452 protein-coding genes, 1 tRNA gene, 1 other RNA gene, 16 pseudogenes and 2 riboswitches (1 of these 472 only partly in view) are annotated in these 461,373 nt (G+C 41.4%); of the genes and pseudogenes, 77 read left to right on the top strand and 393 right to left on the bottom strand.

Annotated elements, in window-relative coordinates; translation table 11 throughout:
* The 12 genes from J2T50_RS02330 to J2T50_RS02275 form a co-directional block, all read right to left on the bottom strand.
* Positions 1-911 carry the 5' portion of a nucleobase:cation symporter-2 family protein gene (locus J2T50_RS02330; RefSeq protein WP_253363247.1) on the bottom strand. The gene continues 361 nt to the left of window position 1, outside the view, so 911 of the gene's 1,272 nt are visible here — the first part of the coding sequence; the start codon lies at positions 909-911; its stop codon lies beyond the left edge, outside the window.
* Position 912: 1 nt separating this feature from the next.
* Entirely contained in the window at positions 913-1,494 is a 582-nt protein-coding gene (locus J2T50_RS02325) for a xanthine phosphoribosyltransferase (protein WP_253363245.1), read from the bottom strand.
* Positions 1,495-1,586: 92 nt separating this feature from the next.
* Positions 1,587-1,682: riboswitch (purine riboswitch) on the bottom strand.
* Positions 1,683-1,888: 206 nt separating this feature from the next.
* Positions 1,889-2,476 carry a ribosome biogenesis GTP-binding protein YihA/YsxC gene (gene yihA, locus J2T50_RS02320; RefSeq protein WP_253363243.1) on the bottom strand — a complete coding sequence of 196 codons (588 nt, stop codon included), beginning with the start codon at positions 2,474-2,476 and terminating at the stop codon, positions 1,889-1,891.
* A gap of 8 nt (positions 2,477-2,484) precedes the next feature.
* Positions 2,485-3,711: an ATP-dependent Clp protease ATP-binding subunit ClpX gene (gene clpX / locus J2T50_RS02315; protein WP_253363239.1), complete on the bottom strand. Its 1,227-nt coding sequence runs from the start codon at positions 3,709-3,711 to the stop codon at positions 2,485-2,487.
* Positions 3,712-3,730: 19 nt separating this feature from the next.
* Positions 3,731-3,901: a hypothetical protein gene (locus J2T50_RS02310; protein WP_253363236.1), complete on the bottom strand. Its 171-nt coding sequence runs from the start codon at positions 3,899-3,901 to the stop codon at positions 3,731-3,733.
* Positions 3,902-3,903: 2 nt separating this feature from the next.
* The gene (locus tag J2T50_RS02305) at positions 3,904-4,416 is read right to left on the bottom strand and encodes a dihydrofolate reductase (protein WP_253363233.1); all 513 of its coding nucleotides are present in this window, start codon (positions 4,414-4,416) and stop codon (positions 3,904-3,906) included.
* Positions 4,417-4,495: 79 nt separating this feature from the next.
* On the bottom strand, positions 4,496-5,335 hold the full coding sequence (locus J2T50_RS02300) for a thymidylate synthase (protein WP_253363231.1): 840 nt from the start codon (positions 5,333-5,335) through the stop codon (positions 4,496-4,498).
* A gap of 102 nt (positions 5,336-5,437) precedes the next feature.
* Positions 5,438-5,749, bottom strand: a complete 312-nt coding sequence (locus J2T50_RS02295; RefSeq protein ID WP_253363229.1) for a PTS sugar transporter subunit IIA — start codon at positions 5,747-5,749, stop codon at positions 5,438-5,440.
* Between the two features lie 9 nt (positions 5,750-5,758).
* Entirely contained in the window at positions 5,759-6,076 is a 318-nt protein-coding gene (locus J2T50_RS02290) for a PTS sugar transporter subunit IIB (protein WP_253363227.1), read from the bottom strand.
* A 10-nt stretch (positions 6,077-6,086) separates the two neighbouring features.
* Complete coding sequence (locus tag J2T50_RS02285) at positions 6,087-7,781, bottom strand: family 16 glycosylhydrolase (protein WP_253363225.1); 1,695 nt, start codon at positions 7,779-7,781, stop codon at positions 6,087-6,089.
* A 10-nt stretch (positions 7,782-7,791) separates the two neighbouring features.
* Positions 7,792-8,688, bottom strand: coding sequence for a uroporphyrinogen-III synthase (locus J2T50_RS02280; RefSeq protein WP_253363301.1), 897 nt, complete (start codon positions 8,686-8,688; stop codon positions 7,792-7,794).
* Positions 8,689-8,702: 14 nt separating this feature from the next.
* Positions 8,703-9,968 (bottom strand): PTS sugar transporter subunit IIC, encoded by a 1,266-nt coding sequence (locus tag J2T50_RS02275; protein WP_253363223.1) that lies wholly within the window; start codon positions 9,966-9,968, stop codon positions 8,703-8,705.
* A 187-nt stretch (positions 9,969-10,155) separates the two neighbouring features.
* Here J2T50_RS02275 and J2T50_RS02270 point away from each other — a divergent pair, with 187 nt between their 5' ends.
* Entirely contained in the window at positions 10,156-11,343 is a 1,188-nt protein-coding gene (locus J2T50_RS02270) for an ROK family transcriptional regulator (RefSeq protein ID WP_253363221.1), read from the top strand.
* Between the two features lie 41 nt (positions 11,344-11,384).
* Here J2T50_RS02270 and J2T50_RS02265 read toward each other — a convergent pair whose 3' ends face one another.
* From J2T50_RS02265 to J2T50_RS02235, 7 genes are all read right to left on the bottom strand, one after another.
* Positions 11,385-12,344, bottom strand: a complete 960-nt coding sequence (locus J2T50_RS02265) for an ROK family glucokinase (RefSeq protein ID WP_253363219.1) — start codon at positions 12,342-12,344, stop codon at positions 11,385-11,387.
* Between the two features lie 96 nt (positions 12,345-12,440).
* Positions 12,441-12,782 carry a hypothetical protein gene (locus J2T50_RS02260; protein WP_253363217.1) on the bottom strand — a complete coding sequence of 114 codons (342 nt, stop codon included), beginning with the start codon at positions 12,780-12,782 and terminating at the stop codon, positions 12,441-12,443.
* Between the two features lie 3 nt (positions 12,783-12,785).
* Positions 12,786-14,651 (bottom strand): ABC-F family ATP-binding cassette domain-containing protein, encoded by a 1,866-nt coding sequence (locus J2T50_RS02255; RefSeq protein WP_253363215.1) that lies wholly within the window; start codon positions 14,649-14,651, stop codon positions 12,786-12,788.
* Positions 14,648-15,856, bottom strand: coding sequence for a CCA tRNA nucleotidyltransferase (locus tag J2T50_RS02250; RefSeq protein ID WP_253363213.1), 1,209 nt, complete (start codon positions 15,854-15,856; stop codon positions 14,648-14,650). Before J2T50_RS02250 ends, J2T50_RS02255 begins: the two co-directional genes overlap by 4 nt.
* Complete coding sequence (gene dapB / locus J2T50_RS02245) at positions 15,853-16,617, bottom strand: 4-hydroxy-tetrahydrodipicolinate reductase (RefSeq protein ID WP_253363211.1); 765 nt, start codon at positions 16,615-16,617, stop codon at positions 15,853-15,855. Before dapB ends, J2T50_RS02250 begins: the two co-directional genes overlap by 4 nt.
* A gap of 9 nt (positions 16,618-16,626) precedes the next feature.
* Positions 16,627-17,478 (bottom strand): DegV family protein, encoded by an 852-nt coding sequence (locus J2T50_RS02240; RefSeq protein ID WP_253363209.1) that lies wholly within the window; start codon positions 17,476-17,478, stop codon positions 16,627-16,629.
* 4 nt (positions 17,479-17,482) lie between these two features.
* Positions 17,483-17,857 carry a DUF1149 family protein gene (locus J2T50_RS02235; protein ID WP_253363207.1) on the bottom strand — a complete coding sequence of 125 codons (375 nt, stop codon included), beginning with the start codon at positions 17,855-17,857 and terminating at the stop codon, positions 17,483-17,485.
* Between the two features lie 246 nt (positions 17,858-18,103).
* Here J2T50_RS02235 and J2T50_RS02230 point away from each other — a divergent pair.
* Positions 18,104-19,233: pseudogene (locus J2T50_RS02230) on the top strand (cation:proton antiporter).
* Positions 19,234-19,386: 153 nt separating this feature from the next.
* Here J2T50_RS02230 and J2T50_RS02225 read toward each other — a convergent pair.
* The 19 genes and pseudogenes from J2T50_RS02225 to pcrA form a co-directional block, all read right to left on the bottom strand.
* Positions 19,387-20,397 carry a hypothetical protein gene (locus J2T50_RS02225; protein ID WP_253363205.1) on the bottom strand — a complete coding sequence of 337 codons (1,011 nt, stop codon included), beginning with the start codon at positions 20,395-20,397 and terminating at the stop codon, positions 19,387-19,389.
* Positions 20,398-20,709: 312 nt separating this feature from the next.
* The gene (locus J2T50_RS02220) at positions 20,710-22,650 is read right to left on the bottom strand and encodes a PTS fructose transporter subunit IIABC (RefSeq protein ID WP_253363203.1); all 1,941 of its coding nucleotides are present in this window, start codon (positions 22,648-22,650) and stop codon (positions 20,710-20,712) included.
* The gene (gene pfkB / locus J2T50_RS02215; protein WP_253363201.1) at positions 22,647-23,558 is read right to left on the bottom strand and encodes a 1-phosphofructokinase; all 912 of its coding nucleotides are present in this window, start codon (positions 23,556-23,558) and stop codon (positions 22,647-22,649) included. Before pfkB ends, J2T50_RS02220 begins: the two co-directional genes overlap by 4 nt.
* Positions 23,555-24,349 carry a DeoR/GlpR family DNA-binding transcription regulator gene (locus tag J2T50_RS02210; protein ID WP_253363199.1) on the bottom strand — a complete coding sequence of 265 codons (795 nt, stop codon included), beginning with the start codon at positions 24,347-24,349 and terminating at the stop codon, positions 23,555-23,557. The genes pfkB and J2T50_RS02210 overlap by 4 nt, the downstream gene beginning before the upstream one ends.
* A gap of 105 nt (positions 24,350-24,454) precedes the next feature.
* Positions 24,455-25,516 (bottom strand): pyridoxal phosphate-dependent aminotransferase, encoded by a 1,062-nt coding sequence (locus J2T50_RS02205; RefSeq protein ID WP_253363197.1) that lies wholly within the window; start codon positions 25,514-25,516, stop codon positions 24,455-24,457.
* Between the two features lie 67 nt (positions 25,517-25,583).
* The gene (gene trmD, locus J2T50_RS02200) at positions 25,584-26,306 is read right to left on the bottom strand and encodes a tRNA (guanosine(37)-N1)-methyltransferase TrmD (protein ID WP_253363195.1); all 723 of its coding nucleotides are present in this window, start codon (positions 26,304-26,306) and stop codon (positions 25,584-25,586) included.
* Complete coding sequence (gene rimM / locus J2T50_RS02195) at positions 26,296-26,814, bottom strand: ribosome maturation factor RimM (RefSeq protein WP_253363193.1); 519 nt, start codon at positions 26,812-26,814, stop codon at positions 26,296-26,298. Before rimM ends, trmD begins: the two co-directional genes overlap by 11 nt.
* A 90-nt stretch (positions 26,815-26,904) precedes the next feature.
* Positions 26,905-27,147 (bottom strand): KH domain-containing protein, encoded by a 243-nt coding sequence (locus J2T50_RS02190; protein ID WP_253363191.1) that lies wholly within the window; start codon positions 27,145-27,147, stop codon positions 26,905-26,907.
* Between the two features lie 24 nt (positions 27,148-27,171).
* Positions 27,172-27,444 (bottom strand): 30S ribosomal protein S16, encoded by a 273-nt coding sequence (rpsP, locus tag J2T50_RS02185; RefSeq protein WP_253363189.1) that lies wholly within the window; start codon positions 27,442-27,444, stop codon positions 27,172-27,174.
* A 218-nt stretch (positions 27,445-27,662) separates the two neighbouring features.
* The gene (locus J2T50_RS02180) at positions 27,663-28,427 is read right to left on the bottom strand and encodes a class I SAM-dependent methyltransferase (RefSeq protein WP_253363187.1); all 765 of its coding nucleotides are present in this window, start codon (positions 28,425-28,427) and stop codon (positions 27,663-27,665) included.
* Positions 28,428-28,495: 68 nt separating this feature from the next.
* Positions 28,496-31,429: a SpaA isopeptide-forming pilin-related protein gene (locus tag J2T50_RS02175; RefSeq protein WP_253363185.1), complete on the bottom strand. Its 2,934-nt coding sequence runs from the start codon at positions 31,427-31,429 to the stop codon at positions 28,496-28,498.
* Between the two features lie 382 nt (positions 31,430-31,811).
* On the bottom strand, positions 31,812-33,644 hold the full coding sequence (gene lepA, locus J2T50_RS02170) for a translation elongation factor 4 (protein ID WP_253363183.1): 1,833 nt from the start codon (positions 33,642-33,644) through the stop codon (positions 31,812-31,814).
* Positions 33,645-33,712: 68 nt separating this feature from the next.
* Complete coding sequence (locus J2T50_RS02165; protein WP_253363177.1) at positions 33,713-34,213, bottom strand: hypothetical protein; 501 nt, start codon at positions 34,211-34,213, stop codon at positions 33,713-33,715.
* Positions 34,214-34,240: 27 nt separating this feature from the next.
* The gene (locus tag J2T50_RS02160) at positions 34,241-34,624 is read right to left on the bottom strand and encodes a hypothetical protein (RefSeq protein WP_253363175.1); all 384 of its coding nucleotides are present in this window, start codon (positions 34,622-34,624) and stop codon (positions 34,241-34,243) included.
* Between the two features lie 19 nt (positions 34,625-34,643).
* Entirely contained in the window at positions 34,644-38,234 is a 3,591-nt protein-coding gene (gene addA, locus J2T50_RS02155) for a helicase-exonuclease AddAB subunit AddA (RefSeq protein ID WP_253363173.1), read from the bottom strand.
* Positions 38,231-41,470 (bottom strand): ATP-dependent nuclease subunit B, encoded by a 3,240-nt coding sequence (rexB, locus tag J2T50_RS02150; RefSeq protein ID WP_253363171.1) that lies wholly within the window; start codon positions 41,468-41,470, stop codon positions 38,231-38,233. Before rexB ends, addA begins: the two co-directional genes overlap by 4 nt.
* Positions 41,471-41,541: 71 nt before the next feature.
* A complete protein-coding gene (locus J2T50_RS02145) occupies positions 41,542-41,910 on the bottom strand; it encodes an OsmC family protein (protein WP_253363169.1) in 369 nt (122 codons plus the stop codon).
* Between the two features lie 87 nt (positions 41,911-41,997).
* Positions 41,998-43,284: pseudogene (locus J2T50_RS02140) on the bottom strand (O-acetylhomoserine aminocarboxypropyltransferase/cysteine synthase family protein).
* 89 nt (positions 43,285-43,373) lie between these two features.
* Complete coding sequence (pcrA, locus tag J2T50_RS02135) at positions 43,374-45,656, bottom strand: DNA helicase PcrA (protein ID WP_253363167.1); 2,283 nt, start codon at positions 45,654-45,656, stop codon at positions 43,374-43,376.
* Positions 45,657-45,773: 117 nt separating this feature from the next.
* On the opposite strand from pcrA, the gene J2T50_RS02130 reads away from it, so the two are divergent.
* A complete protein-coding gene (locus J2T50_RS02130; protein WP_253363165.1) occupies positions 45,774-47,135 on the top strand; it encodes an Nramp family divalent metal transporter in 1,362 nt (453 codons plus the stop codon).
* A gap of 54 nt (positions 47,136-47,189) precedes the next feature.
* Here J2T50_RS02130 and pyk read toward each other — a convergent pair whose 3' ends face one another.
* The 3 genes from pyk to J2T50_RS02115 form a co-directional block, all read right to left on the bottom strand.
* Positions 47,190-48,695, bottom strand: coding sequence for a pyruvate kinase (gene pyk, locus J2T50_RS02125; protein ID WP_253363163.1), 1,506 nt, complete (start codon positions 48,693-48,695; stop codon positions 47,190-47,192).
* 51 nt (positions 48,696-48,746) lie between these two features.
* Positions 48,747-49,766, bottom strand: coding sequence for a 6-phosphofructokinase (gene pfkA / locus J2T50_RS02120; RefSeq protein ID WP_253363161.1), 1,020 nt, complete (start codon positions 49,764-49,766; stop codon positions 48,747-48,749).
* An 81-nt stretch (positions 49,767-49,847) separates the two neighbouring features.
* Positions 49,848-52,946: a DNA polymerase III subunit alpha gene (locus tag J2T50_RS02115; RefSeq protein WP_253363159.1), complete on the bottom strand. Its 3,099-nt coding sequence runs from the start codon at positions 52,944-52,946 to the stop codon at positions 49,848-49,850.
* Between the two features lie 128 nt (positions 52,947-53,074).
* On the opposite strand from J2T50_RS02115, the gene J2T50_RS02110 reads away from it, so the two are divergent.
* From J2T50_RS02110 to J2T50_RS02100, 3 genes are read left to right on the top strand one after another with little or no spacing between them, the layout of a single operon-like run.
* Positions 53,075-53,440: a GntR family transcriptional regulator gene (locus J2T50_RS02110; protein WP_253363152.1), complete on the top strand. Its 366-nt coding sequence runs from the start codon at positions 53,075-53,077 to the stop codon at positions 53,438-53,440.
* A 1-nt stretch (position 53,441) separates the two neighbouring features.
* Positions 53,442-54,149, top strand: coding sequence for an ABC transporter ATP-binding protein (locus J2T50_RS02105; protein WP_253363149.1), 708 nt, complete (start codon positions 53,442-53,444; stop codon positions 54,147-54,149).
* Positions 54,150-54,167: 18 nt separating this feature from the next.
* Positions 54,168-54,980, top strand: coding sequence for a hypothetical protein (locus J2T50_RS02100; RefSeq protein WP_253363147.1), 813 nt, complete (start codon positions 54,168-54,170; stop codon positions 54,978-54,980).
* 320 nt (positions 54,981-55,300) lie between these two features.
* On the opposite strand, the gene J2T50_RS02095 is transcribed toward J2T50_RS02100, so the two are convergent.
* Both J2T50_RS02095 and ssrA read right to left on the bottom strand, forming a co-directional pair.
* Positions 55,301-55,388 (bottom strand) — tRNA-Ser (locus J2T50_RS02095).
* Positions 55,388-55,735: a transfer-messenger RNA gene (ssrA, locus tag J2T50_RS02090) on the bottom strand. The genes J2T50_RS02095 and ssrA overlap by 1 nt, the downstream gene beginning before the upstream one ends.
* A 107-nt stretch (positions 55,736-55,842) precedes the next feature.
* On the opposite strand from ssrA, the gene J2T50_RS02085 reads away from it, so the two are divergent.
* Positions 55,843-56,436: a TVP38/TMEM64 family protein gene (locus tag J2T50_RS02085; RefSeq protein ID WP_253363146.1), complete on the top strand. Its 594-nt coding sequence runs from the start codon at positions 55,843-55,845 to the stop codon at positions 56,434-56,436.
* Positions 56,437-56,462: 26 nt separating this feature from the next.
* On the opposite strand, the gene J2T50_RS02080 is transcribed toward J2T50_RS02085, so the two are convergent.
* The 3 genes from J2T50_RS02080 to dnaG are packed head-to-tail and all read right to left on the bottom strand — an operon-like array spanning position 56,463 to position 59,743.
* Positions 56,463-56,783 (bottom strand): metal-sulfur cluster assembly factor, encoded by a 321-nt coding sequence (locus J2T50_RS02080; protein ID WP_222348253.1) that lies wholly within the window; start codon positions 56,781-56,783, stop codon positions 56,463-56,465.
* A gap of 54 nt (positions 56,784-56,837) precedes the next feature.
* Positions 56,838-57,956 carry an RNA polymerase sigma factor RpoD gene (gene rpoD / locus J2T50_RS02075; protein ID WP_253363145.1) on the bottom strand — a complete coding sequence of 373 codons (1,119 nt, stop codon included), beginning with the start codon at positions 57,954-57,956 and terminating at the stop codon, positions 56,838-56,840.
* Between the two features lie 2 nt (positions 57,957-57,958).
* Positions 57,959-59,743 (bottom strand): DNA primase, encoded by a 1,785-nt coding sequence (dnaG, locus tag J2T50_RS02070; protein ID WP_253363144.1) that lies wholly within the window; start codon positions 59,741-59,743, stop codon positions 57,959-57,961.
* A gap of 157 nt (positions 59,744-59,900) precedes the next feature.
* Here dnaG and mscL point away from each other — a divergent pair, with 157 nt between their 5' ends.
* Positions 59,901-60,266 (top strand): large conductance mechanosensitive channel protein MscL, encoded by a 366-nt coding sequence (gene mscL / locus J2T50_RS02065; RefSeq protein WP_253363143.1) that lies wholly within the window; start codon positions 59,901-59,903, stop codon positions 60,264-60,266.
* An 88-nt stretch (positions 60,267-60,354) separates the two neighbouring features.
* Here the strand turns inward: mscL and galE are convergent, their stop codons facing one another.
* The 5 genes from galE to J2T50_RS02040 all read right to left on the bottom strand — a co-directional run bounded on the left by galE (position 60,355) and on the right by J2T50_RS02040 (position 64,299).
* Positions 60,355-61,371: a UDP-glucose 4-epimerase GalE gene (gene galE, locus J2T50_RS02060; protein ID WP_253363142.1), complete on the bottom strand. Its 1,017-nt coding sequence runs from the start codon at positions 61,369-61,371 to the stop codon at positions 60,355-60,357.
* Positions 61,372-61,430: 59 nt separating this feature from the next.
* Positions 61,431-61,607 (bottom strand): 30S ribosomal protein S21, encoded by a 177-nt coding sequence (gene rpsU, locus J2T50_RS02055; protein WP_000048054.1) that lies wholly within the window; start codon positions 61,605-61,607, stop codon positions 61,431-61,433.
* 325 nt (positions 61,608-61,932) lie between these two features.
* Positions 61,933-62,739 (bottom strand): Fic family protein, encoded by an 807-nt coding sequence (locus J2T50_RS02050; protein WP_253363141.1) that lies wholly within the window; start codon positions 62,737-62,739, stop codon positions 61,933-61,935.
* 137 nt (positions 62,740-62,876) lie between these two features.
* On the bottom strand, positions 62,877-63,536 hold the full coding sequence (locus J2T50_RS02045) for a TIGR01906 family membrane protein (protein ID WP_253363140.1): 660 nt from the start codon (positions 63,534-63,536) through the stop codon (positions 62,877-62,879).
* Complete coding sequence (locus tag J2T50_RS02040) at positions 63,526-64,299, bottom strand: TIGR01457 family HAD-type hydrolase (RefSeq protein WP_253363138.1); 774 nt, start codon at positions 64,297-64,299, stop codon at positions 63,526-63,528. Before J2T50_RS02040 ends, J2T50_RS02045 begins: the two co-directional genes overlap by 11 nt.
* Before the next feature lie 107 nt (positions 64,300-64,406).
* Between J2T50_RS02040 and J2T50_RS02035 the strand changes: the two are divergent.
* The 3 genes and pseudogenes from J2T50_RS02035 to J2T50_RS10565 all read left to right on the top strand — a co-directional run bounded on the left by J2T50_RS02035 (position 64,407) and on the right by J2T50_RS10565 (position 67,048).
* Positions 64,407-65,716 (top strand): annotated as a pseudogene (locus tag J2T50_RS02035) (hypothetical protein).
* Positions 65,713-66,792 carry a polysaccharide lyase family 8 super-sandwich domain-containing protein gene (locus J2T50_RS02030; protein WP_253363134.1) on the top strand — a complete coding sequence of 360 codons (1,080 nt, stop codon included), beginning with the start codon at positions 65,713-65,715 and terminating at the stop codon, positions 66,790-66,792. Before J2T50_RS02035 ends, J2T50_RS02030 begins: the two are co-directional and overlap by 4 nt.
* Positions 66,793-66,826: 34 nt before the next feature.
* The gene (locus J2T50_RS10565) at positions 66,827-67,048 is read left to right on the top strand and encodes a polysaccharide lyase beta-sandwich domain-containing protein (RefSeq protein WP_354279951.1); all 222 of its coding nucleotides are present in this window, start codon (positions 66,827-66,829) and stop codon (positions 67,046-67,048) included.
* Between the two features lie 159 nt (positions 67,049-67,207).
* Here the strand turns inward: J2T50_RS10565 and J2T50_RS02025 are convergent, their stop codons facing one another.
* The 12 genes and pseudogenes from J2T50_RS02025 to rpiA all read right to left on the bottom strand — a co-directional run bounded on the left by J2T50_RS02025 (position 67,208) and on the right by rpiA (position 78,290).
* Complete coding sequence (locus J2T50_RS02025) at positions 67,208-67,951, bottom strand: acyl-ACP thioesterase domain-containing protein (protein WP_253363132.1); 744 nt, start codon at positions 67,949-67,951, stop codon at positions 67,208-67,210.
* A gap of 14 nt (positions 67,952-67,965) precedes the next feature.
* The gene (gene hemW, locus J2T50_RS02020; protein WP_253363130.1) at positions 67,966-69,099 is read right to left on the bottom strand and encodes a radical SAM family heme chaperone HemW; all 1,134 of its coding nucleotides are present in this window, start codon (positions 69,097-69,099) and stop codon (positions 67,966-67,968) included.
* A 59-nt stretch (positions 69,100-69,158) separates the two neighbouring features.
* Positions 69,159-69,374 (bottom strand): hypothetical protein, encoded by a 216-nt coding sequence (locus J2T50_RS02015; protein ID WP_253363128.1) that lies wholly within the window; start codon positions 69,372-69,374, stop codon positions 69,159-69,161.
* Between the two features lie 18 nt (positions 69,375-69,392).
* Positions 69,393-71,657, bottom strand: a complete 2,265-nt coding sequence (gene glgP, locus J2T50_RS02010) for a glycogen/starch/alpha-glucan family phosphorylase (protein WP_253363126.1) — start codon at positions 71,655-71,657, stop codon at positions 69,393-69,395.
* A 100-nt stretch (positions 71,658-71,757) separates the two neighbouring features.
* Positions 71,758-72,500, bottom strand: a pseudogene (locus J2T50_RS02005) (hypothetical protein).
* 8 nt (positions 72,501-72,508) lie between these two features.
* On the bottom strand, positions 72,509-73,219 hold the full coding sequence (gene deoD, locus J2T50_RS02000) for a purine-nucleoside phosphorylase (protein WP_253363124.1): 711 nt from the start codon (positions 73,217-73,219) through the stop codon (positions 72,509-72,511).
* A 71-nt stretch (positions 73,220-73,290) separates the two neighbouring features.
* On the bottom strand, positions 73,291-74,100 hold the full coding sequence (locus tag J2T50_RS01995) for a purine-nucleoside phosphorylase (RefSeq protein WP_253363122.1): 810 nt from the start codon (positions 74,098-74,100) through the stop codon (positions 73,291-73,293).
* A gap of 32 nt (positions 74,101-74,132) precedes the next feature.
* The gene (arsC, locus tag J2T50_RS01990) at positions 74,133-74,483 is read right to left on the bottom strand and encodes an arsenate reductase (glutaredoxin) (protein ID WP_253363120.1); all 351 of its coding nucleotides are present in this window, start codon (positions 74,481-74,483) and stop codon (positions 74,133-74,135) included.
* A 9-nt stretch (positions 74,484-74,492) separates the two neighbouring features.
* Entirely contained in the window at positions 74,493-75,014 is a 522-nt protein-coding gene (locus J2T50_RS01985; RefSeq protein WP_253363118.1) for a dihydrofolate reductase family protein, read from the bottom strand.
* Positions 75,014-76,225 (bottom strand): phosphopentomutase, encoded by a 1,212-nt coding sequence (locus J2T50_RS01980; RefSeq protein WP_253363115.1) that lies wholly within the window; start codon positions 76,223-76,225, stop codon positions 75,014-75,016. Before J2T50_RS01980 ends, J2T50_RS01985 begins: the two co-directional genes overlap by 1 nt.
* Positions 76,226-76,365: 140 nt before the next feature.
* The gene (locus J2T50_RS01975) at positions 76,366-77,613 is read right to left on the bottom strand and encodes a bifunctional folylpolyglutamate synthase/dihydrofolate synthase (RefSeq protein WP_253363113.1); all 1,248 of its coding nucleotides are present in this window, start codon (positions 77,611-77,613) and stop codon (positions 76,366-76,368) included.
* Positions 77,614-77,618: 5 nt separating this feature from the next.
* A complete protein-coding gene (gene rpiA, locus J2T50_RS01970) occupies positions 77,619-78,290 on the bottom strand; it encodes a ribose-5-phosphate isomerase RpiA (protein ID WP_253363111.1) in 672 nt (223 codons plus the stop codon).
* 137 nt (positions 78,291-78,427) lie between these two features.
* Here rpiA and J2T50_RS01965 point away from each other — a divergent pair, with 137 nt between their 5' ends.
* Positions 78,428-79,264, top strand: a complete 837-nt coding sequence (locus J2T50_RS01965) for a MurR/RpiR family transcriptional regulator (protein WP_253363109.1) — start codon at positions 78,428-78,430, stop codon at positions 79,262-79,264.
* A gap of 13 nt (positions 79,265-79,277) precedes the next feature.
* Here J2T50_RS01965 and J2T50_RS01960 read toward each other — a convergent pair whose 3' ends face one another.
* From J2T50_RS01960 to J2T50_RS01925, 8 genes are all read right to left on the bottom strand, one after another.
* Complete coding sequence (locus tag J2T50_RS01960; protein WP_253363107.1) at positions 79,278-80,171, bottom strand: ROK family protein; 894 nt, start codon at positions 80,169-80,171, stop codon at positions 79,278-79,280.
* A gap of 19 nt (positions 80,172-80,190) precedes the next feature.
* A complete protein-coding gene (locus tag J2T50_RS01955; RefSeq protein ID WP_253363105.1) occupies positions 80,191-81,108 on the bottom strand; it encodes a dihydrodipicolinate synthase family protein in 918 nt (305 codons plus the stop codon).
* Positions 81,108-81,770, bottom strand: a complete 663-nt coding sequence (locus J2T50_RS01950) for a YesL family protein (RefSeq protein ID WP_253363103.1) — start codon at positions 81,768-81,770, stop codon at positions 81,108-81,110. Before J2T50_RS01950 ends, J2T50_RS01955 begins: the two co-directional genes overlap by 1 nt.
* A 24-nt stretch (positions 81,771-81,794) precedes the next feature.
* Positions 81,795-82,247: a NanQ anomerase/TabA/YiaL family protein gene (locus J2T50_RS01945; protein WP_253363101.1), complete on the bottom strand. Its 453-nt coding sequence runs from the start codon at positions 82,245-82,247 to the stop codon at positions 81,795-81,797.
* A gap of 10 nt (positions 82,248-82,257) precedes the next feature.
* A complete protein-coding gene (locus J2T50_RS01940) occupies positions 82,258-83,085 on the bottom strand; it encodes a carbohydrate ABC transporter permease (protein ID WP_253363099.1) in 828 nt (275 codons plus the stop codon).
* A gap of 13 nt (positions 83,086-83,098) precedes the next feature.
* Positions 83,099-83,986 carry a carbohydrate ABC transporter permease gene (locus J2T50_RS01935; protein WP_253363097.1) on the bottom strand — a complete coding sequence of 296 codons (888 nt, stop codon included), beginning with the start codon at positions 83,984-83,986 and terminating at the stop codon, positions 83,099-83,101.
* 61 nt (positions 83,987-84,047) lie between these two features.
* Positions 84,048-85,370, bottom strand: a complete 1,323-nt coding sequence (locus J2T50_RS01930; RefSeq protein WP_253363095.1) for an ABC transporter substrate-binding protein — start codon at positions 85,368-85,370, stop codon at positions 84,048-84,050.
* 79 nt (positions 85,371-85,449) lie between these two features.
* Positions 85,450-86,148 carry an N-acetylmannosamine-6-phosphate 2-epimerase gene (locus tag J2T50_RS01925; protein WP_253363093.1) on the bottom strand — a complete coding sequence of 233 codons (699 nt, stop codon included), beginning with the start codon at positions 86,146-86,148 and terminating at the stop codon, positions 85,450-85,452.
* Positions 86,149-86,358: 210 nt separating this feature from the next.
* Between J2T50_RS01925 and mnmE the strand changes: the two genes are divergently transcribed.
* The gene (gene mnmE, locus J2T50_RS01920; protein ID WP_253363092.1) at positions 86,359-87,735 is read left to right on the top strand and encodes a tRNA uridine-5-carboxymethylaminomethyl(34) synthesis GTPase MnmE; all 1,377 of its coding nucleotides are present in this window, start codon (positions 86,359-86,361) and stop codon (positions 87,733-87,735) included.
* 44 nt (positions 87,736-87,779) lie between these two features.
* Here mnmE and J2T50_RS01915 read toward each other — a convergent pair whose 3' ends face one another.
* The 10 genes from J2T50_RS01915 to cdaA all read right to left on the bottom strand — a co-directional run bounded on the left by J2T50_RS01915 (position 87,780) and on the right by cdaA (position 98,591).
* Complete coding sequence (locus tag J2T50_RS01915; RefSeq protein WP_253363090.1) at positions 87,780-88,358, bottom strand: LemA family protein; 579 nt, start codon at positions 88,356-88,358, stop codon at positions 87,780-87,782.
* A gap of 20 nt (positions 88,359-88,378) precedes the next feature.
* A complete protein-coding gene (locus J2T50_RS10520; RefSeq protein WP_301282787.1) occupies positions 88,379-89,167 on the bottom strand; it encodes a TPM domain-containing protein in 789 nt (262 codons plus the stop codon).
* A 12-nt stretch (positions 89,168-89,179) separates the two neighbouring features.
* Entirely contained in the window at positions 89,180-89,761 is a 582-nt protein-coding gene (locus J2T50_RS01905; RefSeq protein WP_253363088.1) for a uracil-DNA glycosylase family protein, read from the bottom strand.
* A gap of 102 nt (positions 89,762-89,863) precedes the next feature.
* Positions 89,864-91,270 carry a dipeptidase PepV gene (pepV, locus tag J2T50_RS01900; RefSeq protein ID WP_253363085.1) on the bottom strand — a complete coding sequence of 469 codons (1,407 nt, stop codon included), beginning with the start codon at positions 91,268-91,270 and terminating at the stop codon, positions 89,864-89,866.
* A 446-nt stretch (positions 91,271-91,716) separates the two neighbouring features.
* Complete coding sequence (locus J2T50_RS01895) at positions 91,717-93,072, bottom strand: sensor histidine kinase (protein WP_253363083.1); 1,356 nt, start codon at positions 93,070-93,072, stop codon at positions 91,717-91,719.
* Positions 93,073-93,088: 16 nt separating this feature from the next.
* Positions 93,089-93,820, bottom strand: a complete 732-nt coding sequence (locus J2T50_RS01890; protein ID WP_253363081.1) for a response regulator transcription factor — start codon at positions 93,818-93,820, stop codon at positions 93,089-93,091.
* 246 nt (positions 93,821-94,066) lie between these two features.
* Complete coding sequence (gene abc-f, locus J2T50_RS01885) at positions 94,067-95,611, bottom strand: ribosomal protection-like ABC-F family protein (protein WP_253363079.1); 1,545 nt, start codon at positions 95,609-95,611, stop codon at positions 94,067-94,069.
* A gap of 54 nt (positions 95,612-95,665) precedes the next feature.
* A complete protein-coding gene (gene glmM / locus J2T50_RS01880) occupies positions 95,666-97,018 on the bottom strand; it encodes a phosphoglucosamine mutase (RefSeq protein WP_253363077.1) in 1,353 nt (450 codons plus the stop codon).
* Between the two features lie 20 nt (positions 97,019-97,038).
* The gene (locus J2T50_RS01875; protein WP_253363075.1) at positions 97,039-97,743 is read right to left on the bottom strand and encodes a CdaR family protein; all 705 of its coding nucleotides are present in this window, start codon (positions 97,741-97,743) and stop codon (positions 97,039-97,041) included.
* A gap of 5 nt (positions 97,744-97,748) precedes the next feature.
* On the bottom strand, positions 97,749-98,591 hold the full coding sequence (cdaA, locus tag J2T50_RS01870; RefSeq protein WP_253363073.1) for a diadenylate cyclase CdaA: 843 nt from the start codon (positions 98,589-98,591) through the stop codon (positions 97,749-97,751).
* Between the two features lie 115 nt (positions 98,592-98,706).
* Here cdaA and murT point away from each other — a divergent pair, with 115 nt between their 5' ends.
* Positions 98,707-100,050, top strand: coding sequence for a lipid II isoglutaminyl synthase subunit MurT (murT, locus tag J2T50_RS01865; protein WP_253363072.1), 1,344 nt, complete (start codon positions 98,707-98,709; stop codon positions 100,048-100,050).
* Entirely contained in the window at positions 100,050-100,835 is a 786-nt protein-coding gene (gatD, locus tag J2T50_RS01860; protein WP_253363071.1) for a lipid II isoglutaminyl synthase subunit GatD, read from the top strand. Before murT ends, gatD begins: the two co-directional genes overlap by 1 nt.
* A gap of 33 nt (positions 100,836-100,868) precedes the next feature.
* Here gatD and J2T50_RS01855 read toward each other — a convergent pair whose 3' ends face one another.
* From J2T50_RS01855 to recJ, 14 genes and pseudogenes are all read right to left on the bottom strand, one after another.
* Complete coding sequence (locus tag J2T50_RS01855; RefSeq protein WP_253363070.1) at positions 100,869-101,375, bottom strand: PASTA domain-containing protein; 507 nt, start codon at positions 101,373-101,375, stop codon at positions 100,869-100,871.
* A 69-nt stretch (positions 101,376-101,444) separates the two neighbouring features.
* Positions 101,445-102,288, bottom strand: a pseudogene (locus J2T50_RS01850) (VOC family protein).
* Between the two features lie 91 nt (positions 102,289-102,379).
* Complete coding sequence (locus J2T50_RS01845) at positions 102,380-103,327, bottom strand: glycosyltransferase family 2 protein (RefSeq protein ID WP_253363069.1); 948 nt, start codon at positions 103,325-103,327, stop codon at positions 102,380-102,382.
* Positions 103,327-104,859 carry a hypothetical protein gene (locus J2T50_RS01840; protein WP_253363068.1) on the bottom strand — a complete coding sequence of 511 codons (1,533 nt, stop codon included), beginning with the start codon at positions 104,857-104,859 and terminating at the stop codon, positions 103,327-103,329. Before J2T50_RS01840 ends, J2T50_RS01845 begins: the two co-directional genes overlap by 1 nt.
* Before the next feature lie 85 nt (positions 104,860-104,944).
* A complete protein-coding gene (rfbB, locus tag J2T50_RS01835) occupies positions 104,945-105,988 on the bottom strand; it encodes a dTDP-glucose 4,6-dehydratase (protein WP_253363066.1) in 1,044 nt (347 codons plus the stop codon).
* A 15-nt stretch (positions 105,989-106,003) separates the two neighbouring features.
* Positions 106,004-106,597: a dTDP-4-dehydrorhamnose 3,5-epimerase family protein gene (locus J2T50_RS01830; protein WP_253363064.1), complete on the bottom strand. Its 594-nt coding sequence runs from the start codon at positions 106,595-106,597 to the stop codon at positions 106,004-106,006.
* Complete coding sequence (gene rfbA, locus J2T50_RS01825; protein WP_253363062.1) at positions 106,597-107,466, bottom strand: glucose-1-phosphate thymidylyltransferase RfbA; 870 nt, start codon at positions 107,464-107,466, stop codon at positions 106,597-106,599. The genes J2T50_RS01830 and rfbA overlap by 1 nt, the downstream gene beginning before the upstream one ends.
* A gap of 90 nt (positions 107,467-107,556) precedes the next feature.
* Entirely contained in the window at positions 107,557-108,381 is an 825-nt protein-coding gene (locus J2T50_RS01820; RefSeq protein WP_253363060.1) for a ZIP family metal transporter, read from the bottom strand.
* Between the two features lie 14 nt (positions 108,382-108,395).
* A complete protein-coding gene (locus tag J2T50_RS01815) occupies positions 108,396-109,190 on the bottom strand; it encodes a Nif3-like dinuclear metal center hexameric protein (RefSeq protein WP_253363058.1) in 795 nt (264 codons plus the stop codon).
* A complete protein-coding gene (locus J2T50_RS01810) occupies positions 109,177-109,866 on the bottom strand; it encodes a tRNA (adenine(22)-N(1))-methyltransferase (protein ID WP_253363056.1) in 690 nt (229 codons plus the stop codon). The genes J2T50_RS01815 and J2T50_RS01810 overlap by 14 nt, the downstream gene beginning before the upstream one ends.
* Position 109,867: 1 nt before the next feature.
* Positions 109,868-110,551: a DnaD domain-containing protein gene (locus J2T50_RS01805; protein ID WP_253363054.1), complete on the bottom strand. Its 684-nt coding sequence runs from the start codon at positions 110,549-110,551 to the stop codon at positions 109,868-109,870.
* 8 nt (positions 110,552-110,559) lie between these two features.
* Positions 110,560-111,501, bottom strand: coding sequence for a homoserine O-acetyltransferase MetA (gene metA / locus J2T50_RS01800; RefSeq protein ID WP_253363052.1), 942 nt, complete (start codon positions 111,499-111,501; stop codon positions 110,560-110,562).
* A gap of 95 nt (positions 111,502-111,596) precedes the next feature.
* Positions 111,597-112,115, bottom strand: coding sequence for an adenine phosphoribosyltransferase (locus tag J2T50_RS01795; RefSeq protein ID WP_253363050.1), 519 nt, complete (start codon positions 112,113-112,115; stop codon positions 111,597-111,599).
* A 75-nt stretch (positions 112,116-112,190) separates the two neighbouring features.
* Entirely contained in the window at positions 112,191-114,410 is a 2,220-nt protein-coding gene (gene recJ, locus J2T50_RS01790; RefSeq protein WP_253363047.1) for a single-stranded-DNA-specific exonuclease RecJ, read from the bottom strand.
* A gap of 350 nt (positions 114,411-114,760) precedes the next feature.
* Between recJ and J2T50_RS01785 the strand changes: the two are divergent.
* Positions 114,761-114,963 (top strand): annotated as a pseudogene (locus J2T50_RS01785) (IS110 family transposase); the annotation flags it as partial.
* 458 nt (positions 114,964-115,421) lie between these two features.
* On the opposite strand, the gene J2T50_RS01780 reads toward J2T50_RS01785, so the two are convergent.
* From J2T50_RS01780 to miaA, 11 genes are all read right to left on the bottom strand, one after another.
* Positions 115,422-117,080 carry a glycoside hydrolase family 13 protein gene (locus J2T50_RS01780; protein WP_253363045.1) on the bottom strand — a complete coding sequence of 553 codons (1,659 nt, stop codon included), beginning with the start codon at positions 117,078-117,080 and terminating at the stop codon, positions 115,422-115,424.
* Positions 117,081-117,097: 17 nt separating this feature from the next.
* Entirely contained in the window at positions 117,098-117,925 is an 828-nt protein-coding gene (locus J2T50_RS01775; RefSeq protein ID WP_253363299.1) for a PTS system mannose/fructose/sorbose family transporter subunit IID, read from the bottom strand.
* A 16-nt stretch (positions 117,926-117,941) separates the two neighbouring features.
* Positions 117,942-118,757 (bottom strand): PTS mannose/fructose/sorbose/N-acetylgalactosamine transporter subunit IIC, encoded by an 816-nt coding sequence (locus J2T50_RS01770; protein WP_253363043.1) that lies wholly within the window; start codon positions 118,755-118,757, stop codon positions 117,942-117,944.
* A 1-nt stretch (position 118,758) separates the two neighbouring features.
* Complete coding sequence (locus J2T50_RS01765; protein ID WP_253363041.1) at positions 118,759-119,727, bottom strand: PTS sugar transporter subunit IIAB; 969 nt, start codon at positions 119,725-119,727, stop codon at positions 118,759-118,761.
* A 299-nt stretch (positions 119,728-120,026) separates the two neighbouring features.
* Entirely contained in the window at positions 120,027-121,010 is a 984-nt protein-coding gene (locus tag J2T50_RS01760; RefSeq protein WP_253363039.1) for a LacI family DNA-binding transcriptional regulator, read from the bottom strand.
* 135 nt (positions 121,011-121,145) lie between these two features.
* Entirely contained in the window at positions 121,146-122,693 is a 1,548-nt protein-coding gene (gene cls / locus J2T50_RS01755) for a cardiolipin synthase (protein ID WP_253363037.1), read from the bottom strand.
* 90 nt (positions 122,694-122,783) lie between these two features.
* A complete protein-coding gene (locus J2T50_RS01750; RefSeq protein ID WP_253363035.1) occupies positions 122,784-123,539 on the bottom strand; it encodes an SDR family NAD(P)-dependent oxidoreductase in 756 nt (251 codons plus the stop codon).
* Positions 123,536-124,465, bottom strand: a complete 930-nt coding sequence (gene rnz, locus J2T50_RS01745) for a ribonuclease Z (RefSeq protein ID WP_253363033.1) — start codon at positions 124,463-124,465, stop codon at positions 123,536-123,538. Before rnz ends, J2T50_RS01750 begins: the two co-directional genes overlap by 4 nt.
* Before the next feature lie 58 nt (positions 124,466-124,523).
* Positions 124,524-125,153, bottom strand: a complete 630-nt coding sequence (locus tag J2T50_RS01740) for a cystathionine beta-lyase (protein WP_253363031.1) — start codon at positions 125,151-125,153, stop codon at positions 124,524-124,526.
* Entirely contained in the window at positions 125,137-126,387 is a 1,251-nt protein-coding gene (gene hflX / locus J2T50_RS01735; RefSeq protein ID WP_253363029.1) for a GTPase HflX, read from the bottom strand. Before hflX ends, J2T50_RS01740 begins: the two co-directional genes overlap by 17 nt.
* Positions 126,380-127,264, bottom strand: coding sequence for a tRNA (adenosine(37)-N6)-dimethylallyltransferase MiaA (gene miaA / locus J2T50_RS01730; RefSeq protein WP_253363027.1), 885 nt, complete (start codon positions 127,262-127,264; stop codon positions 126,380-126,382). The genes hflX and miaA overlap by 8 nt, the downstream gene beginning before the upstream one ends.
* Positions 127,265-127,401: 137 nt before the next feature.
* Between miaA and J2T50_RS01725 the strand changes: the two genes are divergently transcribed.
* Together J2T50_RS01725 and J2T50_RS01720 are read left to right on the top strand one after the other, a co-directional pair.
* Complete coding sequence (locus J2T50_RS01725) at positions 127,402-127,572, top strand: DUF3042 family protein (RefSeq protein WP_253363025.1); 171 nt, start codon at positions 127,402-127,404, stop codon at positions 127,570-127,572.
* A gap of 133 nt (positions 127,573-127,705) precedes the next feature.
* Positions 127,706-128,854: a cobalamin-independent methionine synthase II family protein gene (locus tag J2T50_RS01720; RefSeq protein ID WP_253363022.1), complete on the top strand. Its 1,149-nt coding sequence runs from the start codon at positions 127,706-127,708 to the stop codon at positions 128,852-128,854.
* Positions 128,855-128,887: 33 nt separating this feature from the next.
* Here the strand turns inward: J2T50_RS01720 and J2T50_RS01715 are convergent, their stop codons facing one another.
* Positions 128,888-129,571, bottom strand: a complete 684-nt coding sequence (locus tag J2T50_RS01715; RefSeq protein WP_253363013.1) for a DUF4956 domain-containing protein — start codon at positions 129,569-129,571, stop codon at positions 128,888-128,890.
* Positions 129,552-130,295, bottom strand: a complete 744-nt coding sequence (locus J2T50_RS01710; protein ID WP_253363011.1) for a polyphosphate polymerase domain-containing protein — start codon at positions 130,293-130,295, stop codon at positions 129,552-129,554. The genes J2T50_RS01715 and J2T50_RS01710 overlap by 20 nt, the downstream gene beginning before the upstream one ends.
* A 129-nt stretch (positions 130,296-130,424) precedes the next feature.
* Between J2T50_RS01710 and J2T50_RS01705 the strand changes: the two genes are divergently transcribed.
* On the top strand, positions 130,425-130,763 hold the full coding sequence (locus J2T50_RS01705) for a hypothetical protein (protein WP_253363009.1): 339 nt from the start codon (positions 130,425-130,427) through the stop codon (positions 130,761-130,763).
* A 37-nt stretch (positions 130,764-130,800) separates the two neighbouring features.
* Here J2T50_RS01705 and pheT read toward each other — a convergent pair whose 3' ends face one another.
* From pheT to ligA, 20 genes are all read right to left on the bottom strand, one after another.
* On the bottom strand, positions 130,801-133,200 hold the full coding sequence (gene pheT / locus J2T50_RS01700; RefSeq protein WP_253363007.1) for a phenylalanine--tRNA ligase subunit beta: 2,400 nt from the start codon (positions 133,198-133,200) through the stop codon (positions 130,801-130,803).
* 10 nt (positions 133,201-133,210) lie between these two features.
* A complete protein-coding gene (locus tag J2T50_RS01695) occupies positions 133,211-133,669 on the bottom strand; it encodes a GNAT family N-acetyltransferase (protein WP_253363006.1) in 459 nt (152 codons plus the stop codon).
* 32 nt (positions 133,670-133,701) lie between these two features.
* Positions 133,702-134,745, bottom strand: coding sequence for a phenylalanine--tRNA ligase subunit alpha (gene pheS, locus J2T50_RS01690; RefSeq protein WP_253363005.1), 1,044 nt, complete (start codon positions 134,743-134,745; stop codon positions 133,702-133,704).
* 240 nt (positions 134,746-134,985) lie between these two features.
* Positions 134,986-135,492, bottom strand: a complete 507-nt coding sequence (locus J2T50_RS01685; protein ID WP_253363004.1) for a GNAT family N-acetyltransferase — start codon at positions 135,490-135,492, stop codon at positions 134,986-134,988.
* A complete protein-coding gene (locus J2T50_RS01680) occupies positions 135,477-135,788 on the bottom strand; it encodes a DUF2752 domain-containing protein (protein WP_253363003.1) in 312 nt (103 codons plus the stop codon). Before J2T50_RS01680 ends, J2T50_RS01685 begins: the two co-directional genes overlap by 16 nt.
* A complete protein-coding gene (locus J2T50_RS01675) occupies positions 135,788-136,120 on the bottom strand; it encodes a TM2 domain-containing protein (protein WP_253363002.1) in 333 nt (110 codons plus the stop codon). Before J2T50_RS01675 ends, J2T50_RS01680 begins: the two co-directional genes overlap by 1 nt.
* Before the next feature lie 105 nt (positions 136,121-136,225).
* The gene (locus J2T50_RS01670) at positions 136,226-137,077 is read right to left on the bottom strand and encodes a DNA/RNA non-specific endonuclease (protein WP_253363297.1); all 852 of its coding nucleotides are present in this window, start codon (positions 137,075-137,077) and stop codon (positions 136,226-136,228) included.
* Between the two features lie 33 nt (positions 137,078-137,110).
* Positions 137,111-137,302, bottom strand: a complete 192-nt coding sequence (locus tag J2T50_RS01665; RefSeq protein ID WP_253363001.1) for a DNA-directed RNA polymerase subunit beta — start codon at positions 137,300-137,302, stop codon at positions 137,111-137,113.
* A complete protein-coding gene (gene murA, locus J2T50_RS01660; protein ID WP_253362999.1) occupies positions 137,295-138,578 on the bottom strand; it encodes a UDP-N-acetylglucosamine 1-carboxyvinyltransferase in 1,284 nt (427 codons plus the stop codon). Before murA (J2T50_RS01660) ends, J2T50_RS01665 begins: the two co-directional genes overlap by 8 nt.
* Before the next feature lie 24 nt (positions 138,579-138,602).
* Complete coding sequence (locus tag J2T50_RS01655) at positions 138,603-138,836, bottom strand: DUF1146 family protein (RefSeq protein ID WP_253362997.1); 234 nt, start codon at positions 138,834-138,836, stop codon at positions 138,603-138,605.
* 81 nt (positions 138,837-138,917) lie between these two features.
* Positions 138,918-139,334: a F0F1 ATP synthase subunit epsilon gene (locus J2T50_RS01650; RefSeq protein ID WP_253362995.1), complete on the bottom strand. Its 417-nt coding sequence runs from the start codon at positions 139,332-139,334 to the stop codon at positions 138,918-138,920.
* Positions 139,335-139,343: 9 nt separating this feature from the next.
* Positions 139,344-140,750, bottom strand: a complete 1,407-nt coding sequence (atpD, locus tag J2T50_RS01645; RefSeq protein WP_253362993.1) for a F0F1 ATP synthase subunit beta — start codon at positions 140,748-140,750, stop codon at positions 139,344-139,346.
* A gap of 133 nt (positions 140,751-140,883) precedes the next feature.
* Positions 140,884-141,762 (bottom strand): F0F1 ATP synthase subunit gamma, encoded by an 879-nt coding sequence (locus J2T50_RS01640; RefSeq protein WP_253362991.1) that lies wholly within the window; start codon positions 141,760-141,762, stop codon positions 140,884-140,886.
* A gap of 13 nt (positions 141,763-141,775) precedes the next feature.
* The gene (gene atpA / locus J2T50_RS01635; protein WP_253362989.1) at positions 141,776-143,281 is read right to left on the bottom strand and encodes a F0F1 ATP synthase subunit alpha; all 1,506 of its coding nucleotides are present in this window, start codon (positions 143,279-143,281) and stop codon (positions 141,776-141,778) included.
* A gap of 20 nt (positions 143,282-143,301) precedes the next feature.
* Positions 143,302-143,835 carry a F0F1 ATP synthase subunit delta gene (locus J2T50_RS01630; protein ID WP_253362987.1) on the bottom strand — a complete coding sequence of 178 codons (534 nt, stop codon included), beginning with the start codon at positions 143,833-143,835 and terminating at the stop codon, positions 143,302-143,304.
* Positions 143,835-144,338, bottom strand: coding sequence for a F0F1 ATP synthase subunit B (gene atpF, locus J2T50_RS01625; RefSeq protein ID WP_253362985.1), 504 nt, complete (start codon positions 144,336-144,338; stop codon positions 143,835-143,837). Before atpF ends, J2T50_RS01630 begins: the two co-directional genes overlap by 1 nt.
* Positions 144,339-144,359: 21 nt before the next feature.
* Positions 144,360-145,070 (bottom strand): F0F1 ATP synthase subunit A, encoded by a 711-nt coding sequence (atpB, locus tag J2T50_RS01620; protein ID WP_253362983.1) that lies wholly within the window; start codon positions 145,068-145,070, stop codon positions 144,360-144,362.
* 32 nt (positions 145,071-145,102) lie between these two features.
* Positions 145,103-145,306, bottom strand: a complete 204-nt coding sequence (locus J2T50_RS01615; RefSeq protein WP_222348028.1) for a F0F1 ATP synthase subunit C — start codon at positions 145,304-145,306, stop codon at positions 145,103-145,105.
* Positions 145,307-145,447: 141 nt separating this feature from the next.
* Positions 145,448-146,488: a diacylglycerol kinase family lipid kinase gene (locus tag J2T50_RS01610; protein ID WP_253362981.1), complete on the bottom strand. Its 1,041-nt coding sequence runs from the start codon at positions 146,486-146,488 to the stop codon at positions 145,448-145,450.
* Positions 146,489-146,497: 9 nt separating this feature from the next.
* Positions 146,498-148,456: an NAD-dependent DNA ligase LigA gene (gene ligA, locus J2T50_RS01605; RefSeq protein ID WP_253362979.1), complete on the bottom strand. Its 1,959-nt coding sequence runs from the start codon at positions 148,454-148,456 to the stop codon at positions 146,498-146,500.
* Between the two features lie 111 nt (positions 148,457-148,567).
* Here ligA and J2T50_RS01600 point away from each other — a divergent pair, with 111 nt between their 5' ends.
* From J2T50_RS01600 to zwf, 4 genes are all read left to right on the top strand, one after another.
* Positions 148,568-148,711, top strand: coding sequence for an SPJ_0845 family protein (locus tag J2T50_RS01600; RefSeq protein ID WP_253362977.1), 144 nt, complete (start codon positions 148,568-148,570; stop codon positions 148,709-148,711).
* Positions 148,711-149,613, top strand: a complete 903-nt coding sequence (locus J2T50_RS01595; RefSeq protein WP_253362975.1) for a permease — start codon at positions 148,711-148,713, stop codon at positions 149,611-149,613. The genes J2T50_RS01600 and J2T50_RS01595 overlap by 1 nt, the downstream gene beginning before the upstream one ends.
* 1 nt (position 149,614) lies before the next feature.
* Positions 149,615-150,430 carry a TIGR03943 family putative permease subunit gene (locus J2T50_RS01590; protein ID WP_253362973.1) on the top strand — a complete coding sequence of 272 codons (816 nt, stop codon included), beginning with the start codon at positions 149,615-149,617 and terminating at the stop codon, positions 150,428-150,430.
* Between the two features lie 78 nt (positions 150,431-150,508).
* The gene (gene zwf / locus J2T50_RS01585) at positions 150,509-151,993 is read left to right on the top strand and encodes a glucose-6-phosphate dehydrogenase (RefSeq protein WP_253362971.1); all 1,485 of its coding nucleotides are present in this window, start codon (positions 150,509-150,511) and stop codon (positions 151,991-151,993) included.
* Positions 151,994-152,305: 312 nt separating this feature from the next.
* Here zwf and ftsY read toward each other — a convergent pair whose 3' ends face one another.
* From ftsY to J2T50_RS01415, 34 genes are all read right to left on the bottom strand, one after another.
* Entirely contained in the window at positions 152,306-153,670 is a 1,365-nt protein-coding gene (gene ftsY, locus J2T50_RS01580; protein ID WP_253362969.1) for a signal recognition particle-docking protein FtsY, read from the bottom strand.
* Between the two features lies 1 nt (position 153,671).
* Entirely contained in the window at positions 153,672-154,484 is an 813-nt protein-coding gene (locus tag J2T50_RS01575; RefSeq protein WP_253362968.1) for a Cof-type HAD-IIB family hydrolase, read from the bottom strand.
* Complete coding sequence (locus tag J2T50_RS01570; RefSeq protein ID WP_253362967.1) at positions 154,478-155,275, bottom strand: HAD family hydrolase; 798 nt, start codon at positions 155,273-155,275, stop codon at positions 154,478-154,480. Before J2T50_RS01570 ends, J2T50_RS01575 begins: the two co-directional genes overlap by 7 nt.
* A gap of 163 nt (positions 155,276-155,438) precedes the next feature.
* A complete protein-coding gene (locus J2T50_RS01565; RefSeq protein ID WP_436299882.1) occupies positions 155,439-155,972 on the bottom strand; it encodes an NUDIX domain-containing protein in 534 nt (177 codons plus the stop codon).
* An 89-nt stretch (positions 155,973-156,061) separates the two neighbouring features.
* Positions 156,062-157,621: a recombinase family protein gene (locus J2T50_RS01560; RefSeq protein ID WP_253362963.1), complete on the bottom strand. Its 1,560-nt coding sequence runs from the start codon at positions 157,619-157,621 to the stop codon at positions 156,062-156,064.
* Positions 157,614-158,531 (bottom strand): recombinase family protein, encoded by a 918-nt coding sequence (locus J2T50_RS01555; protein ID WP_253362961.1) that lies wholly within the window; start codon positions 158,529-158,531, stop codon positions 157,614-157,616. Before J2T50_RS01555 ends, J2T50_RS01560 begins: the two co-directional genes overlap by 8 nt.
* Before the next feature lie 44 nt (positions 158,532-158,575).
* Positions 158,576-158,752 carry an SHOCT domain-containing protein gene (locus tag J2T50_RS01550; RefSeq protein ID WP_253362960.1) on the bottom strand — a complete coding sequence of 59 codons (177 nt, stop codon included), beginning with the start codon at positions 158,750-158,752 and terminating at the stop codon, positions 158,576-158,578.
* Entirely contained in the window at positions 158,745-159,143 is a 399-nt protein-coding gene (locus tag J2T50_RS01545) for an RNA polymerase subunit sigma-70 (RefSeq protein WP_253362959.1), read from the bottom strand. The genes J2T50_RS01550 and J2T50_RS01545 overlap by 8 nt, the downstream gene beginning before the upstream one ends.
* Before the next feature lie 289 nt (positions 159,144-159,432).
* Positions 159,433-160,290, bottom strand: coding sequence for an N-acetylmuramoyl-L-alanine amidase (locus tag J2T50_RS01540; protein WP_253362958.1), 858 nt, complete (start codon positions 160,288-160,290; stop codon positions 159,433-159,435).
* 1 nt (position 160,291) lies between these two features.
* Positions 160,292-160,705, bottom strand: coding sequence for a phage holin family protein (locus tag J2T50_RS01535; RefSeq protein WP_253362957.1), 414 nt, complete (start codon positions 160,703-160,705; stop codon positions 160,292-160,294).
* Positions 160,706-160,718: 13 nt separating this feature from the next.
* Entirely contained in the window at positions 160,719-162,512 is a 1,794-nt protein-coding gene (locus J2T50_RS01530) for a phage baseplate protein (protein ID WP_253362956.1), read from the bottom strand.
* The gene (locus J2T50_RS01525; protein WP_253362955.1) at positions 162,513-164,132 is read right to left on the bottom strand and encodes a phage tail protein; all 1,620 of its coding nucleotides are present in this window, start codon (positions 164,130-164,132) and stop codon (positions 162,513-162,515) included.
* Positions 164,132-164,770, bottom strand: coding sequence for a phage tail family protein (locus J2T50_RS01520; protein WP_253362953.1), 639 nt, complete (start codon positions 164,768-164,770; stop codon positions 164,132-164,134). Before J2T50_RS01520 ends, J2T50_RS01525 begins: the two co-directional genes overlap by 1 nt.
* On the bottom strand, positions 164,767-167,571 hold the full coding sequence (locus tag J2T50_RS01515) for a phage tail tape measure protein (RefSeq protein ID WP_253362951.1): 2,805 nt from the start codon (positions 167,569-167,571) through the stop codon (positions 164,767-164,769). Before J2T50_RS01515 ends, J2T50_RS01520 begins: the two co-directional genes overlap by 4 nt.
* A gap of 66 nt (positions 167,572-167,637) precedes the next feature.
* The gene (locus J2T50_RS01510; protein WP_366515772.1) at positions 167,638-168,402 is read right to left on the bottom strand and encodes a DUF6710 family protein; all 765 of its coding nucleotides are present in this window, start codon (positions 168,400-168,402) and stop codon (positions 167,638-167,640) included.
* A gap of 99 nt (positions 168,403-168,501) precedes the next feature.
* Positions 168,502-168,666 (bottom strand): hypothetical protein, encoded by a 165-nt coding sequence (locus J2T50_RS01505; RefSeq protein ID WP_008088063.1) that lies wholly within the window; start codon positions 168,664-168,666, stop codon positions 168,502-168,504.
* Entirely contained in the window at positions 168,663-169,028 is a 366-nt protein-coding gene (locus J2T50_RS01500) for a hypothetical protein (protein WP_253362947.1), read from the bottom strand. Before J2T50_RS01500 ends, J2T50_RS01505 begins: the two co-directional genes overlap by 4 nt.
* Positions 169,029-169,038: 10 nt before the next feature.
* Positions 169,039-169,623: a major tail protein gene (locus tag J2T50_RS01495; protein ID WP_253362945.1), complete on the bottom strand. Its 585-nt coding sequence runs from the start codon at positions 169,621-169,623 to the stop codon at positions 169,039-169,041.
* Positions 169,613-169,945 (bottom strand): hypothetical protein, encoded by a 333-nt coding sequence (locus J2T50_RS01490; protein WP_253362943.1) that lies wholly within the window; start codon positions 169,943-169,945, stop codon positions 169,613-169,615. The genes J2T50_RS01495 and J2T50_RS01490 overlap by 11 nt, the downstream gene beginning before the upstream one ends.
* Positions 169,938-170,318: an HK97 gp10 family phage protein gene (locus J2T50_RS01485; protein ID WP_253362941.1), complete on the bottom strand. Its 381-nt coding sequence runs from the start codon at positions 170,316-170,318 to the stop codon at positions 169,938-169,940. The genes J2T50_RS01490 and J2T50_RS01485 overlap by 8 nt, the downstream gene beginning before the upstream one ends.
* Positions 170,315-170,647 carry a phage head closure protein gene (locus J2T50_RS01480; protein WP_253362939.1) on the bottom strand — a complete coding sequence of 111 codons (333 nt, stop codon included), beginning with the start codon at positions 170,645-170,647 and terminating at the stop codon, positions 170,315-170,317. Before J2T50_RS01480 ends, J2T50_RS01485 begins: the two co-directional genes overlap by 4 nt.
* Positions 170,647-170,922 (bottom strand): head-tail connector protein, encoded by a 276-nt coding sequence (locus tag J2T50_RS01475; RefSeq protein WP_253362937.1) that lies wholly within the window; start codon positions 170,920-170,922, stop codon positions 170,647-170,649. Before J2T50_RS01475 ends, J2T50_RS01480 begins: the two co-directional genes overlap by 1 nt.
* 16 nt (positions 170,923-170,938) lie before the next feature.
* Entirely contained in the window at positions 170,939-172,126 is a 1,188-nt protein-coding gene (locus tag J2T50_RS01470; RefSeq protein ID WP_253363295.1) for a phage major capsid protein, read from the bottom strand.
* A gap of 2 nt (positions 172,127-172,128) precedes the next feature.
* Positions 172,129-172,869, bottom strand: coding sequence for a head maturation protease, ClpP-related (locus J2T50_RS01465; protein WP_253362935.1), 741 nt, complete (start codon positions 172,867-172,869; stop codon positions 172,129-172,131).
* The gene (locus tag J2T50_RS01460; protein ID WP_253362929.1) at positions 172,829-174,103 is read right to left on the bottom strand and encodes a phage portal protein; all 1,275 of its coding nucleotides are present in this window, start codon (positions 174,101-174,103) and stop codon (positions 172,829-172,831) included. The genes J2T50_RS01465 and J2T50_RS01460 overlap by 41 nt, the downstream gene beginning before the upstream one ends.
* 60 nt (positions 174,104-174,163) lie before the next feature.
* Positions 174,164-175,054 carry a Fic family protein gene (locus tag J2T50_RS01455; RefSeq protein ID WP_253362927.1) on the bottom strand — a complete coding sequence of 297 codons (891 nt, stop codon included), beginning with the start codon at positions 175,052-175,054 and terminating at the stop codon, positions 174,164-174,166.
* Positions 175,055-175,145: 91 nt separating this feature from the next.
* Complete coding sequence (locus J2T50_RS01450; RefSeq protein WP_253362925.1) at positions 175,146-176,738, bottom strand: terminase large subunit; 1,593 nt, start codon at positions 176,736-176,738, stop codon at positions 175,146-175,148.
* 66 nt (positions 176,739-176,804) lie between these two features.
* The gene (locus tag J2T50_RS01445) at positions 176,805-177,020 is read right to left on the bottom strand and encodes a DUF4314 domain-containing protein (RefSeq protein WP_253362923.1); all 216 of its coding nucleotides are present in this window, start codon (positions 177,018-177,020) and stop codon (positions 176,805-176,807) included.
* The gene (locus tag J2T50_RS01440; RefSeq protein ID WP_253362921.1) at positions 177,017-177,307 is read right to left on the bottom strand and encodes a hypothetical protein; all 291 of its coding nucleotides are present in this window, start codon (positions 177,305-177,307) and stop codon (positions 177,017-177,019) included. Before J2T50_RS01440 ends, J2T50_RS01445 begins: the two co-directional genes overlap by 4 nt.
* Positions 177,308-177,382: 75 nt before the next feature.
* Positions 177,383-177,568 (bottom strand): DUF6900 domain-containing protein, encoded by a 186-nt coding sequence (locus tag J2T50_RS01435; protein ID WP_253362919.1) that lies wholly within the window; start codon positions 177,566-177,568, stop codon positions 177,383-177,385.
* Between the two features lie 74 nt (positions 177,569-177,642).
* Entirely contained in the window at positions 177,643-179,133 is a 1,491-nt protein-coding gene (locus tag J2T50_RS01430; RefSeq protein WP_253362917.1) for a DNA cytosine methyltransferase, read from the bottom strand.
* Positions 179,111-180,361 carry a site-specific DNA-methyltransferase gene (locus tag J2T50_RS01425; protein ID WP_253362915.1) on the bottom strand — a complete coding sequence of 417 codons (1,251 nt, stop codon included), beginning with the start codon at positions 180,359-180,361 and terminating at the stop codon, positions 179,111-179,113. Before J2T50_RS01425 ends, J2T50_RS01430 begins: the two co-directional genes overlap by 23 nt.
* Position 180,362: 1 nt before the next feature.
* Positions 180,363-181,145 (bottom strand): S-adenosylmethionine synthetase N-terminal domain-containing protein, encoded by a 783-nt coding sequence (locus tag J2T50_RS01420; RefSeq protein ID WP_253362913.1) that lies wholly within the window; start codon positions 181,143-181,145, stop codon positions 180,363-180,365.
* Between the two features lie 5 nt (positions 181,146-181,150).
* Positions 181,151-181,729: a P27 family phage terminase small subunit gene (locus tag J2T50_RS01415; RefSeq protein ID WP_253362911.1), complete on the bottom strand. Its 579-nt coding sequence runs from the start codon at positions 181,727-181,729 to the stop codon at positions 181,151-181,153.
* A 176-nt stretch (positions 181,730-181,905) separates the two neighbouring features.
* Here J2T50_RS01415 and J2T50_RS01410 point away from each other — a divergent pair, with 176 nt between their 5' ends.
* Positions 181,906-182,169, top strand: a complete 264-nt coding sequence (locus J2T50_RS01410; RefSeq protein ID WP_253362909.1) for a type II toxin-antitoxin system Phd/YefM family antitoxin — start codon at positions 181,906-181,908, stop codon at positions 182,167-182,169.
* Positions 182,159-182,473 carry a type II toxin-antitoxin system RelE/ParE family toxin gene (locus J2T50_RS01405; protein WP_253362907.1) on the top strand — a complete coding sequence of 105 codons (315 nt, stop codon included), beginning with the start codon at positions 182,159-182,161 and terminating at the stop codon, positions 182,471-182,473. Before J2T50_RS01410 ends, J2T50_RS01405 begins: the two co-directional genes overlap by 11 nt.
* Here the strand turns inward: J2T50_RS01405 and J2T50_RS01400 are convergent.
* From J2T50_RS01400 to acnA, 36 genes and pseudogenes are all read right to left on the bottom strand, one after another.
* Positions 182,406-182,852, bottom strand: a complete 447-nt coding sequence (locus J2T50_RS01400; RefSeq protein WP_436299892.1) for an HNH endonuclease — start codon at positions 182,850-182,852, stop codon at positions 182,406-182,408. The genes J2T50_RS01405 and J2T50_RS01400 overlap by 68 nt on opposite strands.
* A gap of 150 nt (positions 182,853-183,002) precedes the next feature.
* Positions 183,003-183,416: a DUF1492 domain-containing protein gene (locus J2T50_RS01395; protein ID WP_253362905.1), complete on the bottom strand. Its 414-nt coding sequence runs from the start codon at positions 183,414-183,416 to the stop codon at positions 183,003-183,005.
* Positions 183,406-184,765: pseudogene (locus J2T50_RS01390) on the bottom strand (SNF2-related protein). Before J2T50_RS01390 ends, J2T50_RS01395 begins: the two are co-directional and overlap by 11 nt.
* Positions 184,746-185,027, bottom strand: coding sequence for a VRR-NUC domain-containing protein (locus J2T50_RS01385; protein WP_253362903.1), 282 nt, complete (start codon positions 185,025-185,027; stop codon positions 184,746-184,748). The pseudogene J2T50_RS01390 and the gene J2T50_RS01385 overlap by 20 nt, the downstream one beginning before the upstream one ends.
* A gap of 133 nt (positions 185,028-185,160) precedes the next feature.
* Positions 185,161-187,407, bottom strand: coding sequence for a phage/plasmid primase, P4 family (locus J2T50_RS01380; RefSeq protein WP_253362901.1), 2,247 nt, complete (start codon positions 187,405-187,407; stop codon positions 185,161-185,163).
* A complete protein-coding gene (locus J2T50_RS01375; protein WP_253362899.1) occupies positions 187,382-187,774 on the bottom strand; it encodes a DUF7768 domain-containing protein in 393 nt (130 codons plus the stop codon). Before J2T50_RS01375 ends, J2T50_RS01380 begins: the two co-directional genes overlap by 26 nt.
* Positions 187,758-188,438, bottom strand: coding sequence for a Rha family transcriptional regulator (locus J2T50_RS01370; protein WP_253362897.1), 681 nt, complete (start codon positions 188,436-188,438; stop codon positions 187,758-187,760). Before J2T50_RS01370 ends, J2T50_RS01375 begins: the two co-directional genes overlap by 17 nt.
* Positions 188,439-188,559: 121 nt before the next feature.
* Entirely contained in the window at positions 188,560-190,503 is a 1,944-nt protein-coding gene (locus tag J2T50_RS01365) for a DNA polymerase (protein WP_253362895.1), read from the bottom strand.
* A gap of 164 nt (positions 190,504-190,667) precedes the next feature.
* Positions 190,668-190,799, bottom strand: a complete 132-nt coding sequence (locus tag J2T50_RS10515; protein ID WP_301282784.1) for a hypothetical protein — start codon at positions 190,797-190,799, stop codon at positions 190,668-190,670.
* A gap of 13 nt (positions 190,800-190,812) precedes the next feature.
* Positions 190,813-191,364 carry a DUF2815 family protein gene (locus tag J2T50_RS01360; protein ID WP_253362893.1) on the bottom strand — a complete coding sequence of 184 codons (552 nt, stop codon included), beginning with the start codon at positions 191,362-191,364 and terminating at the stop codon, positions 190,813-190,815.
* Positions 191,345-192,499 carry a DUF2800 domain-containing protein gene (locus J2T50_RS01355; RefSeq protein WP_253362891.1) on the bottom strand — a complete coding sequence of 385 codons (1,155 nt, stop codon included), beginning with the start codon at positions 192,497-192,499 and terminating at the stop codon, positions 191,345-191,347. Before J2T50_RS01355 ends, J2T50_RS01360 begins: the two co-directional genes overlap by 20 nt.
* A 1-nt stretch (position 192,500) precedes the next feature.
* Positions 192,501-192,812 carry an rRNA biogenesis protein rrp5 gene (locus J2T50_RS01350; protein ID WP_253362889.1) on the bottom strand — a complete coding sequence of 104 codons (312 nt, stop codon included), beginning with the start codon at positions 192,810-192,812 and terminating at the stop codon, positions 192,501-192,503.
* Positions 192,805-193,014: a hypothetical protein gene (locus tag J2T50_RS01345; protein WP_253362887.1), complete on the bottom strand. Its 210-nt coding sequence runs from the start codon at positions 193,012-193,014 to the stop codon at positions 192,805-192,807. The genes J2T50_RS01350 and J2T50_RS01345 overlap by 8 nt, the downstream gene beginning before the upstream one ends.
* Positions 193,015-193,098: 84 nt before the next feature.
* The gene (locus J2T50_RS01340) at positions 193,099-193,659 is read right to left on the bottom strand and encodes a sigma-70 family RNA polymerase sigma factor (RefSeq protein WP_253362885.1); all 561 of its coding nucleotides are present in this window, start codon (positions 193,657-193,659) and stop codon (positions 193,099-193,101) included.
* 586 nt (positions 193,660-194,245) lie between these two features.
* Positions 194,246-194,932, bottom strand: a complete 687-nt coding sequence (locus J2T50_RS01335; protein ID WP_253363293.1) for an ImmA/IrrE family metallo-endopeptidase — start codon at positions 194,930-194,932, stop codon at positions 194,246-194,248.
* A complete protein-coding gene (locus J2T50_RS01330) occupies positions 194,910-195,287 on the bottom strand; it encodes a helix-turn-helix domain-containing protein (protein ID WP_253362883.1) in 378 nt (125 codons plus the stop codon). Before J2T50_RS01330 ends, J2T50_RS01335 begins: the two co-directional genes overlap by 23 nt.
* A gap of 141 nt (positions 195,288-195,428) precedes the next feature.
* Positions 195,429-198,422 (bottom strand): type I restriction endonuclease subunit R, encoded by a 2,994-nt coding sequence (locus tag J2T50_RS01325; RefSeq protein ID WP_253362881.1) that lies wholly within the window; start codon positions 198,420-198,422, stop codon positions 195,429-195,431.
* A 3-nt stretch (positions 198,423-198,425) separates the two neighbouring features.
* Complete coding sequence (locus J2T50_RS01320; protein ID WP_253362879.1) at positions 198,426-199,706, bottom strand: restriction endonuclease subunit S; 1,281 nt, start codon at positions 199,704-199,706, stop codon at positions 198,426-198,428.
* A gap of 1 nt (position 199,707) precedes the next feature.
* Positions 199,708-201,708 (bottom strand): type I restriction-modification system subunit M, encoded by a 2,001-nt coding sequence (locus tag J2T50_RS01315; protein WP_253362877.1) that lies wholly within the window; start codon positions 201,706-201,708, stop codon positions 199,708-199,710.
* Positions 201,698-201,907 carry a type II toxin-antitoxin system prevent-host-death family antitoxin gene (locus tag J2T50_RS01310; RefSeq protein ID WP_253362874.1) on the bottom strand — a complete coding sequence of 70 codons (210 nt, stop codon included), beginning with the start codon at positions 201,905-201,907 and terminating at the stop codon, positions 201,698-201,700. The genes J2T50_RS01315 and J2T50_RS01310 overlap by 11 nt, the downstream gene beginning before the upstream one ends.
* Before the next feature lie 143 nt (positions 201,908-202,050).
* On the bottom strand, positions 202,051-204,042 hold the full coding sequence (locus tag J2T50_RS01305) for a recombinase family protein (RefSeq protein WP_253362873.1): 1,992 nt from the start codon (positions 204,040-204,042) through the stop codon (positions 202,051-202,053).
* Positions 204,029-204,217 (bottom strand): SHOCT domain-containing protein, encoded by a 189-nt coding sequence (locus J2T50_RS01300; protein WP_253362872.1) that lies wholly within the window; start codon positions 204,215-204,217, stop codon positions 204,029-204,031. Before J2T50_RS01300 ends, J2T50_RS01305 begins: the two co-directional genes overlap by 14 nt.
* Before the next feature lie 553 nt (positions 204,218-204,770).
* Positions 204,771-206,483 carry an IS1182 family transposase gene (locus tag J2T50_RS01295; RefSeq protein ID WP_253362870.1) on the bottom strand — a complete coding sequence of 571 codons (1,713 nt, stop codon included), beginning with the start codon at positions 206,481-206,483 and terminating at the stop codon, positions 204,771-204,773.
* 35 nt (positions 206,484-206,518) lie between these two features.
* Positions 206,519-206,845 (bottom strand): annotated as a pseudogene (locus tag J2T50_RS01290) (integrase core domain-containing protein); the annotation flags it as partial.
* Positions 206,846-207,221: 376 nt separating this feature from the next.
* A complete protein-coding gene (locus tag J2T50_RS01285; RefSeq protein WP_366515771.1) occupies positions 207,222-208,097 on the bottom strand; it encodes an Fn3-like domain-containing protein in 876 nt (291 codons plus the stop codon).
* A gap of 66 nt (positions 208,098-208,163) precedes the next feature.
* On the bottom strand, positions 208,164-208,859 hold the full coding sequence (locus J2T50_RS01280) for a S8 family serine peptidase (RefSeq protein WP_253362866.1): 696 nt from the start codon (positions 208,857-208,859) through the stop codon (positions 208,164-208,166).
* Between the two features lie 50 nt (positions 208,860-208,909).
* Positions 208,910-209,266: a hypothetical protein gene (locus J2T50_RS01275; RefSeq protein ID WP_253362864.1), complete on the bottom strand. Its 357-nt coding sequence runs from the start codon at positions 209,264-209,266 to the stop codon at positions 208,910-208,912.
* 11 nt (positions 209,267-209,277) lie between these two features.
* Complete coding sequence (locus J2T50_RS10560) at positions 209,278-210,024, bottom strand: S8 family serine peptidase (protein ID WP_253362862.1); 747 nt, start codon at positions 210,022-210,024, stop codon at positions 209,278-209,280.
* A gap of 257 nt (positions 210,025-210,281) precedes the next feature.
* The gene (locus J2T50_RS01265) at positions 210,282-211,109 is read right to left on the bottom strand and encodes a Cof-type HAD-IIB family hydrolase (RefSeq protein ID WP_253362860.1); all 828 of its coding nucleotides are present in this window, start codon (positions 211,107-211,109) and stop codon (positions 210,282-210,284) included.
* 1 nt (position 211,110) lies between these two features.
* On the bottom strand, positions 211,111-214,644 hold the full coding sequence (gene smc / locus J2T50_RS01260; RefSeq protein WP_253362858.1) for a chromosome segregation protein SMC: 3,534 nt from the start codon (positions 214,642-214,644) through the stop codon (positions 211,111-211,113).
* Complete coding sequence (rnc, locus tag J2T50_RS01255) at positions 214,644-215,330, bottom strand: ribonuclease III (RefSeq protein WP_253362856.1); 687 nt, start codon at positions 215,328-215,330, stop codon at positions 214,644-214,646. The genes smc and rnc overlap by 1 nt, the downstream gene beginning before the upstream one ends.
* Positions 215,331-215,431: 101 nt before the next feature.
* Positions 215,432-217,159, bottom strand: a complete 1,728-nt coding sequence (gene ptsP / locus J2T50_RS01250) for a phosphoenolpyruvate--protein phosphotransferase (RefSeq protein ID WP_253362854.1) — start codon at positions 217,157-217,159, stop codon at positions 215,432-215,434.
* Positions 217,160-217,163: 4 nt separating this feature from the next.
* The gene (locus tag J2T50_RS01245) at positions 217,164-217,427 is read right to left on the bottom strand and encodes a phosphocarrier protein HPr (protein WP_049617645.1); all 264 of its coding nucleotides are present in this window, start codon (positions 217,425-217,427) and stop codon (positions 217,164-217,166) included.
* 143 nt (positions 217,428-217,570) lie between these two features.
* Positions 217,571-218,752 (bottom strand): NADP-dependent isocitrate dehydrogenase, encoded by a 1,182-nt coding sequence (gene icd / locus J2T50_RS01240; RefSeq protein WP_253362852.1) that lies wholly within the window; start codon positions 218,750-218,752, stop codon positions 217,571-217,573.
* Positions 218,753-218,754: 2 nt separating this feature from the next.
* On the bottom strand, positions 218,755-219,873 hold the full coding sequence (locus J2T50_RS01235) for a citrate synthase (RefSeq protein WP_253362850.1): 1,119 nt from the start codon (positions 219,871-219,873) through the stop codon (positions 218,755-218,757).
* Positions 219,870-222,539 (bottom strand): aconitate hydratase AcnA, encoded by a 2,670-nt coding sequence (gene acnA, locus J2T50_RS01230; RefSeq protein ID WP_253362847.1) that lies wholly within the window; start codon positions 222,537-222,539, stop codon positions 219,870-219,872. The genes J2T50_RS01235 and acnA overlap by 4 nt, the downstream gene beginning before the upstream one ends.
* Before the next feature lie 281 nt (positions 222,540-222,820).
* On the opposite strand from acnA, the gene nrdH reads away from it, so the two are divergent.
* The 3 genes from nrdH to nrdF all read left to right on the top strand — a co-directional run bounded on the left by nrdH (position 222,821) and on the right by nrdF (position 226,471).
* Complete coding sequence (gene nrdH, locus J2T50_RS01225) at positions 222,821-223,042, top strand: glutaredoxin-like protein NrdH (protein ID WP_253362845.1); 222 nt, start codon at positions 222,821-222,823, stop codon at positions 223,040-223,042.
* 31 nt (positions 223,043-223,073) lie between these two features.
* Positions 223,074-225,233 (top strand): class 1b ribonucleoside-diphosphate reductase subunit alpha, encoded by a 2,160-nt coding sequence (gene nrdE / locus J2T50_RS01220; RefSeq protein ID WP_253362843.1) that lies wholly within the window; start codon positions 223,074-223,076, stop codon positions 225,231-225,233.
* A 278-nt stretch (positions 225,234-225,511) separates the two neighbouring features.
* Positions 225,512-226,471, top strand: a complete 960-nt coding sequence (nrdF, locus tag J2T50_RS01215; protein ID WP_253362841.1) for a class 1b ribonucleoside-diphosphate reductase subunit beta — start codon at positions 225,512-225,514, stop codon at positions 226,469-226,471.
* Between the two features lie 43 nt (positions 226,472-226,514).
* Here nrdF and J2T50_RS01210 read toward each other — a convergent pair whose 3' ends face one another.
* The 25 genes from J2T50_RS01210 to J2T50_RS01090 form a co-directional block, all read right to left on the bottom strand.
* A complete protein-coding gene (locus J2T50_RS01210; RefSeq protein ID WP_253362839.1) occupies positions 226,515-227,159 on the bottom strand; it encodes a CPBP family intramembrane glutamic endopeptidase in 645 nt (214 codons plus the stop codon).
* Positions 227,160-227,168: 9 nt separating this feature from the next.
* Positions 227,169-227,924, bottom strand: a complete 756-nt coding sequence (locus J2T50_RS01205) for a DUF3169 family protein (protein WP_253362837.1) — start codon at positions 227,922-227,924, stop codon at positions 227,169-227,171.
* The gene (locus tag J2T50_RS01200) at positions 227,917-228,138 is read right to left on the bottom strand and encodes a helix-turn-helix transcriptional regulator (RefSeq protein ID WP_253362835.1); all 222 of its coding nucleotides are present in this window, start codon (positions 228,136-228,138) and stop codon (positions 227,917-227,919) included. Before J2T50_RS01200 ends, J2T50_RS01205 begins: the two co-directional genes overlap by 8 nt.
* Before the next feature lie 316 nt (positions 228,139-228,454).
* A complete protein-coding gene (locus J2T50_RS01195; RefSeq protein WP_253362833.1) occupies positions 228,455-229,969 on the bottom strand; it encodes a helix-turn-helix domain-containing protein in 1,515 nt (504 codons plus the stop codon).
* Positions 229,970-230,381: 412 nt separating this feature from the next.
* Complete coding sequence (locus J2T50_RS01190; protein WP_253362831.1) at positions 230,382-230,714, bottom strand: hypothetical protein; 333 nt, start codon at positions 230,712-230,714, stop codon at positions 230,382-230,384.
* 34 nt (positions 230,715-230,748) lie between these two features.
* The gene (locus J2T50_RS01185; protein WP_253362829.1) at positions 230,749-232,671 is read right to left on the bottom strand and encodes a transglutaminase domain-containing protein; all 1,923 of its coding nucleotides are present in this window, start codon (positions 232,669-232,671) and stop codon (positions 230,749-230,751) included.
* Positions 232,672-233,038: 367 nt separating this feature from the next.
* Entirely contained in the window at positions 233,039-233,659 is a 621-nt protein-coding gene (locus J2T50_RS01180; RefSeq protein ID WP_253362827.1) for a glucosaminidase domain-containing protein, read from the bottom strand.
* Complete coding sequence (locus J2T50_RS01175; RefSeq protein ID WP_253362825.1) at positions 233,647-234,414, bottom strand: prepilin peptidase; 768 nt, start codon at positions 234,412-234,414, stop codon at positions 233,647-233,649. The genes J2T50_RS01180 and J2T50_RS01175 overlap by 13 nt, the downstream gene beginning before the upstream one ends.
* A 136-nt stretch (positions 234,415-234,550) precedes the next feature.
* Entirely contained in the window at positions 234,551-235,510 is a 960-nt protein-coding gene (locus J2T50_RS01170) for a VanW family protein (RefSeq protein ID WP_253362823.1), read from the bottom strand.
* Positions 235,511-235,595: 85 nt separating this feature from the next.
* A complete protein-coding gene (locus J2T50_RS01165; protein ID WP_253362821.1) occupies positions 235,596-236,786 on the bottom strand; it encodes a PRC-barrel domain-containing protein in 1,191 nt (396 codons plus the stop codon).
* A complete protein-coding gene (locus tag J2T50_RS01160) occupies positions 236,783-238,033 on the bottom strand; it encodes an SSA_2305 family type IV pilus system protein (protein WP_253362819.1) in 1,251 nt (416 codons plus the stop codon). Before J2T50_RS01160 ends, J2T50_RS01165 begins: the two co-directional genes overlap by 4 nt.
* 175 nt (positions 238,034-238,208) lie before the next feature.
* Complete coding sequence (locus J2T50_RS01155) at positions 238,209-239,687, bottom strand: hypothetical protein (RefSeq protein WP_253362817.1); 1,479 nt, start codon at positions 239,685-239,687, stop codon at positions 238,209-238,211.
* Positions 239,688-239,742: 55 nt separating this feature from the next.
* A complete protein-coding gene (locus tag J2T50_RS01150) occupies positions 239,743-240,357 on the bottom strand; it encodes a PilN domain-containing protein (protein WP_253362815.1) in 615 nt (204 codons plus the stop codon).
* Positions 240,357-241,613 carry a pilus assembly protein PilM gene (pilM, locus tag J2T50_RS01145; RefSeq protein ID WP_253362813.1) on the bottom strand — a complete coding sequence of 419 codons (1,257 nt, stop codon included), beginning with the start codon at positions 241,611-241,613 and terminating at the stop codon, positions 240,357-240,359. The genes J2T50_RS01150 and pilM overlap by 1 nt, the downstream gene beginning before the upstream one ends.
* A 60-nt stretch (positions 241,614-241,673) precedes the next feature.
* Complete coding sequence (locus J2T50_RS01140) at positions 241,674-243,164, bottom strand: type II secretion system protein (RefSeq protein WP_253362812.1); 1,491 nt, start codon at positions 243,162-243,164, stop codon at positions 241,674-241,676.
* A gap of 11 nt (positions 243,165-243,175) precedes the next feature.
* Positions 243,176-244,534 carry a VWA domain-containing protein gene (locus J2T50_RS01135; protein WP_253362810.1) on the bottom strand — a complete coding sequence of 453 codons (1,359 nt, stop codon included), beginning with the start codon at positions 244,532-244,534 and terminating at the stop codon, positions 243,176-243,178.
* Between the two features lie 13 nt (positions 244,535-244,547).
* Entirely contained in the window at positions 244,548-245,045 is a 498-nt protein-coding gene (locus tag J2T50_RS01130; protein ID WP_253362809.1) for a hypothetical protein, read from the bottom strand.
* Between the two features lie 106 nt (positions 245,046-245,151).
* Positions 245,152-245,583: a type II secretion system protein gene (locus J2T50_RS01125; RefSeq protein WP_253362808.1), complete on the bottom strand. Its 432-nt coding sequence runs from the start codon at positions 245,581-245,583 to the stop codon at positions 245,152-245,154.
* Positions 245,584-245,806: 223 nt separating this feature from the next.
* Positions 245,807-247,027, bottom strand: a complete 1,221-nt coding sequence (locus J2T50_RS01120) for a type II secretion system F family protein (RefSeq protein WP_253362807.1) — start codon at positions 247,025-247,027, stop codon at positions 245,807-245,809.
* 6 nt (positions 247,028-247,033) lie between these two features.
* Complete coding sequence (locus J2T50_RS01115; RefSeq protein ID WP_253362806.1) at positions 247,034-248,092, bottom strand: type IV pilus twitching motility protein PilT; 1,059 nt, start codon at positions 248,090-248,092, stop codon at positions 247,034-247,036.
* Position 248,093: 1 nt separating this feature from the next.
* Positions 248,094-249,776, bottom strand: coding sequence for a GspE/PulE family protein (locus J2T50_RS01110; RefSeq protein WP_301282783.1), 1,683 nt, complete (start codon positions 249,774-249,776; stop codon positions 248,094-248,096).
* Positions 249,777-249,902: 126 nt separating this feature from the next.
* Positions 249,903-250,529, bottom strand: a complete 627-nt coding sequence (locus J2T50_RS01105) for a suppressor of fused domain protein (protein WP_253362805.1) — start codon at positions 250,527-250,529, stop codon at positions 249,903-249,905.
* Positions 250,530-251,204: 675 nt separating this feature from the next.
* Positions 251,205-253,823, bottom strand: coding sequence for an alanine--tRNA ligase (alaS, locus tag J2T50_RS01100; protein ID WP_253362804.1), 2,619 nt, complete (start codon positions 253,821-253,823; stop codon positions 251,205-251,207).
* A gap of 201 nt (positions 253,824-254,024) precedes the next feature.
* Positions 254,025-254,972 carry a peptidylprolyl isomerase gene (locus J2T50_RS01095; protein WP_253362802.1) on the bottom strand — a complete coding sequence of 316 codons (948 nt, stop codon included), beginning with the start codon at positions 254,970-254,972 and terminating at the stop codon, positions 254,025-254,027.
* 60 nt (positions 254,973-255,032) lie between these two features.
* Entirely contained in the window at positions 255,033-255,752 is a 720-nt protein-coding gene (locus tag J2T50_RS01090; protein WP_253362800.1) for an O-methyltransferase, read from the bottom strand.
* 108 nt (positions 255,753-255,860) lie between these two features.
* Here J2T50_RS01090 and J2T50_RS01085 point away from each other — a divergent pair, with 108 nt between their 5' ends.
* Both J2T50_RS01085 and J2T50_RS01080 read left to right on the top strand, forming a co-directional pair.
* On the top strand, positions 255,861-256,382 hold the full coding sequence (locus tag J2T50_RS01085; protein WP_253362798.1) for a transcription repressor NadR: 522 nt from the start codon (positions 255,861-255,863) through the stop codon (positions 256,380-256,382).
* Between the two features lie 70 nt (positions 256,383-256,452).
* Positions 256,453-256,989 carry a hypothetical protein gene (locus tag J2T50_RS01080; protein ID WP_253362796.1) on the top strand — a complete coding sequence of 179 codons (537 nt, stop codon included), beginning with the start codon at positions 256,453-256,455 and terminating at the stop codon, positions 256,987-256,989.
* A gap of 153 nt (positions 256,990-257,142) precedes the next feature.
* Here J2T50_RS01080 and J2T50_RS01075 read toward each other — a convergent pair.
* The 6 genes and pseudogenes from J2T50_RS01075 to J2T50_RS01050 form a co-directional block, all read right to left on the bottom strand.
* Positions 257,143-257,219 (bottom strand): annotated as a pseudogene (locus J2T50_RS01075) (IS200/IS605 family transposase); the annotation flags it as partial.
* Positions 257,220-257,440: 221 nt separating this feature from the next.
* Positions 257,441-258,064: an HAD-IA family hydrolase gene (locus J2T50_RS01070; RefSeq protein ID WP_253362794.1), complete on the bottom strand. Its 624-nt coding sequence runs from the start codon at positions 258,062-258,064 to the stop codon at positions 257,441-257,443.
* A gap of 102 nt (positions 258,065-258,166) precedes the next feature.
* Complete coding sequence (locus J2T50_RS01065) at positions 258,167-258,586, bottom strand: GNAT family N-acetyltransferase (protein ID WP_253362792.1); 420 nt, start codon at positions 258,584-258,586, stop codon at positions 258,167-258,169.
* On the bottom strand, positions 258,558-259,109 hold the full coding sequence (locus tag J2T50_RS01060; RefSeq protein ID WP_253362790.1) for a GNAT family N-acetyltransferase: 552 nt from the start codon (positions 259,107-259,109) through the stop codon (positions 258,558-258,560). Before J2T50_RS01060 ends, J2T50_RS01065 begins: the two co-directional genes overlap by 29 nt.
* A gap of 42 nt (positions 259,110-259,151) precedes the next feature.
* Positions 259,152-260,954, bottom strand: coding sequence for an oligoendopeptidase F (gene pepF, locus J2T50_RS01055; protein WP_253362788.1), 1,803 nt, complete (start codon positions 260,952-260,954; stop codon positions 259,152-259,154).
* A 44-nt stretch (positions 260,955-260,998) separates the two neighbouring features.
* The gene (locus J2T50_RS01050; RefSeq protein ID WP_253362786.1) at positions 260,999-261,949 is read right to left on the bottom strand and encodes a competence protein CoiA; all 951 of its coding nucleotides are present in this window, start codon (positions 261,947-261,949) and stop codon (positions 260,999-261,001) included.
* 98 nt (positions 261,950-262,047) lie between these two features.
* Between J2T50_RS01050 and J2T50_RS01045 the strand changes: the two genes are divergently transcribed.
* Complete coding sequence (locus tag J2T50_RS01045) at positions 262,048-262,293, top strand: hypothetical protein (RefSeq protein ID WP_253362784.1); 246 nt, start codon at positions 262,048-262,050, stop codon at positions 262,291-262,293.
* Positions 262,294-262,489: 196 nt separating this feature from the next.
* Here the strand turns inward: J2T50_RS01045 and ahpF are convergent, their stop codons facing one another.
* From ahpF to metG, 3 genes are all read right to left on the bottom strand, one after another.
* Positions 262,490-264,022 (bottom strand): alkyl hydroperoxide reductase subunit F, encoded by a 1,533-nt coding sequence (gene ahpF, locus J2T50_RS01040; protein ID WP_253362782.1) that lies wholly within the window; start codon positions 264,020-264,022, stop codon positions 262,490-262,492.
* Positions 264,023-264,251: 229 nt separating this feature from the next.
* On the bottom strand, positions 264,252-264,812 hold the full coding sequence (ahpC, locus tag J2T50_RS01035; RefSeq protein WP_253362780.1) for an alkyl hydroperoxide reductase subunit C: 561 nt from the start codon (positions 264,810-264,812) through the stop codon (positions 264,252-264,254).
* A gap of 126 nt (positions 264,813-264,938) precedes the next feature.
* Positions 264,939-266,945, bottom strand: a complete 2,007-nt coding sequence (metG, locus tag J2T50_RS01030; RefSeq protein WP_253362778.1) for a methionine--tRNA ligase — start codon at positions 266,943-266,945, stop codon at positions 264,939-264,941.
* Positions 266,946-267,064: 119 nt separating this feature from the next.
* Between metG and J2T50_RS01025 the strand changes: the two genes are divergently transcribed.
* Positions 267,065-267,703 carry a deoxynucleoside kinase gene (locus tag J2T50_RS01025; protein ID WP_253362768.1) on the top strand — a complete coding sequence of 213 codons (639 nt, stop codon included), beginning with the start codon at positions 267,065-267,067 and terminating at the stop codon, positions 267,701-267,703.
* Here J2T50_RS01025 and J2T50_RS01020 read toward each other — a convergent pair whose 3' ends face one another.
* Both J2T50_RS01020 and J2T50_RS01015 read right to left on the bottom strand, forming a co-directional pair.
* On the bottom strand, positions 267,704-267,886 hold the full coding sequence (locus J2T50_RS01020; RefSeq protein ID WP_253363289.1) for an SdpI family protein: 183 nt from the start codon (positions 267,884-267,886) through the stop codon (positions 267,704-267,706). It abuts the gene before it with no gap.
* A 443-nt stretch (positions 267,887-268,329) separates the two neighbouring features.
* On the bottom strand, positions 268,330-268,605 hold the full coding sequence (locus J2T50_RS01015) for an autorepressor SdpR family transcription factor (RefSeq protein ID WP_253362766.1): 276 nt from the start codon (positions 268,603-268,605) through the stop codon (positions 268,330-268,332).
* 172 nt (positions 268,606-268,777) lie between these two features.
* Between J2T50_RS01015 and J2T50_RS01010 the strand changes: the two genes are divergently transcribed.
* Together J2T50_RS01010 and J2T50_RS01005 are read left to right on the top strand one after the other, a co-directional pair.
* A complete protein-coding gene (locus tag J2T50_RS01010; RefSeq protein ID WP_253362764.1) occupies positions 268,778-269,605 on the top strand; it encodes an exodeoxyribonuclease III in 828 nt (275 codons plus the stop codon).
* 158 nt (positions 269,606-269,763) lie between these two features.
* A complete protein-coding gene (locus J2T50_RS01005; protein ID WP_253362755.1) occupies positions 269,764-270,351 on the top strand; it encodes a helix-turn-helix domain-containing protein in 588 nt (195 codons plus the stop codon).
* A gap of 39 nt (positions 270,352-270,390) precedes the next feature.
* On the opposite strand, the gene nth is transcribed toward J2T50_RS01005, so the two are convergent.
* Positions 270,391-271,020 carry an endonuclease III gene (gene nth / locus J2T50_RS01000; RefSeq protein ID WP_253362753.1) on the bottom strand — a complete coding sequence of 210 codons (630 nt, stop codon included), beginning with the start codon at positions 271,018-271,020 and terminating at the stop codon, positions 270,391-270,393.
* Between the two features lie 139 nt (positions 271,021-271,159).
* Here nth and J2T50_RS00995 point away from each other — a divergent pair, with 139 nt between their 5' ends.
* Positions 271,160-271,531 (top strand): VOC family protein, encoded by a 372-nt coding sequence (locus J2T50_RS00995; protein ID WP_253362751.1) that lies wholly within the window; start codon positions 271,160-271,162, stop codon positions 271,529-271,531.
* Positions 271,532-271,542: 11 nt separating this feature from the next.
* Positions 271,543-272,205 carry a DNA alkylation repair protein gene (locus J2T50_RS00990; protein WP_253362749.1) on the top strand — a complete coding sequence of 221 codons (663 nt, stop codon included), beginning with the start codon at positions 271,543-271,545 and terminating at the stop codon, positions 272,203-272,205.
* 24 nt (positions 272,206-272,229) lie between these two features.
* Here the strand turns inward: J2T50_RS00990 and J2T50_RS00985 are convergent, their stop codons facing one another.
* The 9 genes from J2T50_RS00985 to tmk form a co-directional block, all read right to left on the bottom strand.
* A complete protein-coding gene (locus tag J2T50_RS00985; RefSeq protein ID WP_253362748.1) occupies positions 272,230-272,583 on the bottom strand; it encodes a Spx/MgsR family RNA polymerase-binding regulatory protein in 354 nt (117 codons plus the stop codon).
* A 1-nt stretch (position 272,584) separates the two neighbouring features.
* Entirely contained in the window at positions 272,585-273,061 is a 477-nt protein-coding gene (locus J2T50_RS00980) for a methylated-DNA--[protein]-cysteine S-methyltransferase (RefSeq protein WP_253362743.1), read from the bottom strand.
* 54 nt (positions 273,062-273,115) lie between these two features.
* The gene (locus tag J2T50_RS00975) at positions 273,116-274,291 is read right to left on the bottom strand and encodes a 3-phosphoglycerate dehydrogenase family protein (protein ID WP_253362741.1); all 1,176 of its coding nucleotides are present in this window, start codon (positions 274,289-274,291) and stop codon (positions 273,116-273,118) included.
* A 12-nt stretch (positions 274,292-274,303) separates the two neighbouring features.
* On the bottom strand, positions 274,304-274,882 hold the full coding sequence (locus J2T50_RS00970; RefSeq protein ID WP_253362739.1) for a GNAT family N-acetyltransferase: 579 nt from the start codon (positions 274,880-274,882) through the stop codon (positions 274,304-274,306).
* Positions 274,882-275,973 (bottom strand): 3-phosphoserine/phosphohydroxythreonine transaminase, encoded by a 1,092-nt coding sequence (gene serC, locus J2T50_RS00965; protein ID WP_253363287.1) that lies wholly within the window; start codon positions 275,971-275,973, stop codon positions 274,882-274,884. Before serC ends, J2T50_RS00970 begins: the two co-directional genes overlap by 1 nt.
* Positions 275,974-276,153: 180 nt before the next feature.
* Complete coding sequence (rsmI, locus tag J2T50_RS00960; RefSeq protein ID WP_253362737.1) at positions 276,154-277,026, bottom strand: 16S rRNA (cytidine(1402)-2'-O)-methyltransferase; 873 nt, start codon at positions 277,024-277,026, stop codon at positions 276,154-276,156.
* Between the two features lies 1 nt (position 277,027).
* Positions 277,028-277,342 carry a DNA replication initiation control protein YabA gene (gene yabA / locus J2T50_RS00955; RefSeq protein WP_253362735.1) on the bottom strand — a complete coding sequence of 105 codons (315 nt, stop codon included), beginning with the start codon at positions 277,340-277,342 and terminating at the stop codon, positions 277,028-277,030.
* Between the two features lie 10 nt (positions 277,343-277,352).
* Positions 277,353-278,252: a DNA polymerase III subunit delta' gene (locus J2T50_RS00950; protein WP_253362733.1), complete on the bottom strand. Its 900-nt coding sequence runs from the start codon at positions 278,250-278,252 to the stop codon at positions 277,353-277,355.
* Positions 278,249-278,884 carry a dTMP kinase gene (tmk, locus tag J2T50_RS00945; protein WP_253362731.1) on the bottom strand — a complete coding sequence of 212 codons (636 nt, stop codon included), beginning with the start codon at positions 278,882-278,884 and terminating at the stop codon, positions 278,249-278,251. The genes J2T50_RS00950 and tmk overlap by 4 nt, the downstream gene beginning before the upstream one ends.
* A gap of 176 nt (positions 278,885-279,060) precedes the next feature.
* On the opposite strand from tmk, the gene J2T50_RS00940 reads away from it, so the two are divergent.
* Positions 279,061-279,927, top strand: coding sequence for a YitT family protein (locus J2T50_RS00940; RefSeq protein WP_253362729.1), 867 nt, complete (start codon positions 279,061-279,063; stop codon positions 279,925-279,927).
* A 26-nt stretch (positions 279,928-279,953) separates the two neighbouring features.
* Here the strand turns inward: J2T50_RS00940 and argH are convergent, their stop codons facing one another.
* Positions 279,954-281,336: an argininosuccinate lyase gene (gene argH / locus J2T50_RS00935; RefSeq protein ID WP_253362727.1), complete on the bottom strand. Its 1,383-nt coding sequence runs from the start codon at positions 281,334-281,336 to the stop codon at positions 279,954-279,956.
* 236 nt (positions 281,337-281,572) lie between these two features.
* On the bottom strand, positions 281,573-282,763 hold the full coding sequence (locus tag J2T50_RS00930; protein WP_253362725.1) for an argininosuccinate synthase: 1,191 nt from the start codon (positions 282,761-282,763) through the stop codon (positions 281,573-281,575).
* A gap of 140 nt (positions 282,764-282,903) precedes the next feature.
* On the opposite strand from J2T50_RS00930, the gene J2T50_RS00925 reads away from it, so the two are divergent.
* Entirely contained in the window at positions 282,904-283,755 is an 852-nt protein-coding gene (locus J2T50_RS00925) for a transporter substrate-binding domain-containing protein (RefSeq protein ID WP_436299913.1), read from the top strand.
* A 38-nt stretch (positions 283,756-283,793) separates the two neighbouring features.
* Here J2T50_RS00925 and J2T50_RS00920 read toward each other — a convergent pair whose 3' ends face one another.
* From J2T50_RS00920 to J2T50_RS00885, 8 genes and pseudogenes are all read right to left on the bottom strand, one after another.
* On the bottom strand, positions 283,794-284,450 hold the full coding sequence (locus J2T50_RS00920; protein ID WP_253362721.1) for a CBS and ACT domain-containing protein: 657 nt from the start codon (positions 284,448-284,450) through the stop codon (positions 283,794-283,796).
* Positions 284,451-284,577: 127 nt separating this feature from the next.
* Positions 284,578-285,288 carry an ABC transporter ATP-binding protein gene (locus J2T50_RS00915; protein WP_253362719.1) on the bottom strand — a complete coding sequence of 237 codons (711 nt, stop codon included), beginning with the start codon at positions 285,286-285,288 and terminating at the stop codon, positions 284,578-284,580.
* The gene (locus J2T50_RS00910) at positions 285,288-286,052 is read right to left on the bottom strand and encodes an ABC transporter ATP-binding protein (RefSeq protein ID WP_253362717.1); all 765 of its coding nucleotides are present in this window, start codon (positions 286,050-286,052) and stop codon (positions 285,288-285,290) included. Before J2T50_RS00910 ends, J2T50_RS00915 begins: the two co-directional genes overlap by 1 nt.
* Positions 286,053-287,000 (bottom strand): branched-chain amino acid ABC transporter permease, encoded by a 948-nt coding sequence (locus J2T50_RS00905; RefSeq protein WP_253362715.1) that lies wholly within the window; start codon positions 286,998-287,000, stop codon positions 286,053-286,055.
* Between the two features lie 2 nt (positions 287,001-287,002).
* Positions 287,003-287,890, bottom strand: a complete 888-nt coding sequence (locus tag J2T50_RS00900) for a branched-chain amino acid ABC transporter permease (RefSeq protein WP_253362713.1) — start codon at positions 287,888-287,890, stop codon at positions 287,003-287,005.
* A gap of 150 nt (positions 287,891-288,040) precedes the next feature.
* Positions 288,041-289,213: an ABC transporter substrate-binding protein gene (locus J2T50_RS00895; RefSeq protein WP_253362712.1), complete on the bottom strand. Its 1,173-nt coding sequence runs from the start codon at positions 289,211-289,213 to the stop codon at positions 288,041-288,043.
* 110 nt (positions 289,214-289,323) lie between these two features.
* Positions 289,324-289,572 (bottom strand): DUF2129 domain-containing protein, encoded by a 249-nt coding sequence (locus J2T50_RS00890; protein ID WP_253362711.1) that lies wholly within the window; start codon positions 289,570-289,572, stop codon positions 289,324-289,326.
* A 66-nt stretch (positions 289,573-289,638) separates the two neighbouring features.
* Positions 289,639-290,232: pseudogene (locus J2T50_RS00885) on the bottom strand (ATP-dependent Clp protease proteolytic subunit); the annotation flags it as partial.
* A gap of 199 nt (positions 290,233-290,431) precedes the next feature.
* Here J2T50_RS00885 and J2T50_RS00880 point away from each other — a divergent pair.
* From J2T50_RS00880 to J2T50_RS00870, 3 genes are read left to right on the top strand one after another with little or no spacing between them, the layout of a single operon-like run.
* Positions 290,432-290,758, top strand: a complete 327-nt coding sequence (locus tag J2T50_RS00880) for a PadR family transcriptional regulator (RefSeq protein ID WP_253362709.1) — start codon at positions 290,432-290,434, stop codon at positions 290,756-290,758.
* Entirely contained in the window at positions 290,745-291,512 is a 768-nt protein-coding gene (locus tag J2T50_RS00875) for a DUF1700 domain-containing protein (protein ID WP_253362708.1), read from the top strand. Before J2T50_RS00880 ends, J2T50_RS00875 begins: the two co-directional genes overlap by 14 nt.
* Positions 291,509-292,546, top strand: a complete 1,038-nt coding sequence (locus J2T50_RS00870; protein ID WP_253362706.1) for a DUF4097 family beta strand repeat-containing protein — start codon at positions 291,509-291,511, stop codon at positions 292,544-292,546. The genes J2T50_RS00875 and J2T50_RS00870 overlap by 4 nt, the downstream gene beginning before the upstream one ends.
* Before the next feature lie 49 nt (positions 292,547-292,595).
* On the opposite strand, the gene upp is transcribed toward J2T50_RS00870, so the two are convergent.
* From upp to J2T50_RS00830, 8 genes are all read right to left on the bottom strand, one after another.
* On the bottom strand, positions 292,596-293,225 hold the full coding sequence (upp, locus tag J2T50_RS00865) for a uracil phosphoribosyltransferase (protein WP_253362705.1): 630 nt from the start codon (positions 293,223-293,225) through the stop codon (positions 292,596-292,598).
* 76 nt (positions 293,226-293,301) lie between these two features.
* Positions 293,302-294,900: a glycoside hydrolase family 13 protein gene (locus J2T50_RS00860; RefSeq protein WP_253362704.1), complete on the bottom strand. Its 1,599-nt coding sequence runs from the start codon at positions 294,898-294,900 to the stop codon at positions 293,302-293,304.
* A 10-nt stretch (positions 294,901-294,910) separates the two neighbouring features.
* Complete coding sequence (locus tag J2T50_RS00855) at positions 294,911-295,471, bottom strand: sugar O-acetyltransferase (RefSeq protein WP_253362703.1); 561 nt, start codon at positions 295,469-295,471, stop codon at positions 294,911-294,913.
* A gap of 137 nt (positions 295,472-295,608) precedes the next feature.
* Entirely contained in the window at positions 295,609-297,057 is a 1,449-nt protein-coding gene (gene gtfA, locus J2T50_RS00850) for a sucrose phosphorylase (protein WP_253362702.1), read from the bottom strand.
* A 31-nt stretch (positions 297,058-297,088) separates the two neighbouring features.
* Complete coding sequence (locus J2T50_RS00845; RefSeq protein ID WP_253362701.1) at positions 297,089-297,919, bottom strand: carbohydrate ABC transporter permease; 831 nt, start codon at positions 297,917-297,919, stop codon at positions 297,089-297,091.
* A gap of 10 nt (positions 297,920-297,929) precedes the next feature.
* Complete coding sequence (locus J2T50_RS00840) at positions 297,930-298,802, bottom strand: carbohydrate ABC transporter permease (protein ID WP_253362700.1); 873 nt, start codon at positions 298,800-298,802, stop codon at positions 297,930-297,932.
* Positions 298,803-299,031: 229 nt separating this feature from the next.
* Positions 299,032-300,276, bottom strand: a complete 1,245-nt coding sequence (locus tag J2T50_RS00835; RefSeq protein ID WP_253362699.1) for an ABC transporter substrate-binding protein — start codon at positions 300,274-300,276, stop codon at positions 299,032-299,034.
* Positions 300,277-300,285: 9 nt separating this feature from the next.
* On the bottom strand, positions 300,286-302,433 hold the full coding sequence (locus J2T50_RS00830) for an alpha-galactosidase (RefSeq protein WP_301283104.1): 2,148 nt from the start codon (positions 302,431-302,433) through the stop codon (positions 300,286-300,288).
* 156 nt (positions 302,434-302,589) lie between these two features.
* Here J2T50_RS00830 and J2T50_RS00825 point away from each other — a divergent pair, with 156 nt between their 5' ends.
* On the top strand, positions 302,590-303,429 hold the full coding sequence (locus tag J2T50_RS00825; protein WP_253362697.1) for an AraC family transcriptional regulator: 840 nt from the start codon (positions 302,590-302,592) through the stop codon (positions 303,427-303,429).
* Positions 303,430-303,447: 18 nt separating this feature from the next.
* On the opposite strand, the gene J2T50_RS00820 is transcribed toward J2T50_RS00825, so the two are convergent.
* From J2T50_RS00820 to J2T50_RS00805, 4 genes are all read right to left on the bottom strand, one after another.
* Complete coding sequence (locus J2T50_RS00820) at positions 303,448-304,611, bottom strand: MalY/PatB family protein (protein ID WP_253362695.1); 1,164 nt, start codon at positions 304,609-304,611, stop codon at positions 303,448-303,450.
* Between the two features lies 1 nt (position 304,612).
* Complete coding sequence (locus tag J2T50_RS00815; protein WP_253362693.1) at positions 304,613-305,704, bottom strand: cystathionine gamma-synthase; 1,092 nt, start codon at positions 305,702-305,704, stop codon at positions 304,613-304,615.
* A 119-nt stretch (positions 305,705-305,823) separates the two neighbouring features.
* Positions 305,824-306,078 carry a hypothetical protein gene (locus tag J2T50_RS00810; protein WP_253362691.1) on the bottom strand — a complete coding sequence of 85 codons (255 nt, stop codon included), beginning with the start codon at positions 306,076-306,078 and terminating at the stop codon, positions 305,824-305,826.
* Positions 306,079-306,163: 85 nt separating this feature from the next.
* On the bottom strand, positions 306,164-306,430 hold the full coding sequence (locus J2T50_RS00805; RefSeq protein ID WP_253362689.1) for a YiaA/YiaB family inner membrane protein: 267 nt from the start codon (positions 306,428-306,430) through the stop codon (positions 306,164-306,166).
* 150 nt (positions 306,431-306,580) lie between these two features.
* Here J2T50_RS00805 and J2T50_RS00800 point away from each other — a divergent pair, with 150 nt between their 5' ends.
* The 5 genes from J2T50_RS00800 to J2T50_RS00780 all read left to right on the top strand — a co-directional run bounded on the left by J2T50_RS00800 (position 306,581) and on the right by J2T50_RS00780 (position 311,911).
* A complete protein-coding gene (locus J2T50_RS00800) occupies positions 306,581-308,029 on the top strand; it encodes a UDP-N-acetylmuramoyl-L-alanyl-D-glutamate--L-lysine ligase (RefSeq protein WP_253362687.1) in 1,449 nt (482 codons plus the stop codon).
* Between the two features lie 104 nt (positions 308,030-308,133).
* Positions 308,134-308,919, top strand: coding sequence for an ABC transporter ATP-binding protein (locus J2T50_RS00795; RefSeq protein WP_253362685.1), 786 nt, complete (start codon positions 308,134-308,136; stop codon positions 308,917-308,919).
* 17 nt (positions 308,920-308,936) lie between these two features.
* Entirely contained in the window at positions 308,937-309,869 is a 933-nt protein-coding gene (locus J2T50_RS00790; protein WP_253362683.1) for an iron-hydroxamate ABC transporter substrate-binding protein, read from the top strand.
* 24 nt (positions 309,870-309,893) lie between these two features.
* Positions 309,894-310,913 carry a FecCD family ABC transporter permease gene (locus J2T50_RS00785; RefSeq protein WP_253362681.1) on the top strand — a complete coding sequence of 340 codons (1,020 nt, stop codon included), beginning with the start codon at positions 309,894-309,896 and terminating at the stop codon, positions 310,911-310,913.
* On the top strand, positions 310,910-311,911 hold the full coding sequence (locus J2T50_RS00780; RefSeq protein ID WP_253362679.1) for a FecCD family ABC transporter permease: 1,002 nt from the start codon (positions 310,910-310,912) through the stop codon (positions 311,909-311,911). Before J2T50_RS00785 ends, J2T50_RS00780 begins: the two co-directional genes overlap by 4 nt.
* Before the next feature lie 21 nt (positions 311,912-311,932).
* Here J2T50_RS00780 and J2T50_RS00775 read toward each other — a convergent pair whose 3' ends face one another.
* Both J2T50_RS00775 and J2T50_RS00770 read right to left on the bottom strand, forming a co-directional pair.
* A complete protein-coding gene (locus J2T50_RS00775) occupies positions 311,933-312,655 on the bottom strand; it encodes a pseudouridine synthase (protein ID WP_253362677.1) in 723 nt (240 codons plus the stop codon).
* Positions 312,656-312,866: 211 nt separating this feature from the next.
* The gene (locus J2T50_RS00770) at positions 312,867-313,568 is read right to left on the bottom strand and encodes a glucosamine-6-phosphate deaminase (protein ID WP_253362675.1); all 702 of its coding nucleotides are present in this window, start codon (positions 313,566-313,568) and stop codon (positions 312,867-312,869) included.
* 104 nt (positions 313,569-313,672) lie between these two features.
* Here J2T50_RS00770 and J2T50_RS00765 point away from each other — a divergent pair, with 104 nt between their 5' ends.
* The 3 genes from J2T50_RS00765 to J2T50_RS00755 are packed head-to-tail and all read left to right on the top strand — an operon-like array spanning position 313,673 to position 315,364.
* Positions 313,673-313,843: a hypothetical protein gene (locus J2T50_RS00765; RefSeq protein ID WP_253362673.1), complete on the top strand. Its 171-nt coding sequence runs from the start codon at positions 313,673-313,675 to the stop codon at positions 313,841-313,843.
* A gap of 8 nt (positions 313,844-313,851) precedes the next feature.
* A complete protein-coding gene (queA, locus tag J2T50_RS00760; protein ID WP_253362671.1) occupies positions 313,852-314,880 on the top strand; it encodes a tRNA preQ1(34) S-adenosylmethionine ribosyltransferase-isomerase QueA in 1,029 nt (342 codons plus the stop codon).
* A gap of 10 nt (positions 314,881-314,890) precedes the next feature.
* Positions 314,891-315,364, top strand: a complete 474-nt coding sequence (locus J2T50_RS00755; protein WP_253362669.1) for an arginine repressor — start codon at positions 314,891-314,893, stop codon at positions 315,362-315,364.
* Positions 315,365-315,422: 58 nt separating this feature from the next.
* Here J2T50_RS00755 and J2T50_RS00750 read toward each other — a convergent pair whose 3' ends face one another.
* The 6 genes from J2T50_RS00750 to J2T50_RS00725 all read right to left on the bottom strand — a co-directional run bounded on the left by J2T50_RS00750 (position 315,423) and on the right by J2T50_RS00725 (position 322,791).
* Positions 315,423-316,763 carry a dipeptidase gene (locus J2T50_RS00750; protein ID WP_253362667.1) on the bottom strand — a complete coding sequence of 447 codons (1,341 nt, stop codon included), beginning with the start codon at positions 316,761-316,763 and terminating at the stop codon, positions 315,423-315,425.
* A 32-nt stretch (positions 316,764-316,795) separates the two neighbouring features.
* Positions 316,796-318,295 (bottom strand): YfcC family protein, encoded by a 1,500-nt coding sequence (locus tag J2T50_RS00745; RefSeq protein ID WP_253362665.1) that lies wholly within the window; start codon positions 318,293-318,295, stop codon positions 316,796-316,798.
* Positions 318,296-318,460: 165 nt separating this feature from the next.
* Positions 318,461-319,408 carry a carbamate kinase gene (arcC, locus tag J2T50_RS00740; protein ID WP_253362663.1) on the bottom strand — a complete coding sequence of 316 codons (948 nt, stop codon included), beginning with the start codon at positions 319,406-319,408 and terminating at the stop codon, positions 318,461-318,463.
* Between the two features lie 172 nt (positions 319,409-319,580).
* Positions 319,581-320,597, bottom strand: a complete 1,017-nt coding sequence (gene argF / locus J2T50_RS00735) for an ornithine carbamoyltransferase (protein WP_253362661.1) — start codon at positions 320,595-320,597, stop codon at positions 319,581-319,583.
* Between the two features lie 33 nt (positions 320,598-320,630).
* Positions 320,631-321,860, bottom strand: a complete 1,230-nt coding sequence (arcA, locus tag J2T50_RS00730; RefSeq protein ID WP_253362659.1) for an arginine deiminase — start codon at positions 321,858-321,860, stop codon at positions 320,631-320,633.
* 235 nt (positions 321,861-322,095) lie between these two features.
* Positions 322,096-322,791 carry a Crp/Fnr family transcriptional regulator gene (locus tag J2T50_RS00725; protein WP_253363285.1) on the bottom strand — a complete coding sequence of 232 codons (696 nt, stop codon included), beginning with the start codon at positions 322,789-322,791 and terminating at the stop codon, positions 322,096-322,098.
* Positions 322,792-323,186: 395 nt separating this feature from the next.
* Between J2T50_RS00725 and J2T50_RS00720 the strand changes: the two are divergent.
* A pseudogene (locus J2T50_RS00720) lies at positions 323,187-324,342 on the top strand (IS110 family RNA-guided transposase).
* A 240-nt stretch (positions 324,343-324,582) separates the two neighbouring features.
* Here the strand turns inward: J2T50_RS00720 and treC are convergent.
* Together treC and treP are read right to left on the bottom strand one after the other, a co-directional pair.
* The gene (gene treC, locus J2T50_RS00715) at positions 324,583-326,208 is read right to left on the bottom strand and encodes an alpha,alpha-phosphotrehalase (protein WP_253362657.1); all 1,626 of its coding nucleotides are present in this window, start codon (positions 326,206-326,208) and stop codon (positions 324,583-324,585) included.
* Between the two features lie 623 nt (positions 326,209-326,831).
* Positions 326,832-328,847, bottom strand: coding sequence for a PTS system trehalose-specific EIIBC component (gene treP, locus J2T50_RS00710; protein ID WP_253362655.1), 2,016 nt, complete (start codon positions 328,845-328,847; stop codon positions 326,832-326,834).
* A gap of 310 nt (positions 328,848-329,157) precedes the next feature.
* Here treP and treR point away from each other — a divergent pair, with 310 nt between their 5' ends.
* Complete coding sequence (gene treR, locus J2T50_RS00705) at positions 329,158-329,871, top strand: trehalose operon repressor (protein ID WP_253362651.1); 714 nt, start codon at positions 329,158-329,160, stop codon at positions 329,869-329,871.
* A 61-nt stretch (positions 329,872-329,932) separates the two neighbouring features.
* On the opposite strand, the gene sodA is transcribed toward treR, so the two are convergent.
* The 3 genes from sodA to J2T50_RS00690 form a co-directional block, all read right to left on the bottom strand.
* Positions 329,933-330,538: a superoxide dismutase SodA gene (gene sodA, locus J2T50_RS00700; RefSeq protein WP_253362649.1), complete on the bottom strand. Its 606-nt coding sequence runs from the start codon at positions 330,536-330,538 to the stop codon at positions 329,933-329,935.
* A 76-nt stretch (positions 330,539-330,614) separates the two neighbouring features.
* On the bottom strand, positions 330,615-331,649 hold the full coding sequence (holA, locus tag J2T50_RS00695) for a DNA polymerase III subunit delta (RefSeq protein ID WP_253362647.1): 1,035 nt from the start codon (positions 331,647-331,649) through the stop codon (positions 330,615-330,617).
* 67 nt (positions 331,650-331,716) lie between these two features.
* Positions 331,717-333,063 carry a D-alanyl-D-alanine carboxypeptidase family protein gene (locus tag J2T50_RS00690; RefSeq protein WP_253362644.1) on the bottom strand — a complete coding sequence of 449 codons (1,347 nt, stop codon included), beginning with the start codon at positions 333,061-333,063 and terminating at the stop codon, positions 331,717-331,719.
* Positions 333,064-333,261: 198 nt separating this feature from the next.
* On the opposite strand from J2T50_RS00690, the gene J2T50_RS00685 reads away from it, so the two are divergent.
* Genes J2T50_RS00685 through J2T50_RS00675 form a run of 3 tightly spaced genes read left to right on the top strand, consistent with a single transcriptional unit; the run spans position 333,262 to position 335,950 of the window.
* A complete protein-coding gene (locus J2T50_RS00685) occupies positions 333,262-333,855 on the top strand; it encodes an MptD family putative ECF transporter S component (RefSeq protein ID WP_253362642.1) in 594 nt (197 codons plus the stop codon).
* A complete protein-coding gene (locus J2T50_RS00680) occupies positions 333,852-334,550 on the top strand; it encodes an energy-coupling factor transporter transmembrane component T (RefSeq protein WP_253362640.1) in 699 nt (232 codons plus the stop codon). The genes J2T50_RS00685 and J2T50_RS00680 overlap by 4 nt, the downstream gene beginning before the upstream one ends.
* Positions 334,496-335,950, top strand: a complete 1,455-nt coding sequence (locus J2T50_RS00675; RefSeq protein WP_253362638.1) for an ABC transporter ATP-binding protein — start codon at positions 334,496-334,498, stop codon at positions 335,948-335,950. Before J2T50_RS00680 ends, J2T50_RS00675 begins: the two co-directional genes overlap by 55 nt.
* Positions 335,951-335,965: 15 nt before the next feature.
* On the opposite strand, the gene J2T50_RS00670 is transcribed toward J2T50_RS00675, so the two are convergent.
* The gene (locus tag J2T50_RS00670) at positions 335,966-336,517 is read right to left on the bottom strand and encodes a TetR/AcrR family transcriptional regulator (RefSeq protein WP_253362636.1); all 552 of its coding nucleotides are present in this window, start codon (positions 336,515-336,517) and stop codon (positions 335,966-335,968) included.
* A 135-nt stretch (positions 336,518-336,652) separates the two neighbouring features.
* Here J2T50_RS00670 and J2T50_RS00665 point away from each other — a divergent pair, with 135 nt between their 5' ends.
* Entirely contained in the window at positions 336,653-339,100 is a 2,448-nt protein-coding gene (locus J2T50_RS00665; protein ID WP_253362633.1) for a YhgE/Pip domain-containing protein, read from the top strand.
* A gap of 94 nt (positions 339,101-339,194) precedes the next feature.
* Here J2T50_RS00665 and J2T50_RS00660 read toward each other — a convergent pair whose 3' ends face one another.
* The 9 genes and pseudogenes from J2T50_RS00660 to J2T50_RS00630 form a co-directional block, all read right to left on the bottom strand.
* Entirely contained in the window at positions 339,195-339,758 is a 564-nt protein-coding gene (locus J2T50_RS00660) for a methyltransferase domain-containing protein (RefSeq protein ID WP_436299924.1), read from the bottom strand.
* On the bottom strand, positions 339,673-339,915 hold the full coding sequence (locus J2T50_RS10590) for a methyltransferase domain-containing protein (protein WP_436299926.1): 243 nt from the start codon (positions 339,913-339,915) through the stop codon (positions 339,673-339,675). The genes J2T50_RS00660 and J2T50_RS10590 overlap by 86 nt, the downstream gene beginning before the upstream one ends.
* A 59-nt stretch (positions 339,916-339,974) precedes the next feature.
* A pseudogene (locus J2T50_RS00655) lies at positions 339,975-340,910 on the bottom strand (LacI family DNA-binding transcriptional regulator); the annotation flags it as partial.
* Positions 340,911-340,929: 19 nt separating this feature from the next.
* Positions 340,930-341,736: an HAD family hydrolase gene (locus J2T50_RS00650; RefSeq protein ID WP_253362621.1), complete on the bottom strand. Its 807-nt coding sequence runs from the start codon at positions 341,734-341,736 to the stop codon at positions 340,930-340,932.
* A gap of 144 nt (positions 341,737-341,880) precedes the next feature.
* Complete coding sequence (locus J2T50_RS10555) at positions 341,881-342,081, bottom strand: YdeI/OmpD-associated family protein (RefSeq protein ID WP_354279938.1); 201 nt, start codon at positions 342,079-342,081, stop codon at positions 341,881-341,883.
* Positions 342,082-342,401: 320 nt separating this feature from the next.
* Positions 342,402-342,888 (bottom strand): annotated as a pseudogene (locus tag J2T50_RS00645) (DUF8821 family protein); the annotation flags it as partial.
* A 68-nt stretch (positions 342,889-342,956) separates the two neighbouring features.
* On the bottom strand, positions 342,957-345,194 hold the full coding sequence (locus J2T50_RS00640; protein WP_253362619.1) for a DNA internalization-related competence protein ComEC/Rec2: 2,238 nt from the start codon (positions 345,192-345,194) through the stop codon (positions 342,957-342,959).
* Positions 345,178-345,846, bottom strand: a complete 669-nt coding sequence (locus J2T50_RS00635) for a helix-hairpin-helix domain-containing protein (protein ID WP_253362617.1) — start codon at positions 345,844-345,846, stop codon at positions 345,178-345,180. The genes J2T50_RS00640 and J2T50_RS00635 overlap by 17 nt, the downstream gene beginning before the upstream one ends.
* A 56-nt stretch (positions 345,847-345,902) precedes the next feature.
* Positions 345,903-346,652 carry a lysophospholipid acyltransferase family protein gene (locus tag J2T50_RS00630; RefSeq protein ID WP_253362615.1) on the bottom strand — a complete coding sequence of 250 codons (750 nt, stop codon included), beginning with the start codon at positions 346,650-346,652 and terminating at the stop codon, positions 345,903-345,905.
* A 98-nt stretch (positions 346,653-346,750) separates the two neighbouring features.
* On the opposite strand from J2T50_RS00630, the gene J2T50_RS00625 reads away from it, so the two are divergent.
* The 4 genes from J2T50_RS00625 (at position 346,751) to J2T50_RS00610 (ending at position 353,827) form a co-directional block, all read left to right on the top strand.
* Positions 346,751-347,497, top strand: coding sequence for a tRNA1(Val) (adenine(37)-N6)-methyltransferase (locus tag J2T50_RS00625; RefSeq protein ID WP_253362613.1), 747 nt, complete (start codon positions 346,751-346,753; stop codon positions 347,495-347,497).
* Entirely contained in the window at positions 347,487-347,750 is a 264-nt protein-coding gene (locus tag J2T50_RS00620; protein ID WP_253363283.1) for a GIY-YIG nuclease family protein, read from the top strand. The genes J2T50_RS00625 and J2T50_RS00620 overlap by 11 nt, the downstream gene beginning before the upstream one ends.
* Positions 347,751-347,965: 215 nt before the next feature.
* Positions 347,966-351,637, top strand: coding sequence for an endo-beta-N-acetylglucosaminidase (locus J2T50_RS00615; protein WP_253362611.1), 3,672 nt, complete (start codon positions 347,966-347,968; stop codon positions 351,635-351,637).
* Positions 351,638-351,817: 180 nt separating this feature from the next.
* Positions 351,818-353,827: a 5'-nucleotidase C-terminal domain-containing protein gene (locus tag J2T50_RS00610; protein WP_253362609.1), complete on the top strand. Its 2,010-nt coding sequence runs from the start codon at positions 351,818-351,820 to the stop codon at positions 353,825-353,827.
* Positions 353,828-353,872: 45 nt separating this feature from the next.
* Here the strand turns inward: J2T50_RS00610 and J2T50_RS00605 are convergent, their stop codons facing one another.
* The 3 genes from J2T50_RS00605 to cshA all read right to left on the bottom strand — a co-directional run bounded on the left by J2T50_RS00605 (position 353,873) and on the right by cshA (position 356,399).
* Positions 353,873-354,277 carry a GNAT family N-acetyltransferase gene (locus tag J2T50_RS00605; protein ID WP_253362607.1) on the bottom strand — a complete coding sequence of 135 codons (405 nt, stop codon included), beginning with the start codon at positions 354,275-354,277 and terminating at the stop codon, positions 353,873-353,875.
* 1 nt (position 354,278) lies between these two features.
* The gene (locus tag J2T50_RS00600) at positions 354,279-354,734 is read right to left on the bottom strand and encodes a hypothetical protein (protein WP_253362605.1); all 456 of its coding nucleotides are present in this window, start codon (positions 354,732-354,734) and stop codon (positions 354,279-354,281) included.
* Positions 354,735-354,803: 69 nt separating this feature from the next.
* Positions 354,804-356,399 carry a degradosome RNA helicase CshA gene (cshA, locus tag J2T50_RS00595; protein ID WP_253362603.1) on the bottom strand — a complete coding sequence of 532 codons (1,596 nt, stop codon included), beginning with the start codon at positions 356,397-356,399 and terminating at the stop codon, positions 354,804-354,806.
* A 266-nt stretch (positions 356,400-356,665) separates the two neighbouring features.
* Between cshA and J2T50_RS00590 the strand changes: the two genes are divergently transcribed.
* On the top strand, positions 356,666-357,565 hold the full coding sequence (locus J2T50_RS00590) for a magnesium transporter CorA family protein (protein ID WP_253362601.1): 900 nt from the start codon (positions 356,666-356,668) through the stop codon (positions 357,563-357,565).
* 27 nt (positions 357,566-357,592) lie between these two features.
* Here the strand turns inward: J2T50_RS00590 and J2T50_RS00585 are convergent, their stop codons facing one another.
* The 31 genes and pseudogenes from J2T50_RS00585 to ccpA form a co-directional block, all read right to left on the bottom strand.
* Positions 357,593-359,137: a peptide chain release factor 3 gene (locus J2T50_RS00585; RefSeq protein ID WP_253362599.1), complete on the bottom strand. Its 1,545-nt coding sequence runs from the start codon at positions 359,135-359,137 to the stop codon at positions 357,593-357,595.
* Between the two features lie 117 nt (positions 359,138-359,254).
* Positions 359,255-359,947 carry a TMEM164 family acyltransferase gene (locus J2T50_RS00580; protein ID WP_253362597.1) on the bottom strand — a complete coding sequence of 231 codons (693 nt, stop codon included), beginning with the start codon at positions 359,945-359,947 and terminating at the stop codon, positions 359,255-359,257.
* 127 nt (positions 359,948-360,074) lie between these two features.
* A pseudogene (locus J2T50_RS00575) lies at positions 360,075-360,665 on the bottom strand (M13-type metalloendopeptidase).
* Entirely contained in the window at positions 360,662-360,892 is a 231-nt protein-coding gene (locus J2T50_RS00570; RefSeq protein WP_354279936.1) for a hypothetical protein, read from the bottom strand. The pseudogene J2T50_RS00575 and the gene J2T50_RS00570 overlap by 4 nt, the downstream one beginning before the upstream one ends.
* A complete protein-coding gene (locus J2T50_RS00565) occupies positions 360,826-361,791 on the bottom strand; it encodes an alpha/beta fold hydrolase (RefSeq protein WP_253362593.1) in 966 nt (321 codons plus the stop codon). Before J2T50_RS00565 ends, J2T50_RS00570 begins: the two co-directional genes overlap by 67 nt.
* A gap of 399 nt (positions 361,792-362,190) precedes the next feature.
* Positions 362,191-363,264, bottom strand: a complete 1,074-nt coding sequence (locus tag J2T50_RS00560; RefSeq protein WP_253362591.1) for a HAMP domain-containing sensor histidine kinase — start codon at positions 363,262-363,264, stop codon at positions 362,191-362,193.
* 132 nt (positions 363,265-363,396) lie between these two features.
* Complete coding sequence (locus J2T50_RS00555) at positions 363,397-363,951, bottom strand: response regulator transcription factor (RefSeq protein WP_253362589.1); 555 nt, start codon at positions 363,949-363,951, stop codon at positions 363,397-363,399.
* Between the two features lie 85 nt (positions 363,952-364,036).
* On the bottom strand, positions 364,037-364,336 hold the full coding sequence (locus J2T50_RS00550; protein ID WP_253362587.1) for a DUF4298 domain-containing protein: 300 nt from the start codon (positions 364,334-364,336) through the stop codon (positions 364,037-364,039).
* A gap of 121 nt (positions 364,337-364,457) precedes the next feature.
* Positions 364,458-365,825, bottom strand: a complete 1,368-nt coding sequence (locus J2T50_RS00545) for a UDP-N-acetylmuramoyl-tripeptide--D-alanyl-D-alanine ligase (protein ID WP_253362585.1) — start codon at positions 365,823-365,825, stop codon at positions 364,458-364,460.
* Between the two features lie 55 nt (positions 365,826-365,880).
* The gene (locus J2T50_RS00540) at positions 365,881-366,927 is read right to left on the bottom strand and encodes a D-alanine--D-alanine ligase (protein WP_253362583.1); all 1,047 of its coding nucleotides are present in this window, start codon (positions 366,925-366,927) and stop codon (positions 365,881-365,883) included.
* A 299-nt stretch (positions 366,928-367,226) separates the two neighbouring features.
* Positions 367,227-367,823, bottom strand: a complete 597-nt coding sequence (gene recR / locus J2T50_RS00535) for a recombination mediator RecR (protein WP_253362581.1) — start codon at positions 367,821-367,823, stop codon at positions 367,227-367,229.
* Positions 367,824-367,831: 8 nt separating this feature from the next.
* Complete coding sequence (gene pbp2b, locus J2T50_RS00530; protein WP_301282782.1) at positions 367,832-369,907, bottom strand: penicillin-binding protein PBP2B; 2,076 nt, start codon at positions 369,905-369,907, stop codon at positions 367,832-367,834.
* Between the two features lie 115 nt (positions 369,908-370,022).
* On the bottom strand, positions 370,023-370,808 hold the full coding sequence (locus tag J2T50_RS00525) for an ABC transporter permease (RefSeq protein WP_253362577.1): 786 nt from the start codon (positions 370,806-370,808) through the stop codon (positions 370,023-370,025).
* A 1-nt stretch (position 370,809) separates the two neighbouring features.
* Positions 370,810-371,628: an ABC transporter permease gene (locus tag J2T50_RS00520; protein ID WP_253362576.1), complete on the bottom strand. Its 819-nt coding sequence runs from the start codon at positions 371,626-371,628 to the stop codon at positions 370,810-370,812.
* Position 371,629: 1 nt separating this feature from the next.
* Entirely contained in the window at positions 371,630-372,622 is a 993-nt protein-coding gene (locus tag J2T50_RS00515; protein ID WP_253362575.1) for an ABC transporter ATP-binding protein, read from the bottom strand.
* Positions 372,623-372,744: 122 nt separating this feature from the next.
* Complete coding sequence (locus J2T50_RS00510; protein ID WP_253362574.1) at positions 372,745-373,341, bottom strand: response regulator transcription factor; 597 nt, start codon at positions 373,339-373,341, stop codon at positions 372,745-372,747.
* On the bottom strand, positions 373,338-374,432 hold the full coding sequence (locus J2T50_RS00505) for a sensor histidine kinase (protein ID WP_253362573.1): 1,095 nt from the start codon (positions 374,430-374,432) through the stop codon (positions 373,338-373,340). Before J2T50_RS00505 ends, J2T50_RS00510 begins: the two co-directional genes overlap by 4 nt.
* Positions 374,432-375,163, bottom strand: coding sequence for an ABC transporter permease (locus tag J2T50_RS00500; protein ID WP_253362572.1), 732 nt, complete (start codon positions 375,161-375,163; stop codon positions 374,432-374,434). Before J2T50_RS00500 ends, J2T50_RS00505 begins: the two co-directional genes overlap by 1 nt.
* Positions 375,141-376,049: an ABC transporter ATP-binding protein gene (locus J2T50_RS00495; protein WP_253362571.1), complete on the bottom strand. Its 909-nt coding sequence runs from the start codon at positions 376,047-376,049 to the stop codon at positions 375,141-375,143. Before J2T50_RS00495 ends, J2T50_RS00500 begins: the two co-directional genes overlap by 23 nt.
* Before the next feature lies 1 nt (position 376,050).
* Complete coding sequence (locus tag J2T50_RS00490) at positions 376,051-376,230, bottom strand: hypothetical protein (RefSeq protein ID WP_253362569.1); 180 nt, start codon at positions 376,228-376,230, stop codon at positions 376,051-376,053.
* Between the two features lie 140 nt (positions 376,231-376,370).
* The gene (gene thrS / locus J2T50_RS00485; protein ID WP_253362567.1) at positions 376,371-378,314 is read right to left on the bottom strand and encodes a threonine--tRNA ligase; all 1,944 of its coding nucleotides are present in this window, start codon (positions 378,312-378,314) and stop codon (positions 376,371-376,373) included.
* A gap of 412 nt (positions 378,315-378,726) precedes the next feature.
* The gene (locus J2T50_RS00480; RefSeq protein WP_253362565.1) at positions 378,727-379,524 is read right to left on the bottom strand and encodes an energy-coupling factor ABC transporter ATP-binding protein; all 798 of its coding nucleotides are present in this window, start codon (positions 379,522-379,524) and stop codon (positions 378,727-378,729) included.
* Positions 379,511-380,374 carry an energy-coupling factor ABC transporter ATP-binding protein gene (locus J2T50_RS00475; RefSeq protein WP_253362562.1) on the bottom strand — a complete coding sequence of 288 codons (864 nt, stop codon included), beginning with the start codon at positions 380,372-380,374 and terminating at the stop codon, positions 379,511-379,513. The genes J2T50_RS00480 and J2T50_RS00475 overlap by 14 nt, the downstream gene beginning before the upstream one ends.
* The gene (locus J2T50_RS00470; protein WP_253362560.1) at positions 380,374-381,138 is read right to left on the bottom strand and encodes an energy-coupling factor transporter transmembrane component T family protein; all 765 of its coding nucleotides are present in this window, start codon (positions 381,136-381,138) and stop codon (positions 380,374-380,376) included. The genes J2T50_RS00475 and J2T50_RS00470 overlap by 1 nt, the downstream gene beginning before the upstream one ends.
* A 10-nt stretch (positions 381,139-381,148) precedes the next feature.
* Entirely contained in the window at positions 381,149-381,760 is a 612-nt protein-coding gene (locus J2T50_RS00465; protein WP_253362558.1) for an ECF transporter S component, read from the bottom strand.
* Positions 381,761-381,764: 4 nt separating this feature from the next.
* Positions 381,765-382,511, bottom strand: coding sequence for a nucleoside phosphorylase (locus J2T50_RS00460; protein ID WP_253362557.1), 747 nt, complete (start codon positions 382,509-382,511; stop codon positions 381,765-381,767).
* Positions 382,512-382,522: 11 nt separating this feature from the next.
* Entirely contained in the window at positions 382,523-382,936 is a 414-nt protein-coding gene (locus J2T50_RS00455) for a Crp/Fnr family transcriptional regulator (RefSeq protein ID WP_253362556.1), read from the bottom strand.
* A gap of 8 nt (positions 382,937-382,944) precedes the next feature.
* Positions 382,945-383,196: a cyclic nucleotide-binding domain-containing protein gene (locus tag J2T50_RS00450; RefSeq protein WP_253362555.1), complete on the bottom strand. Its 252-nt coding sequence runs from the start codon at positions 383,194-383,196 to the stop codon at positions 382,945-382,947.
* Positions 383,197-383,516: 320 nt separating this feature from the next.
* The gene (locus J2T50_RS00445; RefSeq protein WP_253362554.1) at positions 383,517-384,830 is read right to left on the bottom strand and encodes a glycosyltransferase family 4 protein; all 1,314 of its coding nucleotides are present in this window, start codon (positions 384,828-384,830) and stop codon (positions 383,517-383,519) included.
* 12 nt (positions 384,831-384,842) lie between these two features.
* Positions 384,843-385,877, bottom strand: coding sequence for a glycosyltransferase family 4 protein (locus J2T50_RS00440; RefSeq protein ID WP_253362553.1), 1,035 nt, complete (start codon positions 385,875-385,877; stop codon positions 384,843-384,845).
* 82 nt (positions 385,878-385,959) lie between these two features.
* Entirely contained in the window at positions 385,960-386,961 is a 1,002-nt protein-coding gene (ccpA, locus tag J2T50_RS00435; protein ID WP_253363281.1) for a catabolite control protein A, read from the bottom strand.
* 290 nt (positions 386,962-387,251) lie between these two features.
* Here ccpA and J2T50_RS00430 point away from each other — a divergent pair, with 290 nt between their 5' ends.
* The 3 genes from J2T50_RS00430 to J2T50_RS00420 all read left to right on the top strand — a co-directional run bounded on the left by J2T50_RS00430 (position 387,252) and on the right by J2T50_RS00420 (position 389,500).
* On the top strand, positions 387,252-388,337 hold the full coding sequence (locus tag J2T50_RS00430; protein WP_253362552.1) for a M24 family metallopeptidase: 1,086 nt from the start codon (positions 387,252-387,254) through the stop codon (positions 388,335-388,337).
* A 69-nt stretch (positions 388,338-388,406) separates the two neighbouring features.
* Entirely contained in the window at positions 388,407-388,841 is a 435-nt protein-coding gene (locus J2T50_RS00425; RefSeq protein ID WP_366515769.1) for an NAD(+) diphosphatase, read from the top strand.
* Positions 388,842-388,960: 119 nt separating this feature from the next.
* On the top strand, positions 388,961-389,500 hold the full coding sequence (locus tag J2T50_RS00420; RefSeq protein ID WP_253362551.1) for a biotin transporter BioY: 540 nt from the start codon (positions 388,961-388,963) through the stop codon (positions 389,498-389,500).
* A 33-nt stretch (positions 389,501-389,533) separates the two neighbouring features.
* On the opposite strand, the gene J2T50_RS00415 is transcribed toward J2T50_RS00420, so the two are convergent.
* Positions 389,534-389,749 (bottom strand): YdbC family protein, encoded by a 216-nt coding sequence (locus tag J2T50_RS00415; RefSeq protein WP_253362549.1) that lies wholly within the window; start codon positions 389,747-389,749, stop codon positions 389,534-389,536.
* A gap of 89 nt (positions 389,750-389,838) precedes the next feature.
* On the opposite strand from J2T50_RS00415, the gene J2T50_RS00410 reads away from it, so the two are divergent.
* A complete protein-coding gene (locus J2T50_RS00410) occupies positions 389,839-390,177 on the top strand; it encodes a hypothetical protein (RefSeq protein WP_253362547.1) in 339 nt (112 codons plus the stop codon).
* A gap of 275 nt (positions 390,178-390,452) precedes the next feature.
* On the opposite strand, the gene J2T50_RS00405 is transcribed toward J2T50_RS00410, so the two are convergent.
* Together J2T50_RS00405 and J2T50_RS00400 are read right to left on the bottom strand one after the other, a co-directional pair.
* Positions 390,453-391,742: a peptidase U32 family protein gene (locus tag J2T50_RS00405; RefSeq protein ID WP_253362544.1), complete on the bottom strand. Its 1,290-nt coding sequence runs from the start codon at positions 391,740-391,742 to the stop codon at positions 390,453-390,455.
* A gap of 236 nt (positions 391,743-391,978) precedes the next feature.
* Positions 391,979-392,908 carry a peptidase U32 family protein gene (locus J2T50_RS00400; RefSeq protein ID WP_253362542.1) on the bottom strand — a complete coding sequence of 310 codons (930 nt, stop codon included), beginning with the start codon at positions 392,906-392,908 and terminating at the stop codon, positions 391,979-391,981.
* Between the two features lie 166 nt (positions 392,909-393,074).
* Between J2T50_RS00400 and J2T50_RS00395 the strand changes: the two genes are divergently transcribed.
* Entirely contained in the window at positions 393,075-393,386 is a 312-nt protein-coding gene (locus J2T50_RS00395; protein ID WP_253362540.1) for a DUF3270 domain-containing protein, read from the top strand.
* Between the two features lie 145 nt (positions 393,387-393,531).
* On the opposite strand, the pseudogene J2T50_RS00390 reads toward J2T50_RS00395, so the two are convergent.
* The 19 genes and pseudogenes from J2T50_RS00390 to J2T50_RS00300 all read right to left on the bottom strand — a co-directional run.
* A pseudogene (locus tag J2T50_RS00390) lies at positions 393,532-393,819 on the bottom strand (YtxH domain-containing protein); the annotation flags it as partial.
* The gene (locus J2T50_RS00385) at positions 393,812-394,213 is read right to left on the bottom strand and encodes a DUF948 domain-containing protein (protein ID WP_301282789.1); all 402 of its coding nucleotides are present in this window, start codon (positions 394,211-394,213) and stop codon (positions 393,812-393,814) included. The gene J2T50_RS00385 and the pseudogene J2T50_RS00390, both read right to left, overlap by 8 nt.
* A complete protein-coding gene (lgt, locus tag J2T50_RS00380; protein ID WP_253362534.1) occupies positions 394,213-395,001 on the bottom strand; it encodes a prolipoprotein diacylglyceryl transferase in 789 nt (262 codons plus the stop codon). Before lgt ends, J2T50_RS00385 begins: the two co-directional genes overlap by 1 nt.
* Positions 395,001-395,939: an HPr(Ser) kinase/phosphatase gene (hprK, locus tag J2T50_RS00375; protein ID WP_253362532.1), complete on the bottom strand. Its 939-nt coding sequence runs from the start codon at positions 395,937-395,939 to the stop codon at positions 395,001-395,003. The genes lgt and hprK overlap by 1 nt, the downstream gene beginning before the upstream one ends.
* A gap of 565 nt (positions 395,940-396,504) precedes the next feature.
* On the bottom strand, positions 396,505-397,419 hold the full coding sequence (locus tag J2T50_RS00370; protein ID WP_253362530.1) for an L-lactate dehydrogenase: 915 nt from the start codon (positions 397,417-397,419) through the stop codon (positions 396,505-396,507).
* A 95-nt stretch (positions 397,420-397,514) separates the two neighbouring features.
* Entirely contained in the window at positions 397,515-398,789 is a 1,275-nt protein-coding gene (gene dltD / locus J2T50_RS00365; protein WP_253362527.1) for a D-alanyl-lipoteichoic acid biosynthesis protein DltD, read from the bottom strand.
* On the bottom strand, positions 398,782-399,021 hold the full coding sequence (gene dltC / locus J2T50_RS00360) for a D-alanine--poly(phosphoribitol) ligase subunit DltC (protein WP_253362525.1): 240 nt from the start codon (positions 399,019-399,021) through the stop codon (positions 398,782-398,784). The genes dltD and dltC overlap by 8 nt, the downstream gene beginning before the upstream one ends.
* 21 nt (positions 399,022-399,042) lie before the next feature.
* Positions 399,043-400,296, bottom strand: a complete 1,254-nt coding sequence (dltB, locus tag J2T50_RS00355; RefSeq protein WP_253362523.1) for a D-alanyl-lipoteichoic acid biosynthesis protein DltB — start codon at positions 400,294-400,296, stop codon at positions 399,043-399,045.
* Positions 400,296-401,819 carry a D-alanine--poly(phosphoribitol) ligase subunit DltA gene (dltA, locus tag J2T50_RS00350; protein ID WP_253363279.1) on the bottom strand — a complete coding sequence of 508 codons (1,524 nt, stop codon included), beginning with the start codon at positions 401,817-401,819 and terminating at the stop codon, positions 400,296-400,298. The genes dltB and dltA overlap by 1 nt, the downstream gene beginning before the upstream one ends.
* Before the next feature lie 23 nt (positions 401,820-401,842).
* On the bottom strand, positions 401,843-401,965 hold the full coding sequence (locus J2T50_RS00345; protein ID WP_253362521.1) for a teichoic acid D-Ala incorporation-associated protein DltX: 123 nt from the start codon (positions 401,963-401,965) through the stop codon (positions 401,843-401,845).
* Positions 401,966-401,989: 24 nt separating this feature from the next.
* Complete coding sequence (locus tag J2T50_RS00340; protein ID WP_253362519.1) at positions 401,990-403,150, bottom strand: sensor histidine kinase; 1,161 nt, start codon at positions 403,148-403,150, stop codon at positions 401,990-401,992.
* Positions 403,147-403,824 carry a response regulator transcription factor gene (locus J2T50_RS00335; protein ID WP_253362517.1) on the bottom strand — a complete coding sequence of 226 codons (678 nt, stop codon included), beginning with the start codon at positions 403,822-403,824 and terminating at the stop codon, positions 403,147-403,149. The genes J2T50_RS00340 and J2T50_RS00335 overlap by 4 nt, the downstream gene beginning before the upstream one ends.
* Before the next feature lie 118 nt (positions 403,825-403,942).
* On the bottom strand, positions 403,943-404,443 hold the full coding sequence (locus tag J2T50_RS00330) for an NUDIX domain-containing protein (protein WP_253362515.1): 501 nt from the start codon (positions 404,441-404,443) through the stop codon (positions 403,943-403,945).
* Entirely contained in the window at positions 404,444-404,698 is a 255-nt protein-coding gene (locus J2T50_RS00325) for a PspC domain-containing protein (RefSeq protein ID WP_253362513.1), read from the bottom strand.
* Complete coding sequence (locus J2T50_RS00320) at positions 404,682-405,449, bottom strand: hypothetical protein (RefSeq protein WP_253362511.1); 768 nt, start codon at positions 405,447-405,449, stop codon at positions 404,682-404,684. The genes J2T50_RS00325 and J2T50_RS00320 overlap by 17 nt, the downstream gene beginning before the upstream one ends.
* A 69-nt stretch (positions 405,450-405,518) precedes the next feature.
* Entirely contained in the window at positions 405,519-405,956 is a 438-nt protein-coding gene (locus tag J2T50_RS00315; RefSeq protein ID WP_253362509.1) for a SprT family protein, read from the bottom strand.
* Positions 405,943-408,069: a Tex family protein gene (locus J2T50_RS00310; RefSeq protein ID WP_253362507.1), complete on the bottom strand. Its 2,127-nt coding sequence runs from the start codon at positions 408,067-408,069 to the stop codon at positions 405,943-405,945. Before J2T50_RS00310 ends, J2T50_RS00315 begins: the two co-directional genes overlap by 14 nt.
* Positions 408,070-408,146: 77 nt before the next feature.
* Positions 408,147-409,016, bottom strand: coding sequence for a GRP family sugar transporter (locus tag J2T50_RS00305; RefSeq protein WP_253362505.1), 870 nt, complete (start codon positions 409,014-409,016; stop codon positions 408,147-408,149).
* 154 nt (positions 409,017-409,170) lie between these two features.
* The gene (locus J2T50_RS00300; protein ID WP_253362503.1) at positions 409,171-409,686 is read right to left on the bottom strand and encodes a QueT transporter family protein; all 516 of its coding nucleotides are present in this window, start codon (positions 409,684-409,686) and stop codon (positions 409,171-409,173) included.
* A riboswitch (PreQ1 riboswitch) is annotated at positions 409,684-409,784 on the bottom strand. Its footprint overlaps the gene before it by 3 nt.
* A gap of 28 nt (positions 409,785-409,812) precedes the next feature.
* Here J2T50_RS00300 and J2T50_RS00295 point away from each other — a divergent pair.
* Entirely contained in the window at positions 409,813-410,247 is a 435-nt protein-coding gene (locus tag J2T50_RS00295; RefSeq protein ID WP_253362502.1) for a GtrA family protein, read from the top strand.
* Positions 410,248-410,274: 27 nt separating this feature from the next.
* Here the strand turns inward: J2T50_RS00295 and J2T50_RS00290 are convergent, their stop codons facing one another.
* The 9 genes from J2T50_RS00290 to J2T50_RS00245 form a co-directional block, all read right to left on the bottom strand.
* Positions 410,275-410,982 carry a B3/B4 domain-containing protein gene (locus J2T50_RS00290; protein ID WP_253362501.1) on the bottom strand — a complete coding sequence of 236 codons (708 nt, stop codon included), beginning with the start codon at positions 410,980-410,982 and terminating at the stop codon, positions 410,275-410,277.
* 12 nt (positions 410,983-410,994) lie between these two features.
* Entirely contained in the window at positions 410,995-411,441 is a 447-nt protein-coding gene (locus tag J2T50_RS00285) for a MarR family winged helix-turn-helix transcriptional regulator (RefSeq protein WP_253362500.1), read from the bottom strand.
* Between the two features lie 57 nt (positions 411,442-411,498).
* Positions 411,499-412,437 (bottom strand): YihY/virulence factor BrkB family protein, encoded by a 939-nt coding sequence (locus tag J2T50_RS00280; RefSeq protein ID WP_253362499.1) that lies wholly within the window; start codon positions 412,435-412,437, stop codon positions 411,499-411,501.
* 25 nt (positions 412,438-412,462) lie between these two features.
* Positions 412,463-413,323: a methionyl aminopeptidase gene (locus tag J2T50_RS00275; RefSeq protein WP_253362498.1), complete on the bottom strand. Its 861-nt coding sequence runs from the start codon at positions 413,321-413,323 to the stop codon at positions 412,463-412,465.
* On the bottom strand, positions 413,320-413,889 hold the full coding sequence (locus tag J2T50_RS00270; protein WP_253362497.1) for a GNAT family N-acetyltransferase: 570 nt from the start codon (positions 413,887-413,889) through the stop codon (positions 413,320-413,322). The genes J2T50_RS00275 and J2T50_RS00270 overlap by 4 nt, the downstream gene beginning before the upstream one ends.
* An 8-nt stretch (positions 413,890-413,897) precedes the next feature.
* Positions 413,898-415,157 (bottom strand): UDP-N-acetylglucosamine 1-carboxyvinyltransferase, encoded by a 1,260-nt coding sequence (gene murA, locus J2T50_RS00265; protein ID WP_253362495.1) that lies wholly within the window; start codon positions 415,155-415,157, stop codon positions 413,898-413,900.
* Positions 415,158-415,319: 162 nt separating this feature from the next.
* On the bottom strand, positions 415,320-416,510 hold the full coding sequence (metK, locus tag J2T50_RS00260) for a methionine adenosyltransferase (protein WP_253362493.1): 1,191 nt from the start codon (positions 416,508-416,510) through the stop codon (positions 415,320-415,322).
* Positions 416,511-417,035: 525 nt separating this feature from the next.
* Positions 417,036-419,537: an Ig-like domain-containing protein gene (locus J2T50_RS00250; protein ID WP_253636078.1), complete on the bottom strand. Its 2,502-nt coding sequence runs from the start codon at positions 419,535-419,537 to the stop codon at positions 417,036-417,038.
* A gap of 134 nt (positions 419,538-419,671) precedes the next feature.
* On the bottom strand, positions 419,672-420,136 hold the full coding sequence (locus J2T50_RS00245; RefSeq protein WP_253362491.1) for a deoxycytidylate deaminase: 465 nt from the start codon (positions 420,134-420,136) through the stop codon (positions 419,672-419,674).
* A 114-nt stretch (positions 420,137-420,250) separates the two neighbouring features.
* Here J2T50_RS00245 and ypfJ point away from each other — a divergent pair, with 114 nt between their 5' ends.
* A complete protein-coding gene (ypfJ, locus tag J2T50_RS00240) occupies positions 420,251-421,150 on the top strand; it encodes a KPN_02809 family neutral zinc metallopeptidase (RefSeq protein ID WP_253362489.1) in 900 nt (299 codons plus the stop codon).
* 28 nt (positions 421,151-421,178) lie between these two features.
* On the opposite strand, the gene J2T50_RS00235 is transcribed toward ypfJ, so the two are convergent.
* Positions 421,179-422,210 (bottom strand): M42 family metallopeptidase, encoded by a 1,032-nt coding sequence (locus tag J2T50_RS00235; protein ID WP_253362487.1) that lies wholly within the window; start codon positions 422,208-422,210, stop codon positions 421,179-421,181.
* A gap of 64 nt (positions 422,211-422,274) precedes the next feature.
* Between J2T50_RS00235 and birA the strand changes: the two genes are divergently transcribed.
* The gene (gene birA, locus J2T50_RS00230) at positions 422,275-423,228 is read left to right on the top strand and encodes a bifunctional biotin--[acetyl-CoA-carboxylase] ligase/biotin operon repressor BirA (RefSeq protein WP_253362485.1); all 954 of its coding nucleotides are present in this window, start codon (positions 422,275-422,277) and stop codon (positions 423,226-423,228) included.
* On the opposite strand, the gene J2T50_RS00225 is transcribed toward birA, so the two are convergent.
* The 6 genes from J2T50_RS00225 to J2T50_RS00200 all read right to left on the bottom strand — a co-directional run bounded on the left by J2T50_RS00225 (position 423,188) and on the right by J2T50_RS00200 (position 429,710).
* Positions 423,188-423,382 carry a DUF3272 family protein gene (locus J2T50_RS00225; RefSeq protein WP_253362483.1) on the bottom strand — a complete coding sequence of 65 codons (195 nt, stop codon included), beginning with the start codon at positions 423,380-423,382 and terminating at the stop codon, positions 423,188-423,190. The two genes, birA and J2T50_RS00225, sit on opposite strands and share 41 nt — an antisense overlap.
* Positions 423,383-423,425: 43 nt before the next feature.
* On the bottom strand, positions 423,426-424,643 hold the full coding sequence (locus J2T50_RS00220) for an MFS transporter (RefSeq protein ID WP_253362482.1): 1,218 nt from the start codon (positions 424,641-424,643) through the stop codon (positions 423,426-423,428).
* 4 nt (positions 424,644-424,647) lie between these two features.
* Positions 424,648-426,684: a lanthionine synthetase LanC family protein gene (locus J2T50_RS00215; RefSeq protein WP_253362481.1), complete on the bottom strand. Its 2,037-nt coding sequence runs from the start codon at positions 426,682-426,684 to the stop codon at positions 424,648-424,650.
* A gap of 21 nt (positions 426,685-426,705) precedes the next feature.
* Entirely contained in the window at positions 426,706-427,146 is a 441-nt protein-coding gene (locus J2T50_RS00210; protein WP_253362480.1) for a class III lanthionine synthetase LanKC N-terminal domain-containing protein, read from the bottom strand.
* Positions 427,147-427,545: 399 nt separating this feature from the next.
* Positions 427,546-429,213, bottom strand: a complete 1,668-nt coding sequence (gene dnaX / locus J2T50_RS00205) for a DNA polymerase III subunit gamma/tau (protein WP_253362479.1) — start codon at positions 429,211-429,213, stop codon at positions 427,546-427,548.
* Complete coding sequence (locus J2T50_RS00200) at positions 429,213-429,710, bottom strand: GAF domain-containing protein (protein ID WP_253362478.1); 498 nt, start codon at positions 429,708-429,710, stop codon at positions 429,213-429,215. The genes dnaX and J2T50_RS00200 overlap by 1 nt, the downstream gene beginning before the upstream one ends.
* 123 nt (positions 429,711-429,833) lie before the next feature.
* Between J2T50_RS00200 and J2T50_RS00195 the strand changes: the two genes are divergently transcribed.
* The gene (locus tag J2T50_RS00195) at positions 429,834-430,697 is read left to right on the top strand and encodes an aldo/keto reductase (protein WP_253362477.1); all 864 of its coding nucleotides are present in this window, start codon (positions 429,834-429,836) and stop codon (positions 430,695-430,697) included.
* Between the two features lie 127 nt (positions 430,698-430,824).
* On the opposite strand, the gene leuD is transcribed toward J2T50_RS00195, so the two are convergent.
* From leuD to udk, 7 genes are all read right to left on the bottom strand, one after another.
* A complete protein-coding gene (gene leuD / locus J2T50_RS00190) occupies positions 430,825-431,424 on the bottom strand; it encodes a 3-isopropylmalate dehydratase small subunit (RefSeq protein WP_253362475.1) in 600 nt (199 codons plus the stop codon).
* A 1-nt stretch (position 431,425) separates the two neighbouring features.
* Positions 431,426-432,814, bottom strand: a complete 1,389-nt coding sequence (gene leuC, locus J2T50_RS00185; protein WP_253362473.1) for a 3-isopropylmalate dehydratase large subunit — start codon at positions 432,812-432,814, stop codon at positions 431,426-431,428.
* Complete coding sequence (locus J2T50_RS00180) at positions 432,811-433,086, bottom strand: DUF1294 domain-containing protein (RefSeq protein ID WP_253362470.1); 276 nt, start codon at positions 433,084-433,086, stop codon at positions 432,811-432,813. Before J2T50_RS00180 ends, leuC begins: the two co-directional genes overlap by 4 nt.
* Positions 433,083-434,120 (bottom strand): 3-isopropylmalate dehydrogenase, encoded by a 1,038-nt coding sequence (gene leuB / locus J2T50_RS00175; RefSeq protein ID WP_253362468.1) that lies wholly within the window; start codon positions 434,118-434,120, stop codon positions 433,083-433,085. The genes J2T50_RS00180 and leuB overlap by 4 nt, the downstream gene beginning before the upstream one ends.
* A gap of 2 nt (positions 434,121-434,122) precedes the next feature.
* Positions 434,123-435,688, bottom strand: a complete 1,566-nt coding sequence (locus J2T50_RS00170; RefSeq protein WP_253362466.1) for a 2-isopropylmalate synthase — start codon at positions 435,686-435,688, stop codon at positions 434,123-434,125.
* A gap of 269 nt (positions 435,689-435,957) precedes the next feature.
* Positions 435,958-436,506 (bottom strand): PadR family transcriptional regulator, encoded by a 549-nt coding sequence (locus J2T50_RS00165; RefSeq protein WP_253362464.1) that lies wholly within the window; start codon positions 436,504-436,506, stop codon positions 435,958-435,960.
* Position 436,507: 1 nt separating this feature from the next.
* On the bottom strand, positions 436,508-437,137 hold the full coding sequence (gene udk / locus J2T50_RS00160) for a uridine kinase (RefSeq protein WP_253362462.1): 630 nt from the start codon (positions 437,135-437,137) through the stop codon (positions 436,508-436,510).
* An 82-nt stretch (positions 437,138-437,219) separates the two neighbouring features.
* Here udk and J2T50_RS00155 point away from each other — a divergent pair, with 82 nt between their 5' ends.
* On the top strand, positions 437,220-438,218 hold the full coding sequence (locus J2T50_RS00155; protein ID WP_253362460.1) for a Gfo/Idh/MocA family protein: 999 nt from the start codon (positions 437,220-437,222) through the stop codon (positions 438,216-438,218).
* Complete coding sequence (locus J2T50_RS00150; RefSeq protein WP_253362458.1) at positions 438,196-439,278, top strand: DEAD/DEAH box helicase; 1,083 nt, start codon at positions 438,196-438,198, stop codon at positions 439,276-439,278. The genes J2T50_RS00155 and J2T50_RS00150 overlap by 23 nt, the downstream gene beginning before the upstream one ends.
* Positions 439,279-439,316: 38 nt before the next feature.
* On the opposite strand, the gene yghU is transcribed toward J2T50_RS00150, so the two are convergent.
* From yghU to rplK, 3 genes are all read right to left on the bottom strand, one after another.
* A complete protein-coding gene (yghU, locus tag J2T50_RS00145; RefSeq protein WP_253363277.1) occupies positions 439,317-440,096 on the bottom strand; it encodes a glutathione-dependent disulfide-bond oxidoreductase in 780 nt (259 codons plus the stop codon).
* Between the two features lie 106 nt (positions 440,097-440,202).
* Entirely contained in the window at positions 440,203-440,892 is a 690-nt protein-coding gene (rplA, locus tag J2T50_RS00140) for a 50S ribosomal protein L1 (RefSeq protein ID WP_253362456.1), read from the bottom strand.
* Between the two features lie 56 nt (positions 440,893-440,948).
* Positions 440,949-441,374, bottom strand: a complete 426-nt coding sequence (gene rplK / locus J2T50_RS00135) for a 50S ribosomal protein L11 (RefSeq protein WP_253362454.1) — start codon at positions 441,372-441,374, stop codon at positions 440,949-440,951.
* 161 nt (positions 441,375-441,535) lie between these two features.
* On the opposite strand from rplK, the gene J2T50_RS00130 reads away from it, so the two are divergent.
* Positions 441,536-441,889, top strand: coding sequence for a DUF3397 family protein (locus J2T50_RS00130; protein ID WP_253363275.1), 354 nt, complete (start codon positions 441,536-441,538; stop codon positions 441,887-441,889).
* A gap of 24 nt (positions 441,890-441,913) precedes the next feature.
* Here the strand turns inward: J2T50_RS00130 and gloA2 are convergent, their stop codons facing one another.
* Together gloA2 and J2T50_RS00120 are read right to left on the bottom strand one after the other, a co-directional pair.
* A complete protein-coding gene (gloA2, locus tag J2T50_RS00125; RefSeq protein ID WP_253362452.1) occupies positions 441,914-442,300 on the bottom strand; it encodes an SMU1112c/YaeR family gloxylase I-like metalloprotein in 387 nt (128 codons plus the stop codon).
* Complete coding sequence (locus tag J2T50_RS00120; RefSeq protein ID WP_253362450.1) at positions 442,300-444,702, bottom strand: DNA translocase FtsK; 2,403 nt, start codon at positions 444,700-444,702, stop codon at positions 442,300-442,302. Before J2T50_RS00120 ends, gloA2 begins: the two co-directional genes overlap by 1 nt.
* A 143-nt stretch (positions 444,703-444,845) precedes the next feature.
* Between J2T50_RS00120 and J2T50_RS00115 the strand changes: the two genes are divergently transcribed.
* Entirely contained in the window at positions 444,846-445,145 is a 300-nt protein-coding gene (locus J2T50_RS00115; protein ID WP_253362448.1) for a rhodanese-like domain-containing protein, read from the top strand.
* A 34-nt stretch (positions 445,146-445,179) separates the two neighbouring features.
* Here the strand turns inward: J2T50_RS00115 and J2T50_RS00110 are convergent, their stop codons facing one another.
* From J2T50_RS00110 to J2T50_RS00090, 5 genes are all read right to left on the bottom strand, one after another.
* A complete protein-coding gene (locus tag J2T50_RS00110) occupies positions 445,180-446,241 on the bottom strand; it encodes a sensor histidine kinase (protein ID WP_253363267.1) in 1,062 nt (353 codons plus the stop codon).
* Positions 446,231-446,902 (bottom strand): response regulator transcription factor, encoded by a 672-nt coding sequence (locus J2T50_RS00105; RefSeq protein ID WP_253362446.1) that lies wholly within the window; start codon positions 446,900-446,902, stop codon positions 446,231-446,233. The genes J2T50_RS00110 and J2T50_RS00105 overlap by 11 nt, the downstream gene beginning before the upstream one ends.
* A gap of 21 nt (positions 446,903-446,923) precedes the next feature.
* On the bottom strand, positions 446,924-447,607 hold the full coding sequence (locus J2T50_RS00100) for an ABC transporter ATP-binding protein (RefSeq protein ID WP_253362444.1): 684 nt from the start codon (positions 447,605-447,607) through the stop codon (positions 446,924-446,926).
* The gene (locus tag J2T50_RS00095; protein ID WP_253362442.1) at positions 447,607-448,698 is read right to left on the bottom strand and encodes an ABC transporter permease; all 1,092 of its coding nucleotides are present in this window, start codon (positions 448,696-448,698) and stop codon (positions 447,607-447,609) included. The genes J2T50_RS00100 and J2T50_RS00095 overlap by 1 nt, the downstream gene beginning before the upstream one ends.
* A gap of 142 nt (positions 448,699-448,840) precedes the next feature.
* Positions 448,841-449,347 (bottom strand): hypothetical protein, encoded by a 507-nt coding sequence (locus tag J2T50_RS00090; RefSeq protein ID WP_253362440.1) that lies wholly within the window; start codon positions 449,345-449,347, stop codon positions 448,841-448,843.
* A gap of 142 nt (positions 449,348-449,489) precedes the next feature.
* Between J2T50_RS00090 and J2T50_RS00085 the strand changes: the two genes are divergently transcribed.
* Entirely contained in the window at positions 449,490-450,296 is an 807-nt protein-coding gene (locus J2T50_RS00085) for a peptidylprolyl isomerase (protein WP_253362438.1), read from the top strand.
* 288 nt (positions 450,297-450,584) lie between these two features.
* Here the strand turns inward: J2T50_RS00085 and J2T50_RS00080 are convergent, their stop codons facing one another.
* The 15 genes from J2T50_RS00080 to J2T50_RS00010 form a co-directional block, all read right to left on the bottom strand.
* Positions 450,585-451,271: a 5'-methylthioadenosine/adenosylhomocysteine nucleosidase gene (locus J2T50_RS00080; RefSeq protein WP_253362436.1), complete on the bottom strand. Its 687-nt coding sequence runs from the start codon at positions 451,269-451,271 to the stop codon at positions 450,585-450,587.
* Between the two features lie 9 nt (positions 451,272-451,280).
* The gene (gene macP, locus J2T50_RS00075; protein WP_253362434.1) at positions 451,281-451,586 is read right to left on the bottom strand and encodes a cell wall synthase accessory phosphoprotein MacP; all 306 of its coding nucleotides are present in this window, start codon (positions 451,584-451,586) and stop codon (positions 451,281-451,283) included.
* Positions 451,587-451,593: 7 nt separating this feature from the next.
* Positions 451,594-452,142 (bottom strand): NUDIX hydrolase, encoded by a 549-nt coding sequence (locus tag J2T50_RS00070; protein WP_253362432.1) that lies wholly within the window; start codon positions 452,140-452,142, stop codon positions 451,594-451,596.
* 8 nt (positions 452,143-452,150) lie between these two features.
* The gene (gene glmU / locus J2T50_RS00065; protein ID WP_253362430.1) at positions 452,151-453,530 is read right to left on the bottom strand and encodes a bifunctional UDP-N-acetylglucosamine diphosphorylase/glucosamine-1-phosphate N-acetyltransferase GlmU; all 1,380 of its coding nucleotides are present in this window, start codon (positions 453,528-453,530) and stop codon (positions 452,151-452,153) included.
* Positions 453,531-453,612: 82 nt separating this feature from the next.
* Entirely contained in the window at positions 453,613-454,893 is a 1,281-nt protein-coding gene (locus J2T50_RS00060) for a hypothetical protein (RefSeq protein ID WP_253362428.1), read from the bottom strand.
* 169 nt (positions 454,894-455,062) lie between these two features.
* A complete protein-coding gene (locus J2T50_RS00055; protein WP_253362426.1) occupies positions 455,063-455,323 on the bottom strand; it encodes a type 1 glutamine amidotransferase family protein in 261 nt (86 codons plus the stop codon).
* Positions 455,284-455,649: a DJ-1/PfpI family protein gene (locus tag J2T50_RS00050; RefSeq protein ID WP_253362423.1), complete on the bottom strand. Its 366-nt coding sequence runs from the start codon at positions 455,647-455,649 to the stop codon at positions 455,284-455,286. The genes J2T50_RS00055 and J2T50_RS00050 overlap by 40 nt, the downstream gene beginning before the upstream one ends.
* Before the next feature lie 9 nt (positions 455,650-455,658).
* Complete coding sequence (locus J2T50_RS00045; RefSeq protein ID WP_253362421.1) at positions 455,659-456,558, bottom strand: DUF4300 family protein; 900 nt, start codon at positions 456,556-456,558, stop codon at positions 455,659-455,661.
* Complete coding sequence (locus J2T50_RS00040) at positions 456,555-456,941, bottom strand: NUDIX domain-containing protein (protein ID WP_253362419.1); 387 nt, start codon at positions 456,939-456,941, stop codon at positions 456,555-456,557. Before J2T50_RS00040 ends, J2T50_RS00045 begins: the two co-directional genes overlap by 4 nt.
* 19 nt (positions 456,942-456,960) lie before the next feature.
* On the bottom strand, positions 456,961-457,398 hold the full coding sequence (locus tag J2T50_RS00035; RefSeq protein WP_253362417.1) for an ASCH domain-containing protein: 438 nt from the start codon (positions 457,396-457,398) through the stop codon (positions 456,961-456,963).
* A complete protein-coding gene (locus J2T50_RS00030) occupies positions 457,373-457,642 on the bottom strand; it encodes a DUF3977 family protein (RefSeq protein ID WP_253362415.1) in 270 nt (89 codons plus the stop codon). Before J2T50_RS00030 ends, J2T50_RS00035 begins: the two co-directional genes overlap by 26 nt.
* Positions 457,639-458,337 (bottom strand): 3-oxoacyl-ACP reductase, encoded by a 699-nt coding sequence (locus J2T50_RS00025; RefSeq protein WP_253362413.1) that lies wholly within the window; start codon positions 458,335-458,337, stop codon positions 457,639-457,641. The genes J2T50_RS00030 and J2T50_RS00025 overlap by 4 nt, the downstream gene beginning before the upstream one ends.
* A complete protein-coding gene (locus tag J2T50_RS00020; protein WP_253362410.1) occupies positions 458,330-458,566 on the bottom strand; it encodes a DUF2829 domain-containing protein in 237 nt (78 codons plus the stop codon). The genes J2T50_RS00025 and J2T50_RS00020 overlap by 8 nt, the downstream gene beginning before the upstream one ends.
* Before the next feature lie 95 nt (positions 458,567-458,661).
* Positions 458,662-459,807: a tyrosine-type recombinase/integrase gene (locus J2T50_RS00015; RefSeq protein WP_253362408.1), complete on the bottom strand. Its 1,146-nt coding sequence runs from the start codon at positions 459,805-459,807 to the stop codon at positions 458,662-458,664.
* A gap of 392 nt (positions 459,808-460,199) precedes the next feature.
* A complete protein-coding gene (locus J2T50_RS00010) occupies positions 460,200-460,784 on the bottom strand; it encodes a helix-turn-helix domain-containing protein (RefSeq protein ID WP_253362406.1) in 585 nt (194 codons plus the stop codon).
* Between the two features lie 202 nt (positions 460,785-460,986).
* Between J2T50_RS00010 and J2T50_RS00005 the strand changes: the two genes are divergently transcribed.
* A complete protein-coding gene (locus J2T50_RS00005) occupies positions 460,987-461,190 on the top strand; it encodes a helix-turn-helix transcriptional regulator (protein ID WP_253362404.1) in 204 nt (67 codons plus the stop codon).
* Positions 461,191-461,200: 10 nt separating this feature from the next.
* Positions 461,201-461,373, top strand: a pseudogene (locus J2T50_RS10585) (Rha family transcriptional regulator); the annotation flags it as partial.

Raw genomic sequence — 461,373 nt, 5'->3', positions numbered from 1 at the left:
ATCCCTGATAATTGTACAAGCCCTACATTTTGCGAGAATCCTGTATAAGGGAAGGTATTGAAAATACCACCGAGAAGAACTGCTAGACCTTCTGAACGGTAACCGTTACGCAGACGAGTGCTATCCAACTGGTCATCTGTCAAATCAGAAAGCGCCAAGTAAACACCTGTTGACTCTACCATTGATACTGTCGCAATGATACACATCATCACAATAGAAGTAATTTCAAATTTTGGTGCACCAAAGTAAAATGGCGTTGGGATATGAACCCAAGGAGCATCTGCTACTACTGCCGTATCTACCAAGCCCATGAAACCAGCTAAGATTGTTCCGCCAACCAAGCCGATTAAGATTGAGATGGATTTGATAAATCCTGTTGCAAATTTTTGTACCAAGAGGATGATGAGAACGGTAGTCAAAGCCAAAATGACACTTTGTGCTGTTGGTGACTCAGCATTGTTTCCCATATTTCCCATAGCTACTGGAATCAAGGTTAATCCAATTGTTGTAATAACCGAACCTGTTACAATCGGTGGGAACAATTCAGCAATTTTTGAGAAAACTCCCGCAACCACAATCACGTAGATACCAGAAGCAATCAAGGCACCAAACATAGCACCTGAGCCTTGATTAGCACCGATGATTGAAAGTGGAGCAACTGACTGGAAGGCACAGCCAAGCACGACTGGAAGACCAATACCGAATTGTTTGCGCAATTGCAATTGTAAGAAGGTCGCAATCCCACACATGAAAATATCCGTGGAGATCAAATAAGTTAATTCTTTGGCTGAATAACCCAGTGCTCCGGCAATCATGATCGGTACCAAGATGGAGCCAGCATACATGGACAAGAGGTGTTGTAGGCCTAAGATGGCCGATTGAGAATGTGAATGTTCTTGTTGTTGTGACATATTAAGCATCCGCCTCCGTAAATACTACTGTGTTGTCTTTGAACTCTTGGATACGTGCAAGCGATGTAACGGGAACACCTGCTTCTTCAAGCAAAGCGCGACCTGTTTGGAATGACTTTTCAATGACAATTCCAACACCGGCGACCGTAGCACCTGCTTGTTGGATAATCTCAAGCAATCCTTTAGCAGCTTGCCCATTTGCCAAAAAGTCATCCACGATTAGAACGACATCATCTTCTTGCAAGAACTTACCGGCAATAGAAACGGTACTTGTCACTTGTTTGGTGAAAGAATAAACTTCCGCTGTCAGAATGCCTTCTGTCATAGTGATGTTTTTATGCTTTTTAGCAAAAATCATGGGAACATTAAGGGCTTGAGCAGCATAAATCGCTGGGGCAATACCTGATGCTTCAATGGTAACAACCTTTGTTATGCCTGCATACTTGTATTTTTCAGCGAATACTTTACCAATTTCTTGCATCAGCTCAAAATCCACCTGATGGGTCAGAAAACTGTCTACCTTTAGAATTCCTTCGCCTAAGACATTTCCATCTTTCAGGATACGTTCTTCTAATAATTTCATCCTAACTCCTTTGATATGACTGTTATTTTAAAATTTGAAAATCAAAAAAGGCTTGCTGTAAAATGCAAAAAACATTTTACTAGGGAAACCCAAGCAAGCCTTCGCTTACTTATTGTTAGACATTACGGTGTCTTGTAGAAACGACGAGCCAATCCTCGACATAAATAAGTATTTCTTTATCAAATCTAATGCTTATTCATTGTACCACTTTTCAATGATTTTTCAAGTATTTTGCTCCTATTTCTTTACATTTTATCAAAAAAACTTAATTTTATAATTATCAGACATCTTATTCATTCGTTATTTAGACTATTCTCAATCAAGTAAATGAACAAAAAATCCACATTTGAGCAAGAAAAAAGTCGAGAACTTGTCTCAACCCTTTCTAAGTTAATTAGATTTCATCCAAAATCGCTTCCCAAGCTTGGTCAAATCCGTGGCGTGTTTCCGATGAAAAGACAACGAATTTGTCAGACGAATCAAAATCTAGCTTTTTCTTAATAGCCGACTCATGCTTATTCCACTTACCGCGCGGAATCTTATCCGCCTTTGTCGCGACGATGATAACCGGAATTTCATAGTATTTTAGAAATTCGTACATCTGGATATCGTCTGCTGATGGGTCATGGCGCATATCTACTAAGCTGACTACTGCGCGCAAATTGTCTCGACTTGTCAAGTATTCCTCAATCATCTTGCCCCACTTAGCGCGTTCAGACTTGGATACCTTGGCATAGCCGTAACCAGGGACATCCACGAAGCGTAACTTGTCATCAATATTGTAAAAGTTGAGCTGCTGCGTTTTTCCTGGCTTACTTGACGTACGGGCCAAATTTTTACGTCCTAGCAAGGTATTGATAAAAGAGGATTTTCCGACATTCGAGCGCCCAGCTAGAGCAATTTCTGGCATGTCGTCTTGCGGATACTGAGCCTTAGAAACGGCACTGAGCATGATTTCTGCATTATTTGTATTGATTTCCATGCTTCCTCCTAGGCTGTTTCTAACAATGGATGTTCCAATCCATCAACGGCTGCTTTTGTGATGGTCACGCGCGTAACCTCTTCTTGACTTGGTATGTCAAACATGACATCCAGCATGGTTTCTTCAATGATCGAACGCAAGCCACGCGCACCTGTTTTGCGTTCAATAGCTTTGTTGGCAATTTCTTGCAAAGCATCTTCTTCAAAAATCAATTCCACATCATCATAAGACATAAGTGTCTGGTACTGTTTGACCAAAGCATTTTTCGGTTCAGTCAAAATACGTACCAAATCATCTGCCGTCAACTGCTCCAAAGCAGCAACAACTGGCAAACGACCGATAAACTCTGGAATCAGACCAAATTTTTGAATATCTTCTGAAATGATTTCCTGCATGTAAGAAGCGTCATCATCAATCTTGCGACTGTTTTGTCCGAAACCGATAACTTTTTCGCCCAAACGTTGCTTAACAATGTCTTCGATACCGTCAAAAGCGCCACCAACGATAAAGAGGATATTCTTGGTGTCAATCTGAATCATCTCTTGGTTTGGATGCTTACGACCGCCTTGTGGTGGAACGCTGGCAACGGTTCCTTCAATGATTTTCAAGAGTGCTTGTTGAACACCTTCACCAGATACGTCACGTGTTACGGATACATTTTCACTTTTCTTAGCAATTTTATCAATCTCATCGACGTAAATAATACCACGTTCTGCTCGTTCAATGTTGTAATCTGCCGCCTGAATCAATTTAAGAAGAATGTTTTCAACATCTTCTCCCACATAACCCGCCTCTGTCAAGGAAGTTGCATCCGCAATGGCAAATGGTACATTGAGCGACTTAGCCAAGGTTTGAGCCAAGAAAGTCTTTCCTGAACCCGTTGGGCCAATCATGAGAATGTTGGATTTCTGCAAATCCACATCGTTTTCATCACGACTATCTTGGAAATTGATACGCTTGTAATGATTGTAAACCGCTACTGCCAAAGCACGTTTTGCACGGTCTTGTCCGATAACATAGTGGTTAAGAATGTTGAGTAATTCTTGTGGTTTTGGTGTGTCAGCAAGGTCTGTCAAGACTTCTTCTGCTAACTCTTCGCGAATGATTTCTTGCGCTAATTCGACACATTCATTACAGATAAAGACATTGTTTCCTGCAATGATTTTCTTCACTTCTTCTTGATTTTTTCCACAAAATGAACAATAAATAAATTCTGGTTGGTTATGTCCCGCCATTATAATCCCCTAAATATTTTTAAAACAATACGCCGTAAAAGGCATGGATGCTATTGACCAAATTGGTCGCAGCGTTGAGCAAAAAAATGATTGCTAAGCCATAGCGTTTTTTCTGAAAAGCTTGAAGTGAGCAAAGTACACAGATACCGCACAACAAAGCTGTAAATAATCCAAATAAACTTTTTTCCATGGCTAGATCACTTTCCTGGCAAAATATTTCACCGTAAAATCACTAGCATTCTTTTCATCTTTTGGCCGGAAAACACTTCCCACTTCTTCGAAGTGTGACCAATCAAAATCACTAGGAAAATAGGTATCTCCCTCATACTCATCATGAATATCTGTCAAGATAATTTCATCAAGATAGGGTTCAAAGGCTCTGAAAACCTGTGCTCCGCCAATCACATACAAATTCTGTTCCTGCTTCTCATACCAGTCTAAAATTTCTTGAACAGAATGCATCACCTTGACATCTTGGTGGTCAACCGAAAAATTCTTATCTCGTGTCAGAATAATTGATATACGGTTTGGAAGAACACGTCCTCCCATCCCATCAAAAGTGACACGACCCATGACCATGACATGACCCATCGTCGTTTCTTTAAAATGCTGTAAGTCAGCCGGCATGCGCCATGGCAAGGTTTGATTTTTTCCAATCACGCCATTGACATCCTGTGCCCAGACTGCTGAAATCTTTTTAGTCATTCTCTCTCTCTTTCTGTCCTTTTCATTCTATCAAAAAATGGCTAAAAAAGCACTTGCCAACCTCGCAAGTGCTCCTATTTCAGATAGCTAAATCAAACTTAAGTTGTGGCTTGACTGGATCATAGTCTACCAACTCAAAATCTTCAGCTTTGATATCAAAGAAATTGGTTCCATCTGGGACATGCAATTCTAAACGTGGCTGACAAGCTATCGGTTGTCTCCGCAAGAGTTCCTCTGCCTGTTCAAATTGATTATCATAAATGTGCAGATTATTGATGAAGTAGAAAAATTTTCCAACTTTCCATCCAAAATGCTTAGCAATCATCATCTGCAAAGCTACGTATTGCATAGCGTTAATGTGATGAGCCACCAGCATATCGTTAGAACGCTGTGTTAGTGTCGCATCCAGATAGATATCTTCATCTACTCGTCGCACATCAAACATGGTCTGAAAGGCACAAGGTAAGAGACCTTCTGTCGCTTCAAAGGCTTCGTAATCCCACAAGGAAATTACATTCCGGCGATTCCAGGGATTTTCTTCTAGCTGCTTAAGAATTTTAGTCATGATATCATGTTTTTTCACCACAGCTCCATAGCGCTCACCAATAGTGCGCGTATCTCCCACTTCCCATTCATTCCAATAATGGACATTGTACTTTTCTTCCAGTAAATCAAGGCTATTAGACTGGTCTTGGTAAATCCACAAAACTTCCTTGATTGCTGATTTAATCGGAATTGGACGAAGAGTGGTAATCGGAAATTCACCTTTGGACAAGTCATACTCGGCAAAGACACCTGTCACATACTTCGAATTGGCTACATTTCCATCTTTATAATGCGGACGAGCATTTTCTGAAAAAACACCTTCCGCCAAGATACGCTCAATATTTTCTTTTAAAATCTTATCTGCTTTTGTCATGATTTTAGTATACCATTCAGAAGAAATTTTGTCCGAAAAAAACATCCCTCCTTGCCAACAAAGAGGAATTGTGAGTTATTTCAAGACAAGGGGTACTGGACGCTATGGCACTCTACTTCTATAGAGCTCAATAATCTCAGTCGCCAAGTCAACAAATGTAATACTCGTCATTAGATGATCTTGGGCATGTACCATCAGCAAAGATAAAGTAGTTGTTTCCCCACGGGCTTCATTGGTCAATAACTCTGTTTGTGAATGATGGGCTTGAATGAGGCTATCTTTTGCTTCTTTGAGTTTTCGATCAGCCTCCTCCCATTCTCCTTTTTTAGCAAATTGGATTGCTTCCATAGCAGAACTTTTAGCATCACCACCATACATGATTAAAGGCATAATCACTTCCAATTGTTGATCCATGATTCCTCCTTATTTCATTAGACTTTCAGCTAGCTCTAGCACTTTTTCTCCATTCATCATCCCGTAGTCAACCATCGGAATCACTTCTACTGGTACTTCTTGAGCGCTGAGCTTTTCCTGAAATTCATTAAGCATAAATCGGACTTGTGGTCCTAATAATAATACATCTATTTTCTTTTGAGCAAATATTGCATCCGCCTCCATTGCTGAAACAGCAAATATATCTGCTTCTATTCCTTTTTCCCATGCAGCTTTTTCCATTTTAGTCACTAATAAGCTAGTGCTCATTCCTGCAGCACAAATTAACATGATAGTTTTCATGACCATCGTCCACTCCTCACTCTACAACTGTTAAAGTTACAGTCTTTCTTGCAATCCTACTTCCAAAATCAATTACATTTGGAAAAGCACTATAGTGAATATTGTACTTACCTGGCGGTAATGTAGCAATTTTTTCCTTTTCCTGCTTTCCTGATACCATCAATCGAACATTTGTATTCCCACCTGTATTTTTAAATTGAAATTCATCATCAATTGAATAATCTACCATATATGAATTATCATTCGTTGATATCTTAGCTAATAAATCTGGAGTGTCTCCCTTGTTAATTGTTATATCTGTAGCACCATTTATCTGTGGTGCCTTATCATAATATTCTTTTGCTTGAATTTCTTGCTCTTCATTCCTAGAATATGAAATATAATCAATAACAAACTCTGTACCTGACAAATTATTTGCAACAGGTCCAGGCCAAGCACCTCCCATAGCCAAGTTCAATTGAGCGTACTGAGGTTTATTAAATATTGCCGAAGCCAAAGGATCATTTGAGTAATCTACCGTACGTACCACTTTACCATCTACTAACCATACCATTCGGTCTTTATACCAATCTAATGCAAAAATATGGTAGTCATCATTGAAACTTCCAGAAGATAATGTATATGCCTTACCATTACCCGCAAATTTACCATTATCATTTTGCTCTGCACCGTAATGCAGCGTCTGATATACAGTGCGATTGGCATATGAACCTGATTGTGCATCCCCCACCAACTCCATGATATCTATCTCTCCTGTTGAGGGCCAACCGTGTCCCTGATTATCATTAATTTTGCCATCTAGTACAAAATCTGCTCCAAGCATCCAAAATGCTGGAAATACTCCTTTGCCTTGCGGCAGTTTTGCTTTAATTTCTAGCTTTCCGTATAGAAATTCTTGTTTTCCATGTGTCCTTACACTGCCGGAATTATAGATCACTTTCGATTGAATATTTCTGGGATTAGGGTATATGTCTTCTTGTGGTCTATCGGTAACCCTAAGCACTAACTCTCCATTACGAAGAAAAACATTTTGTAAATCAGAAACATAATGTTGCTGTTCTATCCCCCTAATTGACCCCAGTTCATAACCCCAACTATCTCTATTTAATACTTCACCTTCAAAATCATCTCGCCATTTTTCATAGTAAGTAGTTTCTTCTTTCGTCATAACAACCTGGTCTATAAAAATACTAGATACTTTAATAGTTGCCTCATCTGACCATTTCACTAATTGAATCAATACCTTGTGATGGTTTCCTGAATTAAAAGTATAGCTATACTTAGTCCATTGAGTGGATTGAATGGGTTGGTCTACTGTGTCCCCGTCTTTACCTAAAACAATATCCCCCTGCTTACCATTATCAAACCAACGTGCAGTAAAATAACCAACTGCTCCATTTTTATCCGTTTTGCCATATGCAGTTACCGTATACGTTGTATTCGGCTCCACCGAAACAACTTGCCCAATATACCCATTGGCTTTTCCATTCGAAATAGCATTAGGAGTTAAAACCCCAGAATGACTTCCTCCTAAATAACTTTCTATTGAACTTATCTCCCCTTTATTCCGAGAGTTCCATCCTACTTCACCTTGTTCAAAATCCCCATTGACAATAAGATTTGTAGAAGCACTAACATCTAGTCCCGTTACTAAAGCCAATGCAGTAACTACTATACTCAATATTAACACCTTCTTTTTATTGCTCACCATAAGCTCCCCCTCATCTATTTACAGAACGAGCCATTCTAGAAATAGTATGGCGGAGTCCGCGAATAGCTTGACTCAAGGCAAAAATATTTTCTACTGGCGCCAAACCTCCAAATCCAGCATCTCCAATATGTTGAATATCAACACCACATATCTTGTTCCGTAAAGCAATCTGTTTCACAACTTCTTGATCGGAACTTTCTTGACTTGTCCCAATGGCGCTCATAACAAGCCCATCTTCTTGGTGGACAGCTTTTACGACCTCAATCAGTTCTTGATCGGTGAAACCAGGTACAGTCCCAACAGCAGGTACTAAAATGACATCTGCTCCTGCCTGTAAGAATTCCTTAGCTGTTTCCAAGTCCGCTACAGGCTCATTAACACCTGCTCCATGCATTTTACCTGCAATAATTAGACCTGAAAAATGTGTCTTAGCTAAGTGAATAGCTTCTTTAATTTGTCGGTTACTAACACCGGTACCAGGATTACCAGTCAAGCACACAAAGTCAAAGCCGAGTTCCTCAATTTTCTGAAAAGTTTCGATTCTCGCTTGCCGTCCAATCGGTAATTCTTCAACACTTTCTAATAATTGCGCTTCCGAATCAACCGGCTCCAAATTCACACCAATAGGAGCTCCTACTAAATTCTTCAGTTCTGTTATGATGTGGTCTGCCGGACACTCTAGTCCACTGATTACTGGATTTAAAACATCAACTCCATTTAACAAAATAAGATCTGCTCCAAATGATTTTGCCAGCTCTGAACTGGTAATATCACCGATAAAGCATTCTCTTCCTGCAACATTTTCAGACAGGACTGTACGTCCTTCACTAGCTTTAATACTCTGTTTTAACTCTGTTGCTGTAAAATTGGTAATTTCTGAACTATTTGTACTAATTAATCTTTTCATCTGATTGCACCACACTATCCTTCCTCGTTCTTTTTAAATCCTTTTTCGATACTCATGATAAATGGCAGATACAGCAAAACATCAATAATAATGAGCAATACCTGTAAGATAGCCCCTTTAATACTTCCTGTTGCCAATAGACCACTAATCACTGGTGGCATAGTCCAACCTGGATCTGTATATGTCAATGGAACTAATCCACTTGCCATAGCTCCCCATGCAATATAAAGATTGATAATTGGTGCTAGAACAAACGGAATAAGCAATAATACATTCAAAACAATTGGTACACCAAACATTGTAGGTTCATTAATATTAAACAGACCTGGCAAAAATGTAACTGGAGAAAGTGTCTTCATCTGTTTACTTGCATTTTTCTTTCTTGCAAGGTAGAACATAGCAATTACTAAACCAATTGTAGCTCCTCCACCGCCGATAAATACAAAATTATCAACAAATACACTTGTAAAGATATTTGGCAATGCTTCTCCTGCCTGATAAGCTGTACGGTTAGCATCTAGGTTGGCTAATAAAACTGGTTTTATGACGCTATTTACAATATTTCCTCCATGTAAACCGGCAAACCAGAAGAGACTATTCAGCACCACAATAACAGACAAACCTAAAACATTGCTACCGAGTAAACCGAGTGGTCCTCCCAATACAACTTGCGCAATGTCATGAACATTTGGTAAACCACATTTGTCAAGGAATCCAAATAGAATCAACCAACTAGTAATAATGACCGCACCTGGAATAAGAGCACTAAAACTCTTAGAAACAGCAGGTGGCACACCGTCTGGCATTCTGATTCGGATATCTTTATTTAAAAACCATTGATAAATATACCCATTTAATAATCCTAAAATAATTGCTATAAAAAGTCCCTTCGAAGCCATGTAAGATGTTGGAATCCCACTGCCTGCTTCACCAGTGATAAAAGGAGTCACTGTGATAAATGCTGATAAGGAAACAATACCTGCGGGAATTCCATCTTGCTTATACTGTTTCACTAATGTATAGGTAGTTGCAAAACTAGAGACAAGCCCTACTAGACCAAAGCTACTATCTACTCCTTTCCACAAATAGCCAGCAACTCCAATATCTCCAAGCCATTTTTCCCATCCAGGGATAGGGAAACTCGCAATAATCATAAAGAGAGAGCCAATAATGATAAGCGGCATCGAGTAAGTAATTCCATCTCGAATCGCAATCATAAACTTATTATTCCCTAAACGCATAGCGACAGGCAACAACTTCTTTTGTAATAGATCGTTCATGTCCATTCTCCCAGCTTCCAAAAGGAAGCGTTTTCTTTTTATTTAATTACATTTTATAACTAAATAAAAGCCATGTCAAGTGTTTTTTTATTTTTTGTTATCAATTACCACGGTAAACAGATATTAGATAATTAATTGATTATTTTTTAAAAATATCTTATACTGTTTAAAAGGAGCTAAACAGAATATGAAAACTTCTAAAATCCAACATAGACTCCGCTCTAGCGTATTAGAGCAGATCTATATTTCCGGAGAAATCTCACGCACTGATATTGCTACTGCTACAGGCATAACCCCTGCTACCACTACTAGTATTACTGCTGATCTTATTCAACAAGGAATCGTCGAAGAAATTGGAGAAAGCACACAAGTAAAGCCCAAGGTTGGACGAAAGAAAAAATTACTCAGTATACGAGAAGCCCATTCTTATTATATCGGGAGCGAAATTTCAGAACGAGAATTTACCTATACACTTGCAGATAATTTAGGAAATATTATGTATCAAAAAGAATATACTTTATTAATCTCTGAAATTTCTGAGAACGGTCATCAATTATATATTCAATACCTTTCAGATTTTATGTCTTTTTGTGACCGACCCATTACAGCAATTGGGATATGCCTACCTGGCCGCTACTTTAATGAAGGAAAAGTACATACAAATAATCCTCTTTGGAAAAACTTTAATCTTGATATTATTAAAAACAGTCTATCAATCCCAGTATTCTTCTCAAATAATGTAAATGCGATGTCTTTGGCTAAACGTCTCTTTTCTAAAGGAGAGAATAAGGATAACTTTATTTATTTTCACTTTAGAAGGGGAATGCATTTATCTTATATGTATGAAGGTCGAATTTATGGCCGAACCAATCCCAATGTAGGTGAAGTTGGACATACAATTGTCCAGGCAGATGGGGAAATTTGCGAATGTGGCAAGCGGGGCTGTTTGCAAACCTATGCAAGCGAAAGCTGGCTTATCAAAAAAGCAACTTTACTAGCTGAAAGCAATGTTAGTACCTTTTTAAAAAATATCTTAGATGGCCAAACAGAGCTCACCTTAAATCACCTCTTTTTAGCTTATGATTATGGAGATGGGGAAATTATCAATTTATTTCACCAAGCTATCAAATATATCGTCCAGGTCTTACTCAATCTTGGAAATCTAATTGATGCAAATAAAATTTTTATTCATAGTCCATTATTTAATCATAAAACTTTAGAAATAGAGTTGCATCGACTGTTAAACGAATTCAGTAGCAATTTAATCGGCAGTCCACAGATAATTCTAGTTGAGCCGTATGATGATTTTCGTGGTTCTTTAGGCGGCGTCGCCTTAGCCCTTTATAAAACAACACTTGAATTTGAACGACAATAAAAAATACTTCTGATAAATAATCAGAAGTATTTTTTATTTTATTATTTCAAGACAAGGGATGCTGCGCCGATCACTCCTGCATCATTACCAAGGTTTGCTAATGATAATTTGGTTGATGTGCGGATTTGTGGGAAAGTATTCGCATCGTATGTTTCTTGTAGACCTTTGAGGAGGAAGTCGCCTGCAGCAGATACACCGCCACCGATAACGATATAGGCTGGGTTCAAGACGCTGGCAATATTTGCACAAGCAATTCCCAAATAACGAGAGAAATTCTTATAGACGATAAGAGCCAAATCGTCTCCTTCTTTGGCCAAGTCAAAGACGTCTTTTGCAGTTACTTCTTGACCGTCGTCAATCATTTTCTTGAGTTGTGCTTGACCTGCATATTCTTCTGCGTAGCGACGAGTCAAATTAACGATACCCGTAGCTGATGCGACAGTTTCCAAACAACCTTTTTTACCACAAGTACAAGCAATCGGCGCATCAAAATCAACCGTGATGTGGCCAAGCTCACCTGCCGCACCTGCAACACCATGTAAGAGGCGTCCATCTGCAACAACGCCGCCACCGACACCTGTTCCAAGAGTCATGAAGACAACGTTTGGATTATTCTCACCAGCACCAACCCACTGTTCCCCAAGGGCTGCAACATTGGCATCATTATCAATGAAGAATGGAATTTCAAGCGCTGACTCAATTTGTTCTTTAACAGGTTGCAGTTCTTTCCAATCAAGATTATAGGCACCAATAACGGTTCCTGCTTGGCTGTCCACTACACCGGGTGAACCCATTCCAATTCCGACAAAGTCATCTTTTGTTAAACCGTGTGTAGACAATTTGTGCTGAATACTTTCAATAATATCCGGCACAATGTGACTACCTTCATCCAAGACATTCGTCTTAATAGACCATTTTTCCTGAATTTCACCTTCTTGCGTTAAAATTGCAAATTTAATCGATGTACCACCTAAGTCGATACCGATAATTTTTTTAGACATACTTATCTCCTACTTTCATGATTAATTCTATTATATCATAATGAAAAGGTTTGCAAAACCCTTTTCATTAATTGTAACTCTTTCGCTTTAATTTGTTTACCGGAAAATATACAAACAAGCAAGCAGCTGCAAATGAATGATTAAGCGTAAAAAACTCAAGCCAAACATGACACTAAATTTATTACCCTCACCAACTAAACTGTTGTAGAGAAACAGGCTGGAAATACTGGTAAATCCAATAGCAAAGCCCAGCATCTGAATAGGCTGATAGGCCTGCACATAGGAAAAGAGACTTCCTGCAACTAATACGGTTGCCACAAGCGTCAGACCCAAACGTAGACCGTTCATTTTTTTACTTTTAAAATAACTATAAAAAGCCGAACCTAAAACGACCAAAATATAGAGCAGGACATAAGCAATCATCATCTTATGCATCATGTCTTAGCTCTCCAATTCACTCAAATACTCGTAGCGCTCATACTTTTCAAGCAAGAGGTCATTTTTCTCATCTAATTCCTTTTGCAAATCAGACAACTTTGTAAAATCACTGCCACATGTCAGCATTTCTTCTTCAATTTCAGCGATGCGGTCTTCTAAAGTGCTGATTTCCCCCTCTATACTGCCCCACTCTTGCTTTTCAAAATAGGTCATCCGTTTTTTCTCTTCACGGACGCGCTCGACTTTTTCTTTTTTCTCTTGGGAAATGGCTGCACTAGAAGCTAAAAAGGCTTTTTCATCCAAATAATCCGTATAGTTTCCGAAGAATTCACGGACCTTGCCTTCTTCAAAAGCCAAAATTTTGTTGGCAACCTTATCTAGGAAGTATCGGTCGTGACTGACTGTAATCACAGGCCCTGCAAAGTTTTGCAAGAAATTTTCAAAGACGGTCAGCGTCGCGATGTCCAAATCATTTGTCGGCTCATCTAAGAGCAAGACATTTGGGCGTTCCAACAAGATTTTCAAGAGATAGAGGCGTTTCTTTTCTCCACCAGATAACTTTTCAATCAAGGTTCCATGCATGTTGCGCGGAAAGAGAAATTGCTCCAGCAAGTCTGCAATGGAAACCATGCCAGACGTCGTGTGCGCTTCTTCGGCCACTTCCTGTAAATAATTGATGACGCGCTTGCTTTCATCCAAACCTTTGATTTGCTGAGAAAAATAGCCAATCCGAATCGTTTCTCCGATACTGAGCTTACCAGCACTTGGTTCCAAGTCGCCTGCAATCAAGTTCAGCAAGGTAGATTTGCCCATACCGTTGTCGCCGACAATCCCAATACGGTCCTTATTTTGCACCAAGAGGTTAAAGTGATGCAGGATAGTTTTGTTTGGAAATGAAAAGTCAACATCTTCAAACTCAATCACTTTTTTCCCGATACGACTGGTTTCAAAATTGATTTCCAACTCACTATCGTCTACCGTGTGCGCCAAATCCCCCTTCAAATCATGAAAACGATTGATACGCGCCTGTTGCTTGGTAGCGCGTGCTTGTGGCTGACGGCGCATCCAGCTTAATTCTTGCTTATAAAGTTGTTCTTTTTTATGACGCAAGGCCGCATCGCGCTCATCTTGCTCGGCCTTTAATCGAACATAATCCTGATAATTCCCTTGGTATTCAACCAAACCAGCTCGGTCTAATTCAAAAATGCGTGTCGCTAGATTGTCCAAAAAATAACGATCGTGGGTAATGAAAAGAACAGTTTTTTTAGAGGATTTGAGATAGGTTTGCAACCATTCGATGGTATCAATGTCCAGATGGTTGGTCGGCTCATCAAGAAGTAGCAAGTCATCATTTCCTAACAAGGTCTGCGCTAATTGTACCCGACGACGAAGCCCGCCCGATAAGTCGACCACCTTCTGAGTCACATCATTCAAGCCTAATTTAGACAAGACTGTTTTGACTTGACTTTCAACTTCCCAAGCATTGAGAGCATCCATTTCCGCCATGACTTTTTCCAATCGAGCCTGATTGGCTTCATCGTAGTCAGAAAGCAGGCTTTCGTATTCCCGAATAACTTGAATTTCTCGTAAATCCGATGAAAGAACGGTGTCCAAAATCGTTTTTGAGTCATCAAAATCTGGTTCCTGTGTCAAATAGGCAATCTTGTAATCATTTTTAGACTTGAATGGTAAAGTATCCCCGTCAAAGCCTAATTTCCCAGAAATGACATCCAACAAGGTCGTCTTTCCTGTCCCATTGACCCCAACAATCCCAATCCGATCCAAGTCATGAATAATAAATGAAATATCCGAAAAAACAGTCTTATCGCCAACTGATTTACTCAATTTTTCAACAATAAAATCGCTCATACTCTTCCTTTCTCTTTAACAAAATCAAGAATCGCTTCTTGTTCATTTTCCAAGTGCCCATCTACAATGGCAAACTCAATTTCCTGCAAGATCCGTCCCAAATCTGGTCCTGGTTTCAAGCCAAATTCTTGGATCAAATTACCACCATTGACCACAATTTCGTGCTTATCGTGAATGGTCAGACTCTGGTCTAACTGCTCTATCAAGGCAAAATCAACTGCCAACCCTTGTAATTGGCGCAGTTCTTCTACCAAAGTAAGCTGATATTTTCCATATTTGTAACAAGCTTGCTTATCGTATGCCCCTTCTAATCGCAACTGCCATAGCTCCACTAGCTGACAGACTGATTTCATAAAATCATTGGATGTCTTCCACTTGCGACAAAACTTCTTAGGATCCTTGACTTCCAGTGCAATCAATAACATCGCCCAAGCCTGCTCTGAGCTAGTAAACTGAGCATCTTCTGACAAACCTTCAATCATATTTTGCAAATGAGGAGCCTGATTGGCGAGGCAAGGCAAATACTGATAAGCCTCTGTATCAATCAAAGCCTGCAAACCTTTGCGCCAAAAATGTGCCAGTAACAGCTTATCAAATTCAATGAAAATCCGCTCGACAGAAATTTTTTCCAACAGGGGAGCTGTTTCCCGCATGGCCTGAAAAGTCGCAGGTTCAATTTCAAAATCAAGTACCGCTGCAAAACGGAACCCCCGCATGATGCGTAAGGCGTCCTCACCAAATCGCTCGCTTGGCACTCCAACGGCCCGCAGGATTTTCCCATCCAAGTCCGCTAAACCTTCAAAGAGGTCAATAACTTGAGCTTTCTCGTCCAGTGCAAAAGCGTTGACCGTGAAATCACGGCGCTTGAGGTCTTCTTCAAGAGAGCGCACAAAAGAAACCTGACTGGGACGACGAAAATCCACATAGACATCCTCCGTCCGGAAAGTGGTCACTTCGTATTCATGCGCACCTTCAAGGACCAAAACTGTCCCGTGCTCAATTCCCACATCCACTGTACGACGAAAAATCTGCTTGGTTTCCTGCGGATAAGAACTCGTTGCAATGTCCACATCATGAATGTGACGGCCCAAAATAGCATCTCGCACTGAACCGCCTACAAAATAGGCATCGTAGCCAGCAGCTTTAATTTTCTCTAAAATCGGCAAAGCCTCCTGAAATTCAGAAGGCAAATTGTTTAATTTCATAATAAATGTTCCAAACCATACACGAGTTGCTCGCGTTTCACTACTTCTTTGATTCCTAAATTGACACCGCTCATGAAAGAAACACGGTCATAGGAGTCATGACGAATGGTCACTCCCTCTCCCTGCGCTCCAAAAATGACTTCCTGGTGGGCAACTAGGCCCGGCAAACGAACAGAATGAATACGGAAGCCATCAAATTCTGCCCCACGTGCTCCTGCAATCAATTCTTCCTCATCTGCAGCTCCTTGTATTTGTGAAGCACGTACTTTCGAAATCAATTCAGCGGTCTTGATGGCTGTACCGCTTGGTGCATCTTTCTTCTTATCATGGTGCAATTCGATAATTTCCAAATTCGGGAAATATTTAGCTGCTTTTGCAGCGAATTCCATGAGCAAAATGGCACCGATTGCGAAGTTGGGAGCAATCAATCCTCCCAATTTTTTCTGAGCAGACAAGGCAACTAATTCATCGATTTCTTCTGGTGTAAAGCCTGTTGTTCCGACAACAGGTGCCCAACCATTTTCCAAAGCAAATCGGGTATTTTCATAGGCAAACTTTGGTGTGGTAAAATCCACCCAGACATCTGCTTCAAACCCTACCATGTCTTCTTTGGCTGTAAAAACAGGTACACCATCTATTTCTTTTTCTGTAGCAAAAGGGTCAACCAGAGCTGATAAGATCAAATCTGCATCTTCTTGTACCATTTGCATGGCTGTTGAGCCCATTTTACCTTTAAAACCTGCAATAATGACCTTAATCATGTCTGTCTCCTACTCTATAACGGGTGTGATACCAAATCCAACTGCGCCAGCCCCGAGATGGGTTCCAATAACAGAGCCAAAGGTTACAATTCGAATACTTGATTGTACACCTTGCTCCAGCAGCATACGCTTGAAATCCTCTGCTTTTTCCAAGGCGTTAGCATGGATAATGGCAATTTCGTATTCTCCATCAGAAGTTTTTTCTGCAAGAATTTCTAACAAGCGCTTCACAGCTTTCTTCTCTGTACGCACTTTTTCGTATACGGCAATTTTTCCCTCATCATCAAAATAAAGAATTGGCTTGATGCTGAGAAGATTTCCCAAAAGCGCAGCGCCATTTGATAGACGACCACCTTTGAACAAATGATTCAAGTCGTCCACCATGATAAATCCTGAAGTGCGGTTGATTTGCTGCTCCAATTTTTCCAAAATCTCTTCAAAACTAGAACCAGCTTCTGCCCATTTTTCTACACTTTCAGCCATGTAACCTTGCGGTGCTGAGGTAATTTTGGTATCTGGAAATGCGATGGTTAATCCTTCAAATTCATCCATCAAGAATTGAATATTTTGATGGAAACCAGAAATTCCCGCCGCTAAAAAGAGACCGACCACATGTGTGTAGCCATCTTTTTTCAATTGGCTGAGAATCTCTGCCAAGCTAGCTAAACTAGGCTGACTTGTTTTGGGCAATTCATCCGTCGCAGCCATTTTTTCGTAAAATTCTTGAGCTGTTAAATTGACTCCCTCAACATAATCCACTCCATCAATGGATACAGGGATGTCTAGTACAAATACATTTTCTCTCTCGGCAAATCTAGGAGTCAAGACCGCTGAGGAATCTGTAATGATTGCAATTTTCATTTTATTAAAACTCCAAATTGATGCCCGGTTGGTCCAAAGCAATCTCTGTTACTTCATAGGTCATTCGTTTCAAGATATCTAACAAAGGCAGGGCCAAACTACGACGCTCTTCTTCTGAAAATTCGCTTGGTTCATTAACAATTCGGTCCAAAATAGTCACACCTTGTGTCATGGTACCTGAAATAACAAAATCTTCCAAAACAATCATGAATTGCAAAATAGTGATGATACGTGTGACATTTTCTTCTGTACCTTTTTCAATCAGTTTAAAATCAACTTTTAATTGAGTTTTAGGTTCACCATTTTCAGCTTCCCAAGCTTGATTGCGAAGATCAAAATGATACTGGTTTACTAATGGTTTTTGACGTGTAACTTCCACAAGATTTCTCCTTCAAAACAATATTACCTAATTATAACATAAAAAACACAAAAGCCTCGCTATTTGACAGCTTTTTCCTCCAACTTCTACTTTCTGAAAAAAGTGTCCAATTTGCACTTTCTTCTTTTCGATTCCATTTCCAATCCTCACTTCTTTCCAGAACCCGAAGAATGAGCACCATTTTCGCATTCATTTTTGAAAAAAGGTATCATATCGGTTGATTATGACTCATTTTTAGGAGAAACTATGCATATTTTACTTGAAATTTCATTTATTTTATTAGCCAGTGTCATCGCTACTGTCTTATCAAAAAAAGCCGGAATTCCAGCTATTGTCTGCCAATTATTCGTAGGAATCATCCTCGGACCCGCCTTGCTCAATGTGGTGCATGAGGGGGAAGTCATTCACTTCTTATCGGAAGTCGGTGTGATTCTACTCATGTTCATAGCAGGACTCGAAGCTCATTTCGACCTACTAAAAAATACCTCAAGCCTAGCCTACTCGTAGCCGTGACAGGTGTACTAGTCCCCTTAGCAGCATTTTGGGGATTGACACGCGCCTGGGGCTATGAAGTCAATACAGCCGTCTTTTACGGACTTGTCTTTGCAGCCACTAGTATCTCCATCACTGTGGAAGTTCTGTCAGAATACAATCGTATGAAAACAAAAACAGGAGCTATTATCATTGGTGCAGCAGTTGTCGATGATATATTGGCTGTCATTTTACTCAGTGTATTTGTCGGCAGTACGGGAGCCTCTGTCAACCTACTTAGCCAATCACTCATACAAATCGCATTTTTCATTTTCCTATTTATTTGTATGAAATTTTTGATTCCTCTTCTCTTTCGTTGGTCTAAACAACTGGACTTTCTGGAAAAAGAAACTCTGCTTGCGCTACTAATCTGCTTCTCCCTCTCCTTACTTGCTGACGCTGTAGGAATAAGTGCCATTATTGGAGAATTTTTCGCCGGTTTAGCAATCGGTCTGACCAGCTATCTCAAAAAAGTCGAGACACATATTGCAACCTTGAGCTACACACTCTTTATCCCAATCTTTTTCACTTCTATCGCCCTACCGTTTCACCTAGATGGCATGCTGAGTCACACTGCAACCATCCTCCTCTTGACTGCAATGGCTGTTCTCACAAAATTATTGCCGGGTTACTTGGTCGGACGTGGCTATCAATTTGGAAAATTAGACTCCTTGACTATCGGAGGCGGTATGGTCAGCCGAGGAGAAATGACCTTGATTATCGTTCAAATCGGTCTGACGGAAAAAATCATCAGCGCCACTACTTATTCTGAACTAGTCATCGTTGTCATCCTATCTACCTCCATTGCTCCCTTTATCCTTAAATACTCTTTCCGAGAAAGCTAGATTTAGACATACTCCTGTTCTTTACAGGAGTATTTTTTTGTTAAAATGAAAAACCTCCCATTTTAGGAGGGCCTGTTTCAATTCGTAGACTGTTCTTTATCTGTTGGGAACTATTTTTTTGCGCATAGTTCTCACAGGACCTACCTTTGAGGCTTATTTTTCAGAAGTGAGTCCTTTATCATTTCCTTTAGGACCATATGGTGTTGTACTATAGCTCTCATCGATTGGATTTGTCTGAGAGTAATATTCGTAGGAAATGGCATCTCCACTGTAGCGGTCAACATAAACATTATAGTGGTCTTCGTCCATCATATCCACTTTGGTCACACGAAGGTGTTCGCCTGTCTTATCTTGAAGTTTCCCTTGCATATACAAGGCTTTGGCAATCGACTCCATTGATACCAACTTATCTGATGTGATTGGGAAAGACTTGATTTTAGTGTTATTTTTGCCGTTACCATACATGGTCACATTGATTGTACGCTCTTGACGTTTTTCAGGTCTTTCTGCTTCTACAGTGTAAGTGAATGGATTTTCATTAATGCCATATTCGAATAATTTATTCTCGCTTTCAATACCGTTTTTCACAACTGTTGTCTGCAATTTGTGTTCTACAGAAACTACGTCAGAAGCCTTCAATTTCACAGACTTAACTTGATCACGTGGTGTTTTTGTATAGTAAACTTCTTCATTAAGAGCAAATTTCAATGAGCCAATTTCGGTGTACTCAGGTAATTGAACCCCAGCATCTGTAATTGGAATCTCATAACGAATCAATTTCCCAACTTTATTTCTACCTTCTAGGCTGATTTTTGGCTCAGGATTTTTGAATTTCGAAAAGTGGTATTCGTACTGGCAATCTGGCATCCCACTGACTGAGTTATTAAGGTTGAGATTGATGTACTCGGTAATCTTCTGCATACTGACCGTATCACCAGCTTTTAATTTCAATTGCATGTGGTAGCCAATACGCTTTTCAGCACGGTTAAGAGCGTTTGTACCCTTGACACTAAAGATAATCTGCGGGCCTTCGTATTCATAGTAGTCAACACGACTACCTGAACCAATGGCATGAACTGTTTCTTGTGACATAGTTGTAGCAGCAAGTAAGCTACCTGCCAAAGTAAGAGTTACCAGTGAGTTGCGTAATAGAGTGCGCTTCATAAAATTTCCTTTCATAGGTATAATCGCTTCGCTGGACGATTATGTTTTTTTCATTCTTATCTGATTTAAAATGTGCCGATACATCAACTGAGATGACGCATGTTGAGAAAGTGTACCAAGTCCCGATTTGCAGTTTCATCTGCCTGTACTTGCACCGCTGCTAACGAAGAAAGTAAAATTGTGCTCATTAATAAATTTCTCAGAATATGCTTCTTTTTCATATATTCCTCCATTTTATAAACGTATGTGATAGATAATTATAATTGTTTTCTTAAAAAATAAAAAACCAAGGCCAAAACCTTGGTTTTTAGATTATTTTGCTTTACGAAGGGCGCCAAAGAGAATTCCTGACACAAGTGCTCCAATGAGTACGAAGACAAGATAGAGAACTGGGTTGCTTGTAAGAGCGATAACGAAGATACCACCGTGCGGTGCCATCAGTTTGATACCTGCAAGACCAACAAGGGCACCTGCAAGGGCAGAACCTGCAACGAAACTTGGAATAGCACGCGCTGGGTCAGCAGCTGCAAATGGGATGGCTCCTTCTGTGATAAATGAAAGTCCCATAACAATATTTGTCAAGCCTGAATCACGTTCTTCTTGAGAGAATTTATTTTTGTATAGAAGAGTTGCGATGAAAACTGCAAGCGGTGGAACCATACCACCAGCCATAACGGCTGCCATGACAACCGATCCACCATTTGCGACAGATGCTGCAAGTGTACCTGTACCAAATACATAGGCTGCTTTATTGACTGGACCACCCATGTCAATAGCCATCATACCACCAACAAGGAGACCAAGGAGAACAGCTGAGCTACCTGACAAGCCTGTCAAGAAGTTATTGAGGGCTGTATTGATAGCCGCCATTGGAATATTAACCGCAAACATCAAGAAGCCTGTAACAAGCACTCCGAGAAGTGGCAAGATAAGGATTGACTTAGCTCCTTCCAGTGAACGAGGTACTTTAACATATTTCTTAGTGGCAAGGACAACATAACCAGCCAAGAAACCACCAACTAGAGCACCCAGGAAACCAGATGAAACTCCTGCAAGTCCAAGTGTTTTTTCACCACCTGCTGCGAAGGCAATTTTACCATAGGCCAAACCATTTGACGCAATAGCACCTGCCACAAAACCCGAAACCAAACCTGGTTTTTCAGCGATTGAATAAGCTACATAACCAGCAAATACTGGAAGCATGAAGCCAAAGGCCGCTTGACCTACTTTCATAAACATAGAAGCCAGTTCATGGTAAGAACCCAGATTTCCAAGAGAATTTTGTGGTACACCCATGGCATTATCAATCAAGAAAGCAAGGGCAATAGCAATACCGCCACCAATAACGAACGGCAACATTTGTGACACACCACTCATCAAGTGCTTGTAGAAGGCTTGACCAGCAGTTAGTTTTTCTTCTGAAGCAGCTGCCTGCGCGCCTTCTTTTGCTACATAAATGTCTGCTTGGTCGTTCAAGATGATGTTAATCAATTCTTCAGTTTTCTTGATACCGTCTGCAACTGGACGGTTGACCAATGGTTTACCGTTGAAACGAGGCATATCTACAGCCTTATCTGCTGCGATGATAACACCTTTGGCTTTTGCGATATCGTCTGCTGTCAATTTATTTCCAACACCTGAGGCACCGTTTGTTTCAACCTTGATACCAATACCCATTTCTGCAGCTGTTTTTTTCAAGGCTTCTTCGGCCATGTAAGTGTGGGCAATACCTGTTGTACATGCTGTAACAGCAACGATGAAGTCTTGTCCTGCAACTGGTGCTGCAACCTCTTCTTTTTTATTCGCTTCTGCATCAAAGACAGCGATGACATCTTCTGGTGAAGTTACTCCACGCAATTTAGCTGCAAAGCCATCTTTCAATAAATACTGTGACAATTCAGCAAGAGCTGCCAAGTGAGTATCGTTTGCTCCTTCTGGTGCTGCAATCATAAAGAAGAGGTCTGTTGGCTGACCATCGAGTGACTCATAGTCCACACCAGTAGCTGATCTGGCAAATAAAACAGTCGCTTCTTTCACTGCAGTATTTTTGCTGTGTGGCATGGCAATCCCATCACCAAGACCAGTTGTCATTTGCGCTTCACGGTTCATGATACCTGTTTTGAACACTTCAAAGTCCATTACCACACCTTTGTCAACTAAGTTGCCAATCATTTCGTTGATAGCTGCTTCCTTCGAAGTTGCTTTCAAATCCAACATCATGACTTCTTTTTTCAATAAATCCTGAATTTTCATAGTTTTTCTACCTCTACTTTTTGATATGTTTCGTTAATAAACTCGGCTGTCGCCAAATCATCTGAGAATGTTGTAGCAGTTCCACATGCGACACCCCATTTTAGAGCTTCGACTGGATCACCTGATTTAACATATTCACCTGTGAAGCCTGCGACCATTGAATCACCGGCACCAACTGAGTTTTTAACTGTTCCTTTGATTGGTTTTGCGAAATAAGCCGCCTCTGGTGTGACAAGCAAGGCCCCGTCACCAGCCATTGAAATGATGACATTTTTGGCACCTTTGGCAAGGATTTCACGGGCATATTTTTCGATATCAGCAAGTCCATTCAATTCAACACCAAAGATGTCGGCCAACTCATGATTATTTGGCTTAACCAAGAGTGGTTGGTGTGCTAGGCTGTCTAGAAGCGTTTGACCTTCAAAATCGCACACCACTTCAGCGCCCGCTTTTTTAGCTAGGGGAATCAAGATATTGTAGACTGTATTTCCAAGATTGGCCGGAGCTGAACCTGCAAAAACAACTGTGTCTTCCGGAGTCAATCCAGCAAGAATCGCTTCTAACTCAGCAAGCTGCCCTTCTGTGATGGTCGGACCGGCACCGTTGATTTCCGTTTCTTCACCCGCTTTGATTTTAACATTGATGCGCGTTTCTTCATTTACTGAAACAAAATTCGTCGCAATGCCTTCAGAAACAAGACCTTCTTCAACGAACCGTCCTGTAAATCCACCGATAAATCCAGTCGCTGTATTGTCAATGTCTAGACGTTTCAAGACACGACTCACATTTATTCCCTTACCACCAGCAAACTTATCATCGCTCTCCATACGATTGACGCTTCCCAGCGCCAAACTTTCCAAGCGAACGATAAAGTCAATAGATGGATTTAACGTCACCGTATAAATCATACTTCAATTACCTTCGTTTTCTTCTTAATTTTTTGCAATAATAAACTATCACTTTTGTTTGTAATCAAGGCTGCTTGCTGAACAGGTGCCACTTTGACGAATGATTTTTGGCCAATTTTTGAAGCGTCTAAGAGAATAAAAGCTTCCTTGGCATTGTCCAAAACCGTTCGTTTAATCATAGCTTCCTCGATATCAGGAGTCGTGTACTCACATTCATCCACTGCGTTCATTCCTAAAAATGCCTTATCAAAATTTAATCTTCGAATCTGCTCCACAGCCACCGCTCCGATGGAAGCGTCTGTAGATGCCTTGACCATTCCACCAACAATCATAGTCGGAATCTGCAAATCCACCAACTTGGTTGCGTGATGAATCGAATTGGTTACAACTGTGATATCCTTTGCAGTCAACAAAGGAATGAGCAACTCCGTTGTCGTACCCGCATCCAGGAAAATCACATCCGACTCCTCTATCAAGTCCGCTGCTCGTATTGAAAGGTCTTTCTTGAATTGAACGTTTTTGACAGATTTTTGTTGGATAGATTCTTCCAATCGTAGACCTGCCAAACTTTCTGCACCACCGTGAACTCGCCGAAGCTTCCCTGCCAACTCCAACTCATCTAAATCCCTGCGAATCGTAGATTCTGAGGAGTCCAACAAGAGCATCAACTCTTCCAAACGGATAAAGTTATCTTGACGCAATTTCTCAAGAATGAGCTGTTTACGTTCTGACTTTAGAATGATACCGCCTCCTTGCAATCGTTTACAAATATTATTATACCGATTCTTCACCCAATGTCAATCATTTTCTATCAAAAACTATCACTTTCATCCATTTTCATATATTTACACATTTTTCAAAGAAAAAGAGCGGAATACCGTCCCACTCTCTTATTTTTATTCCTCTACTACTTTTACAATCAACTGCTTCATCTGCTCCATCACTTCCCAATCATCCATACTCATACGAATGTAGTTTGCAAGTACACCTTGGCTATAGTACTTAAAGTTAAAGTCATTTTCCAGGGCATTCTTGTAAATTTTCTCAGCATAGGGTGCTGTAAAAGTGACAAAATTAGTTTGACTAGGGAGCACCTTCATCTGTGGTTGACCCTCCAAAAATTCTACAAAATCCTTACGAATGGCCAGATTGCGCGCTACACTTTCCTTCACTTTTTGCCCATAGGATAGGGCAATTTCTCCAGTTTTGGCTACAATGTTTGGCATGCTGTAAGGTGGCAACACTTTATCCAATTCCTTAGCTAGGACAGGATTCGTAATCGCAAATCCCAAACGCAAACCTGCTAAACCAAAGGCTTTCGACATGGTACGTAAGATGATGAGATTTTCATAATCATTGACCTTCTGCACAAATGACGGCTGGTCTGAAAAATCGATATAAGCCTCATCAATCACGACCAAACCAGCAAATCCAGCCACAATCTTTTCCAATTCTCCATTGTCAAAAGCAACCGATGTAGGATTGTTGGGATTGGACAGAATCAGAACCTTGGCACCAGCTTCTTCTGCAAAAGCCAAGAGCTGGTCAGCTGCTAAATCAGGATAGCTTTGACTCCAATCCAAGGGAAAGGAAGCAATTTTTGAACCATGCAACTCGTTAAAGACCTGATACATGAAGAAGTCGGGTTCCACTGTCAGCAGGACATCCTCTTTTTGTAAAAATGTCGTCACAATCATATGGATCAACTGATCAGACCCGACACCTTGCACCAATTGATTGGTTTCTACTTGTAAGTATTCTGCATATTTTTTCAATAAAGATGCGTACTGATTATCCCCATAACAAGTGATATCCGACACACTCAACTCTTGCCCTACTTTCTCTGGTAAAAAAGACCAGTCAATCAGGTGATTTTCATTGTCTCCCAGGTTGTATTTGGCGATTTTCGCAATCTTATAATTTTCTAGATGGGCTAAATCTTTTCTAAACTGAACCATACTCTACTCCTCTCATTTGTATTATTATACATTTATATTAAAAAAAATACAAGAAGAAAACGCAATCCTAAGACTGCGTTTCATTTTTAATCTTCTCAAAGATCTTTTCTTCTTCTTTTGAAAACTGGTAGGACTCAAGCAAATCTGGGCGTCGTTCCAAGGTTTTGCGCAAGCTTTGTTCCAAACGCCAGATGCGAATATTTTCATGGTGACCGCTCATGAGGACATCTGGTACGGTCATGCCACGGTATTCATAAGGACGTGTGTACTGAGGATACTCCAGCAGCCCAGATGAAAAGCTATCATCTTGATGACTGGCTTCTTTGCCAATCACATCGGGAATTAGACGTACCGTTGCATCTACTATGGTCATGGCTGCCAACTCTCCGCCTGTTAGGACAAAATCACCAAGAGAAATTTCATCCGTCACCAGGGTCTTAATCCGCTCATCATAACCTTCATAATGCCCACAGATGAAAATCAACTCCTCTTCCTGCGCCAACTCTTCTGCATAAGCTTGGTCAAACGTGCGACCAGCAGGATCTAATAGGATAACACGGGGTTGTTTGGCATTGATTTTTTCAATCGTATCAAAAATAGGCTGAGCCCGCAGCAACATTCCTTGGCCACCGCCGTAAGGCTCATCGTCTACATGACGTGCTTTTTCTGCATTTTCCCGGAAATTGTGATACTGGATATCCAATAATCCTTTTTCCTTGGCCTTGCCAACGATGGAGTGTTCTAGCGGGGCAAACATTTCTGGGAAGAGGGTCAGAATATCAATCTTCATCGTCCAATCCTTCCAAAAGCTCCACATCAACACGATTGTTGACCACATCAACATTTAACACAACTGGCGGAATGTAAGGCAGAAGCAAATCGCGTTTTCCTTTACGTGCGACTACCCAAACATCATTGGCACCTGGTTGCAAAATTTCTTTGATCTGACCAATTAACTGATCATTTTCATAGACATCCAAGCCAATAATCTCATGGTAGTAAAACTCGTCCTCTTCCAAGTCAGACAGGTCTTCTTCTGCTACCTTGAGCGAGCACCCCTTGTATTTCTCCACATCATTGATGTGGTATAGCCCCTTGAATTTTACAATGTCAAAGTTTTTTTGCTTGCGGTGACTGACAACTTCCACTGCTAGGACAAAGGCGTCCTTGTCGTTAAAGATGGACAGCTTGCTTCCTTTTTTAAAGCGTTCATCCGCAAAATCTGTCACAGACATGACCCGCAACTCTCCTTGCAAACCTTGCGTATTGACAATTTTTCCAACGTTAAAGTAATTCATAGTGTCTCCAATTTCAAAACATTACACTTATTTTATCATGACAGAGATGATTTCACAAGCAAGAGAAAAAGCCACCCTTGGGTGACCTTTTTACTCTTTTTCGTCAATCACAAGACGGACTTTTTTACCACTTGTAGGGACAGAGTAGACAATAGTTCGAATTGCAGAAATTGTGCGACCTTTGCGTCCGATCACACGACCGATATCAGACTTGTTCAAGTCTAAATGATATTCCAAAAATTCCGGAGTGTCTTCGATTTTAATCGTGAGACTGTCAGGTTGTGAAATCAAGGGTTTCACAATTGCAATAATAAGATTTTCAATCATGTCCATAAGTGTACTCGATTCGTCTATTGATTATTTTGAAAATTTAGCTTCGTGGAATTTCTTCAACACGCCTTCGTTTGAAAGGATGCTACGAACTGTATCAGATGGTTGTGCACCTTTGGCCAACCAGTCAAGAACGCGGTCTTCTTTCAAAGTCACTTTGTTTTCAGCCAAAAGTGGGTTGTAAGTACCAACTGTTTCGATGAAACGACCATCACGTGGTGCACGTGAATCTGCTACGTTAATACGGTAGAAAGGTTTTTTCTTAGAACCCATACGAGTCAAACGGATTTTTACTGCCATTTTTATATCTCTTTTCTGTTTTTAATATTTGGGGTAATAGCAACGCTATTTATACTCAATGAAAATCAAAGGCTTCCAAGGCAACGAACTGTAGACAGTACTTTAGTACGGCAAGGTGAGTTAACGATGGAAAATTTTGCTTTTAGAAGAGTATTACCTTAACTATTATAACACATAGACCGCTCCTGTCAAGAAAAAAACTTGACAGTATTTGATTTTTATTTGCTTGGTGCCAATTCTATCACTCCGTAGTGAAATTTTTGATTTGGTCGAACCATTCTCTCAAAACCCAATTCCTCAAACACTGTATCCCTAAAATGCGCTTTGATAATGATTTTTTCGCGCGCCACTCGTTTGGCTTCTTCCAAGACGGCTGCCGTCAATCGGGTCGGATTGGCCACACTTTCTAGTCCAGCTAAATTATCAGATGCTGCTATCCTTTCTGAAAACATGGGATCAAAATAAAGAACATCAAAGGAATCGCTTGCTTGCAATGAAAGAAAATGCTGATAATCTGCCCGAATTGCTTGAATAGATCGCATGGCCGCATCCAATTTGGCATGACCACTTATATGTGTCTGAAGCCCTTGTGATACCACTAGATAGGGAATCAATTGAGACTCGATCGCAGTCACTTTGTGCCCTGCTACTGCCATCACCAAACTATCGGATGCCAGGCCCATTGTACAGTCCAGTACTTCCTTAGGATTTTCCCCCATTACATCAACTAGAGGGTCGTGAAGAGCCTTGATGCGCAGCATGGCAGTATCTGGGTGAAAGACCAATTCTTGTCCGTTTGCCGCTGTGAAAACAAGCTTCTCTTTGTAGACAATCACCGCCCCATCATAACTTCCAATGAGTTTTCTAACAGAGTCTTTCTTTCGCTCTTTGATATAAAATCCGTACTCTTCCGCCAACTTTTTCGCTAATTGAACTTGCTTTTGATCTGGCCTAAACGACGTGGTTACAATATATTCACTCATAGTGCCATTATAACATAGACCTAAAAAAGACACTAGAAACCTAGTGTCTTCATATGAAATACAACGATTTACTCGTTTACTTTCTTCCAGTAAGAGAAGCCTAGTACAACTAACAGTCCGAAACCAACCATTGTTAAGATGATGGCATTTTCTGAATTAGTACGTGGTAACACCTTTTTCGTAGTGGTCGTATTTGTACCACCGTTTTGTTTAGGTACATCTTCTTTTGGAGTAGGGGTTGGTTTTGGCTCAACCGGTTGAGGCTCTGGTTTCACAGCCTCAGCTTCATCAACGACAGTAAGTTTATTGTCTTCTGTCTTAGATTTTTCAGCGGTAGTCGTATCTTCTTTGACCGTCACGTTGCCATCTTTATCAACTGTGAATGTGATGTCAGTCACTTTCAAGTAGCCGGTTGGGGCAACTTCTTCGTGGAAGACATATTCGCCTGCTTCCAATTTCACAATGTGTGACTTGTCAGCTTCGGATGTCCAACCTTCAACTTTTTGGCCGTCTTTGCGGATCTCAATTTGAGCGCCTGCAATTTCCTTGCCGCCAAGGTTGGTCTTACTGATGACAACATCATGAGTAGTTGGTTTGACAACTTCAGTTTCATCAACGACAGTAAGTTTATTGCCTTCTGTCTTAGATTTTTCAGCGGTAGTCGTATCTTCTTTGACCGTCACGTTGCCATCTTTATCAACTGTGAATGTGATGTCAGTGACTTTCAAGTAGCCGGTTGGGGCAACTTCTTCGTGGAAGACGTACTCACCAGCTTCCAATTTCACAGTGTGTGACTTGTCAGCTTCGGATGTCCAACCTTCAACTTTTTGGCCGTCTTTGCGGATTTCGATTTGAGCGCCTGCAATTTCCTTGCCGCCAAGGTTGGTCTTACTGATGACAACGTCTTTCTTCTCAACCGTATTCTCTTGATTTCGAAGTGTCAAGTTGTATATTGCACCATTATCAGCCCAATTGCTAGGTGTTGCAGATGTTTTAAATGCAGCTTCTCCAACTTCTGTATAGCCTGCTACAGGGGTTTCTTCAATTGTGTAGACAATACGGTTGCCGGTTTCATCGAATGCACGTAGGTTTGAAACAACTGCAGTATTCTCAATTGCATTAGCAGTTGCTTTTGTCAATACAACAGTTGAAACATCTTTCCCTGCCAAGTCTGTTGCTGGTTTGCCATTCGCATATAACTTAACGGTTACTTGCTCTGGAATATCTGTCGTCTTAGCATCTCCTGTTCTATCTGACCATAATTTAAGAAGATTGATTGAAACAGTCTGTGTCTCATCAACAACTGTCAATTTGCTTCCTTCTGTTTTTGATTTTTCGGCAGTGGTTGTGTCAGTTTTAACGGTTACCTTGCCGTCTTTATCAACTGTGAATGTGATATCTGTGACTTTCAAGTAGCCGGTTGGGGCAACTTCTTCGTGGAAGACGTACTCACCTGCTTCGAGTTTCACAGTGTGAGATTTATCAGCTTCGGATGTCCAACCTTCGACTTTTTGGCCGTCTTTGCGAATCTCAATTTGAGCGCCTGCAATTTCCTTGCCACCAAGGTTGGTCTTACTGATGACAACATCGTGTGTAGTTGGTTTTGGAGATGTTGGTTGGTAGGTATTTGTAAAGTTAAATACCAATGAGTTTGCTCCTGAAAGTGCAGATGTTGAAGTAGGGGCTAGGTAATTTGGTGCGGACCAGTCACTGCCATCTGCATTGACTTCCTTAACGAAATATTCAATGGTAGCACCTGTAGCTTGGTCGCGACCTGGGGCATAGATATTTTTCCACACAACTGGGCTAACTTGCCATTTTTGTGGGTTTACTTTAATAGCTGGAACATCCGCAGCTGTCACCTGTGATTCAACGCCGTTTGTTCGTTTGTAAAGAGCGAAATAAACATCCGGTTTTGCTGCTGGAAGATTCTCACCTGCCCATGCTTTGTTTACTTGAATCGTTTGAACATATTCTGGGACAGTAGAATTCTTCGTATTTGTAATGGTAAATGGACTAGTTTCTGTACCATTCCCTTGAGTAGGTGATGTTGTATAACCATCCAGTTTTGTGACTTCTTCAACGGTATAGTCAGATACTTCACCAGACAAGTCATCCCACTGTACAGTTGCTTCACTCCGTCCAGCCGGAGTTTGTACAACTTTAGCATCACCAATAGCTTCACCTGTTTGTTTGTTTTTCAATTGGAAGCTAACTTCTGGTTTATTAGCAACATTATCAGCTTTATCCCAGACTTTTTTAGCAAAAATCGAAATTTTTTTCTTAACAACTGGTACATCTGTTCCAGTATCTTTGTTTACAAAGTTTCCACCAAGAAGATTTTGATAATTCGCTTTCGAACTCCCGTTATTTGGCTTAGAGCCGTCTGTACGATAGACATCTAAAGTAGCATTTACTGGTGGAGTTTCCAAGGCATCACCTTGACCGATCAAAGCCATAAATACAGCCTTTTCTTTAGCTGTAAAGCTAGTGATTGGGGATACATCTGCAGATGGAAAATCCTTATGATCTGTAAAGTACCAGATAGCGTATTGGGTTACACGACGGAAGACACCATTACTTAGACCGTATTTTGCTTGTAGACGAGCTGCGTCATTTCCAAAACCATTATAAATCACTTTTAAAATGGTTGCTTCTAAATCTGCACCTGTCAATGATTCTGATGCTGCTAATTCAGCAAAAGTATTCGCATTTCCTAATTCTTTTTTATATTTAGGATAAGGTGTTGTTCCTTCGTTATTCGGCCATTCAGAATGATAATTAAAACAATACACAACTCGTTCTTCACTTGTTGCGGCATCTCTGACATAAATTGGATTGCTGTAGTCAGCATACTCTGTTGGCTTTACATAGGCTTCATAGCTGTAGTCTCCCGAATCAGCAGCAGAGACTCTCAAGCCGCCTAGTGGCGCAATCTGACCGATAAAGAGCAACAACAAGCTTAACCAAGTGTAAACAGTTTTCGTTGTAACTTTGTTCATTATTTCTCCTTATAATTTTCAATTTCAATATTTCATTCCTGCTGCCGTCCCTCTCTAAATTGCACCAAAAAAGAAATAGACTCTCAAATAAGAATAAAATTCTTATTTCTAAAAATACCTCCTTTTGCATAAAAATTCTATTATTATTTACCAATAATGAATAGAATGAGAAAAATTTACTTTGCTATCACTGAGAGGGCATAACGCTTAGTAAATTTGTACCCAATTATATATACCATTTTAACATATCACCCTGTTTCTTTAAAGAAATAATGTAAAATTTATGGAAATATTTTTAGTAGAACCATCGATAAATATGTATATTAAAACTAGCATTTTTTCAACAAAAAACACCCCTTATTGGGGTGCAGTGCCAACCATCCTATTTTTTATCATCATCGTCCATTGAAAGTACTGACAAGAAGGCTTCTTGTGGGACTTCAACTGAACCGATAGCCTTCATCCGTTTCTTACCAGCTTTTTGTTTTTCAAGGAGTTTACGTTTACGCGAAACGTCACCACCATAACATTTAGCCAATACGTTTTTACGGAGGGCCTTGATGTCAGAACGAGCCACGATTTTTTGACCGATAGCCGCTTGAATCGGCACTTCGAATTGTTGGCGAGGGATGATTTTCTTGAGCTTGTCAACAATCAATTTTCCACGTTCATAGGCAAATTCTTTGTGAACGATAAAGCTGAGAGCATCGACCTTGTCGCCATTGAGGAGGATATCCATCTTCACCAATTGGCTGCGGCGGTATTCTGAAATTTCATAATCAAAACTTGCATAGCCACGTGTAGAAGACTTGAGTTTGTCAAAGAAGTCAAAAACAATCTCTGCCAGTGGGATTTGATAGATGACATTGACACGATTATCATCAATGTAATCCATGGTCACAAAGTCTCCACGCTTGCGCTGTGCCAAGTCCATGACTGCTCCGACATACTCTTGTGGAACCATGATTTGCGCCTTAACATAGGGCTCTTCGATGGATTCTACACGGGTTGGGTCTGGGAATTCAGACGGATTGGCTACTTCAATCATTTCCCCATCAGTCGTGTTGACATGGTAAACTACTGACGGTGCCGTCATGATGAGGTCAATGTTAAACTCACGTTCCAAACGCTCTTGGATCACATCCATGTGAAGTAGTCCCAAGAAGCCGCAACGGAAACCAAAGCCAAGAGCTTGTGAAGTTTCTGGCTCAAATTGAAGACTGGCATCGTTGAGCTGGAGTTTTTCAAGAGCTTCACGCAGGTCGTTGTATTTATTTGACTCAATCGGATAGATACCGGCAAAAACCATTGGATTCATCTGCTTGTAGCCATGGAGAGCTTCTGTTGCAGGATTGCTAGCAAGTGTCACGGTGTCCCCAACACGCGTATCTGCCACTGTCTTGATAGAGGCTGCAATATAGCCGACATCACCCGTTGCCAAAAAGTCTCGACCGACTGCTTTTGGTGTGAAAATCCCCACCTCAGTCACATCAAAGGTCTTACCATTGGACATCATTTGAATTTTGTCGCCCGGTTTAACCATACCATTGACAATGCGGACCTGCAAGATAACGCCGCGATAAGCATCGTAGACAGAGTCGAAAATCAAGGCTTGGAGCGGTGCTTCCACATCACCTGTCGGTGCAGGTACTTTCTCCACAATCTGCTCCAAGATTTCTTCAATCCCGATACCAGCTTTGGCAGAGGTCAGAACAGCTTCTGAAGCATCTAAGCCGATAACGTCTTCGATTTCATGACGGACACATTCTGGATCCGCTGCTGGCAGATCAATTTTATTGATAATTGGCAAGATTTCCAAGTCATTATCCAAGGCCAAGTAAACATTTGCCAGGGTTTGAGCTTCAATTCCTTGTGCCGCATCAACGACCAAAATAGCTCCTTCACAGGCGGCCAAAGAACGAGAAACTTCATAGGTAAAGTCCACGTGTCCAGGCGTGTCAATCAGGTGGAAAATGTAGGTTTCGCCGTCATTAGCCTTGTAATTAAGCTGAACAGCATTGAGCTTGATGGTGATACCACGCTCGCGCTCCAAATCCATAGAGTCCAAGAGCTGAGCCTGCATTTCACGGCTGGAAACTGTCTCGGTCTTCTCCAAAATACGGTCAGCAAGTGTGGATTTTCCGTGGTCAATATGAGCAATAATCGAGAAGTTACGAATCTTCTCCTGTCGTTTTTTCAATTCTTCTAAGTTCATAGTCATTCCTTTTAGGGTATTACTATTTATTATACCAAAAATGCCGAGATTTTGCTCAGCATTTTTTCTTATTCAGCTTCGTTTATGCTCTCTACCTGTTCTTTTTCAATTGGTGTGGCGAGGTAATTGACACAGGCAAGGTACTCTTGCTCAGTTCCCTCGGGGTAAGCTCTTGGAATCTTCTCCAAGTAATATTGAGTTTCATTATCATATCCCAAATAATGCGCCATTTGCAATAAACGACTATAGTAAGCTGTCTGACCTTCCATTGTCACAGGTTGAGGTTGACAATTTTTCATGGTTTTGTAAGTCTCTTCAAAAGAAACATTTGACGCATTTTGCTCAATTATCTCGGATTGCTTGAAAAATTCTGCATCAGTATTCATAACTTTCCTACTTTTTAGCTTATTGCTAAACCAGTCAGTTCCTGCAAGAACCCCTACAAAAAATACTATACCAATCAACTTAGATCCTGTCGTAGCTAAAATAATAACCGTAATAATAAATACTAAGATAATCAATCCCCATGTTCTCACCTGTGAGAAAAAAGAGGCGCTATGATCTTTCATATCCAAACGGTCTGCGTATTGTGCAGGTCAATTCATCTTATACTGAATAGCATTCTGGGCATGCAGAGGTAGTTTTTTCCCAGCCTTGTCACGGAAACGAAGTTTATAAAAAACTCCAGTTTTCATGCGAATTTTGAGGATATTTTGAATAAGTCCGCGTTTTAACTTAAATCCTTGAATTTGACTTTTAGCGATAATCTTTACATCTGACACTTTAGAAGTGTCAAATGTACCCATTTTAATAAGCGCAAAATAGTCTGGATTTTCTACCAAAACAAATATCTCAATACTCCGACCAAATTGCTGGGTCGCAACCAAGTAAGTTTGCCAATCAAATCGAAAAGCGGGATTCTCCACATTTACCTGCTGGACAAGTTGTTCCACATGTTCTTCTCTTAATACGAATGCCATCCATTCTCCTTTTTCATATCTATAATTCTAATACCTGAATCTCTTCTCCACCGAGTAAAATCAGGTATTTGTCCACTTTTTCTACTTGGTAGGCTTGTTGTAGAGCTTCGGCGTACAACTGCATTTGGCCAGCGTAGCGTGTTTTCATCTGTTCCGCTTCCTGATAGTGATCCGTTTTGTAGTCAAAGAGCACAATGCGGTCCTCGTAACGTATAAAGCCGTCAATAATCCCACGAAGAACATAGTCTTCTTTGGAAACTGGGTCTTTTTTGAGAAGAGCAAAAGTCGCTTCTCGACGCACCTTGTCCTTATGAAGGAGAATTTCCTGTCCAAGCGGACTAGCAAAGAATGCTAGCACTTTTTCCAAGGCAATTTTTTCCTTAACAGCAGGCTCTACTTGAACTTGTGCCAAGGCCTTCTGCAAAATAGGCATGGTCATGGGAGCAACTAAAGGAATTAGTTGCATGAGCTCGTGAACAGCTGAACCGATTTGCGCACCCGTTACAGTTGCTTTTTTAGAAAAATCAGGTAGGTCAAACTTAGGAGCGACAGTCGTCTTTTCCATGATGTCCAATCCATCGTCAGCCAAGACTGGTTCGTAGAATTTCTTGATTTGGCTAGGCGTGCGAAGACTTGGTAGCTGAATGGCACTTGCGTACTTCTCATTTAGCATTTCTACCGCTTCTAATTGGGCTAATGCTAGGCTGATATCTTCTGATTGGCGATTATCCTTCATGTCATCCGCAACAATCTTTCCTTCAACTTTCAGCTGACCAATCTGTTCTGGTGTCAAATCTTGGTCGGTGATAAAGGTTTTCTTGAAATAAAGATTTTCTCCCTCAAAAGCTTCCGCAATTCCCAGTATCCAATCCTGAAAATTGGTCATGGACTCACGAGTTGATGCTAGGAGGACACCCGCATCTCGCTTGCCATCGTACTTGTCTGCCAGCTTTTCTTGACTACCTTTTCCGACCAGATAGAGCTTCTTCTCAGCCCGCGTCATAGCGACATAGAGGAGGCGCATTTGCTCAGAAAGGTTGGCAATTTTAAGTTCTCGCTGATTGAGTTGGTAGGGCAGGGTATTCATGGACACGCGCACATGAGGGAGCGGCGTCTCGAATTGATCCTTCATATCAGCCAGATACTTGATACCAATCCCATTTTCACGGCTCAAGATAACCGAACCCTTGCTTTCCATGGCGTTGAAATTCTTATCCATATTGAGCAAAAAGACATACTTGAACTCCAGTCCTTTGGACTTGTGAACCGTCATGAGCTGCACGGCATCTTGTGGCAAGGCCACTTCCACATCTGCCAGGTCGTTATCGCTGGCCAAAAGCTTGTCAATCATGGAAATAAAACGCGCCAAGCCCTTAAAACCGGTTTTTTCAAAATTATTGGCTCGTAGTCCCAGTGCATAGAGATTAGCCTGACGTTTGGCACCATTTGGCAAGGCACCGACATAATCATAGTAAAATTTCTCATTGAAAATCTTCCAAATCAAGTCATGAATGGAGCCTGTCTTTGCAAAGCGGCGCCAGTCATGTAAGTTGGCTTCAAAGAGGCTAATCTTTTGATGAAGCGCAGCAAAAATGAGTTCTTGACTTGCTCCTTTTCTTTCTAAGGCAAGTCGCATCTTTTCATAGAGATTGCCTTTTTCAGCTTGTAATGCCAACCGAGCCAACTCGTCCTCGTTAAAGTGAAACATGGGAGATTTGAGCAGGGCAACGAGGGCATAGTCATTGAGAGGATTGTTGATGGTGCGCAGAGTGTCCAGCATGATCATGACTTCGACAGACTTGAGATAATTGGCCTCGCCTCCGTCAGATACGATGGGAATGCCGTGTTTTTCAAAGGTGGTTAAAATGGCATCGTTGCGTGTTCGGGATGGAACCAAGAGAGTAATATCAGAGAAAGCAACATTTTTTTCATTGACCAGATGAATGATTTCCTTGGCAACCAACTCCACTTCACCGGAAATGATTTCCTGCTCAGCAGCATTTTCATCCACATCAGTGTCGTAAACGAGGTACTCCATTTCATTTTCAGGGAGGACAATCTTCTGACTAGGACTACCTGCTACTAGCGTATGTGTCTGGTCGTACTTGATTTGACCGACTTGTCGGTCCATGAGACGAGTAAAGATGGCATTGGTCGCATCTAAGACTTCTGACTGGCTACGGAAATTTTCCTTGAGCAAAATCAACTTCCCGGCTGCTGGATTGCTCTGATAAAGTTCAAATTTTGACTGGAAAATCTGTGGGTCAGCCTGACGAAAACGGTAGATGGACTGCTTGATATCTCCCACCATAAATCGATTCTTTCCGTTAGAAAGCAGGTCCAGCATGCGTTCCTGACTATGGTTATTGTCTTGGTATTCATCCACCATGACTTCATGGTAGCGGTCTTGGTAGGTCCTGCGAATGTCTTCATTTTCCTCCAAAATCTGAATAGCAAAATGGCTGACATCCGAGAATTCAAATGCAGATTCCTGTATTTTTCGTTGCAAGTATTGGTCTGAAAAGTCTAGAACAAAATTCTGCAAAAGTTTTAAGAGCGGAAGAGCCTGACCTTGATAGGCCAAAATGGTCTCCAAGTGCTGCAAATCCGCCAATCGAGCTTTGACCTGCTTAAAGACTGGGTATTTTACCTTGGCGACCGTCACATCGGCTCCCGATGGCAAAAGCGCACTCAAGTCTGTCATCAATTTTCCAAAGTCCTTGTCCTCGCCAAAGGCAACTGGTAGGTCACGCAGACCTGTAAAGATAGTTTGGTGCTTGGTATAAGTCGCGGTCGGTGTACCTTTTGCTGTGACTTGCTTGTAGTCTGGCGAGTCTGTTAAGTCCTGTAAGTCATTCGCTGCCTGCTCCATAGCATCAAATAATCCCTGCATGATAGCATCTGGCAAACTCTCTAGGTTGGTAAAGGTTTCATGTCCACGAAGTAATTTTTCTTGGATCCATTCCTTGGGATTGCTGGTGGATTGGCTAAAGGCATGTACTTGATAAACAACGGCTCGAAAGGCCTTGGAATCTTTGCTGTTTCCAGAGAAATTTTCAACCAGTGCTTGGAAAGTTCGACCATCTTGCCCCGCCATATAGTCTTCAAACAAATCCGCATAGACTTCATTTTTCAGCAAATCCTGTTCATTCTTATCCTGCAAAATCCGAAAATTCGGTGCCACACCAATGGTATAGCCATAACTAGTGAGCAACTTCTGGGTAAAGGCATCCATGGTCCCAATATCTGCTGTTTCCAGGTCGAGCAGCTGGGCAGACAGATGCTGACGCAGTTGTGGATCAGTCGTTTGGGCGATGACTTGATGTAACTTCTTCTCAATCCGTTCCTTGAGCTCACCTGCCGCCTTAACGGTAAAGGTCGAGATAAAGAGGTGCTTAATAGCAATTCCGCGCTTGATTTTATCCAAAATCCGCTCCACCATGACAAAGGTTTTTCCTGAACCAGCAGAAGCCGATACGAGGACATTGCTGCCATTTGTATAGATGGCTTCGATTTGCTCCGGTGTTCGCTTTTGTGCGGCTTGAGAAGCTAATTCCGCCTCTTGTAATTGGATGATTTCTTCCGGACTTAAAAATGCTTCAAATGTCATGCCTGACCTCCTTTCTCGTCCATTCTGGCAAACCAGTCTTCGCGTTTACCACCTTTTACCAGCTGACGGGCAAATGGCAAGTGAAGATTGGCCTCAAAGCCAGTTATGGCTTTCAGCTGATCTCCTGCGACGGACTTCCCGTCTTCCGTATAAGGGTTAATGACAAAATTCCCTGATAAAATCTTTTCTGCAGCCTGCTTGTAGAGACCTTCATTGTGAGCGAGTAGGGTCGCCATCTCCGATTCGGTAAAGGTTGTATTCTTGGTTTTGTAGTAAAACTGATTGAGTCGGTTGGTCTCTTCTTCTAAGAATAATCCACGATAAACCAAAGACTTGTAAGCCTCCATAAGCACGCTATCCGCACCTTTTGTATCCTTGAGGGAGACAATCGGATCCAGCATATGCAAATACATCGCGCCAAATATTTTTTCCGTCTGACTGTATTCAGGGTGCTGCTTGATCGCTGCAATATAGGTCATGAGCTGAGGACTAAGACCATTGTAAAAGTCAGCTAATTTGAACTCTTTCTTGCTGGATTTATAGTCTACGACCCCCAGAGCACCGTCCGATCGAATAGCATCCAAGCGGTCAATTTTCCCACGAATGTTAAGAGCTCTGCCATTTTCCAAGGTCAAAAGATTGGAATTCTCTGCTCCAAAAACAGCTTCATCCTCCAAGACATCAATGATGGAGTCATCACGAAGAACTAGAGATGTCGCACGCGCAATGTCCAAGAGCCTCTGCTCCGAAAATTGAGACTCAGCATCCTGCTGATAGAGGGCAAAAAACTCCACTTCCTGACGTGTTTCTTGAATCGCATCACTCAACTTTTCATCAAAATCCGACCGTTCATCTGTCATCACCCGCTCAAAAATCCGATGCAAGAAATTCCCATGACTACGCGCATCTGGATGAATACTTTCTTGCTCTTCAAGTCCCAATACATACCGCAAGAAATAAAGGTATTCATTCTGATAAAAGGTCGTCAAACTGGATGCAGATAATTGCAGCACTTCTCCAGCTGGATAGAGTTTGTCCAAGGTTTCTTGAGCTAATTGTACCGTTTGTAAGTCCGATGACACCGCAGGGATATGAATATTTTCCGTCTCCAATTTTTTCCGCAGATAACGCACAGCAACTGCCCAAAATGTAGCTTCTTCCTTGGTCCACTCCGCCTGAAAATCAGCCCGATTAGCTTCTATCACGCGAGACAAAAGCCCTTTGTAGTGACCTATATCCTGCGCTAACAAGGTCTTTTCTCGACCTTTTTCCAAGCGCTCCACTCCCATCTCATCCAATAGTTTCAGATAGGGAGACAAGCCATCTTCTGCTTCATTGAAAATCTGCGGACTGGACAAAACCAACTGATCCGTCGCTGAATGAATGAGCGACAACATGGTAAAATGATTTTTCTTAGTATTCTCACGAGAAGCCAGTTCAAAATGCCCGGTTTCAGCCGATTTATCATTGATGAGCTGCTTTTCTTCCTCAGTCAAGAGACTGGTATTCTTGGTCATTTTAGGGAAATTTGACTTGCTGAGTCCGATGGCGTAAATCTTTTTAGCTGTATGCGGTGCAATCAAATCATAGGATTTCACATTAACAACGTCCACCGTTGCTGGTACCACACGATACTGACTAGCCAGCATTCCTGTACGCAAGAGTGCCAAAAACTCCGCCAAGGTCAATTTTTCGTGCCCAAAGATAGTCTTTGTCAGCTCTAAAATATGACAAAAAGCCTTCCAGACCTGCTCTTCTTTTTCCAGAGCCATCTCGTCCAGACCAGCCGTCACTGCCTGCATATTCTCCGCTAGCTGTATTTGATTTAAAAAGTTTGTAAATTTTTGCAGGAGGCTATGACCGGATTGGGCCTGCGCCTTAAACAACTCCTGCAGGGGAGTCATAATGGTCTGGCGCATCTGATTGAGACGCTCCAAGTCATACTTCTGATGCGTATTGGCTGTAAAATCCTTTGCAAACTTGGCCTGCCCTTTGACATCTGCGAAGAGGAGATACTGCTCCAATTTATCCAAGGCATCTTGGCAGAAACTGCCATACAAGCCTGACTTGAGCAGATTGAGCACATCTTCTAATCGAAAATTATAATGCTTGATACGCTCCAAAGACTCCACAAAATGCACTAAGGGATGATGGCTCATCTCCTCAGCCTTCCCTAGATAAAAGGGAATCTCATACTTATCAAAAACCTTGCCTATCTGCAGTTGGTAAGCTTCCACATCGCCCAAAAGTACGAGAATATCCTTATAACGATAGCCCGTCTGCAAGTCATGACGAATGGCTCGCGCCACCTGTTCTACCTCTTCTTTTTGATTGGTCACATCCCAGATTTGCAAAACAGATAGCTCATTTTGGCTCATCTCCACACGTTGGTCCGAAAAACTAGACTGATATTCCAAGTTTTTGGCAATCTTGTCCACACTCTTCAAGCCCGATTCATCAGCTAAAAATTCAGGTTTGACTTGAAAAAGCTGGGAAAGGTGCCGTAAAAACTCGACCGGTGCCTGGTAGACATTTCCTTCTATATAGGACGATTGGTAGGACCGTTTGCTGGCATATACCCCGATCACAATCTCTTCAACTCTGGTTGCTAGACTAGAAACCAAGACTTCTTCTTCTGCCGAAAAACGGGTAAAGCCGTCAATGACCAAAGCAACATTTGCCAACTCCGCATCTAATTGTCCAGACTGAACCAAACGCGTGAAAAAGGCTAACTTACTTTCTTGGGCATAATTTTCTTTCCCGAGTGCCACTGAAAAAGCCGAAAAAATACGGGTCAAATCCTGACTCTTTTCAGCCGAATCAATCCATTCCAAATCCGAAATCGTTAAATTTGCCGACTGCATTTCCTTGTACAAGGCGAGTAGCTGACCGATGAACTCCAGATCTGTTTTTAACTTGCCATAGACCTTCAAGTCCGTTTCGCCAAATTGAGACAAGACACGGTACATGAGCATGGTCAAGCCAATATCGTCCAGATTATCTGCCTGCTTGCTCTCATTTAAGACAAAATAACGCGCCATTTGCCCAAAACGTGTCACCATGATATCAAAAGAAGCCTGACCATCCAAATGCCCAAGCACCTTTCGCTCCATTTCAAAAGATAGTGAATTGGGCGCAATATAAAATACACGCCTACCCGCCCGTGCAAATTCCTGCGCCTGCTGACTTAATCGAACCGTCAAATCTTGACTCATCTCGCTATATACTAGTTTCATGCTCTCACCCTTTCTCGTCCTTCTATTATATCAAAAGAAAAAGGGATGGACACGCATCCACCCTCTTCCGATTATAAATAGGTTATTTCTAGCTGAATAGCCACATCTGTCCGCAGTAGTTTTTTCACCCGACATTGCTGATTGACATAGTCCAACAATTCTTTTTCTTGCTCATCCGTCAAGGGATCTGGAAGCGTCATTTTGAGCTGAAAAGTATCATTAGCATAGCAGCTCTCCACTTGAATCGGCATCTGCACAATTCCATATTTCCGCTTGAAATACCCTTGAGCACACATGGTGATGCAGGAAGCCAAGGCAATATTCAGAAGGCTCATCGGTGTTTCACCATTTTCAACAGCTCCAAAAAGTTCTACAGGACTCCCGTAGCCCTCTGACACAGCATGATAAAGTTTGTCTCCTTTAATCTTCGTTTGGTACATAAGGTCCTCCCACTGTTTGACAGTCATTAAAACGTTTGACTTTATTCTACCAAAGTTTCTCCTTTTTTTCTGTCAAATTGTTTGGGACTATCCTTCCAGACTGTCCAAGGCTTGTTTCAAATCTGCGATTAAGTCATTGGCATTTTCAAGACCGATAGACAGACGGATTTGATTGTTCGTAACACCGCAAGCCAGCAAGTCCGCCTCAGGTAATTGTGCATGTGTTGTGGTTGCCGGATGGACAACTAAGGATTTGGCGTCAGCTACATTGGCAAGATTTGAGAAAATTTCCAACTGATTGATGACTTGGCAGGCTTCTGCAGCCTCTCCCTTCACATGGAAGGTAAAGATTGAGCCTACACCTTTTGGAAAATATTTTTGGGGGAGCTCATAGTAAGGATTCGTTGGCAAACTTGGATAATTAACCACTTCTACTTGCGGGTGTTCTTCTAAAAAAGCAACAATTTTCTGAGTGTTTTCCAAGTGACGATCCACTCGCAAGGATAAGGTTTCAAGACCTTGAAGCAATAAAAAGGCATTAAATGGTGATAGGCAAGCCCCCATATCACGTAATAGTTGGGTCCGAACTGCTGTCACAAATGCAGCCGGATCAATATCTCGCGTGTAACTCAGATTATGTTAGGTTGTGTCTTCTTCAACAAACTGCGAAAATTTGCCACTAGCTTCCCAGTCAAATCGACCACTATCCACGATGACACCACCGATTGATGTCCCATGACCGCCAATAAATTTGGTCGCAGAATGAACAGAAATATCAACACCATGGTCAAACACCTGAATCAAGCAGGGCGTGCCAAATGTATTATCCGCTACCAGAGGAATCTGATGCCCATGCGCAATTTATGCCACCTTTTCCAAGTCAGGAATGTTAATCAGAGGATTTCCCAAGGTTTCAACCCAGACCAGCTTAGTCTTATCCGTGATGGCAGCTTCCACCTCATCGAGTTGGTCAATATCAACAAATGTTGCAGTAATCCCATAGCGTGGGAGGGTTTCTTTTAGAAAGTTAAAAGTACCACCATAAAGTGTCGTCGCTGCTACCACATGGTCTCCCGCATGCGTCAACGCTAAAATAGTATAGGTGATTGCAGCCATGCCAGATGCTGTCGCAAGGGCACCCACACCACCTTCCAAGGCAACTACCCGCTCCTCGAAGACAGAAACAGTAGAATTGCCGATTCGTGAATAAATATTAGCTGGCTTTCTCAAGGCAAAAATATCCTCTGCATCCTGTGCACTGTCAAATACATAGGACGTTGTTTGATAAATCGGAACAGCACGTGACTTGGTATCCTAATCAATCTGTTGACCCGCGTGTAATTGTAAGGTTTCAAAACTCCATTTTTCGCTCATTGTTGGACCTCTTTATCTAAAATTTTTTCTTATATTCTACTCCTAAATATACAAGTTTTCCAATACTTATTAGATAAAAAAGCTATAGCTTAATCTTTTTTGGTAATCGGCGCAATGGACGCCAATACTTTTTTGAGTCCCATTTCTGGGAAATTGATTTTCAACTCTTGTCCTGAACCTGATCCAGAAACTTCCAGAACCGTTCCCTGACCCCATTTTTTATGGATAGCAATGTCTCCTACTGACCAATCCGTTGATGGAGCAGCGCCAGCATTTTTTCCGAAAGGCAGACTGCCACCGATAGAAGTTTGGCGAGGCTGAGCAGCGGCTTTTCTGCTTTGCAAGGCCTGTGACAGGCTCATCCCTTGGCCAAATTGACCTGATTTGCCATTGACATAAGAGGCCTTGAAGCTAGTATTAGCAGGGCGCGCCAAGCCTTGATAATCCAGCAAATCACTTGAAATCTCACGAATAAAGCGACTCGGTTGATTGTAATTAGTCCGACCGAACAGCAGACGAGAATTGGCATTTGTCAGGAAAAGCGTTTGTTCCGCACGCGTAATGCCCACATAAGCCAGACGCCGTTCTTCTTCAAGCTCGGCTTCCTCTTCGGCAGCTCGACTGAGCGGAAAGACATTTTCCTCCATCCCAATCAAGAAAACAACTGGAAATTCCAACCCCTTTGCTGCGTGCAAGGTCATCAAGGTCACCTCAGCCGCCTCTACTTCACCATCATCCGTATCCGTAATCAAAGCCAAATCATTGAGGAATAGGCTCAGCTTGTCTAAACCAGTTTCTCCCTCAAGCTCTACATCTTTTTCGTCAAAGTTTTTGGTAACAGATAGAAACTCCTGGATGTTTTCAATCCGTGCATTTGCCTCAATGGTCGCCTGCACAGCCAAGGCATTCAAATAACCCGTTTGATTCAATACCTGTTCGACCAATTCTGTGATGGTCAACTGGTCCAATTTCTCACGAAGGCCTAAAATAATATTGGCCAAATCCCAAACAGCTTGAGCGGCCTTGCCCTTGATAGGAGACAACATGATTTGCGAACAGGCATCCAAGAGAGACATTTCCTGCAAATTGGCAAAATCGCGAATCTTGTCAACCGTACCTGGTCCGACACCACGCTTGGGCTCATTGACGATCCGCTCAAATGAAATATTGTCAGCTGGATTTGCAATGATATTCAGATAAGAAATGACATCTCGAATTTCCTTACGGCTATAGAACTTGGTTCCACCCACCATGGTGTAAGGAATGTTGGACTTGAGCAAGGCTTCCTCAATCGTACGAGACTGGGCATTGGTCCGATAGAGCACCGCAAAGTCCTTGTAATTGTATTGACCTTGGGCCATTATCGCAATTTGTTGTGCAACAAATACTGCCTCAGACTGCTCATCATTGGCACGGTGGTAAACAATCTGCTCACCTTCGTTGTTCTGCGTCCATAATTTCTTAGGACGTCGATTTTTATTGCGCTCGATGACGTCATTAGCTGCCTGCAAAATCGTTTTGGTTGAACGGTAATTTTCCTCCAAAAGTACCACTTTTGCATCTGGATAATCCTTCTCAAAGTCGAGGATATTTTGCATATCTGCACCACGCCATCCATAGATAGACTGGTCCGCATCCCCCACTACACAGATATTTTTAAAGCGAGAAGCCAAAAGCTTGACCAACTGGTATTGGGCATGGTTGGTATCTTGGTACTCATCTACGTGGATATATTGGTAACGTTGTTGGTAATAGGTCAAGACCTGCGGATTTTGGTCAAAAAGACGAAGGGTCAGCATAATTAAGTCGTCAAAATCCACCGCTTCAGACTGGCGTAACTCTTTCTGGTAGGCCTTATAGCACTTGGCTACAATCTGAGTATACATGTCCCCAGCCTGGCTCTCGTAGGCCACTTCATCCAGCAAGTCATTTTTTGCATTCGAAATAGTTCCTAGAATTGATCGTTCGCTCCACTTTTTGGGATCAAGATTGAGATTTTTCAAAATCCGTTTCATCAGTGTGCGCTGCTCACCTGGATCAACGATAGTAAAATTGCGATTGTAACCAATATGGTCTGCATCACGACGCAAAATCCGAACACACATAGAGTGAAAGGTTGCAATCAAGCTATCTTGAGTAGCGGGATTTAAGGCCATTGCCCGCTCTCTCATTTCTCGCGCAGCTTTATTGGTAAAGGTAATGGCCAAAATATTCCATGGATTGACCATTTTTTCATCAATCAGATAAGCAATGCGGTGCGTCAGGACACGGGTTTTACCAGAACCAGCCCCCGCCATAATCAACAATGGTCCTTCCGTTGTTTGAACCGCCTCTGCTTGACGGTCATTCATTCCTTGTAATAATGGATTCATTTTCTCATACTTTCTAATCAATTATCTTTTTATTATAACAAAAAACAAGCGACAAGTTCAACAAGCAATCTCATAATCTAATACAATTTCAAACAGACTTTGTGCTATAATACTCCTATGAAGTTAGAACAAGAAACATACCAACAAAATAAGCAGTCCCTTGGTAAATTAAATCAAAGTATAACGCCACCTGAAAGTGCAGGCTTCTTCTCCACACTAAGGGTATTTTTAGGACCTGGTGCCCTTGTCGCTGTCGGCTACATGGATCCAGGAAATTGGATTACCAGCGTTATCGGAGGAGCGAGTTACCGTTATAGTCTTCTTTTTGTTGTACTACTCTCATCTTTAATGGCTATGCAGCTACAACAAATGGCTGGTAAGCTTGGAATCGTTACACAACAAGACTTGGCTCAAATTACAGCTACCAACCTTGCAAAACCTTTTCGCTACATTCTATTCATTATCATAGAACTTGCGCTTATGGCGACAGATTTGGCAGAAGTTATCGGCTCAGGAATTGCACTTCATCTTCTATTTGGGTGGCCACTCACTTTTTCGATTTGCATTACAATCTTAGATGTCTTTTTACTACTTCTGTTACTAAAATTTGGTGTTCAAAAAATCGAAGCACTGGTTACGACGCTCATATTTACTATCCTAATAATTTTTCTTTATTTAGTCATTTTATCCAAACCTGACTTTCAAAGTCTATTTAGAGGTTACTTTCCTTCAGCTTCGTTAATTGAGTCACATCCTAACACAGAAAATACACCTTTAACTCTTGCGCTAGGTATCATTGGTGCCACTGTTATGCCCCACAATCTCTATCTCCACTCAGCCCTATCTCAGACTCGTAAAGTGGATACCACTAGTACGATTTCGCTTCAAAAAAGTATTCGTTTTATGACCTGGGATTCCAATATACAACTGACATTAGCCTTTATTGTTAACTCTCTGTTGCTAATTTTAGGTGCATCATTGTTTTACGGTCATTCTAGTCAAGTCAGTGCTTTTTCACAAATGTACAACGCCTTGTCTAATAATCGCATCGTAGGCACCATTGCTAGCTCATTTCTTTCTACTCTGTTCGCACTGGCACTATTAGCTAGTGGGCAAAATTCGACAATTACGGGAACTCTAACTGGACAAGTCGTTATGGAAGGCTTCCTCCATTTAAGACTTCCTCAATGGCTAATTCGATTGATAACTCGAGGTCTAGCCCTCCTGCCTGTCCTTATTCTTTCTATTCTTTTTGGTAGCCAAGAAAAAATTCTAGACCAATTGATTGTCTATTCACAAGTTTTTCTATCTGTTGCATTACCTTTTTCGATTTTTCCCTTGATCTATTTCACTTCTAGAAAAAAATATATGGGGGTATTTGTAAATGCAAAATGGAACACCTACCTCGCCTATACAATTGCCAGTCTGCTATCCATCTTAAATATTAAATTAATTATCAATCTATTTATAAATGGATAATTCTAAAATAAAAATAAGATTCACCTACAGGCGAATCTTATTTTTATTTTAGAATTAAGCGATTGTACGAACACGCATTGTGTTTGTAGAACCTGATTGACCAACTGGTACACCAGCAACGATAACGATGTTGTCACCTGATTCAACAAGACCTGATTCAAGCGCAGCTTTCTCAGCCAATTCGAACATGTCATCTGTTGAAGCTGGTTTGTCAGTTACGACTGGAATAACACCCCAGTTAAGCATCAATGATTTTTGAATATTTTCTGTAAATGTTACAGCCAAGATGTCTGCATCTGGACGGTATTTAGAAATTTGGCGAGCTGAGAAACCAGTTTCAGTTACAGTTACAACCAATTTAATGTCCATTGAGTTACATGCATCTTTAACAGCTGATGCGATAACTTCTGTTTTAGAAGTACGGTCAAATGTTGATGAGTCCAAACGACCATATTCACCAAGAAGAGTTTGTGCGTTCATAGCAATAGTTGCCATTGTGCGAACTGACTCAAGTGGGTATTTACCGTTTGCTGATTCACCTGAAAGCATTGTTGCATCAGTACCGTCGATAACAGCGTTGAATACGTCAGATACTTCTGAACGAGTTGCACGTGGTTTGTCAGTCATTGTTTCAAGCATGTTTGTTGCTGTGATAACTGCTTTACCAGCCGCATTTACTTTAGTGATGATTTGTTTTTGGTAAACTGGAACCATTTCGAATGGTACTTCAATACCCATGTCACCACGAGCGATCATGATACCGTCTGAAGCCTCGATGATTTCGTCCAAGTTATCGATACCTTGTTGGTTTTCGATTTTTGAGAAGAGACGAACGTGACCGTTACCAGTTTCTTCACAAATAGCACGAACAGCTTCTACGTCTTTTGCTGAACGTACAAATGAGATAGCGATATAGTTCAAGCCGTTTTCAAGACCGAAACGGATATCCGCATCATCACGTTCTGCAAGTGATGGGAAAGGAATTTTAGTGTAAGGGATGTTTACACCTTTTTGTTTTGCAATAACGCCATCATTTTCAACAGCACATACAAATTCACGTTTTTCATCGTCTTTAGAAATAACACGAAGACCTAATTTACCATCGTCAACAAGTACTTGTTTCCCAACTTCAACGTCATCGTAGACATCCAAGCTACCAGCAACGTTAAGGGCAATCACTTCACGAGTTGATTTGATACCTTGTTTTGTAGCAACGCGGATTGTTTCACCAGTTACGTAGCTATATTCTTTCGCTTCGCCTTCAAACAATTCAGTACGGATTTCTGGACCTTTTGTATCCAAAAGGAAACCTACTTTTTTACCAGCGATTTCTTCAGCTTTACGAACAGTTGCCATACGTGCACCTTGCTCTTCATGGTCACCATGTGAGAAGTTGAAACGGAAAACATTTGCACCAGCTTTGATCAATTCAGCAATGGTTGCAGCTGATGTTTCAACATCAAGAGGCTCACCCCAGTAACCATCTTCACCGAATTTTTTACCACCACGTGTTTCAACGGCTGGTCCAAGTGTTGCAACGATTTTTACGCGTTTATTCATTTTTGAAAAACTCCTATTTTTATTGATATTTGAAACGATTAACTCGTTAGATTAAAGACGGTGTTGTAATTGACGGTTGAGTTCTGCCAATTTTAAGTCAGCCTTGTGTGGGTTGTTCACGATGATGCTTCCATCTTCAGCAAGTGTGAAGAGTGCGCCTTCTTCAGCAGTACCAAGGATTGGGCTTTCAACAACTTGTTCGTTACGAATACCAACTGCCAAACCACCCCTACCTTCTTTAAGCAATTCTACAGCGCGAGCGCCAAGACGTGCTGCAAGAAGACGGTCGTGAACTGTTGGATTACCACCACGCAAGATGTGGCTTGGGTTAACTGCACGAACCTCAGTTTTGTTTCCAGCTGCTTTCATGCCTTCAACAAACTTCTCAGCTGACATAACACCTTCTGCCAAGATAATGATATGATGACCTTTTTTCAATACATCGTAAGTGTAGTTAACTTTTTCAACTACTTCTTCAAATGTAAACTCTTCTTCAGGAATGATGATTTGGTCTGCACCAATCGCCATACCAGCCCAAAGAGCGATATCACCTGCATTACGTCCCATCAACTCAATGACGAATGTACGACCATGACTGAATGCTGTGTCACGGATTTTGTCAATGGCATCAATGGCAGTTGAAACAGCAGTGTCAAAACCGATTGTATAATCCGTACCAACGATATCGTTGTCGATTGTACCAGGTATACCAACTGCTGGGAAGCCATGTTCTGTCAAGCGCATTGCACCATGGTAAGAACCGTCTCCACCGATAACTACAACACCTTCGATGCCGTGTTTTTTCAACTGTTCGATACCTTTCATTTGCCCTTCAAGAGTGGCAAATTCTGGGTAACGTGCTGAACACAAGAATGTTCCACCACGGCTCAAAATGTTCCCTACAGAAGCTGAATCCATTGGGAAGATTTCGTCGTTTACCATACCAGCATAACCATGTCTGATACCATAAACTTCCATTCCTTCATAAATTGCTTTACGAACAACTGCACGAACGGCAGCGTTCATACCAGGTGCGTCACCGCCACTAGTCAAAACAGCAATACGTTTCATTTCGCTTATGCTCCTTTTTTCCTTTTTAACTGTCTCATTATACCACATTTCCTGCGGGTTTGCTCGTGTTTTTATTGTATTTTAACGAAAAACCGTTTTCATAGAAAATTCTTTTAAATCTATTTCCAGCTGGCTTGATTTTGATACACCATACTGGGCGACTTGGATAGTTTCATTACTTTCTTGATAATGAAGCACCACCGGAATAGAGCCACTATGTTCCTCTAAAACCCCCGCTATTTCCTGGTCAAATTCATGATTTTGTAATAAAATCCAAAACTTTTCATCAGAGGCAAGTTCTAGCTGGTCCAGCACCATCTGCAGATGACCGTCACGTTCCTGCATCCGCCCTATTAAATAAACAATTTTCCCTTCTTCCAGTAGATTATGATACTGTTTGAAGGATTCCGGGAACAAGGTTACATCCAAACGTTGCTTGGTGTCCGATACTTGCAAAAAGGCCATCTGCTCCCCTTTTTTCGTACGGATGACGCGTACTCCCAAAATCTGCACTAAAACAGTCGCTCGTTGCTGCTCCGTCAAGTCTGCCAACTCGGTCAATGAACGCGAACTGCTTTGACGGATTTTGACAAGAGGATGTGGGCTGATCCCGACACCAATGACAGCCTGTTCCATCTCAAATTTTTCACTGTCTGTGTAGTCTTCTGTCTCAGTCCAAGAATAGGTTTCCTCAGAGAAAAAGGAACCAAAGGCCTCCACAAAGACAAACAAATTATCCAAATTCACCACAATTTTCTTACGATTTTTTTCAAAATCATCAAACAAACCAAGCTGAATCAGCGGTGTCAGCAGGTCTTTTTTCTGATACTTAACCGGCAAACGAAGCATAAAATCTTCGACACTCTTGAAGGGACGATTTTCCAAAATCCAAAACGAAAGTTCTCTAGGCATCCCTTTGATATTTTTCAAGCCCATGTAAATCTGGCGCTCGGAAAACTTATCATTAAATGGAATATTGTTAATAGTCAATCGAGCCACTTTAAATTCAAATTGCAGGGCATCATTGATATAATCGCTGCTAGAATAATTGAGCATCACATCAAAAAAGACATCTGGGTAATGCACCTTGAAGTAAGCCAACTGAAAAGCCAGTGCCGAGTAAGCATAGGCATGACTACGGTTAAATCCATAACCTGCAAACTTAGCCATCATAGCAAAAATCTCTTCAGCCTTATCCCTAGAATGACCCAAAGCTTGCGCACCGCTTAAAAATGCTTCCTTCATGGACTGCATCTCAGCCGCATTTTTCTTGGACATGGCCCGCCGCAACAAATCGGCTTTCCCGAGTGTAAATCCAGCATAGCGCTGAGCAATCTGCATGACCTGCTCTTGATAAAGCATGATTCCGTAGGTCGGCGTCAAGATGTCGGCAATGGAGTCATCTAGCAAGTCCACTGCTTCTTCCCCTTGCTTTCGCTTGACAAAATTATCCGAGTAATCACTGGCTCCAGGTCGATTGAGACTGGTCGTTGCTACGACATCCTCGAACCGCGTCGGACGCACTCGTTTCAAGAGACGAATAGCCCCCGGCTGCTCAAATTGGAAAATTCCCTTTGTCTGACCTACCGCAAAGAGCGCTAAAGTCTCCTTGTCCTCCAAGTCAATCTTCTCAACCGCAATGTCCTGACCATACTTATCAAGCACTGCTTCTTTCATCTTCTGAGCAAAGGTCAGATTGCGCAGACCAAGAAAATCCATCTTCAGAAGACCATTGGCTTCAACACCGTGGGCATCATACTGGGTGACCAGCATGTCCTCTCCGAATTTCAATGGAATTGTATCCGTCAAATCCTCATCACTCATAACGACACCGGCCGCATGAATAGAAGTCTGACGAGGATGCCCCTCAATCTGCTGGGCAATGGCAAAAGCTTTCTGGTACTCCATCTTGCTATTGATAATTTGACGAAAAGACGCATTTCGCTCGTAAGCCGTCGCCAACGTATCTCGAAAAGAAATTTTCTTGGTGATATTGGTCAACTCATACTCAGGAATCCCAAAGCGCTTGAGAACATCACGAATCGCTTGCTTGGCCCCAAATGTCGAATAGGTCACGATTTGTGCCGTATGCATGGTCCCATAACGCTCGCGCACATAGCGGATAAACTCTCCACGGTAAATATCTGGAATATCAATATCAATATCCGGCATACTAAAGCGTTCTTTATTGAGGAAACGCTCAAAAAGTAGGTTGTGCTTAACGGGATCAATACCTGTAATACCCAAGCTGTAAGCCACCAGACTACCAACCGCAGAACCACGACCCATCCCCATGTAATACCCCTGACTGCGACCAAATCGCAGTAAATCCCAGACAATAAGGAAATAATCGTCAAATCTCATTTCATGAATAATGGATAATTCTTGCTCCAACCGTTCTTGGTAGGCAGCTCCTTCCAAATTTCTGTTTGATAAACCTTTTTGAGCTCGTTCGCGTAACTCCTCCACAGCGGGGCGTTCACAATTAAAACGAGGCAATTTCAAATTTTTGTCCAAATCATAAGAAATTGTCTGAATCAATCTTGCTAGATTGTCCAAGGCTTGCGGAAAGTTTGCAAACTGCTGACGAAATTCATCTGGCGCTAACAAAAATTGACGACTGGGTAGATCCGTTACCTGATTGAGGGTACTATTGTCCCGAATCGCGCGCAGAACCTGCAGCGGCTCTACCTCCTTCTCCTCAAAATAGCGTACGGTATAAAGAGGAAGAATGGGTCGTGAAAACTCTTGTTGTGGGGTATCTGGATAGACCCCGATGACAAAATCACAATCCAGTTCCAGCGTTTCAATCCCAGAAAAATAGGGAACGACCACCAATACTCCGGGCAAAAATTCTTGAAAATCTTCCCAAGTTTTCTTGCCCATCATCTTACTGGTCGATAACTTGAGCAGATTCCGGTAGCCCTGACTATCACGCGCAAGCAATTGCATACGAATCGGCTGGTCCTTGACCAGCACTTCCATTTCGCAACCAATAACCGGCTGAATCTCCGCTGCTTGACAAGCCTCCATAAACTGATAAGCTCCATAAAGATTGTCCACGTCCATCATCCCCAAATGGGAATAACCCAATTCCTTGGCTCGCGTGACGTATTTTTCGATGGTTACCATGCTATCCATAAAAGTATAGACAGTTTTGGTATCTAATTGTGCTAGCATGGCAAGCCTCCTTCATATCTGTTGTTCATTAGTTCTATTATACAAAAAAATAGCATTTAATACTTGCATTTAAAATAGAAAAATTGTATTATCTTTATAGAACAAGGATACAGAAAGGGGAGTTTATCATGGCATGGAAATTTGACAACAAAATCCCAATTTACATCCAAATCACAAATGCTATCAAGCTACAAATTGTGACCAATCAGCTAAAAACAGGGGATAAATTACCAACTGTTCGCGATTTGGCTGAAACAGCCGGCGTCAATCCCAATACCGTTCAACGCGCCCTATCGGACTTGGAGACGGAAGGCTTAGTCTACGCCCAACGTACGACTGGACGATTTGTGACAGACAATATTGACTTAATCAAACAAACACGAATTGAGTTGGCCCAACAGGAATTAGCCAACTTCACAAACAATATGCTGAGTCTTGGATTCGCAAAAGAAGAATTATCTGAGCTCATCGCCAATTATGTAAAAGGAGAATAATATGGAAAAGCAAATCACGCTTGTTGAATTCCAACAAGTATCCAAATCATACGGTGGGCTCCTTGCCCTTAACAATGTCAACCTAAAACTATCCGCTGGAAAAATCATCGGACTGCTGGGACCGAACGGTTCTGGGAAGACGACTTTGATTAAATTATTAAACGGCCTTTTACAACCAGAATATGGTCAAATCTTAATCAACGGACGTTACCCTTCACCTGAAACCAAAGCCATGGTGTCCTATCTACCTGATACGACCTATTTAGATGAAAATATGAAGGTAGTGGAAGCCGTCGAATTATTTGCAGATTTCTATGCTGATTTTGACCAAAAACGCGCCCTTCATCTCTTGGAAGACCTCAATATCGACTTGAACAGTCGTATGAAACACTTGTCAAAAGGGAACAAGGAAAAAGTACAATTGATTTTAGTCATGAGCCGTCAGGCTCAACTCTATATCTTAGATGAGCCAATTGGCGGAGTGAACCCTGCGGCGCGGGACTACATCTTGCGGACCATTATCAACAATTACTCTCCCACTTCTTCAGTCATCATCTCTACTCACTTAATTTCTGATGTAGAACAAATCTTAGACGAAGTGATTTTCCTTCAATATGGCAGCATCATTCGTCAAGGAAATGTCGATGACATTCGCATCGAAAGCGGTGAATCCATCGACGAACTATTCCGTCGCGACTTTAAGTTCTAGTTAGAAAGAGGAGATATTATGTTTGAAAAATTATTAAAATATGAATTTAAATCCCTAGGAAAATGGTACCTCGGCTTATATGGCATTATTTCGCTCTTATCCGTCGTACTCGGTGTTTGGATTCAAACCATTATTAGACGTTCTGAAAATCATATTGCAACCTTCAACGACAACAATTGGAATGTGGAAGGAATCCTATTTGTACTTGCCTGTGTTGCTTTCGGGCTGCTCATAGGCGGACTCTTCATTTCGACTTTCTTCCTAATCGTGACACGATTCCAGAAAAGCGTCTACGGCCGCCAAGGCTACCTTACCATGACACTTCCAGTGACAGGGCATCAAATCATCCTCAGCAAACTCCTTGCTTCTATCATCTGGTATATATTGGCCGGACTGATGTTACTAGTATCCGGACTCCTCATTACGAGTATTGCACTGATGCCAGTCTACGATGAACTAGACTTCGCTCATATGTTTAGCGAATTATCTAAGATAACAAGCTGGGGGCTCCTATTCCAAATTGCAATACAATATTTCACTGAAATGATCATGGGAATCCTGCTTGCCTACTTTGCCATTTCTCTCGGTCAACTGTTTAAAGACCACCGCATTGTCTTAGCCATTGTCTTTTATATCGGTATCTATTTCGTCATTGGAACGGTGCAGACAATTCACTTCGCCACAAGTGCCTATGTTGCTTCAATGTCAAACATGGAGAGTTTCTATCCATTCCAGCCAGACTGGTTTACCTTCGTCTTTAATATCCTCTTAGCAATTGGATTCTACTTTGGTACCCACTATATCATGACCAAACGTTTAAATATCCAGTAGGAGTCGCTATGAAAAAAAATAAAACAGATACTCAACCAGCGATTAGATGCTTCCATCCAAAAAATTCAAGTATCACCTGTTCGGACTTGTCCCTACGCCCTGGTACACACTCTCTACGCAGCCGTGGTGATAGTCTAACTTACAAATAAAGAAAATCTCTTTCTCAGCTTTCTCATTATCCTTGCTAGCTCTGTACTTTTTCTACATTGCCTCTGGATTATCCTAGTAAGTAGACGATACATTGCTAGCAAGACAGACGAACGATTTGGAACCACGCAAAAAAACAGATTGGACTAACATCCAACCTGTTTTTTCTAAGACGGAAGACATGGGATTCGAACCCACGCACGCTATCACACGCCTACCGTGTTTCCAACACGGCCTCTTAAGCCTCTTGAGTAATCTTCCAATGGAGCCGGTGGGAGTCGAACCCACGTCCAAACACCTGCTAACTTATTCGTCTACAACCATAGGTTATGTGTTGCTTTAACAAGACCTCGACACATAACTCAAGCCCAAATCTTGCGAGTCAGTAAATCTCTTTTAGAATAGTCTGACAATATCCTAACGTAGCTTGTTAATTTAAGACTGATAGATAGACACAAGCAATCTATCATCAGTCACGCAGGCAGGTGTTTAGGCTGCTAATGCGTAAGAATTTGTATTTTTTGCAGTTATATTTAACTGGCATTTTTACATCTGCCGATGAGTTGCAGAACAAGCCTCATAATGCCTGTCGAATCCGTAACGACCCCGCGTTACGTCATATGCTAAACATTATAGCAGATTTTCACAAAAATGGCAAAATTATTTTATTCTTACATCTAAACTTTTTCAAAATACTTTATGGTACAATAGAAACATGTATAAACTATCTCAAAAAATCATACAAGTTCTCAGTATTTTAGCTCTGATTGGCAGCTTTGCACTGGTCATTTGGCTCTACAAACTGGGTATTCTCAACAATCAAAATGTTCTGACCGAGTTTATCAAAAAACAAGGAGCACTAGGTAGTCTGAGTTATATTGGTATTCAGATTATTCAAGTCGTTTTCCCTATTATTCCTGGTGGTGTGACCACTGTCGTCGGCTTCCTTCTATTTGGATTCTGGTGGGGCCTAGTTGTCAACTACATCGGTATCAATATCGGCAGCATCATTCTCTTTTGGCTAGCCCATCGTTATGGTAAAAAGTTCTGCCTGCTTTTCATGAAAGAAGAAACTTTCACCAAATACGAACGTAAAATTGACGACAAGAAAGGCTATGAAATTTTCTTTATCCTTTGCATGCTCTCCCCTATTTCTCCCGCTGATATTTTAGTCATGATTACTGGATTAACAAGTATGAGTTACCGCCGTTTCATCACCATTATCTTGCTTTGCCGTCCCTTATCCATTATCGCCTATAGCTACATTTGGATTTATGGAAGCCAGTGGTTACAACAATTATTGCATTAAAAAACAAGCCGTTAAGGCTTGTTTTTTTAACGAATCCCCAATGCGATACGCGCATAGCGGCTCATTTTATTGACTGTCCAAGCTGGTGACCAGACCAAACGGACATCCACTTCTTTGACTTCTGGAACAGATTGCAAAACATCATGAATCTGATCCGTAATCAAGTCAGCCAAAGGGCAGCCCATAGTTGTCAAGGTCATATCAATCTCTGTCTTACCTTCATCAAAACGAATTTCATAAATCAGACCAAGATTGATAATATCGATTCCCAATTCAGGGTCGATTACTTCTTCTAGCGCAACGAAAATGCGCTCTTTAATGTCATTTACTTGTTCTTCTGTGTACATTTTCGCTCTTTCTGTTTTACGTATGTGCTACATTGCAACTAATACGGCTCTTTCCTAGTCTTCCATAAAGTCACGGAGCGGTTTGCTACGGCTTGGGTGGCGTAATTTGCGGAGAGCTTTGGCTTCGATTTGGCGGATACGTTCACGGGTAACGTTAAAGACTTTACCCACATCTTCCAAGGTACGCATTTTTCCATCGTCAAGACCGAAACGAAGACGGAGTACATTTTCCTCACGGTCAGTAAGGGTATCAAGCACTTCATCCAATTGCTCACGCAAAACAACACGAGTTGTGTAATCTACTGGATTTTCAATCACTTCATCTTCGATGAAGTCGCCAAGATGGCTATCATCTTCTTCACCGATAGGCGTTTCAAGAGAAACTGGCTCTTGGGCAATCTTCAAGATTTCACGAACCTTGTCCGGTGTCATATCCATCCGCTCAGCAATTTGCTCTGGAGTTGGATCTTGTCCCAATTCTTGAAGCAAGTTACGTTGCTCACGCACCAATTTGTTGATGGTTTCAACCATGTGAACAGGGATACGAATGGTACGAGCTTGGTCGGCAATGGCGCGGGTAATGGCTTGGCGAATCCACCAAGTCGCATAAGTTGAGAACTTGAACCCTTTTGAATAGTCAAATTTATCAACGGCTTTCATCAAGCCCATATTTCCTTCTTGAATCAAATCAAGGAACTGCATGCCACGACCAACATAGCGTTTTGCAATCGAAACAACCAAACGCAGGTTAGCTTCTGCCAAACGTTGCTTGGCTTCCACATCGCCTGCTTCAACTAAAAGGGCCAATTCTTGCTCTTCTTCGTTGGTCAAGAGTGGTACAACCCCAATTTCTTTGAGGTACATACGAACTGGGTCGTTGACTTTAGCGGAGTTGCTTCCCAACAATTCCTCGTCCGACAACTCAGTTTCTTCTTCTACTTGCATGACGCGCGAACTTGGATTACCATCCTTGTCCACGATTGAAATCCCTGCATCTTGGATCCGTTGCAAGAGATCATCAATCCCGTCAGCATCTAATGTAAATGGAATAATCAGCTTTTCATTGATATCATCATCAACGGCTGTTCCTTCTTTTTTGTGGTTACGGATATAGTCCGCAACTTGTACATCAAAAGTGGTTACTTCTGTTTTTTTGTCTTTTGCTGTTGCCATAATTACTCCATTTTTCTTTTTTGTGCAATGAGTTGTGCTAATTCATCTAAAGCAGCATCGTCATTTCCAACATGACTTTGCTCACGGATAAAACGTGAACGCTGTCGATTGTCTCTCTTTAACCATTCGCGATCGCGAGCCAATTCTAAGTCATCCATTTCCTGATTTCCAACTTCGCTAGGTAATTTTTCCTCCAAAATACGATACCAGGCTGTCTGCACAGCATCGGATTGCTGATTTAAATCGAAGGAAGAAATTTCTCCTGCGTTCTTGAGCAGACCGTACAAAACCTGCAATTCAGGTGTGTAAAACTCAAAATCTTCACGGACACGGTATTCATTGAGCAGGTAGGGATGTTGCAATAAGCGGTAAAAAATATGATTTTCCGTCCGAACCAAACTCGAAATCTTGGCCTGTCTTGGTAACTCCTGTACCTGCTGCACACGAGGCTGTTCCTGCTGTTCAACCGTCTGCACTCGTTTGGAGATACGGACATTGTTGACAGCCATTTCAACCTGTTGGTAATCAAAGTCAGGCAGGAGGTCAGCTAATTTATAGATATAGGAATTTTGAGCGGTAATCGAGCTCGTTCCTGCAATAATCGGTGCCATCTTATCCACGAATTCAATCTGCATCTGCAAATTATCTGGATTTTCCGGTCGAAGATACTGCATCAAAAACTCAACATCGCTGACACGAGACTTGGTCAAGACTTGCTCGAGAGCTTCCTCCGAATGACGCTGGATAAATTCATCCGGATCCATCCCGTCTGGAAGCGAGACGATTTCGACCTCAAAGTCTTTTAATTCTTCCAAGGCCTTGGCCGTTGCAACCTGCCCAGCTCTATCTCCATCATAGGTCAAGATGACCTTTTTGCAGTGCTTCCGCAAATGCGTGACATGCTCAGATGTTAATGCTGTTCCCATCGAAGCCACAGCATTTTCAATCCCTGCCCGATAGGCGGCGATAACATCCATGAAGCCTTCCATCAGATAGACTTCACGCTGTTTTTTGATGACCGACTTAGCCTTATCCAAATGGTAGAGCTCATAACTCTTATTAAAAATGGCCGTTCCACGACTATTTTTATACTTGGCTACCTGCTTATTGGCTACATCTTCTGGCGTCCATTTACGGCCAGAGAAAGCCATGACACGTCCATACTCATCCGATAAGGGGAAGATAATTCTTCCTTGGAAGGCATCATAAATCAGATTATTGTCTGCTGTATTGAAGAGCCCTGAGTTGAGCAAATCCGCTTCCTCAAACTTTTTAGAAAGAGCTTGATAGAGGATATTTTGCTGACTCGGCGCCAAACCCAACTGGAAATACTGAATGGTCTCATCTGTCAAACCACGCTGGTGGAGATAAGCACGCGCTTCCACCCCCATTTTGGTCGTCATCAAGAGAGCATGATAAAACTTCGTCGCTTCCGTATGGATGTCATAGAGCATTTGGTGTGGATGCTGTTTTTGCGGCTGAACTTGCGTTTTCGGAGCAATATCCAGCTGAAAACCCGCCTTGTCTGCGATCAGCTGAACGCTATCTGTAAAAGAAAGCCCTTGCGTTTCCTCGACAAACTTGAAAACATCACCTGACTTCCCACAACCAAAACAGTGGTAAAACTGCTTGTCCTCTACGACATTGAAGGACGGTGTCTTCTCACCATGAAAAGGACAAAGCCCTAGATAATTGCGTCCTGCCTTTGTCAGGGCAACGGATTCACCAATGATATCAACAATATTGACCGAAGCTTTTATCTCATCGATAAGTTCTTTTGAAATCATCTTCCCCTCCCTGATAGACAGTCTATGCACAACATACCATTTTTATATTTTATAACATTTTTCATGAATTGTAAAATTTTCAAGATTGATTACTTGCAAAAAATGAAAATTGATATATAATAGACTAAAATATTTATTTAGGAGGCATATTTAGGATATGTTAAAAGATTTAAAAACTTTCTTGTTTAAAGGAAACGTACTTGACCTTGCTGTTGCTGTAATCATCGGTGCTGCATTTAGTGCTATCATCACTTCACTCGTTGGTGACATCATCACTCCGCTCATCTTGACTCCAGCTTTGAAAGCTGCAAACGTAGAAGACATCGCTAAACTTGGTTGGAACGGTGTTATGTACGGTAAATTCTTGAGCGCTGTCATCAACTTCTTGGTTGTAGGTACTTCACTCTTCTTTATCGTAAAAGCTGCTGAAAAAGCAATGCCTAAAAAAGTTGAAGAGCCAGCTCCAGTTGGTCCAACTCAAGAAGAATTGCTTACTGAAATTCGCGATTTGTTGAAAAAATAATCCATCTCAAACAGACTTCGGTCTGTTTTTTTTATTCCCAAAATCTAAAAAAATAAAGAACCTAGGACTTTCGTCCCAGGTTTTACTATTATCCTCGGTAACCGTTTGGATTGTGCGATTGCCAATTCCAGCTATCACGACACATGTCTTCAATTGATTTTTCAGTCTTCCAATCAAGCTCAGCCAAGGCTTTGTCTGCATTGGCATAAAAGGCTGGCAAATCACCTGCACGGCGTGGTGCAATCTTATAAGGAACTTCTATACCGGTTACTGCTACAAATGTATTGACCAACTCAAGAACACTAGTTCCTTTTCCAGAACCTAGATTGTAAGTGTAAACTTGTTTGGCTTGGTCCAATTTTTCAAGTGCCTTAACATGTCCTTTAGCCAAGTCTACAACATGGATATAGTCACGAACACATGTACCATCAGCTGTGTCGTAGTCTCCACCAAAAATATTGAGAAATTCACGTTTTCCGACAGCCACTTGAGAAATAAAAGGCATCAAGTTATTGGGAATACCAGATGGGTCTTCACCAATCAAACCAGATTCATGTGCTCCGATTGGGTTGAAATAACGAAGCAATGAGATAGACCAGTCTTTATTCGATACATACAGGTCACGCAGAATTTGCTCACACATGACCTTTGTCTGACCATAAGGGCTTGTCGGTACACCAACGGGCATGCTTTCAAGATAGGGAGATGGATTGAACTCACCATAAACCGTTGCACTAGATGAAAAGACGATTTTCTTTACACCGAATTCTCCCATGACTTCCACAAGAGATAGGATAGACATGAGGTTATTGCGGTAGTACATGGTTGGTTTTTGAACAGACTCTCCTACCGCTTTGTGGGCTGCAAAATGGATAGCTGCTTCAATCGTTTCCTTTTCAAAAACAGAACGAAGGGCATCCTTGTCTGCAACATCTAATTGATAAAAAGTAGGACGTTTTCCTGTGATAGTCTCGATACGATCGACAACCTTCTCACTCGCGTTTGAAAGATCATCAACGATCACAACGTCTTTTCCAAGCTCCAATAGCTCGACAACAGTGTGGCTTCCGATATAACCTACACCACCAGTGACCAAAATACTCATGCCATTCTCCTTTGTATTAGTGACAAAAAAACAGCCTTACAGCTGTTTTTTATATTCTATTAGAATTTTTTACGCTTACGAGCTGCTTCTGATTTGCGTTTACGTTTTACAGATGGTTTTTCGTAGAATTCACGTTTGCGTGTTTCTTGAAGCGTACCAGCTTTGGTAACCGCACGTTTGAAACGGCGAAGAGCATCATCAAGTGATTCATTCTTGCGTACTACAGTTTTTGACATATTTTTCACTCCCCTCAATTTCAAAGTCCTTAATAGTGTACTACAACTTCATTTAAAAGTCAATCGTTTTGTTAAAAAAGTATGTGGTAAATTTTTGAGAGTGAAAATCCCTACGAATAGCAACTATTTCTACGAAAAAAGACCGTGCCTGAATATACGTATTTTTGCACTTGGTAGTCCATATATTTTCCATGATACTTTTCCTTGTCTTATTTTACGGAATAACACGGTAAGTATTAACTAGTTTTTAAGCAAACAAAAGACCTTTTCTTCTTCGGAAAAGGCCATTATATTTATAACCCTAGCTCATTATCTTTTTCAAGGACTACTTTTCCTGTTTAGGAAGAACCTCTTGATACATTTTTACCAAAGAAAGTTCATTTCTTCCCTCTAGGAGCAGATTGTCAAAGAATTTTTTTAGATATTCTGGATGTTGCTTCAGCTTTTTGGCATTATCTAACACCAGGGAATCTCTAAAATATCTAGCATGTTGCTGGAAGGGAGTGTTATCTACTTCAAATCCCATGTAGCGCAGATATTTAATCATAAAGACTGTAACAGTTCGAGTATTGCCTTCTCGAAATGGATGAATCTGCCAAATACCTGACATGAACTCTTTTAGGTGTTGCACAATTTCTTCATAAGATTTTCCCTGGTAGTTGAATTTTTTTTCTTGGTCAAAGTCATAATTCAAACTAGCTTCAATCGTTCTATAATCATCATAGATAACTGTATCACCCTCTAAAATTGCCTCTTTCTTTGTGATATTGTTGTGACGGTATTCTCCTATCGGATAGTCGGGATTCAGAATCCCTTGGAATAATTCTTCGTGTATCATCTTCAAGGTACTTGGAGCAAACTTAAAAGCATGACTAGACAACAGTTCTACGATACGCAAGGCAACAATATCTGCTTCCTTGGTACTATCATCTATCTCATCATGATATTTGGTGATTTGCTCATAGATTTGTTGGTATTCTATTTTCCCTTCAATCTGTTCCTTCGCAAGTTCAAGCATGTAAGGAGAAGGTTCCAGATTATCTACTTTCTGAAGTCCGAACCCCGTTGCCCAATAATCTACTTTGGTTTGGTAGGAGAGACTAGGATTGTCAATTTCATAGGTTGATTCCATTTACTACTCCTTTTTGTAGCTTTTGAAAAATTCATTGATGAAAGCTGAAGCTGAACGATAGCCTTTTTCTTTCACAAGCCACCCAATTTTCTCTCTAACATAATTATATTTATGTTTGTCATTATATTGATATTGTATCAGAAATTATTTGAAATGTCATATCCAGCTGGTTGAAAAACTCTAGACACATACGTTAAAAAAATCATTATTCCACAGAAAGCTTCGTAAAGAACAAAAAATAGTAAGAAGCAATGTAGGAAAAATTCTTCAGGTAGGATGTAAATAACCGGGTCTGTATTTGGGTCAAATAGCCAAGTTTGGTCACCAACAAAAAGAATTTTGTGGAAGAGGATAAAGAATTGTTCAAAGCCAACTAAGAGTCCAATAAGAGCCACTAGAACAGGTACCAAGGCTGCCCAAATAAATACTTTTTGGAATAGACTACCAAAGCCCTTGCGAATCACTTCTTTCCAAAAGAAATAAAGAGCTGGAAGGCTACAGAGAAACAATCCCTGCGCTAGGTGAAAGAGCCACTTAACCTGTGTAAAATGATGCAGTCCTGCATCAGACGATGAAAAACTTGGCATGGAAAGAACATGCTGCAAAGGATTTGTCAAATACTGCATCAGGATATTAAAATTATAAGAAATATCTGCTGCTTTCATATAGACGATATTTTCCAGCCCTAACCATTTTATTTCCAAGGGATATGCCAACCAAGCGCCGTAAATCGTCGCCAAAATAGCCAATGTCAGGAGATTAAGAACCACTCCTGCTGCTTGTAATTTAATTTTCATAAACCGTCCATTCATCCAAAGAATCCAGCACATGAGTCGGTGCAATCGGTAAATCTGCTACCTCTTCTTTTTTGGTAAATCCTGTCAAGACTAAGATAGTAGGAAAGCCATTGTCAATCCCTGCTCGAATATCTGTCAGGTAATTGTCTCCGACCATGACTGTCTGCGACCGTTCTGTTCCTAGATGAGCCAAGGCTTTATCCATGATAATTGCCTCTGGTTTTCCCATGATGACTGGCTTCACACGGGTTGCGGCTTCTAAGAGTGCAAGCAAGGAACCTGCACCTGGTAGCAAGCCTCGTTCTGTCGGAATATTGAGGTCTGGATTGGTCCCGATAAAGGTTGCTCCTTTTTCAATGGCTAAAGTTGCTGTCGCAAATTTTTCGTAGTCCACTTGCCAATCCAGCCCAACGACTACATAGGCAGGATTTTCCGTATCAAGAACATAGCCCGCTTCTGTAATGGCTGATTTCAAACCAGATTCACCAATGACATAGACTGTTTTTTCCTTACCCAAGTCATTCATATAGTCAATGGTTGCATGTGTCGCTGTATAAATAGTATCGAGCGGTGTTTTCACATCAAATCGACTAGCCAGCATTTCCTGAATCTGCTCAGGAGAGCGCGTTGTATTGTTGGTCACGAAAAGATAAGGAAGCCCCGCTTCCTGCAAACGCGCTACAAAGCGTTCACCAGATGGAATCCGCTCCGTTCCCTTGTAAATCGTTCCATCTAAATCAATCAAATAGCCTTGATAGGTCATGTGTGCTCCTTCATTTTCAAAACATTTCAATACTTGTTATTATACAATATCTTAGCTCAGCATGGTAGTAAAACCTCAAAAAGAAAACACCAGACGATTCTAGAAACATGTTTAATCTATACACTCACATAAAAACAAATTATTTCCGTTTTAGTATTATAATAAATTATATTTATGAAGTTTATTATATTTTAAAGAAGATTATCATGCCCTCAAAAAGAACGCAGATCCATTTTAGATATCTTTTGTTTTCAACCGTGCTTTTAGGTCTATGGAGCAGTCAAACAGTCGCTTTTGCAGATGAAAATGTCACTACCAAGTCGGCAACCATTACCACAACATCAGAATCCACCACACAGACATCAACGGTTTCAGAACCTTCTTCTCAGCTTGAAAAAAATCTTACTATTCCTCTGGACAAAAAATACCTTTTCCCAGTTGAGGACTATACCTACACCATCTCAAATCCTAAGATTGCAACGATTTCAGGAAGAATTCTCATTCCTAACGAAAAAGGAACTGCCTCTATCACCGTTAAAGATGCCACGGGAAGGCTGATTGATAGGCTGTCTCTGACAATATCAGACACTTCAGCGGATACCTATACTCGCTTGCTATCCGAGTGGAGCGATATTCTGACGGGCAATAAAGCCTATGACACGACTGATTCGCACATGACAGAGCTTTTCAAGAGGCTAGAAAACAAAACCAAAGAATCTCTCGCAAAAGACCAATCAGGATTTCTCAGCGATATTTCACATATCACGAAACAATCGTCCAATATGACTAGCGTCTATCAGAATGTCGAAGATCTGGCCAAACAAATCACGAATGAAAAGTCTGCTTTTTACCGGGATAATAGAGCCATCCGACGCATCAAAGAAAGTCTTGAATGGCTCTATCAGAACATCTACAATCCTGATAAAACCATTGAAAATGGAAACTGGTGGGACTACGAAATCGGAACACCACGCGCCCTTGTCAACACCCTCGCTATGCTGCAGGATTATTTCAGCCAAAAGGAGATTAACCGGTACGTCACGGCTGTTGAAAAATTCGGACATAATTGGAAAAAAACTTTTGATGCACTTGGTGGCAACCTTGTCGATATGGGGCGTGTTAAACTCATCGCTGGGTTACTGACCAGGAAATCACTGCAACAACTGCCGCCATGTCACGCTTGTTCCAATTCGTCACAAGTGGCGAAAGATTCTACAAGGATGGCTCCTACATTGATCACACAAACCTTGCCTACACTGGTGCCTATGGAAATGTTTTAATTGATGGGTTATCACAACTTCTGCCAATCATTCAACAAACCGAAAATCCATTATCAAATGAAGAACTAGACTCAATTTATCATTGGATTGACAAGTCATTTTTCCCTTTGATTATCAACGGGAGTTTGTTGACATGAGTCGTGGTCGTTCCATTAGCCGCTCTACTGGAAAATCCCATGCAGCTACTATTGAGGCTTTACGGGGGATTTTACGAATTGCTCATCTCTCAAACGACCCTCGAAATACTAAACTACTTAGTCAGCTAAAAAGCATTTTACAGGCAGACAAAGTCTACAGCCCTTACGGTAACTTCAAGTCCTATGCCGATATTCGATTGATGAAGACATTGCTCGAGGATCAGAACATCCCTGCTCTTCCTGTCACTTCTTGGCTGAGCACTTTTAATAATATGGATAAGCTGACCTACTACAATGCTGAAAAATCCTTTGGATTTGCCTTGTCTCTCTTTTCAAGTCGAACACAAAACTACGAAGCAATGAATAAGGAAAATGTCAGAGGTTGGTATACCAGCGACGGCATGTTCTACCTCTCCAACGCTGACCAAAATCATTATAGTGAAAACTACTGGCCAACCGTTGACCCTTATAAACTGGCTGGAACAATCGAAACAGATGAAACACGTTTGGATGCGACCACTAAAAACAAAGCATCTAGTGGTATGGGAAAACTGCCTTCTGATTTTGTCGGTTCATTAAAATTGGATGACAAACACGCGCTAGCCGCTATGGACTTTAGTAACTGGAAAAAGGAACTTAGCCTGCGAAAAGGATGGTTTATTCTCACTAATCGTATTGTCTTTCTCGGAGCAGCTATCTCAAACACATCTGGGCATACCGCCTCGACCACCATTGACCAACGAAAAGAGGACAGCAAGCACCCTTACACCGTCTATATCAATGGTCAAAAAGTAAATCTATCAGACAAGCTCGAAACGATTTCCGGCGTGCAGACCATCTTCCTCGAGTCAGATCAAGCCGATAGAAATATCGCTTATCACTTCACCAAGCCAACCGACCTGAATATTGGAAAGATTAGTCGCTCCGGCGCTTGGTCTGATATCAACAAAAACACCAATCAACCGACAACCAAATTCTCAAATCAATTTATCACCATCAGTCAGACCCATACGAATGATAAGGATAGCTACGCCTATACCTTGTTCCCAAATATCACTAAGCAAGAAGCAGATTAGCTGACAAGTTTTGCTTCTCTTGAAATTTTAGAAAATAGCAAAGCGAACCCAGCTTGTCTTTGACCGAGAAAGTCAGCCTTGGTACATCATCAAATACACGACTAACAAAACAACCATTGATGGACAAGTTGCCCTTGATAAAGCTGGATTATATATCATGACAAAGGATACCACAGCCCACACGATTCACTACTACAATCCCACAACACCTCAAAATGAGAGTGTAACCTCGACACAATCCCTCAAATCACACTAAAACCAGCATTGCTAGAAAATCCAATACCTCTTTAAGGGCTTAGTTCTGTATAAAATAGGCTAAGCCTTTTTGAGCAAACTTCTACTATTCAAGCAGCAACTAACTCATCTATTTCAAAACACTAAAAAACAAGAACTGTATCCGTTCTTGTTTCACTCATTACTCGGCTTCCTCGTCCACTTTTCTCCACTCAACCTGTGCTTGGGCGCGTAGTTCACCATCTGCGACAATGGCATGCTGGCTAGTTAAGTTGTCCAAGCGGTGCTGCGAATCAATCATGCCGCCTGGTGCTACTTCCTTAATGTACTTCAGCTGCAAGCGTTTTGGGACATGATGCAGTAAAAAATCATAATCCATCACATCAAACATCCACTCGAGATACTTACTGTTATTAACGTGACCATTCATATCAATGTCAAAATACCGAATGCGGTATACTTGCGAAATCAGGTCATCTAGAGCTGGTAATTTCGGTGCACGTTGTACTTTTTTTACCATCTCAGATTCAAATGGTGCCACCAAATCTGCTGGGACTGGGCTGAGTTTTCGGCTATCCAACTCCAGTAGCACAAAATAGCAGAGAATATCCATGATTTGATTGCCATCCGCATCATAGATATAGAATTTCCGATAACAGAAAAACTTATTGTGCGATACAGCTTCTGTTGCGATGGTAACCGTTTCTCCATAATGAGGCAAGCGGTCAATGGTCATTTCATAGTCTGTGACAATCCAGACCAGGCCATATTCTTCAAAAATGTAGCGGTCACTGCGTCCTAAACTGATAGCTTGTCGACCAGAAATTTCCAAGCAACGTAAAATCAAAAGTGATAATTTGACGTCTCTTTTCACATCGACGATGTCAAAGGGAATGGTGTATTGTTCTTGATAAGTTAAGCCCATGTACTCTCCTTCTGCTAATCTAAGATAAAGCGTCCTGCGACGGTATCTCCCAAGAAAAGTCCTTTCTTAGTCATCCGAACCTGATCTCCCTCTACTTGCAAGAGTCCTTCTTGGATCAAGTCTGTTAAAATACTGCCGTAGCGTTCCTCAAAATTCACTGCAAACTTGTCTTGAAAACGCTGGATTGAAATGCCTGATTTCTTCCGTAAACCCAGAAACATCTCCTCTTCCATCTGCTCGTTTTTCGATAAGATTTCCTCATGCAGTCGGGCATGTCCTTTTTCTGTAACCGACTTGAGATAATGCTGGATTGGCCCACGATTGCGATAACGCATGCCGTTCAGATAGCCCGATGCCCCTGCTCCTAGACCGTAATATTCAGCATTGTCCCAGTACATGAGATTGTGGCGGCTTTCAAATCCCGGCTTGGTAAAATTGGAAATCTCGTAATGTTCAAATCCATTTTTCTCCAATTCCTGCAAGATATATTCAAACATATCGGACTCGACATCTTCATTGGGCAGATGCAGGTTGCCACGGCGCTGACGATTCATGAAGACGGTATGATTTTCCAAAATCAGACTGTAGAGGCTCATATGGGGAATATCCAATGTCAAGGCCTTAGCGACATTATCCTCTACCTGTTCCATTGTCTGACCCGGTAAGGCGTAAATCAAGTCAATCGAAATATTGTGAAAATCAGCTTTTTTCAGCTCTGCAATCGTCTCGTAAATCTGAGCTTGATTGTGACTGCGGCCAATTTTTTTCAGCATACGATCGTCAAATGTCTGCACGCCCAGAGAAACGCGGTTGCATTTTGAATTTTTCAGCACAGCAATTTTCTCAGCTGTCAAATCTCCTGGGTTGGCCTCGATTGTGAATTCTTCGATTTCTGACAAGTCCAAGATTTTTTCTAGATGCGTCAGTAAATACTCTAGCTGTTCAGCCGACAAGGCCGACGGCGTTCCGCCACCGATATAGAGGGTTTTCAGCGCTGGTAGATCGTAGTATTTCACTTCTTCCATGAGCATTTTCAGATAGTCATCGACTGGCTGATTTTTGATAAAAACCTTGGAAAAGTCACAGTAATAACAAATCTGCGTGCAGAATGGAATATGGATATAAGCAGATGTGGGTCTTTTTTGCATAAGGATAGTATAGCACATTTCAGAGTAAATGGAAAAAGGCTGGCACACGCCAGCCTTGATTAGGAATTGTATCCTAAGAATAGGAAAAATAAGACAAAATAGGTCAGAAATAGCCAAGTAACTAGGTAAAGGAATGCAAGCGATATTTTCAAACTTTTTCTAGTCTGGATACGAGCAATTCCCCTTAGCAATCCATAACCAAGAAAGCCTGAAATCACCAGATACATCAGAAATTCAATAATCCTGATAACTATTTCTGGTACTACTGTTACCATAACTACCTCCTTCGTATTTTATCGCTCCAAGTGCCAAATCTCATCATTATACTGCTGAATCGTGCGGTCACTAGAGAAGAAACTTGCCTTGGCAATATTAACAATCACCTTGTCCAACCAAGCATCACGGTCTTGGTAGTCAGCCAGCATTTTTTCCTTGGTCGCAATATACTCTTCCAAGTCAAGTAAGGTCATAAAATGATCCTGATATTTGAGATTGTCTTGCAAACGCCAGAGACGCTCATCAATCCCGCCTGCCTGACGAACGGCATCGCTGGTAATGAAATCAACCAGCGGACGAACCGTCTCTCGATCATAGAAATCATGCGGGTGATAACTACCATGTGCATAGTGGTCAATGATGGACTGGCTATCTTGGCCGAAAATATAAATATTTTCATCACCAACCAGATCATGAATTTCTACATTGGCGCCGTCATCCGTTCCAATTGTTAAAGCCCCGTTGAGCATGAATTTCATATTTCCCGTGCCTGATGCTTCTTTTGACGCCAGAGAAATTTGCTCTGAAATATCTGCTGCGGGAATGATAAAGGAAGCCTCTGTCACATTGTAGTTTTCAATCATAACCACTTGCAAGTGAGGGCTGACTTCTGGGTCGTGCTGGATGAGCTGGGACAGAACCAAAATCAAGTGAATGATATCCTGAGCTGCTGTGTAAGCTGGCGCAGCTTTTCCTCCGAAGAAAACAGTCAAGGGACGCTCTGGAATTTGTCCACTCTTAATGACCAAGTATTTGTGAATGACATAGAGTACATTCATCTGCTGACGCTTGTATTCGTGGAGACGTTTGATTTGCACATCAAAAATAGAATCTGGATTCACATGCACACCTTGGCGTTTTTCCAGATGGCGTTGCAATTTCCGTTTGTTGTGAATCTTGATAGCCTCCAATTTTTCCTTGACATCGGCTCTATCTTTGAAGGCAAGCAGATTCTCCAACTGGCTAGCATCCTGATGGTAGTCCTGCCCGATCAATTCTTCAATATAGTGCGCCAAGCTCGGATTGGCATGCATGAGCCAACGGCGGAAAGTAATCCCGTTTGTCTTGTTATTGAATTTTTCGGGATAGAGGTCATAAAAGGCCTTTAATTCGGATGATTTTAGGATTTCTGTGTGCAAGGCCGCTACGCCATTGATGGAAAATCCGTAGTGGATATCCATGCGGGCCATGTGCACACGACCCGATTCATCAATGATATTGACCGATGGATCATCTTGGATGAGTTTTGCACGTCGGTCCAATTCTTCGATAAACGGCACCAAGTGTGGCACCACACGATTGAGAAACTCAAGCGGCCATTTTTCCAGGGCTTCTGACAAGATAGTGTGGTTGGTATAGGCTGTCATCTTCTTGACAATTTCAACCCCTTCATCAAAAGGAATGCCACGCAATTCCAAAAGTCGAATCAACTCCGGAATGACCAGTGAAGGGTGGGTGTCATTGATCTGTACAACGGCATAGTCTGGCAAGTCATGCAGATTGGAACCTTTAGCAATGGCTTCATCAATCAAGAGCTGAGCAGCATTGGATACCATGAAATATTGTTGGAAAATCCGCAAAATTTTCCCGTCATCCGTCGAATCATCTGGGTAAAGAAAGAGCGTCAGATTACGGAAAATATCTTCCTTATCAAACTCAATTCCGTCGTAGACGATGTTGTCATCCACCGATCCTAGGTCAAATAAACGCAGACGATTTTTGTGCTCAGTTTGATAGCCCGAAACGTCAATGTCATAGAGCTTAGAAGTCAATGTAAAATTGGCGAAAGGCACCTGATAAGAAATCGGAGACTCGCTGAGCCACGAACGTGGTGTAATCCAGCCATTCGGGATGGCTGCTTGTTGGTGATACTGGAAAATTTGCTGGAAGAGACCAAAGTGGTAATTGAGCCCAACACCATCCCCATTCAGTCCAAGACTGGCAATCGAATCCAAGAAACAAGCTGCCAAGCGACCGAGACCCCCGTTTCCAAGAGAGGGTTCGAGTTCCATTTCTTCAATGGCAAGCAAGTCTTTTCCAGCAACTCGAAGCTGCTCCTTAACCTCATCATACAAACCCAGATTGATTAGATTATTGGACAATAGCTTCCCAATTAAAAATTCAGCTGAGATATAGTAAACTTTCTTCTTCTGCTCATTGGTACACTTGGCTTCACTACGCTGCTTGGTAAAGGCTAATAAGGCGTAGTATAAATCATGATCTGAACAGTCTTCAATTCGTTTGGCATACATTGATTGGACAAAATTTTGTAGATTAATCACAGGCGTTCCTCTTTTCTTTCACAACAAGTGATGAAAATGACAGCGTTATCATCATTATTATACCAAATTTTCATGATTTTTCAAACCACAAAAAAACAGCTTATTCAGCTGTTTTCTCACTATCATCTAGCAGGTGACGAATGGTTTGGTTGCAAGTGTCAAAATAAAATTCTGTCGAATAGGAAATGCCCGTCTGTCTTGCCAAGTCGACCAACAAATTGAAAAAGGTCTGCGAAGAAAACTGAGTCGTCCGATGCAATTCTTCTTCATCAAAAGGTTTAATCAAGTGAGCCAAGGGATTCCGGATCGTTCGCTCCAAATAGCGCAGCTGCTCCACCTTCTCCTTGACCTCCTTAGGAAAATCAATATTCTGAATGAGAAGAGACAGGCTGTTGGATGTCACAATCCGCTCAGGATTAAAATGGCGCAAGACCGCATTGTCAGACTCCTGCAAGGCCGAACGCTTCCAAGTGTCGTATCGATGGTCCTTGGCATCATAGATATAGTCTTTCAAATTTGGAATTTTCTCCAGCACAATCCGCAGAAAAAGGCGATAAATCAAAGGAGAGACCGCACGCACAAAGTCAATAATCTGCCCCTTTTCAACTTGACTTCCAAGTCCAATAAATAATTCGATAATTGCTCTGTTTCTTTGCTTGCATTTTGTACCTGACCACTCTCCACAGCTGGATCGATATTGAGCTCTCTTCTTTCCTTTAGAATATAAAGCAACTCCAGCACCTCTTTAGGGCAATGCTGGAGTTTTTGAGCTACTTTATAAGCGGTCGAATACTCATACAAGTCTAGCAAGAGCAACAAGAGCTGTTTGCTTTCCTTGTTCATGATAGTTCCTATTCCGCAATCAATGTTTCCAAACCAACCTTCATCATATCTGTGAAAGTATTTTGGCGTTCTTCTGCAGTTGTGTCTTCCTCTGGGTTGACCAAGCTATCTGAAATAGTCATAATTCCCAAGGCTTGCACACCGTGTTGGGCTGCCAAGTAGTAAAGAGCTGCCGCTTCCATCTCAATAGCATGCACACCCAATTTACCAAGGGAAATATTGCGGTCTGCCATATTTGAGTAGAATACATCTGAAGAAAGGACATTCCCAACGTGCGTTGTCATGCCGAGTTCTTTTGCAATGTGGTAGGCTTTGTCCAACAAGCCAAAGTCTGCAATTTGTGGGAAGTCATATTCTGGCCAGTCATTGCGGATAATGTTTGAATTTGTCGCAGCAGCTTGTGCCAAGACCAATTCACGGACATGCACATCTGGATTGATGGAACCAGCTGTCCCAACGCGAATGAGTTTCTTCACGCCGTAGTCAACAATGAGCTCACGCGCATAGATAGAAATAGACGGCATCCCCATCCCTGTTCCCATAACAGATACACGGTGGCCTTTGTAAGTCCCTGTGTAACCAAACATGTTACGAACAGTATTAAAACATTCTGCGTCTTCTAAAAAATTTTCCGCGATGAATTTGGCGCGGAGAGGGTCTCCTGGTAGCAAGATTTTATCCGCAATTTGACCTTGTTTTGCTTCGATATGAATTGACATAATTGATGATATAGAGAGCGAACTCTCTTCCTTTCTGGTTGATTCGTTTATCAGTTAGTGAGTAGGGAATGTTACAACTCCGCCAAAATTGCTTTGACAAATCCTTTGAAATCTTCTTTAATACGTTGTGTAACTTCAACTACTTCTTCGTGATTGAGTTCTTCTTGGAAGCCAGCTGCGTGGTTAGTGATCGCTGAAATTCCCAGTACTTTTAGTCCTGAGTGCACAGCAATAATTACTTCTGGTACAGTTGACATACCAACAGCATCCGCGCCTAAAGTTTGGAAGGCACGAATTTCTGCTGGTGTTTCATAAGTTGGACCTGAGCAACCAAGGTAAACGCCTTCGCTCAATTTGATGTTCAATTTTTCTGCAACTTCATAAGCTACTTGACGGTATTCAGGCGTATAGGCTTTTGACATATCTGGGAAACGTGGACCAAATTCGTCCAAGTTTTCACCAATCAACGGATTGGTACCCGTCATATTGATATGGTCATTGATGAGCATAAGTGTGCCTGGACCAAAACCGATACCACCAGCTGCATTTGTCACAAGGACAGAATGACAACCGAGCGCTTTCATGATACGAACTGGGAAGGTAACAACTTCCATTGGGTTTCCTTCGTAGAAGTGGAAACGGCCTTGCAAGGCAAGAACCTTACGACCTGCCAAGTCGCCGTAAACCAACTTACCAGCGTGACCAACAACGGTTGAGCGACCCCAGTTTGGAATATCTGCATAATCAACAACAATGGCATTTTCAATTTCTTCTGCTAATTCACCAAGACCTGAGCCCAAAATCAGACCAAATTCTGGTGTTGTGATGCCTTTTTCTTGCAAGAAATCACGTGTTTCATAAATTTTTTCTAAAAGTATCATATGGTTTCCTTCAATTTATTTTTATTTCTAAACTATAGTAGATGATAGACTGTCTCAATAGGGCGACAAAGTGCTGCTCCTTTATCAGTCACAACAATCGGGCGATTGAGCAGAGCTGGATGTTGTGCGATAGCAGCAAATAAAGCTTCCTCGCTTATGTGTTCGTCAGCCAAGCCCAAGTCGTCATAGGCCGGCACATCTGTCCGCATAACTGCACGAAGAGGCAAGTTTAATTGGCGGCACAAATCCTTCAACTGTTCTAGCGATAACGGTTCTTCCAGATAAGGAATGACCCGATAAGGACGTTTACTCTCCTCAATAATGGCCAGAACGGCTCGTGACTTGCTACAGTTCGGGTTGTGATAAATCGTCACTTCTGCCATGCAAATGCCTCACTTCTCTACCTTATACATCAATTCTACAAACTGACCATGACGTCTCATTTCCAAGAGTTGCAAATCCTGACTCTCTACCAAATCTTGGTAAAGTGAGATGCCTTGCCCGAGGATAACAGGTGCAAGTGTCACTCGAATCTGGTCAATCAATCCAGCCTTCAATAAACTTGAAAAGAGTGTTCCGCCACCACACAACCAAATATCTCGGCTTGATTGCAATTTCAAGTCTGAAACAAAGGCGTCAGCTGAGCTATTGACAAACTTAACAGTGTCCTGTTCATCCGCTTGTCGGCTGGTAAAAACGTAGTTGGTCTTATCGGGATACGGAAAGGGCTGCATTCGCTCTGCAATCCAGTCATAGGTAGTCCGTCCCATCAACACCGTGCCGATAGATTGGTAAAAGTCCCCATAACCATTGTCCCCTTCGCCTTCAACCGTTTCTAACCACTCAACACTTTCATCGACTGTCGCTAGATAGCCATCGAGGCTCACTCCAAAATAAGCAATGACTTCCGACATTAGATGAGTTCCTTCAAGAAACTCTCACCAATCATAGCTGTGTCTACGCCAAAGTTTTCAGCGATAGTTGCTGAGATGTCCGCAAAATGTCCTACTGGGATGATACCATTTCCTTTAAAGGCTGGTGAATAAGCAAGAAGCGGAATGTATTCGCGAGTATGGTCTGTACCTGCATAAGTAGGGTCGTTTCCGTGGTCTGCTGTAATCAAGAGAAGGTCATTGTCACGCATAGCCGCAATGATTTCAGGCAAGCGTTCATCAAATTCATGCAAGCAATCGCGGTATCCATGTGCATTGCGACGGTGTCCGTACAAGGCATCAAAGTCAACCAAGTTAGTAAATGAGAATCCTTTTTCAAACTCAGGCAATCCCATGGTCTTAATCAAGGTATCCATACCGTGGCTGTTTGATTTGTTGTGGCCCATATCATGATTGATACCAGAACCATTGAAAATATCAGCGATTTTACCAACAGAGTAAACATCTACGCCTGCTTCATCCAATTTGTTCAACACAGTTGGTTGGAATGGCGATACTGCAAGGTCACGACGGTTGGCAGTACGTGTGAAGTTACCAGGTGTACCAACATATGGACGCGCAATGATACGACCAAGTAAAGCTGGACGTTCCAAAGTGATAGAGCGGGCAAACTCACAGATACGGTAGAGCTCATCAAGTGGAATAATATCTTCGTGAGCCGCAATCTGAAGCACTGGGTCTGCAGAGGTGTAGATGATCAATTCGCCTGTTTCCATCTGACGAGGTCCAAAATCATCGATAACTGCTGTACCAGAGTAAGGTTTATTGGCTTCACGAATGACTTTACGACCTGAAAATTCTTCAATTTGTGTCAAAATTTCTTCTGGGAAACCATTCCAGAATGTATCGAATGGTTCAGTGATATTCAGTCCCATAATTTCCCAGTGACCTGTCATGGTGTCTTTACCAAGTGACACTTCTTCCAATTTTGTCACGTAACCTGTTGGGTTGCTTTCAGCAGGAACTGTTTTGAGGGCTTGTGGGCGAGGAATATTTCCAAGACCAATTTTCGCCATATTTGGCACATCGAGCCCAACTGTTTTTGAAATATGCCCCAAGGTATCTGAGGCACCATCTGGTACACCCGCATTAACAAAATTATTGGCGTCTGGTGCGGCACCAATACCGACTGAATCCAGAACGACTAAGTGAATACGATCAAAAGTTGACATGTTATTCTCCTTTGAATGAAATTAACTTTATTATATCATAAATCCGAACAATAGTCCGATTTGTTTTGGTAGCATTTTCATAAATTCTATTTTTAGAAAGAAAAAGCAGAGATTTCCTCTCTGCTAATGGTTCATTTCTTCTATTTTTTTGCCGTCAGATAAGCCCTTACTTGTGAAATAAAGTAAAGGGAACCCGTTACGACTGCAAATTGATGTTCAGCCAAGTTTTCCGACTGGTCAAGCCACAAACAAAAATCCTCGACTTGCTCAACCTGTGGCGGATATTGCTCGAGCACCACTGCATTTGGATAGTCAAAGCTGGTGACTGTCACCTGGCCAACCTGTGCCAACTGCTCAATCATCTGCTCGGTCGGCTTGGTATCAATGGCAGCAAATAAAATCTTCACTTCCTTGTCCGCATACTGCTGCTGCAACAAGTCACACAAGGCATGGATCGATTCATTATTATGGGCGCCATCAATCATCAAGTTTTCTCGCATGAGCTCTGTCCGACCAACCCAACGACTTGCTGCCAAGCCCTGTTTGATAGTCTCTGGACTAATCTTCTCATAGCCTTTTTCCTGCAAGATTCGACTAACTCGAATGGCAAGCGCAGCATTTTCAACCTGATGATGCCCTGGCAAACCAAGATGGACATTTTCCAGTTGGACTTGTCCATTTTCCTGGTAAGTCTGACCATTTAGCTCAAAGTCTCGGTATAGCTGATAAGGCTGACTATTGGTTTCTTGGCATTTTTCCAGAAAGACCTGACGGACATCTTGGCGCTCTGTCACAAAGACAAAGGGAGTTCCGTCTTTGATAACCGCTGCTTTCTCCTGGGCAATTTCTACATAACTATTTCCAAGGATGTTTTGATGGTCTAGCCCAATCGAGGGACAGACAACTACCAAGGGCTGAAAGACATTTGTTGAATCGAGACGTCCACCTAGACCTGCCTCAACTAAAACAATATCTACCGGCTCCACTTCCGCAAAATAGAGAAACATCATGGCCGTGATAATCTCAAATTCTGTCGCTGGATCTAGACCAGTCTCCTCGGACAAGCGCTCGACGATTGGATAGATGCGTTGCACTAAATTCATCAGTGCTTCTTCAGAAATCATCTGCCCATCTACTGAAATACGCTCCCGAAAATCAACGATATAAGGAGACGTAAAACTGCCTACTTTATAGCCACTAGCCGTCAAAATATGTTGCAAATTGGCAACCGTTGAGCCCTTACCATTTGTCCCAACAATATGGACACCTTTAATTTTATCTTGGGGATTGCTCAATTGTTCTAGCAACCATTCAATTCGCTTCAAGCCTGGTTTTATGCCAAACTTGAGCTTGCTATGGATCCAATCCAAACTTTCTTGATAATTCATTTGTATTATTTTTCTATAATTTTTGGTCCGTCAGGGTAGCCAACGATGACTTTTGAGATGAGTCCGATAAAGAGTCCGTGTTCGACAACTCCCACTGTCTGGTCCAATTCATTTGCCAAGGCGACTGCATCCGGAATTTTTTTCAAATCTAAGTCAATGATGAAGTTTTTCATATCAGTGATGTGACGTTGGCCATTTGTCACACGAAAAGCGGGATGATAACCTTTTTCTTCAAACTTACGGAATAGATTTTCAGCGCCGTATTGCACCACTTCGACCGGCAATTTGAAGGCACCAAGTGTCTCAACAACCTTTGACTCGTCCACAATCCAGATGCAGTCTTTGCTGTTTACAGCCACGATTTTTTCCATGAGGAGAGCCGCACCGCCGCCTTTGATACCATTGAAGTGACCATCTACTTCATCCGCACCATCTACAGTCAAGTCAACGTATTCCACGTCATCAATGGCCTTCAGCGGAATGCCCAAACCTTCTGCCTGCGCATATGTGGCATGGGACGTAGTTACGGCTGTAATCTGCAAACCTTCTTCTTTAACACGACGACCAATTTCTTCCACAAAATAATAAGCTGTTGACCCTGTTCCCAAGCCGACAATCATGCCGTCTCTGACAAATTCAGCAGCTTTGATTCCAACTTGTTGTTTCAAGTTTGACATACGATTTCTTTCTCCTTTATTTTGGCTATTGTTATTCTACCACAAATAAAACTAGATTTCTACCGCTTGGTAAAACGGTTACAAAATCAATTTCTTGTGGTATAATCAGCTTGTAGACTAGAAAAAAGGACGGTCCCATGAATTTCTCACAAAGCATTTTTTCAACGATCAATCGACAAAAAGAGACCTTTACTGAGCTCGAAAACAGCATTGCTGATTATTTTTTAGAGGCTGGAAAACTAGAAAAAGACTTGTCCTCTCAAGCTGTTGCCCAGCGTCTGCATATTTCCCAAGCTGCCCTGACCCGTTTTGCAAAAAAATGTGATTTTTCAGGTTACCGTGCCTTTCTTTTTCAATACCAGAAAGAATTGGCAGATGTATCCAAAGCGTCCTTGCCCCAGATCGAAAAAGAGTTAACCCGTCGTGTTTTTTACGACTATGAGGAGTTAATCCAGCAGACTCAGAAATTAATTGATGAAGACCAGATCCAGCGTATCGCTACGATGATTGAGGAAGCAGAGCGCGTCTACTTCTTCGGACTTGGCTCTTCAGGCTTGGTGGCACGCGAATTTAAGCTCCGTCTCATGCGTCTAGGTGTTGTCTGTGAAGCACTGACTGATCGGGATAGTTTTTCCTGGACTATTAGTATTTTGGATGAAAAATGTCTGGCAATCGGTTTCTCACTTTCTGGCGAGACAAAAGCCATTATCGACAGTCTCTTATCCGCCCAAGAAATGAAGGCAAAAACTATTTTGTTGACTACCGCCCCACCGATTGAAACCCAGAATCTGACTGAGAATGTCAAGCTAGCGTCCGTTTATCACCTCAATTACGGAAATCGCATCTCCCCCCAATTTCCTATGCTCATCCTCCTCGACATCCTCTACGCTCACTTCCGGGAAATTGACCGACCACGTAAGGAAGAAATTTTTAATAGTTATTGGACAAAACCCTATAAACGAATCAAAAAATGAAGCCAAAGTGGCTTCATTTTCTATTTTCCTGCTGAATTTTGAAATGGTAATATGCTCCGAACATCCCTGCTGTATTGCGGTGATGAGCGAAAACAAGCTCGGTCTTATCTGCCAGACTAGAGACCAGATACTTATTGACCGCGACTCGAATTTTTGGTTTCAACAAGGCTTCTTGAGCCATGATACCACCACCTAGAACCACCTTTTGAGGGTTGGTCACATAGCAAATATTGGCAATTCCCTGCGCCAGATAATCTACCATGCGGTCAATGCCTTCAATGCAGTAAGGATTTCCCTCGGTAGCTTCTCTGAAAATCCGCTTGCCGTTCCAATGTTCCTTGCTTTGACCATGCTGGTCTGCGACATATTGTACCAGAGCTGAGGTAGATGCCAAATCTTGGAAGGTACCTCCTGGTAGGTGCATATAGCCAACTTCGCAGGCTGAATTGCTAAATCCATGAAAAACCTGCTTATCAATAACCAGGCAGCCTCCGATACCAGTTCCAATGGTTAGACAGATGGCAATATTCGCTCCCATAGCATTTCCAGACATGACCTCTGCCAAACCAGCACAGTTGACATCATTTTCAATCTCACATGGTATACCTAATTTTTCTTCCAAATCATGCTTGAAACGTGTGCCAGCATAATTTGGAATTTGCGGACCTGAGTAGAAAATTTCTCCCTTATCTGGGTCAACCATGCCTGCTGAAGAAATGCAAATCCCTAGCACTTCATGGTCTTGCTTATAGGAAGCAACAATGTCTGCGACCTTGGCAAGAATGTGCGGACCGCCTAAATGTGCCTGTGTTGGCTTTTCATGTCCCTCAATGAGATTTTCTTCTTCATCAATGAGACCGTATTTTATACTGGTACCGCCGATATCAATTGCGACGTAAACTTTCATGATACACCCACTTTCTAGCTTAACAGAAAGTTTCCTTTGCCTCGCGAATCAATCGAGCTGCTGTCTCAACGACTTCCTTATCTTCATCAATCAGATTAGCTAATGGCGAACGAACTCCGCCTAGTTCCAGTCCTTCATTGATCTTCAAAACAGCTTTAATGACACCATACATATTGCCATGACCACTGACCAAAACAGCGATAATGTCATTGATGGCAAATTGCAATTCACGCGCCTTATCCAATTCCTTATCGGCAATCAATTTGTTTAACATGAGGAAAAGATCTGGCATCGCACCGTAAGTTCCACCGATTCCCGCTGCTGCGCCCATGAGACGACCGCCCAAGAATTGTTCATCTGGTCCATTGAAGACAAGATGGTCAGGACCACCAATGCTAGCAAAGGTCTGAATATCCTGCACAGGCATAGATGAATTTTTCACACCGATAACCCGAGGATTTTTCAACATTTTCCTATAAAGCCTTGGCGTCAATGCGACACCTACTAGTTGTGGGATGTTGTAAATAACAAAGTCCGTATGAGGAGCTGCTTCTGAAATGGCATTCCAGTATGCGGCAATGGCATGCTCTGGCAAACGGAAATAGATTGGCGGGATAGCCGCAATCGCGTCTACACCTAAACTTTCCGCGTGCTTGGCTAGCTCAATACTGTCCTTGGTATTATTGTAGGCTACGTGAGCGATAATGGTTAATTTGCCCTTGGCTAAAGCCATGACTTCTTCCAGCACAATCTTTCGGTCTTCCACGCTTTGGTAAATGCATTCCCCAGAAGAACCATTCACATACAACCCTTGAACACCCTTATCAATAAAATATTGGGTCAAAGCACGTACACCTTGACGACTAATCTCACCAGCCTCATCATAACAAGCGTAAAAAGCTGGCAGGACACCGTGGTATTTGGTTAAATTTTTCATTACTTCTCCAATCTAATACTTAAATACAAATATTTTTCAAGCAGTCTTTCCATGAAAGACACGTAAACATACCCCATAGCTGAAAAACCTATGAGGAAAAGCAGACTCATTCCTAAAAGAAAGGCCAATAATGAGCTGTATAACAGGATAAACAACACTCCAAGAATCCCTATCATCAGAAATGACCAAGGGAAGTTTAAGCAAGTCAGAAAAAATGCTTTTTTAACCAGTTGCAGATTGGTAGATGGTTCTCTAAGAGCTAGAGGATAGAGATAAAAAGAAGTCATGACCGTTAGGAACAAAATAGCTGTGCAAACTAGACGCATTCCTAAACTTACATTGTTTTCCACCTGACCCAAAATCCTCATGTCAAGCAAACAAAACAATACGATGGCAACTTCTCCCAGTCCTAGGAAAAATCCCCGCTTGCTATTTTCTTTGACTGCAGAAAGATAGGCAGGAAAAACAGCAATATGTTGCTCTTCTTTCATTCTCAGCAAGACTTGATAAAGACTCATCTTTGCAATCCCAACTGTGATGATCGGTAGACAAGTCAGGACAAAAAGAATATTAAGAGTAAGAAGATCTAAAACTCGTTCACAGAAACGTACAAAACGATTATCGACTGAAAAAATTTTTTTGACCAATTTATCTGATTTCATATTCGTCCTTTCTTTCACCTATTTCTAATCTAAAAAGACCTTAAAGACACATTTTTCCACTTTTTCACATCCGTTTACACGCAAATTTGGTTGGTGAAGTTCCCCCGGCATAAACAGAGCAAAGTATCCTGAATCCAATTCAAAATCAACAGTGTAGTTACAAGTCGCTGAGGCAAAATCGCGCGCCGCATCATATGGCTGACACTGCTTCTCAAACTCCATACCAAACTTGACTAATTCTCTTCCCTTTCGTAAGAAATGAAGATCAATATAAGATTCATGGTATTCAAATTCTTGAGATGCATGGGTGTTGGTAGTATTCTCTTGCACAAAGAAATATACTAAATCTCCATCAACCTTGTAACTACCAAAATCTAAACTTGCTAAATCATGACTATCTATATAATCAATGGCTGTATCTAAATTAGGATGACGTCCTTTGTATATGTGTAGATTTTCTAAATTGTCAAATATCATAGCATCTCTCTTATCCCTTAACTGCTCCCATTGTGATTCCTTGAGTAAAGGATTTCTGGAAGACAAGGAAAACTGCAACAATTGGTACTGCCGCAAGCGCTGCTCCTGCCATGATTAAACCATAGTTTGTTGCCATCTCAGCTTGCATGGTTGCAACACCAAGTGAAATGGTCAAATTTTGACGAGAAGTCAACATAACCAACTGCATGAAATAGTCATTCCATGTATTGATAAAGGTAAAGATTGCCAAGGCAGCAAAACCAGGTTTAACAATTGGAAAGGCTACGCTGATAAAGGTGCGTAATTCACCACAACCATCAATTTTAGCAGACTCTAACAACTCAGTTGGAATATTTTCGCTGAATTGCTTCATCAAGAATACACCGAATGGCCAACCAACAAGTGGCAAAATAACCGCTGCCAAAGTGTCATGAATTCCCATGAAGTTCACAATCCGTACTAATGGCACCAAAACAACTTGTTTTGGCAAAGCCATCGCTGCAATAAAAAGTGAAAATAGGAATTTTTGTCCATAAAAACGTTTTTTAGCTAGCACATAACCTGCCAATGATGAAGTAATACATACTAAAATCATGGTAACTAAAGAGATGAAAACACTGTTCCACAGCCATTGCCAAGCTGGATTTTGTACAATCAGCTTTTCAAAATTTTCAATGGTCGGTTGTGCAGGCCACCATTGAGGTGGAATAACAATCGTAGCAGGCTGGGCCTTAAAAGCTCCTGTCAAAATCCAATAAAATGGGAAAATGAAGAAGACTGTCAAGAGAGCCAAAATAATCAGTGAAACAATATCAAAAACAGATGTTTTTTTCTTCATACCTAGCTCCTTTCTAATATTCAACATCGTTACCCAAAATCTTGAATTGGGCAAAACTGATAAGGGCAATCAACACTGCTAAGAAAACACCCATAGTGTTCGCATAACCATACTCTGACAACTTAAAGGCTTTTTCATACAAATAATACATAAGTGTACTTGTTGAGTAGTTTGGCCCACCTGAAGTTAATAGTTGAATTAAGGCAAAACATTGGAATGAATTGATTGTCGTAATAATTGCGATATAAAGGGTCGTTGGCAAGAGACTTGGCCACTTAATATTCCAAAATACTTGACGTTCTGTCGCACCATCCACCCGAGCAGCTTCGCAAAGAGAATTATCAATATTTCCCATTGCTGCAATATAAAGAATAATCGGTTGCCCAACTGATGTCGTCAAGAGAATGAGGATAATCGCCATCAAGGCCCAATGTTTGTCACCCAGCCAACTAATATTTTGTGAAATGACTCCTCCTGATTTTAAGAGGAAGTTCAAGATACCTGACAAAGGATCATAGATCCATTTCCAAACTACCGTTACGGCCACACTACCTGTTACAACTGGTAAGAAGAAGACAAAACGATAGAAAGAACGGACAAAAATATTTTTCTCATAGGTTTGTGATGCCACAAAGAGAGAGAAGAATACAACAATAGGTACTGAACCAACAACAATAATCAATGTATTTTTTAACGATTTAATAAAAATCTCATCGTGAAACATTCGAGTATAATTTTCAAAACCGATAAAGGTAAATTCCGTCATCGTGTATTTGAAAAAACTTGTTACAAACCCCATTACCATCGGAGCTAGAACAAATACTGTGAAAAAAATTAAGATTGGTGCCAAAAAGGCATAGGATACAATTGTTTCTCTTAATTTTATCTTACTGATATTCACAGGGAAACCTCCTTATTTTAGGGAAACCCCTTTCCTATTAAACAAGAAAGGGGGAATTGGATTACTTAGCTTTTATAGTTTCATTTGCTTTTTCTGTAAATGTCTTCAAAGCTGACTCCGCTTTTTCATCACCATTTGATACAGATTGAAGCATTGGGAACCAGAGAGTACGCATTTCTGCAAAACCATCAACTGTGTTGTAGTATGGAGAATAGTATTTTGTCCAAGTATTGATAGTTTCCATACGTTCAGTATCATACAATTTGCCATATGAAGTACGGACCGGAAAAGCTCCTGTACGAACTACGTCTTTTGGACCCCATTCTTTGTCATCTGCGATAAACTGAATAAACTTCTTAGCGGCTGCCACTTTTTCTTCTTTACCATTGTTAAATACTGCAAAACCATTGATTAAGTATTCAAGTGCTGGTTTACCTTCGTCAGATGGATAAGGCACTTCTACCACTTCAACTCCACTAGCTTTCAATAATTGACCTTGAGTTCCAACAAAAGCTGGCGCCCAAAGAATTGTAAAGGAAGTTTGACCATTTGCAAAGTTTTGAATATCTGCAGAACCATCAAATTGAGAACCATTCATCAATAATCCATCTTTAATCCAGCCTGCAGCCGTTGACAAGGCTTTAACCATATTTGGTTCGTCAGTTGTGTATTTAGTCACTTCTACATTTGTAATTGTGCCACTGTAAAGATTTGCCAAGAAAGCACGTGAACCTTGGTCACCACCTTGACCATTACTGAAAAGTGAACCTGGAGTGTAACCTTTTTCTTTCAATGCCTTTAAGACTTTTTCAAAGTCAGCTGTTGTCCAACCTTCTTTTACCAAGTCAAGCACACCAGCATCTTTGAGCATTTTCTTGTTCATTGCCATATAGAATGGAGCAGAACTGATAGGGTACATGTACGCTTTATCTCCAGCTTTAGATGCTTGGATAATATTGTCATTGTTAACATCTTTGACAAATTCATCTGTAAAAAGATCATTCAATTCTGCCAACTTACCATTTTTTCCGTATTGAATAATCCGTCCTGGTGCATCAAAGAGAACATCTGGCGCTGTACCTGCTTCAATGGCTGTTGTAATTTTTTCAGGACCTGATGTGAAATCAATTGTTTCAAGTTTGACAGTAATGTCTGGGTTAGCTTTTTCAAAAGCTGCAATGATTTTCTTTTCGTAAGTACCAACACCATCCTCAGCCTTTTCTTGAGTGAAAGTCGGGAATGCCCACCAAGTAATTTCTGTTTTCGAAGAATCTGAAGAATCAGATTTGCCACCTTTGGTAGCGTTTGACGAGCTACCACAAGCCGCCAAAGAGAGAGCCGCAACACCTGCTAACAGTGATAAAACAATCTTTTTTGTTTTCATGTTAAACTCCTTTTATATTTTGTTTTTTGACTAAAATGTTAAAAATTAGTAGCTTCTTCAGACAAATGAATGTCCTATCCTACTTCAACCCTGCTACAAAGCGCTGGGTGATTTCTTTTGGTCGGGTAATGGCGCCGCCGACGACGACTCCACAGACACCGAGGTTTTGAATTTGTTTGGCTTGCTCAGGCGTATGGATTTTTCCTTCTGCAATCACGTCAAGCCCTGCCTGGCACAGTTGCTCAATCAGAGTAAAGTCCGGCCCGTCTACTTGAGTACTGTAGGAAGTGTAACCGGATAAGGTTGACCCTACGAAGTCAACGCCTGCTTCAACAGCAGCAAGACCTTCCTCAAAAGTCGAAATATCTGCCATAATCAACTGATCAGGATATTTTCCCTTGACCGCCTTGATAAAGTCTGCAATTGCTAGTCCATCATAGCGTTCCCGTTTGGTACAATCCATAGCAATGACAGCGATATCCAATTGAGCCAATGCATCCACCTCTGCCATGGTAGCGGTGATAAATGGTTCTTGTGGCGGATAGTCCCTCTTGATAATCCCGATGATTGGCAAGTCCGTTACCGCTTGAATTTCCTTGATATCCCGAACACTATTGGCCCGAATACCTACCGCTCCTCCTTCCTCAGCTGCCTTGGCCAAAAGTGGAATCACTCCACCAGCTTCCGTATACAGGGGCTCGCCTGGTAAAGCCTGACAAGAAACAATAATGCCGCCTCGGACAGCTTCTATCAGGGCTTCCTTGGTCCATTTTTTCATGAGCGCCTCCTTATTTTTTGTTAGCGTTTACATTTTTAATTATAAACAGACGCCCCCAATCCTGCAAGAGCTTTCAGCGTTTTAGATTTTAGTTTTACAATTTGTCTCATCTGCCTCATTCCTTGAAAGTACTTTCAGCCCCAGCTTCAAAATCTTGCAGACGCCGTCCTTTTGCGTTACAATGGAAAGGATAAAGTAAAGGAAACATTTATGAGTATTACAAAAGAATTTGATACAATCACTGCTATTTCAACCCCTCTTGGTGAAGGGGCAATTGGCATCGTCCGTTTGTCAGGTAGCCAAGCCTTTGATATCGCAAATAAGGTGTTTAAGGGCAAAGACATCCATAGTCTGCCGAGCCATACCATCAACTATGGCCATATCATGGACCCCGACAAGCAAGAAATCCTTGATGAAGTCATGGTTTCAGTCATGAAAGCACCGAGAACTTTCACACGCGAAGATGTCATTGAAATCAACACACACGGTGGGATTGCAGTAACCAATGAAATCCTCCAACTGCTCATCCGTCAAGGTGCTCGCATGGCAGAACCTGGTGAATTTACCAAACGCGCCTTTTTAAATGGACGTGTCGATTTGACGCAGGCCGAAGCCGTCATGGACATCATCCGTGCCAAGACCGATAAAGCCATGAACAATGCCGTCAAGCAATTAGACGGTTCCTTGTCCAAACTCATCAACAATACTCGCCAAGAAATTCTCAATACCTTGGCTCAAGTCGAGGTCAACATTGACTACCCTGAGTATGACGATGTTGAGGAAGCAACAACTGAAATTGTTCGAGAAAAAACGATTGAATTTCAGACCTTATTGGAAAATCTCTTGCGCACCGCGCGCCGAGGAAAGATTCTCCGCGAAGGTATTTCCACTGCAATCATCGGACGTCCCAATGTCGGCAAGTCTAGCTTGCTCAACAACCTTCTCCGCGAAGACAAGGCCATCGTGACCGACATTGAAGGAACCACGCGCGACATCATCGAGGAATATGTCAACATCAACGGCGTTCCACTCAAGTTGATTGACACAGCAGGGATTCGCGAAACGGAAGACGTCGTTGAAAAAATCGGTGTTGAGCGCTCCAAAAAAGCCCTCAAAGAAGCCGACTTGGTGCTCCTCGTACTCAATGCCTCTGAAGCATTGACCGACCAAGACCGCATTCTTCTGGAAATCAGCCAAACTAGCAACCGCATTATCTTGCTCAACAAAACAGACCTTGAAGAAAAGATAGAAGCGGATCAGCTACCAGAAGACATCATCCGTATCTCCGTCCTGAAAAATCAAAACATTGATAAAATCGAAGAAAAAATCAATCAACTCTTCTTCGAAAATGCCGGATTGGTTGAGCAGGACGCTACCTACCTCTCCAACGCCCGCCACATTTCTCTCATTGAGCAGGCTGTTCAAGCCCTGCAAGCCGTCAACGATGGACTTGAAATGGGCATGCCTGTCGATCTACTCCAAGTAGATATGACGCGCTGTTGGCAAATTTTAGGCGAGATCACAGGGGATGCCGCACCAGACGAACTCATCACCCAACTCTTTAGCCAATTCTGTCTTGGAAAATAAAAAAAGCAATCACTTTGTGATTGCTTTTTTGCTGCTATTCGCACTTATTTCCCATTCAAATCTACTTTTGGTACTGTTGTAGCAGCATCTTTTGTCGCTTCAAACAGGTCTACTTTTTCAAATCCGAAGGCTGCTGCATAGAGACTAGCTGGGAAACGACGGATTTTTTTGTTGTAACTTGCGGCGACTGCATTGTAATCCTTGCGGGCTACCAAAATCCGATTTTCAGTCCCTTCCAACTCTGTAATCAAGCCAGAAACTTGCTGATTTGATGTCAATTGTGGGTAATTTTCCGTCAAAACGAGAAGTCTAGAAACAGCCGAATCCAACTGGGTTTGTGCTTCTTTGTAGTCTTTTGAGTCGCGACTGCTTGAAGCAATTTTTGAACGCGCATCTGCAATGGCTGTGAAAACTTCTGTCTCATGCGCCATAGCTCCCTTGACAGCAGACACCACATTTGGAATCAAGTCATAACGCCGTTGCAATTGAGTGTCAACATTTGCCTGAGCTGTTTCTACCTCTGTTTGGCTATCGACTAACCCATTGTACTGTCCAATTGCTCCCATTCCCAAAAATACAAGAAGTGCAATCGGCACTAAGATATACCATAATTTTTTATTCATTTCTTTTTCCTTTCCATTAGTTACCAACCCGATGAGGCGCCGCCTCCGCCGCCTCCACCTCCGGACCATCCGCCTCCACCAGACCAAGTGTCATGATCTGAGTCATTGGAAGAACCTGAAGAATTGCTGGCTGATAGCAATAACCACCATAGTAGGTCAGAACCTGACCCGCCTCCGCCACGACCGTTTCCACCACCTTTACCCATAAAGTAAATGACAATGGATACGCCCATAATAATCACAAATATCACCATTCCCAGACTATCATCGCTACCATTCGCTTCTTCAAACTTTTTCAGCTGAGTCTGGGCACGATCCGTGCCGTAAAATTTATCACCAATGGCATCCACGATAAAGCTGACACCAGCATCATAGTCTTGCTCACGGAAGAAAGTCCGTGAATCATCTAATATTCGCTTGGCCTCTACATCTGTCAAGACCGTCGCAGCATTGTCAGAAGACTCAATCCGAAACTTCCGATCCCCCATTGCAATAAAAAGGAGAATCCCGTTATTTGTCCCTGAAAATCCAACCTGCCACTTGCGGAAGACTTCGTTGGCCTGACTTTCTAAGCTACCATCAATATGATCCGTGATATAGACCCCTACCTGCAACTGCTCTTTTGTCGATTCCCAACTGCGATTTTCTTGGTCAATCCGAGCAATAGTCTCCTGAGAGAGAGAACCTGTTTCATCCAAAACTGTTGTCCCGACCGGTCTGTCTGCCACCTTTGCCTCTACATGAATAAAGGAAAAGGCAAAGCAAACTCCGAGCAAGAGACTACAAAACCATATCCACTTCTTTTTCATCGTCCCTCCTTACTAGCGACTAAGAATAGCCGCAACACGCTCCTTCAAGACGGGTAACACTTCTTCTTTGAACCAAGGATTCTTGGCTTGCCAAATGTTATTCCGTGGTGATGGGTGAACGAGTGGGAAATACTCTGGGAGAAAGGCCCTAAAATTCTTCACATTGTCTGTAACCTTGACCGACTTCTTCTGATGCAGATAGTAATGTTGGGCATATTGTCCAATCAAAATCGTCAACTCCAACTCTGACATTTCTTGTAAAATCTGCTGGTGCCACTTATCCGCAAAACCGCTACGAGGCGGCAAGTCTCCCGACTTTCCACTACCCGGAAAGTAAAAATCCATGGGCACCACTGCAATCAATCCCGACTGATAAAACGTCTCCTCATCTACACCCAGCCACTCTCGCAGATTGTCCCCCGATGGGTCCTGAAAATACATCCCAGACTCTTGCGCACGAATGCCTGGAGCCTGACCAACAATGAGAATCCGAGCAGTTCTCGGAGCCTCAAAAAGAGGAAAAATCCCATCTTCTGTAAACAGACGATTCTCTGGATCTGCAATGATGGCTTGCCGAATACTTTCAATGGTCATAACAGCACCTCCAATCTTCACAAAAAGCCAGGCAAACAACCCAGCTTATTGTACTTATAAAGAACCTAGACTAGGATTGGCTTGCTGAAGACCAATCACTGCCTATTTAATCAATTCGTAAATAGCTTCGGCATAGATAGCCGCTGCACGGTAGAGCTCTTCTACATCGATAAATTCATTGGCTTGGTGCATAGTATCTGTATAGCCTGGGAACATAGCGCCGTAGGCAACTCCACGTTCCAAGAGACGTCCAAATGTTCCGCCACCGATGACTTGTTCAAAACCACGAAGACCTGTTTGTTTTTCATAGACATCAAGAAGTGTCTTCACAAGTGGATCTTCCATTGGTACATAATGCGGTGTGTGCTCGTGTTCAGACAAGGTTACTTCAACTACACCTGCTAATTTCACAAGAGCTGCTTTGATGGTTTGAGCATCGGTACCTTGTGGGTAACGGAAGTTAAGAGCAATGGTATTATCCGCTTGTGCTTGGTCAAATGAGAAGACACCCGCGTTCATAGAAAGTGTCCCCATACGCTCATCTGTATGAGCTACACCAAGTGCTTGACCTGCATGGTCTTCAAAGAGAACGTCAGCAGCAACAGCGATGTAGGCCTTGGCAGCACCAGCAAAGTCAAATTGGTTGAGGAATTTCGCCAAGTAGGTTGCCCCATTGATACCTGCTTCTGGGTGTGCACCGTGGGCTGACTTACCAACTAGGGTCAATGTAAAGTGGTCAGCTTCTTGAGTCAAGCTAGCTGACACACCATATTCTGCGGTAAATGCGTCCAATTTAGCCTGTAATTCAGCCTGAGCTCCTTCTGCTGAGAAGACTGCAGTTGCTGACTCAGGAACCATATTTTCACGTAAGCCACCTTTGAATGAATGCAAGGTGAAGCTGCCACCGTTGTCATTTCCAAAGTGAAGGTATTCTGTGATATTTCCTTTTTCACCGTTGATGATAGGGAATTCTGCGTCTGGAGAGAAGCCAAAGTCTGGTTTTGGAAGTCCTACATTTGCAAAGTAGTAATCCATGTCGCCCCAGCCTGATTCTTCATCTGTACCGACTACAAAGCGGACACGTTTTGAAACGGGTAAGCCGAGCTCTTTGATGATTTTCAAACCGTAGTAACAAGCCATTGTTGGACCCTTGTCATCTGATGAACCACGCGCAAAGAGTTTGCCGTCCTTGATGACCGGTTGGTATGGATTCGTATCCCAGCCTGAGCCAGCAGGCACAACGTCCATGTGGGCAAAAATTCCCAACTCTTCTTCACCTTGTCCAAAGGTAAAATGACCTGCATAGTTGTCTACATTGCGTGTTTCGTAGCCATCACGTGCAGCAATTTCCAAGAATTTTTCCAAAGCCTTAACAGGACCAGGACCAAATGGATGTGCAGCATCTGCTTGACTATCATCACGTTCTGAATTGATTTCCAAAAGCGAACACAAGTCTGCCATTAAATCTTCGCGGCGTTTTTCTACTTCCGCTTTAAAATCGACTGTCATAAAATCTCCTTTTCCTAACATGTAATTGATATTATTTTACCATAAAGAAAGCGATTTTTCATGATTTGGTTGCAAAAGATAAAAATTGTTCGGTAAGAAAAAACTCCCACTTACCCTTGCGTAAGCAGAAGTTCTTTTTATCAAATGATACATTTTCATTCTGCCGAGAGAACAAACCTAGTTGGCAACCTTACGGTTGTACTTGTAACCCCAAAAACAAGTACAACGGTAAAGCTGTCAAACATTGCTCTGATTCATCATAAAGTTGCATCATTCTATATCTTTAACCGACAAATGAAATTATATCAAATTTTTTCCAGTCGGTATTACCGGTTTCTTAAATGGTTAATCTGATTTCCTAAACGGTTAAGTATTTTAAATTTTCATTATTTTCCATAAATTTTTCAAAGAAATCAAAAAAACAGTATCGTCTGATACTGTCGGATTTAGTTCTTCTCGGCATCTTCCAATTGGATAACCAAGGTTTGACAAAATTTGAAATCTTCACTAGTTGTACGAAGTAAGATTTGCGGATATTTTTCTAAAATAGTTTTTACGTTCACAAGACCAATCCCTCTATCATGTCCCTTGCTGCTACTGCCATATTGATAAATCTGAGCAATATTTTTTGACTCTGTCAGGCAGGAATTTTCAATAACAACAATTTGCTGGCTTCCTTTTTGAAAAAAAGCAAAGGCGATTTTCTTTTCCTCTGTCAGCATAGCTTCTTCAATGGCATTATCAAAAAAGCTAGCCACGATTAGGATAAAATCAATCAATTCCATCCCTTTTGGTTGGATTTCAGCTGGAATTTCTAAGGAAATTTCAACCCCTTTTTCTCGAGCCTGCATAAACTTAGAAGCCAAGAGACTCTTAAAGGCATTATCCCCTATGTTGACCAATCTTCCTAACTCAAAGCGGGATTCTTGAAAGGGTTTGTTTGAATCTTTCAAGACCCGATTAAATACCTCTTCTACCGTAGCCATATTGTTTTCTGTAATGCCTAGAGTCAGAGTGCGCAAAATATTTGAGTAATCGTGGCGAAAACCTCTCACTTCCTTGTAGAGAGTTTCGATTTGCTTGGTGTAGACATTGAGCTGCTCCATTTGGAGTTTCTTTTGAAAGGACAATTGCTCCTGAATCCGTCTACGGTAAACACGGTCCAATTGATTGACAAAAGACATAAACAAGAGTAAGTAAGCCACAACCACCAGCTGACTATGAATAGTCGTATCTCGACTGTATTTATGAGACACATAGAGCAGGTGTTGGTCTAACATGTAATAAGCAATCATGGAAAAATTCATCCATCGTAAGAATTTATTGCGCTTATCATCGGTAAAGACGGAAGCTACGAGCGAAAAGTCATACTGCCCCAGATGCAAGAAGACAAATAAAAATACCGTCGATAAAATAGAAATCAGTAGGCTAATTCCACCATTCTCCATATAAAACTCCCATGGCAAGCCAACCGCCGGCAAGAGAAAGAGATTGAAAATCTGGTGCACCAAACTATAAAACGTATAGGGAAACAGGGCTGAAAACACGATTTGACTCCGACTTGAATGTGGCTCAAACAAAGAAACAAAGAAAGAAATTTCCAATGGAATCGAATAAATCGGATACCAATCCATCGGAAAAAATACATCCAGTCCCTGATAGACAAGACTAGCAAATACTCTGATTAAAAGCCCGACCACATAGTGCCGAAAAGTATACTGCTTTTTCATGACAGTTGCAATTAAAAAAATCGGGATAATCGTATTGACCAGTAAACTAATATAGGCTAACAGAAGCAACATAATCCAATTGACCCTCCTAACTTTGAATCAGTTCTACCATCTCTGCTAGCTTAGTCCTAGAAACTAGGCAGGAAGACCCGTTATCAAAATACAGCAATCGACTCTTCTTATCAAGAGATCGAACATTTTTGGGGTTTACAACAAAAGAACGATGGCACTGAAGCAATCGTGGCTCGTTGGCAGCTATATCGGCTAATTTCCCCCAAAACTCCAAGCGCTCTTTCTTGGTATACAGCACGAGGCGGTGGGGCAAGGGAGAGGTTTCAATATAGAGAATGTCATTGATTGGAATTTGAAATTTTGCATTTGGAGAATCAATTGTCAAGGAATGGTCGGACAAGGGTTCTGCGATGTTGCTTGCCACCTTTAGCAAGACTTTTTCCAGACGGTCCACGAAGTCATTTGGCGCCAAATCTTTATCAATATAATCCAATGCTGCAACCTGGTAACGAAAAGCCAAGGGCATCAACTCCGTATGGGTCGTGACAAATACAATCGCTGCGTATGGGTCCATTTCCCGTATTTCCTGCGCCACTTCAAGTCCTTTTGCAACATCTGATTGAAGCTCAATATCCAAGAAAAACACCTGGTGCTCCCCTTTTTCAACGACCGCATCCAATAACTGACAAGGTTTACTAAAAATCTCTATCTTATTATAGAATAAATTATTCTTCCCCACTAGCTCTAATAAGATTCTCTCCATCGCATGCTGCTGTAGAAGATCATCTTCTAAAATAAAAATATTCATACTATTACTAACTCATCTCTAAAATATCTCATACATATATCACTATAATTTCTCACTTCGAATAGACGCAATGTTTATCATATCACACAAATACATATTATTAAATAGTAAATTATATATTTTTATAATTGAAGTAGTATGCATGAGCATCGCTTAAATAACAAAAACTCCCAAATAGCTCATTTATTCACTACTTGAGAGTTTCGTCTGGAATAATCTGTCTTGCTAATCTAAGCTTGTTTCTGTTTAAGTTAATTCGTTAAAGTCCCAAATATCATCTACCCAACCTCCATAGAAATCTGGCTCATGGCAGACCATCAGGATCGAACCTTTGTACTCTTTAAGAGCACGTTTGAGTTCATCTTTGGCGTCCACATCCAAGTGGTTGGTTGGCTCGTCAAGGACCAGAACATTATTTTCACGATTCATGAGGAGACAGAAACGTACCTTAGCCTGCTCACCACCAGAAAGCACCTGAATTTGACTCTCAATGTGCTTAGAAGTCAAGCCACATCGTGCCAAGGCTGCGCGGACCTCTGCCTGATTAAGAGCTGGAAATGCATCCCAGACCGCTTCGAGCGGCGTCTGACGGTTTCCTCCAGGAACTTCTTGTTCAAAATAGCCCAGCTCCAGATACTCACCACGCTCAACTTCCCCACCAAGAGCTGGAATCACTCCCAACAAACTCTTCAAAAGAGTGGATTTACCGATACCGTTAGCTCCGACAATGGCAATCTTCTGGTTGCGTTCAAAGGTCAAATTGAGCGGTTGGCGCGTCAAGACACGGTCGTATCCAATTTCCAAATCCTTGGCTTGGAAGATAAAACGACTTGGTGTTCGTGCCATCTTAAAATCAAAACTTGGTTTTGGTTTTTCAGCCTGCAGCTCGATAATGTCCATCTTGTCCAATTTCTTCTGGCGGGACATGGCCATATTTCGTGTTGCAACACGTGCTTTATTGCGGTTAACAAAGTCTTGCAAGTCTGCAATTTCCTTCTGCTGACGCTCATAGGCAGCTTCCAACTGAGTACGCTTCATGGCGTGCACTTCTTGGAATTGCTCATAATTGCCAGAATAACGCGTTAACTGCTGATTTTCCACATGGTAGACGATGTTAATCACGTCATTCAAGAATGGAATATCGTGAGAAATCAAAACAAAGGCATTTTCATAGTTAAGCAAGTAGCGTTTTAACCACTCAATATGCTCGGCATCCAGGTAGTTTGTCGGCTCATCGAGCAACAAGATATCTGGCTTTTCAAGGAGCAACTTGGCCAAGAGAATCTTGGTCCGTTGACCACCGGATAACTCGGTCACATCCGTGTCCATACCATAATCCATGACACCCAAGGCACGCGCAACTTCGTCAATCTTAGCATCCAAGGTATAAAAATCACGGCTTTCCAAACGGTCTTGGAGCTCGCCCACCTCTTCCATGAGGGCATCCATATCCGCACCTTCATCCGCCATAGACATGTAAATCTCATTGATGCGCTCTTCCGTTTTGAAGAGTTCGTCAAAGGCCGTCCGCAAGATGTCTCGAACAGACTGCCCTTTTTCCAATTTGGCATGCTGGTCAAGGTAGCCCGCAGTCACATAACGCGACCACTCAACCTTACCCTCGTCTGGCAAAAGTTGACCTGTCACGATAGACATGAAGGTTGATTTTCCCTCACCGTTTGCACCGACCAAACCAATGTGCTCTCCCTTTAATAGTCGGAAGGATACATCTTCAAAAATCGCACGGTCGCCAAAACCGTGACTTAAATTTTTAACTTCTAAAATACTCATATTTTCCTCATAAAAGAGGCTGGACAAACTGTTCCAGTCTCTTATTTTTTGTCGCTAGTCAATTCCAATCGCAGCACGGACAACATCAGCAATGGTGTCGACATAGTAGTCTACTTCTGCATGAGTTGGTGCTTCTGCCATGACACGCAGAAGTGGCTCTGTACCACTTGGACGCACGAGAATACGGCCATTTCCTGCCATTTCTTCTTCCATCTTCTCAATGATCGCCGCGATTGCAGGGACTTCCATGGCCTTGTCTTTCATGCTATTTTCCACACGAATATTAACCAATTTTTGTGGGTAAATAGTCACTTCGGCTGCAAGTTCGGATAAGGTTTTCCCTGTTTCTTGCATAATTTTTGTCAATTGAACGGCTGTCATTTGGCCATCCCCAGTCGTATTGTAATCCATGAGAATGACGTGGCCTGATTGCTCACCACCAAGATTGTAACCAGACTTACGCATTTCTTCCACCACGTAACGGTCACCAACTGCAGTGACTGCTTTGCCGATATTTTCTCGGTCAAGCGCCTTGTGGAAACCGAGGTTTGACATAACAGTTGTGACAATGGTATTTTGCGCCAACAAACCTTTATCAGACAAATATTTGCCGACAATGTACATGATACGGTCACCGTCAACCAAGTCGCCATTTTCATCCACAGCAATCAAACGGTCGGCATCTCCGTCGAAGGCGAGACCAATCTGACTGCCTGTTTCTTTAACCAATTCTTGAAGAGATTCGGGATGAGTTGAACCAACTCCATCATTGATATTAAGGCCATCCGGCAAGTCAGCGATAACGGCTAATTCAGCTCCCAAATCAGCAAATACCTGACGGGCAGAAGTCGATGCAGCCCCATTTGCTGTATCAAGAGCAACTTTCATTCCCTCCAAAGGAAGTCCTGTAAATACAAGAAACTCTTGGTACTTACGGAGACCTTCAGGATAGTCAACCACATCTCCTAGACCAGTTGCTGATGGACGAGGAAGTGTATCTTCTTCAGCATCAAGAAGCGCTTCGATTTCCAACTCTTTTTCATCGTCCAATTTAAAGCCGTCACCACCGAAGAACTTAATTCCATTATCCTGAGCTGGATTGTGACTGGCAGAAATCATAACACCAGCGCTAGCATTTTCCGTGCGAACCAAGTGTGCCACACCCGGAGTAGCTACGACGCCCAGTTTGTAGACGTGAATCCCAACAGACAAGAGACCCGCAACCAAGGCAGACTCTAGGAGTTGACCGGAAATACGTGTATCACGCGCCACGAACACTCGTGGTGTTTCCGTTTCATGTTGACTGAGGACATAGCCTCCAAAACGACCTAGTTTAAAAGCCAATTCTGGTGTTAATTCTACGTTTGCTTCACCGCGGACACCGTCCGTTCCAAAATATTTACCCATAATCATTTCCTTACTTTGTTCTATTTTTTAATAAATGTTGCATCAATTGATGTGGTTTCGGGTGAGAATACAACAGGCAAAATATTGCCCTCTGCGTCCACCGCTTGCAAGGTTGCTGTTCCAGTATACCGATCTGCCAATTTACTTGCATCTGGCACAACCGCCTCAACGTGGTCAATCGAATTGATTGTTTCTTCGTCAGATGTGACTTTGACCGAGCTATCTCCTAACACAATCTTCGAAACGACGTAGCCACTAGCCAGCTGCGACTGGGTAATTTTCCCCTCAATCGCAAATATCTTGCTAGTACGATTCCCAATTTTCACATTGAAAGAGGTAGGAATAATCGTTGCATTGATACCACTTGGTAGGCTAGAAATCTGCAGTTGTACCGAGTGAGTCCCCGGCTCCAAGTCCCGTAAATCAGCGGTCACTTCAAAACTTCTAGTAGATTCATCTACTTCTTTTTGAAGTGCAACTTTATTAGATCCAATCAATTCAACCGTGATAGAGGGCGCAATCCCTGTCACAAAATATTTTTGCTTATTGTACTTGACATTGACAGTGACATCATTGACCGAGTAGGTATAGGTCTCTGTTGCCGAATTTGGTGCTGTTGCTGTTCTTGCATTTTTATAATTGGTTGTCGTGGCATAGAAGAACAAAAAGACAGCTACCAAGCTAGCCAAGGCAACTTGACCAATTTTTTTAATCTTATCTTGCATGTCTCTTATTTCCCTCCAAATCGTTTCCACCAATGTTTTGTCTCTGGTTCATTGGAAACCAAGACCTGACGCAATTCTTCTTCAAAATCTTCCAGACTCAGATTATGCTTGAAATTCCCATTGTGGGCTATTGAAATAGTTCCCGTTTCCTCGGATACGACAAAGACAAATGCGTCTGAAACTTCTGACAAGCCAATGGCTGCGCGATGCCGCGTGCCGAACTCTTTTGAGATTCCTGCACTGCCTGTCAGCGGGAAGTAAGCACAAGACACAGCGATTTTATTGCCATTGATAATGACAGCTCCATCGTGTAGAGGGGTGTTTGGAATAAAGATATTGATCAGTAATTCACTCGAAATATCTGCATCCAAGGGAATTCCCGTTGAACGATATTCTTGTAAAGTACGTGCCTGCTCAATGGCTACTAGTGCTCCAATTTTACGCGGAGACATGTATTTGGCCGCTTTCAAGCAAGCCTGAATCAAAGACTCTTCTGTACTGGTATTTGTATCGGTAAAGATGTGTGTTGTCCGACCCAATTTTTCAAGGACCGACCGTAATTCTGGCGCGAAAATGACGACACCCGCAATCACACCATAGGTGATGACTTGATTCATGAGCCAAGAAATGGTCTGCAAGCCCAACAGACTAGCTACCACCTGAGCCAACAAGAACAAGAAAACCCCTCGAATCAAGGTCATAATCTTGGTCCCGACAATGGCTTTACTCATCCGATAAATCAAAAAAATAACCAGTGACAAATCCAACAAATTGATTAGAGCAACTCCTGGACTGGAAGCCAAACTGGACCAGTAACCCGAATCCAGTAATTGATGTAAATTTAGCATAATTCTAACAGTATCCTCTTCTATTCAATGTCAATCACTCTATTATACCATTTTTTCAGGTCTTTGTCCGACTTCCATTCTAGAAAATCCCTATTCTTTGTGATAAAATGGGAACATGAAAATAAATACTTTACTAGGAATTCTAGCGGGAAAATCCTCGCAATTCATCCTTTCAAAATTGGGACGAGGCACAACTTTGCCTGGAAAAATTGCCCTTACATTTGACAAACATATTCTGGACAGCTTGGCAAAAGACTATGAGATTGTCGTCATCACAGGAACAAACGGAAAAACCTTGACAACAGCTTTGACAGTTGGTATTTTGACAGAAGCATTTGGTCAAGTGACCACCAATACTAGCGGTGCCAATATGATCACAGGTATCACCGCAACTTTTTTGTCTGCTAAAAAAGCCAAATCTGGCAAGAGAATTGCGGTGCTTGAAATCGACGAAGCCAGTCTGGCACGAGTAACCGACTACATCAAACCAAGCCTCATCGTCTTTACCAATATCTTCCGCGACCAGATGGATCGCTATGGAGAGATTTACACAACTTACCAGATGATTTTAGACGGTGCTGCCAAGATCCCTACAGCAACTGTGTTAGCAAATGGAGATAGTCCTCTTTTTAACTCGACTAAGATGACCAATCCTGTTCAGTACTATGGATTTGCTACCGAGGAAACCGAGCCAAAATTGGCCCACTACAATACGGAGGGAATCCTGTGTCCGCATTGCCACCAAATTATCCAATACAAGCTCAATACCTATGCAAATCTGGGAAGCTACGTCTGCCTCAACTGCGATTTTAAACGTCCAGAATTGGACTATAAACTGACAGACCTAACTAAGATTACCAATACTTCTTCTACTTTTGTCATCGACGGTCAAGAATACACCATCAATATTGGCGGGCTATACAATATCTATAACGCTCTTGCAGCAGTGTCCGTTGCCCGTTACTTTGGCATTGAACCAAGTGTTATTAAAGCTGGTTTTGATAAGAGCAAGGCAGTCTTCGGTCGTCAAGAAACCTTTAAAATCGGGGAAAAAGATTGTACACTCGTTCTGATTAAAAATCCTGTGGGCGCTACTCAAGCCATCGAAATGATGAAGTTAGCCCCTTACAATTTTAGTCTCTCAGTCCTTCTCAATGCTAACTACGCCGATGGAATTGACACCAGCTGGATTTGGGATGCTGATTTTGAACAAATTACTTCCATGGACATCACACAAGTCCAAGCTGGCGGAGTTCGCTCCTCTGAAATCGCCCGTCGTCTCCGCGTGACAGGCTATCCAGAAGATAAGATTACAGAGATTTCCGACTTGAAATCAATCATTGAAGCTATCAAGCACCAAGATAGTCAGCACGCTTACATCTTGGCGACCTACACAGCCATGTTAGAGTTCCGCGAGTTCTTAGCGCAAGAAAACGCTGTTGGAAAGGAGATGAAATAATGGTCTACACATCACTAAAAAGTCCTGAAAATGGTGCCACATTGACTCTCCACATCGCCCACCTCTACGGTGACCTCATGAATACCTATGGCGATAATGGCAATATTCTCATGCTCAAATACGTCGCTGAAAAACTCGGTGCTCAGGTTCAGGTTGATATTGTTTCCATGAACGATGCTTTTGACGACAATTTTTACGACATTGCCTTTTTCGGTGGTGGTCAGGATTATGAGCAATCTATTTTGGCCAAAGATCTACCAAGTAAAAAAGAAAACCTCAGTCATTTCATCGAAAACGACGGCGTAGTCCTCGCAATCTGTGGTGGTTTCCAACTTTTGGGGCAATACTATACCGAGGCTAGCGGACGAAAAATTGATGGGCTTGGCATTATGGGACACTACACTCTCAACCAAGTCAATAACCGCTACATTGGAGACATCAAGATTTATAACCAGGACTTTGACGAAACCTACTACGGTTTTGAAAATCACCAAGGCCGGACCTTCCTAGCGGAGAATCAAGAGCCACTCGGAAAAGTTGTCTATGGAAATGGAAATAACAAAGAGGATGGCGGAGAAGGCATGCATTACAAAAATGTATTTGCGACCTATTTCCACGGCCCAATCCTCTCCCGTAATCCGAAACTCGCCTATCGCTTGGTCACTACTGCACTTCGCAAAAAATACGGCCAAGACCTAGTGCTAGCTAACTACGACGACATCCTCAGCAAGGAAGTCGCTGAAGAATACGGCGATGTTAAATCCAAGGCTGATTTTAAAGAATAAAAGAAACCCACTTTTTGGAAAAGTGGGTTCTTTTTATTTCTTCTTAGGCAAGAAGTCGGTTACTTTTTTGAAACTTTCTTGGATTTTGCGGTTCTGCTCTTCTTTTTTCAAAGCGTCTATCTCAGCCATATGCTGACTAGCTCGCTTTACTTCCGCCGTCAAGTAATAGAGTTTTACAATACTAGCTGGCACAACTTTACCTGATTTTGGAGTCATGTGAAGAACTTCGTCGGTATCTGCTTGCGCATATTTCAAAGTTGGCTTGACCGGAATGGTCAACACAACCAAATCCCGTTCCTCCAAGAGACGCTTTGCTTCTTTGACTGGAACATCAAGAAGATTGGGTACCTGGATTAACCGCTCCTTGTAGGCACGATTGTATTCCAAATGCTTGTCTACTATCGGAGCAGCCTTAGCAGTAATATCTCCTACAATCGCTACAGTATCTGGAATAACCGAGAAAACTGTATTGAGCACACCGGCAGCTTTTCCTAATTTCCCAGCTGCCTTCTTTGTTACTTCTTTTTTTACTTGAACCATGTGCTTCCTCCTGCCTTTTTCTACCATTATACCTTTTCAAGCATATTTGAGCAAAGAAGACCTCCGAAATTAGACGAGTTTCATGACAATTTGGATACCATTCTCATCTCTCACACTGGCTTCTTGTTGACCAAGTTGCAAGGCTAGCCCCATTTCTTGTGCACGCTTCAAAGCCTCTTTGTAGGCAAATGCATCCTGATATTCTACAACAAAATAAGCCAGCCCACGCATACCCGATTCACGAACTTGCAAAAATTTTCCGCCCCACTCATTGACAGCCAAATGATGATGGTAATCGCCCGATGCTAACCAGTAACCTGTTGGAACCGAGAACTTCACTTGAACATGTAAGAGTTGCTCAAGAAAACTTGCTGTTGAACGACTATTTGTTCCCCGCAAGGTGAACATGTCCCATCCGACTTCCAACTGGCATATGGTAGGTCTCTTCACTCACTTGCCCCAAGAGATAAACAGCCTCCGCATCCATCGGCTCTGTACTCCCAACGATACGACCATCTTCACGAATATCCCATTCTGACACAGGCAAATCACGATAGATTTCGATACCATTTCCTTCCGTATCTTCTAGGTAAATTGCCTCACTGTAACCATGATCTGAAGCACCAACCAAGGGAACCTTATTGTCGATAAAATGCTTGAAAATCTGACCCAAATCCTCACGACTTGGCAAAACAATGGCCAAATGACATAGTCCATAACTATTGGCCACAGTCGTCTCATCATCTGTTTGAATGAGACGAACCAAGACTTTGTCTCCCACTCCCAAATCAACCTGCTCACCTGACTGTTCAAGTACTTCCAGACCTAAAACTTGTTGATAAAATAAGGTTTGCAACTCCATATTCTTAACATTGATTGCTACCAAACCCAACTCAAATTCTGATTGATACATAACTATTCTCCTTCAATTGTTTGATTTATATTACAACTAATTAGTGCATATAGCAAACAGAACAACTTAAAAAGAACCCCGAAGGATTCTTTTAATTTTCTGTACGTTTATCAATAATATAGCGCGGACGACGCTTGGTTTCAAGGTAAATTTTCCCGATGTATTCACCAATAATCCCAATGGAAATGAGTTGGATTCCTCCGATAAAAGCGACCACTGTCACTGTACTTGCCCAACCTGAAACAGTTGTTCCTGTGAAATGACGGAAAATTGTCCAGATGATAAATAAAAAGGAAATCACGGAGGTCATCACACCAAGACTTGTAATGAATCGAATCGGCTTAATACTCAGACTTGTAATACCATCAAAGGCCAAACCGAGCATTTTACTAAGCGGATAATGACTTTCTCCCGCAATCCGTTCAAAGCGCTCGTACTCCACTATTGCATAATTGAAGCCAACTAACGGAACCAAACCACGCAGGAAGAGATTAACTTCGGTAAATTCAGCCATTGCGTCTAAAGCTTTTTTAGACATGAGTCGATAATCGGCATGATTGAAGACAATTTCAACGCCCAATTTTTCCATCAAATGGTAAAAACCTTCTGCTGTAAAACGCTTGAAAAAGGTATCTGTCGTCCGTTTCTTACGAACACCGTATACGACTTCCGCGCCATTCTTATAAGCCTCAATCATCTCATCCATGCAATTGATATCATCTTGCCCATCGCAATCAATGGTAATCACAATATCAGCAACATCCTTTGCTTCCATCATACCAGCCAAAACCGTACTTTGATGGCCTCTATTACGAGACTGGGCTAGCCCCATCACATATTGACTTTGACGAGCGTATTCTTCAATTAGCTCCCATGTTTTATCCTTGCTGCCGTCGTTAACATACATAATCCGGCTTTGATTTGAAATAAGATTTTCCGTCATCAACTGCTGTAATTTTCCCAAAAACATCGGATTCGTTTCTGGTAAAACAGCCTCCTCATTGTAGCAAGGAATCACGATATAAAGTGTCGGTTGCATTATGCTTTACTCCTACTCTTCCATTTTAATTTCTGACTAATATAATTTATATTGATTGCTACAACTGGCAATAATAAATAGATATATGGCCACACATAGCGTGATTTTGTTTCCCAAAATAGATGGAAGATAAATCCACCAATGAGATAGAGAAACGGATACAACTGCACCAGTTCAATTTTTTCCCTAAAAATGACAAATTTTAGGAAAAGATAGAGGAATGATAACAGATAAATAGCGGTCAAAAAGACACTCATATATTTATTGTAAAGATGATAATAAGAACCTTCCTGATAGAGATTTTGTAAAAAATCAGTATGAGTGTATTGTTCTCTTGTGTAGAGCGGACCAGCGTAAATAGATTGCAGAGTTGACTCATTCCAAGTAGCAGCAATCTTTTCTTCAAAGAACTCTTTTGCATAGGTTGGTGAAGCTGTAAAAGCACTTATACGGGCTTTCAAATCTTTTTTCACCACTTCTTCTACACGTTTATCATCATAATCATTCCATTCCCTAATAAGCGTTGTGTAGGTATTAAAATACCCATTATTTGCCGCGTTGTCGCTCAACCCCATCACTATCCAAGCAGCTTGCGGAGGATAGGTGATACTTTGATTGATTTTTCCCTCATAGTAGCCTTGGACCACTATGTTAGATAATTTTACAGTTGGAAATAGCAACAGTAAGATAAGCAGTTTTTTGTAATTGAATTCTTTTAAAAGCGAGAGCCCCTGTAAAACAAGCAATACAACCATGAATATCTGGTAATTATTCCGAACTAAACAAGCCAAGCTAATGAAAAACAGAAGACCAATTCCAAATAAAATATGGTTCGATTGACTAAAGTGAAGATAACAATATAAGGCTAACAGAAGGCAAAGTAATCCAGGAATATCGCCGTATACCCAAAAAACAAGGAAAAAATTCGGCAAGAACAAGAAAGAAAGTAAAATCACTAGATTATTTAATTCTTGTTTTTTGAAAAGAAGATTACTGATTCGCCACAAAAGCAGGTTACAAACGATGACCATCGCTACCTGTGCCAAAAAAAGATAGCTTGTATTGGTAGTAAAGTGGGCATACAGACGAAAGAGGGATAAAAGTCCCATCTGAGTTGGAAAAGTTGACATATAATTAGCAGAACTAATCTTATCAAATGATGAATAATCCCCCATATTCATCTGAATCGCAGCCTTAAACAAATAATGTGGATCTGCCCTCAGGAGCCCATCTACATTCGGAACCACATAAGCAGCAAAAATAGCAAAACTCCCTGCTCCTACCAAAAATAAAAGTATGGACGGCACCTTGGCGAGAAGCTTATGAGCGGTAAAAAATAGTAGGATAATCAGCGCTAGGAAAATATAAAATACAGGACTATTCTTAAAAAAAGTAATCTCCTCTGCACTTGTCATATAGATATAGCCTCTTGTACTGAGTGATAAATACGACAAATAAAATAATATGACCATAGCCAGAGAGAGTATAATCCCTGTAGAGTATTGAACAACCCTATTTCCTATATTTTTCATAAATTTTACTAATTGACATCCTTTCAAGGTAAAAATTGAGAACCAAGAGGCGGTCTTTCCTCTTAGTTCTCATTCATGATACTTATTACAATACTTCTTGCGTTTTAGCGTAGTTTGCTTCTACAGCTTCTTTTTCAGCTTTCCACCAGTCTTGGTTATCAGTATACCAAGCAATGGTTTCTTCCAAGCCTTCTGAGAAGTTAGTAAATTGTGGTTCCCAGCCTAATTCTTCACGAAGTTTTCTTGAGTCGATAGCGTAACGCAAATCATGTCCTGCACGGTCTGTTACGTGATCGTAGGCATCTTTTGGTTGACCCATTTTTTCAAGAATCAATTCAAGCACTTCTTTGTTGTTTTTCTCACCGTCAGCACCGATCAGGTAAGTTTCACCGATACGGCCTTTTGTCAAGATAGCCCAAACACCTGTTGAGTGGTCATTGGTATGAATCCAGTCACGAACGTTTTTACCTTCACCATAGAGTTTTGGTTTGATACCTGCCAAGATATTAGTGATTTGGCGTGGAATGAATTTTTCGATGTGTTGGTATGGTCCGTAGTTGTTTGAACAATTTGAAATAGTCGCCTTCACACCAAATGAACGCACCCAAGCTTTAACGATCAAGTCAGAAGCTGCTTTGGTAGATGAGTAAGGCGATGAAGGGTTGTATTTTGTTTCAGCAGTGAATTTCTCTTCTGGTCCTTCACCATGTCCTGGCAAATCTTCACGAAGCGGAAGGTCACCGTAAACTTCATCCGTTGACACGTGGTGGAAACGAATGTCATATTTACGAGCGGCTTCCAAGAGTGTGTAGGTACCGATAAAGTTTGTGTGAATGAATGGTGATGGGTCGTTCAACGAGTTATCGTTGTGGCTTTCAGCTGCGTAGTGAACGATGGCATCAGCTTTGGCAGCCAATTTGTCCACCAATTCAGCGTCAGCAATATCACCAACAACTAGCTCAACACGGTCACCCAAGATTGCTTCGATGTTGGCCTTATTTCCTGCATAAGTCAACTTATCAAGAACAGTCACGTGGACATCTGGGTGGTTATTGTAAACGTAGTGCACAAAGTTTGAACCGATAAACCCTGCACCACCAGTAACGATAATGTTTTTAAATTCAGTCATGTTTTTTCCTTATTTTTACAAATCTTCTTTTTTGAGTGGTTTGACATCTTTTAAGAAAGGATGATTTTTATCCGCTTCTGAAACCTGTGCTTCATCAAGATTTTCCCATTTGATGCCAAGAGCTGGGTCAGCGTAGTTGACAAAGGCGTACTTTGGTTTCAACTCAAGTGCCCAGTAGTCATTGACCAAGTAGGTATAGGCTGCAGTGTCAGAAAGCACTTGGAAACCATTGGCCACACCACGAGGTACAAAGATACCTTTTGAAGCATCAATGATGGTTTGGTAAGTATTCCCAAAAGACTCACCTTCACGAAGGTCAACCCAAGTTCCTAAGACACGTCCTTCATCTGCGATAGAAACGTATTTGTCCCAAGGCTCTGCGTGAAGACCGCGAAGGCTGTGTTTCTTGTTGAAAGAAATGTTGTTTTGCAATTTTCCTGCTTCAAAAAAGCTTTCAGGGAAACCAAGCGGCACCATTTTTTCTTTTTGGAAATTTTCTTTAAACCAACCACGGTTATCCCCACGCACTGGAATATCAAATTCCAAGAAACCTGGAATGGCTTCTACTTGACGACAAACCAATTCTTTGTCAAAAAAGTTTTCAGTCATTAAGCTTCTCCAATCAAACGGAGCAAGTATTGTCCGTATTCATTTTTCTTAAGCGGTTGTGCCAATTCAAGGACTTGTTCACGAGTGATGTAACCCATACGGTAAGCAATTTCTTCCAAGTTTGCCACTTGAACATTCTGCAACCGTTGAACAGTCTCAATGTATTGCGCAGCTTCAAGAAGGCTTTCGTGTGTGCCTGTATCAAGCCATGCAAAACCACGTCCCATGAGCTCAACTGACAAGTCTCCACGCTCTAAATAAGCCTTGTTGACATCTGTGATTTCAAGCTCGCCACGAGGTGATGGTTTGATATTTTTAGCAATCTCAACAACATCATTATCGTAGAAATAAAGACCGGTTACGGCATAGTTTGATTTTGGCTGGTCTGGTTTTTCTTCAATCGAAATAGCGTTCATGTCTGCATCAAATTCAACAACACCAAAACGTTCTGGGTCTTTTACTTGATAACCAAAAACGGTTGCCCCTTTTTCTTTGCTTTCAGCACGTTGCAACATTGCAGAAAGACCTGCTCCATGATAAATGTTATCACCTAAAATAAGGGCAACACTATCATCGCCGATAAAGTCTTCACCAATGATAAAGGCTTGTGCCAAGCCATCTGGGCTTGGTTGCTCTGCGTAAGATAGTGAAATTCCAAATTCTGAACCATCTCCTAAAAGGTCTTCAAAACGGGGAAGATCTTGTGGAGTTGAAATAATCAAAATGTCTTTAATACCTGCCAACATGAGAGTTGAAAGCGGATAATAAATCATCGGCTTGTCATAAATTGGCATAAGTTGTTTCGATGCAGCGCGAGTCAATGGATACAAACGAGTACCTGAACCGCCTGCTAAAATAATACCTTTCATTTTAGATACCTTCCAAAAAAATATTCATATTATTATATCATAAAATAGGGATACTGTCACATCAAAAAAAGCCCGCAACTGCGGACTTTCCTAGCCTAAGGCAACATCCATAATCATCATGATAGTAAAGCCAACCATCAAACCCATTGTCGCCAAATCAGTATTTCCATTTGTCTGCGATTCAGGTATCAACTCTTCCACTACGACGAAAATCATCGCCCCTGCTGCAAAGGACAAGGCATAAGGTAAGATTGGCCCCATATACATAACTGCAAATGCACCAATAACAGCACCAATCGGCTCAACAATGGCTGATATTGAACCCCAGTAAAAAGCCTCGAGACGGGACTTGCCGTCCGTCCGAATTGGAATGGACAAGGCTGCACCCTCAGGAATATTTTGCAATCCAATTCCCATAGCCAATCCTAAAGCACCAATAAAAGCAGCCTGTGAAAAATGATTGGACAAGGCGCCAAAAGTCACTCCCACTGCCAATCCTTCTGGAATGTTGTGGATAGTGATGGCTAAAAACAAGAGTGTCGTCTTGGATAAATGTCTCCGTTCTTGAGCACTTCCTCCCTCAGCATCCTTGCGGTCATTTCCCAAATGCAAATGAGGCACCAGCAAGTCAACCATCCGTAAAAAGATACCACCAACTAAGAAACCAACTGCTGCAGGAACCCAAGACCATTTTCCATAGAGAGGCTCCGCATAGCTAATCGACGGCTCCAACAAGGACCAAAATGAGGCTGCTATCATGACACCTGCCGCAAATCCTTGCATGGTATCTAAGAGTCTACGGCTAATTTTCTTAAAGAAAAAAACGATGGCTGACCCAAAAATCGTACAAGCCCAAGTAAATAGTCCTGCTAAAAACGCCTGTAATACAACTGGTTGTTGAGATAACCAAGCCATATATGCCCTACTTTCTAGAGATGTCGGAAAGGATTGGTTGAAACAGTTGACGGAATAATCTCTAGTTCCCAACCTTCATTTTTCTTCCACTCTTCTAACTTCTCAGCAATTTTTTTGACAAATAATACTTCAATGTGGTGACCAGGATCGATGGCTAAAATCCCCTGAGTCAACATCTCTTGCCCTGTATGATAGTAAATATCACCGGTAATCAAAACATCTGCTCCTTTTGCCAAAGCATCGGGATAAAAGGATTGGCCACTACCGCCACAAATTGCCACACGCGAAGCATATTGCTGGGCTTGATGGCTGTAAGATACCAACCGCACGCTATCCAATCCAAAAACAGACTTGACTTTCAAGGCTAGATCTTGGACCGTTTGCTCAGGAATATTTCCAATACGCCCAATCCCCTGACCAACTACTGTTTCACGCAAATACTCAACTTCTTCAATTTCAAGCATTTCACAAAACCAATCATTGAGCCCGCCATCGACCACATCGATATCTGTATGACTGACGTAGACCGCGATATCGTGCTTGACCAAATTCAGCAAAATCTGCGTCTGTAAATCATCCGCAACTAGCTGCTTCAAGGGACGAAAAATTGGTGCATGTTTGACAATGATCAAATCCACTTTCTTGTCAATGGCCTCTGCCACTGTTGTCTCGCGAATATCCAACGCTACCATGACACGATTGATTTCCTTATCCAGCGTCCCAATCTGCAGACCCGACACATCCCCTTCCAGGGACAAAGTCGGTGGACAAAATTCTTGGTATCTTGCGATTACATCACTTGCTCTCATGCAGCACCTCATCGATATCCTTTATTTTTTGAGAAATGGCAGAGCGGTCAGACCTGTGCGTCTCTGGCACTTGATCTAGTGCCCAGCTGAGCTTACTCCGTTCTGACTGCCATTTTTTTTGAAAAATAGTCGTTCCTTCTTGCTGTAAGTAGAGACCAAATCGCAATTCTTTTGCAGATAAGGTCATTTCCCCTGGCTCAGCAACCAGAATTTCATAAATTTTCTCATTTTCTTCCAGAATAGCTTCTGCAACCAGTTGATAATCATGCTCTTGTAGCCACATGCGTACGTCGTCTTCACGGTTATTGGGTTGTAAAATCAGACGTTCCACACCTTTTAGCTTGTCTTGACCATCTTCCAAGATAGCTGCAACCAACCGACCGCCCATTCCTGCAATGGTTACGGCAGTAATCTGATCTTGGTCTTCCACCGCTGCCAAGCCGTTAGCAAGGCGAACTTGAATGTTCGACGCCTGCCCAGCTTCTTGAACATTGCTCAGAGCCGATTCAAATGGACCTCGAACAACCTCCCCGGCCACTGCATAATCAATCTTACCGGCCTCTACTAAAAAAAGTGGGAGGTACGCATGGTCACTCCCCACATCTACTAAACGTGCCCCTTCTGGCACAAAACCTGCGACTGTCTCCAGCCGTTTTGATAATCTTGTTTTTTCCATTCTAATCTTTCCAAAGATTCATTGCATTTAAAAAATCATCCGATGTGCTGACCGTTTTTGCAGGCATTTGTTGCGCTTCACGTTCTGCATTTTTTGCTTCAACTTGCGCTGGTGTCGTAATACCTTCTCGACGCCAATTGCGTAAAATCGCCTGAATATAACGCCAGTTAGTCTTATTGTTAAAAACTGCTTCCCGCAAGGCTGTACGCACCAAGTCAACGGACACTCGGTCTTCTGAAATGGTTTTTTGTAAATCTTCAATCTCAAAAGGCGATAAGAAGCGTCCCAACTCGCGTTCAAAATCATCTACCAAAGCCTTTAGGTCATTGATTTCTAAGGGCTCAACAATTTCTTCTACTCCTGCATTTCCAAGCTGGTCCAGCTTCTCCAGTGCAGGCATTGCGTCAAAAATCATCTCGATTTCACCAGCTAGATTAATGGTTTTGAACTCCAACAAGCCACTTTTTTGCAACTTTTCAATCGAACGATTGATATCCGCAACTGTTTTTCCAGTCGCTTGCGCAATCTCGCTAGGTGCTACACTTTCTAATTGACTTGTATTTTGGAAAAAGAAAAATTGCCAGACTAAAAAATCGTCGGCTGACGGAAATAATTCTTGAAAATGAAACAACAAGGCACTTGGAAAAACCACGTTGCCCGTTTGAAATTGCTGTAAATAAGTCATAATTCCTCTTATAAACTCGCTGAAAATGCAGACTGCTCAAATGTCTCCCAATCATAAGGGGTCTCTTGATAAACCGCATAGTTAATCCAGTTATTGAAAAATTGTGCTGCCGCTAGATTCCAAGACAAGGCCGGTCTGGTTGTCGGATCATCCTGTCTAAAGTAATGCTCAGGCACATGAGGCGCTTTCCCAGCCAACAAATCGCGTTCGTACTCTTTTTTCAGCGTATCTCGATCATACTCTAAATGCCCAAAACTGTAGACTTCGCGCATGTCCTTACTAGCTACAATCGACAAACCAACATCTTGACCATCCGATAAAATTTCCAAATTAGAAAATTGAGCAATATCCTCAGCCAAAACTTCCGTATAGCGGGAATGTGGTGCCGAAAACACATCATCAAATCCACGCATCAGCGGACTATCTGTTTTCACAACTTCTTGCTGATAAACACCAGACAATTTGCGCGACTTGCTATGTTTTTGAACGCCATAGCGAGCATAAAGGCCTGCCTGCGCCCCCCAACAAATATGCAAGGTCGAATAAACATGGCTCTTCGACCACTCAAACACGCGCTGCAATTCGGACCAGTAATCTACTTCCTCGAAGGATAAATTCTCAACAGGAGCCCCCGTCACAATCAATCCATCAAAATATCGTCCCTTGATCTGATCAAAAGTCTTGTAAAAAGTCTCCAAATGATCCGTACGAGTATTCTTTGACTGATGACTGACCATATGAAGAAATTCCACTTCTAACTGCAGAGGCGTGTTGGCTAATAGCCTCAATAACTGCGTTTCGGTGACTATCTTTTGCGGCATCAGGTTGAGAATCAGGATATTCATGGGACGAATATCCTGGTGCTGTGCACGGTTATCATCCATTACGAAGATATTTTCCGTGCGCAAAATCTCAACCGCTGGTAATCCTCTATCAATCTTAATCGGCATAAACTCACTCCTATTCTAGTTACTACTAGTATATAACAGGAGGTCTGTCAATTCAAGTTGCTAGATTTTAGGACTGGTTATAGCTATTAGCTATATTAACCTGGAAAATTCATCAATACCTTCATGTCGTAGTCGCCAACTGCTTCACGTCCTCCAAGACCGTCTAACTCGATCAAGAAAGCACATCCAGCAACAACACCGCCCAAGCGTTCGATCATTTCAATGGTTGCTTTTACAGTACCACCTGTCGCCAAAAGGTCGTCAACAATCAAGACACGTTGTCCTGGTTGGATAGCGTCAGCATGCATGCACAGTGTATCCAAGCCATATTCTTTTTCATAGTCAGCTGAGATAACTTCACGTGGCAATTTACCTGGCTTACGAACAGGTGCAAAACCAATTCCCAACTCAAAAGCAACAGGGCATCCTACGATAAAACCACGGGCTTCTGGTCCGACAATCATATCAATCTTTTTATCAGTAGCATACTGAACAATTTCACGAATAGCATAGCTATAGGCATTTCCATCGGCCATCAAAGGAGAGATGTCTCGGAAAGTAATACCCTCTTTTGGATAGTTTTCAATGGATGCAATATAATCTTCAAGTTTCATGTTTTTCTCACTTCTTAAAATAATTTTTACAGTCTATTATAGCACATTTTAAACCTAATGTACGATTTTCTCTAGCTATTCTCCCATCAACCAGTCATAGATTTCTTGGACGTTGCCCAAAGCCATGAGTTCTTGGTAGATGACTTCTTCTTTAAGCTCTTGGTAAATCTGACTTTCAGCAATTTCCCGTTTCTCTGCTTCTTTGTTGACCGTCATAACTCCTTCATTTATGGTCACGAAACCAAGCTCTTGGAAAATTTGAATCATTTTGATCAAAAGTGGTTGCTTGATTTTCAAGTATTGGCTTAATTCAGCTAATTTGTAGCGGACATCAAATTCTGGGAACTGGTAAATGGTCTTGTAGAGCTTAGCAAATTGTTCACGACTACCGTAACCGTCCAGATAATAAGGCTGGTCAATGGTATTTTTGAAGTAAATTGCTTGGAAATCGTGTTCCTTAAAAACTTGCTTTAAAGCTGTCTTGTCCACAGGAAGCTGGTTTATCACAATAGCAGATTGCTCTGCTAGTTCAGACAGATCCTGATTCACGTCCAAAACTGGAACTCCTTTTGGTAGCGCAGCATTTTTCCCACGGATATTGTACAACTGAACTCCGTTAACACGGGCATCTTCTAGCATGAGCTGTAGACTGGTATTGCCGTTCCATTGGTTAACAGAGAGGCTAACCGCCAATTCCATGCCCTTGACTTGGGAAAACTCAGTCGCCAAATGGCCCTTACCAAACGCAACCACATCAAAGCCTGCTTTTCCTTTGCTAATGCGAAATTTGAGATGAGCATTATTTTGTCCCATAGTACGAGCTGACTCTACTTGGAAATCATTGATATAAAAGATGGGCTTAGGATAGTCCATGCCATAAGGCTTGAGCTTATCAAAAGACTTGAGTGTCTCCAAGGTCAATTCTTCCAAGTCTAGCTCTTTATCTAGGCGCAGACTTGGTTTGAGAGCCTGGTCCAACTGATTTTCAAGGATATAGGATGAAAGAATATCTGACAGAGCTGGTAAATTTTCGACTGGCAAGGTCATCCCCGCCGCACCCGCATGCCCTCCAAAAGCAATAAAAATATCGCGGTGGTCAGTCAAAGCCTCAAAAATATTGACTGCTTCAACCGAGCGAGCCGATCCTTTTGCCTTACCGTCTTCAATATTGAGGACCACCACGGTCTGCCCAAATTCTTCCAAAAGACGTCCCGCTACGATGCCCAGCACACCAGGATTCCATCCTTCTTTTGCCAAGACTTGAGCAGGCTTAGACAGATCTATCATGGTCTTTGCTTCATCGTAAATAGCCTGAACAATATCTTTGCGCTCGATATTTTTCTGGTCGATCATCAGAGCAATAGCTTGCGCTTCTTCCTCATCAAACCCAGTCAACAATTCGATAGCAGGATTGGGGTCATCCAATCGACCAAGAGCATTTAAGCGCGGGGCAATCTGAAAGCCAACTGTCTCTTCATCCAAGGTATCTGTTTCAATTCCCGCAATTTTCATCAATTCTTGCAAGCCCAGACGTTCGCTCTGCTTCAAAAGAGACAAGCCGTACTTGACCATTACACGATTTTCATCCGTCAAGGAAACCATATCCGCAATGGTTCCAATAGCTACCAAATCCAGCAATTCGACCTGAACAGTCTCTAAAAGAGCGCAAGCCAACTTAAAGGCTACACCACACCCCGCCAAATGTTTAAAGGGATAGTCCGCATCAGGATGTTCTGGGTGAACAACGGCGTAAGCATCAGGCAAGATATCTGGCATAGAATGGTGGTCTGTCACAACCACATCCACACCGACAGACTGGGCATAGGCAATGGCTTCATTTCCCGCGACACCATTGTCTACAGTCACAATCAAAGTCACATCCTGTTGCTCGATAAAGTACTTATAGACAGAAGCGTTAGGTCCATAGCCATCTGTAAAACGATTGGGCAAATAAACTTGACACTCTGCACCAAGTTCCTCCAATGCTTCTTTCAAAATAGAAGCCGAAGTCATGCCGTCTGCGTCGTAATCTCCATAAATCAGAATCTGCTCATAATCCTCGATCGCACGACGAATCCGCTCAACAGCCTTATCCATATCATGCAAGAGGTAGGGATCATGCAAATCATCGAGACTAGGCTGTAAAAAGGCCCGCAATGCCTCTACAGACTGAATTCCTCTTTCAAATAATAAATTGGCAGCTAACTTATCCAAACCTTCTTTTTTGGCCATCTTCACAAACTCTTCATTAGCAGTTTCTGTGACCAACTGCCAGTCATAACTCGAACTAATCACTCTTTGACTCCTTTTTTCAAACATTCCCATTATACCATATCGAGATAAAAACAGGCCGTCATAGACCAAACCATCCCCAAAAGTTAAGCAAAAAGCTAAAAAATTCAAGAATGGAACAAAAGAAACATACTAAGATTAGTAGTGAAAAAATCTCCGACGGGAGAAAGTATTCACTACTTTTCTTTATATTTAAGTAATGATGTCTTGTTAAGTCGTGGGCGTTTTAGAGACTGGATGTCATATAAGAAACTGGCAAGACACCTGTTTTAGTTAAATCTGTTCAAAGTATGTAGGACAGCTAACGTCGAGTATTGAAAATGAGATGACTAAAACAAGGAATCAAACAAGATAAGCGAGGCAATCCTTATGCTAGGAAAATTCTATTCACAACATCACTTCAGCTAGTCATAGCAATCTTCTTCATATAGCAAATTTCTACGAGAAACGAAAAAGGCAATCGCAAGTAGGTTCGACTAAGCTCCACACGATTGCCTCTCTATACATCGTCTCATTCGGACAATGTTATTATCTTATAACGCATAATAAACTGTAGGGTTACCATTTAGCCAAAAATCAATAAAGTTAACTATGCCATATTATTAATACCTTATTTAAAAAATGGGAATAAGGCGTTGATTTGGTGTGTTCTATTTTTGAAAAAATATCTACTTCACTCCCCAAAATAAAGACGCAAAGCACTTTCTTTCTAAAGAGCTTTGTCAGGCTTGACAAATGATAGACCGTCAATTTGAAGAAAACAAAGCTTCTCTTATGATTCATTAGATAGAAAGACATAAACTAGATAGTATCCGTAGAAAAACAGTATTACTTAACTGAATTAACGAAAAGAAAGATAATCAAAATCCTCATAGGTGGAACTCATCAAGTAACAATTTTTCATAACGACAAAGGATGACAATCCCAACATTCTTTCTACCATCAACTCTTAAAATAAAACGGATGAAACATTACGTAAAGGAAATAGTTTAGGCAATAGTATAATAACCGAAACTAAAACTCAACAATAAAGGCCTCAAAAGGTTCAATGCGTGGGGTTAGTTCTTCACGGGCTGAATTCTTTATTCTAAAACGATACCCTTGTTGAGGTAGTCCCTCTACCTGCAAGTCTTGTATGTTCGTAGATAAGTTCGCAACCACGAGCCAAGTCTTTTTCTCAAAAGTTCTTTTATAGACGAAAAGATAGGGATGATTAGGCATCAATAACTCATAGTCACCCTCCAATAAAATATCCTCATTGTGTCTCAGTTCAATTAATTGTTGATAATATCTAAAAATTGACTGAGCCGCCTGTAAATCTTTTTTAACATTGATAGCTGTATATCTTGGATTGACCTTAAACCACGGTTTTCCTTTAGAAAAACCCGCATTGATGGTTTCATCCCATTGCATAGGTGTCCTTGCATGATCTCGACTCACTTTGGAAACTGCATCTATAAAACTCTCTTCATCAATCGTTTGTTGTTCTTCCACAAAAAACTTGTAGTTTCCCTTTAATTCGATGTCATTATATTCTTCCAGCTTATAGTCAGCATTAACCATACCAATCTCTTCACCCTGATAAATAAAGGGAGTCCCCTGCAATCCATGAAGTATCGTTGCGAAAGCTGTTGCTGACTCAAAATGATACGTTTCGGTATCGCCCCATCTTGAAATGACACGAGCTCGATCGTGATTTTCAAAGTATAAAGCATTCCATCCACAATTGCTCAATTCAGACTGCCAATCACTTAAAATTCTCTTTAAAGCCACGAAGTCTGGTTCTTGTAAGGCCCAGCGACCATTCTTGTCTCCCTTTTTCCGATCAATATGCATATGTTCAAACGTAAAAACCATGTCCAGTTCCTCACGTTTAGGGTCAACGAGCCAATGAGCATCATGAGCTTTGGCTGCTGGTGCTTCCCCTACGCTCATCATATCGAAAGGACTGAGGACCTGTTGATTTAACTCATGCAGAAACTCATGCATACGTGGCCCATTTTGCTGATTAGAAGTTGTCATCGGAAGGGGATTATCTGGAAATGAGAGATCTTTGGAAATCGAAGTAATGACATCCAGTCTCCAGCCATCTACTCCTTTTGATTTCCAGAACTTCATCACCTCATAGATCGCTTTTCGAACGGCAGGATTTTCCCAATTTAGATCAGGTTGTTCCTTCGCATAATAGTGAAGATAATACTGCTGTCTATGTTCATCCCATGTCCACGCCGAACCTCCAAAATTTGAGCCCCAATTATTTGGTTCCTTCCCATCTGGACCAGCGTCTTTCCAGATATAAAAATCACTGTATTGGTTATCTCGCGATTTTCTACTTTCTTGAAACCAAAATGCTTTATCTGATGTATGGTTTGCCACAAAATCCATTATCACCTTTATCCCCAGTTGGTGAGCCTCATCAATTAATTGATAGAGGTCTTCATTAGAACCAAACATGGGATCAACTGTATAGTAATCTTGGACATCATAGCCATTGTCTATCTGTGGCGATAGGTAGATAGGACTTAACCAGATAGCATCTACTCCAAGCTCTTTCAGATAGGGTAATTTTTTCTGAATGCCGTTTAAATCTCCAATGCCATCGCCATTTGAGTCATAAAAACTTTTTGGGTATATTTGATAAATAACCGCTTTTTTCCACCAAGTATCTCTCATAAGTGCCTTTCATTTTTCTATGTAATGCCTAACAATGATAGTACAATACCCAAGATAATCATTCCCATAATCAACATATTAACGGAAATATTCTTCTTTTTCATTAAATAAAAGCTAAATAACGTAATAGACAAAGGAATTAAACCAATAAATATCTGATCCAGCATTTCTTGGCTTTTCATGACAACTTCGCCATCCATGACCATATTCCATTTCAGTTGAAATTGCACCATACTGCTTGTCATAGCTCCAACCATAGCAAGACCTACAATACTAGCTCCCTTGGTTAACACATTGATTAAGCCATTTTCATATAAGTTAGAAATATAGGTTGACCCTAACGTATAGCCTATTGTACCACCGTACCATCGTAACAATTGTACTGGAAGGTTGAACAATAGCAGGAAAATAATAGGGGCTAAGATATTGCCAGATTGGGCCAAGCCTACTGCAATCCCTGCAGAAATTGTACGCAGAACCCCCCAGAAGACAGAATCTCCGATACCGGCCAATGGTCCCATTAAACTTGTTTTGATGGCATTGATAGATTCAACATTAAACTGTTTTTTCTCACTATTTTCTTTTTCCATGGAGGCTATGACACCCAATACGAAAGGGTACATAGCCACATTGGTATTAAAATAGGACATCTGACGGAGCATTGCGTCTTTTCGTTCCTGCTCACGATTCCGATAGAACTGATTTAAAAATGGTTGGATAGCATATGAAAAACCGGATGCTCCTTGTTTGGAAGGAGTGACCGCAGCATAAAGAGAAAATGATCTCCAATACATTTTACGCAATAGCTTTTTTTCTTCTTTTGATAGATGACTCACGTTATGCATCATTCATCTTCCTTTCTTAATTAAAAAAATTATCTAACTCTACATCATCCGACACAGTATGATGTGTAGGCACATTTGTACTGATATTATCCTGAATTTTTTTCAAATCTAGGTCACGCCCCACAGTCACAACAGCTATGATAGTAGCAAGTACCGCTATTGCAATCAAAGGAACATTTAGATAGGCTAATAGAACAAATCCTAATAGGAAATAGACGAATAATTTATTATCCCAAAGGATTTTAAGCAGCATAGCCATACCAACTGCTGGTAAGAGATTGCCCGCAATGCTCAATCCATGAACAAATACTTCCGGAATTTTTTCCAAAACTTGCCGTGTGGCCTCTGATCCGAATAAGATAGCAAAGAAAGGAATCAATGAGTAAAGGAACCACTGTGTAAACCATAATCCAAAATGTAATTTCGCAATAGCTTTCTCATTCCCTTCAGCCGCGAACTGATCAAATTTCGTCACGAAAGGCCCTACGAGACCAACATAGATTAAAGTTTTTATTTGTAATCCTATAATCCCTAAAGGTACTGCAATAGGAATAACTACCTCGACACCAGCATTCATTTGAATGGCAAAGGCAGTTGCTAGCGCTGTAGCTAACCCCGGTTCCGCAGAACTAGCTCCTCCGATATTAACAACCCCCATGAAAATGGTTTCAAGAGAGGCTCCAACAATTAAGCCTGTTTGGATATCTCCTAACAACAAGCCTAGTAGTGGACCGATGACAATCGGTCTTCCTAGCATCGTAAACCCTAATAATTCTTGTCCCCCAACTGTTAAAAATACGACCAGCGCAACAATAAAAGCCTGACTTAGCATTCTACTCTCCTCCTTTAATTAAATCTTTTGCAAGAATCTTTTTATCTGATGGCAAATTTTGTAAAGCAGCATTTGGATACAATTCTAACAGACTCTTCAAAGACTGCATTTCTTCATCAGTAAGCATCACGAATTGACTTAGAGTTGTTTTTTGACCCTCAACAGATTTACCAACATTCCCGATGTTTACCATTTCAATATCAGGCATCTTCCGAACAATACGACGTGCATCTTCTATCGTTCGAACAAGCACCAGTAATCTCCTAGTGCGAGAGCGTGGGTCTTTTAAAATCTCTGAAACTTCATCAACTGAGCGAATTAAAACCTTAATGCCTGACGGAACAGCCATTTTTAGAGCCATTTGCTGCGTTTCATTTACTGCAGCATCATCATTGGCAACCAGTATGCCATGGAGTTTCAATTCACGAGACCAAACCATCGCTATCTGCCCATGAATTAAGCGTTCATCTACTCTGATGGTTGCAGGAATAGTACCATTCCAGTCATCAATAGCAGAATCGCTACCTGCAATCGGATTATTTTCCACTTTAATTTCTGTTTTATGTTCTACACTTAGCAGATTCTCATCAAAATTCGACAATCGCATTGCTTCTCTTGAAGATGCAATCATTTTTTGAATATTTTCAAATGTGAAATGTTCGGGACTTAATATTAACTCGATAATCAGAGGAATGTTAAATCCTGCAATAATGAATACATTGTCTCGCTCTCCTAGTTTCAGCGCCATTTTTTGATTGACGCTTCCTCCGTATAAATCGGTAAAAATGATAACTTGATCGTCGCTTGTTATTTCTGAACAAAGCGTATCAATTTCTTGGTCAATATCTGGGTACCTATTTGTATAAGCACAAAAATAACGAATATCATAATCTTTACCAACAAATAACTCCAGTGTACTTTGTAGACCAGCAGCAGTTTCTCCATGAGAAGCAATTACAAATTTTTTCATTTCCCTCTCCTTTTTGGAACGTTCCAAAAAATAAATTAATTGAAGAGCGTTTTTTGAACGCTCCATTTATAGTTTATATTATAATCTAAAAAAATATTAAGTCAACACTTTTTTACAAATTAGCAAATAAAATTGCATTTCTAACTTCTCATAGTTAGTCTTAGGTAAAGAAGAGTTGCTACGTTGAGCCACAGGAGCCTGCTCAACCGTATCAGGAGGCTTCAGATTGACAAGGGTATTAAAGAGTTCCTAAATCAAATCAACTTTGTCTATCCCCTCGTCTTGTAAGACAAGTGATTTTATCTGGTTGTTTTCCCTTGAATAAATGATACAGGTAAAAACGTAATGCTTTTTGTATCAAATACTCTTTTATTTAGTACATCGGTTAATTGATTAACACATTCGTTTGCTATCTCCGTGACGGGTTGTCTAATGGAAGACAGGACAGCATGTTGTTGTGGATACATTTTGCTTCCATCAAAACCGATAATTTGTACTTCATCAGGTACACTAATATTCTGATTTGACAAAACGGTATAAATAAAGTCCGCATATTGATCTGAAACTGCGAAGATGCCATTTATACCAGATTGTTTGAATTCGTTCAATAAATAGTTTTCTAACTCACTAAAGAATCGATCATCGTGTAATGAGCGATTAAAAATCGTAAACTGTATCCCATTCTTTTTACAATAACTAATAAATCCTTCCATTCTCTGTCCGTAATTATATATGGTTTTGTTTGTTGTTCTGGTAACTAGCAGGAGATGGTCTGCACCATGTTTAACCAGTTCTTTTGCTGCTAATCTACCCCCAGATGAATTTTCTGAAGAAACACAAGGAATATCCTCCAATAATTTTTTTTCGATGGAGACAATAGGCACGCCAGTTAGTAATTCTGCTGGAAGCTCACTATATGAAATCGTGATAATACCAGCAACTTTTTGCTCTTTTGCCATTTGAATGTATTCTAATTCTTCTTTCATTTCATTATTTGAATTGCATAGTATTGTCTTAAAATTATTTTTTTTAAGAGCTTGTTGCAGTGCGTAAATGAGTTCTGAAAAAAATGGGGATTTCGTTGTAGGTAATATCAATGCCACTAAATCTGAACGATTTCTCTTTAAGTCTCTTGCTGTAACATTTGGAATATATCCCAACTCGTCTATTGCTGCTTGTACCTTAAGCTGCGATATTTCCTTTATTTTAACACCATTTATATAGTTTGATACCGTTCCTCGGGAAACACCTGCCAATTTAGCAACATCATTCATCGTAGCCATTTTCTTTCCTCTTTTTCCTTCACTTTTAAATATAAATCATATCCTGTACAAATAAATACATCTAACGAACAGAGATTATTAGTGTCCATACACTATCCATAGTGATTGTAGTGCCAACAAAACAACCTGCTCTTCTTAAAATAAAGGTGCAAACATAGCCAATACTGAACCAGCTAGTCGCTTATACCATGGATAGTTCGAACGGAAATCAAACAAGGTTACTGGCTGAGATAGTGCGAAAGATTCTTGAAAATCTGTCAAAATATCTGCCGCAACTTGTTTGTGATTGTAGAGGTAAACCCCACACTCGAAGTTGAGATAAAAACTTCGAAAATCCATATTTACCGTGCCAACACAGGCTTTTGTTCCATCCACCAAGACAACCTTGGAATGGACAAATCCCGGAGTGTATTCGTAAATTTGAATGCCAGCTTCTAGGTAGGTTTCAAAATTTGTCCGAGCCGCTAAATAAGCTGTCTGCTTATCATAGATATGAGGAAGAAGGATTTTCACCGCTACTCCTCTCTTGGCTGCATAGGTTAAATTGTCCAACATCTCATCATCCAAGACCAAATAAGGTGTCATGATATAAATGTAGTCTGTGGCGGATTGAATCATATCCAGGTAAACCCGCTTGGCAACATCATCACCGTCGAAAGGATTTTCCCCATACGGAAGAAAGAATGAATCGGTCTCGACAGTCTGCTTTTCCAGATGCACATACTCTTCCAGATAATGAATATCTTCATTTTCAGACTTCTCATTGAAATTCCACATCTGCAAGAACATCAAGGTGAAATTAGCAACAGCTTCGCCTTTGACCATGATGGCAGCGTCTTTCCAGTGCCCGAATCTTTCCTTTTTATTGATGTACTCGTCTGCAATATTTACGCCACCTGTAAAGGCGACTTTTCCATCAATAACCGCAATTTTCCGGTGGTCACGATTGTTTTGGACAGTTGACAGGGCTGGGATGATCTGCGAGAAGACCTTGGCTTTGATGCCGTAGGAACGCAGGGTTTTATAGTAATTGTAGGGAAGAAGAGTCAGGGAGTTCATCCCATCGTACATAAAGCGTACTTCCACACCTTGCGCTGCTTTTTCTTTGAGAATGGTCAAAATCTCATCCCACATATAGCCAAAATCCACGATAAAATATTCCATGAAGATGTATTTCTCAGCTTTACGAAGTTCTTCTAAAAGGGCCTCAAACTTGGCTTCACCTGATGAAAAATACACAGCATCTGTATTTCCGTGCAAGGCATAGCCAACATGTCGGTTCATATAATGAGCGAGTTTGAGTTGGTCTTTGTCCTCTTTTTCCAATCGATGCAAAATCTTTTTAGAAGTATGCCCATATTCACGAAGTCGTTTAGCCTGAGCCAGAAAAGTTTTTCTGTACCGGCGGGTTTCAATATTGGACTGAAGAATGAAGTAAAAGAGAGCGCCAAAAACTGGTACACCCATGACAAAAATCATCCATGCTAGCTTGAAGCTTGCATTCATGGGGCGATTAATGATATGGATACCAATGATAATGGAAAATAACTGAAGCACCCCCACCACCCAAGGGACGGCGGATGTCGCAAAGGAAACAGCCCACAAAATCGCATAGACCGTAATGGCTAGCAAGACAAAAATGATAAAAGTACGACTATAAACCAGACGCCAAAGTTTTTTCATATACTCTCTCTTTTGATAATTTTTAATTATTATAGCAAATTTCCCCTCGTTCTACTAGTAAAACTCCTATATATGTATAGAAGTTTGTGTTTATTTATAATTAAATACAGTTCGAGCTAGATAGTCTGCTAAGATAGGGAACAAGCTGTAAAATTTAGACGTAGCAGCCAGTGAAAAAGGCAGATTGATTTCTCTTTTACGAGTCTTCATGGCTTTGACAATCTGCTTGGCCACGACCTGCGGCTGCAAGGTAAAGGCTTTGACACTTTCCTGATAGGAGCCATCAGGGTCTGCTAAGTCAAAGAAAGGTGTAGCGACTGGTCCCGGATTGACTGTTGTAACTGCCACTTGATAGGCAGCTAATTCCAGACGAATGGTATTAGAAAAACCAATCAAGGCAAACTTGGTCGCAGAGTAAACTGAAGACTTAGCAGAGGCCACTAATCCAGACATACTAACTATATTGATGATGTGACCAGCACGAATTGCTTTCATCCGCTTTCCAACTTCTCGGCAAAAAGTCATGGTTGCAAAAGTATTGACCGCAAACATATCTTGGACTTCTTGGGCTGTAAACTGTTCAAAGTCATTGTATAGGCCATAACCAGCATTATTAATCAAAATATCAATTTGACCAAATTCTTGGTAAATATGGGCAATCAATTCTGCCACTGCTTTTTCATCACAAATATCTAGTGAAAAAATTGCCTTATTGGCATGAAATGCATAAATATGGTCTAATTTTTGCCTATCACGTCCCAAGAGAATCAAGAAATCATCTGGTAAGAGTTTGACAATTTCTTGCGCAATTCCACCCGACGCACCTGTTATGAGGATTTTTCTCATACCTCAACCTCTTCTAGGTCTTTGACAATGGTTACATTTTCAAAAATCGTAGCGGCATCGCGGCGCAACTGACTGACATCACGTGATAGAAAACGAGGACTGATGTGATTGAGCAGAAGGCGTTTGACACCCGCATCACTGGCTATCCGCGCAGCTTCCATATTGGTCGAATGCCCATGCTTTCTAGCAATCCGCTCATCCCCGTTTCCATAGGTGGATTCGTGGACGAGAATGTCTGCGTTGACTGCCAATCGGATACTGGCATGACACTTGCGCGTATCTCCTAAAATCGTCACAACCTTACCTGGACGAGGCGCTGACAAGAAGTCGCTGGCCCTAATTTCCGTCCCATCTTCAAGAACAATATCCTGACCGTTCTTCACTTTTCCAAACAAGGGACCAAAAGGAACACCTGCCGCCTTGAGAGCCTCCGCATCCAAAATACCATCCAAATCCTTTTGAATGACGCGGTAGCCCACACAGAAAATGGTATGATCCAACTCTTCCGCATAGACCTTAAACTTATCATTTTCAAAAATCAAGCCCATATCATCTCGGTCAAATTCATGAAAAATAATCTTGTAAGGCAGGCGAGAACCCGATGCTTTCAAGCTACTGAGGACAAAACTCTTAATACCAACCGGACCATATAACTCCAAGTCGGTCTGTTCTTCATTACTTTGAAAAGAACGGCTGGACAAGAACCCCGGTAAACCAAAAATATGGTCTCCATGTAAATGGGTGATGAAAATTTTGCTGATTTTCCGTGGACGAATGCTAGTCTCTAAAATTTGATGCTGAGTACCTTCCCCGCAGTCAAAAAGCCAAATTTCATTGAGTTCATCTAAGAGTTTAAGGGCTAAACTAGAAACATTGCGCGACTTTGAAGGTTGACCCGCACTTGTCCCTAAAAATTGTATGTACATGTATTCCTATTACTTTCTAATTTGAGATATAGTTGATTCGTTTACTTTCGACACTAAATTAAATAAGGATATAAAGAATAGCTGAGCGACCTGACCAGGCGTAATATTTTTTTCCAAGATAGTTCTGGCTAGCTTGCTCCACCTCTTCTTGGTTAAAACCTGAAATTTTGACATAGTCTGCATTCTGACTAATTTCGGTCAAGAGATATCGGTCTTGTGCCACCACTTGAAAATCCTCTCCGGCAAGCAATTCTTGCATGAAAATCTTTTCATTTTCTACAAAAATTACATACTGCGGAAAGATTTGTGCCAATTCAAACAGCAGTTGGCTGGTCACTGAATCATCTTCCTCAGCAAACACTTGAGCCACTTCTTGGTCAGACACGTAGGCAAAGCCGAATGATTTACCAGACAAATTCAAGCGGACAAAAGGCTTCTCCTCAGCAAATGATGGACTGTCCTGCAACAAACCAAGCTTGACAGACAAATCAAAATAATAATCTGTCGCCGCTTTCGGTGTTTGCTTTTGATAGAGTTCCGCAAAATAAGCATTGATAACAGACGGCGGTGGTGTGATAAAATCTAGCTTTTCTTGGTCTGTTCGTGTAGCTAATTTTTTCTTCAGATAGACCTTATCTAGACTGGTAAAACCACCATATTTCATCGCTAAATCAAGATAGTCCGTCATAAAATTCTTCCAACTTCCATTTATTATCTGGCGAGATGTAGCCTGAAATCACTTCTACATCCTCTTGATACTCCCGCTTGTCAATCAGCGCAATTTTTCCTAAGTCATGCAGGCGATAAGACTGGGCAAATGGCACACGCAAATCAAATCTCTCAAACATGGTTTTGATTTTAGCAAGGACCATCATCTGAATGTGTGCTCTGGCTTTTTCATCCTTAGCAGAAATCATGACGTGTGGAAATTGACTAGGCGTAAAGTCCTCACCCGTCTTGTCCAGTTTATTATAAACAGCCAAACGAGGAATATCCAACATATCCAAATCTTTCAGAATGTCCAAGACCACCTGCTCCTGCTCTGAATGGTTTGGATCACTGGCATCAATCACATGAAGCAATAAATCCACATTCATAGACTCTTCCAGTGTCGACTTAAAGGCTGAAATCAGCTCCGTCGGCAAATCTTGGATAAAGCCAACCGTGTCCGTCAGCGTCACCTGAAAGGTATCTGATAAACTGATTTGCTTGGTTGTCGCATCCAGGGTCGCAAATAATTCATCCGCTTCATACTGCGTCTTCTCCGTCACGGCATTCATGATCGTGGACTTCCCAGCGTTTGTATAGCCAATCAATCCAATTTTAAAGACACCCGACTGCAGGCGACGTTCACGTACAGTCGAGCGATTTTTTTCAACCACTTTTAACTGCCGTTCAATATCATGAATTTGATGGCGAATGCTTCGACGATTGAGTTCCAACTGACTTTCACCTGGACCACGCGATCCGATTCCACCAGCCTGACGGCTGAGCATAATTCCTTGCCCTACCAACCGAGGCAGCATATACTTGAGTTGGGCCAAATGCACTTGCAATTTTCCTTCGTGACTACGCGCCCGCATGGCAAAAATATCCAAAATCAACTGCATCCGGTCAATGACCTTGACACCAAGCATGATTTCCAAGTTGGTATTTTGCCGAGGCGTCAAGCGGTTGTTGACAATAACCGTGTCGATTTCTTCTGCCTCCACCATGTCCGCAATTTCTTCCAGCTTTCCAGAACCGACAAAGGTCTTACTGTCGTATTTTTCACGTTTCTGAGTATAGGTATCCACCACAACTGCCCCTGCCGTTTTGGTTAGGCTAGCCAGCTCTTCCATGGACATGGCAAAATTTTCAGTCGTTTGTAATTCCACCCCAACCAGCAAGGCACGTTCTTGTTCTTTTTTCGTTTCAATCATGTAAAAACGCCTCTACATCTTCTATTATCTGCTCCTTCATTCCTGGCTCAGAGATGTGGTAAAAATCCACCTTCATCCGATTTCGGAACCATGTTAGCTGCCGCTTGGCAAATCGACGCGTCGCCTGCTTGAGGGTATCTGTCACTTCCTCCAGTGACTGCTGATTTGAAAAATAAGGAAACAGCTCCTTGTAACCAATGCCTCTAGCTGCTTGGCAGTCTGGGTAGGCCTCATAGAGCCACTTGGCCTCCGCTAACAATCCTGCCTTCATCATCTTGTCCACACGCTCGTTGATGCGGTCGTACAAGACCTGACGTTCATCAGACAAACCTATTACAAGCGCATCGTAAGCAGGTTCCCGATTTTCCAAATCTTTGCCAAATTTCTTCAATTCTAAACCACGGATAGCCCGTCTGCGATTGAGTTGAGCAATGAGAAGCCCTTCTTTTTCAACCAATCGAAACAATTCCTCATCAGCCAGTTTTTCTAATTCACCACGATAAGCCAAAACCGCTTCTTGATCAATCTCACCACCCAAGTGATAACCTTCAAGCAGGCTTTGTAAGTAAAGACCAGTCCCTCCTACAATGATGGGCACTTTCCCGCGCGATACAATTTCTTCAATAAGAACCTGGGCCTCTTGTACAAAATCAAAAGCCGAATAGCCGTCCGTCACCTCCCGAACATCAATCAAGTGGTGCACTGCTGCTGTCTGTTCTTCCTGGCTAGCCTTAGCCGTCCCAATATCCAGCTGACGATAGACTTGCTGGCTATCTCCGCTGATGATTTCCCCATTAAAGCGCTGAGCCAAATCAATCCCTAATGCAGTCTTGCCCACAGCAGTTGGTCCCAAGACCACAATTATCTTTGTTTTCATCTTTTTTCCTTGAAAATTTCTAAGTTTTTCGCTAAGATTATTATAACATAAGTCATTGGGTGCATGCCAAACACCGTGCTAAAACTTGCACACTTGAGCTTGTCGCACTCATCACTATAGAGAAAAGAGGTTCCATTATGGCTAAAGGTTTTGGTAAAGGTTTCTTCACTGGTGTTGTTGCATCTGTAGCTGCTCTTGCTGGCGCAGCATTTGCAGTTCAAAAAACAATCATTGAACCAGAAGAAAAGAAAGAAGCATTCATCGAAGAAAATCGTAAAAAAGCTGCACGTCGTCGTGTATCACGCTAAAAAACAGCCTGCGGGCTGTTTTTTTGTATCGTGTGATATAGTTTATAACTATATATATTGACCATTTTTAACTATTTTCCAAATGCATTCAACTGGTGTATGATAGTTTCATCAAGTAAAGAGGTATAATATTATGACAAAATCAAAATTTCAATTAGTTGGCTCACTCTTGCGTCCTGCAAACCTTCGTGAATACAAGACAGAAATTGAACATCGTGATGATATCCAATATCCATTCTACGATGCGCTTCCAGGCTACCAAGAAACTGAAACAGCTGACATCAAACAGTCTGTTGCTGACCAAAAAGAAAACGGGATTGATATCCTGACTGATGGCGAATTTGGTCGCTCTATGTGGCACCTCGACTTTGTTTGGGGATTAGGAGGTGTTGAGCGTTATATTGCAGAGCAAGGCTATACTTTCCAAGACCATGAAGAAGGTGCATTTGAAACTCGTAAAGACATCGGCATTCGTATCACTGCTCCACTTTCTGGTAAAAATCACCACTTCCTCGATATTTACAAGCAAGTTGTAGCAGCTGCTGACGGCCAAGATACCAAGCAAACTATTTGGGGACCTGCCCATGCCTATACTGAATTGGCTATTTTTGACGGTCTTGCCGGTGAAGGACAAGTTTATAAGACAAATGACGAACTCAAAGTAGGACTGATCAATGCCTATAAAGAATTTTTGGCAGAGTACAAAGAAATCGGCGGAAAAATTGTTCAATTTGACGACTGCCTTTGGGAGTTGTTTGATGAAACAAATCCATTAACTCCATTTGCTAGCCTATCAAGTACTGACTTGGCTGGATTGGCTGACGAATTTATCGCTATCAACAATGAAGTTGTAGACTACGCACACTCTATCGGCCTCACTGTCTGGACACACAACTGCCGTGGTAACTACGAAAGCCGTTCTGCAACAGGTGGTACCTATGAAGCCATCGCCAAAAAATTCTTGGCTGATCAACACTACGATCGCTTCTTCCTTGAGTGGGATAGCGATACTTCTGGCGACATCAAGGCTCTTGAAGCTTTGAAAGACAAGGATGCTGAAGTGGTACTTGGACTTCTCTCATCAAAAACTACTGACCTTGATGATGAAGCTCGTGTCCTTGACCTCCTCGAGCAAGCTAGCCAAATCTTGTCAAAAGAACGTCTCCTTCTATCACACCAATGCGGATTTGCATCTTGTGACTCAGGAAATGAATTGGCAATCCCACAACAATGGGCAAAAATCAAACAAGGTCAAGATATCGCAGCTAAATTCTGGAACTAAGCTAAATACTCCTCTATTCAAAGAGGAGTATTTTTATAATGTCTTCTTACGAGGCAGTTGACGGCTAATCACAACATCTTTTGGACCTGCCAGTAAGATTGTATCCATCATTTCCTTGTCAGACACGGATCTGTCTACCTGCAAAAGATACTCCAATACCAGACGGTCTTTCTTCGGTTTGTAATGTAAAGAAGCCAGCTCTGCTTTTTTCACCGTAGAAGAAAACTGCTTTTCAAAAAATTGGTCATAATCAAAATCCGTCGCCACGGTAAGTAAAACATGTCGTCTTTCCTGATTAACTTGTACAAAGTTACTGCGTTCTATGATGAAGATCAATAGGCTTAAGACCAAGCTAAAGGCCACAGCCAAGGTCAGATAGCCCATCCCCGTTGCTAGACCAATGGCTGTCGCCATAAAGACTGCAAGCAGCTCTCGCGCACTACCAGCAGCCGAACGAAATCGAATCAGGCTAAATGCTCCCGCAACTGCCACACTGGTTCCTAGATTGCCATTGACCAGAAAGATAATCAAGGCTATCAGACTCGGTAGAAAAATCAAGGTCACTACAAATTCCTTACTGTAACTGGCCCCAAACTTGTAGACGGCTGCTAAAAGCAAGCCTAACAGGAGACTGGTAGCAAAAGTTAAGCCCATTTGTCCTACCGTCACACTAGTTGAACTGGTTGAAAATAAACTATCAAATAACAGTGTCTGCATGACTTTCACCCTCTTTCTCGGCCATGGCTAACTGATAGGCTCGACCGTATTTTGAAAAGGATTGCTTCTCAATCTTGTACTTGGTCAGCAACTCCTCTAGCCACTCAGGCCTTTCTCCTGGCACCTTCACTTCCATGATGACCTTATTTGGATCAAGCAAGGGTTGTCCAAACTTCCCAGCCAAAGCATCCACTTCTGTCCAGCGATAAAGAAGTTGCTGGTCAATGGTAATGCGAATCTTACTATCTGTCTTCCCCTTGAAAGACTCGCGATCATAATAGATATACATCATGGGCTGAATGCGGCCATAGCGCTTACGAAGCTGACTCAATTCTTGCGTAACGGTCTGGTCTGTAATGGTCGAGTCCACAATCCCGTTCTCAATGTAACGACCAATCGAAATCGGATTGGACGTCAAACGAAACTTGTAGCCGATTTTATTTTCTTTCTTCTTGATTTCCAAAAATGCTTGACTGCTAGCTTCAGGATGGACTGCATAGAGACGCATCCGCACCTTTTCTCGGCCATTTTTCTTGGCAATCGAATCTTGAATCATCTGAAAGTCTTGATTATCAAAATAGATGTTCGTGATAGTAGAGGTTGCAAACTCATCCTGGGTCATATAAGCCGCCATCTCCTGAGAAAATCGCTCCCAAACCACCTTATTCAAGATATACTTGCTCTCTTTTCGCTTAAATTGTTTTTGAATAATTCGCGTTTTCATGTCTTACCTCTGCTTTTTTATGATGGTTTTATTGTACCGACTGAAAATTAAATGAAACTGAAAGAAAAGTTAAAGAAAACTTAATTATCATTGCAAATAAGTTGTGTCGCTACTCGAATCAAGGAAGATATGATAAAATGTAAGCAAGAAAGTGAGGTCCTCATGGTTTACGAATTTTGCTTAGAATATGGAACTTTCCCTGTTAAAGAACGCAATGGCTTCTTCCTTACCAAAGAAACTATTCCTGAATTTATGAAAAACGATACAGACTTAATTGACCGTCTACAAGAAATGAATAGCCTTTTCCACGAATTATTCATGGTTGTTGAATGCAAGTTTGACTATATCGGTGGAGAATCCCCAGAAAAAATTGACCAGCTTCGCCCGCTCTATGCTGAGCTAAGCCAAGAAGTCATTCAAAAATATGGTGAACAAGAAAAAATCATTGTTGAAGACTTTATATTATAAAAAGAACCGAGGATTTATTCCTTGGTCCTTTTTCATTTTAACGAATTTCTGCTCCCAATTCTTGGAGAGATTTGCTGATTTTAGCCATGTAGCCTGTTACTTCTTCATCCGTCAAGCTATCGACGGGATTTTGGAAGGTCAAACTGTAGGCCATTGATTTGTGCCCCGGCTCAATGTTGCTACCTGCGTAGACATCAAAGAGAGTGATGTCAGTCAAGCGTTTCACATTTGCCTTAGCAATGGCTTCTAAGATGTCTTGGTGTTGAATTTCTGCCTTAACCAAGAGGGCAATGTCACGGCTAACAGCTGGGAATTTGCTAATTTCAGTAAATGGTTGAGTTGGCTGCAAGGCTGCTTCTAGCAAGTCCATGTTCAACTCTGCCACATAAGTTTCTGGGATAGCATAGTCTTTTGCTGTCTGCGGGTGTACTTGTCCTACAAAACCAAGTAAATCTTCACCGAGGTAGATGGCTGCTGTGCGTCCTGAGTGCAAGGCTGCAACCTGACTTGTCGCACGGAATTCAGCAGTCAAGCCATACTTCGCTAACAAGCTTTCCACGATTCCTTTTGCATGGAAGAAATCAACCGCCACGGCTGGTGTTTGGAAGTCTTTTTCCGCTACCAAACCTGTCATGACAAGGGCAAATTTGCTAACTTCTTGTGGCAGATCTTCTTTTGCATTGCCTGTTTGTTCAAAGACTTTTCCGATTTCATAGAAAGCCAAGTTTTTATTTTTACGAGCAACGTTGTATGCAACTGTTTCCAGCATACCAGACACCATATTTTGACGAAGTGCAGAGCGGTCTACTGTCATCGGCCACATAAGCTCGGTTACTTGAGTTGGTTCAAGTGTGAATTCAACTGCTTTTTCTGGAGTAGTCAGCGCATAGGAAATGATTTCAGTCAATCCTGCTCCCTCAGCCAAACTACGCACTTGACGACGAAGTTGTTGGCTACGTGTCAACTCACCAGCAGTACCGTCTTCTTGTGGCAAGGTTGTTGGAAGATTATTATAGCCATAAATACGAGCAATTTCTTCCACCAAATCAGCGGGAATAGTAATGTCCCAACGACGACGTGGTACTTGAACAGTGAAGGCTGTGTCGTCTCTTGAAATTTCCATTCCCAATCGACGGAAAATAGCTGCGATTTCTGCGTATGTAAGGGCTGTTCCCAATGAACGGTTGACATAATCGACTTGAGCTGTCACAGGAAGTGCGTCCGTATCGACTTGACCGGCTACCACACGACCAGCCAAGACTTGACCACCAGCTAATTCTGCAATCATTGCTGCTGCTGCATCCAGGGCTGCACTCAAATCTGCCACATTGATACCTTTTTCAAATCGTGAAGAAGATTCTGAACGCAAGTTGAGACGACCAGATGTTTTACGGATTGATTTTCCGTTGAAGAGGGCTGCTTCCAGAACAACATTTGTCGACGTCGCATCGATTTCCGTAGAAGCACCACCCATAACACCACCTAGGGCAACTGGTTTGTCTGCAACGGTAATGACAATATCTTCTTCTGTCAATTCACGCTCTACTTCGTCTAAAGTCACCAAGGTTTCTGCTGACTTGGCCTGACGCGCTACAATTTTCTTGTCTTCAAACTTGTCCAAATCAAAAGCATGCATGGGTTGACCAAAGTAGAGCAAGATATAGTTTGTCACGTCAACTACATTGTTAATAGGACGGATTCCTGAGTTCATCAAAAGATTTTGCAACCATTGTGGACTCGGTGCGATCGTGACATTTTCCACCACACGCGCCTGATAGGTTGCTACACGCTCAGAATCAATGGTTACTTCAATGACATCGCTGGCTTTTTTCTCCACTTCTGTCAACTCATAGCTTGGAAAATGGGGTTTGCTGTCGTAGATAGCCGCCACTTCGTGCGCCACACCACGCATAGACAAAGCGTCCGCACGGTTTGGAGTGATGGACAACTCAATAATCTCGTCATCCAAATCCAAGTATGGGAAGATAGAATCGCCTACTACTGCATCCTCTGGCAAGTAGTAAATTCCATCCGCATACTCTTTCGGTACAACCGAATCCGAAACACCGATTTCTGCCAAGGAACAAATCATTCCTAGTGACTCTACGCCACGGATTTTTCCTTTTTTGATTTTATGGTTTCCTGCAATACGTGCACCTGGCAAGGCAACAATGACCTTGATACCTGGCTTGACATTTGGTGCACCGCAGACGATTTGTGTGGTTTCTTCACCGACATTTACTTGACAGATATTGAGATGAGTTTCAGGAATTGGCTCTGTCGAGAGCACTTCTCCCACTACTAATTTTGAAAGACCTGCACTCACTTGTTCTACGCCTTCCACCTCAATACCAGTTGTTGACATTTTTTCCGACAAGTCATGGCTAGTCGCATCAAAGTCAACTAATTGCTTTAACCATTTATAAGATACTAACATACTTTCCTCTTTATACTCTCTTTACCCATTCTATTACAGCGCGATTGGACTCTCTATCAGCCTCTTTTTCAAATCCCATTGAAGCAGCCAACTGCACCAATTGAGAATCCTGTGATGGCAACTCTAGCAATAAAATATTCTTCCCTAGTTCCTTTGCTTCATCTACCGCAAATTCTAGATAAAATTTCTCCAAACCCTGACCCTGTACGCGGTTAAAAATAAAGAAATTCTCAATTTTTACTGTTGCATCATTCATATCAGACAGCTGCATACATCCCGCTAATTCATTATTCAACAAGATGACTGTGAAATTTTCATCTGCCTCTTTTGGAAGGTGGAAGAATGCCTCCATATACGTGTTTGGGTCACTCTCAGAGAAACCTTTCCCTGCCAAATACTGCTGCATTTCAGCTACAATTTGCGAAAATTCCGCCTCATAGGCTTTTCGAATTCCAATCGTCTTTACCATTTTTATTTCCTATCTAGCTCCCAAGAGACAGCTTACTTGAACTGTTCTGAGAAGCGAACATCACTTTGATAGAAGCCGCGAATATCATTGATACCATAACGAAGCATGGCAATCCGTTCTTGACCCAAACCAAAGGCAAAACCTGAATACTGAGTTGAATCAATACCAGACATTTCTAGCACGCGTGGGTGAACCATACCGGCACCCAAGATTTCAATCCAACCAGTCTTCTTGCAGACATTACAGCCTTCTCCACCGCATTTGAAGCAAGAAACGTCCACTTCAACAGATGGCTCTGTGAATGGGAAATAAGATGGACGAAGACGAATCTGACGCTCTTCACCAAACATTTTCTTGATAATCATCTCAAGCGTTCCTTTGAGGTCACCCATTGAAACATTTTTACCGACAACCAAGCCCTCAATCTGGTGGAATTGGTGCGAGTGCGTCGCATCGTCCGTATCACGACGGAAGACACGTCCTGGGGAAATCATCTTCAAAGAACCTTTTGAAAAATCGTGCTGGTCCATGGTTCTAGCCTGAACTGGACTGGTATGTGTACGCATCAAAATCTCTTCTGTAATGTAGAAAGTATCCTGCATATCACGAGCCGGGTGGTCTTTTGGCAAATTCATCCTCTCAAAGTTGTAATAATCTTTTTCTACTTCAAAGCCGTCCACAATCTGGAAGCCCATACCCAAGAAGATATCTTCAATTTCTTCAGAGGTCTGCGTCAATACATGACGGTAACCAGTTTTTACCGCACGGCCTGGCAAGGTCACATCGATAGACTCCGACTCCAGCTGTGCTTGAATTTTTGCTGCCTCAACAATTTTCACCTGCTCTTCAAAAGCACTAGTCAAAATATCTCGCACTTCATTGACTTGTTTTCCGACAACTGGTTTTAAGTCATTTGACAAGTCTTTCAGTCCCTTGAGCAAATCTGTCAAGGAACCTTTTTTACCCAAAACAGCCACACGCAAGTCTTGCAATTCCTTGCTGTGGTTGCCCGTCATTTCCTTCAACTGAGCCAATGTGGATGTTTTTAGCTCTTCTAATTGTGTTTGTAAGTCCATATTTCCTCCATTTTTGCAAACAAAAACACGTGTCCCTCCCTAGCGGAGCGTTGACACGCGGTACCATCCGTTTTTCATTTACAAGCGTAAATCTTAATTCTAAGTCCTTGTATGAGTGAATTCGCCACACTTTCCTCTAGCCGACTTCCAGTCACGGTCAGCATTCCCTGATAGATTTCCACATGGTTACTAGTCTCACAGACTCCTATTCAATTATTCTTCATTTTAGCAAAATTTCTGCTATTTGGCAAGAGAATCAACTAGTTGAAGTTGGTAGCTCCATCCCTTTTCTGTTTTCCCAACCGGGACAAAACCAACTGCTTGAAAACACTTCTGCGAAGCTAGATTGTAGTCATAGATTTCACGAACAGCAAGACTTGTCCAGCCCATCCTTTTAGCCTCTTCAATCGCCAATTGCAGAACTTGCTTGCCAAGACCTCGACCTCTATAAGCTGCGTCTCCAATCACTATCGGTAAATCCTCCTGAGACAAGGTCACATCACCAATCGTCTTCCAAGAATCATTTTCCCATACTTCGATAAAATAAAGTTTCTCACGTTGCGATAAATATCCATACATGCGCACCAGCTTCTCCACGGAATACGGCTCTTTCACTCCATCAACCATATAAACCAGCTCCCTATCCTGATACCAAGGCAGGGCAAACAAAATATCTTCTCCCTCCAGAGAGGGACGAAGTCTGATCTGCTCAGCAACATAGGCCTCTGACTTCATTTTCCACCACACACTTCCTTTTTTTCTAAAAATGGCATAACAAATAGCTGAAAATTTATCCCTACGACCACTAGATAAATCAAGGGATTCTGGTCATAGGCTCCCACGAAATCCAACTGCATCAATTTGACACTAGCCCGAGTCAATCCCGCACTCCAAGACTGCAAGCCAAAAGGGGATAATAGTAAGCTTAGAGGAGTTGGCAGTTGAAAATAATAGACCGCATACACCAACACAATTAAAATTAGATAAAGCCAACTATATTTTTTATGGTAAAAATACAGTTGGCTCCAAAACGTATGTTTCATTATAAAAGAATTGCTAAACGAGTAAAGTTCAATTCTTTCGTGCGGTTTATAATGAGGAACCAGTCAACAATTGTCCAGATACCACATCCTCCAGCAGTCAATAACTTCAGAACACCCAAACCAGTTTCACCGAGCATGAAGCGATCCACGCCCAACGAACCAACAAAGATAGAAATAATCAACATTGTCGTCGGATCTTTATAATCAATTGTACTCATCAACAATTGTTTTTCTGTTGGCAAATTGTCCAATTTTTCTTTGATAAACGGAATTTTATCGTTTGGAAAATATTTTGCGTTTGCAACGATGAATGCATCTGAAAATTGACTCATGATTATCTCCTTTAACTTTTTCTATAAAGTTTTCCTTATTATAATATGCCATTCTCCCTTTGTCAATGCATTTTCAGAAAATTCGCACCTATCTACTGACGATTTTCATTTATCGTTGACGTGTATTTCCCCAGTGGTATAGTTGATACTGAGACCAGATTGGACATTTGGAATAAAGACGTTAAATTCTAGGCTACCATCAGATGATTTTGCTTCTAATTGCCGTCCGACAGCCACCAAGTCTCGGTCACTGGCATAAATCAAGGTTACACGATACCGTACCTTTTTGTTGTTATCAAGCGCTCGCCGAATCAATGTTTCATAATAGTTCTGACCAGTTGAATAGGGATCATCTGCTTGATTTGACCAAGCTGTCTGCGTAGCCACATTTTTTGGATTACTAGTCGACGCATCAAACGTTTTTAGACCACCTGCAATCGCATAACCCAGTAGATGCCCTCGGTCAACAGCATGGTCATACTCTCCGGATAAATCATGAACTTGGTGCCATCCAACAGGTGTCCACGAATCCGAACCATTTCCAGTTGCATTTCTGTCTCGATATTGACGAGTTGCCTTGGTTAGCAGGGCATTGGCCACTGTTGGTAGCTGCTCACCTGCCACTTCTTTAGTTTTATTTTCCGCATAAGGTGCACTCGCTACAGAAGCGTTCAAATTAGTTTTATTACCATTGACAATATAAGCCCCCGCCTTGTTCCACTCTAGATCAGAACCGATTTGCTTTGTCACACTATCTAGTAAGACGCTTGACGCCAATTCTTCTGAGGGAACGGACTGACGCGAGCTAGATTGATTGACCAAGTAGGTCACCTGCCCCGTACCTGCCTGCTGATTACTTCCAGCTTCCTTGTACAAATATGAACCAGCTAACACTACGATAGCAACTACGACACTAATCCAACTAGCCGATTGTTTTTTTCTATTTTTATTTGTCATCATACTCCATAAGGAAAAAAGTAGGTTCCCCTACTACTTCCCTGTAAATTTACCAATAATTTCCTGCCATTTATCCATATGTAAAATAGCCCACGGATTACTCCCGTCACCAATCACTGCATACCCAATCATCATACCAGCTGCAAAGAGAATGAGCGCCAGAATGACCACGATTAAAATATACAAAAGTTGCTTTCCGACAAAGGTCAAGTTTTCCTTATCCATCGTACTCCTCACTGTCTACACGTTTGATATCTGCACCCAACGCAGCCAATTTCTCATGAAACTTGTAATAGCCACGATCCAAGTGCGTTAATTTCCCAACTAGAGTTTCACCCTCAGCTACCAAACCAGTCAAGATCAAGGCTGCGCTAGCACGAAGGTCGGTTGACATAACCTTTGCCCCCTGCAATGGAGTGCCACCTGTAATAATGGCCGTATCACGCATAATTTCTGAATGCACATCCATCCGACGCATCTCTTCCAAGTGCTGGAAACGATTCTCAAAAACCGTTTCAATCATAGTTGATTCGCCCTTAGCAACAGCCATCAGAGCTGTAAATTGAGCCTGCATATCTGTAGGGAAACCTGGGTGTGGCAGGGTTTTAACCATCACAGGTTTTAAACGAGACACATCCGATTGGATGCGAATACCTGCATCCTCCTCCGTTACAGAGACACCCATTTCCAGCATCTTCGAAATCAGCGGACGGTTGTGCTCCCATACAGCATCCTTGACCAAGACATTACCACCAGTCATGGCAGCTGCCACCATAAAGGTGCCTGCTTCGATACGGTCTTGTACAACTTGATGTTCTGCACCATGCAGTTTGTCAACACCCTTGATTACCAGCGTTTCCGTACCTGCACCTTTTATTTGTGCACCCATTTTATTGAGCAAAATAGCCAAGTCCACAATCTCAGGCTCACGCGCAGCATTTTCGATAACAGTCGTTCCTTCAGCGAGGGTTGCCGCCATCATCAAGTTTTGCGTCGCACCGACACTTGGGAAATCCATGTAAATGGTCGCACCTTTCAGCTTATCCGCACGCGCTTCAATATTCCCAGCTTTTTGTGTAATCGTCGCGCCCATAGCTTCCAAGCCCTTGAGATGTAAATCAATCGGACGACTTCCAATGGTACAGCCACCAGGCATAGAGACAATGGCATGACCATTACGCGCCAAAATCGGTCCTAAGACAACAATAGAAGCTCGCATCTGGTTGACATACTTGTAGGGTGCTTTACTGCCAATCTCCCCACTTGCATCCACACGAACTGTATTTGCCGCCTCATCGAAACCCACTTCAATATCCAAACCACGTACCACATTGTTCATTGTAAAGACATCAGATAAGATTGGCACATTTGTCAAAACAGTCTGCCCTTGGTCTGCTAAAATCGTAGCTGCCAAAAGAGGTAGGACGGCATTTTTTGCCCCCTCAATCCTCACTTCACCAACTAAGCGATTGTCGCCACCTTTTACAATAATCAAATCCAAACTTTCTTCCTCATTTCATATCTATTATTGGGTCACTGCTAACGCCAAGGAACGGCTAATGGCCAACAAATCTAAGAAAAATGTTGATACCATATAACCTAAACCAATAGCTACAAACAAGAGCAGGAACTGAATTTTCATTTTATTTTCTGCTGTTCCCCGTAGAAATTTTGACCAATCTACGACGCTAGTCAGCAAATCATGAGCCAGATAGATAAATAACAAATGGCTCAGTAATCTCAAAATATTTGCAATCATAAAAATATTATACCAAAAAATCAGATAAGTCGCCCCGTTTTGATACAGAAAAAGAGACTCAGTATTCTGGTCTCTCCCTCATTATTTATTTCCGACACGGATACGGTTGATTGCACGTTGCAAGGCAACTGTTGCACGACGTTCCATATCAATGTTTTGAGCTTTTTGAGCTTCTTCCATCGCACGTTCGGCACGCAATTTAGCCCGCTCGGCACGACTCACATCAATATCACGAGCTCGTTCAGCTGAGTCCGAAATGATGGTAACAATATCGTTGGCAACTTCTAAAATTCCACCATTTACTGCAATCCAGTCAACGTGATTTTCATCATCAATCCGACGAACTTTAATTTCATCAATGGCCAATACCGCAACCATGTTAATGTGGCCCGGAAGAATCCCCAACTCTCCTTCTTGCGTCTTACAAAGCAAGAAAGCAGCGTGGTGATCGTAGCGGATACCGTCAGGTGTTACAATTTGTACTGTCATTTCAGCCATGTCACACCTCTAAAACTTCATCTTAGAAGCTTTTTCAAGTACATCCTCAATACCGCCTACCATACGGAAGGCATCTTCTGGAACGGTATCGTGTTTACCATCAAGGATTTCCTTGAAACCACGAATGGTTTCCGCAACTGGTACGTATGAACCTGGTTGACCCGTAAAGGTTTCCGCAACGTTGAAGTTTTGTGACAAGAAGAATTGGATACGACGTGCACGTCCAACCAAAGTCTTTTCATCATCAGACAGTTCATCCATACCAAGGATAGCAATGATATCTTGCAACTCTTGGTAACGTTGAAGAACGCGTTTTACTTCCATGGCAACAGCATAGTGTTCCTCACCAACAATCTCTGGTGCCAAGGCACGTGAGCTTGAAGCAAGAGGATCCACCGCTGGATAAATACCAAGCTGCGTCAACTTACGTTCCAAGTTGGTTGTTGAATCCAAGTGAGCGAAGGCTGTTGCTGGCGCAGGGTCAGTATAGTCATCGGCTGGCACGTAGATGGCTTGGATTGAGGTAACAGAACCTTTTTTAGTTGAGGTAATCCGTTCTTGCAATTGACCCATTTCAGTTGCCAAGGTTGGTTGGTAACCAACAGCTGATGGCATCCGTCCAAGAAGGGCTGATACTTCAGAACCTGCTTGGGTGAAACGGAAGATATTATCGATGAAGAGAAGTACGTCTTGACCTTCTACATCACGGAAATATTCAGCGATTGTCAAACCAGTAAGGGCAACACGCATACGTGCTCCTGGTGGTTCATTCATCTGACCAAATACCATGGCTGTTTTTTCAATAACGCCTGATTCCTTCATTTCCCAGTAAAGGTCATTCCCTTCACGAGTACGTTCCCCAACACCGGTAAAGACAGAGATACCACCGTGTTCTTGTGCGATATTATGAATCAATTCTTGAATCAAGACGGTTTTACCAACACCGGCACCACCGAAAAGACCAACCTTACCACCTTTCAAATAAGGGGCAAGCAAGTCGATAACCTTGATACCTGTTTCCAAAATCTCAGTTGAAGTTGACAATTCGTCAAATGTTGGTGCTTTTTTATGAATTGGTTGACGCTCTGCTTCTTCAGCAAATGGCTCTTCCAAGTCAATGGTATCACCTAAAACGTTGAATACACGACCCAATGTTTCTTTTCCCACTGGAACGGAGATAGGACGACCTGTGTCCAATACTTCCATTCCACGAGTCAATCCATCCGTTGATTCCATAGCGATAGTTCGTACGACACCATCACCAAGTTCTAGGGCAACTTCAAGAACGACTTTTTGTTTTGATTCATCGTTTTTGTAAACGACAAGTGCATTGTTAATCTCAGGTAACTTGTCTTCTGCTGCAAATGCAACGTCAACGACTGGTCCAACTACCTGAGTAATTTTGCCTGAACTCATCTATTCTCCCTTCATAAGATATGAGAGCGTCCAAAGCGACTGAAGATCAAAGCTAGGCTTCCATCTTCTCAAACTTTTAGCTCGAATTCAATTTCTACTAAACTATCTAGCTTTCTTGATAGCTTGTCATTTTTTAATCTAATGCTGAAGCTCCCGCAACAATTTCCGTAATTTCTTGGGTAATGGCTGCTTGACGAGCTCGGTTATACTGAATGGTTAAATCAGAAATAACATTTTTTGCATTGTCCGTTGCTGTTTGCATGGCTGTCATACCAGCCGCACTTTCAGCTGTTTTTGCATCAAGAAGTGCACCGTAAATCATGGACTCGGCATACTGTGGTAATAATTGATCCAAAATCGCACTACGGCTTGGCTCCAACTCAAAGCTGGCAGTGTAGCCGTCTACTTCATTGTGGTCCAAATCTTCAATCGGCAACATCTGTTGGACACGAACTTGACTAGTCAAGCTATTGACATGGTGATTGTAACACACGTAAAGCTCGTCAAAAATCTCGTTCTTGTACATCTCAACAGACTTGTAGATGATTTTTTGTACTTCTTCAAAGTTTGGATTGTCAGCAATACCACGCAATTCAAAAATCGGAGTCATGCCACGATTTTTAAAGAAGTCCGCTCCCATCCCACCAATAGCAATAATTTCAAATTCATCCTTGCTTGTGTGATCCTGTTCAATCATTCCCATCACAGCTTTTAGAATCGTTGAATTATAGGCACCTTTCAGTCCGCTATCAGAAGTGATGACGATATAGCCTGTCTTCTTAATCTCCTCACGGCGAATCAACATGGGATTGGTTGAACCCTTCATCAATTCGGCACGAAGTAAATCTGTTGTGATATTCCGTACCTTGTCAGCGTAAATCTGAAACGACTTAGCCGCCTGTTCAGATTTTGCTAATTTAGCTGCAGAAACCATCTGCATAGCACCTGTGATTTGACTGGTTTTCTTTGTCGATGCAATTTTATTTTTAATTTCGTTTAGAGAACCTGCCATTCCTCACACTCCCTTATTTGAAAATAGACTGGTCTTTGAATTCTTGGATAGCAACATCCAACAAACTTTCTTCAGGCAAGTCTTTTGTCACTCGAATTGTATCCAATAAATCATTGTGATGCATATCAAAGTAAGCATACAATTCTTGCTCAAATGATAATACATCTGCTAATGGTACTGAGTCAAGGAAGCCATGAGTCAAAGCATACAGAATCAACACTTGTTTTTCAACTGGTAATGGTTTGTGAAGTGGCTGTTTAAGTACTTCTACCGTACGACGTCCACGGTTCAATTTTGCTTGCGTTGCTGCATCCAAATCTGAACCAAATTGTGTAAAGGCTTCTAATTCACGGAAGGAAGCCAAGTCGATACGAAGTGTACCCGCAACTTTCTTCATGGCCTTGATTTGCGCCGCTCCACCTACACGAGATACAGATGAACCCGCATCAATGGCTGGACGAATCCCTGAGTTGAACAAGTCATCTTTCAAGAAGATTTGTCCATCAGTGATAGAGATAACGTTGGTTGCAATGTAGGCTGAAATATCTCCAGCTTGTGTTTCAATAAATGGCAAGGCTGTGATGGAACCACCACCCAACTCATCTGAAACTTTCGCAGAACGTTCCAAGAGACGGCTATGAAGATAGAATACATCCCCTGGGTAGGCTTCACGACCTGGTGGACGACGAAGCAAGAGAGATAATTCACGGTAGGCTACCGCTTGTTTTGACAAATCATCATAAACAATCAAGACATGTTTGCCTTCATACATGAACTCTTCGGCCATGGCAACACCTGCATATGGCGCCAAGAAGAGCAATGGTGAAGGTTGAGATGCTGAGGCTGTTACAACGATGGTATAATCCAAGGCACCATATTGACGCAAGGTTTCAACCTGTGTGCGGACAGTTGATTCTTTCTGACCGATAGCCACATAGATACAGATCATATCTTGGTCTTTTTGGTTCAGAATCGCATCAATGGCCACAGATGTTTTACCTGTTTGACGGTCACCGATAATCAACTCACGCTGACCGCGACCGATTGGTACCAAGGCATCAATCGCCTTCAAACCTGTTTGCAAAGGCTGGTTAACAGATTTCCGTTGCATAACACCAGGTGCAGGTGCTTCAATCGGACGTGTTTTGGTAGTCCGAACTTCACCCAAGCCATCAACTGGCTGTCCAAGCGGGTCAACAACACGACCAATCAAGGCAGGACCAACAGGTACTTCCATGATTTTACCAGTACGGCGAACAATGGAACCTTCCCGAATATCTGTAAATTCGCCAAGGATGATAATCCCTACATCTGATGTCTCCAAGTTTTGAGCCATCCCAATTGTGCCATTTTCAAAGACAAGAAGCTCACCACTCATGGCATTATCAAGACCATGGGCACGAGCAATCCCGTCACCAATATAGGTTACAACGCCTGTTTCGGTATAATCGAAGTCAGGCTGATAATCTTCAATTTGTTTTTTTAGTAAAGCGCTTATTTCTTGTGCATTAATCACCAAAAGAACACCACTTTCTATTTCTACAGTTTCTTTCTAATGTCTTTCAATTGTGAACGGACACTAGCGTCAATAACATGGTGGTTAATATTGACAATGAAGCCACCAAGTATTTCTCGATCAATATGTTCGACGACATTACGTACCCGGATATCAAAACGTTTTTCCGTCAAGGTAGCAATGCGTTCTTTCTGCTCATCCGTCAAGGGTTGAACCGATGTCACGACAGCGTCGAAAGCATTTTTGTGTTTGCTAATTTTGAATAAAACTGTCTCCAGAATTTCTTTTAGCAAACCAGCTTGGCCATTTTGAATGACCGCTTCTACCAAGTCGTTGACAAAACGATATTCTGACTGACGAAGAGTCCGTAAAAATTCTTCTTTATCTTCCAAAGAAACGGTGGCTGAATTCAAAATCCGACCTAAATGAGTTTCCTTAATGATGTCAAGAATATGCTCTACTTCATCATAAATGTGCCAAATATCTTCTCGGTCATAAACCTGTTCAACAAATGTCTGAGCAATTTTTTGCACGAATGCATCTTCTCTTGCTGCCATTATTTGTCTCCCAATTTATCAATATAACGGTCAATTAAATCGCTATGTGCTTTCTCCCCGAGATCTTCAAGAATAATTTTCCCAGCCAAATCAACTGCCAATTGAGCAACTTGTACGCGGAGCGCTTCTTGTGCTTCACGTTGCTCAGCAGCAATTTCCAATTGAGCTTTTTCTTTCAACGTCGTCACTTCAAGATTTGCTTGTTCTACCAAGTGTTTTTTCTCGATTTTCCCACGTTCAATCGCATCTTCTACAATGCGTTTTGCTTCAACTCGGCCTTCTGTTAATTCTTTTTCGCGTTGTTTCACTAATTCTTCTGCTGCTTGATTTTTATCAGCTGCCCCATCCAAGTCGTTAGCGATTGTTTCCGCACGCTTTTCAAAGATTCCAGTAATGGCATCCCAAGCAAAGCCACGGATTAACACTAACAGAATCAAGAATGACGCAGTTACTAAGATAAAGTTACCAAGCACAGCAGCTGTTGTATTCAATACTGTAAACATGAATTATCTTTTCCTTTCCTCTTAATTCCCGCCTGAAATTTTCTTGTCCAAATACATGGAAACCAACATCACATACACATATGCTTGCAAGCAAGAAATAAATGCAGAAAATGCTGTCCAAATAATATTTAACAACAAGGCGATTGGATAAGCATAAGGTTTATAATTCGCCATTTGCAACAAGAGAGAAACAAGTACTTCCCCTGCAAAAATATTACCGTAAAGACGCAATGCCAAAGAAGCTGTATTGGTTACCTCTTCTAAGATGTTCATTGGTGTCATAGCGGCTGGCGTTACAAAACCTTTCAAATACCCAAGAAATCCCTGGCGTCGAATTCCTTCAATATGACAGAAAATCACTGCCATAAATGCCAAACCAAAGTCATAAGCCATATTGGCTGTTGGTGATGTCCAAAGATTGTATCCGTTGATCTCAATTTTTGTCATCAGACCCAGGTTATTTGCAACCAAGAGGAATGTTAATAAGGTAAAGAAGAACAAGCTATAGTGTTTTGCTTCTGTCTCACCAAGATTTCCCTTCGTGAAGTTGATAGCCAATTCATAAAAGAATTCCAACACATTTTGCTTGCCCTTAGGTTTGAGTTGCATGTTGCGACTCGCCCAAAATACCAAGAAAAAGATTGTTACAATCGTAACAGCTGATACTAACACAAGTGTTAGATCAAAACTTACTGGTCCAAGGTCAAGGGTAGGATTTACACTCTCTTCCATTGAAGTTTCCCCCTTCTTTTAACTATCCGTTATTAGCCACGGAACAAGAAGGTCATACCCAAGGTAACAAAGAATGTACCTTCGATAAAGGCTACTCCGAGGAATACCCCTGTCAGTAATTTGCTTTGCAATTCTGGTTGACGAGCTGTTGAGTTCAAATATGCAGAAACCAACAAACCTTCACCGATACTTACGCCTAATGTAGCCATACCTAATGCCAATGCAGACAAATCCATTTTGAAATTCTCCTTTAAAATTTAATACCTAGTTAGCATACTCCTAAAAATGACGTTTGTCAAGAAAAGTTAGAGCATGTAAGCGTTTTACGTAAATCATAAAAGAAAGAGAATAAAAGGATTTTTTTCATTCTCTACCTATTATATAGTATCCTCAAGCTGCGAAATTTCTTCCACAAAATGTCGAGCCATATCTTCGATATTTTTATCCATTGTGTCAATGGTGATTGCTTCGTCTGAAACCTTATCCGTATCTGCAAAGAATTCGATATGGTTCCGTAGGTTGACGAGTTCAACTGGAGCATCTCCACCATACTCACCATCCAAGTTCAGCATTAAGCGATTCTGATCATCCAGAGATTCGATTTGTAGCTTCTTGGTTTTGAGATACTCAATCTTATCACTATCAACGTGTTTCCCACCGTCTAAGACCAAACGAATCAGATGTAAGATTTCAAAGAGATTGCCCGTTTTCACGATGATAAGGGTAAATAGTCCATCATCTAACTTGGCATCTGGGACAATTTGCTCAAAGCCTCCAATCGAATTGGTCAAGGCCGCAAAAATCATTGAAGTCTTCCCTTCAAACACACCCTTGTCATGTGTAATACGAACTGGAGTAAATTGTACACGAGGCAAGAGCTCTGCTCCCTTTACTACATAGGCGAGGTAGCCAAACATGGTTTTCAACTGGCTGGGCACACTATAGGTCAATTCTGTCAAAGTTCCCGCTGCTGCGATGTTGATGAAGTAATTCTCAAAAGCCTGATGATTTTTCATAGTTCTGGCATGTCCGATATCCATCAAGACGGTCTGATTTTTTCCAATCATCCGGGCAGCTTCAACTGGATTTCCTCGAGGAACTTTCAAGGCACGAGCGTAGTCATTGGTTGTCCCAGTTGGAATAATAGCCATTTTCGGTCGTTTTTCCAAGGATGCAATCCCGTTAACCACTTCGTTGATGGTGCCATCCCCACCAGCAGCAATAATCAGGTCAAAACCCGCTTTGGCTGCACGTGTCGCTTCATTTTTAGCCGAGTCTTTTTCTGGCGTCGTCTGAAAGGCAGAGGTTTCGTAGCCAAATCCTTCTAGAATATCCAAAACTTCCGCCACATTTTTTTTCATGATTTCTTGACCAGATGTTGGATTATAAATCAATCTTGCTCTTTTTCTATGCTTCATGTGTCTTCCTTACAAACTTTCTAACCATGCTTCATCTTGGATTTCGATTCCTAATTCTTGTGCCTTGGTTAATTTGCTACCCGCATCTGTCCCAGCTACGACAATATCTGTTTTTTTCGATACAGAGCCTGCGACATTTGCACCTAAACTTTCTAACTTAGCCTTAGCATCACTTCGTTTAAGGCGTTCCAATTTACCTGTTAAAACCACCGTTTTCCCTGATAAAATAGTACCTTCTACTGCCACCTGACCAAGATAGGCCAAGTTTACTTCCGCCTCTTTCAATTCCACAAGCAATTGCTGGGCACCTGCTGATGAGAAGAAGGTCGTCAAGGACTTGGCAATGACTTGTCCCAAACCATCTATGCTTGCAATCTCATCCATCTCTGCTTGAGCCAGATTTTCTAAATTGCTGAATTTTTCCAACAAAATCTTGCTAGCCTTACTGCCCACATGGCGGATTCCCAAGCCAAACAAGAGCCGTTCTGCGGAATTTCCCTTGGATGTTTGAATCGCCTGGTAGAGTTTCTCGGCTAATTTTTTTTGGAAACCTTCAACCGTCAGCAAATCCGCTTCTTCCAATCGGTAAATATCCGCAACATCTTTGACCAATCCAGCTGTAAACAGTTTCTCAACAATCGAAGTCCCCAAACCAGCAATGTTCATAGCATCTCGACTGGCAAAATGTTCCAAACGACTCATAATTTGTGCAGAACAGATTGGATTGATGCAACGCAAAGCCACTTCGTCTTCGTAATGCAGAAGCTGGCTACCACAAGACGGGCAGAACTGCGGAATTTCCATTACCTCTTGGTCTGTACGCTTGTCCTGAACCACACGTAAAACCGCTGGAATAATATCTCCTGCCTTATAGACAATAACCGTGTCTCCGATACGAATATCTTTTTCAGCAATATAGTCCACATTGTGCAGGGTAGCACGGCTCACGGTTGTCCCAGCCAGCTGAACCGGACTAAGATTAGCCGTTGGTGTCACAACCCCCGTACGTCCTACTGTCCAGTCAACCGACAAAATCTCTGCCTGCTTTTCTTCTGCTGGAAATTTATAGGCAACTGCCCAGCGTGGCGCCTTGACTGTGAAGCCTAGTTCTTCCTGCATGGCCAAGTCATTGACCTTAATCACCACTCCATCGATATCGTAAGGGAGTTCCTCACGCATGGCTGCGATTTTTTCAATAAAGTCCCACACATCATCCATGCTCTGGGCAAAATGGTATTCATGATTGGTCACAAAGCCCAAGTCATCCAAATGCTGCAAGACATGTGACTGGCTGTCCGTTGTAGTCGGGCTAGCCACCTGATACAGGAATGTAGCCAATCCACGACTGGCTACAACTCCAGTATCCAACTGGCGCAGCGTCCCAGCTGCTGCATTTCGTGGGTTTGCAAACTCGCTTTCTCCCGCTTCTTGACGTTGCTGATTGACCCGAGCAAATGAAGCACGTGGCATATAACACTCTCCACGAACAGTAATGGTTTCAGGGCGAGTTAGCGTCAAGGGAATGCCTTGTACCCGCTTTAAATTTTCAGTGATATTTTCTCCAACAGAGCCATCACCCCGAGTTGCTCCAACAACCAAGTGCCCATTTTCATAGGTCAAAGAAATGGACAAGCCATCGATTTTCAACTCACAAATATAGGTTGCTTGTGGAAATTCCTTTCGGACACGCGCGTCAAAACTTTCCAACTCTTCACGTGAAAAAGCATCCTGCAAGCTAAAAAGAGGATACTCATGTTGGTATTTTTCAAAACCTGATAAAATCTTTCCGCCGACACGATGAGTCGGGCTATTGGGCAAAACAGCATCTGGCTGCGCTTCTTCTAGGGCAACCAGCTCACGGTAGAGTTGGTCGTACTCGGCATCGGAAATACTTGGTCGGTCTAATTCATAGTACTCTTTGGCATAACGATTTAATCGTTCAACAAGTTCATTCATTCGATTTTTCATATACTTATTATACCACGGTTTCTTAAGTTTACCTTACTACAAAGCTGACTTTCCTCGTGAATTTTTTTCTAAGAAAGGGTATAATATAGAAAATAAAAAGGAGGTGCCGTCATGGCTGTTACATTTAAAAAACAAGACGATTTAGAAAAAATGCTGGAACAATTTGCATCATTTGACTTATTGGAAGAAGTTGAATTTCCTGATCCTAAATCAAGAGACAAAAGCGTAACTAACAACAAAGAAGATAAAAAATAATGGCTATTTTTCATCAATTACCAACTAGTTTATTGCAGGCAGGAGCTATTTTTCTATCCATTATGATTGAGGCTCTGCCTTTTGTGCTTATTGGGGCCATTATTTCGGGCTTTATCGAAGTCTATATTTCGCCTGACGTGGTCCACCGTTATCTTCCTAAAAATAAGTTTCTGCGCATCTTATTTGGGACCTTTATCGGCTTTTTCTTTCCGTCTTGCGAATGCGGTATCGTCCCGATCGTGCACCGATTTCTGGAGAAAAAAGTCCCTACTTACACGGCAGTCCCTTTCCTAGCGACTGCTCCCGTTATCAATCCCATCGTACTGTTTTCAACCTTTACAGCCTTTGGAAATTCTATTCGCTTTGCCCTCTTTCGTGCCTTGGGTTCTGTGATTGTCGCTATGGTTTTAGGAATTTTTCTAGGATTTCTAGACACTTCTTCTATTCTGAAGAAGGACATTGAAGTAGAAGGAACCCACCACCATCACCACCACAAAAGTTGGAAAAAAGTTGGCTACACTCTCGTTCATGCTATCGACGAATTTTTTGATACAGGGCGCTATTTAGTATTTGGTTGCCTCTTTGCCAGTCTGGTGCAGGTCTATGTCCCAACTCGCTTATTGACAAATCTTGGCCACAGTCCTGTTTCTGCTATTCTTGTCATGATGCTGATGGCATTTCTATTGTCACTTTGTTCAGAGGCTGATGCTTTCATCGGTGCTTCTTTTCTAGCAAGTTTTGGGCTCGCTCCTGTTATGGCCTTTTTAGTTATCGGGCCTATGATTGATATTAAAAATCTCCTTATGATGAAGCACTACTTCAACAATCGCTTTATTATCGAATTTATGGCTATTATTTCTATCGTTATTTTAGGATATAGCTTAGTGATTGGAGGCTTATAGAATGACACGATTCCTCATTTTAGCGGGCTACTTTGAGATGACAATGTACCTCTACACCTCTGGAAAATTAGACCAGTACATCAATCTGCACTACTCTTACCTAGCCTTTCTGTCCATGATTTTAGCCTTTGTTTTGGCCATAGTCCAACTGGTCGTTTGGATGAAAGACTTGGAAACGCATAGCCATCTGACCAAAAAATCAGCCAAATTCGCAAGTATCGCCTTGCTAACCCTGCCGCTCTTGATTGCCTGGACCTTCCCGACTGTCAATCTAGACTCTGCAACTGTGGCAGCCAAGGGCTACCATTTCCCACTCGCTGCGGGGGTAGATGCAGGAACGCAACAACAAGAAGGAACCTCTGTGCAGTACCTCAAACCGGACACTTCTTCTTACTTCACAAAAGCGGCCTACACCAAGGAAATGCGAGCTGTAGCCGATCAATTTATCAAAGAAGACAAAATCGTCATTACGCAAGAGAATTACATGGCTGTGATGGAAGTTATTTATGATTATCCTGAAGAATTTGTCGGAAAAACGATTGAACTGACAGGATTTGTCTATAACGACCCCGACAATGCCAATCAGCAATTTCTCTTCCGCTTTGGTATCATCCACTGTATTGCCGACTCGGGTGTCTATGGTTTGTTGACAACAGGTGACCAGCAAAAATTTGCAGACAATACCTGGGTCAAAGCCAGCGGAAAACTCACACTAACCTACCACAAATCTCTCAAACAATCTCTTCCTAGTCTTGAATTGCAGAGCATTCAAGAAATTCAAACGCCAAAGAATCCCTATGTTTACCGTGTTTTCTAAGAAAAAACGAAATATAAGTGAATTTTCAGAAAATTTATGGTATACTAAAATGAATATTTTTAGAATTGGAATGAAACGATGACAACACCAGTATTATTTACAATTTTTGGAGCCAGCGGGGACCTTGCAAAACGCAAACTCTACCCATCACTTTTCCGTCTTTACAAGGCAGGACACATTGCGGAAAATTTTGCCGTTATTGGAACTGCTCGTCGTCCTTGGACAAAAGAATTTTTTGAACAAACCGTTATCGAATCCTTGGGAGACTTGCCGGACAATCCTCGTCAAGCATACGAATTTGCCAGTCACTTCTACTACCAAAGCCACGATGTCAATGATACAGAGCACTATGTTGCCCTGCGTCAACTGCAAGCCAAACTAGGCCAGCAGTATGGTATACAGGAAAATAAGGTTTTCTTCCTTTCTATGGCACCCGAATTCTTTGGAACCATTGCAAAACATCTTAAATCCGAAGAAATTGTCAATGGTAAGGGCTTTGAGCGCTTGATTATCGAAAAACCATTTGGTACGAGCTTGGCGACTGCCGAAAAACTCAATGCTGAATTGGCTGAAACATTTGAGGAAGACCAAATTTACCGTATTGACCATTATCTAGGTAAAGAGATGGTGCAAAATATCTTTGCCGTTCGCTTCGCCAATATTATCTTCGAGCATATCTGGAACCGCGACTTCATTGACAATGTGCAGATCAGCTTTGCAGAATCAATTGGTGTCGAAGACCGAGGCGGCTACTATGACCACTCTGGTGCGCTGAAAGATATGATTCAAAATCACGCACTGCAAGTCCTATCTATTCTGGCAATGGATACACCAAAAAGCTTTAACGAAGCCGATGTTCGTACTGAGAAAATCAAAGTTTTCCAAAATCTGAAAAAGCAGACCAATGAAGAAATCAAGCGCAACTTCATCCGTGGACAGTACACAGATGGCCAAATTGACGGTCATACTTACGCTGCCTATCTAGATGAGCCAAATATCACAGAGAATTCTCAAACAGAAACCTTTGCAGGTGGTGTCTTCTTTGTAGATACAGACCGCTTCCGCGACGTTCCCTTCTTTTTCCGAACCGGAAAACGTTTGACCGAAAAAGGAACTCGCGTGACCATTGTCTTCAAAAAAGCGACTGATATTTTTGGACAGCATGCAGAGCAAAATATCCTGACCATCTATATCCAACCAACCGAAGGCTTTTCTCTCTTTATCAACGGGAAAGAAGTTGGTTCACGCTTCTCACTCACTCCTGCAAAATTGAGCTTCCGCCACAATGCAGATGCTCTTGGGAATTCACCTGAAGCCTACGAAAAATTGTTCTTCGATGTCTTAAATGGCGACTCAACTAACTTCAGCCACTGGGAGGAAGTCAAGGCGAGCTGGACATTTATTGACCAAGTCGTTCGTATTTGGCAAGAAAACCAAGTGCCACTTCACCTCTATCCAGCTGGTAGCATGGGGCCACAGGCTGCATTTGACCTGCTTGAAAGCTATGGAACCGACTGGCACTGGAAACCAGATACTTGGTACCGTGAACGCGGTTTATTGTAACAACAAGAAAAGAACCTGAGACTCAGTCCTAGGTTCTTTACTATTTTTAGAATTAGCAGTTTGACGCAGAGGTTGACTGAATGTTCTCATTCCTTGCCATACAAGTAATTTCGAATCTTGTGACTAACTTTGTTAGTTCTATCTCCAACCTTCAAAGATTCCCCTGAACCTTTGAAGCTAGTCAACTGTGCGGTGGTGGGTTAAAAAGGTATGGGAGACCTTTTTAAGCTGAAAACGGAACTTGCAAGGTAAGTGTCCGCAAAATCGATTTCTGCGAAATCACGATTTTTGTCCCACTCTCTTTTATTCTTCTTACACAAGTCCTTCAAGAAGTCCTTTCATGAAGTCTTCTGAATGGAATTCTCCGATATCGTCAATCTTTTCACCAAAGCCGATGAATTTAACTGGGATATCTAGTTCTTCACGCACCGCTAGGACAACACCACCACGGGCAGTTCCATCAATTTTCGTTAGGACCAAGCCTGTCAGAGGGGTAATTTTTGAAAATTCCTTGGCTTGACTAAGCGCATTTTGTCCAGTTGAGGCATCGACAGCTAACAAGGTTTCATGCGGAGCGTCTGGTAATACACGTTTGATAATACGACCAATTTTTTCTAACTCAGCCATGAGATTATCTTTATTTTGAAGACGACCTGCGGTATCAATCATGAGAATATCTACATTTTCTACTATAGCACGTTCCATCCCATCAAAAACGACTGAGGCTGGATCTGACTTTTCAGGGCCAATTACCACCGGAACATCTACTCGACGTCCCCATTCAGCTAACTGGGCAACTGCTCCCGCACGGAAGGTATCTGCTGCAACCAACATGACTTTCTTGCCTGCTTGCTTGTATTTGTAGGCTAATTTCCCGATTGAAGTTGTCTTACCAACTCCATTTACCCCTACAAACAGCATGACAGTGAGATTGTCTTGAAGATTGATTTTTTCATTGTCAAAACCGTCTTTTTCATAGATATCTACTAGTTTTTCAATGACAACACGTCGCAAATCTGCTGAAGATTTGGCATTTTCTAACTTGGCCTCATAGCGCAAGTCTTCTGTCAATCTTGAAGCCACCTTGACTCCGACGTCTGAAAGAATCAACAATTCTTCCAATTCTTCAAAGAAATCCTCATCTACTGTACGGAAATTGGCAAAAAACTCATTGAGTTTGGCCCCAAAACCAGTCCGTGTTTTTTTAAGACTACGACTGTATTTTTCTTCCTGTGTCTCAGAAGGTGCGACTTCGTCGTCTTCTTGTGGCGCTTCTACTTCTACAAGACCAGCCTCTGACTTGGTCTGGATAGCGACAGATTCGCCCGTTTCCGCTGCTTGTTCCAAGCGCTTAGCGGCAGCTTCTTTTGCTGCATAATAAGCCGCAACTTGAGCAGATTGGCTAGGAGTTTCGACTTCTTCTACCTGTGGTTGGACTTCAGCCGAGACTTGTTCAGGCTCCTCTATATCAAGAACCGGCTCTTGTGTTCCTTCTGGTTCCTCAGTTGAAACGTCAGTAACTGCTTCCTCGGTCTCGACAGGAACAACATCGGCTTGTTCTGGAGTGACATCTGAACTGTCAGTGGCAGCATCAAGAGTTTCAGAAGTAACTTCCTCTGAAAGAATCTCTTCTGTCTCTTCTTTTTTACGACTAAATAGTCGGTCAAATAAACCCATCTTATCCCTCGCTTAATACGTATTTGTTAACAACCCAGGCAACTGCGTCTTCGTCATTGGTCATTGGTGTCACGACGTTTGCGACAGCTTTTACCTTGTCAGAGCCATTTGCCATGCAGACTCCGAGACCTGCCCACTCAATCATGGAAAAATCATTTTCTTCGTCGCCACATGTCATGACTTGGTCACGTGTCAATCCCAGATGAGCAATCAATTTTTCTAGACCATTTGCCTTGTGTACACCCTTAGGACTCCACTCCAGAATGATATCTCGTGATTTGAAAATTTCGAACTGCTCATGGAGTTCTTCTGGAATATCCTGAATCCGTTCATCCAAGTAATCTTGGGCGACAGCTGTGATTGCTTTGTTGAACTCAACACCAACTGGCAAGTCTGAAAACTCTGTTGGCAGATAATTCAAAAGTGGGTTGCAGGTTGGGTAGAGCGAGTCAACCGCAGAAGACAAAACATAGACATCGCCACCACGGACAATATCAAGAGGTAGTCCCAACTGGTTGGTTACTTCGCGAAGCTTTATCACTTCCTCCATTCCAAAGCCAATCTGGTCAATCACTTTACCAGTGTTGGTCTGGATCAAGCCTCCGTTGAAGGTCAGTGAGTATTGGTCATCTCCGATGAGGTCTAACTCTTTCAAGAATGGCTCTACTGCTGGTAAGGGGCGACCAGTTGTAATCACAACTTTCACGCCAGCCTGACTGGCTTTTTTCAAGGCTTCCTTGTTTGCAACCGATATTTCTTTTTGACTGTTCAATAGTGTCCCATCAAGATCCAGGGCGATTAGTTTGATTAACATGCAATTTCCTCCATATAGGTCATGACGGAACCCGTATCGTGGTCTCCGATAATTTCATCTGCTAAGGCTTTGATTTCTGGCTGAGCATTTTCAGGAACGACTGCCTTTCCTGCAAATTGCAACATTCCAACATCATTGAAGTTGTCTCCAAAAGCAAGTACCTCATCCGCCTGGATTCCTAATGTCTCACACAAATGTGCCAAACCATTTCCTTTGTCTACATGGTCCAACATAACATCCAAGCACTCAAAACCACTGGTCATGGATACAACACCTGGGATAGTCTCAGTCAACCACTCAGCCGCCGCCTTCAGCTCCTCAGGTACAAAATTAGCTCCAACTTTATAAATCTCATCCTCAACCTCTTCAAAATCATCTACCAAGATCAAGTCTGGATAATAATGCTTCATGAAGGCTAGGTATTCTGGACTAATACTCTTCAGGCCATAGGCACCATTTTTACCTGAAACGTGAATCGCATCAGCATTTTGGAAGCGACTTTCCTTGATACTTCGAACAATACGCATGTAAAGCTCACGAGGCATGATTTCCTCATAATAAATCTTATCCTTTGAGCGTACAACGGTACCATTTTCACCTAAAAAAAGCATCTGGTCTTCAAAGCCAGCAAATTCTCTTTCCAACGAAGAGAGGGCACGCCCACTTGCTGCTACAAAATAAATTCTTTTTTCACGAAGTTTTGGCAATAGTTTGGCTAGACGTTCGCGGTCAAACTGACTCTGATCATCTAAAAACGTACCATCCAAATCTGTGGCAATCAGTTTTATCATACAATTATCTCCTTTTTTCTTTTAGGGGTGTGCAAACGGCATTTAGGGTGTGCACCTTGTAACGATTTATGTAAACCCCTTTATATCTGCATTCTGTTTAATCTTTTTTATTTTTATAAATAACCATTTTCTCAATTAAGGTTTAGTAATTTATTCATTATTTTTAGTTTTTCACTTGTTTTTTATCTATTAATCTTTTAGCATGTCGTAAAATCGGTAATTCTCGTCTAGCAATCAATCTGCCTAATCTTGTAATACTTGCTTTTTCATACTCTTCTACAGCTTCTTCATACGACAGTTTTAAAGTGGATAACTGAAACTCCTCTTTTTCAGCTTGGGTCAACTGTTTATCTCCTTCTGATAAAACCACACATAAAAAATAATGATTAATATTATGCCTATGAACTAAGTTATAAAAGTCGCTAATAACGCCTAATTTACAAACAATTTTAACTTGTACACCTAGTTCTTCTTTTAATTCCCTCTGAATGGCATCTGATAGATTTTCACCATCTTCCACTCCGCCGCCCGCTGTTTCAATTAAGGTTGCTTTTCCAAAGTCATCATTTCTCTTTACTCGAACAAAATAGAAGTTGTTTTCATCACAAACAATTGCACGAACAATCTGCCTGTCGTGATCAATAAAATCATATTTCCACTCTGTGTCTTCTAGTTCTATATATAATTCTTCATCCAATTTGAATCCCCTCCATTTCTGCATTCTGTTCAATTCTTCTTATTATATCATAAAAAGAGACTTTCATTCCATTTATAAAAACAGCCAGATTATATTTCGATAACCTGACCGTTTTTGAAGTGGACTTCCACTTTTTCTTTTGTATATATCACCATTTTGTCAACTAAGGTGTTGAATAACTTCTCATCAAATGCTGTGACCATGTGTTCTTGTTTGTCTAACAAATCTACAAACAACCTCACGTCCGCACTTCGTTTTCTCTTGAGTTGTAGAGTACTTTGTTTCTCAAGAAGCCTGCTTTGTAACTTGTCATACCTACTGACTAGCTCATCGTATTCTGCTTGATAGATTTCTTGATTTTGGATAACTTTTGTATTTCGCTCTACCATCTTTTCTGCTTGTTCCTGAATGTCTGCCATCTCAAGTTCTAAGTCTTTGATAATTTCTGTTAATTCATCTGTGTTCTCAAGCATGGTTACTAACATCTCCATATTTTGGATAATCTCTGTTTTGTTAGTGATGACCTGATTGATGGCTTGAATACTCCACCTATGGATATGCTCCTCTTTCAATGATGGCGTGTCACATTTCTTTTTCCCTTTATATTTTTGATTACATCTATAGACATACTGTCTGTACTCACTATTGGAATGCCAGACGTGTCTGCCATAGCTGTTACCACAACAACCACAGATTATCTTCCCACAAAAACTCACTTTATTTCGATTGTGCGTTTTTTGAAGTTCCAATTGAACTAAATCAAAGGTTGCTTTATCGATAATGGCTTGATGGTTATTCTCCACATAGTATTGTGGCAGTTCCCCCTCATTTTTCTTTTTCTGTTTCGTTAAGTAGTCAACCGTGAATGATTTTTGAAGTAAGGCATCTCCTTTATATTTTTCATTCTGCAACATCCGTTTTACAGTTGCGTAACTCCATACTGTTTTCCCTGCTGGTGTAGGGATTCCTTTCTGTGTAAGTAACTTTGCGATGCTATTTGGATTTTCTCCTTGAAGAAATAATCCAAAAATATATCTGACGATTTTAGCTTCGTCTTCATCAATCTCAAATCCTCCATTTTCACCTACTTTAAAACCTAATACATTGCCATATCCAAAACTAACTGCTCCTTCTGCCGCAAGTTTTCGCTTGCTCCATTTGACGTTCTCTGAAATACTGCGACTTTCTTCTTGCGCTAAGGAGCTCATAATAGTAATGAGCAACTCACCTTTAGAATCAAGTGTCCAGATATTTTCTTTTTCAAAGTAAATCTCAACGCCTACTTCTTTTAGTTTTCTAACGGTTGTTAATGAGTCAACGGTATTTCTTGCGAATCTACTCACTGACTTTGTAAGGATTAAATCAATTTTACCATCCAGAGCATCTTCCACCATTTCTTGAAATCCTAAACGCTTCTTCGTATTCGTTCCGCTTATACCTTCATCAGAATACATTTTGACAAATTCCCAATCAGAACGACTACTGATGTACTCAGTGTAATAATTCATCTGTGCTTCGTAAGAGGTTGTTTGGTCATCATGATCCGTAGATACCCTTGCATACCCTGCGACTTTACGTTTCTTTAGACTAGGTAGTTCTGATGAACGAATAGTCTTCGCAGGTTCTATTGTAATAATCTTTTTAGTCATGATGTTTCTCCTTTTTCTTATTGTGTAGACTTCTTCTTGTTTTCTCTTGTTGCACTTCTTCAAACATTTCTTGGGAAATAATCGCTTCATGGGCATTTTCTACGATGTACTTTGTTCGCTCCCCTTTATTTTCAACGGAACGCCCTTTATGACCTATATGGTATGTTTTCTGTAGGATAAGTGTGCCTGTATAGGCAACTTGTCCTAAAATTCTATGAACAATACTTCGTGTAAACAGATTTCCTTTTCGTGTTCTATCTCCTTTTTCGTTTAGCTCTCTTGCGATAAAGGTTGGCGTTAGTCCGTTTAAATACCACGTATATATTTGTCTCACAACTTCAGCTTCCTTTGGCTCGATTTCATATCTTGTTTCTTTAAACCGATAGCCATACATATCTTGTTTAATGTAAGGTAAGCCTTGTTCGAACTGCTTTTTTACTTTCCATCTAATGTTTTCACTGATAGCTTTCGATTCTTCTTCAGCAAGTGTCGCTAAAAGTGTGAGTAGTAGCTCTCCATCAGTTGTTAAGGTATCAATATTTTCTTTTTCAAATCGAACGCTGATATTTAGTTGTTTTAATTCACGTATGGTCTTAAGCAACTCTACCGTATTTCGTCCAAAACGTGAGATCGATTTCGTTAAAATAATATCTATTTCTCCCTTTCGACAATCACTAATTAGCCTTTGGTATTCTTTTCTCTTACTTGTGTTTCGTCCACTCGTTGCTTCATCCACATAAACACCTTTAAATTCCCATTCAGGATGATGTCCGATTAAGTCATTATAATAACTCACTTGATTCGATAACGATTGAAGTAAACCAGTATGCGATACTCGTGCGTAGGCTGCTACCCTTAACCTCTTTTGTTCAGGTAGTTTTGATAGAGTGATTTTTCGTATCTGTTTCATTGTATGATCCTCCTTTTGTAGTACTATATATCACTCTAAACGCTTTATTTATCAAGTGTTTCGTCCATGTATTGACTAAAAATCGGTTGATACATTTCAAGCATTTTTCTTTGAAAATCTTCATACTGTTCTTTCTCAATAACTTCATCATTTAATAGCTTTGTAGCTTGAAGCATCGTAACTTGATAGGCTAGTTCATGAATAAATTCTTCATTAGTCATAACTAACACCTCCAAAGCGATACGCCACGTAACACTCATGACTACAATACTTTCTCTCTTTATTGGCATACGACTGAAATTCTTTTTTACAATTTAGGCATTCATGAGTGGTATAGGCTTTTCTATTTACTTTATTTAAATGCATATTCCACCATTTCATCCGACAAGCGTCACTACAAAACTTTTTAGATTTCTTTCCTTTTGTTTGATGTAGTGGCGTTTGGCATAACAGACATACGTCACCATCCGTACTTATCTCTTTATCTACATTCCAACGTCTACAGTAGGATTTCACAGTATTAAGTGAGACTCCAGTAATAACTGAAATACGTTTATAGCCTAAGCCATTTTTTCTAAGTTGTGTTATATCTTCTTTTTGTTTATCATTCATATTCTTATCCTCCTAATAGAAATAGGACAGTTGGGCTGACTTTAAGTACTAGTTTTTAAACGTTTCTCCAATCTTCCTAAATCTATAGGCAAAGACTTTTTTATGAAATGAACCCCCTAAAACAAAAAAAGACCTACCGTAGACATTAAAAATCTACGATAGATCTTTCCTGTATTAAAAATAAAAATATGAGTATAGACTGATTTCCTCTAATCTATACTCAGATTGTATATCTCAGAGCTTAAAAGAGTAATATACAAACTATAGTTGATTTATTACTTTTTATAGCTTATCCTAACAACTCATTCACTCGTTGTTGTACTTGGTCATAATTATAACCAGCACCCATGAGTCTATTTCTACGGTCTTGTCCATTTCCCCATTGCCCATTGATGACTTCTTTAGCTACTTCATCAAGAGATTTGGTTTGTGGTACTGTGCCATAAATAAGGGCATTTACTCGTTCTTGAACTTGGCTATAAGAATAACCTGCAGACTCCAGCGCAGATTTGCGCTCAGCTCCGTTCCCCCATTTACCGTTCAAGACTTCTCGTGCCACTTCATCAATTGACTTTTTAGTTGAAGATGGCTGTGGTTTCGGTTGAGGAGTTGCTGACGGAGTACCTTTCTTCGCAAGCATTTCATCAACAGTCTTTCCAAGTGTCACAAAGTACTTCATGCGTGATACAAAGTAATCCTTTACACTCCCTGTTGTTCCACCATGAAGTGCTAGTGAACGGTGTGGGCAAGTAGTTGGTACGAACTCATGATGAAGTCGCACCGTTTGATGGTTGATTGGTAAGTTGTAGAAAAGTAAGTCTTCTGTCGCTTGCATCAAAGCCATATCTTCGTTAGCTAAAAACTCTGCATCTCCAACTTTTAAACTCTCACATACTTCGTAACCAATAGAGTGGGTATTGCTATGCCACTCACCTGTGTGATAACCAATATTATAGTTATCAATCACTCGTGCAATCGTATGGCGATTGATGTAATAGTGGGCAATTCCTAGTTCCTTGTTTCTGTTACGTAACCAGTTAATGTACTGTTCAGGTGTCATACTTCCTGCATCGTTATGAATGACCACAAAGTCAATACTTGCCAAACGTCCAACATTCATTAAATTTACATTGATTTTTTCTACCATATTAGTTTCCTCCTTTATCATTACGATCATGTAGCTGATGTAAAATTAGTTTTAATTGTTCTGGAATAGGTAAGCCTAAGTAAGCCGCATTTTCTAATAAACTAATCCCTTCATTGGATAGATAAAAGAAAATAACAGCTGTACGTACCACACTACCACTTCCAATAATGTGTAAGTCGAGTACATTAGCGACCCCAACCATCACAAAAATAAGCACCTTACGAAAGATGCCTTTAAACCCTACTGAGCTTGATAACTTTTTATCCACGATGGCGCACATAATACCCGTGATATAATCAGCCACCACAAATAATACAAGTGCGGTCAATATACCATCCACTCCTCCTAAATAAAAACCAAGCCATCCACCGAGTCCAGTAATAATGGCTTGGCTCATTGCCCATAATTCTTTCATTTGTTTTCCTCCTTTATGCTGTGCGTTTCCACATATAAACCGTAATATACGGTTGTAGTTTGTCATAACCGTTTGGTTTCTTAACGGCAGGTTTAATTTCGTTTCCTGCAAACTTGTCCCATCCACGACCAGTAGAACCATGATTGGTTAGTTTTCCTTGATCTAAATAAGCATGATGATTTCCTATCCCAAGTCCACCAACTTGTGGTAAAGGTAAGTCTTTACTTCCACCTTGCTTTTCAGCTACGTTGAATTCAGCCTGATGTTCATCTAGTCCCACGAGTGTCCGTCCTTGTCCAAATCTTACCCATGTTCCTCCTAGAAAGATGGATGGATTAGTACTCGTTGTCCCAATATAAATAGCCCCTACTGGATAACTAGCCAGTAAGAGCTGTTTAATGTATTGGTCTAATGGGTGCCCATTCACTTTAATGTGCCACCTTGGGCTTATATCTAAACAATTTTCAAATTCAGCAACTTTCCCTAGTGCGATACCTTTTCCAGACTTATGAAAGTCCATCAACACATAAACCGTTCCAACCTTTTGGTCAAGTACATAAGTCGTAAAGGCGTCAGTTACTTCTAATCGAATATCCCATGTATTCTCTCCATCAGTCGGTAAGACTATATTCCCACTTTGCAAGTAACTCGTGACAGTCACTGTATGATAACGCCACTGGCTTTCGGTTTGTTTCTTATACCCTATTTTAAAGGAACGTTTATTTTTATTATTGACTGGTGCAATATCTAGTTTAAACACGACTTTAACAGATGTACCAGTATCACTGAGTGTTCCATTGGGTTGACACCTTGAAATGGATAAACTAGAAATTCGTGGTGTATACCAATCAAACACAACTGGATGTTCCGTAACTGCCCCAGTTAAACCACGAGTATCTGTCACAGTTGCGGTAACGACTTGCGTGGTACTTGAAAGAACTTCTGAAACAGCGGTATTACTTGGATAGGTAACGCCACTCAATAGGAGCGTTCTTGAAGCGACCTTTGTTTTACCATAAAAGCGTTCACTCACAACTGCTTTAATTTTAGATTGCCCTTTGACAAATCCACCATACGTTTCTTTCAGTCGGTTCTCATCTGTGAGTGTCAAGCTCACAACTGGTTTCATATCACTTGTCGCTAGAATGGTAAGCTGTGGGCTGACTTCTTTTACACCAATTTGCGTCCCACCAGAATAGGTATAGGCTCGAATTCTTAATTTCTGACTGGAGCTATGAATATAATTCGCCCAACTTTTAGGAAATACCCATGTATAACTTGTCCCTACTCCTGTTGCGATATTTTGAAAAGCAATACCGCCATCATCAACACCTGCTTGAATGGTGTGCGTGAAGTTCGAACTAGCTCGTGGCAAATTGATAACGATATTCTCACCAAATGCATAAGTCGTTTTATTCGTAGTTGGTTGTGTGGCTCTTGCGATAGTAGGTAATGACCAAGAACCACTTCCACGAGAATTAACCGCAAAATAATAAATCCCAGCTTCACAACTCGCACTAAAACTACGACTTCCATCATTGTTATGGTTAAAAGTATAGGTTCCACTTGCGACTTTCGTACCTGTTTGGAGTTGAATACGTGTAGCCGAACTAAATACGGTCGACCCATCAATCACCACTTTAAAATTCCCAGACATATACCAAATAGTTGGATTCCCTCCAGCACCTTTCACACTCCAGTTTATCGTTGTTTGATTGCGGTCAATCGACTGACTAGCCACATTCCACTCAAACACTAAGGAGCGTGATTCATACGCATTTGTATTAAATGATCCATTGTTTGCCATCTAATTCACCACCTTTGTAAAACTTAAATTTCCTGTCTCCCTTGGGATAAAAGCAAACTTTCCTAATTTCAAGCTCGTCAAAAACTCCCCATCTACCGCATAAAACTTTCGATTTTTCCAATAAGCTGTATCTACTCCACTTTCACGAAAGACAATCTTGTCATTTTCAATCCGAAGTGTAATGGGGTTATTAGTTTCGCCAAGTAAGATATCCCCATCTTCAAAGCGAATGTACTTCGTGATTTCCGCAAACTTGGAGGCAGTGTTACCATTGATTGCGCCTTGTTCACGTTTATATTCATGAAAGAGAAATTCAATACTTGTTGCGGTTTGTTTAATCAACGTTTTGACTTGTTCAAGGAGCTCATTGGCTTTTTCCTTGTTGTAATAACCATCTGCCACTTCCAGTCGTATTTCGTTAGCTGACTGACTAATGTTTGAGTTCGCTTCACGAACCGCACGAACTACTGCCAAATCACTCTCACTTTTCACTTCACGTTCTAAATTTCGATAGACGGTTTCTAAGGTTTGGAGACTTTTTAAGCTATCTTGCACATAAGACTTAAACTCTGTACCGATGGTTAAGATATTCTTTTCAGGGTGGAGTAAGTCTAAAGACAGTGAACGTACGAGCATTTTCTGTTCCAAGTCAAAGTTTGGAATCTTAATTGGAATTTGTGTGCCAAGTAAAAAAGGCGAGACACTCACTCCTGCTTTTGAAAGGTCGGCAGCGGTTAAGGTGTATTTTGTACTAAGCCCCATTGCCTCGGCAAGGTCTTTCTTACCTGCTTGAAGTAGACGTTCAGGTGTGGTGATATGGTCATGTACAACTATTTTCTTAATCACACCATAACGCTTAATCCCTTCTTCATCTCGTAACTCCTTATAACCATGTGTCTTTTGTAGTGTTAAGCGTTCGTCTGTATCTCTCCCATCTGCATCTTTTACTTTTGCCCCTACTGGTAAAATGACTGTTGCAAGTTCATGACTGGTCATCTCTTTTTTAGCGTCCATCAAATTGACGCATTGTTCAATCGTCTGATTACTTAAAAACGGTAAGTCTGCTAAGTAATCAATATATACCCTATTATTTTCATGACGAATCCATAAATATCCTCCGAGCAAATCTAAAAACTTCTCTTTGAGTACTTTCCATGTGGATAAATACTGATCACTTGAACGGACGATATTTCCTTCTTCGGTGTCATTTCTGACCGTCACATTTCCAACCATAAACTGCTTAGTTGGTTCTACTTGGTTATTATGGTTAGTAATTATAGTACGAAACAAAGTCGCCACATCCCCCACCGAATAGTTAAACGGCTCTTGCATGGAATCATTAAAAAAAGCGAGTTCGCCCTCGCATTCAATCATATCATTTTGAAATAAATCAAGTGTTGGTGCGTAAGGCCTACCACGAAAGAGTAATCGTCCATCATCATAAACCGTAATGAGTGACTTCATGAGTTTTGCTTTGCCATAACTTGGATTAGACTTTGGAATCGTCACTTTGAGTATCCCTGATTCATTCAATCCTAGTTTCAGCTCAGCATCTAGCACACTGTAGTCTTCAAAATGTGGATGATACAACTGTTCATTATCAACATAAATACTGTACATTAAATCACCCCCTGTTTAAATGATACTTTTATCACGCCACTACCACTGACTTTCAGTTCATTATTTCCAGTTTTAAATAAAATAGGTAGTGTATGAACGCCTTTTTGAACTGTAAAGGTAGCCCCCTTAAATTGAATTGTCGCATTCCCTGTTGTTTCAATTTTAGGTACAACTGGCATCATCATACATAAACACAACAGACTAGTAGGTGTAGTAGAAAGAGTACGTTCTTGATGAAACTCCCTATCTAAAAAACGATAAGGAAAACAATCGCACTGCACTTTCACTGTATAGTGACCATGTTCTCGTGTCACATCTGTGATCACACAGCGCCCTTTAAAATAGCCATTGAGATGAGAAAAATGAATTCTGACTTCACGGTTAAACAATCGATAGCCTAGTGCCTGACGTTTCTGTTCTAATGTGGCATCATCTCCTACTATCCCAAACACCAGTTCAATGGAGCGGTTATGGTAGGTTGTGTAACCTGTTAGTGCCTCACTCATATCCAGTTTTCCATTTCGACCAGGTACTTCCACCAGTGTCAGTTGTGGTTCAGGTATTCCAATATGAAATTCTTCCAGTACGATTTGATGACGTTGGTATAGGTTCACATCATCTAAACTTAATTCAATCATCCTCTTTCCCTCCTAACAGCTAAATGTGACAGACCACTATCAATAGCTGGTAGTAATTTTCCAACCAGTGTCCCATCTTCTAAATAAATCCCTTTACTACTATTGTCTGCGATAATTTGTAAATAAGGTTCTAGATTGTTCATGCCTAGTTTTTCATCTAACATCTTGTTTAATTGATTGTAAAAACCACGCAGTGGTAGTATCGCCTCTGCGCCTGCCTCACCACCAGCCATGAGTGAAGAACCGTTCATGCCAAACAAGGTTGGTCGGGTCATGATCCCACCTTCTTTATACCAATCAATGGCTAAATGCGGCACACTTGGTGGAGCAAGTGAAAAACTCCCTTGAATACTAAAGTGTGGCAATTTAATGTGGGGTAGTTGTAGTCTGATACTACCAAAGAAACCAGTAATCGCATCAACAACTGATTTAACTTTATTCTTCGCAGCTTCAATCGGTGTCGTAATGGCTTGTTTGATACCATTCCAAATCGTCACAGCTGTATTTTTGATACCATTAAAGACACCACTCACAGTACTAGCTACAGCATTAAACACACTAGATACTGTATTTTTAATACCATTTATGACTCCACTAATCGTACTTGCGATACTATTCCAAATCGAACTAATAAATCCTTTTACGGTATTAAATACTGTCGTGATGATTCCTTGAATGATTGTTAGTATAGTTGAAATAACGGTACGGATCGCATTCCAAACAGTTGAAAAGACACCTTGAATAACCGCTAAAACACTCCCAATAAAACTACTTATCGCAGAGAATACTGTAGTTACCGTATCACTGATGACATTCCACACACTCATGATCGTCTCTTTACAGTTCTCCCAAATAAAGCGAAACGGTAAGATAATCAAATTAAAATAGCCTGTGATGAGTTCAACGATAAACATCAAGGCTACAGTTAAAATATTTTTGATAGTTTCCCATACAGTGCTAAAGGTAGTAGATAAGTTATCCCAAATACTTGTAAAGAATGTGGCGATACTTTGCCATGTGGTTTGTAAGAAAGTAGAGATTGTCTCCCACAAGCCTTTAAACCACTCCGTAATGGCTCCCCAGTTTTTAATCGCAAGAACAATTAAAGCAACTGCCGCCACAATTCCTGAGATAATACCAATAATAGGAAGTAGCGACAAGTTCAACGCACCAAAACCTGTCGCAGCGCCTCCTGCAGCTACCCCTGCCGCCATTGTCCCTGCAGCACTTCCAGCTCCAGCAACTCCAACAGCTGTTGTTCCAGTAGCCGTTCCACCTAATAAACCAATTAACCCACCAAGTGCTGAAGTAATTGTCCCTACAGCTGTGATGAGTTTGCCTACAAAGATTAAAACAGGACCAACAGCTGCAGCAATTAATCCAAATTTTACGATAGCTTGTTGCATACCAGGTGATAAACTATTCCACTTTTCTTTTAAATTCCTTAATACATCAGCCACTTGTTTTAAGACAGGTTGTAAAACCGTCATCAATGAATTCCCTACATCTGCACCAACTAGCTTTAAGGCATTCAATGTCGTTTGAAAACTATCAATTGGATCTAACGTTTCGTTGAAGGTATTCTCGACATTTCCAAGATTATCATTCATTGATGTACCGAGTTCTGCGAATGAGAGTGACCCATTTTTACAGGCTTGATAAATGGCAGCGCCTGCTTTTTTACCAAAGAGTTCATAGGCTGCTTTTAGACCTTCTGTTTCGCTTGAAGCATTTACCATACTGTCTTGGATTTCTTTTAGCGCCTCATTCATCGGCTTTCCTTTGGCAGTGGCATTGGCGAGCGCTTTTGTCAAACCACTCATGACTTGTGATGTATCCGCACCAGACATCTCGACATTTCCTAAGAAGTTGGCAGCGTCACTTGCCGAGAACCCAAGTTGTTGTAAAGCAGCAGAGTTTGTGACCATACTAGTCGCTAAGGTATCCATACTAATACCTGTTCGTTGACCGACTGCATTCATGGTATCAAGTAAGGCTCCTGTATCTTCTGCTTTCAATCCAAAAGCGGCGATAACTTTTTGCGTATTATCAATTGCGGTAGAAACATCAAGGTTATTCAGCTGGGCAAACTTGATGAACTTACCCGATAAGTCTTCTAAAGCGTCTCCTGTTAAACCAAAACGAGTATTGACTTCCCCAATGGCAGCACCAGCCGTTTCAAAGTCCGTTGGAATACTTGTGGCTAGGTTTTCCATGCGTTTTTGCATATCTTCTAACGCATCACCAGTTGCCCCAGTTTTTGTGACAATGGTGTCCATCCCATTATCGACATCATTAAAGGCTGCAAGGCTAGCTGCACCGAGTGCTGTAATAGGTGCTGTGATATGAGTAGTCATCTTTGTACCAACTTCTGTCGTCTTATCGCCTACACCCTTAATTTTCCCACCTAATTCTTGCATAGACGCAGACAGTGCTGATGGCACTTGTTTAGCTTGTTCCTTTAGCTTTTCAAGTTCTTGTTCGGTTTCGATGATTTCTCGTTGTAGAGCATCATACTTCTCTTGTCCAAGCGTTCCATTTTCGAGTTGCACTTTGGCTTGTTTATCAGCGTCTTTTAAAGCCGTTAGCTTATCGCTAGTTTCTTTCACAGCGCTTTGAAGTAGTTTTTGTTTTTGCGCTAAGAGTTCTGCATTAGTTGGATCTAATTTTAATAATCGGTTGACGTCTTTTAAAGCTGATTGCGTATTACGAATATTGGTATTGACACCTTTTAGGGCTTTATCTAAACCAGTCGTATCGCCGCCAATTTCAACTGTGATTCCCTTGATTCTATTTGCCATAAGCATTCCTCCTTTCTTTAAAAATGGGTATAAAAAAGACACCAATTCTGGTGTCTGAACTAATTTTTATTCTCTGTTTGATAATATTTTTTTCAATTCATCTAAACTATATTGTTTATCTGACAATGCATATCTTCCTAATTCAAATAGTATCCCTGAATAAAAAATTATTTCTTTAGAATAATCACTATTTAAACGTATCATTTTTCTATTATCTCTATAAATATAATTTTCTCCGTCAAATTCAACTTTGGAGTACAGTTCAGAATAATCATGTATCTCCTTTATAACTGTTTTTCCTTGGTTCTTATATCTTGCTGAAAACTGCGAATGATTTCCACCATTACATACTACTATATCCATCGGATACAAGTAGTTGTTTCGAACATTATAACTATATCTTTCACCATCAAAAATATTATCTTCATTTATGTTCAACAAATTATCTACAATTCTTTGTCCACTCCAAGGATTTAACAAAATCGGAAGCTCTCGTATTCCTATTTTAATAGCGTGGTTATCTATAATTTCATCTCTTACATATTTTTTATCCTCTGGGTGTATTGTTTCAAATAAATATACCTTGTGCTTTTCATCAAACAAACTATTGATTTGCTTATATATCTCTTCTATTCTTGAATTATCTTGTGAACTATCTGGGTGTTCAATAGAGGCAATAGATTCCCTAAAATTTAAATATTCAATTACTACACTCCTTAATCTCCTAATCACTCGATTTTTTTCTTCATTAGTTTTACTATTAATTAAATTCTCGTAATGACTATATCTACTTTTATACTCATTCTTATTTTCTAATACTTCTTTGGATATATTTTTTTAATTTGGAACATTTTCTTGAAATATTTCATCATATGTTGCCCTCCATTTAAATCAAATTTCTTTATTTATTATATCACTGTTTAAATAGTTCTAAAACCTATCAAACTCCTTCTGTCCAGCAACTTTCTGATACTTCACATCATCATTGGCTTTTTCTGTCCACATATCGAGCACCATACCAATCGTGAGTAAATCTAAATCTCCAATCGAGATTCCTATCTCGACACTTCTGAGTAAGAATAAAGCTGTTGTCATTTCACGACTTGTTTTTTCAAGTTTTTTTTAGACTGAATATCGGTTTGTAAGTTACTACCCCATAGTTCCAAAATCTCCGGTAAGATTTCATAAATAGAAAACATTTCAAACTCATCTAACCACTCATCAATGGTTGATGGGATAGATTTATCGGCATGCCACGCCATAATATATGCGACATTTTCAAAGATTTCTAAGTCTTCAATCTCCAATGTATTCGAGTCTTGCTTAAAGGACTTTTCTAGCTTCGCTAAATCTTTAAAAATATCACGCTTAAACTTAATACGATACAAGCGTGGAATGGTTGCGGATGATTTGAATTTCACTTCTTTGTTGTTTACGGTTACTGTTTTTTCAATCATAAGCTACCTCCTAACGTGACGGTGTATTCGCAGCTTGTTCTTGTGGAAGATAAACTGCCTTATACCAATTTTTATAAGTCGTGTCTGTTGTGGTATCCCCTGTTCGACTTTTAACCAGTCCATCTTCTCGTGGGTCAGCTGTTAGTGACAACTTCTCTGTACCCGGTTCAATCGTATCTTCTTTTGTTTCAGATTCTAGTGATGGACGTGACGTTGAACAGTTATATAAAACGTGTCGGATTGCTTTTTCATCGCCATCAAATTCAAAGAGTAAGGCAAACTTCTCCGCTCCACTTGTGTCTGATTTTTCTACTAAGACATTATTTTGATCCAGTTTTTCTTTTAAGATTTCTGTTCTAAACCATTCAGGAATTAAGGCGATTTCTAAATCACCACTGTATCCATTATTGGCTGTTGAACGAAAGTACACAATCCCATCTGCATAAAAAGGGCTTGAATCTCCTTCTGCATCTAAACTAATACTCACAGCACCTGGTATTGCTTTTGGTGCTGCGTAAGTAAATGTTCCGTCCGTCCCACGAGTAAGTTTTGCGGCATGGACATTTTTTAAATTATATTTAACTTTATTTCCCATTGTTATTTCCCTCCATTTCAAATATATAAAGCACTTCGTAGAGTTTTTCACTCTCAATCCATACTTCTGATTTGGTATAAAAAATACCATACTTATCCAGCACGGTTTCCACCCTATGTTCAATCTCTAATGATTTTTTATCGGTATAGACTTCTAGTCTTACTTCTTCTATTTTGTAGTACACTTTTCCATCTGCACCAAAGTGATGGCTTTGTGGTAAATGATAAATCAGAAAAGGTGGTTTTGGACTTTCTCCTTCTGCAAAATGGTCATAGGCAAATGGTAGTTTTATCTCTTTTATCACATCAAGTAAATTATCCATTTTCTAGCACCTCCTGTATTTTCTCTTCCATCAATTTGACGGCGTTTTGTTCAGCTTGTTCGATATGCGGTCTAGCACTCACTCGCCCACCATTTCGTTTAGCGTGACCAAATTCTAGTAAGTGTGTTAGCTGATACTTATTACGAGAATGAACGACTACATTTAGCCGTGTGGAGTTCTCGTTCAACTTCTTTACTGCCCAACTTTTCGCATACTTTCCACTTTTTTGTGGAGCATTTGCTTGTATCTCCTCTTTAGTAGTTTTAGCGACTTCTTCTACAATCTGTTTGATTTCTTTTGTACTGTGTTTGGCATACTGGTCTAATTCTTCCATCACAGCACTTGCTAAAGCGTCAATCCCTATCTTCTTCATCGTTCAATCCTCTGACAGTGGAGTTTCACACTTTTCTTTTTGTAGCTCATGTGGTCAATGCCCATTAGATTATAGAGTTGGTTGTTAAAGCGTACGCGATAGCCTGTAGACGATAGCGTGGCTACTTCTGATGCGTAACGAATGGTAAAATCAATTTTGCTATCATCGTAGATCACACCATGGTCAGTAGTTTCTTGTGACGATTCGTTGCTGATAGTCGCAAAACAAGTATAAACCTCTTTCCATTCATTACTATGATTGCCAATTTCATCTACCTTAACCATTGATTTTAAAATCGTAATGCGTTCATTTAATATACTCACCTTCATTAAAATCCCTCCTTACGAATACCAAAAAGCAAGGCACGAAGTGTTAACGTCAAGGTATGATGATCTGCATCTTCACGGTGCTCATAGAGATAAGCAGTGGCATACAAAATAGCCGTTTTTAACTCTTCTGTATGCTCTTCTACTTCTTTTTCCTCTAATCTTGCGACATGGATGCACAGTTTTTCAGCACTATCTAATAAAGATAGAATGAGTGTGTCATCGTCACTCGAATCTACCCTTAGATAGCTCTTCATTTCTTCTAGTGCAACAATCACACTCATTCACTCCTTTCTACGATGCTTTCTTAATCGGTAAGATTTGTACAGCTTCAGCTAAAATTAATTTACCATCGACACGTTCTTTTGCGACATAACCAATCATACCGTTACCTGCGAATAACTCTGTTAATTCTTTAAACGAACGAGTGCCACGGTCACCGATGTTGTAGTAACTAAAATCTCCAAAGGCAATCTTATCTTCTGGCGCAAAAGCTGATGTGTACACTGGATATCCCAATAAACGATCAGGTTCGCCTTCTTGATAAGATGGTTGCCACATGTATGCTCCGTTGTTATCTTTAAACTTACGAATACTTGCGATTAACTTATCGTTCATAATAAAGGCTGCTTGTTTACGATACGGGCGGTCTAATTTGTACACTAGGTCATTCACATCATCTGCTTTTAGTGTCGTCACTTCTGGTAAATAGGTACCTCCACCAGTTTTCGAAAAAACACCTAATGGTTTGTTTGTTCCATCGCCATTTAAAAAGGCATCTTCTTCGGCATTCGCTAAGGCTTTACCAAATCGTTCTAAAATATAACTTTCTAGATTAAACGCACTATCAAACAGTAATTCTTCCGTCACTTTAATCGCAACGTGCAATTTATGTGCATCTAGTAAGATTTGCTTAAAGGTTGCGTCGCCAAATGTTAATTGACCACCTTCGTCAATCCATGCAGCTGCTGGGCTTGTTGAGGCTACGTTAATTTTATGATTACCTGCTGTTGTAATGACAGTTGCGAGTTTACGCATAATGTTTTCTTCTTCCAAGGCTTGAATTAAACGACTGTCATATTCTTCTGGCACTAAGTACCCACCATCTGCGTCTACCCCTTCTTGTAGAACATTTTCTACTTGTTTAAAGTTAGAACGTATGGCTTTTAACATAGCTACTTTATATTCATCTTTAGCTCGTCCCTTTTTCTCTACTTTATTTTCAGTTTGCGATTCTACTTTCATTGGTTGTGTCACAATCGGTGTATTCATGGGTTTAGATAACTCCTTTTCCATTGCTTCTGCACGTTGCATTCGGTCAATTTCTGCTGAGTATTGTTTCACTTTTTTCTCCATTTCATCATAGATTTTGGCATCTTCTTCTGATAATAAGTCATCCTTATCTTTCTTACTATCCACAAAAGCCTTTGCGCCTTTCCATGCCTCGTTACGTTTTTCAATCATTTCTAATAATGTTGACATTGTTAGTCCCTCCAATTTTTTATTAAGTTTAATCTGTCCATTAAGTCGCTTGCTTTAACACCCTGACTTGTAGGTGCTTTTTGTATTTTGATGCTACATTTAGCGAGTATCTTATCTCTTAGTGTGTTTTGAATGGCGACTGTTGAGTACATTGATGTAATTTCAGGTTGTTCAATATCTAAGATATCGTTCCGTTTCATCACTTCATCTGCAAAACCTAATTGAATCGCTGTTCGTGCATTCATCCATGTTTCTGACTCCATGAATTTAGCGAGTTTATTTCGTGACAAGCCTGTTTTCAACTCATAGGCATTGATGATAGATTCTTTCACTTCTCCTAAAATGGAGATAGCTTGTTCCATCTCTTTGGAGTTGCCAAAAATACCCATCACTGGATCATGAATCATCATCATAGAGACTGGGCTCATTCTTACTTTAGTCCCTGCCATCGCAATGACCGTCGCAGCACTTGCCGCTATACCATCAATTTGAATTGTGACGTCTCCTTTACGCTCCATTAAAAGATTGTAAATCTGAGCAGCCGCAATACAATCCCCACCAGGTGAGTTAATCCATACGGTAATATCTCCGTCCACTCTATCCAGTTCTTTTTTGAATTGCTTAGGTGTCAAGTCATCATCAAACCACGATTCTTCTGCGATTGTTCCGTTTAAGAATAAAATATTTTCTACAGGTTCATCTTTATTGTTTTGTATCGTCTTCCAATTCCAAAACTTTTTCATGTTGTTCTCCTTTCTGTGCAAATGCTCCGGCATCTTTTAGTGGGAGCATATTTCCGTTAATTAAATATAAATCTCCACCTTCTTCTTTGGAGATAAGGTCTAAGTTTTCTAGAGCACGAATGTCATTGGCACTCATCCAACCATTTTGTCGTGCTGTCGCATAGCCACTCATACGGCTTTGATAGTCTCCACGAAGCAATCCATCGACATTGAACTTCACGTAGTACTTTTTCTTTTCATCGTCTTTTAAAAGACGTCTTGTAATGGCTTGTTCAAAGCGACTCACCCATGGGTCGAGTGTGTATTTAACAAACTCCAGTGACTGTTGTTCAATATTAGAAAAGCTCGACTTTTCAAGGTCACCTACCATATGAGGTGGTACTCTGAAAATTCGAGCAATCTCATTCAATTGAAATTTCCGTGTTTCTAAAAATTGTGCTTCGTTCGGTGAAATGGAAATCGGTGTGTACTTCATCCCTTCTTCCAAAATCGCAACCTTATGTGTGTTGCCCCCAGAAAAGCCACGTGTCCAACTTTCTCGCATTTGTTCAGGGTTCTTAACCGTACCAGGGTGTTCTAAAATACCGCTTGGTGTCGCCCCATTTGCGAAGAATTTCGCACCGTATTCTTCGGTTGCAATCGCCATACCAATCGCATTTTTCGCCATAGCAATTGGGCTATAACCTACAAGCCCATCAAATCCTAAACCTGGTATATGGAGGACATCCGTTGGCGATAACTTTACCGCACCACTACCTTTTGATGTAGCGTCGCTATCATTCAACATATACTCATAATAAAGCTGACCAAATTCATCTCTATCTACTTTCATTCTATCTGGCATCAGTGGATAAAGTGCCATGACTTCTCCTTTACCGTTACGAATAATTTGAGCGTAGGCGTTCCCCCATAACAACAAATGCGTCATCAAGGTTTCTCGAAAGATAAAACTGGTCATTTCTTTATTTGGTTCATCATGGAGTACCGTATAGAGTGGATGACTAACCGCTTTTGCAGTCCCTTTATCTGTATATTCAAATACATGAAGTGGTAGGCTAGCGAGCGTTTCAGATAAAATACGCACACAAGAATAGACAGCCGTCATCTGCATAGCTGTCTTTTCATTGACTCTGCTACCACTGGAGCTAATTCCACTTAAAAAGTGATAGCTAGTTCCTTGTAGCCTATTTTGTGGCTTATCTCTTGATTTAAAGAGTCGTTCAAACATTCCCATTTCAGTTTCTCCTTTCTAACTTTTGAGTATGAAAAAAGCACCTCGGTTGAGATGCTCTTTCTAATCTAAAATAGATAAATATAAATCTAATCTTTCATTTATATACTTTGCGAATAAATCTTCCATAGCTGACAGATTACCTTTAACATGATACTCATCAAATGCTTGGTAGTATTTTACTCTATCTGTAAATTTAATATCAATCGGAGGATAGCCTGCTTTCATCAGTTCTAAATTCACTAACAATCTACCTGTTCTACCATTTCCGTCAATAAATGGATGAATACTTTCAAATTCTATATGAAATCGTGCAAGTTTTGTAACAATATTCTCATTACTACTATTAAGGTCTACTAATAAATTTTCCATTTTAGGCTGAATCAAATAAGGTTGAACCGGTTCATGAGCAGCCCCCATAATTCGAACTGGGATTTTTCTATAAATACCACGGTCATCTTTTTTATCAGATAGAACTAAATAATGAATATCTTTAATCACTCTTTCTGATAACTGTTCAACTCGTCCTACAAGACTACTAACGTATTCAAAGGCTTCTTTATGACCGATTGCTTCCATATGGTCTTTTAATGGTTTTTGATCAATAGTTAATCCACGCAGAACCATATCGGTTTCTCTAAGCGTTAGCGTATTGCCTTCAATAGCATTTGAATTATAAGTAAATTCAACTAAGAACTCTTCATTTAATCGAGCCACTTCTCCAGCAGTCAATGGTCTCTTTTCTTTTAATAATTGCAACTTTTCTTCAATCAGTGGCAATAAACTCTTTGTTTTCTTCACTCGACCATCAGCTGGTTTAACTGCATCTATAGGTATTTTCCAACCACGTCCTTCTTGAAATGCTCCATCTATTTTCCCTTGGGAACACAATGTACGAATTCTACGCTCAGAAATTCCCCATTTATTGGACGCTTGTTTTACCGTCATATACATACTATCACCTACTTTCTAGTATATTATACCATAATAACGGAACAATACCTAGTTTATCGGAATAATATTTTTTGTTTAACGGAACAATATTTCATAGAAACAACACACCACGAGAATCATAAACACTCTCAGTATTTACATTACCACATCTGATTGCACGGTCTAACACCATAATGGTCGCAATCGCACCATCAATCTTCTCCGTTGATTTCTCTTTATCTGCTTTGATGTTTCCTGCTGGGTCTGTACGAATAAAAATATTATCCATATTCCAACGAAGAACTGGGTGTCCACCATGTACAAGTTTTTCTTCAAGGGTTAGTTTCATGAGTTCTTTTGTTGGTGGACTCATATCTTTAAATCCTTGTCCAAACGGTACAACAGTAAAACCCATGCCCTCTAAATTTTGCACCATCTGAACGGCTCCCCATCTGTCAAAAGCAATCTCACGAATATTAAACTGCTCACCTAGTTTCTCAATAAACTGTTCGATAAATCCGTAGTGAACAACATTCCCCTCTGTTGTCATTAAGTGGCCTTGTTTTTGCCATAAATCATACGGTACATGGTCTCGTCTAACACGTAGTTCAAGCGTATCTTCTGGAATCCAAAAGTAAGGTAGGACGATGAATTTATCTTCTTCGTCAAGTGGTGGAAAGACCAACACAAAAGCTGTCATATCCGTTGTAGAAGATAAGTCCAAGCCACCATAACAAACTCTCCCTTTCAACTCTTCAGCATTCACACTAAACGAACAATTATCCCATTTCTCCATCGGCATCCAACGCACCGATTGTTTCACCCATTGATTGAGTCTTAGTTGTCTGAATGAATTTTCTTCTGCAGGGTTTTGTTTTGCCGATTCACAGGCAACTTGTACTTTTTCAAGTGCTACCGTCACACCAAGCGATGGGTTAGCTTTCTTCCATACTTTTGGATCTGTCCAGTCATCATTCTCATCAGCACCATAAATGACTGGATAAAAGGTTGGGTCTATTTTACGTCCGCTCATAATGTCTTTAGCCTTCTGATGGGTTTCATAACAGATAGAATTGGTATCTGTCCCAGCTGTTGTGATTAAAAAATAAAGTGGCTGAGTACGTGCATCTCCACTTCCTTTTGTCATCACATCAAAGAGCTTTCTGTTTGGTTGAGTATGCAGTTCATCAAAGACTACCCCGTGAATATTAAAGCCATGTTTGGAGTAGGCTTCGGCTGATAGTACTTGATAAAAACTATTAGTAGGTAAGTAAATAATACGTTTTTGCGAAGCTAGAATCTTCACTCGTTTATTAAGTGCTGGACACATTCGCACCATATCAGCAGCTACATCAAAAACGATGGTGGCTTGTTGTCTGTCAGCTGCACAGCCATAGACTTCTGCACGTTCTTCTCCATCTCCACAACAAAGAAGCAGTGCAACAGCCGCTGCAAGTTCACTCTTACCCATCTTCTTAGGAATCTCAATATAAGCAGTGTTAAATTGACGATGTCCGTCTGGTTTAACTACACCAAACAAATCACGAATAATTTGTTCTTGCCAGTCTAGTAACTTGAATGGTTTTCCTGCCCATGTTCCTTTCGTATGAGATAAGCATTCAATAAAATTTACAGCATAGTCTGCCAAAGTTTCGTTATACTTGGATGTTTTTAGTTTAAATTTGGTTGGTTTGTATGTTGCCACTTATCTCACCTCCATTTTGTGTATCAAAATAGGCCGCATATAGCGACCTTCTTTCTAAATCAACAACTAGACTTTTTCTACTTTATCAATGCCGTAAAGCACATTTAATCGACTACCATTCTCCCACCGAACAAGTAATGCCCCAATATCATCTACACCATGAACTGTACCGATTGTACCATTTGGGGGAGCTTGACTATCTGTCATTTCGACTAATTTTACTTTTGTCCCTATGGGGTACTTTGCGAGTTGTTCTTCCTTGATCTTTTGTCGTTTTATCATGAGCGATTCTCCTTGTAGTAGCGTAAGGTTTGAATCGCTTGATGAAAGACTACTTCTGCGTTTGAAAATAACTCGAATTCTGCATCTGTCATCTCGCCATTCGTTACTTCCCAAAAATCAGTATGTGTATCCATCAAGCATCTACTCGCAAGTTTCAGTTTCTCAGCATACGCATCAACCTTTCTTCGTTCGTTATTGTCTACGTAGTGCTTTAAGTACTCACTGAATTTGGTTGCCCAGTGTATTTCTTGTTTCAATACTTGTTTAACTTCTTCTCTTTTGTCCATCAGCTTTCTCCTAAACATTCAGTCACGCTAGGTCTAGACTACCCTTTTTCTAGGGTAGCCCAACCTCGTTCTTACTTATTTGCTTGCCTCTTGCTTTCCTAATTCGTAGGCTTGTTTCAACATTTCTCTTAAGCCCCAAACGCTGATGTCTAAGAAGTCTTCGCTGTCGCTGTTTCTTGTTTCAAGGTCTCCTCTGCATTCAACTGCGTAGCTGTTTTCGATTGCGATTTGTTCTAATTGTTTTTTGATTTTGTTGTTCATGGTGTTTCCCATCCCTTCGTTTTTGTTATACTATATATCACTCTAAACCGAGATTATATCAAGTCTTTTCTCGCTTATTTTTCGATATTTTTTAAAAGATTTTGCATTACATAAACAACACAAGGAAGTGCTACACCATTGCCCCACATCTTATATTCAGCTGTGTCAGAATAAGGATTTTGTAGCCATTTAATGATTTGTTTGTCCGTTTTAGCTTTCTTCTTGCCGTTAATCATTCGATACGTTTCAAAGACAGTACGGAAGAATAAGACATCCTCATCGCTTGGTTCATCAATACTTAAGTTTTGACACCAACTATCTGGAAAACCTTGTAACCTACCACACTCAAGTGGGGTCAGTCTACGCACTACATACTTCACATCATTCACGATTGGAGAATCTTTATAATCACTTGCGACAAGCGTGCTAGCTTGTTCTATCGTGGCAGTTGTGTGGTGTGAGTTTTTACTAGTTGAGTAAGTTGGTGTTGCGACTGCATTTGGTCCAGTAGATAACATAGTAGCACTTTGTTCTTCCTCAATCTTAAAACTCATATTGCCTTTGGCACTTTGATTATAAGTCGTTCGACTAATGCCATATGATTTGGTCACTATTGCCACTCCGCCTTGATTACGGTCAGGATTATTCCCACCCGTATCAATCGTACGAGAGGTTTCCGTTTTATAAACATTAGCCCTTGCATTTCGTGTGTTTTCTGAAGTCAGCCTTACATCAAAGTTCCCCACCACAAATGGTTGATTATTCCCACCAGTACCGTAAGTAGAAGATACAGTGTTGCTTACTTCAAGTGGCCCTTTATACCTTACATCTTGTCCATGGTTTTCAAACAGTAAGCATTCGCTTGATTTTCCAGTGCTAGACGTAGAACTTCTGGCAGTTCCTTGTTTCTTGCTTTCGCACGAGTTAATATCCCGAGGCACGCTTTTGGACTCAAATAATATTTCTCCGCTACTACTGGAATTAAAATCTGCGACAAGGAAGATTCTTTTTCTTCGTTGGGGGACTCCAAAATATTGGGCATCAAGAACTCGCCAACAAATGGAGAGCGATGCTCCCACAATACTTCCTGCCCCTTGCCATTTTGTAGGCTTAGGTATAGATAGGTTTTCATCTTTAACTTTTGCGATTTCTTCAAGGACACATCTGAAATCTTCTCCTTCATTGCTCGAGAAAGCTCCAAGGACATTTTCCCAGATGATAAATCGTGGGCATTCTCCATTCGTTTTCCACCTCATTTCTTTTACAATTCGTATTGCCTCGTAAAACAAACTAGAGGATTTACCATTTAAGCCGTCACGCTTTCCTGCAATGGACATATCTTGGCAAGGTGAACCAAAGGTAATAATGTCCACTGGTGGAATGTCGTAACCACTAATTGTGGTAATATCCCCTAGATGTTTCATTGTTGGTATGTTTTTTCGTGTCACTAGAATGGGAAAGGGTTCAACTTCACTTGCCCATATCGGTTCAATTCCTACTAGTTGACCTGCAAGTGGAAATCCTCCTGAACCATCAAATAAACTACCGAGTGTCAACTTCTTCATCTCTCACCACTTCCTTGTAGCTGTATTCTTTACCATCACGGATAAGTGTGACCTGTTCATCTGTGCCGACTTGTTCAATATAGCGTTTGACAATCACATCACAGAACTTTTCATCTAGTTCAATCGTATGACAAATACGCTCTAACTGTTCACAAGCGATGAGTGTTGAACCACTTCCTCCAAATGGATCCAAGACAACAGAGTTTGCCATACTCGAATTCTTAATCGGATAAGCAAGTAGTGGAATAGGTTTCATAGTTGGGTGGTCTCCATTTTTCTTAGGTTTATCAAATTCCCATATCGTTGACTCTTTGCGTCCTGTATACCATTGATGTTTGCCTTTTTTCTTCCAACCAAACAGTACTGGTTCATGTTGCCATTGATAAGGACTACGACCAAGAACGATCGATTGTTTCTTCCAAATACACGTACCAGACAAATAAAATCCTGCTTCTGTAAATGCTTGTCTGAAATTCAATCCTTCTGTATCTGCGTGAAAAACATAAATACTCGAATCATCTGTCATGTTAAGCTCTAGGTTAGAAAAGGCTGCAAGTAGAAAATCATGAAAGGCACTGCCCTCCATATTATCGTTTTTGATTTTACCAGCACTTCCTTCATAATTGACATTATACGGAGGGTCTGTCACGACTAGATTTGCTTTCACACCATTCATTAGCTTGTCGTAGCTTTCGGATTGAGTAGAGTCCCCACAGTATAAGCGGTGTTTTCCTAATAACCACAAGTCACCTTGTTTGGATACTTGTGGTTTATTTAACTCTGCCTCTACATCAAAGTCATCATCTTCTATATCCTTGTCGCTATCAAAAATGCTTGATAATTCTTTTTCATCAAAACCAGTTAAACTTAAATCGAAATCAAATCCCTCAAGTTCAGATAATTCAATTGCAAGCAACTCTTCATCCCAACCTGCATCTAATGCCATGCGGTTATCGGCAAGTATGTAGGCTTTCTTTTGAGCTTCGGTTAAGTGCTCTGCAAAGACACATGGAACTTCTGAAATGCCTTCTTCCTTTGCAGCTAAAATTCGTCCGTGTCCAGCTATGATATTGTAGTCACGGTCGATAATAACGGGGTTGATAAATCCAAATTCTCTTAGAGATGAACGTAGTTTTTGAATCTGACTTGGAGAGTGTGTGCGAGCATTGTTGATATAAGGTACTAGTTTTGAAACAGAAACGAGTTGTAGTTCAGTTGTTGTTTTCATACTAGAATAACCCCCACTCAGCAAACTTCTCAAATCCACCAACAGACTCAACGTACTCTTTGGCAATATTTACAATATCAACGTATGGAATACCATCGACTTCTTCATCACCGATTGCGCAGCTAAATGCCACTGGTTCTCCTAATTGTTGAGCTTTTAGAAAAGCGTAAATATTTAAACTCACATCAGCTTTGGATAAATCTTTACCATGTAAGCCACCACCAGTCACGCTATCCGCCATATCTGATCCTAGCTTACGATTCGTTGCACCAGTATCCACATCAGGTCCACCAGTCCAATCACCCAGTGGGTTTATGGTTGCGGTTGGATAAAACATGGACAATTCTTCTTTTGGTGCATGACTTTGACAAATGATTAAGCGATTATCTGCCAAGATGTATTTACCATCAGTTGGATACTGCGCATAAATGCCACGAGCAATTTTTGATAGCTCTTGTTGTTCTTCTGTTAAAGGCACACCTTTAAAAATACCATTGTCCCCACAGCGTACTTTCTCAGCTTGATTTTCAGCTAAGTGAACGTCTTGTGGAACAATGGTAATATCTGGTATCACATCTCCTGCGATACGATCTATAATTTTTTCAATTGATTTTTTAGTAAAGTTGACAGTCGTTTCAATCATAACATGACACTTACCATGTCCAATTAACACTTCTACGGCAACCTTTGGATTTTTATTTTTCTTATAGGCTAAATCGACAATCGCTCCAGCAATTCTATCCGCCACCTTATCTGAGTGCGATGGGTTTACTTTTTCAATCATATTTTTTATCTTCCTTTCCTTGATTGGAGTAATCTCTCCATCAAATCATCACTTGTATCAACATAGACATCTGTGCAGTTTTGTTTTACGATGTCATAGATTTCATACCAAATTAAATTGGCACTCTTTTGAAACTGGCTAGCCATTTGAACGAATGGTGAGGTAATCACTCCGCCTGTTGTGGGGTGTTTTCCTAGTAATCCATAAGTTGAAACAGCCTCTTCGCATTGAATATAGCGTGCAAAAGCCTGTGAGTAGGACTCAATCAAACGTTTATTAACTAACTTTTCACACTTTCGCTCTTTTAACCACAGCCACGTTTCTTTGTAAATATCATCAGCACCTAGTGGTCTACCATCTTTTTGTTTAGTAGATAAATACTCACTCGGTTTTGGCATATCAGCCCCTTCAAGTAGCACACCATGTGGTAAATCAACTGCCATCATGTCTGTAATTTCTAAATCTGAAATATCGTTTACCATCACTCGAACTTCCCTACCTTTTTGGATTTTGTCGACTGCTGATTGTGGTTTTGTACCAGCTCTAACACGTCTACCACCACGGTGTGTTCCGTCTTTTGCCATTCTTTTCTCCTTTCATTCTTTAATACCCTGTTTGAATTGCGCTTTTTGTGCGTAAGGGGAGGCGCCCGTTATCCTTTGGGATCGAACGTAGAGATTTTTATCCCCCTACCCGTCTTTCATTTTTCTTTTCGATAAAATTATGATAAAATAAAGATAACTAAAAGGAGGTTATCTTTATGATTAATATTCGTCCTGTTTCTGACCTTAGAAACAAATTCCCTGAAATTGAGGAAACTGTTGTCAATTCTAATTCTCCCGTCTTTTTAACAAAAAATGGATACGGAACAATGGTTTTAATGAGCGTTGAACAATATTCTTCTCTTACTGATAACATTGAAAAAGAACTCGACTATGCTGATAAAGTAGCCAATGAAACGACTACTCGCTTTTCACATCAAGAAGTCTTTAGCCGTGTAAGAGGAAGAATAAATGGAAAGTAAACACTATCAGTTAGCATTCTTACCACTGTTTGAAGAAGATTTAAATGGTATTGTAGATTATATTTCTAACACCTTGCATAATCCAAGTGCAGCGGATCGATTAGTTGATGATGTAGAACTAGCTATATTGAAACGCTTAGAAACACCATTAGCATTTTCTCCCTATCCATCAGTGAAAAAACGTCAATATCCATACTACCGAATTAACGTTCGTAACTTTTCTATTTTTTATGTTGTTATTGATAGCACGATGGAAGTTCGTCGCATTCTTTACAACAAACGAGATATTGATAATATTTTATAAGATACTCTTTTTGAGTGGCTTTCTTTTTATTCCAACGACTACCATTGGTCGCATGAATTCGTGCGTGACAACTTTTACATAAAGAAATTAAATTGTTTCGTGCGTGTGTTCCACCTTCAGACAATGGTTTCTTATGATGCACTTCTTCTACTTGTACCATCAGTCCATTTCCAAAACACAATTCACAGTAGGGATGTTCTCTCACATAACTATCACGGACTCTTTTCCATACTCTTCCATACCTACGGCGTACAGCAGGATTTCTGTCGTACTTCTCGTAGCGCTTGTTTTCTTCTTTTTGATGTTTATCACAGAATCGTCCATCGGTTAATTTAGGACAGTTTGGATAAGAACAGGGTCGTTTAGGTTTTGTTGGCATACGCTCACCTCCATTTGGGTATCACAAGAGCCCACACCAAATTTGGTATGAGCTCTTGTGATACAATTTTCTATACTACCATTTTACTACGTAATTTTTCCCCTTTCAACTCCCTCAGTGTCCCACTTAGTCCCGTTAAGTCCCAACTTTTTATATTGGTACTTTAAGATTTCGTAGAGCCGATGAATGAAGGCGATGCACGGCACTTTTGGAACGATGCAAAGTTTCATAGATATCTTCCCAACTACTTCTATTCACATACCGTGCTAGTAATAATATACGTTCGTCAATGTCTTCTAGTTCATTGATAACATCAGAGATTTCTAATTTCACTTGTATCAGTTCTTCATTCTTTTTCTTAATCTTCTCTTCCAAATCAGCAATTTTAATCAAACAACGAACGAAAGGAGCATCTTGACTTCTAGTACCACTGACAACACGCTCTCCGTACTGAACAGCTTGAATGGATTCTGACATCAGTTTTAATTGTACCAATTCTTGATTCATTAACTCAATTTGTTTCACAAGCCTATCAGTTTGTTTTAAATATTCTTTAGCTGTCATCAGTACCTCCTATTCTAGCTTTGACTGCATTCATCAATGCTTCTTGTGTTCTATCTTTTCTCTCTAATGATTTTAGTACATCTTCATCAATCGTGTCTTTAGTAATGATATGATGAATGACCACTGTTTCGTCTTGTCCTTGTCTGTAAAGTCGTGCGTTGGTTTGTTGGTAGAGTTCCAATGACCATGTCAGTGAAAACCAAATGAGGGTTGAACCTCCACTTTGAAGATTCAGTCCATGACCTGCACTTGCTGGATGAATAAGTGCAACTGGTATGTTTCCTTTGTTCCATTCAGCAATATCGTCACTTGTTTTGATTTCTTTTACCTTGAATCGTTGTTCAATTCTCTCTTTATCAGACTTAAACCAGTAAGCTACTAACACTGGTTTGCCATTTGCACCTTCAATTAAATCTTCCAAAGCGTCTAGTTTTTTACCATGAATTGAATGATATTTTCCATCTTCATCGTAAATACTGCCACTCGCCATTTGAAGTAACTTGTTAGAAAGACTAGCAGCGTTCACTGCATCAATTTCTTTGTTGCTCACTTGCATAACCATTTCTTTTCTAAACGTTTCATACTTAGCTTTTTCTTTATCATCTAGTTCAACTTTCACTTCATTCATGACTAAATCAGGCATCTTCAAATGATCTTTAGCTTTCATGGAAATGGTAATGTCTGATATCTTTTCGTAGATTTTATCTTCAGCATCTTTTTGTAGTTTGTAGCTGTAAATAAGCATACCATTTCGTTTATCCGGTACAAAGTAGGTGTTGCGATAATGAGTGATGTATCGACCTAGTCTTTCTCCTAAATCAAGAATACGAAACTCAGCCCACAAGTCCATTAAGCCATTACTACTTGGTGTACCCGTTAAACCAACTACTCGTTTGAATGCTGGTCTAACTTTTAGTAAACTTTTAAATCGTTTAGCACTGTAAGACTTAAAGGAGCTCAGTTCATCAATCACTAACATATCAAAGTTAAAATCTACTCCACTTTTATTGACTAACCAGTCTACATTTTCACGATTGATAATATAAATATTTACGTTCTTGTTTAAAGCTGACAGCCGTTCTTTTTCAGTTCCAACAACTACCGAGTAGGTCAGTCTTTTAAAGTGTTCCCATTTTTCAATCTCACTTGGCCAAGTTGAGCAAGCGACTCTAAGTGGCGCAATAATTAAAACTTTACTCACTTCAAATCGGTCGTAAATGAGTTCATTAATCGCAGTAAGTGTTGTCACACTTTTTCCTAAACCCATCTCAAGTAGTAAAGCTGATACCTTATGACTGACAATGAAATCTTTGGCATATTCTTGATGAACTATGTGGCACATATTTCATCAAGTACACCTCCCACCTGTTCTCTATCATCAATGAGCGAACAGTAAAAACCTAACTCCATCAATTGTTTCATTCTTCGCACTTGCAGTGGTCTAGGTTTCTTTCCTTTCTGCTTTAGTTCTACAAAACCTAACTTGCCATTTTTCATAAGAACTAATCTGTCTGGAATACCACTCATACTTTGACTATGTAGTTTTAAACAGACTCCACCTCTAGCTTTTACTTGTTTTACTAATTCTTGTTCTATCTCTTTTTCTAGCATTTCTAAATACCTCCAACTAACATTCATGTATCTCTCTGTAGGGTCTATACTATACTTTTATATAGATTAAAATTTTTATTCTTATAGAAAAAGTCCTATATAGACCTACAGTGACCTACATAACTACTGAAATTTAGTCCATAAACTCACTAGACAACTTCAATCCATAAATTAAAACACCACTCGCTACTCGTTTTTTCATAATTCCAAGCGACTCCAATGCTGTATAGAAATCAGCAGTACTTCTTGCGAACTCTCCAGTTCGAGCGCAAAACGCACGATATTCACTATATAATTGCCCTGACTTTTCAGTATAACTACTTCCAAGTTCACAACATTCCTCAATGAAATAGCCTAACCAATCATTATTTTTCTTATACGTTTCAATCGATTCTTCCACTACTTTTGGTAAGGTTAAATGATAGTTCTCTTGAATCACTTTCTTTGCACCATCGATAATCCACTGGAGTATTGCTCCACCACACGTTTCATATAAATAATCAGCATAGTTCTTAACATCTTGATTGCCTTCAATGGTCGCCAAAAATGGAATGACAATTAAACGTCGCCACGTTCCTTTATCAATCGCACCAACTTTGGGTAAATGGTTCGTATAAAGGACTAAGGTATGCGTTGGTACATACTTGAATGGATCTTTGTATTTTTTCTCTGCAGCAATTTCATCAGTTGAACAGAGTTGCTTGATGTTAGATGTATTCAGTCGCATTCCTTCTTCTAGTTCAGCTGCAATGAGTAGTCGTTTACCTTTTGCCTCAGCTAGTTCTGGTTTAACATTTCGTCTAATTTGACTCGTTAAAATATCTGCCGAAATACTACCAGAGTAAGTTCCTAATACTCGTGAGATAACATTCCAAAATGTAGACTTCCCGTTTCTCCCCTCTCCGTAGGAAATAATCAGTGCCTCAACATATACCTTTCCAATTGCAGCTAACCCCACAATCATCTGAACGTAATCAATTAAATCTTGGTCACCCACAAAGATAGTATTCAGTGTTTCTAACCATATATTCTTATTTTCATTTGACGCACCCACATTCGTTTGTTTTGTAATAAAATCATTTGAACTATGCTTTTGTAAACTGCCATCTTGTAGATTGATTGTTCCAGTTGGAGTATTGAGTAAAAACTCATTTGTATCTAAATCAACTGGGGCAATTTGAACCATCGGATGAACTTCTTTCAATGCCGACCAGATGTATTTGCTATCCCGTCTTTTAATAGCGTACTTCTCATAGTTCAAGGCATTCTCATATTTTTCGTAGGCTCGTTTTTGTAGTTTGTTGAATTGTTCTTTTGCTTTTTTAACTCCTACGCCTATAATCAGTTTCATCGCACCAGTTTGTGTTAGTTCTTTTAAACATTTCTCAATCTCAATAGTTGCCTCATCTAGCTGTCGCTCCGTTAATTCTTGTGCGACTGCTTGGGCTAATGGTTTAGACTCTTCCCAAAAGCTATCGTTATACACTAAGTATTCGGTTGATGGAGAGTAACGTAGTTTATGCTTGTACTCACGAGCAAGTACTGTTGCTTGTCCAACGTCTGAATAGTCTGTTGGCATAAGTTGTAATTCTTGATTATAGTGTTCAGGCTTAATGTAATCAGCTTGACTACTTACCTTATATCCAAACTTAATCGCACTGTTCCAAATGGTACGCAGTTCTTCTTGTTCAAGTGGTGGATTACACTTTTCTGCCTCTTCTAAGAAATACTGATAGGTAATGTCTGTATTGCCATAACGTTTGATGAGTTTTCCTGCAATATGGCTCATCGTGGCATTTCGTGAGCCTTCTTCAATACTTGGTAGTTGCATCTCCATTTCTTCAAATACATCCACACTATCAAACAACAAATCATCAATTGTTTTATTTCCTTCAAACCAAACAATATCGTCCGTATTATGTCCAAAAATAAAGCGTGCAGCATCCAATGCGTTTGCATCAAAAAATGAATACTTTGCTTGTACTTTACGTTTAAAGATTTCACATTCTTCAGCACTATCAAATGGTTTATGTGGAAAATAAACATGGTGTCTTGGTCTAGCTGACTTACCATTTTTATCTTTCATATTGTTGCGACTAGGAACTACAGCATAGCTCACACCTTCTAATAAAAACTCATAGTCTTCTGGATAAATCCAATCGCTCGGATTATCACTATGATCGTTATCACAATCAAACACATCGCAGTCTGAACTAATAAAGTTATCCTTATTTCGGTAATTATTCTTAAACCTTGCACAGATGTGATCATTCATTACTGCTTGTTTTAAATCTTCAGCACTAGCGACTGTGTACATCGTTTGATACACACAGTTTTTCGCATTGCCACTGTCATTAGATGAATAAATCGTTAGTTTCATACGTTACCTCCACTAAATCGTGATTAAAATATTTAATCGTTTGACGTCTTTCTGTTGCAACCTGAATTTCTTTTTCCATACCCTGAGTGATTTCATCACCTAACACCCACAGTTCTTGGCATTTACCTAGTAAAATAATATCCATAAACATCGCATCTTTTCGGTGTTTTTTATTCTCATCATCCATAAATGGAAACAACAAATGTGGTGTTAGTGGAATACAGCCTTTTTGGTAAGCTAGTTCTGCCAGTTTGACTGCATTTTTGATATTTACTTCTACATCTCCACTAAACGGAGCACAGATATAAACCAAGGGTTTAAACTCCATTCCTTTTTCTTTCATGACACGACTAATTGATTTTGACATTGTTTTGTTCCTCCCATTTTGTTTTGTACCATTCTAAGTGTCGCTTTCTATCTTCATAATTTGGAAAAGCAACTAGCAATCCCACATCCACTTTTTGTAGTACTTCTACCAAATCAATTTGTTCTTTTGTTAAATGTGGACGAATACTTTTGCCTTTTTCAATTCCATTGGTAAGTCTAAATTGTTTAGCTGATTGTCCTAAAGCTACTCTGTTTATCAAGTCACACTCATTGCTAAAGTGATAAGGTTTTGGATTCGAATGAATGAGTTTAATATTCTCAGTTAAGTGTGGAAATTCACATCTTGCAGACTGCAAAGTTGAAATGAATTCTTCCATTTCATTGAATCGCTTGATGTACAACTCTTTAAACGACATGGCTTTTTTACCCGTGTATCCCATCACAAGCATCGTAAACCCGTCACGAGTTAAGTAATAACATGGTCTTTTCTGATTTTGTTTATCTTTGTATGACCCCAGCGCAAAATTGCGCTCAGCAAATTCATCACTCAACCCAGATGTGGGCGCGGTTAGTTTACGAATATCTCGCAATACTTCCTTATGATTTTTTTCAAATGCATCAGCAATGAATAAACTGTCCACACGCGCAACATCTTTCATATCAGCAAAAATGCCATATTCATTCTTTGGTATTAGCTCTTTCATAATAGCTACCTCCTATAGTTTTATTTTTTGAAAAGGTCTTATCCCTCTCACATCTATAGGCAAAGAATTTCTAAAAATTATGACGTTTTTATTTAAAAAGTACGAGAAAATTTTTCTCGCACTAATCCTTCTTATAAAAATCACACACATAGCCATCTGCATTTGGTATTAAGCCATTTGCCCAACTTGGCACTTGACTCATAGTTTGAATAATATCTTCTAACTTTGTGTCTTTACTTGATTCGACAATCACTTCATCGTGTACATGGGCTACAATGTCATACTGACTTAAATTCTTCATCGCATATACCAAAATATCTCTTGCTATTGCTTGAACGATATTTTCTACAAACTTTGGTCCATAACTTTCTATTCGCTCCCATTTTTTCGTTGCACCGATTCCTTCATAGGTTACTGACTCTCCACCAAACTTGTTCATGTCGATTCGTGGTTTGATATAGGTAAGTTGCCGTTTACTAGGTAAGGTAATTCTAAGTAGTCCGCTTTTACAACTAAACTGTATCCCATGTGTTTTAGTCGTTGCTCTTCCTTTTATGGCGTCTTTCACTGCTTTATCCACACTCCACCAAAGATCGACAATATTTGGATTAGACTCACGCCATACGTCAACTAACGGTTTTAACTCTTCTTCAGTTAGTCCCATCTCTAATGCTCCCATCGCAGTTAATGCACCGACTGAACCTCCATAACCAAGAGCAAGTTCTGCAATCTTCCCTTTTTGTCTTAAATGTCCATTCACTCCGTGCTTTTCAACTGGAACTCCAAACATCTGACTAGCACTAGCACAGTAAATATCCCCGTTTTTCTTAAACACTTCTTCTCGCCAACTCTCGCCTGCAAGCCATGCGATTACTCGTGCTTCAATCGCAGAGAAGTCAGCAACATAGAACTGTTCATCTTTTGATGGAATAAACGCAGTACGAATTAACTCTGATAATACTTTAGGAACGTCATCATACAGTAACTCCAAGTTAGCATTCCCTTGTCTAACCAATTCTCGTACTTCAGCTAAATCACTCATATGATTTTGTGGTAAATTTTGTAATTGGACTAATCTACCTGCAAAACGTCCAGTGCGATTTGCACCTAGAAACTGAAACATACCTCTACAACGATTATCAGAACATGCTACGTTATCCATCGCTTGATACTTCTTAACTGATGATTTTGCGAATTGTAGTCGTTTCCCTAATACTTCAGCTATCTCACCTTTTGTTACTTGAACAAGTTTCATTACTGACTTTTTATCTAAACTTTCTACTTCAATTCCTTTTGACAGTAACCACTCTTTTAACTGAATAACTGAGTTTGGATTATCTAGCCCAGTTACTTCTTGTACATCTAATAAAAGTTGATTGCGTATCTTCTCATCTGTTGAGATGGCTTGTTTAACAAATTGCCTATCGATCAAAATTCCACGGTCGTTTATCTGCTGATCCAATACGTACTCGTCCCATAAAAAATTTGGTACTGGGAAGTTTTTTAGTTTCATTTGAATTTCTTGTTCCACTTCTACATCTCGCTTATTGTATTCTTTGAACTGTTTCCATTTGAGGGTATCATGACGTGGTAAATTTCGTGTTCGACCACCATTACTTTTAGTCGGATTACAAGGAACACAAAAGTATCGAATAAGGTCTTTCCCTTCCGTTAGCTTTTGCTTATCTAGTCCAAGCACAGTCCCCACTCCTTCAAGTGATAAAGGTAACCCCATATAAGCTGCCCACACCATTGTGCAATGCCAATTAATTGGGTTTAAGTATTCTCCAGTTGGTAATCCTAGATGACGTGATAAGCAAATACGTTCAAACTGTGCATTAAAAGCCCATTTGGGTATCGTATTATCCTGCAATGCGGCAAGTATTTCTTGTGGTATCTTTTCTCCATTTGCAATATCCACTATTTGGACTGGTTCATCATTAACTGAATAAGCAAATAGTAACAGTTCAAAATCTTCTGATTCTGCGTAACGATAGACTCCTGACTTTGCTAGATTAACACTGGAAAATGTTTCAATATCAATACTGAGTTTTTCTATTTTCATTTTTACCTCCAATAAAACAAAGGGAGTGAAATTCTCCACCCCCATTGCCGTTTACTTACCTAATTTATCTTTAATTTCAATGTATAAGTCGGTTAGTCGTTTAATGACAATTTTGCCAACATATACACCTAGGAGTAATATCAATAATCCATTCACTATATCTATCATTGTTTTTTCTCCTTGCGTTCTTTTTCATTACGCATATCATCGCGGACACTTGTGTAGAACATAAATAGTCCAAACAACGTCCATAAAGTCATTGAAATATAAGCCATTACTGTTAAAAATCCGTTCATCTTCTTTATCCTCCTACGCTAAAAATTCGTCATCTTCTACTGTGCTAAAATCGTCAGTCGCATTACTTCTACCACCTAACGGTTCACCATCTCGCAATTTTTGAATATTCCCTAGACCACAGGCTATCCCCTTATTTCCGTTGGCATTATAAGCATAGAAGTTTAGCGATACTCGACCATAACAACCACTGTATACTTCTTCTCGATTTAAAATAGGTTGGACGTTCTTATCTACAATCTGTGGTGCAGTTGTTGAATTGGCATTGATGAAGAAATGGCCTTTATAAGCCTCATCGTCTCGTTCAATATCTCCATCACGTAATGGTAATTTAATTGCTGCTTTATTCGGTTTCTTACCACCAAACTTTGCAATTCCTTGTTCAATCGCTGTATCAATTGCTTTTTCAATCTTAGCGATTGTTTCTTTATCGTCTTTTGGAATTAAAACCGATACACTGTATTTTGGATTACTACCATTGATGGATACTGCTTCCCAACCATTAAAATATGAAAATCGTGTATTTACTCCTGTTACTACCTTTGTGTTATTTCCTTTGTTTGCCATGATACTTTTCCTCCTTGAATTCTTGTTCTACATTGTGCATGACTAGTGCCTTTCTTTTATCCGTTATCGGAACAAGGGTAGGCTTCCCTTGTGGTTTGTAGATGTGCTTCCCTAATAAAGTATTAAATGTTTCTCTACCCATTAGTTTTTGCATATCTGTTAACGTGATTAAACTCTTGCGATAGATATTTGTGTAGCCATTTTCTTCGGCAATTTTAGCAACTTGTTCTTCATCTTTGAATTTACGAATAGAACGTCCTTCAACTAATTTATAGCCAGACCATTCTTTATCCGTTTCCAGTGCAATTTTAGTAGCGTACTCTTTAATATCATTTGCCCATTTAACTAAATCATCTACGTGTTCTAAAACTTCTTCAATCTCTGCATCAGTTAGTAAATGAGGTGAGGCTAGTTGAAATCTCTTTAGCTTGTCGTGATAATCTTTCCTAACCCTAAGCACTGCGTTGCAGTTACTAAATTGTAGCCATGGCCCGTATTCAACTGTACCTTCTCCTTTAAAAGCTAACTCAGCTTTCTCTTTCAACTCTGTGTTCGCCCAATGTAGCAATTCTTCTACAGATTTTGTATCGGTTGAAATATGAAACTTACGTGGTTGAAAAATCGTCATCGTAACTTCCTTGATGTCGTACAAAGCATCATAGAGATTTAAAGCCCCTAGAGCGTATAACATCATTTGTGGATTATCTTTTGCATCAACTTGGATTCCTTTTCCATATTTTAAATCCATTATATGAAGTAATCCGTCTGCGATAATCAGACAGTCTCCAGTACCAAACCCGTCAGGAACATAGTTTGAGAAATCTAAACATTGTTCAATCAAGACAACGGGGTCAGATATTTTCTCTTTAACTTTAGCTAAAGTTTCCATCATAAAAGCCACATAGTCATCTGTACAATCCTCCATCTCTTTGTCTTGATATTTCGACTCTGGTTTTTTTGTTTTTTCACCTAGTGCTTTCAAGATTTTATGAGCTGCTAGTTCATGACAAGCCGTTCCTTCATGTGCTACTTCACTTGTTTTGTTCTCAAAGAATTTCTCAAGTTGAGGTAGCGGGGGTGCGGATAACCAACGGTGACTACTACTTGCGGATAAAGTTGCGTGTTTTTCAGTCATTCTATAACACCTCTGCTTTCAAATATAAGTCTTCAAAATCTGACTCGCTTACTTCAGATAATTTAGCCACACCATAACTTTGAATTAACGCTCGTACTTCTGAAGATTTGCCTTCCTGCGATTTTTTGGCTAATAAGCCACGTACTTCTTCAAGTGAAACTTTTGATTCTTCTTTATTTATATTTTTTTCTTCCACATCATCGGTAGTTTCAGTACTTGACGGTTCAATCATTCCATTATGTAAATCTTGAAGACTATCGGCTAGATTTCGTAAATTCTTAATTACATCTAACAATAACTTTGTTTTACTCATTTGTATCTTCTCCTTTCCTTATTTCGTGTATCTCTACTGATTCAACGCTCTGACCAGGTGCTAACACTAAAATCTCAAGATTCTCTCCAAACAACCACTGTGCTATTCTACGCGGGATGTTTCGCACACCCCCACGTAGTACAGCTTGTTTATTACCATCACTGTCAGTCATGTTGATACGTACTCTATGTTTTAAGTTCATAGCAACTCTACCTCCTATATATTTTTTGAAAGACTTAACCCCTTCACATATATAGGCAATGAATTGACAGAAAATATGACGGTCTTAAAAATATTTTTTTATCTTTTTCTTAATGCGATCAAATTGTTTTGAAATAGCAGACTGAGTAACTCCTTGTTCTTCAGCCAACTCTTCTTGCGTTTTGCCATTCCAAAATATCTGTTCAAGCAAATCTCTCTGTTTAGGTGTCAGCTTTTGCATTGCATTCATCAGTCTTTCTATCTTTTCATCAACCACTTCATCCTCTGAAACTGCTAAAATTGATGTTTTATCCAATTGAATACCTTTTTCTTCTAGAGCATCAAGTGACTGAGTATAGCCATAGTCCCAAGATTCATCAGGATGTTCTTTTTCCCATTGTCTCTTTTCAGCTTTTTCTTTATCGTTTAAAATCTTACGTTTATTTTTGGTGTTATTGTAAATCTCAGCATCATCCAGTTTATGAAGTGTTTCGATTAAAATTTCTGTTTCTTTTGTACCATCTGGTTTAATTTCACACACAACCTTCGTTTTCCATTCACCATCGACCTTTTCTGTTTCATAATACTTATACGACATTCGTTTGTTTTGTGGGGTTTTCTTCCCAATGTAATTGTTGTTAACCACGTTTGGTTACCTCTCTTTCCTAATTGGAAATGAGGAACCCAGTGGAACTTTCTATTGTTGCTGATCATAAAATGAATTCCTCATTTCTGATCAACCAACTGGCTAGGTTGACACTATTAAAATTTTGTTCCCTTCTTCGCTGCCAGTCATCAGTAGCTAATTGATGAGCTAGGAAGGGAGATTAACATACTAGTCTCTATTGCAATTCAAAATTAATATGTTTTATAAAACAAAAATGGCCAGAATGATTCACAAGACTATAGCTCCTGTAAATCATCCGGCCATTTGGTAATTCTTAATTGATTCCGTTGCTCGGTATGAACCTTTATTAAATTGCTTTTTTCATTTTTCTTACCAGCAAAGACTCTGGTTTACATGATATTTTAACGATATTCTTACAATTACTACATTTCAACTCAATGTAAATATCCTCTTTTGGAAAAGAAGAAATATCAAAAATCCTTTTCCCACAACATGTGCACTTCATTTGATTCAATAAAATCCCTCCTTTGAAAATAATCACTTACGCTTTTTTGCGAACATTTGATTTTAAAATATAGAGAATATACCATTTAGTAATTCTCCTCTACATAACTTCTATTGCTAAATTCTTTAATCTAACCATCATCGCTGCCTTAGAAACCTCAAACACCTTAGCTAGCTCATCCACAATATACTTTTCAACTTTTAAATTACTGTTATTTTTAAATCCAAAATTAACCTCCAAGTATTTATTAATCATCTGTTTAGGCATTAGTAAAGCTCCAGCTAAATAATCAGCTTGCCATTCTTTAACTTCATCATCAGTCATCTTCAATTTTACATCATCAGATTTATATACTATAATTCTGTCCCTCATTAAACGTTTCTTACTTCTGAAGTAAAACCTTTTATGTAAAATCCAATGAGCACACTCGTGCATAATGGTAAAATTAGTTCTTTCTTTTGAACAAAAAGCTAGAGCTTGATTATCTATATATAATGTACCTTGGCTAACATCAATATAATGTGTATGTTCCCTATTATCATCCCAAACTTCTAACTTTCCATCATAAAAACACATACAGCCCAATGTTAAACAATCTGAAGATAGATTTGCAAAATCAATAGTTAATCCCAAATGAAACTCTGCAAACTCATCCACATCCAGTGGACTTGGTTTGTTTAACATTTTACCATTTTCATATTCATTCAAAATTTTTAACGCTTTTCTCTCCAATTGTTCTTTTGAATACTTATGGTGCAAATTATTAGTCCTCCCTTGTTTTTTCATCAATTAAATTTAAAATATCTTGCCATCCTTCATCAGATAAATTACGATCTCTGGCTCTTCTTAAAGCTACCCTTACTACATCTCTTTCCATTATATATTCAGGCAAATCAGATGATACGGTATTTTCTTTTTCTAGTGCAGCTAAATCAAATAAATAATCTTTCTCTTCTAATGTTAAATGTAAAATTCTAGCAATATCTTCTAATTTTTTTTCAGGCGGATAACGTCTTCCTTTTTCTATATCACTCATATATGCTGGAGCGATTTCTAATTCACTTGCTAATCCACGTAGTGTTATTTTTAATTCCTTACGCTTAATTTCAACAAATTTACCAAAAGTTATATTTTGATCCACTTTATTTTTCCTCCTTCCATTTATGCTTGTTCGCTAATATGATTACATTTTATCATGAGATTATATACTTGTCAAGAATTTCGTTCGCAATTCAGCTAATAAAAAACAGATGATACTTTTCGGTACCATCTGCTATAAAAATTATAGTTTTGATAATCTTTCATGTAGTAGAGGAAGTAAGATACGATCTACTTCATTTCTAAATTCTTCATCTTCTAAATATCTTAATGCAAAATCCTGATTTTGAGTCATACGTTCGAGTACGATATCCATAATATTTTCTTTGTAAATAATCTTAAATAAATCAAGTGGATTTTTAGCACGTAATACTAATTCTTTATTGTTAGCTGCATCTGCTACAATTTGTTCTAAAACTTTATCCATTTCAGTAAAGTTCGTTCCTAGTCTTTCATTAATATTTTTTATTATCTCTGATAATTTTTCTTTTTCTTCTTCTACTGGAATTCCCGTACCAGACGTTGGATTATTTAAAGAACCAGCTTCTGCACTTAATTTTATGCTACCTTCATACTCTTTTTGAATACGATAATATTGCAAATTAACATCACTAGCAATATCCGGAACTCTTTCTCCCTCTTCCTTAGGAATTTTCCTTACTAGCCCCTTTGCAAACACATAAAACTTATGTAAAGATTCATCTTGCAAATTAATAATATGAGTTAAAAATGCGTATAAACGAACAAACTTCATCAAGACATATTTAAAATCTTGTTGTTCTTCTTTTTCTTCTATATCGTTGTATCTTTCTACAACTGGATCAAGTACAGAATTTAATATTCCTAAGTCAATATTACTTTGTTTTTTCTTACTTTTGAAGAAAATTTTAGAAAATTCGTTTACTTCTTTTTCTGAATAAATCATAAATCCATCCAAATAATCTTTAAATTCATAAATAGTATTTGGATCTGTAGTTTCCTCTACAGTTGTTGAAACATAATAATCTTCGAACGCCTTTTGAATATCTTCTTTTGTGTTCACGAAATCCAAAACAAAAGTGTCAACTTTTCCTGCACACGTACGATTAATACGGGACAGCGTTTGAACCGCTTTTACACCCGATAATTTTTTATCAACATACATCGTATGAACTAATGGTTGATCAAATCCTGTTTGATATTTTTCTGCTACAAGTAATAATTGGTATTCAACGGAATCAAATTTTTCCACTAGTTCACTTTCAGGAAATTTGTTTAAACCTTCTTCTGTATACTCTACTCCGCCATCTTTAACAACTCCAGAAAATGCTACTAAAATTCCTAAATCATTATAACCTTTACTCTTAATATAACGTTCAAATTCAAAATAATATCGAACAGCATGTAATCTTGACCCCGTTACAAGCATTGCTTTTGCCTTACCACCTATTTTTGAACGTACATGGTTTCTAAAATGTTCAATAATTATTTCAGTCTTTTGAGCTAAATTATGTGGATGCAAACTCATATATTTACCCAAAGCCTTATTCGCTTGATTTTTAGCATACTCAGGATCATCTGCTACTTTTTTTCCTAATTGGAAATACGTTGTATAAGTTGTATAGTTAGCGAGAACATCAAAAATAAAACCTTCTTCAATTGCTTGTTTCATACTATAAATATGACAAGGAATTGGTTTTCCAGACTCATCTCTCGAACCAAATATTTCTAACGTTTTTTGTTTTGGTGTCGCAGTAAAAGCAAAAAATGATAGATTTTTTTGATTTCCATGAGTAGCTATTTCTCTTTTGATTTCTTCTGCTAATTCTTCATCTGCATCTAATTCACTATCTTCTATTTTAGCTTCTTCTAATGCAAACTGATGAAGTTTCTCTTCAATCACCGCATCTCCTTTTTGAGAAATATCCGCTAGTACCTCTTTTAATTTTTCGCTTGCCTTCCCACTTTGCGAAGAATGTGCTTCATCCACTATAATAGCAAATCGCTTACCATTCGTAGCTACACGATTTACATCTACAAATGGGAACTTCTGCAAAGTACAAATAATAATTCTATCCCCTTTTTCGAGCGAATCTGTCAATTGTTTAGCATTTTTATCAACTTTGACAACTACCCCGCTTGTGTGATCCATATTATAAATATCTCTTTGTAACTGTTTATCTAAAACTTTTCTGTCCGTTATAACGATAATACTATTAAAGATAATCTCGTCATTCTCATCATGTAAATTTTCTAAATGATGTGCAAGCCACGCAATTGAATTTGATTTTCCTGAACCTGCTGAATGCTGAATTAAATAGTTGTGTCCACTACCATTTTTATATACATCATCAATCAAGTAACGAACAACATTCAATTGATGATAACGCGGAAATATCAAAACTTCTTTATTTGTACGTTCATTCTTTTTAATTTGAATAAATCGTTGGATAATATCAAGCAAGCTATCTTTTCTAAGAACTTCCCTCCATAAATAAGATGTTTTATAATCACCTACTACTGGGGGATTACCTGCACCATTTTTATACCCTCTGTTAAAAGGTAAAAATAACGTGTCTAACTTAGCTAACTTTGTTGTCATCCATACTTCATCTGGATCTACAGAAAAATGAACTAATGCTCTTTTCTTAAATGATAATAACAGTTCCTTTGGATTACGATCGTTTTGATATTGAGAAATAGCGTTTTTGTACGTTTGTCCTGTCAATGGATTTTTCAATTCAATAGTTACAATAGGTAACCCATTTAGCAAAATAACTATATCTATTGAATTTTCATTATTCATGCTATATTTTACCTGCCTAGTAATTTGTAAATTATTTTTTTCGTACAAAGAGGTCAACTCTTTATTCATATTACTACCTGGCTTAAAATATGCTAACTTTACATGTACACCGAGATCCATAATTCCTTTTCTAAGGGCGTCTAACATACCACGTTTATCCAACTCAGCTACTAACCGTTTGATAAATGCTTGTTCTACATTTTTACCATGACGTTTTGTCATAAGAGCCCATTTATCTGCTTGTGTCGTCTTTACAAAATCAATCACAGCTTGTGTATCCAGTGCTAATTCTCTATTAAAATCTTTTGGATATCCTTTTTTGTATTCTTTTGTACTAAGTAGATACTCTTCAATCGCTTGTTCAAAGTTGATTTCTTTCGTTTCTATTGCCATTTTCTAATCCTCCTTTGCTACTTTAATTTTTCCTGTTACAGCATCACGAATAATAATCTTACGGTAAGTTTTAAGATTTTCAATTTGTTTGGTGATGTCTGTTTTTAGTGTATTTATTTGATCACTTTTCTTATCAAGATAGGTTGTGATTTGTTGTTGTTCGTCTATACTTGGTTGGGGTAAATACATGTTTAGAAATTGTTCTGCTTGTAATCTCCAACGCCCTAAATTAGATACACCTTGTCCTAAACGATAAAACACCCTACTGGTATAGCATAATTGAAATAGATAATTATAATACCTATGATTTTGAATTTTATCATTACGAAACCTAAACACTCTATAATCTGGACTTGTTACCCCTTCATATTTGCTACAATCTACCCAGCCGGTTAATAAATCCATAGAATTCATAGCAAAATCATTAATATTAACTATTTGATATTTTTCATAAGACTCTGCCATTTGTCCTTCATTCTCATCTGTATTTTTTATTTTAATACCATTTTGTGTTATAGAAAGAACAGGTCTACCTTCTATTCCATATATTCTCTTGACAATCTCAAACATCCATTTTATTTTTGTAATGCTCCAATGTTCTGGAACTTCTCCTATCCAGTCAACACCACTGTCTTTCATTTTTACGTTTGGGTTAAGCCCTTTTGTTACAACCTTTGAGATTAACTCTCGTCTATAAGTTTCTAATTTTTCAAGCTGTAACTCTAACTCCTCAATAGCTTTGTCAATTTGAGATGTTTTGTTGTCAATATACTCAACTATTGATTTCTGAATTTTTTTTCTAGGATACATTATTAATACATCTAATAAATCAGAAGCACTTAAGCTACTTCTGACACCATCTGCACCTATCATATTAAAAATATTTCTGTACCATAAAGTTAAAAAATATTTTTCTGCAAATTCAGGTAATATCTGATTATTAGCTCTCAAAATTATGTACGCTGGGGATACAATTCCTGTGTAAGGAGATAGCCCAACTCTACTGGTTGAAATATTTTTCAAATCAATTAATTTAAATACTAATTCATTTTTGTTCAAAATTTGATATCCTTCAAATTTTTCTGGTTGTAGTCCTTTGGAATCTTCTTTTGATCTTTTTACAACACCATTCATAGTTAATGCTAATCTCTGGAATTCATTCTCTTTCTCACCGACTATATTTTTATAATTACTAAAATGGTGCTTTACTTTAGCTACTTCCCAATATTCAGGAATTTCCCCTATCCATTCGACACCGCTATCTTTATATTTTTCATATTTCATGCTACACCTCCGAAAACAGTTCTTTTATTGTATTTTGGATTTTTTCGTGCAGCACTTCTATTTCTTTTAGGGTGTCATCGGCATCACCAAGTTCCGTGTACTGGTAGAAATGTCTAGTAAAGGGTATTTCATAACCTTTTTTTGTTTTCGTTTCATCTATCCAAGCGTCCGGTGCGTAAGGTAGTACTTCTTTTTCAAAATATTGTTGTATGTCTTCTTTTACAGGTATTTGCTCGGTATCTCTTAGTTCGCTATCCGCTTCCTTATTGCCTTTAGCATCGTAGCAAATATCCGCACTCTCATCTTTTTCGCTTAATGCTTGCAAGATGGATTTTAACACAGGTGCTTTTAGTTTTATATTTTGCTTACCAAAGGCTTTTGTTATTTTTTCTGTGAATAACACTCGATTTTTATACACTTCAGTGCTATCAAACGATTCTAAAGTTTTAATAATCGTTTCTTGTAATTTTTCGCCTTCCGCTATTTCTTTCTCAGCTTCCTCTTTCTTTTTCTTTTTACTCGTAGCTAAATTTTTAAACGCTGTTTGTTCGTATAACTTAGCAACTCTTTCTTCTGCTGTATTAAAATTCAATCTTAAAGGACGTTCCACTACAACTTTCCAATAGGCAAAATCATCCTCATCAAAAATTTTAGATTCTTCTGTTGGAACAAAATTTCCATATAAATTAACTATCTGCGAAATTTGCTCTTCTGTTATTTGTTTACGTTTTTCTCCCAAAGGTTTAGTAGCATCTATTAGTTGTATTTTCCCTTTTCTCAGTTCACTCTTATTATTTGTCACGATCCAAACGTACGTCAAAATACCCGTGTTATAAAATAATTGATCAGGTAGCGCTACGATCGTTTCTAACATACCATTTTCAATAATCCACTTGCGAATTTCACTTTCTCCACTTCCAGCATCTCCAGTAAACAGTGGTGATCCATTAAAAACAATCGCAATGCGCGATCCGCCTTGTTCTTTCGGTATCATTTTACTAATCATATGTTGTAAAAATAATAATGATCCATCAGAGATACGCGGTAATCCAGCTCCGAAACGACCTTTATAACCTAAATTTATAGCTTCATCTTTGATTTCTTTTTCGTATTTTTTCCACTCCACACCAAATGGAGGATTACAAAGCATATAATTAAATTTTTCAGATTTTAACTTATCATCGGATAATGTATTCCCCCAATAAATATTTTCGTAATTTTCGCCTTTAATAAGAGTATCTGATTTAGAAATAGCATACGTATGTTCATTTAATTCTTGTCCATACACTGCTAATTTCGCCATATTATTTTGCTCCAGTGCGTATTCTACCCCAGAAGAGAGCATACCGCCGGTTCCACACGCAGGATCATACAACTTGGCTACAAAACTAGGAGCACATATTTTTCCCAGATCAGGGGTAAATAACAACGAAACCATTAGTCGAATAACTTCTCTCGGTGTAAAATGTTCCCCTGCCGTTTCATTGGATATTTCTGAAAATTTACGTATCAATTCTTCAAAGATATAACCCATCTCTTGATTACTCACAGAACTTGGATGTAAATCAATCTCATCAGCAAACTTAATAAATACTTGATACAAAAGACCAGCTTTATTTAAACGACCGATAACATTATAAATATCAAACGAATCTAAAATTTCACGTGCGTTATCTGAAAATCCTTTAATATAATCAATTAGATTTTCTTCTATATTCCGTGAATCGTTTTTTAATTTATCAAATGTAAACTCACTCGTATTATAAAAATTTAATCCTGTTATTTTTTTTAGCAAGGGGAGTTTATTACCAATATTTCTTTTTACTAAGAGTTCATTCTGTTTTAAAACCTCATCTTTTGTGGTTCTTAAAACACTATCCAAACGTGTTAATACTGTAAATGGCAATATGACATCACCATACTCACTTTGCTTATAATCTCCACGTAAAAGATCGGCTATTTTCCATATAAAATTTGATTTATCAGCTATATTAATACTCATTTAAGTCAATTCCTTTCTCAAGTAATCGTTCATATTTTTCATGCGAAATAATAACAGCGAATGGTTTACTATTTCTATTCACAACTCCTACTTTATCCTCATTTACTAATTCTCTCATTATTTTTGAAGCCTGCCCATGATTAAAAGCTCCGATATTAAAATATTGCAATAATTTAATCGTTTTTTTCTTTCTGTTCAAACCCATCACTCCTTACATAACCTACATTTTCTCTATTATATTTTAACACATTTGAATTATAATTACAATTCTTTTTATAAGTATCAAAAGAATTACTTTTATAACTAAAAAAGCCAGCCTGAGCTGACTTAACGCATTTTTATCTATTTTCTTTTCATATTCCTAGATACCACTTTCCCAAAACATTCTCTACTACAATATTTTCTATTTTTATCACAAGACTTAAATTCTATCCCACACTCCCTGCAAATGTAACTCTTCTCTTTCTTTTTCCGTGCTTCTTGCCATTTTCGTATTTCGTAGGCGGTACTACATTTCTTACTACAATATATTCTTCTCTTGCGACAACTACTAAAATCCCTACCACACTCTTTACATGTATAATGATAAACCGTTTGTTCTACTACATCCGTTTCATTTACTTCTTTAGCATAGAATTTTTGATAACATTCATGACTACAAAACTTTCTTTTAGAATTTCCATACACTACAAATTCCTTCTGACAATTTTTACAGATATATTCATAGTATGCTTTCCTATTAACTTTGTCTAAATTTTTATTCCACCATTTATTTCTACACTTAGCACAACAAAATCGTTTTAGTTTTCCCCTTGGATTCTGCTGCATCTCTTTTTTACAAGACTCACAATAAGCTATTTCTTTTCTTTCAACTTTCACTTCCCATTTTACTTTTTTGGTACAGTACTCACTTCTAGGCATTATTTTTCTAGTAGTGGGGCTAAAATGAAATAATCGATACTCTATTTTTTCCTCATCAATTAACTTTATTTCAAGTTTATTTTTCTTTGAAACTTTTATCTCATCAACCAACAAAATTAAATCTTCTAAATCAGAATACATTTTCCAAATACTCTTCACACCAAAGTTATTAAGGTAATTCTTTATAGTTTCAAAAACCTCTGTTTTCAGTGAATAACGTGAAATCCTTAATAGTACATCCACGATATTTCTCTCCACTACTTCCTTTTTAGCAACATCATGAATTATGTATTTCAAATACTCATCGTAAATATGAACTGTCTTACATTGCTTTTCTTTATATCTATTAGGGCATTCCCATACTATGTGCTCATGAGTGCTATTCGGATGCCATGTACGTGGTCCGAAAAACGCTCCGCATTCAGCACACATTAGTTTACTATTCAGTAAGCCTACACCACTATATCTTGATTCCCTCTCTTCATCAAATATTCTTTTTTGTAGTATAATCTGTATATAGTCAAACAAACTAGGGTCAATAATTGCTTCATGATTTTCCTTAACATAATACTGTGGCAACTCTCCTTCGTTCTTTTTCATTTTTTTAGTTAAATAGTCCACTGTAAATTCTTTTTGAAGTAAAGCATCTCCTTTGTATTTTTCATTGGATAACATAGCTCTAATCGGCCCAGCATACCACTTTTCCATTCCACTAGGTGACTTTATTCCTTCTTTAGTGAGTATTTTAGATATTGCATGTGGCGTATAACCTTGTAAAAACATTTTAAAGATACGTTTAACTGTTTCTGCTTCTTGTTTGTCTACTTCAATTCCTTCTTTTCCTTTTTTAAATCCTAGTACTCTTGCGTATGGAATAGATACTGACCCTTCTGCCATTCTCTTTCGTTTTCCCCACGTGACGTTTTCTGATAGTGAACGACTTTCTTCTTGAGCAAGGCTCGACATCAATGTAATAATAAACTCACTTTTCGTATCTAGAGTCCATATATTTTCTTTTTCAAAATATATTTCAATTCCCATGGCTTTTAACTTTCTAATAGTTTCGATTGAGTCAACTGTGTTTCTCGCAAAGCGACTAACTGATTTTGTAATAATTAAATCTATTTTTCCAGCTTCACAGTCTGCTATCATTTCTTGAAACCCTGCACGTTTCTTAGTACCACATCCACTTATCCCTTCATCTTCATATATTTTTACTAGTTCCCATTCAGGTGTTTCATTTACTTTCTTAGTGTAAAAATCAACTTGTGTTTTAAAACTTGTTTGTTGTTGATCTCTCTCAGTGGATACTCGAGCGTAAACAGCCACTCGTCTTAGTAACTGTTTAGATTCAATTATTTTTTCAAACTTTGGTGTAAATTCTACCTGCCTTATTTTTTTATTTTCCGACATATACACCATCTCCTAACTTTTCTTCCAATACTTCTACTGACTGAAACTCAGGGTTATACCATTTCAACAGCTCTTTTAATATCTTTTTAGATTCACTTTGAGTTATTAATCCTTGATGGTATAGTTGAATCACTAGAAATTTTGCTAACCTATAATTCACTTCATTTTCAAACATTTTATTTCTCCTTTAGATTTTCGTATCATATACATCACTCTAAATGGAGATAAAGTCAAGTAAAAAAGACATCTATCATTCAAGTACGTAAATTTTGCACCCACTTATACTATCTAACGGTATTATCGTTAAAATATTCTTGAAAAACCTTGATAAATCAGTATTTTTTACTCGGTGCATTATCTTAACGATGAACACCCTAATCATTAAATACTATGCACACCCCTCTAGCTGCTTTACAGTTGATCTATGCTAATTTTGGTAAAAAAAATAAGCCTCTTATCCCCTTTGGAATAAAAGCCCTTGATATAAAGGTTATTCTTCACTACATACTGTATCATTTACGTGAATTGCTTTTCCCCATCATCAAGTACAGGTAACCTATTAAATACTTTCTATAACATAAAAAATATGATTCATGGATTGGCAATTTTTTAACAATTTTAAATTTAAAATAAAAAATTAGTCCTGTTCAATATAAAACTAAATCCATTGCTTAATTTACTGTTCAACTTTTTAGGATCAGTACACTTCTGGCCCACTCCCTTCATACTCATTCCTCATTTATAAATAAAGGGGGCTGACCCAAAAGTCCAAAATAAAAAAAACAAGATATGAGATTTTTCTCAAAATCTTGTTTTTTTATTAAAAATAGGAAAACCAAGAAAATATTTCCCAAAAAGAAAGCCAACTCATCCTTATTTCTCAAAGATTTCGCCAACTTCTTCAAATTATGGGAAATAGCGTGCAACGCAAATTCGACCTCCACTTTTTCGATTCCTCTAAGGGTAAATCTAGTGAACGCCTGGTTTTGTTTTAAATTTCCAAATACACTTTCTATTTCTATTTTTCGTTTTGAGTATATTTCTTTTCTTTGCTCATCTTCTAATAAGAAATATCTAACTTGTGCTTTTAATTCTTCATATGTAGGATTAACTTCTATTTTTCTATTTCCTTTAGCTTGTGTACATAATGATTTTAATGGACAGTCACTACAGTCGTAACATTCATATACTTTTATATCTCTTGTATAACCATATTTATCCGTATATCTTTTGTAATTTTTAAAATCAAGATACCTTCCATTTGGACACGTATAACTATCAAATTCACAATTATATTTCCAATTTAATTTATTTAATACATCTTTCTTTGTTTTTCTTAATCCTTCTTTTCTTAACATGTTGTATGGAATCAATGCCTCATAATTATTTTCTAAACAATATAAATAATTAACTTCACTTCCATATCCTGCATCCGCTACAATCCTTTTTGGGTGTATCAAATTCTTTTCTTTTAAATTTTCTATGTGTGCTTTAAATGTTCTTGTATCTCCTGGATTTTGATGTATCGTATAATTTAATATGTATTGATTATTCGTTCCTACTTGAATATTATATCCTGCCTTTAGTTGTCCATTTTTCATATGATCATCTTTCATTCGCATAAATGTTGCATCTTCATCTGTTTTTGAATAACTGTTTCTTTCCCCTAGTATTTCTTTTTGTTTTTCGTATTTTTCTTGTCTTGGCAATAAATCATCTTTAAATTTTTTTATTAGTTTTTTTATTGGTTTTTGTCTTGATTTTGACACTTCTTTTTGTGTTTGTTCTTCCGATATTTTTTCTAGTGTATTTGTTATTTTTCTTATTTCTTTACTTGTTATTTCTTCTCTATTTTCTAATATTTCATCTGCTAGTTTTTTTATGTCAATCATTGCATCTACTGTTTCGTTTTCTTCTAATTCTTCTTTTGATATTTTTGCAGCTTCGTCTAAAAATTCCCTAATTTTGTTTGTAATTCCATTACTATATCTTTCTACTGACTTTTTCCATATAAAACTATACTTATTAGCGTTGGCTTCTATCTTTGTACCATCTAAAAAGTAGTTTTCTGTATTTATTTCTCCTAACTCTATCAGCTTTATTACTATTGATTCAAACACACTATCTATTAATTCTTTTTTGTTTACTCTAAATCTATTTATTGTTTTAAAATCTGGTCTTTGTCTCCCTGCTAACCACATCACTGGGATATTTTCTTTACATAACTTAGCTATCTTTCTTCCTGATGTTATCTTTTCTGTATACGCATATATTATTACTTTTAACATCATTTTTGGATGATAGCTACTTCCTCCTCCACTATAACTTTCTTTTATTTTTTTATCATCTATTCCTTCTACTACTTCATTTATTAATCTTGATATATGATTTTTTTCTATTAATTCTGATATATTGTATATTTGTAAATGATGTGAGACCAAAAAAAACAAGAACAAGAATATCGATATGGTATTATTTAATGGGGGCTAGCTCCCATTAAATTTTTGCGCTTTTCAATTGGTGATAACCAATGGAGTGTCTGCATGGGTAGTCGATTAGAGCGATATAAATAAGATTTCATTTGTTTGATTAAGTCTTTATATGAGTAAAAATGCAAGTGAGTATAAAACCGTTTATTATCATTTCGATGACTGCGTTCTACTTTACCGTTATGTCTAGGTGTTCTAGGGCTAATTAATTTATGTTCAATACCTAAAGACTGGCAAAGTTGATCAAAAGGATGTACTAACTTTGTATCTTTAAAGTGAGTAAATTCAAAACCATTATCTGTCGCAATCAGTTTAATCATACAATTTTCTCCTAAGTTGATTTCAGGCTAGTAAACCTCAAAAAATAGGGCCTCGCCTGTTTCTATCCATTACAGAAAATGACTTGATTTTCTCTTTTCAATTATACCAAATAAGCGGATTTCTTACTAATCATAGTATTTAGTAAAAGAGAAAAATCTGTCCAATTCTGATTGGATTTCTCTATTTTTATACTATTCCTTCATCCTAGAAATCCACAGATAATCCGTTCATCTTATGACTCTCCTAACGATTATATCAAAATAGAACGTTTTCGACTAATGCTTTCCCGGATATTTAACGGATTTCTCTATCTTTTCAGACATAGCTAAAAAACAAAGTCCATTACGGATCTTGTTTTTTTTGAGAGAATTATTTCTTATCTTTTTTCTTTTTCAGCAAGAGGAAGGCAACTGTGGCTATAACAAGCCCCAAAATACCTGCACTTTGAGCTTCTTTGCGTTTCTCCATCTCAGACTTGCTGACCGTGCCGGCCCATCCAAATTCACGTTTTGGTACTGTCACACTTGTCATGTATTTAGAGTCTTCAAATATCCATGAATTAAATACGCGAAGATAGTGCTGTAAGATATCTTTCCCTAAAGTATCAAACTTACGCATCAAAATCTTATCTTCTTGTGATTCAAGTGATTTTTTAGTGCCGTATGGCTCTTTTAGCACGTCAACTTTCAAGCCGTTAGAATCACGCAACAAGTAAAAACGTGGAATAACCATTGCAGAACTACCGTGACTGCTGCTTGCATTGGCTGAATTTTCAACATAGAGACCCGTACCACCATAAACCGAAGTCTTCTGTTCATTTGGTTTATCGAGGGTATCTAGGACAGGTTCTACTTTCCAATCACCATAGAATCCTAGGTAAGGAATGGACAACCGTTGCTCGCCACTCTTCTCCGTTGGTTCAAAGTAGAGATACCCTTCTACGAAGTTATTCTTCTTCACGCCTGCGACATTAAGAGTAAACTCAACTGTTACTTTTCCGTTTTTAGGAACAGTCACTTCTCCATTGCGATTATCCTTAATGCTTGAACCTTCTGCAACCACCGAATGAATTTCATTGATTGTCTCTGTTTTTACAGCTCCCTCATCTGCGCTCCAACTCTCGTCGTAACGTTTGACAACGGGCACTGTCGTTTCTTTCAACACCTTACCTGGTTTGATTTTATAGGAAACATCCTTATCTGAATAGTTGGTCAAGGTCAGGGTGAATTTGGTTTCATTACCAATTTCGCCTAGTTCTGCCGCTGGAATGTTGCGGTGGGTTTTATCAATTTTTCCATCTTTATTGGTGTCCTATGGATTGTTTTCATCGAGGCTATCATTTGGTACGGGGATATTTGGATTTTCTCGGGTGATGATGACATTGATTGACAGCATTTTATCAACATTGACCATCCCTGCACCTTGTGAACGTGGAGAATATTCCAATTTTCCACCCTCCTCAGCATGGCCACCTTTGGTCTTATCATCGTAGTTCGGATCTGCACCAGCCATTACCAAGGTTTTAAGAAACTTTGTCTTGTCCATTCCTTCCAATGTCGGAGCAAGTTCTTTTTGACGATAAATCGCTAAAGCTGAGACCGCTGATGTAATCAGAGTTGAGAATGAAGTCCCTGATTGATAACCGTATTTAGAACCAGATTCATCTACTTGTTCTGTTGACAAGATATTTTCAGCTGGGGCAACGACTTCTGGTTTCAAACGAAGAGTTGGTGTTGGCCCCCATTGGCTAAATCCTGCAACACCATTTCCGATTTTCAAGTCTTTTTTCTCAACCGAACGGTCAAAGGTTAGTTTAGTTGAGTAAGTTCCAGATGCTTGATTGATTTTTGCAACCAATGCTTCACCGGCATCACCACTGATACTAATCGTCCAAACATTGAAATCTGGCTCCAATGTTGCTTGTGTGTAATCTGGACGGGTGCTATAAATATCCCGACCCTTGTGGTCAATTGCTCCATTAGCGATGATAACGCCCGCTGCTTTCACTTTGTCCGCTAGCTGCACTTTTTCGTAAACAGAATTATAGCCACATTTTACTAGAAGAGCTTTTTGTCTTTGAGGTTAACTCCGTAGCCAGCTACTTCATTGGTACCGTCTAATTCTTGTTGCGTTAAGAACCCAGCATTCACAATTTCAACATCTTTAGTGGATTTTGAATACAATTTTACAAAATTTTCAGCAATCGGTGCGAATACAAGATTGTCATCTCCGATTTTTACATTGTGCTCACGGCTCACACTATTTCGTGTGGCACCAACACCCATAGTAAAGTCCATAGCGGGGACCGCATCCATCATCTCAGTATCAGCTTGGTCCCAGACAGATCCATCTTGCTTGAACGCTTTATTGGCATAATTGTCAAATGAACTCGTTGAAGTTGAGGCATTTCCCATGGCACCAAGAACTAGTACACCTTTGCGGCAATCGCCCCTGCAATATGCATCCCATGTGAAGATTTCGTCCGACTGTCTCTTAGATTATTTTCATCATGGTCAGTATTATTGGTACCATAGGTAGCGATATAGTTTTTACCATAAGGAATTTTTTCAGTAAACTGGGAACCGTAAGTTCCTGAAGCAATTTTTGGTTGAAAGTCAACTTTACCATCCTTTCCATCGGTATCCAAACGCATACTCTTATGGTGAATATCCACCCCAGTATCCAGCGTAGCAATGACCAAGCCACGCCCATCCGCCTGGATGTTTTTATTTTTACCATAAACCTTGTCCACCGCCTGCGCCAAATCTGAGCTAGTCACATCACGAGCATTCAACATGACCGGATTAAATTTCATTTTTGGGTCAGGCTTACAAGAAACCACACCGGCTATGGCACGCAGCTGCTCACTGTACTCTTTATCGATTTCCACAGAGAAATCATTGATCAACGTGTTATATTCGACATCAATTTTAGCTCCTGGAATAGCAAGTACTGCTGCTTTTACAGCCTCTTTTTGACCTTCAGCCACACTGACGATAAAGTTTTTTCGAGGTTTTTCACCCTCTTCTATTTCCTTATTATACTCATCAGACAAGGCGTGGTACTCTGCACGTTTTTGCAAAGCACACTCATACATGGTGAGTGAGTGGCTGGCTACTTTCCGTCTGATTCTCTCGACTAGCGCCGTCTCAACTTCTGCGTGAACAGGCACACTTGAGCTAGTAGCAGATTGGCTACTAACGACAGCGAAAGAATGCGACTAAACTTTCTTTTCATACATTACTCCTTTGTTTTTATTGTTGCATCATTTTATGATTGGCACATTATTTATTTTATACGAATTCTTTGTTAGGTTAACCTAGTTTTGTTATTATGCACCGTTAATCCTAAGAGTTCTTTACTATTTTTTATAAAATGTGCATAGAAAAAAGCTTGAAACCAAAAGGTTTCAAGCTTTACTGGAAAGACTCATTTCAGTGATTTGAGCCTATTCCCCTTGTTTACATACTCTTCCATAAACTTCAACACCGCGCCATCATTACAGTGGCCGATGACTTGGTCTACTCGGTCTTTTACTTCTTGTCTGGCATTTTCTGTTGCGATAGCCAGTCCAGCAAAATCAAGCATTTCTAGGTCATTTTGATTGTCACCAAAAGCAACAATGTCTGCGGCAGTCACATCAAAATAGTCACAGAGTTTCTGTAAGCCAATCGCTTTGTTGACACCTGACAAGATAATATCCACCGAATCACCACCCGTAGTGACAGCCACTACTTGAGGAAATTTTTGATTGAGCCAAGCTTGCGCTTCTGCCATCTTTTCATCTGGAAAAGCAGCGACCATCTTGATAATATTTTCCGTCACCTGAGAAAATGAATCCACACGCTGAGTGTTAACATAAAACTGTGAAATCAAGTCAAAGTATTCAGGATGACTTTCCGTCAACATATAAGCACCCGTACGTGCTGACAAGACTGTCAGACCTTGGCTTCCGTAAGGCCCTTCTTCAATGGCATCGACAATGTCCAAGTAGGTTTCTTGAGGAATGGGTTCGTCTTCAAAAAGAATCTGACCTTGATAGGAAACAATCGAGCCGTTTTCCGCAACAAAAGCCATGTCATTTTCAAAGCCTGCAAATACTTTTTCCAAGCTCAAAAGTGGTCGACCACTGGCCGCCACAAAAAGGTAGCCCTTTTCTTTACAATCATCAAGGAGCTTTCGAAAAGCCGCCTTATCAAAAGTATGGTCGGAAGCTAGGAAAGTTCCGTCCATATCACTTGCTAAAATTTTTTTCATTTTACAATTTTTCTACATCTTTCAACTTAACGGAGACAATCTTAGAGACACCAGACTCTTGCATGGTTACCCCATAAATGGCGTCTGCTGCTGCCATTGTCCCCTTGCGATGGGTCACAACGATAAACTGGCTGGACTTGTCAAAGCGATTGAGATAATCCCCAAACCGTTTGACATTAGCCTCATCAAGCGCCGCTTCAACCTCATCCAAAATCACAAAGGGAATGGTTTTGACACGGATGATTGAAAAGAGCAGAGCTAAGGCTGACAAGGCCTTTTCACCACCGGACATGAGATTGAGGGATTGAATTTTCTTACCTGGTGGCTGCACCGAAATCTCTACTCCAGCAGTCAAAAGGTCGCTCCAAGTCAGAATCAAGTCTGCCGAACCGCCACCAAACATTTGCTTAAAGGTCAATTGGAATGACTCGCGAATGGCATCAAATGTCACTTTGAAGCGCTCTTTTACCTCGTCGTCCATATCGTTGATTGTCGCTAAGAGCAAATCACGCGCAGACAAGACATCTTCACGCTGGCTAGATAGAAAGGCTAGGCGGCTATTGACTTCATCGTATTGTTCGATAGCATCCAAGTTGACCGGTCCAAGGGCACGAATGGCGCGCTCCAAGTCCTTGAGTTCCTTTTCAGCACTAGCCAAGTCTTCCAAAGTTTTCGCTTGCTGGTCGGCTTCATCAAAACTCATCTTGAAGTTCTCTGTCAGATTCAAGACCAGACTACGAAGCCGCTGTCCACCTTGCTCTACATCCTCTTCTAACTTGGCTTGACGACGAATAAGATCATCATTTTTCAGACGGGCTTGCTCCAAGTGACCTTCCAAATCTTCCAAACTTCCCTCAATATCCTCAAGCTCAAATTTCAAGCGTACAAGAGATTGATTGATATCCGTTTTCTTAGCTTGAGCCTGCTGAAGCTGCTCTTCCAACACTTCTAAGCTCGTGTCATCCATAGCCTCGATTTTTTGGTCAATAATGGTCTGCAAAATAGAAGATTCATGTTCAGCTTGACCAATTTCTTCACTCAAACGCTTGGATTCTGTCTGGGCAAATCGGATTTCACTGGTCAGTTGATTTTCTTCCACTTTTAACTGAGACTGAGAATTCTGTAGTTTTTGCAAACTCTCCTGAATGGCATCGCGATTGTGCTTCACTTCCTCGATTTGTCGATTTAATGCTACTTTTTTCTGTGCAAAATCTACCAAAGAAGCTTCCGTAGACACTTTCAATTCTTGTAGCTCAGAAAGATTGCCACCTGCAACTTGTCCCATTTGCAATTCGTACAAGCGGGTAATATCAGACATCCGCTCAAGAATTTGCTCGTGCGATAGGCGGCATTTCTGCTCTGCTAATCGAGCTGCTTCGCCCTCTTCTTTGATGGATTCTATGCGAGTACGGACCTCATCCAAGGCATCTTTCACGTCGGCAACTTGTATTTCCTGACGGCGCAAGTCGGTTGATAATGCCTCAATCTCTACCAACAACTCATCCAATTCAGGCTTGATAAAGGTTGTGTTTTGGTTGCGATTGGCACCACCGGCAAAGGCACCACCTGGACGGATTTCTGAACCGTCTAAGGTTACTATTCTAACTTGGAAACGTGTAGCTCGCGCTGCTTGGTTGGCATGGTCAATCGTATCAAAAATTGCCGTCGCCCCCAGTAAGTTTTGGAAAATATTGGCCAAACGAGGCTCGTAAGAAACCAACTCATCCGCCCTCCCCAGATAACCTTGGGTCGCTTCTAATGTCTGTAAAAACTGGCCCGCAATTTGGCGCGGTTTAATGGTCGTAACAGGCAAGAAGGTCGCCCGTCCCTGACGATTTTGTTTAAGAAAAGCAATGGCACGCTTGGCAACCGCTTCATCTTCTACGATGATATTCTGGCTAGCACCGCCCAAGGCAATTTCCAAGGCAGTTTGATACTGAGTATCAAAGGTCAAATGCTCACTGACCGCTCCGATAACCCCACCCAGCTGTTCCTTGGCTTGCAAGACCGCTTTAACACCGGCATAGAAGTTGGAATGATTCTTCAAAATCGCTTCTAGACTGGCCTGACGCGCTCGTTTTACCTTCACTTGGTCCAGCAAATCAAACATACTTGCTTGCTCCTGCTGATACCGGCTTTCCGCATCAACAAGTTCTGCTCGAGTCGTTTCATAACTAGCAAGAAGCGCCTTAAGAGTTTCCTCTGCAAGAGTCAATTCTGCTTGGCTTTTTTCTAATTCTTGCTCTGTCTTTTGCCGACTCTCCTCTAGTTTTTCCAATTCTTGAGACTGGCTTTCAGACTGATGGATTTGATTGGCGATTTCTTGCTCTAATTTGGTTAATTGATTGGACTGGTCAGCTTCTGCCTGCATGAGTTTGACAAACTGCTCCCGCAAGTGTTCAATCACTTGATCTGAATCCTCTGAAAAATGCAAAATTTCTTGAGAAACTTGAGTCAAGCGCTCGCGTACTACCTGCAGATCCTTTTTCAAATCTGCTTCATGAGATTCTTTTTCTAGCAGCTGCTTCTGCAAATGACCAAGCTTTTCAGCCAAGCCAGCCAGGCGCTCCTGAGCGTCTTTCTTGCTGGATTCATTTTGACTGGATTCCAGCTGATGAACTTCAATTTTTCGTTCCAAATCACTCACCAGACGTGTCACATCCAGTAAACTATTTTGCTCTTCATCCAGCTTCTCGGCAAATTGATGCCGCTTGCTCTTGAGTTCTTGATTTTCTTTCTCAAGTTGATCCCGTTGGGCATAGTACTCTGACAGCTCAGCACGTACTTGAGCTAGACTTTCTTCTTTGGCAGTCAACTCTGCTCGTCCACGACGAATCTGCTCTACCAAAACATCCAAGTAAAGCTCGCTTCGCTTGCCATCTAATTCTAAAAATTGTCTCGCAACTTGAGCTTGCTTTTCAAGCGGTTTAACCTGATTATCCAGCTCATAGATGATATCTTCCAAACGATCTAAATTGTCTTGAGTTTGGGACAATTTAGTCTCTGTCTCTTTTTTCCGAGTCTTGTATTTTAAAACGCCAGCAGCTTCTTCAAAAATCGCACGGCGTTCTTCCGGCTTAGAATTGAAAATTGCTTCCACACGACCTTGGGAAATGATTGAAAAAGAATCACGCCCCAGACCAGTATCCATGAAGAGATCGTGAATATCCCGCAGACGAACCTTTTGTCCATCAATCAGATACTCACTATCCCCCGACCGATAAATATGACGCTCAACCTTGATTTCAGCTGAACGATTGGCAATAAATCCCTTGCTATTGTCCAAAGTGACCGCCACTGAGGCATAATTGAGCGGCTTACGATTTTGAGTCCCAGCAAAAATTACATCAGGCATCTTGCCACCACGCAGACTTTTTGCGGAAGATTCCCCCAAGGCCCAACGCAGACTCTCTGTGATATTGGATTTTCCAGAACCATTTGGACCAACAACTGCGGTAACCCCTTGGTCGAACACCACTTTGGTCTTATCCGCAAAGGACTTAAACCCCTGCATCTCAATTGATTTCAAATACATTAGGAACGAGCCTCCACAGCATTCTTAGCGGCAGCTTGTTCTGCCATCTTCTTAGAACGACCAACTCCGCGACCGATGACTTGATTGTTGGCAGCGACTTCCACTTCGAATACCTTCTCATGTGCTGGTCCTGTCTCGCTGACAACCTTGTAGGCAATCTCAATTTCGCCATTAACCTGCAACATCTCTTGCAAAATCGTCTTGTAGTCTGTCACACGTTCAAAGGTGCCATTTTCCAGATGCGGAACCATGACTTGATAGAGGAATTTTTCAACCACATCCACCCCTTGATCCAACAAAAGAGCTCCTAGAAATGCCTCAAAGGCATCCCCTAGAATGGTTTCTCGGCTCCGACCACCGGATTTTTCTTCCCCTTTTCCTAAAAGAAGGTAGGCGTCAAATCCACAGGAACGCGAAAAGCCTGCCAAACTCTCCTCACGCACAAAGCTAGAGCGCATTTTGGACATTTCGCCCTCTGGTTTTTGAGGATACCGTTTGTACAGGTATTGAGATATGATCAGTTGTAGAACAGCGTCTCCTAAAAATTCCAAGCGTTCATTATGTGAAATTTTTAGAAGGCGGTGCTCATTTGCGTAAGAGGTGTGGGTAAAAGCTGTCTCAAAAAGACTCAAATCTTGTACGTGAATTCCAAATTCTCTCGCTAATTTTTCTCGTAAGTTTTCCATAAAAACTCCTTTTCATCAGTCCTTTTATTATACCATAAATCTAGCTGTCATCCTGTATTTGACCAGTAAAAAAAAAACACGACTGAAGCCGTGTTTCTGTATTAACCAAGATATTCTTTTTGAAGCTCAAGCACTTCTTCTGCTGTTGAACATTCTGTAAGGGCACGGTTTGCGTACTCTTCCATTTTAGCAGTGTCAAGAGTCTTCATCAAGCTACGTGTACGAAGTACTGAAGTAGCTGACATTGAGAACTCATCCAAGCCCATTCCGACAAGAAGCGGAACTGCTTGTTGGTCACCAGCCATCTCACCACACATACCAGCCCATTTACCTTCAGCGTGAGCTGCTTTGATAACGTTGTTGATCAAACGGAGGATTGATGGGTTGTATGGTTGGTAGAGGTATGATACTTGTTCGTTCATACGGTCTGCAGCCATTGTGTATTGGATTAAGTCGTTTGTACCAATTGAGAAGAAGTCAACTTCTTTTGCAAATTGGTCAGCAAGCATAGCTGCTGCTGGGATTTCAATCATGATACCTACTTGGATATCATCTGCAACGGCAACACCTTCTGCAACCAATTTCGCTTTTTCTTCGTCGAATATAGCTTTAGCTGCGCGGAATTCTTTAAGAAGCGCAACCATTGGGAACATGATACGAAGTTGACCATGTACAGATGCACGAAGAAGGGCACGAATCTGTGTGCGGAACATAGCGTCCCCAGTTTCAGAGATAGAGATACGAAGAGCACGGAATCCAAGGAATGGGTTCATTTCATGTGGAAGGTCGAAGTAAGGAAGTTCCTTATCACCACCGATATCCATTGTACGAACCACGACTGGTTTGCCGTTCATGCCTTCAAGTACAGCTTTGTAAGCTTCGTATTGCTCATCTTCAGTTGGGAAGTCTTGTGAATCCATGTAAAGGAACTCTGTACGGTAAAGACCAACAGCTTCAGCACCGTTATCGTTTACACCTTCAACGTCTTTAGGTGTACCGATGTTGGCTGCCAATTCAAAGTGTTTGCCGTCAGCTGTTACAGTTTGAGCATCTTTCAGAAGAGCCCACTCAGCTTTTTGTTTAGCATATGCTTCACCAGCTTCTTTGAATGCTGCAATTTGTTCTTCTGTAGGATTGATGATGACTTCACCAGTAATACCGTTAACAGCAAGCATGTCGCCGTCTTTAACGATTTCAGTGATGTTGTTTGTACCAAGAACTGCTGCGATTTCAAGCGTACGCGCCATGATAGCAGAGTGACTTGTACGACCACCAATGTTTGTTACGAAAGCTTTTACAAATTGTTTGTTCAATTGAGCAGTATCAGAAGGTGTCAAGTCATGTGCAATCACGATTGACTCTTCATCGATTGTTGCTGGGTTTGGCAATCTTGCACCAAGAAGGTGAGCCAAGACACGTTTTGCAACGTCGCGGATATCTGCAGCGCGTTCTTGCATGTATGGATTGTCTTCCATACCTTCAAAAATCGCGATGAACATATCTGTTACTTCTTTCAAACCAGTTTCGGCGTTTGTTTTCTTAGCACGGATCGTTTCTTTGATTTGACCAATCATTTCTGGGTCAGCAAGAACCATCAAATGAGCATCGAAAACCGCTGCGGCTTCTTCACCGAGGCTGTCTACTGCGTTCGCACGAATAAGAGAAAGCTCGTCTTGCGACGCCGCCAGAGCAGCATCTAGACGAGCTTCTTCTGCATTTGTATCTTCAACTGAAACAGTTTCAAATGACAAATCTGGTTGAACTAGTAGATATGCCTTAGCAACAGCAACACCGTCGGATGCTGCAATCCCTTTAAGCATTTCTGTCATAGTCTTATGCCAATCCTTCTTTGTCCATTGTTTCTGAGATAGCTGCGATAGCGTCATCAGCATCTGCACCTTCAGCAGTGATTGTTACATCAGCACCTTGACCAACACCAAGTGACATAACACCCATGATTGATTTCAAGTTAACTGATTTTTCTTTGTAGTTCAATGTAATATCTGAAGCGAATTTGCTAGCAGTTTGAACAAGCAAAGTTGCTGGACGTGCGTGGATACCTGTTTCTGCCACAATGTGGAAATCTTTTGAAGCCATGTTTGGTTTCTCCTTTGTTTTTTCAAAAATTGTAGGTTACTTGTGATAACCCTTACAATTCTATATTATACCATTTCTCACTTTCATTTTCAAGAATTTTCTATGCTACATTCAAATTTACAGTTTCAGAAAACAAGATTTCTCTATAATCTTTCAATGATTTTTTTAGAAAATTCCGAAGTGGAAAGTGCGTCTTTTCCAATCATTTGCGCAAAGTCAGCTGTGACTTGCCCTGATAAAATAGTCTCTTCGACTGCACGTGTAATCCGCTGCCCCGCTTCTTTCCAGCCTAGGTAATCCATCATCATGACAGCAGACAAGAGCAAGGAGCAAGGATTTGCCTTATCTTGACCAGCGATATCTGGTGCCGTCCCGTGTGTCGCCTCAAAGACAGCATGACCTGTCATATAGTTGATATTGGCTCCTGGCGAAATACCAATCCCTCCGACCTGAGCCGCTACCGCATCGCCGGCGTAATCACCATTGAGATTGGTTAAAGCCACGACTTGGAAGTTTTCAGGGTGAAGAAGAATTTGCTGCAAGAAATTATCCGCAATGATGTCATTGACAAGAAGACGACCGTCTGCTAATTCTCTGGCAAATTCACGCTGGGCTAACTCGTAGCCCCACTTACGAAAACCACCTTCTGTGAACTTTTGAATATTTCCCTTATGAACAAGAGTCACTGTCGTCAAGTCATTGTCAAGGGCGAACTGTATTGCCGAACGAATCAGGCGTTCCGAGCCTTCTTGGGAAATGGGTTTTATTCCGATGGCCGATGTCTCTGGAAAGCGGATTTTAGTGACAGCCATTTCTTCTTGTAAAAATCGGATAACTCGCTCTACTTCTGCAGTTCCTTTTTCCCACTCGATACCCGCGTAGATATCTTCCGTATTTTCTCGGAAAATGACCACATTGGCCTTTTCAGGCTCCTTGAGCGGACTAGGAACTCCCTTAAAATACCGGACAGGCCGCACACAGGCAAATAAATCCAATTCCTGACGAAGCGCCACATTGAGCGAACGCATGCCCTCACCAACTGGCGTCCCAAGCGGTCCCTTGATAGCTACCAGACTCTCTTTGATAACTTTCAAAGTCTCCGTCGGCAAAGACGTTCCTGTCAAAGCAACAGCTTTTTCTCCAGCCAGAACTTCCTGCCAGGCAATAGAATACTGACCATCATAAGTCCTCTCAACTGCCCTGTCAACGATTTCTTGCACATTTTTCCAAATATCCTGCCCGACACCATCTCCTTCTATATAGGAGATAATGGGATGACTAGGCACCTGCAAAATGCCATCTTTCATGAAAATCTTCTCTGCCATACTTACCTCCGATTGATTGGCATATAAACCAAGTCTCTTTGCCCTGCATAATGCGAACGCGGCCGAATGAGTTTGTTATTTTTCTTTTGCTCTTGCACATGAGCAATCCAGCCTGACATCCGACTCATAGCAAAAATCAAGGTAAAGATGTCACTGTCAATTCCCAGCACATGATAAACCGTTGCCGAGTAAAAGTCCACATTTGGAATCAAGCCCTTTTCATGGCGAATAAACTCTTCTACTTCTTGGGATAAATTGTAAAACTCTTCATCATCCGTTCCTTGAGTCAGCGCCAGCGCCATTTCTTTTAAATATTTTTGCCGCGGATCAACCGTCTTATAAACCCGATGACCAAACCCCATTATCTTTTTTTTAGAATCCAACTTCTGACGCAGGTAACTCTCTGTATCACCAGACTCCCGAATATCCACCAGCATGTCGAACACTCGTTCATTGGCACCTCCATGAAGCGAACCTTTCAGCGTACCGATAGCTGTCGTCACACAAGAATAGATATCTGTCAAGGTCGAAGCCGTCACACGCGCCGCAAAAGTCGAAGCATTGAGCTCGTGGTCTGCGTGGAGAATGAGCGCCTTATTAAAAGCTCGCACTTCCAATTCAGAAGACTCTTCTCCCTTTAGCATATAGAGAAAATTGGCCGCAAAACCCAAATCCTCCCTCGGAGCAATGGGAGTCAAGCCCTGACGAAGCCGCGCAAAAGTAGCAATAATGGTCGGCACCTTGGCCATAATCTGGATGGATTGGTCGTACATGGCCTCAATCGAATTTTCCTCCGCATGAATATTGTAAACACCCAAGAGGGAAACCGTCGAACGCAAAACACTCATAGGATGGAGGTGCTTGCGCGACTGGATAAGAATGCACTGCTCCACTGCATCTGAAATCGCATACTCCTGTCGCAGGCGTTCTTCAAAATGATTGAGTTCAATCTGCGTTGGCAGATGCAGATTCCACAAGAGATAAATGACCTCCTCAAAAGAGGCATTATTCTCCATAAACTCAGAAATATTGTAGCCCGCATAGGATAATTCATCATTTTCGATGGCACTGATTCGCGTATCACAGGCAATCATATCCTTAAGACCCATACTGTCTGTCATGCTAATTCCCCCATTTTTTTCTTGACAACCATCGGCAAAATACCGCCGTAGCGATAATAGCGAATATCCGCATCTGCATCAAATCGTACTTTAACTTTAAACTCCTTGACGCCCTCAGCACTGACTGCTCGCACAGTGACGATTTGCCCAACTCTTACCTCCTCCGTCACATCAATATCAAATCGTTCTGCTCCTGTCAGACCAAGACTAGCTACACTGTCTCCCTCTAAAAACTGCAGAGGCAGCACACCCATCATGACCAAATTGGAACGGTGGATACGCTCAAAGGATTCTGCCAGCACTGCTTTGACCCCAAGAAGACTAGCCCCTTTTGCTGCCCAGTCACGACTAGAACCCATTCCGTAGTCCTTGCCTGCAATAATCAAACTTCCAACACCCGCTTCCTTGTAGGTCATAGCGGCATCATATATAGGAAGAATCTCGTCATCATACTTGGTCCAGCCACCAATTTTCCCGTCAGCTAGCTCATTCTTGATGCGGATATTGGCAAATGTCCCCCGCATCATGACTTCGTGGTTTCCACGGCGACTACCATATGAGTTGAAATCTTGGTAATCAACCCCATTTTCAGCCAAGTACTGAGCCGCAGGACTGGTACGTGCGATATTTCCCGCTGGTGAGATGTGGTCTGTGGTAACCGTATCTCCAAACTTAGCCAGAACCGCTAGATTTTTCAAAGGAGAAATAGTCAAATCTTCCTTTAACTCATCGAAGTAAGGCGGATTTTGGATGTAGGTCGATGCTTCATTCCAAGCGTAATTTTTCCCGGTGCTGGTCTCAATGGCATTCCAACGTCGACTGTCCGTAAAGACCTGCTTGTACTCTTCTTCAAACAAATCACAGGTCACATACTTGTCCACATAGGCTGCAACTTCTTCCTGCGTCGGCATGACATCGTCTAAATAGACAGCTTGTCCAGCCTCATCATATCCAAGCGGTCCTGTCGTCAAGTCAATATTGATAGTGCCCGCCAGAGCGTAAGCCACTACCAGTGGCGGACTAGCTAGAAAATTGGCCTTGACAAGCGGATTGATCCGTCCTTCAAAATTTCGATTGCCAGATAAGACACCAGATACCAGCAAATCTTCTGACTTGATAGCTTCAGCTACCTCTGGCAAAAGATCACCCGAGTTCCCGATACAAGTCGTGCAGCCATAACCCACCAAGTTGAAGCCGAGTTGATCCAAGTATGCTTGCAGACCAGAATTGCGCAAGTACCCTGTCACCACTTTTGAGCCCGGTGCCAGCGATGTTTTCACAGCTTTTGAAACCTGCAATCCACGCTCAACTGCCTTCTTAGCTAGAAGTCCCGCTGACATGAGAACGTAGGGATTGGAAGTATTGGTACAAGAAGTAATAGCTGCGATAGCGACGTGTCCTGTTGAAATTTCCACGTCCTCTGTCGCAAAGTGTACCGTCGCTGATTTGGCAACTTCGTCATCAGTCAAACCAAAGCCACGAACACCGACCTCACGCACTAAGCTGGCTTGAAATTCTTCCTTGGCATCTGTTAGGGCAATCAAATCCTGAGGGCGTTTTGGCCCCGAAATTGCTGGTACAATAGTCGACAAATCAAGCTCGATAACCTTTGTATAGGTCGGCGTCGTATTTTCATCGTAAAAGAGATGATTCGCCTTAGCATAGGCTTTTGTCAAACGGATATGCTCCTCCGAACGATTGGTCAAGCGCATGTAGTTGAGCGTCTCATCATCAATAGGGAAATAACCACACGTCGCGCCATATTCAGGTGCCATATTTGAAACTGTCGCACGATCTGCTAAGGACAGACTAGCCAATCCTAGACCAAAAAACTCAACGAATTTACCGACTACATTTTCCTGACGGAGGACCTGCGTGACCTTCAAAGCTAAATCCGTCGCAGTTGCAATCTTCGGCAAACGCCCCGTCAAACGAACACCGATGACTTCAGGAACAGGGAAATAAGACGCTTCACCTAGCATTGCCGCTTCGGCCTCGATGCCTCCGACACCCCAGCCTAAGACACCAATCCCGTTAATCATGGTCGTATGGCTATCCGTCCCAAACATAGAATCTGGGTAAAGTAGACCATCCTTTTCAATAATCACATCGCTCAAAAACTCGATATTAACCTGATGAATGATACCAGTCGCTGGTGGAACCGCACGATAGTTGTCAAAAGAATTTTCCGCCCACTTGAGAAATTCATAGCGTTCATTATTGCGAGTGAATTCCAAAGCCATATTTTCCTCTAGAGCCGTATCCGTGCCGAACACATCAACCTGCACACTGTGGTCTACAACTAAGTCAACTGGAATTTCTGGATTGATAAGGTCAGGATTGCCGCCACGTTTAACAACCGCATCCCGCATAGAAGCCAAATCCACCACCACTGGAACCCCCGTAAAGTCCTGCAAAATCACACGACTAGGCTTGAAAGGCACTTCTCCTTTGGGTGCACTCGCCTGGTAACGAATAAGCGTAACAATGTTATATTTTGTAACATCCACACCATCTTCTTTCCGTAATAAACTTTCAAGAAGAATACGTACTGTATAAGGAAGAGTAGAAATATGCACACCTTCATTTAAGCAAGCAGTCGCTATATCAAAATATGAAAATGAACGAGATCCGTCTGTTATGATTTTCTTTACCTGTTCCATCATCTCAAAACCTCCGTTTTCTATTGGGGATATTATACAATATTCTGAAAATTATTGCAATATTATTTTGATTTCTGCGTTATAATTTCTAACATATAAATAACTTTTGAAAACACTGCCTCTCTTTCATGAAATTCTCTGTCAGCCACAAATGCCTATTCAATAAGGTTTGCACTATATATTGTGTATATACTGTTTTCAGCACCCAATATTTAGTTTTTCTCATTTGACTTTTGCTCTTTTTCAGTGTATTCTAGTACAGTATTAAATTTAAGGAGAAAATGATGGTAACTGTCTATTCAAAAAATAACTGTGTCCAATGTAAGATGACAAAACGCTTTTTAGATGAAAAAAATATTGAATTTAAGGAAATCAACCTCGACGAACAACCTGAATTCATCCAACACGTCAAAGACTTAGGTTTCTCAGCAGCTCCTGTTGTGGAAACAGAAACCGAAAGTTTCTCTGGATTCCAACCAAGTAAATTGAAAAACCTTGTGGGTTAATTCCTTTTTTAAGATTTAGAAAGAAAAAATTATGAGCTTGAAAAACTTGGGAGACGTTTCTTACTTCCGTCTCAATAATGAAATCAATCGTCCTGTAAACGGACAAATCCCTCTTCATAAAGACCAAGATGCTTTGGCTGCATTTTTTAAGGAAAATGTTGAACCAAATACCATGAAATTCGATACTATGGCTGACAAAATCGAATATTTATTGGAAGAAAACTATCTTGAAAGTGAATTTTTGGCGCAGTACAGCGCAGACTTTATTGAAGAATTAGCTGCATTTTTGAAATCACAAAACTTTACATTTAAGTCTTTCATGGCGGCCTATAAATTCTACAACCAATACGCTTTGAAAACCAACGATGGTAGCTTCTACCTTGAAAGCATGGAAGACCGCGTCTTGTTCAACGCTCTCTATTTTGCAGAGGGAAATGAAGAATTAGCCAAAGAGTTGGCAAATGAGATGATCCACTTGCGCTACCAACCTGCGACACCAAGTTTCTTGAATGCTGGTCGTGCTCGCCGTGGAGAATTGGTATCTTGTTTCCTCATCCAAGTGACGGATGATATGAACGCTATCGGTCGTTCCATCAACTCTGCCCTCCAACTCTCTCGTATCGGAGGTGGCGTTGGGATTTCGCTCAGCAATTTGCGCGAAGCTGGTGCCCCGATCAAGGGATACGACGGAGCCGCATCTGGTGTCGTGCCTGTCATGAAACTGTTCGAAGATAGCTTCTCCTACTCTAACCAACTCGGTCAGCGTCAAGGGGCGGGGGTTGTCTACCTGGATGTCTTCCACCCAGATATCATCTCCTTCCTTTCTACTAAGAAAGAAAACGCTGATGAAAAAGTACGTGTTAAGACCCTTTCCCTCGGAATCACTGTTCCAGATAAATTCTACGAATTGGCACGTAAAAATGAAGATATGTACCTCTTCAGCCCATACTCAGTCGAATTAGAATACGGTGTACCTTACAGCTACATTGACATCACTGAAAAATATGACGAACTCGTTGCTAACCCACGTATTCGCAAAACAAAAATCAAGGCCCGTGATTTGGAAACTGAAATCTCAAAACTCCAACAAGAATCTGGCTACCCATACATCATCAACATTGATACAGCTAACAGATCAAATCCAGTAGACGGAAAAATCATCATGTCCAACCTCTGTTCAGAGATTCTTCAAGTGCAAAAACCAAGTGTCATCAATGACGCTCAAAAATACCTGGATATGGGAACTGACGTATCATGTAACTTGGGTTCGACTAACATTGTCAACTTGATGCAATCACCTGATTTTGGAAAATCAATCCGTGTGATGACACGCGCCTTGACTTACATCACTGACCATTCTGACATCGTTGCTGTACCAACTGTTGCCCACGGGAACAAACAAGCCCACTCAATCGGACTCGGTGCCATGGGACTTCACTCTTATCTCGCACAAAATCTCATGGACTACGGTTCAGCTGAAGCTGTCGAATTTACAAACATCTACTTCATGCTCCTCAACTACTGGACTTTGGTAGAATCAAACAACATTGCTCGCGAACGCAAGGAAACTTTTGCTAACTTTGAAAAATCAGACTACGCTAACGGCACTTACTTCGACAAATACGTAACTGGTGCCTACCAACCAAATTCTGATAAAGTCAAAGGGCTCTTCGACGGCATCTTCATCCCAGACGGACAAGATTGGGCTGCTCTCCGTGACAAAGTCATGGCAGATGGTCTTTACCACCAAAACCGTCTTGCGGTAGCGCCAAACGGATCGATTTCTTATATCAATGACGTATCTGCTTCTATCCACCCAATTACACAACGGATTGAGGAGCGTCAAGAAAAGAAAATCGGTAAGATTTACTATCCTGCTGCTGGACTTTCAACTGAAACTATTCCATTCTACAAGTCGGCTTACGATATGGATATGCGTAAAGTGATTGATGTCTATGCTGCTGCAACAGAGCACGTGGACCAAGGTCTTTCATTGACACTTTTCCTTCGCAGCGAATTGCCAAAAGAACTCTACGAATGGAAAACCGAAAGCAAACAAACCACTCGTGACCTTTCTATCTTGCGCAACTACGCCTTCAACAAAGGCATTAAGTCTATCTACTATGTCCGCACCTTTACAGATGACGGTGAAGAAGTCGGCGCAAACCAATGTGAAAGCTGTGTGATTTGACGTAGCAAGAAGGATTGGAGCCTTAGCTCCTAAGCCTTCTACGCCAAGCACTATGGTGCATTGGCTAGCTACCTCACTAACTGCGCAAAAGGTGTATGATCGACACCTTTTACTTCGTGTCGTAAGGCACAGAAAACTTGGAGTTAGCGCTTCTGCTTCCTCATCTCTATCAATAGAAAAATTGTAAATTCTAGAATTTTCATAGAACCTAGGGCTTTCATCCGGGTTCTTTGATTTATGTTATAATAACTGTATCACTCTGTTAGGAGAAAATTTTCATGACAACTTACTATGAAGCTATAAACTGGAATGCCATCGAGGATGTCATCGACAAGTCTACTTGGGAAAAGTTGACGGAGCAATTTTGGCTCGATACACGTATTCCTTTGTCAAATGACTTGGATGACTGGCGTAAACTTTCAGCCGTGGAAAAAGATTTGGTCGGTAAAGTGTTCGGGGGATTGACTCTCTTGGATACCATGCAGTCTGAATCTGGTGTGGAGGCCATTCGTGCCGACGTTCGTACACCTCACGAAGAAGCTGTTCTCAACAATATCCAATTTATGGAATCTGTCCACGCAAAATCCTACTCTTCAATCTTTTCAACTTTGAATACTAAGTCTGAAATCGAAGAAATTTTTGAATGGACCAACAACAATGAGTATCTTCAAGAGAAAGCTCGTATCATCAACGATATTTACGAAAACGGAAACGCCCTACAGAAGAAAGTTGCATCAACTTATCTTGAAACCTTCCTCTTCTACTCTGGCTTCTTCACTCCACTCTACTACTTGGGTAACAATAAATTAGCCAACGTTGCTGAGATTATCAAACTCATCATCCGCGATGAGTCCGTTCACGGGACTTATATCGGTTACAAATTCCAACTTGGTTTTAATGAATTGCCTCAAGAAGAGCAAGAAGAATTCCGTAGCTGGATGTACAATCTCCTCTACCAACTTTATGAAAACGAGGAAAAATACACTCAATCCCTCTACGACCAAGTCGGATGGACTGAGGAAGTGTTGACCTTCCTCCGCTACAACGCCAATAAGGCTCTCATGAATTTGGGACAAGATCCACTCTTCCCAGACTCAGCCGATGATGTCAATCCAATCATCATGAACGGTATCTCCACTGGAACATCCAACCACGACTTCTTCAGTCAGGTCGGAAACGGTTACCTCCTTGGTACAGTTGAAGCCATGCAGGACGATGACTACAATTTCGGTTTATAATCAAAAAACTCCTTAGAAATCAAATTTCTAAGGAGTTTTCTTTTTAGACCAGCAGGATACTCACAAAAGCGAGAAGATTATTTGCCATATGGAGACCAATCGGATAGCGGAGGTCATCTTTTGCCAGATAAAGCCAAGAAAATGCAAATCCCATTGTCCCATAAATCAAGAAATGAATCGGTGTGTTCGGCATATGAAGGAGAGAAAAGAAGCTAGCAGATACCAAACAATAGACAATTGCCTGTCTCATACTTGCAATTTCCGGGAAAAAGTAGCCACGTAACATGCCTCGGAAAATGTATTCTTCCAAGATTGGCGCAAAAATGACTGTATTGAAAAATGCTGGAATCGGTACAGCTTGGATAATATCAATCAAGGCTCGCTGATTGGTACCAGCCTTTACCGGGAAAAGCACTTGCAACACCATAAATAGAACGTAGAGAACAATCGGTCCCCAAACCTTTTGAAACTTTGCATCCAAACCAGACAAATCGCACTTCATGCCCTTGTAGATGTAATGGTAAAACCAGATAAGCAAGCTCAGCAGCATAATCCCTATCACAGTCATACCCCAAACTAGAAAAGGAAGTCCCCTCATATGCGGTCCTACCTGCATCAGCCCTGAACTTAGTATATAGAGAAACAACCACAAAATTAACAACAGACTGCTAGAAATAATTTTTTTCATACCCACTCCTTACTTAAAATACTCTTTGACCATGCGGCACTGGCTGAGATTAATGTAAATATGAACAAAGGCTACCACCAGATAAGCCATCAACTGCTGGCTCTGGCTGATGACAGAAACGGCAAAGACAGCTACATAAAGAATCGGTAGCACTTTCTGATTGAGGTTAAAAAGTGTCACAAAACTCTGTTCAAAGTTGACCTGGCGCTCACCCTCATCATAAGAATTAACATAGGCTTTGATTTCGCTCGCCGTTGAAAAAACAGACAATTTATACTGGCGAACTCGTTCAATCAGCTTGAAAAGGCGAGTTTGGAAAATACTGAGTAAAATCAATTCTAAAAATCCATACATCGGCAAACTCAACTCAGCACCAGTCGACTGGAATAATAACTGCGACCCTAGCATAAGGTTAAAAATTGCTAAAACTCCTTCGATATTCCCAATCACCACAGCATACTCCATGTTGCGGTAGAGCCTTGTATAAAGCTGAGCGACAGACTGGTCATCATCCATATTTGCTTCATTGTATGCTTTTTCAGCCTTTCTTGCACGTTGGTAAAAGACAATTCCCATCAGGAAGGTCAAGGCAAAAGCCAAATTTGTCACGAGTAAAAGAGTATTTCTAGCGGTTGAAAGACTGAGCTCCATACCATTCACAACTCCTACCAAAGCAGGAGCAAGATATCCCAATAGCAAGCCGGTTACTCCATACATAGCAAAGTAAATCATCCGCTTTTTGAATACTGTATTTTTCTTATTCATTGTCCCCAACCTCCTCTAAACGAAAGACATGTTCTACTGATTCATTGAAAATCTGTGCAATCCGCAGGGCTACCACCACCGACGGCTGGTAGTCTCCCCGCTCTATCAGGCTAACGGTCTGACGCGAGACTCCAGCTAACTGAGCCAACTCAGTCTGATTGTAACCATCTCTGGCTCGCAGTTCCTTGAGCCGATTTTTTAAGATATAGTCCATTCTTGATCCCCCCTAGTTCACAGGACGGTTTTCCTTGAGATTATCAACTCATTATCTCCCAAGCCACTCCTGATCATTTGACATTTTTGACGTTTTTGATGTTTTTGATGTTTTAGATTTTCTAATAGTTTTGACATAGTATTTTTACTCCTTTAATATTTGTTTTCTCTACACTTGAATTGTAACACATCATTTTAATGTTGACAATAATTATTGTCAAAAAAGTTATGATTTTTGTCAAAAAAAGAGTCTTTCGACTCTTCATTGATAATTTTATTCTGCTAGGAAACCAACTGATTGTTTCCTTCGTGTCCCTCTATACCCCTAATCGTTTGCTAATAAACTGGAGGTAGGCCTGCTGGCGTTGCGTTTCAATCGCTTCACAAATGTTTTGTAACCGATACTCTTTGGTATAGACTGCTAACTCAAAGATAATATTATCAGTTGTAGCACATACTTTTTTTAACAGAGGAATATATTTTTTATCCGCAATAATGACTGCATTTCCCATATTTTTTAACAACTTAACATCTTCAGTGTTGAGGTTAAAAGCAATAATCCTGGTCGTCTTTTCAGATAGGTGTTGATGCAGCCAGCCTTTAAACATAACTAGATTGGATTCATTGTTGGAGCAAAGTACCACTGATATAGGGTCAATTTGGGTTTTCAGTAGCTGCCTAATTTGAACCGTTAATAAATTAAGATGTTTCGGACTAACTTCACCGACATAGCCCAACTCCGTCATCCATTTACTGAGAAGTTCTCTGTTTTTTCTATAAAGTGGTGAACACTCCTCTTTGAGATAGCGATCTATCAAACAATCCTCGGGAAGCAACTGCTGAAGGTTATAAAGAAATTTTCGAAACAGCTCAACCATACTCGTAATAAATGATTCTGAAAATACTAAGGAAGGATCTAAGAACTGTTCAAATAATGGCAATAATGTAGCAATATCTGTTTCATTCACCACGATTTGTTCTAATGCTCTATTATTCTCTGGTGTCCACTTATCCCCAGCAAAGGGATTATTTCGCGTACAATAGACTAAAAATAGATAATCATAATCAACTATGTCAAATTTCATTTGGAGGCTAGGTTCAAGAATTTGTTCTGAATAATCTTGAATCAACGGATAAATAAACAATTTTTTCAGTGCATCAAACTGACGTGACGGTGGTAAATGCGGTCTAAAGCTGTGTCGCTTCCATGTTAAAATCACGAGAAACTCAAAGAACAAGTGTTCTTCTTCCATCAATCCCAATACCTCCTGTGTCATGCGGGCATTTGACCCTGTCATAAACTCTCTGACTAACAGATGGTCTTCTTCTGTAATTGGGTAACAAATAACACCAAAATGACACTGCAGCAAGGCCAGTAGATAACGAATTTTAAATTCCTCACCGACAACATGATTGTTTTCAGTCGTCAATCCAATGGTTTCAAGGTACTGATCACAACGCTTTTTCAAACGGTAGGCTGATGGAACTGACATATAGTGAGTCTTAATAAACTCATTATAGGGTAGTTGTTGCTGATTCATCACTAAAAAGCTTAAGCATTGTAAAAAAGGGGATTCCCTATAGATACGTTGCAAACATTCTGTCTTCGTCGCATTCGACAATAAACAGCAGTGAATCTGTTTCGAATCCATGCGAATGTGAAGTTCATCTTCTAGTAGTGGCTGAAGTTCAGTGATTAGTTCTCGAATTGTTTTTTTACTAAATCCAGTAATCTGAACAAGTTCAGAAAACTCACTATATGTAAATTCCAATAAAGTATTAACTAAAAAAATTCTATTCAGAATAGCAGGCTCAATAAAGTTAGATAGCATAGATATTCTCCGTCAATTATTATTGTACAATGAAATAACCTGATCCTCAAAGAATCAAGGTATCAGGCTATTTATTTTGTTTTTTTTAACTGTTTAACAAACAGTAAGCAGTTCAGTTATAGGAAAAATATAACTGTAGAACTACGATTTATAGGCAAGTTATCGGATCGTTTTATGCATACTCTTTTTAGTATAGGGCCCTCATCTTTTTTCATAGAACTGATTGTTTGACTGGTCATTCTAACTTATCGAGGCCGTGCATTGATGCGATCAAATTTTTGTGCACTTTCTTATAAGTTCATTCTGATACTACAATACAAATTCAGTCTACATCCTAAAGATTTTTCGAAAATGAGAGTTGCAATAAAACGTTTCTCAAAAGTGAATAGATAAATACTCTGCTACTTTGGTATTAATCTTCCAATTTGATTTTCGTTTCTTCAGTAGTCATTTCAATGGTTGGTTTAATTACCGCATTTTCTTGAGTGACAGCTGAATGTGCTTGACTACTTTCTTGGGTATCAGAAGTTTTTGGAATCGTAGTATCTTGTGAAACATCTGCTTGTTGAGTTTGTTTTGTTGTATGCATACTTTTTTCTCTTTCATTTGTAGAAGGGTCTTCTCGACGGCTAGTTGATTTTTCTATCTGTGGACGTTGCTGCTCTCCTTTTTTTAGTGCAACAACAGACCATCCTACAGCTAATAAAAGGCAGATTAGGATTGGTATACTGAGCCATTTTTTCATTCTGTAACACCTTTCCCTTCTAGAATTCTATTTTTTAACGACGAGCATAGTCCTGTGCAGGAATGTCATTGTACAAATCTGCATAGTCGCGGTCAGTTGAATGGTCTTTTGATAGTGTATTACGTCCTACCAAGAAGTACGAGTTACGATAGTTACCTGTCACGTCATTCCATGTAGTATCTACATAGTATTTCACACCGTTGATTTCAACAATATTCCAAGCATGGTTTGCATCGCGACTTTGGTTAGTTGCTCCTGTTACATACCAAGCTTTAAGACCAGCTTCAACTGCTAAATCTCGGAACATAACTGCATAGGCTTGACACACTCCACGTTTGTCTTTGTACAATGATTCTGGAGCGTGAACACTGATACCTGAACGAGTTAAGCTAGTTGTGTTCAATTCATGGTCGGCATATTCATAGTTGTCAATGATGAATTGGTTAAGAATTTTAGCTTTTTCATAATCATCAGTGATATTTTTATCTGTGATTTGTTCTTTAACAACTTGTTTTACAAAATCTTTGTATTCTGCAACAAGATTTTTTTGATGAGCCATCAATGTATAGTCAATTAGAAGTGTTGTTTCAACTTCAATGTGTGAAACTGAGTTACCACGGTAGTACGTACCCAATTGGTTTGAAGTTCTGATTCGTAAAATAGTACCTGCATCATCAGCGTATTTCTCAAGTAATTTGCTTAATTGAGCCGCATATGCATCTACCTGTTCACGTGACTTAAAGGTAACTTTATAGCGAATGGTACCAACTTTATTGTCAATTGCATGTGTCAAACCATTTGTCAATGCTGTGTAATCAGCAATAGTTCCTAAATTCAAGGCATCATTTACAATATTGTAATTTGTTGCTGGTTTAGTTGGTGCTGGTGTTTCTTCTTTTTTAGCTGGCTGAGGTTTAGCTGGTTCTGCTTCCTCTTTAGCTGGCTGAGGTTTAGCTGGTTCTGCTTCCTCTTTAGCTGGCTGAGGTTTAACTGGTGTTTCTTCCTCTTTGGCTGGTTGAGGAGCTACTGGTGTTTCTTCCTCTTTGGCTGGTTGAGGAGCTACTGGTGTTTCTTCCTCTTTAGCTGGTTGAGGAGTAACGGGTGCTTCTTCCTCTTCTGTTACTTGAGGAGCTACTGGTGTCTTCTCTTCTTCAACCGCTTGAGGTACTGCTGGAATATCTTCTTCTTCAACTGCTTGAGGAGTAACCGGTTTTTCTTCCTCTTTAGCTGGTTGAGGGGTAACGGGTGTTTCTTCAGCTGATTCACCTGTCAATTCCAAAAGAATTCCACTTAATTTTCCAATTTCAGCTGACAAGTCATCCGTTTTAATAGCGTTTGTTCTACCAGCCAAAGCACTCAATTCAGACTGTACAACTAAAAGTCGATCCATGTACTGTTGCAAAGAACGAATCAAATTTTCACGTTCATTTTCTGCATCTCTGTAAGAATGAATTCTACGAGAACTTGGCTTACCTAAGATTGAAAAAATTTGATTAATCAATGTTGTTCGTTCATATGATAAATCGTGGTAACTTGTTCGGATATTTTCCAACTCCGCTTTATTAGCTTCAACCTTTTCAAAAATGTTTCGGATAATTCCCTCACGTTTTTGAACGGCATTGTTGTATTGATCAGCAGTGTTGTTACCGTAGTTTAATTGATAAACCAACTGATGATCTTCGCGTTCATATGAAAGAATGGATTGGTTGACTTCTTTGATCTTGTCGCGGAGTGGAGTTGCCACATCTCCAAGAGAGCTAATGTGGCCTTTTACATCTTCAATTATTGCTTGTTTTTGGTTAAGGAAATGTCTTGTTGCTTGATATCCTTCTTCATTCACATATGTGTAATAACTTCTTTGAGAAAAATGATCATCTGCATGTACTTGCGCTGCGGCAACTGAGGCCATAACCATCGTACTAAACAATAATCCTTTTAAAATATTCTTTTTCTTCATACATCCTCCAGTATTAAAATAACTAAAAGTAATTAACAGTAGTTTATGTGATCGCATCTTTTAACTTCATACAAACATAGGCACCACCCCCTTTTAAAAAAGTGTTTTGTATATCAGTAATAGAATAAAAACGGTTTGACCTCATAGCCTACAAAAATGAAACGTCATTTTTTACTTTATGAAATAATGCAATGTCTCAAAAAGAATGTCATGATAAAAAGAACTTTTGACCGATTAGAAAAACTCTCTTTCTCTCCTGGTAGGAAGAAAAAACGCAGTAATGATGTATTTTTTGTCGAAAAAAAAGCCAAACAGTAGTCTAGCTCTTTCTTGACGAGGCAATCATCATCTATCATTTACTTAACGACTATTTATTTAAATTTAAGAAAGTACGGATACGAATAGCAATTTTTTCAGACCATCCTTTATCGGATGCATAGCGAGTATTAATTGCCGCAATACTCTTTCCGTTGTAGTACATGCCATCCGGTTTCAAATAATGTTGACTCAAATAGCGTGCAACGTAGTCTATACAAGCATCAAATGATTCAAAGTAGCCGGCACTTGAAAATGGGCTAGAATCATATGCCATAAAACCAAATAAATTATTTTTTACTTGTGCTATTTGACTTCTTCCGTAATCAGATTCATGAATAGCCAATCCAGTTAAAAAGATAGCATTTACGCCATAATTTTTCTCAGCCTTTTTAAAGGCCTGACCTAAACCAGCCATATTTGTCCCTTCTAAACGACTGTTGATAAAATCAGCCGATACCGTTGAAGGAACCGTAACATCTTCTGAGAACAGAATAACGCCACCACCATTTGAACTAAAATTCTCTGAAATATAAATATCTGCAGGATTAATTTTCTCCTGGTGATTGGCCATAATGTGCTGACCAAATAACAATCCGATAACAAGAGAGCCACCAATCAAGCCTGTTGTCATCAGGTGCATGCCTCTTATTTTTTTATTTAAAATACCCATTGAATATATAACTCCTTTATATAATCTCCCCAAAAATAGAATAAAATAGCCATAATACTCATAGCAGGACCAAAGGGGATTTCCTTCTTCGCATCAAATTTCAGTTTTGCAATGAACGTTATGACTAGCAGTAACAGTCCAGCGATAAAAAACGAACCGATCGCGACCAGTGCAATATCAAGCGGTCTAAACCAACTACCAAGCGTAATCAAATAAGTAATGTCGCCAGGACCAAATGCTTCTTGCTTATAATAGAATTTTGCCAACCAATAAATGGCACCATAGACCACTAAAGCTACGAGCATGGAACAAATGGTTTCCAAATAGGATTCCCCTGTCAGCCAGATCAAACTCAACCGCCCAACTAAAAATATCAGTAGAACAATATCAGAAATAAAATGGGTATCAAAATCAATATAGCCTACGATAATCCCCAGAGAAATCAATAGACAAGCCGAGATAACCATCCATATCCCTTGGTCAATAAAGAGCAAATAGGCTCCCCACCACAGCGTACCTGTTAGCAATTCCACGATAAAATACCGCGGAGAAATCGGTACCTTGCAGTGTTTGCATTTAAACCCTTGAATAACAATGGATAAAAGCGGAATCAACTCTAAAGCACCTAGAACATGTGAACAGTTTGGGCAAGCTGAACGACCATTGATGATACTTTTTTCAAGTGGAACTCTATAAATGACAACATTATAAAAGCTACCAAATACGAGCCCTAGGATAAAGACTAATACTGCCATTTCATACTCCTCTTCTGTTTTAAAATCACATCTTCTCCTCGAGTTTATTTTGTAGTTTTTGCCTTCGCTTTTCCTACTAGGCAAGTCCAGTTAATGACCGAATAAAGGATATACCAAATGATTCGGTCCTAACTGTCTATTGTTTGCTGGCTAGTACAATTGTTAATTGTGAGCCTTCTTTTGATAGAGAAAGAACGACATCGTTCTGACTTGTATTTGTCACAGAAAGTTGAGTGAATTCCTTGCCTGGATCTCCAATGCTGAAAGCCTTACCTTTGTAAGAATCTACTTTCATGTGTTTAAATGTCAGTGATTGAAGGGCATCCACCACTAACTCGACACCGGTTCCATAAACTTCTGTCCCATTGACAACACTTGCTAGGTAACCTGATTTCTTGTTCAACTTACCAATAACATCTGAAAAATTGACACTTTGACCAGCTGCAATATACACATTTTGCAATTTATGAAATGCTAATTCTTGGTTGTGTTTTTGAACAGCATCATCTGAAAGCGGTAATTCTGCCTTATCAATAAATTGTGTGTATTGAGATAAATTCCAGGATTGATCCTCGGCACCGATGAGATTGGCTTCTAAAGGAATATGTTCAAATTGAGCTGTTTTATTGATATTCTGAGCAGCGGCAATAAAGTTTTGAGCTTGAATTTCGTACCCATCTACAGGAGCTGATACCGTCAGTTGATTATCCGGACTAGCAATCAAATGATTGGTTTCAGGTTCTTGTTTTAATAAATCCGGAAAATTTTGAATCGATTTTTCTAAAGATTGCAACCAAAATAACCGTTTTGAATAGATTGATAAGAGTTGATTTTGTTTTGTTTCAAAAAATGGTACAAACTTATCCCATAGATTGGTATTCGAAATTTTATCTAAACTTTCTAATTCCGTTTTTGAAAAATAACTCAATCCTAGCAATCGCATATCCATTGAGAAGGAATGCCCTGTTGACAGCTCAAAGCTCGCTTTGTAGGGTAAGCTTTTGTATACTGCAACTTCTGCTTCACTTCTCGAATGAACATGTAGAGTCTTTTTGTCATTTATACTCATGGGCAAACTTGGTTTATAGATCGTCATAACATATAGCAGCAAGCTAAGCATAAAGAGCAAAACTAAACCTAGGGGAATGAAAGGTTGATACTTTGAAAATCTTCCCTTCATTCTAGCCTACACTCCCTGCCAAACGAACCAACAATCGTCTGTCAATTCTACGCAACAAGTCAATCATTTCTTCTGTTACAACTTCACCCGCATAAAGAAGCACACTACCATCTGAGTTCAGTAGATTTTTTTGCAATTTTTTGCCAAGCAAAAGTCGTTTTTGATTGTCGACATAACTCTTCGTTTCATCAGTTGCAACTGTCATTGGTACCACTTGATGGTGAATCACAGGCTCCGTAATGGTTTCATATTCTACTGGAATTTGAAACTCATCGCGTTTTACTGGGACTTCTTTTGGAGTATCATTGTTTGAAAATGATGCAAAGATATCTTCTAATGATTGTTTCGGTGTTTCAGCTGTTACTTCATCTTCTTTCAATTGTTTCAAAGATGTGCTTTCAATTGCCATTGACTCAAGCGCAGGTATTTCCTGTGGCATCGTTTCTTCAACTTTCATAGAAGAATTCAAATCTGAAAAATCTTCACTAGTTTTTAGATTTGCCAACATAGCATCTAAATCAAAATTTTGATCATTTTCGATGTTAGTATCCATTTCAGGTATCCATGAATTTATTTCTTTTTTAGGAGCTGGCTTCTCATTGAAAGTAGGTTCTGCTACAGGTTCTACTTTTTGAGGAACAGCAATCTCAGCTTGTTGTTCAACTCTTTCTAAAGCTGGACGTGGCTTAGCTGGAACATCAATCATTTTTGCCTGGGCACTTGCTTCCACAGTGTTGCATTCTTCATTTAAAATGATGTACTCTTTTCCAATCATTAAAATTTGTGATTTAGGAATTTGGAATACTTCTCCATCATTCTCAGGATCAACTAGCAAGAAGCCAATTTCATTTTCATTATCAATAAAGTAGTCTGTTACACGACCAATTTTATTTCCATCGACAGTAATAACAATTTCATCGATGATCACACCTTGTTTATCTACAAGAAGTTGTAATTCATCTTGTGTAATGGCCTTCAATGCATCTGAATTTTTCACAGTTGCTGCAAAATTACCAATACCATAAATATTATTTCCAATCATTAAAGCGTGCGATGGGTCTTCCTGTCGTGATTTGACAACAAAAGTTAGCGTAACTCCCTTGTCCACGACAACTTGATGAATTTCTCCAAGTCCCACACCTTTTTCAATTTCAATTACTGCAGTTCCAATGACCGACTTGCAACTAATCATAATACTTTACGCTCCTCTAAAAACTTATATTCATTTCTTATGGTTTCACTAATATGTGGATTATAGAGTTCCACTCGAATTAACTCCAATAAACAAAGGGCATTCTGACGAATTTCCTTGTCGTAAGAATCAATCAAAATCTCTTTCAAATAATCCACCGCTTCCTGATAAAAGCCCAACACTAACAACTCACGAATTTCAAATAATAAGAATCGGAAATAGATTTCTTTATCAATTTGTTCCTCAGTATTGAAATATGGTTCTTCTGTTTTCTTCGTTTTCACCCATTCAACCGCCTCGCCCGACAATGGATTAACGGTTAAAATCACGTCATCTTGTGCTTGTTTATTATGTACAGTAACTGGTGATTCTTGGTCCTTATGTTGAGAAAAAATGATTTCAATTTCTCTCAAAATCTCTTCCTCTTCATCCGTCACCGTAACATCCATCGGTTGTTCTGCCGATGATTCCAGATGCACAGGAGATTCTTTTTCAATAAATAAATTATTTGATTCTTCCTTATCCATATTGCCTGAAAACAAATTGTCCAGTTTAGATAAGGTTTGAGATACCATATTGTCCACCTCTTTTATAGAGGTTTGTTGTGGTTCAAATGTGGAAGAATGGTACGAAATTGGCGTAACTTTATCAGTGTTTTCTTTTTTATCAACAGCTAAAAACTCTTCCTCTAAACTCATACGATTTGGTTGATCGTATGCTTGTTCCTCCCGTGAAGGCATGTTTTTTTTCGCAGGTTGTGATACATTTTTCGAAGGCATCTGTATCACTTTATCGGTAGAGGATTTGGTGCTTGTCTTTTTATCCTTTTGTCTTGATTTCAAGCGAGACAGTTCTTGGGTATCATCTTCTACAGCTTCCGTTTTATCCATCAATAAACTACCGTATACAGGATTCTCTATGAAAGATTCCTCTACTTGTGTCTCACTGACAAAGAATAGTTCTCTAGTTTCTCTAGTTTTCTTAATCTGTTTATAATGTTCTATGTAGTCTCGGATATTTTGTGAAAATAGTGAGACTGTATAGATACCAAAAATACCCGCACATAGACCACCAAAATAGAGTGGACTTGCTTGTAAATATTGATACATTCTAGGAAGGAAAAAGACAAACATTCCCATCCATATCGCTAGAAAGATTCGCTTTGCTATCTCCAACTTAGCTACAAACATAATACTAATCGTATGAATTATGATGAATGTTAGGCCAAACATTTGTAAATACGCCATTATTTCCTCCTTCTTTTTTATTCCTTGTTCGTTCTTTCATTGTTTCTTTACATACAGAGAAATGTGTTACGAACTCAAACCATGACTCAATATGAACTAAAAGTTAAAAAATGCTACAGTAAGTTGTACTCATAGAGGTTGTTTGGTCTTGCTCTATGAATCACAAATTTACTTTTTAATTGGATATCAAACTCTGAATAGCAAAATTATCCAATTTTAGGGTTGTTCCATCACTATTGGTATTTGGTGTTTCAAAGTAGAAACCTTTTACCTTCAATGGATATGTCAAGCTCGCCACGCTGGCAGGATCAAATCGAGCTTCACGCCAACCTTCCCATTTCAAGCCTTCCAATAAACCGACTTGGATTTCTTGACCGTTCGCATTTTCAACAATCATCCCCAAGCTGCCGTCCCATTTTTTAGAACTATGGAAGTCGAAAAGGATATAATCTGGTTTTTCATTTAATGTAATAAATGGATCTTGCAATCTCATTTCATAGATGACTTTTTCTTTGCTTGCAGGAATTTGCACAACATTCGAACCCGTACCTTCAAGGAAGTCACCGGTATCAACCGTAACGTCCGTCTCTGCATTATTGGCTTTGTTTTTCAATTTTAAGTTTGTTTCAAAGCGATAAAGTGTTGAGGTATTGTAGTAAGCTGAAATTCCACCTGTATTGCTGGTTGAGTTGGCCAATTGTTGAAGATAAGCTGGTCCAGGAGCTGATCCTAAACCAGAACCCACATCCGACGAATTACCTGACGATGTTGAATCTGATTTTGAATCTGATTTTTTACCACCATCTTCAGAGATAGACAACCAAGATGCACGCTTAAATGGTGAAGCCACATGGGCAAATGGAATCGGTGTCTTATCTACATTGCTAGCTGGTTTGCTGACATACCGTTCTACATCTTCTACTTGGTAAAATCTTAGTTTGATATGCCCTTTTTCAATCAGCGGATCAATTCTATCCACTTCTTGCTTGGCCTTAGGAGAACCCAAGTCCAATTCACTTGATACGATTGTACGCTCATTGGCATCAATCATTTTCAATAATTCCAACACCTGAGAATAGGTTCCTGAGAAACTAATATCAGCTGTCATTTGTGTGATATTCGTATTGGCATACTTGTTTTCTGCCTCGTTATCTGACTGTGTAGCTGGCGCAGCACTTTTTTGTGTTTCAGCAGCAGAACTAGAACTTGTACTTGTTGACGTTGACGTCGAAGTACCTGTACTTGAAGCACTTGTTGTTGAGGAAGTTGTTTCAGTTTTTTTAGCCTTCTTATCTTTCTCTTGTGCTGCTGCATCCTTATCCGCCTTTTTAGGAAACTCTAGTTCTTTTGTTTCCGCAAATTCAACCCGTTGAAGAGTGATGCCACTTTTACTAATCAGGTGATCAATCAAATAGATAAATTCCCCCTGATTCGTATTGCCGTAATAGTTAGAAGCAACTTTATTGGTATCACTGTTCAGCTTTTTCAATTCTTGAACCAAGGCTCCTTTCCGAGCAACCTTTGCAGATTTTTCGTTAAACTCCAACTGCAACCTGTTGTACTCTTCCGATAGCTCACCATTTTTAGTTACTAAACCATTTAAAACATTGTAACAACCGAATGCAACGAGACCGACAGCAACTGTACCAAGCAAAGTTTTTTCCTTTTTGTTTAGCTTTAGCCCGGGTTTCTTATCAGTTTTGTTAGTATTATTTTTTTTCACTGAAGTCCACATCCTTTGTCTCAATTTCGATAGTAAATTTATATACATCCTTAAATGGATCATTGGCTGCTACACCAACTGCAGCACCACCACCGTCGACATTTTCAATCGTGCTGACCAAAATATGATTAAATTTGTCTGTTTTTCGTAATTCTTCCTCAAATTTTGCGATAGAAAGTCTCTCGGTTGAGAGTCCCACGATAGACACCTTATCATCTGAAATGCTCAATTCATCAAAGACTAGATTGCGTGTCACACGGTTTTGGACAAAGTCCATGAAAGCTCTATTAACCTTGTGAGTCCGTTTGAAATCACCTTCTAAATTCTTAAAGATGGTCTGATCGTTTGTCACAGTTGCTTTGTCAACTTGAAGTTTTTCAATTTCTTCTAATTGCTGTGTCATTTCAGGTGCTTCTAGCAACATATGTAATTTATTGATTTCTGTCTCGTAGTTACTGTTACTTGAGTAGTAATAGAAGGTACCTAGCAATACCCCTGCTAAGGCTAGTATACTCCCCGTAATCGCAGCCAAGCGAACTGTGCTGGTCTTTGCAGGAGGGATATGGTATGTCGCAAAAAAGTTTAAATCTCTCATCATCATTAGTTGACCCTCCGAATTAACATTGCTACAGCTGGTATCATTTCAGGATCATTATCTGCATACGGTCCCCAAACAATATCCTCTGAGTCAACGCTACCGACAGCCTCAATATCACCGTCAAATTTTGTTTTTAATACTGAAATCAAATGCCAGCAAAGGGCACCTTCTCCGATAGAATAAAACTTATCAATCGTTTCACCAGTTGTTGAGCTGAAAAATCGCTCGGTATTGATAATATGCATTTTTGTTTCATTTAACCATTCATCTAAGACGCGTTTAAGAGACAAATCTGTCATATTACCAGCGACAATCTCATGAAAATGACGCATGGTCAATTCAGTATCTACTAAGTCTTCAATCTCATGATAGCCATGATCCATATGGTTACTTGTCACAAATCGACCATTCGCATAGAGATAGACATCAATACTGTGCTTGCCTAGTTGGACAATCCCAATATTTCCTTCTGTCAAATACTTGCCACGATTGTTGATCGCTTCTACACGTTCCAGCCACTTTTCATACGTATTGGAACGCAGGTCAAAGACATACGGTACCAAATGCAAGGCATCTGCCAAGTCATAATGTTGCTCTACTGTCGCTTTTGGCACAGCATAGGCAATCAAAGACTTGCTTCCTTCTTCAATCATACCATCTGCTTGTGGACTAAATTGATAATCAATGATATATGAGCTTGTATCGATATCCAGATACTGCTGCAACTCAAAGGAGATAAAGTTTTCGATGTCTTCTTCTGCAACGGCATCTGGTACCATGACTGGACGCGCAATAACCCCTGTATTATTGACTGCAAAAAAAGCATACTTAGCTACGACATCATTTTCTTTCATCAAATGATCAATGAACTCAATCAAGGCATCCATGTTGATAATCAAACCATCATGTACCAACCCTGCTGGTAAAGAAGCTTTGACCGTCTTTACGATTTCTAATTCTTTGCGTTTTTGCTTCGCAACTACCAAGGTCAAATCATAGTCATCAAAATCAATGGCTAACAAATTTCCTTTGATGGGCTTTGAAAACATGGTGTAAGGCTGACCGGCATTTTTCCCGCCCTTCCCTTTTTTAGTTGAAAACAAACTTGTGATTGACTTGTTCTTAGTTGAAGCCGCTTGTGAGACTTGGAGCTCGCTGTCTAGCATATACTCCTCATCTGCCAACTCCTCTTTTTTCTTAAAAAGGGGTTGGTTCAACCGTGTCAGCAAGGAACTTTTCCCGCTCCCGTTATCAGACATATGTCCTGTTTCTTTTTTTTTCTTAACAGAGAACATTGATCTCCCCATTCTACTTTCTTTTTAATTTTCTTTTTTTACTTCGTATTTATTTTTGAAATATTCAGTCATGGACTTAATCTCATCCTGACCTAATGAGCGTTCAAATACAGCAATTTCATTGATGTGGGTCTGTCCACCGAAGGTAACTGTTATAGGTTGTTGCCCATTACGGTTTCTATTCTTAACAGTTAGTGTATCTGTATGGATTTTTTCTCCATTCAAATATACTTCCACTTTCAATTGAGAATCGTTAACTGGTTGGCTTACAATTTGAATAGAGTTATCTTGGTCTTTAACAAGCTTTTGGGTAACTGTAGAATTCGATGATAAATTGCCATTTGAAGCATCACTAGTTGCTATTTTCAATTCTCCATTGTCACCTATGTCTAGCTTCCAAATTAATTGGTTCCCAAACTGATACGAAACTAAGGCACCTGACTGAGATTCTTTTGTGAGCAAAAAGGAGTTGGTTGTTCCTTTCTGCACTTTAATATCTTTGATTGCTAAAGTATTATGTTCTAGTGCTAATACTTGTCTTGCTTGATGTTTTTCCTCATCAAAAATGCTCTTTACTGCCACATTATCTGTGATTTTTTGACCATTATGATAGTTCAGAAGCTCAACCCCTTGATGCTCTTTACTATCAGTTGTAATTGCTGAAGGTGTACCATCTTCATTTTTTTTCACAGCAAGATCAGCGTCTGTATGGAATGCCAATTCTTTCGTAACTGGGATCCCCATTACCCAGATACGATATTCGGCCTCTTGGTATTGGCCTACCCGACCAAAAGAGTTGATGGCGCGAGCAGCAAAAGTCAGATAAGAGCCACGCATCTCCTTTTCAATTTTAAATCCACTATTTTTCTTTGAAATTTGCTTAAAATCTTCCAACATCTTAGGATGAGCTACTTTTGACTCTGTCGAACCTATCGCCGCCAAGCTCCCAACTAAAACAATTGGCTTACTTGGATTGTCCTTATCTTTTATAGATGAATGGCTTTGGAACCAGCCTTCTTCGGTGTAGATTTTAGAACTTGTAGACTTGTCAGTCAGTTGAACACGTCCATCTGGTGTCTCATCCCCTACATAGTAATAAGCCTTACCTTTTGATCCCTGTTTTTCATCAAGAGTGACCTTTAAATCCTCAGGAATTTTCAAGACACTTTCTTTATTATTAGCGACAAAGAGATGAATTTTTTTAGGAGCTTTGTCATTTTTATAGGACAAATTTGTCCCTTTGACTTTTACTGTTTGTGGAGCGTTGCTCCCAATTTTATAAACAAATTCCCGCTCCTCTGTACCTGTGCCTCCATTTTTCTTGACATCTGCTATTCTACTTTCAAATTGCTCTTGAATATCGAAGTTGACTTTATTTTGCGTTCGTAATCCAAACACATTATTAAATGAATTTGAGAAAAAGCTCATGGTTCCCACAACGATAACAGAGATCAGAATTAAGGAGATGATAACCTCCGCGAGAGTAATCCCTTTTCTTTTCTTAACATTTTTCATACAGTCCCCCACTATGGTCCAACTACAAACCAGAGATCTTGTTCAATTTGTTTTTTAATATCTGAAAAGACCTTTGCCAAATCTTCTTCACTGGAGGCATCATAGTAGTTTGCATCTACTTTCCCATTCTTAACAGCATTCGTGAGCTCTTGACCGTAAGCTTTTTCAGATGGTACACCAGAAAAACCTATCATGCTAACACGACGAATACCTTCCCCAAAGGTTTTAGATACCTCTTGTGTATATCTCACAGCTTCTCGAAGAAATTTACCATCACCATAGTAAAAATCTTTACTTGCATTGCTTCCTAGCTTATCAGACAAGTCAAATGTTGGATTACCATAATCATATACATCTCTGTAACCATACCGTAAATACTTTGAAGTATAGCTTCCTACTGTATAGATATTAGGAACTCCATCTGTTAAAAGAACAACATATTTGAATTGGGCAGGATTTTTTTGAAGACTGACCATAGCGTGGCGAAGACCGTCTCCAGGATTGGTCCCTCCATCTGGTTGCATATTTTGAATGTTTTGCTTGATAGTATTTGATCCTGATTTTAAATCAACAAATTGCTCTTGGATATAGCCTCCCAGAGTAGAGAACTGTACGAGGTTGACGCTAACGTTACCCAAGTCAGTCAATTCATCAATCATATTCTTTGCTTTGTCTTTCAAAATAGTCATTCTGATATTTGAAGATGTGCTATGATTATTTTTTCCCCCGTTAATATCCCAAGCCATCGATCCTGATGTATCAAAGACAAAACTGATGGCTGTATTCATCTGCCCTTCGATAGGGTCATTACGGTAAGCGATGGCGACCCCTTGCTTGCCTCTAGCAACGTGGGAGAAAACTTGTTTTGTATTGAGGGCGACGGAAGCCGAATCTAAGGCAAATTTTTTATTCGTATTGGTATACTGTCCCTTAACTTCGTAGTTCACCAAGCGGTTATCTTGGTAGTTGTCATCACTTGAGAACTTGAGGTCCATCGTAATATCGTAGAGATGGCGATTTCCTAACTTAACTTCATCCCAGGTATTTTTTGCTTTGTTCCAAGAAAAGTTGACTAGATTTTTTTTATCTTTTGTGAGACCGATATAGCTCCAGCCTGATTTCAAATTTTTAGCATCACCATCGTATTTTGAATCGTCTAAGACGAAGATGGCTGTGGCATTTTGAACACTTTTATCTACAGCTTGCATACTGGTTCGAACTTCTGCTTGAATAGTTGCTTCCTTGTCAACCAAATCCTTGCTAGCAAAGACCGTATGAGAAATGACACCTAGCACAAGTGAAACCACTGCGATTAGGGAGATGGAGACGATAAGTTCAACAAGTGTGAACCCTCTTTTTGCCTGTTTCATTTATTACCTCTTTCTATTTGGAGTGGCGAATACCACTTTTTTCTGTTCTCAAAGCTGGATTTTCCAGATTAAAACGGACTGTATGTACATAGTAATCATCACTATCTCCAACTTTTGCTTTTGACGTAAGGACGACATAGTAGTCGTTTTTAGAACGGCTAGTCTGTGGACTAAACTCACCTGTCATGGTAATCTCTGCTGTACCATGTTCAAATTGATGAGTAGCTGTTACTTTTTCATCTGAAGTTTTCTGTCTGCTAGCTCGCTTAGAAAATTCTGTATAGAGGCCCGACTGTTTGCCATCGCCCTCAAAGAAAGCTCCCAACGCCAACTGACTACCCGATGTCGCGACATACTTGGCATCCAGATAGTAATAATTCCGTAGGGTCTGTCGGTTGGCTGTGCTTAAGACTCCTGCCATCAGAGCAACTGTGGCTGTCACGATGACCATCATAACGATCACCATGGACAAGGTCCCACCTTTTCTTTTTTTTCGGATAGTTTTGATCATATGTTCCTCCTCTATAGTCTTATCAAAGGCCTGATGAGGTGTATCAGACCTTTGATAAGACCCGACGAAACGTCGGGGTAGAGTTTTATAGATTATTTTTTATTATTTATTTTTTCCCTGCTGGGCTAAAAACATATTCCCATGTATCATTTTTGCTAGAATCACCTGGATTAGTATAAGTTGAAGTTAGTTTTCCATCAGCGATTACGTGAGCAGGTTGTTTATTGTTTTTCTCAACAGATGAAGTCACAGTTCCACCTTTGATATTCATATAATCTTTGAGATCGTCAAGCTTAGTAATTTTTTCATACTCTGTTGTTGGTTCAGCTGCTTGGGCAATGCGTGATTGAATAGCTGTTACCAACTGACGGTGTTCAGATTGGATACGTGATTTACGAGCACTTTCTTGGAAAGAAGCGATACGTGGAAGGGCTACCGCAGCGATGATAGCGATGATGATGATAACTACGACCAACTCGACAAGGGTAAACCCTTTTTTCTTAGCGTTGCGACGGATGTTTTGTAATTTACTTAGCATGTTTATTTCCTTTTCTTTTTCAAAATGTATAGGTCTGACCCGCTTGATAGTTAGAGAGACTCTACAAACTCTCAAAGTAAGCGGGGCAGTTGAGAGGAGCCATAGGTAATTGAGGGAAGGCTAGGATAGTTTGTACCAGTCTCACCCTTCAATCAATGGCCTATGGTCATCTCCAGTGCCAGTTTTGTTTGTCTATTGGAAGGTCTTGCAACTCCCAAGTTTTTTATTGACCAGCGCCTGACTCAACCGCTCCTGCGAGACCGAGCAATGGAAGCATGATAGAGGCTACGATACCACCAATAACAATCCCCATGATGATGATGAGGGCTGGTTCCATGAGGGAGAGCAACTGCTTAATGGCAGCTTCGAGTTCTTCCTCGTAGTAGGCAGAGGTCTTATGAAGCATGGACTCTAGTGAACCTGACTCCTCTCCGATTTTAACCATGGAGAGCATCATTGGAGGAAAGAGCTCAGTTTGGCCAATCATCTCAGTCAGATTTTCACCTTTTTGGATTCCCTCGCTAGCCTTATCAATCTTATCCACCACCACACTATTGTTGGTCGTTGAAGCAGCTGCTTCCAAAGCATCTACCAATGGAATGCCCGCACTAGTTAGCGTCGCTAGTGTACTTGAAAAGCGAGCAGTGATAATTTTTTGGATAGAAGTTTTGATAATCGGAAGGTTCAGTTTGAGTAGGTCAAGCTGAAAGCGCCCTGCCTCTGTCTTACGGTAGCTAAGAAAGCCAAAGGTTCCACCAATAATCGTCAACAAGAGGATATACCAGTAGGACTGGACCCAATTACTGAGGAAGAGGACGATCCGTGTCGGTAGTGGCAACTCCACACCTCCACTCTCGAAAATATCCTTAAAGGACGGTACCACGACATAGAGAAGGACAAAGACCGCACCGATAACTAGCAAACTCAAGATTGCCGGATAAATCATAGCACCTGTAATCTGACGATTGATTTTGACTTCTTTGGTATAGTGAACGGACATTTTTTCCAACACTTCATCGATTTTACCTGTCTTTTCACCTGCTTCAATCATACGGACAAGGAGATTAGGGAAAACCTTACCTTGCGCTTTCATCGTTTGAGAAAGCTGATTCCCCTCTTTGAGCTGAGTACTCATTTTTTTCAGAGCAGCTTTGAGAGGCTTAGAGGTCGTTTGATGCTCCATGATATCCACAGCATTGTTAAGCGGAATACCGGCTTCCAACATAACAGACATCTGCTTACAGAAAAGGGAAATATCTGTTATTTTGACCTTTTTAGGTTCACCTAGTGTAATCTCGGTTGAACCAAGTCCCTTTTCTTCCACACTGATGGGACGACCTTTTAATCGGAGCTGGGCTAGAGCTTCGCCTTTAGAATCTACATCCAGTTCTAAAACTTGAACTCGATTTTTTTCGTCAAGATATTTACATATAAATATTGCCATGGTTTTCTACCCCATCATGACTACTTTTTCAACTTGCTCACGGTCTACTGCGTAAGAAAGCAAGGTCTTGCGATCAATTAGATTGCGACGATAGAGTCCAAGTAGAGAGGTGTCCATTGTAATCATGCCCTGACTAGCTCCCGTTTGGATTGGCGTCAACAATTGGTGAGTTTTTCCTTCACGGATAAGGTTTCGAACCGCAGGTGTTGCCAGCATAATTTCAAATGCTGCCACACGCCCTTTCCCATTTAAAGTACGCATCAATTGCTGAGATACAACTCCCTCTACAACGGCAGAGAGCTGAACACGAATTTGTTCTTGCTGTTCGGCAGGGAAGACATCAATAATACGGTCCATTGTATTGACCGCTCCGACCGTATGGAGTGTAGAAAGAACTAAGTGACCAGTTTCTGCCGCACGAAGGGCAATCTCGATGGTTTCCTTATCCCGCATTTCCCCTACAAGGATGACATCCGGGTCCTGACGGAGAGCACCACGAAGGGCATTTCCAAAACTCTGTGTATCCGCACCAAGCTCACGCTGGTTAACCAAGCACTGCTTATGTGTGTGCATGTACTCGATCGGATCTTCGATGGTGATGATATGCTCATCACGTAGCTCGTTCATATAGTCGATCATCGTGGCTAGGGTCGTTGATTTCCCTGAACCAGTTGGTCCTGTAACCAAGATCAGCCCCCGACGCTTTTCAGCCAATTTTTTTATAACTGCTGGCAATCCGAGGGATTCCATGCTAGGAATTTGATTTGGAATAACCCGCAAGGCAATCCCAGAGTTGTTTCGTTGTTTAAAGATATTGACCCGCAAACGGAAGCCATTATCAACTTCGTAGGCACAGTCAACTTCTCCCACTTCAAGTAGGTGTTGAATTTGTTTTTCTGTTAGTATTTCTTTGGCAAATCGAACCGTGTCCGTATTTGTCATTTTTTCATCGGTAATGGGCATTAGCTTCCCGTGCAAACGCATCGTTGGCTCAGCCCCCACCGTAAAATGAATATCCGACGCACCATGTTCAATGGCTTGTTTGATTAATCCATCTAAATTCATCTTAGGCTTCTCCCTCTAGACTAAAGGCAATCTTCATTGCTTGTTCCATTGTCGTTATCCCATTTTTGGCTGTCTCTATTGCTTCTTCTGACAAATCTCTCATCCCTTGTGAACGAGCTTGATTGCGCAATTCAGCAGTTGTCGCACCTTGGTTGATCATGGCTTTTATTTCTTTGGTAACGGCCATGATTTCATGAATCGCAATACGACCATAGTAGCCAGTCCCACCGCAATAGTTACAACCTTCACCCTTGTAAAGCTTGTCTCCATGATGGATGCCTAAGTGCTGATATTGATTTCCTTCAACGGTATAAGCCGTTTTACATTTCGGACAGATCCGCTTAATCAAACGCTGTGCGATAATACCAACAGTAGCTGTTGAAACCAAGTAAGGTTTAATTCCCATATCCACCAGACGGTTGACAGTAGAAGCTGTATCGTTGGTATGGATTGTAGAAAGAACGACGTGACCTGTAATAGCGGCACGAACAGCGATACTTGCTGTCTCTTCATCCCGAATTTCTCCCAGTAGGACAATATCCGGGTCCTGACGCAAGATACTTCTCAAACCACTGGCAAATGTCAAACCTGCTTTGACATTCACTTGCACTTGGTTGACTCCGTCTAGTCTATACTCTACCGGGTCTTCAACAGTGATGATATTTTTTCCAACATCGTTTAACTCGCGCAATGCTGTGTAAAGAGTGGTCGTTTTACCAGACCCCGTTGGCCCTGTCAGCAAAATAATTCCTTCAGGTGCTTTCAAGATATCATCAAAGATTTTTTCATTGGCCGGTGAAAATCCAAGTTCTTCCTTACTCAAAAGAGTCGCGTTCCGATTCAGAATCCGAATAACAATCTTCTCACCAAAAACAGTTGGAAGAACAGACACACGCATATCCACTTCACGTCCATCAATCGTAGTCTCAATCCGACCATCCTGTGGAATACGACGTTCAGCAATATCCAAGCCACTCATAATCTTAATCCGTGTCGCAATAGCAGAATGCGTAGAAGCCTTTAATTGCATATTTTCAACCAGTGTTCCATCCACACGGAAACGAACACGAACAACTTTTTCAAATGGCTCGATGTGAATATCTGATACCCGTGTTTTGATAGCTTGACTAACAATCGAGTCAATCAAGCGTACTACAGGTGAATTTTTGATTGAGATATCTTCTTCTACGACATCATCTTCAACACCAAAGCCCTCAATCTCTGTCGCCGCTTGGTGGGCCGCATCACCCTGTGAATAATACTGGTCAATATATTTTTGAATATCGTCACTCAAACCAATGTGTGGTTCAATCGACATCTTCGATACAATTCGAACATCATCCAAGGCGATGTAGTTTTTTGGATCTGCCATCGCAACGATAAGTCTTGGCTCCATATCCTCTGTGAAGGCAATTGGAATCAAGCAGTGGCGACGTGCGATTTTTTCGGTTACCTTAGCTACCGCTTCCTTATCAATCGAAAACTGAGAAAGGTTGACTTGAGGTGTTTTGTAGTAGTAACTTAACACTTTCAGCAAATCTTCTTCATTGACATACTTTTTTTTCAAAAGATATTTTTCAAGAGAAGTATCCGTTTCTTTCATTTCGTTTATGATATTTTGTCTATCACCCTCGCTGATTAAGCGCGAACGGACCATTATTTCTAAAATTTCTATATCACTCATCACCTTTCTTTATTTTTGTTTGTTTATACTCTTGTGTTTTTGCATCCGAACAACGATACAATTTTGCTAGCAAAATTTTTTACCACAATTCCTCACTGAAATTGTTAGAAGATTGCTGTGTTGTATTTATCTCAAAGACTGTCTACGATAGTCTGTAATAAAATCTGGTATCTCACTATATAGACGTTGCACCGATTGGCTATCTGTCAAGCTGCGTAGTTCTGCATCTGTTACTCCGACAAATTGAATAAACTGGACTTCTTCATTTGGCGTCTGAACTTTTTCTACTGTATCATCTGGAACACAGATAAATCCTGTCAACAGGGACTGTTGGTCTACGTCAACTCCCTCTGTCTGACCGGTATAGACATACTCGTATGGACCAAAGAGTTCACCCTTTTCACGTGTCAAACTCGCTAAACTTTTCAATAAGTTTGCAGTGCCAATGATGACCTTTTCTTCATTGTCGTCAGGATATTTTTTCAGCTTATACGTAAATTCCATCCCAAAGCTAGTCGTATCTGTCCCTTGATCATATACATCTGATAAGCCATAGGTTACAAAATGCCAGTAATCTCCAGCATCATAGATAGTAATTCCCTCCAAGCTATGCTTTCCACCTTCTAAGCGAGAAGGACTGGCGCTTAACTGTCGTGGTTTATCTTGTCCTGGATAAGACAATAAAAAAGCATCTGTAATAGACTGCCAACCAGCTGGAATCTTTTGCGGAGATGTTTCATTTTCTGATGACATCTCTTTTGCGGAGTCACTTACTGTATTTTGATAAGTATTTATACTCTCTTCCGATTTCGGCTTTTTCATTAAAAAGTTTAATAATCCCATCTGACCCCTTTCCATCTTTTCCATCTATTTTGACTAGCTACTTAGTGTTAGCAAATAGAAAACGCCTACACCAAACAACCCTGATAGATTATAACACATCAAATCCGTCGTTTAACTTCTATGTTTTAGGTGTTTTTTCTCAAAATCCGACGCATTTATAATACCAAAAATGAGAAAACGGCATAAACATATAAAAATATTTATAAATTATCAACTATAATCTGTATCCTTTTCCCCATTTTTTTAAAGATTTTTCCCTTGCATTTTCTCTATTTATAAAAAAATAAATTTCACTGTATTGTAAAATAAAGTGCATAAAAAAAGGCATATTTATCCACTATACTAACGGTTAGAACACCAAGTATAGAAAAATGATCAATATGTCTACTACTAATTATACAATAAAGTATGATATTGATACCACACATCTGACCCGTGACGGCGCATCACTTTCTTCAAAAAACAAGTCACATCTTAGACTGAAAGGAGCCATCAGCTAGATGTCATCCTTCTACCCTCACTCGTGAAATCTACTATGATGGACTACAAAAAAATCCATGTTTAAAAACATGGATTTTTGAATCATTAAAATTGTGCTGGAACAGCTGCTAGAAGTTCTGCAATCTTGCTTGCATCACTACCACCGGCCATGGCCATGTCTGGCTTACCACCACCACGTCCAGAAACGATTGGAGCAAGGGCCTTGATGATATTGCCTGCGTGAGCGTCAGCTGACTTGCTAGTCACGAGAACATTGACTTTCTCACCGATAGCTGCGACGAGTACAAGAACGTCTGAGTAGTCTTTTTGCTTCCAGTTATCTGCAAAAGTACGAAGCGCACCGGCATCTGAGACAGATACTTGGCTTGCAATGTAGCGTAAGCCATTTGCCTCTTTGACATCTTTGAAGATGTCACCAGCTGCGGCTGCTGCAGCTTTTTCTTTCAATTCAGCTGTTTCTTTTTGAAGATCACGTAGATTTTCTGAAAGGCTAACGACCTTAGCAGGAACTTGCTCCAACTGCGGCACTTTAAGCGTTTGTGCTACTTCTTTGAGGGCATCTTCACGTTGGCGGAAGGCTTCAAATGCTGCTTGACCTGTCAAGGCAAGGATACGACGCGTTCCTGAACCAATTCCTTCTTCTTTGACAATCTTGAAAAGGCCGATTTCAGATGTGTTGGATAAGTGAGTCCCCCCGCAAAGTTCAACAGAGTAATCTCCGATGGTAACGACACGTACAACCTTACCATATTTTTCACCAAAGAGAGCCATTGCGCCCATTGACTTAGCCGTTTCAACGTCTGTTTCAATTGTTGTCACAGGAAGAGCTTCCCAAATCTTTTCATTAACCTGTGTTTCGATCGCACGTAATTCTTCTGCTGTTACCGCTTCAAAATGCGTAAAGTCGAATCGCAAGAAACCTTCTTCATTGAGTGAACCCGCTTGAGTCGCATGCTCACCGATAATCTGATGAAGGGCTGCGTGGAGCAAGTGTGTCGCTGTATGGTTTTTCTCAACAGCCAAACGACGTTTGTTGTCAATTTCAAGTACGTAGTTGGTACCAACTGACAGACTCGCCAATACTTCTACCGTATGGAGCGGCTGACCATTTGGTGCTTTTTGGACATCAATCACACGCGCAACTGTGTCACCCTTGTCATTTTTCACGATACCGTGGTCAGCAACTTGTCCACCCATTTCAGCGTAGAATGGTGTTTGGCTAAAGACAAGGAGGGCCTGACCTTCTGACACGGCTTCAGTACGCTCATTGTCTGCAACGATAACAGACAAGTTCGCTTCAAGGCTTGTTGCTTCGTAGCTGAAAACAGACTCCTCAGTGATGCTTGCCAAGGTTTCATTTTGCATACCCATTGAACCACCTTTGACAATAGCCGCACGCGCACGGTCTTGCTGCTCTTTCATGGCTGCTTTGAATCCCTCGTGGTCAATCTTATAACCGGCATCTTCTGCCAATTCTTCTGTTAACTCAACTGGGAATCCATAGGTATCATAAAGTTTGAAAATGTCTTTTCCTTCAAGAATATCTTGACCGGCTGTCTTCAAGTCAGCAAGTAAAGAATCCAAGTGACCGCTACCTGCGTCAATTGTACGAGCAAATGTTTCTTCCTCACGTTTAACGATTTTCTCGATAAACTCACGTTTTTCAAGCACTTCTGGATAGTAGCTTTCCATGATATGACCAACAGTTACAACCAATTTGTACAAGAAAGTTTCGTTAATACCAAGACGACGTCCATGCATAACAGCGCGACGAAGTAGACGACGAAGGACATAACCACGACCTTCATTTCCTGGAAGGGCACCATCACCGATGGCAAATGACAGGGCACGGATGTGGTCAGCGATGACCTTAAAGCTCATATTGTCCCCATCTGGATCATAGGTCTTACCAGACAATTTCTCCACTTCACGGATGATCGGCATGAACAAGTCTGTTTCAAAGTTTGTTTTAGCACCTTGGAAAATGGCTGCCAAACGCTCAAGACCAGCGCCCGTATCAATATTTTTATTTGGCAATTCCTTGTATTCGCTACGAGGAACAGCTGGGTCAGCATTGAACTGTGACAAAACGATGTTCCAGATTTCGATGTAACGGTCGTTTTCGATGTCCTCTGCAAGGAGACGAATACCGATATTTTCTGGGTCAAAGCTTTCTCCGCGGTCAAAGAAAATCTCTGTGTCTGGACCTGAAGGACCCGCACCGATTTCCCAGAAATTGTCCTCGATTGGAATCAAATGAGATGGCTCAACACCACAAGCAATCCAACGATTGTATGAATCTGTATCCGCTGGATAGTAGGTCATGAACAACTTATCTTTGTCAAATCCGAACCATTCTGGGCTTGTCAACAACTCAAAGCCCCACTCGATAGCTTCGTCACGGAAGTAATCTCCGATAGAAAAGTTTCCGAGCATTTCAAACATGGTATGGTGACGAGCTGTCTTCCCAACATTTTCGATGTCGTTTGTACGGATTGATTTTTGCGCATTGGTAATCCGTGGATTTTCAGGGATAACGGACCCGTCAAAATATTTCTTAAGGGTTGCTACACCTGAGTTGATCCAGAGAAGGGTTGGGTCATTAACAGGAACCAGATTTGCTGATGGCTCTACTGAGTGACCTTTTGATTTCCAGAAATCAAGCCACATTTGGCGAATTTGTGCTGATGATAATTGTTTCATGATGTCTCCTATTTCACGAGAAAATGACAAATCCAATCAAACGAAGGGCGAAAAACCGCGGTACCACCTTCATTCGATGAACTTGTCATCCTCTTATTATTTACATTTGTATCCTGTCATAAGTAGCAAGTAGTCGGTCTTTCATGGCTCGCAGCAACCGCCAATTTTCTGAAGAAAGATTCCTTTCTACCATTCTTATGATTATTTGCTTGATGAAGAGCTTGAAGTTGAACTCTTGCTTGTTTTGTCTGTTGTGATGTAGCTTGACAATACATTTGAGAATGCAGAGTCTTTCACTTTAACATTGGCATCTTTCAAGGCTTTTGAAATAATACTTGTTTTGAACGTGTAGTCATTTTGCTTAGAAGTCAAGATCGATTCTTTCAAGACTTTCTTGTAATCTTTCCAGTTTTCTGACTTAGCAGTTTTCTTGTTCAATTTCACAACATAGTAACTTGTTTTGTAAGTAGACGCATCGGTTACTTTCACAACTGAAGCACCAACTTGGCCTTCTTCCAAGGCAAAAATAGCTGTTTTCACTTCTGTTGCAACACTTGTTGACGTTGAGTCAAATTTCACTTCGCCACCTTTTTCTTTAGTAGCAGTGTCTTCTGAGTTGTCTTTTGCAAGTTGTGCAAAGTCTTCACCAGCTTGTGCTTTGGCTAATACTTCTTTTGCTTTTGCTTCATCTGAGAATTTGATGATTTGAGCAGAAACCTCTGGTGTGTAAGCATCATAAGCTGCTTTGTAGTTAGCATCTGTCAATTCTTTTTTAGCTGCTTCTTTTACAGCGTAATCCACCAACATATTGGCACGGATTTGTTTTTTGTAAGTGTCTGTTGTCAAACCTGCTGAAGTCAACGCCGCGGTAAATGAATCGCCGTATTGTTTTGCGATTTTGTTGTAGTACTCGTCTACTTCTTTATCGGTCACTTTTTTACCGTATTGTTGTTCAAAAACGTCAGAAATGACCAATTCAAGCAATACTTGTTGAGCACTTGAATTAGTTTTCACACGATCATAAAACTCAGAAGTTGTGATAGAACCACCCTTCATCGTAATGATGTCTTTACCGTTTGAGCTACAAGCTGCAAGTGTGACTGCTGCTAAGAGTGTCACCGCACCTGCTAGAATTTTTTTAGTTTTCATTCTGAAAATACTCCTTTTTTCGTTAACCCTATCATTATAACATAAAAGCTTAAAACTTGCTTAATTTTCCTGAATAGGCAATGAAATCGTCTCACTATTTTTCCGAAGCATGAGTAAGCCGTCACTTAATGGCAGTAAGCTGGCCGTCAAGTCTGGATTGTCCAAGGTTGCGTCGAATAATCGTTGCAGACCTCGATAAATAGTCCGCTGTCCACGGCGCACATCCATAATATCTCGCGCCACATCTCCACCTTGAAAAATATCATCAAAAATAATGATACCACCCACTTTTACCTTTTTCAAAACTTCTGGTAAAAAGACGATATACTTAGACTTAGCTGAGTCCATGAAGACAAAGTCATATTGGTTATCTGGCAAGGTTGGAAGGAGGTCTAAAGCATCGCCTTCCAAGAGCTCAATCTGCTTGCGGCTATCGTACTGGGCAAGATTTTTCTTAGCCAAGCCAATCATTTCTTCATTGCGATCAATTGTCGTAATGTGAGCCTCAGGAGCATTTTCAGCCATTAAAAGCGCTGAAAATCCAATAGCCGTACCGATTTCCAAGATATTCTTAGGCTGCATTGTCTGCAGAAGTAAGCGAAAATAGGCTACCACCTCGTGTTGGATAATAGGAATATTTTCTTGACGAGCAAAGTCTTCCAAGTCTTTCAGAAAACCTTGATTTTGAGCCTGGCGCGCCCGCATAAAATCAACGATTTCTTCCTTGACAACGGGACGTCGCATATTGTGATTTGCATTTTTACTGTATGATTCAACCATGCTTTCTAGTATAGCGTATTTATGTAGTTTTTTCAAAGTTTTCATTTTGTAATCTAGCGACTAAAAATCTCATTTATGATATGATGTAAAGAAAGACTAGGAGGTTCTATGAAAGCTACAAAACGACGCCAACTGATTATTGACTATTTATCAAATGCCAATCGCCCCATATCAGCAAGTTATTTGGCGAAACATTTATCCGTGAGCCGGCAAATTATTGTGGGAGATATTGCTCTGTTACGTGCTGAAAACCATGATATTTTATCCACACATAGAGGCTATCTTTTATCCCCGACAAAGAACTCACATGCATTTTTAGGAAAAGTTGTCTGCTCCCATCAATCTCTAGATACAGAAAAAGAAATGCTGCTTATTGTCAATCAGGGAGGGAGCATTCTTGATGTCCAAGTAGAACATCCTATCTATGGTATGTTGACTGCTGTTCTTAACATTGAGACACGTGAGGATGTTTATCATTTCATCAAAGAAATGAAGAATTCAAATGCCACCCTACTATCAAGCTTGACTCAGGGACTTCATCTTCATACGATTTCCTGTGCTTCCAAAAATCAATTTGAAGAAATTAAGAAGAGCCTGGCAGCCGCACATTTATTATGGAATGAAGAATAAAAACATTACAAGTGTCTTGACACTTGTAATGTTTTTATTTATAATTATTTCACAAAGGAGATAAACAACAATGAAAAAAAGACAAACAAAATCGCTCGCTTTTACTGCAATATTGGTTGCATTTGGTATTCTAATTCCAATGATTATGCCTATCAAATTAATAATTGGACCAGCATCATTTACCCTTGCCAGCCATGTCCCGCTATTCATTGCACTATTTCTCTCTCTTCCGATTGCTATAATTGTTGCCTTAGGGACAGCACTTGGCTTTTTTATGGCTGGCTTTCCAATGATTATCGTCCTGCGTGCTCTTTCCCATCTTATCTTTGCTACAGTGGGCGCCTCTATTTTTCAAAAACACCCTCTCTTACTACACAAAACTTCCCTCACTTTCTTCTCCGCCCTATTCCTAAACGTGTTACATGGATTGACTGAATTTGCTGTCGTCTATGCTATAGCAGTTACTGAAAATCCCAATCCTAATTACTTTTGGTACTTATTAGTACTTATCGGACTGGGATCATTAATTCATGGCATCATTGATTTTTACTTGGCCCATTCTCTCTTTGGTGTTCTCAAGCATCGAGTTGGAATTCACTTTTCATAAAGTCAAAACCACCCGTGAAAACGGGTGGTTTTTACAAGGGCTATAAGCCCATATTACCAGCTAGCACCTAAAGACGCTGGCTTTCACTTTGTTCAAGCCTCTCTGTTCTTGACTCGTCACCAACTTCTCAACGAAGCAGAATAAGGGCACATCTAAACTTTTTCTGTATTGTGATTATAGATAATTTTTCGCCTATACTTAGGGGTAAAGATAATGTGATATTTACGCATCCAATTTTTGTGCGATAAACTATGCGTTTTTTATGCCATATTTTTTCTCCTTTCGATTTACAATAGGCTTAAACACCTTTACTGTACTCCGATGGAAGATTTTTTGTATAACCGGCGCTGATACGAACTCAAATGGCGAATAGTTCTTTCGCGCCTTTGGAGCAAAACGGACTACGGTCACCAATAGAACTCCTGAACTTATTCAAATGCCAGATTTTGTTTTACAGATTAGAAATAGAGATTTTTTGGGGTACTTCATATAAGGAATGGATAAAAAAATTATCTGGACTATCCGACTGCGTCAAACTGATACTGCGCACACCGCTATTGAGAGCAAACTCCATATCCAACTTGCGGTCACCGATATAATAAGTCTGCTGCCTATCCAAATCATACTTTTCCACCAAGTAATCCATAGCTTCTGGAGCCGGCTTACGTGCAAAGCCAGATTGACTGTGGAGAACTTCTGTAAAGTAGGACTCGATGCCCAACATTTTTAAGACATGCTGGGTGTTGTCCCCCTTGTGGGTATAAATATGATTGGCAATGCCTTTCGAGCGAGTCCAGTCGAGAACAGTTTGCGCTTCTGGAAATAGTTGTAATTCTCGATCACGCTTTTTCAAATCCGCCGAATACAAGGTCTTGACCTCACGGGCATCCAGCTGATGCTCTTGCGCTATTTCTCCCAAGAGTTGTCCAACTGAGAATTCTAAAATATAGTCCTGCAACTTCTCCCCGTCAAATTCCCACCCGTAATGGGCATAGGTGACCTCTAAAGACCGCATAATGGCAGGATAGGAATCAATCAAGGTCCCATCCAAATCCCACACAAACGTTACTGTCATGTATTTTCCTTTCCTAGATAAATCCAATACTTGGCTGCTAACATGGACTGACCAAAATAGTGAATCTGCCTAATGCTCTCCAATTGCCCCCCATTTTTTTAATCAAGCCACGACTGGGAAGATTGTCACGGTCGGTTGCCACAGAGACTTTTTCATAGCCTTTTTCTCAAATAAATCCAAGGCAAATGCCAAAAGTGCTTGAGCAATTCCTTGCCACCGATAATGGGGATGTACCATGTAGCCCACCTCACCTAAATCAAGAACTGTAGAATTATCAGCCTCCCAAAAACAGCGCACCATCCCTACAATCTCATTATCAATAAAACCATAATACGTCGAATAGGGAGACCAGGTTTGTCCTGCTTGCTTGACCTCAGACTGTTGCCCATCTAAGATAGCTTGTTCTAGGTCTTCGACGAATTCCAACTCGACAAAAGGATTGCCCTGCTTATCTGACAACATAGCTGCTTCGTAGCGACGATAGGCTTCTTGGTCACTCAATTCTAATTTGCGAATGTCCATAATAGCCTCCTTTTCTGATATCTACCCAGTACCGTGCTAGTCGCTTTCCGTCTTCGAGGTCAATCACATCCTGCAAGACACCACCGACACTTTCAATCGTTTTTCGGCTGGGAAGGTTATTTTCCAAAGCCGTAATAAAAATCTTGTCAATACCGCGCTCCAAGTAACGGTCAAAGGCAAAGTACAAGAGACCTTTCATAATCCCCTGACGGCGAAAACGAGGGGACGTTGCATAACCGATATGGCCTCCGATTTCTGCCAGGTTTCCTTTTTCTAATTCCCAACGGCAAGAAATCTTACCAGCAACTTGGCCATCAACAAAGGCAAAATAGGATGTGACCATCGACCAATCTGGATGTTCCACTAGCCTTTCTTGGCCTGTCAACTTCTGAACATACGCCGCAAAATCTGTCACTTCCTTGGTTTCGATAAAGGATTGTCCTGCTTCTTTTTCTGCTAGCAAGAGCTGATTAAATTCTAGAAAAGCCGTTTCGTCTGCCAAGTCTAATCTTCTAATTTCCATAGTACCTCCAAATGGACAAAAAATCCCCTGAGGGATTTTTTATTATTTATGCACACCTTTTGCAACAAGTTCTTCTAGCTCAGTCAAGCGTTTTTCAAATACAGCAAAGGCATCGTTGAGATAGTCTTCTTTTGTCATGTCCACGCCTGCTTTTTTGATGACTTCGAGTGGATAGTCTGAATTTCCTGCCTTGAGGTAATTGAGGTAGTTTTCCTTGTCTTCAGCTGTACCGTATGTGATTTTGTTGGCCAAGGCTGAAGCAGCTGCGAAGCCTGTTGAGTATTGATATACGTAGAAATTGTAGTAGAAATGCGGAATACGTGCCCATTCAAATTGGATTTCGTAGTTGTCTTCGGCTGACAATCCATAGTATTTCGCATTGATATCTGCGTACAATTGGTTGAGAAATTCTGCTGTCAAGACTTGACCTTCTTGGTCTGCCTTGTAAATTGCTTGTTCAAATTCTGCAAACTGAGTTTGACGGAAGACTGTGCCGCGGAAACCATCGAGATAATGGTTCAAAATAGCAAAGCGTGTCTTCTCATCCGTCACTTCTGCCAAGAGTTTCTCAGTCAAGAGATTTTCATTGGTTGTAGAAGCAATTTCCGCCAAGAAAATAGAGTAATGTCCATAGACATAGGGTTGATTTTGACGGGTAAACATAGAGTGGAGTGAGTGCCCTGTCTCATGAATCAAAGTATAGAGATTGTCCAAGGTATCTTGCCAGTTGAGCAACATAAAGGCATTGGTATCGTAAGCACCACCTGAGTAGGCACCTGAGCGTTTTCCTTCATTTTCGTGAACATCAATCCAGCGCTCGCTGAATGCTTTATCCACGATGGCAGAGTATTCTGGGCCAAAGATTTTCAAGGTATCCGCTGCTTTTGCAAGCGCTTCTTCATAAGTGAACTTGTAGTCTGTTTCTGACAATGGTGTGTACATGTCGTACATTCTCAAGTCATCCAAGCCCAACAATTCCTTGCGGAGGTTGATGTAGCGATGCAAGAGTGGCAAATGCTTGTTAACAGCTGCGACCAAAGTTTCATAGACTGATTCTGGGATGAAATTGTTAGACAAGGCTGCTTCACGAGCAGAGCTATACTTGCGCAAACGAGCTTTTAGGTTATTAACTTTGACATTGGACTGCAAAGTCTTCGCATAAGTATGCTGGAATTGCTCATAGGTACCATACATGGCTTCGTAAGCTTCTTGACGAACGTCGCGATTTTTTGACTCCATGTATGAAATGTAGCTACCGTGTGACAATGGCACCAAGTGACCATCTTCATCCGCGATTTCTGGGAATTGGATGCTGGCATTGTCCAAGATAGAGAAAGTTTCAGATGGCGCTTCAAAGATTTCACTAGTTGCAGCCAAGACTTCCTCTACTTCTTGAGACAATACATGAGCTTTTTGTGCCAAAAGTGTTTCAAATTGGTGTTTGTACTGTTTGAGAGCTGGTTCTTCTTCTAAGAAAGCTGCCAATTGCTCATCAGTGATTTGCAAAAATTCTGGCTCGTAGAAAGAGAAAACTTGACCATAAGCTGAGTAAACTCCCATTGCCTTGGCTTGGAATTCTTGATAGATGCCTTCACGCGTATCTTGGTCATTTTTCATAGATGCATAGACATAGAGACTTTCAATACGGCGCATGAGACCAAGTTGGAACTCACTGATTTCTAAGAGAGAGTCTGCTGAGTCCAAGAGATGACCTACAAAGTCTTTGGCTTTTTCAAGTTCTTCTTGGATAGCTGCTAGTTCGGCTTCCCAGGCTTGATCCGTTGCAAAAATGGTGGTTAAATCCCATTTGTATTTGTCATCAATTTCATTACGTTGTTTTGTCATTTTCATTTCCTTTCTTGACCTTAATATTCCTATTATAGCACATTTTAGCGCTTACAGGACATTTTATAGTAGATTGGTGGATAGAGTTTTTGGTGGTTTTTATTCTTTACTTTTTTGTAAAATGCATTAAAATCTTGATAAAGTGCCGACAAATCCTGACTAATCTGCGCAAATCCAATGAAGCTCTGTGGCAAACGGACTTGGGGATAAAATTCTTCTGTTTTGTAGGTCAACAAATTTTTCCCATTTTCATAAGCCTGTGCTTGCAGTCGCATCCATTTGGGTGTCTGATAATGAAGCTGCTGCGCCACATAGTGACAGATGTTGGGATCCAATTTCCCCTCAAAAGAAACCAACTGTTGACGACTATAAGGTAAACGAAGAATGCTCAGCAAATCCCCTTTTCCAAAGGCAAACGACCGGATTCTGTACTGAACTTGACCGTGCAAATCCTCATGAATCAGGTACTTGAGGCGCAATTCCTTCTTCTCCACATCCAACTCCCAGAGATGAAAGCCCATGTTCTGACTGAAATATAGAAATTGCTTTTGCAAGGGTTTCAAGGACTTTTTCAGCCACAAGTCTTTTCCGAGAAGCCAGAGAACCTGATAACCCGCCTTGCGATAGCTGGTCGTCCGCTCACGCAGCCGGTCAATAGACAAACTTGAGCACTGCACCTCCAGCGCCAAATGACCATCAACCAAAACATCTACAATTTGCTGAATTTCTGGCAAAACCACTTCTATCCCAGCTTCTGCCGTCTGGCTAGCCCACTGGTAGAGGACTGACTTCAACTCCAAGTGCTGGGCCGACTCATTTTCAGAGAAATACTGACAGTCCTCCAGACTGACATGTGCAAAATGCGGCCGCATAACAGAGCCGTGTTTCAGACGAACAGCAGCTTGACAGGCTGGGCAAACGTACCCTTTTCTATCCGCTGGCACAGTTTGCACCAGATTGACCAACGTCCCCATTTTATCGTAAGCAACTAGCATAGAACCTCCTTTTACTACTTATTCGTAATTAAAAGTTGTTTGACTTCCAAAGCAACAACTGCTATACTAAAACTATCTTATCAAAGGAGATTTGAAAAATGGAAACACCTAAATCAAAGGCCCCTCTTGTCTTGGGCATCGTCTCAATCATCTTTAGCTTGCTAATTGCAATCGTTGGTCTTATCTGTGGGATTATCGGACTTGTCCTATCCTTGAACGGCAAAAAAGCGACAGCTCATGATTACAAATTGGAAATCATCCTAAACGGTATCGGTATCGCAATCGCGGTTGCCAACATGCTCTACACCTACTTGGTCCTCATGCCAGCTATCTTAGGAAAGTAAGAAAATTTTATAGTGCACAAAAAAATCAGAGCAAAAGCTCTGATTTTTTTATTATCCAATAATCGCCCCATTCGGCACGCTTGAGTCAACTTACCACCATGTCTTGCAGAGAGAATCATGCACTGGCTGATATATTTGCGTGGTTGAGGTTAGCGACGATTTGGAGAACTGTACACTACTAGCAAGCTCCTTTGTTTTACTGACGAATCAAGTAATCAAAGGCTCCGAGAGCTGCGGTTGCTCCCGACCCCATAGAAATGATGATCTGCTTATAGACAGAGTTCGTACAATCACCCGCTGCAAAGATTCCTGAAACATTGGTCGCCCCGTGACTATCTACGATAATCTCACGGCGGTCGTTGAGAGCCACATCGCTGTCTAAAAGCCATTCTGTATTAGGTACTAGGCCAATTTGCACAAAGACACCTTGCAAAGAAATAATCTGCTCCTCTTGACTTTCTCGGTCAATATACACCAATCCTGTCACTTCTTCATCACCGACGATTTCCTTAGTCGCTACATTTTTAAGAACCGTCACATTTGGTAAAGCAGCAATGCGGTCTTGTAACACTTGATCTGCCTTAAGCTCTGGTAAAAATTCCAAAACATAGACATGCTTGGCTAGACCGGCTAGGTCGATAGCTGCTTCGATACCCGAGTTACCACCACCTATTACAGCGACATCTTTTCCAGTAAAGAGAGGACCATCACAGTGCGGACAATAGGTTACACCCTTATTGCGGAACTCATTTTCACCAGGAATGTTGATATTGCGCCACTTGGCACCAACTGAAAGGATAGCTGTCTTGGTCTTGAGGATGGCTCCATTCTCCAACTCGACCTCAATCAAGTTTGTTCTCCTAATAGATTTGGCTTTTTGTGCTTTCATAATATCAACTGGATATTCCTTGGTATGAGCTTCGACTTGAGCCATGAGTTTAGGACCCTCAGTATACGGGGTACCAATCATATTTTCGATACCAACTGTTTCCATGACTTGGCCACCAAAAGTTTCTGCAATCAGACCTGTCTTAATCCCTTTTCGAGCAGCATAGATGGCTGCACTATTTCCAGAAGGACCGCCACCAACTACTAATACATCAAAGATTCCTTTCTCTTCAAAGGTATCTTGACTAATCGGCCCAGCAACCATCTCCACCAGTTCGTCTATAGTTGCACGACCAGAATGGAAGAGTTTGTCATTATGGAAAACAGCAGGGACCGCCATGATTTTTTTGCTTTCTACTTCCTTCTGAAACATCCCTCCTTCCACCATGGTATGGGTGATATTTGGATTGAGGACTGCCATTATATTGAATGCCTGCACAACATCTGGGCAATTATGGCAAGATAGACTGACATAGGTCTCAAAATGAAGCGGGCTTTGAATAGCCTTGATTCGTTTGACTAAGTCATCCTCTATTTTTGGTGGACGACCAGAAATCTGCAAAAGGGCCATCACAAAGGAAGTAAACTCGTGTCCCAGCGGTAGACCAGCAAACTCCACACCGCTCTCTTGACCAACTTTGGCAATCTTAAAACTAGGAGTTCTAGAAAGACTAGCAGGAACAATGCTAATTCGATCGCTCATTGCTGCAATTTCTTCCAAAAAATCACGAACCTTCTGAGAAGATTCATCCTCGCCAAGCTGAACCTGAAAGACCACATCGGCCTCCAACAGTTGTAAATACTGGGCAAACTGCCCCTTAATCTGTGCATCTAATGCCATAAAAAATCCTTTCATACGATATGAAATGAGAGATGTAGCGGGCTACATACAAGAAACTCTACCTTATCTGAACTTATCTAGCCTAGGTTCCATTAAAAGAATGGGACGGGAAACCCCGCCCCACCATTATAATTTGTCTGTAATAGGTTCGTACGAAAACCAGGTCACTCTTCCCCAAAATTGAACTTTTGGGAAGAGAGTGCCGAGTCTTCTAAAAATGAGAAAAAACTTAAATTTTACCAACTAGGTCAAGACTTGGAGTAAGGGTTTCTTCTCCTTCTTTCCATTTAGCTGGGCAAACTTCACCTGGGTGTGCGCGAACGTATTGAGCAGCACGGACCTTATCAGGAAGGCTACTTGCATCACGGCCAATACCACCTGCATTAACTTCCATCATTTGGATAATGCCATCTGGGTCTACAATAAAAGTTCCCCGTTGTGCCAAACCATCTTCTCCAAGAACCTCGAAACCAAGAGATAGCTGATGTGATGGATCCCCAATCAATGCATACTCCAGTGTACCAACGACATCCGAGTCATCGTGCCAAGCTTTATGAACATAGTGAGTATCGGTCGAAACACCGAAAACTTCTACATCCAAGGATTGTAATTCAGCATACTGCTCTTGCAAGTCACCCAATTCAGTTGGACAGACGAATGAAAAATCAGCTGGATAGAAGCAGAAAATAGACCATTTCCCCTTCAAATCCTCATTAGAAACAGTAATAAATTGACCATTTTGATAAGCATCTGCTGAAAATTCAACAATAGGTTTTCCAATTAATGACATAAGTTACCTCCTTTTTATTTAGTTTCATTATAAATAAGTATCAAGAAAAAGTCCACTAAAACGTTTCCAAAAATAAAAATATATTAAAAAGCTTGCAGAAAACTCTACAAACTTTTTATTTTTCTCTTACCCAATCACACTACCATTCGGCACGCTTGGGTCAACTGTCAAGACCGTCAACTTACCATCATGTTCCGCAGAGAGAATCATGCCTTGGCTGATGTATTTTTTCATCATTTTGCGTGGTTTGAGGTTAGCCACGATTTGGAGTTTTTTACCAACTAGTTCTTGTTCGTTTGGATAGAATTTAGCGATTCCTGACAAGATTTGGCGGTGGTCAGCGTCTCCCGCATCCAATCGGAAGCGAAGTAACTTGTCTGATCCTTCAACTTTTTCCACTTCGATAACTTCGGCAACGCGGATTTCCGAAGCGTCGAATTCTTCGAATTTAATGGTTTCTTTGCTTGAAGTCAATTCGACTTCTTCTGGCACCCACTCTTTTTCAACAGGCGCTTTGCCAGCGTTCATTTGTTCTTTGATGTAGGCAATTTCCTCGTCCATGTCAAGACGTGGGAAAATTGGTGTTCCTTTGGCAACGACTTTGATACCTGTTGGAAGTCCTGATAATGCAAGGTTTTCAAGGTCAAAGGCAGAGCCAAGTCCCAATTGTTCCATGATAGCATTTGACGTTTCCATCATGAATGGTTGGATAAGATGCGCTACCACACGGAGGCTAGCTGCCAAGTGAGCCATTACCGCCGCCAGTTTATCACGGTCTGCTTCATCCTTAGCCAATACCCAAGGAGCTGTTTCATCGATGTATTTGTTGGTACGAGAGATGATGTTCCAAACAACTTCAAGCGCACGCGGGTAATCCACTGCTGCCATTTGTTTGTGGTAGGCTGCGATGTTATCAGCTACAACTGTTGCCAAGTCAGCATCAAATTCAGTAGCCGTCGCAAAGGCAGGAACCTCACCACCAAAGTATTTGTTAATCATGGCAACGGTACGGTTAAGAAGATTTCCAAGGTCGTTGGCAAGCTCATAGTTGATACGACCAACGTAATCTTCTGGCGTGAAAGTACCATCTGAACCAATTGGAAGCGAACGAATGAGGTAGTAACGAAGTGGGTCAAGACCGAAGCGCTCTACCAACATTTCTGGGTAAACAACATTCCCTTTAGATTTAGACATTTTCCCATCTTGCATGACAAACCAACCATGCGCTACCAAGCGTGTTGGCAATGGTAAGTCAAGCGCCATCAACATAATTGGCCAGTAGATAGAGTGAAAACGAAGGATGTCTTTCCCAATCATGTGAATCACTTCATGTTGGTCATCATTTCCCCAGAATTTATCCATTTGATTTGGCAAGCTATTGTTGTAACCAAGCGCAGTGATATAGTTTGAAAGGGCATCAATCCATACGTAAACCACGTGTTTAGGGTCATTAGGAACTTTAACCCCCCAGGTGAAGGTCGTACGAGAAACTGCCAAATCTTCCAAGCCAGGCTCGATGAAGTTTTTCAGCATTTCATTCATGCGTCCGTCCGGTTGAATGAACTCTGGATGCTCTGCATAGTAGGCCTTCAAACGGTCCGCGTACTTACTCATGCGGAAGAAGTATGACTCTTCAGAGACTTTTTCAACTTCGTGTCCTGATGGGGCCACCCCACCAATCATGTTGCCATTTTCATCACGATACACTTCTGCCAATTGGCTTTCTGTAAAGAATTCTTCGTCAGAAACTGAGTACCAACCAGTGTATTCACCAAGGTAGATATCCCCTTTTTCCAATAATGTATCAAAGATTTTCGCAACAGCTTCTTCATGATAGTTGTCTGTTGTACGGATAAATTGGTCATAAGAAATGTCTAAGAGATTCCACAACTCTTTTACACCAACTGCCATACCATCTACATATTCTTGAGGTGTAATGCCAGCTTCTTCTGCTTTTTGCTGAATTTTTTGACCGTGCTCATCAAGACCTGTCAAATAATGCACATCAAAGCCCATCATGCGTTTGTAACGTGCTAAAACGTCGCAGGCAATGGTTGTGTAAGCAGAACCGATGTGCAATTTTCCTGATGGATAGTAAATCGGTGTGGTAATGTAAAAATTCTTTTCAGTCATATTTTTTCCTTTCAGCCCTAATGGGAGGCTATTCTAAGTATAACAATTCATTATACCATAAATTTGTCAAATTCCCCATCCAGTGGTATAATCGGTAACGTTATGAAAAGGAGAATCCGATGATTATTTTAGCAGGAATGATTGGGGTTGGAAAAACCACCTACAGTGCTCGTTTAGCTCAAGAATTAGGTACCGAGGCATTCTTCGAACCCGTAGATGACAATCCAATTCTAGATAAATATTATGAAAATCCTGATAAGTATGGCTTTGCCCTTCAAGTCTATTTCCTCAATCAACGTTTTAAGTCTGTCAAGGCCGCCTACGCCCAAGACAACAATATCCTAGACCGCTCGATTTACGAGGACGCTCTCTTTACCTACATCAATGCCTTGCAAGGAAAAATCAGCCAAGAAGAGTACGGCGTCTACCAAGGATTGCTGGAAACCTTCGTCCACGAAATCACTCATTTCCCAAAAGAACAACCTGACTTGCTGGTCTATTTGGATGGCAGTTTTGAGCACATTTTGAGTAACATCAAAAAACGTGGTCGCTCCTTTGAGCAACCCACTCCTTGCAACGGATTGGAAGACTACTACCGTCTGCTGCACAGCCACTACCAAAAATGGTATCAGGACTACGACCGTTGCCCTAAGATGATCATCCATACAGACGACTTAGACATTCATCAAGACCAAGACTGGGATACAGTTTACCAGATGATTTCTCAAAAAATGAAAGACATACGAAAAGAAGCTTAGTCAACTAGGCTTCTTTTTTGACATGCGATAAGAGTACACAACCGGCACAAGGACCATTACAACAACACTTGCCATAAAAACATAGGGTGCGATCAAGGGAATAAAACTGGTCACAAAGGACAAGCCTCCACAAATCACCCAAACTTTTCCTGCCAACCTGTGCGTCTGATTCCAATTCTTCATCATACAAGGTCCACGGCAACTTGATACCAACGATGTAATTTTGATGAATTTTAGGTAAATAATTTCCAATCACCATAAAGAGCAGACTGATGCTCGCTGCAATCAGGACACTGGGACTATTGAGATAACCAAGCGCTACAACCAAGGTGGACAGCTGGACCACTAGGGCAACTGCAGGAATCATCCAATAAATCACTTGGAGCATTTTCGAGCCAACATTAGCAGACTTGGGGCTAATCACTGTTAGGACAACTGTGAAAATATGCATAGCCAGCAAAATCAAAGGCAAGATAACGACCGCTTCAAACTTCGACGAATAGCCATCCGCCTGACCACTGATTCCAAAGTGAGTCGGCATTTGAGCTGGGAGCTGCTTCCATACCAACAGTCCCACTAAAATCGGCAAGCAAATCACCAAGGAGGTGATGCACAATAATTTTTTGTTAATCTTCATTTGAATCTCCTTTCAAATCCGATACCCAGGCGATAATATCCTCCAAAACAGAGGTGTTGAGTTCGTAAAAAATAAAATTTTTCTCCCGCCGCTCTCGTACCAAATCCGCCTCCTTGAGGAGTTTGAGATGATTGGAAATGGTGGCAGCTGTCAGATGAAAACACTCAGAAATCTCACCTGCCGAACGCTCTCCTGATTTCAATAAATCAAGAATTTCACGACGAACTGGATTTGACAGAGCCTTGAATGTTTTTGCGAAACTCATTCGTCCTCCTCCTTTTCTATTTAGAACTATTTCTAAATAGATTGTAGTCCTTTCTTTTAAAAAAAGCAAGAGCTATTTCGATATTTTTCAAAATAGTTTTCAATCCCTGAAACTCGCACAGACGTCAGATTTTTGCTACAATAAATCCATACTGAATTGTAAAGGAAAAACTATGAAACTCATTTCTTGGAATATTGATTCCCTCAACGCAGCCTTGACCAGCGACTCGCCACGCGCACTCTTATCACGCGCTGTTATCGATACACTTGTTGCGGAAAACGCCGATATCATTGCCATTCAAGAGACAAAACTCTCTGCCAAAGGTCCGACTAAAAAACACTTGGAGATTTTGCAGGACTATTTCCCCGGCCACGACGTAGCTTGGCGCTCATCTATCGAACCGGCGCGCAAAGGGTATGCAGGAACCATGTTTCTCTACCGTAAAAACTTGGCACCAATCATCACCTTCCCAGAAATTGGTGCACCTACAACCATGGACTTGGAAGGGCGCATCATCACCTTGGAATTTGATAACTTCTTCGTCACTCAAGTGTATACGCCAAATGCAGGCGATGGACTCAGACGCTTAGAAGACCGCCAAGTTTGGGATGCTCAATACGCTACGTACTTAGCTACCCTAGACGCACAAAAACCAGTTCTTGCAACAGGTGACTATAACGTGGCCCACAAGGAAATTGACTTGGCAAACCCAAATAGCAACCGTCGTTCTCCTGGATTTACCGATGAAGAACGGGCTGGATTTACCCAGTTATTGGCCAAAGGCTTCACAGATACCTTCCGCTATATGCACGGTGATGTGCTAAACGCCTATAGCTGGTGGGCTCAACGCAGTAAAACTTCCAAAATCAACAACACAGGCTGGAGAATTGACTACTGGCTCACTTCAGAACGACTAGCAGACAAGATTACTCGCTCTGACATGATTGACTCTGGCGCACGTCAAGACCACACACCTATTGTCTTAGAAATTGAGTTATAAACAAAATTCCTATCTCATTGATAGGGATTTTTTCTTGTCAACCTCGTGTCAACTATGTGATAAACTATAAAAAAGGCTGTTTTTAGTAAATGTAAAAGACTTTTGATAGACGAAAATAGCCTCTACGAGTACACTAATAATGTCGAAAGGAGAACAATATGAAACTTGGGCAGCAAATTGTCAGCTACCGCAAATCACTACAACTCTCACAGGAAGAATTGGCAGAAAAAGTATATGTTAGCCGGCAAAGCATTTCCAACTGGGAAAATGATAAAACCTATCCTGACATCCACAGTTTGCTTTTATTAAGCCAGATTTTCCAAGTGAGTCTTGACACACTCATAAAAGGAGACATCGAAGAAATGAAAATGATCATCAATCAAGAAGAACGGGACACTTTCAACAAAGACACCTATGTCATGCTCATCCTCCTCGTCCTATCTTCTATCAGTATCTTTCCACTCTTGTACTTTTTAGACTGGTGGGGCTTGCTTATCTGGGGCGTCCTTCTTGTTCCACTCTTTTTTGTTACCAATCGGATTGAGCAATTTAAAAAGAAATACGACCTACAAACTTACAAAGAAATTGTCGCTGTTTCAGAAGGAAGAACCCTTGATACCATAGAAAAAAGAGAGGAAAAAGCAAAATATCCCTACCAAAAACCGCTTATCGTTCTCATTTTTACTCTTGCTGCAATGGCACTCGCCCTATGCAGCAACCTCATTGTCTTATGGTTGATTCGTTAATTCAAAAAGGTTTCAGTAGTAACTGAAACCTTTTATTGTCTAGAGATCCGAAAAGTCATACAATTGCGGGTATTGATGGCACTCTGGATTTTTTGGATGACAGATGGCCCGCCCAAAGTAAATCATGGCTTGATGCGCAGCCAACCATTTTTCTGGTGGCAATATGGCGCAAACCGTATCTTCCACTTCTCTAGGTGTCGCTGATTTTTTCACAATATCATGGTGCTTACAAATCCGCTCCACATGTGTATCCACAGCGAAGGCTGGAATGCCAAAACCAACAGACATAACAACGTTGGCTGTCTTGCGACCAACTCCCGCCAGACTTTCTAATTCCTTGCGCGTTTGTGGCACGACTCCATCAAATTCATCCACCAACTGCTGGGCACATTTTTTCATAAATTTTGCCTTATTGCGATAGAGTCCCAAAGTGGCAATGTACTTAGCCAAGTCTGCTTCACTGGCTGCCGCCATCGCTTGTGGCGTCGGATAAGCCGCAAACAGGGCTGGCGTTGCTTTATTGACCGCCGCATCTGTCGTCTGGGCTGACAAGAGGACGGCAATGACTAACTCAAAATGATTCTTAAAGTCTAGACTGGGCTGAGCATCTGGAAACAGAGTGATAATCTCCTCCAGCACTTTTCTAGCACGTTTCTTTGATAAAACCATAGTTTCTCCTTTTTTCTATTATATCATGACGCGCGTGAAAGAGAGCCCCGTCAGCTTAGACAAAACAATTGACTTGCCATTCTTTTCATCATATAATACCTTATCACTAATTTGTGGATAGTTCCACGGAGGAAAAAATATGATTACAAAATCAACAACTATGTTATACGTTTCAGACACAAAAGCTGCATTAGATTTTTGGGTAGAAAAAATCGGATTTGTCCTACTTGATACAGCTGAGCATCCTGAAGCAACTTCTTACGAAATCGCTCCAAGTAAAGAGGCTACATTTAGTTTTGGTATTCACGATAAAAACTGGGTCGCTACCAGTAATCCTGGTATGAATGTCGGATTTCCAAGTCTTCTCTTGGAAACAACGGATTTAGAAGCGGAATATACACGCCTCACAGAAGCTGGTGTCGCTACCAATCCCATCATGGAATACCAAGGAATGGTGCATTTCACCTTTGCCGATAACGAAGGCAATTATATCGCAGTGAAGGCGAGTTAAGACAGTCTAGTATGACAAGTCAAGAAACATATGAGCTATTAGTAGAACGTTTTGAGGCTGCTGCCAGTGAAACAGATGCCCAGGCCATGTCTGCCTATTTACAGCATCAATTTACCTTTTTCGGTGTCCGCACTCCTCAACGCCGCCTGCTCTATAAGGACATTATTGCTACAGAAAAAAAGAAGAAGAAAATCGACTGGAAGCTGCTCGAGCTTGCTTGGAATCATCCCCATCGGGAACTCGATTATTTTGTCTGTGATTATCTAAAAGCGCAGCAAAAACTGCTCACCTTAGAGGATGTGCCCCGCTTGATGAACTTTGCGACCAGCCACCAATGGTGGGATTCCATTGACTGTTTGGACCGGATTTTTGGAAATATCGCTGACCAGCGCATTCCAGAACTGATGTTGGAATTTGCCACATCAGATGATTTTTGGTTGCGGCGCATTGCCATTGACCACCAACTAGGACGAAAGGAAAAGACAGATACCAATCTACTGGCACAGATTGTCTTATTAAATCTTGGTAGTTCAGAATTTTTCATCAACAAATCCATTGGCTGGGCACTGAGAGATTACTCCAAAACCAATCCCGCCTGGGTGCGAAATTTTCTAGAGGAACACCGAGCTAAACTAGCCCCTCTATCACTCAAAGAAGCCAGTAAATATATATAAGAAAAACGGTATCTCTACCGTTTTTTATAATCCCAACTCTTTATATTCCGTCCGATAACCGATTTGCAGAACTTTCCCATCCTTGATTAAAATCGGCCGCTTGATCAGCATGCCATCACTAGCCAATAAACTCAAGGCTTCATCCACCGCCAAATCATCAAATTTATCTTTCAAACCAAGTGCACGGTAGCTATTTCCCGAGGTATTGAAAAACTTTTTGAGCTCCAATAGTGAATTTTCTAGCAAGCTGCGCAAGAGTTCCACCTGCGGAGGGTTTGTCTTGATATCAATAGCTTCAAACTCCACACCTAACTGTGTCAATTCCTTCTTGGCTGCACGACAGGTCGTACATTTTGGATATTCATAAAAAGTATACATCTTAACTCCTTCTCTCATGTTCTAGTAACCAAGATTTACGTTCTAGCCCACCTGCATAGCCCGTCAAGCTTCCATCCGCCCCAAGGATACGGTGACAAGGGATGATGAGCGACAGGGGATTTTTTCCGACGGCTCCGCCAATAGCTTGCGCTGATTTACAATACAGTCTATCTGCCAGTTGACCGTAGGTCAAACTCTCTCCTGCTGGAATCAATCGCAACTCCTCCCAGACCCTTTTTTGAAAGTCCGTCCCGTAAATGGACAAAGAAACTGCTGGCAAATTCTGACCGGAAAAATAAGCATCTAGCCAATTTTTGCCAGCTTCTAACAGGCTAGTTGACTGACAAGCAATTTCTTCCTTGTCGAATCCTCTTAACTCATACTTTTGTCCTACAAAATACAGCCCACAAAGCCCTTCTTCATCGGCTAAAAGACGAATTTCCCCTAGTGGAGACGAATAAAAATCTTGGTATAACATAGTCTAAGCATAACCTAAAAAGTCCTGAAAATCAATTCAGGACCTTTACTAATCTTAGCCTTCAATCAAGCGCACGCGCACAATGTTTTCAGACTGTTTGAAAGTCTCCACAAGACCTTGCACTTTTTCCTTGTCACTTTCGTTCAAATCCAACAATGTATAGGCATAGTCGCCCTTAGCACGATTCAAAATGTTCTCAATATTGATACCCAATTCTGACACGGCTGTGGAAATATTTGCGACGATATTTGGCACATTTTTGTTGATTAAGGTAATGCGGTAAGGTGCATTCAGCGGTTGATGCATATTTGGGAAGTTTACAGAATTTGTAATCTCACCAGTTTCCATAAACTGACGAATAGTCTTACCGGCCATGATGGCACAATTGAGCTCGGCTTCTTCGGTTGAGCCACCCACATGCGGGAAGACAGTAATGCCTGGCTTATTGAGCAATTCTTCTGTACCAAAGTCGGTGATGTAGCGCTTAATCACACCTGTTTCAATAGCTTCAAAGAGAGCTTGATTATCCACTAATTCTGCGCGAGCAAAATTGATAATCGTCGTCCCTTTTTGCATAAGAGCAAAGGCATCTGCATCAAATGTATGCTTAGTATCCGGTGTCAATGGAACGTGAACAGTAATATAGTCTGCTTGACTAAAGATTTCTTTCAAATCATTGACCCGTTTGACATGGCTGGAAATATTCCAAGCTGTTTCAATAGAAACATAAGGGTCGTAGCCCAACACGTTCATGCCAAGACGACGGGCATCGTTGGCAATACGCGCACCAATTGCCCCCAGACCGATAACACCCAAGGTTTTTCCGGCAATTTCTGAGCCTGCAAACTGGCTCTTCCCCGCTTCAATTTGCTTAGGTACATCGTCACCAGACAAGGTATTGGCCCAAGCAGAAGCAGACAAATAATCACGGGCAGACAAAAGGAGGGAGGTAATGACCGCTTCTTTTACCGCATTAGCATTGGCTCCAGGTGTGTTAAAAACAACAATTCCCGCCGCAGTTGCTGCGTCGATAGGAATGTTGTTGGTTCCCGCACCTGCACGCGCGATGGCTTTTAGATTTTCTGGAAATTCCACTCCGTGAAGATTTTGACTACGGATGATGTAGGCATCTGGATTCTCCGCTTTGTCCCCATCAATCTGGAAATGATTTCCCAATTCTTTCAGCCCAATTTGATTGATATTGTTATAAGTTTTGACGCTAAATACCATAAATTTCCCCTTTTATTCTTCTGCATAGGCAGCCTCTTCTCCACCTCGTAACCAGCTGTCATTTTCAGAAAGTTCTTGGTAAAGAGCGGTTTCTGCCTTATTTTTTATTTTCTGATAAGCCAAGCGTTCCCCGTCGATGGGAACTTTTCCACAGTAGACAAAGCCTAATTTTTCTAAGATGTGCTGCATGGCAAGATTTTTCTCATGAGTATCACAACGAAAATCTGGCCCTTTGTGGCCTTCAATCAAGCCCTGCAAAAAAGTCTGTGCAACCTTTTGTCCAGCAACTTCCTTGGCCACAGCAACACGATGAAAGGTCACATAGAGATAATGATCATGTTTCCATTTACCATCATAAATGGCTGTATACTCTGGCTGATTGCCCAAATAAACCGCTGAATAAGCAACAATCTTCCCATCAAGAATGCCGACATAACCACGATTTTCTAAAATATCTTCAATAACAATTTCAGAATTTGGGTAACCGTTTTGCCACTGAGGACTACCTGCTGCAGCCAATGTTTTCTTGGCATCTTCTAAGATGTCCATGATAGACTCAACTTCGTTTGGATGAGCTAGTCGTATGTCCATTATTTATTTTCTTCCTCGAATTTCTTCATAAAGTCCATCAAATCAAGTACACCTTGACGTGGAAAGGCATTATAGAGACTGGCACGCATACCGCCTACACTACGGTGACCCTTGATATTTTTAAATCCAAGTGCATCTGCTTCTTTGGCGAATTTGGCATCCAATTCCTTACTTGGTGTCACAAATGGAATGTTGGCAAGAGAGCGGTCAGCTGGATTTTTAACCGGACTAGAATAGAAATCTGATTTTTCAATGGCATCATAGAGAAGACCAGATTTTTCACGATTGATTTCTTCCATTTTCTCCACACCGCCAAGTGCTTTTACATGCTCAAAGACCAACTTAGCAATGTAAATTCCAAATGTTGGTGGTGTATTGTAGAGAGAATCGTTGTCTGCTTGGATGCGGTAATCCAACATGCTTGAAAGAACAGGCTGGTCATTCAACAAGTCTTCACGGATAATGACAATGGTCACACCTGCTGGGCCAATATTCTTCTGTGCTCCAGCATAGATCATCCCAAAGTCCGCTACATTGTATTTGACAGCTAAAATGTTTGAAGACATGTCCGCCACGATTGGAACACCATTTGTGTCTGGTAAGTCATAAACGGATGTTCCTTCAATGGTATTATTGGTTGTCAAATGAACATAAGCAGCGTCTGGATCAATCTCACTGCTATCAAAACTTGGTACATAATCATAAACCGTTTCTTCAGATGAAGCCAATAAAATCGGCTCAAAGTCAATGGTTTTTGATAATTTCACAGCTTCTGTGTAAGCTTTTTTCCCCCATGAACCACCCACGACATAGTAAGCTTTTTTACCTGGCGCCAAATTCAAGGGAATCATGGAAAATTGTGTCGATGCTCCACCTTGCAAAAAGAGAACCTTGTAATTATCTGGGATCTCCATCAATTCACGCAAAAGGCTTTCTGCATCTTTTATAATATCGTCAAACTCTTTGGAGCGATGGGACAATTCCATTACACTCATGCCGGAGTTGGCATAATCCAAAAATTCTGCTTGTGCTTTTTTGAGCACTTCTTGTGGCAATACTGCAGGTCCTGCAGAGAAATTGTAAATTGTCATCATTTACCTCCAAAATTTATTTTGTTCATTATAGCATAAAAACAAAACAATTACACTACAATTTACAATTTTCTGAATATTTATTCTAAAAATCTCTTTTATTTTACGATATATACATTTTTAAACTGTAAATTGAGGACGTCATTTTTTTGAAAAAAATAGCCTTGTTTCTAAACAAGACTAGTCTTCTTTTAACTGATGATACTGGGCGTAAACTTCTTGACGATTGAGACCAAATTCTTTGGCAACTTGCTTAATGGCCTGATTGGGCTTCAAGCCGCCCGCAATGGCATTTGCTACACGTTCCATGATGTTGACTTCTTGGGCAGATGGTGCTTCTACTTCATCCCCCTGCCCAGCTACAATCACCAGACATTCTCCCTTGAGCGGCGTTTCACGAATGAAGCTCAACACTTCTGAAATCGTCCCCCGTTGGTATTCCTCATAGAGCTTGGTCAATTCCCGCACAAGGGTCACCTGACGATCACCATAAACCGTTAGCATATTTTCCAAGGTATCCACAACACGATAGGGTGACTCGTAAAAAATTTGTGTTTCTGGATAGGATTTTTTTTCTTCAAAAAAGTTACGTTGCTGACCAGATTTTCGAGGTAAAAATCCATAAAAAATATGCGGTTGCGGAGCGAGCCCGCTAGCAATCAAAGCTGTAATTCCTGCCGAAGCCCCTGGCAAGGCTACGACCGTTATATTTTCTGCGATAGCTGCTTTAACCAAGTCATGGCCTGGGTCCGAGATGGAAGGCATTCCCGCATCTGATACTTGCGCTAGCGATTTTCCAGACCTCAATAAGTCCAATAAATCTGGAATTTTTTCAAAAGCATTGTGCTCATGAAAGGAAATCTGCTTGGTCTCCACTTCAAAATGCTTGAGTAATATTCCTGTATTACGCGTGTCCTCTGCACAGATAAAGTCCACCTGCTTGAGCGTTTCCACTGCTCGAAATGTCATATCCTGCAGATTGCCAATCGGTGTCGGAACCAGATAGAGTGTCCCTGTCCCTTTTTCTTCTTTGAATGATTTCTGTACTTGCATCTTAATCTCGATTCAATAATTCTAGACAGAACATACAGTCCTCGTCATTGTCCCGGCGCTGACCGTAGGAAAAAGTACAGATATGGAAACCATCTTCGTAGATATTTTCCAAATTGACTTTACCAAAGTTTGTTTTGGCATTTTCCTTGTCATCCTTTTCTAAGCGTTCCCGCAACTTAGAATTCTCTAATCTGAGGGCCGTATTTTCATCAATCACAGCTTGGAGGTGCTTCTTGATGGCCTCAACTTCTGCCAAGGTCATCAAAATATTCTGCGAAAAATCTTCCAAAGCATCAAAAATCTCTTTTTTATCCATACGCTTCCTTCTATTTTTTCTTGCTGAGGGTCAATACCCAGAATTCCAAGGCATTTTGGAAACTAACATTGCTCATCCACATCTTCCTAGCATCCAAGAGCCCTGCTAAGGCAGCCTGTCCCCTTTTTTCAGTCAATTTCTCTGACAAATACAGCCCCAAGAGCTCGAATAATCTTCCTTGATCCGCTTTCTCACTGGCTAATTGCACCAAGTTCCCCACCATCAAGTAGGCTTTTTGCGGTTGCACCAAAAGTGTCTCGACAAACTTTTTCGAAACCTGTAAACTGTCCAAGATACTTTTTTGCTGGGCAAGCTGCTCCGCCTCTTCCAATCCTGTCGCTAATTGTGCCAACAGCCGAGCTTGATTTTTCAAGAGCCCTTTTTCTTCCAAAACTTGGGTCATATAGGCAATATTCTTGGGAAAGGATACCAATTGCGTTCGACTCTTAATGGTTGGCAAGACTGCTTCTTCTTGGTTGGTAATGAGGAAAATGTGGATGTCCGACTGGGGTTCTTCAATCGCTTTTAGCAGTGAATTTGCAGCATTGGGGTGCATCTTCTCTGCATCACGGATAATAAAAACCTGTCTATTTCCTTCAAAGCCCGACTGAGAAAAGTCCTTGACCAGATCACGAACAGTATCCGTCTTAATCACATTCCCCTGCGGAGCGACAATGGTCATATCAGGAAATTCTTCCTGCTCAACCAAACGGCAATTCCGACAATGACCACAAGGAAGTACGGAATCTGATTCCTGACAGAAAACAGCCTGAGTCAGAAATTTGGCCATATCAAAACTAGCAAAATTTCCCGAAAAAAGATAGGCATGCCCCAAGCGATTGGCTTCTAAAATCCGACTAAACCGCTCAAAAAGTTGGGGTTGTAGTTGTTTGAGTATTTCCTGTTTCATTCTTCAAAAAAACGTTTCTTAATCACTGCAAGTGCATCTGCCACAACAGCCTCTAGAGGTTGGCTGGCATCGATTTTCACCATACGCTGAACTTCTTTTTCCAAAATGGACAAGTATCCTTGACGCACACGCTCATGCATATCAACCGTTTCCATATCCAAACGATCCACATCACGGTCCTTGTTGCGCGCAATCCGTGCCAAGCCTTCTTCCACATTAATATCAAAATAAAGTGTCAGGTCCGGCTTCAAACCATCCGTTGCAAAATCATTGAGCCAATCAATATCTGCTGCATTAAGACCACGACCAAAACCTTGATAGGCAACTGAAGAATCAATAAAACGATCAACCAAGAGCAGCTGGCCCTTTTCTAATGCAGGCAAGATGCGCTCTTTTAAATGCTGACGACGAGCTGCGATATAGAGCAAGAGCTCTGTCTTATCATCCATAGCTATATTTTGAGGGTCCAAAATCACCTCACGAATGGACTCCGCAATCGCTACTCCACCTGGTTCACGTGTGGTCACAATTTCACGACCAAACTGCTCCAACTGAGGCAACAAATCCTGTAATACAGAGGTTTTTCCTGCTCCATCTGGACCTTCAAATGTGATAAATATACCTTTTTCCATGATTTCCTCGCACTTTTCTATTCTATTTATTTTACCAAAAAAGAAAGTAAAAAGCATCCTAAAATCCATCCAAATCATTTCCAGCTTTCTTCTATAAATGAAAGCTCTACCAAAATCAACTTGCTCCTTCCTCTAGATTTTGATAAAATAGAGTCATTAGGTCACGAGGAATCAATATGTTAAAAATTAAAAATATCAGTCTTATCTTGCTCGGTGCAGGATTGTTTTCATTTGGTTTGAACTATCTAGTCATGCCAAATGGGTTATATGAAGGTGGGGCAACTGGTCTCACATTGGTGATTTACTACCTCTTTCATATCAAGCCCTCGATTATGAATATTGTCATCAATATCCCACTTTTTATCCTAAGCTGGAAATTGCTGGGCAAACGCATGCTCTATTACAGCTTGGTGGGAACCTTTGCCGTAACGGCTTGGCTGGCCATTTTTGAACGCATTCCTCTAAAAATCAATCTGGAGGGGGATTTGATTATTGTCGCCATGCTAGCTGGGATTTTCATCGGAGCTGGTCTGGGAATTATTTTCAAGGCTGGCGGCACGACGGGGGGCAGTGATATTATCGCACGTATCGGTCACAAATTCACTCCTTACACGATCGGTCAATGGATTTTGATGGTTGATTTTATGGTCTTGGTCCTCATTGTCTTGGTATCAAAAGATCTTCGTGTTGTCCTCTACACCTTGATTGAGGTGACCATCGCTTCTAAAATGATTGACCTGGTCAGCGACGGAGGTTATGGTAGCAAGGGCGTGATGATTATTTCGGAAAAATCTCAAGAACTGGCAACGGCCATTGATGCACAAATTGAACGCGGTGTGACCTTTATCAAGGCCCAAGGTTTTTACAGCAAACGTGACACAAATATGGTCTATTCCGTTATTTATAAAAGCCAATTGCAGGAAATGAAAGAACTCATTCATAAAATTGATCCCCATGCTTTCATCACGATCGTAGATGCACACGAAGTGCTGGGCGAAGGATTTACACTGGATGCTAACAAGCAACCACTTGAAAAGGACTAGGAAATCCCTAGCCCTTTTTCTATTACCTAGCCCAACTCACCTTTTGCCAGAGCAATCTGCCATTTGACCTGGTCAAAACCTGTTCCACCCAAGGAATTACGACGTTCTACAGTCGTATGAGATCTGAGAGTTTCATAGATATCTTTCTCAATTAAATCCGAAATTTCTTGATAACGTTCGAGGGAAACATCTTGTAAATAGTAACCAGCTTTGGTGCACTCCAAGACGAGTTTACCGACAATTTCGTGGGCTTCGCGGAAAGGAAGTCCTTTTGAAGCAAGATAGTCTGCTAGTTCAGTCGCATTTGAAAAATCTTTCTCGGTTGATTCTGCCATGTGCTTATCATTGACCGTCATGGTGTTGATCATACCAGCCAAGATATCGATAGCCACGGTGATGGTTTCAGCGGTGTCAAACATACCTTCCTTATCTTCTTGAAGGTCTTTATTATAAGCCAAAGACAAGGATTTCATGACCGTCAACAGACCGATAAGATTACCGTAGACACGACCAGATTTTCCACGGATAAGCTCTGCCATGTCCGGATTTTTCTTCTGAGGCATGATGGATGAGCCTGTTGCAAAAGTGTCTGACAAGGTCACAAATTGGTACTCGTGGCTACACCAGTTAATAATTTCCTCGCAAAGACGAGACATGTGCATCATGAGAATGCTGGCGTTTGCTAAAAATTCCAAGATAAAATCACGGTCAGACACAGCATCAAGAGAATTGCTGTAAGGTTTGGCAAAACCCATGAGCTGCGCCGTCATCTTACGGTCAATAGGAAAGGTTGTCCCTGCCAAAGCTGCCGCACCAAGAGGAGAAATATCCGTATGCTTGACATTGAACTCAAAACGCTCACTATCACGGGTAAACATACTGTAATAAGCCATCAAATGATGCCCGAAAGAAATCGGTTGAGCATGCTGCACATGGGTATAACCTGGCATAATGGTATAGACATGCCTATCCGCCAAGTTCACCAAAGACTGACGCAAATTAGTCAATTTTTCAATGACTTCGGATAACTTAGACTTGAGATAAAGATGCATATCCGTTGCCACTTGATCATTCCGTGAGCGCGCTGTGTGGAGTTTACCAGCTACTGCACCAATTTCAGCGGTTAGGAGACTTTCAATGTTCATGTGAATGTCTTCGTTAGAAACGTCAAAGACCAGTTGACCCTCTTCATACTGCGCCAGCAATTTTTCAAGGCCAGCCTTAATCGTATCCGCTTCTTCTTGGGCGATAATCCCCGTCGCACCCAGCATGGTTACGTGGGCTATAGAGCCCTGAATGTCAAATTTCGCCATTTTTTGATCGAAACTGATGGATGCTCCAAACTCTTCAACCCACTTCTCAAGACCAGCCTCAAAACGGCCTCCCCATAATTTGTGATTTTCTGCCATAATCTTATCTCTCTATTTACTTTAAAACTATAAAAGCTGGGACTCTTGTCTCAGCTTTTAGTGTCTCTCAGGACAGAAAGCCCATAGGCTTTTCGAGGCATCTCTCTGAACGCCTTATCGAATGCAAATAATATAAAAAGTCTCAGATGGAGCTCGCCGGCTCCTTTTATCTGAAGGTTTTATTACTAATGTTATCTTATTATTTCCCTTTTCTTAAATGGTGGCTCGCTTTTCTCTTATTTGCTATTGACTTGTGAATTTACTTGGGTTGGTAGTCCCCATAGTTTGATGAAACCTACAGCTGCGTCTTGGTCAAAGCTATCTGCTGCTGTGTAGGTTGCTAAGTTTTCATCGTAGAGTGAGTTGGGTGACTTACGTGCGACAACCTTCGCTGAACCCTTGTAAAGTTTCACTTTTGCAGTACCATTAACGACTTTTTGAGTTTCCTTGATGTAGGCAATGATGGCTTCTGTTGCTGGACTGAACCACAAAGCGTTGTAAATCAAGTTGGACAGTTCATTTTCAAGGATTGGTTTGAAGTGTGAAACTTCACGTACCAACGTCAAGTCTTCAATTTCTTTGTGAGCTGCTAAAAGAACGGTGGCACCTGGGCATTCGTAGATTTCACGTGATTTGATACCGACAAGTCTGTTTTCAACGTGGTCGATACGGCCAACACCATGTTTTCCTGCAATGATGTTGAGTTCTTGGATGAGGTCAGCTAATTTCAGTTCTTTTCCGTTAATGGCTACTGGCTTCCCAGCTGCAAATGTGATTTCAACATATTCCGCTTCATTTGGTGCGGCTTCAGGAGCGTTTGTAATCCCAAAAGCTTCTTCTGGGGCTTCATTCCAAGGATTTTCAAGAACGCCACATTCATTAGCCCGCCCCCATAGATTTTGGTCGACAGAGTAAGGATTGTCTAAATCCGCTGGAACGGGAACACCGTTTTCCTTGGCAAATTTAATTTCTTCTTCTCTATGCCACTTCCATTCGCGAACGGGAGCTACAACTTTCAAGCTCGGATCCAGTGCAGCGATGGCAACTTCAAACCGTACCTGGTCATTTCCCTTACCAGTACAACCGTGTGCAATCGCTGTAGCGCCTGTTTTATGAGCAATTTCTACTAATTTTTTAGAAATAATGGGCCGACTAAGCGCCGAAACCAATGGGTATTTTTGTTCATACATAGTATGGGCCTGTAAGGCAGGTAGGACAAATTCTTCTGCAAACTCATCCTTCACATCTAAAACATAGGATTCAATTGCACCAACTGCCAACGCCTTATCATGAATAAAACCCAATTCTTTCCCTTCGCCGACATCCATACAGACTGCAATCACATCATAATCTTTTTTCAGCCAGACAATCGCTACAGAAGTGTCTAAACCGCCAGAATAAGCCAAAATCAATTTTTCCTTTGTCATCGTTACCACCCGTTTTCTTTCTTCTTTCACTACGTTTTCGTAATGTATAAATTGTATTTTAGTGAATTTTTATTTATTTGTCAAGAGTTTTTGTATATTTTTTCATTTAACACTTGACTTATGTTTAAATACAGCATAAAATGTATAATAATACAAGTGTTTTTAAAAGGAGATTTGAATATGTCATTCAAAAAAAAACAGCTTTAGGATTATCAATAATCGCTCTTTCTATATTATTAAGTGCTTGCTCTACTTCGTCAGGGCAGGATGCAACTGTTAATAATATACAAAAAAATGATAAATTAGTCGTCGCTATGAATCCTGAATTCGCACCGTTTGAATACAAGACTCTTGTCAACGGCAAAGACACCATCGTCGGCTCAGATGTAAAATTGGCCCAGGCAATCGCAGATGAACTCGGAGTCAAGCTGGAACTCTCTCCAATGAGTTTTGACAACGTCCTCTCAAGCCTTCAAACTGGCAAGGCAGACATTGCGATTTCAGGTATTTCCGTCACAAAAGAGAGAAAGAAAACATTCGACTTCTCAGACCCTTACTACAAAGCCAATAATGTTCTCATCATCAAAAATGAACAGCTAAATACCTTCTCTTCCATCAAGAGCCTAGCCGGTAAAACCATTGCTGCTCAAAAAGGTTCTGTACAAGAATCCGTCATCAAAGACCAAATTCCAGATGCAACCTTGATTTCACTCACATCAAATGGAAATATGATCACCGAATTACAAGCCGGAACAGTTGATGCGGTCATCTTAGAAAAGCCAATCGCAGAAGGTTATATCAAAAATAACCCTGGATTAACCTTAGCAAAAATCGAACTAGACTCATCAGATACCGACTCATATGCCGTTGCATTTTCAAAAAATAATGACATCTTGAAAAAGAAAATCAATAAAGTTGTCAAAGAATTGGTCACATCTGGCAAATACGCTACCTATGTACAGGAAGCCTACGAGTCAAATACTTCTGAGTAACTAAAAAAGGCCTGTCCTCAATTGGACAGGCCTTTTTCTTATATTTTCTTGGCAACGGTGTGTTGGATACTATCCACAACAAAGCCTGCTTGCGTCAAACAGGTTGTCAGGCTGTCTTCATCAACCTTACCACCAATTTGGATTTCGACTACAGCACGTTCAGAACGGTCTTCAATTTGTACCGTCCGCTTAATGTTATAGCCTTCCTTGGCAATGACTTGAAGAATATTTCCCAAAACACCTGCCTTATCATCTACTAGCATGCGGAGGCGTACTCCCTCTTCTCCATAGCCAGATACATGAAGAAAGGCTGCAAATGCATCTCGGTCTGTGATAATTCCATACAGCTGACCATCATCCACAACGGGTAAAATACCCACCTTATTTTGGTACATGAGATAGACTGCATCTTCCAGACTCGCAAATTGCGATACGGTAATCACATCTTTAATCATGACATCTTTGACCTTGGTCTTATTGAGAAGGTAATTCATCTCATAGATGGATAGGCTAGTAGCCTTAGATGGACTCGCTTCAGCAATAGTTCCTTCCGTTACAAGGCCGACCAATTTATCATTTTCAATCACGGGCAGACGGTGAATATTTTGATCACGCATGAGATCTGCTGCATGGGCAATTGTCGTATCTGGTGAAATATACACCACTTTTCGTGTCATAAATTCTTTGACAGCCATAGAATTTCCTCCATTTTTTCTAAGTCTATTATAGCATATTTTAGAAATTACTAACCACTACCTTTGCACTGATTAGCAGGTAAATTGTAAGCTAAAAGCCATCCAAAAGGAATGACTTTTACGACTTTTATCCACCAAGATAAGCCTTACGGACTTCATCAGAGGCAAGAAGTTCTTGGCCACTACCTGTCAAGACGACCTTACCAGTTTCCAATACGTACCCGCGATCTGCGATAGCGAGTGCCTTATTGGCATTTTGCTCGATCAAGAGAACGGTTGTTCCTTGTTTTTGGATATCTTGGATAATATCAAAAATTTCTTGGATAAAGATTGGTGCCAAGCCCATAGATGGTTCATCCAAGAGCAAGAGTTTTGGCTGGCTCATGAGCGCACGACCCATAGCAAGCATCTGCTGTTCACCACCTGAAAGTGTCGCTGCATCTTGTCCCTTACGCTCTTCCAAGCGTGGGAAACGGTCAAAAACTTTTTTCAAGTTCTTTTGATTTTCTTCGCGATTGTTTTTCAAGAAAGCACCCATTTCCAGATTTTCTATAACTGTCAATCCTGGGAAAACATGGCGTCCTTCTGGTACCTGAGCGAGCCCTGCAGCTACGATTTTACGAGCTGGAACTTTTTGAATCTCATTACCCAGATAAGAAATAGTTCCTGATGATGGACGAACCAATCCTGAAATAGTCCGCAAGATAGAGGTTTTCCCAGCACCATTGGCACCAATCAAGGTAACAACTTCGCCTTCATTTACCTCAAAAGAAACATTTTTTACGGCTTCGATGACGCCGTAATGTACAGATAGATTGTCAACTTTTAACATAGACATTAGGCTTCACCTCCTAGATAGGCTTCGATAACACGTTTATTTTGTTTGATTTCATCCGGTGTTCCGTGTGCAATCAAGCGACCATATTCCAATACGTAGATGCGTTCGGTAACTTCCATAACCAGACTCATATCATGCTCAATCAGCATAATGGTAATCTTGAAATCATCCTTGATTTGACGAATCAACTGCGTTAATTCAGCCGTTTCTTGTGGGTTCATACCTGCAGCAGGCTCATCAAGGAAAAGAATTTTTGGCTCTGTTGCCAGTGCGCGAACGATTTCCAACCGACGTTGCTGTCCGTATGGAAGATTTTTAGCAAGTGTATCTGTATCCTTGTCCAAGTTGAAAATTTTCAACAATTCCAAGGCTTTTTCTTTTAAGTCAGCTTCATTTTTATAGAAGACTGGTAAGCGGAAGAAACTTGCAAATACATGTGGTTTATGGTGATTCCCAAAGGCAATCAAAACATTTTCCAGCACTGTCATGTCCTTGAACAAGCGGATATTTTGGAAAGTACGTGATAAACCAAGTGACGCAATTTTAGAAGGCGCCTTGCCATTTAGCAAGGTATCATCCAGCGTAACGCTTCCTTCACTCGGCTCGTAGACACCTGTCAGAAGGTTGAAAAGTGTTGTTTTACCAGCACCATTTGGTCCGATAAGACCGACCAATTCTCCTTCTTCCAATTCTATGGTCACATCGCCAACAGCCGTCAATCCACCGAAATGTTTGGTTAATTTTTTTACTTCAAGAAGTGCCATTTACTTGTCCTCCTTCTTTTTAAAGAATGCTGACAGGGCAAGTTCTTTTGTGCCCAAGAGTCCGCCTGGACGGAAAATCATGATGAGAATCAAAGCCAGCGAATAGATAATCATACTGATATCAGAGTAATTTTTGAGGAAAACGTTCAAGACACCAAGTACAATAGCTGCTAAGAAAGTTCCTGTAATTGAACCCAAGCCACCCAAAACGATGATAATCAAGATATTAACAGATGTCATGAAGGCAAAGTCTTTTGGCACAACTGTCCCAACATAACCCGCTTGCAAACCTCCGGCAATGGCTGCTGTCATAGCACCAATAACAAAGGCCACAACTTTCATTTTAGTTGGATTAACACCAACTGACTCAGCAGCAATCTCATCTTCACGGACAGAAATGACCGCACGTCCCATCGGACTACGCAAGAAATTCAAGGTTAAAATCGTTGTAATCACTACAAAAGCATAAACAATTTGCCAATTGGTAAAGAGAGGAATGTTCATAATTCCAGCAGCGCCGTTTGTCAAATCACCACCGTTGATAATAAGGATACGTATAATTTCAGCCACACCAAGTGTCGCAATGGCAAGGTAATCCCCTTTTAGACGAAGAGTTGGAATCCCTACGAGCAATGCCACTGCACCTGCTAACAACATCCCAATCACAATGGCCAAGATGAATCCACCATAAGTTGGCATTTGGGAGCCGATAATGGCCACAGCATAAGCACCGATGGCCATAAAACCAGCGTGCCCCAAAGAGAACTGCCCAGAAAAACCAACAACTAGGTTTAGTCCTACAGCCAAAATGATATTGACCCCAATTTGCTGCACAATTTGAATGTAGTAAAAGTTAAAGACGCCAGCTGCTACTAAGACATCAATCAAAAGAAAGCCTGCAACAAGAATGGCTAACCAGATAAGATTGAGTTTCAAATTTTGTTTCATGGTTACACCTTCTCTTTCACATTTTTACCGAGGATACCACTTGGACGGACCAAAAGGATAAAAATGAGGACGATATAGACAACTGCATCACGGAAGTCTGACAAGCCAACAGCTGTCGCCATTGTTTCCAAAATACCGATAACAAATCCACCCAGAGCGGCACCAGGAATAATTCCGATACCACCAAGAACAGCGGCAACAAAGGCTTTGATACCTGGTGTCATCCCCATCAATGGCTCAATAGAGTTATAGTACAGGCCAATAAGAACACCGCCAGCACCCGCCAAGGCTGAACCAAGTGCGAAAGTAAAGCTGATTGTACGGTCTACATTGATTCCCATGAGTTGAGCGGCATCGCTATCCACAGAAACAGCTCGCATAGCTTTCCCCATTTTGGTTTTGGTGACGATGAATTGCAACGCAACCATAAGTACGAGGGAAATCCCAAGAATCAAGAGTTGAATATTGGTCACACTGATTGGACCTAAAGTAAACTTAGTCGTTTCAATAGCCTGTGGGAATGGGCGCACATTGGCTGAGAAGAAATAGACCATCGTATACTCTAAGAAGAAGGAAACCCCTATGGCGGTAATCAAGGCAGCAATCCGAGTCGAATTGCGCAATGGACGATAGGCTAAGAATTCAATGACCACACCTAGGAGTGCTGTAATTGCCATAGCAATCGGCAGAGCCACAAAGAAGCGGACGGCCATATTATCGATAACCGTCAGATTGTTAATCAGATAATAACCCAAAAAGGCACCAATCATATAGATATCACCATGGGCAAAGTTAATGAGTTTGATGATTCCGTACACCATGGTATAGCCAAGGGCCAACAAAGCATAGACAGAACCCAGAATCAAACCATTGACAAGTTGTTGAAGCATAAGTTCACCAATCTTTCTAAATATTTTCAAATACGGTCTATTATACGATAATTTTCTGACAATTTTCAAGTGCTATTGTCTGACAATTCGTAAAAATTTTCAACTGTAAAGAAAGGCCGGAACCGCAATCCTAGCCTTCTATTTTTCTAATTAGTCTACAGAAACTGTATCAACTGTAGATTGTTTGCCATCTTTCAAACCAACGACATAAACTGATTTCACAACATTGTGCTCTTTGTCGATAGACATTGTACCTGTCACACCTTCAAATTTAGATAATTTAGCTAAGTTATCTTTGATATCAACAGATGTTTTGGCACCTTTAGCTGCTTCTGCTGCCATGTAAACTGAGTCGTATGCAAGTGCAGAGAACATTGATGGCTCTTCACCATATTCAGCCTTGTATGCATCGTAGAATGCTTTTGCTTTTTCGCTAGCTGATGTAACGAATGCTGAGAGGTAGTAGACATCTTTGGCTGCTGCCGCTGTTGCTAATTCAGCATATTGTGGTGAGTCAAATCCATCTGAACCAAGAATTGGTTGGTTCAAACCAAGTTCACGTGCTTGTTTTGTAATCGTACCAGTTTCATTGTAGTAACCTGGCATGATGATTGCGTCAAAATCTTTGTCTTTGATTTTTGTCAAAGCAGCTTGGAAATCTTTATCTCCTGAAGCAAATGTCACTTCTGAGACGATTTCGCCTTTGAATGCTTTCTTAAATGCTTTCGCTACACCTTTACCGTAATCAGATGAGTTATCGTAGTAAAGGACAACTTTTTTAGCGCTGAGTTTTTCAGTTGCATACTTAGACATGATTTGACCTTGGTATCCATCTGTAAATGTTGTACGGAAGAAGTATTCTTGCGTATTCCCTTTGCTGTCTACTACCAAGTCAGTTTGTGTACCCGAAGGTGAAATCATTGGAACAGCTGCCTTGGTCACGCTTGAGGTTGACGCACCTGAAGCACCAGAGGTCGCAGGACCAACGATGACGTTTACGCCTTCACTTGCCAAGCTTGTCGCAACTGTAGCAGCTTCTGCAGTTTCAGATTTGTTGTCTTTTGAAATGATTTCGATATCTTTTCCATCAACGCCACCTTTAGCATTGATTTCTTTAGCGGCCAATTTAGCACCTTTTTCTTCTGTTTGTCCATAAGAAGAAACAGCACCTGACAATTCCAAGTTAAGACCAACTTTTACTGTGTCTCCAACTTTTGTCCCAGCTGAACCAGATCCACCTGTGCTAGAAACACTTGAACATGCTGCAAGCATAGCAGCTGAAGCAAGGCTCACAAGAGCGATGGTAAATTTACTTTTTTTCATAAATAGTTTCCTAAACTTTCCTTAAAATTTAACGATGTAACTAATATACTGAATTATCTGAAAATTGTCAACAAAAAAAGAAAAATAATTTTTGAAACCATTTTCCTTTTTTAACGATATAAAGAACCAACAAAATCCTTGTCAATTTCTTTGAAATAAGATGGAACCACACGCTTAACAAACTTCTCTTTTTTCAAACTTGTCATGATTTCTTCTGCTTTTTCCTGACCAACATAGAGAATGGCATAGCGCAATCGACGTGAATGATAGGTCAAGTCGCCATATTGATTTAGCTTGCGGGCATCACGATTGTAGTGCAGATAAACTGCCAAACTCAAACGTTCTTCTTTCTCAAACATGCTTTACTCCTTTTCTTTCATTATAACAAAAAGAGAAGTCTGCTTCAACTTCTCTTTCTTTGTCTATTATTTTAATTCTGTATTTTTCATGATTTTGTCGATAAAACCATAGGCCAATGTTTCTTCCGCACTCATCCAGTAATCACGTTCTGCATCTTTGTGAACTTGTTTTACTGTTTTTCCTGAGTTTTCAGCCAAAATTTGTTCCAAATTATTACGTGTTTTCAAGAGGTGTTCTGCAGCGATAGCCATATCGGTCTGCTGTGTACCTCCACCCGTTCCACCCATTGGTTGGTGAATCATGTACTCTGCATTTGGAAGCATAAAGCGTTTGCCTTTGGCGCCAGATGATGCAATGATGGTTCCCATTGAAGCGGCCATTCCCATAACAATGGTTTGTACATCTGCCTTGATGAAGTTCATGGTATCCACAATGGCAAGCCCTGCTGATACTGAGCCACCAGGTGTGTTGACATAAAGATAGATGTCTTTAGTCGGATCTTGAGCATCCAAGAACAAGAGCTGAGCAATAACAGAATTGGCCATATTGTCCTCAACTGGTCCTGTCAACATGATAATACGGTCTTTTAATAAGCGAGAATAAATATCGTAGGAACGCTCGCCACGGCTGGTTTGTTCGATAACTACTGGAATCATACATTTCTCCGTTTCTCTATTTCAATAGTCTTATTATAATTTTTTGGTCAAAAAAGGTCAAATAAAAAGTTTCATTTCTATTTATATTGATTGACAGTTTTTATTTATAGAGTTATAATTTATATATATTAAACTTTGATATATAAATTATAAAACTATATATTAATAATTACTATAACTATGACTGAAAGGAGTGTTTCTCATGCAATTCCCTGTCCCCGCAGCATTGACAGAATTTCTGATTATCAGCATTTTAGAATCTCAAGATTCTTATGGATATGAGATTTGCCAAACTATCAAGTTAGTATCCAATATAAAAGAATCGGCTCTATATCCTATCCTAAAACGTCTGGAACAAAATGATTTATTAGCCACTTATTCTCAAGAATACCAAGGGAGAATGAGGAAATACTACAGTTTAACCCAGTTAGGACATGAAGAGTTGGTTCGTCTCAAAGATGATTGGGATACTTATGTGAATACAATCAATGGCATCATAGAAGGGAGCATCCGCCATGACAAAAACTGAATACTTGGCTCAACTAGAAAAACATTTGAAAAAATTGCCGCATAGGGAATTTCAAGAAGCCATCACTTTCTTTCATGAATACTTTGATGAAGCCGGCCCTGAAGAAGAGGAACGTGTGATGACAGAATTGGGTACGCCTAAAGAAGCTGCTAGCGAACTCATCAACAATATCCTAAATCGCCACATCCAAGGAGAAGGCACGGAAGATTCTTCTGACAAGAAAGTACGATTCCCAAAATATAATCTCTATACTCTGATTGGGCTGGGAATTGGCCTCCTTACCTCTTTCTGCTTGGTTACAATTTTATACCGCCCATTACTTGGAATTTTTGTTTTCTTTTTAACTTCTAGTTTTGGAGCATTTTATATTGGGAAAAATTGGCAAGAAATTCGCGAAACAAAGAAGACAATTTGGCTGGCTATTCTTGCTGTCATTTCGCTACCAATTGCCATACCAGCACTGATTTTACTAATTATTAGTCTGGTTGGTCTACTATTTCTTGCACTTGGTTTACTTTTGGCTGGTGCTATCGCAGGTTTGATCGCTTTTATCGGTGGCATCTACTTCATCTGGGAAGCTATCACTCTCCTTTCTCAAGGGGGAAATGTCTTTTTAATAGGCTTCGGAATCGGATTGAGCCTAGTTGGAGGAGCCATTCTCCTCTATCTGCTAACTGGATTTTTCTCTTATTGGGCATGGCAGGGAATTAAATTCTCTTTCAAATGGATCTTGAAAAGAGGTAAACGAGTATGAAAAAGAAATTAACAATCATTATTATCACCGCCTTCTCCAGTGTCATTTTGGGTCTAGTTATTGTAGGAATTGGTTTCTTCTCTGGCGGAGTAGACCGTCTGCAACAAATCAGTAAACCAGAACAAATTACAAAGACTTACACCGATATATCGTCTCTAAAGATTGACTATATCCCTCAGCATATTGCCATTCAAGAATCTGCCGATAACTACTACCATGTCTCCTATTATAATTCTCCAAATCATTTATACAATTCTGTGAAAATAAATCAAAATAAAAATACATTAACTCTCTCTTCGGAAACAATGAGATTCAGAATAAAGGGCCTATTACACGTCTTGGGTGAAGTATTAGCACAAAGAAATTCGACCAGCCAAACGATCAATATTCAAATTCCTAAAAATAAAACTTTAGAGAAATTAGAAGGTTATAACATGAACTCTATTTCTATACAAAATAGTAAACTTGGAGAAATTAACTTTTCCGGTAATCTAAACTTGGAAAATGTAGATATTTTAAGTGGAAACATCAGCGGCTATAGGATCGATGTTCTTCACTCAAATCTTAAAAATGTAACAATTTCAGCCCAGACAAATACACTCAACATGTCAGACTCAATACTTGAACAAGTAAAGATCGAGGGTTACCATAGTCTAGAAGGACGTCGGCTTACGCTAATCGGCGAGAACGTGTTTACTCCTGGTAAGCAAGGGCTGACAGTGACGAATTTAGATTTTACGGATAAAAATCTTACTACACTTTCCTTCAATATTCATAATAAAATTAACAAAAAAGATTTGGCACAAGAGCTTGGTTATAGCTATGGAGGGGAAGAAAACTCAAGTTATGAAACAAACAGTAACTTTCAAACAACTTTAGAAAATGTAGGGATTTTCACACGCGATAAGTACGAAAAACTGCCAATTTCTAGCAAAGAGGAGGAGCAAACTCTTATCACACAAATGCCAAATAGTAAAAATAAATTGACTATCCAAACAACTAACGCAACTATCAATTTGCGTACACCACAGTAAATTTGAATATGATAAAAAGGCGAGAAAATCTTCTCACCTTTTTGTTTGCTTATTTTGTACCGAAGAGACGGTCACCTGCATCTCCCAATCCTGGGACGATATAGCCGTGCTCATTGAGTTTTTCATCCAATGCAGCTGTATAGATGTCGATATCTGGGTGTGCTTCCTGAAGAGCTTTTACTCCTTCTGGTGCTGCTACAAGGGCTACAAACTTGATATTTGAAGCGCCGCGTTTTTTCAATGAATCAATAGCTAAGATAGCTGAGCCACCAGTAGCCAACATTGGATCCACTACAAAAATATGGCGTTGGTCGATGTCTTCTGGTAATTTTACCAAGTACTCAACTGGTTGCAAGGTTGTCTCGTCACGATACATACCGATATGACCAACTTTAGCCGCTGGAACCAAGCTCAACAATCCATCTACCATACCAATACCGGCACGAAGAATTGGAACAATGGCTAATTTTTTACCAGCAAGTTGTTTTTGGACTGTTTTAATAATCGGTGTTTCAATTTCCACATCTTCGAGTGGCAAGTCACGCAAAACTTCGTAACCCATCAACATAGCGATTTCATCTACCAACTCGCGAAAATCCTTTGTAGAGGTATCTTTACGGCGTAAGATGGACAATTTATGCTGAATAAGTGGGTGTGAGATGACTTGGAATTTTCCCATGATAAGACTCCTTTATGGTGTTTTTTCTATTCTACCAAAAAATCACAAAAAAATCTTGCCAAAAATGGCAAGACCTTTATTTTTTGAAAACAAGCGCTTCGTATGGACGAAGTGTTGAGGAATTCTTCGAAGGGCTAGCGTAGTTGTGCAGAAAGACTTGACCTTCTGCTGAGAGGCTGTATTCTTGCTCTTCCTGGCTAAAGTTCACAAGGATTGTAAACTCATCATTTTGGTCAAATTTTCGATAAGCCAAAACGAGATCATTGCCCGTTTCCAGTGCTTCAAACTGACCTTCTGCCATCACTGGGTATTGGGCACGAAGTGCAACCAATTTTTGATAGGTGTAAAAAAGTGAATGTTCATCCGCCAAGGCAGCTTCAACATTGAGCCAGCTGTAGTTGTCATTCAAAGCCAACCAAGGTTTTCCTTTTGTAAATCCACCATTTTCTTCACTCGTCCAAGCAAGAGGACGACGTGCATTGTCACGCCCTTTGACGTTAATAGAGTGGATAATCTCCTCTTTTGTATAGCCTTCTTCTAGACGTTCTGCATACATGCGGCGGCTTTCAATATCATCCGCTTCAGAAATGTCCCTTATCGGAGTGTTAACCATACCGATTTCTTCGCCTTGGTAAATGTAAGGGGTGCCTGACATAAAGTGAAGATAGATGGCCAGCATTTTACCGCTGATTTCGCGGTATTCTGGGCTGTCGCTTGCAAATCGTGAAATGGCACGTGGAAGGTCATGGTTGTTCCAAAAGAGGGAGTTCCATCCTTTTCCAACCAAACCTGTTTGCCACTTGGTCATGACCTTGTGGAGGTCTGCTGGATTGAGGGGAGCTAGGTCCCACTTCTCTTTTCCAGGTTGTTGATCTAGCAAAACATGTTCAAATTGGAAGACCATTGAAAATTCACTGCCGTCTGGATTTGAATAAATCGGAGCATTTTCAAGGTTGGCGGACCAAGTTTCCCCAACCGTTACCACATCATGGCTACCAAATGTATGCTGGTTGAGCTCTTTGATGAGGGGATGGAGAGTTGGTCCATCAGCTGTAATTTCCTGCTCTGGCTCTTTCCCAATCAAATCAATCACATCTAGACGGAATCCACCAACTCCCTTGTCCAACCAGAAATTGATCATCTTGTAAATTTCTTCTTTTACAGCGGGATTTTTCCAGTTGAGGTCTGGTTGCTTTTTGGAGAATAAGTGAAGATAGTATTTGTTGAGATGAGGGACATATTCCCATGCTGAGCCTGAAAAACTAGACTTGAGACCGTTGGGCTCATCTGCCCAGACGTAATAATCGTGATAAGGATTTTCAGGACCCTTGAGCGCTTCTTGAAACCACATGTGCTCATCGGAGGTGTGGTTGAGGACTAGGTCCATGATGATTTTAATACCGTATTCATGCCCTTTTGCAATCAACTCATCCATATCTTCCATGCTCCCAAATTCGGGCGCAATGGCCTGGTAATCACTAATGTCGTAACCATTATCATCCATAGGGGACTGGTAAACAGGGCTAAGCCAAATGGCATTGATACCTAGTTTTTCAAGATAAGGGAGACGCTGGGTAATTCCTTTTAGGTCCCCGACACCGTCACCGTTTGAATCTTGAAAGCTTCGCGGATACACTTGGTACAATACCGCTTTTTTCCACCAATCTGTTTTCATATTCTTCTCCTTAATTTTCTTTTTTATCTAATTGCCGAATAACACGAGCTGGATTGCCCGCGATGACAACATTGTCACCAAATGACTTGGTCACAACAGAGCCTGCACCGACTACAACATTATCCCCAAGGGTCACGCCTGCCAAAATTATAGCACCACCACCAATCCAGACACGGTCACCAATGGTAATTGGCGCACCATATTCAGGACCTGCAATCCGCTCTTCAGCATCTAATGGATGTAAAGCTGTATAAAACTGGACATTTGGTCCCAACATGGCATTTTTCCCGATGGTAACAGGACAAGTATCCAAGACCGTCCAGTTGAAGTTGGCATAAAAATCCTCTCCCACATGAACATTACAGCCATAATCCAGAGTCACCGGCGTCTCAACATAAATCCGTTGACCAGTCGTTCCCAGCCAGTCTTTCATCAATTGAGAACGCTTGGCGCCATCCATTTCTTGATTGACAGCCTGACGTTTGATACGAGCTGCATTTCGCAAAGCAACTAATTCTGCATCTCCAGAATTGTATAATTCCCCTGCTAGCATTTTATCTTTTTCTGTCATTCTTTTACTTCTCCTCTATGTCTAAAAGAAAGGTTTTCACTGTTCTTCTATTATAAGTGAAACGCTTCCATTAGTCAAACGTTTGCATAACTCTATTCTCGTTAAAAAAGAAAGAGAGGACTGCTCCTCTCCAATCTTTATAGTTGAATTTTATTTGACCCATCTTCGTCCGTTTCTACAATTTCAAAGCTGTGGTCCTTAAGATTAGCACTTAGCTGGGCTGTGACTCCCGCATCTTCATTGGTCCAAGTGATTTGAAGATTGTGTTCATCCACCATCTTAACGGCAAATTCACCGTCAAAGGCTGGGCTGGTATTGCGGAATTGAAGGAGTTTGAAGAAGGATTTGACCACTGGTCGTTCCACTTCTCGTTCAATCTCGTCTAGATCATAGTAATGACGGTTGATATTGCGACCTTCTTTGGAAGACTCCAAGAGCTCGATATCATTTTCACCCGCCAGAAGACCTACGTAGTAAATCTGTGGAATCCCAGGGGCAAAGCATTGCAGAACACGTGCCAAGAGATAGGCTTGGTCATTATTCCCCAGAGCTGAGTAGTAGGTACAGTTGATTTGGTAAATGTCCAAGTTATTATATGCTTCGGTACTGTAAATCTTCTTGACATTGGCACCCTGTGTGTAGAGAGCTTCGCGAGTAGCTTCTGTCTCCTCATCCGTCAACAAGTCCTTGACATCCACCACTCCGATACCATCATGGGTGTCTAGCGTTGTAAATTGCTTGCGCGGACAAATTTCCATCCAGTGAACCAGACGGTTAACATTACCACTATAGAGGGCATGAAGAACGAGCATTGGTAGCGCAAAGTCATAGACATAGTAGTCCTGGTCCGCAATTTTTTGCTGAATCGTATAATGTTCGTGGATTTCTGGTAGTATTTCAATGCCCTGTGGTGCTAGGAGATTGCGTGGGAAATGCAACATTTCCCAAATATCCGGCTCAACGAAGAAACAGTTGGTGCCGATTTTCTTATTGGCATAGGCAAAGGCATCAAGACGAATAATAGAGGCGCCATGCTTGGCAAGATTTTCCAGATTTTCCTTGATAAAGTTGCGAGTGGTCTCGGTCGTTACATCTAGGTCAATTTGCTGTTCATCAAAGGTACACCAGACTTTTTCCTCAGTCCCATCTGCAAATTGAGCGATGCGGTATGGAGCACGCGGCTTGCGTTTGTAAATCAAATCCACGTCTTCTTGTGTCGGCTCACCGCCTGGCCAGAAGTTTTTATAACGAATGAAGAGATCGGCGTACTTGGATTCGTCTTTCTTTTCCAAGAAGTCAAGAAAGTAAGGGGACTTAGCAGAAATATGATTGATCATGAAGTCAAACATCAGGTAATAATCTTGGCTCAGCGCTTCCACATCTTCCCAACCACCAAAGGCAAGATCCACCTTGGTGTAATCCATTGGTGCAAAACCACGGTCACCAGATGATGGGAAGAATGGCAGGATATGCACTCCTCCCACCGTATCCTTGAGGGGGCCTCCTAGCACTTTTTTCAAATCTTTGAGATTTTTACCCAGACTGTCTGAATAAGTAATCAACATGGCTTGGTTTTTGATTTTCATAGATTCCTCCTTTTACAGAATGTTCACTGGTCTATTTGACAGAACCACTAGTCATACCTGAGATGATATTCTTTTGGAAAATCAGGTAGACAATGAGGATTGGAATAATCCCAACCACATATGATGCAAATGATGGTCCGTAGTCGCTAAAGTATTGTCCTTGGTAGTTGTATTGGAAAAGGGGCATGGTCCAAAGACTGTTGTCACGGTTGAGAACCAGGAGTGGCATGAGGAAGTCATTCCATACCCAGAGGGCATTGATGATGAGAACGGTCGCATGCATTGGCTTCATGAGCGGGAAGATAATTTTCCAATACATGGTAAATTTACCCGCGCCGTCAATAGCTGCCGCTTCATCCATTTCTGTTGGAACGATGGTTTTAATGTAGCCAACATAGAGAAAAAGAGTTTGTGGAATGGCATAGGTCAAGTACAAGACTGTCAAACCTGGCAAATTTGTCATGCCCAAGTCGCTCATGAGTTTGGACATTGAAAGCATGATAACTTGGAAAGGTACAAACATCCCGATGATCAAGAGAGTATACATGATAGAGAAAATCTTTTTGCGGTCCATGTGACGTGCGATAGAGAAAGCCGCCATTGGAATCACCAAGATAATCAAACCTACGCTGACTACTGTCATGAAGGTGGAGTTCATGAAGTAGGTGCTGATACCGTCGGTGAAGAGACGTTCATAGTTTGACAGCGTCCATTCTTTAGGTAGCCCAAAGAAATTTCCAGTGATATCCGCAGTCGACTTGAATGAAGAAATCAGCGTCACTGCGAGCGGAATCAACATCAAGAAAATCCCTGCAATAAGGACAATATAAGCTAAAATATGGTTTTGTTTTTTTGCTTTCATCTTATCTTCCTCACACTTCAAATTTTCTTGACATGGTAATTTGTACTACAGAGATAATGGTAATAATAACAAAGAGTACAACGGCTACTGCATTGGCATAGCCAAATTGGTTATTGGTAAAGGCATTTTTGAAGACCATGAGTCCCAAGGTTTCTGTCTTACCGTCAGGTCCACCCTTGGTCAATGAATAAATCAAGTCGAAGGCTGTCAATCCAGATTTCATAGCCATGATGAAAACCATGCTGATAGATGGCAAAAGGAAGGGTACTTCGATTTGGAAGAATTGCTGACGAGGTGTTGCTCCGTCAATCTGTGCTGCTTCTTTGATATCTTCTGGAATAGATTGGAAACCTGCCAAGAAAATAACAACTGGCATGGCCAAACCTTGCCAAAGAGCTACAAAGAGAACAGACCAGAAAACAGATTTTTCATTGAAAAGTAAGTTTGAGCTCAACCATTTGATTCCAAGGGCTTCTCCAATTTGAGGCACCCCGTAGTTGAAAAGTTGGCTGAAAATCAAACCAATAGTAACGGTTGAGAGTACTGCCGGGAAGAAATACCATGTGCGGAAGAAACCAACTGCACGAATTTTACGATTGAGAAGGCTAGCCAGCCAAATCCCTAGCACAATTTCACCAACGACAAGTCCGATTGTAAAGAGAATAGTAAATCCTAAGCTGTGATAAAAGGCCTTGTCATGGAAAATAGTGACATAGTTTTCAAATCCGATAAAGTTAAAGGAACGTGTCAAACCGGTCCAGTCAGTCAGTGAGTAAATCACCCCATTTACCATTGGGTAAAAGAAGAAAACCAACTGCAAGATAACGGGAATGGCCACGAAAATGTAAGCCCAGTATTTACTGATGAAGCTTTTTTTATTCATATCCAAGTTTCTCCTATTATAAGATACGAGGGTGTTTAAAAATCCGTTTGAAAATAGGAAAACTGACGAAGAAACCCGCGGTTCTAGGAAGTTTTATCTTTTTCACTAGGATTTTAGCCCAAGTTCAATTCATTAAGATACGAGGGCGTTTGGAAGTACCCTCTCCCTACTATTCTCTATAAAACAAGAGGCTTGGACAAGGTCCTTGCCTCTTACTTTATTCGACTATTTATTTTTTCATTGTGTCCAAGAATGTGTTCAAATCTGTTGCGTATTTTTTCAAGTCTTTGCTCTTGAAGTAGCTGACGTTAGCATTCCAGAAGTCTTCTTCTGAATCCCAATCAGCGTGCAACCAGATAGCTTGTTGGTCTGTGAAGGCAAGTGACGCAACGTCTGCGATTTGTTCGAATTTGCCAGTTGTTTCGACACCTTTTACAGATGTTGGTGAACCATCTACATCGTAGTATTTTTGCATCACTTTAGCTGAGCTCAAGTATTTAACAAATTCTTTAGATGCTTTTACATTTTTAGAATCTTTTGAGATAGATACAGCCATATCTGCTGCACCGACAGTCATTGGTTTGCTATCAGCTTTCAAGCCTGGCATTGCAAACATACCTACTTCAAAATCAGGTTTTTGTTGAAGAATAACTGGGAGTGCCCATGAACCGTTTGCCATCATGAGAGCGTCACCTTTGGCAAAGGCTGCAACTGTATCAGCGTAAAGAGCTCCTTCTGCATTCTTTTGACCATTTCCAGCCATAAGGTCTAAGTATTGACCAACTGTTTTTGTCAATTCATCGTTGGCAGAAATCTTGCCTTTTTCGCTGTAACGAAGGTAGTCTTCAACCGATTGACGATTGCCACCTGCTGCTTGAAGCCATGCTAACTGAGCGTATCCGTTGAATGTCCAGGCATCTCCAAGTGCTTCTGCAAATGGTGTTTTGCCATCTGCTTTGATTTTTTCAACAGCAGCTTTGAATTCGTCAAATGTTTTTGGTGCTTCGATGCCTAATTTTTTAAAGGCTGTTTTGTTGTAGTAAACACCTGAAACGTTTGTTGTCAATGGAATGTTGTAGATTTTTCCATCAACAGCATAGCTTTGTGCAGCACCATCGTTCAGGTTTGAGAGGATGTCTTTTTCTTCTGTCAAGTCAACAAATTGGCCATCTGCTGCCCAACCTTTGAAGTCAGCATTTTGTGGATAGATGTTAATCACATCAGGAGTTTCGCCATTTGCGATACGTGTTTTCAATACAGTACCGGCATCTGGAACACTTGTCAATTTCACTTTTACATCATCTTGAGACTTGTTGTAGTCATCAACGATTTCTTGCAAAGTTGCTTGCATTTCTTTCTTTTGAGAGAAAAATTCAATCTCTGTTTTTCCGCCTGATTGTGAATTTCCACAAGCAACGAGAAGGCTTGCAAATGCGCATACTGATGCGGCTTTAAGGAATGTATTGACTTTCATAAAATCCTCCTAGATTTTGTTAAAAATATATTGTACACTAAAATAATCTTTTTGAACATGTGGCATGGTCAGGCCGATGTTCATAAGCTCGTCTCCGTAGAAAGTCTCGCCTAAGGCTTCACAATGATAAGCTGCTTCTGGGTCCAAGCCTTTCAAGCGCACTTGGATAAGTGGTGCTTCAGGCTGGGCCAATATTTTCACGAAGGTAAAGACTGCTTGTGATTGGTCTGGACTGATATAGATACCAGCTTGTGTGTTGCTTGTCTTTTTGAGGCGATAATAGTCACCGTACTGGACAGTTGAGCGAATCTCTTTGTAGGTTTGTACCTGCTCTGCCACTTCTTGAATTTCTTCTTGAGGAAGTTGATTGAGGTCCAATTCGTAACCGAAAGCTCCCCCCATCATAGCGACATTTCCTCGTGTTGCAAGCGGGGTAATGCGCCCTACTTGGTGATTTGGTACAGCAGAAACGTGAGCTCCAATAGAGCTGACCGGGTAAACCAAGCTGGTTCCTTCTTGGATAGAAAGGCGACCGATGGCATCTGTATTGTCACTCGCCCAAGCTTGTGGCATGTAGTACATAAGTCCCAAGTCATTTCGACCGCCACCACCCGAACAAGACTCAAAGAGAACTTGTGGGAAGCGAGTCACTAAGCGTTCCAAGGCATCGTAGAGACCCAAGATATAGCAGTGGTAAAATTCATGTTTTTGGTCGTTAGCCAAATCCTCTGGAATAGCTGTAATGTTGCGGTTCATATCCCATTTGACATAAGTAATGTTGGCTGACTCTAAGATAGCCGATACCGTATCCACAATATAATCTACGACTTCTGGCTTGGCAAGATTGAGTACCAATTGCTCCCGACTATAAATATGGTCTCGACCTGAAATCTGAATGGCCCAATCTGGATGTGCTCGGTAGAGATCACTATCAACCGAAATCATCTCAGGCTCAAACCATAGTCCAAATTCCATTCCTAAGTCATTGATAGACCGGGCAAGTCCTCCTAGACCGTTTGGCAATTTTTCTGGATTGACAACCCAGTCTCCCAAAGAAGACTCATCGTCATTTCGCTTACCAAACCAGCCATCATCCAGTACAAAGAGTTCAATTCCTGTCTGGCTAGCTGTTTTGGCAATATCCAAAATCTTTTCTTCGTTAAAGTCAAAGTAGGTCGCTTCCCAGTTGTTAATGAGAATCGGACGTTCCTTGCGAGCAAACTCTCCGCGACAGATATGGTCTCGGATAAAGTTATGACTATCACGCGTCATACCTGTCAGCCCTTTATCTGTGTAAGAAATCAAGGCTTCCGGTGTTTGGAAGGAGTCGCCAGCTTCTAATTGCCAGCTAAAGGCTTCATCATTGATGCCCATGCCCCAGCGAGTAGTATCCAGAGCTGTTGTCTCCGCAAAAGCGGTGAAATTGCCACTATAAATCAAATGCGCTGCATAAACTTGACCTGCATCTTCTGTCGCATCCTTGGCAGCTAAGGCCATGAAAGGGGTTCTAGAATGACTAGATGCGCCACGAATACTACCGATGGAATACTTGCCATTTGGCAATGGCGTAACCGTCCATTCTTTTTCATAAGCGTAACGTCCTGTCAAGGTATGCACATGGACATCTCGATGAGGCATATCAATGGTAAAGCTATAAGCCTTTTCAATCTTGCTCGCATAGCGACCAGCTTTGATAAGAGTTGAACGTGTCAGATAGTTGAGTTCTGAAAAAACACTGTAGCTGAGGGTAACTGTCACATCCGTCAATTCATCATAAAGGTCAATCTCTAAAGTATCAACCTCATCCTCCGAACCAAAACTCTGTGGCAGACCTGGCAGCTCTTTCTTCCCCTTGAAAATGCGATGCTCCTTGTATTTCAAATCAAGGGCTGTTCCAAATTCATTGCGTAACTCAAGGGCTGCTGTTCTGAAGTCTCCCAGACCATTGCTGCTGTATTCCAACTGCAAGGTATCAATAGAAAATGTTCGATTTCCCGTAATGGGGCTTGGTGAGAAAGCTCGGTCAAGGTATGTGATTTTGTTACCTGAGCTAAATCGATTGATTTTTTTACCAAAGTAACGATTTACCAGTTGTCCATTTTCCAAGACTTGCATGACATAGGAAAATTCCCTTGTTTGCAGGTGGAAAAGCTGCATTTCTTCTTGATGATGAATCACTGTTTTTCTCCTGTATTTGTTTTACAAACTCATTCTACCAAATGGAGGCGTTTTCAAAAATGGCATTTTGTAGCTTCTATATGGTATAATGTTTCCAAACAAACTTGGCTGATTTTTTGAAAAAGGAGCGAATGGATGAATATTCTCAATACCTATCACGAACTAGACAGTCATCATTTTGACCTCAATGTAGACCATTTTGGTGCTGAAATTTGTGATAAAAATTACTCTTTCGGTCCTGCCGTCCGAGACGATTATGTCCTGCATTTTATTATTGATGGGAAGGGCAGTTTTACGATTGATGGAAAGACCAGTCAGCTGGCTCAAGGAGATATGTTTCTCCTTCCAAAGGGAAAAGTCACCTTCTACCAGGCAGATGCTCAGCACCCCTGGTCTTATATCTGGGTTGGCTTTAGTGGCTCCCGCGTAGACGCCATTCTCCGACAAACTCAGCTTCTTGACCACTACTATCTCCGTTCAACTCTCACATCCGCTATCCTTGACCAAATGATGACCATTACACGAGTTGTCCCTCACAAATACTTGCCTATCACAGAACTGCAGCTCATCGGCCACCTCAATATGCTCCTTGCAGCTTTAATGGAAGAATTTCCAAAAAAAGAACTTGATGAGTCCCATAATTTAGCGAAAACCTATGTCAAAACAGCTCTCAATCTCATCCACAGTCAGTATGAAAAGCCGATTAAAGTCAGCTATTTAGCTGAACATCTGTCACTCAGCCGTAGCTATCTCTACAAGATTTTCAAGCAGGAGACCGGCTATTCGATTAAAGATTATATCTTGCAAGTTAAGATGAATCGCTCCTGTGAACTCTTGGAAAATATGGACCTTTCTATCACTGAAATCGCCCTATCTGTCGGTTATCCGGATCCTTTGAATTTTAGCTATGCATTCAAAAACTATTTTCACATGAGTCCAACCGACTACCGCAAATCACAAGTTGAAAAGGATTAGCTTCGGCTAATCCTTTTTTCATTTTTCAAAGGCCACGGCAATCCGACGACAACCTTCTTTGACAGTGTCAAAGGTTGTCGCTGCGTTAAAACGGGCAAAATATTTTCCTTCTGTACCAAAAGCCAGTCCATTATTCAGAACCACTTTTGCCTCTGTCAGCAATTTTTCTTGAATGGCTTCATTAGATAAGCCATAGGCTGAAAAATCAAGCCAGATCAAGTAAGTTCCTTCTGGTTTCATGACCTTAATTTTGGTGTGATTTTCCAGATAATCAACTGTATAGTTAACGTTTTCTTCCAAAACCGTCTTCAATTCTTCCAACCACGGCTTACCAGAACGCAGGGCCACTTCCATTGTAATCAAGCCAACAGTTGGTACTTCGTGTTGATTGTTGGCCAACTGCTGACGGGTAAATTGCTTGCGCAAATCTGGATTTTCAATAATGGCAAAGCTATTTTTTGTTCCAGCAATATTAAAGGTCTTTGTTGCAGATGCAAGGACAATGGTAAAGTCCTTATAAGACGGTTGAAGGGTATTAAAACTATGGTGTTTATTGCCAAACAAGGCCAAATCTTGATGAATTTCGTCCGATACGAGAAGAACTCCATGTTTTTGGCAGAGCTGTCCAATCTTTTCCAACTCCTCAACAGACCAGACACGACCACCAGGATTGTGGGGACTGCAGAGGATATAGAGATTGACATCATGCTCCACAAAGTCTTTTTCTAATTGATCAAAGTCTATCTCGAAATGTCCATTCTTTTCAAGAAGAGAATTGGCAACTAATTTACGATTGTTCAACTTAACCGAACGTGCAAAAGGTGGATAAACTGGCGTGTTGATTGCTACGGCATCCCCGACTTGGGTAAAAGCTTGAATAGCTACCGAGATAGCTGGCACAACTCCCTCGATCAAAACTACATCGTCTCGAGTAACCTCGTATCCATGTTCCGCTTCCTCCCAGTCTAAGATAGCTTGGTACAAGCTATCACTAGCATAGGGATAGCCAAAGACATGCTGGCTAGCGTAGTCAACTAAGGCTTGCTTGACTTCTGGCAAGGGCAAAAAGTCCATGTCCGCAATCCACATCTGCAACAGGTCTGGATTTCCTTCCGTTTTCCGCCATTTTTCACTGTGTTGGCCTAAACGATTGGGCCGCGTCGTAAAATCATACTGTGTCATATTAGCCCTCCAAGGCTTGCTTCAAGTCTGCAATCAAGTCTTCTACATCTTCGATACCGATAGATAGGCGAAGCAAGTCATCTGTCAAACCATAGGAATGACGCACTTCGGCTGGAATATCTGCATGTGTCTGTGTCGCTGGGTAGGTAATCAGACTTTCTACACCGCCCAAACTTTCTGCAAAAGTAAAGACTTGCAGATGATTTAGAATATGACCAATTCTGCCCTGGTCTTTCACTTTGAGGGAAATCATGCCTCCTTTTCCAGTGTAAAGAACTTCCTTCACAGCTGGTGATGATTGCAAGTAATCTACAACCTTTTGGGCATTGCTAGTCGAGCGCTCCATACGAAGTGACAAGGTCTTGAGACCACGCATCAAAAGGTAGGAATCAATCGGTGACAAGGTTGGTCCAGTGGTATTTTGGTCGTAGAAGAGTTTCTCGTAGATGGCTTGGTCGCTAGTCACCAAAACTCCTGCCAAGACATCATTATGACCTGATAGGTACTTGGTCGCTGAATGTAGCACCACATCTGCGCCTAGCGGGATTGGATTTTGATAAATTGGACTGTAGAAAGTATTGTCCACGATAACTTTTGCTCCATGTACATGGGCTAGTTTGGCAATTTTTTCAATATCAAACTCAATCATCAGAGGATTTGTCGGTGTTTCAATGTAAACATAGTCTGTTTCTTCTGAAATCGCCGCAATCATTTCTTCTTCGGTATTGGTATAGGTAAATTCGAAGCGTCCATTGGCTTCCTGCTCATTGAACCAACGGAAGGAGCCACCGTACAAGTCACGCGCAGCTACTACCTTACTTCCAACTGGAAATCCACTAAACAGCAAGACCAGAGCAGACATTCCCGAACTTGTCACCAAGGCATAGTCTGCCTTTTCAATAGCCGCCAAAGTCTTCTCCAAAATCAAGCGTGTCGGATTTTTCGTACGTGTATAGTCAAATCCAGTTGATTTACCAAACTCAGGATGTTGGTAGGTTGTTGAAAGATAAATGGGCGAAATGAGGGCACCGGTCTTCTCATCAGCGTTAATCCCTGCGTGAGCTAAAATGGTATCTACTTTAAAATCTGTCATACATATCTCCCCTTGATTTACTTATCTACCATTGTAGCACTTCTATTATCTATTTCAGCCCCTATTCCCACATATAAATATTAAAAGCACCTCATAAAGAAAGGCTATAATTCTATTGATTACAGCATCAGCCAGACAAACAAAACTGATACCAAAAGGGTGAGCAGAGCGACAAGAAGCACCTTTTTGTCTTCTTTGATTTGATTTTTATCATTGAAAAGAGCAAGACCAAAAATCGGTAAGACCAGCAAAAGCACTAAACATTTCCCAAGTACGGCTCGATGCCAAAATAACGAACCAAAAACAACTGAATTAAACACGGCTTGGTAAAAATACCAGGACTTGTACCATTTTTTATTGATTGTAACTTTCATACATTCCTCGATTTGTTTTTCTATATTATATCAAATTTACAAAAATAAAAAGAGGAGAGTCAGTCACCGCCCTCTCGCTAACAATCTAATCTTCGTCCTTAACACCAGCTTCATGGAGCCACTTGCTATAGTTTTCTTCATCTTCTTGGTTGTCGCGAACCACTTTTGAAACTGTAAATGAAGAGGAAATCAAACCAACAGCCCCCATCAAATAATAACCTTTTACCATCAAAGGTTCTTTCAGCGTATACAAGCCAATCAAAATCAAGGCAACAAAGAAGATAAATGATCCCCAGGCCATGGTAGTAAAGGCAGGTGTGTTGCGGTAAACTTTCTTTTTCATTTTATTCATTTTCAGAACTCCTTTATTTAGTGTCCCTATCGTATCATACTCCTTGTTGAGCCACAATAGACTGCTTGTTACATCGGATTCGACGGTGACATTAGCCATCTTGCTACTACTATGATATAATAAGCAAAACGACGAAAAGGAATAGATATCATGATCCGTATTGAACAAGTACTTGCTGTACTCAAAAAAGATAAGAACTTCCGAGAAATTTTAGACCAAGGAAACTACTATTTTGAGTGGGAAAATCTAGCTTTTTCCAAAATCAGCTATGACAGCCGAGACGCGGATGCAGAGACACTTTTCTTTGTCAAAGGTGCCGCCTTCAAAAAAGAATTTTTAGAGCAGGCTATAGAAAATGGCTTACGTTTTTATGTGGCAGAGCAAGATTACCAAGTAGGGATTCCTGCCATTCTTGTCACGGATATCAAAAAAGCCATGAGCTTGCTGGCCATGGAATTTTACGACCATCCTCATGATAAGCTGAAAATCCTTGCCTTTACAGGTACCAAAGGGAAAACGACGGCAGCCTATTTTGCCTATCATATCTTAAAACAAAGCCACAAACCAGCTATGTTTTCTACCATGAATACAACCTTGGATGGCCAAACCTTCTTCAAGTCCCAACTGACAACTCCTGAAAGTTTGGACTTGTTTCGGATGATGGCCCAGGCTGTGGAAAATGGGATGAGCCACCTCATCATGGAAGTATCCAGCCAAGCATTTCTGGTTGACCGAGTATACGGCCTAATATTTGATGTCGGAGTATTTCTGAATATCAGCCCAGACCATATTGGACCGATTGAGCATCCGACCTTTGAAGACTACTTTTACCACAAGCGCTTGCTGATGGAAAATAGCCGAGCTGTTGTCGTCAATAGCGGTATGGATCATTTTCAAGTGGTCAAGGAGCAGGTGAGTCTGATTCTGCATGATTTTTATGGACCAGATTCTGAAAATCAAATTACCCAGTCACAGGCTTTCAACTTCGACCTTTCAGGCCAACTTGCCGGACACTACTCTATCCAGCTCATCGGTAAATTCAACCAAGAAAACGCCATTGCAGCTGGCCTAGCTTGCCTTCGTCTGGGTGCAAGTAAAGAGGACATCCAAAAAGGAATCGCTGAAACTAGCGTTCCCGGACGCATGGAGGTTCTGACTCAAACAAATGGCGCTAAGGTCTTTGTCGACTACGCTCATAACGGAGACAGCTTACAAAAACTGCTTGACGTCGTACTGGAACACCAGACAGGAACCATCACCCTTCTCATCGGAGCTCCTGGTAACAAGGGGGAAAGCCGACGCAAGGACTTCGGACTTCTGCTCAACCACTATCCGGCTGTGCAAGTGATTTTGACCGCAGACGATCCAAACTTCGAAGACCCTGCTGCCATCTGCCAAGAAATTGCCAGCCACATGACTAGACCTTACGAGGTCATCATCAATCGTGAAGCAGCTATCCGAAAAGCTATGGCGGGAACGAAAGAAGACCGCGATGCTGTTATTATCGCTGGAAAAGGGGCAGATGCCTATCAGATTGTCGCTGGCAAAAAGGATGCGTCTTACATCGGTGACTTGGAAATTGCTAAAAAATATCTTTAAACAGGTGTCAAAAACCTGTTTTAATTTTCGCCAAATTGTCAGAAAACTATTGATAAATTAAAAAAACTAGGCTATACTATTCTAGTAGAAAGTGGAGGTTCGGTTTGTCACACATTCAGGCTCAGGCAATTCAAATTGCCTACGAAGACAAGATTATCATCGATGACTTGTCTACCAGTATCCCACAAGGAAAAATTACCACCATCGTCGGAGCAAATGGCTGTGGCAAGTCAACGCTCTTAAAGGCTTTGACTCGGATTTTGCCTATCAAAAAAGGCGGAATTTATCTGGATGGAGAAGCTATTGCCAAACTCCCTACCAAGGCAGTGGCTAAAAAGCTTGCCCTTCTTCCTCAGGTTCTCGAAGCAACTGAAGGAATTACCGTCTATGAACTGGTTTCCTACGGACGCTTTCCCCACCAAAATGGACTGGGACATCTCTCTCCAGAAGATCGCGAGAAAATCGCCTGGGCTCTTGAAGTCACTCAAATCAGTTCATTTGCCGATCTGACAGTTGATTCATTGTCTGGCGGACAACGGCAACGCGTCTGGATTGCCATGGCTTTAGCCCAAGACACGGATACTATTTTTCTAGATGAGCCAACTACTTATCTTGACCTCAATCATCAGTTAGAAGTTTTGGAGTTGCTCCAAGAACTTAATCAGACCAGTGGGAAAACCATTGTCATGGTCCTACATGACCTCAACCTCTCTGCTCGATTTTCCGACCATATGATTGCCATGAAAGAGGGAGCTATCCGTTACCAAGGCTCGGCTCAGACCATCATGACTCAAGAAATCCTCAGAGATATTTTTAAGATTGATGCGCAGATTGTCCAGGCCCATCAGCAAGGTTATCCAATCTTGCTCTCTTATTCACTTTGTAAATAAAAATATAAGGAGATACCATGAAAAAAGTTTTTTCATTCTTTAGTTTACTTGTCGCAGTTCTTTTTCTAGCTGCTTGCTCTACTTCTTCTAAGCCAGAAAGCAAAAAAGAAGAAACTCAAATCTCAAGCATGCCGAAAATTGAAGGATTCAGCTACTATGGCAAAGTACCTGAAAATCCAAAGAAAGTCGTTAGCTTAAATTCATCCTATACTGGACATCTGATGAAATTAGGCTTAAATGTTGTCGGTGCTACTTCTTACGATAAGAAAAATCCCGTCTTGAAAGACAAGCTAAGTAAAGCAACCGAGGTTTCTAGTGAGGACCTCGAAGCTGTTGCAGCACTTAAACCAGATGTTATCGTTGTCGGTTCGACAGATGAAAATGTGAAACAATTGGCTGCAATTGCACCAACTGTCGTGGTTGAATACGGAAAACAAAATCACCTCGATATTTTTCTCAGCTGGGGAAAAGTCTTTGGACAAGAGGACAAGGCCAAGAAATGGTTGACAGAATGGAAAGAAAAGACTGCTAAAGTCGCTAAAGAAGTCAAAGCTGTAACTGGCGACAAGGCAACTTTTACCGTTATGGGTCTCTACGAAAAAGAAATCTACCTCTTCGGAAACAACTGGGGACGTGGCGGAGAAGTCATCCACCAAGATCTCGGTTATACTGCTCCTGAGAAAGTTTTGAAAGAAGTTTTCCCAACTGGTTACCTAGCTATTTCTCAAGAAGTTGTAGCTGACTATGCTGGAGATTATCTAATCGTTGCTGCAGAAGACGATAAAACTGGGTCAGCCCTCTATGAAAGTGAAGTATGGAAAAATCTTCCAGCTGTTAAAAATGGACGCGTTATTCGTGTTGATGCCAATGCTTTCTATTTCAACGATCCAATGACTCTAGAATACGAACTAGAAACTTTACGTGGTGCCATTCTTGCTACTAAAAACTAAACTCTTTTCAAAGGATAATTTTTCATGAGCCATTTATTAGCCAATGAAAATACCAATAAGCCAAAACCTTTTTGGCTTGTTTTTTTCATTATGACGCTCCTTCTCTTTCTAGGAATCTATCTCAGCCTCCGTTTTGGGGCAGTTTCCTATTCGCATCAGCAAGTCATGCAGGTGCTCACACACCCCTTTGCTACGTCAGAAATACAGAATATCATCCTAGACTTGCGACTCCCTCGCTTAACAGGGGCTATTCTGGTTGGAGCTGCTTTTGCAGTTGCAGGGGCCATTATGCAAGGGGTTACACGCAATTCAATTGCCGACCCTGGTTTGCTGGGAATCAATGCCGGTGCAGGATTGGCTCTGGCAGTAGGCTATAGCTTATTTTCACATCTGCATTATTCACAGATTTTACTATTTTGCCTCATGGGCTCCTTTCTAGCTGCGGTCCTCGTTTTTGGTCTATCCTATCACCCTCGTGGCTACAATCAAATTCGACTCATCTTAGCTGGGGCTATGGTAGCCACTTTATTACAAGCCATCGGACAAGCCTTAACCATTTATTTCCAGCTGTCAAATGCTCTGATTGGTTGGCAAGCAGGTGGTCTGATCGCTACTAACTGGAAAATGGTTGGTTTCATCGCTCCAGTTATCTTGATTGGTTTACTACTTGCACAGCTATTTTCCCATCAACTAACCATTCTTAGTTTAGACCAAACTATCGCTATGGCTTTAGGACAGAAAACGACAAAAATGACCTTTTTATTTTTAGGAATTGTGCTCTTGCTATCATCAGCAGCTGTTGCCTTAGTAGGGTCGGTTGCCTTTGTTGGCTTGATTATCCCTCATGTCATTCGGTCATTGACAAGTAAAGATTACCAGAAAATCCTTCCTCTTTCTGCACTAGCAGGTGCTTGTTTCTTCCTCTATGTCGACCTACTAGCTCGGTCAATTCGTCCACCGTACGAAACGCCACTCAACGCGATTATCAGCTTAATTGGACTACCTTGCTTTATTTGGTTAATTAGAAAGGGGAAACAATTATGATGAAAGGTAAAAACTTATGGCTATACTTTCTTGGCGCCATCATCTTAACCGCTCTTCTCTTTATTCTCTCTCTATCTCTAGGTTATAGTCGCTTGGGCATTAAAGATGTGCTAGACGTTCTTTTGGGGCAAGCACCTTCTTCTACCGTACTAATCATCGGTACCATTCGATTGCCACGTATTATCGTATGTGTCCTTGCTGGTGCATCTCTAGCTCTTAGTGGACAATTACTACAAACTCTAACCCGAAATCCACTAGCTGATTCTGGTATTTTAGGAATCAATGCTGGTGCTGGTATGGTGGTTGCCTTGATTATTTCCTTTACAGATTTATTGCAATCTAATACACTTGCCTTTATGCCACTCTTGGCGGTACTAGGTGGTGGTTTGACTATCCTTTTTGTCTACTTAGTTTCCTACAAAAGGCATGAAGGAATTAGCCCTAATCGACTGATTTTAGCTGGTATTGGTGTTTCTACTATGCTCTCTAGTACTATGGTAGCAATTGTTGGAAATATCGATCGCTATAAGGTCGAGTATATGGCAAACTGGTTAGCAGGACGCATCACTGGCGACAATTGGCAAACTATTGCAATTCTTTTCCCTATTCTGGTTTTACTATGGATAGCAACCTACAGTCTCAGTGCAAAACTAAATATCCTAAATCTCAATGACCAAGCTGCCCAGGGATTGGGTATTAATTTACCAAGAGAACGATTTACCATTTTGTTTTTATCAACCTGTCTAGCGGCTCTCAGTGTAATTCTCGTTGGAAATATCACTTTTGTGGGTCTAGTATCGGGACACATTACGCGTAAGTTAGTGGGAAGCAATCACCGTATTTCCTTACCATTTTCTATGCTGATAGGTATCGTACTTCTCCTCGTTTCAGACACCATCGGTCGTGTCTTTCTGGTCGGTACAGGCATTCCTACAGGAATCATCGTCTCCATCATCGGAGCACCTTACTTCCTTTATCTTATGAAACAAACAAAATGAACCTAGGACATTGCTCCAGGTTCATTTTTTCGTGAAATATTTTTTTAAGTGCTGCAATTCTTCTTCATCTAGGCTGCGATAGTGTCCTAAAGGCAAATCTCCTAGGTCAAACTCGCCAAAGCGGATTCGTTTGAGATAGGTCACCTTGACACCGTAAGCTAAAAACATCTTTTTCACTTGGTGAAATTTTCCTTCCGCAATCCGAATATGAGCGCAGCTTTTTTCCCTACCAGACGAAAGGATCTCCAGCTGAGCAGGCTTGCACTTGGTCCCGTCCAAAAACTCCACACCTGCTAAGAAAAATGTAAGAGCATCATCATCTAGAGGACCATTGACCTCCACATAATAGGTCTTTTCGATATGGTACTGAGGATGAAGTAACCGAAAACCCAGCGGTCCATTATTGGTCAACAAGACCAAACCTTCCGTATCCCGATTCAGTCGCCCAATGGGATAAATCCCCTCTACCCGATTTTCAAGCGCTAGCATATCCACCACCGTCTGGTGCTCCTTGTCTGTCACGGCCGTCACAACACCTGCCGGCTTGTGTAGCAAAAAATACTTGCTCCCATAGCCCCCAACAGGTCGCCCCGCCACTCGGATATCCTGCAAATCCGTATCCACAATCTGATCAATGGCCGTAACAATCTCCCCATCAATCCGAACTTGCCGACTATGCAATAATTTCTTGACTTGATTTCGCGAACCAAAGCCCGCCAGTCCTAATAACTTATCTAATCGCATAGAACTAGTATACCAAAAAAAAGAGTGGAACAAAAATCGTGATTTCGCAGAAATCAATTTTGTCGTCCCACCTCCGCACAGTTGGCTAGATTGGTCGAAATTACTTGCACAGCAAGGAATAAGAGCATTCAGTCAACCACTGCGTCAAACTGTTAAAATTACAAAAAATCAAGAACCTAGGACTGAGTCCCAGGTCCATCATCTAGGAGACTTATAATTTAGCTGCTGCCGCTTGGTCGACAATCACAACCACGTCAGCATGTTTTTGCAGAATAGAAGCTGGAAGTTCTTCGGTTACTGAGCCGTTGACCATGCCATAAACGGCATCTGCCTTTTCTGCACCATAAGCCATCAGTACAATCGTTTTTGATGCCATGATGTTGGCAATTCCCATTGAATAGGCTTGTTTAGGAACTTGATTTTCATCTTGGAAAAAGCGTGCGTTGGCTGCAATGGTAGACGGTGTCAAATCAACCACACGTGTCACACCTTCAAATGAAGCCCCAGGTTCATTGAAACCAATATGACCGTTGCGTCCAATACCTAGAATTTGGAAATCAATTGGATTTTCAGCCAGGATTTGATTGTAGCGAAGTGCTTCTTCTGCTGGATTTTCAGCCAATCCATTTGGCAAATAGCTGACTTTGAGAGGTTTTTCTGCAAAGAGATTTTCCTTCATAAAGTAAGCATAGGACTGTTCATCATCCGCTGATAAGCCGACATATTCATCCAAGTTCACTGATACCAATGAGGATAGGTCGACATCGCTAGCAACGATTTCTTTGTAAAATTCAATCGGTGTCGAACCTGTTGCCAATCCTAGTACCTTGGCACCTTGGTCTAATTTTTCTTTCAATAATTCAAAAGCAACTTTTCCGCCTTCAACTTGGTCTTTTACTGTGATGACTTTCATGGGTCTCTCCTTTGCTTGTTTGGTATATACCAATTGTCTGATTTCATTATACGGTATATACCAATTTTTGTCAAGCAAAATCTTTTTTATGGTATAATGTTTTTATGACTACACAATTATTGATTATCTTTTTATGGGGCGCAGCACTTTGTCTGGCCGCCTATTTTTTGAGACAATACAAGACTTGGAGAAATGCCCTAGCCATTCTAGGTAGCTTTCTGATGATTGCTCCGCTTGCGCTGATTCTCTACTTTTTATTGATTATTTTTGCTTAAGGAGACTTATGAATACTGCTGATTTTGATTTTTATTTGCCTGAAGAGTTGATTGCTCAAACTCCTTTGGAACAACGAGACAGTTCGAAGTTATTGGTCATTGACCGCGAAACTCATGACATGACCGACACACATTTTGACCATATTTTAGATGAGTTACACGCTGGTGATGCGCTGGTCATGAATAATACACGTGTTCTCCCTGCTCGTCTCTACGGTGAAAAACCAGATACACATGGCCACGTCGAATTTCTTCTTTTGAAAGACAAGGGAGGTAATCAGTGGGAAGTTTTGGCCAAGCCTGCCAAACGCCTAAAAGTAGGAACCAAGGTCTCTTTCGGAGATGGTCGCCTCACTGCCACTATCGTCGAGGAATTAGAACATGGTGGCCGCATCGTCGAATTTCACTATGAAGGTATCTTCCTAGAAGTGCTGGAAAGTTTGGGAGAAATGCCGCTTCCGCCATATATCCATGAAAAATTGGAAGACAAGGAACGCTACCAGACAGTCTATGCCAAAGAAAATGGCTCTGCTGCTGCACCGACTGCCGGCTTGCATTTCACAAAAGAATTACTGAAAAAAATTGAAGCCAAGGGTGTCAAACTAGTCTACTTGACACTCCATGTCGGGCTAGGAACTTTCCGTCCTGTCTCTGTGGATAAACTCGATGAACACGAAATGCACTCTGAATTTTACAATCTTAGTCAAGAGGCTGCAGATACTTTGAATCAAGTCAAGGCCAATGGTGGTCGTGTAATCGCTGTCGGTACGACTTCAATCCGCACTCTTGAAACCATTGGAAATAAATTTGACGGACAATTGCAGGCTGACTCCGGTTGGACCAATATCTTCATCAAACCAGGCTATCAATTCAAGGTCGTGGATGCTTTTTCAACCAATTTCCATCTTCCAAAATCAACCCTTGTCATGCTAGTATCTGCATTTTCCGGGCGTGAATTTGTCCTAGATGCCTACAAACACGCTGTCGAAGAACACTATCGCTTCTTTAGCTTTGGTGATGCCATGTTCGTCAAATAGGAGATTTTCTATGAATAAAATTGAAAGCCGCCATCAGGTCATTCGCTCCTTGGTATCGGAAAAGAAAATTCATACCCAACAAGAGTTACAAGATTTGCTCGAGTTAAACGGTATCTCTGTGACCCAATCCACCCTATCACGCGATATCAAACTTCTCAATCTTGTCAAAATCAACGAAGACGATACTTCCTATTATGTCATTAACAGCATTGCTCCCGCTCGTTGGGAAAAACGTCTGCGTTTTTACATGGAAGACGCCCTAGTCATGCTCCGTCCAGTCCAACACCAGGTTGTCCTCAAGACCTTGCCCGGTCTTGCCCAATCCTTTGGCTCCATCTTAGATGCCATGGAATTGACAGAGGTTGTCGCAACCGTTTGTGGAGATGACGTGTGTTTGATTGTCTGCGAGGACAATGACACTGCCCAAGCCTGCTTTGAAAAATTAAAAGAATACACACCTCCATTCTTTTTTAGCAATCGATAATATGTGAAAAGACCCTAGGTAAAGCCTAGGGCCTTTTCAAGAGAAAGAAGGAGCTGGATTATAATGGATTTCCTGCTAGGCGATAAATGGCTTCTGCATAGATATCCATAGCTCGATACAAGTCTTCTAGTGGGGCATGTTCATTTTCTTGATGCTCAGTCTGTGGTGTCGTTGGGAAACAGGCCCCGAAGGCGACACAGTTTGACATGGTTCGTGCAAATGTTGCTCCACCGGATGATTGAGCAGGGGTCATATCTCCTGTTTTTTCTCGGTAAACAGCCATCAGCGTAGAGACCAAGGGGCTATCTAGCGGAACATAAAGCGATGGCAGATAGTCAAATTCCTCGTAGGTCAGCTGGAAGTCCGTCGCTTTTTCAGACAATGTCCGAACCAAGGATTCCTTGTCTGCCAAAACAGGAATTCGGATATCCAGTCGGATCTCGGAATAGTCTTCTGTCAAACTAAGACTTGCAATATTAAAGCTGAGTTTTCCAGACGGTTGGTCTTCAACCAAGCCGAATAAACTAGCTCCTGTCGCATCTTCTCCAACTGCTTCTGCTATAAACCGAATCGCCGGATGATCTGTCACTGAAAGAAGAGCCTTAGCTAGGCGAACGATCGCATTCACCCCTTCACCTGCATCCTTGGAATGTTTGGCCAGACCCAAAACAGTCACCGAGTCGGCTGTTTTTTCATAGTCAAAGCCAAGCTTATCCAATTCGGCTAGGACAGTATCTAACCACGGACCGCTGTAACTAGCCTTGGCTGGTACGACATTGTAGGTTTGACCAGCTTCTAAGCTAAGATCTTTGGCTTCTGGACCTCGTAATGTCGCTTGAAGTAAGCCTTTTTCGGCATAGGTCAATGGGAATGATGAATCTGGTGCGAAGCCCATTGTGGCAGCTTCTTCCAGTTCATTGTAACGATGGAGGCAACGCCAGAGCGTTTCTTCATCTGTGCCAAATATAAAGCGAATGCGTTTATGGAAGATAACTCCTGCTTCGACCAAGGCTTTGACTGCATAGAGAGCCAGCATGGTTGGACCCTTGTCATCTTGCACACCACGGCCGTAAAGTTTGCCATCTCGAACGTCTGCTTCAAAAGGAGGAGAAACCCATTTCTCCAAATCCCCTGCAGGAACAACATCCAAATGGCAGAGAATCGCAAGTGTCTCCTCACCCTCTCCCAAGTCTGCATAGCCATAATAGCCTTGCGGATCAAGGTAGGTCTTGTAGCCCAGCCCCCTTGTCAACTCCAAGGTGTGTTCCAAGGCGTCTTGAATAGCTTGACCAAAGGGAGTACCATTTTCTCCTTCATGACAGACAGATGGAATGGCAACAATGTCTTTGATTGCTGCAAGCACCTCTGCCCGATGACTTTCTGTAATAAATGTCTTCATAGAACTCCTTTCTTCTTTTCATTATAAAACGTTTAGAAGAAGGTTGCAATGACCAAGATAGCGATACTTGCAAGGAAAACAAGCACAATCAACTTAGCAATGTATTTCCACCATGTACCAATTTCAATACGTCCGAGGGCAAGTGCTCCCATTACGATACCAGAAGTTGGTGTCACTAGATTGAGCAAACCTGAAGCTGATTGGAAGGCTGTGACAACCAAATGAGCTGGAACTTTTGCAAATTCGCCCAAAGGGGCCATAATACCCATGGTCGCTCCTGCTAGACCAGATGTGGATGGAATTAAGAAGGACATTGGCAAGTAGAAAATGTAGGTCAAGACGATGAAGAGTTGTGAAGAGAGACCTTTCAAGCCTTCTTCGCCCCAGTGAAGAATGGTCGCAGTGATGGCACCATCGTTCATAACAACTTGAATACCACGCGCAACAGCACAAATCAAGGCAACGCTGAGCAAGTCTGCTACCCCGTTCATAAACACTTGGATAAAGCGAGATTCTGAAATACCGTAGACAATACCAATCAAAATCGCCATCATGAAGAAAAGCATGGTGATTTCTTGGAAGTACCAAGTTCCCAAGGCAGCTGTTTTCCCAAATACGACACCCAATACAGGAATGTTTTGAAGAGCATCATTCAGACTTGTAAATAAGGTAAAATGTTTGTTCAAATCTGCCCATGGAATCAAGCTAATCACCATGATGATAAAGGTTGCTGCAAAAATCCAGAGCACTCCTTTTTGTTTGCCACTTAGAGTCGCATTGTCTTCGGTTCTTAATTTGAAATAAGCAAGGTCTTCGTCTCGTTTTGCAAAAACATAGGATTTTTCAGGATTGTGCTCAATTTTTCCTGCATAGCGGTAAACATACATAACTGAGATACCGTACATGACAACGAAAAATACCAAGCGCCAAATAATCCCATCAGCAAGTCCGATTCCGGCAGCATCTGACGCTACCCCCGTCGCAAATGGATTGACCGTTGAGGCCAAGCAACCAATTTGTGAACCAATCAGGACAATAGACACCGCAGTTATGGTGTCAAATCCAACGGCTAACATAACAGGGATAATCAGAGGATAGAAAGCCATTGTTTCTTCACCCATGCCGTATGTGGAACCACCGAGGGCAAACAAGAGCATGAGAACAGGAATCAACATCTTTTCGCGGCCTTTGTATTTTTTAACAACCGCCGCAATCCCTGTATCTAAAGCACCCGTTTCTGTAACGACACCGAGAAAACCACCAACCATCAGGATAAAGAAAGAAACTTCAATTGCCCCTGATGTCTTGCTGGTCCCAATCATCCCACGGACTGACGCCATAAAAATGTCATAGAGTCCTTGCTTGCTTGAAGCAATGCGTTGATAAGTTCCAGCAATCAAATTTCCAGCGTCATCCGTCTTGTACTGGCCTGCTGGAATCAGCCAAGTCATGACAGCCATAATGGCGATGATGATGAACAAAACAGTGAAAGATGAAGGCATCCTAAAGCCTTTTTTCTCTTTTTGAGCCATGTCATTAACCTCCTAAATAATATATGCGTGTCCAGATCGGACTTTTCTCCGATTGATTTGTAGCTTGTGCTCTTCCGACAGAAAGCACTTGATGTTTTTGTAACCGTTTACAAAAACTCTTGTCCTAAAGGGAGCTCCGAGTTGATTTCCAGCTCCCTTTTCAATCTATCCTTTTGAAATAATCGTGCCGCTTTCTGACTCAATCAAGGCACCGAGATTTTCAAGCGATGTGATAACGGCTTGTGATTCAGGCTTGTGATTGACAAAAGCCATGGCAGCTTGAATTTTTGGTAGCATTGAGCCTGGTGCAAATTGGTTTTGTCCAATGTATTCTTCCAATTCAGCTACCGTTACCCGTTCCAATTTCTCTTGGTTTGGTTTGTTAAAGTTGACAAAGACATAATCCACACCGGTCAAGACGATAAAGAGATCTGCATCCACCAATTCAGCCAAGCATTGGGAAGCAAAGTCCTTATCAATAACGGCTTCAACGCCTGTCAAGGTCCCATCAGCCTCTTTAACGACTGGGATACCGCCACCGCCAGCCGCAACCACCACTTCGCCCGCATTCAACAGTGTGCGAATGGTTGTGATTTCTTTGATACCAATTGGTTTAGGTGAGGCAACAACCTTGCGCCAGCCACGACCAGCATCTTCTTTGAAAGTGGCTCCCGTCTTTTCAGCTTCAGCTTTTGCCTCTGCTTCTGTGTAGAATGGGCCGATTGGTTTGGTCAAATTTTCAAAAGCTGGGTCATCCTTGTCCACAACCACCTGTGTCACAAGAGAGACCACTTCTTTTTCAATCCCTTCCTTGGCCAATTCGTTTTCGAGAGCATTTTGTAGCCAAAATCCGATAGAGCCCTCTGTCATGGCAACAAGTGAATCCAATGGAAAGGCAGGATTTTTAATGGAATCCGCCGCCAAATTTTGCAGTAATAAGTTACCAACTTGCGGTCCATTTCCATGGGTGATGATGAGCTCATCTCCATTTTTTATCAGTTTCACCAGGTGCTTGGCTGTTTGAACCAAGGCTTCTTTTTGAGCTTTTGCTGATGGGTCTGAGGAGAGGATTGCATTCCCTCCCAAGGCCACTACGATTTTACGATTTGTCATAGCTTCTCCTTTTTCTCTGATAATAGAATAGTGGATTTCTTTCGTTTTCAAACGAGGCTTGTAAAATCAAAGAAACTCACTATCATCTCATATAAAAATAGGAGGACTGGGCTTTTGCCTCAGCCCTCCAGCTGTTTGTCAGACAAGACGTCCAACAGGTGCACTTGTAAACTTATACTTTTGGAATAAAGAGCTCGCCCAATGTAGCTGCCATAACTGCTTTGATGGTGTGCATGCGGTTTTCAGCTTGGTCAAACTGGCGAGCGTATTTGCTGCGGAAGACTTCATCTGTCACTTCCATTTCTTCTACACCAAATTTTTCTGCTACATCTTTGCCATAAACCGTATTGGTATCGTGGAAGGCTGGCAAGCAATGCAAGAAGATGAGATTATCATTTTGAGCTTTCTTAATCAAGTCCATATTCACTTGATAAGGTTTAAGCAAGGCTACGCGTTCTGCAAATTTAGCTTCTTCACCCATTGATACCCAAACGTCTGTGTAGAGGACATCTGCTCCTTTGACAGCTTCATCGGCATCTTCCGTCACGAGAATATGAGCGCCAGATTCTTTTGCAAAACCTTCAGCAAGAGCTACAACATCTTCTGCTGGGAAGAGTTCTTTTGGAGAGAAGATATGAACATTGACACCAAGGATAGCACCAGTTACCAAAAGGCTGTTTGCCACGTTGTTACGACCATCACCGCAATAAACCAATGTCAAACCTTCTAATTTGCCAAAGTTTTCTTTCACAGTCAAGTAGTCAGCCAACATTTGAGTTGGGTGCCATGCATCTGTCAAACCATTCCAAACTGGTACACCTGAAAACTCTGCTAATTCTTCTACCATTTTTTGGCTGAAACCACGGAATTCAATCCCGTCAAACATACGACCAAGAACTTTTGCTGTGTCTTCTGTGGACTCTTTCTTGCCAAGCTGGATATCATTTGCTCCCAAGTATTCTGGATGAGCACCCAGATCAATAGCTGCAGTGGTAAAAGCTGCACGAGTCCGAGTAGAAGTCTTTTCAAACAAGAGCGCAATGTTCTTGCCTTCTAGATAACGGTGGGAAATATGGCGTTTTTTCAAATCTTTCAAGTGCGCTGCAAAGTCAATCAAGTATTCCAACTCTGCACGTGTAAAATCTTTTTCTGCTAAAAAATGTCTGCCTTTAAATACGGATGTTGTCATATGCTTCCTCTTTCTATCTCATTCGTTTTTCTATCAAATATCCTCGCGCTCAAATGGCATGGACATACAACGTGGACCGCCACGGCCTCGTACCAATTCACTTCCTGAAATCTTAATCAAGCGAAGACCTTTGGATTCGAGAATGGCATTTGTGATTGTATTGCGTTTGTAAACCACTACGACACCAGGTGCGATGGTCAATGTATTGGAGCCATCATTCCATTGTTCTCGTCCAGCAGCAACATTGTCACCGCCACCGCAACGAATCAAGTCAACTTTTTCAACTCCGAGATTTGCTGCAAGAAGTTCTGCTAAGTCAACTTTTTCTTCTACGATATGTAATTCTTCATTTTCATAAGTGACAGAGTAGACGCGAAGGTCACCTTCAATTTCTGGGTGAATGGTGAATTTATCATAGTCCACCATAGTGAATACAGTGTCCAAATGCATGAACTTGCGGCTATTTGCAAATTCAAAGGCTAAAACCTTCTTGAAGCCAACTCCCCGTTCGAAGATATTGACCAAGAGTTTTTCAATAGACGCTGCATCTGTCCGTTGAGAAATCCCTACTGCTAGCACGTCTTTTGAAAGCACCAACTCATCTCCACCTTCGATACGAGTTGACTCACTTCTGTCATAGACAAATGGAACTTTGCCTGCATAATCTGGATGATGAGTAAAGATGTACTTACCATAAATGGTTTCGCGATTACGCGTTTCAGAGTACATATGGTTGAGCGAAACAGAGTTGCCAATCGTCGCAAATGGATCACGAGTGAAGTAGAGATTTGGCATTGGGTCGATGGCGAATGGATAATTGGATTCTACCAAGTCTGTCAGACCCTTTTCTTCTGCACAAATTTCTGGTAATTCTGATTTCTTAACACCAGCCATTGTTTTTTCAATCAATTCTTGATTGTCGGTGATATTCATCAAAAGCGCACGAAGGGCTTTTTTCGTTGCCCGGCCACGAATATTGGCTTCTTCTAAGTATTCGTTGATGAAGGCTTCTCGAATTTCTGGAGTGACCAGAGACTCAGCTGCAAGCTGTTCCAAGTAGAGAACTTCCACTCCTTCATCACGAAGGGCTTGAGCAAATGCATCGTGCTCTTTTTGGGCGTCTTCTAAGAATGGAATATCATCGAACAAGAGTCGTTCGAGATAGTCAGGCATCAGATTTTCAATTTCTTTACCCGGACGGTGTAGCATAACTTTTTTCAGTTTTCCGATTTCTGAAAAAACATGAATAGGATTTTGTGACATGTGAATCCCTCCTTTTTACCTGTTGTAAGTTTCCTTACCCTTTGTTGATACTACTATACCACCAAATTTAAAACGCTTACACGAAGTATTTGACAATTTATTTGCCAAATATTGTACATTTTAACACAAATTTTTTCATTTTTATATAAATGACAACGCTTTCTTTGACTATTTTATCGATTTTACTCCTTTTTTGAATAAATATTTTTATTGAAAATAAGAAAAAACCGAAACTCTAGCGAGTCTCGGTCAAATGTTCTAAAAAATAATCCTTATCCAAAAAAGTCAGTTGCTTGTGGGAATAACTAATCCGATTTTCCTGCTTCAGCCGCTTCATGACTTGACTAGCAGTCTCCCTAGTGGTCGCAGATAATCGGGAAATTTCTTGGATATGGATGGTAAAGGGGAGCGTATCTAATTGAGCCGGTAGGCAGATGTCCCAGTACATGAGGGCCAGAACTTGCTCCACCCGGTCGCTAGCTCGGGATATCATTGCATTGCGCAAGCGCAGCTCCTCAAAACGCAAAATTTTTGCCAGCTTCTTGGCGATAAAGAGCATCTGGCGCGGATTGATTTTCGAAAATTCTTCGTAATCATCCATAGGAATCATAAAGTATTCCAAATCTGTCTCCGCTACCGCTGTGTAATGGTAGAGACCATCATTGAACATATCACCAAATGGGAAGGCCTCTCCTTGGCGGATATAGTCCAGATAGGTGTAGGTCCCCGTCTGGTCATACTGCTCTATCCGCGCATAACCTTGAAATAAGACAAATAAGTAATCACGACGATCGCCACCAAAGAAAAATATCTGTCCTTTCGGGATTTTACGAAAGCGAATTTCCTTAGCAATCTGGTCAAAATGCTCAACAGGAAAATGTTGAAAAATGGGATTGTTTCGTAAATAGCGATACTGGTCGTTTGTGATCATTCCGTGCAATATGCCTTCCACTTTCTTTTTTAATATATTATAACATATTTTAAACCACTTTAAAACGCTTTCTTTTTTCTGTAAAAGGATACAAAAACGTCAAACCCCTACTAGCTATTTCAGATCCGTCTATCATTTTTAACAAAATAAAAACATACTAAGCTTAGTAGTGAAGAAATCTCCGACGGGAGAAATCTTCACTACTTTTTCTTTTTTGATAAAGTAGAGGTGTCTTGTTAAGCCGAAGGGGCTTTAGACGCTAGACGTCGCAATAAAAACTAGCAAGACACCTGTTTTAGTTAAAATCTGGTCACAGTATGTGGGACGTTCAACGTCGAGTATTGAAAATGAGATAGCTAAAACAAGGAATCTGACAAGATAAACGAGGTAATCTTATACGTACAGTATTTGGAATTGATGTGAGTAAAGTAAGCTCTGAAGTGGCTATTCTGGTCAATAGTGAAAAAGTTCATGGCTATTCGATACCCAATGACGCTATCGGTTTTTCGAGGTTGTTAAAGGACTTGAAATCTGTTCAAAACCCAGAAATCATCTTTGAAGCTACAGGTGCCTATACTCGGTTAAACCCTCTAGAAGCCAAAAAGCAATTAGACAGTTTGCGAGTACGTAAAACAGATAAGATTGATGCAGAAAAATTGGCTGAGTCACAATTTATCTTCAATCGCAAGCCTACTTATCGTCAAAAAGAAGTTTACCAAAATTTGCGTGACCTTAGTCGCTTCTATCAAAATCTGACTGAAGACACCGTCCGTGCTAAGAATCGTCTTCATAAGGTCTTGCAAGTGACTTTCCATGAGCTGGAACAACTGCTATCCACACCAACAGGAGAACAATACTGGAATTTAGTTAAGGCCTTTCCAAATAAGAACTTTGTCTTGGAGTTATCAGAAACGGAATTGACAGACGTTATCCTACAATCCACTACTTAAACGGATTTCTGGAAAACGAGTCTCTTCCTTGGTTGATAAATTAGCGGAACTAGCTAAACAGTCTTATTCAGCTGTACAAAAAACTCTCCAATGGTCGAAGAAGTGAGATACTATGCACAAGAACTGCTTAGACTTACAGAACGGATACAAATCGTATTGGATGAAATGGTCAGCTTGCTCAGCCATTACCTGAACATGAGATACTACTTTCTATCCCTGGTATCGCATAGACTACAGCTACAAGCATTATTGCGAATTGGGAGACATTCGTCGGTTTCAGTCTGCCAATCAAATCAACGCTTTTATTGGCATTGACTTACGGCACTACGAATCTGGAAACTATCTGGCACAAGAACATATTACAAAGCGTGGCACCCCTTATGCCAGAAAGATTTTATTTAAGTGTATCCATAACATCACTTCTGCCAGTCACACAAATCCCTCTCACATCGCTGACTTCTATAAGAAACGAAAAAAACAATCGCAAGTCAGCTCAACCAAGCCACATACGATTGCCTCAATACATCGCCTTATTCGGACAATGTATTACCTCATAACGCATAATAAACTTTATGATTACCGTTTAGCTAAAAATCAGTAAAGATAACTATGCCATACTATTGTAACACCTTATTAAAAAATCACTAAATAAGGTGCTGTCTGTGTGTACACTTTTTTCTGTCAAAATGACCTAAAAAAAGGCAATAGACATCATCATTCTACTGACTTTCTAAAAAATGATTCCAATAAGCGTTGATATACTTGACAAATGGTAGAAAAACACCCCCAAAATTAGAGAAGTTCTCTAACCCTAGAAGTGTTTGGTAAAATCATCCTTGTCCTATTTCACCAGAATCGCTAGCGCTTGGTAAGGTTTCAAGGTCACAGTCTCTGTTACAGTAACGTCAGCATAATTACTGATAAGGACTTGACCATTGACATAGTCAGCTGGCAAGTCAAGAGTGACGTCATCTGCAAAGAAGTTGTTGAGAACAAGAAGTTTTTGACCGTCCAACTGACGTTCAAAAGCGTAAACCTTGTCGCTGTCTGTGTAGGCCGCCTTGTAGTCACCTTCTGCAATCAATGGTATGTCTTTACGGAGTTTGATGAGTTTTTGATAGAAGGTAAAGATTGATCCTGATTGTTCAGAGACCACGTTAATTTCTTTATATGATTTACCGGCTTTGAGCCATGGGATACCTGTGGTAAAGCCAGCATTTTCGCTCGCATCCCATTGCATTGGCGTACGAGAATTATCACGCGATTTGGTTTGGATAATCTTGAAGGCTTCTTCTGGAGTCTTGCCTTCATCCAACATGATTTGGTAGGCATTGAGACTTTCAACATCCACATAGTCAGCCATTGAATCATAGTCTGGGTCAATCATGCCGATTTCTTCACCCATGTAGATATATGGTGTGCCACGTGACAAATGAATAGAAGCTGCCAACATAGTTGCTCCTTCATTGCGGAAATTTTTGACATCCACAAAACGATTGAGAGCGCGTGGTTGGTCATGGTTATTGTAGAAGAGAGCATTCCAACCATCTCCCTCGCTCATGCCTTCTCCCCAAGAATGGAAGAGGTCACGAAGGGCGATGAAGTCAAAGTCCATGATGGTCCATTTTTGCCCCTCCTTGTAGTCGACTTTAAGATGGTGGAAGTTGAAGGCCATTGACAATTCTTCACGCTCTGGTGCCGTGTAGAGAATACAATTTTCAATGGTTGTTGCAGACATTTCACCAACGGTCATGAAAGAATCATCTTGGCCAAAGCTGGCATTGTTCATCATTTTGAGGTAGTCATGGGTGATTGGGCGGTCAGTGTAGGCTGGTTTACCGTCATTGATTGGGCAATCTTCCAGAACCTCATCTTTCCCAATCAAGTTGATAACGTCGAAGCGGAAGCCTTTGACACCCTTGTCACGCCAGAAATTAACCACCTTAAAAAGTTCTTCACGGACATGAGGGTTGCGCCAATTGAGGTCTGCTTGAGTCACGTCAAAGAGGTGGAGGTAGTATTTGCCTGTATCGCCAAACGGTGCCCAGGCATTGCCACCGAATTTTGAAACCCAGTCGGTTGGCTCATCACGAAGGATGAAGAAGTCTTGATAGAACTTGTCACCAGCAAGGGCTTTTTGGAACCATTCATGCTCTGTTGAACAGTGGTTGAGTACCATATCCAACATGAAGTCAATATTGTGCTTACGACCAACCGCAATCATTTCTTCAAAATCAGCCATGGTGCCGAAGTCTGGATTGACAGCCGTGTAATCGGCGACATCATAACCATTGTCACGTTGTGGACTTGGGTAAAATGGGTTGAGCCAAATCATATCAATGCCCAACTCTTCAAGGTAAGGCAGTTTTTCAATGATACCACGAAGGTCTCCAACACCATTGCCAGTTGTGTCCTTGTAAGATTTTGGATAAATTTGATAGACAACTTTACGTTTATCGATTGCCATGGGTGTCTCCTTTTTCTTTTTTCATACTCATTAAAATTTAAAAACTGATTTTTGATATTTTCTAACGTAGCAGGTTTATCAATGGTTAAAATCACTGATAAACTACGGTAATCGCTATGGCAACTTACCTAGCTACCTTACTAATTCCATTTTCAAAATGTTATCGATTTTGAAAATTCCATGTTGTGAGATAGTGCGGACGGAAGAAGAAATTATCCAGGGAATGATGAGAAAAACTTTGTTTTTCCTATCTGTCACCTCTAACAGTCTCCCAGACTGTGAGAGCAATCCTAAGATTGAGCCCCCTCACGTCTTTGTTTTAAGGCTCGGGCAAAATAAGTCCACTGGACTTATTCTCTCTCAAAAATTCCGTTATTAGTAACAGCATTGCTGTTACTAATAATTTCACTACGGCGAAAATATCAGGTTTGACTCACTTCGTTCGCTTTTCTAATTTCTAATATTCCATTATCAGATATGTAAATTAAGTTTGCTAGTTTTGATTTTTATTTGAAAATAAACTAAAGGCAGGGCTAGCTACCTTTGAACCTCTAGCTTGCACTGGAAAATGCGTCAAGTCCAGTTTTCATGGACTGGACTTGAAACAATTATATCTATCTCTATTAGAGTTTACGCGCTGTCATCAATTTTTCACCACGCTGGATAGCTCTTGGGAAATCGTGTTCAGCGATTGGCAAGAAATTATCTTGGTTAGTGATGATAACAGGTGTTTCAACTGGGTAACCAGCTGCCTTGATAGCGTCAATGTCAAAGCTAATCAATTTATCACCAGCTTTAACCTTTTCACCTTGAGCTACGTGTGCTGTAAAACCTTTACCTTCAAGGTTAACAGTATCCATACCGATGTGCATCAAGAGCTCAACACCGTCTTCTGACACCAAACCAACAGCGTGTTTAGTTGGGAAAAGAACTGAAACAGTTGCATCAACTGGAGCCACCAATTCACCTTCGCTTGGTTCGATGAGGACACCTTGTCCCATCACACCTTGAGCAAATACAGCATCTTGTGCCTGACTAAGTTCTTTCATTTCCCCAGTCAATGGGCTAATAAGAGTGACTAGAACACCTGCTTCAAGTCCAGTTTCTTCAACGACTGGTTCTTGAAGAGGAACATCAAGCACTGCATCTTCTTCCGTCTTAGCAAGAATACCTGTTTTTTTGAAGAAAATTGTCAAGAAGAATGGTACTATAACAGCTACTGCCATACAGATAAAGAAGAAGCCCATATATTTGATATTGATTGACAAGAAGCCTGGAAGGCCACCAACACCGATAGCGTTAGCTTGAATGTTGAAGGTGGTTGATAAGAAACCCGCAATCCCCGAACCAATCATACCCGCAACAAATGGGTAGATGTATTTCACGTTAACCCCAAAAAGGGCTGGTTCTGTAACACCAAGGTAGGCTGAGATAGTTGCAGGAAGAGAGATTTGTGCTTCCTTCTTATCATGACGGTGCATCCAGTAGTAACCAAGAACGGCAGAACCTTGAGCGATGTTTGACAAAGCAATCATTGGCCACAAACCAGTTGTGTGAGTGCTAGTATCCGCAATCAATTGCGTGTCGATAGCGTTAGTCATATGGTGAAGACCAGTGATAACGAATGGAGCATAAACAGCACCGAAGATTGCTCCGAAGAGCCATTTGAAGGATCCAGTCAAACCAGCAAGAACGACTGCTGAGATACCTTTACCGATAGTCCAACCAAGAGGGCCGAGCACTGTGTGGGCCAAGATAATGGCTGGCAGCAAGGACAAGAATGGTACAAAAATCATTGAAATAACTTCTGGGATACGTTTACGCCAAAAAATTTCAAGGTAAGACAAGCTGAGACCTGCAAGGAGGGCTGGAATAACTTGTGCTTGGTAACCGATTTTATTAACTGTAAAGAAACCAAAGTCCCAAACCCAACTCTTAGCAATTTCAGCTGCTGGAGTCCCTGCTACTGCGTAAGCATTGAGCAACTGCGGTGACACCAAACAAATACCAAGAATAATACCAAGGATTTGAGTTGTTCCCATTTTACGAGTAACAGACCAAACGATACCTACTGGCAAGAAGTGGAAAATCGCTTCACCTGGAAGCCATAAGAAGGAGTTCACTCCATTCCAAAATTGTGAAACTTGGATAATCGTGTTATAAACCGGCTCACCATTTGCATCAAATACTGGCTTCCCGTCAGCCATAGCTTGGCCAAGCGCTTCAAAAGGAACTCCTTCAAGAATATTACGGAAACCAAGAATCAAACCACCTACGATGATAGCTGGAATGATTGGTGTAAAGATTTCAGCCAACATGGTCAGTACGCGCTGAATTGGATGTTGATTTTGTTTGGCAGCTGACTTAGCTACTTCTTTTGACACGCCTTCAATACCTGACACGGCTACGAAGTCATTGTAGAAGATTGGCACATCGTTACCAATGATTACTTGGAACTGACCAGCATTGGTGAAAGTTCCTTTTACTGGTGCTAGACTTTCGATAGCTTTGACATCGGCTGCCTTGTCATCATTCAAGACAAAACGCATGCGAGTCGCACAGTGAGTCACTGCACTGACATTGCTCTTACCACCGATGGCATCTAGGAGGCTTTGAGCTTCTTTTTCAAATTTTCCCATCGTATTTTTCCTTATACCTTTTCATATTTTTTGCAATCACTGCTACCATAGTACACGTCTACTATCCCCCAAGAGGTTATCGACCTGTTTCATAATCTCTACAATCATTGCAAGGGACAAAGTATCAACTGGTTTTCCAGCTTAAAACAACTAAAATCATAAATGCATTTGATTTACATCTACATTGTAAGCGATGTACTATTTGTATGCAAGTTGTTTGGTGCATCTTTTCTGATTTTTTGATAAAATAAGGCGATTTGTATGCTCATTTAAAAACAAGTATGAAAACAATTGAAGGAAAGCAGAAAAAATGAAAAAATATGAAATGATTTTCAAAGAATTAGAACAAAAAATTTTAGATGAATACTACAAGGGAGGAGACTTTTTACCAACCGAAAAAGAGCTGACCATAGAGTATCAAGTTAGCCGGGATACAATCCGAAAATCTTTATCGCTACTGTCTCAAGCCGGACTCATCACCAAAGTACAAGGCTCAGGGTCACAGGTCACCCAACAAGAACATATCACCTTCCCAGTTTCCGAACTGATCAGCTATCAAGAACTTGTTAGCAGTCTAGGACTTTCTTCCAAAACCAATGTGCTCTTTTTAGAGAAAATCCGGATTGATCAAAAACTACATCAGTACACTGGCTTTCCCATTAATAGTATTGTCTGGAAGATTATTCGTCAACGATTAGTCGATGGAATAGCTACTGTTCTAGATATCGATTATTTATCTGCTCGGTTGGTTCCGCGTATGAGCAAAGAAATTGCTGAAAAATCCATCTATGCTTATTTGGAAAAAGAGCTACATCTCGAAATCGCTTTTGCGCGAAAGGATATTCTAATTGATCATGTCCATGAACAAGACAAACAATATTTGGAAATAGGAGAGGATCGCCATGTCGTTTCTATAAAATCTCAGGTTTATTTAGAAGATCAGCGACAGTTCCAATTCACTGAAAGCCGACATAAATTGGATAAGTTTCATTTCATCGACTTCTCCCGCCGTATGAAATTGTAGAAATAACTCATCCTATCATAAAACGCATATCTCATAATGGAGACATGCGTTCTTTTATTGCTTATTTCGCTGCTGCGTACAATTCAGCTACCTTATTCCAGTTGATGATATCAAAGAATGCTTTGATGTAGTTTGGACGTACGTTACGGTAGTTGAGGTAGTAAGCGTGTTCCCAAACGTCAAGTGCCAAGATTGGTTTTTTGCCTTCCATGATTGGAGTGTCTTGGTTAGCTGTTGAAACAACTTCCAATTTACCTTCTGCATTGACAACGAGCCAAGCCCAACCTGAACCAAAACGTGTTGTTGCTGCGGCTGTGAAGGCGGCCTGGAATTCTTCAAATGAACCAAATGCTTCGTTGATAGCTGCTGCTACTTCTTCTGTGATGTCTGTTTTTTCAGGTGAAAGGAGTTCCCAGAAAAGGGCATGATTCAAGTGACCACCACCGTTGTTGATGACTGCTTGGCGGATGTCTGCTGGGATAGCGTCAACATTAGCCAACAAAGCTTCTAGATCTTCACCGATTTCTGGGTGTTTTTCAAGAGCTGCATTCACATTTGCCACGTAAGTTGCATGGTGTTTATCATGGTGAAGCGTCATTGTTTCTGCATCAATAGCTGGTTCAAGAGCATCGTATGCGTACGGAAGATCTGGTAAAATAATTGCCATTTTGGTTTCCTCTTTTCATTTATATGGCTTTATTATATCGAATTCTGAGATAGCTTTCAAAACATTTGTCCGTGATTTAAACCAGGTTGGCAATCTTGAGCAAGGTCATATCAAATAGGAAATCCTTCTCGTAAACACCCGTTTTAATCTGATAGTCCGTCTTAATCAAGAGCCGCACCACTTCCTTCAAAAATCCAAGCGATAAGCCTCGTGAATCTCTCAAGGCAAACTTGACTTGGTAGGGATTGACCTTTCGCCCTTGAATATCGGATAATTCGGTGACAATCTGCTGCTCGCCCCGTCCTTCATGAGTCAGTAACTGCACCTGCAAATAGGTCCGAAATTGGGTCAACAGTACGGCTAATAACTTGATTTCATCTTCTCCTTGTAAGCGCAAGTCGCGCACCAAGCTCTGGGCCTGATTGATTTTTTTAGACAAGATAAGTTGGGTCAAGTCAAACAAGTTGTCCTGCAAGGTTTTCGGAATGGCCAGCTGAATATCCTGATGTGAAATCACAGCTCCCGCTTTGTAGGATTGCAGAAAGACTAAATTTTTTGTCATTTCAGCAAAATCAAGATTCGACTTGACCAAGAGTTCCTCAAAGACGCCAGGCTCCATCTGAATCCCCAAACGGGCTACTTCTTTTTGGAAATAATTTTTCAGGTCAGCCTCTTTCATCTCGTTGGCTTCCAAGACACGCGCATCTCGTTTGAGAATCTTGACCAAGCGGCGCTTACTATCTAATTTCCCCTGAGCGAAAATCACCAAGCGTGTGGTGTCAACAGGATTTTCCAGATAAACTTCAAATTGTTTGAGCTCATCGTCTGTCAAATAACGCTTCTTATCCGTCGTTAAATCCGCAAAATAATCCAATAGGACAATCTTCTCATCAGAGAAAAAAGGCAGCGATACCAAGTCCAAATCTACCTGAGTGTAATCCGACTCTGACATATCAAAATAGGCATAAGCCAAATCACTAGCATCAAATGCAATTTGCTTGAGAAATGCTGACTTTGCTAGTTGAAATTGACCAGGATCATCGCCCGTCAAAACAGTCACCAAGCCCAACTTTTCTTTCTTTATTGTTTGAATTTCTTCTATAATATTCATGATTTCCTCGTATTCTTGCCCTATTATATCATTTTTAGCAGCAAAAAACCGCTCATGGCGGCTTTCCTTATCTTCGATAGCGACGGCTATAAGCCGCACTTTGTGAACGACTGCGACGACGTTGTTTTGCTCTAAATTTAAAATATGCCTTCGTAAGTAAAAATAAACCAAGAGCACCTGCTACAACAATAACTACAAAGATAGGCAGAGAGAGTCTGAATTGATTGGTAGCGGGGCTAGTCCCCTTACTTGACGGTATTGTTTTAGCCGCACTTGCTGCATCTGTCGCTGCTACACCTGAAGACGGGTCAACGGTTCCTGCGATTTGCAAGAGATTTCCATTCAAAGTCAATTGAGGAGATTCGCCCGCTTTGACCAGACCGTAAAGGTTATCTTTGGTGACAATCTGCTTGCCGGCCACATCTTGCTTGCCTGCTGGTGCGATGACTTGTCGGCTGTATTCTGAAAATGTCTTATCTAAAAGCGTATTGATAAAGTAATGTCGGTAGTATTCGCCGTCTTGGTCTGACCAGTCTCCCACTCCCATGACCACGGTAATCAAGCGAATGCCATTGCGCTTGGCTGTCACGATAGCATTAAAAGCAGCACTCGGACTAGAACCTGTTTTTAATCCATCAACACCTTCATAGCCATACTGCAAGCCTGGCAAGGAATAATTATAGGCGTCAAATGTTTCTTCCAACGGTGTACCCGCCTTGACAGTGACCTTGGGATTTTTTGTAAATTCTAGCACCTTTGGGTGCTTTTTCAACAAATGGTAACTTAGAATCGCCAAATCCTTAGCAGTTGTGTCATTTGGAAATTCATGGTTGTAACCAGCTGGGGCATAGTATCCTTCAAAGGCAGAGGCAACTGCACCCGATGCATTGTTAAAATGCGTATTGGTCATTCCAAGGTCTTTGGCCGTTTTATTCATCAGGTCCAAAAAGCTAGCATCATCACCACCATGGATCAAATGAGCCAACATCAGAGTGGTTACATTGGACGATGGAACCAAAGTCATGGTCAACAACTCGCGAACAGTATAGCTTTGTCCTGCTACAATTTTATTATTACTGAGAGCATAAATCCCTGCAATCGCTTGGTCGGTCTCTGTTGCTGTTACTTGCGTATCCAGATTGATTTTTCCTGCGGTGATAGCTTCAAAGGTCAAGTAGACCACCATGGTTTTTGTCGTACTAGCTGGGTCTCGAATGGCATCTGCATTTTCTGCCCAAAGGACCTGACCGGATTCCGCATCCAGTACAATAGACGCCTTAGGAACCATGGCTTCCGTTGCTGGATAGCCTGCTTTTTGCGTCATTGTTAACAAGTCATCTTGGGCCGATACAAGACCTGTCCCTACAAAGAGACTCCAGAGCACGGTCCCCATGACAAATAATACTTTTTTCATATAGCCTCCTTTTGTGAAATCACTTTCATTTTATCATAGACAAGATGATTTTTCTAGCATTTTCAGCAAGATATCGTACATTTTGTTCATTTTCAAAGAATGAAGCGCTTCTCGTCAGAATACGTGATAAAAATGGTACAATTAAAGGGATTGAATATTTTGTAGGGAAAGCTCTGTTCCCTTTATACTGGAGGAATTATGAAACATCTACACATGAAGGATCTCATCTTAACAGGTGCCTTATCTGCTGTCTACTTTGTCGGAGTTGGACTTGGAACACTCCTAGCCTTTCTCATCACGCGTTCAGCAAGTACGGAGTTAGCTCCTGCCTTCGCTGCTCTGTTATGCGGAACCATTTACATACTTTTGATTGCCAAGATTCAAAAGTTTGGTGCCATTAGCTTGATGGGTGCTGTTATGTCCCTCTTCTTCTTCTTTTCAGGGCATTTTCTTCTCGCAGTCATCCCTAGTCTAGGTTGTGCACTGTTAGCCGACTGGATTGCAAGTCAAAAAAATTACCTCAGCTCTGGCCTTAATCTTTTATCTTATGTCATCTTTTCTTTTGGCAATCTCGGTCCCATCTTCTTGATGTGGGTTGCTCGTGACGCCTACATTGAAAAGTTACTCGAGCGCGGCAAGGATATGGACTATGTTAATCGAGTCATGATTGAATTTAATCTTGGAAATGTCAGCTATATCTGCGGCAGCATCATCTTATTTGCCATCATCGGCGGTGTCATCGGACAAAAATTAGTTGCTCGTCACTTTCTGACTTCTGGCCTCGTCAAATGAAATTAGACATTCGCAGTAAAATCCTGGTCCTCTTTCTGACCAATTGGGTCCTGCTCTATCATATTGATGGCTGGATTTATTGGTTGGAAGTTGGTCTTATCCTGCTTCTTATGACTGGACTCTACCAGCAGTGGTGCAAGGCTAGCCTCTATACTCTGTACTTTCTAGCTGCGACCTGCTATTCTTTCTTTTTACAGGAAACTTCGGGCAATGGCTGGCAGGTATTCCTATCATTTGTCTTTATCGGTCTTCGTCAGTTACTGCCTTGCTTCATGATGGGAGGGCTGATTTTGACGACTACGTCAAGCTATGAATTGCTACATGGACTCAGAAAATGGCGTCTGCCTGAGCCTCTCGTTTTGACCTTTGGGGTCATGTTGGGTTTCCTTCCGCTATTGCCTGAGCAAGCGCGACTTATTCACCAAGCACTCCGCCTCAGAGGTGTCTTTCTTAAAAAGAGGGAGTGGCTACTTCATCCATTTTTATATGGAGAATACTTGCTGATTCCCCTCCTGATGGCTACTCTTCGTAGGGCACAAGAATTAACCATGGCTCTGATGACCAAGGGCATGACAAGCACACGAAAACCACACGAATTTTTCACCAGCAAATGGAGCTGGTTAGATTGGGGGATTAGTTTATGGAGCATCGGAATGTGCCTCTACATCAGCCTATCATCACTGCTGATGCCTTGACCTTCACCTATCATCCGACCAACCAATTGGCTTGCCAAATTGATTCTCTGAAGATTTTCCCAGGAGAGTGTATCTTGGTTGTTGGTCCTTCCGGCTCTGGTAAATCAACATTTCTCAAATTACTGAACGGCCTTGCCCCTGAATATTTCGGTGGAAGCTTGTCTGGAAAACTGACCATAGCTGGTTTGGAAGTTGGTCAGGAATCTACCGACATTCTAGCTCAGCAAGTTGCCTCTGTCTTTCAACATCCGAGCAGTCAGTTTTTTCATACGATTGTGGAACATGAACTGGTTCTTCCCTGTGAGCAAAAAGAGATGCCTAGACCGGAGATTGCCAAGAAACTTCAAGAAGTATGCCAGAATTTTGAGCTGGAGAATCTCTTAAAACGCTCTATTCATACCTTGTCAGGTGGCGAACAGAAACGACTGGCGCTAGCTTGTGCCAGCATGCAGGATACGCCTATCTTGGTCCTAGACGAACCAACAGCAAACCTAGATGCAGCTGGTGCAGCCACGATTCAAACGCAAATCCAGCAACTCAAGTCCGCTGGAAAAACCATTCTCGTAGCCGAACACCGTCTGAATAACTGGATTGACCTAGCTGACCGCATCCTCTATTTTTCGGAAAGGCGACTGGAAAAGATATTCACTCGAGACAATATCCAGAAAATGTCTCCCGACCAACGAAAAAATCTAGCCTTACGTAGTCTGGATCTGACCGAAGCCAAGCAACACATTCAGCACAAAATTCACCAGTCATCCAAGCTTGAGTCTAAAAATGGACTATTTATTGAAAAACTCCCCGTTCGCACAAAAGGTCAAGCATCTGGTCTGCTTACTGAGCTTGCTGTTCCCGCTGGCACTGTCATCGGACTCGTCGGTGCAAATGGTTCTGGCAAATCCAGTCTCGCTCAGCAACTGGTCGGTCTTCGGGCGGTTCGCAATGAGAGTATCCTCTGGAATGATACTCCCCAGTCTGCGCCAGAAAGACTACAACACATGAGCCTGCTCCTCCAAGATGTCCGCCTTCAACTCTTTGCCCCGACCGTGGAACAAGAGCTCAGACTAGGAAGCACCTCTCTCGACCAGCTTGAATCGATTCGTCAGGCTTTGAAGTTAGACCATTTAATGAATCGTCATCCTGCTAGCTTGTCAGGCGGTGAACAGCAACGTCTCTTGCTGGCAACCAGCCTCCTCAGCGGAAAAGACTTCCTTATATTAGACGAACCAAGTAGCGGACTGGACTACCTTCAAATGCTGGAAGTTGCTCAACTCCTCCAACAAGCCAAACAGCACGGACAAACAATCCTCCTCATCAGTCATGATAGCGAACTTTTAGACCTCGTTTGTGATAGCATCATTGATTTAGAACAGGCACTACAAAAAAATAACCTAGCTTAAAGGCTTGGGTTATTTTTATTGTTCGTCTGTGAATCGTGGAAGCATATTGATGAGAATCTGTGTCATCTGCTCTGCTGTCTCCTTCTTCCCACGGGTAATCCACATCTGGTAAATCCCAAAAATGGCATGGCTGAGATAGACACTATTGTAGAGTTTTTCGATTGGTACCTTGTCCAAATTTGGATAGTCATCGTAAAGCTCTTTTGAAATCATGGTCTGCAATTTGTTGCGAATATAGGTCTGAATTTCCTTGGTTCCGTTCTGTGTTAATAGCGCAGCAAATAAAAACTCTCTGTCCAAAAACTCGAAAATTTCCAGCAAGGCCTTCTCTTTTTGAAATTCATTTTTATCAAAGACATATTCTAATTTGCTAAAAAGAATCTGCTGATAACGGTCTATCATTTCATATTTATCCTTGTAATGCGTATAGAAGCTAGAGCGACTAATGCCCGCAGTCTTGGCTAATTGACTGGTTGAAATCTCATCAAAACTCTGGTGTTTGAGCAAATCTACCATTGCTTGCTCGATTGCTTTTTTCGTCCGCTCTCTCCGATGATCTGTTGCCATAATTTCCCTTTCCAATTTTTTGACAATTTTATACATGATGTCCAAATACCAGTTTTAAAACTTGTTTTTTGTTCTGCTACGTGTATAATATATTCTATCATATTTTTTAAACAATGTGTCTAAAAGAGGTTAACTATGTTAGAAGAATTAAAAGGACTGCTCAAAAAGCCTATGTCCATGATTACCCTGGTCGGAGTCGCTCTGATTCCTACCCTATATAATGTTATTTTCCTATCCTCCATGTGGGACCCCTATGGAAATCTGGAAAATCTCCCCGTCGCGGTTGTCAACCAAGACCACACTGCTACCCTAGACAATAAATCCATCCACATCGGACAAGATATGGTGGACAACATGTCTAAAAACAAGAACCTGGATTTCCATTTTGTTTCTTCAACCAAGGCTGAAAAAGGATTGGAAAAAGGGGACTACTACATGGTTATTACTTTCCCAGAAGATCTTTCTGAGAAAGCTACAACTTTGATGACGAAAAATCCTCAAAAATTGACCATCACCTATCAAACCACTCAAGGTCACAGTTTCGTTTCAGCAAAAATGAGCGAATCTGCCATGGCCAAACTCAAGGAAAAAGTTTCCAAAAGCGTCACTGAGACCTACACTTCTTCCGTCTTCAAAAACATGACCAAGCTCAACTCAGGGATGAATCAAGCTGCAGATGGCGGACAACAACTCCTTGATGGGACAACCAAGCTACAAGATGGTAGCCAAACATTGACAAGTAATCTTAACACTTTGTCCTCATCTATTCAAACCTTCGCAGCAGGTGCAACTACTTTGAATAGCGGTCTTTCTACCTATACAAATGGTGTGGGAAGTCTGGCTTCCGGCTTAGGAACTCTGTCATCAGGTGTCACAGCCTATACAGACGGCGTCAGCCAATTGACAAATGGAGCGCAGACACTGGATAACAAGTCGCAAGAGCTCCTGGCTGGTATCCAGCAGCTCAAGGATGGCTCAAGCGAAATTCAAAAACTCGTCGATGGCTCCAATCGCCTATCAGCTGGTTTGCAAGAATTAGCGACAAAAGTGACTCCATCTAGTGAGCAAACAACAATTCTTGACCAAATCAAGGCTGCTCTTCCAAAAATCAACGATGGCCTACAATCCATCAATAGCCAGCTAAATGCTGGAGAAACCCCTGATACTTCAACAATTGTCACAACTCTGACTACCATTGCCGGGCAAGCTAAAACCATCCTGGCCAACAGCCAAGCGGACAAAACCGCTAGTTTGACAGCCGTCCAATCAACAACTGCTTACCAAGCTATGACAGCTGAACAACAAGCTGAAATCTCAACTGCTATCACGAATGCTCCTTCTAGCACTGCCAGTGCAGCGCAAGCTATTTTGCAAAATGTACAAGCCATGTCTGGCTCACTACAAACTATCCAAGGACAAGTTGCTTCCTTAGGTGACTTAAAAGCAGGTATCAACCAACTTGCAACTGCCTCTAGTCAAGCACTTCCTGGTGCTGCAACAAGTATTCAGACCCTTCAAACTGGCCTATCAAGCGTCAATACTGCTGTTAACCAGCAAATGCTGCCAGGTAGCCAACAATTAGCAGCTGGTATCACGACATTACAAACCAAAGTTTCTGATGGATCTGACCGCCTATTGATAGGGGCTCGTCAGTACACAGGTGGTGTTGCCCAATTGACAAGCGGCGCTCTCACTCTACAAAGCAAATCTGACCAACTCAAGTCTGGTACAGCAAGTGCTTCAGCTGGTGCCGACAAACTCGCAAGTAACTCTGGTCAATTGACAGAGGGAGCTAACAAACTTGCTGATGGCGCTGGACAAATCGCTGACGGCTCAACCAAATTAGCCAATGGCGGTCAAACTCTGACCGATGGTTTAGCCGTTCTCAATGCAGGTACCAACAACCTCACTTCATCATTACGCGCAGCTAGCGAACAGCTTTCTATCGTCTCTACAACAGATGAAAATGCAAAAACGGTTTCTAACCCTGTTACCATCAAACACCAAGACAAAGACAATGTTAAAAATAATGGTGTCGGAATGGCTCCTTACATGATGTCTGTTTCGATGATGGTTGTAGCCCTCTCAGCTAACGTTCTCTTTGCCAAAGCCTTATCTGGTCGTCATCCTGAAAATCGCTGGCAATGGGCCCGCAACAAGCTCTTCATCAATGGTACCATTGCAACTGCTGGAGCCATTATCCTCTACTTTGCAATCCGTATGATTGGTATTGAACCAAGCCACGAAGGCCTCACACTCGGCATGACACTTTTGGCTAGTTGGACACTGATGACCTTAGTAACAGCCTTGGTTGGCTGGCACAATCGCTTCGGTTCTTATGCCTCACTCATTCTCTTGCTCTTGCAACTGGGTTCTAGTGCAGGTACCTACCCAATCGAGCTCAGCCGCTCCTTCTTCCAAAAAATCCAACCTTATCTTCCAATGACCTACTCTGTATCTGGACTGAGAGAAACTATTTCGCTAACAGGAAATGTTTCTTCCCAAATGACGCACCTCGCCTGCTTCCTCGTCGGATTTATGGTACTGGCATTGTTGATCTATCGTGACCAAGAAGATTTATAAAAGAAAAAACGGAGACTTCTCCGTTTTTTCTTTGTCTACATATCAGGTGCATTGCTTACTTGAATCTGGAAATTTCTTCAGTGACAAGCCGCCCTTACACATTTCTACCAACAATGCCGTAATGAATATCGCGTACAAATGCCTGATCAACTGTTTCTAGTTCAGTTTGGAAATTAGCTGTGTCTAGCTGACTCATATCAAAATGCTGACTAATCCGACCACGCATCACATCCAAAAGCCAACCGAGGTCAGTGCCCGTTTCCTTGGTCTGAAGGACATTTTCTGAAATCAAGTGCTCAACCTGTAAATCGAGTTTTGCCATCATACCATACAGCTGACTTCCTATATGAATATGCCCACCTTCACGCGCGACCGTTTCCCAAACCATTTCTTGAGCTTGATTAAGTTGGGTAAACTGCTCATTTTTCAAACGCATACTCTCAGCATCACTCTCTTGAAAGAGCAGGATACCACCCGGCTTTAGAAATTGTCGCAAATAGGCTAGAATTTCTAGCGGATTTTTCTGATACATCAGCACGCGTCGACCGATGATAGCATCAAAGCTCGCCTTGTCAAATAGCAGAGCTGCTATATCCGCTTCTAGGTATTGAATTAGGAAGGAGGCTTTCGACCCCTTTTGCCTGAGACAGAGCCCCACTATTCTGGTCTATGCCGATAAGCTGACCGTTTGCACCCAGCACTTCAGCAGCAAGACGAGTAAACTCGCCGTTCCCACACCCAACATCCAAAACACGCATACCAGGTTTTACCCCTAACTCCAGCAAACGAGTCGAAAAATCATCTCTTTGAAACATCGATTCTCCTTTTCCAGACAATAATTATAACATAAAAACTTACCTATCTAGACTTTTCGTTATCTGAAAATACATTTCGACAACAATTGCTTCTGTCCGACTTGCTTCGATAGTGCTTGTGAAAATGCCAATTTTCCAAGTTGGTAAGATTGGTGGTCTATAGTAGCCATCCCTAGCAATTTACTAGACAAAAGATTTTCCTGACCGATTAAAACTGGGCAAGGTATGTCCAAAGATTGGTAGGCCTCGCGGATACCTGCAGCTACATCATCACTGGTAGCTAAAATCCACTCCAGTCGTGGAAATTTTATCAACTCGTCTACAATGTTTAACCCGTCTTGGATATCATGTATCTGACCAAATGTCGCCAATGGCAGCTCTTCAAACACTTCTTCAAATGCTTGAGTGGCTGCTTTCCATGTGGCAGAGTCTGAATTATTCCGTGAAAAAAGTAAGACTCCCTGTGTCAACCCTTGTTGACTGACAGCTTCAAACATTTCCCGATAGGAGGGCAATCGATTTACATAAGCAGATGATAGGCTAGTTTGCTCTAGTAATTTTTCACAAAGCACAATTTGTCCATATTTTGCATAGTTTTCAATCTCGTCTATCTCAAGTGCACGTGAAGTGAAAATCAAAGCATCAATAGCTCCTTGCCGTAATTGCTCCAAATAGGAACGTTCCAATGTCCGGTGATAATCCGACGGCATCATGACCAATTGATAGTCTGATAGCTTAGCCGCGTCCAACAAACCATTGATCAAATGGGTAAAATATGGATGTCGTGTATGCGGAATGACAACTCCTACCTTGAATGTTTTTCCACGGGCTAGATCTCTTGCAACCTGATTAGGGGCAAAATCTAACTCCGACATTGCTGCAAGTACCTTTCTTCTAGTTTCAACAGATACATGTGGATGATTATTCAAAACACGAGAGACTGTTGACTTTGCAACGCCAACTTTCTTTGCTATATCACTGATAGAGGTCATTCCTGACTCCTTTCTCTCATTACTACTTCAAAAACTGATGGATTCCATACCCTACACCATCATCATCATTTGACTTGGTTACTTGATAAGCTATCGTCTTGATATCCGCCATCGCATTTTCCATAACAATCGGATACCCCACAATTTCTAGCATTGGAATGTCATTATACCCATCTCCAAATGCGGCTGTAGTAGTCTTACTCAGCTTTTCTTTTTTGAAAATATAGTTAATTCCTTTTGACTTTTTCGCATGAGCATGGGTAATCTCTAGATAAAATTTCCCCGAGCGCTGGATACTGACCGCCTTGATGGATAAACTCTGTAAAAACTTCTCCAAAATCTGCATGGTTTCCTCCTCGAAGGTAATCATCATGATTTTGAAAATGTTTATCCCACCTTTGAGAAAAATTGTACCATCTGTTATGAAAGTCGGTTGACACTTGGTTAATTCATATTCATAGCGGATACCTTCATCTATTTTATCACAATACCAGTTGTTCAGATCATAGTAAGAAAGACTGACAAACGGAAAATGCTTTCTCACCTGGTGCAAGATTTCCGCAGTTGTTTGTTGCTGAATAACTTCCGCATGGAGTGGTTGCACGCAGCCATTTTGCCAGCGATAAATCAACCCGCCATTAAAACCCACCTGCACATCCGATAAATCTAGCGCCTCAATCGCTTCTCTCATCTCCATAGGAGAACGCGCTGATACCAAAGTCACAGGAATTTGAGCCTGACGAATCAGGTCAGCATTGGACTTACTTACTCGTCCTTGACTATTCAGTAAAGTCCCATCCATATCCACAAAAATACGCTTGATGTTCATTTGTATTGCCTCACTTTCCATTTATGATTTCATTCTAACTGCTGGAACGCGTTCCATGTCAAGCCTTTTTTTTGATTTTTTTAACCTAAAAAGACTAGAACAACCGTTCTAATCTTTTTAGTTACTATATTTTTGTATCCTCCCTCACTTCTTCAAGGAGGCTTGGTAAAGCTGACGAGTTTTAAAACCTTTGTTCAATATGTCGACCATTTCAGCCTTCCGTTTGGTTTGAGTGGCTTCTTGCTTGGCTGAAAAGACGTAACGAGCCCAGTCTTTTTGGTAGCCCGATGTCAGACTGTCGTAAAAATTCAGAGCCGTTTGGTTTCCTACAAGTGCCTGACGAATATCCTCAATCCGCTCAGCATAATCAGCTACTTTTTTAAAAGCTGCCCGAGTGGATTTTTTTGCTTGGGATAAGCCAAGAAAAGCTGCCCATTATCCGCCAATGATTTATTTTCCAAGACCTGCTCGACGACCGATTTCATTTGTGCCAAGTCATAGACATAGGCGACAAGGAGGTCGGCTTGAGCCAGTTCAGCACTGGTAAAATCAAGCCAGCCATCAAAAGGTGACACTTCCTTGCTTGCTACTAGCACCGCTTTTTTATCAAACCGCTGCAGACCCAGCTTCTTTTCAAGACCTGTATCGGTAGCCCCTAGTAGCTTGTCCAGCCAGCGATTCATCATGCTTTGATGGTCTTTTTTGAGGGTAAAGTAAGACCCACGAATGGTGCCAGCCAGCTTGGACTTCTGACGGGCAAACTTGAACTGGTCTACCAACTCACTCGGTACTTCCATGCCGTCAGACAGCTTGAGACCAACTGCCTGCTTTTTGCGGTCATCCATATCGTACAAGATATTGATGGCTAGTCCATCCTCGTAAAATACGTGCGTCCACAGGATATGGTCCTCCAAAAACAGCTGGGAAATTTCCAGAGGCTTGACTGCGAAGGTCAAATCCCGCTCTTCTTTGAGCAAGCGATCAATGTCTGCCACCAGGTCCGGCTTCTCGGATACAGGTGTCGTCTCAAATGCCACCCTGTATTTATTCCAAAAATAACGGGCTTCATTGGCCACGCATACCGGCCAAGGCAGCAGCTACTGGCGAGCTTTCAAGGCCGGCTGTGGATACTTCTTTAAAGTTGATTATCATCTATTTTCTCCATTTCTTAGATACACTATTATACAAGTTTTCTGAGAAAATGGAAAATCATTGCTACGCTACCTTACCGTCTCCAACTTCCATGTATTCCAGCCGTAGAAACGGATAGCGCCTTGTTGGTCTGTACGAAAAACAGCCATATTTTGGTCGGAAAATCGTGCCAAGGTTTCCTCATGAGGATGTTGGTAGCGATTCTTTTCTCCAGCGGAAATCAAGGCCACCTTAGCCTTAATATGGTCTAAAAATGCGGGGTCAGATGAACCTTTTGAGCCATGGTGCCCTGCCTTCAAGACGTCTACTGCCAGATCAGGATAGGCCTCAATCAACTGCTCCTCCCCCTCTTTTTCCAAATCGCCCGTGAATAAAAATCGCTTATCCAAGAGCTGCCCATACAAGACCACAGAGTCATTATTTCCACCGTCTCCTGCGCCAAAAGGATAGAGAACTTGCAAGTTGGAACCAAAAATCGAAAACTGATGACCCGCCTCAACCGCGTCTACATGAGCTCCAGTTTTTCTGAGAGTTTCTACAAAATCCGCCTTGTTCAAACTCCCCAGAGACACGTAAATCGTCCCAATCCGAAAAGCCTTACTAACAGCCAGTAAATCCCCCACATGGTCCGTATCGGTATGGGTCAAAACCAGACTATCTATCTGCCCAATACCCCGACTACGCAGATAAGGAATGAGCGTCCGCTCCGCATTGACTTCCTGATTTTTGGCCTGCCAGCCCTCCTTAGCCGCAAAACTCACCCGACCACCCACGTCAATCAACATATTTTTCCCCGTCTTATCCCGCAAAAAAATACTATCTCCCTGACCGATATCCACCACCGTTATTTCATTGCTGGGAGGATTTTTTGTGAGGAAAAAAAGCAGAGCTGCACAAGCAAGTAGCCCCGGCGTCCATTTTTTCTGCCCCCACAAATCATATGTCATCCCCAGTAAGATGAGAAGCGCCAGCAAAATAGGAATATCTGGCTTGCCAAACACCAAAGGATGGGGAAAACAATCTGCCAGCGCCAGCATGATTTTTTCCAAAAAGGAAAAGAAAATATTGATCTGGGTCAAGGGATAAATGGCAGAAACCAGAAAAATAGCTGTCAGTCCAGGCAAGAGCAGACTGTCAAACAAGAAAGAAAAAACAAAGGTCAGCAGGATGGAAACCGGCTGAAAACTGTAGAAATAAAAAATCAAAACAGGCAGAACTCCTACTGACAAAGTCAGACTTTCTGTCAGTATTTTCTTGTAACCGGATAATTTTTCAAAGTCAAAAACGGTCAGTAAGAGAGCGTAAGTGAAGCTCAGCACTCCTCCTGCTGTCAAGAGGAAATGTGGGGCGATTAGAAAACAAAGCATGGTCGTTAGAGCAAGATTGTCCAGACGTGTCACGCCAAAATTCCCCACTATTTTTTGAATAAGCGAGCGGATAACCGATACCGAATAGCCTGTCAAACCTGCATAGACAAAAGAAATCGGCAACTGCAACCAGTCCACGATTTCCCGCTGCAGCCCACAACGCAGAAGCAATCGCCTAAAAAGGTCCATAAAAAAGCCAACTTGCATACCCGATAGGGCAAAAAGATGGATAATTCCCAAGCTACTGTAAATATCGCTCATCTCATCAAAATCACTATCCAGATGACCAAATAAAAGCCCGGTCATATAATGATTCATTGGGCTGGGAAAGGTCTGTTTGATATGAACCAAAGCTTGTCTACGCCAACTCGAAATCCATTCCAGAGGATTCCAGCTCCTTTGCGGAGCAATCGCCTTTATCTTTTCAATCCTAACCGTCCTGTAAATCCCTTGTGTCCACAAATAGGCAGCATAATCAAATCCATTGAAATTGCGCCTCCCAGCTGGTTTTTCCACCGTGGCTTCAACTTCTATTGACATCAATTGGGTCAGATTCTGAAAATAGGCCTGCTCTTCTTGAGTCTTTAGTTTGTAAAACACTTGATAGGTTTGCCTCCGAGACTGACCTCGAAAGGATAGGCTGTCTCCATTAACCTTAATGGTATCGGGAAGGATGACTAGTTGTGAAACTTGGTCTGGGGCAGCTGCTTCTCTTGTCAGCGCCAGCCATTTTTCACCGCCAAAAAAGAGAAGACAAAAGAGTAAAATCGGCAAGACTAGCCGCCATTTTCTTCGGTAAATGTTCAGAAATCGGATAGTTAGGCCAGCCGCTACCAGCACCGACCAGACTGAAAATCGGAAAAGGAGAAAATAATAGGCGACCAGCACAAGGGCGAGATGAATGGGGACAATTCCTGTTTTTTTAATCCACTGTGACATACGGACGAATATTTTCCAGAGTCTTGCCGCCAATCCCCGAAACTTGGTTGAGATCGTCAACGGATTTGAAGCCGCCATTAGCTTCTCGGTAGGCAATGATATCCGCCGCTCGTTTGGCTCCAATCCCTGTGATAGTCTGCAAATCAGCTTCTGTCGCTGTGTTCAAATTAACCAAATCCGTATCGGCTGATTCTGCTTCAGCGCTGCTCGTATCCGTCTTTGCCGAGCTATTCACTACCGAAATATTTTCCCCACTAGCAGCGACATAGACCACCGCTTCATCTGACACCTTTTGGGCTAGGTTAATGGACTTCTGGTCTGCATTTGCAGCAAAGCCTCCTGCTGCTGTGAGGGCATCATTTACACGTGCGCCAGCCTTTAATTCATAGAGCCCGGGTTTAGCAACGGCTCCCTTGACATCAACCAGAATGGTGCTGCTTCCCTTTTCATCTAACTTTTCCTCCTTATCCTTTTTTTGAGAGCTGGACGAACTCGTCATTTCAGTTTTAGGAACAGCTGCCACTAGAACGGATTGTTGCTCACTTTTATCCGGCTGACTAAAGACAATAAAACCTCCGACAAGCACCGCCAAACTGACCAAACCAGCCTGCCACTTGTATTCTTTGATAAATTCTAAAATTGTTTCTTGCATAAACTCCTCCTGCTTTATCTATTCGGAAAAAAAAAGAAAAAAACTGGACAAAAGTCTCAGCTTTTTTCTTCTAATTTAATATCTGGATTGATGAAGAAACTGGCGATATAGCTTCCAAGGTAGGTCAGCAACAAGACCAATAATACGATAATGATAATTGGAACTCGATAGATGTAGGTCAACAGATTCAATTTTTTAGTCGTTTGATAGGAAGTCGCCAGTGCATCCAGACGATGAAATTCTGACTCAATACGGCGATTGACTTCTGCAATTCCTGCTTCATCCATGCGTTTAATATCTGAAACATCAATTGGATTGCCAAATACGACGTCCACACGTTCACCCGTCAGCAAACCTTTCAAGGCAGTTGGCCCGACATAATTGGCAGGCATGATTTTAACTTTCGCAGTTTTGGCGATAACGGCCACACCACCCTTTAGCTCGCTACTATGACGACTTCCCGATGGAAACATAACCAAAGAGCGATTGCTTTTTTTCAGCATTTTAACCGAATACTTGAGAACAGCCTGACTTGGATTTTCACGGTCAACTGGAAAGGCTCCGCACTTGCGAATCCACCAACCAAAACCACGGTTGCTGAAGAGCTCTTTTTTAGCCATAAAGATAAATTGCTTGGGTGCGGCACCAAATCCTAGGAAAATCGGATCCCAAAAATTTTTATGGGGAGCGACAAGAATATAGTTCTCGTCTTGGGGTAAAATATTTTCCTTATCATGGTAGTGAACATTGCCATTTACTACCCAGAGTAGAAAGACCAATAGATTTCTCAAAAATGAATAAAACATATACTCTCCTTTTCAAATACTCTTTATTATATCATATTTCCACTTTTTTTCAGTAATTTTCTTTCTGCTGACACACTGTCCTATGCTATAATGTTTTTATGACGAACCAAGTATTATTAGACGGAGAGCGCATTGACCAGCTCTTTTCAACAGATGTAAAAATTATTCAAAATCGCGAGGTTTTCAGCTACTCCGTGGATAGCGTCCTCCTATCTCGCTTTCCAAAATTACCTAGCCACGGGCTGATTGTAGACCTTTGTAGTGGCAACGGGGCAGTAGGACTTTTTGCCTCCACCATGACAAAAGCACGGATTGTGCAGGTAGAAATTCAGGAACGATTGGCTGATATGAATCGCAGGTCTATCGCCCTCAATCAACTAGAGGAGCAAGTGTCGGTCATCAAGGACGATCTGAGTCACCTGACCCAGCACATGGAGCGTTCACAGGTGGACCTCATTCTCTGTAATCCTCCCTATTTCAAAGTCGATGAGCAATCCAATCTTAATGAAAGCCAGCATTATCTACTGGCTCGGCACGAAATCACGACTAATCTTGACGCTATCTGCCAAACTGCGCAACAAGTTTTGAAGTCAAATGGTCGTCTGGCTATGATCCATCGTCCAGACCGGTTTTTAGATATCCTAGAGACCATGAAAGGCTACAATTTGGCACCCAAACGGATTCAATTTGTCTATCCCAAGTCTAGTAAAGAAGCCAACATGCTCTTGATTGAGGCCATCAAAGATGGCTCCACACAAGGCTTGAAAATTCTACCACCCTTGGTTGTCCACAAAGAAAATGGCGATTATACAGATGAAATCCACGAGATTTACTATGGAAAATAAGGCCTATATGTACGTGGTCGAATGCGCAGACGGCAGCCTCTACACCGGCTATACCACAGACTTAGAGCGCCGCATTCGAACACACAATGCTGGAAAAGGGGCCAAATACACCAAAACCCGCCTCCCTGTCTCCCTTCTCTACTGGAAAGAATTTGACAGCAAAAACGCCGCCATGTCCGCCGAAGCTCTCTTTAAAAAGAAAACACGACAGGCTAAGTTAGCCTACATTCAAGAACACAAAAACAGGGAATAGCCCTGTTTTTTTAGTTGCACCTCGCCCTGAAAGGGTGCATATATATATTTCCAATATAAAATACGTAATAAACTCAATATCTTTTTGCACAAACTTAACAAGACCTTCTATCGATATATATCTATTTTAGAAAGTATACTATAATTTACATCGTAAGCGCTTACTTTTTGAAGTTTTAACTTTATGATTCCTTGATTGGAATACGGAGGATAGATATGACATTGAAAAAAATGCTCGTTTTAGGTGTGTCTAGCTTGTCATTGATTGCCTTGAACCAAGCCTTAGCCCAAGACATTCTCGCCGAAGAACATCAACCAGACCGAAGCGTCACCGCAGTTACCACTACAAAAGAAGGAGAGAAACCAGTTTCTACTGAAGGGACCTTGGCACCAGAAACCCTCTCTGAAACCACAGACGAGCCCTCTGACGTAAATGGGGGAGACAAAGATGGAGTTGATAAGGAAGAAGACAAACCCGCTTCTGCCGATGCGAAAAAAACTGAGCCGACTCCAACCGATTCAGCCACTGCTACTACCACAGATACTGCATCAAAACCAGCCGAGTCGGATAAAACTACTGAAGAAGTTATCGATGCCGAGCGAACTAGCAGCATCCGTCCTAAAGAAGTCAAATTCAAGACAAATGATGACATCTTGGATTGGCAACCAGATGCTCGTCCTGATGATGCTATCAACAAGGCCAGTGTGCCATTAGCCAAACGTGAAAAAGGAGAAATCATCAATCCGCTTGCATCTAAAGATGCGAAGGTGCAAGCTGTTTCGCTCATGAATTCAAAAAATAGCAACCACGCCTCTGTCGGTGGAGATGATTTCAAAACCTATGCCTTTGATTATTGGCAATATGTGGACAGCATGGTTTTCTGGGATGGACCCGTTCCTTCACCAGACGTCATCGATGCTGCTCACCGAAACGGAGTTCCCATTTACGGAACACTCTTCTTCAATTGGTCAGATAGCCAAGAAGACCAGGATAAAATCCTTGATTTTATAAAGGAAGACAGCGCCGGCTCTAAGACATTCCCAATTGCACGGAAAATCGTAGATATTGCAAAATATTATGGATTTGACGGCTACTTTATCAACCAGGAAACCAGCGGTTGGGGGCTAGCTGGCAAAGCTGAACAAATGCGCCAATTCATGCTCTACACTAAGGCTTATGCTAAAGAACAACACTATCCCATTGGTATCTCCTGGTATGATGCCATGTCCAATTCTGGTTACCGCAACCACATCAACGGTGTCAGCAAGGCAAATGATACCTTTGTCAAACCAGATGCAAATGGTGAGCTGCCATCTGACCACTTCTTTGTGAATTTCAACTGGAGTAAATCTACCAACAATGAAACCATCGAAACCATGAAAGAACACGGACGTAATCCTTACGATGCCTATGCTGGATTGGAACTACAAAAAAGTTCTTACAAAACCTACATTAACCGTGCAGCCTTGATTGGGAAAGATAAAAAAACACTTCTCTCGCTTGGACTCTATACTCCAGATTCTATTTTGGGGCGTTCAAAAGATGGAGCGGATTACCATGAACAAGAAGGGATTTTCTGGGTCGGCGAAGGTGGCAATCCAAAAACAGCCGATGATAGCCACGAATGGTCTGCTATCGCTCGCTTTGTCGGAGATAAAACTCCTATTACAAGCCCACTTTTCAACACCTATTTCAATACTGGCCATGGTAAACAATGGTTTGTAGATGGAAAAGTCAGCAAGAAAGATAGCTGGAATTACCGTTCTATTTCAGAAGTTTTGCCAACATGGCGCTGGTGGATTGAAGCTAAAAAATCCGCTCTCAAAGGAAAATATGACTTTGACGATGCCTTAAATGGGGGAAATTCAATCCAATTTAGTGGAAAATTGGAAGAAAATAACCGCAATGACATCATGCTCTACTCCACAAACTTTACGGCAACAGATAAGACCAAGTTAAAAATTGCCCTCAAAGGCGGCCAAGGGGCCAACCTAAAAGTAGCAGTCAGCACAGCCGCAGATTATGCCAAAAATAGCTTCAAAGAATTTACCCTCACTCCTGGCCAAGACTGGACTGCTAGTGTTGTCGACCTCTCTTCTCTCGCCAATCAAAAGATTTTCGCTATCAAGCTGATTATCGAAAATAAAGAAACAACAGAGGATTTCAATTTACATGTCGGACAATTGGCCATCTATGAAAATGACCAACAGCCCGCAGCACCTGCTAGCGCTAAAGTCAAAGACCAACGTCTCGTAAATGCACAAGAAGCCGAAGCCATTGTCCAAGTCACACCAAGTGAAAAGACAGCTTACTATGAAGTCTACCAACAATATGGTGACCAGTGGCAAATCCTCACCGCTTCATCCAACCCAACTATCTATCTTAGTAAGGTGACTCGCCCAGCAGACAGCAAAGGGATGAAACAAACACTAAAAGTCATCGCAGTTGGACAAAACGGTCAACGTTCCGAAGCCACTACATTTGACTTTGACTGGACCATGGAAACAGCTGATACCAGCCTGCCAAAACCACGCGCAGAAAATGTCGTCCTCGGCGCAGTTGTCACAGGTTCTTCTCACCCAACAACAGACGGTAGCGAACAAGAAACCTCTATGCTAAACGGTACCATTACCAGCAACTCTGACAAATGGTGTATTGACGCCTACCAAGCTCACGTAGACATCAAGTTAACCACAGTCCGCACTATCAAACGCTGGGTCGTTGAACACGCCGGTGCAGGAGGCGAATCTGTAGCTGACGGTAAGATGAACACGCGCGACTTCGACCTCTATTACAAAGATATGGAAACTGGCGAATGGAAACTAGCCCATAAAGTCCGCGGCAACAAAGACCATGTAACAGACGTCCGTCTAGACAAACCCATCACCGCTCAAGAATGGCGTTTGGATGTCGTCACTCGGGACAATGGCTCACCTTGGGGCGCAATCCGGATTTACAACTGGAAAATGTACGAAGAATTTGACGATGAATCCCTCAACATCCCAATGAGTCATGCCTACGCCAAAATCATGAAAGACAACAAATTGCAAGTTGCCTTTACCGATGTGAAAAAAGGCCTGACAGTCTCTCTTTACAAAGACCGACTCGGAACTCAAAAAGTGGCTTCGATGACGACAACGGAAGATGGTCGATTGGTTATGCCTGCCATTGATACTGAAAACTTGGGGGATTTGATTTACTACCGGACCAAGGAAGAAGGAAAAGAGGAAAGCAATATTTTAGCGATCCGCTTCAGAAAAAGTAAAGAAACTCCTACTCCTGTCAAACCGGACACCCCCAAAAATACCGTCACAGCCAAAACACTTGTCGACCCTGCGACACACGTCTCGGTCCGCGTCAGCGAAGAAGACAGTTCTACTATCAATAGCCTGCGTGTCCGTCCAATTTCAGACAAGGCAAGCCTGGCAAATATGGACTATGACCTGTACGATATTGAATTACTAGATAAGGACGATCAAGTCACCAACATCCAAAAACCTGCTTTGGTGCAGCTCCCGATTGACGAAGGAAAAACAGTCGCATCTGTCTTCTATCTCTCTGAAAATGGGGGAAAAATATCCTTGCCATTTACACAAGACGGACAAACACTGACCTTCTTTGCAGCTCATTTCAGCCAATATGGTATTGTCTATAAAACGGAGACTACGCGCACTCCAGCACAAGATACCCCTTCTGATAAAACAGATAAACCAGAAACAAAGACAACGCCACTCGCTATGAAACCTGCTGAAAAAGCTACGGTCAATCTGGTCACTTCTGAAAAAGAAAGCTTACCAAAAACAGGTAGCCAATCTAGCCTCCTCCTTTCTCTCTTAGGAGTTTTCCTCGGAATACTTGCCTTCCCCTTCAAGCGTAAAGCAGATTAGTTCACTCTCAAAGAAGTTAGAGAAAACTCTAGCTTCTTTTTAAGAAGGTGAACAAATACATATTTTATATACTTAAAAAGCAAAAATGTTCGCCATTTTAAAATAATATCTTGAATAATACCGCTTTATAGGTTATAATTGTTTGTGAACTACACTTTATCTCAAAATGGAGAAAATTATATGGAAAAACATTATCGTGTAAAATCCGCCCTAGCACTTAGTCTTTTAAGTCTCGGATTGATTGGTGCTGGTATTGCTGCCGACCAAGTCCCTGTTCAAATTTTAGGAGTCAATGACTTCCACGGAGTCCTAACTACAACAGGCAGCGCTTATCTGGAAAATGGACAAAAAGTATCTGGTGCAGGTACTGCAGCCCTTCTCTCCTCTTACCTCAATCAAGCTGAGGCTAACTTTTTAGCGACAAATGCTAACGGTACTTCCATTCGGGTACAGGCTGGTGATATGGTTGGAGCCAGCCCAGCCAACTCTGGTCTCCTGCAAGATGAACCAACCGTCAAACTATTCAACGCCATGAAATTCCAATACGGTACGCTTGGAAATCATGAATTCGATGAAGGACTAGATGAATTCCACCGTATCTTAACTGGCCAAGCTCCTACTCCAGGTCAATTTGGTTCTGTCGTAGATAGCTATCCACACGAAGCCAGCCAACAGACCATCGTCATTGCTAATGTGGTAGATGATAACGGAAATATGCCATTTGCTGACTGGAAACCATATGACATCAAGGAAATTCAAGTTGGAAACAGCACAGAAAAAATTGGTTTTATCGGTGTAGTAACAGGGGAAATTCCAAACCTCGTTCTGAAAAAACACTACGAAAATTATACCTTCCTCAACGAAGCTGAAACTATCGTCAAGTATTCCAAAGAATTACGCGACCAAGGCGTGAAGGCCATCGTTGTATTGGCTCACGTACCAGCAACTAGCTCAGCAGACCAAGCACAAGGTGAAATGGCTGCTATCATGCAAAATGTACAAGCCATGGACCCTGAAAACAGTGTGGATATTGTTTTCGCAGGACACAACCACATGTATACAAACGGAACAGTTGGCAACACCCGCATTGTGCAAGCAACCTCTCAAGGCAAAGCCTTTGCAAACGTGACTGGAACCATTGACACGACAACCCATGACTTTACTGCCGTACCAACTGCAGAAGTCAAAGCCGTTGACCCAAATGGTGGCTTGACACCTGATGCCACTATCCAAGCCATTGCCGATGATGCTGACGCTCGTATCAAGCCGGTAACAGAAGCTCGCATCGGTACTGCTACTCCAGCAAACACCATCAGTCGCGAAGTTGATAAAGATAAAGAATCTCCCGCTGGTAAGTTGATTACAACTGCTCAGTTAGAAATGGCACGACAGGCTGGTTTCGCAGCTGACTTTGCCATGACCAATAACGGTGGTATCCGTGCAGACCTTGATGTCCAGGCAGATGGTGCCATCACTTGGGGAGCTGCTCAAAAGGTGCAACCTTTTGGCAATATCCTGCAAATCGTGGATATGACAGGCCAAGATATCATCGATGTTCTCAACCAACAATACGATGAAGAGGAAAAATACTTCCTTCAAATCTCTGGACTTCACTACATCTATACAGACCAAGACAATCCTGCTCAACCATATAAAATCGCCAAGGTCTACAAAAGTGACGGTACAGAACTCGACCCTAACGCCAGCTATAAAGTGGTCATTAACGACTTCTTGTTTGGCGGAGGTGATGGCTTCAAGGGATTTGTTGGCAAAAACTTGGCTGGCGCGATTAGTTCTGACACTGAAACCTTTGTCAACTATATCAAAGACCTCGAAAGCAAAGGACATGCTGTTACTGTTCCTGCTCAAAAAGTGAAAACTTATATGACAGCTGATGAGGTGGCTAAGTTGGACAAAAAAGATACACCTCCAATTTCATCAAGCTCAACATCAACTTCTACTTCAACAAGTACATCGACATCGACTAGCACATCAACATCAACTTCATCAGCAGCAGATGATCCAGTTGAACCAAGTGTTTCTTCATCCAATCCAAATCAAACAAACAGCAGCAAAAACAAAAAAGTCTTGCCACGTACAGGACAAGAAGCCGTCACTATTTTGCCATTGATTGGTTTGAGCATTCTTTTAGGCATGATTTCTTTCAAGTCAGGCTCTAAAAAATCATAAGCCTACCATATAAAAAAACATCCACAATGCGCATTGTGGATGTTTTTATTTTACTAATGTAAAGGCACGGCATGCTAGCTCTTCAACCCCTTGAAATCCTAAACTTTGATAGAAAGTTGCTGTTTTTTCTGTCTGGTCTGTCAAGAGATGCACTTGGTATACCTCTGGATAGTTGGCCAAGCAAGCTTGGACCAACTGGCGACCAATCCCCTGCCTCTGATAAGCTGGTAAAACCAAGAGGTCCTGTATAAAAAGAATCGATGCCCCATCTCCAACCGCTCGTAATAGCCCCACCAATCTTTCTTGGTCAAAAACCGCAATCGTCAGCAATGAACGCTCTAGTGCTACTTCTAGCATCTGAGGATTTTTCGTATAATTTGTCCAGCCGACGCTTTCATACAAAGAAAGCACTTGGTTTACATTCAATATTGGATTGTAAGATACTTCCATGCTAATCTCCTTTTTCTATCGGCGACCACTTCCACCACAGGGCATGGTATTCATTCATTACAACTTCATACCATTGGTGGCAACGAAGACACTCTACTAGATAGGTATCCCCAAGTCCTCTTGCTCTTTTAGTAATACGAACATAGCCACCTGCTTCTAATTGTTCTGGGTCAAATTCGATTTCTTCTGGTAGAAATCGACAAGAACATAGTTCTGGAGAATCCCTTTGAAATTCGATTAACTTTACAGCTCGATCAATAAAACGCTGACTGGGCAATAATAATCCTCCAGATAATTTCAAAGATTTGATCTTCTCTAGGTAGGGGATAAAAAACTTCACTCTATTCGGATTTTGACTGAGACTATTGAGTGCACAAGCCCCTGACCACATAAGATGCTCATTTTTTGACAATAAATCATCTAGTATCTCTTGGTTGGTTTTCTGACTTTCTCTCATTTATTGCCTCCTTTTTCCATAATTATAGCACAAAAAACTCCCTCAGAAAGCATTCTCAGGGAGGAAGGTTTATTTATCGCCTTTGTTGCGGATCACAAAACCTGTTTTCTTTTCACTTGATGTGTTTTTATGTGGTTTCTTGTTGTCTTTGTGACGATTGTCTTTTTTGAAACGGTCACGGTCATCACGATCACGACGTTTGAAATCACGATCTCCGCGTCGACAGTCGCCACGGTAACCACCACGGTCGCGGTCATTACGGTCACGATTTCCACCGCGATCATTGCGTCGACCACCACCTTTGCCTTTGAAGCCGCCACCCGCTGGTTTGAATGGCAATGGACGTTCTTGAGCAATTTCAACTTTTTCTTGCATTTCAGGATCTTGAACTGTTAAGGTCAAGATGTACATAGCCAATTCTTCTGGTGAAAATTCAGCTGCTAATTCACGCGCATCCTTACCAAATTTTTCAAAATTTGTACGGATATTTTCATCTGCAAAATCACGTTCAATCTTCTTGAGTGCAACTTTTTTCTTGGCTTGGAAAGCATCCTCAGCAGTCGCTGGTTTCAAGCCCTTCATCCGTTTCTTCGTCGTATTTTCAATAATGGCCAAGTAACCCATCTCATTTGGTGAGACAAAGGTAATAGACTGACCAGACTGGCCTGCACGACCTGTACGACCAATACGGTGAACATAGCTTTCCGCTTCTTGTGGGATGTCATAGTTGTAGACATGAGTGACACCGGAAATGTCCAAGCCACGCGCTGCAACGTCCGTTGCTACCAATACATCAAGATTTCCATTTTTGAAGTCACGGAGAACACGGAGGCGTTTGTTTTGGTCCAAGTCACCATGGATACCTTCCGCACGGAAGCCACGGATTTTCAAACCACGTGTCAATTCATCCACACGGCGTTTTGTACGGCCAAAAACGATAGCCAATTCTGGTTGGTCCACATCCATGAGACGTGTCATGGTGTCAAATTTTTCACCTTCACGCACACGAATATAGTACTGGTCTACCAAGTCTGTCGTCAATTCCTTAGCAGCAATTTTAACATGCTCAGGCTCTTTCATAAATTGAACCCCGATACGTTTGATCACATCTGGCATCGTTGCCGAGAAGAGCAACGTTTGACGACTTTCTGGCACACGGCTAATAATAGCTTCGATGTCTTCCAAGAAGCCCATGTTGAGCATTTCATCCGCTTCATCCAAAATCAAGGTTTCGATATTGTCCAAACGAAGAGCCTTACGCTTAATCAAGTCAAGGAGCCGACCTGGCGTACCTACGACAATATGCGCTCCTGAACGAAGAGCTTTGATTTGTTTTTCAATGGACGAACCGCCATAGACAGAACGAACTTTAACACCTTTTGCACGACCAAAACGGAAGAGTTCTTCCTGTGATTGCACAGCTAATTCACGAGTTGGTGCAATGACCAAGGCTTGAATCGTTTGATTTTCAGTATTGATTTTTTCCAATGTTGGAAAGCCAAAGGCAGCTGTTTTACCAGTACCCGTTTGGGCTTGACCAATCACGTCTTTTCCTTCTAAAGCAAGTGGAATGGTTTGTTCTTGGATTGGTGATGGCTCTGTAAAGCCTGCGTTTTCGATTTCTGCCATCAATTCAGCAGATAAGTTTAATTCAGTAAATTTCAATGTATTTCCTTTTCTAAAAGACAGTGCGAAGCTGTCTCATCGCGCTTTATTCTGTCGTTCTTTCACAACTTATCTAGTGTAACACAAAGCAGCTTAAAAAGATAGGCAGAGCTATTTTTATTCCCATAAACACGCTTTCATTTGTTTTTCATTCAAATGGAGAAAATTTCACGACTTCTTTCCTACCTCCTTGAAACTGCAAAACTTGTATTGTGTCCTCTTTTTCTGTATAATAAAAGCCACAAAGGACCTGTAAGGAGAAATGCATGCAAGAGACCATATTTGGGGACTACAGATGGATTCATCTGGATATGGACAACCGTCCCGACCCTCAATCTATCCCCCAAGAAATCGACCATGAAATTCTGAACTACGCGCTAGATGAAAACGAGCGTGCCTTTATGGAATACACAGCCGACACGGACAGCTTAACTTTGGTATTCAATGTGCTTGATTTGGTGCAGGACGATGGTTATTATGAAACGGTTCCCATGACATTTGTCCTACGCGGAAAGCAAGTCATCTCCATGACCAATAAACGAAGTGCCTACGTCTACCAAATTTTAGCGGACTACCTGACAAGCCATCCAAATGTGTCTGCTAAGACCTTCCTTTTTGCAGGTTTGACACTTCTAACCAAAAAATATTTCCAAGCTGTAGACCAGATTGACCACGAAAAGGATGTCCTCAATCGCAAGCTCCGCCAGCAGACCAGTAAGAAAAAACTCCTTGCCATGTCTGACTTGGAAACGGGCTCTGTCTACCTGCTGGCAGCTTCCAATCAAAATGTCCTGCTCTTGGAACAACTGGAAAGCCACTATAGTCAGCGAAACAACAGCGATGTGGAAAAAGAACAGCTAACCGATGCCTTGATTGAAGCCCGTCAGTTGGTCAGTATGACCCAGCTCAATTCGCAAATCTTGGCACAGCTATCCTCCTCTTTCAATAACGTCCTGAACAACAATCTGAATGACAACTTGACCGCCCTCAACGTCATTTCCATCAATTTGGCTATTCTAGCCTGTATCACTGGATTCTTCGGAATGAATATTCCACTTCCCTTCACGGATAAAGAGCACACTTGGCTGTTCCTCTGTCTGATTTCCATTCTTATCTGGTTTACAGTCGCACGCCTGCTAATGAATTTTGTACGTAATAAACGATAAAAAAGCTGGAAATTTCCAGCTTTTTTTTTACATTTTTTCTTCTAAAGCTACGTCTGGGTACTTGTCTGCAAACCAGCGTAAAGCAAAGTCATTTTCAAAGAGGAAGACTGGCTGGTCAAAGCGGTCTTTTGCCAAGATATTACGGCTTGAAGACATGCGCTCATCCAAATCTTCTGGCTTAATCCAGCGAACTGTCTTTTTACCCATTGGTGTCATGACAACTTCAGCATTGTACTCGCCTTCCATGCGGTGTTTGAAGACTTCAAACTGCAATTGACCAACGGCACCAAGCATGTACTCGCCGGTTTGGTAATTTTTGTAGAGCTGGATAGCTCCTTCCTGAACCAATTGCTCAATCCCTTTGTGGAATGATTTTTGCTTCATGACGTTTTTTGCAGATACTTTCATGAAAATTTCCGGTGTAAAGGTTGGAAGTGGTTCAAATTCAAACTTGTTCTTACCAACAGTCAAGGTATCACCAACTTGGTAAGTCCCTGTATCGTAGACACCGATGATGTCTCCAGCCACAGCATTTTCCACATTTTCACGACTTTCTGCCATGAACTGGGTCACATTGGACAGCTTAGCGCCTTTTCCAGTACGAGGAAGATTGACACTCATACCGCGTTCAAATTCACCTGAAACAACACGCACAAAGGCGATACGGTCACGGTGACGTGGGTCCATGTTGGCTTGGATTTTAAAGACAAATCCTGAGAAATCTTGATTGAGCGGGTCAATCACTTGACCCTCTGTCGTCTTGTGCCCGTGCGGTTCTGGAGCAAATTCCAAGAAGGTGTCAAGGAAGGTCTGCACACCAAAGTTGGTAAGAGCTGACCCGAAGAAGACAGGAGTCAATTCGCCATTGAAGATAGCTTCTTGTGAAAACTCATTTCCCGCTTCTTGCAAAAGCTCGATATCTTCTAAAACTTGCGCATAGAATGGATTGCTTCCAAAAAGCTGATCCCCTTCTTCAATCGTTGCAAATCGTTCATCACCCTTGTAAAGTTCGAGGCGTTCATTATGCAAATCATAAAGTCCTTCAAAGGATTTCCCCATACCGATTGGCCAGTTCATTGGATAAGAAGCAATGCCGAGCACTTCTTCCAATTCTTCTAACAAATCAAGCGGCTCACGTCCGTCACGGTCCAATTTATTGATAAATGTAAAGATTGGGATGTTGCGGTGTTTGACAACTTCAAAGAGTTTTTTAGTTTGTGCCTCGATACCTTTTGCAGAGTCCACAACCATGACAGCCGCATCCACCGCCATAAGTGTGCGGTAAGTATCTTCTGAGAAGTCCTCGTGCCCTGGTGTGTCCAAGATATTCACACGTTTTCCAGCATAGTCAAACTGCATAACAGATGAGGTTACAGAGATACCACGTTGTTTTTCAATATCCATCCAGTCAGACTTGGCAAAGTTACCAGTCTTTTTCCCTTTGACAGTCCCAGCTTCACGGATTTCCCCACCAAAGTAGAGCAATTGCTCTGTAATCGTCGTTTTACCAGCATCCGGGTGAGAGATAATGGCAAAGGTACGGCGTTTTTTAATTTCGTCTTGTAATGTCATATTCTTTCCTTTTTCAACAATTTTCTATCTGTATTCTAATCTCGATTTTTACATTGGTTTACTCCTACAGCGTAAAAAAAGCAGAGCTAGTTCTCTAACTCTATTATTATACCCAATCTAGGGCTTTTTATCAATCGTTACCAGCTGAGAGCGGTAGGAACTTCTCTGAAAGAGAGCCACTGTCGGTGTCAGTAATAGCATAAACACTCCACTCACCAATAGCAAGTTCAAGAGTACATTTTTCGTATGTAAAATGGGAGTATCCGCCAAGAATCCGTAATTTCCATCGGTCAAAAGATTGACAAGCAGTAAAAAACTATTCAAGGAAATTGTCATTCGTCCCAGCCAGACCAGGTCTATCTCTTCAACGGTATCACTCGTTTTCAGATGCATGAGACTCAATGCAAATAATCCAAAATGACCTGTGAAAAAGAAAACATTGGTCAGGTGCAATAGTCGATGCGGATAAAGTGCAGGTACAAGCATAGCCAAGATTGAGCCGATAACCCCAATTAGCGCAAAGTAATCTTTAAATCGCCCTTTTGGTGAAAACAATAGGATAAACATGGCCATCCGACAGTGATAAAGCGGCAGTAATTCAGACAAAGGAAGACTGGCCCAGACAAACCAAGTATAGACTACTGCTAATTGCACCATCATACTGATGCGCCAAAATAATTTAAAACTTGTCTTCTGCCCCCATATGTGTACTCCGTAACCTATCAAGATAAGTAAAATAAGAGACAAAACTTGTAGTGTTAGTGGGAGATAAGGGAGTCCTGTACGGACAGGTGAGAAAAATGGATACATGGCTCAACTTTCATTTATGAAGGTATTCATATTATTATAACAAAAATTACTCAATTTAAGTTGACTTCTTTTATTGAACAATTATTAGAAGGGCGAGTTTAGCATGACTCTACTGCTTACTAGATAGTCAGGCGTTTTTCTGGTGCCATGTACATCTTGTCCCCTTTTTTAACACCAAAGGCATCATAAATTCCTTGAAATTGCGAACAGGGATATTGGCACGTAGTTCATAAGGCGAGTGCGCATCTGACTGCACTGAAAACTGACTAAATTCTTTGGTCGCTTTTTGGCGCCATACAGCTGCCCAAGATTGGAAGAACTCTTTGTAATTTAGATTTGCTTCTGTCTTCAAGGCTTCCAGTGCCACCATGACACCACCATTATCAGAGATGTTCTCAGCCAAGGTTTGTTGACCATTGACCTTACCACCAGTGACTTTTAGACCATCCCACTGAGCAACCATAGCCTTGGCTTTTTCTTTATAATTAGCCAAATCTTTTTCCGTCCACCAGTTGTGGAGATTGCCGTTTTCGTCAAACTTCATCCCGTTGATGTCAAAGGAATAGGAAATCTCGTGTCCGATAATACCCCCGATAGCGCCATAATTTTGGCTGATGGATTAGTTTTTATCGTAAAATGGTGCCTGAAGAATAGCTGCTGGAAAGACGATGGCATTGGCATTTGGATCATAATAGGCATTGACCGCATTGGCACTCATCTTCCACTCATCACGTTGATGTGGTTGGTTAAATCCTTCAAAATTTCGTTTTTGAGACAGGTATTTGTAGCGATAGTTATTTTCAAAGAACTAGCCTTACTATCAAATTGGTAGTCTCGATAGAGATTAGAGTAATCATCAGGATAGCCAATTAACAGCTTCATAGCATCCAATTTCTTGATGGCTTGCGCTTTTGTTTCTGGAGAAAGCCAATCGTTCTTTGTAATTCGTATTGGGTAAGGTGTGAGCCTTCCAAGACTTCGGTTGAGGCATCTGCTTTATTTTTAGACAAGTCTGTATGTTGCTCTTCCCATGATTTCATTTTAGGGAAAATTTCTTGTCGCGCCTTGATATCTTCGACACTTCTGAGGCAAGGAAGTATTTGGCTTTGAATCCTTCTGGGAACTGCTTGCCAGTCATGCTTTTTAGATTTTTTGGTGCGTTTTTCTTCATCTTTCAAAGTTGGGTTATTCCCAACGGTATGCCCGAGTGAGAAGTACTGTTCATTGACATGCTTGTCTACATCTGGGATACGTTGTACCCATGTTTGCTTCCGATTTGCGATTTGTCCACCTTTATCGCCTTCTATACCTGATGTGCTGGTGTCCATACCGATAAAGCTTGCGACTTCGTTGCGGTAGTCATTAACATATTGAAGGGCATACATACCACCCATTGAGTGGGCAAGGATATGGTAATCTTTCAAGCCAAGTTTGCTTAAGGCTGTATGGATTTCTTTACTTGTATTTTCCACCGTACGTGGGCTATCTGTCTGGTCACTGAGGCCATAACCAAGTGGTTCTACCACATTCAATTTGTACTTGTCACCCAAGCGATCGAGCAAATTCTTATAAGACCAGCGAGCAGATATTTCACCCAAACCTGGGAATACAACCAATGGAATCGTACCTTTACCAGCCACATAGACGTTCATTTTCTTTCCACCGACTTCAATCTTTTGACCGTATTCTTCAATTTTTTGTAGTTTGTATGATGTCACATCCACCATACCTTGTGCTTCTGCCATTTTTTTGATTTCTTCTTCAGTTGGCTCTTTTGCAGTTCCTTTTGCTGCATCCGCTGCTTCCTTAGCAGACATACTTTGTTTTGGTTGTTGATCTGACATAGAATGTTTTTGTGACTTTTGCCCATAAGCTGCCAACAAGGCACATGCCACAAGTAAAACAACTCCAGTTTGATAATGACGTTTCGTAATAAGCTTCCTCCTTTGATATGCTCCTAGTTTACAAGACCAATGTGAAACCTATGTGAAATACAAAAAAGAGAGTGGGACAAAAATCGTGATTTCGTAGAAATCGATTTTGTCTCACCTCCGCACAGTTGACTAGCTTCAAAGGTTCGGGGAACTTTTGAAGGTTGGAGATAGGGCTAACAAAGTTAGCCTCAAATATTCGAAATTGCTTGCGCAGCAAGGAATGAGAGCATTCAGTCAACCACTGCGTCAAACTGCTAAAATTATTAAAAATCAAGAGCCAAGGATTGAGTCCCAGTTTTTTCAAATCTATTAAAATTGAATCCAGAAATCCACTCCCTCTTCATAAGGTTGAAAATCAAAGGCATAGCCCTTCTTCCCAAGGAAAAATTTGACAATATAGAGGCCCATGTCCGAACCACCAAATTCGGAATTTCGACTTTGCTCCAAGCGATAAAGCGGTTCAAAGACCTTGCGCAGATTTTCGGGAGGAATGGGTGGGCATTGATTTTTAACAGATAATCTCCCATCAATCAAGGAAAGGCTAATCTTCCCACCATCGGGTGTAACATGCACTGCATTGGATAAGAGATTGGAGAAGACTTTTTCCAGCAAGGACTCGTTCAAATATTTATCACGGTCTTTATAGGGGCCGACATTGAGCACCATATTTTCAATGACCAAACGAAGACTGGTCAGAGGTGTCTTCAACTCATGCGAAGCTGCCCGCAAGACGGTAATCCGCTCTTCCTCCAATTGGATAATATACTCGTTTTCCTCTGCCAATGAGTCAATAGTTGCCAACAAACTTTCATACAATTCATTAATATGTTGCCCCAACATATTAAACTCATCCTGCCCCTTCACAGGGTAACGTTCCGAGCGATTGAGATGGGTCATCTCATCCGTCACCGCAACCATCTTACGGATAGGGCGAACGGTCAACCGATTATAGATGTAGGAAAAAATCAGCGAACAGATAATAGAAAATACCAAGGTGTAGGGCAGACTGCGGATAGTGGCCTGTCGCGCCTCTTTAATGGACGTCACATCTATCATCAGCTGCAGGGTCACAGATTGCCCCATGGCATTTTTTATCTTACGGATTTTTGAAATCACATATTCCGACTGCTGATAGGACTGAGGCAGAGCAATCTTCAAGTCACTCTTGACCTCTTCTGAATTTCCAATATCAATGACGGTTGTATTGCCAAAATAGTACTCTTCCTTGTCCATCTCAAGCATCACATTGACCACATGCTTTTGCGTGTAGGTCTCTGCAATCTTCATCATGACTTCCTTGGATTGGCCGTCCAGTCTAGCTGCCAAATCATCAATTCTCCGGACACTCTCAGCCTCTTTCATATCCGAGTAAATTCTTGGCATCAGGTAAAAAATTCCCGTATGAATGATGGCGATCAAGCACATGAATAGTAAGAGGGTGGACATGAATATCTTCGGAAATAGCTTAAGCTTGGTCATAGCGATAGCCCACTCCTTTCACCGTCTTCAAACAGTCTAGATGCAATTTTTTCGCAAATTCTTGATGTAGATATCAATCACGCGCTCGTATGACGCCTCAAAATCATCCCAGATAGCCGACAAGATTTGGTCACGGCTCAAGACCATCCGCGGATGGTCCACCAGGTAATGCAAGAGCTGAATTTCCTTTGTCGTCAGAGAGACCGCATCCCCGGCATAATAAGCCTGAAAAGAATCGAAATCAACACTAGCTTCCTTATATTGCCACAGCTGTCTATCCGGCGTTTCACAGCGGCGTAATAAATCCTCCACCTGCTTCAGGAGTATCAACAAGGAAAATGGTTTTTCGATAAAGTCATCCGCCAGCTCGTCAAAGGACGTAAACTGAACGTGCTCATCTGTCAAAGCCGTCAACCTCAAGACCGGCATCTGACTCACCTGACGAATGGTATTCAAGACTTCCAAACCATCTTTCTTGGGCATCATAATGTCCAAAATAGCCAGCGAGGCCTGGCCAAATTTCTCAATGGCTTCCTCACCATCCTTGGCGGTCAACACATGGTAACCACGATCGGTTAAAAAAGCCTCCAAGCCTCTCTTGTCGTCTTTTCATCCTCTGCAACTAGGATTGTATAGGTCATATTTCTCTAGTTCCTCCCATTTGGTCATTTCGCCATCAATGTTCTTTCAAATAAGTCATCGCAAGCTCCAACATTCGAATGGAACTGGCATAATGGTCCCCTATCAGATTGAAAACAGCATCCTCTGATAAGACACCGCAAGGAATATCCGAAAATTGGTCCGTCTGATTTAATAGTTCCACCGCTTTAAAGTAAGCTTCACTTCCATAAAAATCCTTTAATTTCTGATACTGACTCCGATTGGCCTCAAATTGATCAAGGACCCGCTCCAGCTCCTCAATAATCTGTGTGGATTCGTTTAAAATGGCTTCAAATGCACGAATGTCTTCTTCCATGATAGCCTCCTGGTTTTTATAGTTTTTGAACAAGTATCCCGCTTTCTTGTCCTCATTAATACCATAAGTTTTAAAAAAACTGACTCCCTTTTTGTAAGGGGAATCAGGCTCTGTAATGTCTCTATTCTTGTTCTAAACGAGCGACAATCTCTCCTAATTTCATAGAGTTGCTACCCTTAAGAAGGATTTGGTCCTGCGGTTGCAAGACAGATTTAATCTGCTTGTAGAGCTCTTCGAATTGGTCTTCTTGGTCATTCTTCTTGAAGAAATAAACCTTGCCAATTGGAAACATCTGACTAGACAATTGAGCCAAGTGTTCAATATCTTGTCCGTAAAAAATCACCGTATCCAAAGCTTCTGGGCTGAGACTCATGACAATCTGATTATGAAGGGCAACAGACTGCTTGCCCAATTCTTTCATATCCGCCAAAACAGCGATTTTCTTTCCGCCTTCATTGGCAGGAATGCTCGAAAATGTCTCCAAAATCAATTTCATGGCTGTTGGATTGGCATTGTAGACATCCGACAAAATATCAGCCCCATTATGCGCCTTTTTCCACTCCGTCCGATTTTTTGTCAATTGCAAATGAGCCAGAGCTTGGTAAATGTCTTGGTCCGCAACGCCCAATTGTTGACCAACATAGGCTGCTACCATAGCATTGATCGCATTGTACTTGCCCGTTACCGGAAGATAGATTTCATTTTCCAAGAAATTGGTCTTGAATGTCAAATGATCCTTGTACTCCACCAAGTCGCTTACTACTAGCGCAGCACCTTCACCAAAACGCACCACCTCTTGCTGCTTAGGTAGAAAGGCATCCACAATAGTATCAGCTGGCGCCACCAACAGGCCATCTTGTGGCATCCCGTCCGCGATTTGAAGTTTTCCCTGTGCAATCTTGTTGCGAGTACCGAAAAATTCCAAGTGCGCCTCTCCAATCAAGGTCACGACTCCGATGGCTGGCTTGGCAATAGTTGACAAGAGATGAATATCTCCCAAATGGTCTTGCCCCATCTCCAACACCAACATCTCTGTATCCTCAGGCATATGGAGGGCTGTATAAGGAAGGCCGATTTCATTGTTGTAATTTCCCTGCGTCTTGTAGGTTGGATAAGTGGTGGACAAGATATCAAAAATCATATCCTTGGTGGTTGTTTTCCCGTTTGAACCCGTCACAGCAATGACTTTTGCTGGCATTTTTTCCAAGTAATATTTGGCTAGCTTTTGCAAGGATTTCAAGCAATCATAGACCAAGATATGCGGACGGTCGCCCAAGTCAACTTCTGAGAGAGTTGCTACCGCACCATTTTCAAAGGCAGTATCAATAAAATCATGCCCGTCACGCTCGCCTCTCAGCGGAAGAAAAATGTCTCCAACCTGAATCTTGCGGCTATCAAACTCAATATTTCCCAAGGCAACATCTGGAAAGGCCGTCACATCATTGCGAGCACCGACAACCTCTGCCACTTCATGTAAACTTAACTTCATTCTATTTCTCCAAAAAGTCTGGACATTCGTCCAGACCCGATTGTATTCCAACCTTTTAAATCAAATGGCTTTCACGTTTTTCAAACATTTCTTGCGCCAAATCAACTAATTTTTCAATTAAGTCAGGATAGGCAAGACCCATATTTTCCCAAAGAAGTGGGTACATCGACCACTGGGTAAATCCTGGCATGGTATTAAGCTCGTTGAGGTAGACCTGACCGTCTTCTGTCAAGAAAAAGTCACAGCGAGAAAGACCGCATCCACCAATGGCACGAAAGGCGCTTGCTGCGTAGTCACGCATTTGATCCATGATTTTGCTGTCAATCTTGGCAGGAATATCCATGGTGATTTTGTTGTCAATGTACTTAGCTTGGTAATCGTAGAAGGCAACATCCTTGACCACTTCGCCGGCTTCTGTTGTCTTGACGTCTGAATTTCCCAAAATTCCCACCTCAATCTCGCGGGCCGTCACTCCTTGTTCAATGAGAATGCGGCTGTCGTATTTGAGGGCAAGGTCAATAGCATCACGCAATTCAGCTTCTGATGTAGCGCGTGAAATACCAACTGAAGAGCCCATATTGGCTGGTTTGACGAAGATTGGGAAGCTTAATTTTTCCAATGTTTCCGCAATAACCGCCTCTAGGTCTGCACCTTCTACATAGACCGTATAGGCTACTTGTGGGACACCAGCTGACTCCAATACGTGCTTGGTGGTAATCTTATCCATGGCTACACTCGAAGACAGAATATTGGTCCCAACATAGGGCATTTTCAAGACTTCAAGGAATCCTTGGATTGAGCCGTCTTCTCCCATAGGTCCATGAAGAACTGGAAAGACAACTGCTCCTTCTTCATAAATATCACTTGGTTTGATTTTTTGACTCAAAACAATAGAAGCATTGGTCATGAGTTTTTCATCCGCACTTGGGCAACTTGCAAATTCTTGGGTCTTAATAAAGTCACCAGTCTGCGTGATAAAGTAGGTTTTCACAAAGAATTTTTCATAGTTTACGGCGCGCATGACGCTCTCTGCCGAAAGGACAGAAACTTCTCGCTCAGCAGAACGTCCACCGTATAGCAGCACTAGAGTTTGTTTTGACATGAGTTTCTCTTTTCTATAAAATTCATTTCTATTATACACTAATTTGACCTAGAGCACTAGAAAAGAGAGTGGAACAAAAATCGTGATTTCGTAAAAATCGATTTTGTCGTTCCACCTCCGCACAGTTGATTAGCACTAAAGGTCTAGTAGATCTTTAGTGGTTGGAAATACAGCGAACAGAGTTAGCCACAAATATTCGAAATTGCTTGCGTAGCTAGTAATGAGAACATTCAGTCAACCTCTGCGCCAAATTATTAAACTAAAAACTTTTAAAAACCCTGGACTTTTGTCCCAGGGCCCTACAATTCTGTACGATTTTCGATGGCGCGAAGTAGGGTCACTTCGTCTGCGTATTCGATGTCCGCTCCGACAGCTAGACCACGCGCCAAGCGAGTGACCTTGATGCCAGCTGGTTTCAGTACTCGCGAGATGTACATGGCTGTCGCTTCACCATCTGCAGTCGCGTTGGTTGCAATGATGACTTCATCTACTTGACCATCCATGAGACGGGTAATGAGCGTCTTGAGATTGATGTCGTCTGGTCCGACTCCATTCATGGGGGAAATCAAGCCATGCAAGACATGGTATCGACCTCGGTATTCCTGGATATTTTCCATAGCCGACACATCCCGGCTATCTTCAACGACCAAAATCTTAGACGAATCGCGTGTCTGGTCTTGGCAAATACCGCATGGGTCTTGGTCCGTTAAATTTCCACAAATCGAACAATAGGACAATTCCCGCTTGGCAGCTAGGAGATTTTTGGCAAATTCATTGACCACATCGTCCTCCATACCAATGGTATAAAATGCTAGACGTGTCGCCGTTTTGATACCAATGCCGGGCAACTTCGAATAAGAGTCAATCAGCTTGGCAATAGGGGTTGGGTAGAGCATAGTTTTCCTTAATTTTTATAGAGTGAGTGATAGAGATTGACGATTTCTGTTACGATAGCTTTACTAGTCGCAGAGTTGAGATCTGTCAGATTTGGCAAAACAACTGAAACTGCAATCTTAGGATTGTCACTTGGTGCATAGGCTACGATGTTTGTATTGACCGCATCTAAAACTTGTCCGTTTACGTCAGTGACAAAGGTTTCGGCAGTACCAGTCTTGGCACTGATAGTAACAGCGGCTCCATTTGCAATCGCTCGACCTGTTGTAAAACCACTTGTTCCGTTAACAACTTGATAGAAACCTTCCTTAATAGTCGCCATATCTTCCGCCGAAATTCCGACCTGATTGAGCTCTTTACCAGTTACCGTAGAGATCTGATTGCCAAGGCTACCGTCTTCTTTGTTGTCATAGACTCCTTGCACCAAATGCGGGGCAATCCGTTTGCCATCATTGGCAACTGTCGCTGCATACTGGGCCATTTGCATCGGAGTATAGTTGTCAAACTGACCGAATGCATTGGTAAGATAATTGGAAATGCTGAATTCTTCTGGAGCGATACCTATTGACTCATTTGGTAAGTCGATACCTGTAGACGCACCTAGCCCAAATTCTTTGAAGGTCGCCCGCAATTTCTTCATGGCTTCTGTCGTTTGGTCATTTTCCGCCAAGGTCATACCATAAGCATAGGGCTGACCGGCCATTTTAAGTGCCAATTGCACCATATAGGTATTGGATGAATATTGCAGGGCTTGAACAGCTGTAATGTTTTGATTGCCATAAGCTGTAAACCAAGAGTTAATCGGTGTTGAACCTGCAAACTGAATTGGCTGGTCTGTCAGAACTTGATTCCCCGTGATGACACCATTTTCCCATCCTGATGCAATGGTTGCCCCTTTGACAATCGAACCGGGGACAAAGACATTGGCAATGGTTCCAAGTGCATCTTCCGAGACTTCATTGGTCTTTATGTCGTGCTTGTAGCCTGCCATAGCCAAGACATCGCCCGTATTTGGCTTTAGGACAACGGCATAGACACCGTTGGAATAACGGGCACTGCCTGTCGACAATTCCGCGTCAAAATGTCTTTTCAGAATCGCATTGACCCCATCCTGGAATTTCAAGTCCAGCGTTAACTTAATGTTATTGCCTTTTTGTCCCTCCTGGATGGTTTTGATTTGGTCTACTTTTCCATTTTTGTCCAATAAAATATCTTGAATTTGGTGCTTACCTTGCAAGACTTCTTCGTATTGCTTTTCTAGGTAAGCTGTTCCGACACGATCATTGAGGGCATAGCCTTTTTTCAGGTATTCAGCTGCATCTTCCTGAGGCAATCCTGCCTGCTCAGTCGTCACTGTCCCGATGATAGAAGCCAAGGATGTATCTTTGATCACCCGGTTCCAGTTGCTAGTTGTTGAAATACCCGATAGATTTTTTTCATTGGCAGCAATGAGGGCAATCTGCTCGGCTGTCAAGGGCTCCGTCACCAAGTGCACCGTTTCAAAATAACCAGCCGCATTCATTTGAGAAAAGAGTTCGATGACCTTATTTTCATCTTCAGAAAAATTTAACTGCTCTGGCTTCAAACTCGCAACGGCATTGGCATAAATGGTTGACTCATTGAGGTAGTTACCCACTGTATCAAATTTTTTCTTCTTAGGAAGCTTGGACACCACATCTCGATAGGTTTCTGCATCCGCCAAGTAATAATCTGCACGGTCCCGCTCTGAGTTAGAGACATTGGTTACCGTCACATAGCTGATTAAACTTTGCGCGATTTTTTTAATCTGACCCGCTGTCATAGTATTGGACCGCGTAAAGGCCACCACTTGCTCCACCTGATTGTCCACTAGCGCTACACCCTTGGCATCGTAAATCTGTCCTCGAACAGAACTCGTGGTAATGGTTTTCTTGCTAGCTTTCGCCAGTTTATTAGTATAAAAATCCTGATTAACAATCTGCATATAGGCTAATCGAGCAATCAAGGTTGTAAACAAGAGAACCACTACGGAAAACAAAATATAGAGTCTTCTTGGGATATGATTGCACAACTTATTGGCTGCTGGTTTCTTTTTCGTCACTTTCAAGACCTCTTTCTGGAAATTCTTTTTTATTATAACACAGGAGAGACCTTTTTTCCTGACCTAGGTAAAGCTTTCCTGAGAAAGTTGACCATTGTCTATTTGCCAGATTTTTTCCATATCAAGAACCAGCACTTTCATAGGCAGACAAACCTTTATTCCACAGGGCAATGGACAAGGTCAAGCAAATCACTGCCGCCATGACCAAGCCTCCCAAACGAAAGAGCCCTGCTTCTCCCGTCAGAAAATAAGCTGCTGGATAGTAGGCTGTAAAGGCAAAGGGCAGGACAAAGCTGATGACATAGCGTAAAAAAGAATGGTAAATAGCAAGAGGGTACTTGGCGAAATCATTAAACATGTAGAAAATATAAGTCACCGCACCCGACTGCTTGGTCCAAAAAGAAATACTAGCCGTCGCAATCTTCAAAGCCGTATAAATAGCTGTCGCAAATGGCAATGTTACTACAAATAAGAGGACCTTGCTAGCAGTCCAATCCATGCTAGAAGCACTCGTCACTAATAGAAGAATCCCGACGAGCAATTCTCCCAAAGCATCCACCTGAAAGGTTTCCACCAGGACATGAAATAGAGGATTTAGCGGGCGAGTTAAGTATTTATCAAACTCTCCTTTTCGAACCAAACGCTGACCCACAGCCCATAAATTATCAAAGAAAAGGTGGTCAATCCCTTTTGGCAACAAAGAATAACCATAAATAAAAGCAATCTGACCGAAGCTCCATCCTTGCAAATTGGGAATATGGGCAAAGAGCACCCTCAAAAAGAGAATATTGAGTCCCTGCGTCAAAAAGACACCCAAGACACCAATGATAAAGTCAACCTTGTACTCCATCAGCTGCTTGAGGTATTGCTTGATAAACAAAGCATGTAAGCGTCCTAAACGTCTCATCTCACCCTCCTTGCACGGTCAAGTGCCCCTGAACAGCTCGCCAAACCAATTGAGACAAGCCGATAAAAAAGACCAACCAGAATAATTGTAAACCCAAGGCACCAAGCGTCTCGTGAGCATTGTACTTGCCGATAAACATCATAACCGGGGCGTAAACCAGCGATGAAAATGGCAAAAAGGACAATATTTTACTCACCAAACTTGGGAAAAAAGCCAGTGGAATCAAGCTTCCTGACAAAAATGCCACCACTGAATTTTTCAATAAATTGGAACCCCAAAGATTTTTAAAAACAAAAGCCGTAAAACCAAAGCAGATATTGAAATAAAAGTTCATCAGATAAGCCATGATAAGACTGATCAAATACACCAGCAAGTGCGCTAGCACCTGAAATACACTCTGACCTTGATAAATCTGTAGAATTCCCACACCCAGTAAAAATGGCAAGCCGACGGATAAAAAGACCATGACCTTAAAACCTAACTCTGTAAATAGATAAGACATGGCAAAATGAACAGGCCGCAGCAAGCGCATGACAATGGACCCATCTTTAACCTCATCTCCAATCATAAAAGAGGCATCTGACTTGGTTAAGAGATTGGTCAGAAAGCCGATAATGATATAGAAAGTCATGTCCGATAGGGTAAAGTCATGTAGCACTGGATTGGCTGACGAGTCAAAAACAGCCTTCCACAGGTAAAAAGCGACAAATGCACCAATCACATCTCCCAAGCGATAGAGGAAAAAATTGACCCGATAGGTAATCATTTCCTGAATGCCTGCTCGCACAAAAGGGCGATAACGATACCAAAAGGTCTTCATCTTACAACTCCTTTCGATAAAAGCGTCGGATAATGTCCTCCATATCCGCCTCCTTGATAGCCACGTCTCTGATATGAAGCTGAGCCATCGTTTTTTGAATGAGGTCTGCCGTCTGATAGCGCGTGGTGTCGTACTGCACTGTCAAATGATTGCTGTCTTGCTTCACAACGATATCCGTCAAGCCTTCGTAGGATAGTTTTTTCTGCGCTTGTCCTGGTGCCAAGTCAAATTCCAGCGTATGCATTTTCCCAAACGTTGTCTTTAATTGGTCAACAGTTCCGTCAAAAATCTCTTGCCCCTTATCAATCATAAAAATCCGATCACACAGATTTTCAATATCGCTCAAGTCATGAGTGGTCAAAATGATCGTCGTTTCTTCCTCTTTGTTAATCTGAGAAATAGCCTTTCTGATATTGTCTTTCACAGCCACGTCAAGGCCAATGGTCGGCTCATCGAGAAACAAAACCTTGGGCTGATGAAGCAGAGAGGCTGCAATATCTGCCCGCATCCGTTGACCAAGAGACAAGGTCCGAACAGGATCCTTGATAAATTCGTTTAATTCCAGTGTTTCATTTAAAAAATCCATCCGTTTTCTAAATTCCTTCTCAGGCACCTGGTAAATTTCTTTCAAGACGGTATAGGTCTCTTGCAAGGCCAAGTCCCACCACAACTGCGTTCGCTGACCAAACACTACACCAATATCCTTAACATAGTCTTGGCGATTTTCCTGGGGAATTTTACCGTTGATTTGGCAAAGACCTGAACTCGGTGTCAGAATGCCTGTCAACATCTTGATAGTGGTTGATTTGCCCGCACCATTTGCCCCGATAAAGCCCATGATTTGCCCTTTAGGCACATCAAAACTAAGGTCTTTCACGGCTTCAAAGATCTGATACTCTGGCTTCACCAAGGATTTCATAGCTCCTAGTAAACCAGGTTCTTTGATTGTCTTCTTAAAATTCTTTTGCACATGCGATACATGGATCATTGCCATACGAATCGCCCTCCCTATCTCCCATGATCAAGTCTTAATGAATCTCATTATAACAAGTTAGCAGTCTATATGCAAACGTTTTCTTAAGAAATTAGAAAAAGAAGCCCGAAAGCTTCTTTTATTTATAACCAACCCCTTTCCTGCACTTTAGCAACTGCTTCCACACGATTCGTTACCCCTAATTTATTAAAAATAGAAGAGGTGTAATTGCGAACCGTCCCGTTTGACAGAAAAAGAGTATCTGCAATGCTCTTACTTGATTTTCCTTGTGCAATCAGTTGTAAGATTTTTGTTTCTTGTGTACTTAAAGGATTATCCTGTCCGATAATTGTCTCCATCAATTCTGGCGAATATTCTTTTTTACCGGCCAACACGGTGTGAATCGTTGTCATCAACTCAGCAATTGAGCGATCTTTAAGGACATAAGCATCTACACCAGCTTTTAGCGCCTGTTCAAAATAACCAACACGCTTAAATGTGGTCACTATAATCACTTTAATGGACGTGTTAGTTTTTATCCACTCAAGAACATCTAAACCTGTTTTTTGAGGCATTTCAATGTCTAAAATAGCTACATCAATCTCATGTGTTTGCAATAAAGAAATGGCTTCTAACCCAGTTGAGGCTTGAACAATCGTGTCCACATCCTCTTCCATCAACAACAGCTGACACATGGCATCACGAAGCATGGATTGATCCTCTGCAACCAAAAGTCTCATAACTGACCTCCTTCTTCTATGGTCACGCAAACAATCGTTGGATGAGCAGTTGATAGCACACTCACCTCTCCCTTAACCAGATGCAGTCTTTCCTTGATAGACTGCAATTCTTCTCCCGTTATGTTGGCAAAGCCACGACCATCATCTTCTACTTCAATTCGAATCTTATCAGACTGACTCAAGCGAATATGACAGGTTTTTGCTGCTGCATGCTTGATAATATTGGTCGTCAACTCCCGTAAAATCATGGTAATACTCGAGGAAAGAACCGGAGATAAGTGATTTTCTTGAAGTTGATTCTCTACAGATAGATCAATATCTGACAGATCAAACATTTCCTTAATTGTAGCCAATTCTTCTGCTAAGGTCCGATACTTGAGATGATGGATCAACTGACGAACCTCTTTCATCGATTCATGACTGATCTGATTGAGGTCTTGTAATTCATTGCGGACAGCCCCATAGTCTTCCTTGTCCAATTGTTTCAGGGCAAGCTCAGTCTTTAAGGTCATCATGGCAAAGGTATGTCCCAAAGTATCATGAAGATCACGCCCGATACGATTGCGCTCATTTTCGGCAGCAAGCAGATTGATGGTCTCATTTTTCCGGTAAATATCCCGCCTCAGCTCTTCTTCTAGTTGACTTTTATATTGGGTATAAAACATGACTAAAAGAAAGATGGGGATGATGATGACCAGAATACGCGATCCTGGATCGCTAGCCCAGATTATCCCAGTAATAGCGACAATAGTAAGGGCAAGCAAAAATGAGATAAAGCGATAGCTCTTTAACCCATCTCCAAATCGCCACACCAAAAGGTTTATCATATAGAAGAAAAACCACATCATGGAGCCTTCAATGAAGCAAGACATATAGACGATATAAGCTAATAAGTAAGTCCAAAGACAGGCAATCGTTTTTGGATAGTTATTCTTGATATGAATAATAGCTAAATAGGCTGTAGCAAAGAGCAAAGATGGAATAAGCGTCCAAGTAGGGTAACCAAACCAAACAATACCACCCAAAGGAAAAATCATGAAAATCAAGCCTGCATAATAAAGTGGATCCATTTTTTGAAAGGAACGAAACATCACTTAACCTCCGTTTTGCCTTTTATCCACAAGGCAAGTCCTGCTATTATTATAGCATAGGCTATAACACTCGCGAAGGATTTCCATAGAAAGCTACCATTTTGTGCAAACTGAACAACGAATTGATTGACATGATAAAGTGGCGTCCATTTTGAAATAGACTGAAGCCAACCAGGAAATGTCTCTATCGGCATCCATGACCCACCAATAATAGCTAAGCCTAGAAAAGCAATATTAGCCACGATAGACATAACTTGCTGAGATTTGATTTGTGAAATGAGAAGACCAAAAGCCAAGAAAATCAAGCTAGATACTAAGAGTAGGGCAATAGACCCTAACCAACGCTCAAGTGACAGATGAACACCTCGGAAAAGAGCACCAAATAGGAATGTTACCATAATGGAGCATGCAAAATACAACAAGACGCGACAGACCTTAGAAGCATAATATTGCCATATAGCTATAGGAGAATGCTCTAAATAAGCTAACCAGTGATTGGTTCTATCTTCCACTAGCATGAAAGGGAAGGAGAAAAAGCCAAAACTAGACATGGAAAAGGCAGTCATGGTCAACATATAGGATTGGATAAACGCCTTTTGCTGGACGGGATCAGAAAACATGGTCATTCCTGAGTAGAATAAGAAAAAACCAACGGGCATTCCGATAGCCATGATAAAAGTTGGCCACTCTCTCCAAGTTTTAATCCATTCAATTTTTAGTAAAGCTAGCATTATTATCCTCCTTTGTACTATCAAAAAGACTATCAAGTAAGGTCTTGTTTTGAACTTCTATATCTGATATACGGCAACCAGCTGCTTGCAATAGCTGCCAAACCTTGTCAATTTCTTTAGTTTTAAACTGTACTATCTCTCCTTTTAAAAGGACATCATAGACATCCTCTAAAGTCTCGACATGGCTTAACCACTCACTTGATAAGGTGACTTGTTTTTCCTGTTCCTCATTTCTCATAGCAAAAGAAGTTGTATCCCGTAACAACTGTCCTTGGTGCAACACCAAAATACGATCTGCTGTGTGCTCTACTTCTTCAATATAATGACTAGAATAGATAATCGTCACACTTTTTTCTTTTAATTGGGAAATGATTTTCCAAAAATGCTTACGCGTCGAGGTGTCCATGCCTGCCGTTGGCTCATCCAAGAACAAAATATCTGGACAGCCTATCAAACAAATCACAAAGGATAACAGACGCTTCTGACCGCCAGACAGCTGCTCTGCTAGCTGTTGCTTTTGCGCCTCACTAAATCCTAAGTAAGTATCAATCTCCTCATCTGATAAAGGATTGTGGGCGATCTCTTTGAAAAACTCTAATAATTCCTTTACTTTAAGATTATTTGGAAGGCAATTCTCCTGCTTTAACAGAGCAATTTCCCCTTGTAAACGGCGATGACTAGGAGAGAGGTCTTCTATACTAACTTGACCTGAACTCACATGATAGCGACCCAAGAGACAATTCATAAAGGTTGTCTTTCCAGCTCCATTTGGGCCTATCAAGGCTACACAATCGCCTTTGTAAATATCCACTGAAATATCTGATAATATAGATTTATTTTTAATTGTTTTGCTCAAATGAACAACTGAAATAATCGGTTTCTTCATCTTATTTTTCCTCACTACATAATGCTTTTAATATAGGGTGCAATCCGTAAATCAAACCATAAAGCATCCCAATCATCCCATAAAAGATAGTCGCACCACCATTTGTGAAAAAATGAGTACAATGCTCAAGTCCAACACCCAGCACGATCATCACTAAACCATAAACTAAGCTTTTTTTCATATTAATTCCTTCTCTCAACTTTTGTCTTTAGTTTACAGTAATCTCATTAATCTGATTAGCCCTTTTTGTCATGACATGATATGACATTTGTCATCTTTTCCGAAACAAAAAAAGAAGCTTTCAAGCTTCTTTCATGTCTATTAGTCTTGTGGACGTGATTTGCGGTCGATGTCAGCGAGAATGGTGTTGACAAAGTCTGCCACGGTTTCAGTATGGGTTTCTTTTGAGCCATATCTGCGAACGTTGACGGATTTGTCTGCCATTTCCTTGTCGCCAACGATGAGCTGGTATGGGACTTTTTGAGTTTGGCTGGCACGAATTTTGTACTGCATTTTTTCATTGCGCTCATCCACTTCCGCACGGACACCACGATCACGGAGCTCTTTTGCCACTTCCCAAGCGTAGTCTGTGTGCATCTCATTTGAAACGGGGATAAGAGTGACTTGTGTTGGCGCAAGCCAAGTTGGGAAGGCACCTTTATAGGTCTCAATCAAGATAGCTGTGAAGCGTTCCATGGTTGAGATAACCCCACGGTGAATCATGACTGGACGGTGTTCTTCGCCATCTGCACCGATGTAAGAGAGGTTAAAGCGTTCTGGTAAGAGGAAGTCAAGCTGGATAGTTGAGAGAGTTTCTTCGTTACCAAGCGCAGTTTTCACTTGGATATCGAGTTTTGGTCCGTAAAAGGCTGCTTCGCCTTCAGCTTCGTAGTATTCAGCACCCATTTCATCAAGAGCAGCTTTTAACATGCTTTGGGCATTTTCCCACATCTCGTCGTTGTCATAGTATTTTTCCTTGTCTTCAGGATCGCGGTATGACAGACGGAAGCGATAATCATTCAAATTGAAATCATGGTAAACATCAATAATCAACTGCAAGGCTTTTTGAAATTCATCCTTGATTTGCTCTGGTGTGACAAAGAGGTGACCGTCGTTAAGAGACATTTCACGCACACGTTGCAAACCAGTCAAGGCACCTGATTTTTCATAGCGGTGCATCATACCGATTTCAGCGATACGGATTGGCAATTCACGATAGGAGTGAACATGGTGTTTGTAGACTTGAATGTGGTGTGGGCAGTTCATTGGACGAAGGACAAATTCTTCTCCGTCTCCCATATCCATTGTTGGGAACATGTCTTCTTGATAGTGGTCCCAGTGTCCTGATGTCTTGTAAAGCTCGACAGAAGCCATTGGTGGTGTGTAAACGTGTTGGTAACCTGACGCCAATTCTTTATCAGTGATGTAGCGTTCAAGGGTACGACGGATAGTCGCACCATTTGGCAACCAGAATGGCAAACCTTGTCCAACTTCTTGTGAAATCATGAAAAGGTCAAGCTCTTTACCGAGTTTACGGTGGTCACGCTCTTTAGCTTCTTCACGCATTTGAAGGTAGGCTTTGAGGTCTTTTTTATCAAACCAAGCTGTCCCGTAAACACGTTGCATCATGTTGTTGTCGCTATTACCACGCCAGTAAGCACCTGCCACATTGAGTAAATGGAAAACTTGGATGCGACCAGTTGATGGCACGTGAGGGCCACGACAAAGGTCCACAAACTCGCCTTGACGGTAGATAGTCAAACCAGCTGCGTCATCCGCATGCTCAGAAATCAATTCCACCTTGTATGGGTCATCTTTGAAGATTGCAAGAGCTTCTTCTTTGCTCACTTCTTCGCGGATACATGGGTGGTTTTCTTTAACGATTTTCTTCATTTCTTCTTCAATACGAGAAAGGTCTTCGTTTGAAATTTGGCCTTCAGCATTGTCTGTATCGTAGTAGAAACCGTCTTGAATGGCAGGACCGACACCCAAGTGAAGATTTGGGAAGAGGCGTTTTGCGGCTTGGGCAAAAAGATGAGCAGCTGAGTGACGAAGGACGTCGAAAGCATCCTCGTGGTCAGGGGTCACAATCTCAATGCTACCGTCTTCAGTGATAGCACGTGTCGTGTCAATCAACTGACCATTGAATTTACCAGCCAAAGCTTTTTTAGACAAAGAATTTGAAATGCTCTGCGCAATCTCAAAAGTTGTTACACCAGACTCAAACTCGCGCACTGCGCCATCTGGAAACGTAATGTTAATCATAGTGTTCTCCTTTACTTTTGTATCCATGTTGGTGATCTATATACACATCCTTCATTGCCCTTCTCACGAAGATACTCCTCGAATGCTATACAAGATAATCAAAAAGTCCACGTCCTCAAAAAGGACGCAGACTGCGTGGTTCCACCTTAGTTTACACGAAAAAATCCGTGCCTCTATTGGTTCTAAGGTGACCACCCTTTTATGTTTGCATAAAATCATACCGAGTAGTATCCGTCCATGAATGGGTGCCACTCCCAGCAACGGGCACTCTCTCGACCATTCGACAAGGCTAGACATGTCTCTGCATTTCATTGTAGCACAATCCACAATTTTTTCAAGCAATTTGAGCAACTAATCTCTCTATTTCGCACACTAAAAGGGCAGACTTGCCTTTTCACTGTTCAACATACCATTATTCTTGCTTGTAGGCGATGAATTCTTCAGGAGTGAGGAAAACTTCGTCATAGCCCAAGGCTTGGCATAATTGTGTCGTAGTTGGCTGAGAAAGATAGGCTTTTTCAAGAATATCCTTTTGTGAGAAAACCTCGCGCACGCTTCCATCCAACAAGACATCGCCCTGCGCAAAGACAAGGGCTCGTTCAAATGTTTCCGCTACGAAATCCATGTCGTGCAAGATGGAAATGACAATTTTTCCCTGCTCTCTCAACAAGTGAATCACTGACTGAATCAATTGTTTTCCTGCATCATCTTGCGCAATCGTTGGTTCATCGAAAATCACGACCTGCGTATCCATAGCAATAATGGCTGCAATCGACACCATTTTTCGATCCGACAAGCCCAAGTCATAAGGGTTGACCTTGTCTAGTCCGTCTAAACCAAGCAAAGACATGGCAGCCCTAGCAGCCTTTTCTGCTTGGGCATGGCTCAATCCCATTTGCAGCGGTCCAAACATAATTTCATCCAATACTGTATGTTTGAAGATTTGGTCATCTGGATTTTGAAAAATGAGCCCAATACTTTTAGCGATTTTGGCTACGGATTGTTCACTCAAATCTTGACCATTCAACATTATTTTTCCAGCCGTTGGACGACTGAGACCTTTTAAAAGCTTAACAAAAGTAGTCTTTCCAGCACCATTTTGACCGATGATAGCAGTTGACCGCTCATCTAGAGTGATATTCAGTCCATTCAAGATTTTTTTCTCTGGCTGATAGGCAAATTCCAAGTTACTAACGCTAATTTGATTCATGTGCTTCACCTCCATTCTTGGCCAACAGCTGACGCGCTTCTTCTAGTGTTACAGGATAATAGGAACTACCTGGCAGTTGCAAACCAAGTTGCTTGCAGATTCTGGTGAAAGTCGGTGGCACAACTCCATATTCTTCCAAATCTGGTCGAGAAAAGACCGCCTGAGGTGTATCCATAGCAATCAATTTCCCCTGATCGAGTAGCATCACTCGGTCACTATAGGCTGCAATTTTTTCAATCTTGTGCTCTACCATGATTACGGTAATGCCTTGCTTACTCAAAGACTGAATGGCTTTGAAAACGGCCTCGCTACCTTGGGGGTCCAACTGCGACGTTGGCTCATCCAAAATAATGACCTCCGGTTTCATAGCCATAATACTGGCGATGGCCATCCGCTGCATTTGCCCACCTGACAAATCAAAGGGAGCTCGGTCGCGGTACTCTTCAATGTCTAGCAAGCGTAGGCTTTCCTCGATTCGTGCCTCCATTTCTTCTTTTGGCACGCCGAAATTTTCCAAACCAAAGGCAATCTCTTCATAGACGGTCGCTTTTGAGCCGGTAATTTGGTTAAAGGGATTTTGGAATACACTGCCGATTTTTTGACACAAATCATCGACCTCGACCATTTTCACTTCAGCTTGGTCAATACAAACCTTACCTCCATAAGAACCGCGGTAAAAATTCGAAACCAGCCCTGTCAAGGCCTGACAGAAGGTAGATTTTCCAGCACCGTTTCGGCCAATGACACCAATAAACTCACCTGGCTGAATCTCGCAGGTAATGCTATCCAAGGCCAACTTTTCGGCATAGGGGTATTGGTATTTTAGATTTTCAATTTTAATATGCGCCATTATAGAACCCTCCAAACAATTGCTGCGACTAGCCCAATCAAGCAACAAATTTGAATCAATCGGTCAAATCGTGACCGAATGGGTGGATTGATAAATGTTTTTTTCGATTTAGAATTAAATCCTCGAACCTCTAAGGCGATGGCCCGTTCCTTGGTATCAATAAAGGAACTCATAATCACTGGAGACACCAATGGCAAGAAGGCCTTTATCCGCACCAACATGGAACCTTCCGTTTCCATCCCACGACTTCTTTGTGCATCCGTGATGGTTGCCATCCGGCTGGTCATCTGCGGAATCAATTGGAACAAGGAAACAAAGACATAGCCCATGCGAGGTGAAAAACCTTTTCTCACCAGCTCTTCAATCATGTCTGACGACTTTGTCGTTAAAATCAGAACACTGAAAGCCAAGATAATATTGCAGACATTCAAGGCAATTTCTGCCGCAAACAGCAAGCCTTCCTTATAAAAAATGACTGGACCTAGTTGAAAAACAGGCGTAACATTTCCACTTCTAAACAAGCCTTGGATAATGCCTACTGTCAAAATGACAAAGCCAGATACACTCAGGATTGGCAAGGTCTGCTTCAACACTTTAGAATGCCCTAGCAATAGAACACTGACCAGAATCGTAAGACCAAATACCCACAAATCACCTGCAATAATTGGTATCAGAATCATCGCAATCACATACCACATCTTGGTTAGTGGAGACAAGCTATTCAAAAATGACTGCTTATCCTCATATAAACTCATCGTTTTCATGGAGACCTCCTTAATCTATACTCTTAATCGCACTATTACTTTGATAAAGTGATAGCAAGCTCTTTGGCAAGCTCTTATACAAGCTGAGCACAAGTAATAATACGACAATTTTATCCGGAATATCTACCACTACTTCATCCATAAATGAGGCAAACCAGACTGGGAATTTTTGAGACAAGAGACCGGCATAGACTAAGTCTCCCCATAGATTTCCTGTAGTACCACCCCAAAAAATCATATTTAACGGCGTAGATACCAAGACCGCTGCAAATCCAGCGACAATCCCCGTAAACAAGGCTCCTCTGATATTCTTCATACTACCATAATAAGCCAACAAACCAACTGCAATACCTAAAGCTGCATTGGTGAGGGCATAAACTGTAGAAATGGGATCCACCGTTAAGCCATAAATCAAGTTGTTCATAATCCCCACGATAGCCCCTACAATCGGTCCTGCCAAACAAGCGGATAAACAGGTCCCAATCGAATCCAGCCACAGTGGTAACTTGAGAACCCCCGCAATCAATTTTCCGATATAATTGATACCAACTCCTGCCGGAATCAGCACCAAGGCTGCAGTATTAAACTTCAATGACAAGGGATTATTATTTTTCCACCCCATGACTCTATCCTTTCCTTTGTTCTTCTAAGCTAGCAATCGCTTCTAATGCCGTAATAATTTCATTTTTCTCGCCCTGTGTCACCCTATTTTCTCCAGACACATATTGATTGATTTCATCTTCTAATTTACCATCGTAGAGCGCTACCGTATTCAATATAGAACCCGTTTTAATCCCACGTAGACTGCCAATGGTAAATAGGGCTGCACTTTCCATATCGCCTGCTAGCACACCTTTTTTCGACCAAAAATGGTCAACATCCCGTTCATTATCAACATAAAAACTATCGTGACTACGACCAATTCCGACATGGTAGGCAAATCCTTCCTTTATAGCGGCCCCTCGTAAAGCAAATAAAACATCCGGATCTGGAACCGCTGGGAAAATCGAATCCACATAGGATTTTGATGTTCCCTCATCACGCACAGCCCCGTTCAAGATTACCAAATCTCCCATTTGCATTTCCGGCTGCAAGGCACCACATGAGCCAATCCGAATCATACATTCTACACCGATACGCGCTAATTCTTCTACCGCGATACCAGTTGACGCACCGCCCATCCCTGTCGAAGTGACCAACACTGGAATGCCCTTATAGGTTCCACGCATGGTTTTGTGTTCACGATTAAAGGCTATGAATTCTACATTTTCTAAAAATTCCGCTACGCGGTCCACCCTCTGTGGGTCACCGGGTAATATGGCGTATCTTCCCCCTTGTTCTCTATCACAACGAATATGTGGTTGTAATGCCATCTCTCATTCTCCTAATCTAATAAATTGGTCAAAGCCTGGTGGTCCAAGAGTTGAATCTGACCTTGGCTTAACTCAATAATCTGCTTTTCTTTGAATTCTTTTAACAAACGATTGATGCTGCGCTGGGTAACAGCCATCTCCTGCCCAAATCTTTCCGAACTGAACTGCAAGGATACCAACTGTTTCCCACCGAATTGCTCCAATAAATAATAGGCCAGCCGTTGTCTCAAATCATACAGACTATTGCGCTTCATTCGATTGCACATTCGATACGAATTTTCACAAATCTTTTTGATCAATAGACTGCTGAAATTTTGATCCAGAGCCATCCAGCTCGACAGTGTATCTTTATCTATTTCCAACGCCAGGATATCACCAATTCCTTTCACATAGCTGATGTAAGGAACTTGCTGAAAAATTTCCATCTCCCCAATCAAGTCCCCAGACTGACTACAACAAAGAAAATATTTTTCCCATTTTCCGATTCCGAGTACACATTGGCTCTTCCATCAACAATGATATACATATACTGATAGATTTCGCCTTGTTCCAACTCAAATTCACCATCTGTAAACTTCCTGACCCGTATTTTCCGCAAAAGTTCATAGGGACAGTGCCTAAATAAGGCATATACATCTGGATTCGTTTCGAGGATATCCAATAGTTGGTGCATTTTCGAAATCATATACGCTCCTTTCGCTATCGTTATATATATGGTAGCACTTTCTTTTAAGTGAGTAAAGGAATTTCGTCCCAATTTGTCATCAAAAAAATAGATTATAACCTTAAAATAGAAGTATTTTAGGGACAAATGTCCAATCGCTTGACGGCAAAATTGCCCTCCTACTGCACTCCTTCATAGAAAAAGACAGCTGAAAAGCAGTCTCTCAAAATCCGATAGTTTTCCTTCTTCTACTGTGAAAATAAAACCATCATCCAGCCCTTGAAGAACATCAGCGTCTTCGCAGGCTGAATGATACAGATGAGAGCATAACTTTCTAGCCTCTAATCCAAGTAATCACGAATCGACTTGACTTGTTTGATTGAAGCCTTCCAAATTTTTGCTGTCGTATCTGAGGATTTGACGAAGGCACGCTTGGGAAGCTCGATAGCTCCCTTGAGAATTTCTTCTGCAACAGTATCACCGTTTAATTGATTTTTCCGAAAATCATAGGCAATTTTCAAATCTAGATAGTATTCATAGACACGGCGACCAAAGTTTTCTGCCGAAATCTCGTACAATTTCTTATCCAGCACATGCTGGTTCATAGACGGCGTCTGGTCAATGGCTGCTAAAACCGTGGCTGCCAAGTCTTCTTCTTCCTCAAAAAGAGCCCCGAACATGACATTGGTCAAGACATTTTCCAAATAAGGATTGGCTTGTGCGATGATAGGAGTTCCAGAGGCCAAACTCTCCAGATAGGTCAAGCCCTGAGTCTCACTCGTTGAAGCCGAAATGAAGAAATCTGCCGCCTTATAGTAGAGGGCCGTATCACTCGGTGCAATCATACCTGTCATCTGTACAGCTGCCTCCAAGCCCAAGTCTACGATCATGGCCTCCAAATCCTTGGCATAGGGACCACCCCCAGCAATGACCAACTTCACATTTGGATTTTCTTCTAAAATGACTGGCATGGCTTGAACAACTGCCTGAATATTTTTTTCGTAGGAAAGGCGAGACAAGCTAAGCAGCATGGTCTCATTTTTAGCGATTCCCAGCTGTTGTCGTAGGTCTTCGATATTGTCTTCTGTGATTTCTGGGCGGTCAAATTTTGCCAAATCAATCCCCGTCGGAATCACCCTTTTAGGAATGGTAATCTGGTATTCGCTGAGGATATCTTCGACAATTTCACTGGGGCAAATCACCCCATCCAAGTCCTTAAAGAAGGCTCGGACAATGTACTTGACCATATTTGGACGAATGAGTTTCCCATTGGCAATGTAGCGAACATAGTCCTCGTACTGGGTATGATAAGTATGAACCACTGGAATATCCAACTCACGCGCAATCATTTTCCCTAAAATTCCCAAGGAAAATTCTGTATGAGTATGAATCAAATCCAACTTGTAGCGCTCGGCAATTTTCAAGGCATCGGTAAAGCCCCGATAGGCCACGCGACGGTCCTTAAAGGCAAAGAAGGGCACACTCGGAATGCGGATAATATCCCAGTCTTCATAGCGATTCACACCCTTGTCCGTGGTGGTGAAAATAAACACCATATGCCCCTGCTTTTCCAGCTCCGTTTTCAGCGTCTTGATGGAGGTCGCAACGCCAGATACCTGTGGAAAATAAGAGTCTGTAAATAAGCCTATTCTCATCCAAATTCCTTTCTATTTTTCTTTTGGCAGGACCTTTTCATAAAAATCTTGCCACATCTCTAACACATGGTCCCGAGAATAAAATTCATTGCCCCGCTTGGCATCGTCCACCGCCTGTGCATAATAGTAGTCATCCTGCGCCAAGTGTTCAATCTCCTTGATAAAACCATCCAAATCTTCTGCTCGACGGTAAAAATCAAAGAGAATATCCTCATAAATTTCCAAATCCCGCAACAGAATTGGCTTATGCGTACACATGGCTTCCAAGATAGACATGGGAAAGAGTTCCTCAAAAGATGGCAAAATCATCACGTCTGCTAGATTATAGACCGCATTCATCTTCTCCCGCTCAACAATCCCTAAAAAGGTAACATTTGCCGGTGGGTTATCGACCACTTTTTTCAACTCTTCGTAACCATCCGTGATTTTTCCAAATGAAAATCCACCCGCCCATACAAATTGATAGTGTGGTAAACGCTCAGCCATTTTCAAGAAATCAAAGACACCTTTTCTGGTCTGAATTTGCCCTACTCCGACAATTAAAAAATCATCTTGTGCAAAGCCATACTGGGCACGATTTTCTGCCTTTTCCCGCTCTGTCAATGGGTGAAAAGTCTGACTGGACACAAAATTAGGAATATAGGTCACTTTTTCCTTGGGCACACCGTAACGAGCCAACTCACCGATAAAATACGGATTAACCGTCACCAAGTAGTCCATTCTCTTGTAAAAAGCAATCATATACTTGTAAAAAACTTTCTTTGCAAAACCTGGTAGTTGTAGACTTTGCTCAACCGTCTCCGGCAACATGTGCACATAACCGACCGATGTCCCCTTACGACTAAACCACGGCTGCGTCAGATAAAATTGAGGGTCAATGGTATGGTAATGCGTAATATCTGCTGATTTGTACTGGTTGATGGTCACTTCAAACTCTTCTGATAAGCCTGTTTTGACCAGATCAACTTGCTCCAGATAGGCAGAGCCAACTCCCTGACCTGATACCTTTGTAGCGCTCGACATCATGTTAATAATTTTCTTGCTCATTCTCTCTCCAGTCACACATTCTTTTTACTTATTCTATCATAAACCGGGAAAAATTGAAAAAGGCTACCACAGTAGCCTTTTATTATTTAGTAGATTGACGCACTTTAATGCCGTGATTGAGCACGACTTCGCGGTTCTCCAACTCTTCTTTATGCATGATTTTTGTCAGCATACGCATGGCAATGGCACCGATGTCATAAAGTGGTTGGCTGATAGAGGTCAAGTTTGGTCGTGTAAACTTGGTAACGAGCGAGTCATCACTTGTCACGATTTCAAACTCTTCTGGTACTTTGACTCCACGGTCAGAGATACCATTCAAAAGACCAGCTGCAATTTCATCTTCTGCTACATAGGCTGCAGTTGCACCTGCATTCAAGAGGCGTTCTGCAAGGGCATAGCCTTCTTCGTATTTATACTTAGACTCAAAAACCAAGCCTTCGTTAAATTCCAAACCGTTGGCTTGAAGGGCTTCTTTGTAGCCTGACAAACGAATTTTGCCATTGATTTCATCCACAAGTGGACCTGATACAAAAGCAATCTTCTTGTTGTTTTTCGCCAGTAAGTCCACAACATCCTTAGCTGCTTGACCGTAGTCAATATTGACACTTGGCAATTGGTGTTCCAAATCAACCGTACCCGCAAGAACAATCGGCGTACGAGAACGTGAAAACTCAGCGCGAATCTTGTCTGTCAAATGATAACCCATGAAGATAATCCCGTCAACCTGTTTGGAGAAGAGAGTGTTTACAACATTGATTTCTTTATCATCATTTTCATCAGAGTTGGCCAAGATAATATTGTACTTGTACATTTCTGCGATATCATCGATACCTTTTGCAAGAGTTGCATAGTAGGCATTGGCAATATTGGGGATCACTACCCCAACTGTTGTTGTTTTCTTACTTGCCAAACCACGCGCCACAGCATTCGGGCGGTAGTCCAAACGCTCAATCACTTCTAAAACTTTCTTACGAGTATTCTCTTTTACATTTTTGTTGCCATTTACAACACGACTGACAGTAGCCATTGATACACCAGCTTCGCGGGCAACATCATAAATCGTTACTGTATCATCCGTATTCATCATATTTGCATATCCTTTCTGTAACTTTTATTTTATGAAAATTACGCTTTCACTCTCTTATAGTTTATCATTTTTTGAAACCACTTTCAAGCGATAGAATCCCTTTTTTAGAAAAAAATTGGCAGAATCTGAAAAAATATCCTATTTATGGAAGTAACTTCTCTATGTTTATAGAAAAAACAGAATTGATTTATACTCACCCTACCTTTTTTCGTCTCTTTTCCACTCTCCACTTGATTTTTCTCGTATTTGGCATAGAATAGAAGGTAGCATATTCAAAGGAGAACATCATGTCAAAAATCACACATCTTACTCAAAAACTTGAAAAAGACAACATCTTTGCTGCTGTCCTATCTGACCCAGTTTCCATTAACTACCTGACTGGCTATCTTTCTGATCCACATGAACGCCACATGTACCTCTTTGTCTTTGCGGATAAGAGCCCACTCCTCTTTTTGCCTGCCCTTGATGTAGCTCGCGCCGAGGCGACATTGGACTTCCCAGTTGTTGGCTACCAAGACTCTGAAAATCCATGGGAAAAAATCAAAGCTGTTCTTCCTGCTACAGATTGGCCTCAAGTCGCAGTTGAATTTGACAACTTAAATGTGACCAAGTTCAAAGGCTTGCAAACTGTCTTTTCAGGAGAATTTGTCAACTTAACACCTACTTTGCAACAAATGCGCCTCATCAAATCAGCCGATGAAATCGAAAAAATGCTGGTCGCTGGAGATTTTGCAGACAAGGCTGTACAAGTCGGATTTGACAACATTTCCCTCGATGTGACGGAAACAGATATCATCGCTCAAATCGAATTTGAAATGAAAAAACAAGGCATTAACAAAATGAGCTTTGAGACTATGGTCCTAACTGGAAACAATGCTGCCAACCCACACGGTATTCCAGGTACCAACAAGATTGAAAATAACAGCCTCTTGCTGTTCGACCTAGGTGTCGAAACCCTAGGCTACACTTCTGATATGACCCGTACGGTTGCTGTCGGAAAACCAGACCAATTTAAGCAAGACATCTACAACCTTTGCTTGGAAGCGCAGCTAACGGCACTTGATTTCATCAAGCCAGGTGTCACTGCGGCCGAAGTCGACGCTGCAGCCCGTAATGTCATTGAAAAAGCTGGCTACGGCGAGTACTTCAACCACCGCCTCGGGCATGGATTGGGTATGGATGTCCATGAATTCCCATCTATCATGACTGGCAATGACATGGAAATTCAAGAAGGCATGTGCTTCTCCGTTGAACCTGGTATCTACATTCCTGGAAAAGTGGGTATACGTATTGAAGATTGCGGCTATGTAACAAAAAATGGATTTGAAGTCTTCACTCAAACACCAAAAGAATTGCTCTATTTTGAAGGCTAATCATGACCTATAAAACACAAAACTATTGCACCGACTGTGGTCATCTACTGGAACTTAAATGTTTAGAAAATGAAGGGAACATCCCCTACTGCAACAACTTGCCAAGAATTTCGCTTTCCCATCTTCAATACAGCTTGTAGCATGATTGTGCTCGATGAAGTGCAGGAAAATATTCTCCTCATCCAGCAGTATGGTCGACCAGATTATATCCTGACTGCCGGCTATATCAACCAAGGCGAAGCTGCCGAACAGACTGTCGCTCGGGAAATCATGGAAGAACTTGGACTCACCACAACTTCTATCCGTTTCAATAAAAGTCAGTACTATCCAGGTTCCAATACCCTCATGCTCAATTTTGTCGTGACAACCAGTGGTCCTGTTCAGCCAAATCATGAAATCGACCATTGGCAATGGTTCAGTAAATCAGAGGCACAAGGAGCCATTAAGCCAAATAGCTTGGCTCAAGAATTTCTTAACTACTTCCTCCAACAGACATCATATTAGTAAATAGGCTGCATCCGCAGCCTATTTTTTCTGATTTGTGACAGCTGATTGTCAGCTATTGACTTTCCTTACCCAAGCGGGTAGACTATTGTTAACCCAAAAAATAAACGAGGTAACAAATGAAACAGACACAACTTCAACAACTGGTCTACATCGCTCTTGCAGTCGCATTACTAATCACACTATCCCAGATTACCATTGCCATTGGTCCCGTTCCATTTACGCTACAAACCCTTGCAGTCGGTCTGATTGCTAGTTTATTCCCTTGGAGACTAGCCCTGTCATCCGTCGGACTGTACCTGCTCCTTGGTGGCATCGGTTTGCCAGTATTTTCTGGATTTTCAGGGGGCATGACCAGTCTATTTGTAGCCCCAACAGCAGGATTTTTATGGGGATTTCTGACCTACGCACTCATCACCAGTCTACTCACACAGCGACATACAGGATTGGTCCAAGTATTTGCTGCCAATCTGCTAGGAGTTGCCTCTTGCTTCATCCTCGGCGTCCTCTTTTTCAAATTTAACTTAGGAACCAGCTGGAGCAAAACAGTGGCGCTTACCTGCCTGCCATTTCTCCTACCAGAAATCTGCAAAATCAGTTTGATTTGCTTAGCACAGCGCTCTCTTCAGCCAATTTTGAAAAATAAAGGTTGGAAATAAGAAGTAAAAAAGCTAGGAAATCCTCCTAGCTTTTTATTTTCCAGCAAATGCATCCAGCATGACTTGAAATTCTTCGTTTGAAAGGGTAATTCCTTTCCCCATCTTGGTATGGTCTGGGCTCCAGGTACGGATATCGTACTTGGCCGGTGCACCGTTAAAGGAAACGCGATTGAGTTCCTTGGTCCAGCCCTTATCGTTTTCAGATAGGACCAACAATTTTTCTTCGATTTCAAATGTAAATTCTGCCATATTTTCCTCCTAACTATCTATTCGTAGACACTTGTCTTTTTTGAAAAAATTCGCTAAGATTATTGTATCAAGGATGAAAGGATTTTACCATGAAAAAGTTCATTGAGCCTCTATTGGATCAGATGAAGGTATTTTTAGGAACGAAAACAGCTCCGACACCCATTAGTGACCAAGAAGAACTGGAAGCGGTTCTGTTGCAAACGATTGAAACAGCCATCCACCAACACACAGCTGTTCATGTCATTTATGGACAAAAGAAAAGTTTTACTGGTGAAATTGTCAAATTTGATAGAGAACGAAAGCACTTGGTCATGAAAAATTTCTCTAAGAATATGGGAAGCATTATTCACCTGAATGAAATCAAACGCATTTCCCCCGTCCCAGAACCTATTCGAAAATCACAAAAGAGTGTGGGACAAAAATCGTGATTTCGCAGAAATCGATTTTGTTGACACTTGCCCTGCAAGTTCCATTTCTAGCTTAAAAACGTCTCCCAGACCTTTTTAACCCACCACCGCACAGTTGGCTAGCTTCAAAGATTCGGGATAACCTTTGAAGGTTGGAGACAAGGCTAACAAAGTTAGCCTCGAATATTCGAAATTACTTGCATAGCAAGAAATAAGAACATTCAGTCAACCCCTGCGTCAAACTGTTAAAATTACAAAAAAATAAGAACCTGGGACCTTCGTCCCAGGTTCTTATTTTATGCACGAACGGTTACGGCTTTTCCGTCTTCTTGGTAGAGGTTGATAAGGCCGGACTTGCAGGCACGCACCATGTCCCCTGGGAAGACTTCTTGTGGCAGGGTAATGGTCAACAATTCCATTGGGCGGTTAGCACGGTCTGTCAAGTTGCCATCTGAATCACGCAAATCTTGGATTTTTGTTTCAAAATGGCGGAAACCTGGTCCGTAGAACTCTACTTGATCGCCTTCGTTGATGACATTGCGCTGGCGAATTGTTGCCGTCATAGTTGCCTTGTCAAATGCAACAACTTCTGCGATGAACTTGTACTCAGGAATCTTACGGCGTGCACCGAAAAGTTGCTCGTTTTCTGTTGGCGCATTGTAGTAGAAACCAGTTGCCAATTCGCGTTGGGCTACTTTCCACATTTCGTCAATCAAATCTTGCTTGATGGCTTCAAATTTTTCTGGGCTCTCCAAGTAAGCATCAACAGCAGCCTTGTAGCAATTTGTCACTGTGGATACATAGTGGACAGATTTCATACGGCCCTCGATTTTCAAGCTATCAACGCCGTTTTCAATCATGTCAGGAATATGATCAATCATACACATATCAACGGCAGACATAGAAAATTCTTCTGGAACTTGTCCTTTGATTGAACGACGTTCCTCACCAAACGGCAAGTCATAAAGATTGTATTTCCAACGACAAGATTGCGAACAGCCACCACGGTTGGCATCACGGTTACTCATGTGATTAGACAAAACGCAGCGTCCTGAGTAAGAAATACACATAGCTCCATGGACAAAGGCTTCAATTTCTACGCTGGTACGCTTGCGAATTTCTGCCAATTCTTCCATGGTCACTTCACGCGCTAAAACGACACGAGTCAAGCCCAATTCTTTCCAGAACTCGAATGTTTCATAGTTGGTTGATGAGGCTTGGGTTGAAAGGTGAATTTCCAAACCAGGCGCTTCTGTTGCACAAATCATGATCAAGGCTGGATCTGATACAATGACAGCATCCAAACCCATATCACGTAACTCACGGAACCAGGCACCGGCACCTGACTCATTTCCTTCGTGGGTTACCATGTTGGCGGCCACATATACCTTGGCACCGCGGGCATGGGCATAGTCAATCCCTTCTTTCATTTCCTCCATAGAGAAATTTCCCGCACGGCTACGCAAGCCATAGGCCTGCCCACCAACAAAGACAGCATCAGCACCATAATCAATGGCAACTTTTAATTTTTCCAAAGTCCCAGCAGGTGACAAAACCTCAGGACGTTTTAACGTTTTATTTGACATGTTTTCATTCTTTCTATTTACAAGATAGGTGGAATTTTTACGACGTCTATTCTTTTACTTTGAAATCAAGGAAAAGAATAGACTAGTGCAATCATTAGGAAAAGTCCTCTAGGATTTTCCGTAGCGAAAAAAGCTTCTGCACTTTCACTTATGATTGCCAAGATAGTTGAATAATTTCGACGATTGTTACATGACCATGTCCTGTTTAATAGTAACTTCATGATCCGTAATGGTTTTTATTTGACTTTGTTACGATCGTATTCGTAGAAGCCCGTGTCTAGTCCACGCTCTTTCGGGTGGAATTTACGGATTTGCTCATCCAATACAAAGGCTTGGTCTAAGCTAAATTCTCCTTTTTCCATCAAATCACGTGCTTGAACAAAGCGTTTGGCGATTTCAACAAAGTTTTGACCTGGACAAAGAACGCCGTCTAGTTTCCAATTACGGTAACCGTGCGCATCCAGCTCCAACAGCTTGGTCATCATATCAATATCATTGTTGATAAAAATATGGGTACCATGCTTGTCCTCAAAAATCGAGTAATGGCTGTCTGGGTCTGTCGGCTCCGCAAGGAAAAGACCTCGCTCTTTTGACTTGTCTGTCTCATCCGCTTTTGTAAAATTGTAGTAATTTTGTAACAAAGAACGTTTTGAGTGGTGGATAACGGAAGCGCCGTAGACCAACACCTCGGCTGGCATTTCCAAATTTTCAGCGATATCAAAGAGCTCTTCAGATGGAATTTCGCGGGCAAGTACTGCTTCAACAGCACCATGCTCTTTCCAGAAGTTAATCTGACGGCTAGAGGTTACAAAGACAGATGTATCATAAATCAATTTGAAATTGTAACCATCGCGTTTATTGATATAAAAGACACCTGCATCTCCCACTACCAAATAATCCACTTGAATTTCCTTCATCAATTCCATGAATGGCTTGATATTGTCCATCATATCTTGGTGCATAAGGGCGTTGGCCGCCACTGTCAGCTCCTTTCCTGCTGCATGCACAAGTTGGGCAATTTCACGCAATTCATCATATGAAAAAGTTGTAGGCAGACGCAGTGCGTAATCCGATTCTCCTACATAAATCCGGTCAACACCTGCTGCCAACAAATCTTTGACTTGTTCAACGCTTTCAGCAGTTGCTGTAATTGTAATTTTTTTCATAAACACTATTATATCAAATTCCAACATCGGATTTAAGAGGGAACAAAAATTTAATGTTCAGACTTTTCCCATCTTAAAAACGGATTTTGTAACATTTTTGTAATATTTTTGTTACATAAGGAAAGCATTATTATGATATCATTGTAAAGCATAAAAAGGAGACGATATGGCACTTAGACAATATCGGCCTGACCAGTTTGAAGAGTATATCCCGCAAGAGAAACAGGCTAGTTACCAAGAGTATCAAGAAAGAAATACCCGAAAAGAGCAATTGAAAGAAGTCCTTTTTTTCATTAATATTGCTATTTTTAGTATCTTGACTGTAATTTCAGCCTACATCTATCTGTCACTTGACATTCCTGCCTTCTTTGCCTTTATTTTGGCAACGGCTACAGGACTTTTGGGTCTGAAATTGGTTCAAAAAGGGCTAAAAGCAAATTATAAACGACTACAACAAAAAAAACGAGACCGGAGATAAACTCCAGCTCTCTTTTTTTATTTTACAGATTGATTTCAATATCGTCTTGAACAACTTTTTCTTCCTGAAGCACTTCGATTGTTTCTGATTCTGCAAATTTTTCTTTAACTTGATCAATTTTCTCTAAAGACTGGTCCTTGAGGGCCAGGGCTTTTTCTTTTCCTGACTGGATCAAGTCATCCACTGTCAACTCACCTGTTTCCAACTGCGTTTTTACGTGGTCAAATTTGCTAACAACTTGTTGACCCAAATCTTGTGCTTTGTTAACCAAGTCTTCATTGATTTCGTCGTGATTTTCTTGGTAATCTTTGGCAAAACTAGTTACTTTATTCTTAACGACTTTACCTGTTTCAGATGCTAAGAAAACTGCTACTGCTGCACCACCTGCTGCTCCTAAAAGGAGACTTGTGAACATACTTGTCTTTTTAGCCATTATCTTTTTTTCCTTTCTTCAAAAGAGATGACACCACGCTCAATGCCGAGAGAGCTGTGCCTGCTTTGACTGTACTTTGTCCAGCACTTTTAGCTTTAACGGTCAAACTCCGAGCAGACGAGTTCAAGTCTGAAACAGAGGTCGACAAGTCAGCTACTGCTGTAAAGAGTGGGTCTAAAGTATTCACCTTACCGTTCACGTCTTCAACTAAAACATTTGTTTTGGCTAAGAGTTCATTGGTTTGGTAAAGAGTGACATTCAAATCACTGGTCAATACTTTTAAGGTTTGTTGTGCTTCATCCGTGACATTAGATATTTTTTTCAATAGTAAAATGACATAAACAGCCATTGCCACAAAGGCTAAAGCAATCAATAATACTGCAATTTCAATCATCATAAAACTCCTTTTCTTGTGTAGTAGGGGATAGACTTATCTCTACGACGATAGGCTAGCAATCCAAGACCGAGAACAATCATAGCTGCTGAAAGCCATTGGGAAACGCGTAATCCGCCGAGCATGAGACTGTCCGTCCGCATGCCTTCGATGACAAACCGACCAAGACCATACCAAATGAGGTAAAAGAAGGTAATCTCCCCTTGTTTCAAAAGGTTTGGTTTCCGTCTCAAGATGATGATGAGGATGAATCCAAGGAAGTTCCACAGAGACTCATAGAGAAAAGTCGGTACTCGGTAACTACTTTCGATATACATCTGGTCACGGATAAAAGCTGGAAGATAGTCCAAACTTTTAACTGCTTTCCCATAGGCCTCTTGGTTAAAGAAATTTCCCCAGCGACCAATAGCTTGCGCAATCATCACAGGTGGTACTGTGATATCTAAAAAATCCCAAGTATCAATAAAACGATGACGTGTAAAGAGGACCAAACAAATCAAACCCGTAATCAATCCGCCATAGATGGCAATCCCACCATGCCAGATGGCAAAAATCTCACCAAGATTGTCCTTATAATCCGACCATGAAAAGATAACATAGTAGATACGCGCCCCAATAATCGATAAAGGAAAGGCAATCAGGATAAAATCTAGAATATCATCTGACAAGATTTTCTTACGCGGTGCTTCTTTAGAAGCAAGGTATACAGCTAAAATCAAACCCGATACAATACAGATAGCATACCAACGAATGGCAATCGGTCCTAACTGGATAGCAATTGGATTCATTAGTCTGCCTCCGCTTCCGTATTCTTCTCGATGAGAGCTGTCAAGCGGTGTTCAAATGTTTTTGTCGCATCAAATCCCATGAGTTTAGCACGGTAATTCATAGCTGCTGCTTCAATCACAACAGAGATATTACGACCGGTTTTAACTGGGATACGGATTTGTGGAATGGTAATTCCTGCGATTTCAATCGTGTCGCCACCATTTCCAAGACGGTCAAAAACTTTTCCTGTTTCGTAATTTTCAAGATAAACCGCCAATTGAACTTCTGATGATTCCTTGACTGCACTTGCCCCGTAGAGACTCATAATATCAATAATCCCAACACCACGAATTTCCAAAAGATGGCGTAAAATTTCAGCTGGCTCACCCCACAAGGTAACATCGTCCTTGGCAAAGACATCTACTCGGTCATCTGCGACGATGCGGTGTCCACGTTTAACCAATTCCAGACCAGTCTCGCTCTTACCAATACCAGAATCCCCCTGAATCAAGACACCCATACCATAAATATCCATCAGCACTCCATGGACACTGGTCCGTTGCGCCAAGCGCGAATCCAAGAAAGAAGAGATCTCTCCTGAAAGTCGGCTAGTGGCCGTTGTTCCACTTAGAATAGCGATGCCTTTTTCCTTGGCAGCTTGGTACATTTCTTCTGGAATTTCCAAACCACGCGCCACGATGACAACCGGTGTCTCCGGCTGAAACATTCTTCGTAGAACTGAATAACGGTTATGCGACGTCATTGACACGAGATAGGACCATTCCTTCATCCCAATCAATTGAATCCGCTCTGGTGAATAATAATCAAAATAACCTGTCATTTCAAGACCTGGACGAGAAATATCTGCTGTTGAGACGATTTTTTCTAAGAGTTCGTCCGTGCCGTAGGCACATTCAACGCGCACATGTTTCATCAAATCCTTGACTAAAACTGTCATACACTACCTCCATTTTCCTATTACTTTATTATAACATAGTTCAAGTCAAATTGTGAAAATCCAAGGAAGCGTTTACGAAAAAACTGGAAAATCACTGTCTGACGATAGGGTAATTTTCCTAACCTAAAACCGAATACAATTTAATCCATCAAGGGATTAGGATATTTCATTTTCGATACATATTGACTACACGGTGCAACAACACATTTCATCTCCGATATACATTGACTACACGGTGCATCAATACATTTCGTCTCCGATATACTTTGATTACACGATACATCAATACATTTCAGCTTCGATATGCGTTGACTCCACGATGCATCATTGCATTTCATCTCCGATATGCGTTGACTCCCGAGGGGAACAGCGCTTTTCCTATCAAATATACCTTATCCCCTCAGGGGACAGACAATTTCAGATTCAACCTACAGCAATCCCTCAAAGAATTAAGGCATTCGTGTCAAAGAATAGGAGGTCCTCTTTGGGAACCAATCTGTTTTAACTACCAAATCCATCATTCTTCCAAGGAAACAAAAAAGCTGGAAGAAATCTCTTCTCAGCTTTACAAACTTTCTGCTAATTTTTTCTGAATAAAGGTAGCCGACGCTGCTAATTTTTCTTCTTCTTCAGCTGTTAACTGCAACTTAACCTGCTCAATAATCCCTTCACGTCCCACAATGGCTGGGTAGCCCAGATAGGTTTCTAAAGGTTGGTAATAGGTTGATACAGGCAACTCTTCTCGGCTATCTGACACGACTGCCAAAGCTAAGCGAATCGCAGCTGAAGCAATTCCATAACTGGTATACTTCTTGCCGTAGAAGACGCGATGACCTCCAACGATTGATTCGTGGGTCAATTCTTCTAAAATAGAATCCTCCACCAAGTCCGAAATGGCTTGTCCCTTGATGCGTACTTGACTCCAAGCTGTAAATTGGGAATTGCCATGTTCTCCCAAGTTGTAACCTGATACACTTCGCGCATTAATGCCAAAATATTGACCAACTGCTCGCTTCATTCGTGCTGTATCTAGCAAAGTCCCTGTCCCAATAACTTTCTCCTTGGGCAGACCTGTATAATGCTGGTAAAGGCTGGTCACTACATCAACTGGATTGGAAATAACAATCAAGACGCCATGGAAACCAGATTCTTTCAACTGCGCAGCTACGATTGGTACCTGGCTAGCTGTGAAGCGCAATTCTGCAAAGCGGTCTGCATCTGGATTGTCCTGAAGGGCAATATCTCCCAAGGCAGAAATTACCACATCTGCATCTGCCAAGGCCGTATAATCGTTGAGAATGAAGTTGGCATGGTGAGGAAGATTAGCTGCTGCATCTTCAAAATCTCCAGCATCTGCTAATAACTTTTTCTCATTCGTATCTATCAAGACATAGTCATCAAAAGCTCCTTGAGCGACTAAACCGTGGGCCAGTGTTGACCCAACATGTCCCATTCCAATGATTCCGACTTTTCTAACCATAAATGTCTCCTCAGTTTTTTTGTCTATTATACACCTTCTACTAAAAAAAGAAAACGGCTTCTAGTCACTTATTGGATAAGTCACTAAAAACTGTTTTACTTTTGTTCTGCACTAAATTTGTCTGGTTGTCCAGAGTAAGCCGCCCATGATTTTTGTAAAAAGGCATCATTGAGCTGGTAATGTGGTTGCGCCTGCTCGTTTGTCAAAAATGGAGCAACATGTTTGTCCATCTCCAACCAGCCATTCCAGCCCAAGTGAATAGTATCCTGCATGAAGTAAGGTTTGTCGCCTTCCTGAGACAGGTCAGCAATATTGGTAAAACCTTGGCTTTGTAGCTGGTATTTGATTTTTTCCACTGACTTAGCATACATGGCTGGGCTCAATCCTGAAAAGCGAGCCCATTTTCCATTGACCGGTGGAATGACAAAAAGGACGTTAGTGTTTGATTCGGCAAATTCTTTTAGAACCAACTGTAGGTCTGTGTATTCTGGAGATGAGAGGTAAGAGAAATGTTTCTGTGCCCCTTTCAACTCTTTCAGCCGAGAACCGATTCGTTGGCGATAAAATTCATTTTTTATGCCGAATTGATTGTTGCCTGTTTCTGACTGGGCAATCAGTGTCGCAAGATCAGATAGTTTGTCATAAGAAAATTCATTTGGCAGGACTGCCTTTTGCTTCTCAAATGATCGACTACTGAAGCGTTCTGGTGCAAATGCATCAAAAAAATAATCTTCCTTTTTCAGCACATACGCTTGCGTAGCAAGCCAAGCCTTATCCGCTTGGCTGAGTTCTTGACCCTTGGCTACCTTTTCGACAAGAGCACGATTGGAATTTTCTGGATAAAGTTTTAAGAGACGACGAGCCGCTACTTGGTCATAGGCTCCCCCAGTTTGCTCCTGGAGGAAAGAGACCAACTGACCATTACTAAAGTAGGACTGAAAGGCTCCCTTGCCGCTTCCACCTTTGACAAACCATTGTGGCGAAATGACGTAGACAGCCTTCTTATCTTTCAAGGCATATTCCATCTGCTGCATGCTAAAGTAATGACTGATGGAAGCTGATCCACTCTGTCCCAGCAAAAATGGTGTATAGGAACGATGGTATTTTTCTGCTAAAATTGCTGGATGAAAGGGATCCATGCGCAACCATTCACTCGAACCAAAAAATGGCACGAAATTTTTATCAGGATCACTGAGCGCACGCTCTTTTTGGAGACGGCTTTTGAAAACCGTCTTGGCCAGAGAATAAGCATCCGCCTTCTCCCGCGCCTCATCATGGTGAATCTTGGTTGGCGTCAGCAGCAACAAAACTACGATCAAACCGGATGCGCAGACCAAGGGCCCCAAAATCTTCCATAGACGCTTACGCATTGCGAAGCTCCGTCACACCATCGATAATTTTATGAACAGTATTCCAGTCATCGCGACCAAATTCAGAAACTGGAATGCTGATATCAAAGCGACCTTCCAATTCAACGATCAACTCAACCGTTGCCATACTGTCCAATACACCCGCATCAAAGAGATCTTCGTCCAGCATTTCTGAAACGTCCTCCATAAATAAGTCTTGGAAAATTTCTAAAATTTCTTCTTTAATGTTCATAGCATTACTCCTTTATATGATTTATTTAATGACCTTTGGAAACCAGAGCATATCTAGGAATCCTGAGAAAATGAGGAAGGAAATCATGACCACATGGAAAGTGATAAAAATTCCTGCAGCCTGCGTCCATTTGTTGTCCGGTAAGAGTGGAAGTCCCAGAGCTTTGCGCTCTTGATTGATGCGTTTTTTCTTACGAAGCCAGGCATCGTTAGCAACCAGTCCCAACCCATGAAAGAGACCATAAGCGATATAATACCACGTCACTCCATGCCAGAAGCCCATCAATAGCATATTGATCAGATAGGCGACACTGGATGTGGTATTCCGATTTTTGAAAACTTTATGTTTGACCAGCATTTTTACCAAGCGCATGAAGACGAAATCTCGGAACCAGAAGGACAAACTCATATGCCAACGATTCCAAAATTCCTTCAAATCATGTGACTTAAAGGGTTGGTCAAAGTTGATCGGACTCTTAATCCCCATCAAATTAGAAATAGCCAATGCAAACAGGGTATAGCCTGCAAAGTCAAAGAACAAATCCAGACCAAAGACGTACATAAGGCCAATGGTTGGAAGATTGAGAATACCACCTTTTTGCAGAGCCATTTCTCTCAAAGGCGGCAAGAGGACTTGCCCCAAGATATAAGACAAAATGAATTTGTAGGCAAAGCCCTTCATGAGGTACTGTACTGCCTTTTCCAGCATGTTGAGCAATTCTTCCCGCTCTGGAATCGTCTGATAATCCTCATCAAAGCGTTTGAAGCGGTCAATCGGTCCGCTGGTAAAGGTTGGGAAAAAGAGTAAGAAACGAAGGCATTGCCACAAACTAAATTCTTTCAAGGTCCCATCGCGCATCTCGATAATCATTCCCACCGTCCGAAAAGTGATGTAGGAAATCCCTAGAAATCCAAAGAGGGATTTGTGTTCCAAGATAAGGGGAGAGACTTTGACAAAGGCTAGAGGCAGGACAGACAGAACCGTCCAGAGATAAAAGACAAGGCTGTTATTGGCTTTTTTCCTGTAAAACTTATAAGACCAAATCAAGGCCAGCTGCCACATCATAAATTTGACGAGGGAAACTAGCTGGTCTGAGGTCTTTCCAGTCAGCATGAGCAAGAGAAAGACAAAGCTAAACAGTGCTTCATAAACTGGAAATCGTTTTTTAAAGAATAGGCCGATAAAGATAGGAAGGACACCGATAATGACGTAGAGAAAGTATTGTGGATTGCCGTAGGCATCCAAATGCAGTAACTGTGCCAAAAACTGTTCCATTAAGAATTCACCTCAGCCATGAGTCCTTTGATATCGATTTTGCCATTTGGTGTCAATGGTAATTCCTCACGGTAGAAGAATTTGGATGGCATCATGTAGTCCATCATGATGTCTTTCAAGTCTTCTTTGATAGCTTTTGTGATGTCCAATTCTCGGTCAAATTGCTCGGCAACTCCTTCTTTCAAGAGGACATAGGCTAATAGATTTTGTACTTTGTGGTCCTTGTTGTAGCGCGGAACAGCTACTGCTGACTTGATATACTGAGACTTATTCAAATTCTGAGAAACGTCTTCTAACTCGATACGGTATCCGTTGAATTTAATTTGGAAATCCATTCGACCGCCATATAGGAGCAAGCCCTCGTCGGTCATTCGTCCCAAGTCACCCGTATGATAGGCAGGCAGACCTTGAAACTCAAAGAAGGCTTCTGCTGTTTTTTCAGGGTTATTGAGGTAACCTTTTGAAACGGCTGGTCCTACGATGATGATTTCTCCCTGCTCGCCGTTAGGAAGCACATTGCCATCTTCATCAATGACAAAGGTCGGTGAGTCAGCCTTGGTGTAGCCAATTGGCAAACGGTCACAAGTTTCTAACATGTCATCTGTAATGGCTACTGCTGACAAAGCAACTGTCGCCTCCGTTGGGCCATAGGCATTGATAATACGAGCTTGTGGGAAACGCTGACGCAATTTTTGAGCTGTCTTGACTGTCAACTCTTCCCCATCAAAATAGAAATGAGTCAAGTTTGGCAGATTTTCCACGTTAAAGTCTGGCGACAAGAGGGCCATATCTGCAAATGACGGAGTTGACGTCCAGATACCGATTGGTAGGGTTAAAATAGTCGCAAAGAGTTGCTTGAAATCACCGATAACTTCTTTAGGTAGAGCATACAATGTGCCTCCCATTGCCAAGGTCGGTGCCCAGTACATAACGGACAAGTCAAATGAATAAGGTGGCTGCGCCAACATCTGTGGGCGTTCTGGAACCGCAAATTCCTTATCTGTAATCATCCAGTCAGTAAAGCTCAAAAGATTGTCATGCGAAATCTGAACGCCCTTTGGTTTACCAGTTGTTCCAGAGGTAAAGATGATGTAGTAATTGTCATCGCCTTTAACAGGATGAGTCAGTTCATAGGTTACTTTTTCTTGGAAAATTGTTTGCATCTGCTCCAGTGTCACAAGAGGACAAGCAGGATTTTCCAATGGAAATTCACCAATGGCTACAATCAAACTTGGCTGTGCGATTTCTACGATCGCTTCGATGCGGTCAAGTGCTGAATGCTGGTCAACTGGAATGTAGGCATGTCCCGACTTGGTCAAGCCGACAAAGGTTGCCAACATTTCATACTCTTGCCCACCAAAGACCAAAACTGGGGACTTTTCTGGCAATTCTTGCTGGTCAATGTAAGCTGCAAAAGCATCCGAATGCGCCTTCAAATCAGCATAAGTATGTACCTGACCCAAAATATCATAAACAGGAAACTCTCCCTGTACCGCAGCAAAATGCTCTATTTGTTCAATCATATCTCGTAACACAAGATTACCTCCTAAAATTCATTGTAGATGAAGTTACCCTGACCATGTCCCAGGTAACTATAAAAATAAACCAATACTAGTAATATGACAAAATACAGGGCTGTTTTTGCCATAAATTTCCAAAAATCACTCATGCTTCATTCCCTTTTCTAACTGCATTAAGCAAGTGGTAAATCCACCTGGATAAAAAATTGTCCGTCAGCTTGTTCCACTGTGATTGTGCCTCTGTGCTGGGCTACAATGGCCTTGGCAATAGCTAGTCCCAAACCAAAACTTTCTGCTTGATGGTGCGATTCCTCCGCCTGATAAAAGCGATTGAAAAGATTGCTCATGACCTCTTGAGGATAGGGGTAGGCCTGATTTGCCACCACAATCCGCACCTTTTTCTTTTTCAGTGCTAGGCTCACATCAATGGAACTACCTGATTTTGAATGCTTGATGGCATTGTCTAGGAGAATCGCTAACAATTGCTTCAACTGCGATTCTTCTCCCTTGACCAGCACATCTGCAAGGATATTCTCAGAAATCACTTTCCCTTCTTCAAAAGCCAAACTTTCGTAGGTCAGAAGCATCTCCTCACAAATGGCTGACAGATTGCACTGACTACCGCTAGACGGAAGCGGAATCGTCTCTAGACGCGTGAGCCCCAACAACTGCTGTACCAAGCCTTCCATGCGTTTGGATTCGGAAATGATGTGCCCTAAATAGCGACTGTCCGCACCTTCATTTTTTAAGACTTGGGCATTGGCCTGAATAGCTGCGATGGGCGTTTTCAACTCATGGCTCGCATCCGAGACAAATTGCTTCTCACGCGCTAGGGCGTCCTGAGCTGGCTTGACGATAAAACGAGATAGATAGAGGCTGACGCCACTCAGAAGAAGAAAGCCAAAGATGGCAAAAGTTCCTTCCAAAATGTACTGACCCAGATTGTCCTTGTAAGAAGTCGTATCTAGGAAGGCTAGACTAATCTGCCCATCTTTACTCTCTTTAATGGCGTAAATGTAATCTTGATATTTCCGAGTCTTCTTGCCTTTTTTCAGCATTTTTTGACTGAGAATCTCGACCTCGTCATTGGACAAGAGCGTGTTGTTCAGCTGAACCTTGCTTGGTTGATTGGGCGGAATGGTCACCAAGGCTAGCTCCTCATCATTGGGGCTGGTCAGGTATTGATTGCTAGCAACCAGTCGGACTAGGCGGTAATTATCCATCTTGTCCCAAAATTGACTGTAGTAATGGTTAACCGCCAATAGCAAGACAACGACGACCGTCAGAAGCGACATGGTCACGATGACAAATTGTTTTCGTAAACGGGCAATCATTTCTCTGCCTCTTTCATCGAATACCCCAGACCACGTGTCGCCTTGATTTCCACATTGGCTTTCAAGAAGCGCAATTTCTTACGAATAAAGGTCATAAAGACTTCTAATTGGTTGTATTCTGAATCATCCATTGGCCCCCAAACCTTGGTAATCAGCTGCTCTTTTGAGAGCACTTGGTTGGGATGGTGGAAGAATATTTCCATCAAGAGAAATTCTTTATTGGAAAGCGTCATTTTCCCTTCTGAAGACATCAACTCCCGACTGTCCGTCTTGAGCGTCAGATTGCCCATACTGAGTAAATTCGCCTGCTGATTGACCGACTGACGGACCTGCACACGGACTCGCGCCAGTAATTCATCCACTTCAAATGGCTTTGTAATGTAATCATCGGCTCCCTGATCCAGTCCAGTAACCTTATCATCAAGTTGCGAACGGGCTGTCAGGCAAATAACTGGTACATCAATATCCAGGGCGCGTGCCTTTCTAAGAACAGACAAGCCATCCAGCTTGGGCAACATGAGGTCCAAGAGTACCAAGTCATAGACTGCACTAATGATCTCATCCAGACCAGACTCCCCATCAAAAGCCAAACTGACTTGATAGCCTTCCCTTTCCAAAATAGCCTTCAAAGCCTCTGCGATGCTTCTTTCATCTTCGACTACTAAAATCTTCATGCATTACTCCTATTTTCTACACACTAGTCTATCACAGCTAGATTGAAAAAACATTGAAAAACCGATACTAGTTTCCGTGTGTAAAAAATGACAGTTTTTCCATAGAAAAAGACCCTAGTTATTTGTCGGCCAAATACGCTAGAATCTGTTCTTTTTGATTGGTAAAAACCTGATGTGTTTGTAAAAATTGTAGCACTTCTGTCTCCTTTACCCAGACATGTTGGTCTGTTTCCGATGCTTGGTAAGCTACCTCTTTTCCACCAAAAACCTTGGCCAGATAGACGGCAAAGTGCGTCCGGTGTTCTTCTTCTGTAAAGTTAAAGAGGGATTTCAACTCACTAGCCTCTAAACCAGTTTCTTCCTTCAATTCACGAGTGGCGGCTTCTTCTGCAGATTCATCCAAGAGAACAGAACCTCCAGCCCCAGCCTCAAAGTAGAGAGGAAAATGAGATTTTTGCGGTGATCGACGAACGAAGAGCCAATCTCCGTCTTCATGGCAAACCCAGACATTAACTGCCAAATGATAAAGGTCAGCCTCTGTCGGCCATGTGGCACGGTCTAAGATGCGACCTTCTAGAAGATTTCCCTCCTTATCAAAAGCATTCCATAGCTCAGTCATCTATAACTTCTCCGCATCTTTACGCTTGCGTGGCCCAGTGCCAAAACGTTCTGCATCCACATCCTCTTTGTAAGGAAGTAAGACTGCTGCCAGTACATAGGCTGCTAAGGCGACTAGCCCCAATCCTCTAAACAGAACCACAATAGCTACAAAAATCCCCCGCGTAATCCAGACATCCCAGTTAAAACGACTAGCGACTGCTGCTAGCACTCCTGAGATAATTTTCCCTCTTTTTTGCTTATAAAATCCGTACATGTTTCATTCCTTTCAAACTGAGTTGACCGTCCAAAGTCATCATTTTCACCTGCAAGGGATAGTGTCCCTCTTGCTGATAGGTAAAGGGACTGATTTGAGACTTGCGATTGACCCAAACCTTGCCTGTCCGACTTTCTATCTTTCCATTGAAGCCTTGATTCTTGGCTAATTGCAACTGCACATTGGCATGGCAGAAGGCAAGTGATAGGTGCTGTGAAAACTTCCCTTGTGCTGCCAAACGGATATCCTGTTGTTTTTTATCCGTCTGACTATAGATTGAAATATCCTCAAAAGGAAGGTAATCTAAGCGCGCATCGGCCTGTCCCAAGTCCAAATCCAAAATAGACATCCATTTTTCAGGAAGGGAAATGGTGACCTGACACGGGAAACGACTATCGAAATACAGGCGCTCTTCTTCAATGAAAATCTTTGGCAAATCCTCTTCTTCCACTTGTTGTGGATAGACGATACGGACAGCGCAGTCGTTTTTCTTATGCTTTAGAAATTGGATTCGTCCTTCTGTCAGACGAATCTTCATGGATTCAATGGCTGAGAAAGTAAATTCTTGCTTGAGTTTGCTAGATGAAAAAACTTTAAAATGCGGCAAGGTAAAGCCCAATTTCGCCTTTTCTTCAATGAACAAAAAATCACTATCCGCATTGAGTTCCAAAAAACAAGCCTTGGCTTCTTCCTTGGTCAGCACTCCTTTTTCATACAACTCCAAGACACGTCTTTCTTGCTCTTGTCCCATGTTTTCACCTCAATTCTCATATAGTATAGCAAGGACTAGCCCAAAAGAAATCAGCCCAAGGACTGATTTCTATGTTTTTACTAGAAAGAACCGACCTCGACACTTTCCGCAGCGGTATTTTTCCACATTTATCCGTCTCTTTCGCTGGTAGACTTGCCCGCAATCTCGGCAGCTGTAAAAAAGCAAGGACGCATTTTCCTGGGCAAGACTTGGCGCATAGCGCAGACCGTCCACTGCTGACAGAAGATCTTTAAATTCCTTGTCTCCGTGCTTGTAGCCCTTTTTCTCAAAATAGAGGTGGTAATGACAGAGCTCATGACGGACAATCTTCCGAAAGATTTCCAAGCCAAATTGGTCAAGGATTTTCCGATTAAAATCCAGATGTCCATCCTTTGGGAAAAATCGTCCACCTGTTGAGCGCAAGCGATTGTTCCAAAAAGCCTCATGAGAAAACTCTTTTCCAAAGTCTTCTCTGGAAACTTCTCTTACATAATCAGTGAGATTCACGAGGAGCCACCAAGCTTAGGTTAACCTTTTCACGTTCTGTGTCTAGTTTATGTACCCAAACTGTTACCAAGTCACCAACAGACACCACTTGACTAGGGTGCTTGATAAAGTTTTTACTCATATTGGAGATATGGATTAGGCCGTCTTCATGAATGCCAATATCAACAAAGGCACCAAAGTCAACAACATTTCGGACAACGCCTTCTAGTTTTTGTCCAATCTGCAAATCGTTAAAGTCCAGCACATCTTGTCTGAGAACTGGCGCAGCAAATTCGTCCCGTAAATCACGACCCGGTTTCAACAAATCAGCGACAATATCTTTGAGCGTTTCTTGACCGATATTGATTTTTTCAGCTGTTTGTGCAATATTAAGAGCCTTCAACTGCGGTATCGCTTCTGCCAAATCGTTAGCTCCTAAAAGGGTAAATAAGTCCTGAACAGCTTGGTAAGACTCTGGGTGTACGCCAGTATTGTCCAAGAAGTTCGGTGCGTCTGGAATACGCAAGAAACCTGCTGCCTGTTCAAAAGCTTTGTCTCCCAAACGAGGTACTTTTTTCAACTGTGCACGTGAAGTCAAGACCCCATTTTCCTCACGGAAAGCCACGATATTTTCGGAAATGGTTTTGTTGAGTCCAGCCACATGCGCCAGCAAGGATGGGCTAGCTGTATTGACATTGACACCAACTTGGTTAACCACGGTATCCACTACAAAGTCCAAGCCTTCTGACAATTTCTTCTGATTAACATCATGCTGGTATTGACCGACACCGATAGATTTGGGATCAATTTTCACCAATTCTGCCAACGGATCCTGAAGACGTCGGGCAATCGAGATAGCTGAACGTTTTTCAACCGTCAAATCAGGAAATTCATAACGGGCCAACTCAGATGCTGAGTAGACAGAAGCCCCACTTTCGTTGACGATGACGTAGGACACTTCTGGGAAATCTTGCAAAATCTCCGCCACAAAAGCTTCTGATTCACGACTAGCTGTTCCGTTTCCGATGGCAATGATTTCCACACCGTACTGGCTAATCAAGTCTGCCAAGTCAATCTTGGCTTGAGCAATTTGAGCATTAGAAGCTGGTTTTACAGGATGAATCACTTGCGTTGTGAGGAGTTTTCCAGTCTGGTCTACCACTGCCAACTTAGCCCCCGTACGAAAGGCTGGGTCAAAGCCCAAGACCATTTTTCCACGAAGAGGCGGTACCAACAGCAAGTTACGAAGATTTTCAGAGAAGAGGGCAATGGCTCCTTCTTCTGCTACTTCTGTCAATTCAGCCCGCACACGGCGTTCCATGGCAGGAATGATTTTCTTTTTGAGGGCTTGGTTGATGGCCTCTGCAATATAGGCATTTTTCTGTGGAAAACGCACTTCGAAGAAACGAACCATCTTGTCCAAATTGTGCTCAAAACTCACTTTCAAGGCACCAATACTCTCTCCACGATTGAGAGCCAAAGTCCGATAGCCTTGCATTTTCGCTACTTTTTCAGAAAAGTCATAGTAAATCTGAAAAGTCCGCTTCTCATCGGCTGCTTGGTCTTTTAATTGGGACAGCAAGCTCGAATTGGCTGTTATTTCATGGTAAACCCATGCACGCAATTTGGTATCTTCTGAAATAGCTTCTACCAAGATATCCACAGCTCCAGCCAGACAGTCTTTTCCTGTCGCAAAGCCTTCTGCTACAAAGTTCTCAGCCTGCGCTTCTAGGTCAGCTACGTTTTGCAAGATCAAGCGAGCCAGTGGAAATAGTCCTGCTTCACGCGCAATCGTTGCCCTTGTCCGACGTTTTTCCTTATAAGGCAGGTAGAGTTCTTCCACATCTGCCAATTTTTCAGCTTCTTCAATTGCTTGACGCAAGGCATCCGTTAATTTTCCCTGCTCCTCAATCTTAGCCAAAACCGTTTGCTTACGGTCTGCCAAGGCTGTCAGAGACTTATCCAAATCAATGATTGACTTGATAACCACCTCATCTAGATTTCCCGTTGCTTCCTTACGGTAACGAGCGATGAAAGGGATAGTATTGCCTTCTGCTGTCAAACTCAAGACAGTATCAATTTGTTTTAGTGATACGCCCAAATCCTGAGCGATTTTCATGTATTTCTTATCCATAGTCTCTATTATAGCACATGTAAGCCCTTTTTTTGACGAAAAAAAGAGACCTGTTACCAAGTCTCTCTTGCGATTTACTAATAGGTTTTGACAATGCCTAACAACACTGCACCTGCAACAAAGCAAGCAATCCCAATCAATACCCAGCGCATTTCTTTTTTGGTTTTTGTTTCACCCAAGAAAAGAATACCACCGATGATAGAGATAATCACGCCCAATTGTGAAAAGCTAAATGCAATGGCCAGACCAGCTTTTGCAGCAGCAAGCAGCATGAAGATATTTCCGATTCCCCACAACAGACCGACCGAACCATTTTTGATGACAAAAATGTCCAAATCCACCTTAAATGACATAAACAGCAAGGCACCTAATACCATTCCGATAGCCATTGGGAAAATAACTGCCAACGCTTCAAATTTCATGATATTGTTAAACAAGACAGCGTAAGATACATAGCCCACTGTCGAGTAAGCAAGAGCACGAAATCCTTTTGGCAAATCAACAGAACGGCCTACTTGATTGTCATCAGACTGGTCCTGCTTACTTGAGAAGTAAAAACCGATGACCAACAAGGCAAGGGCACTCATCCCAAGTACGAACTGCATTGGTTTTGTCCATTCATGGAACAAAAAGGCACCAACTAGACTACCAAGAACCAATTGAGCCCCACTTGAAAGTGGACCTGCAATCGATACCCCAACGTGTTTCATCGCTTGAAATTGACCAGATTGACCAACGGACCAAAGGATACCTCCAATAATCCCAAATACCCAGAGCTGCCAAGTCATCTCTGGACGAACGACCAACCAAACCACAAAGGCAAAAGCTAAGGCACCTAGTGTCATACCAAATGTCTGTTGTGTTGGCTTCCCTCCAATTTTATTGCTTGCAAATCCAATGCTCCCCCAAGCAAACATGGGAATGAGCGCTAATATGATTCCTTCCATATTTTCCTCCTAAATAATAAATTGTCGTCAAAGCAAACGAAACACTATTGTACCTAATTTTGGGACAAATTTCAAGATGTTGAACAAACTGTTTTTTATATGTCAAAAAACAACAAAAAAAAGCACCAAACGGTGCTGCCTCCCAAAATCTAGTTTACTTTGTAAAATCAATACGTTGGCTAATTTTTTCAATCAACCAAGCTCCTACTAAGAGCGAAGCAAATTCACCAATAGCCGTTGTAAACCAAGTCAAAAAGAACGGTGCTTCTGCAATTACTTTCAATTCTAGGGCGATGGTAAACATAGACAAAGAAAAGAAAATTGAGAAATAAACGAAAGCTTTGTTAAAGAAACCATTAAACAATCGCTCCTTCTTGTACTTGCCAAACAAAATCACACCAAGTGTCACAAAAAGAAGGGTAGAGCCTCCGCCAACAAAGACATCGATGACGCCAAAACTGTAGAGATTTGCAATCATGCAGCCAATGGTCAAACCGGCAATATACTTACGATTGTAAAAAGCCAAGAAATTCAGCATTTCTGAAATACGGAATTGATAAGCTCCATAGGCAATAGCATTAAGAGGGGGAGTCACTGTCAAAATGACATAGACAGCAGCCACGAGTGCAACCTGTGCTACATCACGCACAGACCATTTACTTGTATTCATTTGTTATCTCCTTTAACGGCTAAACCGCTTATAATATGCTTGGCTAAAGGGAGGAAGTGCCAAGGGTTGCTAGCTTGCAACCTGATAAGTATAGCATATTTAGCGGAAAAATGATAGACTATCAATATGAAAACAATTAAAAAAATACTGACAAACGAAGTCTTTCTCTATCTAGTCTTTGGCGTTGCGACCACACTGGTCTACATGGTAACAAGACTTGTCCTATTCGCTCTTATCCCCCACACGCTAACTGTTGTCTTTCTATCAAACTGTGTGGCTATTCTATTTGCCTTTGTCACCAACGATAAAATTGTCTTTCGCCAAGAAAGTGCTGGCTGGTTCCCACGACTGGTCAAGTTTGTCTCAGCCCGAATCACAACACTGCTTCTCGATATGTTTCTTGCATGGCTTTTGGTGGATACCTTCCCTCACATCATCGGACAGTTTGTCAACCAAGACATCAAACTCGTCAATGCAGTGGCTACCCTCATTTCTCAAGTGTTGGTTATCGTTCTCAATTACGTTTTGAGTAAATTATTTGTTTTTAAGGAGAAAAAATAATCGATTAGTTTTCCAATCGCTTTTATTTTATACCGTCGTTTCTGGATTTTCAGCTGTCAGGTGGGCAATCTCTCCTATCACACCAAAATAATCTGCTACTAGCGCTTGCAAGGCTAGAACAGCCTCATTGGCACGGGCAATTTGTACCGCATTGATGGCTTCAATGACCAGAATAGCATCCTTGGTTTCTTCTGTCAGCATGGTCCGCTGCGCCTCACGCCAGTTCAGATTACGGCAGATGGCACCTTCTTGGTCATAATAGATGATTTCTTCTGGCAAAGCTGGGGCGTCTTCTTCTGCTCCGATCGGGAAAAAGGCTTCGCCTCCCTTGGCTTTACCCAAATGAAGCGCCCCTTGAATCTTATCCACATCTTCACCACCACAAGGCAAGCCATAGGAAAGCGAAATGCTATTATAAAGGTCTACCAATGGATTAATCGGATGGAATTCTCGTCCCTGGCTTACCCGTTTCAAGAGCGCTTCAATGGAAGAACGCGCGCCTTTTTTTGTTTTAAATTTTGTAAAAGCCTCACGCCATTCCTTGATAACATCATTCTCCGTAAAGCTATCTTCTTGGATAAAGGCTTGCGCTTTTTGAGCTGCATCTGTTAAAATCCCTTGAAAATACGGATCCTTGCTCTCATCCACATGATTGTCTAACCCTTTCACGGATAAGACGGATATCTGTGCATCTGGAAAAACATCCCAAAAACTTTGGTCAACAACAACTTTCATGTCGATACTCCTTTAATAATTTCTTTTTTTACCCTGTTTGACATCGTTCCAATCCTGAACGATATTTTCACGTACCTTGGTCAATAAACGCTCCAACTCCTCGACCTCTACTGGACTCAAGCCTGTTAAGCAACGCGCTTCCGAATACGCATGCTCTTTCTGCAAAACTTGATAGAGCTGCTGCCCTTTTTCAGTCGCATAGAGGTGCTTATTTTTTCGATTGCCTGCTGCAGTCTGTCGAACGACCAGGCCACTTTTTTCCAGCTTTTGCACCGACCGAGCAACTGTTGAACGGTCTACCGTCAGCATCTCAGACAATTCTTCCTGAATAATCCCCGGATAGTCACAGATACGAACAAGATAGAGGTATTGCCCCTTGGCCAAATCCATCTCTCGAAATTCAATGTTGGCAATGGAATCCAAGCTACGCGCAATCACACCAATTTCTCCAATAATCATAAGACCTCCTTTGATTTATTATAGCATTTTTACTTGTAAGTGCAACAAAAAAGAGGATTACTCCTCATTTTCTTCTATAGGTTCGATTGAGTTGAAACGTGTTTTAATCCGATTTAAAATCGAAACGACATCCCCATGCCGGGTATAAAACTCATCCACATGCATGCTTTGGACCGTGGCATTTAGCACCGCCCCGATAATCAAGATATTGGCCATAAAGACAAACCACAGCATCAGCACCAAAATCACCACCGAGGTGACAAAACGAAAGTCTAGTAATCTAGCCGCATAGGAATCCAGATAGAGCCCAAAGAGCTGGCCGACCGACCCCATGACTATCATGACAAAAACAACTCCCGGCAAGATATAGCGAATTTTCTTGACACGTACATTTGGTAAAAAGAAATAAAGCATGACCAAGGCCAAAAATAGGGAAATGTAAACCACTGGCTCTGTACGATTGACCAACTTCAAGAAGAAATCATCGTTAAAATCTAGAGCCTTATGCAGTTTTTGCAAAACTGTATTACCGAAGGCCACCATGATCACACTCAAGGTCAAAATCAACTGCAGGCCGATTCCCAAAAAGACACCAACGATTCGACTCACAATGAAGTCGCGATGTTTTCCAACGCCATAAGCCTTGTTAAAGGCCTTCTGCAGGGCGTCCATACTTTTTGAAATAGTCCAAAGTGTCGTCGCAATCGAAATTCCCAACCAAGAGGATGACGGCTTGGTTAAAATTGAGACAACCATATTGGCAGCTGTCGGATACAATTTTTCGGGGAAGAGTTCCTTCATAAAGACCAAAATCTGGTCCACATCAAAATTAAGATAGGGCAACAGATTGGCCATGGTCATCAAAATCGGAAAGACTGAGACGATGAGGTAGTAGGCAACCGCTACACTTGTCAAATCAATCTCTGATCCCATATAAAAAGAAAAAAGAGAAGTAAAGAAGCGTTTGAAGCGGTTTTCTTTCAAGCGTTTTTTCATATTCTCCTCCTTTTCTTATTCAATTTTAGTAGGTTCCTTCTTCACCTTGACTGGTCAAAATGACTGGACCATCTTTTGTAATGACAAATTGGTGCTCGTATTGGCATGAAAGTCCGCCATCAAGTGTCTTATGTGCCCAACCTGTTTTCATATCTGTATCAATTTCCCAAGTACCCGTATTGATCATTGGTTCAATGGTCAGAACCATTCCCTCTTTGAGGCGAAGTCCACGGCCTGCTCGACCATAATGCGGTACCATTGGCTCTTCATGCATGGTTGGTCCGACACCGTGTCCAACCAAGTCTTCCACAACTCCATAGCCTAAACCTTCAGCGTATTCTTGGATAGCCGCCCCGATGTCACCGATACGATTGCCAACCTTAGCTTGTGCAATCCCGCGGTAGAGACATTCTTTGGTGACATCCATGAGTTGTTTGACTTCATCAGAAACATTGCCGACTGCATAAGCCCAACAAGAATCCGCCAAGCCACCCTTGTACTCTTGAGTATACTTTTTGACCTGTGCCACATTGTCAAAATCAAGCTTGGAAACATCCACAAGAGACTTATCTAAGGGTTCACTCAAGACCATATCGACCTTGAGAAGGTCCCCATCTTTCAAGATATAGTGACGTGGGAATGCGTGTGCTACCTCATCATTAAGCCCACAGCAAGTTGCATAGGGATAGTCCATCAATGTTCCATCCACACCGATTTGAAGCGGAAGAACATTTGCCTCTTTACAACGACGGCGAACGTACTCTTCTACTTCCCACATATCCACACCAGGTTTAATCAAATCACGTAAGCCAATATGGATACTTGCAAGAAAATCTCCTGCTCGGTCCATTGCTTCAATTTCACGTTGTGATTTTAATGTAATCATTTTTCTTCCTCTACTAATCTAAATTCTGACACTGTCAGAACAAAGTCAATGTATTGACGTGTTTTTCGACTATATCGATCACTTCCGCGGTAAGACCGCATCACTTGAAAACCAACTTTCTGCGCCACAGCCTGACTGGCTGCATTTTCAGCATGGGTCTTGAGCAATAACTCCCGTAAACCCAATTGATGGAAGGCTAGAAAGACAATATTCTGTAACGCTTCTGTCATCAGACCCTGATTGCGCCATTCTTTTCGTAAAAAGTAACCAATCTCTGCCTGCCGACTTCGGTTATCCAATTTTTCAAACCGGATAACCCCCAGTAGCTGACGGCTTTTTTTCTCCTCGATGGCCCAAATTCCCAAGGGTTGACGCATAAAGGTTTCCACTAGCAACTCGTCGCTGGTCGCTTTATCTATCACAGTTGGAAAAACAAAGGCTAAGTTCTCTGCATCCGATGCTATTTCATAAAAAGTCTCATTGTGCTTTTCAAACTGAAGAGGACACAGGTACAATCGCGGCGTTTCAAATAAGGCAAATTCTGCTAGCTCTCGCCAAATACTCATCCCAACTCCTAGACTTCAACCAACTGGATATCTGCACCCAGGGCTTGCAATTTCTCAATGATGTTGGAATAGCCACGCAAGATAAATTCGATATTGGTAATCTCAGTTGTCCCTTGTGCCATCAATCCTGCAATCACCATGGCAGCCCCAGCACGAAGGTCTGTCGCCTTCACCTGAGCACCGGTCAATTGATTTGGTCCCTGGTAAGAAATGTAATTGCTGGTTGTCTTGATATCCGCACCCATCTTGGCCAATTCAGCCACATGTCCAACTCGTTTTTCATAAATGGTATCCAACACACGCCCACTTCCTTCAGCTTTCAAAAGAAGGGGTGTCAATGGTTGCTGCAAATCAGTTGCCAATCCTGGGTAAGGAGCTGTTTTAACAGAAACTGCTTTGAGTTTTTCTTGCTTTTCTACAAAAATCGAATCTTCTGAAACGGTCATGTGAACGCCCATTTCTTCCAATTTTGCAATGTAACTTTCAAGGTGTTCATAAAGGACATTGTCCACATGAATCCCTTGTCCCGCTGCCGCTGCAAGCGCAATGTACGTCCCTGCCTCGATTCGGTCTGGAATCACTTGGTGGCGTGTCCCGTGAAGTGACTCCACTCCCTCAATCGTAATGATATCGGTACCTGCACCACGAATATGAGCACCCATATTGTTCAGCAAGGTTGCCACATCAATAATCTCAGGTTCACGCGCTGCATTTTCGATAACAGTCCGTCCCTTAGCCTTAACCGCCGCCAACATCGTGTTGATGGTCGCACCCACACTGACCGTATCCATATAGATATGCGCGCCATGGATTTGTCCTTCGGTTGCAGTCAAGTGCATATTGCTACCTTCATAAGAAACCGTAGCTCCCATTGCTTCGAAGGCTTTCAAATGCAAGTCAATCGGACGTGGTCCTAAATCACAGCCACCAGGCAAGCCCACAATGGCTTGACCAAATCGCCCCAACAGAGAACCATAAAAATAATAGGATGCCCGCAAGCTGTTGATTTTACCAAATGGCATCGGCATGTCCTGCACACCACGAGGATCAATTTCCAGAGTCTCGCCGTCACGGCGGACAGTTGCTCCCATTGTTTCCATAATATCAATCAAACTATCTACATCTGAGATAGCTGGCACACCATCCAAGGTCACAATTCCATCAGCTAAGATAATGGCAGGAATCAAAGCCACTACTGAATTTTTTGCACCACTAACCGTTACCCATCCTTCCAATGGACGGCCACCGTTTATGACAATTTTTCTCATACTAACAAATCTCTTTCTCAATTTCATCATAAAGACATCCATTTATTATATCATAGTGGTAGAAATAAGGCTAGTGTTTCAATTTTCATCCATGTCTCTCTTGCCTTCATTTGCTTTTAGTAAATCGTAAACCATATAAAAAAACGAACCTCGGCTCGTTTTTTAGTTCAAAACTTGTTTTAAAGCATCCACCTTGTCCAATTTTTCCCATGGAAGATCGATCTCTGTCCGTCCCATATGTCCGTAAGCCGCAGTCTGACGGTAAATTGGGCGTTTCAAATCCAGCATTTGGATAATGCCTGCCGGGCGCAAGTCGAAGACTTGACGAACAGCTGCTTCCAAAGCAGACTCTGCTACTGTGCCTGTACCAAATGTATCCACTCGGACAGAAACAGGATGGGCAACACCAATCGCATAAGCCAACTGAACTTCTGCTTTCTTTGCCAAGCCTGCAGCAACGATATTTTTGGCAATGTAACGCGCAGCGTATGATGCTGAACGGTCAACTTTTGTTGCATCCTTACCAGAGAAGGCACCACCACCATGGCGGGCATAGCCTCCATAAGTATCTACGATAATCTTACGACCCGTCAAACCGGAATCCCCTTGAGGACCTCCAATAACAAAACGACCAGTTGGATTGATAAAGAACTTGGTCTCTTCATCAAGGTATTGAGCTGGAATCACAGCCTTAATGACCTTGTTAATCACATCTTGGTGGATTTGCTCATTGGTCGCTTCTGGGTCATGTTGCGTTGAGATAACGACTGTATCCACACGAACGGGTTGATTGTTTTCATCGTATTCGACTGTTACTTGAGATTTGGCATCTGGGCGTAGGTAGGCAATTTCTCCCGACTTACGTAAATCGGTCAATTTTTTCACCAATTTATGAGACAAGGAAATTGGCAAGGGCATGAGTTCAGGTGTCTCATCAACCGCAAAACCAAACATGAGACCTTGGTCTCCCGCACCAATCAAATTAAGCGGATCTTGGTCTGCATTCCCACGAACTTCCAAAGCTTCATTGACCCCTTGGGCAATATCTGGTGATTGCTCTACCAATGATGGATGTACCCCAACGGATTCAGCTGAAAAACCATATTCTGCCTTATCATAGCCAATTTCAGCAATGGTATCACGTACCACACGGTTAATATCCACATAAGCTGTTGTAGAAATCTCCCCAAACACATGTACCGAACCCGTATACACACAGGTCTCCGCTGCGACGTGAGCCTCTGGATCCTGATCTAAAATAGCATCCAAAATGGCATCTGAAATCTGGTCTGCAATCTTATCTGGGTGCCCCTCAGATACCGACTCAGACGTGAAAAGTTTACGTTCTGACATAAAAATGTCCCCCCCTTAAAATAATGTAAATGTCCAACCAATCCGTATCAAACCATTCAACGTAGTTTCTTACCCTTTTTAGAACAATCTAAACAGTTGGAAAAACTGTCGAGTTACGACGTTTTTTCGATGCTTCGACAACAAGCAAAGAAAAACCTAGTAAGGCAACTCGTCAGTCCGCCCAATAGCGGCTGACGTTAAATGACGAGATACTTTAGTATCCGACATTTAAGTTGAGTTACAAAGAACCGGTCCTCAGCTTGTACGCTGAGTTTGACTGAGCTAAAAATTTTAGTGACGAGGCGATGCAGTCGCAGGCAGTACTGGAGTACGGCAAGACAAATCAACGCTGTCAATAAAAATTTTAGACGGTCAAACCGCCTTTTCGGGACTCTACAGCCATTCTATCACAAAATGTTACCGAAATATAGTCTAAATGTGAATTCTTTCTGATTCCATTATCCACTTAAGGAGCCAATTTATTTCTGAAAAAAGACGAAGATTGCCCTCCGTCTTTTGAAACTATTATTTTATCCCGTACCAGGCAATGCCTTCGTACTTCCAGCCGTGCTTAGAAACAAGGACATCTCGCTCATTTTCACTGGTTGTATAGTGATGTGAACCGCTCTTTAACTTCGGATTGTACAAGCGATACAGCGGTTTTGATCCGCCCGAATACCAAGCGATTCCTTCATAGGTCCAGCCATGTTTTGCAACAAGGACATTTTTCTCATTTTCACTGGTTGTATAATGGTGGTCTTTTAAGGTTTTATTGTAAAGACGGTAAACTGGAGCACCACTAGCAGGTGCATACCAGCCAATGCCTTCATTTACACCCCAACCGATTCGGACCAATGTGTCTCGTTCATTGAGACTTGCAGTATAAAAATGCTCAAGGTTGTTTCGATTGTAGAGACGATACATGGCAATGCCTTCAGACATAATTTGAATAGTCGCTACGGCTTTTAAGCTGGTCTTTTTCAAACCGCCCTCTACCATCACTACTTTTTCACCAATCAGCGATGTATACTGCTCTGGAATTAAAGCTGGCCAGACTACCGCTTCTTCCGTCACACTACCGTCTGTCCACGTCGCTTTTACAGTTGCTGGTAAAATAGGTGCTTGTTTTGAAATAGTCGATACTTTAACAGGAGTTAGATTTGCGATTGTATGAATCGTAACAGTCGCAGTCGCTTTCAAGTTGATTTTAGCAACAGCACCCGCAACAGAGATATTTTTCTTCGTCGCACTGGTATAATCTACCGCTTTTAAAGCGGACCACGTAACCTTTTCAACCGTTGTAGTGCCATCTGACCAGATTGCTGTTACACCTGTCGGCAAGAGTGGCGCAATTCCAGTTTTAGTGGAGACGCTTGGTGATGACAAACGTGTAATAGCATGCACTGTGACGCTGGCTGTTGAAGTTAGATTTGTTTTTGAAACAACACCAGATACTTGAAATGCCTTCTTGGTATGACTGGTATAATCTGTTGCTCGATCTGCTGACCATTTGACCGTTTCATTGGTCGTACTACCATCGGTCCATGTCGCTTTTACAGTTGCCGGCAAGGCAGGAGCTGTTCCGGATTTTGTAGAAATAGCTGGCTTCGAAACGCTTGTAATCGCATGGACTGTCAGGAATAGTTTAGATTTCAAATTTGTCTTAGCTACTGTCCCCGAAACCGTAACCACTTTTTTTGCGTTGCTGGTATAATCTGTTGGTTTAAGAGCTGACCAGGTTACTTTTTCAGTTGAGGTCGACTTATCTGTCCAAGTCACCTTAACCATCGCAGGCAGGTTCGGAGCTACAGTCGATTTTGTGGCTACACTGGCATTTTCAACAGAGGAAATCCCCTGTACAGTAACTATCGCCTTAGCTGGAAGCGATGATTTCCCAATTTTACCATTTACAGTAACTGTTTTAGCAGTAGTCCCCGCATTCGTAACATCTACTGCTGGCCATGTCACCACTTCTTGTGTCTTGCTGCCATCTGACCAGATTGCGGTCACAGTCTTAGGTAGAACAACAGCTGTACCCGCCTTCGTTGCTGCTGATACTGGCTGGATGGACTGAATCGCTTTGACTGTGAATGTTTTTGTTGCTGAAACACCGCCTGAACGTGCGGTAATGGTAACTGATCCAGAATTTAAACCTGTAATCATTCCATTGCTATCAACTTGGGCAATCGTTCCATTAGACGATGACCAGTGGACAGCTGGAAAATGTGCTGTAACACTTCCATTCTGGAAACCATCGACGATGACGGTGCCAGACAGCGTCGCAGTCTCTGGAGCACCTGCTCCAATCGCTGAGTTCTTGCTCTCAATTTTTATATTGGACAAGCGGTTGGACTGGACTTCTATGGTTTGAGAAAAGGCACCATACTGTCCAGTTGCACTTTCATTCAGACCAGTTTTATGGGAGAAAGCTTGTGCAGATGTATGGAAATAGCGACGATCTCCAATAAAAGTCCCCATCCCCATGTGATTGTAGGCTGGATTGATCATACTGACATAATGACCAGTTTGACCTTTCGAGACACCCGTTTTCTTGTAGGTAACGTAGTCCGCTTTTTCACTATAAAATTGCTCAATCGCCTTCATCATAGAATCGGCATTCTCTGCATAGTTCCAAGCCAAATTCTCTGCGAAAGACGAAACACCATTCGAGCTGATAGAAAATGTATCCTTTCCACTCGGGCGTTGGTGGGCCTGATGAAGGTAGGCTTCTGCCGCTCTCGTTTGCGCAATGACCTCTAGATCATAAGACCACTTAATCGGTACGTACTTGTCTGCCAAGCCTTCTCTGGCAGCTTCTTGACGGATTTGATTGATCCTATCTAGAACCCTTTGTTTCCCTGGACTCACAAAAGTACCGTCTACGGTAATCAAAGTATTTCCTGGGCTAGCCACGGTGACATCCGTACCTCGATTCGTAGCTGCCCAGGCAGTTGCATTTCCAAGCGCTCCAACACTTAAAAATAAGCACAGAATCAAAATGAGCTTTATGAATACATTCTTTTTCATATTGTATCCCCTTTATGTTTTTTAGTTATAGTTATTCTAGCATAAAATTTTATCAAAAAATAGTCACTTGTATAAAAAATACATCCTTGCTGCAAGAATGTATCCTTCATATTGGGTTGCTACTATTTCCCTTTCTAGATAAAATCTGCATCTTGAATCGCTTTTTTAACAACATCTAGCGGCAAATGTACCAATTCACAACCTTTTTCTTTGTAGAGATAGGTTGCGTACTCATCCATCCGGTATTCATTGATGTAGACCACGCGCTTACAACCTACTTGGAGCAACTGCTTAGAGCAATTGAGGCAGGGAAAATGTGTCACATAAGCCGTGAATCCTTTCGGAATACCGCGTTCTGCACCTTGTAAAATGGCATTGATTTCTGCGTGAATAGTCCGTACACAATGGCCATCTACCATGAGACACTCCCTATCTAGACAATGTTCTGTCCCTGACACCGAACCATTATAGCCCGTTGCGATGACCTTATTGTCCTTGACCAAGACCGCACCAACCTTGGCCCGCTTACAAGTAGCACGATGGGCAATCAGCAAAGCCTGCGCTGCAAAATATTCATCCCACGCTAATCGATTCTCCACAAAATCACCTCCAATTTTTCTTTTATTATACTATGAAAAGGCTGATAAAAAAAGAGTGCTTGGCTTTTCTTTTTGACTTTCTTACTATATAATAAAAGGGAAAGTGAGTATCTTATGAAAATAGATGATTTAGAACAAAGTAAACATGTCGAAGACCGTCGTGGTCAATCCGGCAACCAGTATTCAAGTGGATCTGGAAATGGTTTGGGAATGCTCCTGCAACTTCTGATGTCTTCAGGACGAGGAAAATGGCTAGTTATTCTTATCCTCATTGTTGCCTTTGTCGGTGGAGGCATGAATTTAGGAGACCTGTTTGGCGCTAGTTCGTACCAAGCCAACTATTCTACACAGCAGACTGCTTCTCCTTCTGCATCAGACAAGGATGCTGTTTTTGTCAGCAAAATCTTCCAATCCACCGAAGACTTTTGGCAAGAAGAATTTGCCCAAAATGGTAAATCTTACCAAGCACCAACCATGGTTCTTTACTCTGGGAAAACTCACACCAACGGATGCGGAGTTGGAAGTGCACAAGCTGGCCCATTTTACTGCCCAGCAGATAAAAAAGTATATATCGACCTCAGTTTTTACAAAGAGTTATCCACCAAATACAATGCGGCAGGCGACTTCGCTATGGCCTATGTCATTGCCCACGAGGTCGGACACCACGTCCAAAATCAACTCGGTACGATGGACAGCTACACACGTGCCCGCCAAGGTAAATCAGAAAAAGTCGCTAACGCTCTGAATGTTCGTCTGGAACTGCAAGCTGATTATTATGCTGGCGCGTGGTCCAAATATGTCCAACAGCAGGGGCTTTTAGAAATTGGCGATATCGATGAAGCCTTAGCTGCCGCTCATGCTGTCGGAGATGATACCCTCCAAAAAGCCGCCTATGGTACTTCTGTTCCAGATAGCTTCACGCACGGCTCGTCCGCCCAACGTCAAAAATGGTTCAAACGCGGATACCAATACGGCGACATCCAGCACGGTGATACCTTCTCAAGTGATATATAAAAAAGAGCCACACACAGAGCTCTTTTTATTACATCATAGCTGACTTCAAATAAACATCCACCATTTTTTCCGTTGCAACAACTGAATCCATGTGGGTCCGTTCGTAGGAGTGGCTTGACTCGATACCAGCACCAAGAAGAGCGTGACGTACGTCCGCACCAGCTCGCATCGCTGCCGAAGCATCACTTCCGTAGTAAGGATAAATATCTAATTTGAATGGAATCTGATTTTCCTGAGCCAAGGCAACCAAGTGTTGGCGCAATTCATAGTGATAGGGGCCTGAACCGTCTTTGACACAGATAGAAACCGTGTATTCATCCGTTTGTTGGTCGTCACCCATGGCACCCATATCCACCGCTAGGTATTCCACTGTTTGAGCAGGGAGACTAGAGTTAGCACCGTAGCCAATTTCCTCATTGTTTGAGAAGTAGAAATGAGTCGTATAAGGAAGGACGACTCCTTCTTCTTTGTAAACTTTCAAGAGATGAATCAAAATGGCAGCTGACACCTTGTCATCCAAATGACGGCTCTTGATGAAACCTGACTCTATCACTCTTGTCCGCGGATCAAAGGAAATAAAGTCACCAACTTCAATTCCCAAAGCACGCGTTTCAGCAGCAGTCGTTACTTTTTCGTCCAAACGAATTTCCATGTTGGTTTGATTGCGCTCTGCGGTATTGGCATCGCGGTAAACGTGAACGGAAGTTTGGTGCATGAGAATGGTACCTGTATAAGTTTTTCCATTGCTTGCCACGTGAATCAAACAGTTTTCTCCCTCGATAGACGGATAACCAAATCCACCAACCAAGTCCATTTTAAGGCGACCATCCGGTTTAACCGCACGGACAATGGCACCTAAAGTATCCAAGTGAGCTGTTACCACACGGTGTTCCTGGTCATTTTCCCCTTGAACAGAAACCATGACACCACCCTTAGGTGTCTTATGCGCAGCATAGCCAAAACTTTCTACCTCTGCCTTAATGTAATCCATGATAGCTGTAGTAAAGCCCGTTGGAGATGGGGTATTGGTTAATTTTACAATATAATCAAGTGTATTCATGAAGCCTCCTTTTTGCATGACTCCATTATACCATCTATCAGGATATTTTTGTTATACTAATAGTATGAAAACATACGAAAAAATTTATCTCCTACTGGCACAATCCACCAGTGCTATCAGCGGTGAAGAATTGGCAAAGGGACTGGGAATTTCACGTACAGCCGTTTGGAAAGCCATCCAGCAACTTGAAAAACAAGGACTTGTGATTAATGCCGTACAAAATGTCGGCTATAAACTTATCAAAGGAGACCTGCTGGTTTCCGATTGGATTTCCCAGCAACTCGACTTGCCTGTCCACTACAACCCAACTAGTCGCTCGACACAGTTGGATGCCAAAATCGGATTGGAAAAGGGGAATAGCGCTCCTGCAATTTATCTAGCTCCCAATCAAGAAGCGGCGCGTGGTCGATTTGGTCGTGCATTTTTTGCCCAAGCAGGCGGCATTTATATGACTCTTCATCTGACGCCCCAGGCTTCCTTTTCTCAAGTGAAGCCCTATACCGTCCTAGTTGCGGCAGCTATTGTCACAGCTATTAACAATCTAACCGGTCTTCAGCCGCAAATCAAATGGGTCAATGACATCTACCTCCATAACAAAAAAATGGCAGGAATATTGACAGAGGCTATTTCATCCATTGAAAATCAAACAGTCACTGATATGATGATTGGTATCGGACTGAACTTTCACTTGGACCATTTCCCAAAAGAGTTAGAAAGCAAGGCCGGTAACCTTTTTCAAGAGGTGCCTAGCATTACGCGCAATGAACTCATCGCAGAAATCTGGCGTGTCTTTTTCACTTATACCGACGACCAACTGGTGGCTATCTATAAAGAAAACTCACTCGTTCTCGGCAAACAAGTGAGCTTTATGGAAAATCAACTAGCATATGAGGGAATCGCCACTGCTATCACAGACAAAGGTGAACTGTTCGTCCGATTGAATAGTGGGCAGGAAAAAATCTTATCTAGCGGGGAAATTAGTCTTTCTTCTTGGGACGAGTCGTCACAGCCTCAATAAATTTTGTTACACGGTAACTAAAACGCAGATTGCGGAAAACAAAAAAAGCATACAAGCAAGCCCAGAAATAATCTCCTGCAAGAAAAGCTGCATTCATCCAGTAAGTCGCAAGAGCCGTAAAAATAGCTAAAAATAAAAATTGTGAAACTCTCATATCATTAGTATAGCAAAAAAACGGCCTATTGGCTGTTTTTTTGCTATTTCACGGACTTAATTTTCAATAATAAAAAACTTGCAAAAGCTAAAGTTCCCATTGATAGATAGGCTGCTAATTCCGTGTGCTGTGTTGCCACAAACACCATAAACATAGATAACAAACTGACTATGCACGTCAACAAGAAACCCAGAGCAGATTCTATTGCGCCCATTTTATCTTCTGGAATTTGTTTAAAAAATAATTCTTGAAGTTTTGGATTGATTATTCCCAAGAAGAAGGCATTGCCGAGAGCGCCAAGGAGAATTAAACCAAAACTTGAAAACAATATCCCCAGTGTCATAAGAAAACTTGCTAAATTAGAAAATAGAATAGCCTGTTGTATAGATATTTTTTTCATCAAAAAAGCTGTACCCACATTCCCAAATAGCATTCCTAGAAAAATAATAACAGATAATAACCCTAAGGAAAATCCTATCGACAACCCCAGAAAACTATGTTTCATCAACAATAAACTAGATAAAGGCATCATCATACCTAAAATACTTTGACCAATTGCTACTACTGTATACAACTTTAACACTGTTGAAAAATGAAACAATACTTGTAACGATTGCCAAATATGTAGGAAATAATTTTTCACATTAAAGTCTGTTACCTGCGGTAGTTCTTTTTCATACCCTCTCAAATCCTTACGAATATAAAATAATCCACCAAAAGCAAATAGGAAAGTCAAAGCGTTGATTATCGCAAACCATTGCAGACTGACAAAGCCTAAGGCTACCCCACCACAAAGATTGGCAAATACTTGCACAACGCTCCCAATTGCTTGATTAAAGCCCATTGCTTCAGCAACATCTTCACTAAGTAACTTTATAAATATAGGAGTTATCATTGAACCTGTAAATCGGCCAAACATATCAGAAAATAAATTGATAATACAAATAATTGCAACACTTAGAATTGTTAAATCGCTTCCTGATAATACTGCTACAAAGCTATAGAGAATAAACTTCATAAAACCTAATACTAAACATTTGGTAATTCTATTTTTTTGAAAATCTGCAAAGCTTCCGATAAATAACTGAAGTATCTGCGGCAACTGCTCCGAAACAGTGATTAGTAAAACCGCCAATGGAGCAAAGGAATAACCCGATACTGCTTGCATAATCGCCAAATAAAACATAGTATCACCCAATAAAGAGATACTTTGATTCAGCGCAAGTTGTCTAAAATCTCTGTTTTTTAGAAAAACATTCATATTTTCACTTCCTATCTAAACTAAATAAAAATTTCTCTTTTAAAATTGTCCAGTAAACTCCAAGTGTTCCTGTACCAAAGTCAAAAACTGATTGACTAGGATCTTCACTTTGAAAAATCAGATATCCATCTGAATTTCGATAAGATCGTGTGAGCAAGATAGCTACAATTTTTTCATACAGTTCTTCATTTTCTGTATATACAACTGTTTGTAAGAGACTAGCTAAACCATGGCAATAGCTTGTTCCCATGTTAAGATGCTGCTTAAACAGTTCATTTTGAACTTGGATCAACAATGAATGATATTTTTTCTGTTCAACTAAACACAAGTACAATAATAAACCAGAATAACCTTCACACCATGAATAATCTAGCGATTCCAATTTATCAAAGCCGACTACTAATTGATTTTTTATTTTATCTGCAATAGTATTCGAAAAATTTTGTATTACTTTATCATAAGTTGGATCCTCATAAAATTGAGAATAGCAATGCAATACATAAGCAAGACCCGCCTGACCATGGGCAAAGCCAAATTCTATCAAAGTATTAGCCGTTGTAGTGGAAAAAGATTGGAAAATCTCTTGAATATTCTCTTTAATAAACAAATCAACTCGTTCATCTTCTATAATACTTGCATATTTCATTAAAGATAAGAGTATGCCAGCTTTTCCCAAAGCAAAATCTACATGTTGCTCACTGTGGTAGTTTTCCATTAGCGTTTGACTGATATGCTCACAAATAGAGCGATAATAGATCGCGCTACTAGTTTGGAAAAGTTCAAGCATCGACCATAAATAACCTGCACGCCCAAATAGTAAGGAATTCTCATAACCAGAAGGCGGTAGTACACTTATCACTTCTTCAACTCGAGAAATTAAATTCCTTATTTTCTCTGTCTTTTCCTCCTGAACTCTATTCGTCATTATTAGATAACCAGCCAAGCCATGTTGCATTGATTGTGGACTAACAAATTCGCCAAATTCACTTGATTTAGCAATTCTACCACGCTTATCTACCGTTCGTTCTAATAAACCATCTATGATGACAGCAAGTTCTTCATGAAAATTATTTGATGGAAACTGAACTGGATGAGGTCGTATAGGTACCTTACTTTTATCTTCAAAGAGCATTGGAATATCTTGAACAATCCGTGTCGTTTCACTCATCATTAACACCGTTTTTATCCAATTCGCTTGCAATGGTGTTATATTATCCGACTCCACTGCAAAATCAATCGCCAACAATACCTTTTGTAAGAGACTAAAATTTGATTTTTCATCTCCTTTTGAAAAAGGAAGTACGTGTCCTAGCAAAATAGCCAGTGCCACCATACCAAGGGCAAAATAATCTTGCTGTATCGTCGCAACTGATAAATCCTTATCTTGATTCAACATCCCTGGTGTTTGAACTCGTCTAACCGGATTCTTTTCTTTACTAATATTTTCTAAATCAATTAAGATTACTTGCCCGTTTTCTCTATAGATAAAATTCGTTGGAGACAAATCTATCAACAAATAACCTGAACGGTGAAGTTCATTAACGATTTGAATAATATTTCGAATATATTCTTCTTTCTGTCTAGCAGAAATCCCTTTCTCTAAGACTAGCTCAAAAAAATTGTTTCCAGCTATTTCCGTTTGAACCAAAAAATAATTTCCATCCACATAAAAATCATCTACGTAATCAGCAGTATAACTTTTATCTGAAAATTCCTGTAGCATCATTTTCTCATTTTTTAATTCATCTACTGCAAACCACTCTCCTTTGGAGTCATTTCCTACGAAAGGTCTAGCTTGTTTGATAATTACAGACTGTTCTGTATCTTTTTTGATAGCTCGATACACATTTCCCCGATTTGATTTTTTTATGATAGAAATAAAATGATAATCTTTAAGTTTTGAACTTACTGAAGTTTCTTTTCCATTTGAAAAATAATATTTCGTTTCTTCTTCAGAAAATAATGGAGCTACCCATTCTGGAGTATACGGTGAACTCCTCCGAATATCTTCCACAAGAATCCCTTTATCATCTTCTACCATGTAGAGTACTTCATTCTTTTCTTAATTAAATACCCGCTGCGCTTGGAAACCACCATATCGATAATGAATTGGCGAATTTGCCCCGCATTGATGATCACTCATAATTTGAGGAGCTTGATAATCCTTTAACAAATCTTTCAGCTGAAAAATTAATTTTCTAGCTTTTTCGCCATCATTCGGATAAATCGTTATAAATTTGTTAGCAGTTGGAGTACTATTTCTAGGAGAATTGATTTCTGCTAACACTTGACTATTTTTAGCTACCTTGAAATTACATTTTTCTTGTAATAACAATTGTGAGACCCGTTCAAAAATAGCAAGAGCATCTGTCATCTGACTACTAATATGTATCTTCCAACCCTGATTTTTAAGTTTACTCCCAAAAGCATAATAAACCCACGTCCCATTGTCTTCTTGAGCAATGGATTTGAAACTAGTAATTGCATTTTTTAATAAATCCATATTTTATACCTTTAAAATTGGCAGGCATAGAATAATCCATACCTGCCCAACAAACTATTAGCCTGCTCCCGTAACACCACAAATCACAATCGTTGATCCGCAAAGCTTCCATCCATATGATCGTGTGTATTCTACTGGCAATGCTTCCAATTCAAGTACTGAATTCATATTTTATCTCCTTTTCTATTTAGTTGAACTCTCGTTCTCAATTAAACTATTCGCAATAAATTCAAAAAAATCAACAATTAGTTCAAATTTTTAAAAAAATAAGACTTTTTACCAACATGAATCATGATTCTGATGGTAAAAAGTCTTATTTTGTATCACTTTAAAGACAAGCTAGGCATTGCTCATTTTTTGTACTATTTAGAGTTAGAGCAATCAGCTCAACACTCATGTCTAATCCTCCATAATAGTCACATTATCCGCTAAAAATTGAAAACCGTCTGGGAGGACCGACTCTTCCTTTTCTTCAACAGTCTCTGATTTTTGCCCTTTGACCTTGGCTGAGAACTCCGCGCGAATTGCCAACCAATCTTCTTCAGCAATGGCTAAAATCTGAGGCGAGAAGCCTGCGGCAGTGCTAAGAATATTGCCAAACATAGTATTGAGATTGTCCCGCTTCATGGTCTGCTCGGCATTGAATCGCGAGTCAAAGGCCAAGATAGCATGATTTTCATTGGCGGCTACTGGTTTTGACCCCACCAAGAGCGCCTTATCCGCGCCAGCCAAACTTTCAATCACTTCTCCCCAAGCATTCTGCAAGCGGATGAGATTTTCACGCGCAAGATTTGGATTTTCCATCGCTTCTTGCAAAATCAAGTGTACGCGATTGGTATCCGGACGATAGGCCTTGCGTGTCTGAGTCTTGCGACTGACTGGTTTGACTTCTACCGATTGGGTCGAAAGGCTATTAACCTTTTCTTGCAAGGCGACAACTTGAGATTGCAATCCAGCAATCTGCTGAGCAATATTTTCAGGAATAGCATCCGCTGGCTGAACAGCCTTGGTCTGCGCCAATTGAATGGTCAACATCTCAGCATAAATCTTAGGCTGGGGACTGGATTTGATATCCGAGAGCCCCTTGGTCACTTGACCAATCAACTGAAAAATCTGACTCTGTTCCTGTGAGAGATTATCCGTAAATGCCGTACTAAAATGCGTATTTTCCCCACCAGTTTGGACAATAATCAAATCTCTGAGGTAATGAAGCAAATCCGTCGCAAACCGTGTCATACTTTTTCCATTGTCAAAAATGGTCTGAAGCTGCGCCAATGCTCCCACTGCATCCTCTTGCCGCACCGCTGTCACATAATCATCCAGAGCAGAAAGACTGATAGAGCCTGTGATTTCCTCTGCAATGGCAAGGGAGACATGACTTTCCTGACTGAGACTGAGAGCTTGGTCTAGGATAGACAAGGCGTCCCGCATCCCACCTTCTGCGCGACGAGCAATCATTGCCAGAGCCTGCTCCTCGTAAGAAATCCCTTCCTTCTCTAAAAGCCAAGCCAAATGCGCACGGATAGCTGACGTCTGGATAGCCTTGAATTCAAAACGTTGCACACGGGACAAAATCGTCGCCGGAATCTTGTGCAATTCAGTCGTCGCAAGAATGAAAACCACATTTTCAGTTGGTTCTTCCAGTGTCTTCAAGAGAGCATTGAAAGCCCCTGTGGACAACATGTGGACCTCATCGATGATATAGACCTTGTATTTGGCCAAACTCGGTGCATAAGTAGACTTATCTCGAATCTCACGAATCTCATCCACACCATTGTTGGAAGCTGCATCGATTTCGATGACGTCCTCTAGACTACCTTCCGTAATAGCTTTACAGATGTAGCAGTCATTACAAGGCTCCCCGTTCACCTGATTAGGGCAATTCATGGCCTTGGCAAAAATCTTGGCCGCCGAAGTCTTCCCTGTTCCACGTGGACCTGAAAATAGGTAGGCGTGGCTAATTTTTTCCTGCTCGATAGCTTGACGAAGCGTTGTGGCAACGACTTCCTGCCCCACCATTTCCTCAAAGGTCTGGCTGCGGTATTTTCGATAAAGCGCTTGGTACATTAGTTTCTCTCTCCAAACATGGCAAAATTCCAGTCCGTTTTTTCAATCAAAATGGCAACAAATTGCTCCAAAAATTCTTGGTCAATAGCGTCATAATCTCCAACCAAACTCGAATCCAAGTCCAATACTCCTAGCAGTTTCCCATCTTTTACCATGGGCACCACGATTTCAGACATGGCTGTGCTATCGCAAGAAATGTAGTTGGCATGCGTCCGCACATCATCCACAATCAAGGTTTTCCCTGTTTGAGCGGATTCGCCACAGACACCCTTTCCTAGTGCAATATGGACGCAAGAAACATGACCTTGGAAGGGTCCCAACATCAATTCTTGTCCATCAAAAAGGTAAAATCCTGTGAAAACAGAATTAGGCAAGGCCTGTCTTAACAAGGCAGAGGCATTTGAAAGGTTGGATAAAGCATTCCATTCCCCATCTAAGAGAGCTTCGTGCTGAGCCAATAACAACTGATACTGTGATATTTTTTCTTGTGTTTTCATAAGGGTATTATACCATATAATGTGAAGAGAAAGCACTTCCGACTGTGAGCACTTCTACCTTACTGGCTAAAAAAAAAGAACTTTGTGCCATAATGTCAACATACAAGCAGATTGGAGACTAACATGCAATACTTTACCTTAAATAATGGTGTACAAATGCCAGCAATTGGCTTTGGTGTCTTTAAAATTCCCAGAGAAAAAACAGAACAAGCCGTATTAGATGCGATTGAAGTCGGATACCAAAAATTTGATACCGCACAAAGTTATTACAACGAAGAAGAACTAGGAAATGCGTTGAAAGCATCTGGACTAAAACAAGAAGAATACTTCGTAACCACAAAAGTTTGGATTAACCACTATGGCTACGACAAAACCATCACATCCGTAGAAGAAAGCCTGAAAAAACTCCAGTTAGACTATGTTGATTTGGTACTGCTCCATCAGCCTTTCGGTGATTATTATGGTGCTTACGGGGCTTTGATTGAGCTGAAAAAAGCAGGAAAAATCCGAGCAATCGGCGTCTCTAACTTCTATCCAGACAGATTGACGGATATTGCAGAGTTTAGCGAAGAAGTCCCTCAAGTCAATCAAATTGAAATTAACCCATTTTTTGTGCAAAATGATGCGATTGAAAATATGAAATCAGAAGGTGTTCTTGCCGAGGCTTGGGGACTTTTCCGAGAAGGAAAAGATGGTATTTTTACCAATACAACCTTACAAGAAATCGGTAGTCACTACAATAAGAGCGTCACACAAATCATTCTACGATGGCTCTATCAAAAAGGCGTTTCTACAAACTGTAAATCATCTAAAAAAGAAAGAATGCAAGAAAATTTTGACATCTTTGACTTCACTTTAACAGATGAGGAGATGAAAAAGACTGACCAATTAGATACAAATACGAGCTTGTTTATGGACCACCGAACAGTCGGTGCAGTTAAACGGTTTAAAGTATTGATAGAGGAACGACGCAAAATGAATGGGTAAATCCGATTTACCTCAAATCAGAATTGTCAGCGAACCTACAAGTAGACTTTCTGCCCTCCCTACCTCTCAGCCGAACAAAAGCACCTACTCCTAGAAGTAAGTACTTTTGTTCGTTTTTTGTATTTAGTTATTTCCTTTGCTGCCAGTAACTAGGGCGTTTTTGCTCATATTGGGCAATCAAGTCCTCATATTGCAGGGTAATGCCGATGTCATCTAGGCCGTTCAAGAGCTTGTGCTTCCAGTCAGCATCCATGTCAAAGTCAAATGTTCCAACTGGTGAGATAATTTTCTGCTGCTCCAAGTCAACCGTCACTTCTTGGTCCGGACTTAGCCCAGCTAACTTTTCCCGCACCTCACGAGGTTGGACAATGGGTAAAATTCCATTATTGAGGTCATTGTTATAGTGAATATCACCAAAAGAACCCGCAATAATCACACGAAAACCATAGTCTGCCAAGGCCCAAGCCGCATGTTCCCGCGAAGAACCTGCCCCAAAATTATCGCCGCTAATCAAAATACTGGCCTTACGATAAGGAGCGTGATTTAGGATAAAATCAGGATTTTCCGTGTAAGCATCATCCAGATAACGCCAGGCATAGAGCAAGTATTTCCCAAAACCTTTTTTATCAATCAACTTCAAAAATTGCTTGGGCAAGAGCTGATCGGTGTCAATATTGTCATTCATAAGAGGAACTGTTGTCCCTCTGTAAATCGTAAATTCTTGCACACTAGACCTCCTCTAATTCAGCCAACTGTCGTACATCCACAAATCGGCCTGCAATTGCTGCCGCCGCTGCCATAGCTGGGCTACACAGATGAGTCCGAGCGCCAAAGCCTTGACGGTCTTCAAAATTTCGATTGCTAGTTGAAGCAGCGTGCACACCACTCGGTACCTTGTCAGGATTCATTCCCAGACACATAGAGCAACCGGGGTCACGCCATTCAAATCCCGCATCCATGAAAACCTTATCCAAACCAAGTTTCTCAGCAGCATGCTTGACCGGACGAGATCCCGGTACCACGATGGCTGTCAGATTTGGAGAGATTTTCTTGCCCTTGACAATCTTAGCTGCCAACTGCAAATCACTCAATCGTGCATTGGTACAAGAGCCAAGAAAAACGTAACCCAAGTCTATATCCTGAGCTCTGTCGCCGGGCTGACTGCCCATATACTGATAGGCTCGCTCATCATTGAAGTCACGAATAGCTGGAAATGGTTGGTCGAAAGAGACTGCCATGGCTGGATTGGTTCCCCAAGTGACCATAGGTGCCAAGTCTGCTACATTCATCTCGATGACCTTGTCATAGACTGCATCCTCATCTGAAACCAAGGTCTGCCAGTCTGCCACCGCTGCTTCAAAATCTGCCGGTGCACACTCTCGACCGCGAAGATAATCATAAGTTTTCTGGTCTGGATTCATTAAGCCCATCTTGGAGCCAAATTCAATGGACATATTGCAGATGGTCATACGTTCTTCCATCGAAAGATTTGCTACTGCCTGGCCCGCGTATTCGACTACATAGCCGACACCACAAGCCACACCATATTGGGCAATCAGCGCCATAATATAGTCCTTGGCGTAAACACCCTTGCCCGGTTTTCCGACAAATTTGACCAGCATACGCTTGGGCTTGACCTGCCAAATGGTCTGGGTCGCAAAGACGTGCTCTACTTCCGATGTCCCAATACCAAAAGCAATGGCACCAAAAGCACCGTGTGTCGCTGTATGGCTATCTCCACAGACGATAAATTTCCCCGGCTGAGTTCGACCAGTTTCCGGGCCGACCATATGTACAATGCCTTGCTTGTCCGAACCATGCTCAGCAGTTTCAACATCAAATTCCACCACATTTCGAGCCAAGGCATCCATCTGTGCCTTCGAAATCACATCACGGATATTGTGAATATCAACCGTTGGTACATTGTGATCAAAAGTCGCAAATGTCAATTCCGGTCTCCGTAAACGACGCTCCGCCTCTCGCAAACCGTCGAAGGCTTGGGGGCTAGTCACCTCATGGATGTAGTGCTGGTCCACATACATGAGCTGAGGTTCGCCTTCATTTCCATGAATGACATGGCGGTCCCATAATTTATCAAAAATACTTTTTCCACTCATTCTAGCCTCCAAATTCCGTAAAAAAGGGCAAGGTCTACTAAAATTCCCAGTACCCAAATTGCTTGAAAATACCACTTACGTGTCTTGTGATGGAAAAATCGACCGGCTAAAAAAGCACCGATTCCCCCACCACACACACTCAGTAGCAATAATGTTTTTTCAGGGGTACGCCAGTTATTTCGAATAGCCTTACCCTTGTCTATGCCATAGATGGCAAACACGACAATATTCCATATGAGTAAGAGTAGCATTCCTGCTTGTTTGATTGTCATAATTGATTGATAATGGCCTCTGTCATCTCAGATGTCGAGGCAGTTCCTCCTAAATCTCGCGTTAAAATCCCTTTGGCCAAGGTTTGCTCAACCGCTTCTTCAATCATGGTCGCGCCAGCTATTTCGCCAAACGACTCCCGCAACATCATGGTAACGGATAAAATCATGCTGACCGGATTTGCCACACCTTTTCCTGCAATATCAGGTGCCGATCCGTGAATAGGCTCATAGAGACTGGGGCCATTTTCCGAATGACTGGCTGACGGCATGACACCCAAAGTTCCCGGTAAGACCGAAGCCTCATCCGACAAGATATCGCCGAATAGATTTTCCGTGACAATGACGTCAAATCGGGCTGGATTGGTAATCATGACCATGGCTGCGCTGTCCACCAACTGGTGCTCCAAGGTGACATCTGGATAATCTTGAGCCACTTGGTCTGCAATTTTTCGCCATAATTTTGACGTAGCCAGAACATTTTGCTTATCGATACTAGTCACTTTTTTACGGCGAGTTCTTGCCATATCAAAAGCTTGAACCATAATTCGGCGGATCTCATCAGCTGTATAATCATTAACATCACGTGCTTGATTTTCTTCTAAAAGATGCTGACCAAAGTAGATTCCTCCTGTTAATTCTCTCACAAGGACAAAATCTACGCCAGCAATTCGCTCTGCTTTTAAGGGAGATAGGTGCTCTAAGGCTTTAAAAATCCGTACAGGACGAATATTGGCAAAGAGTCCCAACTCCTGTCGAATGGCCAAGAGTCCTTGCTCAGGTCTAACTGCAGCATTGTCATACTGAGGTCCGCCAATAGCAGCTAGCAAAATAGCATCCGCTGACTTAGCAGCTTCCAAAGTACTAGCTGGAAGAGGATGACCATGGCTGTCAATCCCAGCTCCGCCAAATGGATGCGCCTCCACTTGGTAACTAAATCCAATTTTTTCAGCTACAGCTTCTAAAACCTCCAGACCGGCTGCCATGATTTCTGGCCCAATACCGTCACCTGCTAAAGAAACTATTTTCTTAGTCATTTCTAGTCCTCATTTCTTGGAAAATCTTTTTCAGATAAAGGTGTAGTTGGCTGACTATTTTCCTTTTGTACTTTGATATTTGCGTTAATATAGGCAATCGCTGCGGCTTTCAAAACATCAAAGTCAATCCCTGTCGCATTGAAAATGGTATCTGTATCTTCATTTTCAACTGTAACATTTACAGCGGCTTGGGCATCAATCCCGTTGGTAATGGCATCGATGGTAAAGCTATCCAAACGAACTGCCTGATGGAAGAATTGGTCAATAGCATTGAAAATTGCTTCGACTGAGCCTTTTCCATCTGCCACCAGGTTGACACTTTCTGCTTCCTGATTCACCATGGTCACGGTCGCTGTGATCCTTTCGTCAGTATGTGAAGCCAACTTGAGGTCTCCAAAATGAAAGCCTTCTACATTTTCAACCGTGGTTCCGGCCACCAAGGCGCGGATATCCGAGTCGGTAATATCCTGCTTCTTGTCGGCCAAGTCCTTGAATTTGGCAAATAAAGTCTTAATTTCTGCCTCATCAAACTCCAATTGCAAGTCTTTTAACTTCTCGATAAAGGCATGACGACCAGACAACTTGCCCAATGGTAGTGAATTGGACTTGACCCCAACCAATTCTGGCGTGATGATTTCGTAGGTCAGTGGATTTTTTAAGACGCCATCTTGGTGGATGCCTGACTCGTGTGAAAAGGCATTTCCACCCACTACAGCCTTGTTTTTCGGAATTGGAAGTCCAGAAAAACGAGAAATTATCTCAGACGTATTAACCGTTTCAGAGAGGACAATCGGGCTAGCCACTTGATAGTAGTCCTCGCGAATATTAAGGGCAACTGCCACTTCTTCCAAGGCCGCATTCCCAGCTCGTTCCCCGATACCATTGACAGTTCCCTCTACACGACCTGCACCATTTTTAATAGCTGAAAGGGTGTTGGCAACTGCCATTCCCAAGTCATTATGGCAATGAGGACTGAAACGAATGTCACGGTCAGATTTGACATGTTCAATCAAGTACTTGAAAATATGCCCATATTCCTCAGGCGTGGTAAATCCAACCGTGTCTGGAATATTGATGTAGCTGGCACCCGCGTCCACAGCGGTTTGAACGACTTCCAGAAGAAAATCAGGCTCTGTCCGAGTGGCATCTTCAGGAGAGAATTCCACCACTTCAAATTTACTACGGGCATAAGAAACATGCTCTGTGATGGCAGCTAAAATTTCTTCCTTGGTCTTATTGAGCTTAAACTCCCGGTGAATAGGACTGGTAGCGATAAAGACATGAATCTGAGGATATTTTGCCCCTTTTAAAGCTTCATAGCAGGCATCAATATCCGACTTGACCGACCGTGCCAAGCCTGTCACTGCTGTCTTTTTCATAGCAGCTGCAATGGCTTGAACTGCTGCAAATGAATCTGGACTAGCCGCAGGAAATCCCGCTTCAATGGCTGAAATACCCCATTTTTCAAGCTGTTTTGCAATTGCAACCTTTTCCTTAACTGAAAAATTGACCCCCGGTGTCTGCTCACCATCTCGCAGACTAGTATCTAAAAATTCTACTGTACGCATACTTCCACCACTTTCTATTTCATTTGATAAAAAAACATCTCACTTAACCAGCGAGATGCCCTTCCCGCTTGGTAAGCCAAACAGGACTAATGCTGATTTGCACTAGCCCTCGGATCGCAACAACAAGTTTTGTTTATAACTTGACACCATTTGGCATTCTCCTTGAAATGTGATAATCCTATTTTAGCAGTGCAATTGTTATTTGTCAAGAATTTTCTGATAATTTTGTGAATTCAGTCAACTATTCCACAAAAAAGCAGAATAGTCTCCTATCCTGCCTTCACTTCTTCTAAAATCTCTCTCAGCCATTCAAGTTGGCTCTTGTTGCGCGCAATCGCACGACGAAGAATCAAATAATGGCCATAATTATTTTCAATAGCTGCCTGATCTGCAAACAAGGTCGCTTTTCGGCCTTCCATATGCGCCAAATGCGATTCCAAAATATCAATCTGCCCCTGCAACAAATCCGGAATCCGCTGATCGTCCATCTTTTGGATGAAAAACATTTTGAGTGAAAAGATGTCTCGTTGCTTGGGCGTTTCTTGGTTGGGAATAGCCAACCACTCGTCCAACATTTCTTGACCGTGGGCAGTTAAACGGTACATTTTTTCTTTGTCATTGTCCGGTAAACCGTGACAGGTCAAGTAGCCTTCAGTGGTCATCCGCTTGAGTTCAGGGTAGACTTGACTATGGGCAACCTGCCAGAATTCACCAATTTCACGATTAAAAAAGGTGATAATGTCTTTGCCCAGCATTTCTCCGCCATTTGATGACATAATTCCTAAAATAATATGTGGTAAAATTCGTTCTCTTGGCATATTAGTTGCGCTCCTGCAAAATACTTGCGACTTTTGTATTGATTAAGTCGATGGCCACCACATTGCTGACCCCTTCAGGAATCACCACATCTGCATACCGCTTGGTTGGCTCAATAAATTGGTGGTACATGGGTTTGACAACCGTCGTATACTGATCAATAATACTATCCAAGCTACGACCGCGTTCAACCATATCCCGCTTAATACGGCGAATAATGCGAATATCGTCATCCGTATCAACGAAAATCTTGATGTCCATCAGATCGCGCAAGCGCTCGTCTTCCATCACCAAAATACCTTCGATAATAAAAACATCTTGAGGTTCTTGGCGATAAGTTTCCTTGCTACGCGTGTGCTGAGTATAGTCATAAATGGGAATATCCACCGGACGTCCTGCAATCAATTCCTTGATTTGCTCAATCATAAAATCTGTATCAAAGGCCAATGGATGGTCATAATTAGTCTTAACCCGCTCTTCAAATGTCAGGTGATCTTGATTTTTATAGTAAGAATCATGCTCAATCATAGCAATTTTTGAATCAGGAAAATTGGCCAAAATTGCTTGGGAAACACTTGTTTTCCCTCCTCCAGAACCACCAGTCACTCCGATAATAATGGTTTTTTGAATCATCTCTCTCTCCTCTTTCTTCATTCCACCTATTTTACCAAAAATCATGCTATAATGAAAGGTAGAACGCCCAAGGAGGTCATTCATGTTAAAACTTGGAATTATTGGAACCAGTGCTATCTCTCATCACTTTATTGCTGCGGCAAATCTTTCGCAGGCCTATCGCTTTACAGCTCTTTACTCACGTCGTCTGGAAACAGCTCAAGACTTTGCAAAAGACTACGAGGATGTCAGTCTCTTTACAAATTTGGATGATTTTTTCGCGTCAGACATGGACGTGGTTTATATTGCAAGCCCAAATTCGCTCCATTTTGAGCAAGCTTGCCTGGCATTAAAAGCTGGCAAGCACACCATTATTGAAAAACCAATGGTATCCACACCTGCTGAATTGGCACACTTGCGCCAGCTCTCAGATGAACACCAAGTCTTTCTTTTTGAAGCCGCTCGCAACTACCAAGAACAGGCTTTCCAGATTATTCGGAACTTCTTGGCTGAAAAAACGGTTATCGGCGGACATTTTACCTACGCAAAATATTCTTCAAAAATGGGTGCCCTATTAGCTGGGAAAGAGCCTAATATCTTTTCATCTGACTTTTCAGGCGGGGCGCTCATGGACCTCGGCGTCTACACGCTTTATGCAGCGATTGGGCTGATTGGCAAGCCTGCTACTGCTCACTACACAGCTGTGCAGCTGCCAAATACCGTTGATGTCAATGGTGTAGGCCAACTCATTTATGACACCTTTCCGGTGACGATTCAAGCCGGAAAAAACCTGACGAGCAATCTTCCAAGCGAAATCTACACTACCGACGGAACCTTGGTCTTAAACGATTGTCAGGATGTTCGCTCAGCTATTTTCACTAGCTACGACGGAACAAGTACAAGCCTACCAATCATGGCAGCTCCCCACCAAATGCTAGAAGAAGCTCAAGCCTTCGCCCAAGCCATTCAAACACAAGACAAGACAGCGGTTGAGCATTGGCTAGATGATGCTCAAGCTGTCCACGAAACACTTAACACTATGCGCCAAAGCGCAAACATTACATTTAAGGCGGATTTACATGCAGGAACAATTTCCAACTAGTTGGCAAGAACAGCTAGAAACACTTAATTTTACAGAATTTACAGCCATCCAAGAGGCAGCTTTCGTTCCCATCACGTCTGGGAACAATGTGCTCGGTATCAGTCCAACTGGAACCGGTAAAACTCTGGCCTACCTCTGGCCTAGCTTATTAAAAGTTACACCCAAAAAAGCCCAGCAATTAGTCCTTTTGGCTCCAAATACAGAGCTAGCCGGTCAAATCTTTGACGTCTGCAAATCTTGGGCCGAACCAATCGGACTCACAGCCCAATTATTCCTATCTGGCTCCAGTCAAAAACGACAAATCGAACGCCTCAAAAAAGGACCGGAAATTCTCATCGGAACGCCAGGTCGGATTTTTGAACTCATCAAATTAAAAAAAATCAAGATGATGAACGTCAACACCATCATTCTAGATGAGTTTGACGCATTATTCAGCGACTCTCAGTACCATTTCGTGGATAAAATTCTTCGCTATGCACCACGGGATCATCAGCTGATTTACATGAGTGCGACTGCTAAGTTTGATGAAAGCAAATTAGCTAGTGATGTGGTTAAATTGGACCTACAAGACCAAAAATTGGATAATATTCAGCATTATTACATGATGGTTGACAAGCGCGACCGGATTGAGCTCTTGCGCAAACTGTCCAATATCCCCGATTTCCGCGCGCTAGCCTTTTTCAATAGTCTATCTGACCTAGGCGCGACCGAAGAAAAGCTGACCTATCGCCAAGCAAACGTCGTATCGCTTGCTTCTGACGTCAATGTCAAATTCCGCAAGGTTATCATCGAGAAATTCAAGCAACATGATATCAATCTCCTCCTCGCAACAGACCTAGTTGCCCGTGGAATGGACATCGACCAACTCGAATGTGTTCTCAACTTTGAAGTGCCACGTGATTTGGAAGTCTATACTCATCGTGCGGGCCGAACTGGTCGCATGGGCAAAAAAGGCTTTGTCATCACACTTGTTACCAATCCAAGCGAACTGAAAAATCTCAAAAAATATGCAGCTGTCAGCGAACTTGTCTTAAAAAATCAAGAGTTTTATAGAGTATAAAAAGCAAGGAATTCCTTGCTTTTTATTATTTTCAAATTTTATCCTTCCATAGGTTGATATTCTTTTGCTAAAGCCCGCTGAACAGCTGGTCGATTTTTGATTTTCTCTGCCCAGGCCAATACATGTGTGTAAGACTGTCCATCAAGAAAGTCTGCGGCGCCTGGATACAAATTTCCATCTAACAGGCGACCATACCATGACCAAATTGCCACATCTGCGATACTGTACTCTTTGCCCGCTACGTAAGCATGCTGTGCCAATTGCTGGTCCAGCAAATCAAGCTGACGCTTGGTCTCCATAGTATAGCGGTCGATAGGGTATTGCTGCGCAGTCGGTGCATAGTGGAAGAAATGCCCGAAGCCGCCGCCAACAAATGGAGCTACACCCGTTTGCCAAAAAAGCCAGTTGAGCACCTGCGTGCGCTCTGCCAAGTCAGTCGGAATCAAGGCTGAGAATTGCTCTGCCAGATAAAGTAAGATATTGGCAGACTCAAATACATTGATACCTATCTCTTGGTCCAACAGTACAGGAATCTTTGAATTAGGATTAAGCACCACAAACTCCGACCCAAATTGCTCTCCTTTCCCGATGTCCACCTTAAACAAATCATAGTCAGCCTGATGGCCTAATTCAAGTAGCTCTTCTAGAAGGATCGGTACCTTAATGCCATTTGGCGTTGCCAAGGAATAGACTTGAAAACGGTGCTCCCCTTTGGATAATGTTTGCTCAAATCGGCTACCTGCCGTTGGTCTATTTCCTGAAGGAGCATTATTTTCATCTTCCCAGCGCCAAACAGCTGGTTTTACATATTGGTCCATCATGTTCTCCTTTACACATTTATAACCATATCTTACCCAAAATCTGGGTGGATTGCAAAAATTCAACACAAAAAAGACTGCCCGAAGACAGTCTTTGCATTACAAATTACAATGAGTTTGTATCAACTTTGATACCAACACCTTGTGTTGTAGTGATTGTAAGGCTTGTGATGTAAGTACCTTTAGCTGTAGCTGGTTTAGCTTTTACGATAACATCGTTGAAAGCTTTGAAGTTTTCAACCAATTTGTCAGCTTCAAATGATACTTTACCGATGATCGCTTGAACGATACCTGCTTTGTCAGCACGGTAAGTGATTTTACCACCTTTAGACTCTTCAACTGCTTTAGCAATATCCATCGTTACTGTACCAGTTTTAGGGTTTGGCATCAAGTTACGTGGACCAAGCACGCGACCAAGACGACCAACAAGTGCCATCATGTCAGGTGTAGCGATTACGACGTCAAAGTCTAACCAACCACCGTTGATTTTAGCAACAAGGTCTTCTTCACCAACGAAGTCTGCACCAGCAGCTTTTGCTTCTTCAGCTTTTGCACCGCGAGCAAATACCAATACGCGAGCAGTTTTACCAGTACCGTTTGGCAATACCATTGCACCACGGATTTGTTGGTCTGCTTTACGAACGTCGATGTTCAAGTTGTAAGCAACTTCTACAGTTGCGTCAAATTTTGCAAAATTTGTTTCTTTTGCAAGTGCTACAGCTTCTTCAACACTGTAAGCTTTTGTGCTGTCGATTTTCTCAAGAGCAGCACGCATTTGTTTGCTTTTTTTAGCCATTAGATATGTTCTCCTTGTGTTTTCAATAAATCGGTTACGATTTCTACTGATACAGATTAGTCAGTAACAGTGAATCCCATTGAACGAGCTGTACCTTCGATCATGCGCATTGCTGATTCGATGTTTGCAGCGTTCAAGTCAGGCATTTTTGTTTCAGCGATTTCTTGTACTTGCGCACGAGTTACTGAAGCAACTTTAGTTTTGTTTGGTGTGCCTGAACCTTTTTCAACACCTGCAGCTTTTTTCAAAAGAACAGCAGCTGGTGGTGTTTTACAGATGAAATCAAATGATTTATCTTCATACACAGAGATAACAACTGGGATGATCATACCAGCTTGGTCAGCTGTACGAGCGTTGAACTCTTTAGTGAATCCCATGATATTGATACCTGCTTGACCCAATGCTGGACCAACCGGTGGAGCTGGAGTAGCTTTACCTGCAGGAATTTGAAGTTTTACGAGTTTTTCGACTTTTTTAGCCATGATATAAAATCCTCCTATTGTGGTTCTTTCGGTAATTAAAGATTTTTACCTCCCACAAGTATGTGTCGAACACATACTCTTCTAGTATACAGATTCCTTGCTTTTATTGCAAGTTAAAAGTTTACTTTTTTAGAGTTTTTTTATAGAATAAAGACATGAATCTGATCTTATTAAAAATAGCTGCTATTCTTTTTCTTATTTTGACGCTACTGATTTCTGTTATCTTGGTCAAACTCCTCGGTTTACGGAAAAGAGGGCTTAATTTTGCTGATCTGGCCTTTCCTTTATTTGTCGGCGAATTTTACCTAATCTCCGACAAGGCCTACTACCATAGTATGCTTCCATTATTGGGACTTGCCTTGGGCTTGTTGGCTCTGGTCTTGTGCGCCCTCATGGTCTTTAAGAAACGCAGTTTTGATACAGGAAAATTTATGAAAACATTTTGGCGAGCAGGATTTATTCTCACTTTTTTGATGTATCTCGCCCTCGTCATCTCTGTTTTCTTTATGAAATAAAGCCCAGCAATCGCTGGGCTTTTCTTATTCATGTATTTCAAGCGGTAGACCATCTGGGTCAAAGAAGAATGCCATTTTCTTTTCATCAAAATCATCCGTTCGCAAGTCTTCGTGACGGATTTCTAACTGGTCAAATGCTTCTAGACAGGCTTCAACATCCTCGACTTTAAAGGCTAGATGACGCAATCCTGTATGCTCTGGACTGGGCATGACAGGTCGAAGCGGAGCACATGGCTTGATGAAGATTTCTAGTATTAGATTTCCCTTTTTGACATTGAAAAGAATGTCATTTTTTTCTGGTCGAATATGCTCATCCAACTGCTCAAAACCTAATTTGTCCACATAAAATTCACGCATTTTTTCATAATCACGGCCAATAATAGCTACGTGGTGCACACTTTGAAATTCCATTACTGTGTCTCCAATACTTTTCTAGGCTTGGTTCCTTCTGCAGGTCCGATTACTCCGGCCTCCTCTAGTTCTTCCATGAGACGAGTCGCACGGTTAAATCCGACGGACAAGCGGCGCTGAATCATAGACGCGCTGGCCTTTTGTGTCTCGATAACAAGCGCACGCGCTTCTGCAAAAAGAGGATCTCCATCCAATGTGGCGCTGCCACCATTTCCAGAAAAATCATCGCTTTCGGATACTTCTCCTGGGTCAAAGCTTTCGTCGTATTCAGCATCTGCCTGGTCTTTGATAAAGGTCACAATCCGCTCTACATCACCATCTGAAATGAAGGAACCTTGCAAACGAAGGGGAGCCGATTCTCCAATTGGGTGAAAGAGCATGTCGCCTCGTCCCAAGAGTTTTTCCGCCCCGTTTTCTCCTAAGATAGTCCGACTGTCCGTCCCCGATGCCACCGCAAAGGCAACACGGGATGGCACATTGGCCTTAATCAAGCCGCTAATAACATCGACAGATGGGCGTTGAGTGGCCAAAATCATGTGAATCCCTGCCGCACGCGCCTTTTGCCCTAGGCGAATAATGGCATCTTCAACTTCCTTGCTGGCAACCATCATGAGGTCAGCCAATTCATCAACGATTACGACAATCAATGGCAGAGGAATTTGTTTTTCCTGCGACTGAGCATTGAATTCTTCAACCTTAGCATTGTACCCTTCGATATTACGAACACCAACTTTACTGAAGAGTTCGTAGCGATTTTCCATCTCATCAACGACTTTTTGCAAGGCGCGACTGGCTTTGCGAGGATTGGTCACCACGGGAATTAGCAAATGGGGAATGTCATTGTAGACAGATAATTCTACCATTTTAGGGTCAATCATCATAAACTTGACTTCATCTGGTCGAGCCTTCATGAGAATGCTGGAGATGATGCCGTTTACGGCGACAGATTTACCCGAACCTGTAGAACCGGCCACCAAAAGGTGAGGCATTTTGGTCAAATCAAAACTTTTGGCTGAGCCATTGACAGCCTTACCAAGCGGTACTTCCAAAAGCTTTCTTGGATTAGTCTGAGCCTGTTCCCACAATTCACGGAAGGAAACGGAGGCAACTTCTGAGTTTGGCACTTCAATCCCAACCAAGGATTTACCAGGAATCGGTGCTTCAATTCGGACGTCCTTAGCCGCAAGCGCAAGTGCCAAGTCATCTGCCAAGTTAGAAATCCGATTGACACGAACTCCGACTGCGGGCTTGACTTCATAGCGAGTCACCGATGGACCAATCTCTGCGCGCTCTACTACGACCTTGATGCCAAAACTCGCAAATGTATCTTCCAAGACCTTGATATTTTGGCGAACCAATTTTTTCTCATTCACCTGACTGCTAGCCTTGGCTGGCGCAAACAAGTCAATTGATGGCAATCGGTAGGCCAAACGATCCTTCAATGTCGGAGCTGTTTTGGCAAAGACAATCTCCTCATCCCCTTCTTCTGGAACTGCTTCAAAGGGCTCTTCGTCTGCTAGCAGAACCGGAAATTCTTCTTCTAGAGAGACGGGCATCTCTTCAGTTGGAAAATCAGGTAAATGAAGGTCTTGATAATCTCGGATAATGGGCTCATGCGGGATGTCTTCTAAGATTTCGCCTGTTTCCATATCGACTGATGGGTAGGCAAGTAAAGGTTCTTCCTCTAACAAAGACTGCCGTTCAGCCTCTGCCAAAGCTTCTTGCTCCCGACGAGCCTCTTCTTCTGCCAATCTAGCTTCTTTTTCCGCTTCCTTAGCCCATCGTCTTTCTTGGCGCTTTTCAGCACGAATGGCACTTTTTTCTTGGTATTTTTCCACCGCAAGGGCAAACATATCTGCCAAATCATAAACCGACCAAGGACTCATGAAAAAGAGACCAAACGTAATCAATAGTATCCCAATGAAAAAGCTACCGATTGTCGCAAAGAGAAATGAGACCGGCATGTAGAGCAATCCACCAACAAGGCCTCCTCCTAGATAATGAGTCACCTGAAACTTAGTCGTGTCCTCCAACAAGAGCTGAACCGTATGGGCAAATAAATCCTCTCCCTTATAGGTCACATCCAAATAGGCTTGAAATTCCAATAAAATTCCTGCTAAAAACAAGAGAAAACCAGAAAGAACCCCTTCTCTGCGATGAATACGTTGGCTGAATAAGAGATAAACTGCAATCCCAACTAACAAGAGATAGGCTGAACTTCCCGCAATAGCACGGAGAATATTATAGGCGGTAAGCCCAAATGCACCCATCTTCACGGCTGCAAATCCCAGTAAAATCAAACCAGCAATCCGCAGCAATAAGGCACGCATATTCTGCCGCTGCGCCTGCTCAGCCTTGGTCGGGCGACGCGTTGTTTTTCCTTTTTTTGTATTTTTCTTCATAAAATCCTCACTATTCCATATCTTTTTATTTTATCATATTTCTCCTATTTTTTCAGATATGAAAATAGCCCGCAACACGGACTCCTTGACCTTTTGATGAAAAATAGTATAAAATCTAGATAAACATAGCAAGGAGGATTCCCATGCAAAAATCACTGACAACCAGCCAACTGGTCCAACTCTTAAAAAGACAATCCATTCAGCTACTGGATGTCCGAGAAGCAAATGAGTATACCGCTGGCCACATTCCAAGAGCAATCAATCTGCCGCTCAGTACGCTGGGCGGATCTATTTCAAGACTCGACAAGGAGACTCCCTACCATGTCGTTTGCCAGATGGGTGGCCGCTCCGCACGCGCTTGCCAATTTTTAGAAGAAAATGGATTTGATGTGACCAACGTCACGGGCGGAACTGACGCTTGGACTGGTCCACTTGAACAGTAAAAGAACCTAGACCTTTGGTCTGGTTCTTTTTGCGTTACTTGGGTAGGTAAATGGTAAATTGACTGCCTTTTCCTAGCTGACTGGTCACTTGAATCCTACCACCGCATAGCTTCATAATCCGCTCGACAATAGCCAGTCCTAAGCCGTTACCTTCTTGGTGACGGGAGGAGTCCGTCTGATAAAATTTTTCAAAAATGCGTGGCAGCTGGTCGCTCGCTATCCCACATCCTTTATCGCAGATTAGGATAACCCACTCGTCTGCCAATTCCTGAATGCTAACAGAAATATCCACCTCTTGCCCCGAATACTTGATGGCATTGTCCAATAGATTGACCCAGACTTGCATGAGCAGGTCTGGATTGGACTGCAGGATCACCGCATCACTGTCTAGGCGAAAAGCAATCTGCTTACCGGTCCACTTCTCCGATAAAGCAATCATCGCCTGCCGAATCTGCTCGTCCAGACGAATAGTTTGTAGCTGCCCTAGACTATCCAAATGATCAACCCGAGACATTTGCAACATGGTATCACACAGACGACTGAGCCGCTTACTTTCTTCTTGAATGAGCCGGGTAAATTCTAACCGACTTGCTTCATCCAGTTGAGAATCCTGCAACAATTCACTCATATTAGCAATAGCTGCAATAGGCGTCTTGAGCTCATGAGAGACATTGGTCATAAAATCCTTGCGCATATAATCCATCTGTGACAGCGATTGGATCATGCCATTGATGCTTTCAGACAGTTCATCCAGTTCATTGTAGTAGGCAAAATTCTTACGGCGTTCGGCATTTCGATCCACATGACCGACAAATTCTCCCCGACTGACATTGGCTACCACTTGATTGATTTCTTCAATCGGCTTGGTCAAATGAACAGCCCCATACCACATGCTAATGGCTCCAAAAACAATAGTTAGTACACAGACCAGAAAGGTTGCAAAATGAAGGACTAAAGTTGTTAATACTCCATGATAAAAAAGCACAAATCCAAGCGTAACCAGAACCAATGCCAGCAAGACACAGGCAGTCAGGGTCGCAGCAAACATGACCGTAAAATAGTGGCGTAGCGGTATCCGAAAGCGGCTAGTTTTCATGGACACGGTAACCAACTCCTCTCACAGTTTCAATGGTAAAATCCGGAAAATGTTCTACCTTGCGGCGTAGTTTATTGATACAAGCATCTACTAGGCGTTCGTCCAAATCGTCTTCCATTCCCCAGATGTTGTCCAACAACTCCAAGCGAGTGAAAATTTTATTGGGGTAGCTGAGCAAATGAAAGAGAAGCCGAAATTCTTTTTGGGGCAAAGTCAAGAGAGTGTCTCCCTTAGACAGGCTAAATTGCTCCTCGTCCAAGAGACAGTCCCCTACTTTTAACTGATGACTCGCAAAAATATTGGCGCGGCGCAAGAGAGCCTTGATACGCAGTCCTAACTCCTGCAGCTGAATGGGCTTGACCATATAGTCATCTGCGCCCAACTCAAATCCTTTTTCCATATCATCCAGTTGCGAGCGGGCAGTCATCACAATAATGGGCACCTGATAACTGGCTTGACGAAGAGATTGAATCAATTCATAGCCATCTAATAAGGGCATCATGATATCGGTCACAATCAACTGTACTTCCGTCTTGTCCAATACATCCAGAGCAACTGCTCCATTTTCTGCCACCAAGACTTGGTAGCCATCCTGTCTGAGTTTAGTGGCAATCAAAGTCTGTTGAAGGGCATTATCTTCTACTACTAGTATTTTAATCATGCCCTTATTTTAGCACATATTTTACGATTCTTTGACTAATTTCCCGTGTTTAAGCCGGTAAACAGTATCCACCAAATCGAGAATCCGTTCATCATGCGTTACCATGATCGCTGCGGTCTTTCTTTCCGTCACTTCCTTACGAATCAACTCCGTCACCTGGCGACCTCTAGCCTCATCCAAGCTGGCTGTTGGTTCATCTGCCAAAATCAACTTAGGTTGGTGAATAAAGGCTCGGGCAATCGCAGCTCGTTGCTTTTGACCACCGGATAATTGACGTGGAAATTTATGAGCGGAGCCTCCCATACCCAGTTCACCTAACAGTTGGGAAATTTCAGCGCGACTCTTATCCTTCTCACTATCTCGGTCAAAACGCGCCACCTGCTCCAATTGATCCTGTACAGTCAGGTAGGGAAGCAATTGGTGACTTTGGAAAATAAAACCTAATTTGTGCCGACGGAGTTTGGTCTGCTCCTTCTGAGACAGTTTGGTCACATCTTGCCCATCCAAGAGCAAGTGTCCACCATCCGCACTCAAGAGAAGCCCCGCAATAGATAACAATGTACTTTTCCCAGAACCAGACGGACCTAGAATGGCCACAAATTCTCCTGCTTGCACTGTCAAGTCAAGCTCGTCCAAGATGACTGCTTGCTCCTCACCATCCAAATAATATTTGGAAATTCCCTTTAATTCCATCACATTTTCCATTATTCTTCTCCTCCATTTATCACTTCAACTGCATCAATTTTTGCGACTTTCAAAATGGACAAGCCGCTGCTTAAAAGTGCAATAACAAGAAAGGCAAGAGATACCAGCGCAATATTTTCCACATTGAGGACAAACGGCATAGATACTAGCAAGACAAGAGATAGGGCATAAGCCAAACCATCCCCAACGAGGATACCCATCAAGGCCAGTAGAAGAATCTGCGCTAGCTGGAAGCTCGAAATCTCTGCCATGCTCATTCCAATCGCCTTCATTACACTAAATTCATGGCGTTTTTGCAGGGTAATGATATAGAAGAACACTCCCAAAATCGCTGCAGAGGCCAAAACCAATACCCACAAAATCATATTAAGCGTGGATTGTTCTGCGCTGTATCCCGGGATTTTTGAGATGACTGTCTCTTTATCGAGCACTTCTACCTTATTTGGTCTATTACCGCTCAATGACTTATTTTTTAAGGCAATCACTTGTGGATGGTAGCTGTAGTTTGGATTTTTTTCTTGTTGCAAGGTTGTATAAGTTTTTTCTGAAATATAGGCAACTGGACCGTGACCGTACATTTCATTGTGGGTGAAGCCGATGACGGTCAACTTGAGCCCACTCATATCATCCTCTACTACATCCCCTAATTTCACACCCTTAGCCTTCAAGCTATCATTGACAAGAATTGTGTTAGCCTTATCAGCCAAATCCTCTCCTTCAATCGCTTTTGGAACTATAAAACTAGCTGGGTTAACCACAAAATACATGGCATCCAACGTATCCGTATCCCCACTTTGTTGAACCAAGCCAGTTCGCTGGATAGATAGACCTGTCTCCTGGTCTGAATCCAGTTCTCCAATTGCCTTGACCTGATCTTGGTCCAGATTTGAAAAGGTGATAATTCCCTCTGCCGTATCAGACATGAGATAGTGATTCGCTGGATTATTTTCAATCGCTGCGCTAACCGCCCGCCCTAAGCCGTTTGCCAGACCCGATAAGAAAACAACCATAAACATCATTAGAATAATAAGGAGTTCGATAAGAAGATATTTCTTTTTGTAAAAGAGCAACTCTTTCCAAGCGTAGTGCATAGTATTTCCTACTTTCTTTCTTTTTTTCTAGTCTAGCAGGAGTATATGACCTCAATATGACGGCTGAACAAGTTTTTAAAAAAAGACTGAACCAAGTGATTCAGCCTTTTCAGCAACCCGTCGCGCGGACAAGGTGCTGGATTTAATATTTTTTCTTTGGATGGCGGTCGATGACTTGCGGATTGGCATCGATGGCTGCCTGTCCTTTTTCCGTCAATAGAATTCCTCGAACGGTAAAACAGTTCCCCAACTCATCTTCAGACAGATTGTCCTTCAAGGCCTGCTCCAAATCAGCCGCCTTCATTTTAGACAAGCCGGCGACTCCTCTGTCTTTTAAAATCTTCTTTTTCTTGGTCGCATTGATGTGATCCAAGGAAGCAAAGGCTGTTTCCAGCTGTGCATAGCCTTTATCTAGCAACATATCCAACCGCTTTGGAGCATTGATGCCATAGGTGTACTCGAAGTATTTTGGAAACCAAGATTCGTTGGTAAAGGTGTCAAAAGCAATCCGCCAGAGCAAGATAATATCTCCTGCCAGTAAGTCATCTTCTAGCAACTCCATATTCTTTTTTGGTACTGGTTTAAATTCTTCTGTCGCCAAATCACGTTCTGGCGAGATATAAGGTTTTACTGGATAATCTTCGTACATGTTCTTCTCCCATTTTTTTCTGTGTCTAGTATAGCATAAACGGAGTGCCAGCACTAGCTAGCTCTCCCCATTTCTTTGGCAGATTTTATGGGGAATTTATGATATAATGTGACTAATAAAACGATTCCCAGAAAGGATTGACATGAAAAAATCTCTCGTATGGACAGCTTTGGCTGCCAGCCTGCTCTTGACAGCTTGTGCAAAGACAAGTGAAAAAGACAACTCTTCTAGTGCTGCAACCAGCAGCCAAACTTGCTCAACTGACACTTCTGCTAGCCAACAACACCAAAAAGACTTGGCTTACGCTATCAACAACCCAAATGCCGTTTTTCCACAATTGACAACGGATATTGCTGAAAATGAGGCTGCTGTCACACTCAAGACAAGTGCCGGCGACATTACACTCAAACTTTTCCCAGAACAAGCTCCTCTTGCTGTGGAAAACTTCCTAACGCATGCCAAGGAAGGTTACTACAACGGCGTTCTTTTCCACCGCGTCATTAAGAATTTCATGATTCAAACTGGTGACCCTAAAGGGAACGGAACAGGTGGCGAGTCTATCTGGAAAGGTAAAGACAAGACGATTGATGCGGGAAATGGTTTCAAAAATGAAATTTCTGCCTTCCTCTACAACATCCGCGGCTCTCTTGCTATGGCAAATGCTGGCGCAAATACAAATGGTAGCCAATTTTACATCAACCAAAATACAGCTGATGCTTCTGGCCAATTGACCTCTGACAAGTACCCAGCTAAAATCATCGAAGCCTATAAAAACGGGGGAAATCCTAGCCTAGACGGTGGCTATACAGTCTTTGGACAAGTAACAAGTGGCATGGACATTGTCGACAAAATTGCTGCAACCGAAACCGGCGCAAACGACAAACCAACCTCTGACATCAAAATCGAAAGCATCGAAATTGTGAAAGATTACGATTTTAATAAGAAATAAAAAATAACCTAGGACTCCGTCCTGGGTTATTCTTTGTAATTTTAACAGTTTGACGCAGAGGTTGACTGAATGTTCTCATTCCTTGCTGGGCAAGCAATTTTGAGTCTTGTAACTAACTTCGTTAGTTCTATCTCCCACCTTAAAAGGTTCACCGAACCTTTTTGAGCTAGTCAACTGTGCGGTGGTGAGTTAAAAAGGTCCGGGTGACCTTTTTAATTTGGAAATGGAACTTGCAAGGCAAGTGTCTACAAAATCGATTTCTACGAAATCACGATTGAGTCCCACTCTCTATTTTTCCAAAAAGGCGAGTAAGATTTTAGCGGATTGTTCCCCTGCTTGGATGATAAATTCGTCAAAGGTAATATTGGCATCGCCCTGGGCTGTGTCACTCATTGCACGGATGACGAGGAAGGATTTACCCGCATTAACCGCTGCTTGTGCGATGGCTGCGCCTTCCATTTCTACGGCCAGTACTTGTGGAAAATGCGCCTTAATAGCTGCGATCTTATCCTGACCAGCAATAAAGCTGTCTCCTGTTGCGATGAGACCAACTTGGCTCACCAATTCTTGTTCTACTAAGACGCTCCGCATGTTTTCAAGCAGGACTTGGTCTGCTGGAAAATACAGTTCTTGCCCAGCCATTTGACCATAGGCATAGCCAAAAGCTGTTACATCTACATCGTGGTAGGCTAATTGATCTGCCACCACGACATCACCGATTTGCAAACCATCTGCTACTGCTCCGGCCGAACCTGTGTTAATCACGGCGTCCACTTGGAAATGGTCTGCTAAGAGAGCAACTGACATGGCAGACATGACTTTCCCGATACCGGATTGGACCAAGACTACTTCATGCTTGCCCAAGCGACCTGTATAGTAGGTATTGCCCAAGACAGGGACTTCTTCTTTTTCTGCCAAAGCTTCTACAAGAATGCCTAATTCTTGAGGCATGGCAGCAATAATACCAAATTTCATAATTCTCCTTTAAAAGTAAATCACGGCAAGGATAAATACAATCAGAAGAAGAACAATCCAAAACAAAATGGTATTGACTTTTGACTTAAATCGTTCCTTTTTGATGGTTTCAATTCGACGACTCTTTACCACCGAGGCTTCCACAGGAATGCGCATGGTCTGTCCTTCTTGGTAGCCTTGATAGTCGTCTTCTCCATATTGCCACTCTTCTACATCATCTTCATAGACGTCTTCTGCATCTTCCTCGTAGTAGCCAAATCGTTTTTTACGGGCTTCACGTTGCAGCACTTCGTCTGTTAATAGGGGCTTGCTCATACCAACCCTACTTTCTCAGCAGTTGATAATATTGAATGGCCATGATGGTCTTGGCATCACAAATTTCTCCACGAGCCACTAAATCAAGGGCTTGCTCTAAGGTCACTTCATACAGTTCAATCACTTCATCTTCGTCTTGCGGACGAGGATTTTCGACCTTGACCAAGTTCTCTGCTAGATAGATACGCAAGCGTTCATTACAAAATCCAATCGCAGAATAAAAATCTGAAAGCAAGGTTAATTTGTCAGTGGTGTACCCTGTCTCTTCTTCCAATTCACGAAGAGCAGCTGCCTGAAGCGCATCCTCTTCGCCCACTTCGAGCTTGCCTGCAGGGATTTCATAAATCACGCGCTCAATGGCCTTACGAAATTGGCGGACTAAGACAATCTTGTCTTCAGGTGTCACGGCAAGGACACAGACTGCACCCTTGTGAAAAATGAGTTCTCGTTTTGCTTGCCCGAGACCGTTTGGCAACTCGACGTCATCGACAACCACGTCGAAAATATGGCCATTAAAAATCTCTTTGCGGCTAATTGTTTTTTCTTCAAATTCCATAACAACTCCTATTTTTGACTTGGATGGTGAGGAAGACGTGTTGCGTAGCCTTCTTTGTTTTCCTGGCGAGAGCGTCCGATGGCAACGGTATCTGCTGGGACATTGCAGGTAATGGTTGAGCCGGCTGCTGTTAAGGCACTGTCTCCGATTTCAAGTGGAGCGATGAGGGTTGAATTGCTACCGACAAAGACATTGTCTTTGATAACGGTCTTGTATTTGCCTTGACCGTCGTAATTGACAGTGATGGTTCCCGCACCAAAGTTGACATTAGCGCCCACTTCCGCATTACCAATATAAGTCAAGTGACCAGCCTTGGTATTTTCACCCAAACTTGAACCCTTCACTTCCACAAAGTTTCCGACATGGACATCTTTTTTCAAGAGGCTATCTGGACGGATATGAGCAAATGGTCCCACTGTTACCCCAGCTTCAATGACAGATTGTTCAATATCTGACTGGCTAATCACCACATCCTCAGCAATAACCGAATCCGTCACACGCGTACCGTTTGTCAAAACTGTCCGCTCTCCAATTTTTGTCTGACCTTTTAGGACAACATTGGCTTCAATGACGGCTTCTGCCCCAATTTCCACATCGATGTCGATGTAGGTCGCTGCTGGGTTGGTAAAGGTCACTCCGTTAACCATGTGGCGCTCGGTAATGCGTTTGCGCATCACGGCTTCTGCTGTCGCAAGTGCAATGCGGTCATTGACACCCAGACTCTCGTCAAAGTCACGAAGAATATAGGCACCAACTTTTTCACCTGCTTGACGGAAAATAGAAATCACGTCTGTCAGGTAATATTCACCCTGAGCATTATCCGTATTGATGTCTTTTAAGGCTTCAAAGAGGCGTTTGTTATCAAACAAATAGGTTCCTGTATTGATTTCCTTGATTTGTTTTTCAAAGTCATTGGCATCTTTTTGTTCCACAATCTTCAAGACTTCTCCGTCTGTATTGCGGATAATCCGGCCATAACCGAATGGATTGTCGGCCTGCGCTGTTAAAATCGTTGCAACATTTTTGTGGCTGACATGGAAATTAATCAAGTTTTTCAGACTTTCCCCTGTAATCAGTGGTGTGTCCCCTGCGATGACCAAGGTTTGTCCTTCTAAGTCTGCCAAGGCTGGCTCTGCCATCATGACAGCATGCCCTGTTCCTAACTGCTCTGATTGAAGGGCAAAGTCAGATTGACCTTCCAAAACTTCTTGAACCAGCTCTGCTTTATGGCCTACGATGGTCTCAATCTTAGCTGGCTCAATTGCTGAAACCGCACGAAATACGTGTTCCAACATAGAAATACCTGCTACCTTGTGCAAGACTTTAGGAAGATCTGACTTCATCCGTGTTCCCTTACCAGCTGCTAAAATAATTGCATAATTTGTCATAATTTTATTTCCTCACTTAAAAATGGCTGAGTTCATCACTATATTATATCATAATTCAAACAATAAATAGACACTGCTCTGACTATTCGCTTGCTTGGGACGATGGATGGTCTGAAATTTGCTTACCCAGCACAAATTTTGAGACAATGGCTGAGTGTGGTTTTTGGTATTCTCTCTCAAAATAATCCTGATAAACGCCCGGAGTCAAGATACCATGATTCGCGACATTGTCTGTGCCAATAGCTGCTAGAATGGTATCTGCCAGGAGAACACAGTTGGTCGTCATGACAAAGTAGGTCTTGAATTTTGTCTGGGTAAACTTAAAATTATCTACCCGATAACGTTGATTGAGCTGTCCCAGATAACTTTCCTTCTGCGCCTGACTAGTCAAGTAGAAAGGCTGCGTCCAAGACATCATCTCACCCAGTCTTTCTTCAATGGCTTGTTTTTGTGCATCTGTTAAAACCATGCCATAGCCCAGCACAGCCCGCCAATCCTCTTGAGCGAGCGAGGCTAGATAATCTTCGCTAGATAGACGGAACAAAACGCCGTCACCCATGGTCCCAAAAAAGCGAGCACTATCCACATCGTATTGCCCATAAGCATAGGTCATGCCCTTATAAGAAATATCCACATGCCCCATCATCTCAAAGCCTTTTCGAGCCGTATGAATCCAAATTTCCAAGTCTGGTTGCTGAGTCGGCAAGCCTTTTTCTTCTAGCAAAATAGGTTGACTACGATTGGGATTGAGCAGGCGATTGACTGCATTCAAGGCGCTGACAGGAATAATAGCTGATAGGAATATGGGCAGACCCAAGTGTTTGCGTCTACCTCTAGTCGGAAAGGATGGCCGGTCAAAATCCCAAGCATCTTTTAAGGCGGTAAAACCTCGGACAATCAAGGACAGACCCAAAAAACTATAAATCCAGCCCAATGTCCCCTCCAAATGCACCAAGGCGTATATGGAGAAAAAAAGATGTAAAAGCGCATCAAATAGAGTCCAAAGTGAGATTTTTTTCTGACTGTTCCACTGTAAAATGAGGTCAATAAACAAGATACACCCCAAGACAAAAAACTCCAGAACCAGAATAATGGCTAAAAATCCTGCTGGCAAAAGAGCATTGTTAAAGAAAAAAATCGTTAAAAAGAGATGAAACCAAAAGGCCAGTACTTCTCTTCTATCACGTCCCTTCTTTCGCAGGAGACCAAGCCCCTTCCAAAGCACTTGCAGTAAAAATAAGAGAGCGATTGCCGCAAATAAGCCTGTCGCAAATTGAATATTCCACCATAAAAACAGACAGCCAAAGCCTATCAAGAGACTTCCCCATATCATTGCTGCCCCTTTTTTCCGATCTGTCAGCATCCATTTCTCCTTACTAATAAAAAGAATCTAGGACAAAAGTCCTGGGTTCTTTATTTTTTATAATTTTAGCAGTTTGACGCAGGAGTTGGGACGACAAAATCGATTTCTGCGAAATCACGATTGAGTCCCACTCTCTATATCATGATTTTATACGACTGTACTGCGTCTGCTAGATGGTGGCAAATTCGTCTTCAGCCCAGTTGTCATTCCACCGATACTCAGCTCGATGCGCCAATTCACGCGCCAGCTTTTCTCCAAAACAATCTGAAATAAAGCCCAGTGTCATATCCATTCCCGCTGAAACTCCTGACGAAGTATAAAATTTTCCGTCTCTTATCCAGCGCGCCTTGGTCTGCCACTTGACCTTGTCTGACTGACCGCATACCCAAGTCAGGGCACGTTTGTTGCTGGTAGCGGCCTTGTCATCCAAGGCACCACTTCTAGCCAGAGGGCACTGCCTGTGCAGACACTCAAGACCCAGCGTGACCGATTAACAAGTTCGTTTAGACGTTCTAAAAATAGCGGATTTTCAATCACCTTTCGCGTTCCCATCCCACCTGGCAAGAGAAGGATGGCCCAACTCTCCAAGTCACGCATGGTTTGGGGATATAATTGAATCCCTTGTTTCGTGGAAATCAGGCCTCCGTCCATGGACACATAGGGCAACTGCGCATCTGGCAATCCCGATAAAAACTCAACAGGACCAAACAAATCCAGTGCTTCAAAGTCATCAAATACCACACATACAATCTTCATCGGCTTTTCCTATTCTTCTAACGGTTGGTCATTTTCCATTAAAAATGGTCGTGTGCCACCAGTCGTGTCAACGTCATACTTGTCTAACAAGTAGCCAATCAAAGCCTTTTTAGACTTGAATCGCAAGACTTGGTAGGGCTCTTCAAAGGAAATTTTTTCCACAAAAAGAAATTCAGTTTCAGATGGAACCAAAACGCCGACGTGTCCGATGAAAAGCTTTGTCTTCTTCTCATCAATCTGGTCGTGCATCCAAACAGAAATCATCTTAGCTTGACCAGTCTCAAAGGTCACTCCCATCTTTTTCCAGTAGGCTTGCACTTTTTTAACATGAAGGTGTGTGTCCGTGACATTTTCAGTCGCAACTGCACTAAAAATCGTTTGAAAGCGACTAGCCTCCTCAGCCGTCAGCTGGTAAGAAGCTGGCGCATGCTGAATGGCATCCTTGTCAATGAAAAGAAGGCTGTCATCATAACCCGTCGTACTCTTTGTCGTGATGAGCCCCCTCAGCAAGCCAAAACTAGTCAAGCGGCAATTATAACCTGGAAAGTCCGGAAACTGTGCCATCCATTTTTCACTGATAGCTGCCACATCATAGGCTGGAATCAGTTCTTTTGAAGTTCCAAATCCCGTCTGCACCAAACTATCCGTCGGAACGTGTTGGTTATAGAAATTTACCTGCTCCAAAAATTTGGTGACATTTTCTTGAGGAAAGGCCTGCTCCAACACACTTTTGACCTCTGTCTGCATTTGACTATCCAGCAAATTGGAATAGTTGATTGACTTGGTCACTTGCTTGCGGGCTGCCATTTGGGTGCTGGTCGGTGTGACTGCATCTCCACTTTGCTTTTGACTAGCACAAGCCGTCAAGAGCAGACAAGATGCGACTAGTAGTAGATACTTAGGTTTCATTTTTTCTTTATCCTTTCAAGGGAAATAAGGGGGAAAATGCTGACTTGATCCAAGTGGGCGAGTTCCTGCCAATAGGGCTGGTAGGCATTGTACTCTGTCATCCGTTCCCGTTCTTCTCCTCCTATCTCAAGCGGTTGGCGCTGTAACTTCGTCGCCGCCAGAAAGGTCATTCCCTCAGCAGTAGCCTCTAGTTGCTCCAGACTAGACATCTCTAAACTAATAGCCAACTCCTCTTGGATTTCTCGCACAGCTGCTTGCTCCGGGGTCTCTCCCTCTTCTATCCTACCACCTGGCCAGACAAGGTAGGAGCGACCATTTTTCATCCGACCAATGGCAATGGCGTATCGCTCTGACTCGTCCAAGATAATCACTGTTGCGCGCATGCTATACCTCGATTTTCGCCTACTTATAAACCACTTCAAACTCTTCTAAGACAATCTTGCTTTCTTCTGTGAAGGTCAAGCCGCATTCTTCAAAGTAAGTTTTGAAAAAGGCTTCATGAACCTGTCTCCAGTAAGCCAGACTACGGTCACCCTCGCCTTCTTTGAAGGCATGCTCTGCGGACACCTCTCCAAAAGGAACCACTGCTACTTTCGTGATGCGGACGATGCAGACAGCATGCCCTTGCCCATCTAAAATGACATCGTAAGTGCCCGCCTCTGGAATTGGCTCCTTGTCCACTTCGTATAAGTCATAGGCTGATGCCATTGCGGTTTTCTTGCCTTCCAAAACGAGCTGTGCTAGCAAATCAGGCTCCATACCAAAAGCCCATGCGTCTATCTCGTCCCCAATCGTCGGATTGATTCCCTTGTATTTATTCCATAATTCTCTTGGTGTCATCTTCTACCTCCGATGCAATTCCGAAAATAAATTTCACTGCTCTACGCTTCTTTTCTTGCTTTTTAAAGCCTTCTTGCCAATCCCAGATGTAGACAATTTTACCTAGCCAGATGCGTAGATAGACTGACTTGGGCTTGATAGGTCCAGAAATTCCCTTGACTTCCCATTCACTGCCATCGTCTTTTTCAAACTCAGTCCGAATGAGCCAGCGATTGCCGAAGCCAAATTCAATATATTTTGTCATTTCAAACTCCAACCGCCGTCAATCTTAACAATTTCGCCTTGCATGGACTGGGCTTTTCCAGATGCTAGAAATAGAGTCAGCTCTGCGATTTCACTTGGGTCTGTCCATCGTCCAATCGGTGTCTTGCTCGCCACCCAGTCTGCCATGCCACCTGGCTCAAAGTCTGCCTGTGTCATGCCTGTTTTGACTGCCCCAGGTGCAATGCCAAATACTTGAACGCCATCCTTGGCATAGTCCAAGGCCAACTGGCGGGTAAATCCAGCTAAAGCGTGCTTAGAGCTAGTGTAGGCGGCACCGCCTCCACCAGCTAAAAAGCTAGCAATGGAGCACATATTGATGATGACGCCTGATTGCTTTGCGACCATTTTAGACAGGTAAAAGCGCGTAATGCCAACCGCCGCAAAAAAATTAGTCTGAAAAATGGTCTCAAAGGTCTCTTCTGACGTTTCAAGAAGAGGCTGATAGGCATCCAAAATCCCAGCTGTATTGCAGAGGATATCCACTTGAGGAAGAGCTTGAAAAAGAGGGGGTAAGTCACCAGTCACATCCAGCTGGAGAAAGTGAAAGTCTCCTGACAAAGCTGGTTTCTCCGAGCAATCAATCCCATAAACGCGATAGCCATTTTCCAAAAATAAGCGCGCCTGAGCTAGCCCAATCCCTGAGCTAACCCCCGTCACCAAAACGCTCTTAGTCATAAACTTGAACCCAGTCTGTCGCCAGCACATCACATGGTGTCGGACTCCACATAGAGAAGCCCTCTCCCTCGCCCGCCACGTTAATCAAAAAGTAAGGCGTCGCCTCTAGCTTCTGCCCATTGACCTCAATGGTGTCAAAGAGCTGCACATAATTTTCAGCACCGCCCCAGCCAGTACGAACGTATTTTTTAAATTCCTTTAACCCTGGTAAAATTTCTTCAAATGTCATGTTTGTCTCCTTTAATGTCTGTAATCGTTGATTTAATAGGCTTTTTAATGAGCCTATGAGTTCTAAAATATAAATTTGTTCACCTTTTTGTGGACTTATAAAGAATTTATGGCTTTTTCATAATAAGAAACAGCCTCTTTTTCTTTGTCCATTGAAAGGTGTCCATAAATGTCCATGGTCATAGCTAAAGTAGCATGACCTAAACGGTATTGTAATTCTTTATAGCTGATACCAGCATTTAGCAATAAACTAGCGTGAGTATGGCGGAAAGCGTGGAAAGTAAAGCGCGTGATACCAATTTCAGCACACCGCCTATCTAGGCTTTCTTGCCTAGTCGCCATGTTTTGATATTCCTTTGTGGGTGTCGCAAACACCACAGGGGAAACACGCGCCCCAGTCTCTATAAATAGTTGTCGCTGTCTGTTCTTATAAAGCCTTAGCATATTGACTGTTTTCTTGTCTATGCTTATAACCCTAACCCCTGCTTTGCTTTTGGGCGTACCGATTAACTTTAATAGCCTACTGTAACTCTTGGTTATGCTGATAGTTCCGTTATCTAGGTCAATATTAGACCATTCTAGGGCTACTACTTCCCCAAAACGGCAACCAGTAGCAAGTAAAACGCTATATAAAACATAATCAAAGAAATGGCTAAACTTCTTATTGGATAGCTTTTCCATGTAAGCCATTAACGCTTTTAAATCTTCTGGAGCTATGAACTTAATAGCCTTATTTTCCCTTTTTGGTACTTTAGGCAATATAACATCACGCGCAGGATTGAATGGCAATAACTGGAGAGATACCCCATATTGTAAGACACGCCTATTTATTGAGTGGACAACGCTATAATGTACCAACTCACTAGATAAATCATTTATAAAACTTTGAATATAGCTAACAGATAACTTTGTCAGTCTCAAAGTACCAAAAACAGGTATTAGGTGATTGTAAAGCATTCTCCTAGTCGCTATAAAGGTCTGAGGCTTTACAGTTAGCTGATAACTTTCTAGCCATAATTCAGCCAATTCTTGATAGTTCTTAACAGGTACTACTTTTGTGACAGTACAACCATTAGAAACAAAGTCATCTTGCGCTTGCTTTGCTTTCTGCTTGACCTCCTTTCTTGTCCTACCAGTAACACTAGTTTTAGCTTTCTTACTTGTTACCTGGTCAACGCCTAGATAGACATTGGCACGGTACACAATAGCACCGTTCTTCTTTTTGACTTCATTTATTTTCATGATATGAACCTTTCCATCAGCAGGCAAGCCGTTATTAAAAAGATTTTAGATTGAATTGGGTTTATATCATGCTGAGCGTTACGAGAATGCCCCTATTTTCGTTTATTTTGGTTAGGTGGTCATTTTATATTGTTTTGGCTCGAAATCGCTTAGAGGGCGTTTTAGGCATATATTTTGATAAGCATATTTTTTGAGCTTTGAACAGGTCAGAAAATGAGCGATTAGTTAGACTAAAAAAATATATATCTAGTTTGATGATAGGGTCATCTTTACTTTGCTTACCACCGTTTGAGTTGTGCCCCAAAATGGACGTTACCAGATAATCTTGATTTTCTATTTTGCTACTCAATTTTGAGCGGTTACCATAGAAAATGTTAGTGTATGCGCGTGGGTTAATGCGGAAAATCAATATCTAAGCCCGCTAGTCCCTCTAAAATATTTATTATGCTTTCCCTTTCTTTTGGGGTTAGTAAAGAAAAATAAAAAATAAGCTTTTTAAAAACATTTGGGGTATCCCCACCGTCAATAAATTCAATAAATTTCTTTGTATGCAGTTCCCACATATCAGTAAGTTGCTGGTCAGTGATACCGATTTTCCAAGGTTCAGCTTCTTCAAAATAATGACCAAAGCTATTTTTCAACTCAACCGATACAGTACTTTTAATCTTTTCAAGATTATCAGCACCTAAAACCTCAGAAAGAGCCGTATAAGCATCATAATCAAAATTGTCATCACTATCTTCATCAACTGTATATGGTGCTAATGCTACTAGCATATTTTCACGACTTAGACTATAGCCCAGTAAATACCCAATATGTACACCAAAAAAGTCAGCTAACATTTGGGCTTTGTCTGGTTTGATTTGGCGGTCACCCTTTTCCCAGCGTAACACTGTTATTTTAGATACACCTATTTCACGGGCTAACTCATCTTGAGTTAAGCCCTTTTGTTTGCGTAATTCTTTCAACCTAATCATAAAATATCACACCTTTCAGGCTTGATTATATCCGAATTTTAGAAAAGTATCAAGAAATGATACAAAAAAATATTAAAAATACTTGACAAGTATCAAAAACGGATATATAATCAAAATCAAAGTTATCCAAAACGGAAACTTTTTACTCACAACCTTTCACACTTTCAACCTATGGAAGGGAATTTTTAAAAGGAGGAACGCCATGAGCAAACTTAGAGGCTATCGGGTCATGCTGGGACTAACTCAGCAACAAATGGCTGACAAGCTAAATATTTCTTTACAGTCTTACAATAACAAAGAGACAAAGAAAACGCCCTTTAATGACAAAGAGCGCCTAGTTATTAAGTCAATGGTTGCTGAAATTAAACCAGATATAACCATAGATGAATTATTTTATCAAGATTAGGAGGTACATCATGAACATTGTTTACATGGACGGCAAGAAAGAGCCGTACACAACTAGCGAGATAATCGCAGAATGCGCTGGTATCAGTCATCACGCTATACAAGAGCATATCAGAAAACAAAGAGACCGCTTAGAACGCTATGGAAAGCTAGCATTTCAAATGCGACCTTTGCCAAGTGGCCA

Source organism: Streptococcus gallinaceus (genome assembly GCF_024170225.1).
GTDB classification, from domain to species: domain Bacteria; phylum Bacillota; class Bacilli; order Lactobacillales; family Streptococcaceae; genus Streptococcus; species Streptococcus gallinaceus.
This window is presented reverse-complemented; position numbering and strand designations above follow the sequence as displayed.

What these genes read in the sequence shown, in the direction of transcription:
- J2T50_RS02325 (WP_253363245.1), bottom strand. Translation starts at nt 1,494, where the DNA reads ATGAAATTATTAGAAGAACGTATCCTGAAAGATGGAAATGTCTTAGGC.
- yihA (WP_253363243.1), bottom strand. Translation starts at nt 2,476, where the DNA reads ATGGAAATCAATACAAATAATGCAGAAATCATGCTCAGTGCCGTTTCT.
- clpX (WP_253363239.1), bottom strand. Translation starts at nt 3,711, where the DNA reads ATGGCGGGACATAACCAACCAGAATTTATTTATTGTTCATTTTGTGGA.
- J2T50_RS02310 (WP_253363236.1), bottom strand. Translation starts at nt 3,901, where the DNA reads ATGGAAAAAAGTTTATTTGGATTATTTACAGCTTTGTTGTGCGGTATC.
- J2T50_RS02305 (WP_253363233.1), bottom strand. Translation starts at nt 4,416, where the DNA reads ATGACTAAAAAGATTTCAGCAGTCTGGGCACAGGATGTCAATGGCGTG.
- J2T50_RS02300 (WP_253363231.1), bottom strand. Translation starts at nt 5,335, where the DNA reads ATGACAAAAGCAGATAAGATTTTAAAAGAAAATATTGAGCGTATCTTG.
- J2T50_RS02295 (WP_253363229.1), bottom strand. Translation starts at nt 5,749, where the DNA reads ATGGATCAACAATTGGAAGTGATTATGCCTTTAATCATGTATGGTGGT.
- J2T50_RS02290 (WP_253363227.1), bottom strand. Translation starts at nt 6,076, where the DNA reads ATGGTCATGAAAACTATCATGTTAATTTGTGCTGCAGGAATGAGCACT.
- J2T50_RS02285 (WP_253363225.1), bottom strand. Translation starts at nt 7,781, where the DNA reads ATGGTGAGCAATAAAAAGAAGGTGTTAATATTGAGTATAGTAGTTACT.
- J2T50_RS02280 (WP_253363301.1), bottom strand. Translation starts at nt 8,688, where the DNA reads ATGAAAAGATTAATTAGTACAAATAGTTCAGAAATTACCAATTTTACA.
- J2T50_RS02275 (WP_253363223.1), bottom strand. Translation starts at nt 9,968, where the DNA reads ATGAACGATCTATTACAAAAGAAGTTGTTGCCTGTCGCTATGCGTTTA.
- J2T50_RS02270 (WP_253363221.1), top strand. Translation starts at nt 10,156, where the DNA reads ATGAAAACTTCTAAAATCCAACATAGACTCCGCTCTAGCGTATTAGAG.
- J2T50_RS02265 (WP_253363219.1), bottom strand. Translation starts at nt 12,344, where the DNA reads ATGTCTAAAAAAATTATCGGTATCGACTTAGGTGGTACATCGATTAAA.
- J2T50_RS02260 (WP_253363217.1), bottom strand. Translation starts at nt 12,782, where the DNA reads ATGATGCATAAGATGATGATTGCTTATGTCCTGCTCTATATTTTGGTC.
- J2T50_RS02255 (WP_253363215.1), bottom strand. Translation starts at nt 14,651, where the DNA reads ATGAGCGATTTTATTGTTGAAAAATTGAGTAAATCAGTTGGCGATAAG.
- J2T50_RS02250 (WP_253363213.1), bottom strand. Translation starts at nt 15,856, where the DNA reads ATGAAATTAAACAATTTGCCTTCTGAATTTCAGGAGGCTTTGCCGATT.
- dapB (WP_253363211.1), bottom strand. Translation starts at nt 16,617, where the DNA reads ATGATTAAGGTCATTATTGCAGGTTTTAAAGGTAAAATGGGCTCAACA.
- J2T50_RS02240 (WP_253363209.1), bottom strand. Translation starts at nt 17,478, where the DNA reads ATGAAAATTGCAATCATTACAGATTCCTCAGCGGTCTTGACTCCTAGA.
- J2T50_RS02225 (WP_253363205.1), bottom strand. Translation starts at nt 20,397, where the DNA reads ATGAAGCGCACTCTATTACGCAACTCACTGGTAACTCTTACTTTGGCA.
- J2T50_RS02220 (WP_253363203.1), bottom strand. Translation starts at nt 22,650, where the DNA reads ATGAAAATTCAGGATTTATTGAAAAAAGAAGTCATGATGTTGGATTTG.
- pfkB (WP_253363201.1), bottom strand. Translation starts at nt 23,558, where the DNA reads ATGATTTATACGGTGACGTTAAATCCATCTATTGACTTTATCGTTCGC.
- J2T50_RS02205 (WP_253363197.1), bottom strand. Translation starts at nt 25,516, where the DNA reads ATGGTTCAGTTTAGAAAAGATTTAGCCCATCTAGAAAATTATAAGATT.
- trmD (WP_253363195.1), bottom strand. Translation starts at nt 26,306, where the DNA reads ATGAAGATTGATATTCTGACCCTCTTCCCAGAAATGTTTGCCCCGCTA.
- rimM (WP_253363193.1), bottom strand. Translation starts at nt 26,814, where the DNA reads ATGAATTACTTTAACGTTGGAAAAATTGTCAATACGCAAGGTTTGCAA.
- J2T50_RS02190 (WP_253363191.1), bottom strand. Translation starts at nt 27,147, where the DNA reads ATGGACATGATTGAAAATCTTATTATTGCAATTGTGAAACCCTTGATT.
- rpsP (WP_253363189.1), bottom strand. Translation starts at nt 27,444, where the DNA reads ATGGCAGTAAAAATCCGTTTGACTCGTATGGGTTCTAAGAAAAAACCT.
- J2T50_RS02180 (WP_253363187.1), bottom strand. Translation starts at nt 28,427, where the DNA reads ATGAGTGAATATATTGTAACCACGTCGTTTAGGCCAGATCAAAAGCAA.
- J2T50_RS02175 (WP_253363185.1), bottom strand. Translation starts at nt 31,429, where the DNA reads ATGAACAAAGTTACAACGAAAACTGTTTACACTTGGTTAAGCTTGTTG.
- lepA (WP_253363183.1), bottom strand. Translation starts at nt 33,644, where the DNA reads ATGAACTTAGAAGAATTGAAAAAACGACAGGAGAAGATTCGTAACTTC.
- J2T50_RS02165 (WP_253363177.1), bottom strand. Translation starts at nt 34,213, where the DNA reads ATGAAAGATCATAGCGCCTCTTTTTTCTCACAGGTGAGAACATGGGGA.
- J2T50_RS02160 (WP_253363175.1), bottom strand. Translation starts at nt 34,624, where the DNA reads ATGGCATTCGTATTAAGAGAAGAACATGTGGAACAACTTGTCCAGCAG.
- addA (WP_253363173.1), bottom strand. Translation starts at nt 38,234, where the DNA reads ATGACATTTGAAGCATTTTTAAGTCCGGAAGAAATCATCCAATTACAA.
- rexB (WP_253363171.1), bottom strand. Translation starts at nt 41,470, where the DNA reads ATGAAACTAGTATATAGCGAGATGAGTCAAGATTTGACGGTTCGATTA.
- J2T50_RS02145 (WP_253363169.1), bottom strand. Translation starts at nt 41,910, where the DNA reads ATGTACCAAACGAAGATTAAAGGAGACAAACTTTATCATGCTGTGTCA.
- pcrA (WP_253363167.1), bottom strand. Translation starts at nt 45,656, where the DNA reads ATGAATCCATTATTACAAGGAATGAATGACCGTCAAGCAGAGGCGGTT.
- J2T50_RS02130 (WP_253363165.1), top strand. Translation starts at nt 45,774, where the DNA reads ATGAAGTTAGAACAAGAAACATACCAACAAAATAAGCAGTCCCTTGGT.
- pyk (WP_253363163.1), bottom strand. Translation starts at nt 48,695, where the DNA reads ATGAATAAACGCGTAAAAATCGTTGCAACACTTGGACCAGCCGTTGAA.
- pfkA (WP_253363161.1), bottom strand. Translation starts at nt 49,766, where the DNA reads ATGAAACGTATTGCTGTTTTGACTAGTGGCGGTGACGCACCTGGTATG.
- J2T50_RS02115 (WP_253363159.1), bottom strand. Translation starts at nt 52,946, where the DNA reads ATGCTAGCACAATTAGATACCAAAACTGTCTATACTTTTATGGATAGC.
- J2T50_RS02110 (WP_253363152.1), top strand. Translation starts at nt 53,075, where the DNA reads ATGGCATGGAAATTTGACAACAAAATCCCAATTTACATCCAAATCACA.
- J2T50_RS02105 (WP_253363149.1), top strand. Translation starts at nt 53,442, where the DNA reads ATGGAAAAGCAAATCACGCTTGTTGAATTCCAACAAGTATCCAAATCA.
- J2T50_RS02100 (WP_253363147.1), top strand. Translation starts at nt 54,168, where the DNA reads ATGTTTGAAAAATTATTAAAATATGAATTTAAATCCCTAGGAAAATGG.
- J2T50_RS02085 (WP_253363146.1), top strand. Translation starts at nt 55,843, where the DNA reads ATGTATAAACTATCTCAAAAAATCATACAAGTTCTCAGTATTTTAGCT.
- J2T50_RS02080 (WP_222348253.1), bottom strand. Translation starts at nt 56,783, where the DNA reads ATGTACACAGAAGAACAAGTAAATGACATTAAAGAGCGCATTTTCGTT.
- rpoD (WP_253363145.1), bottom strand. Translation starts at nt 57,956, where the DNA reads ATGGCAACAGCAAAAGACAAAAAAACAGAAGTAACCACTTTTGATGTA.
- dnaG (WP_253363144.1), bottom strand. Translation starts at nt 59,743, where the DNA reads ATGATTTCAAAAGAACTTATCGATGAGATAAAAGCTTCGGTCAATATT.
- mscL (WP_253363143.1), top strand. Translation starts at nt 59,901, where the DNA reads ATGTTAAAAGATTTAAAAACTTTCTTGTTTAAAGGAAACGTACTTGAC.
- galE (WP_253363142.1), bottom strand. Translation starts at nt 61,371, where the DNA reads ATGAGTATTTTGGTCACTGGTGGTGTAGGTTATATCGGAAGCCACACT.
- rpsU (WP_000048054.1), bottom strand. Translation starts at nt 61,607, where the DNA reads ATGTCAAAAACTGTAGTACGCAAGAATGAATCACTTGATGATGCTCTT.
- J2T50_RS02050 (WP_253363141.1), bottom strand. Translation starts at nt 62,739, where the DNA reads ATGGAATCAACCTATGAAATTGACAATCCTAGTCTCTCCTACCAAACC.
- J2T50_RS02045 (WP_253363140.1), bottom strand. Translation starts at nt 63,536, where the DNA reads ATGAAAATTAAATTACAAGCAGCAGGAGTGGTTCTTAATCTCCTGACA.
- J2T50_RS02040 (WP_253363138.1), bottom strand. Translation starts at nt 64,299, where the DNA reads ATGACCTATCAAGGCTATTTGATTGATTTAGATGGAACGATTTACAAG.
- J2T50_RS02030 (WP_253363134.1), top strand. Translation starts at nt 65,713, where the DNA reads ATGAGTCGTGGTCGTTCCATTAGCCGCTCTACTGGAAAATCCCATGCA.
- J2T50_RS02025 (WP_253363132.1), bottom strand. Translation starts at nt 67,951, where the DNA reads ATGGGCTTAACTTATCAAGAACAATACACCATTCCCTTTGACATCGTC.
- hemW (WP_253363130.1), bottom strand. Translation starts at nt 69,099, where the DNA reads ATGCAAAAAAGACCCACATCTGCTTATATCCATATTCCATTCTGCACG.
- J2T50_RS02015 (WP_253363128.1), bottom strand. Translation starts at nt 69,374, where the DNA reads ATGGTAACAGTAGTACCAGAAATAGTTATCAGGATTATTGAATTTCTG.
- deoD (WP_253363124.1), bottom strand. Translation starts at nt 73,219, where the DNA reads ATGTCAATTCATATCGAAGCAAAACAAGGTCAAATTGCGGATAAAATC.
- J2T50_RS01995 (WP_253363122.1), bottom strand. Translation starts at nt 74,100, where the DNA reads ATGATACTTTTAGAAAAAATTTATGAAACACGTGATTTCTTGCAAGAA.
- arsC (WP_253363120.1), bottom strand. Translation starts at nt 74,483, where the DNA reads ATGGCAGAAGTGACGATTTATCACAACCCGAACTGTAGCAAGTCACGA.
- J2T50_RS01985 (WP_253363118.1), bottom strand. Translation starts at nt 75,014, where the DNA reads ATGTCGGAAGTCATTGCTTATTTTGGAGTGAGCCTCGATGGCTATCTA.
- J2T50_RS01980 (WP_253363115.1), bottom strand. Translation starts at nt 76,225, where the DNA reads ATGTCAACTTTTGATCGTATTCACTTAGTCGTTCTGGATTCAGTCGGT.
- J2T50_RS01975 (WP_253363113.1), bottom strand. Translation starts at nt 77,613, where the DNA reads ATGAATTATCAAGAAAGTTTGGATTGGATCCATAGCAAGCTCAAGTTT.
- rpiA (WP_253363111.1), bottom strand. Translation starts at nt 78,290, where the DNA reads ATGTCAAACTTGAAACAACAAGTTGGAATCAAAGCTGCTGAATTTGTC.
- J2T50_RS01965 (WP_253363109.1), top strand. Translation starts at nt 78,428, where the DNA reads ATGAATTTCTCACAAAGCATTTTTTCAACGATCAATCGACAAAAAGAG.
- J2T50_RS01960 (WP_253363107.1), bottom strand. Translation starts at nt 80,171, where the DNA reads ATGAAAGTTTACGTCGCAATTGATATCGGCGGTACCAGTATAAAATAC.
- J2T50_RS01955 (WP_253363105.1), bottom strand. Translation starts at nt 81,108, where the DNA reads ATGAAAAATTTAACCAAATACCACGGTGTCCTGCCAGCTTTTTACGCT.
- J2T50_RS01950 (WP_253363103.1), bottom strand. Translation starts at nt 81,770, where the DNA reads ATGAAATCAGATAAATTGGTCAAAAAAATTTTTTCAGTCGATAATCGT.
- J2T50_RS01945 (WP_253363101.1), bottom strand. Translation starts at nt 82,247, where the DNA reads ATGATATTTGACAATTTAGAAAATCTACACATATACAAAGGACGTCAT.
- J2T50_RS01940 (WP_253363099.1), bottom strand. Translation starts at nt 83,085, where the DNA reads ATGAAGAAAAAAACATCTGTTTTTGATATTGTTTCACTGATTATTTTG.
- J2T50_RS01930 (WP_253363095.1), bottom strand. Translation starts at nt 85,370, where the DNA reads ATGAAAACAAAAAAGATTGTTTTATCACTGTTAGCAGGTGTTGCGGCT.
- J2T50_RS01925 (WP_253363093.1), bottom strand. Translation starts at nt 86,148, where the DNA reads ATGAAAAAATGGACCAAGGAAGCCCTGATAGAAGCTGTCCGAGGCGGC.
- mnmE (WP_253363092.1), top strand. Translation starts at nt 86,359, where the DNA reads ATGAGTATTACAAAAGAATTTGATACAATCACTGCTATTTCAACCCCT.
- J2T50_RS01915 (WP_253363090.1), bottom strand. Translation starts at nt 88,358, where the DNA reads ATGAATAAAAAATTATGGTATATCTTAGTGCCGATTGCACTTCTTGTA.
- J2T50_RS10520 (WP_301282787.1), bottom strand. Translation starts at nt 89,167, where the DNA reads ATGAAAAAGAAGTGGATATGGTTTTGTAGTCTCTTGCTCGGAGTTTGC.
- J2T50_RS01905 (WP_253363088.1), bottom strand. Translation starts at nt 89,761, where the DNA reads ATGACCATTGAAAGTATTCGGCAAGCCATCATTGCAGATCCAGAGAAT.
- pepV (WP_253363085.1), bottom strand. Translation starts at nt 91,270, where the DNA reads ATGACAGTCGATTTTAAAGCGGAAGTAGAAAAACGCCGCGAAGATTTA.
- J2T50_RS01895 (WP_253363083.1), bottom strand. Translation starts at nt 93,072, where the DNA reads ATGTTGCTTCTGTTAGCCTATATTAGTTTACTGGTCAATACGATTATC.
- J2T50_RS01890 (WP_253363081.1), bottom strand. Translation starts at nt 93,820, where the DNA reads ATGAATATTTTTATTTTAGAAGATGATCTTCTACAGCAGCATGCGATG.
- abc-f (WP_253363079.1), bottom strand. Translation starts at nt 95,611, where the DNA reads ATGAGTATTTTAGAAGTTAAAAATTTAAGTCACGGTTTTGGCGACCGT.
- glmM (WP_253363077.1), bottom strand. Translation starts at nt 97,018, where the DNA reads ATGGGTAAATATTTTGGAACGGACGGTGTCCGCGGTGAAGCAAACGTA.
- J2T50_RS01875 (WP_253363075.1), bottom strand. Translation starts at nt 97,743, where the DNA reads ATGCAAGATAAGATTAAAAAAATTGGTCAAGTTGCCTTGGCTAGCTTG.
- cdaA (WP_253363073.1), bottom strand. Translation starts at nt 98,591, where the DNA reads ATGCTAAATTTACATCAATTACTGGATTCGGGTTACTGGTCCAGTTTG.
- murT (WP_253363072.1), top strand. Translation starts at nt 98,707, where the DNA reads ATGAAAATAAATACTTTACTAGGAATTCTAGCGGGAAAATCCTCGCAA.
- gatD (WP_253363071.1), top strand. Translation starts at nt 100,050, where the DNA reads ATGGTCTACACATCACTAAAAAGTCCTGAAAATGGTGCCACATTGACT.
- J2T50_RS01855 (WP_253363070.1), bottom strand. Translation starts at nt 101,375, where the DNA reads ATGGTTCAAGTAAAAAAAGAAGTAACAAAGAAGGCAGCTGGGAAATTA.
- J2T50_RS01845 (WP_253363069.1), bottom strand. Translation starts at nt 103,327, where the DNA reads ATGCAACCGACACTTTATATCGTGATTCCTTGCTACAATGAGGAGGCT.
- J2T50_RS01840 (WP_253363068.1), bottom strand. Translation starts at nt 104,859, where the DNA reads ATGAAAAATATAGGAAATAGGGTTGTTCAATACTCTACAGGGATTATA.
- rfbB (WP_253363066.1), bottom strand. Translation starts at nt 105,988, where the DNA reads ATGACTGAATTTAAAAACATTATCGTTACTGGTGGTGCAGGGTTTATC.
- J2T50_RS01830 (WP_253363064.1), bottom strand. Translation starts at nt 106,597, where the DNA reads ATGACTGAAAACTTTTTTGACAAAGAATTGGTTTGTCGTCAAGTAGAA.
- rfbA (WP_253363062.1), bottom strand. Translation starts at nt 107,466, where the DNA reads ATGAAAGGTATTATTTTAGCAGGCGGTTCAGGTACTCGTTTGTATCCA.
- J2T50_RS01820 (WP_253363060.1), bottom strand. Translation starts at nt 108,381, where the DNA reads ATGGCTTGGTTATCTCAACAACCAGTTGTATTACAGGCGTTTTTAGCA.
- J2T50_RS01815 (WP_253363058.1), bottom strand. Translation starts at nt 109,190, where the DNA reads ATGAGAGCAAGTGATGTAATCGCAAGATACCAAGAATTTTGTCCACCG.
- J2T50_RS01810 (WP_253363056.1), bottom strand. Translation starts at nt 109,866, where the DNA reads ATGGAAAAAACAAGATTATCAAAACGGCTGGAGACAGTCGCAGGTTTT.
- J2T50_RS01805 (WP_253363054.1), bottom strand. Translation starts at nt 110,551, where the DNA reads ATGACTTATTTACAGCAATTTCAAACGGGCAACGTGGTTTTTCCAAGT.
- metA (WP_253363052.1), bottom strand. Translation starts at nt 111,501, where the DNA reads ATGCCGATTAAGATTGATAGAGGATTACCAGCGGTTGAGATTTTGCGC.
- J2T50_RS01795 (WP_253363050.1), bottom strand. Translation starts at nt 112,115, where the DNA reads ATGAAACTTGAAGATTATATTGCATCCATTGAAAACTATCCAAAAGAG.
- J2T50_RS01780 (WP_253363045.1), bottom strand. Translation starts at nt 117,080, where the DNA reads ATGAGAGATACTTGGTGGAAAAAAGCGGTTATTTATCAAATATACCCA.
- J2T50_RS01775 (WP_253363299.1), bottom strand. Translation starts at nt 117,925, where the DNA reads ATGCATAACGTGAGTCATCTATCAAAAGAAGAAAAAAAGCTATTGCGT.
- J2T50_RS01770 (WP_253363043.1), bottom strand. Translation starts at nt 118,757, where the DNA reads ATGCTAAGTCAGGCTTTTATTGTTGCGCTGGTCGTATTTTTAACAGTT.
- J2T50_RS01765 (WP_253363041.1), bottom strand. Translation starts at nt 119,727, where the DNA reads ATGAAAAAATTTGTAATTGCTTCTCATGGAGAAACTGCTGCTGGTCTA.
- J2T50_RS01760 (WP_253363039.1), bottom strand. Translation starts at nt 121,010, where the DNA reads ATGGCTACGATGAATGATGTTGCTAAATTGGCAGGTGTTTCCCGAGGA.
- cls (WP_253363037.1), bottom strand. Translation starts at nt 122,693, where the DNA reads ATGAAAAAACTTTGGCGTCTGGTTTATAGTCGTACTTTTATCATTTTT.
- J2T50_RS01750 (WP_253363035.1), bottom strand. Translation starts at nt 123,539, where the DNA reads ATGAGAAAAATCCTCATAACAGGTGCGTCGGGTGGAATTGCGCAAGAA.
- rnz (WP_253363033.1), bottom strand. Translation starts at nt 124,465, where the DNA reads ATGTACATACAATTTTTAGGGACAAGTGCGGGTCAACCTTCAAAGTCG.
- J2T50_RS01740 (WP_253363031.1), bottom strand. Translation starts at nt 125,153, where the DNA reads ATGACGGACTATCTTGATTTAGCGATGAAATATGGTGGTTTTACCAGT.
- hflX (WP_253363029.1), bottom strand. Translation starts at nt 126,387, where the DNA reads ATGATTGAAACGAAAAAAGAACAAGAACGTGCCTTGCTGGTTGGGGTG.
- miaA (WP_253363027.1), bottom strand. Translation starts at nt 127,264, where the DNA reads ATGAAAACAAAGATAATTGTGGTCTTGGGACCAACTGCTGTGGGCAAG.
- J2T50_RS01725 (WP_253363025.1), top strand. Translation starts at nt 127,402, where the DNA reads ATGGCTAAAGGTTTTGGTAAAGGTTTCTTCACTGGTGTTGTTGCATCT.
- J2T50_RS01720 (WP_253363022.1), top strand. Translation starts at nt 127,706, where the DNA reads ATGACAAAATCAAAATTTCAATTAGTTGGCTCACTCTTGCGTCCTGCA.
- J2T50_RS01715 (WP_253363013.1), bottom strand. Translation starts at nt 129,571, where the DNA reads ATGCAGACACTGTTATTTGATAGTTTATTTTCAACCAGTTCAACTAGT.
- J2T50_RS01710 (WP_253363011.1), bottom strand. Translation starts at nt 130,295, where the DNA reads ATGAAAACGCGAATTATTCAAAAACAATTTAAGCGAAAAGAGAGCAAG.
- J2T50_RS01705 (WP_253363009.1), top strand. Translation starts at nt 130,425, where the DNA reads ATGATAAAATGTAAGCAAGAAAGTGAGGTCCTCATGGTTTACGAATTT.
- pheT (WP_253363007.1), bottom strand. Translation starts at nt 133,200, where the DNA reads ATGTTAGTATCTTATAAATGGTTAAAGCAATTAGTTGACTTTGATGCG.
- J2T50_RS01695 (WP_253363006.1), bottom strand. Translation starts at nt 133,669, where the DNA reads ATGGTAAAGACGATTGGAATTCGAAAAGCCTATGAGGCGGAATTTTCG.
- pheS (WP_253363005.1), bottom strand. Translation starts at nt 134,745, where the DNA reads ATGGACTTACAAACACAATTAGAAGAGCTAAAAACATCCACATTGGCT.
- J2T50_RS01680 (WP_253363003.1), bottom strand. Translation starts at nt 135,788, where the DNA reads ATGAAACATACGTTTTGGAGCCAACTGTATTTTTACCATAAAAAATAT.
- J2T50_RS01675 (WP_253363002.1), bottom strand. Translation starts at nt 136,120, where the DNA reads ATGAGTCAATTTTCAGATGCATTCATCGTTGCAAACGCAAAATATTTT.
- J2T50_RS01670 (WP_253363297.1), bottom strand. Translation starts at nt 137,077, where the DNA reads ATGACAAATAAAAATAGAAAAAAACAATCGGCTAGTTGGATTAGTGTC.
- J2T50_RS01665 (WP_253363001.1), bottom strand. Translation starts at nt 137,302, where the DNA reads ATGGATAAGGAAAACTTGACCTTTGTCGGAAAGCAACTTTTGTATATT.
- J2T50_RS01655 (WP_253362997.1), bottom strand. Translation starts at nt 138,836, where the DNA reads ATGATTGCAAATATTTTGAGATTACTGAGCCATTTGTTATTTATCTAT.
- J2T50_RS01650 (WP_253362995.1), bottom strand. Translation starts at nt 139,334, where the DNA reads ATGGCTGAAATGACAGTACAAATTGTAACACCTGACGGTATCCGCTAC.
- atpD (WP_253362993.1), bottom strand. Translation starts at nt 140,750, where the DNA reads ATGAGTTCAGGCAAAATTACTCAGGTAGTTGGACCAGTCGTTGACGTT.
- J2T50_RS01640 (WP_253362991.1), bottom strand. Translation starts at nt 141,762, where the DNA reads ATGGCAGGTTCTCTAAACGAAATTAAAAATAAAATTGCATCGACAAAG.
- J2T50_RS01630 (WP_253362987.1), bottom strand. Translation starts at nt 143,835, where the DNA reads ATGGCAGCAAGAGAAGATGCATTCGTGCAAAAAATTGCTCAGACATTT.
- atpF (WP_253362985.1), bottom strand. Translation starts at nt 144,338, where the DNA reads ATGTTTACAGTATTGAATACAACAGCTGCTGTGCTTGGTAACTTTATC.
- atpB (WP_253362983.1), bottom strand. Translation starts at nt 145,070, where the DNA reads ATGGAAGAGAGTGTAAATCCTACCCTTGACCTTGGACCAGTAAGTTTT.
- J2T50_RS01615 (WP_222348028.1), bottom strand. Translation starts at nt 145,306, where the DNA reads ATGGATTTGTCTGCATTGGCATTAGGTATGGCTACATTAGGCGTAAGT.
- J2T50_RS01610 (WP_253362981.1), bottom strand. Translation starts at nt 146,488, where the DNA reads ATGAAGCATAGAAAAAGAGCAAGATTGATTTATAATCCAACATCTGGT.
- ligA (WP_253362979.1), bottom strand. Translation starts at nt 148,456, where the DNA reads ATGAAAAATCGAATGAATGAACTTGTTGAACGATTAAATCGTTATGCC.
- J2T50_RS01600 (WP_253362977.1), top strand. Translation starts at nt 148,568, where the DNA reads ATGGCTGTTACATTTAAAAAACAAGACGATTTAGAAAAAATGCTGGAA.
- J2T50_RS01595 (WP_253362975.1), top strand. Translation starts at nt 148,711, where the DNA reads ATGGCTATTTTTCATCAATTACCAACTAGTTTATTGCAGGCAGGAGCT.
- J2T50_RS01590 (WP_253362973.1), top strand. Translation starts at nt 149,615, where the DNA reads ATGACACGATTCCTCATTTTAGCGGGCTACTTTGAGATGACAATGTAC.
- zwf (WP_253362971.1), top strand. Translation starts at nt 150,509, where the DNA reads ATGACAACACCAGTATTATTTACAATTTTTGGAGCCAGCGGGGACCTT.
- ftsY (WP_253362969.1), bottom strand. Translation starts at nt 153,670, where the DNA reads ATGGGTTTATTTGACCGACTATTTAGTCGTAAAAAAGAAGAGACAGAA.
- J2T50_RS01575 (WP_253362968.1), bottom strand. Translation starts at nt 154,484, where the DNA reads ATGTTAATCAAACTAATCGCCCTGGATCTTGATGGGACACTATTGAAC.
- J2T50_RS01570 (WP_253362967.1), bottom strand. Translation starts at nt 155,275, where the DNA reads ATGATAAAACTGATTGCCACAGATTTGGATGGTACGTTTTTAGATGAT.
- J2T50_RS01560 (WP_253362963.1), bottom strand. Translation starts at nt 157,621, where the DNA reads ATGACTAAAAAGATTATTACAATAGAACCTGCGAAGACTATTCGTTCA.
- J2T50_RS01555 (WP_253362961.1), bottom strand. Translation starts at nt 158,531, where the DNA reads ATGAAACAGATACGAAAAATCACTCTATCAAAACTACCTGAACAAAAG.
- J2T50_RS01550 (WP_253362960.1), bottom strand. Translation starts at nt 158,752, where the DNA reads ATGACTAATGAAGAATTTATTCATGAACTAGCCTATCAAGTTACGATG.
- J2T50_RS01545 (WP_253362959.1), bottom strand. Translation starts at nt 159,143, where the DNA reads ATGAATGATAAACAAAAAGAAGATATAACACAACTTAGAAAAAATGGC.
- J2T50_RS01540 (WP_253362958.1), bottom strand. Translation starts at nt 160,290, where the DNA reads ATGGTAGAAAAAATCAATGTAAATTTAATGAATGTTGGACGTTTGGCA.
- J2T50_RS01535 (WP_253362957.1), bottom strand. Translation starts at nt 160,705, where the DNA reads ATGAAAGAATTATGGGCAATGAGCCAAGCCATTATTACTGGACTCGGT.
- J2T50_RS01530 (WP_253362956.1), bottom strand. Translation starts at nt 162,512, where the DNA reads ATGGCAAACAATGGATCATTTAATACAAATGCGTATGAATCACGCTCC.
- J2T50_RS01525 (WP_253362955.1), bottom strand. Translation starts at nt 164,132, where the DNA reads ATGTACAGTATTTATGTTGATAATGAACAGTTGTATCATCCACATTTT.
- J2T50_RS01520 (WP_253362953.1), bottom strand. Translation starts at nt 164,770, where the DNA reads ATGATTGAATTAAGTTTAGATGATGTGAACCTATACCAACGTCATCAA.
- J2T50_RS01515 (WP_253362951.1), bottom strand. Translation starts at nt 167,571, where the DNA reads ATGGCAAATAGAATCAAGGGAATCACAGTTGAAATTGGCGGCGATACG.
- J2T50_RS01505 (WP_008088063.1), bottom strand. Translation starts at nt 168,666, where the DNA reads ATGACAACAGCTTTATTCTTACTCAGAAGTGTCGAGATAGGAATCTCG.
- J2T50_RS01500 (WP_253362947.1), bottom strand. Translation starts at nt 169,028, where the DNA reads ATGATTGAAAAAACAGTAACCGTAAACAACAAAGAAGTGAAATTCAAA.
- J2T50_RS01495 (WP_253362945.1), bottom strand. Translation starts at nt 169,623, where the DNA reads ATGGGAAATAAAGTTAAATATAATTTAAAAAATGTCCATGCCGCAAAA.
- J2T50_RS01490 (WP_253362943.1), bottom strand. Translation starts at nt 169,945, where the DNA reads ATGGATAATTTACTTGATGTGATAAAAGAGATAAAACTACCATTTGCC.
- J2T50_RS01485 (WP_253362941.1), bottom strand. Translation starts at nt 170,318, where the DNA reads ATGAAGAAGATAGGGATTGACGCTTTAGCAAGTGCTGTGATGGAAGAA.
- J2T50_RS01480 (WP_253362939.1), bottom strand. Translation starts at nt 170,647, where the DNA reads ATGAAGGTGAGTATATTAAATGAACGCATTACGATTTTAAAATCAATG.
- J2T50_RS01470 (WP_253363295.1), bottom strand. Translation starts at nt 172,126, where the DNA reads ATGTCAACATTATTAGAAATGATTGAAAAACGTAACGAGGCATGGAAA.
- J2T50_RS01465 (WP_253362935.1), bottom strand. Translation starts at nt 172,869, where the DNA reads ATGAAAAAGTTTTGGAATTGGAAGACGATACAAAACAATAAAGATGAA.
- J2T50_RS01460 (WP_253362929.1), bottom strand. Translation starts at nt 174,103, where the DNA reads ATGGGAATGTTTGAACGACTCTTTAAATCAAGAGATAAGCCACAAAAT.
- J2T50_RS01455 (WP_253362927.1), bottom strand. Translation starts at nt 175,054, where the DNA reads ATGTATATGACGGTAAAACAAGCGTCCAATAAATGGGGAATTTCTGAG.
- J2T50_RS01445 (WP_253362923.1), bottom strand. Translation starts at nt 177,020, where the DNA reads ATGATAAAACGACAAAAGATCAAGGAAGAACAACTCGCAAAGTACCCC.
- J2T50_RS01440 (WP_253362921.1), bottom strand. Translation starts at nt 177,307, where the DNA reads ATGGACAAAAGAGAAGAAGTTAAACAAGTATTGAAACAAGAAATACAC.
- J2T50_RS01435 (WP_253362919.1), bottom strand. Translation starts at nt 177,568, where the DNA reads ATGAACAACAAAATCAAAAAACAATTAGAACAAATCGCAATCGAAAAC.
- J2T50_RS01430 (WP_253362917.1), bottom strand. Translation starts at nt 179,133, where the DNA reads ATGAAGAAGTTGACACTCGGTAGTTTATTTGATGGTTCAGGAGGATTT.
- J2T50_RS01425 (WP_253362915.1), bottom strand. Translation starts at nt 180,361, where the DNA reads ATGAAAACAACAACTGAACTACAACTCGTTTCTGTTTCAAAACTAGTA.
- J2T50_RS01420 (WP_253362913.1), bottom strand. Translation starts at nt 181,145, where the DNA reads ATGATTGAAAAAGTAAACCCATCGCACTCAGATAAGGTGGCGGATAGA.
- J2T50_RS01415 (WP_253362911.1), bottom strand. Translation starts at nt 181,729, where the DNA reads ATGGCAAAAGACGGAACACACCGTGGTGGTAGACGTGTTAGAGCTGGT.
- J2T50_RS01410 (WP_253362909.1), top strand. Translation starts at nt 181,906, where the DNA reads ATGATTAATATTCGTCCTGTTTCTGACCTTAGAAACAAATTCCCTGAA.
- J2T50_RS01405 (WP_253362907.1), top strand. Translation starts at nt 182,159, where the DNA reads ATGGAAAGTAAACACTATCAGTTAGCATTCTTACCACTGTTTGAAGAA.
- J2T50_RS01400 (WP_436299892.1), bottom strand. Translation starts at nt 182,852, where the DNA reads ATGCCAACAAAACCTAAACGACCCTGTTCTTATCCAAACTGTCCTAAA.
- J2T50_RS01395 (WP_253362905.1), bottom strand. Translation starts at nt 183,416, where the DNA reads ATGACAGCTAAAGAATATTTAAAACAAACTGATAGGCTTGTGAAACAA.
- J2T50_RS01385 (WP_253362903.1), bottom strand. Translation starts at nt 185,027, where the DNA reads ATGCTAGAAAAAGAGATAGAACAAGAATTAGTAAAACAAGTAAAAGCT.
- J2T50_RS01380 (WP_253362901.1), bottom strand. Translation starts at nt 187,407, where the DNA reads ATGAAACTAACGATTTATTCATCTAATGACAGTGGCAATGCGAAAAAC.
- J2T50_RS01375 (WP_253362899.1), bottom strand. Translation starts at nt 187,774, where the DNA reads ATGTCAAAATCAATTAGTCGTGTCATGAAAGAAAAAGGAATGGAGTTT.
- J2T50_RS01370 (WP_253362897.1), bottom strand. Translation starts at nt 188,438, where the DNA reads ATGAAAGAGCTAATACCAAAGAATGAATATGGCATTTTTGCTGATATG.
- J2T50_RS01365 (WP_253362895.1), bottom strand. Translation starts at nt 190,503, where the DNA reads ATGAAAATAGAAAAACTCAGTATTGATATTGAAACATTTTCCAGTGTT.
- J2T50_RS10515 (WP_301282784.1), bottom strand. Translation starts at nt 190,799, where the DNA reads ATGAACGGATTTTTAACAGTAATGGCTTATATTTCAATGACTTTATGG.
- J2T50_RS01360 (WP_253362893.1), bottom strand. Translation starts at nt 191,364, where the DNA reads ATGGCAAACAAAGGAAATAACACAAAGGTAGTAACAGGAGTAAATACA.
- J2T50_RS01355 (WP_253362891.1), bottom strand. Translation starts at nt 192,499, where the DNA reads ATGACTGAAAAACACGCAACTTTATCCGCAAGTAGTAGTCACCGTTGG.
- J2T50_RS01350 (WP_253362889.1), bottom strand. Translation starts at nt 192,812, where the DNA reads ATGAGTAAAACAAAGTTATTGTTAGATGTAATTAAGAATTTACGAAAT.
- J2T50_RS01345 (WP_253362887.1), bottom strand. Translation starts at nt 193,014, where the DNA reads ATGAACTTAAAACATAGAGTACGTATCAACATGACTGACAGTGATGGT.
- J2T50_RS01335 (WP_253363293.1), bottom strand. Translation starts at nt 194,932, where the DNA reads ATGAAAAAACAAGGGAGGACTAATAATTTGCACCATAAGTATTCAAAA.
- J2T50_RS01325 (WP_253362881.1), bottom strand. Translation starts at nt 198,422, where the DNA reads ATGGCAATAGAAACGAAAGAAATCAACTTTGAACAAGCGATTGAAGAG.
- J2T50_RS01320 (WP_253362879.1), bottom strand. Translation starts at nt 199,706, where the DNA reads ATGAAATATGAAAAATATAAAGATAGCGGTGTCGAATGGATAGGGGAA.
- J2T50_RS01315 (WP_253362877.1), bottom strand. Translation starts at nt 201,708, where the DNA reads ATGAGTATTAATATAGCTGATAAATCAAATTTTATATGGAAAATAGCC.
- J2T50_RS01305 (WP_253362873.1), bottom strand. Translation starts at nt 204,042, where the DNA reads ATGTCGGAAAATAAAAAAATAAGGCAGGTAGAATTTACACCAAAGTTT.
- J2T50_RS01300 (WP_253362872.1), bottom strand. Translation starts at nt 204,217, where the DNA reads ATGTTTGAAAATGAAGTGAATTATAGGTTAGCAAAATTTCTAGTGATT.
- J2T50_RS01275 (WP_253362864.1), bottom strand. Translation starts at nt 209,266, where the DNA reads ATGGGAAATGCCTCAACTTCAACGAGTTCATTTGACAATTATGCCAAT.
- J2T50_RS01265 (WP_253362860.1), bottom strand. Translation starts at nt 211,109, where the DNA reads ATGAAAAAAATTTTAGCAAGTGATATGGACGGAACTTTCCTAGCTTCC.
- smc (WP_253362858.1), bottom strand. Translation starts at nt 214,644, where the DNA reads ATGTATTTGAAATCAATTGAGATGCAGGGGTTTAAGTCCTTTGCGGAT.
- rnc (WP_253362856.1), bottom strand. Translation starts at nt 215,330, where the DNA reads ATGGAAAACTTACGAGAAAAATTAGCGAGAGAATTTGGAATTCACGTA.
- ptsP (WP_253362854.1), bottom strand. Translation starts at nt 217,159, where the DNA reads ATGACAGAAATGCTTAAAGGGATTGCAGCATCCGACGGTGTTGCTGTT.
- J2T50_RS01245 (WP_049617645.1), bottom strand. Translation starts at nt 217,427, where the DNA reads ATGGCTTCAAAAGATTTCCACATTGTGGCAGAAACAGGTATCCACGCA.
- icd (WP_253362852.1), bottom strand. Translation starts at nt 218,752, where the DNA reads ATGGCAGAGAAGATTTTCATGAAAGATGGCATTTTGCAGGTGCCTAGT.
- J2T50_RS01235 (WP_253362850.1), bottom strand. Translation starts at nt 219,873, where the DNA reads ATGACAGACAGTATGGGTCTTAAGGATATGATTGCCTGTGATACGCGA.
- acnA (WP_253362847.1), bottom strand. Translation starts at nt 222,539, where the DNA reads ATGATGGAACAGGTAAAGAAAATCATAACAGACGGATCTCGTTCATTT.
- nrdH (WP_253362845.1), top strand. Translation starts at nt 222,821, where the DNA reads ATGGTAACTGTCTATTCAAAAAATAACTGTGTCCAATGTAAGATGACA.
- nrdE (WP_253362843.1), top strand. Translation starts at nt 223,074, where the DNA reads ATGAGCTTGAAAAACTTGGGAGACGTTTCTTACTTCCGTCTCAATAAT.
- nrdF (WP_253362841.1), top strand. Translation starts at nt 225,512, where the DNA reads ATGACAACTTACTATGAAGCTATAAACTGGAATGCCATCGAGGATGTC.
- J2T50_RS01210 (WP_253362839.1), bottom strand. Translation starts at nt 227,159, where the DNA reads ATGAAAAAAATTATTTCTAGCAGTCTGTTGTTAATTTTGTGGTTGTTT.
- J2T50_RS01205 (WP_253362837.1), bottom strand. Translation starts at nt 227,924, where the DNA reads ATGAATAAGAAAAATACAGTATTCAAAAAGCGGATGATTTACTTTGCT.
- J2T50_RS01200 (WP_253362835.1), bottom strand. Translation starts at nt 228,138, where the DNA reads ATGGACTATATCTTAAAAAATCGGCTCAAGGAACTGCGAGCCAGAGAT.
- J2T50_RS01195 (WP_253362833.1), bottom strand. Translation starts at nt 229,969, where the DNA reads ATGCTATCTAACTTTATTGAGCCTGCTATTCTGAATAGAATTTTTTTA.
- J2T50_RS01190 (WP_253362831.1), bottom strand. Translation starts at nt 230,714, where the DNA reads ATGAAAAAATGGCTCAGTATACCAATCCTAATCTGCCTTTTATTAGCT.
- J2T50_RS01185 (WP_253362829.1), bottom strand. Translation starts at nt 232,671, where the DNA reads ATGAAGAAAAAGAATATTTTAAAAGGATTATTGTTTAGTACGATGGTT.
- J2T50_RS01180 (WP_253362827.1), bottom strand. Translation starts at nt 233,659, where the DNA reads ATGGGTATTTTAAATAAAAAAATAAGAGGCATGCACCTGATGACAACA.
- J2T50_RS01175 (WP_253362825.1), bottom strand. Translation starts at nt 234,414, where the DNA reads ATGGCAGTATTAGTCTTTATCCTAGGGCTCGTATTTGGTAGCTTTTAT.
- J2T50_RS01170 (WP_253362823.1), bottom strand. Translation starts at nt 235,510, where the DNA reads ATGACGATCTATAAACCAAGTTTGCCCATGAGTATAAATGACAAAAAG.
- J2T50_RS01165 (WP_253362821.1), bottom strand. Translation starts at nt 236,786, where the DNA reads ATGATTAGTTGCAAGTCGGTCATTGGAACTGCAGTAATTGAAATTGAA.
- J2T50_RS01160 (WP_253362819.1), bottom strand. Translation starts at nt 238,033, where the DNA reads ATGGCGTATTTACAAATGTTTGGCCTAACATTCATCATAATTCATACG.
- J2T50_RS01150 (WP_253362815.1), bottom strand. Translation starts at nt 240,357, where the DNA reads ATGATGATGAGAGATTTAAACTTTTTTGCGACATACCATATCCCTCCT.
- pilM (WP_253362813.1), bottom strand. Translation starts at nt 241,613, where the DNA reads ATGTCTGATAACGGGAGCGGGAAAAGTTCCTTGCTGACACGGTTGAAC.
- J2T50_RS01140 (WP_253362812.1), bottom strand. Translation starts at nt 243,164, where the DNA reads ATGAAAAATGTTAAGAAAAGAAAAGGGATTACTCTCGCGGAGGTTATC.
- J2T50_RS01135 (WP_253362810.1), bottom strand. Translation starts at nt 244,534, where the DNA reads ATGAAACAGGCAAAAAGAGGGTTCACACTTGTTGAACTTATCGTCTCC.
- J2T50_RS01130 (WP_253362809.1), bottom strand. Translation starts at nt 245,045, where the DNA reads ATGATCAAAACTATCCGAAAAAAAAGAAAAGGTGGGACCTTGTCCATG.
- J2T50_RS01125 (WP_253362808.1), bottom strand. Translation starts at nt 245,583, where the DNA reads ATGCTAAGTAAATTACAAAACATCCGTCGCAACGCTAAGAAAAAAGGG.
- J2T50_RS01120 (WP_253362807.1), bottom strand. Translation starts at nt 247,027, where the DNA reads ATGGCAATATTTATATGTAAATATCTTGACGAAAAAAATCGAGTTCAA.
- J2T50_RS01115 (WP_253362806.1), bottom strand. Translation starts at nt 248,092, where the DNA reads ATGAATTTAGATGGATTAATCAAACAAGCCATTGAACATGGTGCGTCG.
- J2T50_RS01110 (WP_301282783.1), bottom strand. Translation starts at nt 249,776, where the DNA reads ATGAGTGATATAGAAATTTTAGAAATAATGGTCCGTTCGCGCTTAATC.
- J2T50_RS01105 (WP_253362805.1), bottom strand. Translation starts at nt 250,529, where the DNA reads ATGTCATCAGAAAATGAAACATCTCCGCAAAAGATTCCAGCTGGTTGG.
- alaS (WP_253362804.1), bottom strand. Translation starts at nt 253,823, where the DNA reads ATGAAACAATTATCATCAGCACAAATTCGCCAAATGTGGCTTGATTTC.
- J2T50_RS01095 (WP_253362802.1), bottom strand. Translation starts at nt 254,972, where the DNA reads ATGAAAACTAAAAAAATTCTAGCAGGTGCGGTGACACTCTTAGCAGCA.
- J2T50_RS01090 (WP_253362800.1), bottom strand. Translation starts at nt 255,752, where the DNA reads ATGGTTGAATCATACAGTAAAAATGCAAATCACAATATGCGACGTCCC.
- J2T50_RS01085 (WP_253362798.1), top strand. Translation starts at nt 255,861, where the DNA reads ATGAAAGCTACAAAACGACGCCAACTGATTATTGACTATTTATCAAAT.
- J2T50_RS01080 (WP_253362796.1), top strand. Translation starts at nt 256,453, where the DNA reads ATGAAAAAAAGACAAACAAAATCGCTCGCTTTTACTGCAATATTGGTT.
- J2T50_RS01070 (WP_253362794.1), bottom strand. Translation starts at nt 258,064, where the DNA reads ATGACAGTAACGTTTGTGTGGGATTTGGATGGGACCTTGATTGATTCC.
- J2T50_RS01065 (WP_253362792.1), bottom strand. Translation starts at nt 258,586, where the DNA reads ATGGACATTCGCAAATTAGAATTGAGTGACCAAGAAGCCTATCGTCGC.
- J2T50_RS01060 (WP_253362790.1), bottom strand. Translation starts at nt 259,109, where the DNA reads ATGGAAATTAGAAGATTAGACTTGGCAGACGAAACGGCTTTTCTAGAA.
- pepF (WP_253362788.1), bottom strand. Translation starts at nt 260,954, where the DNA reads ATGACAAAACAACGTAATGAAATTGATGACAAATACAAATGGGATTTA.
- J2T50_RS01050 (WP_253362786.1), bottom strand. Translation starts at nt 261,949, where the DNA reads ATGCTAGTTGCTTACGATAAAATGGGGACGTTGGTCAATCTGGTGCAA.
- J2T50_RS01045 (WP_253362784.1), top strand. Translation starts at nt 262,048, where the DNA reads ATGGAAACACCTAAATCAAAGGCCCCTCTTGTCTTGGGCATCGTCTCA.
- ahpF (WP_253362782.1), bottom strand. Translation starts at nt 264,022, where the DNA reads ATGGCATTAGATGCACAGATTAAGGGGCAGTTTGCCCAGTATTTACAA.
- ahpC (WP_253362780.1), bottom strand. Translation starts at nt 264,812, where the DNA reads ATGTCATTAATTGGAAAACCTATTGTTGAATTTTCAGCAGATGCTTAT.
- metG (WP_253362778.1), bottom strand. Translation starts at nt 266,945, where the DNA reads ATGACTGAAAAGAATTTTTACATTACCACACCGATTTACTATCCATCA.
- J2T50_RS01025 (WP_253362768.1), top strand. Translation starts at nt 267,065, where the DNA reads ATGATTATTTTAGCAGGAATGATTGGGGTTGGAAAAACCACCTACAGT.
- J2T50_RS01020 (WP_253363289.1), bottom strand. Translation starts at nt 267,886, where the DNA reads ATGAAGAATTGGAATCAGACGCACAGGTTGGCAGGAAAAGTTTGGGTG.
- J2T50_RS01015 (WP_253362766.1), bottom strand. Translation starts at nt 268,605, where the DNA reads ATGAGTTTCGCAAAAACATTCAAGGCTCTGTCAAATCCAGTTCGTCGT.
- J2T50_RS01010 (WP_253362764.1), top strand. Translation starts at nt 268,778, where the DNA reads ATGAAACTCATTTCTTGGAATATTGATTCCCTCAACGCAGCCTTGACC.
- J2T50_RS01005 (WP_253362755.1), top strand. Translation starts at nt 269,764, where the DNA reads ATGAAACTTGGGCAGCAAATTGTCAGCTACCGCAAATCACTACAACTC.
- nth (WP_253362753.1), bottom strand. Translation starts at nt 271,020, where the DNA reads ATGGTTTTATCAAAGAAACGTGCTAGAAAAGTGCTGGAGGAGATTATC.
- J2T50_RS00995 (WP_253362751.1), top strand. Translation starts at nt 271,160, where the DNA reads ATGATTACAAAATCAACAACTATGTTATACGTTTCAGACACAAAAGCT.
- J2T50_RS00990 (WP_253362749.1), top strand. Translation starts at nt 271,543, where the DNA reads ATGACAAGTCAAGAAACATATGAGCTATTAGTAGAACGTTTTGAGGCT.
- J2T50_RS00985 (WP_253362748.1), bottom strand. Translation starts at nt 272,583, where the DNA reads ATGTATACTTTTTATGAATATCCAAAATGTACGACCTGTCGTGCAGCC.
- J2T50_RS00980 (WP_253362743.1), bottom strand. Translation starts at nt 273,061, where the DNA reads ATGTTATACCAAGATTTTTATTCGTCTCCACTAGGGGAAATTCGTCTT.
- J2T50_RS00975 (WP_253362741.1), bottom strand. Translation starts at nt 274,291, where the DNA reads ATGGTATTTAGCGTCAAAACTTATAACAATATCAATCAAATTGGGCTG.
- J2T50_RS00970 (WP_253362739.1), bottom strand. Translation starts at nt 274,882, where the DNA reads ATGGACATACGACTAGCTCATCCAAACGAAGTTGAGTCTATCATGGAC.
- serC (WP_253363287.1), bottom strand. Translation starts at nt 275,973, where the DNA reads ATGACAATTTACAATTTCTCTGCAGGACCTGCAGTATTGCCACAAGAA.
- rsmI (WP_253362737.1), bottom strand. Translation starts at nt 277,026, where the DNA reads ATGCAAGTACAGAAATCATTCAAAGAAGAAAAAGGGACAGGGACACTC.
- yabA (WP_253362735.1), bottom strand. Translation starts at nt 277,342, where the DNA reads ATGGATAAAAAAGAGATTTTTGATGCTTTGGAAGATTTTTCGCAGAAT.
- J2T50_RS00950 (WP_253362733.1), bottom strand. Translation starts at nt 278,252, where the DNA reads ATGAAACAGGAAATACTCAAACAACTACAACCCCAACTTTTTGAGCGG.
- tmk (WP_253362731.1), bottom strand. Translation starts at nt 278,884, where the DNA reads ATGGAAAAAGGTATATTTATCACATTTGAAGGTCCAGATGGAGCAGGA.
- J2T50_RS00940 (WP_253362729.1), top strand. Translation starts at nt 279,061, where the DNA reads ATGTTAAAAATTAAAAATATCAGTCTTATCTTGCTCGGTGCAGGATTG.
- argH (WP_253362727.1), bottom strand. Translation starts at nt 281,336, where the DNA reads ATGGCAGAAAATCACAAATTATGGGGAGGCCGTTTTGAGGCTGGTCTT.
- J2T50_RS00930 (WP_253362725.1), bottom strand. Translation starts at nt 282,763, where the DNA reads ATGACAAAGGAAAAATTGATTTTGGCTTATTCTGGCGGTTTAGACACT.
- J2T50_RS00925 (WP_436299913.1), top strand. Translation starts at nt 282,904, where the DNA reads ATGTATAATAATACAAGTGTTTTTAAAAGGAGATTTGAATATGTCATT.
- J2T50_RS00920 (WP_253362721.1), bottom strand. Translation starts at nt 284,450, where the DNA reads ATGGCTGTCAAAGAATTTATGACACGAAAAGTGGTGTATATTTCACCA.
- J2T50_RS00915 (WP_253362719.1), bottom strand. Translation starts at nt 285,288, where the DNA reads ATGTCTATGTTAAAAGTTGACAATCTATCTGTACATTACGGCGTCATC.
- J2T50_RS00910 (WP_253362717.1), bottom strand. Translation starts at nt 286,052, where the DNA reads ATGGCACTTCTTGAAGTAAAAAAATTAACCAAACATTTCGGTGGATTG.
- J2T50_RS00905 (WP_253362715.1), bottom strand. Translation starts at nt 287,000, where the DNA reads ATGAAACAAAATTTGAAACTCAATCTTATCTGGTTAGCCATTCTTGTT.
- J2T50_RS00900 (WP_253362713.1), bottom strand. Translation starts at nt 287,890, where the DNA reads ATGCTTCAACAACTTGTCAATGGTTTGATTCTGGGTTCTGTCTATGCT.
- J2T50_RS00895 (WP_253362712.1), bottom strand. Translation starts at nt 289,213, where the DNA reads ATGAAAAAAAGTAAATTTACCATCGCTCTTGTGAGCCTTGCTTCAGCT.
- J2T50_RS00890 (WP_253362711.1), bottom strand. Translation starts at nt 289,572, where the DNA reads ATGTTTGAGAAAGAAGAACGTTTGAGTTTGGCAGTTTATCTGCACTAC.
- J2T50_RS00880 (WP_253362709.1), top strand. Translation starts at nt 290,432, where the DNA reads ATGCAATTCCCTGTCCCCGCAGCATTGACAGAATTTCTGATTATCAGC.
- J2T50_RS00875 (WP_253362708.1), top strand. Translation starts at nt 290,745, where the DNA reads ATGACAAAAACTGAATACTTGGCTCAACTAGAAAAACATTTGAAAAAA.
- J2T50_RS00870 (WP_253362706.1), top strand. Translation starts at nt 291,509, where the DNA reads ATGAAAAAGAAATTAACAATCATTATTATCACCGCCTTCTCCAGTGTC.
- upp (WP_253362705.1), bottom strand. Translation starts at nt 293,225, where the DNA reads ATGGGAAAATTCCAAGTCATCTCACACCCACTTATTCAGCATAAATTG.
- J2T50_RS00860 (WP_253362704.1), bottom strand. Translation starts at nt 294,900, where the DNA reads ATGAAAACAGATTGGTGGAAAAAAGCGGTATTGTACCAAGTGTATCCG.
- J2T50_RS00855 (WP_253362703.1), bottom strand. Translation starts at nt 295,471, where the DNA reads ATGACAGAAAAAGATAAAATGCTAGCAGGGGAATTATACAATTCTGGA.
- gtfA (WP_253362702.1), bottom strand. Translation starts at nt 297,057, where the DNA reads ATGAAAATCAAAAACCAAGCCATGTTGATTACTTATTCAGACAGTCTG.
- J2T50_RS00845 (WP_253362701.1), bottom strand. Translation starts at nt 297,919, where the DNA reads ATGAAAGCAAAAAAACAAAACCATATTTTAGCTTATATTGTCCTTATT.
- J2T50_RS00840 (WP_253362700.1), bottom strand. Translation starts at nt 298,802, where the DNA reads ATGAATAAAAAAAGCTTCATCAGTAAATACTGGGCTTACATTTTCGTG.
- J2T50_RS00835 (WP_253362699.1), bottom strand. Translation starts at nt 300,276, where the DNA reads ATGAAAGTCAATACATTCCTTAAAGCCGCATCAGTATGCGCATTTGCA.
- J2T50_RS00830 (WP_301283104.1), bottom strand. Translation starts at nt 302,433, where the DNA reads ATGCAGCTTTTCCACCTGCAAACAAGGGAATTTTCCTATGTCATGCAA.
- J2T50_RS00825 (WP_253362697.1), top strand. Translation starts at nt 302,590, where the DNA reads ATGAATATTCTCAATACCTATCACGAACTAGACAGTCATCATTTTGAC.
- J2T50_RS00820 (WP_253362695.1), bottom strand. Translation starts at nt 304,611, where the DNA reads ATGACACAGTATGATTTTACGACGCGGCCCAATCGTTTAGGCCAACAC.
- J2T50_RS00815 (WP_253362693.1), bottom strand. Translation starts at nt 305,704, where the DNA reads ATGACAGATTTTAAAGTAGATACCATTTTAGCTCACGCAGGGATTAAC.
- J2T50_RS00810 (WP_253362691.1), bottom strand. Translation starts at nt 306,078, where the DNA reads ATGAAAGTTACAATCAATAAAAAATGGTACAAGTCCTGGTATTTTTAC.
- J2T50_RS00805 (WP_253362689.1), bottom strand. Translation starts at nt 306,430, where the DNA reads ATGAATAAAATGAAAAAGAAAGTTTACCGCAACACACCTGCCTTTACT.
- J2T50_RS00800 (WP_253362687.1), top strand. Translation starts at nt 306,581, where the DNA reads ATGATCCGTATTGAACAAGTACTTGCTGTACTCAAAAAAGATAAGAAC.
- J2T50_RS00790 (WP_253362683.1), top strand. Translation starts at nt 308,937, where the DNA reads ATGAAAAAAGTTTTTTCATTCTTTAGTTTACTTGTCGCAGTTCTTTTT.
- J2T50_RS00785 (WP_253362681.1), top strand. Translation starts at nt 309,894, where the DNA reads ATGAGCCATTTATTAGCCAATGAAAATACCAATAAGCCAAAACCTTTT.
- J2T50_RS00780 (WP_253362679.1), top strand. Translation starts at nt 310,910, where the DNA reads ATGATGAAAGGTAAAAACTTATGGCTATACTTTCTTGGCGCCATCATC.
- J2T50_RS00775 (WP_253362677.1), bottom strand. Translation starts at nt 312,655, where the DNA reads ATGCGATTAGATAAGTTATTAGGACTGGCGGGCTTTGGTTCGCGAAAT.
- J2T50_RS00770 (WP_253362675.1), bottom strand. Translation starts at nt 313,568, where the DNA reads ATGAAAGTCATCACAGTAAAAGACCAAGTTGAAGGCGGAAAAGTTGCT.
- J2T50_RS00765 (WP_253362673.1), top strand. Translation starts at nt 313,673, where the DNA reads ATGACTACACAATTATTGATTATCTTTTTATGGGGCGCAGCACTTTGT.
- queA (WP_253362671.1), top strand. Translation starts at nt 313,852, where the DNA reads ATGAATACTGCTGATTTTGATTTTTATTTGCCTGAAGAGTTGATTGCT.
- J2T50_RS00755 (WP_253362669.1), top strand. Translation starts at nt 314,891, where the DNA reads ATGAATAAAATTGAAAGCCGCCATCAGGTCATTCGCTCCTTGGTATCG.
- J2T50_RS00750 (WP_253362667.1), bottom strand. Translation starts at nt 316,763, where the DNA reads ATGAAGACATTTATTACAGAAAGTCATCGGGCAGAGGTGCTTGCAGCA.
- J2T50_RS00745 (WP_253362665.1), bottom strand. Translation starts at nt 318,295, where the DNA reads ATGGCTCAAAAAGAGAAAAAAGGCTTTAGGATGCCTTCATCTTTCACT.
- arcC (WP_253362663.1), bottom strand. Translation starts at nt 319,408, where the DNA reads ATGACAAATCGTAAAATCGTAGTGGCCTTGGGAGGGAATGCAATCCTC.
- argF (WP_253362661.1), bottom strand. Translation starts at nt 320,597, where the DNA reads ATGACAACATCCGTATTTAAAGGCAGACATTTTTTAGCAGAAAAAGAT.
- arcA (WP_253362659.1), bottom strand. Translation starts at nt 321,860, where the DNA reads ATGTCACAAAATCCTATTCATGTTTTTTCAGAAATCGGAAAACTGAAA.
- J2T50_RS00725 (WP_253363285.1), bottom strand. Translation starts at nt 322,791, where the DNA reads ATGATCACAAACGACCAGTATCGCTATTTACGAAACAATCCCATTTTT.
- treC (WP_253362657.1), bottom strand. Translation starts at nt 326,208, where the DNA reads ATGGCAATCGATAAACGTAAAGTTGTCTATCAAATTTATCCAAAATCT.
- treP (WP_253362655.1), bottom strand. Translation starts at nt 328,847, where the DNA reads ATGGGAAAATTTGAAAAAGAAGCTCAAAGCCTCCTAGATGCCATCGGT.
- treR (WP_253362651.1), top strand. Translation starts at nt 329,158, where the DNA reads ATGAAAAAATATGAAATGATTTTCAAAGAATTAGAACAAAAAATTTTA.
- sodA (WP_253362649.1), bottom strand. Translation starts at nt 330,538, where the DNA reads ATGGCAATTATTTTACCAGATCTTCCGTACGCATACGATGCTCTTGAA.
- holA (WP_253362647.1), bottom strand. Translation starts at nt 331,649, where the DNA reads ATGAATATTATAGAAGAAATTCAAACAATAAAGAAAGAAAAGTTGGGC.
- J2T50_RS00690 (WP_253362644.1), bottom strand. Translation starts at nt 333,063, where the DNA reads ATGAAAAAAGTATTATTTGTCATGGGGACCGTGCTCTGGAGTCTCTTT.
- J2T50_RS00685 (WP_253362642.1), top strand. Translation starts at nt 333,262, where the DNA reads ATGAAACATCTACACATGAAGGATCTCATCTTAACAGGTGCCTTATCT.
- J2T50_RS00680 (WP_253362640.1), top strand. Translation starts at nt 333,852, where the DNA reads ATGAAATTAGACATTCGCAGTAAAATCCTGGTCCTCTTTCTGACCAAT.
- J2T50_RS00675 (WP_253362638.1), top strand. Translation starts at nt 334,496, where the DNA reads ATGGAGCATCGGAATGTGCCTCTACATCAGCCTATCATCACTGCTGAT.
- J2T50_RS00670 (WP_253362636.1), bottom strand. Translation starts at nt 336,517, where the DNA reads ATGGCAACAGATCATCGGAGAGAGCGGACGAAAAAAGCAATCGAGCAA.
- J2T50_RS00665 (WP_253362633.1), top strand. Translation starts at nt 336,653, where the DNA reads ATGTTAGAAGAATTAAAAGGACTGCTCAAAAAGCCTATGTCCATGATT.
- J2T50_RS10590 (WP_436299926.1), bottom strand. Translation starts at nt 339,915, where the DNA reads ATGTTTCAAAGAGATGATTTTTCGACTCGTTTGCTGGAGTTAGGGGTA.
- J2T50_RS00650 (WP_253362621.1), bottom strand. Translation starts at nt 341,736, where the DNA reads ATGAACATCAAGCGTATTTTTGTGGATATGGATGGGACTTTACTGAAT.
- J2T50_RS00640 (WP_253362619.1), bottom strand. Translation starts at nt 345,194, where the DNA reads ATGTCACAGTGGATTAAAAAAACAGGAATTGTCCCCATTCATCTCGCC.
- J2T50_RS00635 (WP_253362617.1), bottom strand. Translation starts at nt 345,846, where the DNA reads ATGCAAGAAACAATTTTAGAATTTATCAAAGAATACAAGTGGCAGGCT.
- J2T50_RS00630 (WP_253362615.1), bottom strand. Translation starts at nt 346,652, where the DNA reads ATGTTTTATTCATTTTTGAGAAATCTATTGGTCTTTCTACTCTGGGTA.
- J2T50_RS00625 (WP_253362613.1), top strand. Translation starts at nt 346,751, where the DNA reads ATGACGAACCAAGTATTATTAGACGGAGAGCGCATTGACCAGCTCTTT.
- J2T50_RS00620 (WP_253363283.1), top strand. Translation starts at nt 347,487, where the DNA reads ATGGAAAATAAGGCCTATATGTACGTGGTCGAATGCGCAGACGGCAGC.
- J2T50_RS00615 (WP_253362611.1), top strand. Translation starts at nt 347,966, where the DNA reads ATGACATTGAAAAAAATGCTCGTTTTAGGTGTGTCTAGCTTGTCATTG.
- J2T50_RS00610 (WP_253362609.1), top strand. Translation starts at nt 351,818, where the DNA reads ATGGAAAAACATTATCGTGTAAAATCCGCCCTAGCACTTAGTCTTTTA.
- J2T50_RS00605 (WP_253362607.1), bottom strand. Translation starts at nt 354,277, where the DNA reads ATGGAAGTATCTTACAATCCAATATTGAATGTAAACCAAGTGCTTTCT.
- J2T50_RS00600 (WP_253362605.1), bottom strand. Translation starts at nt 354,734, where the DNA reads ATGAGAGAAAGTCAGAAAACCAACCAAGAGATACTAGATGATTTATTG.
- J2T50_RS00590 (WP_253362601.1), top strand. Translation starts at nt 356,666, where the DNA reads ATGCAAGAGACCATATTTGGGGACTACAGATGGATTCATCTGGATATG.
- J2T50_RS00585 (WP_253362599.1), bottom strand. Translation starts at nt 359,137, where the DNA reads ATGACATTACAAGACGAAATTAAAAAACGCCGTACCTTTGCCATTATC.
- J2T50_RS00580 (WP_253362597.1), bottom strand. Translation starts at nt 359,947, where the DNA reads ATGTATCCATTTTTCTCACCTGTCCGTACAGGACTCCCTTATCTCCCA.
- J2T50_RS00565 (WP_253362593.1), bottom strand. Translation starts at nt 361,791, where the DNA reads ATGTCAGATCAACAACCAAAACAAAGTATGTCTGCTAAGGAAGCAGCG.
- J2T50_RS00560 (WP_253362591.1), bottom strand. Translation starts at nt 363,264, where the DNA reads ATGCCAAGAATTTACTCGGATATGAAAGAGGCTGAGAGTGTCCGGAGA.
- J2T50_RS00550 (WP_253362587.1), bottom strand. Translation starts at nt 364,336, where the DNA reads ATGGAAGAAGACATTCGTGCATTTGAAGCCATTTTAAACGAATCCACA.
- J2T50_RS00545 (WP_253362585.1), bottom strand. Translation starts at nt 365,825, where the DNA reads ATGAAGTTAAGTTTACATGAAGTGGCAGAGGTTGTCGGTGCTCGCAAT.
- J2T50_RS00540 (WP_253362583.1), bottom strand. Translation starts at nt 366,927, where the DNA reads ATGTCAAAACAAACTCTAGTGCTGCTATACGGTGGACGTTCTGCTGAG.
- recR (WP_253362581.1), bottom strand. Translation starts at nt 367,823, where the DNA reads ATGCTCTACCCAACCCCTATTGCCAAGCTGATTGACTCTTATTCGAAG.
- J2T50_RS00525 (WP_253362577.1), bottom strand. Translation starts at nt 370,808, where the DNA reads ATGAGACGTTTAGGACGCTTACATGCTTTGTTTATCAAGCAATACCTC.
- J2T50_RS00520 (WP_253362576.1), bottom strand. Translation starts at nt 371,628, where the DNA reads ATGAAGACCTTTTGGTATCGTTATCGCCCTTTTGTGCGAGCAGGCATT.
- J2T50_RS00515 (WP_253362575.1), bottom strand. Translation starts at nt 372,622, where the DNA reads ATGGCAATGATCCATGTATCGCATGTGCAAAAGAATTTTAAGAAGACA.
- J2T50_RS00510 (WP_253362574.1), bottom strand. Translation starts at nt 373,341, where the DNA reads ATGAGACTTTTGGTTGCAGAGGATCAATCCATGCTTCGTGATGCCATG.
- J2T50_RS00505 (WP_253362573.1), bottom strand. Translation starts at nt 374,432, where the DNA reads ATGTTTCGTTCCTTTCAAAAAATGGATCCACTTTATTATGCAGGCTTG.
- J2T50_RS00500 (WP_253362572.1), bottom strand. Translation starts at nt 375,163, where the DNA reads ATGCTAGCTTTACTAAAAATTGAATGGATTAAAACTTGGAGAGAGTGG.
- J2T50_RS00495 (WP_253362571.1), bottom strand. Translation starts at nt 376,049, where the DNA reads ATGAAGAAACCGATTATTTCAGTTGTTCATTTGAGCAAAACAATTAAA.
- J2T50_RS00490 (WP_253362569.1), bottom strand. Translation starts at nt 376,230, where the DNA reads ATGAAAAAAAGCTTAGTTTATGGTTTAGTGATGATCGTGCTGGGTGTT.
- thrS (WP_253362567.1), bottom strand. Translation starts at nt 378,314, where the DNA reads ATGATTAACATTACGTTTCCAGATGGCGCAGTGCGCGAGTTTGAGTCT.
- J2T50_RS00480 (WP_253362565.1), bottom strand. Translation starts at nt 379,524, where the DNA reads ATGAATCAAATTAGCGTTAGTAACTTGGAATTTGCCTATCAGCCAGAG.
- J2T50_RS00475 (WP_253362562.1), bottom strand. Translation starts at nt 380,374, where the DNA reads ATGGCGCATATTAAAATTGAAAATCTAAAATACCAATACCCCTATGCC.
- J2T50_RS00470 (WP_253362560.1), bottom strand. Translation starts at nt 381,138, where the DNA reads ATGAAAACGATGAGTTTATATGAGGATAAGCAGTCATTTTTGAATAGC.
- J2T50_RS00465 (WP_253362558.1), bottom strand. Translation starts at nt 381,760, where the DNA reads ATGGGGTGGAAAAATAATAATCCCTTGTCATTGAAGTTTAATACTGCA.
- J2T50_RS00460 (WP_253362557.1), bottom strand. Translation starts at nt 382,511, where the DNA reads ATGGCATTACAACCACATATTCGTTGTGATAGAGAACAAGGGGGAAGA.
- J2T50_RS00455 (WP_253362556.1), bottom strand. Translation starts at nt 382,936, where the DNA reads ATGGAAATTTTTCAGCAAGTTCCTTACATCAGCTATGTGAAAGGAATT.
- J2T50_RS00450 (WP_253362555.1), bottom strand. Translation starts at nt 383,196, where the DNA reads ATGATTTCGAAAATGCACCAACTATTGGATATCCTCGAAACGAATCCA.
- J2T50_RS00445 (WP_253362554.1), bottom strand. Translation starts at nt 384,830, where the DNA reads ATGAGAATAGGCTTATTTACAGACTCTTATTTTCCACAGGTATCTGGC.
- J2T50_RS00440 (WP_253362553.1), bottom strand. Translation starts at nt 385,877, where the DNA reads ATGAGCAAGAAAATTATTAACATGATGTCGAGCGCTACAAAGGTATCA.
- ccpA (WP_253363281.1), bottom strand. Translation starts at nt 386,961, where the DNA reads ATGAATACGGATGATACAGTAACGATTTATGATGTTGCCCGCGAAGCT.
- J2T50_RS00430 (WP_253362552.1), top strand. Translation starts at nt 387,252, where the DNA reads ATGTCAAAAATCACACATCTTACTCAAAAACTTGAAAAAGACAACATC.
- J2T50_RS00425 (WP_366515769.1), top strand. Translation starts at nt 388,407, where the DNA reads ATGAAGGGAACATCCCCTACTGCAACAACTTGCCAAGAATTTCGCTTT.
- J2T50_RS00420 (WP_253362551.1), top strand. Translation starts at nt 388,961, where the DNA reads ATGAAACAGACACAACTTCAACAACTGGTCTACATCGCTCTTGCAGTC.
- J2T50_RS00415 (WP_253362549.1), bottom strand. Translation starts at nt 389,749, where the DNA reads ATGGCAGAATTTACATTTGAAATCGAAGAAAAATTGTTGGTCCTATCT.
- J2T50_RS00410 (WP_253362547.1), top strand. Translation starts at nt 389,839, where the DNA reads ATGAAAAAGTTCATTGAGCCTCTATTGGATCAGATGAAGGTATTTTTA.
- J2T50_RS00405 (WP_253362544.1), bottom strand. Translation starts at nt 391,742, where the DNA reads ATGTCAAATAAAACGTTAAAACGTCCTGAGGTTTTGTCACCTGCTGGG.
- J2T50_RS00400 (WP_253362542.1), bottom strand. Translation starts at nt 392,908, where the DNA reads ATGAAAAAAATTACAATTACAGCAACTGCTGAAAGCGTTGAACAAGTC.
- J2T50_RS00395 (WP_253362540.1), top strand. Translation starts at nt 393,075, where the DNA reads ATGGCACTTAGACAATATCGGCCTGACCAGTTTGAAGAGTATATCCCG.
- J2T50_RS00385 (WP_301282789.1), bottom strand. Translation starts at nt 394,213, where the DNA reads ATGATTGAAATTGCAGTATTATTGATTGCTTTAGCCTTTGTGGCAATG.
- lgt (WP_253362534.1), bottom strand. Translation starts at nt 395,001, where the DNA reads ATGAATCCAATTGCTATCCAGTTAGGACCGATTGCCATTCGTTGGTAT.
- hprK (WP_253362532.1), bottom strand. Translation starts at nt 395,939, where the DNA reads ATGACAGTTTTAGTCAAGGATTTGATGAAACATGTGCGCGTTGAATGT.
- J2T50_RS00370 (WP_253362530.1), bottom strand. Translation starts at nt 397,419, where the DNA reads ATGGTTAGAAAAGTCGGAATCATTGGAATGGGACATGTTGGGTCAACA.
- dltD (WP_253362527.1), bottom strand. Translation starts at nt 398,789, where the DNA reads ATGCGTAAGCGTCTATGGAAGATTTTGGGGCCCTTGGTCTGCGCATCC.
- dltC (WP_253362525.1), bottom strand. Translation starts at nt 399,021, where the DNA reads ATGAACATTAAAGAAGAAATTTTAGAAATTTTCCAAGACTTATTTATG.
- dltB (WP_253362523.1), bottom strand. Translation starts at nt 400,296, where the DNA reads ATGGAACAGTTTTTGGCACAGTTACTGCATTTGGATGCCTACGGCAAT.
- dltA (WP_253363279.1), bottom strand. Translation starts at nt 401,819, where the DNA reads ATGATTGAACAAATAGAGCATTTTGCTGCGGTACAGGGAGAGTTTCCT.
- J2T50_RS00345 (WP_253362521.1), bottom strand. Translation starts at nt 401,965, where the DNA reads ATGAGTGATTTTTGGAAATTTATGGCAAAAACAGCCCTGTATTTTGTC.
- J2T50_RS00340 (WP_253362519.1), bottom strand. Translation starts at nt 403,150, where the DNA reads ATGATTGCCCGTTTACGAAAACAATTTGTCATCGTGACCATGTCGCTT.
- J2T50_RS00335 (WP_253362517.1), bottom strand. Translation starts at nt 403,824, where the DNA reads ATGAAGATTTTAGTAGTCGAAGATGAAAGAAGCATCGCAGAGGCTTTG.
- J2T50_RS00330 (WP_253362515.1), bottom strand. Translation starts at nt 404,443, where the DNA reads ATGACTGAGCTATGGAATGCTTTTGATAAGGAGGGAAATCTTCTAGAA.
- J2T50_RS00325 (WP_253362513.1), bottom strand. Translation starts at nt 404,698, where the DNA reads ATGTACGGATTTTATAAGCAAAAAAGAGGGAAAATTATCTCAGGAGTG.
- J2T50_RS00320 (WP_253362511.1), bottom strand. Translation starts at nt 405,449, where the DNA reads ATGGGACAAGAGCAAGAAAGACGTGTCTTGGAGTTGTATGAAAAAGGA.
- J2T50_RS00310 (WP_253362507.1), bottom strand. Translation starts at nt 408,069, where the DNA reads ATGGATAAGAAATACATGAAAATCGCTCAGGATTTGGGCGTATCACTA.
- J2T50_RS00305 (WP_253362505.1), bottom strand. Translation starts at nt 409,016, where the DNA reads ATGGAAGGAATCATATTAGCGCTCATTCCCATGTTTGCTTGGGGGAGC.
- J2T50_RS00300 (WP_253362503.1), bottom strand. Translation starts at nt 409,686, where the DNA reads ATGAATACAAGTAAATGGTCTGTGCGTGATGTAGCACAGGTTGCACTC.
- J2T50_RS00295 (WP_253362502.1), top strand. Translation starts at nt 409,813, where the DNA reads ATGAAAACAATTAAAAAAATACTGACAAACGAAGTCTTTCTCTATCTA.
- J2T50_RS00290 (WP_253362501.1), bottom strand. Translation starts at nt 410,982, where the DNA reads ATGAAAGTTGTTGTTGACCAAAGTTTTTGGGATGTTTTTCCAGATGCA.
- J2T50_RS00285 (WP_253362500.1), bottom strand. Translation starts at nt 411,441, where the DNA reads ATGATTATTGGAGAAATTGGTGTGATTGCGCGTAGCTTGGATTCCATT.
- J2T50_RS00280 (WP_253362499.1), bottom strand. Translation starts at nt 412,437, where the DNA reads ATGAAAAAACGCTTGAAAGAAAACCGCTTCAAACGCTTCTTTACTTCT.
- J2T50_RS00275 (WP_253362498.1), bottom strand. Translation starts at nt 413,323, where the DNA reads ATGATTACATTAAAATCACAACGTGAAATTGAAGCAATGGACCGAGCA.
- J2T50_RS00270 (WP_253362497.1), bottom strand. Translation starts at nt 413,889, where the DNA reads ATGAGTATTTGGCGAGAGCTAGCAGAATTTGCCTTATTTGAAACGCCG.
- murA (WP_253362495.1), bottom strand. Translation starts at nt 415,157, where the DNA reads ATGAGAAAAATTGTCATAAACGGTGGCCGTCCATTGGAAGGATGGGTA.
- metK (WP_253362493.1), bottom strand. Translation starts at nt 416,510, where the DNA reads ATGTCAGAACGTAAACTTTTCACGTCTGAGTCGGTATCTGAGGGGCAC.
- J2T50_RS00250 (WP_253636078.1), bottom strand. Translation starts at nt 419,537, where the DNA reads ATGAAAAAGAATGTATTCATAAAGCTCATTTTGATTCTGTGCTTATTT.
- ypfJ (WP_253362489.1), top strand. Translation starts at nt 420,251, where the DNA reads ATGAAAATAGATGATTTAGAACAAAGTAAACATGTCGAAGACCGTCGT.
- J2T50_RS00235 (WP_253362487.1), bottom strand. Translation starts at nt 422,210, where the DNA reads ATGAATACACTTGATTATATTGTAAAATTAACCAATACCCCATCTCCA.
- birA (WP_253362485.1), top strand. Translation starts at nt 422,275, where the DNA reads ATGAAAACATACGAAAAAATTTATCTCCTACTGGCACAATCCACCAGT.
- J2T50_RS00225 (WP_253362483.1), bottom strand. Translation starts at nt 423,382, where the DNA reads ATGAGAGTTTCACAATTTTTATTTTTAGCTATTTTTACGGCTCTTGCG.
- J2T50_RS00220 (WP_253362482.1), bottom strand. Translation starts at nt 424,643, where the DNA reads ATGAATGTTTTTCTAAAAAACAGAGATTTTAGACAACTTGCGCTGAAT.
- J2T50_RS00215 (WP_253362481.1), bottom strand. Translation starts at nt 426,684, where the DNA reads ATGGTAGAAGATGATAAAGGGATTCTTGTGGAAGATATTCGGAGGAGT.
- J2T50_RS00210 (WP_253362480.1), bottom strand. Translation starts at nt 427,146, where the DNA reads ATGGATTTATTAAAAAATGCAATTACTAGTTTCAAATCCATTGCTCAA.
- dnaX (WP_253362479.1), bottom strand. Translation starts at nt 429,213, where the DNA reads ATGTACCAAGCGCTTTATCGAAAATACCGCAGCCAGACCTTTGAGGAA.
- J2T50_RS00200 (WP_253362478.1), bottom strand. Translation starts at nt 429,710, where the DNA reads ATGAAAACACAAGAAAAAATATCACAGTATCAGTTGTTATTGGCTCAG.
- J2T50_RS00195 (WP_253362477.1), top strand. Translation starts at nt 429,834, where the DNA reads ATGCAATACTTTACCTTAAATAATGGTGTACAAATGCCAGCAATTGGC.
- leuC (WP_253362473.1), bottom strand. Translation starts at nt 432,814, where the DNA reads ATGAGTGGAAAAAGTATTTTTGATAAATTATGGGACCGCCATGTCATT.
- J2T50_RS00180 (WP_253362470.1), bottom strand. Translation starts at nt 433,086, where the DNA reads ATGACAATCAAACAAGCAGGAATGCTACTCTTACTCATATGGAATATT.
- leuB (WP_253362468.1), bottom strand. Translation starts at nt 434,120, where the DNA reads ATGACTAAGAAAATAGTTTCTTTAGCAGGTGACGGTATTGGGCCAGAA.
- J2T50_RS00170 (WP_253362466.1), bottom strand. Translation starts at nt 435,688, where the DNA reads ATGCGTACAGTAGAATTTTTAGATACTAGTCTGCGAGATGGTGAGCAG.
- J2T50_RS00165 (WP_253362464.1), bottom strand. Translation starts at nt 436,506, where the DNA reads ATGCCAAGAGAACGAATTTTACCACATATTATTTTAGGAATTATGTCA.
- udk (WP_253362462.1), bottom strand. Translation starts at nt 437,137, where the DNA reads ATGATTCAAAAAACCATTATTATCGGAGTGACTGGTGGTTCTGGAGGA.
- J2T50_RS00155 (WP_253362460.1), top strand. Translation starts at nt 437,220, where the DNA reads ATGTTAAAACTTGGAATTATTGGAACCAGTGCTATCTCTCATCACTTT.
- J2T50_RS00150 (WP_253362458.1), top strand. Translation starts at nt 438,196, where the DNA reads ATGCAGGAACAATTTCCAACTAGTTGGCAAGAACAGCTAGAAACACTT.
- yghU (WP_253363277.1), bottom strand. Translation starts at nt 440,096, where the DNA reads ATGGACCAATATGTAAAACCAGCTGTTTGGCGCTGGGAAGATGAAAAT.
- rplA (WP_253362456.1), bottom strand. Translation starts at nt 440,892, where the DNA reads ATGGCTAAAAAAAGCAAACAAATGCGTGCTGCTCTTGAGAAAATCGAC.
- rplK (WP_253362454.1), bottom strand. Translation starts at nt 441,374, where the DNA reads ATGGCTAAAAAAGTCGAAAAACTCGTAAAACTTCAAATTCCTGCAGGT.
- gloA2 (WP_253362452.1), bottom strand. Translation starts at nt 442,300, where the DNA reads ATGGAATTTCAAAGTGTGCACCACGTAGCTATTATTGGCCGTGATTAT.
- J2T50_RS00120 (WP_253362450.1), bottom strand. Translation starts at nt 444,702, where the DNA reads ATGAAGAAAAATACAAAAAAAGGAAAAACAACGCGTCGCCCGACCAAG.
- J2T50_RS00115 (WP_253362448.1), top strand. Translation starts at nt 444,846, where the DNA reads ATGCAAAAATCACTGACAACCAGCCAACTGGTCCAACTCTTAAAAAGA.
- J2T50_RS00110 (WP_253363267.1), bottom strand. Translation starts at nt 446,241, where the DNA reads ATGAAAACTAGCCGCTTTCGGATACCGCTACGCCACTATTTTACGGTC.
- J2T50_RS00105 (WP_253362446.1), bottom strand. Translation starts at nt 446,902, where the DNA reads ATGATTAAAATACTAGTAGTAGAAGATAATGCCCTTCAACAGACTTTG.
- J2T50_RS00100 (WP_253362444.1), bottom strand. Translation starts at nt 447,607, where the DNA reads ATGGAAAATGTGATGGAATTAAAGGGAATTTCCAAATATTATTTGGAT.
- J2T50_RS00095 (WP_253362442.1), bottom strand. Translation starts at nt 448,698, where the DNA reads ATGCACTACGCTTGGAAAGAGTTGCTCTTTTACAAAAAGAAATATCTT.
- J2T50_RS00090 (WP_253362440.1), bottom strand. Translation starts at nt 449,347, where the DNA reads ATGTACGAAGATTATCCAGTAAAACCTTATATCTCGCCAGAACGTGAT.
- J2T50_RS00085 (WP_253362438.1), top strand. Translation starts at nt 449,490, where the DNA reads ATGAAAAAATCTCTCGTATGGACAGCTTTGGCTGCCAGCCTGCTCTTG.
- J2T50_RS00080 (WP_253362436.1), bottom strand. Translation starts at nt 451,271, where the DNA reads ATGAAATTTGGTATTATTGCTGCCATGCCTCAAGAATTAGGCATTCTT.
- macP (WP_253362434.1), bottom strand. Translation starts at nt 451,586, where the DNA reads ATGAGCAAGCCCCTATTAACAGACGAAGTGCTGCAACGTGAAGCCCGT.
- J2T50_RS00070 (WP_253362432.1), bottom strand. Translation starts at nt 452,142, where the DNA reads ATGGAATTTGAAGAAAAAACAATTAGCCGCAAAGAGATTTTTAATGGC.
- glmU (WP_253362430.1), bottom strand. Translation starts at nt 453,530, where the DNA reads ATGACAAATTATGCAATTATTTTAGCAGCTGGTAAGGGAACACGGATG.
- J2T50_RS00060 (WP_253362428.1), bottom strand. Translation starts at nt 454,893, where the DNA reads ATGCTGACAGATCGGAAAAAAGGGGCAGCAATGATATGGGGAAGTCTC.
- J2T50_RS00050 (WP_253362423.1), bottom strand. Translation starts at nt 455,649, where the DNA reads ATGAAGATTGTATGTGTGGTATTTGATGACTTTGAAGCACTGGATTTG.
- J2T50_RS00045 (WP_253362421.1), bottom strand. Translation starts at nt 456,558, where the DNA reads ATGAAACCTAAGTATCTACTACTAGTCGCATCTTGTCTGCTCTTGACG.
- J2T50_RS00040 (WP_253362419.1), bottom strand. Translation starts at nt 456,941, where the DNA reads ATGCGCGCAACAGTGATTATCTTGGACGAGTCAGAGCGATACGCCATT.
- J2T50_RS00035 (WP_253362417.1), bottom strand. Translation starts at nt 457,398, where the DNA reads ATGACACCAAGAGAATTATGGAATAAATACAAGGGAATCAATCCGACG.
- J2T50_RS00030 (WP_253362415.1), bottom strand. Translation starts at nt 457,642, where the DNA reads ATGACAAAATATATTGAATTTGGCTTCGGCAATCGCTGGCTCATTCGG.
- J2T50_RS00025 (WP_253362413.1), bottom strand. Translation starts at nt 458,337, where the DNA reads ATGACTAAGAGCGTTTTGGTGACGGGGGTTAGCTCAGGGATTGGGCTA.
- J2T50_RS00020 (WP_253362410.1), bottom strand. Translation starts at nt 458,566, where the DNA reads ATGACATTTGAAGAAATTTTACCAGGGTTAAAGGAATTTAAAAAATAC.
- J2T50_RS00015 (WP_253362408.1), bottom strand. Translation starts at nt 459,807, where the DNA reads ATGAAAATAAATGAAGTCAAAAAGAAGAACGGTGCTATTGTGTACCGT.
- J2T50_RS00010 (WP_253362406.1), bottom strand. Translation starts at nt 460,784, where the DNA reads ATGATTAGGTTGAAAGAATTACGCAAACAAAAGGGCTTAACTCAAGAT.
- J2T50_RS00005 (WP_253362404.1), top strand. Translation starts at nt 460,987, where the DNA reads ATGAGCAAACTTAGAGGCTATCGGGTCATGCTGGGACTAACTCAGCAA.